Origin of the sequence: Bacillus altaicus (genome assembly GCF_042136375.2) — a bacterium.
Classification (GTDB): Bacteria; Bacillota; Bacilli; order Bacillales; family Bacillaceae_G; genus Bacillus_A; species Bacillus_A cereus_U.
This window is the reverse complement of the sequence record NZ_CM143394.1, coordinates 410,343-857,500: the sequence shown is the minus strand read 5'-3', so window position 1 is coordinate 857,500 and position 447,158 is coordinate 410,343. Positions and strand designations below refer to the sequence as shown.

Genomic DNA, 447,158 nt, shown 5'->3' with positions numbered 1-447,158 from the left:
TGCAAAAGGACTTAATCCAAACATTCACTGCATCGCTGAACTTCTTACTTCTGAACAAATCCAAAATGCAACGAGAGCTGGCGTATCAGAAATTATAGAAGGAAATAAATTAACGAGCTATGTATTTACCGCTTCTCTTTTATTCCCTTCCATTTCAGGTGTACTATTCTCACTTTACGATGAAATCTCCGATAACAAATTACAACTGATGGAGATTTCCCCGTCCTGCACCGGACAATCCTTTGCAAATTGTAGCTATACTCTTTTAAAGCAAAACATTCTCTTACTGGGTGTAAAGCGCGACGAACAATATATGATCAATCCAGTTCATTCTTTCATTCTCATCGAAAGCGACATACTCATCGTTATTCACCATTAAAAAAATGATTTTCTAGTTCTTGTACCAGTACTTTACCAATACTGATATATTTTCTTTTCACGTCTCCATCGGGATCTTTTGGCTCAGCAAATTGATCAACTCCACTCGTTCCAGCTGTTAAAGAATTAACATTATCATCTAGTTCGTCTTGATATACGTGCGAAAGAATATACGGCGTTTCAAGACGGACTATTACCTCAGGCACATCTAGTTCTCCATCCACCGCTGTAAATGGTATTCGTAAAAATTGATAGCCATCTTCTTCGTCGATTTTATAATCAAAACATCCTTTATCATAATCCCAATTACCACCAATACTATATCCAAGTGGTTTCATAACCTCTTCTAACTTATATAACGCATATGTACGTCCTTCTAAATTTGATTGAATCGGAATCAAGCCCATCCCTCCTAGACTTTTCCTTTAGCATACCCATTCTAGTTTGAATATACCGATGTACTTTTTCGTAAAACAACAAAAAGCGACCGGAGACCCGATCGCTTTTTATTATTTCAAACGCTCTTCTAATTCTGCTTTTAACTCTTCAAATCCTGGTTTTCCAAGTAGAGCAAACATATTTTTCTTGTACGCTTCTACTCCTGGTTGGTCAAATGGATTTACGCCTAATAGGTAGCCGCTCATCGCACATGCTTTTTCGAAGAAGTATACAAGGTAACCGAATGTGTACTCGTTTAGTTCTGGAATGTTTACGATTAAGTTCGGTACTCCGCCATCGCTATGTGCAAGTAATGTACCTTCGTATGCTTTTGTGTTTACGAAGTCTATCGTTTCACCAGCAAGGTAGTTTAATCCATCTAAATCGTTGTCGTCTAATTCGATTTTTAGTTCGTGTGTAGATTTACCTACTTTAAGAACTGTTTCGAATAGGTCACGACGACCTTCTTGAATGTATTGACCTAATGAGTGCAAGTCAGTTGAGAAGTTTGCTGAAGATGGGAAAATACCTTTTTGATCTTTTCCTTCACTTTCACCAAATAACTGTTTCCACCACTCAGAGAAGTAGTGAAGTGCTGGCTCATAGTTAACAAGCATTTCAATTGTTTTTCCTTTATTGTATAGGGCATTACGAACTACTGCGTATTGGTAAGCTGGGTTTTCTTCAAGTTCTGATTTCGCGAAATCATTATGACCAGCAGCTGCACCGTTCATCATCTCTTCAATGTTTAGGCCACTTACTGCGATTGGCAATAAACCTACTGGTGTTAATACAGAGAAACGACCGCCAACATCATCTGGAATAACGAACGTTTCGTAGCCTTCATTATCCGATAATGTTTTTAAAGCACCGCGCGCTTTATCTGTAGTCGCATAAATACGTTTGCGAGATTCTTCTTTTCCATACTTTTCTTCTAATAATTTACGGAAAATACGGAATGCGATTGCAGGTTCTGTTGTTGTACCTGATTTGGAAATAACGTTAATAGAAAAGTCTTTCCCTTCTAGTACGTCCATTAAATCTTTCATATAAGTGGAGCTAATGTTTTGTCCAACAAATAGCACTTGTGGAGTTTTACGTTGTTCTTTAGAAAGCGTGTTATAGAAAGAATGGTTTAACATTTCGATTGCTGCGCGTGCTCCTAGGTAAGAACCACCAATACCTACAACAAGTAAAATGTCAGAGTCGTTTTTAATTTTTTCTGCGCATTTTTGAATGCGAGCAAATTCTTCTTTATCATATTGAAGCGGAAGCTCTACCCACCCAAGGAAATCGTTCCCAGCTCCAGTTTTTTCGTGGATTGCATGATGTGTTACTTTTACTGCATCACGTAAATAAGTTAGTTCATTTTCACCGATGAAGGATAATGCTTTAGAATAGTCGAACGTTACATGTGTACTCATCTTTTTCCCTCCAATTATGTATATGTATTTCTGTATTCACTTTAGCGAAACTAAAGTTGTAAATCAAGCGATTCAACAATTGTAAACGTAACCATTATTTATTTTTTAGAAAAAGTTCATTTTTTGCATAAAAATTCGAATTTTTCGGTATAGATGTATATACATCGTTTTTCGTACATTTTTCATGTATAAAAACAACAAAACTATACCATTCTATAAAGGAGTTAAATTTTCTTATTAACTCCTTGCTTGCTCACGCTTCACATTAAGGGGGGCTTTTCATGAGTACCTTGCAGCGTATCGCATTAGTCTTCACTGTAATCGGCGCTGTTAACTGGGGACTGATCGGGTTCTTCCAGTTTGACTTAGTAGCGGCTATTTTCGGTGGACAGAACTCAGCTCTTGCACGTATCATTTACGGCATCGTTGGTATTTCTGGGCTTATCAATCTCGGCTTACTATTTAAACCATCCGAGAATCTTGGTACTCACCCAGAAACACATGAAATTCAATAGTCAGTATGTCTTTTTCGCCTCCGACATACGAATATGATTGCATGCAATCATATTTGCAAATATATATATCATAAGTCACAGTAAAAGAGGAACGCTCATATGCGTTCCTCTTTTACTTTATTACCTCCGACTCTTCAATCCATTCTGCTAGCTTTTCTCGCAGCGTATTAAATCCGTCCTCAGATGGATTCGGTATAAGAATTCGTCCTTGCTTTCTTTTCGCCGCTTTTAACGATAAACTCATTTTTCTGTGTTCTTCATCAATTGAAAGTACTTTTACTTCTACTGTATCCCCGACCTTTAAAAAGTCATGAATGTCTTTTACATACCCATTTGTGATTTCAGATATATGCACAAGTCCTTGTGTTTCTGCATCCAAAGCTACAAATGCACCGTAATCTTGAATTCCAGTTACTTTCCCTGTTACAACCACTCCCGTTGTATATTGTTCTGACATGTGAAACACTCCCATACGTTTACCATTTTCTCTACAATTGTAAATAGCAAAGCAGATGTATTTGTTGTTAAATATCCGATTAGTGAGTAAGTATCCTAAGTAAAACACCGAGGATACTCCCACCTTATATTAGTAAATTATACCACTTTGATAGAACTCATTCAAAATTCACGAAAAAATTTCCTGTAATACGTATAATTCTCCAATATTAGGATAGAATACTAACACATGGCTTTCTAGTATTCCCCCCCTTTTATGGACAAAACGTATTGTGTTTTGTCCTTTTTTTATTCTCTATGAACCGTTCCATTCTCTTCATTGCTTCCATAAGTTGCTCAAGCGATGTTGCATATGAACAACGAATAAATCCTTCACCACTCCCGCCAAACACATTTCCAGGAACAACAGCCACTTTTTCTTCTAATAATAATTGTTCTGCAAATTCTGCTGAAGATAGTCCGGTTGAAGCTATAGAAGGGAAGACATAAAATGCCCCGCCTGGCACATGACATGTTAAGCCCATTTCATTGAAAGATGTCGCCATAAAGTTACGACGTTTTTTATAGCTATCTCTCATTCGAATTACTTCATCATTTCCCCCGCGTAATGCTTCAACTGCTGCAAATTGAGACATCGTCGGTGCACACATCATTGAATACTGGTGGATTTTGAGCATTAATTCTGAAAATTGCACAGGGGCTGCAATCATCCCAAGACGCCATCCCGTCATGGCAAACCCTTTTGAAAACCCTGAAATTAAAATTGTATGGTCACGCATATTTTTAATACTCGCGAAACTCGTATATGCTTCGTCGTATACGAGCTCTGCATAAATTTCATCAGATAACACGATTAAATTATACTTCTCAACAATAACTGCTAGCTTTTCTAATTCGGATTTATTTAACATTGCGCCTGTTGGGTTATTAGGAGAACAAAGTAATATTGCCTTTGTTTTCGTTGTAATAACTGCTTCAATTTGATTTGGCTGTACTTTAAATTCATCTTCTAATGAAGTCGCTACTGGAACTGGGACCCCGCCCGCTAACGTAACAAGTGGTGCATACGAAACAAAACTTGGTTCAATAATAAGTATTTCATCATCAGGGTTTACAATAGCACGCATCGCTACATCTAGCGCTTGACTCGCTCCAACTGTAACAATGATTTCATCATTCGGATCATAAGATACTGCAAATTGTTTTTTTAGATACTTTGCTATTTCTTGACGGAGCTCCAATAATCCTGCATTTGCTGTATATGACGTATATCCTTGTTCTAAAGAACGAATACATGCTTGCCTTACATTCCAAGGTGTAACAAAGTCCGGCTCCCCCACTCCAAGTGAAATAACACCTTTCATACTTGCCGCTAAATCAAAAAACTTTCGTATACCAGACGGTTGTAAAGATTCTGCTACTCTAGATAGGTCAAATTGCTTCACGGTGTCACCACAATTCTCTTATCATCATCTGTCTTTTCATAAATAATTCCCTCATGTTTATACTTCTTCAAAATAAAATGAGTTGTCGTTGAAACGACAGATTCAATTGTTGCTAATTTCTCAGAAACAAACATCGCTACTTCTCCCATCGTCTTTCCTTCTAATGTAATAGAAAGGTCATATGTCCCAGACATTAAATAAACGGATTTCACTTCTGAATAGCGATAAATTTGTTCAGCTACCGCATCAAAACCCACGCCACGCTTCGGTGTAACTTTCACATCAATCATCGCCGTTAAACCAGTATGTTCTTTCACTTTTGTCCAATCGATATGTGTTACATAGTCCACGATAATCTTTTCACTTTCTAATTTCGCAACCATTTTTTTCGCTTCTTCTACTTCTATATTTAACAACTTCGCTAATGTATCTACAGATAAACGACTATTCTTTTCAAGACAAGCTAATAATTCCAATTCTTTCTCTGTCACCATATAAATCACCCTTCCTTTTAGTTTGTGTCTAAATTATACAAATACTCTTTCCAGTTTGAAAAGAAGATTTTTTTTGAGAATTATGTCAAAATAAAGTGAAACTTGAATCAGTGGGAGGGTTCATATCCGCTGATTATTAGTACACACCAATCCGGGTAAAGAGGAAAGGGGATGGAACCGTGAAACCAAAAGTATATATTGCCGAACCAGTTCCAACATTTGTAGAAAACTATTTATCAGAACACTGTGATTTTGAAAAATGGGATCAAAACGAGAAAGTACCTCGTGATGTTCTATTAGAAAAAATAAAAGATAAAGATGGGTTATTAAATTTCGGATCTACTATAAATGAAGAGTTATTGCAGGCTGCTCCTAATTTAAAAGTAGTAAGTAACATTTCTGTTGGCCATGATAACTTTGATTTAAAAGCGATGGAAAAACAAAATGTTATCGGAACGAATACTCCATATGTGTTAGATGATACAGTAGCCGATCTCGTTTTCGCTCTTATGTTATCTGCTGGTCGCCGTGTTTGCGAACTCAATTCCTATGTAAAAAATGGTGAATGGAGCGCTGAAATCGGAAAAGAACACTTCGGACTAGATGTACATCATAGTACGATCGGTATTATCGGAATGGGACGAATTGGGGAAGCTGTCGCAAAACGAGCGAAATTCGGATTTGATATGAATGTCCTTTACTATAACCGTCGCCGTAAAGAAGAAGCTGAGCAAAAATTTGATGCTACATATTGTGATTTACAAACTCTAATCAAACAATCTGATTTTATTATTCTTCTTACTCCATTAACAGATGAAACGTATCATCTTATCGGTGAAAAGGAATTTTCACTAATGAAAGAAACAGCAATTTTCATTAATGCTTCTCGCGGGAAAACAGTAGATGAAACTGCATTAATTCATGCGTTAACAGAAAAGAAAATATTTGCAGCCGGCATCGACACATTTACACAAGAACCGATTCAAAAAGAGAATCCGCTCTTATCATTACAAAACGTTGTAACTTTACCGCACATCGGATCTGCAACATTAAAAACTCGTCAGCAAATGGCAATGACAGCTGCTGAAAATTTAGTAGCAGGATTACAAGGAAAAACACCACCTAATATTGTGCGTGGGTAATTATAAAGTGAAACTTTAATCAGTGGGGGGTTTGTCCATCCTCCCCTGATTATTAGCCTTCACCAATCGGGCTTTTACGGGCATTCTACTGCCCGGTAAATAGCGGGCTAAATACGCAAAAGGCAAGATGACATCGTCATCTTGCCTTTTTTTGTTAACATATTTTGTTTCTTGCCTGGAGATGATATGAACAAAAATCAATGGAGTGACAAAAAATGAACCATGAATGCAAATGCCCTTACTTCACTTTTTCCACTCGCGGGACTACTATTCATTACGAATTGTATGAACACAATACTAAAAAAGAACGACCTACTTTCGTACTCGTTCACGGCTTCCTTTCTTCCTCATTTAGCTATCGACGACTCATTCCTTTACTAACAAAGGAAGGTACAGTAATTGCCCTTGATTTACCACCATTCGGAAAAAGTGATAAATCTCATCTCTTTAAATATTCTTATCACAATTTAGCAGCTATTATTATCGATTTAATCGAACATTTATCTCTCTCGAATATTGTATTAGTTGGTCATTCTATGGGCGGACAAATTTCACTCTTTGTAAACCGACTACGCCCTGAATTAATTTCAAAAACGATTTTACTATGTAGCTCTAGTTATTTAGCACGCGCAAACTTCCCTTTACTGTACTCCTCTTATTTACCGTTCTTCCACTTATACGTGAAGAACTGGATTATTCGAAGGGGCATCGTTCATAATTTAATGAATGTCGTTCATGACCATTCATTAATTGACAATGAAATGATGGAAGGCTATGCTGCTCCTTTTTATGATGATCGTATATTCCCTGCTTTAACTCGAATGATAAGAGACCGTGAAGGTGACTTATCTTCAACTGAATTACAAAAAATCGAAACCCCAGTATTACTCATTTGGGGTGAAAAGGATCGCGTCGTCCCTGTACATGTAGGACACCGTCTCCATAAAGACCTACCTAATTCAACTTTCATTTCTTATGAAAATACAGGCCACTTACTCCCTGAAGAAAAGCCCGATCATGTTTATGAAGAAATTATTGCGTTTGCGACGCAATAAAGTGAAGCTTTAATCCGTGGGAGGTTCTATTCCCACGGGTTATTAGCCTTCACCAATCGGGCTTTTACGGGCAGTTTGATTTCTCGCCTAACCTCTTTGCTTCAACCGAATTTTGAGGCAGGAGTCTTACTGCCCCGTTAAAACGGGATAAAGTGAAGCTTTAATCCGTGGGAGGTTCTATTCCCACGGGTTATTAGCCTTCACCAATCGGGTTTTTACGGGCAGTTTGATTTCTCGCCTAACCTCTTTGCTTCAACCGAATTTTGAGGCGGGAGTCTTACTGCCCCGTTAAAACGGGATAAAGTGAAGCTTTAATCAATCCGAATGAAAATAAACAAAAAGGCTGTCGTAAATTCCGACAGCCTATAATGAACAACTTCCGCCTTCTTTTAGTACGAGTAACTCTACTGCTAATTTTTCGCATTTTTCAAGTGCAGGTACTTCTTCAAAAGACATAAAGTATATATGTTGAATCTTCTTTGCGATGTATTTCGGATCATCAAACACACTTACGACGTTTACAACATCGCTCGCTTCTGTTTCATAAAACTCCGGTCCCATTTGAAACGGATCCCAATTTTTCACAACCTCAATCATTTTGTCATATGCACCCATCTATTTCCCGCCTTTTCACTTTTTAATGCTTTTCTTTATCGTATCACATCAGCTATTCTATAAGAAGAGTGAGAATTTTCATAACTTAACAGTTTGACAGAAGAAAGGAGCAAACATATGCAACTATTTCATAAAACGGTAAATCGTCGCGGAACACATAGTACAAAATGGGATACATATAAAAATGAAGAGCTCATCCACGCTTGGATTGCCGATATGGATTTTGAAGTACCAAAACCAATTCAAACTGCATTACAAAAACGCATAGAACATCCTATTTTCGGCTATACACTTCCTCCTGAAAATATTGGGGATATCATTTGTAATTGGACGAAAAGCCAATACAATTGGGAAATACAAAAAGAATGGATTGTATTTAGCGCAGGTATCGTTCCAGCTCTTAGTACGAGCATACAAGCTATAACGAAAGAAGGAGAAGCCGTACTCGTACAACCTCCTATTTATCCACCATTTTTTGAAATGGTCAAAACAAATAATAGACAATTATGTGAGAGTCCCTTGTTTAAACAAAATGGCATATATAAGATAGACTTCGAGCATCTAGAAACTCAATTTAAACAAGGTGTAAAACTAATGCTTCTTTGCAGCCCTCACAATCCTATCGGACGCGTTTGGACGAAAGAGGAGCTAACAAAACTCGGTACGCTATGTACGCAATATAATGTAACCGTTGTCGCGGATGAAATTCACGCCGATATTATTTATAAAGGCCATACTCATACACCGTTTGCTTCTTTATCTGAAGAATTAGCAGCCCGCACTATTACTTGTATGGCTCCGAGCAAAACATTTAATATCGCTGGATTACAAGCATCGATCATTATTATTCCGAATGAAAATCTCCGTAATGCCTTTATGTCTATCCAATATAGACAAGGATTCCACGGATTAAATACATTTGCTTATACAGCAATGCAAAGTGCCTATACAGAATGTAATGATTGGCTAAATGAAATTCGATTGTACGCTGAAGATAATGCTCAATTTGCTTGTGAGTATATTCAAAATCACATACCAGCTCTTTCTGTAATTAAACCAGAAGGTAGTTTTTTACTGTGGATTGATTGTTCCCACTTGGATCTTTCTCAAGATGAACGAACAGCATTGCTTGAAGAGAAAGGTAAAATCATCGTTGAGCCTGGTGAGAAATACGGAACAGGTGGAGAAGCCCATATCCGAATTAACATTGGCTGTCCTAGATCTGTTTTAGAAGAAATTTTAAACAGACTACACCATACATTCTCATAACAAAAAAGGAGGCTATCCCAAAATGATTTTGGGATAGCCTCCTTTTTTCGGTAAATCGATATAATTCCACTTACTATCATGTGGTTTTACAACAAAATCTATCATTCACGGTAGCTTCTATTTCTTCTTCATATCCGACGCTTTTTTTACGATAACACCGCAAGCAATTCGGCCACCAGATTTACCAGTTGGTTGCGTCATACCATCATCAGCGTTTTCTGTAATAATAATAGACGCTCCATCTTTTCTATGAATCGTCGTTTTTCCTTCTTCAAGCGTTATATGCGGAGCATCGATTTCTGCTTTAATCTTTCCCGAACCGTCTGCCACTAAGTTCGGTAAATCACCATTTTCCGCACCTTTCGGATTCAAGAGCCCATGTTTTTTATTATCTGGATTAAAATGATTCCCAGATGATTCGAAACTTGGCGCTTTACATTCTCCGATTTCATGTACATGTATCCCGTGTGGTCCTGGTGTAAAACCTTCCGCTTTAATCGTAATTTTCACTCCACTTGTTTGCTGAGCTACTTTTGCAGTCCCAACTTCATCACCTGAAGCATTATGTAATTTCACATCAATTTCTTTCGGCTTCCCTTGGTCACAACCCGCCATTAGAAATAGTAAACAACAACTGAAAAAAAGCTGTCTTTTCATTCAATTCCCTCCAAAATACTTTCTGCCCTTAGATTGTCCGAGCATAGAGGGAAACATGCAAAAATGAATTACTGTTTCTTTTCAGCTAAAAGCTTTTCTTCTACTTTCTGTAATCGCTCTGCTTCTCGTTTTGATACACGAATAAACATACGCCACGTAGCAACCGCACCGATGATAAATAGAACGCAAACAATACCTGGAATAATATACTCCGTTTTATCTTCAGGAAAATATAAAGGCATCATATAAAACACTCCTTATCAGGAAATTTATGAAAAGAATTAACATCAGAATTTTCTGTTATATCATTTTAAATTATAGTTGAAGCCTGTCATATTCTCAAGGACATTCAAAAATCAACTGTTTTCTTTGACTCCTTCTTCTACTTTCCTTACTATAAACTTGAGGTGAAAAATATGAGAGAAACATTTGAAATTGGTGAAATCGTTACTGGTATTTATAAAACTGGAAAATACATCGGCGAAATTACAAATAGCCGTCCTGGCAGTTACGTTGTAAAAGTATTAGCTGTTTTAAAACATCCAGTGCAAGGTGATTTACATAATGTAAAACAAGCTGACGTACCATTCTTCCATGAAAGACGTGCTTTAGCTTTTCGTGAACAGACGAACATTCCAGAGCAAATGGTGAAGAAATATGAAGGAGAAATTCCAGATTATACAGAGTCACTAAAATTAGCATTAGAAACTCAAATTAATTCATTTTCTGAAGATGATTCACCTTTTGCGGGGCGTAGTCTAAAAACACTTCAGCAATTGAAGCAAGATTACAAACTTTAAAAAACAAAACGACCAAATTACATATTTTGCAATTTGGTCGTTACTGTGTACTCACTTTCTTTAACACTTTCGAAAAATCAACAAGTTCCCCTAATGTTGGAGGTGCTGGTTTGACTAAATACTCTTTATCTTTTTCTACTAATTTAAAAATATTATATGTCGTCATCGCATCATCAAGCGCACAATGATGCTTTCCTGTTCCTGCTTTTCCATACGCCTCAATTGCTTTCCACAGCCCTGTTTGATTTCTCTCTCCAAAAAACTTCTTATACTCAAGCGATAAATCACGACACTGTCCAAAGAATGGAAATTCTACTCCCGCCATTTCGCAGTTATGCTTTAAGACTTTCATATCCATATTTCCCCACGTTACAATTGTCGGTTTACACCTCTTTTCATATTCTGCAAGTTTCTCAACAAGTTCATGAAAAGAAATTCCTTTGTCCACTACTTCCTGTTTAATTCCTAAAAATTTTTTACATCGATCCGTTAAAGATGGAAATGTTTTCGGTCTAATATGCGCTGAATACGTATCTTCCACCTTACAGCCAACAACTGAAACGAGTCCGACCTCAATAATTTCTGGGAAAAAACCTTTTGGCTTTTTTCTATGCTGGGGCATCGTAAACTCAAAGTCTAAAAACAAAAATCGTTGTTCATCCATACGATCCCTTCCTTATCATCTTTGTCATTCCTTTCTATTTGACACTCCTACACGAACAAGCTCGGATGCTGATTCGATTTTAAATATTCAGATTGGATGTATCTTATATATATGTCAAATGCCCACAAATATTTTTAAAAATAAGAAAAAATGACCTATGCAGAAAATATGACAAAATAAACCCTTTCATTTACATCCGCCATTTTTCTACTTTATAATGACTTTATGTGTGTTTCATCTAGTTAATTTTTTGACACACTAAGAAAAGTGAACGAAAGGAGATGAGAGTTTTGCACGAAACAACGCAAGAGCTCGCAAACTGGCAGTATTATTTTGCTATCGCAGTCTTTTTAATTACATATGCCATTATTATTTCTGAAAAAATTAACCGCGCTGTCATCGCACTTCTTGGTGCGGCATTCATGGTAATTGCAGGGGTCGTTGACTTACACAATGCCTTTACGAAACATATTGAATGGGGAACAATTACATTGCTCATCGGTATGATGATACTGGTAAACATTACAAGTAAGTCAGGTGTCTTCCAATACGTTGCCATTAAAGCCGCAAAAGGAGCACAAGGAAATCCAATTAAAATTTTAATTTCACTTTCCTTACTTACCGCGCTTGGCTCCGCATTTTTAGATAACGTTACAACAGTACTTCTTGTTGTTCCAGTTACTTTATCTATTACGCGCATCTTGCAAGTAAATCCTGTTCCATATTTACTTTCTGAAATTATTTTTTCAAATATCGGAGGAACAGCAACATTAATTGGTGATCCGCCAAATATTATGATTGGTTCTGCAAATAAGCATTTAGATTTCAATGCTTTCTTATTCAACTTAGCACCTATCGTAATCATCATTATTGCTGTTACAGCAACAATTCTTTACTTCATGTACCGTAAGCAATTAATTGCTGATCCTGTACAAATTAAAAAATTAATGAGCTTAGATGAAAAACAATACATTAAAGACCCAGTATTAATGAAGAAATCTTTAACAGTACTTGGCCTTACTATTTTAGGTTTCATGACTCATTCCATTTTCCATATTGATGCAGCTATCATCGCCTTAACTGGCGCTACTGTACTTATGCTAATCGGTGTGAAAGAGCATGAAATTGAAGAGGTATTCGCAAGTGTAGAGTGGGTAACAATCTTCTTCTTCGCGGGACTATTCGTACTCGTTGGAGGACTTATTGATATCGGGCTTATCAAAATGTTAGCTCAAAAAGTAATTGGAATAACAGGCGGAGATATTTCTCAGGCATCTATCCTTGTTCTATGGGTATCTGGTATCGCCTCTGCAACAATCGATAACATTCCATTCGTTGCAACAATGATTCCACTTATTAACGATATGGCAGTTGGGCTAGGTTTATCACCTTCTGACGCACAAATCGACGTACTATGGTGGGCATTAGCATTAGGTGCTTGCTTAGGTGGAAACGGAACATTAATCGGGGCTTCTGCTAACGTAATCGTAGCCGGAATCGCAAGTCGTGAAGGACATAAATTCAGCTACATGGAATTCCTTAAAGTCGGCTTCCCAATTATGATCGTTTCATTAATCATTTCTCACATTTACATTTACTTACGCTATCTTATGTAGTAGAAAAAAGCGCCCTGCTGAGCAGGGCGCTTTTTTCAGCATATCCGAATTATTATGAAACCAAATATATCGACCACTCGACAACTTTGATACGCCTACTCGTTATACCTCACCGGCTCATTCCGAATAATGAACAAATGAATCGGCAAGAAAACCGAAAACGTGATTGTATGAATGATCGTAAATAGTATGGAATTCGTTCCGTATCTATCCAAAATAGCGTAGATGAGATAAATAGACAGCACAATCGATACGGCTGTTGCTAGCAAACTTATAATTGGTACGAAATTAAAAATGAAACATCCGACATATATGCCAAATACTTTCCACCCTGCCTCTTCTTTCAAGAAATCTGGTAATTTATCTTTCGCTAAATCGCCCCATGTCTTACTATTTATAAACGGAATAAAAGCAAGAACACCATCAGTTGCACCATCATTTTTCGCCATCGTATAAAGTGCAAAAGCCGTTAACAAATACGAAATAATTGCCCAAATTATTATAACAAGAATAAACGCAAAACTAAGAGCAAAGAAACCTGCTAGTACGCTTTGATCTTCCATCTTATCCTCTCCTCTCTCTTCTCAACATATTTCATTACATTGCAAGTTATGTTTTAAAATTCACCCAAACTCTTTGTATAATAATATGAGAAAGATAATAAGAGAGGAGCACATACCTATGCATCCATTTGTAAAGGCATTACAAGAGCATTTTACAGCTCATCAAAATCCCGAAAAAGCAGAACCGATGGCACGTTATATGAAAAATCACTTCCCGTTTCTCGGTATTCAAACTCCCGAGAGAAGACAATTATTGAAAGACGTCATTCAAATACATACGCTCCCAGATAAAAAGGACTTCCAAATTATCATACGTGAGCTTTGGGACTTACCAGAACGTGAATTTCAAGCTGCCGCACTCGATATCATGCAAAAATATAAAAAGCACATAAACGAAACTCATATCCCATTTCTAGAAGAACTTATTGTCACAAAATCTTGGTGGGACTCTGTTGATAGCATCGTCCCTACATTTTTAGGTGCCATCTTTTTAAACCATCCAGAATTAATTTCCGCATATATTCCAAAATGGATTGCATCAGAAAACATATGGTTACAGCGTGCCGCTATTTTATTCCAGCTAAAATATAAACAAAAAATGGATGAAGAACTCCTTTTCTGGATTATCGGACAACTACATTCCTCAAAAGAATTTTTCATTCAAAAAGCAATCGGCTGGGTCCTTCGCGAATATGCAAAAACAAAGCCAGATGTAGTTTGGAAATACGTTCAAACTAACGAGCTTGCTCCATTAAGTAAACGCGAAGCAATTAAGCACATTAAACAAAATTACGGAATAAATAATGAAAAAATAGGCGAGACTCTATCATAGATAGGCACGTCCCTCTATTGTGATTTAAAAAAGAACGTGTTAGAATATGTTCATTATTATTAATATAAGTAGCGATGACGGACTTATAAGTACTTGCACAAAAAGCGATTCAGGGATAGTGAAAGCCTGAAACCGCAAGGAAACGGCAGTCTCGAGCAATACGTGATGAAAGTGGATGTGTGAAATGCACATCAACTAGGGTGGAACCGCGGGTATATACAAGCTCGTCCCTAGGCATGATTGCCTAGAGACGAGCTTTTTTGTATTTAAAAATTTAAAGCGCAAGCGGCTCGCTCAAAATGTGAGGAGGATGGAGCTTCTGACATAGAGGCGCTTTTTGCCTCGGCGGAAGAAGCGAAGCCACCGAACATTTTAGCCGCTGGAGCTAGCGGAGATGCCCCGTTTCCAAAGTACCCATCACGTCATCGCAAATACGTTAACTTTCAAAAGGAGGATTTTATTATGTATTCAATGGAACAAGTTGTAAACTTAGCAAAACATCGCGGTTTTGTTTTCCCTGGTTCTGAAATTTACGGTGGTCTTGCAAACACATGGGATTACGGTCCACTTGGAATCGAATTAAAAAATAACGTTAAAAAAGCTTGGTGGAAAAAATTTATTCAAGAATCTCCACACAACGTTGGTTTAGATGCTGCTATTTTAATGAACCCAAAAACTTGGATCGCTTCTGGTCACGTTGGTAACTTTAATGATCCAATGATCGACTGTAAAAAATGTAAAGCTCGTCACCGTGCTGACAAGTTAATTGAAGATGCATTAGACGTAAAAGGCATCGAAATGGTCGTTGACGGTCTTACTTTCGACCAAATGGCTGACTTAATGAAAGAACATGAAGTAAAATGTCCTGATTGCGGTAGCCAAGAATTCACGGAAATCCGTCAGTTCAACTTAATGTTCAAAACATTCCAAGGTGTTACAGAGTCTAGCACAAACGAAATCTTCCTTCGTCCTGAAACAGCACAAGGTATTTTCGTAAACTTTAAAAACGTACAACGCTCTATGCGTAAGAAACTTCCATTTGGTATCGGCCAAATCGGTAAAAGTTTCCGTAACGAAATCACACCTGGTAACTTCACATTCCGTACACGTGAATTCGAACAAATGGAACTTGAATTCTTCTGTAAGCCTGGTGAAGATTTAGAGTGGTTCGCATTCTGGCGTGAAACTTGTAAAAACTGGTTACTTTCACTTGGTATGACTGAAGAAAGCATGCGTCTTCGTGACCACGGTGAAGACGAATTATCTCACTACAGTAACGCAACAACTGATATTGAATTCAGATTCCCATTCGGTTGGGGCGAACTATGGGGCGTTGCATCTCGTACAGACTTCGATTTAAAACGTCACATGGAACACTCTAACGAAGACTTTAACTACATCGATCCACAAACGAATGAGCGTTACGTGCCATACTGCATCGAGCCATCTCTAGGTGCAGACCGTGTAACATTAGCATTCTTATGTGATGCATATGAAGAAGAGCAATTAGAAAACGATTCTCGTACAGTTCTTCGTTTCCATCCTGCTTTAGCACCATATAAAGCAGCTATCTTACCATTATCTAAAAAACTATCTGAAGGTGCTACTGAAGTATTCGCAGAACTAGCTAAAGACTTCGTGGTAGACTTTGATGAAACTGGTTCTATCGGTAAACGTTACCGTCGTCAAGACGAAATCGGTACACCATTCTGTATCACATACGACTTCGACTCTGTTGAAGACAAAGCTGTTACAGTACGTGACCGTGACACTATGGAACAAGTTCGTATGCCAATTAGCGAACTAAAAGGTTTCTTAGAGAAAAAAATCCAGTTCTAATTATAAAAAAGAGGCAGCTCATAAGAGCCGCCTCTTTTCTATTTTTCACGTTTTTCTTTAATTGCTACTGTACATCTTGATATGCATAGCAACTCATCATTTTCATCAATGATGCGAATATCCCAAACCATTGTCGATTGTCCTCTATGTATCGGTGTTCCGATTGCTGTTACAATTCCATCTTGCTTTGAGCGAATATGATTTGCATTAATTTCTAATCCAAAACAAATACATTTCTCTTGATCAATTAAATTGTATGAACCAACACTTGCCACAGTTTCTGCTAATGCAACAGATGCACCGCCATGTAAAAATCCAAACGGCTGATGCGTACGTTCATCAACAGGCATCGTAGCAACTACTTTATCCTCTGTCATTTCTAATAGCTCTATTCCAAGCGAATCCATTAAAGTTTTTGACATATCGTTTTCCACCTCTCTCACTTTAAATCAAATGTATATTTTTACCTATTTACTTTCAAACTACCTATAACACTTATATAAGGAGGTTTCACCTAAATGAAACAGAAATTTTGTATACTATTGCTTATGTTCTCCTTCCTGACTATTGTACCAAATTGTGCAATAGCAGCCAAAGCATCCAACCTGACAATCAATGTTAAGACTGTAACGCAAAAAGGTAAGAAACCTTATATAGAATATCAAATTAATAGGCCTTCCTTTTACAACTTTTCTAATTCGAAATTTCAAAATAAGCTAAATTCCTATTACAAAAACTCTACTGCTACATTTAAAAGTAACTTAGAAAAAGAGGCGAAGAAATATTATAAAGAAACAGAAGGATCTAGCACACCTTTTCATCCCTACGTTGCAAATGTTGACTATAAAGTAGCTTTAAACAAACCTCCTTTCCTAAGTCTATATGTGAATTACTATCAATATACAGGCGGAGCGCACGGACTTTATACGTGGAAGGCAAATACATTTGATTTAAACGAAAAAAAATTATTACACTTAGACGATTTATTTCAGCAAGAGGATAAATATAAAGAAATAATTCGCACAGAGATTGTAAGACAAATTAAACAAAATGAAAGCATTTATTTTCCTGATGCAGCCGAAAAGGTAACGAGCACTAAAAAGTTTCACTACTTTTTAGAACCGGATAATCTTGTAATTTATTTCCCTTTATATGAAATTGCTCCTTATTCAAGCGGAATTCCGCAATTTCGTATTCCATACACATTGCTTAGAGACTATTTAAAGCCTTCTTATCAAAATATTTTGATTGACAACAAGTAAATATTTTCGCTACGATAATGTTAACCTAACTACAACCGGAGGTTAACATTATGAAGAAGCTTCATGTTTTAGATTTAGCATTAGCTGCCATGTTCGTCGCTCTTATGGCTATTGGTGCAAATATTGTATCGTGGGCACCATTCCTACAAATAGCGGGCGTTCCATTATCTATGCAACCATTTTTCGCAATTTTAGCAGGTCTTCTTCTTGGGAGTAGACTTGGGGCATTATCAATGACTGTTTACATGCTTGTTGGAGTAGCGGGTGCGCCAATCTTCGCTAACTTCAAAGCTGGATTCGGGGCACTTTTAGATCCTACTGGTGGTTTTATTATCGCATTTATTATCGTTGCTTACGTATCAGGAAAACTAGTAGAACAAAAAGAACGACCAACATTCAGCACCTTTGCAATTGCTTCTTTCGTCGGAATCATTTTAACTTATATTATCGGTACTACTTATATGTACGGGGCAGTCAATATTTTCATGGGTGGTAATATGAGTTATAAAGCTGCCTGGATGATTATGATGTGGTTTGCAGTAAAAGATATTGCGTTTACAATTATCGGCGCTATTATCGCACCTCGCATATACTATGCTGTACGTCGTTCGGCTTATCAGCATTCTCATTCGACAATTTCATAATAAACAAGGAGCTGCTCCTATAGGAACAGCTCCTTGTTTATTATATTAAGACTCTTGCTTCATTTGCTCGTCTAAAATTTTCTTCATCATTACTAACATATCATCACGTAATTCTGGGTATTGCAATGCCATTTCAATTGTTGTTTGAACGAATCCTAACTTTTCACCTACGTCGTAGCGTTTTCCTTCGAAGTCGTAAGCAAATACACGTTGAATTTCATTTAAGCTTTGAATTGCATCCGTTAACTGAATTTCGCCACCCGCTCCAACTTGTTGCTGTTCCAAGAACATAAAGATTTCAGGAGTTAAAATGTAACGTCCCATAATCGCTAAGTTTGAAGGCGCAGTACCTTGCGTTGGTTTTTCAACGAAATTACGAACTTGATAACGACGTCCCTCTTGCTCTAACGGATCAATAATTCCATAGCGATGTGTTTCGGCTTCAGGAACAGTTTGTACACCAATAACAGAAGAAAGTGTTTTGTCATACTCGTCCATTAATTGACGTAAACATGGTTTTTCAGCTTGAACGATATCATCGCCTAATAATACTGCAAACGGCTCATCACCAATGAATTTACGCGCGCACCAAACAGCATGTCCTAATCCTTTTGGTTCTTTTTGACGAATGTAATGGATATCTACCATTTTAGAAGAAGCTTGTACTTTTTCAAGTAACTCATACTTTTTCTTCTCTAATAAGTTTTGCTCTAATTCAAATGCGTTATCAAAATGATCTTCGATAGAGCGCTTTCCTTTACCAGTAACGATAATAATATCTTCGATGCCTGATTTTACTGCTTCTTCTACGATGTATTGAATTGTTGGTTTATCTACAATTGGAAGCATTTCTTTTGGCATTGCTTTCGTTGCTGGTAAAAAGCGTGTTCCTAATCCCGCTGCCGGGATAATTGCTTTTCTCACTTTTTTCATGACAAATACCCTCGCTTTTCATTCTAATTCTCTTAGTAAAGTGCAAATTTATAACACTCGCTCGTAATAATCCTCTACATCAAACAAAACTACAAGAAAAGAGGAGGCCGTTCTCCGTTCTCCCCTTTTCCTATCAGTAGCACTCTATTCTATTATAAACGATTCATAATATCTTCTTTAATAGTAAGTAACTTTTGTTCACTATTTTGTAACGAATCATCTTGTACACCAAAATAGAATTTAATTTTCGGCTCTGTTCCAGATGGACGTAAGCAGAACCAAGAACCATCTTCTAATTGATATTTTAACACATTTGATTTCGGTAAGTGAATCTCTTCCTTATTTCCATCTTGTAACGTTGTAATGATGCTTTCCTTATAATCCTCAACTGCAACGACTGTTAAACCAGCTACTTCTTTCGGAGGATTCCCGCGGAATGTTGCCATCATCTTTTGAATCTGTTCGGCACCATCTTTTCCTTTTAACGTTAACGATACAAGATCCTCACGGAAGAACCCATACTTCTTAAATACTTCTAACAGACCATCATATAGCGTTTTACCTTGTGATTTGTAGTACGCAGCTACTTCACATGCAAATAGGACTGATTGCACCGCATCTTTATCACGGCAGAATGGACGGATTAAATAACCATAGCTTTCCTCATAACCAAATTGGAATTCATATTGTCCACTTTCTTCATACTGTCTAATTTTTTCACCGATAAATTTAAATCCAGTTAACGTATCAACTGTATCTAAACCGTATGCTTTTGCGATTGTACGGCCAATTTCAGACGTTACGATTGTTTTTAAAACAACACCGTTTTCTGGAAGCGTTCCGTTTTCCTTCTTTTGTGATAATAAGTAATCAAGCATTAACGCACCTGTTTGGTTACCAGTTAACACTTGGAACTCACCATCATGATTGCGAACTGCTACACCTAGACGGTCTGCATCAGGATCTGTTGCGATTAACACATCAGCGCCTACTTTTTCACCGTCGCGAATTGCATATTCAAACGCTGCATGCTCTTCTGGATTTGGTGATTTTACGGTAGAGAAGTTTGGATCTGGTAACTCTTGCTCTTTTACAACTGTTACATCTGTAAATCCAACTTCTTCTAAACCACGGCGTACCGAAATATTTGACGTTCCATGTAATGGCGTAAAGACGATTTTTAAATCTTTTCCTATTTCTTTCACCATCTCTTTATTAATAATGACATTGTTCAATTCTGCCGCATATGCATCATCTACTTCTTGTCCAATTATATGTAATAAACCGTCAGCTTTTAATTGCTCAACATCAGCAACTTCAACTGTTAATTCATTTTCTACTGCATTTACGTAGCTAATTAACTCATCAGCTTCTTTTGGAGGCAACTGCCCACCATCTTCACCATATACTTTATAACCGTTATATTCGGGCGGATTATGGCTTGCCGTAAGAACGATTCCACTTACTGTATGTAAATGACGAACTGCGAAAGAAAGCACTGGTGTTGGACGTAAGCTTTCAAATACATATGTTGTAATACCTTGCGCACCAAGTGTAGCAGCTACTTCCATTGCGAATTCAGGTGATTTATGACGAGAATCATACGCGACAACAACACCGCGTTTTTTCGCTTCTTCACCTAATTTTTCAATAAACCTAGCCAATCCTTTTGTTGCTTTACGAACTGTATATACATTTAAACGGTTCGTACCAGCACCAAGTTCACCACGCATACCACCTGTGCCGAACTCTAGATTTTTATAAAAGCTATCCTCGATTTTCTTCTCATCTTGCTTCATGTTTTCTAGCTGTTCTTTTAATTCTGTGTCTAATTCTGCATATGAAAGCCAGCGACTAAATTCTTGTTTCCAATTCATACTTCCATCTCCTCTCGCCTGTCGTACCTTCATTATATGAAAAAAACAACCTGCATCTCAATATTTTTTAAAATCTAGCAGAATTTTACTATAAATATTTGTATACACTATGGTTAAATACTCCACCAAAGGGAATGAAGATTATGCAAGAATGGGGCTTGTCAGAAGAGCTCAAAATAAAAACAAAGCAGATGATTGAAATTGCTGAAAAAGAATTATCAAACATGAAGCATGCAATCGATAAAGAAGATGAATGTATTTTATGTAAAATGGAAGATATTCATCATATGTTAACAAATGTACAGACGTTAGCAGCTACATATTATATTCAAGCATATTTATCACCTTATACGGAAAGTTCACATTTCATCACTACAGCTGTCCAACATTTAAGCGCTCGAAAACACGGTGCTCTTATTATCGTGGAACGAAGTGACGCTCTTGATTCTTTCATTCAAACTGGAACGACATTAAACGCACACTTAACCGCTCCACTACTTGAATCAATTTTTTATCCAGGGAACCCTCTTCATGACGGAGCCGTTCTCATTAAAAATAATCATATTGTCTCAGCAGCTAATATTCTTCCATTAACAAAAAGTACAGAAATCAATCCTGAGCTAGGAACACGTCACAGGGCTGCGATTGGCTTATCAGAGAAAAACGATTCACTTATATTAGTTGTCTCTGAGGAAACAGGGCGTACTTCATTCGCTTTAAATGGGACGTTATATACGATTTCTTTATAGGATACCTATAAAATAAAAAAAGCTGTTCCGGAAAGGTTCAGTATGTAATGACCTTTCCAGACAGTTTTTTTGCATTCTTTATTCTTCTCCGAAACGCTCAACAAGTGTTGCAAGTGTACGCACCATTGCACCTGTTGCTCCAGATGGTCCTAAATCATGTGCACCTGTTGTTTCAGATGTTCCAGCGATGTCTAAGTGTACCCATGGTGTTTCTTCTGCAAATTCACCAAGGAATGTCCCAGCCATAACCGCATGTCCTTCACGGCCTGGTGAGTTATTTAAATCAGCAAATTTACTGTTTTTGACACGCTCTTTATCACGTTCAAAAATCGGCAATTGCCAAATTGGCTCATCCGTTTCCATCGAAGCCTCTAACACTTGTTCAAACAATTCTTCATTATTTGTCATTGCGCCTGTTGTATGATTTCCAAGTGCAACAATTACACCGCCTGTTAATGTTGCAACATCAACTAAGTAATTTGCACCAAGTTTCTTCGCATACGTAATACCGTCAGCTAACGCTAGGCGACCTTCTGCATCTGTATTTAATACTTCAATTGTTTTTCCGCTCATAGATGTAATAACATCATCTGGCTTAAATGCTGTACCACTTACAACGTTGTCAGTTGATGGAATAACAGCAATTACATTTTGCTCAGGGCGAAGTTCACCGATGATCTCCATCGCGCCAAGAACAGCTGCAGCGCCGCCCATATCACCTTTCATACCAACCATGCCTTCACGTGGTTTTAAAGAATAACCGCCAGTATCATATGTAATCCCTTTTCCAACAAATCCAATTACATCTTTCCACTCTTCTTTTCCTTTATAAATAAGAGCGATCATTTTTGGCGGTTCAGTAGATCCTTGGTTTACTGCAAGTAATGCACCCATACCAAGCTCTTCCATCTCTTCTTTCTCAAGAACCTTATAATCCATATCGTATTTTTCCGCTAATTCAACTGCATACTCAGCAAGCTTTGTCGCTGTTAATACGTTTGGCGGCATATTTACAAGCGTACGAGCTGAATTCGTTGCACGTCCATGTACGTATCCTACCGTTAATGCTGCTTCAATTTCTTGTGCATCTTCTGCTGTAATAGCAATCAGTTTTTCTAACTCTACTCTTTCTTTTTCATCCGTTTTATATGTTTGTAATCCGTATGTACCAAGGCAATATACTTCCGTTGCAATATGAGCTATATCAATCGCATCTAATTTCTCTGTTACGAAAGAATCAAGTAAGATTGCTGCGTCTTTTACTTTTGCTGATTGTAACGATTTAAAAGCTTTACTAAGAGCTGCACGTAACGTTTCTGTTGTATATGACTCTTTCTTACCTAAACCAACAAAATAATAACGTTTAACATTTGTTTTTCCTAAGCTATGTACTTTTGAAATGGCTTTCTTCTTAGTTGAAAGTTCTTTTTCTTCTAATAAAACTTGTAACTGTCCTTCAAACGCTTTATCCAGTTCTTGTACAAAGCTACTCGTTTTATCTTCTTCAAATAAGGCAACAATTACCGCTTCATGACTTGCTAATTCTTTTTGTACTTGAAACATGTTCAGACCCCCTAAATTTCTCTACGTCCATTATAACTTTATTTTCGATAAAATGCGACAATTCTAAATTCTGTTATTTTATATAAAGATGCTATCTCCTATGGTGAAATAAGACAAGAAAAAAGTCTAGCGTTATTGCCACTAGACTATCTTTGTTTTAAATATTGTCCACGAAACACTTGCATCGTTTCGTCTTGATTTAACATCGTTAACTCTTCTTCCGAAAACTTACCATTTCCTATTTTCACTATATACACATTTATTTTTTTCTTACCCCATTGGCTATAAACATCTTTCACCGTATCATAATATAAATCGAGACGATTTCCTTTTATAGCACCGCCCTTATCAGCTACAACACCATATCCGTAACCTGGCACGAATAGAATTGTCCCAAGCGGGAATACGCGCAAGTCAGCAGCGATTGTGGAATATAAATCCCTTTTTGCTTTAACACCTGAATATGTAATGCCATACTCTGGATGCCCCGGCCTCTTTCCAGTTGACTCTATACCTGATGTATAACCAGTTGCAGTCATTTCTATAACACGATATTTAGACCAGTCATTTGCCTGTTCTAAAGCATTTATCACTTCTTTACTCGGAGCAACTTTTTTCTCAATTTCTGCTGCATGTACTTCTTTTACACTTGTTCCTTCATATGATTTTATAATCTCTAATAAAGAAACTCCTGTGAAAGCCTGCCATGTTACGCATAATGCGAATGCAAGTAAACAAGTCATCATAATGCGAATACAATATCGTTTTAACATTTTTATATTCCACACTCCTTCATCGTTAATCATTCCCTATACGATGAAGGAATATGCAAAAAAATAATCTCCAAATTGATTGGAGATTAAAACATTTGATAGCCACTTTTCCGAAGTTTCTTAATTATGATTCCTGCTAAAGCAGCACCTACTAATCCAGTAGATAGAATAAACACATCTGCGTGTCCTAAATGCGATACACTCGTCCCAAATGAAGAAAATGTTTCTTTTGGCTTTGAAAAATAGTCCCATACACTCGCTTTATTAATAATAAGCATACAAATAATCGGATACACAATAACCATTACCCACGTAGCTCGCAAAATCATGTTGAGTAAAAATCCAATTCCAAAAAATAAAATAAAGAACAACATCATTGAAATAAGTAGTACCGGTATACTCACTTCTTCTCCCTCTCCTTCGCATACGCCGTAAACACATGATAAGCCGTATAACCAAATTGCTCTCCTGGATTTAATGTTTTGTCCATTTCAAAATGCGACTCTGCTCTTCCTTCTAATAAATATTTGATGAGCACAGAAGTATTTTGATCATCTGCAATATTTTCTGGATGTAAAAAAGCTACTTCCGACAATTCTTTCTCCTGTACGATAATGTCTTCTCCCTCTGGCTCTAGAAGAAAAATAATCATATTATCACTAATTTCATTATGAATAACACCTGAGCGAATACCAATAATCCCCTTTACATGAGCAACAATGCCTGTCTCTTCCAAAATTTCACGTTTCACAGCTTCATCAACAGTCTCGCCTTCATTAACAAAACCAGCAGGTAAAGACCATTGCCCTTTCAATCCACCGTATTTTTTCTTAACGAATAGCCATCTCCCATCTTCTGTAGCTACTAAGCCACTGACAGCTAACCACACTTTCCCTCGCTTCCCCATAATATAACCTCCTCCATCAAACGGACAGAATATTCTTTCTTTTTATATATTATACTATATTTTCAATACGAAAAAAGCAGAAACAGCTCATAGCCGTTTCTGCTTTTTCTACTATATATTAAAAGAACTTCAATTTACCTTTTTTAAGAACTAATAAAGGTCCGCCTAGTAAGAATAAGTAACGATTGTCGATTACTTTCTTCATGAATGAAGCTTTCCAACCTGTTAACTTTTTACCCATAACAACGCCCATTGCATCGTCATGACCTAATGAACATACAGATCCTTTATTATCAAATGCGAACTTTTTCATTTCACCTTTGCCGCGAACTAACACAGTTAAATTGTGTGCAATGTTATAACCTTCTTGAATTGCAATCTGTGCTGTTGGTGGGTATGGACGGTTAATCTCCTCATTGATGATTAACGCTGCGTCACCAACCATGAATACATCTTCATGACCCGGAGCGTGCATGTACTCATCCACTTTAATACGTCCGCGCATTGCTTCAAATCCAGACTCTTCCACAATACCGTTACCACGAACACCTGCAGCCCAAACTACAGTTTCAGATTTAAGAAGTTCAGCATCATCACCGTTTGCAACGATAATACCTTCTTCAGTTGCTTCCTTAATTGCTGTACCGATGCGGAATTCTACACCTTTTTTCTCAAGTTGTTTTACAGCGTACTCTACTAATGCTGGATCGAAACCAGGAAGTGCTGTTGGAGCAGCTTCTACACAGATGATACGTGCTTTTTCACGTGGAACATCGTACTCTTTGCAAAGTTCAGGAATACGGTTTGCAAGCTCACCTACGTACTCGATACCAGTAAATCCAGCGCCACCAACAACGATTGTTACTAACTCATCACGTTTTTCAGTCGCATATTGAGCGAACTTTTCTTCCATATGCTCACGAATTTGACGAGTTGCATTAATGTTAGTGATTGAGAATGCATGCTCTTTTAATCCTTTAATTCCGAATGTTTCTGATTCGAAACCAAGACCGATTACTAAGTAATCGTACTCTAACTCACCATTTTTTAAGATAATACGTTTTTCAGCAGCTTTAATCTCTACTACTGTATCTTGTACAAAGTTCACTTTATTTGTATCGATAACGTCTTGAATATCTAGACAGATTTTATCATCTTGTAATGTACCAGCTGCACTCTCATGTAACCAAGTTGCTTGGTAGTGATAGCTATTGTTGTTTACTAACGTAATTTCAGCTTCACTTACAGATAATGTTTTTTGCAGACGAACAGTCGTAATCATCCCGCCATAACCTGCACCTAAAACTACGATTTTTGGAGTCTTCACTAAATCACAACCCTTTTCTTTATATAATAGTAATAAAAAATAATACCAAGTACTAAAAACTCTATTTGTCAAGAATGTGGAATTTATCACATTCTATATCATAACAAAACGCAGTCAAAAAATCGTACGAAATTTGTCATAGAAATTTAACATAATACTTCCCTATATTAGTCGGTTTCATTCCATAATTCAAGCACCTAGAGAATTATCGATATTTTAAAATAACATAGCGTTTTCAAGGGTTTTTCAACCTTTTTTTCATGTATTTTCCTTTCGCTATATTTTATACGATTCTAAAACATCTATGCGCAAACTTACTTATTATTCAGTCGTTTTCAGAAGTATTATTAACTGAAATATGCTATCATTTATTTGAAAGTGTCATCATTTGCAGGATTTTCATGTACATATGAACAATATATGAAATCAATATTAAAATTCCATCATCTATAGGGGGAATGAAAATGACAGAAAATCAAAAAGTTTACGACATAACGATTATTGGTGGTGGCCCAACAGGACTATTCACCGCATTTTATGGCGGAATGAGACAAGCAAGTGTAAAAATTATTGAAAGCTTACCTCAACTTGGAGGGCAATTATCCGCATTATATCCCGAAAAATATATTTATGATGTAGCTGGATTCCCGAAAGTACGCGCACAAGAGTTAGTTGATAACTTAAAAGAGCAAATGAAAAAATTCGATCCAACTGTTTGCCTAGAAGAAGCTGTTGATACGCTTGAAAAACAAGCTGACGGTATATTTAAACTTGTTACAAATAAACAAACTCACTACTCTAAATCTGTCATTATTACTGCTGGTAATGGTGCTTTCCAACCACGCCGCTTAGAATTAGAAGGCACAGCAAAATACGAAAAGAAAAACTTACATTATTTCGTTGATGATATGAATAAATTTGCTGAAAAACGCGTCGTTGTATTCGGCGGTGGTGACTCAGCAGTAGATTGGACAATGATGTTAGAACCGATTGCGGACAAAGTTACAATTGCTCATCGCCGCGATAAATTCCGTGCACATGAACATAGCGTAGAAAGCTTAATTAATTCCCGTGTAGAAGTAAGCACACCTTACGTTCCAGTTGAACTTATCGGTGATGATACGATTGAACAAGTCGTTCTTCAGCACGTCAAAACAGAAGAAAAAGTTATCATCGATGTTGATGATGTAATCGTAAACTACGGCTTCGTTTCTTCGCTTGGTCCAATTAAAAATTGGGGCTTAGATATTCAAAAGAACAGCATCCTCGTGAACTCAAAAATGGAAACAAATATTCCTGGCATTTACGCTGCGGGTGACATTTGTACATATGAAGGAAAAGTAAAACTCATTGCTTGTGGCTTTGGTGAAGCACCGACAGCAGTAAACAATGCAAAAGCTTACTTCGATCCAAACGCAAAACTTCAACCAATGCATAGCTCAAGTATGTTTTAATAATAGAAATGAAAAGAACTCCTTTTACATGAAAGGAGTTCTTTTCATACTCTCTTCTTTTCCTAACTAAAATACATTCCAATTTGATAAAAAACACTACTTCCTTCCAAAATATGTTACAATAAAAACAGAACGTACGTTTTGTTTAATAAAGGGAGGTTTTATTAATGAAAGAACCTATTATCGTAAAAAAAGGAGCTTTCCAATCAATCGGTGTTTCTATTACAACTACAAATGAAAATGAAGCATCGACTAAAGGAAGGATTCCAATGCTTTGGAATCGCTACTTCCAAGAACAAATCATGCATCAAATTCCAAATCAACAAACAAAAGAAACATTCGCTTTCTACTCAAACTACGAATCGGATGAAACTGGTACATATCAATTTACTATCGGCATGCCTGTTTCTTCATTAGAAGACGTTCCTGAAAATATGACACCTTTAACAATACCTGCCGCAACGTATGCGGTATTTACAACGAGAAAAGGTCCTGTGTCTGAAGTCGTTTGTGAAACTTGGGAATATATTTGGCAATGGTCGAAAGAAAACAAACGTGCTTTTACAGCAGATTTTGAGCTTTATGACGAAAGTGCAGTAGATCCAAATAACGTACAAGTGGATATTTATATTGCTTTAGCTTAAGAAAAGATGCCCTTTGGCATCTTTTTTTGTCGTGAAATAGCCACTGTGCAAATTCATTATTATTGTCTACAATGAGAAAGTGCAGTATAGAAATATTAGAAACTGTATAGAACAATTGTTAATAGGTTTTTTAGTCTAAAATCGGTACATAGAAAGGAAGCACTATGGAGGAACTACAACAAAATAAATCTGCTTTAGAAGGAAGCGGAAAACCGTTATTAAAAAATACGAACTTCCTTTTTCTTTGGGCAGCTACTCTCTTTTCAAGTTTTGCTTTAGCCTTTTTTACTTTTTCACAAACATGGTACATAGCAAAAACATTAAACCTTGAGGCTTCACTTGGTATTGTTTTCGTGGCTCTTAGTGTTCCAAGGCTCATCTTTATGATTATCGGCGGAGCATTAGCTGATAAATTCCCGAAAAAAAATATTATGTTTTACTCTAATATTATTCGCGCTATTCTTGTCGCAACTATTCTCACCTGGTTCATCGTCGGTGATGTAACACTATATACATTTGCTTTGTTCGCTTTGTTCTTCGGACTCGCTGACGCTTTCTTCTGGTCAGCAGATGGATCTATTCTGCCTGAACTTGTAGAAAAAAGCCGTTTAACACAAGCAAACTCACTTACTCAAATGACAAACCAAGGATCGGTCATCTTGGGCCCTGTACTTGGCGGTATTCTCATTAAATTTACGAACTATGAAACGATTTTTTCAATTACAATCCTGCTACTCATTATCGCCGCAATACTCGTTCAAAAAATACAATTTACAGTACCCGAAAAAAATGAAACAGATAAAGGCATGTTTACTTCTATTAAAGAGGGGATTTTATATGTAAAAGAATCACCATTTCTTTCAACTTTCCTCATATGTAGCGCCTTTTTAAACTTATTTTTAATCGGCCCAATGCAAGTGGGCTTCCCGCTCTTCGTCAAAAACGTCCTGCACGGTGATTCACTTCAGTTTAGTTACTTAGAAGCGTCTGTTGGCGGCGGGATGGCGATAGGAGCTGTCATTGTCGGATTAAAAAACATTAACCGCAGACGTGGTCTATTTTGTATTATCATGATGCTACTGTCTGGTATATTCTTCCTAGCCATCAACTTTAGCACCGTACTTTGGCAAGCGTTATTAGCTGGAATGTTTTACGGGATTACAATTGCGATGGCTATCGTTCCACTTATGGCAATGATTCAATCAACAGTAAAAGAAGAGATGATGGGACGCGTTATGAGCTTACTCATGCTTTCATCGATGGGATTCATTCCGCTCTCTTACGCATTTACATCGCTTGCACTTGGGATTGGCATTCCAATTGTAACGGTTATGAAAAGCGGTGCAATCGCTGTTATCGTCTTTGTACTATTTGTAGCAATTCGTGTTCCAGTTGTAAGAAAGTTCGATTAGCTACTTAGAGTCATGTATTATACGCATGACTCTTTTTTAAATGGATCGAATAACGGTATTCCCTTACTTCTCCTTAATGCCGCTCCCCACTCTAATCCAATTTCTAAAAATAAATCTCGCATCGTACTATACAACAGTGCTCCAACATCTTTACGAATTTCTCCGTACTTATACGCTCTCACAACACTTTTCACCCTCCAAATTAAATTGCTACGTACTTCTTCATCAGCTAATATTCCCTCTAATAAAGCACCTTGTTCTAGTAATCCGCTCTTTTTATAAGCAAGTTCAACCTTACTCCAAAATATATTAATCTTCTTCGGATTACTCGTCATCGGCACCAGCGCATATATAAAAGGCTTCGGTATATCTTGACGACAATACGTTTCATCAAGCTCGTACGTTACTTTTCTTTTCTCTTTTATTGGTGGAATGTTTTTAGAAAGAATTGTTTCCCCCTCATTTTTTTGCTCATTTCTACTACAGCCATCTGCACAATCACCACTTTCACATGCGGACATCTTCATACGGTCATCCATGCGGTCAATCGCAGATTTAAGAAATACATATAAGTTTGCACTATATCCGCCGCGCTTATATCTTTCTTTTGTCGCAACACGCTTTATAATTCCAAGCTCCTCTATCTTCGCAATCGAGCGACGTACCGTCCGAATACTCTTTCCAATATTCGTCGCAATTGTCTCCATTAACGGACAAGCAACACCAACTGTTTCGTTCTTCTCATTAACCGCATATTTTCCTAAAAAATGAATAACTAAAGAATCAGTCTTATTTAGTTGAAACTGATAACATTTAAAAACTTGTTTTTGATATGCATTAAACTCCTCTTTACTTCGAAATTCACTATATGGTTTCATTAAGTTATATAAGCTTCCCATTTTTATCACCTCATCTATAGGTAAAGGGCAGGAAGAGAAATTGGCGTGATATTTAATATTTTTTATTGGAGATGAAAATATGATTGTAATTAGCGCTTGTTTAGGCGGCATTGCTTGTCGGTATGACGGCAACGATAATCTCGTTTCAAAAATAGAAGAGTTATTACAAAGGGAAGACACCATCCTCGTTTGTCCCGAAGTATTGGGCGGTTTACCGACACCTCGTCCTTCGGCTGAAATTATCGGCGGTAATGGTGATGACGTTTTAGATGGAAAAGCAAAAGTGATGACGAAAGAAGGCCAAGATGTCACGGAGGCTTTCGTGCGTGGTGCTTATAAAGCATTAGAACAAATAAAAGATTTAAACCCAGAATATATAATTTTAAAAGAACGCAGTCCCTCTTGTGGTAGTTCCACTATTTACACAGGGGAATTTAACGGCAATAAGCAAACTGGTTACGGGGTAACAACGGCTTTATTTAAAAGACATGGATTTAAAGTCATTTCAGAAGAAGATTTTGAGAACGAAAAAAGGAATTGACCCTGTTCGTCAATTCCTTTTCCATCTGTCTTATTTCACACCTAATTTTTCTTTCACTTTCGCAGGAATCTCGTCCTTTTTCACTTCTTCCCAAGCAGTTACACCTTTTTTATCTGAGTGGAATACACGCAAGAAAGCTTCTTTACGAAGATTTTTTTGAGCTGTGAATTCTAATTCTTTCTCTTTACCTTCTTTATCAAAACCAGTTAGTTTATATTGGTAATCTTTATATGGCGCACCATCATTAGATTTACCATTGTACTCTTTTCCATCAACTGTAATTTGAACGTAATACTCATCTTTCCCCATACGGTTTAAATCACAGCCAACTAAAAGGCTTGCAAATACAACTAAAATACTAAAAAGTGCAATATATCTTTTCATTTCCTTCACCTCATGTGTTTTTCTTATATTGTTATCTTAAAGCCTAAGCTTGAAAGAAGAAATTCAAAAACATGACATGAACATTACATTTTTGTAAGATAATAAATTAAAACTTTAATCAGTGTTTTTTCATTGAAAACGCTATTGGTACTCATCTAGCCTAGTCATGACAATCTATTAACGCCAATAACGTCTTCCACGCCAGTTTTTCCACTTGCCCCGAATCTTATCACGTAATTTCCTTATACCGCTTATTACACCCTCTATTACGCACTCTATTATGATATCTATTACAAGGTAACTTACAAATCTAATTATAGGTTTAATCACATATCTCCCTACGAATTCAAAAATATCGTCGATTTTGTGTCCCCTCCCGTAATTAATTTACTATCGCTGTAATCCATCTTCTACTACCTGCGTAACAGTTCCATTTGGTTCGAAGATTACGCGTAATGTTCCTTCGCCGCCATACCCGGTATAGCCGTATACTGAATACGATTTATATTTCTCAATCATACGTGGCTGTCCAATCGCAGCTTTCACCTGATTTGCGGGCATACCTTTTTTGATTTTCAAATAGTGATTATAGTCTACTTCCGCCGAATCGTTATTTACATCTTTATACCACGGTACGCGGTCGTTTTTTTCTTCATATTCCTTTACAGGCTCTTCACTGCGTTTCGTAGATACCTGATTCTCTTTATCCGCATCCCTTATAGCAGTACGTTCAATATTCACAACATAGCCATACGTATTTAATTCAACCATAATTTCATATGTACCATCCGTATCCTTTTCAGTATAAAATACGCGTTTTTCCTTGTTATTATAATGTTTTATGTTCTCACCACCGTAGTCAATCTCGTTAAGAATATCCGTATATGTCATGCCTTCCTCAATCTTTTCGGCTTCTTCACGAGAAATATAACGCTTCTGTGACGATGTAGCGTCCTCATATTTAATGCTGTCACGTTTGCTCGTAGTCATAGGCGTTTTCTTCTGTTCTTTTAATACTTCCGCTTCCGATTTCACTTGTTGCTTTGCTCCCGCTTTTGTTAACACGTCTGTATCGTTAGAACAAGCTACAAATATTGAAGCCGTAACCAACGTCATCCCTAATAATAGTACTTTCTTAAATGACTTCATTGTAATTCCTCCGGCAGTTTTTAATTTCTAGTAATTAGCGTATTTTAATTACTATGGAACTAGTCAGTTCTATACAATTTGATATGTCCTTCCCCTTCATGCATCCTCTTTAACCTTCTTCTTGCATATATTCACTATCTTTGTCCTGCTCTTTTTCTTTTTAAAGGCAAAAGAAAAGACCTTCTAACGATTTGATTTCATCGCTAAGAAGGTCTTTATATGCAACCTACCCATTCAATTTCCATTTAGCATAACGGAATGAAAAAACTTAGCAATCTTCCGGCTTACCAGCATTCGACGCTGTACGGAAAGATGATCCACATCCACATGATGCAATCGCATTTGGATTGTCGATTGTGAATCCGCCGCCAAGCATAGATTGTTTATAGTCAACTTTCACTCCCTTTACAATCGGAGCACTTTCTTTATCGATAACAAATTCAACACCGAAAAACTCAAGAACTGTGTCGTCTTCCTTTGGTTCTACTTCAAATCCTAAGCCGTAAGAAAGACCACTACATCCGCCGCCATGTACAGCAAGGCGCACGTATTTCTCTCCATCTTCAGCATCTTTTAACATATCTTTAATTTGAAAAGCTGCTTGTTCTGTTACTTCAATCATGAAATACACCATCCTTTCTGTTCTCATTCTATTATACATCTTTACGCTTCTATCTTGTACTCATACACTCCGCGGCAAATTATTTCCGCAGGTCCTTTCATTAATACATTTCCTTCTTCTGTCCATGCGATCATTAAGTCGCCGCCTGCTAAGTGAACTGTAATTTCTTTATCGTGTTCCATTTTTCCATTTAAAATTGCCGCAACGACAGCTGCGCATGCTCCTGTCCCGCAAGCTTGTGTTACACCAGATCCACGTTCCCAAACGCGGAAATTCATCTCTTCATCATTCAAAATCTCGATGAATTCAACATTCACTCGCTCTGGGAACATTTCATGTGTCTCAAGAACCGGTCCTAACGTTATAAGAGGCGCTTTTTCTACATCATCAACAAAAATAACTGCATGCGGATTCCCCATTGAAACAGCTGTAAATGCATAACGGTGATTATTGTATAAGAAGTTTTCACGAATAAATGGCGTTTCTCCTTCACCAAGCATCGGTATCTCTTCACGTGTTAAACGAGGTGCCCCCATGTCAATTTTCGCTAATGTAACTTTGTCATCTTCTACCGTTACTTCTGCCGTAACAATACCAGCTAACGTTTCAATTGTGAAAACTTTACCTTCTACTAGTTTATGCTCATACGCATATTTCGCTACGCAGCGTAAACCATTTCCACAGCTCTTTCCCTCTGAACCATCGTTATTAAACATGCGCATTTTTACTGGTGCCACGTCAGAAGGACAAATTAAAATCATTCCATCTGCACCAATACCAGTATTAATATTTGAAACCTTTTCGGCTACAAGAGCTAAATCTTCTTCTCTAATTTGTTCCTCAAACATATTTACATATATATAACTATTTCCAAGACCATGCATTTTTGTAAAAGAAAATTGGCTCATTTTTATTCACTCCAAAAATAATTTATTATTTCAAGTATAAAATGCATGCTTTTAGAACACAATATGAATGTCCCCCTTTCTCATATTTGACAGTATTTTGGCAATAAGCCGTTCTTACACAAATCGCGTAAGAAAAAAGCCCTTCTAAAAGGGCCTTTTTTTTTCGAAATAAACACTCCTAATAAATGAAAAAAGAAAAACGTTGCCTGTTTGCAACGCTTTAAAACATTGGATTTTCATCCATATAATCATATATATTATTTACAAGTTCTTCTACTGTTGCACCTTGTACAACTTCACCATTTACAAGTGCAAATGGACCTTCAAAACAGATGCCACAATATCCTAAACAACCATATTCCATTACGTCTAAATTAGGATCTTTTTCTAATTTTTCTAAAGCTGCTTGCGAACCGCTTGCAAGGTTACCTACACAAAATTCGATTAATGGTTTAATCAAAACTCTCCCCCCTGTATCTCTAAACAAATTACCATTTACTTTAGCTGGTATGTGCATACCTAATTTGCGAAACAGATAAGTAACCCTCTCTACTTGTTACCATTTCACTTTATTTATAAGAAGAAAACTAAGCTGTTTCTTGTTGTTTTCGTTATATATTCTAAACTATTTAGTTACTTCACTATTTCACTTCCAATAGATAGTCTTCTTTATATAACATACTACTCATAATGAAATAGTAAATAGTAACTAAAAAATAAAAACAGTTTACTTTACTTTTCTTCTTATTGTACAACAGAGTATTCATTCATGCATTGTTATTTGTTCACAAATTCGATATAATTTGATTGTGTAAAGTCAAAATATTTTATTAATATAAAGTTGTATGATTAGGGGATATTTCAACAGAAAAGGGGTAATCCATCATGAAACACCTCGTACTACTAGGTGGTGGCTACGGTGGAATGAGAATTCTGCAGCGGCTACTTCCAAGCAACCAACTTCCAGATGATGTACAAGTGACATTAATCGACAAAGTACCATATCATTGCTTTAAAACTGAATATTATGCATTAGTTGCGGGTACAATTTCAGAAACGCATATTCGTATACCGTTTCCTGAGCACCCACGTCTCAATATTCAATACGGCTCAGTAACAAATATTGACCTCGAAACGAAAGCCGTTCATCTCGATGGCGGTGAAACGATTCAATATGATGATTTAATTATCGGACTTGGCTGTGAAGATAAATATCATAACGTTCCTGGGGCGAAGGAATATACACATAGCCTACAGTCAATTGAACAAACACGTAAGACATATGAACAATTAAATAGCTTAGAACCAAATGCAACAGTAGCTGTCGTTGGGGCTGGTTTAAGCGGCGTTGAAGTGGCAAGTGAACTTCGTGAGAGCCGTTCAGATTTAAAAATCTATTTATTTGATAGAAAAGATAGAATTTTATTCCCATATCCAGAGAAATTAAGTAGATACGTAGAAGAATGGTTTGTAAAACATAAAGTTACCATTATACGAAACTCTAACATTACAAAAGTGGAACCAAACATTGTATACAACCATGATGAACCACTTGAATGTGATGCAATCGTATGGACAGCTGGTATTCAAGCAAATGAAGTTGTTCGAAACCTTCCAGTTGAACAAGATGGTAGCGGACGGGTTGTTTTAACAAAATATCACAATATTCCGAACAACGAGCACGTTTATGTCGTAGGAGATTGTGCAGCACTTCCACACGCACCATCTGCTCAACTTGCTGAAGGTCAAGGAGAACAAATTGTCCAAATATTATTGAAACGTTGGAATAATGAACCACTTCCTGATGAACTGCCTGTTATTAAATTAAAAGGTGTTCTCGGTTCTCTCGGCAAAAAACACGGATTTGGTTTACTAGCAAACCAACCATTAATGGGACGTGTACCGAGATTATTAAAATCCGGTCTTCTTTGGATGTACAAATATCATAACGGTTAATACTTTAAAGCCTGTCTACTATGTAGGCAGGCTTTTTCTATTCATTTTTTAAAAAATAACTTTCGCAATATAGATTCACAAAATTTTTTTATTTTAATATTAAAAACTATTGATTAAAAGTGTATGCTATATGTAATAGTTATTTTATTTAGGACCGAATGCGTTCGGTCTTATTTTTTATGCCATAAATACTACACATAATAGGAGGCATTTCATTTCACTTATGAACTTAACAAAACTAAATAATCGAATAGAAGTGAAAAAGAAAGAATTAATTCACCTCGTTGAAAAATATGGATTTGCTCACGATAAAGTCATTTCTCTTAGTCAAGACTTAGATCGTTTACTAAACTTATTAACAAAGCTAAATACTTCCGTCTCAAGACGATCTAATCCTACAAACAAAGAAAAGAGATGTTCCTTCTAAATAGATTTTTTCTATTTTTCTCTCTTTTTGATACGATATAACTAGAATCAGAAAGGAGCAATTTATGTTTATATTAAAAGACATCATATATAAAGATATTCTACACATTCCTTATTTACAGATTCAAAAAGAAAAAATAACTTGTATTATTGGTGAAAGTGGTAGTGGTAAAAGCACATTACTGCGTATGCTAAACGATTTACAATCGCCAACATCTGGCACAATTGAATATAACGGAAAATCTATTTTAGATTATCCTCCCGTTCAATTACGCCGTGAAGTTGTCATGCTCGGACAAACTCCGCCTATTTTTGATGGAACAATTAAAGATAATTTATTAATGGGACTTCGATTTTCTGAAAAGCCATTTCCAAATGACGATGCCTTGCGGAACGCATTAACGACTGTTAGCCTAGATAAAAAATTAGAAGATAACGCCTCTTCTTTATCAGGTGGCGAAAAACAAAGACTTGCTTTCGCTCGCATTATACTAATGGATCCGCCCGTCTATTTATTAGATGAACCAACTTCGGCACTAGATGGTGATACAGAACGCCGCGTTATGAAACAATTCACTATACTTGCAAGTGAAAAGAAAAAAACAGTTATCTTTATTACACACTCACAGCAACTTCCGGAAGAAATTGCAGACGATATTATTGAAATTAGTAAAACAAACGGTGCAACTAGAAAGGAAGTGCTATCAATTGAAGGGCGTTATTGAACTACAAATTTGGCAACTTGCAGCTGCATATATTTTCATCCTTATTTTAATCGGGCTTGTGAAATTAAAAGGAATACCGCGTGAAAAACAAATTACAATTGCTACATTACGTATGACGATTCAGCTTGTACTAGTCGCATATGTTCTTACATACATATTTGAAAATAGTAATCCGTTTTATACAATAGCTCTCATTACTTCTATTACTACATTTGCGATTTTCAACATTTATAAACGAATAAACCTTCCTATGTCAAAAGAATTAAAAAGAGTTGCTGCCATTTCCATGATTGCTGGATCAATTGGCCCTCTTCTACTATTTATCTTTGTCATTATCGGGCACGATCCTTGGTATGCTCCGCAGTATATCGTTCCTATTGCCGGTATGCTAATCGGTAATGCTATGACAGGTATTTGCCTCGGGGCAAACACCTTTTTAAACAGTATGAAATCACAAAGAGACCATATTGAAGGTGCACTTATGCTTGGGGCAACTCCAAAACAAGTAGCCGCTCCGCTTATACGAGATGCTTTCGATTCTGCTATTTTACCAACAATTAATTCTATGGTCGGAATGGGGATTATAAGTCTTCCCGGCATGATGACAGGACAAATTTTATCCGGTGTATCACCATTTACAGCTATTCAATATCAAATTGCGATTATACTTGGCATTTCTGGAAGTACAGCTTTCTCTGTTATTATCTTCTTACAGCTTGGGTATAAAACGTTCTTTAATAAGCGGTGTCAGTTGAAAGAGGTTGACTATAGTGCGCGGTAAATGATGCACTGTTCATGGTAAATGAAATTATATCGACGATTTTTCGAATATATCTATCGTAACTCAAAATATATCAACGATTTTTGAAATATATCGACGATTCGACAAGGAATATCAACTTACCGACAAAAAATGACCATAAAAAAGAGGAGGCTACTCGCCTCCTCTTTTTTATTACTTACGCCTTCTTAACGAATTGTGATTTTAACTTCATCGCTCCGAAACCGTCGATTTTGCAATCAATATCGTGATCTCCCTCAACTAGACGGATACTCTTTACTTTCGTACCAATCTTTACAACTGAAGAAGTTCCTTTTACTTTTAAATCTTTAATTACAGTAACAGCATCGCCATCTTGAAGAACGTTTCCGTTCGCATCTTTTACAACTTTTGTACCGTCATTACTTTCAGCTTCTGCTTCTTTGCCCCACTCATGTGCACATTCTGGGCATACGAAAAGAACGCCATCCTCATACGTATATTCTGAATTACATTTTGGACAATTTGGTAAAGTAGCCATAAATCTATTTCCTCCGTTCATTATTTATACGTAAAAATCACTTCTGATGTTTACATCTCGATAAATAAAATTTGTATAGCATTTCTTTATACTGCCATAGTCTCACGTTATTGACAAGCCTACCTCAAATTCTCATTTTTTATTATATTTTATAAAATTTCAATTAGTATGGCGTTTTATATTCACATTTTTCGTTAATTAGTTTATTCGACATGTACTTCTTCCATCCAACTGCTTGTCTTAGATTTCACTATTATTAAGTACTCATTTTCCCATTTTAGTTTACCTAAAAATCTAGAGTAGACTACTTCATTTCCTACTTCTTCTACCAGTAATTTATTTACCACTCTTAGCCCTTTATCGTTATACACTTCACACATTAGCTGAAATCCTTCCGAACGATGAATTCCTTTTAATATAGCCGTTTTCTTTCGGCTCGGGCTCTTCTTAGGCGTTTTATCCACTAAAAACACAATCTCATAATTCTCTTTCTCTATTTCTTGAAGCGCTTCATTCACATACTCTTTAATCATTTCTAATGATATTTTTGAATATTTTTCAATAGCTGGTACAACATAGAGGTAAACCAACTCACAAAAATGCTTATATTTCTCCTCAACTAATTCCAGATTTAAAAATTGCATATAATCATAAGGAACGAATATACGAATCTCCCCTAGAGTCTCGTGTAGTTCATAAGAAATATCTTTATTAGGATTTGCTAGGCAATATATATCTATCTTTTCTACAGTTTCTACTCCAAGATCCAACCTACTTAATCTCTTTGAGAAAATCAATTCAAAAATTCTCATTTCATGTAATCGATTATAATGTTTTTTAGGACGTTTCTTAGCCCAATCATAAAAATGAACATCCATCATACTACCTTTTCCTCCTAACATATAAAAAGAAGAACCTTCACAAGATTCTTCTTTCCAAAATGAACGAGTTCCCTCTAGAAACTCCAACTATTTTCTTCAATATAAAATTGATACTCTTCTAACTCTTCTTCACTTAACTTCTTATTATTCTCATATACTTCTTGCCATTCAAAATAGTCTTCACTGAAATAAACAGCAAATTTAATTTTTATATTTTTCTTCTCTTCATAATCATATCCAGTAAATTCTACTACATCATACTCTTTTTCTTTCTTCACAAGCTTCCACGTTGGATTATCCGTCATAACCTCTAAAGTAAATCCTTCATCACTTGAACGAACAACATTTTTTATATTTGGTTCAGTTGGTAAAAAGGAGAGGCCGAACGTGGCTCCACCAAATACTACCCCTACTATAACTTGTAAACCAATCATACCAACAAAACTAGCGCCACCCTTTGATTGTAAGTAATACGCCTTCTCATGATCAGGCATATCTTCTGCCTTATGTAAAATACGAACAGCGTGCTTATAATACAAACGGTTTCCTTGCCATCCAGTAAATATCATAACCCCTACATGAAGAACTAAATTTAAAGATAAATAAATTCCATCTGAAATATCTATAAAAGGAGGTACAACTATACTAGGTACCGACAATAATGTAAGTATAATAAACAACTTATACATTTTTCGATAAGCTAGCCAAAAATATGGGAAGAAAAAGGCTACCCAATTCCATGTATTTCCTTGCGCTGGATTTTCTACTTTGCCCCATTTAAAGTCATAATAAGCTGTATTCTTTTGAACAACTTTATGTAACTCTTGCGGAGAAATCGCTTCTTGTAAAACTGTGTCCTTCACGTACATCATCCTTCTCTTATTTCTATATAACTTTATTGTATATCTATAAAAAGAAGGAATCTAACAAAAAATAGTTATATTTCATAAAAATGAACGAAAATCGAATACATTCCGACAATTACCCATTCTATATTCCATTTTACTATTAAATATATTAAAATACTTATATATAAGACATTTAATACACTATGTTAAAGATCTTGTATATTCGCAAAAAAGGATGTCCCAAAATCATTTTGACACACCCTCCTAGCTTTTTATTATTTCAAACATATTTCTCCTTACACCACTATTCCAAATTTCCCTTCACTTTCTCAATAACATCTTCTATACGCTTAGCTATACATTCCGGCTCCCAATCTCCCTCACCGTGCATAGCCGTATAAACTGGACAATTCTCATCATTACTATCTACACAGATTGGATCCCCAAGATATGAATCTATCCCAATTACAATCCATCCTTCTTGCCAACCTCCCTCTTCATTCCCGACTAAGCTTTGCCCTTCTTCATCAAAGCTATAACCAAGTTGTCCTTCTTCTATTTCTTCACTATTAAATAATTCGATTGTCATCGGTTCAAATTCACACTCTAACTCAATTTCATTATCCTCAGCGCGATCTACATGTGCTAACAATTGTTTAATTTTATTGTGGTTAATCATGATATCTTCCCTCTCTATTGCGCAATATTTTAATTAACTATAATATACAAAATAAAGTTTATAAAACTATTATTTGAGGTGACCAAATATGAAGACTACACTTTGGGCAGACGATGACTATTTAAAATTAGCACCTATTAACGACGAACTAATAAAAAAAGCAGAAGAAGTACTGAACGTAAAGCTCCCAGAATCGTACATAAATCTTCTAAAAGAACAAAACGGAGGAACTCTTCGATTAGATGCTCACCCTACTTCAGAGCCAAATTCTTGGGCAGACGATCACGTTAATGTTTCTGGCTTATATGGTATTTCTTTTAATGAAAATGAATCTAGCATTTTAGAGAGCCATTATTTAATTCAGGAATGGGACATGCCTGAGAATATCGTACTTTTATCTGGGGACGGACATACGTGGATTGCATTAGACTATCGAAATGTTGCTGAAAATCCTCCAGTTATATTTATCGATAATGAGTTTGAGGAAATTATTGAATTAGCACCTAACTTTAAAAGTTTCTTACAAAACTTAACTACGTACGATTATGATGAAGATGAAGAGTAAACCTATCTCTAAAGGAGTGCGCAATAGTGCAAGATTTCATTATAAAGTGAAACTTTAATCAGCCCGCACCAATCGGGCTTTTACATGCAGTTGATCTCCCACCTAACTTCTTTGCTCCAGCTAAATTTTGAGGTGGGAGTTTTACTGCCCGCAAATAGCGGGATAAACATAGGTGTTCATCCTATCGGTCTCCCGCAGCTTATAACGAACCATTTAAAAATAAAAGAAAACATCTCAATATTCGATTGCATTCTACAAACAAGAATAGAGCCTATAAACATCAAAAAGAACAGTCTATTGCATAATGTTTCACATGAAACTATCCATATTCCGGATTATCTTTCGACTTCTCATTCCTTGCAAAGTACTTTTTCATTATATAAAAATAGTAAAAGCATCCTTTATATGAAGGATGCTTTTACTATTCACCTACCACTTCCCCCTACACTCTTCAATCAAATAAAGCAAATACCGCTTCGTCATATCAGCCCTTCTCCACCTTGAGAGTATTCGTTTTTCCTTTGGATTATGCCGCATTCGCTCTACTTCCCTTAATAAAGGCTCCCACTTATGAGAGTAAAGTTCCAACATATATTGCAATCCTCTATCTTTTGAAACGATTGTTTTATGATCTAACGTATATAAAATACGTCCCATCGTAACGATAGCTGATTCTACCCTTTCTTCTATGAAAAATAAATAGGGACGCTTCGCTTTTTCACTCCAGTAATGTTCTACGTTATATTTCATTGTATTTACTACATCGTCCCATTAAAGCATGTTTTATTCCATTCTCCACATCTATCCCTCCAATAAAAAAGAGCCTTTGCGAATTCGCAAAGGCTTCCTGCTTTATAAATATTTCTCGATTTCTTCATAAACATCCTTCAAACGAGGATTTCCTTCTCCAACAATTTCTCCATTTACAAGAACGACTGGATAAAATAACTCTTCCTCCACTACTCGCTCTGCGAATACTTTTTTATCTTCCTCTTCTTGTGCTTCTTGAAAATCAATATACTCAAACTTAAATTTATTTTCTTGTCCTTCATATTTACGACCAATCGCCGCTTGTAACCACTCAAACGTTTCTGTTGAAGATGGCATTCCAACGCAGCTCGCACAAATTACTTTCGTCCCATACACTTGCACATTAACCATTTCTTCTCCCCCACTTCTCGTTCTAACAGCATATTCAGATGTCTTATTGCATAAGCACATCATTTTACAAATTTATTCTATACCCCTATACTGAAAAAACACGTTGTAAACATGATATAATATTTCGACAATAAAACAAGAAGAGAAAAAATAGATTTTCCCCTCTATCTTGATTATAATAAAACTGATGAAAGGAGTCGATAAAAATGGAAAACCCACATATGCAAGAACAAGTATTAGAAGTATTAGATAAATTACGTCCATTCTTACTTCGCGATGGCGGAGACGTTGAATTAGTAGACATTGAAGAAGGTATCGTAAAACTACGCCTTATGGGTGCATGCGGAAGCTGCCCAAGTTCTACAATCACACTAAAAGCTGGTATCGAACGCGCACTACTTGAAGAAGTACCAGGCGTTATTGAAGTAGAACAAGTATTTTAATTAAAAGCGGAAGCGGCTCGTTCAGAACAGAAGGTCATTGGAGCTCCTGACGAAGAGGCGCTTTTTGCCTCACAGGAAGGCGCGAAATGGCCGACTGTTCTAGCCGCTGGAGCTAGATAATTTAAAAGCGGAAGCGGCTCGTTCAAAATGTGAGGAGGATGGAGCTTCTGACATAGAGGCGCTTTTTGCCTCGGCGGAAGAAGCGAAGCCACCGAACATTTTAGCCGCTGGAGCTGGATAATCTAAAAGCGGAAGCGGCTCGTTCAAAGCTACTTCTAAGAAAAGAGACCAAATTTGGTCTCTTTTTTTGTACGCAAACAAGACATACTCCCCTACACTATTAACATCATAAAACAAAATTGGAAATCCTTCTCAAAAAATGCGATAATTAATATATAGTGAATCGTTCACACATATAAAGCGAAAAACATAGGGGGACGACGTATGCCAAAAATAGGGAGTACTTTTGTAACAATTCAAGAATTAGAACAGAAAAAAGAATATTTATTAAGTCTTTCACCCGTTATACCGACATGGAATACGAGCTATCAATTTTTATTTAAAGAAATACAACAAGAATTATTAAAAAAGGTAAATGAAAAAATTGAAAGACACAACATTATTTTAACTATATGTACAGATCAAAAAGTAGGAGCATAGCTTCTTATTATATAAAGATAGACACGGGTATCTGTTGTAGTATAAAAAAAAGACCTCAATTGGTCTCTTTTTTATACTTTTAAGATAGCCAATCTAATTTCCTAATGCCTAACTTATCAACAGGTAAACGAAATGACTCGTAAAAATGATTCATAAATTGCTCAGTGCGCTTCACATCATGTAAAATGATTTCTAAACGAGCTCTATATATACCTTTTTGTTCTTCGTTTCCTGTTTGATAATATCGTTCAACCGTTTCAAAGTAGTGAAGCGGGAACAGCAGCCTTGCGAATAATAAGCGCCAACCAAATGAAGAGAGCGAATAATTACGTTCATAATCTGTAATGAATTGAACTACCGTTTGCTCCCAATCTTTCTTTTTTTCTATCATCATATAGCGAATACATTCTGCTATATCCCTACTTGGGTGATCATATACCCAATCAAAAGGAAGTTTTAAGCGCTTCGTTTGATGCCATAATAGAGGTGTAAATCGTTCTTGGCAAATTGTTGCTGCGTCAGTTATTTGTGGTGTATCGTCCATTTCTGTATCGACAACATATTGAATTGCATTTTCTGCAACTCCTAAGTAATACGGGAAGGATTCAATAAACAATTGATCGAATACGTCTGAAGGATGGTTCATCACTTGCGATTGCCAAAACCTTTCTAATTGGTCGAGCCTTTTTTCCCATAATGCTTTCCATTCGCCAATGCGGCTTAATTGCTCAACTTCTTCCGGAAAGAATGCGCCACGTTTATGGAATATAGAAAGCTCACTTCCTAATGATGTAGCATGTCGCTCTAACATACGCATACCTTTTAATAAGCAGTAATTTTTTTCTTCTATCTCACTTACATGGTAGCCGTGTATAGTCGGAACGAAAGTCGCAACAGTTATATCCCCTTGCTGGTTCATATAATCACTGAGCTTTTTCATCTCTACAAGTACTTCTTCCTCCATTTCTCCAATTGGAACAAGTACATAAATTTTATTGCGAATCCAAAAGCTTTTATAGGGGCCAAGGGGGATTAATTCTTTAACATGCATGTGATAATGCTCATAAATATGCTGAATCATCGCAGTCGCCACCTATGGTTTTTCTTTATATATATGAGCTTGTGCTCGCCTTTCATTCCTATGCACATGATAAAGCAACGAAACGTATACAAATACTAAAAAGAAAAAAAGGTGATAAATATGAAAGAATCAAATCAACTACAAGAAAGAGCATTACAACTATTACAAGAACGCGGTGTAACAATTGACGATATTGCTGAACTTGTTCATTTTCTTCAAAAGAAATACCATGCAAATTTAGAGATGTCAGAATGTCGCTATAACGTTGAGCGTGTACTATCAAAACGAGAAGTACAAAACGCACTTATTACAGGCATTGAACTTGATGTCCTTGCTGAAAAAGGAATGTTAAGTGAGCCGTTACAAGATATCGTAAAACGCGATGAAGGACTATATGGAATCGATGAAGTTATCGCACTTTCAATCGTTAACGTATACGGGTCAATTGGCTTCACGAACTTTGGATATATCGATAAATTAAAACCAGGTATTTTAGAATACTTAAATGATAAATCAACTGGAAAGGTGCATACATTCCTTGATGATATCGTTGGCGGGATCGCTGCCGCTGCTTCAAGCCGTTTAGCGCACCGTGCTGAGCATTCAGAGTAACGTGTCTAGGCCGTCAGTTTCATACTGACGGCCTTTCATATTCCATAAGCATAAACTCTCTTCCACGGCTCAAAAAAACAGGTCCTACTTGAAATCCAATGTTTTTATATAGCCTAATCGCTCTCTCATTAAATGTCGCTACACTCAGTCGAAACATTTTCGAATTCAATTCCTCAGTAGCAAATGCTATTCCCGCTTGAAAAAACATTTCCCCCATCCCCTTCCCTGTTAAATCCGGCTTCATTCCAAGTCCGATATCCATTGCATCTTCTCTCGCATATAAATTGGCATCTCTTCCGCCTGGAACTTGTGCATTTTCTCCAAAACAAAAATAGCCGATGAATTCTCCATTCTCATCACAACAACCGTAATACGTCCCATCTAGTAACTCTTCTATTACTTCAGCCTCTCCTGAAAAGCTATATAACGTATACGGCTCTTCATACTTCCACGTATTTATTTCTTTCGCTTCTTCCTCTGTTAACTTATGTATATCCATTCATCTCGCTCCTTATCAAATACTCTACTAATCTATATGTATTTACTCATTCATTTTCCATGATTGATTCTCCTCTAATCGTAATATGCAGAATTGCATGCGCGCATCCATTAAAAAAATGCTACAATTTATTCGAATCGCTGTTGCTACACTTCTTGATTAAAGAAAAGACGTTAAAACGGAAATTAACGTCTTATCAGACTCAAGCAATTGACACATTTTGTCATCATGAAAGACACTCGAAAGAGTGTCTTTTTTTCTATACCTGAGCAGGACCTGCTCATTTACAAAATTAATGCATAAATTAATATAACTCTTTAAACGCATTATTCCCTTTCTATATGTTGCGGCGTTCGTTGCGACATATTCGGATAATAAAAAGCACTCCAGCCAGAGTGCTTTTTACTTTCAAACAAGGAGGTTACATATATGGATAGTACTCTTGTATTTAACTTCGGCATTGGTATTGTTATCATTTTATTCGTCTTCTTTGTACTTTGTATGAGCGGGATATAGAAAGGCTATTTTTTAGAAATAAAAAATAGGCAACCGTTCCCGGTTACCTGCCCTTCATTACATCTTCTCAATCCACTCCGTCAAGTTATGCACAACTTGCGTCGGTTGTACTTCATATTCTGTTAACTTCTCCACAGTTGTTACTCCAGTGTGGACAAGAAGGGTATGCATACTAGCATTTATCCCCGCTAAAATATCTGTATCGTAGTTATCCCCAACCATTAAAGCCTCATCTTTTCCTATGCCAAGCACTTTTAACGCTTGTTCCATAATGATTGATTCTGGTTTACCAATAAAGATTGGGTCCACACCTGTTGATACTGCAACAACTGATGTTAATGAACCGTTACCTGGTAATAACCCGCGCTCAGTCGGAATTGCGATATCCCCATTTGTTGAAATAAACGTTGCACCGTTACGCACAGCAAGACATGCTTTTGCTAACTTTTCATATGTGATATCGCGATCTAAACCAACAACGACGAAATCAGGATTTTCATCCACAATTTCAAATCCTTTTTCCACAAGAGCAGCGTGTAAGCCCTCTTCACCAATCATATATACAGTTGCATCTTGTTTGCGCTCATAAATAAAGTTCGCTGTAGCCATGCTCGTTGTGAATACTTGCTCCGCTTTCGCTGGAATATCGAAACGAACAAGTTTTTCTGCAACTTGTTCTGGTTTACGAGTTGAGTTATTTGTAACGAATAAATATGGAATACCGCGTTCTCCTAATGCTTTTACGAAATCGCTTGCTTCTTCAATTTGTTCTTCTCCGCGATACATTGTACCGTCTAAGTCAATTAAATAACCTTTATACATCTATTTGTCTCTCCTTCTATGCTAACGTTCTCACCTATCATACCACTCTTATATTAACCCCTTTTTCAAAAGAAAAAAACGCTTTACCCTAAAGCGTCCCATAACGTTCATTTTTTATCTTTTATTTGGTACGAACAATTACAATCGCCCACACACATGTTCGTTAACGTCTTCACATTTGCACCTGTAAATAACCGCTTGTACATATCTTTTTCATCTTCACACACTTGCGGGAATTTCTCCGCTATTTCCTTTAACGGACAGTTTTGCTTTTCAAGTATGAAAGAGCGTTCCCCATCTCTCTTTACTTGAACCATATAACCATTTTTCTCTTGCATAGCAGCTATTTCCTGTACTTTATATGCTAAATTACTTTGATTACTTATCTTCTTTTGCAACTGCTCTTCCATTCGTTTCGTTCTCGCTTGTAAAACGTAACGAAGCATTTTTTCATCGCCCATTCGAGCTAAATCATCTAGTATTTCAATAGCAAACTGCTTATATTCTTTCGGGAATGTATCTTCTCCCTTTTGACTTAATCCATACAAATATGTTGGTCGTCCAACATGCTGCCTTAGCATCTTTGAATAAATTAGCTCATCTTTCTCAAGATTACTTAAATGCCTTCGGATTGCCATTTCCGTAATCTCTAAAGCTTCAGCTAATTCTGCTACAGTATGCTCGCCCTTTACCTTCAACAATTGTACAATCTCTTCTTTCGTCGTACGTGCTTGCCCCATAACTCGCCCTTCTCCCTTTTCTCATATACAATATAAGATCCCCAAAGGAATCTCCGGGGATCTTATAAGCACAATTATTCTGGTACAAATGCAGATACAGGCCCTAATTCCTTTTCTAAATAACTGTGAATATTCGCTGGGTATTTCTCTACCACGGCGATATGTTTTTGAATCGTCTTATATAATTCATCATGATTCATGTGAATATAATCTTGCGTAAGCATTTTTCGAAGAAGAATAATTTCTTTAATATGCGCTCCCTCTTCTCCACTTATAACTCTCTCGTCCATTAAAATATCAATAATATCTTCGTAACTTCCTGGATCGCGCATAATAAATCCATCAATCATCGCATTTCCTACATCTAATATACAATCGATAATAAGATGGGCTATGCGCTCTAATGCATAAAATTCAAACTCGGTTTCATATGTCTTTTTCTCTTGAAATGTATTTGTTGCTCGTTCTAAACATACTAGCATTTGTTCTATTTTCTTTCTGTCTACGAAGTACATGAATGTCACCTACCTGGAAATTAAAGCATTTACATTTTAATTGTAACGCTTTCTTCTGAAAAAATCGACAATTTTTCGAATTCACCTTTTCCTCGTTATTTGTTATAGTTATATTTGTATGATTTTTGAAATTGGAGGAATGCAACCTTGGAACGTGAACTCGCACTAGAAATTGTCCGTGTAACAGAAGCAGCAGCCTTAGCATCCGCACAGTGGATGGGCCGCGGAAAGAAAAACGAAGCAGATGATGCAGCAACTACAGCTATGCGTGATATGTTCGATTCAGTACACATGGCAGGTACAGTTGTAATCGGTGAAGGAGAACTTGATGAAGCACCGATGTTGTATATTGGTGAAGAACTAGGAACAGGTAACGGTCCAGAAGTAGATATCGCCGTTGACCCACTAGAAGGTACAAACATCGTTGCGAAAGGCCTTGCAAATGCAATGGCAGTTATCGCAATCGCAGATAAAGGAAACCTTCTTCATGCTCCGGATATGTACATGGAAAAAATCGCGGTTGGTCCAAAAGCAGCTGGTAAAATTAGCTTAGATGATCCAATTGAAAAAACAATTGAAATTGTAGCAGAAGCAAACAATAAAAAAATTCGTGACCTAACGGTTATCATCCAAGAACGTGAACGTCATCAAGATATTATTGACCGTGTTCGTGCAAAAGGTGCACGCGTAAAACTATTTGGTGATGGAGATGTTGGTGCATCAATCGCTACAGCTTTACCTGGAACAGGTATCGACTTATTCGTAGGTGTAGGCGGAGCTCCAGAAGGCGTTATTTCTGCAGCAGCATTAAAATGCCTTGAAGGTGAAATGCAAGCGCGCTTAGTTCCAATGAACGAAGAAGAAGAAGCTCGTTGCCGTGAAATGGGATTAGAAGATCCTCGTCAACTTCTTATGTTAGATGACTTAGTATCTGGTGATGACGCAATCTTCTCAGCAACAGGTGTATCTGCTGGTGAATTATTAGACGGCGTGAAATTCCTTGGCGGAGATTTAGCTGAAACATATTCTATCGTTATGCGTTACAAAACAAGAACGGTACGATTCATTAAAACGCATCACCATTTAGATCATAAACCACACTTAAACTTAGATATTTAATAAAGGAGCCATGTGTATGGAAGAACGTTTCTTTCTGTACGACGATACAGTCGCTACAAAAACTCGTTTCGTTAGCTTTATGGGGGAAAATGAGCGTCATGATTTAGCGCTTCTATACTCCGATCGTCATTACGGTAAAACGATAGTCCTTGATATGCAGAGCAACAAATTTGCTCTCATCGGTCCTGACGATTTAAACGAACCAGGCTACTTAGAGCACGCATTTTCGATGTCTGAAGAAAATGCAGAAGAATTACGCTCATTTTTATTTGAACTTATATAATTTATCTGGTGCACCAGCTATGTTAGCTGGTGTTTTTTCATTGTTATTATTCAGAATTTTCCAACCTCTATGTTATAATTAAGAATAGATAGAAGGAACGTCAAAGTATATGTAGTTTCTTCGGGCTTATTCCTGTTGTAATTTTCCATAAATAAGTAATTACGATAATAAACACATTCATTTGTTTTTAAATATACTCCAACACTTAGTCCTAAAAATAAAAAAGTGGCATCAAATCGTTTGAGAGAAGAAGCTCCTCATCGTATGCAGTTGCAAAGTTTATGGACACGTTCTTATTTTGTTTTTATTGCTAGAAATGTATCAAATGAACGATGATGGAAATCAAAAAATAAGGGGATGAAATGTATGTCACAGACCCTAACAGTGAAAGTGAAATTGATTCCAACAAAAGAACAAATCCGTTTATTGGAACAAAGTAGCCACGAATATATTAAAGTTATAAATACACTTGTATCAGAAATGATTGAAGCAAAGAAAAGTACGAAGAAAAGCACAAAAGATATTGAAGCGAATATCCCAAGTGCGGTGAAGAATCAAGCGATTAAAGACGCGAAAAGTTTGTTTGCTACAAAAGTAAAGAAAAGCAATTATAAAATTATTCCGATTCTAAAGAGGCCTGTTTGCGTATGGAACAATCAAAATTATTCATTTGATTACAATTATATTTCAGTCCCTTTGATGATACATGGAAAGTCAACTCGTTTAAAGATACGCGCTTTATTAATCGATAAAAACAATCGCAATTTGGATTTGTTAAAGCATAAGTTAGGTACACTTCGTATCATAAAGAAATCGAATAAGTGGATGGCCCAAATATCTGTCACACTTCCTACAAATGAAAGAGTAGGAACAAAAGTTTTAGGGATAGACCTAGGCCTCAAAGTCCCTGCGGTAGCAATCACAGATGATGATAAGGTTCGCTTCTTTGGAAATGGTAGACACAACAAATATAAGAAGCGTAAGTTTCGTAGTGTCCGTAAGAAGTTAGGAAAAGACAAAAAATTGAATGCCATTCGACGATTAGATGATAAAGAGCAGAGATGGATGCAAGATAAAGACCACAAAATAAGTCGTGAAATCATTGATTTTGCGGTGGATAATCATATTTCTGTCATTCGATTAGAACAACTAACGAATATAAGACAGACGGCAAGAACAAGCCGTAAAAACGAAAAAAACCTGCACACTTGGTCATTCTATCGTTTGTCACAATTTATTTCGTATAAAGCAATGCTAGCTGGTATTCAGGTTGAATATGTGAATCCAGCTTATACAAGTCAAAGTTGTCCCAAATGTTCTGAAAAGAACAAGGCGCGGGATAGAAAATACAAGTGTCAATGTGGATTTGAGACACATCGCGATATCGTTGGAGCGATGAATATTCGCTACGCAACTGTGATTGATGGTAATAGTCAATCAGCCTAAGCACCTATATGGTCTGGTTTAGGAGGGGCAATGAGATGCCCTCATCTTGAAGGCTGTTCAAAACAGAAATGGACTGCGAACGCTTAGTCATTCAAGAATCCCACCCGTAACTCCGTAAGGATTCGGGCTTGCGACTTTAGTCGTGGGAGTCTCAAGTTCCTTTGCCACTAATATAAGAGGTGAAGGAAAATGCAAAAAGTACAACTTTCTTGGAGTTTATATGAAAATCAGCAAAATACAATCGAAAAGTATTGTAAAAATTGTAGAAGCACTCCCCTATTTACTGACACGAATATTCGCAGACATAATGCAAACGGAAAGAACATATATCGATTTGCAATTTATAAATGTCCGAAAGATCATACGTGGAATCAAAAACTTCATATTTATAAATCATTTACTGATCACGTCGAAACTGTCGATATGACTCAGCAAGAACAAACGGAAACAAGTACTACCATTTCCATTACACAATACAAAGAAAGTGGTATAGCCGAAATAACGATCGTATTAGACATAGTTTTCGGTTCCCACCGAATTGCTAAAGTGTTATCCACATATATTTCAGATTGGAGCCGCACTATCATTGTGGATAAAATTAAAAATGGGCATATCCAATTGAACGGACAACAAATGAAACCAAACAAGACGCTTTCTGAAGGTGATTACATTTCAATTTGTTTGTAAGGAGGACTCCCATGTTAAAGGTGAAAAAAGGTACGATTGATTTATTGAATGACTTAGATGTAATGTATACAGCATGCAAAGAAGCACTCTTACAGAACCAAATTTATCAATGGGATGATTCTTATCCGACGCGAGAACACATTTCCTATCATTTAAAACAAGGCGAACTGTATTGCCTGTTTGAGGATGATTCACTCGTTGGTGCTGTCGTATTAAACGAGTGGCAATCTCCAGAATATGAACGAATTGACTGGTCAGAAACAGAAGGACACTTTCTTATCGTCCACTCTTTTGTCATCCATCCGCTCGCGCAAGGCAAAGGATATAGTAAAGTACTATTATCTTTTTGGGAAAGCGAAGCAAGGCAGGAAGGTTGCAAAGGAATACGCCTAGATTGCTTTGCAGGTAATCCCGTTTCATTAAGCTTATATGAAAAAAACAATTATATTTGCCGAGGTGCTGTTTATTTCAAAAGTAAACAGCCTCCTCATAATTGGTATAACTGCTATGAAAAAATCCTCTTACAATCGTAAGAGGATTTTTTCATTTCTTCACTTTTCGTAATACAAAGTGTGCACAACCGAAGTTACAGTACTCGTATAAATACTCCGATAAAGTACTAATTTTTGTATCATATGTCGAACGTTGATTACTATCATCAAAGAATCCACGCAATCTAAGTTGCTCGTAACCCCAGTCTCCAACGATATAATCATATTTATTTAAAATTTCTGCATAGCGCTCTTTAAGTGCTTCTTCACTAAAACCGTCACGAAAGTTTTTAATTACTTCGTACTGAACATTATTAACGCTCACCGTAGTATGAATCTCTTGCTTTTGCTCCATTATGAACTTCCTCTCTAAGCATTCTTCTTTTTATCGTATCACAAAGCATAACAACCAACAATTTCAAATACAAAAAATTGAAAATTAGTGCATGCTATGGAGAAGGAGGTGATACATCGTGAAAAAGCAAATTATACTCTCTCTTCTCACTCTTTCCTTATTTGCAGGCTGCCAATCAACTAATAAAGCCGAAATGGAGCGTGAAGAAGGAAGTCGTGTTCTTGTTTCCAACAAAAACGACATGTATCATACGGAAAACACAAATACACGATTAACAAGAGTCGGTTATTCTTCTAAACAGAAGCATGAAGTATCTAACAAACAAGTAGGCGCTATTAACCGTGAGAAAGTCGCCGAAATGATTACGAGCATGACAGTCAAACTTCCTGACGTCACCAATGCCGCTACACTCGTTACCGACGACGAAGTGTTCGTTGTATACCGTGCAAACACAACGGATCCGAAACTCGTAACAGATCAAGTATATAAAACAGCTCTGTCCATCGTCCCTCGCTATTATAAAGCATATGTATCAACAAACCAAAAGTTGATTTCTCAAATTCAAGGTCTCCAATCAGGTAGCTTAAACGATAAAGAATATGAACAAAGTCTTGATATGTTAAAACGTGAAATGAGCGATAATCCTCATTTGAACAATACGGGAGATCAAACTTTAAATAATATGATTAAAAAATAAAAAGGTGGAGAAAACCTCCACCTTTTTACTATTTGGGGTCCCGCCACATTGCTATCAAGTTAAGAAATACATTCTTCCTCAAAATGAAAAAAATGAACTAAATTCCCACGGACAACTATGAAAGGATGAAATTTCCGTTTTGGGGATACTTCAAAATCTTAGGTTGATGGGTATGGGATAGAGTCAGGAAAATGCGCATTTACAACGATAAGCATTTTGATACAAGTCTTATGAGACATTATGAAGTCTAATTTAAAGGTGATTTGATTATGTACCAATAGGCTTTACTCTATTGAGATTGTGAAGTTTCCTACTTAAACTAACGGGGCAGGTTAGTTTAAGTAGGAAACTTCATAACAAGGGGTGATTTTTTGGAGAAAAATATTGGGGATGTAGATTTTTTTAAACAAGTAGGAAAAAGACTTTGCAACTAATAAAATAATAAGGTTTACTTCAGTAAAATAAGGTATAGTATATTTGTTGAATAGATTCTCTTTAAAGACAAGAAAAGTAGGTGAACAAAGTGGGAAAATATCAATTGGATTACAAAGGTCAGGCAGCTGTGACAAAGTTTCATGAAAAACAGACGCCAGCCAAATTTGATAAAAAGCAGCAACTTGAAAAATTGCGTGCGGAGTATTTGAAAAAGAAGCAAAAACAAACAGATAAATAATATGTTACGTTTTCGATTATGTTTTTTCGAATTTTCTGTATATAACATGAACAAACACAAGAAAATAGGTACGTTATTCATCGGTCAAATATATACAGGCTATTTTTTCAAACCTCTTACTTATGCAACTAACGCATGCGTTAGTTCATTAAGAATAACTAAAAAAGTCGATTCCTTGAGATGGAAATCGGCTTTTTTAATAAGTGACATTTCCTTAGCGGTGTAAATCCGCATAAACCTCCATCGCATCACACATAAACTGCGCTAAACCTTCACCAAACTTATCAATATTTTTCGTAAAGCGCTCATCAGCAACATACATTTGACCGAGTCCCTTAAAGGCCTCTAATGAATATTCACCGAAGTTTTGCAAGTAATCGTACCATACCCCGATTGCGGATTGTGCCTCTTTAGAATCCGGTGCTCCATTTCGAAGTGTCGCTAGATTTCTGTAAATAGTATTAAACTCCTCCTGTTTCTCTGTAGACATACCCTTCGCTGTTTTATTCGCTTTATCTACAGCCTCATCTCCCCATCGTTCACGTGCTTCTTCTTCGTACGGGTTATGACTAAAATCAAATCCTTCAAATTTCTCTTTATTCGTCATCTCAATCTCTCCTTTTGTATGCTGAATTGTTTTATTAATCGTCGCTATCACTTTATCCAATCTAGCCCGCTTTTCAAGAAGCATTTTCTTGTGAAGCTGCAATGCCTCCTCACGGTCGAATGAAGGACTCATGATAATTTCCTTAATCTTCTTTAAAGGGAAGCCAAGCTCTTTAAAAAATAAAATTTGCTGCAACGTTTCTAAATTTTCATTGGAATACAGACGATATCCAGACTCTGTCGTCTCATCTGGGGTTAACAACCCAATTTCATCGTAATGATGCAGTGTGCGCACACTAATTCCAACTAAATTAGCTACTTCTTTTACCCTCATTGTCATGCGTATCTCCCCCTTAATACATACGATAAAGTATGACGCAACGTTAGAGTCAATAAAAATTTCATTTTGTTTTTGAAAGATTCATCTCTCCACATTCTCCTACATTTCATGCATAATATATATGTACATACATTAGAAAGCGGTGAAAGTATGGTTTCAAATACTGTAATTGCCAGTATCATAATTCAACTCGTTGTTTCGGTTCTGGTCCCAATTATTGTACTCGTTTATTTCCGTAAGAAATATAATATTAATTGGAAAATAGTTGGCGTTGGTATCCTTATCTTTATCGGGTTTACCCAAATTCTCGAAACACCATTCCAATTATTCATGCGTGGTAATCCCACAACAGCTGACTTTTTAAAGAACCCATTTATCTTTTCGATTTTCGGCGGACTAACTGCTGGTATTTTTGAAGAACTAGGTCGTTTCGTTGCCTTTTACTACTTACTGAAAAAATATCGAGATTATAAAGACGGTCTTGCGTACGGAATTGGACACGGCGGTATTGAATCGATTTTAGTCGGCGGATTCGCTGGGCTCCAAACTCTTACCTTTGCAACATCTATTAACAATGGTAGCTTCGCTCAAATGGTTGAACAATACCCACAGTTGAGCCATATTAAGGACTTGTTAATAGAGCAACCTGCCTACCTATACTTACTCGGTAGCTTAGAAAGAATTATGGCACTCGTTCTGCAAATTGCTTTTACAATGCTTGTCGTATACGCGGTAAAACAAAAGAAATACATTTTCCTCGTATACGCTATACTATTCCACGCACTTGTAGACTTTTTCGCTGCACTTTACCAAACAAAAATGATTAACATCTTTGTAGCAGAAGGAATTACTCTTCTCTTCGCGATTGGCGCTTTCGTCCTTATTCGCAAAATGAAAGAGAAATTAGTGAGTGTACCAGAGTAAAAAATAACCCACCAATTGGTGGGTTATTTTTTATACAGATTATCGCAATGGTGATAGCTTTGTCCGCTTACAAGCTCCTTCTTTGTTTCTGCATCTATAACGATATACTTATGAAACTCATCTACTTCATCTTGAGAAAAGGAAGCAAAAAAATAAACTTGGCGATCTGGATGAACAAACGAATCTTGAATCACCACTCTACTGCGGCAGCCGACAGCTGTTTTTTGTCGGAAGGTAAATTCTGCGTCTTGTACTTCTTTCCATACAATTTTCTTTCGAACACTATACGCCGCATTTTTGTATTCCTTATAGACCTTCTTATCTAACTGTTCATAAAATATATCTTCATTCACAAACGACTTATTTTGATTGCTCGGGTATTCTAAGTTTTGATTTGATTGTGCATATGTTGTGGACAATTGTATGAGAAAACAAATACTGAATACAATGCATATCATTTTTTTCATAATTGCACCTCAAATTTTCATTTATCCACATTACTTTTCCACATACTTAGATCACTATGACCTTTCCAAGAAAAAGGAATTTTTTCCACACTTGTCGAAGTATATATCGTCAACTTGAAAGATGGGGATGAAATATGAAGAAAATTATTGTAATCAGGCATTGTTCAGCAACTGGACAAGAGCGTAATGCCGAATTAACAAACATGGGAAGAGACCAATCAAACACCGTTACTACATTCCTCATGGAAAATCATCTACAAATAGATCATATTATTTCAAGCCCATTTGTCCGAGCTATCGATTCTATTCGGCCATATGCCCTCCAAGCTAATTTATCTATTCAAGAAGATGAACGGTTAGCAGAACGCATATTAAGCACTGTTTCAATGGATGATTGGCTTCAAAAACTAGAATACACTTTTACCAATATAGATATTGCCTTTTCGGGCGGAGAGTCAACAAAACAAGCGATGGATCGCGCCATCTCACTTATTCAGGAAGTTTTAAAACTAGAGCATGAAACAACATTACTCGTTACACACGGCAACTTACTCACATTAATTTTAAAGCACTTTGATCATACTATTGGCTTTGACACATGGAAAACTTTAACGAATCCTGATATTTATGAAATTACACTTGATGAACAATCTATCATAAAACGATTATGGGAAGCGCCATCCAAGTAATATCCCTTTCCAATACATTCAGTTGACACTGCGAGAAGATATGGTAGAGCTGCAGTAAAACATAGAGAGGGGTATCATTCAATATGTACGAAGACGTACTTTCTTTACTACATAAAACAAATGCTTCTTATGAAAAATTTGAGCATGAGCCAGTACTTGACTATGAGACCGATCGCATCGTTCGTGAAAGGCTCGGCTTACAAGGTAATCCAAGTAAAAGCCTATTTTTAAAATCAAAATCCGGGGCGTATTACGTATTCTTTACGTTAGAGGGAACTCAACTCAACCGAGGAGAGATGAAAGAAATAGCAGGAGAAAGCTTATCTCTCTGTTCTCCTGATGAGCTAAGAGAAGAGACTGGTTGCATGCCAGGTTGTGTAGCTCCTTTCGGTTATTCACAAGATGTAACGATTATTGTGGACAGTTCAATTTATACTTACAAAAAAGTTTTAATCACACCTGGTGTGCCTGAATTTACAATTGAATTATCCACAGAAGAATTACAACGAATTTTATCAACGTGTCAAAATACAGTTTTAGAGTATAAGAAAAAAGAGAGCTAATCATTAGCTCTCTTTTTTCATTATTTCGCTTCTGCTGTTTTTTCTTTCGCAGAACGTACTTGCTCGTCCGCATGATAAGAAGAACGCACAAGTGGGCCAGCTTCACAGTGGCTAAATCCTTTGCTAAGTGCAATTTCTTTTAGCTCTGCAAATTCTGCTGGTGGGTAATATTTAAGAACTGGTAAATGCTTCTTAGATGGTTGCAGGTATTGTCCAAGAGTTAAAATATCCACATTGTTTGCACGTAAGTCATCCATTGCTTCAATTAAATCTTCTCTCGTTTCACCTAAGCCCAGCATAATGCTCGATTTAGTTGGAATATCCGGCTGCATTTCTTTTGCTCGACGTAAAAACTCTAATGAACGGTCATATTTTGCTCTAGCGCGAACTCGGTTAGATAATCGACGTACTGTTTCAATGTTATGGTTCAAAATATCTGGTTTTGCATCCATTAACATTTTTAAGTTTTCTTCTACCCCACCCATATCAGATGGTAATACTTCAATTGACGTAAATGGATTTTCACGACGTACAGCGCGTACTGTTTCAGCAAAAACAGCTGCTCCGCCGTCCTTTAAATCATCACGTGCAACCGCTGTTATAACAACGTGCTTTAAGCCCATTTGTACTACAGAATCTGCTACGCGTTCTGGCTCTTGTAAATCAAGCTCAGTTGGCAAGCCTGTTTTAACCGCACAAAAACGACAAGCACGTGTACAAACCGCACCTAAGATCATAAATGTTGCTGTTTTCCTTACAGCCCAGCATTCATGAATATTCGGACATTTCGCCTCTTCACAAACTGTATGAAGATTCTTAGAACGCATCATTTTCTTTAAGCCTGTATAGTTTTCATTCGTGTTTAACTTAATTTTCAACCATTCGGGCTTGCGCTTATACTCTGTTTGTTTTGTCATGGTTATCAACTCCGCACAATATGAAATAATTTACCGTGTTCGCTTCTTTCAATGTAACATATCTATTCTAACGTATGAAAGCGATTTGCTCAAATGAAGATTCTAAGATTTTTTCCAATCGTTCCCTATAATGAAATACTCCGTATATCCCACACTAAAAAGAGTGATGTTGTGAAAGGAGTCTATTTCATGCTTCGAAAAATTTCTCTTTTGCTTTCGATTTGCTTTCTTCTCCACCAAAACATCGCTTACGGTGAAGATAATCAGCAAAGCATATATGAAAAGCGCATGGCACTATATAAAGAAACTGAGCAATCTTCAGGTATTCCGTGGTATTACTTAGCTGCAATGGATCAATACGAAAGAAACATACGGAGCGTAAGAAAAGATATTCCGAAAAAACCAGATGCCATCATTTCCCTTTATTTCAAACCTGAAATATGGGCTGGACCTGTTAATAGTACTGATACTCTCCCCCATACAATTTCTTTATTTGGCGGAATGGGTTTAGATGGTGACAAAGATGGATTTGCAAATGCAAATAACGACCGTGATCTTCTGCATACAGCAGCAACTATTTTAAAGAAACAAGGAACGTCAGAAGACCGTATTAACATTATGCTTTGGGAATATTATAGACGTGCAAAAACAGTTGAATTGATTACAGAATACGCCCGAATTTATAAACATTATGGACGCATTAATTTAGAAGGAAATGCTTTCCCTCTCCCGATTCGCAGTGACCATAGCTATCGTAGTACTTTTGGTGCTGGTAGAAGTTTTGGCGGCAGGAGAATTCATGAAGGAACCGATATTTTTGCTGGATATGGCGTACCAGTACGATCAACTTGCTATGGCGTTATTGAAACAAAAGGATGGAATCGTCTTGGTGGATGGCGCATTGGTATTCGTGACCTTCATAATAATTACCACTATTACGCTCATTTAGGCGGGTTCTCTAAAGAAATACAGCTCGGACAAATTGTCGAACCAGGAAAAGTAATCGGATTTGTCGGTAGTACTGGTTATGGTCCTCCTGGTACAGCTGGAAAATTCCCGCCTCACTTACATTTCGGCATGTATAAAGACAATGGCTATACCGAATGGGCTTTCGATCCATACATGCATTTAAGCCTTTGGGAACGAAAAGAACGAGCAAATACAAAACGATAACCGTAGCGAATTGCTACGGTTATTTTTTATATTCACTAACTACCCGTTTTCTTTTTATCTGGTACAACAACTCCGCCATTTCCGTAATAAGTAGGCACTTCACCTTGAACGATGCGCGTCGCAATCGGAATGTTTTGCTTCACTTTAATTTCTTTCGTGCGTAACGGAATCATAACTTGTAACGTCACTTCCACTTCCATAATAATTTTGATCGCCGTATTATTAATCCCTTGCGGCTCAACTAGCTGTTTAATATCCGTATTCACATGACCAATTGGCGTAAAATTAATCGGAATATCTGGTCCTATATTACCAAGAAGCGCATTATCAGTTATGCGCCCAAAAGGAACTGACATAGATACCCCATTCTCTTCAAAAATACCAAGTGCTTTCGTATCCCCTTTTTCTACTTGCTGTAAATATTTCTCTATGTATGCAGTAGTCGATGTTAATATTTCATTTACTTGTTTTGTATTTAAATCAATTGTAGATACTTTCCCGTTCTTATCCGTTTGTACTTTCATTAATGAATCTACATCAAACCCTTCATTAATTCGGTCTTTTACCGCTTTCGTCATAACTGCTGTTGCCATTTTATGCGTCTCTGTTTCCCCATACTTAATTAACGTTGGCTGAATACTTTTATTTACAATCCATAAACCTTGAACTACCATTACGATAAAAATAATAAACGAAATAAGCAGTATATACCGAAAGGAAATCGGTCCCCTTCGAAACCGCGAATTTTTCGAACGAAATATGCTCATAAGAAAACCCTCCTTCTTATATTATTTCTATGCAAGAAGGAGGGACGATATATGCTTATCTCATTTTTAATAGTGCATCTTTTCCGATTGTGCCGGCCGGAATGCCTAAAGCTTCGGCTTCAATCGTTACTGATTCCAGCGGTGCTTCAAGAAGTTGTTCAATCGTTCTTACACCAACCGCACGGCCAGCAATAATTCCTCGATCGCCTAACTTCTCATTTAAAAGACCTACATCTAGAGCACCGCACATAATATATCCTTTATCGCTCATTACAGCTAGCAAATTTGTCTTCGGAAGTTTTACGCTAACAGCAATGAACGTATAGTTATCAATTATAATTGGCTCTACATTAACCATAGTTCACACTCCTCTCTTTCTTATCTTTATGACAAGAGAAAAATGAGTGTTACAAGTTAACTAGCCTATAGTTTGACTGAAGATGTATAAGTTATCAACATGTCTGTTAACACATCTCTAAGTAATTCCGGCATATAATATTGTTTGTCAGAAAGTGTGGATAGCTCTGGGTATAAGTATCCGAATGTAAACATATCAATCGTTCCTACCGTATATATCCGGTCTAATTCCAGCGATTCGCCGTTAATCAATACATCTTCTAGTAAAATTTTATTCCCTGGAATCGTATCTGGAATCACTTCCAACCCATCGTAAATCATTTTCCCCATTACTTTTCCGCGAAATCCGAATCCTTTCACCTCAAGATTCTCCATATTCGGACGGCGCGCTTTCAAAATAACTTCTCTTAACGTTTTCCCTGGTACTTTTAACAGACATGGATTAATTGGATGTGGACAAATTCGATGAATATCTCCGCGCGTCACAACACCTTCATTTAATCCATCAAGAAGTACACCAGCGTTCACCATTCCAATATCCGCATTACACCACTCTTTAAGTGCGCTTGCCAACATATGAGAAAACGTCGTCTCCTTAAACCAATCAACTGGTAATGATTCTTTTAAGTGAGCGACAGGCTCAGCCATTATCTGTTTACTTTCTTCCTTTAGCATTTCAATTGTGGATAACGGCTCGCTATAAGCACCTAACCGTTCTGTCTTAATCGCTCTACCGTCTTTTTTCACCAGTCTCTTCGTCTCTTTATCCACAGTAAGCTGAACATGTCCAACGTAATGTCCCCACTTTTCACAACAGCAAAGCAAAGTATTATCCACAAGAACGCCACGCTCAAATAAATGATGCGTATGTGCCCCTAAAATAACATCTATATCATAATGCTCAGCCATATACTCATCCATACTTTTTCCAAGATGAGAAAGTACAACCATAATATGAGCTGTATCCTTAACTTCTTCTAAAATAGACTCTAAATGGATGATTGGATCTTCAATATGCCAATCAAGCATTTCATAAAACTCTGGATAAGCTACCGTTAATCCAATAAAGGCAATCGTAATCCCATCTGTCGTTGTATGTAATTTATAAGGCTGCGCCCACGCTGGACGTACACCTTCTTTTTCAAATAAATTCGCTACGAGCACCTCAAACCCAGCATCATCATATAGACGATTCAAATGCTCTTTCGCCAATGTAATTCCTTCATTATTTCCGATCGTTACATAATCATATAACGCCTCATTTAAAAGCTTCGTATTCCCAAGTCCATTTGTCGCTTCCGAAATACTATGAAAACGATCCACATGATCGCCAATATCCACAGTTAAAACAGTCTCTCCCGCTTCCTGTCTTCGCTTTTTCTCCCCTAGTACAAACCGAGAAATTTGCGGCCAATTTTCAAAATGACTATGTATATCGTTTGTATGATAAAGGTGGATGATCGTTTCTTTATTTATATTCAGAGAAAAAACCTCCTCTCAGTTCCTTACTGCCATTTACGCTACACGTACGCAATAATCCTGTAAATACTTTTCGTCTTTTCTTGCTATTCTACATTGTACTCGTATTATAAGAAAAAGCAAAAGATTGCCCTTTTATTATGGAAAACTTTATATTACTTTTTCTAATCTGTTGATTAGTTTGAGGGGGATTTTTTTGAGAGGTTTAGCGAGCAATGCGGCGGATTTGTCAGTATCTTTGTCTTACCACTAGTCAATCTCTTTTCATATAAAATGTTGAGGGGGTATATGAGGAATTTCTTTTGTCTTACTTTGTCGATAAATCGATATTCCTTGTCGAAACGCCGATATATTGAAATAATCGCTGATATATTCCGAGTTGTGGCCGATATATTTGAATAATCGCTGATATATCCAACTGAACACCCACCTGGGTATCCCCCAACGGCAATTGCACACAACATAAAAAAGCGCCCTGCTATGCAGGGCACTTCCTTCATATATTATCCAGTTCCAGCGGCTAGAATATTCGGTGGCTTCGCTTCTTCCTCACATTCTGGACGAGCCGCTTCCACTTTTAAATATGTCCAGCTTCGCCTCCTAGACCCTCATGTCTAAGAACCTTCCGCACCAGAAGATAAAAAGCATCTTCTGTGCGAAAGAACCTTAGCCAACGAGTCTGAACAGTCGGCTCCGCATTTCTATTTAACCGATAGAACCTTCCATCTCAAACTTGATTAGGCGGTTCATTTCAACTGCGTATTCCATTGGAAGTTCGCGAGTGAATGGCTCGATGAAGCCCATTACGATCATTTCTGTAGCTTCTTGCTCAGAAATACCGCGGCTCATTAGGTAGAATAATTGTTCTTCTGATACTTTAGACACTTTCGCTTCGTGCTCAAGTGAAACGTAATCGTTTTTGATTTCGTTATAAGGAATTGTATCAGATGTAGATTGGTTATCCATGATTAACGTGTCACACTCGATGTTAGAACGAGAGTTTTTCGCTTTTGGTCCGAATTGTACGATACCACGGTAAGTTACTTTACCACCATGCTTCGCAATCGATTTAGAAACGATTGTTGAAGATGTGTTTGGTGCTAAGTGAATCATTTTCGCACCAGCATCTTGGTGTTGGCCTTTACCAGCAATCGCGATAGATAATGTTAAACCACGAGCGCCTTCGCCTTTTAAGATAACTGCTGGGTATTTCATCGTTAATTTAGATCCGATGTTACCGTCAATCCATTCCATCGTTGCGTTTTCTTCACAAACCGCACGTTTTGTAACTAGGTTGTATACGTTGTTCGCCCAGTTTTGGATTGTTGTATAACGGCAATATGCATCTTTCTTAATGATGATTTCTACTACCGCACTATGAAGTGAGTTAGTTGTGTAAACAGGTGCTGTACAACCTTCTACGTAGTGTACGTGTGCGCCTTCGTCTACGATGATAAGCGTACGCTCGAATTGTCCCATATTTTCAGAGTTAATACGGAAATACGCTTGAAGTGGTGTATCAACTTTAATACCTTTTGGAACGTAGATGAATGATCCACCAGACCAAACTGCAGAGTTTAATGCAGAGAATTTGTTGTCTGTTGGTGGGATTGTTTTTCCGAAATGCTCGCGGAAAATATCTTCGTTCTCTTTTAATGCGCTATCTGTATCTTTGAATACGACTCCTAGAGCTTCTAGGTCTTCTTTCATGTTGTGGTATACAACTTCAGATTCGTACTGTGCAGATACACCAGCTAAATATTTTTGCTCAGCTTCAGGAATACCTAATTTATCAAATGTCGCTTTAATTTCCTCAGGTACTTCATCCCAAGACTTCTCAGATTTCTCAGATGGTTTTACGTAGTACGTAATTTCATCGAAATCTAAGTCGTTTAAGTCGCCGCCCCATTGTGGCATTGGCATTTCATAGAACTTATCCAGTGATTTTAAACGGAAGTCTAACATCCACTGTGGTTCTTCTTTCATACGTGAAATCTCTTCAACGATCTCTTTTGTTAAACCGCGTCCAGCACGGAAAATCGAAACGTCTTTATCCTTGAAACCATATTTATAATCGCCGATATCTGGCAGTTGCTTCGCCATGTTGGTGTGTCCCTCCTTATATAACCTCGTTTTTAGGAACCTTTAACATTACTTATCTTCGTTTAAGCCCTTTTCTAACGCTTTCCACGCTAATGTTGCACATTTAATACGTGCCGGGAACTTGCATACGCCTTGTAATGCTTCAATATCTCCTAAATCAATGCTGTCATCGTACTCTTTTCCTAGCATCATGTCAGAGAAAATTTTAGAAAGCTTAAGAGCCTCTTCAATTTTCTTTCCTTTTACTGCTTGTGTCATCATTGAAGCTGAAGACATTGAAATTGAACATCCTTCGCCTTCAAACTTCGCTTCTTGTACAATACCCTCTTCTACTTTCATCGTAAGTTGAATACGATCGCCGCAAGTTGGATTGTTCAAGTTAACGGTAACACTATCTTCTAACACGCCATGGTTACGAGGATTTTTGTAATGATCCATAATAACTTGACGATATAACGTATCTAAATTATTAAATGACATTTGTGAAATACTCCTTTGTCTTGATTAGCGATTCAACAAATGTATCAATTTCTTCTTTTGTATTATATAAATAGAAGCTCGCACGTGCTGTAGAAGAAGCTTTCAGCCACTTCATAAGCGGTTGTGCACAGTGATGTCCTGCGCGAACCGCAATGCCTTCTACATCTAATACAGTTGCTACATCGTGAGGATGTACGTCATCAATATTAAATGTAACTAGACCAGCGCGATGCTTTGGACCATAAATTGTAACGCCATCTACTTCTGATAGTCTCTCTAAAGCGTATTGCGCTAATTCATGTTCATGCTTTTCAATATTATGAAGACCGATTTCTTCTAGGAAATCAATTGCCGCACCAAGTCCGATTGCATTACCGATAATCGGTGTACCTGCTTCGAACTTCCACGGAAGCTCTTTCCAAGTAGACTCTTGTAAGTCTACGAAATCAATCATTTCACCACCAAATTCAATTGGTTCCATATTGTTTAGCAATTCTTTCTTACCATATAATACGCCGACACCTGTTGGCCCGCACATCTTATGAGCAGATAATGCGTAGAAATCACAGTTTAAATCTTGTACATCCACTTTCATATGAGGTGCACTTTGTGCTCCATCAACGATCATGATTGCACCGTTTTCGTGTGCGATTGCTCCGATTTCTTTTACAGGGTTAATCGTTCCAAGTACGTTAGAAACGTGCATAATAGAAACGATTTTTGTATTCGGTGTAACTGTTTGACGAACATCTTCTAAAGAAATTGTACCGTCTAGTTGAAGCGGAAGGTATTTTAAAGTTGCGCCAGTTTTCTTCGCAACTTGTTGCCACGGAATGATGTTACTATGGTGCTCCATGTAAGAGATGACGATTTCATCGCCTTCTTTTACATTATCAAGACCATAGCTAGCTGCTACTGTATTTAATGCAGTTGTCGTTCCGCGCGTGAAAATAATCTCTTCCATTGATTTCGCATTAATAAACTTGCGAACTTTCTCACGTGCACCTTCATACGCGTCGGTAGCTTTCGTACCGAGCGTATGAACACCGCGATGCACGTTAGAATTATATTCTTTATAATAACGTTCTAACGTTTCAATGACTTGAATTGGTTTTTGAGAAGTTGCTGCACTATCGAAATAAACAAGTTGTTTGCCGTTAACTTTTTGATCAAGAATTGGAAACTGTTTGCGTATTTCATGAATATTCATTAGCGAACTTTCCTTTCAATTACCTCAACAAGCTGTGCTTTTACTCCTTCAATTGGAAGCTCATTTACTACAGGTGCTAAGAATCCATGGATGACTAAACGTTCTGCTTCGCGTTTTGGAATCCCACGGCTCATCAAGTAGTATAATTGGTATGGATCTACGCGGCCTACTGAAGCTGCGTGACCTGCCATTACATCATCTTCATCGATTAAAAGAATTGGGTTTGCATCACCGCGAGCTTTCTCGTCTAACATAAGAACGCGAGAAGATTGTTGTGCATTTGATTTAGATGCACCATGTTCAATCTTACCAATTCCATTAAAGATAGATGTTGCACTATCTTTTTGTACTCCGTGTTTTAAAATCCAACCTTCAGAGTGTTTACCGAAGTGAACAACTTTAGTTGTAAAGTTTTGTGTTTGGTTACCACGGCCAATTGTTACTGTTTTTGTATCAGCATATGATCCGTCGCCCATTAAGTTCGTAACGTTCTCTGAGATTGTATTTCCGTCATTCATAAGGCCTAGAGCCCAATCAATACGGCCGTCGCGTCCAACAATACCACGGCGGTTAACGTAAGTTGTTACGTCTTTTGCTAATAGATCAACCGCACCGAATTTCACTTGTGCGCCTTGTTCCACGATTACTTCTGCTACGATATTTGCAATACCTTTAGCATTTTCATTTGCAACGTAGTTTTCTACATATGTTGCAGTACTGTTCGCATCAGCTACGAATAATACGTGGTTATATACGTTAGCTTCTTCGCCGTCTACTAAGAATACAGCTTGAAGTGGAGTTTCAAGAACAACGTTTTTCGGAACATATACGAATGCACCGCCGTTGATTAATGCAGCATGAAGTGCAGTTAGACGATGCTCGTCTACTTTCACGCCGTCTTTCATTAAGTACTTTTGTACTAGTTCAGCATGCTCTGTTGCAGCTGTTACGATGTCTGTAAAAATAACACCTTTTTCTTTCGCTTCGTCTGCTAAAGAAACGAACGCAGTTGTACCAGCACGTTGTACTAATACGCTGTTATTTTCATCGATTAAGTTTTTCACTGCTTCTGGAAGCTCTGTTAAAGAACTTACAGGCTCTTGCTTAGCAGCGTCGCCTTTTCCGATAAAGTCCCATTTTTCAATTTTCGTTTTATCAGGCGTTGGCATTGGAAGTTCAATTGCTTGTGCAAGAGCTTGTAAGCGGAACTCAGTCAACCAAGCAGCTTCGTTTACTTCGCTTGCGCGCTGACGGATTGTTTCTTGATCGAAAGGTAATGTACCGATTGTCATGTTTATGCTCCTCTCTTACGCTTCTTGCTCTGCTGTTTCGTCTTCAATACCTAATTCTTTTTTAATCCAGTCGTAACCTTCAGCTTCTAGACGTTGTGCAAGCTCAGGGCCACCAGATTTAACGATACGACCGTTCATCATAACGTGAACGAAGTCTGGAGTGATGTAGTTTAATAAACGTTGGTAATGCGTAATCATTAGGCAACCGAACTCTTCGCCGCGCATTTGGTTAATACCTTTAGATACAACTTTTAATGCATCGATATCAAGACCTGAGTCGATTTCATCTAAGATTGCAATTTTTGGCTCGATCATCATTAATTGAAGAATCTCATTACGTTTTTTCTCACCGCCAGAGAAACCTTCGTTTAAGTAACGTTGTGCCATTTCTGGATCCATTTCTAGGAATTCCATGTTTTTATCTAATGTACGGATAAATTTCATAAGAGAAATTTCTTCGCCTTCTTCACGACGTGCATTAATTGCAGAACGTAAGAAGTCAGCGTTTGTTACTCCGCTAATTTCACTTGGATATTGCATTGCTAAGAATAGACCTGCTAGTGCGCGCTCGTCTACTTCCATTTCTAATACATCTTCACCGTCGATGATGATGCTACCTTCTGTTACTTCATACTTTGGGTGACCCATAATCGCAGAAGATAAAGTTGATTTACCTGTTCCGTTAGGTCCCATAATTGCGTGGATTTCTCCACCTTTTACTTCAAGGTTTACACCTTTTAAAATTTCTTTACCGTCGATTGATACGTGTAAGTCTTTAACCGTTAATGTAGAACCAGCCATCTCAATACCTCCATTAATCCTCTATATACATTTTAAAAATTCCTAAAACGTTCATATTCTCATTTTATTCTCATTCTAATCTTATAGCAAATAAAATGATATCGCAAACACTAAGAAAATGTAACAATTTTTTCACAAATGTATATAAGTATTTCCTTTACATCCTCTTATGATACACCTTTCTTCTTATATATATAAAGAAAAAAGGACTGGGTTATTCCCAGCCCTTTCCAGCACCTATTCGTTCACAGGAAGTACAGCACCTTTATATTCTTTGTTAATAAAATCTTGAATTTCTTTTGAATGTAGCACTTCTACTAGCTCTTTAATTTCTTTTTTCTTCTCGTCACCTTTACGAACTGCGATAATATTTGCGTAAGGAGAGTCTGATCCTTCAATTGCGATTGCATCCTTTGTTGGATTTAATTTCGCATCAATTGCGTAGTTTGAATTAATAAATAAAGCATCACCTTCATTGTTTTCGTACAGCTTCGGTGAAAGTCCAGGTTCTACATCTGTTTTAAACTTTAAATTTTTCGGGTTTTCTACAACATCTTTTACTGTCGCTTTAACAACATCTACACCGTCTTTTAATTTAATAACGCCGCCTTTTTGCAACAACGCTAACATACGGCCACGCTCAGCTACGTTATTACTCATAATAACCGTTCCTCCATCTGGAAGATCTTTCAAGCTTTTACATTTCTTAGAATAAATGCCCATTGGCTCTAAATGAATTTTTCCTGCGTTTACAATTTTATATCCTTTTTCTTGAATTTCTTTATCTAAATAAGGGATATGTTGAAAATAATTTGCATCGATTTCTTTATCCGCTAACGCTTTATTCGGTAACACATAGTCCTGGAATTTTTTAATCTCTAATTTAATACCTTTTTTCTCTAATATCGGTTGTGCTTTCTCTAAAATAACAGCGTGCGGCACGTTAGAAGCACCAACAACAAGCTTATTCTCCTCTTTCCCCCCGCAGGCGGCTAATGTAAATACAGACAGTGCTGTAACAACTGACAGTATAATCTTTTTCATATGATGTCCCCTTCTCCCCTATAGTTATGTAGTTAGAAAAAAGAGCCGGCATACACCAGCCCTTCTTCAAACGATTATTCTTTTACAGGAACAACTGCCCCTTTATATTCTTTATTAATAAAATCTTCAATTTCTTTAGAATGCAGCACTTCTACAAGAGCTTTAATCTCTTTTTTATCTTTATCGCCTTTACGAACTGCTACGATGTTAGCATATGGAGAATCACTACCTTCAATTGCAATTGCATCCTTTTCTGGGTTTAATTTCGCATCAATTGCATAGTTAGAATTAATTAGAACTGCATCGCCTTCTTTATTGTTATACACTTGTGGTAATAAACCCGGCTCAATATCCGTTTTGAACTTTAAATTTTTCGGATTATCTGCAATATCTTTCGGAGTCGCTTTAACTGGATCTACTCCGTCTTTAATTTTTAAAACGCCTTCTTTTTGTAAAATTGCTAAACCACGTCCATGATCAGCAACAGAATTACTCATAATAATTGTCGCCCCGTCTGGAAGTTCTTTTAAGCTTTTATATTTTTGAGAGTACACGCCAATTGGTTCTAAATGAATTTTCCCCGCTATTTCAAAATCATATTTTTTATCTTTAATTTCTTTTTCCAAATACGGAATGTGCTGGAAGTAGTTTGCATCTAATTCTTTATCCGCTAACGCTTTATTCGGTAACACGTAGTCCTGGAATTTTTTAATTTCTAACTCAATTCCTTTTTTCTCAAGTAATGGCTTTGCCTTTTCTAAAATAACCGCATGAGGTACGTTAGAAGCACCAACAACTAGTTTCTTTTCATCTTTATCTTTCCCACCACAAGCAGCTAGACCAAAAATTGAAGTTGTAATAAGTGCTGTAAGTAATAATTTTTTCATTTGAAATACCCTCCTGTTTTTCATTATCTTTTATCTATTCGAGTCGTTAAACTATCACCAATCCACTGAATGAGAAATACAACTAGTAATACACAAATTGTCGCAACGATTGTTACATCGTTATTTCCTCGCTGGAACCCTTCTAAATAAGCAAGTGTTCCAAGGCCACCAGCACCAACAACACCTGCCATTGCCGTATAGCCTACTAAAGCAATTGTCGTTACCGTAATACCAGATACTAATGCCGGTAACGCTTCTGGAATTAATACTTTCAAAATGATTGTGCTTGTTTTTGCTCCCATTGCTTTTGAAGCTTCAATTACACCTTTATCAATTTCACGAAGTGCGATTTCAACCATTCTCGCGTAAAATGGTGCCGCTCCAATAATTAAAGCTGGCAGCGCTGCACTCGCTCCGAGAATTGTTCCAAGAAGAATCTTTGTGAATGGGATTAATAAAATAATTAAAATGATGAACGGTATAGAACGGAAAATGTTTACGAACGCTCCAATCACCGTATTAATCGCTTTATTTTCCCATAAATTATCTTTCGCTGTCATAAAGAGTAATAGTCCTAAAATAAGTCCTAAAACAAATGTGGCAAGCGCTGCGATTGCCGTCATATATAACGTTTCACCAGTTGCTTCTAACATTTGATTCCAATCAACATTTGCGATTAACTTATCCATGTGCAATCACCTCCAGCTCTACTTGATCTTGATGAATTCCTTCTATTGCTTGCTGGATCGCTGTTTCTTCACCATTTAAATGAACGACTAAACTTCCGTAAGAGCCGTTATTCGTTTGTGCGATATTTCCTTGCAAAATGCTAACTTCTATATCACCACGCTGCATTAACCTTTGAAGTACCGGCCTTTCTACCGCTTCACCGACAAACTGCAAACGAATTACTTTTCCATCTGGATACTTTTCTATTAAACTTTCAATCGTTTCATTCGTATCTTCAGAATCAGTTAACTGCTGTACAAATCGTTTTGTAATGTCTTGCTGTGGATTACGGAATACGTCAAGTACTGGACCCGTTTCTACGATCTTCCCTCTCTCCATTACAGCAACACGATTACAAATTTTGCGAATAACGTGCATCTCATGTGTAATCAATACAATGGTTAAGCCGAGACGCTTATTAATATCTAATAATAAATCTAAAATTTGATCCGTTGTTTCTGGATCAAGAGCTGACGTTGCTTCATCACATAAAAGTACTTGTGGATTATTTGCTAACGCTCTTGCTATCCCGACGCGCTGCTTTTGTCCACCACTTAGCTGAGATGGGTACGCGTCTCCTCTTCCCTCTAATCCAACAAGATGAATTAACTCATCGACACGTTTTCTTCTCTCCGCCTTATCGACACCTGCAATTTCAAGTGGGAATGCGATATTTTCACGCACAGTTCGTGACCAAAGTAAGTTGAAATGCTGAAAAATCATTCCGATTTCTTGTCTTGCCTTACGAAGTTCATTTCCAGTAATCGCTGAAATCACACGATTCGCAATTGTAATTTGGCCAGAAGTTGGTTTCTCTAACTGATTAAATAATCTGATTAACGAACTTTTCCCAGCACCACTATATCCGATAACACCAAATATTTCGCCTTTCTCTATTTGTAAGTTGGCGTTATCTACAGCAGTGACATCACCGCTTTTTGCCTTATATATTTTCTTTACATTTTCTAATAAGATCATGATGCTCACCCCTCTTTTGCTTGGACAGACTCCGCATTTTTTTATTTTTGATACGTGTAGTCCATCGTTATAGCTCCTCTTATTATTTGAATATCCTCCGCATTCAAACAACAAAAAACCTTTCCGCTTCTAGAGAAGCAGAAAGGTTTATATGCGTATATAACAACATTATCCCTCTCTCTCATCTCTCAAAGCATTTGCTTTGCAGGAATTGGCACCATTTCAACATAAGTTGACGGTTGCCGGGCTTCACAGGGCACAGTCCCTCCACCTCTCTTAATAAGAGAAATCAGATTAAATTTTCGTCTGATTTAAAATTTATGAAATTGTCTATATTTTATGAATTGAATTGTATCAATATCCACACGCCGTGTCAACAGAAATTTCCGCAAAAAAAGAAACTTCAGAATTTTAAGCCCCGACTGACATCGGTTTACATATATGAAACATCGATTCAACTAATAACATCGTTCGATACGTTCCAGAATATTGTACCCGTCCATCACTCATTAACGTTTGCAACCTCATATTTCCAGTCACTAATTTTTGTACATCCTCTTCCTCTAAACAAACGATTTGTTCCGTTCCTCTCGCCTCTTTCAAAAGTTCTATATAATCTCTTGAAATTTGTAACGAACAGCATTCATCTCCAAAACGAAAATTAACAGTTCTTTCTCCTTGCCTTAAAAGCGGTTCTAAATGATATTGACCATTAGCGTAATTTACAAATGATTGAAGCAAAGAATATAATTTCATCCTAAACCACATCCCTCATATCACTTTCTATTACATACCATTCCCTCTTATTAAAGAGCAATCCTGTTACTTTCGCTCGACAAATACTGTATCTATCACGCATGTCGACATATTTCCCAAGAAATATGTCGAGGCGGCAAAAACTTTGCCGCCTACTTTAATTCCGTATATAAATATTCAACCGAATGAAATGCATATATTTTCTTCATCAGTGTCCCATTTTCAAAAACAAGTAAACACGGTACACTTTCTATCCCATACTCTTTCGCTAAATGCGGGGCATAATTTAAATCTAACATCCCAATTTTCAAATCTTCAATCGTCATCTCGACGACCGTTAACATCTTCTTTGCTAACTGGCATGTTCCACACATTGGTGTATACACATATAACACTGTTTTTTCTTCATTTCCTATTAGGTCTGTAGCTTCGGCACCTGTCCAATCAATCACTTCTATCATTCCTTACCGTAAATATTCTGTATAAACGTCAATGTCAGCTCCCCATAATACATTTGCTAAATGTGAAGAAGGTGCAGTCGCCACCTCGCGATACGAGCGATCAATATAAATATGCTCTGCTTGCGGAAATTCTTTTCGGAATTGTTTCCTTAACTTTTCTCCTGCATCATCAGCATCCACTAGCACATATACGTCCTTATCAAAAAGTTGATCAATGAGCTCATCCATTTTCGACAAACCAATTGTACCATTTGTACAAACAATTTCCACTGGTTCACGAATAATAGATTCAATCTTTCTTCTATCCGATTTACCTTCTACAATAATGACTTTTTCCACATAAATCATATGTCATCACCCGATCACCATATACTATACAACCTTTAACTTAGTATATAGTATATTCGTTATTTTCATGTTGTTTCCTGTTTATTTTTGCAAAAGAAAAGCAGAAGCGGCTCGTTCAGAACAAGAGGGCATTGGAACTCCTGAACTAGAGGCGCTCTTTGCCTCAAGTGAAGGAGTGAAATGACCGACTGTTCTAGCCGCTGGAGGTGGACAATGAAAAGCGCAAGCGGCTCGCTCAGATTGTGAGGGGGATGGAGCTTCTGACGTAGAGGCGCTTTTTGCCTCGCAGGAAGACGCGAAGCCACCGAACAATCTAGCCGCTGGAGCTGGATCATAACGAAAAGCGGAACCGACTGTTTAGCCCTGTTGGCTAAGGTTCTTTCGTACAGAAGAGGCCTTTTGTCTTCTCGTACGGAAGGTTCTTAGACATGAAGGGCTAGGAGGTGGCTAAATCGGCATAAATCCTCAACGAAAAACGTTCTCCTATATAATAATTAATATATATGTTTTTAAATTCATTATGTACACAACATAAAAAAGGACAGCACAAAGGCTGTCCTTTTTCTTCGACTATAATTAGTCTTGGTTTGTCATTTCTGCATATTTTTCTGCAGTTAATAACTTCTCAACTTGGCTTGCATCAGAAAGTTCAACTTTAACCATCCATGCACCCTCGTATGGAGATTCGTTAACTAGTTCTGGTTGGTCACTTAATTCTTCGTTTACTGCTACAACTTTACCACTTACAGGTGCGTATAATTCAGAAACTGTTTTAACAGATTCTACGCTTCCGAATGGCTCGTCAGCTTGGATTGTTGCACCTACTTCAGGAAGTTCAACGAATACGATATCGCCTAACTCACCTTGTGCAAAATGAGTAATACCGATAACAACCGCATTACCTTCTGTTTTTACCCATTCGTGTTCTTCAGAGTAACGTAAATTATTTGGAATGCTCATGACTGTACCTCCAGTGAATGTATTAATTATGTAAAAATACCTTATTGGTATTTTTTCCACGCACTTTCAAACTGCTCTTCGTTAAAACCAAGTGTTACACTCGTTCCATCTGTTACAATTGGACGTTTAATTAACATGCCATCAGATGCTAAAAGCTCGTACATTTCGTCTTCGCTTGCATCCTTTAACTTATCTTTTAAACCAAGTTCGCGGTAACGCATTCCACTTGTATTAAAGAATTTTTTTAATGGTAATTCACTTTTCTCATGTAAATTACGTAAATCTTCTTTTGACGGTGGATTTTCAACAATATGAATCATCTCATATGCTACATCGTTTGCCTCAAACCATTTCTTTGCTTTTTGACATGTGCCACACTTTGGATATGAATAAAATGTTACTGTCATAAATTCACCTACTTTTTTACTAACCTTTACCTTTATCATATAGAAAACATTTTATTATTTCAAACGATTATTCGCTAAACTTTTACTTATTTCGTGATAATTTTTAATAATCCTGCTAATTTTTCTTATTTTTCCGCCATTTATTAAGAAAAAATAAATATATAATTTTTTTAAAACTTTTTTCTCATTCCATGCCGAACATATATCTTAAACAAACGTTTGATTAATTTCATATTTTTCTACATCAGCCTTTGGAATACGTAGATTCTTTCATACCGAACATATACCTTAAACAAACGTTTGATTAATTTCATATTTTTCTACATCCACCGTTGAAAAATATGACTTTTCCCATACCGAACATACCTCTTAAACAAACGTTTGATTAATCTCATGTTTTTCTATATCACCGTTGGAAAACATGATTTTCTATACCGAACATATATCTTAAACAAACGTTTACCCCGCATTAACGGGCAGTAAGACTCCCACCTCGAAATTCGGCGAATGCGAGGAAGTTAGGTGGGAGATAACTGCCCGTAAAAGCCCGATTGGTGAAGGCTAATAATCAGTGGGGGATGGACAAAACCCCCACTGATTAAAGTTTCACTTTATTTTAAAAATAAGAAGCCCTTTTACAGGCTCCTTCATCATCGACTTAAATAGTCCGAAATGGTTTGAAATACTACTATATACATATTATGAATATTTTGATTGGAAACCGTATCATTATATAATCCTATACCCCAATATTGTCCTTCGGGTCTTCCTATATTCACAAAACCTTGCGTATACATCATTGCCCTATCCCTTGGAGCATTGTCAAAATCTAAATCTTTTTCAGTAAAAATCAAATACGGTCTATCTTGTAAACCAATAAAAAACACCGGCTTCTTTAACGATAAAAATAAGTCCGTATACTGTTCCTTTGATGCTTCTTGAAAATATTCTTTCATGACGAGAAAACCATCAACTTTTGCTGATTTCTCCTGCATCTCTTCTAACTTCACGTTTTCAAACTTTATATTTCTAAATGTATCTTTCGGCTTTTCACCAACAACTCCAATTACGAGCGCTCTCCCGTTGTATTCTAATTTCTCTCCTTCTTTATCCTTTGCACACCCAGTACTCACTAGGCATAACAATATAAAAACTAAGAAATACAGTGAACGCTTCATATAGCACCCTCCCCCTCTTTTAAGTCAAGTGACAAAAATGTAAGGTGAATTCAAGAAAATGTAAGTAAAATCGATAGCCCAATTGGATTTTCTATATTATAATCAATTGAATTTATTTACATTACTAAAACATAGGAGATTATCATGAAGAAATTTAAACTTTCATCTCTTCTTCCGTTAAGTTATATACTTCTACTCGTACTCGTAAGTCCCCTTTACGACGTATTAAATAAATCTACTGTTCACGCAGTAGATGTCACAACTGTAGTAGATGATTGGATTCCATTTGTGAAAGCATTTATTATTCCTTACTTACTTTGGTTTCCATACTTATACGGTGCACTTATTTATTACTGTTTTGCTGATCGAAAGCAATATTATGTCACTTTAAGTAGTGTAATTCTTGGAAAACTTGCTTGTTTTTCGATTTACTTTTTTTGGCAGACAACTGTACCACGCCCAACCGTCGTTGGAACAGATGTATTTTCCGAACTAGTCCGCTATATTTATAGTATTGATCAACCAGTAAACTGTTTCCCAAGCATTCATGTCCTTACGACATTTGTAATTATGTTAGCTGCCTTTAAGCGTAGAGAACAGCATACTTTGGAATATTACATCCTTACTTTCTTCGGTACGCTTATTATTTTATCAACATTATTTACGAAGCAGCATGCATTTGTAGACGCCATTTCTGGAATGACGCTTGCAAGCGTACTTTACTTCGGCGTTCAGTTGTTATTAGCAAAAGAAACCGTACGTGTTCCAGTAAAACAAAATCAAAAAATGTAAAAAGCAGACTGTGGCTTCAGTCTGCTTTTCTCTATATTAAGGAGATTTTCAAATTAAGATTGTGGTACAGTCATGTCACCAGAATGAATACGACCTGCTTTTTTAAGAGCAATGTACAGTATATAAGAAACAGCTACTGGAATGATGATATAAGTGATTACCATCGCTGGGACAACTTCCCACCCTTGGCTGGAAATTAAATTAATTGGTGCGATAAGAGAGCTTAATCCAAGACCTGCAATTTCTTTTCCTGCTTCCAGTTGGAAAATTAATGCTGATACTGGGCCCACTATAGCACTGGCGACGACAGTTGGGATGAGAATCATTGGATTTTTAGTAATGTTCGGCAACTGTACTTTTGGAGTACAAAGTGCCTGAGCTAATATGCCACCTAAATTATTCTCTTTCGCTGAAATAACAGAGAATCCGATAAATTGAGCAACACATCCTGCAAGTGCTGCACCACCTGCAACACCGTCTAAGCTAAGCGCTATCGCTAACGCAGCTGATGAAGCTGGAGAGATAAGTAACAATCCCCAAACTACAGCAATCACGATAGAAGCGATAAACGGGCTACCAGCTGAACTATCTTTAATGAATGCTCCAACTGTATTTAAAACTGGGCTAATATTTTGAGCTAACCAAATACCGACTAAACCAGAACCTAATATTGCTGCAAATGGAACGAGCATCATATCTAAAGCAGTTTTTCCACTTAATCGTTTACCAATATAAACTGCTAAAGTCGCTGTTAATAATGCACCGATTGGTTCACCTGTTTTAATGATGAGACCAGCTTCAGTAATTGAAATGGAACCAGCTCCAATTGCTCCAGCTACCATCGCTGAGAAAATTACGAGTCCGTTTGCACCGAGCATAAAGGCAATCCCGGCTCCAATTGCTGGTGCCATAAGTGATTTTGCAACAACTCCGATTGTAATAAGTAATGGGATATCAACAATTCTTCCTATATTTTCGATCAGTAAACCAATTCCAAGGGATACGAAAATACCCTGTGCGATTCCGGCAGAAGCTTTAAACACACGAGACATTATATATTCTTTCATTTGTTTCACCTTCTCCTATAATTTAGTAACCAATTGTTTTCATATAATCGCGTAAAACATCGTTTGATTTTGCAAAGCGGCTTTCTTCATCTTCTAATAAGTTCAGTTCTACCACTTCTCTTATACCGTCTCTAGTAATAATTGCTGGTACTCCTGTACAAATATCGTATTCGCCATATTCACCATCTAAAATAGCTGAAACAGCGATAACACGGTGATCATCATTGAAAATTGAGCGAGCAATATAAGCTAGAGAATTTCCGATTCCGTAATAAGTAGTTCCTTTGCGCTTATAAATTTCCCATCCAGCTTTCGCAGTCTTCTCAACAATTTCATCTAAATCTATTTCACCTAAGCGTTCTTTTTGTTCCTCTAAAATTTGCAAAATTGATTTTCCACCAACAGTTACATGAGACCAAGCAACCATTTGAGAATCACCATGTTCTCCTAATGAATACCCATGAATACTACGAGGGTCTACATGTAACATTTCAGATAAAATTGTTCTTAAGCGAGAAGAATCTAGTGATGTACCTGTACCAATCACACGATTTCTAGGTAATCCAGATAGCTTCCACACTTGATATGTAATAATGTCAACTGGGTTCGATGCGAGTAAGAAAATGCCATCAAATCCACTTTCCATTACGCCGCCAACAATGCTTTCCATAATCTTAGCGCTTGCTCCTAAAGTGTCTAAACGACTTTGTCCAGGCTTCGGCGCTGGTCCTGCTGTAATAATAACAATGTCCATATCTTTGCAGTCTTCATAACTTCCTGCATATACTTTTGTTCTTGTATTTGTAAAGTTAATGCAGTGCGATAAATCCATCGCTTCTCCAACTGCACGTTCATGATTTATATCAATTAACAATAGCTCTTCGCAAATCCCTTGGTTTACAATGGAATACGCACAGCTTGATCCAACTAATCCAGTACCGATAATTGCAATTTTTCTTGTGTTTCTATTCATAGCAATCTCTCCCAATTGATTATGTAGTCTATTTCTTTGGTTCTTTACACTCCTAATTATAGAGGTTCTCACAATAGAAACCATGGATACTTTGTGAAATGTTGAGCAAAGTTTTTGTCCTTTTTGTGAATTGTTATATTTAATTTTTGTCATATTTGTTACAACTGGAAAAATATTTATTATGTATTTATTGACATATACCAAACAAAAAAACGAGCGAATCCATTCGCTCGTTTCATCCCGCTATTTGCGGGCAGTAAAACTCCCGCCTCAAAATTCGGCTGGAGCAAAGAAGTTAGGTGGGAGTCGGGCTGCCCGTAAACGCCCGATTGGTGTGGGCTAATAATCAGTGGGAGATGAACCCCCACACTGATTAAAGTTTCACTTTATCCATCACACTATTCCGCACTTAATTGACTTTTTAATTGCTGTACAATCATTGGATTAGCAGGCGCTGCCGGCTTATAATAACTTTTTTGCTTTGCGTATTCATACATATTACGTTGACGAGATTCATCTTGATTACGAATTTGAATTAACGTTTGATGTAACTGTTCATTATCAGATTGAGAAATATAATTTGCATAACTTGTTAAACTTGAATTTAACCCTGCTAAATAATCATTTACCATATCTTTTTCATTCATTTCTCTCTTCCTCCTATCCTAAAAAAGTCATTAACTGCTGTTTCGTATTTCGTGCATCTTGCGCATCCTTTTGTAGCATTTGTTTCAACTCTGGATCTGTACAAGCCTGTGCATACTGGTCCAATTTGTTAATAATCGTCGCATGACCACCAATTAAATGACGTAAATTTTCTACTTCAAGCTCTGTTAAATTTTGCATAGAACATACCCGCCTTTCTTTTTTCATTCGTCATTAGTATTTGGGGTTTTTTGGATTGTATGCATAAAAAAAGTCGCAGTATACAAAGCCTAGTTTTCATTTTTTTACACGCGTGTTCGAATATGCAAAATTACATATTTTTAACTTTTATTTTCACATTAAAATATAGACATATACTATAAAATAATTAACATGAAAATCCCTTTAAAATACTTCTCATTCTTTGCAATTCCACCATTTTTCTTATTCATCATCTCTCGTCTTCTTTTACACCAAATAATAAATTATTAATGAAAGGAGAAATAAACATGAAAACACATGACTTCCTTACAGAAATCCAGAAGGGCTCTGAACCTAATCCATATCAAGATCCTATCGCATTTATTTTCCTTTGTTTTTCCTTAGCCATATACACATTTTTAAAACCAGCAAAATAATATCATCTAGCAAAAAGAGCCTCAAAATTATTTGAGGCTCTTTCTTGTTAAATTCCTTTCCGCTTCTTCAATCGCCCGTTGCATTTGCACTAACGGATCTTTAATCATCTTCCCATGCCCTGTCGCTAATATAGACGGCTTATACTCCAGCAATTTCTGAGCACTCGTTAATGAAACTTCTGCATCCCACGTACCAAACATAGGAAATGGAAAAAGCCAATTTAATTGCCCCGCTACCGCCACTCCACCTCTCGTTTGAAATGCATCTCCAACAATGAGTGCATCATTTCTCGTGTCTAAAAACGCCATTGATCCCGGTGTATGACCTGGAGCTGCAATCGCTACAAGGGAACCTATTTGATCTCCCTCTTGAAGAAGAATATCTGGAATCGTCTTTATCCTTTTTGACACACTTACTTTTACCTGCGTGTCTGGTTCCCCTATTTGCAGTGACAAATCCCCTTCAAGTAAACTTGCATCTCTTTTAGAAATATAGACCGGAACATTCGGCAATTCTTGTTTTATAGCATCGAGCGCCCCTATATGGTCATCATGCGCATGTGTAATAACGATATTCGTAATCGGTTTTCCTATTTTTCGAGCCGCTTCTAAAATCTTCTTTGCACAAAATGGTAAAGCAGCATCAATTAGAGTTAATCCTGTTTCTTCTTCAACAAAGTAACAGTTAATCGGAAATAGACGCGGTAAAAATGCGATTTGGTGAACTGTTCCTACTCTTATTAACTTCATCTCCTTTACCTCCATTAAAAAAAGCCGTTTACAAATACATATGTAAAACAGCCCTTTTTCATTTAATATTCTCTTTTCAAAACTACGATAGTTAAAGCATAAGAACAAAGTACCCCTGCTAATAAAAATGAATTCGCTAATTTATATTGTTCGCCTGTCAATGAATATAGATTCCCAATTAAAAAGATAACTAAATATAGAAATAAAAATACAAATAACGAAATTTTAGCTGCATTCCCCGTAATATGCTCGCCCCTTTCGTCTTCCCCCTCATTCTTCTGAAAACGTGTTGAATATAAAACACCTATTAGTCCTGCTACTGAGATTATTATCCCTACTACAATACTCATTCCGTTTCCCCCTCTATCTTATATTGAAAAACTTCATGAAACTCCTTACCTAAAATACGTGCAATTTCAAAAGCTAAAATTAAAGATGGATTGTAACGATTCGCTTCAATTGAAGCGATCGTTTGTCTACTTACCCCAGCTTGGTTCGCTAAATCCGTTTGTGACCAGCGTTTTTCTGCTCGGAGTACAACGAGATTATTTTGTAACGTTCCACTCTGTTTCATAACCTCTCCTCATTTTACATTATTTTCTATATTTTAATTGTAATTTATTTTTAACATAATGTAAACTATTTTTAACATCAATAAAAATAAAAAACCAGCAGCCAACAGGCCACTGGTTCCCCATCATCTATTAAACTGTGTAACGCTCATCTTCTAAAATTTTCGCAGCGATTTCACGTTTTTTCGGAATTACGTTAAGTGGTGTGTGGCGAGTTAATTTGCGTAATGATGATAACATCATGCGCAGCATGTCGCCATTTTCAACTGCGATAAGTGTTTCTTTCGCATCTGCTTCGATTTCGTTGAATGCTTCTTGGCAGAATACTTCAGTGTATAACACTTTTTGTTTATTCTTTTCAAGACCAGTTGTTTTAATTGCTTTTTCTGTACGAAGAAGAGCTGATTCCATTGCGTAAAGGTTACTTACGATGTCAGCGATATTCACAAGAATTTCTTGCTCTTTATCTAATGCTTTACCATATTTTTGAGCAGCTAATCCAGCTACCATTAAACCGATTTTCTTCGCGTTCTTTACTAAATGTTTTTGAAGTGCTAATGGCTCATCGCCTACTTCTTCTGGCATCATCATCATTAACTCTTCTTGTAATTTTTGTGCTTTTTGAAGAAGTGGTAATTCACCTTTCATCGCTTTACGTAAGAACGTACCTGGTACGATTAGGCGGTTGATTTCGTTCGTTCCTTCGAAAATACGGTTAATACGAGAATCGCGGTACATTCTTTCAATCTCGTACTCTGCCATAAATCCGTAACCACCGTGAATTTGAACACCTTCATCTACTGTATAATCTAACACTTCAGAACCGAACACTTTATTTAAAGAGCACTCGATTGCATATTCAGCGATAGAAGCTGCTACTGCTTTACCGTCTTTTACTTCTTCTTCAGATAATGTGCTCATGCGGCTTTCGAATAAACCTACTGTACGATATACAGAGCTTTCAGCTGCATATGTTTTCGCTGCCATATTCGCAAGTTTCTCTTGAATTAATGGAAAGCGAGCGATTGGTTGTTTGAACTGTTGACGTTGATTTGCATATTGTGCTGAAATTTCTACTGCACGTTTCGCAGATCCAACTGTACCAACACCTAATTTATAACGACCGATATTTAAAATGTTGAACGCGATAATATGGCCTTTACCAATTTCCCCAAGTAGATTTTCTTTCGGTACTAACGCATCTTCTAAAATTAACGTACGAGTTGAAGAACATTTAATACCCATTTTCTTTTCTTCTGGGCTTGTAGATACACCAGCGTATTCTTTCTCTACGATAAATGCTGAGAAGTGCTCGCCGTCTATTTTTGCGTATACGATAAATACGTCAGCGAATGCAGAGTTTGTAATCCATTGTTTTTCACCATTTAATACGTAATGTGTACCTTCTGCATTTAAACGTGCAGTTGTTTTCGCACCTAATGCATCAGATCCAGAACCTGGCTCAGTTAATGCATATGCAGCTAATTTTTCACCAGTTGCAAGTAGTGGTAAATATTTTTTCTTTTGCTCTTCGTTACCGAATAATACGATTGGTAAAGATCCGATACCAACATGAGCACCGTGAGTGATTGCAAAACCACCAGCGCGCGAGAATTTCTCTGCGATTAACGCTGAGCTTACTTTATCAAGACCAATTCCGCCGTACTCTTCTGGTACGTCAGCACCTAATAAACCAAGTTCACCAGCTTCTTTTAAAAGACGCACAGAACGATCAAACTCGTGTTGCTCTAAATATTCAAGCTCCGGAAGAACTTCATTTACGATAAAGTCCTCAGTCGTTTTTGCAATCATTTTATGCTCAGATGAAAAATCTTCTGGCGTAAACACTTGATCAATCGTAATCTCATCTACTAAAAAGCTACCGCCTTTAACCGCACTTCCTACTGTTTTTTCCATGAAAATTTCCTCCTTTGTATTTTCATAATCCGCTTCTCTCATTTTAAAAGAAGCTGGCTCTCACTTTTATTTTTTATAAAGTGAAACTTTAATCGGTGGGAGTTTTACTGCCCGTTAATGCGGGATACCCCTTTGTTGCTTCCATTCTTTGCTTTAGCGTCCTCACATTCTGAGCGAGCCGCTTACACTTTTTTTATAATCTAGTTCCGGTGGCTAAAACAGTCGGTCGTTTCACCCCTTCCTGTGAGGCAAAAAGCGCCTCTTCGTCAGGGCTTCCAACGCCCTCCTGTTCTAAGCAAGCCACCTGCACTTTTTTTTATAATAATTCAAATACTCCCGCTGCTCCCATTCCGCCGCCGATACACATTGTTACGATACCGAATTGTTGGTTGCGGCGTTTCATTTCGTGAATAAGGGATAGTGTTAGTTTTGCTCCTGTACAGCCAAGTGGATGTCCAAGTGCGATTGCACCGCCGTTTACGTTCACTTTTTCTTCATCTAAACCAAGTTCACGAATAACTTGGATAGATTGAGAAGCGAATGCTTCATTTAGTTCGAATAGACCGATATCAGATAGCTCTAAACCAGCTAATTTTAACGCTTTCGGAATTGCAGCAATTGGACCGATACCCATTATTTCTGGTGGTACACCCGCTACTGCAAATGAACGGAATTTCGCAAGTGGCTTCATGCCATCGCTCACTGCTTTTTCACGATCCATTAATAGTACAGATGCTGCTCCATCACTCATTTGTGAAGAGTTACCAGCCGTTACAGAACCACGAACGTTAAATGCTGGACGTAATTTACCTAAAATGTCTAGCGTCGTCTCCGCTCTTACACCTTCATCTTGTGCGAAAATACGTGTTTCTTCTTGCAGTTTGTTGTTTGCTCCAACAGTGCGTAACATTACATCTACAGATACTGTTTCATCAGCAAAGTTCCCTGCAGCTAATGCTTTTGCTGCGCGCTGGTGACTTCTTACCGCAAAAGCATCTTGCTCTTCACGAGAAATTCCATATTTCACAGCAACTTGCTCTGCTGTATGTCCCATACCCATATAATATTCTGGAGCAGCTTCTACAAGGCGACTATTTGGACGAACAACGTGTCCCATCATCGGAACTAAACTCATTGATTCCGCTCCGCCTGATAATACAGCTTCAGAGTGACCAAGCATAATGCGCTCTGCTCCGTAAGCGATACTTTGTAAACCAGAAGAACAGTAACGGTTAATTGTAATAGCTGGAACATCGTAAGAAAGTCCTGCTAGCCCGCCGATATTACGAGCCATATTTAAGCCTTGCTCTGCTTCTGGCATCGCACAACCGAAAATTAAATCGTCGATTGGCCCTTCATAATTCGCACGCTTTAACGTTTCCTTTACTACTAACGCCCCTAGATCGTCAGGACGAACTGTTTTTAATGAACCCCTCTTTGCTTTTCCAATTGGTGTTCTTGCTCCCGCAACAATGACAGCTTCTCTCATGAACGATATCTCCCCTCGTTATTAGTTACGTAATGGCTTTCCTTTTACAAGCATGTGCTGCATTCTTGCTTGTGATTTCATCTCACTTACTAAGCTAATAAATGCTTCACGTTCTACATCTAATAAATACTGCTCATCAACTTCTGTTCCGTACGGCACTTTTCCGCCCGCAATGACATATGCAAGTTTCTTCGCAATGTGAAGATCATGTTCAGAAATGTAACCTGATAAATGCATTGCTTCTGCACCAAGTACAAGCGTTGCATAGCCTGTTTCACCAACAACTGGTATCTTTTTACGAATCGGCGCTTTATAACCCGTTTCATATAAAGAAAGTGCCTTTTGTTTCGCATCATATAGTAAGTGATCACCATTCACACTAATACCGTCTTTATCGCCTAAGAAATTGTTAGAGACAGCTTCTTGCGCTGATGTAGAAACTTTCGCCATCGCTACGGATTCGAATACTTTATTCGCAACTTTTTGTAAGTCGAATTCTACACCGTTTGCCATTTTGTTTAAGTGTTTAATGTATAGCTCTTTGTTACCGCCTCCGCCAGGGATTAAGCCAACACCTACTTCTACTAAGCCCATATATGTTTCGCTAGAAGCTTGAATGCTCGCTGCTGGTAAACAAACTTCTGTACCGCCGCCAAGCGTCATACCATATGGCGCTGCTACAACTGGCTTAGAAGAATACTTAATTTTCGTCATTGCATCTTGGAAGTTTTTCACAACCCACTCAATTTCAAAGTAGTTGTCATCTTGTGCTTCCATTAAGATCATTGCAAGGTTCGCACCAACGCAGAAGTTCTTCGATTGGTTTCCGATAACAAGACCTTTATAATTTTTCTCTACTTCATCAACAGCGTAGTTAATCATTTTTGTAATATCCATACCGATTGCATTGCTCTTCGAATGGAATTCTAAGCAAAGGATACCATCGCCTAAATCAATTAAGCTCGCTCCGCTATTTTTCTTTAACACACCGTTTTTCGCTTTTAATTGCTTAAGCGAAATTGCTTTTTTGTTACGTTCGATTAGCTTATATTCACCATTGTCGTAATAGTAGCTATCACCATTATCATGTTTATAGAAAGTAGCAAAACCTTTCTCTACCATTTCTTTCACCCAAGCAGGAACATTTGCGCCGTTTTCTTCCATCTTTTGAATGGACTTTTCAACGCCAATTGCATCCCAAATTTCAAATGGACCTTGCTCCCAGCCGAAGCCCCATTTCATCGCTTGGTCAATTGCAACGATATCGTCAGCAATTTCTTTATGAAGTTTTGCAGAGTATAAAAGAGTTGGTGTGATAATGTTCCATAGTAACTCTCCTGCACGATCTTTCGCGTATACAAGCGCTTTCAATTTATTCGCTAATCCTTTTTCTTGCTTACTTAACTCTACGGATGCAGCTTTTAATTTTTTGCGCGCTTCATATTCCATCGTTTCTGGATTCAATTCTAAAATTTCTTTCCCTTGTTTTAAGAAGAAGCCTTGACCCGTTTTACTTCCAAGCCATTTTTTATCAAGCATGTCATGCATGAAGGCTGGTACTTTAAATACATCACGCTCTTCTTCTTGTACATTTTCATATACGTTATTTGCAACGTGTACAAATGTATCTAAACCAACAACATCTAATGTACGGAACGTTGCGCTCTTTGGACGACCAATTAATGGACCTGTTACAGAGTCAACTTCTCCAATGCTATAGCCACGCTTAATCATTTCTTGAAGCGTTACAAGCAAGCCATACGTACCGATGCGGTTTCCAATAAAGTTTGGTGTGTCTTTTGCGATAACAACGCCTTTTCCAAGAACGTCTTCGCCAAATAGTTTCATGAAGCTTAATACTTGTGGATCAGTTTCTTTCGTCGGTATTACCTCTAGAAGTTTTAAATATCGTGGTGGGTTAAAAAAGTGTGTTCCTAAGAAGTGTTTCTGGAAGTCGTCTGAACGACCTTCTGCCATTTTTTCAACGGAAATGCCTGATGTATTTGAGCTCACAATTGAGCCTGATTTACGAACAGCATCTACTTTTTCAAATAGTTTCTTCTTTATATCTAAGTTTTCAACTACTACTTCAATAATCCAATCTACATCAGCAAGACGCTCAAGATCATCTTCAAAGTTACCTGCTTCAATCAGTGCTAGATTTCCTTTCACTGTCAGAGGAGCTGGTTTTTGCTTTACTAGTTTTTGCAAAGCCGTGTTACTAAAACGATTTCTCACACTTTTATGTTCTAATGTAAGTCCCTTCGCTTCTTCTTCCTTCGTAAGCGCCGGTGGTACAATATCAAGCAATAATGTCGGAATACCAATATTAGCTAAGTGTGCCGCAATCCCTGAACCCATTACGCCTGAACCTAGAACAGCAGCCTTTTTAATTTGGAACATCCATTTCTCCCCCTATTCTTGAATGAATGCTCATTCAATTTTTCGACATAAGTCGCAATCAATGAGTGAGCCTCTACTAATAAATATATGATACAGTTTGAATTTTCGCAATATATTTATTGATAAAATTTTCTGAAATAAATAAATTTCTTTCATTTGGCTATGCTATACATGTGTATTTTCTTCATTAAAATGCACTTTTCCTTTTTTATAATCTGACGAAACTGGAGGAATATATATGGCAAAACTTAAGAAGAACCCTTCAAAAGCTGGAATTAGCGCAGCAAGTGTAACAGGAAATGCAGGTCCGCATAATCACGGTGTTGAAAAAGGGCGTCAAGGTAATAACCAACAATATAAGAAGCATAATATGGGCGAAAAATAACGCTATATTTTTGGGCAGAGAACGTGGCATAATGATTAATGGCTGCTTTTTCTGCCCAATTTATTTGTACATATGGAAAACAAAAGAGGGAACGACGATGAAGCGAACAGTAATTATGATTGTAATGATCGCCACACTATTTACAGGGATGATTTTCTTCTCTTATGCTCACAGACAACAAGCTGTAAAAGCAGATCAACCTAGTATTACTGGGCAATACGGGATTACAATCGATGCAGACACAGGTGAAACTTTGTATGGAAAACGGGAAGATGAGCGCTCTTATCCGGCTAGTATAGGGAAAATGATGACTACCTTACTCTTACTAGAGAATGTGAAAGAAGATGAAGAAATTACGGTTACAGAGAATGCGATTAAAACGGAAAGTCAAAGTAAGAAGATTAAGCTTCGCGCGGGTGAAAAGTTAAAACGTGATGAGGCATTAAAACTTATGCTTATTATTAGTGCAGACCCAATTGCTGAGTCAATCGCTGAACATATTGCGGGATCAAAAGAAGAGTTTGTGAAAATGATGAATGCTAGAGCGAAGGAACTTGGTACAAAGCATGCGACTTTCAAAAATGCAAGTGGTGCTGATGCACTTGGAAATAAAGTATCACCTTATGACATTGCTATTATTACGAAAGAAGCATTAAAGTATCCAATTGTTTTAGATTATATGAATTCAACCCATACTACTCTACACACTTCAGAGCGCTCTCCAAAAATTGCAAACTATGGACGAGAAGAACTATATGACGATCCATATGCGATTGGAAGTAAAAGCGGTTTATCAGCACTCGGAAAATACACAGTCGTAACAGTTGATGAAAAAGACGGTAAACGCGTCATTAACGTCGTGTTATCTTCTACTCGTACACAGCTATACCCTGACACGAAGAAAATGGCGAACTACGCATTTCAGCAATTAAAATAACCAAGGAGTATTTTCTCCTTGGTTATTTTTTGATCATACCTTTTAATACGAACGCAACGTTTGCTGGACGTTCTGCTAGACGACGCATGAAATAGCCATACCAGTCGTTTCCATAAGGTACGTAAACGCGCATTTTGTAGCCTTCTTTTACTAGCTCAAGTTGACGCTCTGTACGAATACCAAATAACATTTGGAATTCAAATTGATCCCTTGGAATGTTGTGTTCTTCGGCAAGTTTTTTTGTATATTCAATAATCGCTTCGTCATGTGAAGCAATTGCAGTGTAATTTCCATTTAATAAGTGCATTTTAATAATTTTTTTATAATTATCATCTACATCTTTCTTTTCCGGGAACGCTACTTCTTCAGGTTCTTTATAGGCCCCTTTTACAAGACGTAAATTAGGATTATAAGCGTTTAAATCTTCCATATCCTTTTCTGTACGATATAAGTAAGCTTGAATAACAGTACCAATATTATCGTATTCAGATTTTAATTGTTTAAAGATATCAATTGTTTTTCCGCAGCGCGTATAGTCTTCCATATCAATTGTAATAAACACACCATTTTCTTTTCCAGCTTCTAAAATACGGCGCATATTGTTCATTACGATTTCATCAGAGATATCTAATCCCATAGAAGTCATCTTTAAAGAAAGCTGCGAATTAAGACCTTCTCTTCCAATTGCACGAATCGCTTCAATCGATTCGCTAGCCATTTCATTTGCTTCCGCTTCGTTATCAACGAATTCACCTAAATAATCGATTGTTACACAAAGACCTTGCTTATTTAATGCTTTAATTGCAGCAGTCGCTAATTCAATCGTTTCCCCTGCGACGAAGCGACCTGCACCAAAGCGTAAACCGTACTTTTTAGCCAGTTTTGTTAGCGCTTTATTTTTAGACAAGAAAAGAAACGAATTTCGCATTAATTGTTCCATGTAATTCACCCCTACGACTATAATTTATCTGTTTTTTACCCCTCTTCGAAATTATATCACTGTTTAAAATTATTTGATACAAATAATTATTTAGATAATTTATAAAATACTATCAAAACATTTAAAACCCTATATTCTCGTTTGTACATATGAAGAAGATATTTTTCGACATTCAGAAAAAACGATTTTACTAGGAAAAAATGAGCATGCCGAAAATATTCGACATGCTCACAAAACCATTTATATTTCATCTAAATTATATGAGGATATTAATAACAAAAACTTGAGGTAACATTATCTCAAGCCTTCTTACTTCTCATTTCGCTTCTCATCATTCAGCTTTTTAATATTCGTAATTAACTGTACCATCTCTTCTTTTGCATCTGGATACGTCTCATTCCAATGTTTCACTAAAGCTGGCATCGTCTTAGCCATATAAGAATAAAGTGCCCATTTCTGTACCTGCTCTTTTCGCTCTTCGTTGCTCTCTCCAAGTAATAGTTCCGTGTATTTCTCTAGCAAGCCATCAAACTGCTCATTAAACTTTTCACTCATCTTATTTTCCTCCTATATGAAAAAAGCAGCGAAGATCGCTGCTTTTTCTTATAATTTTGATCGAACAGAGTTTAATTTCTTCTCCATCGTACTTACTTTATCACGGCGATCATCGATACGAATTGTTGTCGCAACGCGCTGTGCACCTTTTGTATATGGAACTTCATGCATTTGTTGAATGACTTCTAAAATGACAGGAAGATCCCCTTCTATTACTGTATTCATCGGTGTTAATTGATACTTCACACGATCTGCATTTTTCTCTAGCACCTTTTGTACTTCTGCTACATATTCACTAACACTTGGATTACCTGTTCCTACTGGAATAATCGATACGTCAACAATTGCCATAATAATCTTCCTCCTATAACTGCTTCTTATATATCCATTGTCTATTTTACCGAAATCCTCATCATTTTACTAATACGTTACTCTTCTACTTTAAACTGCTCAACCAATCTTTCTAAGTCCTGCATATTCCCTGTCAAACTTTCCATCGTATGAGCTACTTTTTCTAAATGATTCACTTGTGACTCAGTTGCTGCATTTACCTCTTCAGAAACAGCCGCACTCTCTTGACTCGTGCTAGCAATTGTTTGCATAACTTCTGTAATTTCTTCTTGCTCGTGACCTATGTTATTTACCTCTTCTACAATTTTTTCAACTGAGGTACTAATAGTATTTACAACTGATATAATTGTGCGGAATTCTGTCTCCGCCTCTGTCGTAACTTTATTTTGTATATCCGCAATGTCTTTCAATTTACTTACAACTTCTACAACTCGTTTTACTTCTAACTGCACATCGCTAATCATTATTGCAATCTCACCCGTTGCCTCTTTTGATTGTTCAGCTAATTTCCGAACCTCTTCCGCAACAACAGCAAAGCCCTTACCTTGCTCACCTGCACGTGCTGCTTCAATTGAAGCATTTAAAGCCAGTAAATTCGTTTGATCCGAAAGACCTTTTATAAGTTCTACCACATTTTGAATCGATCCAACTCTTTGCTCTAACTTACCTGATGCTTCTTCCGTATGAACAACGATAGAAGATGATTGTTCTCTTGTACGAACTAAATTCCGCATCGTATTGAGTCCCTGCTTAGATGCTTCTTCCGCCTTGCCAGTCACTCCCTTTATTTCACCAACAGAACTATTCATTTCTTCCATCGACTGCGCCATATTTTCAAGTTGCGCTGAAACCTCCTCTACACTATTAGCAAGAGTAGACGCGCCTCCGCTCACATCATCCATTGCACCTGAAACTTCTCTACTAGCTGCTACAGTTTCATTCGTTAAATAATGCAGATTGTGAGTCGATTGCTGTACTGTCGATACACTATTTTTAATTTTACTTACCATTTCATTCATTTGCTCAACCATATCATTAAAGTGAGTCGTAAGCGTACCAACCTCATCTTTACTTGTCACCTTCATTTGTAGTGTTAAATCACCTTCCGCTACTTTTTGAACGTGATTTGTTAATAGTTGTAATGGTCTTGCTAATCTTCTTGAGAATATATATGATGCAACTATTCCAATTAATAAACTTATACACGCCGTTAAAATAACCGTATTTCTTGTTTCTATTAGTAAGTTATCAATGGATTCTTTCGGATATACAATCCCGATTTTCCATTTCATCTTATCAAACAATTGACTATAGGCTACTACATCTTTTCCGCCTAATGTCGCCGCTGCAAATTTCGTTTCATCTTTATTTAAACTTTTAACAAGTGGTTCTTTCGAAACATCTTTTCCTACCTTCTCTGGGTACACAATGGCAATATTTTTATCATTTATAATAAACATTTCTCCGCCATTATTATATTGAATATTATGGAGTAGCTTTTGAATCGTCCCTAGTGATACATCCATTGCTACAACACCTAACACAGAACCATCTTGTCCGACAATGGCTTTTGAAACTCCAATACTTAACTTACCTGTCGCGATTTCATATTGTGGTTGTCCCCAAATAATCGATTTTGTATCTGCTTCGGATGTTTTATACCACGGACGACTTGTTGGATCATATCCTTCAGGTACTTTTCCCCCATCAGCAAGATTTGCACTCAACGTTTTTTTATCTTTCGTCCCTATGTAGACATCTAAAATATCAGGATGATTCTTTTTAAACCTTGAAAATTCCTTTAAAATAAAACTCTCCTCTTCTGGGGTAACCACATCTTGTAGCATGTTTTGAATATCATCATGACTTCCATAATGACCCATATCTTCTTCAATTCGCTGCATAAATGCAGTTAACTGCTCTGTCACAAGATCCATCGTATTTTCAGAATACTGGTCTAAGGAGTGCGTTTCTTTCTCTTTTTGCAATTGATACACAGCTGTACCTAATATTACAAACATCATAGAAATAAGCACCGAAAATACTACCGCAATTTTTAAACGTAAACTTCTCAACATCTTCCCTCAAGCATCCCCTTCTCGATGAATTTAATTGCATTAATCACTATATTAAGTATAATAGATAAATCTAAAAGCTCAATCTATATAGTTTAAAAAATTGAAATTTATTCTCATTTCAATCAACTTAGTTAGTATCGTAACACTTGTGTAAACACAAATAGTTCATTATCCTTAAACTATAATCTCATTCGTTCGGAGGGAACTATGCTACAAAAATTCGGTTTCTCACAATATGAAAGCCAAGCTTATGAAGTTGTCGTATCAAGCAATGACCCATTAGATGCAACAACTATCGTTAAACATTCAGGTGTTCCAAAAGCAAAAATATACGAAGTGTTAGCACGACTCATTGATAAAGGGATGGTAATGGATTCTGTTTCTGAAAAGAAAAAATTGTATACAGCATTACCACTCAAGCTAGCAATTGAAAAGTTAACGACAGAATTCCAATCTAATATTAAAGAACTTGAAAATAATATTTCTAAAAAGTCATTTACAGATGACCGCGTTTGGAGTTTAAAAATGCAGTCTTCTATTAAAGTACAAAGTAGGCAACTTGTAGAAGATGCGAAAGAATCCATACGCATCTCCGCATGGAATGATACCCTTTTAGAATATCTTCCTTTACTAGAACAAAAAGCAAAACAAGGCGTCCAAGTCGAGTCCCTCATAGTTGGAAAAGTGGAAACAGACTTAGAAAACATGCATTTTTTAATCCCAGCTCAAGAACCTAACGCATTAGAGCGTTACTTACTACTCATCGTTGACGATCGTGAAATTTTATTTGCTGGTGTAGAGCAAGAATCATGGCAAGCGATGAAAACAATGTCACAACCTTTCGTGAAGTTCTTTACGGAGTTCTTCTATCATGACGTTGCACTTGCGAAGATTACAGAGAAGCACCATGATCTCTTTATGGAAGATGAGGAAATTAAGGAATTGTTGATGAAGTTGAGGTATTAACAAATCCCAAAATTGATTCTACCATTTGAATAGATAATATAATTTCCCATACAAAAAAAGCTGTACCAAACGGAGTTTTACATACTCATTTGGTACAGCTCTTTTTTTACGCTTTCGCTAATTCAATTTTATGTAGTTGGTTTTTCGGATGGTTTTGATTTGTAAAGTTTACACCCAAACGAATAGACCATTTTACGATTTTTTTTGTTCCTTTATCTCCATCAACAGCTCAATAATCTTCTCATTTTGCTCCACTTGTTTCTCAGAATTTTGATAGATGAAACGAATCCATCTAAATACAAAAACAATCACAAATAACGGAATTACTGTGAATATAAAACCAATAATTGAATAATCCATATACTATCACCTCGCTATATACTTCCTTCTTCATTTCTCTACTAACCCCTGCAATTTTTTACACAAAAAAAGAACCTATCAAACGATAGATTCTTCTTTCGCAAGCTGATTCGAGCGTCCTCTCGTAATAGAGAAAATCGCACAAAGTAGCGCCAATATAATAAAAACGCCACCTACCCAAGCGTTATATATAACAGATGATTTTTCAATAACAACTCCGCCCACTGTTGAACCAAGTGCAATTCCTAAATGAAGTGCAGAGTTATTTAAACCTTGCTGAATACCAGCAGATTCTGGTGCAATTTCAATTAAATAGTTTTGCTGCGCTGGTGAAATCGCCCAGCTTAACATACTCCACAGTCCCATCATAATAATAAAGAGCGGGAATGAGAATGTCATTAGTGGCAAAATAAAGATAGCACATGCAAATACGATAATGATGGAAATAATGCTTTTCTTCGATCCCCATTTATCAGCAAGCCAGCCGCCAAGGCCACCTCCAAGTACCGCTGCAATTCCGAAAATGAAGTAAAACACACTAATCCAATTTGCTTCAACATGCATCACATCTTTTAAAAACGGCGTTAAATATGCGTATAGCGTTAAATGACCTGTTAAAAATAAAAATGATGTTAACTGTGCACTTACAATTTTTTTATCCTTTAACGTAGCGATTTGTTCTCTTATTGATAATACCGATGTCGGTGGTACTTTCGTTAAGAATAATGAAATACAAGCAATCGCCATAACAGTTAATATTGAAATTAATACAAATGGTGCACGCCATCCGTATGCATTTCCTAATACAAGACCTAGCGGTACTCCAAGTACGAGTGATCCGCTAATCCCCATGAAAATGATTCCAATTGCACGCGCACGAAAATGCGGCTCTACTACACTAGAAGCAAGTGTTACCGATAGTGCAATAATAAGCGATCCACTCGCTGCACAAATTACCCTCGAGAACATTAACATCTCGTAATTCACACTAAATGCCGAAACGATATTTCCAATTAAGAAAATTGATAATGCCACAACATACAATTTCTTTCTTTCAAACTTGCCTGTTAACGCTAATAAAACCGGCCCTGATAGAGCGAATACTACTGAAAATATTGTAATAAGCTGACCAGCTGCACTAATCGACACACCTAAATCATTGGCAACTAAATCAAGCGTTCCTCCTATAATTAGCTCAACCGTTCCGACTACAAAAGCCGCAATAGCTAAAATATATACACGAAAATTCAAGTCTTTCCCCACACTTTCCCTTTTGGTTACTACTATTATAGTAACCAAAAGGGAAAGTGGACGCAAGTATAATTTTTTTACAGCAAAAAAGCAGGCGTATTATACGCCTGCCTTCAATCATTAAACTCCAGTTTCTTTCTTCTTATTTAAGTACCAATATACCGGAAGTCCTGTAAATACAATTCCAATTGATAAGAAGCAACTTACCGGATCGTTAATAATCGCACTTCCAAGTACAAACAATGACCCTAAAATCGCAACGATTGGTACAATCGGGAATAACGGTACACTATATGCACGCTCTTTATCCTTGTTACGTTTTCTTAAAATAAAGACACCAATAAACGTCATTACATAGAAAATATAAATAATGAATACGGAAATCTCAGATAGCTTATTCGGATCACTAATAAGCATTAAAATAATTCCTAATATGATTTCAACAGTAATCGCATTCGCTGGTGTTTTAAACTTCTCATGTGCCTTTGCGATAAACTTAGAAAACGGAAGGTGTCCACGCTCTGCCATCGACATCGGAATACGTGGGAACGTTAAAATTTTCCCATTTAAACAGCCGAAAATAGAAATGATAATACCGATACTAATAATTTTCCCGCCATATTCTCCAAGTAACATGCCTGCAGCTGTCGCTGTTGCATTTTCTCCAAGGTCCACAATTTTCGTTGCTGGTAATACATTTAATAACGCTAAGTTAATTAATACGTAAGCAGCAGTTACAATTAAAATACCAACTGTCATTGCCTTCGGTAATAACTTTGTTGGGTTCTTCATTTCTCCGCCAATAGAAGCAAGTAAAATCCAACCATCATAAGCAAATAAAGTCGCTAAAATTGCCATCCCGATACTTTGATTTTCTGATATCGGTACAACTACGTTGAAGATATCACTATTCCCTTTCCAAAACCCTAGCACAACAATTAATATAATCGGAATCATCTTCCCAACTGTCGTAACCGTTTGGACGATGCCCCCATATTTTGTTCCCAAACTATTTATAACGCCTAGGAACACAACTGTTCCAATTGCGATTGGTAAATTCCAGACTTTATCTAAATAGAAAAAATTGATCATTAAAGAACTAAAATACAAACCTAACGTTCCAATAATAGCTGGTCCATAAACAATTGTTTGCATCCAGCCAGATAAATACCCCCAAAAACTTCCGTAAATCTCCTCTAAATACGTATACAACCCACCATTTTTCGGAATTTGCGCTCCAATTTCGGCTACTGTCAAACCACTTGCTAACGTCAACAGACCGCCAATTACCCAAGCAAAAATAGCCATATTAGAACTTCCTGAGTAATCTAATACGCTCCCTGGTTTCATAAACACACCAGACCCAATAATAGTTCCTACTACGATAGAAAGTGCTACTGTTAAACCAATTTTGTTTTTCTCATCATGATGCATGCTGCGTATCCTCCTTCCAATTCTAGTGTGATGCAAAAATGAAATAAAAAAACACTCCTCCCTAAAAAAGGGACGAGTGTTGTATTCGTGGTTCCACCCTTGTTTCAATTAGTAAAGTGACACACTTCACCAATTTCTCAAGTCTAAATAACGGTTTTTGCCGGCAAGCAATTACTAGATATCCGTTCACTGCTGCAGTTCAGAGGTGGTAATCGATTTTCCCGTATTAGGAAGCTCACAGCCAAAGGCTTCCCTCTCTGAGAATCGTAAAAAATTGATCATATCCTCATCATCACTTCTTGATGTCGAATTTTGTAGTTATTTCCCATTATATTGAATTGTTAGAAAAAATCAATATATTTTTTTATATAACATAAGAAATATTTCTCTCCTTATATTATAACAGAAGTTACCATTTTTCTCTAATTTGCTCTCTAGTGAACAACGTGAGGTGATAAATGAAATTATATCGACTTCCCAACAAAAAACGACAACGATAGCAACCTACATAATAAGAGGAAGCTGTTCCAAAGACAGCCTCCTCACATATGCATCTTTCGGTTGCCCACACGAAAGATACGACATAGTTCAATTATTTATCTTCATTTTTCATAAAAAATTTATCCCGCATTAACGGGCAGTAAAACTCCCACCTCAAAATTCAGCAAATACAGGGTTGAAGGTGGAAGATTAACTGCCCGTAAAAGCCCGATTGGTGAAGGCTAATAATCAGTGGAAATGCACCACTGATTAAAGTTTCACTTTATGATTTGGAAGATCAACATTTAGTTCCGCTAATTGTTTCTTTTCATTTTCTAGAATCGCTTTCGCTTTTTCTTTTGTCGCTTCATCTAATCCCGTAAAGATGTCTTCATGCTTCTCTTTCTCTGGGAGGTTTACGCCTAACTCTTTCAACTTCTCTTTCACTTGCTCACGTGTTAATGTTCCAGACTTCCCTTGCTCTAAAATCGACTTCGCTTTTTCTTTCGCCTGATCATCTAATCCCGCAAACATTTCCTTGTGCTTACCCTTCTCTGGGAGGTTTACGCCTAACTCTTTCAACTTCTCCTTCGCTTGCTCACGTGTTAATGCTCCAGACTTTTCTTGCTCTAAAATTGACTTCGCTTTTTCTTTCGTCGCCTCATCTAAGTTCGCAAACATATCACCATGCTTACCCTTCTCTGGGAGGTTTACGCCTAACTCTTTCAACTTCTCCTTCGCTTGCTCACGTGTTAATGCTCCAGACTTCCCTTGCTCTAAAATTGACTTCGCTTTTTCTTTCGCCTGATCATCTAATCCTGCAAACATTTCTTTGTGCTTACCCTTCTCTGGGGATTTCACACCTAGTTTTGTTAATTCCTCTTTTGCTTGCTCACGTGTTAATGCTCCAGACTTCTCTTGCTCTAAAATTGACTTCGCTTTTTCTTTCGCCTGATCATCTAATCCTGCAAACATTTCTTTGTGCTTACCCTTCTCTGGGGATTTCACACCTAGTTTTGTTAATTCCTCTTTTGCTTGCTCACGTGTTAATGCTCCAGACTTCTCTTGCTCTAAAATTGACTTCGCTTTTTCTTTCGCCTGATCATCTAATCCTGCAAACATGTCCTTGTGCTTACCCTTCTCTGGGAATTTCACACCTAGTTCCTCTAACTGTTTCTTTGTATCGTCCATAATCGTTTTTACTTTTTGTTTTGTAGCCTCATCTAAATTCTTCTTTGCAGTTCCTTTTGTAACTTGCTCAGCTGCTGGAGTATTAGTTGCCGCAAACGCTGGTATGCAGACTCCTCCTATAATTCCAAATGATAAAGCACCTGCAATTGCTAAATATCCAACTGTTTTTTTCTTCATAGGAAATTTCCTCCTTCATATTTCTAAAGCATGTACACTTTCGTATACAATGCCAATAGTAATGTTGATTTCTTAAAATTTCCTTAACGACTTAACAAAAAAACACCGCTCATCACGAGCGGCGTTTTTTCTAAGCTTTTTGTAATTGTAATTCTTCACGTTCCATTATTTTTCTTAATACAATTGTTTGTGTCATTGTAAATAAATTACCTGTAATCCAATACAGCACAAGTCCTGACGGTGCGGCAATACCCATAAACAAAATCATTGCTGGCATCATAATTTGCTGTATTTTCAGCATTTGTACTTGCTCTCCAGGCGTTATATTTGATTGGAACACTTTCATTTGAATAAATGTTGTTAACGCTGCGATAATCGGTAATATATGATATGGATCTGCATGTCCTAGGTTCACCCATAAAAATGAAGATGTACGAATCTCTTCAGTTCGGCTAATCGCATAATACAAAGCAGAGAAAATCGGCATTTGTATAAAGATTGGCCAGCATCCAGCTAACGGATTCCAACCGCCTGATTTCATTAGTTCTGACATTTCTTTTTGATACTGCTTTTGTTTTTCAAGATCTTTACCCACATCACCGTATTTCTGTTTCAGCTTCTGTAATTCAGGTTGCATTTTTTTCATTTTCGCTTGGCTACGATATTGCGAAACAGCTAATGGAATCATCGCTGAACGAACAACAAGCGTAATGATAATGATTGCAATCCCGAAGCTAGCTCCAGGTATATGATGAGCAACAAATTGAATCATAAATGAGATTGGATATACGAAATAATGGTTCCAAATTCCCGTACTATGTGAATCAATTGTACCTGCATTACTGCAGCCAGATAAAACAAAAACAAGTAATAATGATAAACTAATGAGCCTAGCTCGGTATGATTTTAACATGTTCATTCCTCCAATGTTTCGTAATTAATTAGCGAAACATTGGTGTATACGGACCTACCTCGTCACTCTCTCCACTCGATTCTTGTCTGCGGACAGAACGAATCATTCCATATTTATAAAAAATAGAAAATAGCGGTACATTTCTTGTACCCTCTTCACATGTATCAACTAGTTTAAAAGCTCTCTGTCTACCGCTCGATGCTTGCTGACGCACAAAGCGAGACACGTTAGCAAGAAAAAAGACTTCTAATACACAAAGCGCTGTCGTTACAAACGATATATATAGAATTGCATCCTGCAATAAAAATTCCATCGCTTCACATCCTTAATAAAGTCATTTTAGCACATTCCACAAACATTCTCTATTTCCTTTTATTTTCAAAAAAGAATTTTGCATATTTTCTCAAAAAATTATACTAGAAAACTAATGTATTCGCTTTCTTTAGTATATTCACACGTATCTTTGAATAGGTTTAATTTGTTAGAAAGTTATAAAATTTTTGTATTATAATAAAACTATTGCCAGTTTTTGAAAAAAGCTTTATTCTCTTCTTGTAATCAAAAATGAATATGGAGATGAAACATACTATGGGTCAACTAGGAGACGCCGATTACGTTCCCGACACCGCCTTTTTATCCTTCCCAGCAGCTAAAACATTTCACTTAGAATTTATGATACAGTTAGTTGTTATTTTTATAGCTTCTATTTTGTATGCAATTTCTATGAATATGTTTTTTATCCCGCATAATATGATTAGCGGTGGGTTCGCTGGTGTAGGGATGATTATCGGTTATTTAATGCACTACAATATCGGAGCACTTATCTTTTTACTAAACATTCCGCTTCTTATTTTAAGTCACTTTTACTTAGGTAAGAAGACAACCTTTTTAACGGCATACTTTGTAGCTGTATCATCTTTAGCGATGAACATTATCCCAGTACACCAAGTTTCAGACGATATTTTACTGTCTTCTGTATTCGGTGGTGTCATCTGCGGTGCTGCCTCAGGAATCATATTCCGATTTGCTTCTTCAACAGGTGGTTTTGATGTTGTTGGATTGATTGTAGCGAAACATCGCGATGTTTCAATTGGAGCAATCATCTTTGGATTCAACTTACTCTTACTTGTTGCAGCAGGATTTATTTTCGGATGGGATATTACGCTTTATACGTTAATTAGTCGGTTTGTAGTCAGCAAAGTAATTGATGCCGTGCATACAAAACATATTAAATTAACGATAATGACAATTACAGAAAAAGGTGAGGAAATAAAAAGCTCACTATTACATCACGGCATACGTGGCGTAACAATGGTAGATGCTGTCGGCGGCTATACAAACCATAAGAAAAAAATGATTTACACTGTCGTAACTCGCTACGAGTTGGGCGAAATGAAACGTATTATCCGCCAAGTGGATAATAAAGCATTTATGAACATTACTGAAACAGTTGAAATTGTCGGCCGTTTCAAACGTATATAAAAAAGCGCAAGGAACTATAATTCCTTGCGCTTTTTAATTTTTACACTTATTACAAAATCAGATAATTCTATAATTGTGCCCCTAAATGTGTTATAATGAAAGCAGACTTACAAAAAAGAGTATATAGACTTGGAAGTTTCTCTTATTTTTATAAGCAAAAAGAAACGAGCAGTCGGGTATATTTCAGACACCATACACGTAACGGTTTTCCAAAAGCCGTTCATCTTAGTTATTCTTCACTGATCTTTTTATAAAAAGATACGTACAACTAAAATTCACTTCAATATACTATACCTACCTTTTTGACTTCCAAATCATCTTATTACATAAGGAGATGAACATATGAATCAATATATACGATACACACTAGCTGTCCTATTTGCCATCGTCGGCGGTGCAATCTGTTTCTGGACAAACACTGAGCTTGGAGAGAATATCATTTTTAATGGAATCGAAACCCTTGTAAGCGCTTCAATTTTAGGCGGATACATTTTCTTCCTCTTCAATCCAGAAGAAAATGCTCAAAAAACAATGTTATTAACAATGATCGGAATCGTTGGCGGATGTATTTCCTACTCAATGACAAACTATACATTACCACTTCAATTAAGCTCAGCTTTCTTCCACGGTCTATGGACTTGGTTTATCGCATTCTGCCTAGCAGACGTATTCAACCTATTACAAGACCACGAAGAAGAAAATGGTCAACAAATTGAAAGCAACTCTTAAGCTGGAAGATACTCTTCCAGCTTTTTTGTTTGCTATTCTCTCTGTGCATACCCCGGTTAGTACTTTCAGGAATATCTCAGCGATTTTTCAAATATATCGACCGTTTCTCCACCTATATCGGCGATTTTTTCATTATATCGACAGTTCGACACAGTATATCGATTTACCGACATCCTTCGACACCCCAAAAGCACAACATACCCTATCCCCCAAGCAACTTACTACCGAACTCCACGATTAAAAAGATAACTAAAAGAATCGCAAGTATCTTTAATGCTACATACGTCACTTTAAAAACAGCATAAATGAGCAAGACTAGCAAAATAATCGTTAAGATTTCCATATATAATTCCTCCAAGCTTTGTTCTTCTTACCTCATTTTACTCGCCCCAAGCTTTTTACGGAACGGCATAAGATTACATATAGAAAAGAGGATACCTCACCCATCGTAAGATACCCTCTTCTTCAACTGCTCAAACCACACTCTTTCTAGTTGTAAATATCCCATTTCACTCTTCTCAGCGTTCTTCAACTCTTTGTCTGCTTTCTTCATATAAATATGGAATGCTTCTATGTCTTGCTCTAAATATTTGATAATTCCTTGCGCGCGGTAATACCCATGTAAGTCTAGCCTTGTAATGGCCTTTGCATGATTCTTCGCTTCTTGCAGAGAAAGACCTTCCTTTTGATACAGTACTCTATATAAAAGATACCAACTATGAAAACTACCAACAAAATATTTATTCTCTTTTGTCACAGGTAACTGCACAATTTTCTCTAAATGCACTATCGCTTTTTCCATTCCCTCTTGATCAGATCGGGCATAAAAGACAAGCATAAGTCCACTCATTATCTCGCTTATACTTTTATCCTCTTTTAATTTCCCCTCACTAAGTTCTATTAATCTCTCATCCCAATCTTCCGGTCTTTTGTAACTAAATAACTCACTCGATACTTGAATCGTGTATAAATGCTCTCTAGCCTTTTCATCATCTTTAATTAAAATGAGAAATTGCATGCCATCGCTTAGTAGCGTTCCCTTTATTGGAATTGCTGTGACGACAAAGATTGCAAGATGTAACACTGAAAAGTATAAAAGCATGTGGTAATAACTCACCATATATATGTAACCTGATACAATGCCAAATACGAAACTCGTTAATGGTCCACTTAAAGTCATCCATGCCCATTTTCTTGAAAGGTTCGGTGTATGTGTGGAAGGCGGCACTAACATTGCAACGCCACCAACATACATCCATATTTTATTTTCTCGAATTCGTATTTTCCCCTTTTCTTTTTGAACAGTAATTGGTCCTACTGTCATAAACTTAAATTTCAAACCGACTATCAAACCACATATTACATGCCCTAATTCATGAATAGCTAACACTAGCAATGCAATCCCGAAAAAGGCCCATATTTCTATAATTTGCTGTACTTTTTCTATTCGAATGAATCCGTATAAAGCGGAGAAAACGAAGGCAGCGAATAATGAAAAAGCAGGTCTTCTTAAAATGTCCACCGTTTCTCTCCCCTTAATAAATCATTTTTTTATGCATTTCGTACATATATGTTCCAACGTGTAATACCCAAACAAACGAAATCATAATGACCATAAAGAAATCTTTTCCATCTAAAAGTGCATACGCAATCGCTGCAAACCATGCACAAACAAGTGTCATGTTTGTATATTGGTACGCTTTATATCCTGCTTCATGGACGATCTGCTTTTGCCCTTCATCTGCATTCTTTGCCCACATTTCCATTGACTGAGAATACGTGACACTCTGTTCTGGATATAGATTGTTATACTTTTTCCTCATTACAAACCCTAGCCAAGTTATAGCAATCAAACACACTGTAGATGCCACAATACTTACACTAACAAAAAACAAGTTCCCCTCACCTGTATACGTTCGGTAAAAAGCAATCACTGAGCAAACAAACCATGATGGAATAACAATTTCCATTACTCGAAGATAAATAAGTGCTATTCCTAATTTTCGTCCCTTAACATTCTCTTCTTCATCTTTCGTTTGTGCGAGCGCTCTTGTACGCTTCCAAATATAATATATAGCTATTGCGCCAAATACACTCATCGTAACAATGCTAATAACGGGAGATATTTTACTAGTATCCTCTGTTGCAATATCTCCTACTACATACCCTATAAACCCGCCAAATACTGCTCCTACCAACAGTTTAAATATAGCTGCCATTTTCCCCTTCTCTCTACTCTTCATCGTCCTCTTCCCCCTCCACCAACATAAATATCTCCTCCACCGGCGCTCCAAAAATTTGTGCGATTTTTAGCGATAACACAATAGACGGCGCATAATCTCCGCGCTCAATTAAACTAATGGTTTGCCGTGATGAGCCAATCGCTTTCCCTAAATCCCCTTGTGATAAACGATGCTTTGCTCGCAATTCCCTCACTCGATTTTGAAGCTTCATGTCTTCCCTCTTTTTCATTTATTTAATTAAAATTGTAAATAATATCCTTATCTTTGTCAATTATAATTGTCATTTTGACGTAGATACATGTCAAAAATGAATATATATTATACTAGACATAACGTATATAATAATCTTCAAGAACTACATAATTGAGGTCAACGTAAACTTCCTTATTACTGAAAATAGCACCTACCAAGGTTATAGCACTGGCTTTTCTAGTGAATTTAATAAAGTGAAACTTTAATCAGTGGGGGTTTTCTTCATCCCCACTGATTATTAGTTGAACCAATCGGGCCTTTACGGGCAGTTGATCCCCCACCTAACTTCTTTGATTTCGCTGAATTTTGAGGCAGGGGGTCTTACTGCCCGTTAATGCGGGATACAATAAAAAAGGCAGTGCTTTTGCACTGCCTCCCTAAAATCTGACATAGAATGGATTCCATATTAACTTGCGTTTTGTAAAAATACTCGTTTTAGTTGTTTGCGGAAACGAATACCTAACGTAATTGCCACAATGACAATAGCTCCGAAAATGATTTTTCCGATATGATCTCCCAGTAATCCAAAAATATCCTGTAAGTTGCCACCTAACCAGTAACCACCGATTAAGAAGAACGATACCCAGAATAAAGCACCTGAATAAATTGTAATCGCAAAGCGCCTGAATGGTAAGTTAATGATACCTGCAAAGTATCCTGTAAAATGACGTACACCAGGAATGAAGAAACCGATAAAGATTAGAAAATATCCATACTTATCGAACCACATTCTCGTTAAATCAATTTTTTTTTGTGTTAAAAATACGTACTTCCCGTATTTTTGAACAAAAGGCATACCAAGCTTATTTCCTAAAAAGTATTGGATTGTCATTCCTACACTTGTCCCAATAAAGGATAGGATAATTAAAATAGGTAAACTTAGATCACCCTTCTGTGCTAAAAATCCCGCATATGCTAATGTTGGCTCTCCCGGAAACGGAAGTGCAATATATTCTAACAGCAAGCCTACAAGTACTACATAATACCCGTATTGCTGAAATAATTCATGAACCCATTCCATGTCATCTCCCCTTTCATTCACGTACAACTTGTTACTATTATTGTATAAAAAAATTGTCGAAATAACTATCACAATAGCTTACATTTTTATTACATTTTTGTAAGGCTCACACTAAAGTTTTTTGTTCTCTATTTACTTATATCTATTAGCATTTAAAAACAAGCTAACAACTATATATCACGCGAAGGAAATCCATTAATATACATTTTTCATCCAGTTTTTAACACTCGAAAACCACCTTATTTTGTTCTCTATAAAAAACCACCACAAACTCATATGAACTTCATATTAGCTTCATATACGTATTGTAAGATTATATCGGAATTTGTTGAAAAATTTAGCTAATATATGACTAAACATTAAACTGAATAAATATAAGTCGCTTTTCGAAATTGAAAAAAGGGTGAATAAGAAATGGAAGCTTATAAAATGCACGATTTTATTAATACGAATGTTGAATCTCATCAAAATGAAACCGTTTTTAATTTACAAATATGTGAAACAAATGAATTTGACGTAAGTTTAACAAAATCTACAACGCTGTCTTTTATCGTTTCAAAAAAGAACATTAAGATCGTCACGAGAAAATGGGTTAATTCAAATCAAGAAAGCATGATTGGCAAAAGCTACATCATTCCAACGAAAGCTTTTCACTATTTCTTACCGATTATTTCTGAAACTGAAGATGAACTAAATATTCGAGTTCAAAGTTTTGGACTACATGGTGAGCTTTTATTAAATGAAAGATTACTTATTGATAAAAACAACAAATGCAATACAAAGATTACTACCTTCTTTGAAACATTAGATGAAAATGTCAATCAAGCATTACGAGGATTACAAATTCATTGTATGTAAGACTACTACAATAAGTAAAAGGAGAATATAATGAAAAAACTATTATTAAGTGCGCTATTATCATTAGGATTTTTAACTCTTCCATTCACTACTGCAGAAGCAGCTACGACGAAAGATCAGCTTATCGTAAACACACAAATAAATAAAATGGATTATTATCAAGATGGAAAATTCATAAAAAGTTTCACTGTCGCTACTGGAAAAGCAGCAACACCAACACCTAAGGGTACTTTTCAAATCGTAAATAAAATTAAAAACCGTCCTTACTATACAGGAAAAATTAAAGGCGGCGATCCACGTAATCCACTTGGGGACCGCTGGCTCGGATTAAATATGGCAGGAACTTACGGAACAACGTATGCGATTCATGGAACTAACAATAATCAAGCAATCGGGAAAGCAACAACACTTGGTTGTATTCGTATGTTTAACAATGATATTCACTGGTTATTTGAGCGCGTTCAGCAGCAAGCTACTGTCACTGTAAATTAGCCTAAGAACAAGATTTACGTGTAGCCAAGAATTTTATGTCTTGGCTTATTTTATTTATTCATTTACAGTAGCAAAACAACTGTATTTACATATATAATAAAAATAGATTGCATTCAACATCATCGTAACATTGATAAACATGGATATTAAAATTATACAGTTATAATATTTTATAAATTTTACAATACATACTATAATAGAACTACTGTAATTCTGAACTATTCAGTGACACTAAACAATCCCCCTTGCTACTTTCATTACTATTTTATAGCGGGGGCTTATTATATGTATAAACAATCTGAGTCATCCAAAAAATGATGAATTCGAATATTGCAGTAAAAAGCGTTATTTAGGAGGTGTTACTATGACGCATATACTGGTGATTGAAGACAACCCAGATATACAAGAACTTATTCGTGAATTTCTAATGGCACAAAACTTTACTGTTGATGTAGTTGGTGCTGGAACAGAAGGCATTCTTCTTTTCCAAAAAAATTCATACGATCTTGTCCTCCTCGATGTAATGTTACCAGATATAGATGGCTATAGTATTTGTAAAATTATGCGAGGACAATCTGATGTACCAATCATTATGTTAACAGGCTTACATAATGAAGAAAGTGAAATTAAAGGATTTGAGTTAGGTATTGATGACTATATTACAAAACCGTTCCATTACACCGTATTTATAAAACGTGTAGAAGCTGTATTAAGAAGGGCAGCAACAAAGGAAGCAGAAGCTGCAACTATACTACAATTCCATGAATTGATGTTAAATTCTACAGCATATGCCGCTTATGTTCATGGTAATCAAATTGAATTGACTACAAAAGAATTTGAAATTATATATACTTTACTGCAAAATCGGGGAAAAGTACTATCAAGAAGTGATTTGTTGAATAAGGTATGGGGCTATGAACATTATGGTGATGTGAGGGTTATAGATACACATATTAAAAACTTACGAAAAAAATTAGAAATTCCTTATATTAAAACGGTGAAAGGCATTGGCTACAAAATCGAGTCGTAGCAAAGACAACATCACCAAAAATATATTCATCAAAACCTTATTATTTTGTATTCTGTTATCACTTTGTCTTTATCAAATTATTTATTTTCTAGCCTCAAATTACGATAAAGATCGTTTGAAAGCTTCTGAAACGCAAACTGTGGAACAAGCGGAATCAGACAAACAAAACGACCAAAGTAAAACAAAGCAAAATAAAGCTGTGTCAGAGCGTAGCATCTCTAATTTTCAATCTTCTCAAATAGACATGAAAACACTCTCTACAGCCATCAATCATCTTTTGCAGCCTAGCCAAACTGCAAAAGCAAAAGAACATGCACAAAATATTCCGGGGAAAAGTAACACAACGTCTTCACTTACAGAAGCGGAAAAGCAAGTTACTAACAATGATGCCTTACATACACAAAATGCAGCAAGTAAAGCAAATGATACACATGATAATCCAAAGTTAACAGATGTGTTGCAGCAGTTAGCTCCACATATTGGGGCGACAATGCTTGCATTATCTCTGCTTGGATCTTTAATCTACGCAAAAATAATCGCCAAACCTTTCCGATATATGAGCGATGCTTTAAAAGATATTATGAATCTTGATTTCTCAGATAAAAAAGCACTGAACAAAAATACAGATCAAACAGATTTTAATTTGCAAGTAGCTGCCTCACAAGTACCTACTATTGTGAAAAATTTACATGAAAGCAATCAAGATTTAAGAAATGAACTCAAGAAGGAACAACAGTTAGAACAATCTCGTAAAGAATTTATGTCTATGATATCCCATGAATTAAAAACACCAATCGCAGCCGTTATGGGACAACTCGATGGCATGATTCACGGAATTGGCGCTTATAAAGATAGAGATAAATATTTAAAACGTTCATATGAGATGATGCAAGATATTAACATATTAACGGAAAAGGTGTCAGAATTATCCAAAATACAAAACCCTCAATTTAAACCAAATTTAAAAGTTATCTCATTAACTAATATTATTGAGGACGTTATAAAGAAAGTAGATTATTTTGTATCTGTAAAACAATTAAATGTTCAATCTAACATTAAACAAGATGTACAAATTTTAGCTGATCCTAAATTTATGCAAACTGCTATTTTTAACATTATTTCAAATGCAATTCATTATACAATTGACCATCAGCATGTATATATAAAACTTTATGAAAAGCCAAACGGTTACGCATTAGAAGTATTAAATACAGGTTCTCAAATTGATGAAGATAAACTTGCCCATTTATTTGAACCATTCTATCGCGCAAATCCTGACAAACATGGCTTAGTACAAGGTAGTGGTCTTGGGTTATATATTGTAAAACAAATATTAGATAAACATCAGTTTCCTTATGGAATACAAAACACACCTCAAGGTGTAAAATGCTCCATTGTATTCCCAAAAGCAATGTAAAACCTACTCTAATTTCATACCCCAAATTCATACTTCGTATGAATGGCGGAATTTTGTAGAGTATCTTACTCTGTTTCGTTCGCCCGTTATCCTTATTTGGATAGCGGGCGTTTTTTATTATTTAAAAGGAGGATTTTTATGGAGAAGTTTAAGTATTCACTACTCGTTTTACTCGGTGCTTGTAGCTACGGCGTACTTTCAACTATTTTTAAACTCGGATTCATCGACGGATTTTCATCACACCAACTACTAGGAGGACAATATGTCTTCGGATGGATTGGACTACTTTTACTCGTTCTTTTCTTTTCACGTCATAAAGTATCAAAAAAACAATTCTTTTCGTTACTAACAGTCGGCACAACAATGAGTATGACAGGTATTTTCTATGCTATTTCTGTAGAAGAACTGCCAGCCTCTATCGCTGTCGTTTTACTCTTTCAGTTCACTTGGATTGGTGTAGTCATCGAAGCGATTGCCAACCGAACATTCCCAAGCCGTGAGAAAGTTATATCTATTATTATTTTATTTACTGGTACATTGTTTGCTGGTGGAGTATTTGAAGGTCTTGGACAAAACTTTTCTACGAAAGGTATTATCTTCGGACTATTAGCTGCCGTCTCTTTCTCATTATATGTATTTGTAAGCGGGCGCGTTGCTACAGATGTTCCGCCTTATACGAAAAGCTTTCTTATGACAACGAGTGCTACTCTTATTGTATGCTTATTTTTCCCGCCTACCTTTTTAACAGATGGTGCCTTACAAGCAGGCCTATGGAAATATGCTTTCTTCCTTGGACTGTTCGGGGTTATTATACCTGTCATTTGTTTTTCAATTGGGGTACCAAAAGTCGGAACGGGACTTGGTACAATATTAGGTGCAGCTGAATTACCAACAGCAATTATCGCTTCTATTACGCTTGTTCATGAAGTTGTATCGCTAATGCAGTGGATTGGGATTGTGGTTATATTACTCGGTATTTTTACACCGCAACTACTTACTGCTAGGAAAGAAAAAAAACATAATCGTGTGCATAGTGCGTGAAAACATCGACTTGTATATAACTGTGAATAAAGTTACGATATGTTAAACTTTAATACTACCTTCAAAATAACATATGATATTGCGGCTATTATTCTCGTAATCCTTGCTGTGCTTTTCTTTTTGAAAGATAAGAAAGAGGGTTATACAGCATAACAAAAGACCTTTCATTTATTTGAAAGGTCTTTTCCTTATATTTCACTTTATCGCTCCATATAACTTCTCTACCTCATATTCAATTTGTTTTACATCGATTCGCTCAAATAATGGCTGCACATTATCAATTCGGTTTGGCAACGTATTTTGAGGTTCCCAATTTACTTTAACACTCGATAATGTATTTCTAACTCTTTCACTTGAAAACGGTAAAAATGGTTCAAGCAGTTGTGCAAAGTTTGCTATCAGGTAAACACAATTATAAATTGTTTCCTCACATGAAACTGGGTCCTCTTCTCTTTGTTTCCAAGGCTGCTTTTCATCAAAGTATTTATTTGCAAAACGTACTGCATCAAATATTGTTTCTAACGCCACCTTAAATTTAGTTTGTTCGATCGTCTCTCCTACACTTTTATATAATCCTTCTACCTTATCTCTCAGCTCTATATTAATATTTGCTTTTGGCACAATACCATCATAATACTTTTCAATGAACTTCAACGTCCGATTCACAAAGTTCCCGTATGCACCTAATAGTTCACTATTATGACTGTAAATGAATTCACGCCATGAAAAATCAGTATCACGATTTTCTGGTGCATTTACTGTTAAAAAGTAACGAATAGAATCTGGATTATAGCGTTCCAATATATCTGGTACCCATACTGCCCAGTTTTTACTTGTCGATAACTTTCTTTTTTCTACCGTTAAATACTCATTCGAAACGATATGACGCGGGATCGCTTCTTCTCCTATTCCAAGTAATACCGCTGGCCAAATGATTGAATGAAACGGAATATTATCCTTACCATGTACATAATATGTTTTCGCATCTCTATCCCAAAACTCTTGATCAGTTTTCTCTGTTTCTTCAGCCCAGTGTTTACTCGCTGAATAATATCCTGTTACCGCTTCAATCCATACGTAAATTTTCTTATCATCATATCCTTCCACCGGAATTGGTACCCCAATTGGTAAATCACGTGACACTGCCCTATCTTGTAATCCTTCCTTTAAATATCTCTCTGTTAATTGAATTGCATTGTCGCGCCATGTTCCTTTCTGCTTTGCAACTTCTACAGCCGCTTTAATTTGTTGTTGAAATTTATGCAATGCAAAATAGAAATGCTCTGTTTCCTGTACCGATGGCGTACTACCACATAACTTACATTTCTTTTCTAACAAATCGAGTGGATCTAAAATAGCGGAACAAGCATCGCATTGATCGCCCCTTGCTGCTTCATGACAATGCGGACAAATACCTTCTACATATCGATCCGGTAAAAATTGCGTACACGTTTCGCAATAAGCTTGTTCAACTACTTTTTTATAAATATAACCTTCTTCTAATAGTCGCAAAAAGACTTTTTGAACAGTTTCATGATGATGCTCACTATCTGTACGTGTATAGCAATCATAAGTAAAACCAAGGCTACGAAAACATCTCTCAAACTCTTCGTGATACTTATCAGCAATTTCTTTCACCGTCACACCTTCTTGTTTTGCTCTAATTGTAATCGGTGTTCCATTGCAATCACTTCCTGAAACATACAACACATGCTCACCTTTCGCCCTATAATAACGTGCTAAAATATCTCCTGGTAGCAAACTAGCAATGTGTCCAAGGTGTAACGAACCATTTGCATACGGCCAAGCGCCTCCAATAAAAATACTCATCTTATATTCCTCCTTTAAAATATAAAAAGCCCCGCCCTTATCTTAAAAAAGATAAGGGCGGGGCTTTATAAACAGTCGCGGTACCACCTTATTTCGTCAGTCATTCGCATAACTAACCTTAACAAGTACGGAGCAATTCATGCTCGTATACTGTGGTTTTGATAACGAGTACCAACTCTCGTCGCCGCCTACTATTATCATTTGATAAGTTCAGGACGAAGCTCAAAGGCCATTGTTCAAATGAATATTCTTGCTTCTTCTCAGCTACCGAAGCTCTCTGGAAAGAATGGTTCCATTCTACTTTTCCTTTTCAACGCTTTTATGTATAAAACGTATTTTACGACTTAACAACAGAAAAATCAAACTTTAATTCAAAAAAGAACAGGAAATTCTACTCACCCACCGAATAACTATACGTTCACAAAAGGAGTGATAAGATTGAATCAAAAGCAACTAAGTACTATTAATGAAAGAAGCTGGAATGCAGCTGCCTATGAAGCTTGGACGAATCGTCACGGCACACCGACAGAATATGCAAAAAAACTCATGCAAGATCCTGTTCATGAAGTATCTTATTATTTACCCTACATACAATCGCCAAAAGGAAAGCGTATTATTAATTTACTCGGATCAAAAGGAAATAAAGCAGTTGCTCTTGCTCTTTTAGGAGCCGATGTAACAGTTGTAGACATTTCAGCAAGTAATGCGAAATATGCGAATGAACTAGCAGAAGCTGCTGGAGTCTCTATTCAATATATCATTTCCGATGTACTAGATTTAAATCTATCCCAATCATTTGATATCGTGTTACTGGAACTTGGCGTGCTCCATTACTTTTTAGACTTAAAGCCACTCTTTCATATAATCTCTCACTTACTAAAACAAGATGGGACATTTATACTGCGTGACTATCATCCCGTTTATACAAAATTATTAGGAGTAGATCATCCATCATTTCGAGCAAATGGAAATTATTTCGATGAGGAACTTATTGAAGATGACGTAGCTTATAGTACTCTCCTTACGGAATCACAGAAATACGCTTTACCGAGAACAAAAATTAGGCGCTGGACACTAGGAGAAGTAATTACAGCAATGGCAGAAACAAATTTCAAGGTTGAAAAATTGATTGAAGAACACGGATCTCATCAAAAGTGGGTCTTCCCTTCTACTGCACCCGAAGGAATTGAAGAGCGTATACCCGCTCTATATACATTAATTGCGACAACATGCAAAAAAGGATCCCTTCACGGATAGGATCCTTTTTTGCATGCTTACGCATATAAGTTGAGGTTGGAGATTACCATAATTCTGTAGAATAGGACACAAGATATTTCAACATTCGTCTCTGACTTACGTCGTCAAAAAGGGGTATGACCAACATAACGAAGAGTAATGTTCAGTTGATAGTGATAATCGTTATCAACTAATTAGAAGTATACAGGATGTCATTTCAAATTACAATAGCCTTTCTGGTTTTTATTTATGAATTTTTTGATATACAAATGTATACATTTTAAGAACATTTACTCATATCAATTTGCCTCCTTCCATTATCTGCTATAATTTTCACTGAACAGATTAATAACTTCATAATAATGTTTTTATTAATTTTGTTTCAATATTTATAAAACATAATAAACAGTTTTTTAAAAAAAAAAGGGAGGGGTAACGATGAAATATATTAGTATTCGAAAAAAACTTCTGTTCACACTCTTAAGCATTTCTTCTTTATTTAGCATTGCTCTTATTGTTATTCTTTCGTTCGCCATGAGCCAAGCAAGTGAAATCGAAACATTAAAAAATGATGTATCAAAAAGAGCAACCATTTTAAAAGAACGCGGTGATTGGTTCCAAGCACAAGTTGCTGGCTTACAAGAATATTTACTATCGCACGATCAAAAAGGATTAGATAAATTCAACCGGGAAGGAAAGAAATTAGCTGATACAAGAGAAAAAGTAACGAGTGATAAAAAACTCCCTGAAGGAATGAAAGAGGCCATTTTAATGGGCGCGAAATGGCGAAGCGTCATAGACAATGAGGTTCTCCCCCTTGCAAGTGAAGGGAAATGGGACGAAGCATCCAAAATCGCTTTAGCTCAAACAGATTACGTAAATGACCTTTTAAGTCGATTTACTAAATATACAAATGAAGAGAATGAAAAGCGTGATACATTAATTGCTGAAGTTCAATCTTCTTCATCTCTTATCCAATATATTATTTTCTTCTCACTCATTACATGCACACTAACTTCTATTTTATTAGCATGGTGGTTCTCTGGTAAACTCGTTAAACCTATTCGACAAATTGATGCGAAATTAAAAGAATTAGCTTCTCAAGATGGTGATTTGACTGCTAGATTGAATGTAACTAGTAAAGATGAAATCGGTGATATTGCACATTCCTTTAATCAAATGCTCGCTAACTTACAACGTATAATAAAGCAAGTTCAACAAACATCAACAAGTGTAAAAGAAGCTTCAGAAAATATGTTTATCGAAACAACTGCGTCTATGGACACTACCGCACAAATCCAAGAGACTATGAATGCTCTTGATCATAATATTCGTTCACAAGTGTCTAGCATCGAAGAAAGCTCAACGGCAATGGATGATATGGCAACAAGTGTTCAGCGCATTGCAGAATCTGCCTCTTCTGTTGCTAGCTTAGCTGTTACAACTTCAGAAAAAGCAGATGATGGTAGTAAAGTAATTGAAAAATCTATTACACAGATGAATACAATCAATGACGCTGTTAACGCTACATCGCAAGTGGTAGAGCGACTCATTACACATACAAACCATATTGATACTGCTCTTCAATCCATTTCTAACGTTGCAGAACAAACGAATCTACTTGCTTTAAACGCTTCTATTGAAGCCGCCCGCGCTGGTGAACATGGTAAAGGATTCGCTGTTGTCGCTGATGAAGTTCGTAAACTTGCGGAACAATCTAAACTAGCCGCAACCGAGATTAACCATTTACTTCATCAAATTCAAGAGGATACAAAAATAGCTAATGAAATGATGACACAAGGTCAATCAGAAGCTTCACAAGGAATCACAGTCATTCGTACGGCTGGCTCTTCATTCTCAGCAATTGTTAACCACATTAATAAAGTCTCTACACAGATGCAAGAAATGTCTGCAACTGCTGAAGAAATGGCCGCAAGTTCTGAGGAAATGAATGCAGCTTTAAATAATATCGCTTCTATTTCAAACGAAGTTGCCGCTGAAACATCACAGACAGCACATTCAGCTGGTGGCCAAGTAGATGTAATGAAAGACATTGCTACAAAGTCATCAGAAATGAAAACTGCAGTACAAGAACTTGAAGTTCTCGTTTCTCATTTCAAAACAAATACATAAAGTGAAACTTTAATCAGTGGGGAGTTTTACTGCCCGCAAATAGCGGGCTAAAAGTAAAAAAGAGGAATTTCTTTTTTTAGCCCCTCTTTTTTACTTTTAAATATATCTTTCTCTCTCCCACTCTGTCTGCTATAATTCCTAAAGGAAAGAAGAAAGCTTTATTCCAGATGGAGTAAAGCTTTCTTTCAATTTTTAACATTAATTAATTCTAATACTAAGATTTCACAAAGGAGGCTTTTTATCATATGAATTTTGTAAGTATCAGAAAAAAACTTATGTTCATGATGGGAACGATTTGTGCTTTATTCGGGATTGCTTTAGCTTTTATTTTATTTTTTGCTATTGACCAATCTCGTAAAGCTGAAGCATTACAAAAAGAAATTTCTCCTCTTGCAACAGAATTGAAAGAGCGTGGAGATGCTTATCAAGTACAGCTCTCTGCTTTAAGAGGTTATTTACTACAACATGATCAGGCCGAATTAGACAAATTTCACGAAATGAGTAAACGTCTTGAGGATTCAAAAGATAAGCTTCTTTCTAATCCTAATATTTCTCAGCCAGTAAAAGATACAATGCAATTAGGCTCTACATGGAGACAATTTATTGATGATAAAGTTGTTACTCTTGCGAAAGAACAAAAATGGGAAGAAGCATTACAGGTTGCTTCTAAAGAAAATGGTACGGTTTATAAAGTTATTGGTGATTTTACAAACTATAGTAACGAACAAGCTAAGTTACGTGAACAATCCATTGAAAAAATTGATCAATCTTCACTGCTAATTGAATACGTTGTATTCTTATCACTTGTTATATGTATTGTCGTTGCAATTATTCTTGCGTGGTGGTTCTCTGGTAAACTTGTAAAACCAATTCAGCAAATTGATACTAAACTAAAAGAGTTGTCTTCTCAAGAGGGTGACCTAACAGCTCGCCTACAAGTAAATAGCAATGATGAAATCGGCGCAATTGCAACATCATTTAATAAAATGTTAGAAAACCTACAGCACATCATTAATCGTGTTCAAAAAACTTCTGTGGAAGTACAAAATGCTTCTGAAAATATGTTAGAAAAAACTAACACGTCACGTGATGCGACAATAAAGGTTCAAAGCTCGATGTCCAATTTAAATGCAAGCATTCAATCGCAAACTTCTAGTATGGAAGAAAGCTCGACTGCAATGGATGATATGGCAATAAGTGTTCAGCGTATTGCAGAATCAGCTTCGTCTGTAGCTGAACTCGCTGTAGCTACATATGAACATGCTAACGACGGAAGTACTGTAATCCAAAAATCCATTTCACAAATGACAACGATACACGAAGCTGTGAATGCTACATCCGAAGTAGTCGAACGTCTAATCACTCATACAAAATATATTGATACAGCTGTACAATCTATTTCTAATATTGCTGAACAAACAAATCTACTTGCTTTAAATGCTTCTATTGAAGCTGCTCGTGCCGGTGAACAAGGAAAAGGATTTGCTGTTGTAGCTGATGAAGTTCGTAAACTTGCTGAACAATCAAAAACAGCTGCAACAGATATTAACCAATTGCTGCACCAAATTCAAAATGATACTGAAACTGCTAGCTCTATGATGTCTCAAGGGCGTTCTGAAGCATTTGAAGGTATTAACGTCATTCGTGAAGCAGGCTCTTCCTTCACAACAATTGTTGGACAAGTGAATAAGGTGTCTACCCAAATTCAAGACATATCAGCAACTGCTGAAGAAATGGCTGCAAGTGCTGAAGAAATGAATGCTTCACTCAATAGCATCACTTCAATTTCTAATGAAGTTTCAAGTGAGACTGCCGTTACAGCACAATCCGCTGCACAGAAAGTTATTGTTATGAATGAAATGACCCTAACTGCAAAACAAATGAAACAAACGGTTGAAGAATTAGATGAACTCGTATCTCATTTTAAAACTGAATAGCTTTTTTAAAATATTCCTCTTCCAAGAGGAATATTTTTTTGAGCTCATTTCCTGCACATTATACATATATCCATTATAATGAGAATCGATATCATTAATATGTAGGGGGTGCTACACATGTCACAACAAGCATTTGAAGAAAAGTTATATGCGAACTTAGAAGCTGTTATCGACCCTGAATTAGGTGTTGATATTATTAATCTTGGATTAGTTTATGACGTTACAGCAGATGACAATAATAATGCTGTCATTACAATGACAATGACTTCTATCGGTTGTCCAATGGCTGGCCAAATCGTATCCGACGTTAAAAAAGTATTATCAACGAACGTACCTGAAGTAAATGAAATAGAAGTAAATGTTGTATGGAATCCACCGTGGACGAAAGAACGTATGTCACGCATGGCAAAAATCGCATTAGGTATTCGTGACTAAATAAGGAAAAGACCTGACAATCCAGTCAGGTCTTTTTTCTCTTATTATTTTACTCCTACAGCGTCATAAGCTTTCGTTACAGCTTGTACCTCTTTAGAGTTTTTACCGAATAAATCTTCTGCTGATTGAAGTGCAGCTTGGCGCATCATTTTAAAGTCAGAGTTTGCAGTTAAATATTTAGTAAGAGCACGGTAGTAGATTTTTTCTGTCGCTTCACGTCCTACTCCTTTTACTTTCACGCCGTAATGGTCTCCACCTTCAGATACTAAATACGCTGCCTTATTGTTAATACTACTGTTAATATGAACGCCGCCATTATCAGCTGTACCAGTATAGCGTTTATTGTAATGATCTGGGTAACCTTCACCAGGTTTTAATGGATTCGGAATAGATGCTGGATCTTTCAGAGATCGAAGTGCATCTCCAGGTTTACCAGGTGTATAAATATCAGCACCTAAATCCCAGCTCTTCTTCTCAACCATGACACCCATGATATCAGATAACGATTCATTTAACGCTCCTGATTCATTTTTATATACAAGGTTTGCTGTATGTTCAGTTACAGCATGCGTTAATTCGTGGCCAATAACATCTAGCCCTGCTGATAATGGAATAAATGTCTTACCATCTCCATCACCATACATCATTTGCACACCGTTCCACGCTGCGTTATTCCAAGATTCACCTACGTGAACAGCAGAAATAAGTTTTGCACCTTTATCATCGAAAGAGTTACGGTTAAATGTCTTTTTATAATAATCATATACTTTTCCTGCATTCACATGCGCATCAACTGCCGCTTTATCTTCGAAGAACTTAGATTTACTTGCAATTTCTTCTCCTGTATATCCAAGAATTTGTGAGAATAAATTAAACCAGTCTTCGTTCATATTCTCTGCATCAAATGTATGGACACCTTGTCCTCGTGTACCATCAAATAAGTTGAACGCTCCTGTTTTCGTATCTTGAGCAATTTCAAATGATTGTCTAGCGCCTAATACTCCGTAACCAAATCCAGTAATTTGATCTACAGCATTATATTTCTCAATAACATTCCCATTTGTTGCATCTACAAAATAATGCCAATATCCTGGAGCTGGTTTTGAAACCGATGCTTTTACAAGATATGCAAGATAGTATTGGCCATCTTTTTCATACACATATAAATCTTTTTTCACACCATCATAATTCTTTACTTTACCAATTTCTTTCTCAATATTAGCTTTTGCAATCGTTTCCGCTTGTTCCGCACTAATACTTGCAGATGCAGGAATATTTTTATTATCTAAATTTGGAATAACTTGTCCGAAAAATGCTTTTACATTATTCTCTTTATCAAGCGTAACTGTTTGATCTGAACCATACACAGGAATGTTATTATGCTTCTCAACTAACTTCACATGTGTTGTACCAGACTCAGCATCTTTTTCTTCACCAACGATATTGAAATGTTTTTCAATATTTCCTGCTAGTTTAAACATATCCTTTTTACTCTCTAAATATTGAAAGACTGTCTCTTTTTTATCTAGTCCTTCCGGCGCTTTCCATTCTTCACCTATGTAAGCTGGTGTTTTGAACTCTTGGTGATACTGGATTTTTTGCTCTTCTGCTTTCGTCGTAGTTGCTCCAAATGCCCCAAATCCACTTGCGATAACAGTTAATGCTAATGCTGATGAAATTACTTGCTTTTTCAATCTAACACTCCCCATTCCCCTAAAAGTTTTTAACACCTTTATAAATATTCTGAATAATATTCCCAATACCTGCTCTCAAAAATTGAGAAAGTTTTTTCTGATAATTAAACTCATCAAAAAGAGGACATCGAAAAACGATGTCCTCTTTCCTATAACTTTTCATTCCGCTATTTATATGCTGGAAAGCCACCACTGATTAAAGCTTCACTTTATTGCATTTTCATTTCAATTGCTAAATAGTGAGATTTTTCTTTCGCTTGAATGCGAATATCTTCTTCTACAGCCTCCGCTGCATCACGCATTACAAGTGTTTCACCGTTTACAACGCTGCTACCTTCAATTTGTACAAGGTACAATTGACGTCCTTCTTTAACAGGAAAATGAATTTCTTTACCAGCTTCTAATGATAAAGAATATAAATTTGCATCTTGGTGAATATGAATTGGTGCATCTCCATCAGAAGGAGATACCATATGGAACCACTCATTTTCACGTTTACTCCAATCAAATTTAAACTCACCATAGTTCGGTTTATGACCATTGCGGTCTGGTAAAATCCAAATTTGCAATAGACGTAATGTTTCACTTCCCAAGTTATGCTCACTGTGAAATACACCAGTACCTGCACTCATATATTGAACATGCCCACGCTCAATTGTCCCGCGGTTCCCCATACTATCTTCATGTGTTAATTCACCATCTATAACGTAAGAGATAATCTCCATATCACGATGCGGATGCATATCAAAACCCGTTTGTGCCGCTATTAAATCATCATTCATAACACGTACTGCCCCAAAATTCATGTTGTTTGGATTATAATAATTTGCAAAAGAAAAATGAAAATGTGTATTTAACCAACCGTGATTTGCTCTTCCCATATTTTTATGATCAACTTTTCTAAACATACCCTTCACCTCATATTATCTCGAAATCGAGATATTTATTTTTAATTTTATTACTGCAACTTCTTCAGTAATTCTAATAATTGTTTTTGTTCTTCTCTATTTAACTTATCAAATTGCTCTTTTTGGAATGTTTCTTGCGGCGGGACTATTTCTTCATATAGAACCTTTCCCTTTTCTGTTAATGAAATATATTTCGTCGTACCTTCTTGTTCACGCTGAATCCAATCTAGTTGCTCCATCTTATTTAAAAGTTGAGTAACATTTCCTTTCGTAACAAACAACTTATTTCCAAGTTCTTGCTGCGTTAAACGATCGTGTCCTCCAATTTGAACTAATACATCAAACTGAGCGGCAGATACATTCCACTTTTTCAAATGCTGATTCGTCTCACGAATACTTCTATTATAAAAGCGTGATAAACGAAACCATAATAGTAATCCAAGTCTTTCCTCTGCTTTCATTCCATCACCTCGCTCATTTGATACTATTAGTTTAGAACTAAACTTAATAAAGGTCAACTACTTATTTTTAATTAGCAACAAATAAAAGCACAGTGATTTTTCTCCACTATGCTTCAGATTAAATTTCTATTTTTGTATTCATCTAGCTTCCTCTCCGCGAAATGCCTCGCATCTTTCTCAATCCATCTTTCTTCGTATAGTTCATTTCCAACATATAGTACATCGTCCTTATGCTGCATCGCATGCCTGAATTCATGCAATAGCGTTTTGAGCACTTGCTCATACTCTTCCCACATACAAACGAAAATTAATTGTTTTTCTTTATGATAAAAACCACCTACCGGGAATAAAAACTCCTCTTCTTCTTCTCCTAATGATAAAAGTACATGATTCGCATCACACGTATCACAAAAAATAACTGGCGTTGCACTTACTTCAATAAGAGAAAACAAATCATTTCTTAACTTTTTGACATCCCAAGGAAGCTCCGAATCCAACACATACCAATTCTCAACTTGTTGATATACATTTTGAAACTGGAGTTCCATTTCTCTATAATCCCCTTTCCAAACTCCCTTTTCCTATATGTATGCCACAATATGGAAAATATTAAACATACTCTTTCACCCTTTAAAAAATGACAATAAAAAAGAATCTATGTCAGCATAGATTCTTTTTCCGTAATCACTTTTTTTTCATCATTTTTTTTAATATAAAATAACCAATTGCACAAACAATAGCAGCAAGCGCAAAATATTTCACATATGGCCCAGCTACTTTATTAATACTTTCCCACTCTGATCCTAATTTAAAGCCTAAATATACAAATACAATTGACCATGGAATAACCGCTAATGTAGTTAGCGTAATAAACTTAGCATGTGACATTTTCGCAATCCCTGCTGGTATCGAAATAGCATGACGCACAACGGGAATAAAACGTGCGGTAAAGATAACACCAGTTCCATAACGATTAAACCACGCTTCCGCATAATCAATATGTTTCTTCTGAATCAAAATATATTTTCCATATCGCTCAAGAACAGGTCTTCCTCCATATCGACCGATCCAATAAATAAATAGCTGTGCGATTACACCGCCAATCGTACCGAACGCAACAGCACCCCAAAATGTAATGCTCCCTGCTGATACTAAATAGCCTGCATAAGACAATACGATTTCACTTGGAATAACCTCTAACATCAATCCAAGCATAATTCCCCAATAACCAAGTCCTTCTAGAAAAACTAAAACTGAATGAATCAACTCTCCTAACATCATTTACCTCTCTTTACTGTTTTCATTGCAAAAAATAAAAGTACAAGCAATAAATATCTTGTACTTTTATTTTTTAAAATTTAGTTTGCCTTCGTATCCCACTTAAAGATTTTATTTAAAAATTTATATACATTCTTTGACTCTTTCGTTAGAAGCGGACCTAAAATGGAAAGTATAAGCACATATAGTGCTGAGAATGGTTTCAATACCGACATTAAACCACCCGCGATACCGATATTAGCCATAATGATTGAGAATTCTCCCCTTGAAACGATTGTTAATCCAATATTTGTTGATGCTTTATGAGATAATCCAGCTTGTCGTCCTGCAATCATCCCTGCTACAAAGTTTCCGATTATCGTCAGAAGTACAGCACCTAACGTTAACCATATTGCTCCGCCCAATGAGAACGGATCTATACTTAATCCGAAACTGAAGAAGAATATAGCTCCGAAAAAGTCTCTAAATGGAACAACAAGATGCTCAATTCGATCACTATGCTCTGTCTCAGAGAAAACTAACCCTAAAAGAAGTGCCCCGATTGCTTCTGCAACGTGAATTGTTTCTGAAAAACCTGCAATAAAGAATAGCGAAGCAAATACTACAATAATAAAGATTTCATCTGAACTAATATTGAGCAATTTATTTAATAACGGCGTAGCCTTTCTAGCTACTACGAAGAATAGAAGCATATATCCTAAAGCAATTCCAATTGAAGTGAGAGCACCTAAGAACGAAGCGTGATCCCCAAGGACTAAGCCAGAAACTACTGATAAATATACAGCAAGGAATATATCTTCAAACATAATAATCCCTAAAATTAATTCGGTCTCATTATTACCAGTTCTTCTTAAATCAACTAACACTTTTGCAACGATAGCACTAGAAGAAATCGTAATAATACCCGCAATAATTAAAATTTCGAGTAACGGGAATCCCATTATAAATCCGTATAATAATCCTAGTGAAAAGTTAATCAAAATATAGATTGTTCCGCCAATCGCGATAGAACGTCCAGATTTAATTAGTTTTTTCATCGAAAACTCTAATCCTAGATAGAAAAGAAGGAACAGAACGCCAATCCTTCCAAGGAAGGATATCACACTTGCACTTTCAATAAATTTGAGATCGATAACACCTATTGTCGGCGCGTGCGGCCCTACTAACATGCCAAGAACGATTAGAAAAGGAATTACTGAGAATTTAAACTTCCCAGCAATTACCGCCGCAATTGCTACTAAAACTAAAGCTGTACCAACTTCAAAAATTAAAGTATCCATCTAGTCAGTCCCCCTATTCGAAAGTAATTCATTGATAATCTTTTTAATTTCTTCTCTCTCACCGGAAACTACAAGCATATCTCCCTCTTCAATCACCGTGTCTGGTCCTGGATTAAATAGCTTTTTCATATTCTTTTTCATAACTGCAATTATCGTTACGCTATATGTTTTTCTTATTTCAAGATCACCAATTGTTTTTCCAATTGCTGGCGCTGCATTCTCCACTTTGAACCACTCAATCGCTAAACCTTCAAAGACCATCTCAACATTTTCTAATGCCCGAGGTTTATATACCATCCCGCCTAATATTGCTGCAATTTGTCTTGCCTCTGAGTCACGCAATGAAATACTTGAGATGCTTTCTTCATGGTCTGTATCAAAATGATACATTTCTCTACGCCCATCATCATGAATGACAATCACCATTTTTTCGTTACCTTTCGTAACGATTTGAAACTTATAACCAATACCTGGAAGTTCACTTTCTCTTATATTCATATTAGTTCCTCCTCAACAATAAATAATTTTTTGTTTGAATTTTCTATTTTTCTGTCTTTTCTTCAACCAACTAATTTTAGAAATTCTAACCAGTCAGGATATCTGTGATTTGGAAATCTTTTATTGTAATAATAAGTGGCTCCTAAAAAGATACTTAAAGATGTAATGATGAAAAATAAATTACTTCTCATTTTCAAACTCTTAAGACTTACTTTCAATAAAGATTCTTCTTTCAAATTATCCCCTCTTTTTCGTTTTAAATTTAGTTTTTTAAAATGTAAATAATTCTAAAAATATTACGATGTAACTTAATCATAACATAAAGTACATTTAAGTAACATATTTTTTTAGAAAATTTGATTCTGGTATATTTTTTGCATATAATTTTCTTATTATGAAAAAAGGAAGTGTATTATATGGTTGATATCTTTAGCAGATTCCTTGAAGTAACGAATAATATTTTGTGGTCATATATTCTTATTGCAATGCTAATCGGCTTCGGTCTTTATTTCTCTTTTAAATTAAAATTTGTCCAAATTACTCATTTCGGTGAAATGGTCAGTTTAATTAGTAAAGGGTTCAATCGAAAAGAAAAGAAAAAAGATAGCGTCTCTCCATTTCAAGCATTTTGCTTAAGTGCAGCTGCACGTATTGGTATCGGGAACTTAGCTGGTGTAGCACTAGCAATTTCAATGGGCGGACCTGGCGCAATATTTTGGATGTGGTTTATCGCTATTCTTGGGGCAGCTACTAGTTTTGTAGAATGTACGCTCGCGCAAATTTATAAAGTAAAAGATGGAAGCAGATTCCGTGGTGGACCAGCATATTATATGGAAAAAGGCTTAAACAAGCGCTGGATGGGCATTTGGTTTTCACTTCTCATTACAGTTGCGTACGGATTAATTTTCAATTCAGTACAAGCAAATACAGTAACAATAGCATTTGAAAATGCTTTTGGACTAGAACGAACTATCGTAGGAGCTGTATTAGCTTTATTAGTTGCTGTTATTATTTTTGGTGGTATTAAAAGCATTTCACGTATTACAGAATTGATTGTTCCTCCAATGGCAATTGTTTATATTGGTGTGGCTATTTTCGTCGTTATTAACAACCTCAATATGTTACCAAGCATTTTCATGGAAATATTTAACGGTGCATTCGGTTTAGATCAAGCCATCGCTGGTGGTATTGGAGCAGCAATCAAGTTCGGAATTCAGCGCGGTTTATTCGCAACAGAAGCTGGTATGGGTAGCTCTCCTAACGCAGCTGCAACATCAGATGTATCTCACCCTGTAAAACAAGGACTTGTTCAAGCATTAGGTGTTTTCGTAGATACATTCTTAGTATGTACATCAACAGCGTTTATCGTATTATGTTCTGGGCTTTACAAAGGATCAAATTTAGAAGGTATTGAATTAACACAACAAGCATTAAGTTCACAAATTGGACCGTGGGCAAGCACTTTCTTAGCGGTTATTATTTTCCTATTTGCTTTCAGTTCCTTACTAGGAAACTACTATTATGGTGAAACAAATATCGCATTCATTAAAGAAAGTAAAACATGGTTAATGATTTATCGCGTTGCAGTTGTCGGAATGGTTTTCTTCGGATCAATCGCTGCCCTTCAAACAGTTTGGAGCTTAGCTGATTTCTTTATGGGACTAATGGTATTCACAAACTTAATTGCCATCTCATTCCTTAGCAAATTTGCCTATGCAGCATTAGTAGACTATATTAAACAAAAGAAACAAGGAAAAGATCCTGTCTTCGTTGCAAGTTCTATCCCTGGCTTAAAAAATACAGAGTGTTGGGATGGGCAAGATTTAGAAGAGAAGAAACAAGTTGGATAACAACTAAAAGCGGAAGAGGCTCGCAGGAAAAAGCGAAGCCACCGAATATTCTAGCCGCTGGAGCTATATAATAAAAAATCCCTATTACTTCATAGTAATAGGGATTTTTTATTTACAACAGTTCATAATTTGTTCAAATTAATTCCAGCAAAAGGGTTGATTTATACAAATTACTAGATTATAATAATTATAAATTAGTAATTCATATAAAATAATAACTCAAGAGGAGATTGATCATAATGAATACACAAGTAATCGAAGCATTAAACAAACAAGTAGCAAACTGGAGCGTTTTATTTACAAAACTACACAACTTCCATTGGTACGTAAAAGGACCTCAATTCTTCACACTACATGAAAAATTTGAAGAGCTTTACACAGAATCAGCTACTCACATCGATGAAATCGCAGAACGCATTTTAGCAATTGGCGGCAAACCAGTAGCAACAATGAAAGAATACTTAGAACTATCTTCTATTCAAGAAGCAGCTTACGGAGAAACTGCAGAAGGGATGGTCGAAGCAATCATGAAAGACTACGAAATGATGCTAACTGAACTGAAAAAAGGCATGGTAATCGCTCAAGAATCTGACGACGAAATGACATCTGACCTACTACTAGGCATCTACACAGAACTAGAAAAACACGCTTGGATGCTACGCGCATTCTTGAATCAATAATATATTTAAAAGCGGAAGTGGCTCGTTCAGAACAGGAGGGTGTTGGAACTCCTGATTCCGAGGCGCTCTTTGCCTCGAATGAAGGGGTGAAACAACCGACTGTTCTAGCCGCTGGAGCTGGATACTACTTTAAAGCGGAAGCGGCTCGTTCAGAGTCGCTTTTTTTTATGTAGTGGTCGCGCTTGGTGGCACATAAAATTATATCAACGATTTTTCAAATATATCGATTATAACTCGCAATATATCAACGATTTTTCCATTATATCGACGATTCGACAAAGGATATCGACTTACCGACAAAACACGACAATAATAGCACCCCTCTCCTCTACTTTTATCAATATATTACAATCTCTTTTATGTTAAAATATAGGAAACACCCTTTAGTAATTAGATCCAAAAAGCTTGTCCAAGTTCATCATTTACTACTTAAATGACGGGAGTGGTTCAGTTGAAAGACTACTTAATTAGAGCATTTTTTGCATTAATAACAGTTGGGATTCTCTTACTCATAGCTAATATTTTCAATATACGTGTCGAGGTTAAAGACTATGCTTTCCTCGTTGTTGTAGCAATTGGTGGCGGCTGGGGTGGCTGGTACCTGTATAAGAAACAAAATAAAAATAACAATAAAGGCATTCCGAAATAATATGGAATGCCTTTATTCTATATTACATAATTAAGCTTAAACCACTAATAAAAGCAGTCCCAAAAAAACATCATAAAAACCCATATTCTATGGTAAATAAAAAGAATTCATTTTGAATATAGAAATAGTCCAAAATCTTGCATAACAGAGGTATGACCCATTTGTCGCAACATTGTGGCTATATTCCCACGGTGATATGCTCCGTGGGTGACGACGTGTAGTATTGTTTCAGAAACCGTCGTATCCAGGTGCCCAGCATATGGATTATCAACCTCAAACACTTTTTCATAATCTTGTTGACTACTTAAAAGTTCTTTATATCGTTTAGATAATTCATAAAAACTAGCTTCCATTTCCTCAATATTTTTTGTTTCCAGCTGTTCTTTCAATTGGTCTGTGTGTACCATTGCATCACTCATGCTTTTACCAGAAATAATCTCAAGCCAGGCTAAATCTGTGAGGTATATGTGAGACATTACTTTTGCCACCGAAGAAAAACCACTCTTAACTTCCTTATGGAAAATGTCTTGCGGTAGTTCTTTTAAGCGATTTAAAATAACTTCATTTGCCCATAAGTGGTAGTTATACATTTTTAATACAGAACGACCCATGCTCATTTCTCCTCCAATTTTCATTTTAATGATTAGATTATGATACATAGCTGATTAAAAATCCCCAAAAGATTACATCTATAAAATTTATTCTGATTTCGATTAAAAAAACCTCTATTACCTTCATAAAAAATATTCGCTAGCTTCCACAACCTGACCCTTTAACGGAACAATTCTATGTCACTCAATAATTCGTTACTCACCTTTTATTCAGATGTTCTTTTTTCAAGTCAGTAAAACATACCTCCATCTACTTCCCCTCTTCCAACGATTTCACATCTCAACATTAATATATTTAACCAAATTAAAAACACATGCCTTTTCAAGATAAAGCGACATGTGTTTCCATAAATCCCTATAAAAATGTACTATGATAACTGCTTCCACTTCGTCCCCAAAACAGGACGCTCATAATTTTGTATTTCATGAATTAATTTATCAGCCGTCTCAGCTGAAACGATTAACTCTTTATTCGATGGATTCATAAACCCTTCATCTGCTGCGCGTTCAACCATTTGCAGAATTGGTCCGTAAAAGTCTTTAATGTTTAATAAACCAACTGGCTTATCATGTATACCAATTTGTGACCAACATACAACTTCAAATAATTCCTCAAACGTTCCGTATCCACCTGGTAATGCAATGAAAGCATCCGCAAGTTCTGCCATTTTCGCCTTACGCTCATGCATCGTTTCTACTTCAATTAATTCTGTTAATCCTGTATGAACAATTTCACCACGGAATAAACCACGCGGCATAACACCTGTTACGCGTCCACCTAGGCGAAGAACTTCGTTTGCTACTTCTCCCATTAATCCAACGCATGAACCACCGTATACAAGCTCATAATCGTTCTCAACAAACATTTTCCCTAACGCTATTGCCTGCTCCTTAAATTCTGGTCTCTCCCCTAAATTTGAACCTGCAAACACACAAATCTTTCTCATTCCTACACCCCGAAACTATATATTGTTATGATACAATGAGTATTGTACAACATATTGAAGGGATGAGGAAGAAATGGATATCGTTGCATTTCAAAGATGGGTGGAGGAATTTTACGAAAAACGAAGCTGGTCACAGTATAATTCCTTTATTCGCTTAAATTTCTTAACTGAAGAAGTTGGAGAAGTTTCACGCGTTGTTCGCGCAATTGAAATCGGTCGTGATCGCCCTGATGAACAAACAAAAACACAAGAAGAGCTAAAACAAGAACTAAAAGAAGAACTTGGTGATGTACTATCTAATCTTATTGTTCTTTCACAAAAATATGATTTGGATTTACAAGATATTATGGAAACACACGTCACAAAGCTTTCAAAAAGGTTCGAAACACCTAAATGAGAAGATTATCAATTATGATATAATGTTCTTGTCAAAATAATAAGGGGGATTTTATGTTATCTAAAAAATTGCACGACGCACTAAATGAACAAATGAATTTTGAATTTTACTCTGCCCACGCTTATATGGCAATGGCTGCTTACTGTACAGGGGAAAGCTATGATGGATTCGCTAACTTTTTCCTTGTACAAGCTGAAGAAGAGCGTTTCCACGCAATGAAGCTTTACAACTACATTAATGACCGCGGCGAGCGCGCTATTATTACTGGATTTGATAATCCTAATAATGAATATGAGTCTGTATTGAATGCTTTTGAAGTCGCACTTGAGCACGAGCGTGAAGTAACGAAGCGCATTTATAACTTATCTGATATCGCTTGGGATGAGCGTGAACACGCAACAATTACCTTCTTAAAATGGTTCGTTGACGAGCAAGTAGAAGAAGAAGCTTCATTTGATAGCATCATTCAAAAATTAAAACGTATTACAAGCGATTCAAACGCATTATTTATGCTAGATGCTGAATTAGAAAAACGTACATTTACGCCTCCAGCTGAATAGTATCTTAATCACCTTAATGAATGTATTAAGGTGATTTTTTTATTTTCTCTCTAGCTTAAAATCACCTTAAATTTCCTTGTATTTGACATAGTACCAGTAAGAAAATGGTATTATTTTCAATATAAAATAATATACGAGGAGAGAAAAAATGAATCAGCGTGTAGAAGCTGTTGATGCAATTCGTGGTTTCGCTTTGTTTGGTATTTTACTTGTCAATATGACCTTAATTCAATTCGGATTCTTTTCCAGTGAAAAACCAACTTACATATTTGGAAAACTTGATGAAGGTGCTAATTGGTTTATTCAATTTTTCGGCACCCACAATTTCATGTCCCTATTCTCCTTTTTATTTGGTCTTAGCATTATTTTGTTGCAAAAAAGTATTATTGCGAAAGGAAAAAAATTCTTCCCCTCATACATAAGACGTATTATCATTCTTTTACTATTAGGCTACATTCACGGCACTTTTGTTTGGGAGGGAGATATTTTATTTGCCTACGGGGTTATCGGGATTTTCTTAATGTTGTTCATCAATCGAAAACCGAAAACATTGCTCATTTGGGCATCTATTTTACTAGCACTCATTATGCTCGCATCTTACCAATCGGAATCAACATCGAACCCCTATGATGATCTCGCACCTTATACCGAAAAGGAACATAAGGTCCATGAGACTGGAAGCTATATGGATCATGTCAACTTTAGATTGACTGAAAATCCTTTTGAGTATATGGGGATTAACGGTGTATTCGGATTAGTTTTCATATCAGTTTTCGCAATAATTTTTATGTCTCCACTTTTCTTACTCGGAATGTATGTGGGGAAAAAGGGCTGGCTATTTGAGGTCAATCAACATATACCTGCTGTCAAAAAAATCTGGCTTATCACTGGGATTTTCTCTTTTACAATTAAAATCTTAGCTATATTCGTGAAACATCCGATTTTAATTATGTTACAAGATAGTCTTACACCAGTAACCATGACCTTCTTTTACGGAAGCACGATTATTTTATTATTCCATTACAAAAAGGTAGCGCATTTACTAACATACATGGCGAACATGGGAAAAATGTCGGTTAGTAATTACTTAGCGCAATCTATTATCACAACAACTATTTTTTACGCATATGGATTTGGCTTATACGGTAAAATTGGCTATTTCTTCGGTACTCTTTTAACCATTGGAATTTATACGATTCAATTATTCGTTAGTACCTATTGGCTACAGAAATACCGAATGGGGCCTGTGGAATATGTGTGGAGACTGGGAACTTATTTAGAGAGACCACGGTTTAAAAAAGACTTGGATAAAGCAAGTTAAACAAAAAAAGCAATGAGCCCGCGCTCATTGCTTTTTTATTTCTTCCCGAATTTTAATAACCTTAGGCAAATCCTTCTTATAAAGACTTGAAACCTTTTCAACAAATTCATTATTAGTAAAAGTCCCGTCACCTTCCTCTACTATGCTCAAATAACCATGAATAAATTTCAAAAACGCTCTAGCATCTTCTCCCGTTAAGTTATCAATGTTCTCTATAACCTCATCAAACTCTATTAAACTATCCCTTTCTTTCAACCTAATTCCCCCTCGCTGCGCTATTATATTTATCATACCAAAATAAAAAAGTCGTTTATCCCCTGAAGCGAGAGATAAACGACTTCTTTGTTATTTATTAAAGCATAACCCCAACGATAACCGCTGATAATATACTTACTAACGTTGCACCATATACAAGTTTTAATCCGAATGAAGATACAACGTTTGATTGTTTGCCATCGATACTCTTCGTTGCACCTGCGATAATTCCGATAGATGAGAAGTTCGCAAATGATACAAGGAAGATTGATAAAATACCTACTGTACGAGCTGATAACTCACCAGCTACTTTTCCTAGATCAAGCATCGCAACAAATTCGTTCGTTACTAATTTCGTTGCCATAATTTGGCCTGCTGTTAGCATTTCTGATGTTGGAATGCCCATTACGAATGCTAATGGTGAGAAGATGTATCCTAAAATACTTTGGAATGTGATTCCGAAAATAGAATCGAACACACCGTTAATTGCTGTAATTAATGCCACGAAACCGATTAACATCGCCGCTACTGTTACAGCGATAGAGAAACCTAGCATAATATATTCGCCTAACATTTCAAAGAATGTTTGTTTCTTATCTTCTTGTAATTCTAAAATGTCATCTTCTTCGCTCACATCATATGGATTAATAATATGAATGATAATGAATCCACTAAATAAGTTTAGTACAAGTGCTGTTACTACATATTTTGGATCAATCATTTTCATATAAGAACCGACGATTGACATCGATACTGTCGACATTGAAGATGCACATAGTGTATATAAACGATTTCTTGGTAATTTGCTTAATTGATCTTTTACTGTAATAAATACTTCACCTTGGCCGACAATTGCCGCCGCTACTGCATTATATGATTCAAGTTTTCCTAAACCGTTAATTTTGCTTAATACGAAACCGACTGCACGAATGATAATCGGTAAAACTTTAATATGTTGTAAGATCCCAATTAATACTGCTAAGAAAATGATTGGTAATAATACTGTTAAGAAGAATGGTGCTTGTCCATCGTTTGCTAGACCACCAAATACGAAATTAACCCCTGCTTCAGCAAATTTTAAAATAGCGCCAAATCCATCTGCAATCCCTTTTACTAATACAAATCCGACCTTTGTATTTAGTAAGAAATACGCAAGTACCAATTGAATTACAAGCATAACTGCAATTGGTTTATATTTAATTTTCTTACGATCTGAACTTATAAGAAACCCTAGTACAAATACTACAAGTAAACCGACTAGAAACATTACTAACTTCATATGTGAATCCTCCACTTCCATGAGTTATCAGTCGTATAACGAATGACGTCTGACTATTGGTGTTAAAAAAATATGAACCCCTAAAATATTTTGAACTGTCTTCTAAAATCAGTAAGCGTTTACATAAATTGCAATTTATAACAGGTAGTCTCTTCTTCTCTACCGTATTTAACGTCTGAAATGGATACCACCTACAAATCAAATTGTAAGCGTTATCTAATCGAAATGCAATATAAATTTTAAAAGATTTTTATATGTTAATATATTCCTAATTGATTGGTTTTTTTATGTAAATTCACCATGAAAAATAGCCCTAGCTATGAGCTAGGACCATCCTTTTTATAACATAACACCAACGATAATCGCGGATAAAAGACTTACTAATGTCGCACCGTATACAAGTCGTAATCCGAATGATGAAACAACGTTTGATTGGTTTTCATCGATCCCTTTCGTTGCACCTGCGATAATTCCGATAGATGAGAAGTTCGCGAATGATACAAGGAATACAGAAAGAATACCGACTGTACGAGCTGATAAATCACTAGCTACTTTTCCTAGATCAAGCATCGCAACAAATTCGTTCGATACTAATTTCGTTGCCATAATTTGTCCCGCCGTTACCATTTCTGATTGCGGGATTCCCATTACGAATGCTAATGGTGAGAAAATATATCCTAAAATAGCTTGGAATGTAATACCGAACACTGAATCAAACAAGCTATTGATCGCTGTAATTAATGCTACGAAACCAAGTAACATTGCTGCTACCGTAATCGCAATCGTGAAACCGAGCATAATATATTCGCTTAACATTTCAAAAAATGACTGTTTTTTCTTATTTTCTAACTTCAGTGTATCTTCTTCTTCCGTAATATCGTACGGATTAATAATATGAATAATAATGAAACCACTAAATAAATTTAATACAAGTGCTGTTACTACATATTTTGGCTCAATCATTTTCATATAAGAACCGACGATCGACATCGATACTGTCGACATTGAAGATGCACATAGTGTATATAACCGATGTTTTGGGATTTTACTTAATTGATCTTTTACTGTAATAAATACTTCTGCTTGCCCAACAATTGCAGCCGCTACTGCATTATATGATTCTAATTTTCCTAAACCATTTACTTTACTTAGCATAGTACCAATAGCACGAATAAATATCGGTAAAATTTTAAAGTGTTGCAGAATTCCGATTAATACTGCAAAGAATACGATTGGTAATAAAGCTGTTAAGAAGAATGAAACCTCTCCTTTATTAACAAGACCACCAAATACGAAAACGATTCCAGATTCAGCATATCCAAGAAGTGCTCCAAATCCATCTGAAATTCCTTTTACTAAAATATAACCAACTGGCGTATTTAATAAGAAATACGTTAAAGCTAGTTGAATAACAAGCATAATCGCGATTGGTTTATACTTAATCTTCTTACGATCAGAACTTATAAGAAAGCCGAGTACGAATACAACTAGTAATCCTACAAGAAACATAACAAACTTCATTAATAAAATCCTCCATTTAACTCTTCATTAACGTTGAACGTCTGACTACTCAAAACAAGAAATAATCCGAACTTTCCATTTCTCTCCGAAACCTTCAATCGGATATGAAAAATCATAAAATCTCTTGTCTCAAAGCCATTTTCCATTCTAACACAAATTATAACTCACATCCGCACTTTTCTTTAAAAAAATACATTTTATTATAAAACACTCATTAATGTTCGTATTTTCCCTCTTCCCTTAGTTTATCACCATAAAAAAACGAGCATCAAATTTCTCTGATGCTCGTTCCTTTTTTATTATACAGCTTTTTCTTTATCTGCTACTGCTGGCTTGTCCCAGCACTCTGTGTTCGTTAAACCAGGGATAGAATCTGCACTGAAGACTGGATCTTTTCCTTGTTTCTTTTGTTTCACATAGTCCGCTAATGCTGCATACGCAAATCTTCCAAGAAGTGTAATCGCAATTAAGTTTGTGATTACCATTAGACCCATAAATAAATCTGCCATATTCCATACAACTTGAAGCGTCGCAACAGAACCGAATAATACCATTCCCACTACCGCAATACGGTAAATCGTTAACCAAGTTTTACTTTGTTTAATAAATTCAATATTCGTTTCACCATAATAATAGTTTCCTAGTAATGAACTGAAAGCAAATAAGAAAATGATAATCGCTAAGAAGCCACTTGCCCACGAACCGATTTGTGAACTTAACGCCACTTGCGTTAATTCAATACCTTCTAAATTTGTTGCCTTATATGCACCAGAACATAGTACGATAAACGCTGTTGATGTACATACTAAGAATGTATCTACTAATACTCCAATTGTTTGAATAAATCCTTGTTTAGCTGGATGTGTTACATCCGCTGTTGCAGCCGCATTTGGCGCACTACCCATACCTGCTTCGTTCGCAAACAATCCGCGCTGAATACCAAACTTCATTGCAGCACCAATACCGCCACCTACAGCTGAATCTAAACCGAATGCACCTTTAAAGATTTCTGTAAACATATCCGGTATTAAATAATAATTTTTAATAACAACGAAAATAGCTACTGCAATATAAATAAGTGCCATTGGCGGAACGATCAGCTCAGACATACGCGCGATACTTTTCACACCACCAAAAATAATAACCGCAACTAATACTGCTAATACGATTCCAACAACATAACGCTCAATACCAAATGCATTTTCAAATGCTAATGTCACTGTATTTGCTTGTACTGAGTTAAAAATTAAACCGTAACTAATTGTAATAAGGATAGAGAACCAAATTCCCATCCAACGTTTATTTAAACCTTTTTCCATATAATAAGCAGGACCTCCACGGAAGCCACTACCATCTTTTATTTTATAAATTTGCGCAAGCGTACTTTCTACGAAACTTGAAGACGCCCCAATAATCGCAATAACCCACATCCAAAATACAGCTCCTGGTCCTCCCATAGAAATAGCTAGCGCTACACCAGCTAAGTTCCCGATTCCAATACGAGCTGCTGAACTCATACAAAATGCTTGGAATGACGATACACTGCCCTTTTTACGTGTCTTTCCAGTTAAACCATCACCCATTAATCGAACCATTTCCCCTAAATGAGTAATTTGTACGAATTTCAATTTAATAGAAAAATAAAGCCCTAAACCGATTAACATTGCGATAAGAATATATGACCAAAGAATCGTATTCGTTGATGAAACGAATTGTTCTAAAATATTCATACTGTCAGTCCCCTCCCTTTTTCTTCATAAATTGAATTATATTTAAAAAATATTCAAAAATCAACATTTTTCGACAGGTTATTACTTCCATATGTTAGATTTTGTAACATAACGGTGTTATTTGTTATTATTTATGACTTTATATTTATAAAATGCACATACTAAAACAATAAATAATCCCATTGACAAAAACATCAACCTGTAACTATAATGATTACATCAAGTTGTAACAATCGTAATTACACTAAATTCATTCATTTTTAGATATACACTTTAATAAAGAAACTTGGAGGGAATCATTATGAAAATTGGAATTATCGGAGCAAGCGGAAAAGCTGGAAGTCGTATTTTAAAAGAAGCATTAGATCGCGGTCACGAAGTAACTGCAATCGTAAGAAGCGCTGCAAAAATTACAGAAGAAAATGTAAAGGTTCTAGAGAAAGATGTATTCGCTCTTACATCTAACGACCTAGGAGCATTCGATTTAGTTGTAAATGCATTCGGCGCTCCAGCGGGACAAGAACATCTTCACGTAGATGCAGGAAACGTACTTATCGAAGCAATGAAAGGTGCACCTAATACAAAATTACTTGTAGTTGGTGGTGCTGGTAGCTTATTTGTAGACGAAGAAAAAACGACTCGTGTATTTGATACACCAGGTTTCCCAAATGAATACCTTGCAACAGCTCAAAACCAAGGTAAAAACTTAGAAATCCTGCAACAAACAAACGATATTACTTGGACATTCATCAGCCCTTCTGCACTATTCGCATTAGGAAAACGCACTGGCTCTTATACAGCAGGTAAAGACAACCTTCTTGTTAACTTAAAAGGTGATAGCTACGTAAGTTACGAAGACTTCGCGGTAGCAGCACTTGATGAAATCGAAAATCCAAAACATGTAAACGAACGCTTCACAGTTGTTTCAGAAGCTGAGTAATAGAAAAAAGCTCGTAAACATAATGTTTACGAGCTTTTTTATTTCCGTTAAGCTTTTACCGCTTGTATACCTTCTGTTTTTTCAAAACCTTGTTCTGTCATTTTAAAGAACACTTCCCTACCTGTATATAACGGTCCTGGATTTACTAAAACATTCTTTTTATATACTTTAAATCGATCATCCTCTCTTTGATACACTTTTACTACATCGCCATATTCGAAAGACATTCCATTAAATTGCTCTGCGAATGCTTTCGTATTTTCAGATCCTTTTACTGATGCTTCTTTCTTTTCGTTTCCATTTTTATCATACAATGTCATTCCCATATATTTTTCACTTCGAAATGCATAATGCGTTTCACCATCTGTAGATGTCACACTCAGTTTTTTCTCACCGTGGTCCAGTGTTGCAACCGTTTTAACATTACTCTCACCAGCACCATGAGTACCGAAGAACATAATGCTGTCTCCGTAAATTACTTCTACAGGAACTTCCGTCACTTTCTTATTCCCAAAACGATCTTTCGTTTCCACTTTTACTGTTTGCTCACCGATTTTTGATGTATTCGGCTTTTCTACAAAGCCAATTACTTCTCCATCTTTCACTTTTACGAAGTTTTTCGCATCTATTTCTTCAGCATCTGTTCCGATTACTACTTTTTGTGGTACTGCCGTTACTTCTTGCTGAGCCGTCATTCTTTCAAAGCCTTGTTCCGTAACTTTAAAGAATACTTCATGAACGCCATACTGTGTATCCATGAATTCATTCTTTTTATACACTTTAAATCTATCAAACTCCTTTTGATATACTTTTACTATATCGCCATATTCAAACGTCATTCCATTGAATTGCTCTGCGAATGCTTTCGTATTTTCAGACGCTTTTACAGATACTGCTTTCTTCTCTTTTCCATCTTTATCATATACAGTCATTCCCATATACTTCTCATCTGCAAATGAAGTATGCATTTTACCTTCTGAATCTGTTGTACTAAATTTCTTCTCTTCATGATTTAACGTTACAACCGATTTAATGTTCGTTCCTCCATAACTTGTACCAAAGAACATAATGCTATCTCCGTAAATCACTTCTAACGGTACTTCTGTCACTTTCTTATTTCCAAAAGCATCCTTCGTCTCTACTTTTACTTTTTGTTCACCGATTTTCGATGTATTTGGTTTTTCTACAAAACCAATCACTTCTCCATCTTTTACTTGAACAAATTCTTTCGGATTTAGTTTTTCTACATCTGTTCCGACTACTACCTTTCGCGGTACTGCCGTTACTTCTTGCAAGCCATCTATTAACTCATATCCTTGTTCTGTAATTTTAAAGAGCTTTTCCTTTTTATTTTTTGCTTCACCTTGATCTACAAGTTTATTATCATGATACCATGCTAAATATTGAGGCTGGATGTGATACACCTTAACAATGTCTCCATACTCAAACGACATCCCATCTAACTCTTTTACAAAATTCTTTAACCCTTCTTGCCCTTCCGCTGAAACACTCTTCTTTTCATTTCCGTTCGCATCATATACCGTGATACCCACATATTTTTGGTTTCGATAATTATGATTCAATATATTCCTTACTAGTGTCGCATCAAATTTCTTATCCTTATGATCTAAAGTTAACACAGAGTTTGTATTCCAATATGTTTTAAATGCCATACTATCACCATACAAAACGTTAACTGACACAGGAATTGCATTCATATTACCTCCCGCATCTACAATTTCTACATTTACAATTTGTTTTCCATTTTCTTGCTTAGGCCATGCTATTTTTCCTGTTACTTTTACATTTCCACCTAGATTCTTTACAAGCTCATTTGCCTTTTGCTCATCAAATTCTGTACCGATTAAAATATCTGGTACCGTATTCACTGGATCACCATAAGGAGCTTTATATGGTTCAACTTGCTTTTCACGAATTGGATTACTATCTCTCGATAACCATATTTCATTTTTCGGCTCAGGTAATTGTAGTTTACTTACCTTTTCTACCGTATCCGAGTCGGCATGTAATCCCCATTTTGCAAAGTAAGAAATTAGATCTTGCCCAGACACCTTTGAAGCCATATAAATGAACATTTGTTTTTTCTCTCTATCTGAAATAACTTCGTCAGTATCTAGCATAGGGTATTCTGTATCAGATAACGTTCTATACATTTGATGAAGCTTTGGATAGAATTGATCTCCATAAATCAAGTGTAGTTGCCAGAACATTACAATTGGATCAGCTTTATCAAATTCTTTTTGGTCATTTGATCGATTAAGGTATTCAAAAGCTTGTTCATAACGACCATCTACTTCCATACGTGAATCGTTTCCAAAAGCCATTTGAACAGCTAAGCTGTAAATATTTACAGTTACTTCCCCCATACCTTTCCATTCCCACGGTTGTTGCTGATGTAAATGTCCTACTTCATGCCAAGGTCCCCAGCCATCATTTTTAAACTTCTCTAAATCTAATACATATTTAATCGATTCTTTTGCATATCCCGTATAATAATTAGTCGCATACATGTAAGAACGAAGCGAATATTTAGCTTCAATAAACTGAACATAATGTTTTCCAGACTTCGCCATTCCAACTCCATCTTCTGATAATCCAGATAAAGCATTCTCAATACGAATTGCTTCATCATGCGCCTTCATTAAATCTGTCGGATCTGTTTTTCCCATGTAATTGTTTACTTTATCATAGCTTGCAGTAATTAAACTTCTCTCACCTTTTAATTCTACTGCATAAGGATTTTTATACTGTTTAAGCATTTCATCCCAATCTTTTTTCGTATGTTTCCCTAATATAAATAAAGGAAAATGACTACCACCACTTGTAACAGTTGCAGTAACCTCACCTGTATCATTTAAATTATAAAAGTATAAAATACCTCCATTAGGAGATGAAATTGTATTTTTACCCGGCTTCAAATCAAATTCTTTCGGATCTTCCTTATCATAACTACGTGTCCCTATAAACGCTTTAATAGATTGATTCCCTTGTATTTCAATGTTAAGTTCCTCATTTTCTTTCGTATAGATTCCCGTTGGCTCATTAGGTGAAAATGCATACTCATACTTTAAACGAGCACGCTCTTCCTCCACACTACCTTTACCCGGCAATTGGAATGTTCTTTGTTCGAAATTATTCTCTTTATTTTCTTCTAAACTCCCACCTTTATTCTCTTCCAAAGGTGCCGCATATCCTTTTGATGCTTCAAAAACTACTGGTGATAATAATGTAGATATACATATACCAGCTACTAATACCCTATTCCTTTTCCTCTTTGACATAATCTGTGTCCCCTATTCCTTATGTAGTAAAAACCATCCTAGATACATTCATTTACTGTAAAATCAATTTATTTTTATACAACCATTTACTATATACAACTCAACCTCGCGCCCCGATACCTCTTATCATCGTTCACTCTAAAATGTATTCACTTTCTTATATAATAAATTTTTTTAACTAAAGATACCCCTCACTTTTCTCTATTATTTTGTGATGAGTTCTCTTTTTTATGTCAAAATAATGATGGGAGGTACTTTTATCAAGTATTGTTGTCTATACATGAAAAATGTGTATAAATATCTCTTTTTTTACAACTCATTCATAGGCATCCATCTATGGACAGTTTTTCCATATCGAATTGTACACGATTTATTTTTCATTAGATAGCCTTTTCGATTAGATTAATATTACAATTTTATGAATTTAATCCAAAAATCGTAATGTTGAGATTTTAACATTTTAATAGTATTTCAAAATAAAAAACCGTCTTCAAAAGATACTACTCTTTTGTGACAGGCTCTTATTAGTTCAGTATACGTTTCATTATAAATCCTTTTCCATTTACCCATTCACCTTCAATTTCACCAGTTAAATGAAATCCAATTGATTCATATAATTTTTGGGCAAGTTTATTCTCTGGATGTATGCTTAAATATATAGCTTTTCGATCATACTCTTTTTGCAAATAATCTATTAGCAAACGTAATAATTGTTTTGCATAACCTTTACCTTGGTATTTACTATCAATCATGAATTGATTTAAATATACAGCCTGCCCTTTTTCTTCAAACCAACCGTACATCGCGTATCCGATTGGCGTGTCACCATCATAAAACCCTACTGAAGCAGCATCACCTTTATATTTTGTGTCAACATCGACTAAACAATCTAAAACTGTACTTTCAATAAACTTATACTGTTCTCCGGTTACTTTTAAATTAGCAATTTCATTTCGATTTTCATTCGTTATTTTACAAATATGAAGAGTCATAATTCCCTCTCTCTTTCTAATTTCTCATTTTCATTATAATTTATAATGATATAAAGAAGCCAAAACAGACTAATTCTAACCCTTAAAAAGATTTTTCGTACTTATAAAAAAGAATACTATAGCAATTTTTCGCACCAAAAATTTAGGCCAAGAAAAAAGCACTGGCAAATGCCAATGCTTTTTCCACTATCTTTTAATTTGATTCGGTTTATGTGGTTCGTTTGGAGTATGCGGTTTATTATCATGACCATTTGCTTTTTTCCAACTTACCGCTAACTCAGGACTTGTTTTTTCTTCACTGCGCTCAAGTAACACAACTGCATTTTGAATAGTCGGTGTACCTTTATGTGCAATTCCTTGTAGTTTCGTTAAATTCCCTGATACTTTAAAGCTAAATCCACCCGATGGTGTTTGTTTCGGAATTAAGATGCGGAATTTTTCTCCCACATTAAATTCTGTTTTTCCCTCGCCTTTTTCATTGACGAACTTCGCGCCTTCTGGTGCGCCTGTTGCTTGCACTTTATACGTTCCACTTTTCGCATTTGTTTGCACTGTGTATAAACCTGTTTCAAAAAACTCATTTTTTAATACTGCCTCTTGTTCTTCTGATGGAACTACACTCATCGTAATTTCTTGTAGTTCCTCACTAGCGCTTGCTTTTGCAACTATATCTTTCGTTACTTTTTCTACATTTTTATTGCGGAAATCTAAATCGTTAATATCAATTTGTTTTAACGCATTCCACACCGCAAGCTGCGTTGCATAATGTGCCTCTCTCCAATCGGAAACACCTAATTCTTGTGGGCTCTTCTGCGGATACCCGTTTAATAGTACACGGTATACGTTAATATCTACTTTGCCCATTTCAGGTAAATCTTGACCACTCGGAGATTTCAAATCTACATTTAAGCAAAAAGCAATTTTTCCATCTGCTGTTTTAATAAGCTCTGTTCGAATTGGTTTTTTCTTTGACTTACTATAACTCCAATCCATTTGATACTTCGTGTGATCCATAACTTCTGCGGATGCCTTTTGAAGTGGGAATAATAAGTTCGCAAATACAAATAAAACACTCAAAAAAGCGGCCATTAGCTTGAACGATCGTTTTATATTCATGTCTACAACCCCTTATATAATAACAAATTTACTACTATGTATTATTTAGTTAGAAACGTTTTTTATGCATAAACAAAATAAAAAAAAGTGCAAACTTGTTTGCACTCTTTGAACTTACCTGTATTAGAAATCAAAGTTATCAGGATCTGGACCAACGCGGTGGTTCTGATTTAAAGCATCAATCTTTTCCATGTCTTCTTTTGTTAATTCGAAGTCGAATATATTAGCATTCGCAATAATACGCTGTTCTTTCGTTGATTTTGGAATCGTTACAACTTCATTTTGAAGATCCCAACGTAAAATGATTTGCGCTGTTGTTTTACCGTACTTATCAGCAACTTCTTGTAAAGTTTCATTATCTAATAATTGCCCTTGCATAAGTGGTGACCATGCTTCCATTTGGATATTTTGTTCTTTACAGAAAGCTTGTAGTTCTTTCTGCGTTAAACGCGGGTGATACTCTACTTGGTTAATCATCGGCTTAATTTCCGCACCTTCCAGTACGTCTTTCAGATGATGGATTTGGAAGTTACTTACGCCAATTGCACGCACGCGTTCTTCTTTATAAATTGTTTCTAACGCTCTCCACGAATCTTTATATTTCCCTTCAACAGGCCAATGAACAAGATATAAATCTAAATAATCTAGTTCTAATTTTTTTAAGCTATCTTCATATGCAGCAATTGTCGTTTCATATCCTTGATCTGCGTTCCACACTTTTGAAGTAATGAATAAATCTTCTCGAGAAATTCCTGCTTCTTTTATACCAGCGCGAATGCCTTCTCCAACTGCTTTTTCATTTCCATAAATCGCAGCTGTATCGATGCTACGGTATCCTTCTTTAATGGCTACTTTCACAGCCTCTACAAGTTCCGGTCCATCTTCTACTTTAAATACACCTAAACCGAACCAAGGCATTTCTACACCGTTATGCAATACTGTTTTACTTTGTAAATTTTTCATTATATTTTTCTCTCCCTTATTTCACTTGATCTCTTTTTTCTAATCTCATACTCCAAGCCGTTAAAATAACAGCGCCTACTACCATAATGCCACCTACCCAGGCTGTATGAATTAAGCCTAACGAGTTCGTTACAATACCGCCTAAATAAGCACCGAGGGCAATTCCTGCGTTAAACGCTGCAATGTTCATTGCTGATGCGATATCAACGGCACTCGGTACGAAACGCTCAGCCAATATAACGACATACACTTGTAGTCCTGGAACATTCATAAATGCGAATAGCCCCATAAAAATAATTGTGATAAGCCCCGCTACTTGAAATGGTGCTGTAAATGTTAGTACGAATAATACAATTGCTTGAATAAAGAACATGTAAAATAGTGCTCGAATTGGATTATGATTCGATAATTTTCCGCCAACCATATTTCCAATCGCAATTGCAATCCCGTACACTAACAAAATGATTGTAACGGTACTCGATTTAAATCCTGTTACTTCTTGTAATAGCGGAGATAAATACGTAAATGTTACGAATGTTCCCCCGTATCCTAACGCAGTAATGATGAAAACAAGTAATAGTCTTCCATTCGTGATAAGTTTGAATTGATCACGAAATGATACTCGTGTACCCTTTTTTAAGTTAGACGGAATTAGCATGCTGTTTGCGACTAAGGCAACAATCCCAATGACCACAATCACCATAAACGATGCTCTCCAGCCAAATTGTTGACCAATAAACGTTCCAATTGGTACACCTGTAATCGTCGCAACGGTCAAACCCGTAAACATAAAAGCAATCGCGCTAGCACGTTTATTCTCTGGTACAAGTGCAGCCGCAATTGTGGATCCGATCGACATAAAAACGCCATGTGCAAATGCAGAAACAACCCTCGCGATAAGTAACACAGTAAAACTCGTTGCTACCGCTGCAATTCCATTACCGATAATAAAGACAATCATAATCCACATTAATAACGTCTTTCGCGACATACTAGCAGTTAGCGAAGTTAAAACAGGAGCACCGAATGCTACTCCTAACGCATATAAAGAAACGGTTAAGCCCGCTGTTGTAACAGAAACATGTAAATCCTCCGAAATAGATGGTAATAAACCGACGCTAATAAACTCGGTTGTACCAATTCCAAACGCACTAATTGCTAGCGCTAATAAAGCAAACATACTTCTTCGATTCGTCTGAACAGCCGAAGATGATACTGCATATGAATTCAATTGAACTCCTCCTTAATACGAGAAATCCAATCATAATAGTGTGATAAAAAGGCCTTTTTATCTTCTACAAAAATAACTTTATTGCTTACAAATGCTATTATGAATGGCTTCACTCTTTTTTTGAAGAACGCACTTTAAAGTACGATAGGTACCCAAAAGTAACATAGGCACTTTTTAGTACCGTACTACTCATTTCCCTCTTACATATGCTATTATGGAACATATTCAACACGATAAAAAGTACGTACTTTAAAGTGCTATAGGCACTAAAAAGTAACATTTAACTTATTTAGCTTCTTTTGTTGAAGAACTGAAATTTACATTCATCAAAGGAGATTTTCATATGAAGAAATATAATATTCCTGTCGAGGCGACCTTAGAGGTTATCGGCGGCAAATGGAAAGTCGTTATTCTTTGCCACTTAACGAAAGGTACAAAGAGAACGAGTGAACTAAAACGGTTAATGCCTGGTATTACACAAAAGATGTTAACACAGCAATTACGTGAGTTAGAAGTAGACGGGGTTATTCAAAGAAAGGTATACAATCAAGTACCGCCAAAAGTAGAATATTCGCTTACTGACTACGGATGGTCTTTAGAATCCATTCTCGATTCTCTTTGTACTTGGGGCGAATGCCATCTTGAAAAAAACGGTAACACATCGATGCTACTTACAGAGGATGAACAATAAAAAAGGAAAAAATGAACATAAATTTGTCCGTTTTTTCCTTTTTTCATTTATATATATGTACATTTTTAAGATAGATAAAATAATTTATGCGCTTTCATTCCTTGTCATTACTAGGTTACAGGCTCAATATCAAATAATTAGGAATCATTTTTATGTTAACATACGTGTATATAGTATATAATATAGGATATATATTATATACACTTTCCGATAAGGGAACTTTCCATTATGCGGACAAGCCATGTATCGGACAGTTCATAAATAATAGGTAAGACGTTATGGTTTTAAATTTATGTTTTCAGCTTACTTGCTGTCATAAATTTAAAGGCATTTTATTGTGTTTTGTGAAACTTTGTATAAAGTTTCATAACCGTTTACTATCTTTCCTATCAAAAATAAGAGTATTGCTATCGTAAAGGAGAATTGGAGATGCCAGAAACTATGACTCAAACAAAGCCAGAACAAGAAACTGTACAAATTTCTGCTAGCCAAGGACAACTTGATGTACTTGATCAGTTGTTAAAACCTGAGGTACAAGAATCATTAACAACACTAGTAGAACAGCTTCCAAAATTAACTGAGCTTGTTAACATTTTAACTAAGTCTTATGACTTCGCTCAAACTGTTGCTACTGATGAAGTATTAAAAAACGACACTGTTAGCGCAATCCAAGAACTTGTAGAACCTGTAAAAGATACAGTGAAAAGCATGGCTGCAACTGCTATCGAAGCGAAAGATCGTGCTGATGAAAGCAATGAAGTTATCGGCCTGTTCGGTCTATTAAAATTACTAAAAGACCCACAAGCACAAAAAATGTTCCGCTTTGTGAACGCATACCTTCAAATTAGTGCAGAACGTAATAATAAATAATTTAACTTATAACAACAATTAGTAAAGACGGGGGATAACATACTATGTCAAAACAAATTGTCATCTTAGGCGCTGGTTATGGCGGTCTTCTTGCCGCTTTAAACGTACGTAAATACTACAGCAAATCAGAAGCACAAGTTACAGTGATCAACCAATATCCAACACACCAAATCATCACTGAACTACACCGCCTTGCAGCTGGTAACGTTGCTGAGCAAGCAATTGCAATGCCACTTACAAAGCTTTTCAAAGGTAAAGACATCGATCTTAAAATTGCAACAGTTGAGTCATTCTCAGTTGATAGCAAAGAAATCAAACTAGCTGGTGGCACTACGCTATCTTACGATGCACTTGTAGTTGCTTTAGGAAGTAAAACTGCTTACTTCGGTATTCCAGGACTAGAAGAAAACAGCATGGTATTAAAATCTGCTGCTGATGCAAACAAAATCTACAAACACGTTGAAGACCGTATTGGTGAATACGCGAAAACGAAAAACGAAGCTGATGCTACAATCGTAATCGGTGGTGGCGGATTAACTGGCGTTGAGCTAGTTGGTGAGCTTGCTGACATTATGCCTAAACTTGCAAAAAGCCACGGCGTAAATCCAAAAGAAGTTAAACTTCTTCTTGTTGAAGCAGGTCCGAAAATCCTTCCAGTATTACCAGACCACTTAATCGAACGTGCAACTGCTAGCTTAGAAGCACGCGGTGTTACATTCTTAACAGGTCTTCCTGTAACAAACGTTGCTGGTAATGAAATCGACTTAAAAGACGGTCAAAAAATCGTTGCTAACACATTCGTTTGGACAGGCGGCGTACAAGGTAACCCATTAATTGGTGAATCAGGTCTTGAAGTAAACCGCGGTCGTGCAACAGTTGATGCACACCTACAATCTACTTCTCACAAAGACGTATTCGTTGCTGGAGACAGCGCTGTTGTCTTCGCTGCAGACGGTCGTCCATACCCACCAACTGCACAAATCGCTTGGCAAATGGGTGAGTTAATTGGATACAACTTATACGCAGCACTAGAAGGCAAAGCATTCGAAGAGTTCGCACCTATCAACTCTGGAACACTTGCTAGTCTAGGACGTAAAGATGCTGTTGCTACAATCGGAGCAAGCAATACTCCACTTAAAGGTTTACCAGCATCATTAATGAAAGAAGCAAGTAACGTTCGTTACTTATCACATATTAAAGGTCTATTCAGCTTAGCTTACTAATCTGAATATAAGCCCGAATCATGCCCTGCATGGTTCGGGCTATTTTTATCCCGCTATTTGCCGGGCAGTAAAACTCCCACCTCACAATTTCGGCTGGAGCAAAGAAGTTAGGTGGGAGCCCTGCTGCCCGTAAACGCCCGATTGGTGAAGGCTAATAATCAGTGGGGATGAACAAAACCCCCACTGATTAAAGTTTCACTTTATCCGTAATTTTCTCTAACTTATTTATTCGGCAGAAGAATAATATAACCCTCTTTAATTATCGAAATATACTGACTTTTTTGTGTCGAAATTGTGTATATGAAAAGAGCGGAAGTAGATATCAGCCCTACTTCCACTCTTTCACAAAACTATTCTCCCAATTTCACTAAACTGTAGTTCTTCTTTCCTTTACGAATAATAATAAACCTTCCATCAAATGAATTTTGGACAGTAACATCAGTACCTACATCCGTTACCTTTTCACCATTCATAGATATAGCCCCGTTATTAATATCTTCACGCGCTTGACGTCTAGAAGGTTCAATTCCTAAATCAACTAACCACTCTACAATGTTTTTCGTCTCTTTTGAAGACTGGAATGTCGGCATCTCTTTAAATCCTTGTTCAATTTCATCAGCTGTTAACAATTTAATATCTCCGCTAAATAACGCTGCTGTAATTTTCACAGCCTGCAAAAGTGCTTCTTCTCCATGAACGAATTTCGTCATTTCTTCTGCTAATACTTTTTGCGCTTCACGTTTATGAGGCTCTGTTTCTACCTTCGCTGCTAATTCATCAATTCTCTCTTTCGTTAAGAACGTAAAGTATTTCAAGTATTTAATTACATCACGGTCATCTGTATTCACCCAGAACTGGTAAAATTCAAACGGTGTTGTTTTTTCTGGATCAAGCCAAATAGCACCACCTGCTGATTTACCGAATTTCGTACCATCCGATTTTAATAATAACGGAATTGTTAGCCCGAATACTTTCGCCTCGTGGCCTTCTAATTTACGAATTAAATCTAAACCACTCGTAATATTTCCCCATTGATCACTACCACCGATTTGCAATTGAACATCTTCTTCTTTGTATAAATGATGGAAGTCCATTGCTTGCAAGATTTGGTACGTGAACTCTGTAAATGAAATTCCTGTATCTAAACGACTTGCGACAATATCTTTTGCTAACATGCTATTTATGCTAAAGTTTTTTCCGTAATCACGTAAAAACTCGATAATATTTATTTTATGTGTCCAGTCATAATTATTTACCATCTTCACTTCGCTATTCCCGCCGAAGTCAAATAGCTTTTTCATTTGCGCTGTTAACGCATCTACATTATGCTGCACTACTTCTAACGTTTGCAATTGACGCTCTGATTGACGACCACTCGGATCACCAATTGTTCCTGTTGCCCCGCCGATTAAAATAACCGGATGATGGCCAGCTAATTGAAATCTCTTCATCATCATAAACGGAATCAAATGCCCGATATGCATACTATCACCAGTCGGATCCACTCCGCAGTATAGTGAAATCTTTTTCTCTTCTACTAACTTACGTAAACCTTCTTCATCTGTCTGTTGATTCACAGCACCGCGCCATTCTAATTCATCGATAATATTCATCTCTTGCCATCCCCTTTATTTTTTTAAAAACAAAAAAGCCCCTATGTCTACGATAGACATAGGGACGATTATTCACCGTGTTACCACCCAGTTTGCATAAATAGCATAGCTATTCATACCACTCTTAGCAATAATATCGATTGCTATTCCGCTTAGCATTACCTAAGATACTCCAGAGTGTAATTCACAAGTTTGTTTGTGCTAGGTTCCAGCAACCCCTAGCTCTCTTTGATAACAGTGACAAACTGCTACTGGTCTCTTTCAGCGTATATTTTATTTGTTAAATTATTAGCCATTATATTGAATCGAAAACGACTTGTCAACAATATCCAAATATTATTTCGAAATAATTCATATTTTTATACGTTTTTATTCAAAGGTTACTGTAGATCTTCTCCAATAATCCTTACTTCTCGCTCTAATTTCACACCAAATTTTTCTTCAACAGTTGTTTGTACGAAATGAATTAAATCAATATAATCTTGTGCAGTTCCGTTATCAACATTCACCATAAATCCAGCGTGTTTTAAAGAAACTTCAACTCCCCCAATCCGCTTACCTTGCAGCCCTGACTCTTGAATAAGCTTACCCGCAAAATTATTTGGTGGGCGTTTAAATACACTGCCACATGAAGGATACTCTAACGGTTGTTTTGATTCACGCTTAAACGTTAAATCATCCATTTTTTCTTTGATTTCTTCACGCACACCTTCTTCAAGTTCAAACTTCGCTTCAAGAATAATGTAATGATTGTTCGCAAATACACTCTTACGATATCCAAATTCAAATGCATCTTTCGTTAAAGTGCATAGCTCTCCATCACCTGTCATTACAACTGCTTCTGTTAATACATAAGCTACTTCACCGCCATATGCACCAGCATTCATATATAATGCTCCACCAACTGAACCTGGAATACCACAAGCAAACTCAAGTCCTGTTAAATTGTGATCCAATGCAATTCGTGACACATCAATAATCGCTGCACCACACCCCGCAACAATCGTTGTCCCCGTTACAGTAACACCTGTAATATGAATTAAACTTACTGTAATCCCGCGAAGACCACCGTCTTTAATAATGACATTCGAACCGTTTCCTAAAAACGTAACTGGGATCTTGTGTTGATTCGCATACTTTATGACTTCTTGAATTTCAACATAATTTGTAGGCGCAACGAACACATCTGCTTTTCCGCCAACTTTAATATGCGTATGATTCTTCAGCATTTCATCTTGCTTCACATGACCTTCAGGCAATACTGTACTTAAATATTTATAAACCTCGTGCATATTCATTTTACGATTCCTCTATTTCTATAATCTTTTTATCCCGCTATCCACAGGCCCATAATATCCCCACATAACAATGCGCTACAAATAAAAAGCCCAAGTGGTGGATAAAGTGTACATAAAGCACACCTATAAACCTCTTAAATTATAAGAGGTTCCACTCATATTAAAATATATATCGCATAATAAAGCAACCCAAATGGGCTACTAAACTTGACATGTAACCATATAGACAACAATTTGTAAAATATATAGGTTTTTCAAAGCAATACCCTTCAATATCTTACTATACCATACGAAAGAAAAGTGGTATTTTTTTGTAATTTTTACTTTATTTTCATCAATAAAAAAAGAGCACATCCCACAGAATGTGCCCTTTCTATACTTTTTAATTTATTTTTCGTTCTCTTCTTTTTCCTTATCAAACCATAACAGCTCATCATCATCAACTTCACCATTATAATTGATTAGAATCTCTTCGCCCGCTTTTATATCTTTGAAAGCAAAGAAGTTAAACGTATGATTCTCAAAGACAATATCATACGTTGCATTCGGATTATATGCATGATTAAATAACATGCCGTACCCTAAAAGGAATGCCGTATGATTTACCCCATACTCAAATGCATAGTCAGCAAGTAACGTTTTCTCAATGTGTTCATGTTGTTCATTCGGATAAGAGATAACTGGTGCTGAGTGTATCAACTCACCCTTTTTAATATCACGAGTTGCAAATACACCTCTATTAAATTCTCCATCACTAAGTTCAGAAGTCTTAACTTCAATCATATGTGTCACCTATATATTTCTTTCTTCGAAGTATTTTTCTCCTTAAGCTTGGCAGAAAACGCGGAGAAAAGCAATTAAATTCCTACCAAGTGGTCGTTTAAATGCAAAAGAGCACATCATTTGCGCTCTTTTAAATTGAAATTGTTTTTCTAAAATATTCTTTAACGACTCCACTTGCTAATTAACCGCATGTGACAGCCTTTAAGCTATTACTTTCTACACTTATACATACCAATTATTTCAGTTTAAATACCGCACTAACTGGGTTATGATCACTATTTTCAAACTTTAAGTCTTTGCCTTGTACATTTACAATCTCGACATTCGGTGAAACGATAAAGCCATCAATAATAGTGACAAAGTTTTCACCTTCCACATATTTCTTCACATCATCCCTTACCGTCATAACAGATGGATCTACAGCCCATTGAAATCCTCCGTCTGCAAAGTCCTTTGGTAACTCTACTAGCCATTCAGGACGCTCTTTCACAAACTTAGGATCACTCAATTGGACATTAGAAAGTAACTGGTTCCAATCTCCACCTAATATGACGTAATCACCGTTTTGATAACACTTGTTCATATATTCTTTTAAATACTCTGCTTGTTGCTTTCTAATTTTTCCGCCCTCATCATAAGCAGATAAATGTACGTTTACGAGCCTAACATACTTCCCATTATTAACAGGGATTTTATGTTCAACAATCGCTCGATCTAAATCGAATAAACGCTTCGGCCAAGGCTCCATTCCTGGTAGTTGGAACCGCGTTGCTGTTTGAACTGTGTATTTAGAAAATGTACTTAATCCGCCCTCAGCATATCCCAGCGGTTTTGTGACTGGGACAGGAACCCACTTAGTATCGTAGTTCTTCCCAAATGAAGAAGCATAATCAGGTAATCCTTTTTTCAAAAGCTCATGTTCATTTACATCAAATGATCGGTGGGATTTTATATCAACTTCTTGCAATAACGTAAAATCGCTATTCTCATTTTGTAAAAATGAAAGCATATTTTTCAAGTTCACTTCAGTCTGTTCTTTACTACTCGAACCAGAACCCTTTCCTCCGTCCATAAAGAAGTCTTGATCCTTATCTAATCCAGCATACCCAATATTAAATGTTGTAACTTTAAATTCATTTCCTTGCTGCAGTACACGCTCTTTATTATTTTCAACCTTTACGTCTACAACATTCGCTGGTTGTTCTTTTGTAAGTGTCATATAAGCTAAAAAGCCACCTAGAATACTAGCTACTATTAAAATAAATATTAATACTATTTTAAAAAATTTCTTCAAAACACATGACCCCTTTTTTGTAAAATAACATTTCATTTTCTGTATTTTCAGTTAAATTAAGACAGATTAAAGACTCAAGAAATATTTTACCATAAAGAAAACTTCATATCATTATATTTAGCTAACAAATAATCGTTGTACCCCTCACTGCAATTATCTTGAAACTCAATCGTAACATTTAAGAAGGCAGGACTATAAAGCAATTACAATCCACAACAGAGAAATTGCAACTTCAAAGAATATACAGATCCTACTTTTCGTTAACATATTTATTGGTAATCCAAAATAATATTTAGTACACTATAAAGTGAAACTTTAATCAGTGGGGGATGAACAAAACCCCCACTGATTATTAGTTGAACCAATCGGGCATTTACAGGCAGCCCGACTCCCACCTAACTTCTTTGCTCCAGCTGAATTTTGAGGTGGGAGCTTTACTGCCCGCAAATAGCGGGATAAATAGAACTTATAGGCGATGGAGTTCGCCGTAAATGCGAATTAGCTAATGACTCCTACCAGTATGACTACTGGTAGGAGTCTATTTTTTTTGAGTAAACTATTAGAGAGGTGAAGAAATTGAAATATATTATTGTTGGCATAGCTGGTATATTAGGAGCTCTTTCCCGTTATTATTTAGGTTTTACTATCGATACGCTTTGGCATCATTCATTACCACTCGCTACATTAACGATTAACTTAATTGGCTGTTTCTTACTTGCTTTGCTAACCACCTATGTCGCTCGGCTAAACATCTTATCTTCCGAAGTTATTACAGGGATTGGCACCGGATTTATCGGTTCATTTACGACATTTTCAACATTCAGCGTAGAAACTATACAGTTAATCAGTCATTCCTATTTTGATATCGCATTTTTATATGTATCATGCAGTATGCTAGGCGGTCTAATTATGTCTGGGCTTGGCTATAAACTTGGAGATTTTTTACTACAAAAACACCTTGAGGAAGGTGAAATATCATGATTAACGCTTTATTAGTAGCAACAGGGGGATTCTTCGGTGCCATTACACGATTTGCAATTAGTAATTGGTTTAAAGAAAGAAATAAAACTTCATTTCCAATTGCTACATTCCTCATTAATATAACGGGAGCATTTTTACTCGGATATATAATTGGCAAAGGGATAACTACAAGCTGGAAATTATTATTAGGCACAGGATTTATGGGCGCCTTCACTACATTTTCAACGTTTAAATTAGAGTCTGTTCAGCTTTTCAGCCGCAAAAACTTTGGCGTACTGTTTCTATATTTAAGTGCTACTTATATGACCGGTATCATCTTCGCATTCCTTGGGATGAAGTTAGGTGGAATATAAAAAAGCGACTCTTATCAGTCGCTTTCTTTCATAAAAAGTATGTCCCGCCATATGGAATTGAAAATAAACCAGCTGGATACACATCATAATGTATATTTTGCACAGGAAGCTGTGAATACGACATATACTGACTCTGCATCATTTGCGCTACTTGTGCTTGTTGTTGCATTTGAACAGCCTGATGCACTGCCTGAACTGTCATCTGTGCCCCGGCCACTGTAATAGCTGGCCCTACTTGTCTTCCATAATAAAAATAATGGTTCATCATTATTCAGCTCACTTTTTATTTTTCTTCCATATCGTATGTCTCTATTTCATTGTAAGTGTTTTATCCCGCTATTTGTGGGCAGTAAAACGCCCGATTGGTGCGGGCTAATAATCAGTGGCGGATGAACATCCCCCCCACTGATTATAGTTTCACTTTATCGCGCTTGCTTTTTTCGAAACATCGAGAAAATAGCCACGAACAAAATCGCAATAATTCCAGTAAAAACAAATAAATAAGCTAATGGAATTAAGAAAAATGGTTCCACTAAAGTTCCATCTGGCTTCACTTCGGAACCAATTATATTAAACATAATTATACATAACACTCCTAAAAATATCGGACTAGAAGCTAATAAATATTTTTTCTTCATCATAATCCCTCCTTTTTATACTCTAAAATGTCACCTGGCTGACACTCTAAAACTTCACATATCTTCTCTAAAGTTGAGAATTTAATTGCTTTTGCTTTTCCATTTTTTAATATCGAGACATTCGCCATTGTAATTCCTAATTTCTCGGATAACTCTGTCACACTCATTTTTCTTTTCACTAACATTACATCGAGATTTACTATAATCGTCATACCAGAGCACCTCAAATCGTTAAGTCGTTATCATCTTTTATTTCACTTGCTTTTCTAATTAAATGAGAAAGCAAGGAAGTAAAAATCGATATAACGACTGAGAAGAATAAAATAAGTAATAGAATAACTAAAATGCTCGTATGATAACTTCCAGCTGCGAAAATATATAGTAATGCTCCGATATATATAACACCTTCAGTCACAGATAAAATACTAATCCTCTTTAATCGATTCGCATTTTTTACAGTAAAGGCTTTGTGTGAGGCAATATCTGAACATATTTTCCATCCTAAAAATAAAGCGCTAAAAAATGGAATTCCTGTGATCCAAATGAACAGTACGAATGGCTTATATAGTCCCTTCAAATTTTCTGAAACTAACAATACCGCTCTTCCCGTTTCTGGCCCAATATATATGCAGAACAATAAACCAAAACATCCGCAAAGAATGATAATTAACTTTAACCATAATGACAATTCGTTTTGTTTCACAAAAATCCCCTCCTGAACTAACAGCATTTATCTATTGCTGTTTTTTCAACTTTGAAGTGATAAATCCAATTAGCAACACACCAATACCACTAAAGAACAATAGGTAGCTTACTGGTACTAGGAAAAAGAAAGGTTCTACAAGAAGCCCATTATCCGCCACTTTACTAGTTGTACCGTGCATTAATAAACAGGTAACTCCTAACGATATTAGTACGATAGCTAATAAAAGTTTATTTTTCATAATATATTCTCCTTTAATTTCACAATTAATTTTTTCGCATTCCTTTTATTACCCTCATAATAAGCCGCACCACATTTTAAGTCAACAACTATTTATCGTTTTGCGATAAATAGTTGTTGACTTAAATAGCAAAAAGACTATAGACAATCATTGTCTATAGCCTCTTCACTCTAAAATATTCTTTTTGGAACATACACATTCTTATCGCATTATGGTAGTTGCCATCAACGAAGAACTCATCTTGCAACTCACCTTCTACTATAAATCCGACCTTTTTATAAACGTGTACAGCTTTTTCATTCTCTTTATCGACAACTAAATATATTTTATGCATATTTAATACGGAAAAAGCGTAATCCATTGCTAAACGCGTTGCATCAGCTGCATAACCGTAACCTTGGTAACTCGGATCAATAATAATTTGGAATTCAGTTCTACGGTGAATATAATCGATTTCTACTAATTCGACCAATCCCACCATCTCATGATCTTTCTCAACGATAAATCGGCGCTCACTTTGATCATGAATATGTTTATCATATAAATCCTGCAATTCCACAAATGCCTCATACGGCTCTTCAAACCAATACGACATAATATGTGCATTATTATTAAGTTCGTGTACAAACTTTAAATCTTCCCGTTCTAAAGGACGTAATTTTAATTCCTTACTCATTTCTATAACCTCCAAGTAAAATAACCTCTTCACTTAATTTCTCATTTTTTTTAGATTTCAAACGTCCTACTTACATTGTAAACTTTCAAGTAACTTGAAGGTCAAGATGTAAAAATAGTGCAAACAAAAGTCTGCACTACTACTCTTTCTTCAAATCCCTCATATTGGATATGTATAAAGCAATGACTAAAACAAGAATAGACCCTGCATATAACAACGTCTCCATCGGTTCATCGTGAGACACGATAATTAATCGAATTAAAGCCGTAATCCCGATATAAATAAAATACCGTAACGGAAAATGATAATTCGATTTAAAATACTTAATAATTAATGCGATAAACTCGAAGTATAAGAAGTAGACAATGATGCTTTCAACTAATTTATACGGTGTGTATTTCTTCGCTGAAAATATGTATTGAATAAAAGTAATCGTCTCATTAATTAAAAAGATAGATAAGACAATGGATAATATGATTAGAGCTATATTTAATATCCACTGCAAGACACTAGCAATAAAATGATCGATGTTAAATGATTTCATTTTCTCTTTAAACTCCCCTTCGTATAAGTACTTGTTCATTATAGCAAACTTACAATTATAGGAGTGTTAAATCAAATATGATCGTCCTCTTTCACTATCACCATTAGGATATCTTTGCTTAATATAGTTGCCTCCCCAATCGCAAAGTACTTTTAAAACTTCTTTTAATGATTGTCCCTGTTTCGTAAGAGAATCCTCAACTTTCGGTGGTACTTGATTGTATACTTTTCTAGACACAAGCCCATCTTTTTCAAGCCCTTTCAATTACTCAGTAAGCATTTTTTGCGTAATACCAGTTATCAATCGTTTTAACTCGCCCGTTAATGCGGGATAAAAATCAAACGACTTTATTATCTCTATACAAATAGGGATTAGCAAATAATGTTACTATAACCTCAAAAAAAGAAATCTTATTTTAACTTTCCTATCGATAGGTTAACACGATAATTCCCATACTTTAATAGTCTCCCCAGAAAGTTATCCAATTCTTCATTAGAAGCAAAATGTGTTTTTAATAAATAACATCCCTCACCACTTATACGATGCACTTCAGAAATTCCTTCTTCTCCTTGAAAGAAATTCATAAACTCTTGATGATTAGCTGTTGTTACAAACAAAGTAACAACTGCAGTCACTATTTGTCCTAATTTGATTCGGTTTATTGCAATTGTATATTGCTCAATAATCCCTAAATCCTCTAATCTTCGAATTCGATTTCCTACAGCCTGCCCCGTCATGTGTATTTTTTGACCAAGTTCTTTCCATTGCATTCTTGAGTTCTCTCCTAATAATTTCAGTATCTCAAAATCTGTTTGATCAATGATATAAACCAATCCTTTCACCGTGAAAGTAGAAAGCCAGAAAGTGTTTCGCCAACTTATTCTGCTTATCGATACAATTCACTATACTTAGTTTATCCTCTTACATCACATTATTTATCAGTTATATTCACTTATAACACAGAGGACGCAACAAAAAAATACATCTAGATTTAAAGGAGGTTACAAATATGTTATTACAAGAAATTTTAGAGCACAATGAACAATTTGTAGAAAATAAGGAATACGCTCCTCGTGAAGCGACAAAAATGCCTCAAAAACGTATGGTTGTTGTTTCTTGCATGGATGCTCGTTTAATTGAGCTACTTCCAAAAGCTTTAGATATACACGATGGTGATGCAAAAGTTATCAGAAATGCAGGTGGTAAGATTGCTTCTCCTTTCGATAGTGTTATGCAAAGTGTTGTAGCATCAGTATATGATTTAAATGCAGATGAAATCTTCCTTATCGGACACCATAGATGTGGTGCGAGTCAAACTAATCCAAAAGGAACACTTCAAAAAATATTAGATCGTGGAGTAGCTTCACCAGAAATTTTATCAGCGATTGAATATGCTGGTGTTGACCTTAAAAAATGGTTATTTGGATTCGATGATGTCTGCGATTCAACTCAAGCTAATGTTGATTTAGTAAGAAATCATCCACTTATTCCAAAAGATGTTCCTGTACATGGTTTAGTTATTGATCCTCACACAGGTAAATTAGATTTAGTAGTTGATGGATATAAAGCATTAAATGGTATGAAAAATTAATTATTATTACTTAAATGGAAGGAAGTTATTAGATATGAATAGACAAGAAGCTACGCAAAAAATTATGGAAGCAAAAATTGCAAAAGGTTTAACATGGGAAGAAATTTCAAAGGTAAGTGAAAACTCTGAGACTTGGGTTGTAACAGCGTTATTAGGACAAGCTACAATGACACGTTCAGAAGCAGAAAAAATCGGTAAACTATTAGAATTAGATGAAGAAGTAGTTCAAGCATTAACAGTAGTTCCACTTAGAGGTCAAGTAATGCAAATGCCTCCTACTGACCCAATCTTATATCGATTATATGAAATGATGTTACAATACGCACCAACTCTTAGAGAATTAATCCTAGAAAAAGCTGGCGAAGGTGTAATGAGTGCAATTAATTTCAATCTAGGTGTGGACACACAAGAAGATCCAAAAGGTGGCGATCCTCGTATCGTTATTACACTTAACGGGAAATTCTTACCATTCCGTACATGGTAATTAATCGAGAAACCTATCTATATAACTAAAATAATTTTATAGATTTAAAAAATCCATCCTTTTTAATCTAACTGTATAGAAAGGATGGATTTTTATTATGAGATTCTTTTTATACAAGGGAGAATAATATGAATAAAAAATACTTTGATACGAGCTTTAGTATTCTACAGTGGTTTGTGTTTTTATTAGCAAATGCAATTGCATTGCCTATCATTATTGGTGGCATATTCCATTTATCAATAGAAGATATCTCAACATTAATGCAACGAACTTTTTTAGTTGTAGGAGTAAGTTCATTTATACAAGCATGGCTTGGGCATCGCTATCCCATAGCGGATGGGCCAGCCGGTTCATGGGTAAGTATATTTGTCATATTGGGACAAGTCGCTATGCATCAGGGACAAAGTGCAAAGGATGTATTACAACTTTTAGAAGGCGGATTAATTATTGCAGGTATATTACTCTTCGTCCTTGGTATAACAGGGCTTGTGCATCGAATTCTACGTTTATTTACACCCTTGGTTACAGGCACTTTTCTTTTAATATTATCTCTTCAGCTTAGTGGTGTGTTACTAAAAGGAATGCTGGGATTACAAGGAGCTGTAACTCATCCTGATTATACAACGGCTACTATTGCGCTCTTTGTTTTTACCCTTATTACTTTCTTATCAATTAAAGGGAAAGGATGGATAAAAAGTTACGCTGTGTTACTTGGAATTTCATGTGGTTGGCTTTTGTATGCTGTATTAGGAAAATCATCTCATATGCCTTCACACACGCCGTTAGTTAAGTTACCAGAGCTATTTTCTTGGGGCACACCTAGATTCGATATCGGAATGGCTCTAACTGCAACTTTATTTACATTTCTTTTAGTTGCAAATACGATTGCTGCTATTTCGGCTGTAAAACAAGTGGCTCCGTTATCTAAAGAAAATGAAAAGCAAACACTGAACCGTGGTGTATGGGTCGGAGGTATATCACATGTTATCTCGTCGTTGTTCTCTACAATTGGAATTGTACCATTACCTGCATCAGCAGGATTTATTCAACTAACAGGACAAAGAAAAGTGAAGTCATTCCTTATAGCAAGCCTCATATTAGCAGGAATTTCTTTTATTCCCTTCATTGTAAGCTTTATATCCTTGCTACCAGGTCCTATTGCTAATGCCGCACTTTTAGCAACATTTGTCCAAGTAATAGGCATTTCATTTCAATCCATTTTACGTGAAGAATTAAATCAACGCCGATTAACTATATTAGGAATTTCATTATTAATCAGTTTGGGAATAATGTTTCTTCCAGAAAGTGCATTTAGCGGAATTCCTTCTTCCTTACAATATGTTTTAAGTAATGGATTACTTGTGGGTACCATGCTTGTCATTCTATTGGAACAGTTTTGGAAAGAGTAAAATTTGTGACTAAGTAAAAAAGCGCCCTGCTTACAGGGCGCCTTTTTATACCTAATGACTAATACTAGCAGTTGGGTATAATGTTGTTCCTCCAATTGAAACTTTTATTTCATTTGTTAATGGAACATTTTGTTCATTAATAATTGTTCTCCACCATTCCCATGCAAGACCAGTACATTCTCTTGCTACGATTTTTATATTTTTTGAATTTGGTGGAAGAGGGATAACTGTAGAGTAATGAGCCGTTTTGTCTTTGCCGCTACCATCCCATGTTTTATGTGTTAGTACTTCTTTACCATTTTGATCAAATGTGAATTCATCCCAAGATACATCAAATTGCGCAACGTAAGCACCGTAATGATCCAGTGTCATTTTAGCACTTGAATATTCTGTAGTTGTCGTCTCGATATAATCTGTATTGTTATGAACAGCAGCAGTTGCATTATCTTTTAAAAAAGTACTTGTATATGAAATTGGGTATGCTGGATTTTTAAGACTTAATTCAGCATTATCTTTAATGATATTTCGGATTTCATTGAAATCTTTAGTAACAACCTTGTTATGCGCTTTCGCATCTCCGCCTAATACTACAGCAGTAAAGGTACTTTCTTCAAAAATATCTTTGTACTGTCCATTCGTTTCGACGCTGTTATTCTTAAGTAAGGCTTTAAAAGCAGCTTGTACATCTTTGCTCTTAGATGTTGTTTCTAATTTTACATAAACAGTTCTACCATAAGCTACATTTGAGACCATAACAGGTGGGGCCGAATTACTTACACCTTTACGAGTTAACTCACCAAAAGTAACACTATTATCAAAAAGGTCGGATGGATTGTTAGGTAGTTCAGCACTTACGGTATAAAATATTTGCTTATATGCCGCTACCATCACTTTTTTCTCTCCATTTGCAATCGCATTAAAATCAATGTTTAGACTGTTATCAAGATATTTAGCGTTAACGTTAAGGGCACTTGCGATTTGTGATTTACTATAAACCATAGATTCTGTATACTGCATTCTTGCAGGTAACGTATGTGTTTTAGAATACTTTTCATTCCAAGTAGATACTAAATCATCTACTGCTCCAGCCACATTACCATATGTCGGATTTTGGACAGTAATTGTATTTTCTTTTCTCATGCCAGGTAAGTCTATACTAATATTCAAAGGCTTTCTCTTAGCCACTAATAAACTCGGTTGATTGTCTGCAAAAGCTTTATTTGCAAGTTGTACCGCTCCTGGATACGTACGATTCACCACAGAATCAATAATCGAAATATCGACTGGTGAAGTTGTAAGTGATTTTTTCTCGCGTTCCACTACTACAAATTTACCATTTGAATTGATACTTTCTTTCGGAACAAAACTCTCTACTTTATCACCATTTACAGCTAAAACCTCTTGATTATTATATTTAAGATTTGCTATACCAGTATCAATGCCACTAGCATTTTTGGTTACATCAGTTGCATTACCTACTTGTGTTTCTGCGAAGGAAATAGATGAATAATTAATAGTGCATAGACTAACTAATAAACACGCAAGGAACTTTCTTCTTTTAATTCTTTTCTTAATATTCAGAAAAATCACCCCGTTCTTTGTTTAGTAAGATATGATAATGATTGATAAATGCTAGCTAACTAATAAACCTACATAAATGCTTTCAAAAGTTCTTGAATTAACGGGATTACGCCACCTACAAATTTCAAAACTGCCATTGCGATTTCCATATTATTTCCTCCTTTTTTATTGCTACGAAAATGTGATTTATCTTTATGCCCTCATTATAGTGACCCCTTACACTTTTATCAATACACTCTTATATGCAATATTACATACAAAAAAAACAAGCTGAATTCTTATAAAAAGTTATACAGAGATAAATTTTCCGTTTGGTAAATACTTGAAAATACGAAGCGTTCCTTTGCATTTCATGAGTAATTTACAAGTTTATTGTTGGAAGCATCGCAGGACCGGAAGTAATGAAATACATGCAGGACTGTTACGAGCAGCCAGAAATATTAAGAGTTATCATGGGCAACCGCATTAAAAAAAGCTGCTGCCTATAAAATACAGACAGCAACTTCAACTAGAGTAGCTGGCATGATTTACACAAGCTACAGTATTTTTTGGACATACTCATTTTTCACATTTTGTAACTAATAAACAGCGATTGGCCCATAAGGACCATTGATAATTTCAATTTTCGTTTCAAAAATATCTGTTAAAATTGTTGGGTCCATAACCTCTTCTACTGTTCCAAAAGCAGCAATTTGTCCATCCTTCATAGCACAAATTTTATCCGAATATTTGGCTGCAAAATTTATGTCATGCATAACAGTCAAAATTGTTCTTCCAAATTCATTAGCTGCACGTCTCAAATGCTCCATCATTTGAACAGAACGAGCAACATCAAGGTTGTTCAGAGGCTCATCCAAAAGTACATACTCAGTCTCTTGGCACAATACCATCGCTACATATGCCCTTTGTCTTTGACCACCAGAAAGCTCATCTAAATATCTATTCTCTAAACTAGTTAAATCTAGAAAATCGATATATTTAGAAATAATAACTTCATCTTCTTTAGTTAATCTTCCCTTTGAATAAGGAAAGCGCCCAAATCCAACTAGTTGTCTAATAGTAAGCCTAGTTACAAAATGATTTTCTTGTCGCAATATAGTCAAAATTTTCGCTAGGTCTTTTGATTTGGATTCAGAAACATCCATGTTTGCTACCTGAATTTGACCTTCATCCATATCTAAGAGTCTTCCAATCATCAAAAGTGTCGTGGACTTTCCAGCGCCATTTGGTCCAATTAAAGAAGTAAAGCCCGCTTTTGGTATTTCAATATCCAAAGGTCCTATTTTTACCTTATCCGTATAGAACTTTTTAACATTATCAATTTTTATCATAAAGCCCTCTTCCTTAAAACTATAGTTAAGAATACTATTCCACCAAATAATTCAATAATAACTGAAACTACACCTTGAGCATGGAATACATGATACATTAAAAAGTATGCACTCGTCATTATCAAAAATCCTATAGCAAAAGCCATTGGGAAAATATATCTATGATCATAAGTTGACGCGGCCTGATAACTCAAAGTTGCCACTAAAAAGCCGTAGAAAGTAAGTGGCCCAATTAGAGCTGTTGAAATGGACATCAAAATAGCAACTAATACAAGCGTATAAATTACACTAGGTTGATATTTAACTCCAAAAGAAGTAGCAACATCCTTTCCTAGTGACAAAACATTCAAATTCTTAGAATGAGCAAAAATTAATACTGCTACAATTATGATCATAGGAATTACAATAGGAAAATATGCAGGATCTGCGTGATTAACAGAACCAAATAATTTCGCTTGTAAAATATCAAAATCTGAAGGTGCAAGTAGCTTTCTCATGAAAGTTGATACAGAATTTAGTCCAGTACCAATAATAATTCCAACTAAAAGCATAAGTTGTAAATTCCCATATTTACCGGAAAGCAACCATCCATAAAGTATCAAACTCATGAAGACCATAACAACAACTTGGAATACAAACGATCCAATTCCATTAAAATTTATTAATGCACTAGCACCAAAGAAGAATATTGTACTCGTATGAATTGCTGAATAAAGTGATTCGAAACCTAAAAGCGAAGGAGTAATAATCTTATTGTTCGTAATAGATTGGAAAGCAACTGTCGACAAGCTATGGCAAACTGCAGCAATAATCATCGCAACAATGGCTATTATCCTTCTCTTAACAACCGGGATAAAAGAAGGTGAATCTATCGGAACTGGATTGTTATAAACTAAAAGTCCATATGAAGAAAGGAGACCTAAAGCGATCAATGTTATCAGTACAATCCAATAACGTCTTGCTTCCTTCTTAGAACGAAAAGCGCTAGCTGATCTACTTTCATTATGAAGGCTAGAATCGATTTCGACATTTTCTTTATTTCTATAGTCTAATGTGATCATCGCAGCCTCCTTGGTTTTCTTTTTCTCAATAAAATAGTAATAAATACGACTGCTCCCACTGTTGCAAGTATTAAAGAAACAGGTACTTCAAAAGGCTTTATAATTGTTCGAGAAATGATGTCACAGGCAGTTATTGTCCCCATTCCGATCACACATACCCAAGGTAAATTACTCCTAAGATCATCTCCCCTAAACATTGAAACAATGTTTGGAACAATTAATCCCAAGAAAGGTAAGTTTCCAATAACAGCTGCAACAATTCCAACTGCAACAGAGATAAGGCCAGTCCCAAAAAGAACAATTCTATTGTAATTAACTCCAAGGCTTGTTGCGACATCTTCTCCTAGTCCAGCTAAAGTCAATCTATTAGCATACATAAAAATAAGCAAAGTAACGATAACAATCAGCCATAAATATTCATATCTTCCCACCTGAACGGTAGCAAATGAACCTACGAACCAAGTTTCAATACTTTGCGTCATTTGAAAAAGGAGTCCCAAAAAAGTAGACACTGCAGAAATAACTGCTCCAAGCATCAATCCAATAATCGGGACAATTAAAGACGAACGAAGTTTAACTCTTCTTAAAAATAAAAAGAAAATCATAGTTCCTATAAAAGAAAAAATGATTGCACCAGTCATTCTTTGAACTAACGTCGGGGCAGGAAATAATAAATATACAAAAAGCAGGCCTAAGCCTGACCATTCAATAGTCCCCGTTGTAGTAGGTTCAACAAAACGATTTTGTGTAATGAGTTGCATTACGAGCCCTGCCATCGCCATTGCAGCTCCAGTAAGCATTAATGCAACTGTTCTCGGAACACGAGTGATGAAAAACATCTCCATTCCGTCCTCTTGTCCACGTATATCATAAACTCCAGTAAACAGTGATATAATCCCTAAAATTATAACAACTATAATCGCTATTATAAAAGGTTTTGTCCATATTTTATTGTGATTATAAAACTGGGGTTGAGAAATATTCTCAACCCTAGAAATCATATTTTTTGACACTGTTTCGTACTCCTTTACACTACTTAGCTAAAGTTTTTGCGATATTTCCAAATAACTCTATATAAGTCTCAATTGATTCATTTGTGTAAGTATCTGCTGGTGCATAAATAACTTGTTTTTTAGAAACAGCAGTTGTGTTTTGAAGAGCAGGTGATTTAGAAATAACATCTTGAGCAGGAGCTGAAGTAGCAGCATCAGATGTTGCAGCATCACGATCTAATACGAAAAGCCAATCAGGATTTGTTTGTGCAATAGCTTCAACAGAAACGTCATCACCTTTATGACCTGCAGTAGAATTAGACACTTCTAGTGCTGGAGTCCAACCGAAAATCTCATACATTGGTCCCCAAACGCGACCAGAGTGAGGAGCAGCAAAACCAATATTCCCACCAGTAACGATAACACTCATAACTTTATCTTTTCCATTATAAGCAGATTTTACATTTTCAATAGATTTATCAAAATCAGCTACTAATTTTTTAGCTTCTTTATCTTTATCAAAGATTTTTCCTAAAGAAATTGTAGAATCTTTAAGTCCTTTTACTAAGTTTTCTCCAGGCTTAGTAGCTTTCTCAGAAACATCAACATTAAGATCAATAACAGCTGCATTTGGCACTAATTTTTTGATCTCTTCGTAATGGCCAGCAAATCTTTGACCAACGATTACAAGTTCAGGGTTTGCCGCTGCAATAATTTCAAGATTTGGTTCGCGGTGATTTCCGATATTTTGAACTTTACTATCCTTTACATATGCTGAATCTGCAGGCATTACATCCTTTGGAGCAGCCGCCAATTTAATTCCCCAATCAGCTAAAGTTTCAAAAGTTCTATTATCCAAAGCAACTACATTTTTTGGATTTACAGGGACTTTAACAGTTCCATGTGCATCAGTGATTTCAACTGTTTTTGGCTTATCACTACTATCACCTTTATTAGCTTTCGAAGTTTCCTTACTTGAATCTGAGCAAGCTACTAACATTAAAGTGAAAATTGCTAGAATACTTACTAATTTTAAAAGCATAGTTTTTTTCATACGTATACTCCTTATAGTGTAATTTATTTCGAAAATGATGACGTCCATAGATTGAATTAGATAGTAACTGCTATTCACCTAAATCAATATTGATAATCATTTTCATTTGAACATCCTGTTAATTAGTATAGTCATTAATTATGTGAAAATCTTGTGAATGATGTGAGTTAATAAAATTAAGCATAAATTGGATACGGTCTCAACTAATGCGTGCTAGAGTCGTCCCCTCCAAACTAACCAATAGATGAGCACCTTATAAAGTGAAACTTTATAAGGTGGGGGTTTTGTTCCCCCCACTGATTATCAGCCCTCACCAATCGGGCTTTTACGGACAGCCCGACAAATAGCGGGATAAACCATGCTCTCTCCTGCAAAACACGCCCATTAATAGCTACTATTTTCATAATCCATTGCCTGATAGAAATATTCTTTTATAGTTTCCGTCTTTTAATATTTCTCAAAAACTATTTGATTATCAGATTTCATAGAAAAAAACGAGTAAAACTGAATGAAATAGTTTTACTCGTTTTTCTATTATGCTAGATATTGATTATTATGATAAACTGTACTTTACCTATTATCTTAGTTTTATCATTCAATCATTGAATAGCCCCTGCCATGTATCGTTTCAATATATCTGTCTTTCTTCTCACACTTTAACTTTTTTCTTACATACCCAATATATAAGTCCACTACATTTGGATTTACTACTACGTTAAATCCCCAAACCTGGTTCAAAAGCATTTCACGGCTCAATATTGTATTTTTATTCTTGATTAAAAATACAAGTAAATCATACTCGCGCTTAGTAAGCGAGAGATTTTTACCACCTTTTTTCACAATATTGCTAGATGCATCAACAAAGAGATCTTTAAACTGAAAAAAGTTTGTCTCATTTTGCTGGATACAGTCACTTCTCCTTAAAATAGCTTGAACCCTTGCTACTAATTCTTCTTTCACAAATGGTTTTCTAATATAATCATCTGCCCCTGCTTGTAACCCTGCTATGCAATCCTTGCTAGAAATATTGTCGGTCACAATAACGATCGGTGTCGTTTTAACAAGTCGTATTTGTCTGCAAATTTCTGGTCCCGATATACTTAATGAATCCCAATCCAATATGATAATATCCCAATCTTGTTCATATATTATATTTAAACCTTGGTTTTCATTGTGAAGTTTTAAAATGAAATAGCCTTCTTGCGTTAGACCGCTTACGATTTTCTTTGCAAAAGACCGTTCATTCTTAATTACTAACACCTGCTTCACCGATGGTTCACCTCTACTTCAATATAACTTAGTTAGATAAAAAATTATCTCAAAAAAATAATTTAAGATTTATAACTATTAAATTCCTAAAAAAGTCATTATAACAGCTTACTAGGAGAACTCTATACAATCTTACAATAGATATGGATAAAAACACAAAATATATGAAGATTTAAATACATATTATTTAATCATTAAGGGCAGCTATAGTATCTACCTGTTTATGTTTATCATCAATAACTATTTCTTCGGTTTCTGTTTCAAGGGTACTGCCCCATCCCCATCAACTTAAGCATTTTATAAAACCACAAAACAAAAAGAACCATAACCCCGCCAATCTGGCAAAGTTATGGTCCATATCATATAATGTGACTTTACCCATAAAGTTGCCGCTAAAGGAAGCATATCCTTGCCGGAAATTACATGTTTTTGAGGAGATTTAGTTGATTGTTCGAGGGAAAAGGAAGCATATCTTTGCCGTGGATAAATTATTAACCCATAAGCTTGCCGTGAATGCTGTTGGTTTGTAATAAAGTTTAATCAAAAGCATGCTACAAAAATTGATTTTTCAACAGAAGAAACCCAAACATTTTGAAAAAGTTTGATCAAAATGCTTGGGTTATTTGTTGCTAGTGAATAATTTTTTATAAAAAGTTTAATCATTTTTCTACCTGTGTTTGCTCCACAATCGCGCCCGATTCTGGAAGATTTCAAAAACGTTTATTTTTCTTTTAACATTGAATACTTTCGATAATTTTTATAGAAACTGCTACCCAAAAAAACAAACAGAAGTGTGGGAGTCAACTTCACAAGGACAAATGGAGTTTCAAATAAAAATGCCTTCCAAAATAATGAATCTCTCATACTCCAAAGACCTTCATGATATAATCCCGAACCCTTGTAAAACATATAAGAATAAGCTAAACACAGCGTACCAAACCAAAATGAATAACCCATTAATCTTTTATAATAATTATCCTTTGATTGGCGATCCGAGAAGATTTCATTTTGATCATCATCTTCTTTTTGCCAATACCGTATTCCACTAAGCCAGGACCCCTTTATATAGTTCCAACCGAAATCCTTATATATCCCTTTGTATTCAACCAACTTTTTCTTAGGTAAATAATCTTGATAATCAAGTCGCATAACATATCTCTTGTCAGTTTTTTCGAAAGTGTATATTCCTAATCCACTAATATTTGTACAACGATAGCCTTTTTGTAATTGCTCGTTCACCCATTGCTCCTCTTTTTCAATATCAAAAAACATCTTAAATATCTTCATTGGATTCACTTCCTTCGTACAGGGATAAAATATGCAATAACCTGTTTTGTTCCATTTTCAAAATGGCGCTTCCTTCTGCAGTTATCATATAAACTTTTCTTCGACCTAACTCTCCAACAGGTTCAATCCAACCATGCTTATTCAAGTTTTCAATCGCACCGTATAATGTACCAGCTGCTAAAATAACAGTGCCGTTACTTATCTTTTCTATCTTCTGCATTACGGCATAGCCATGGAGTGGCTCACGCATAGCTAATAAAATATAATGCATGGTTTCAGACAACGGTAATAATTTATGTTTCATATCCTCACCCTTTATTCAGTTCGACTATATAGTTCAACTTAATAAAAATGTAATACAGTTCAACTGAATAGTCAACAACATTTTCAAAATTAGTCAAATGAACTTAAAGTAAATAGCTTGATAACAAGGGGAAAATCAATCTAAAAAGTTACTTTCCTTACGTAAGGGAAAGTGACTTTTTTGTAGTCTTATTCAATTAAATGGCCTTTTAGTGGAGTAAGTTTATTGCCGCTCAACAGTTCCTTAATCCGCCTTTCAGTTCAGATTTTCTTTTCACTATAAAAACATCCCTTTAGATAAACAGATCCAAAGAGACAAAACATCGCGTCTTTTTTATAAACACCGTAACTTTATTTAAAAGCGACATTAAAAATATTATTCAAATCCTGGAAGCATAAGTTTGCCGCAAACAAAAAGAACCATAAGCTTGCCGAAGCGGCAAACTTATGGTTCATATCACATATAAAATAAAAAAACCACCAAATATGTATTGGTGGAGACGGTGGGAGTCGAACCCACGTCCAAAAATATCGGCACTTAAGCTTCTACGAGTGTAGTCGATATATTAGCATTTCGCGAACTCTTCGGCCTATCGACAGGCTTCCAAGTTGCTAGTCTGATTGTTCTCTTCCTTCGCCCTCAGACGGCGAACTCCGGCGTAGTCCACTTAGTTTGAGTCCCTTACCCTACCACATGGACGATGGAGGGAGGAACCTTTAGTGCAATTAAGCAGCTAAAGAAAGATTGTTTTGTTTGCCAATTATAGGCTTTGACGTTTTAACGAGGCCGATCCCCTCGACTCGCAACCTAAGCTCGAACTATCCCTGTCGAATCCGTAACGTCCCCATGATAAAAATGGAGCATACGAAGAAATATCGTGATAGCTACTAAGAGCTGTTTTTCAATGTGCAACAATCTTACATAGGTTATTATATCATACGCGCGCCGTTTTACAAATGTAAATATCTGTATTACATCTTTTGACGATCACGGAACACGCGTGCAATTTCACGTTTTGCTTCTTTCTCTTTTAAATCGTTACGCTTATCATATTGCTTCTTACCTTTCGCTAAACCAAGTGCCATTTTCGCAAATCCATTTTTCAAATAGATTCTAACTGGAACTAATGCATATCCTGTTTCTTTTGCATAACCTGCTAGCTTATCAATTTCTTTTTTATGAAGAAGTAACTTTCTTGTACGTAGCGGATCGTGATTGAAACGATTCCCTTGTTCATATGTACTAATATGCATATTATGAACCCATACTTCACCGTTATGTATACGTGCAAACGCATCTTTCAAGTTCACGCGTCCAGCGCGAATCGACTTAATTTCCGTTCCTTGAAGGACAAGCCCTACTTCGTATGTTTCTTCGATGAAATAATCATGAAATGCCTTTTTATTTTGCGCAATAACCTTACCTGTACCTTTTGGCATATAACGTCCCTCCTCTATTTTTACCATTGTAACAAATGTTAACAAAAAGCGAAAGTGGCTCGCTCAGAATGTGAGGCGAAGCCACTCTTTTATTACTTGCGCTTTTTCTTTTTCTTCTTGAATCCTGGTACATTTTCAAAGAATCCTTTTTTCTTCTTACCATTACTATTACTATTACTATCTTTTTTCCCTGGCTGACTAGCGGATGTGGATGCAGATGCTGATGCTTTTCCTTTTCCTTGGCCACCACGATCAAACTTTCTTCCTGTGCCGCGTTCACCACCGCGTTTCTTTCTGCCTGTTCTTGGCTGTTCAATCACAACTGGACGATCTTTGAACTTGCGACGAGGTGTGCCTTTCATGCCAACGATTTCAAAGTCGATTGCGCGCTCGTCTTTATTTACGTTAATAACACGAATTGTAATTTCGTCACCGATGCGGAATACGTTACCTGTACGTTCTCCAATCATCGCAAAATGTTTTTCGTCATAACGGTAGTAATCATCTGTTAAATAGCTAACGTGTACAAGACCTTCAATTGTATTTGGAAGCTCTACGAATAAACCGAAGTTTGTTACAGAGCTAATCATACCGTCATACTCTTCACCGATCTTATCAACCATATACTCTGCTTTTTTCATTTCATCTGTTTCACGCTCAGCTTCAACAGCGCGGCGTTCCATATTAGAAGAGTGCTCTGCAATCTCAGGTAAGTTTTCACGCCATTTCGCTTGCGTTTCGTTGTCTACTTTACCATTAATGATGTATTCACGAATCAATCTATGAACAATCGTATCTGGGTAACGACGAATTGGCGATGTGAAATGCGTGTAAAACTCAGTTGATAAACCGAAATGTCCTAAGCTGTCCGAATCGTAACGTGCTTGCTTCATAGAACGAAGCATAACTGTTGAAATGACTACTTCTTCTGGCTGACCTTGAACCATTTCAAGAATTTGTTGCAGCGCACGAGGATGTATTTCGTTCGCACGTCCTTTTACTGCATATCCGAAGTTTGTTACAAACTCGAAGAAACGCTCAAGCTTATCTTCTTTCGGATCTTCATGGACACGGTACATAAATGGTACGTTCATCCAGTGGAAGTGCTCTGCTACTGTTTCGTTCGCAACAAGCATAAACTCTTCAATTAACTTCTCTGATACAGAACGATCACGCATTACAACATCAGTCGGTTTTCCTTCTTCATCTACTAGTACTTTCGCTTCTTTAAAGTCAAAGTCAATCGCACCACGGCGCATACGTTTTTCACGTAAAATTTGTGCTAACTGCCCCATTTCTTTAAACATTGGTACTAGCGGCTCGTAACGTTCAATTAGCGCTTCGTCTTCATCTTCTAAAATGCTTCTTACGTCAGCATACGTCATACGCTCTGTCGTTTTAATTACACTTTGGAAAATCTCATGCTTTACAACATCACCTAGATTGTTGATTTCCATTTCACAAGATAGTGTCAGACGGTCTACTTTCGGATTTAATGAACAAATACCGTTTGATAAACGATGCGGAATCATCGGAATTACACGGTCTACAAGATATACACTCGTTGCTCTCTCCGCTGCTTCAACATCAATTGGAGAACCTTCTTGAACGTAATGACTTACATCCGCAATATGAACGCCAAGCTTATGGTTACCGTTCTCAAGCTTCGTTACTGTAACAGCGTCATCTAAGTCTTTCGCATCCGCACCATCAATTGTAACAATCATTTGATCACGTAAATCACGGCGATCTTTTATATCTTCTTCTGAAATCGTTTCTGGTACACTGTTTGCATGTTCCATCACTTCTTCAGGGAATGCTAAAGGTAAATGATGTTTATGAATGACAGATAAAATATCTACTCCTGGGTCATTTTTATGACCTAGAATTTGAATAACTTCACCTTCTGCGCTTAAACGGTTCTCTGGGTAGCCCGTAATTTTCACAACTACTTTATGGCCTTCTACAGCGCCCATAGATGCACTTTTCAAGATAAAAATGTCACTTGTCCAGCGTTTATTATCAGGTATAACAAATCCAAAGTTCTTTGACTCTGTATATGTACCAACTAGTTCCTTCGTTCCACGCTCTAAAATACGAACAATCGCGCCTTCTTGGCGTGATCCACTTGATTGCGCGCTAACACGTGCTAATACTGTATCACCATGAAGTGCACCATTTAATTCTGTAGGCGGGATGAAAAGATCATCATCTCCTGTTTTCTTCTCTTCTGGAACGACGAACGCAAAACCACGTGCGTGCCCAATTAATTTACCGCGTACTAAATTCATTTTTTCTGGAAGACCGTAGCGGTTACTACGTGTGCGGATAACAAGGCCCTTTTCCTCCATCATTACAAGTGCCTTTACGAAATCTTTAAAGCCCTCAGAGCCTTCGATTCCAAATGCAGCTTCTAATTCTTGTATCGTTAACGGTTTATACGCTTCTTCCCTCATAAATAATAACAACTTATCAATATGTTCTTGCATGATTTCTTCCAAGCAGAAATACCTCCTTTAAACCCTTATATTATTTAGTGTATCCGAAAGATGGGGGATGTATAAAGTGAAACTTTAATCATCTCCCAATGATTTTTTACAGCTTCCATAAAGTGTAACTTTAATCAGTGGAGTTTTGTCCCTCCCCACTGATTATTAGCCCACACCAATTGGGATAATAAATTCCCTTATGAAAAAAAGAGGCAACTAGATCTTACCAATCTAGTTGCTCCAAGAAGTTATATACATCCTCATGTAGCACATCACGTTCTTTATCAAGTGTAATGACATGCGTAGAGTCTTCATACCATTTAATGTCTTTTAACGTAGATTCTACACCGTTATAAATAATGTTAGCACTATCTGTATTAATCATCTCATCATGACGTGCTTGTACAACGAATGTTGGAGCATAAATCATATCAACATTATTGCGTACGTCACGAATCAACTCCTGTAATGCTTTTAATGTATTCATTGGTGTCTGTTTAAATTCAAACATTTCCTGCTCAATTCGTTCTGGTGATTTTTGCTCACGCTTTTTATATTCGCGGGCATATGCCAATATACCTTGGTACATAATTTCTTCACTTTTAATGTACATCGGTGCACACATTGGTACAACACCTAAAATCGGTAATGTATAAGCAAGTTTTAATGAGAATACTCCACCTAATGATAATCCAACCGCAGCTATTTTCTCGTAACCTTGATCTTTTAAATGCTGGTAGGCATTCATTACATCTTTCCACCAGTCTTCAGGGCCTGTACGAACAAGCTCTTGTGGTGGTACGCCGTGTCCTTTATAAATTGGCGCATGACAAGTATAGCCTTTCTTCTCTAAGAAACGCCCTAGCATGCGTACGTCAGCTGAGTTCCCTGTGAATCCATGTAATAATAAAACAGCGCGGTCTCCACCTTCAAATGTAAATGGTTTCGGAGATGCTAATTTCATCATGTACTTCTCCTCTTTCTCTTCTGTAATCTAGTCGTATTCTTTCTATTCTTAGTGTACCATATTTATAATTCTATAATCTAATTAGAAACTTTTTTTGAATAACAAATCAAAAAAAGAAGAACCATTAGCATAATCCGCTAACGCTTCTTCTTTTACTTTTATAAATTTAAGTACGTAACACCAATTGTTAGTACGAAGAATAATACAGCTAAGACAACTGTAACACGGTTTAATACCGCTTCAATTCCACGTGCTTTTTGCTTACCAAACAATTGCTCTGCACCACCTGAAATAGCGCCTGAAAGGCCTGAGCTATTACTAGACTGCATAAGTACCATAATAATCATTAAAATCGATACAACAATAAGTAAAACTGATAATAACGTATGCACTTGGCGTACCTCCTACAAAGATTCAGTTATTTTAAATGTAGCATAAATCCTATAGAAAAGCGAGAGCTATAGAATCGCTCTCGCTTTTCTTCTATTACATGAACATCATTGCGAACAACGGTCCAAGCAAACATGTCAAAATTGCTGTTAATGTCATTGTTACCGATCCAATAACACCTTCATGCTCATTATTTTTCATCGCTCTCATAACACCCATAATATGAGATGCACATCCAAAGCCAATCCCTTTACCAACTGAGTTTGTAACACGGCTCCATTTTAATAAAATTGGTCCTGAAATCGTTCCAGTAATCCCTGCGATAACGACGAAGGCCGCTGTTAAGGACGGGACACCACCAACTTGTTCAGATACACTCATCGCAACTGGCATTGTCACTGATTTTGGTAAAGAAGATAAAATTAAGCTTTTATCTGTTCCCATAAGTGTGGCGATAGCCAAATCACTTGCAATAGCAACTGTTGTACCTACTAATACCCCACCAGCAATTGGTACAACATATTTTTGCAGAACATGACGTTGTTTATAAAGCGGGATTGCAAATGCTACAACACCTGGTCCGAGTAACTTCGCAATCCAGCCACCACCACTTTCCATATAATTTTGATATGGTATATCAAGCATTATAAATAAGAAAGCCATTAATCCTGTTGCAACAAGCATTGGAATGGTAAATGGTGTTGGAAATAATTTGTAGATTTTTTTAGATAATTGATATAATAGCACCGTAAAAAGAACCCAACCGATTCCGATTAATATTTGGCTCATTGTGTCTCTTTTTCCTTTCTATTCGCAAGATATTGTCCTGTATGTCCTGCGGCAATAATAATTAAAAACGTACTCGCTACAACTGTAATGAAAAGAGAAATTCCTTTACTCATAAAAAAAGCACCGTAATTCATTAAGCCAAGCGTTGGCGGAATTAATAAAAACGGCATAATAGCAACGAGTGTTTCTGCTCCTAAATCAAACCATTTCACTGGAAGTACTTTTAGGCTAAGTAAAACAAGTAGGAGGAACATCCCAATCAAACTTCCTGGAATCGGAATATTCAACATTTCTTGCACCCAATTTCCAACCATATACAATACATAAAGAGCAGCAATTTGGACAAGAATCTTTGTAAGTTTCATGTTCATCATCCCTCATGTTTATACGATCTTCTGTTAATATCCTTATCATAGTATAAATTGTAAAAACCTGCAATTTATCAAATCGACAACGAAAATCCACTATATTATACGCTTACACCCTTGATATGACTGCGTTTCTGAATATAATTTATGTCAAAACCCTTGACCTAATATATAAAGTTTATATTTTCTGAATTTTAATGGTTATTATTTCAATAAAATAAAGTGAAACTTTAATCAGAGGGGGGTCCATCCCCCTCTGATTATTAGCCTTCACCAATCGGGCTTTTACGGGCAGTTAATCTCCCATCTAACTTCCTCGCATGTGCCGAACTTTGAGGTGGGAGTCTTACTGCCCGTTAATGCGGGATAAAATCATTCAATCCATTTTTATTCTGCCTTCTCTCTAGCACACATATATATAAAGTGAAACTTTAATCAGCCCGAACCAATCGGGCGTTTACTGCCCGTTAATGCGGGATAAAGATAGGTGGTGAACATATGTCTAAAAAAGTTCTCATTTTTTGTGATCCTGGAATCGACGATACGATAGCCCTTCTCCTCGCATTCTTTATCGATGAAATTGAAATTGTTGGGATTGTCGCTGATTACGGCAATGTTCCAAAAGAAATGGCCGTACAAAATGCTCATTTTCTTAAACAAAAATCAAGAAATAGAGACATGAAAATATTTGGTGGTTCAGACCGTCCTCTCAATGGAGGTCCACCCGCTTTTTTTACCAATATTCACGGTAAAGAAGGGTTAGGGCCAATCATCCCAATGAAAAGTTACAAAACGGAGAAATGGAGAATTTCTTTGAAGTTATCCCTCTTATCGAGCAGTATAAAGACGAACTAGTCATTGTAAGTTTAGGGCGACTCACTTCCCTAGCTGTTTTATTTATTTTATGTAAAAACTTAATGCAGCAAATTAAATCTTATTATGTAATGGGTGGTTCCTTTTTGCATCCAGGTAATGTAACTCCCATATCAGAAGCGAACTTTTATGGTGATCCAATCGCGGCTAACATTGTATTACAATCCGCATCCAACATGTACATATACCCTTTAAATGTAACTCAGTATTCCATCGTTACACCTGACATGGCTGAATACATTGAGGCCAAAGGAAAGGCCTCTCTCGTCAAACCTCTATTCGATTATTACTACTATGGATATTACAAAAAAATTTTACCACAATTAAAAGGCTGCCCTTTTCATGACACGATACCGATATTAGCTTTACTTGATACTTCTATGTTTACCTACTACAAATCACCAATTACCGTCATGACCGAATCTTACGCTCAAGGAGCAAGCATCGGTGATTTCCGCTCTTTAGTTGGATCAAGCCCATTCACCAATCGGCCCTCGCAGCAAATTGCTATCGATTTTGATTATAATCTCTTCTTTAAATACTTCATGTCACTTATGACAGACGAACAATTTTAGCAAAAAAAAACAGACCGTGATTTCTCACGGTCTGTCGTTATTTTCTACAATTATCGTTTGATATTGTAGAAAGATTGTAAACCAGCGTAAACAGCGATTTCGCCTAGCTCGTCTTCGATACGTAATAATTGGTTGTACTTAGCAATACGGTCAGTACGGCTCATAGAACCAGTTTTGATTTGGCCAGCGTTAGTTGCAACTGCGATGTCAGCGATTGTAGCATCTTCAGTTTCACCAGAACGGTGAGATACAACTGCTGTGTAACCAGCACGTTTAGCCATTTCGATTGCTTCGAAAGTCTCAGTTAAAGTACCGATTTGGTTAACTTTAATTAAGATTGAGTTAGAGATACCTTTTTCGATACCTTCAGCAAGTTTTTGAGTGTTAGTTACGAATAAATCGTCACCAACTAATTGTACTTTATCACCGATACGCTCAGTTAATAATTTGTGACCATCCCAGTCGTTTTCGTCTAGACCATCTTCAATAGAGATGATTGGGAAGTCTTTGCAAAGCTCTTCGTAGAAATCAACCATTTCTGCAGAAGTTAAGCCAGTACGGCCTTCGCCTGCAAGGTCATATTTACCAGTTTCTTTGTTGTAGAACTCAGAAGAAGCAACGTCCATTCCTAAGAATACGTTCTCGCCAGCTTTGTAACCAGCTTTTTCGATAGCTTCGATGATTACTTCTAATGCTTCACGGTTAGAACCAAGGTTTGGAGCGAATCCACCTTCGTCACCTACTGCAGTGTTAAGACCTTTGTCATGTAATACAGCTTTAAGTGCATGGAATACTTCAGCACCCATACGGATTGATTCTTTGAATGTTGGAGCACCAACTGGTAAGATCATGAACTCTTGGAAATCAACGTTGTTATCAGCATGAGAACCACCGTTGATGATGTTCATCATTGGAGTTGGTAATTGTTTTGCATTGAATCCACCAAGGTAACGGTATAATGGAAGACCTACGAAGTCAGCTGCTGCGTGAGCTACTGCCATAGATACACCAAGGATAGCGTTAGCGCCTAGTTTACCTTTGTTTGGAGTGCCATCTAATTCGATCATAGCACGGTCGATACCAGCTTGGTCAGTTACGTCGAAACCAACGATTTCTGGAGCGATTGCTTCGTTAACGTTGTTTACTGCGTTCATAACACCTTTACCAAGGTAACGAGATTTGTCACCGTCACGTAATTCTACTGCTTCGTGCTCACCAGTAGATGCACCACTTGGTACGATAGCGCGTCCGAATGCGCCGCTTTCTGTGTAAACTTCTACTTCTACAGTTGGGTTACCACGAGAGTCAAGGACTTCGCGAGCATAAACATCAATAATTGTTGACATAATAAATTCTCTCCTTTTTATATAAGCAAATTATTTAATAATTGTTTTACCTGTCATTTCTTTCGGTTGTTCCACATTTAAAAGTGTAAGCATTGTTGGAGCGATATCTCCTAAAATACCACCTTCACGAAGCTCTACATCATTTTTTGTAACGATGAAAGGAACCGGGTTAGTTGTATGAGCTGTCATTGGTCCACCCTCAGCAGTTAACTCCTGATCGGCATTACCATGGTCAGCAGTAATAAGTGCTACACCATCTTTTGCAAGAATCGCTTCTACAACTTTTCCTAAACATTCGTCAGTTACTTCTACTGCTTTAATTGTTGGTTCCATCATCCCAGAATGGCCAACCATATCACAGTTTGCAAAGTTAAGAATGATAACATCATGTTTATCATTTTCGATGTCATTTACTAAAGCGTCCGTTACTTCATAAATGCTCATTTCAGGTTTCAAGTCATACGTTGCAACCTTCGGTGAGTTAATTAAAATACGCTCTTCTCCTGGGAATTCAGCCTCACGACCACCGCTAAAGAAGAATGTAACGTGCGGATACTTTTCAGTTTCCGCGATGCGAAGTTGCTTTAATCCCGCTTGCGCAACAACTTCACCTAATGTGTTATCAAGGTTCATTGGCTTGAATGCCACGTAACCATCTACAGTTTCACTGAAATGTGTCATACAAACGAATTCAGGAATGTGAGGTACTTTTTCACCACGATCGAACTCACGGAAGTCTTCGTTTGTAAATACACGAGCAATTTGAATTGCACGGTCTGGACGGAAGTTATAGAAGATAACTGCATCATCATTATTGATTGTTGCAACTGGCGTGTCATCTTCGTTAACAATTACAGACGGCAATACGAATTCATCATGAATACCATTTGCATAAGAGTCTTCTACACACTCTTCTGCTGATTTATAAGTAGGGCCTTCACCATTCACCATAGCACGGTAACATTTTTCTACGCGATCCCAACGCTTGTCACGGTCCATGGAGTAATAACGACCAGAGATAGTCGCGAATTGTCCTACTCCTGTTTCTTTAATTACTTCATTTGTTGCATCAATATAACCTTTTGCTGTTTGTGGTCCAACATCGCGGCCATCTAAGAATGCATGGATATATACTTTCTCCACGCCTTCTTTTGCTGCTAAGCGAAGAAGAGCAAACATATGGTTCATGTGACTATGCACACCACCATCAGAAAGTAAACCGAATAAATGAAGAGCAGTACCTTTTTCTTTCACGCTTTTAATTGCATTTTGGAAAGTTTCGTTCTGATCGAACTCACCTTCACGAATTGCAACGTTTACGCGTGTTAAGCTTTGATATACGATGCGGCCAGCACCGATATTTAAGTGACCAACCTCTGAGTTACCCATTTGACCTGCTGGAAGACCTACTTCCTCACCACAAGCTGTAAGCGTTGTGTGAGGGAATTTGTTCCAGTAACCATCAAAATTAGGTTTCTTAGCTTGTGCTACAGCATTCCCGTAAGTTTCTTCACGTAGTCCGAAACCATCAAGAATGATTAAAGCTGTTGGCTTTCTCATTTTACCGCCCCCAGAAGACCTAAGAACGAAGCAGGCTCTAAGCTAGCACCGCCAACTAAAGCGCCGTCGATGTCAGATTGTGCCATATACTCTTTAATGTTTTCTGGTTTTACGCTACCGCCGTATTGAATACGAACAGCTTCTGCAGCTTCTGGAGAAACAGCTTCTGCAACAACTTTACGGATGTGCGCACATACTTCATTTGCATCTGCAGAAGAAGAAGATTTACCTGTACCGATAGCCCAGATTGGCTCATAAGCGATAACAGTTACTTTAACTTGCTCTTCTGTTAAACCTGCAAGTGCTTTTGTCACTTGACCTGCTACTAGATCAAATGTTTTTCCGCTTTCGCGCTCTTCTAAAGTCTCTCCACAACAAACAATTGGTGTTAAACCATGTTCAAATGCTGCAAGAGTCTTTTTGTTTACTGATTCGTCTGTTTCAGCAAACATTTCACGACGCTCAGAGTGGCCAAGTACTACGTAGCCTACTTTTAAGTCGCTAAGTGCTACTGGGCTAATTTCGCCAGTGAATGCACCATTTTTTTCGAAGTGCATGTTTTGTGCACCTACTTGTAAGTCAGTTCCTTCAGCCTTAGCTACTAAACGCTCTAAGAATAGAGCTGGAGAGCAAACTACTGCATCAACAGCTGAAGCTGCTGGGATTTGACCTTTAACTTCCTCTACGAAGCTAACTGCTTCAGCTAGAGTTTTATTCATTTTCCAGTTACCTGCGATAATTGGTTTACGCATGCTTTGCACCGTCCTTTTTCTTTGGCTGCTACTTATTTGTCGTTAAGACAAACTACACCTGGAAGTTCTTTACCTTCCATGAATTCTAATGACGCACCGCCGCCAGTAGAAATGTGGCTCATTTTATCAGCCATACCGAATTTTTCAACAGCTGCTGCAGAGTCACCACCGCCGATAACAGAGTATGTACCTTCTGCATCTGCTAATGCTTGTCCTACTGCTTTTGTACCTTCTGCGAATGGAGTCATTTCGAATACACCCATTGGTCCATTCCATACAACAAGCTTAGAGTTTTTAATTACATCTGCATAAATTTCACGTGTTTTAGGACCGATGTCCACGCCTTCCCAAGTAGAAGGAATAGAGTCGATACCAACGATTTGAGTTGTTGCAGTTTCAGAGAATTCCTCAGTGATTACAACATCAACTGGCATGTAGAAGTTTACGCCTTTTTCTTTTGCAAGTTGCATAAATTCTTTAGCTAGTTCAGTTTTGTCGTTTTCACATAGTGATTGACCAATTTCATGACCTAAAGCTTTAACGAATGTATAAGCAAGTCCGCCACCGATGATTAAGTTATCTACTTTGTCTAATAGATGACGAATTACACCGATTTTATCTTTTACTTTCGCACCACCGATAATAGCTGTGAATGGACGTTCTGGGTTAGAAAGTGCTTTACCTAATACATCTAACTCTTTTTCCATTAATAAACCAGATACTGCTGGTAGGTAGTCTGCGATTCCTGCTGTAGAAGCGTGAGCACGGTGAGCTGCACCGAATGCATCGTTTACGAAAATATCAGCAAGAGCTGCAAATTCTTTCGCAAGTTCTGCATCGTTCTTTTCTTCGCCCGCATAGAAACGTACGTTTTCAAGAACTACTACGTCGCCTTCGTTCATTGCTGCAACCATTTCTTGTGCAACTGGTCCGAATGCTTCGTCCGCTTTTTTAACATCTTTACCAAGAAGCTCGCCTAAACGTGCTGCTACTGGAGTAAGACGTAATTCTTCTACTGCTTGACCTTTTGGACGGCCTAAATGACTTGCTAAAATTACTTTCGCACCTTGCTCTACTAAATATTGAATTGTAGGAAGAGCTGCACGGATACGAGTTTCATCTGTAATTTTGCCTTCTTTCATAGGTACGTTGAAATCAACGCGGCAAAATACACGCTTACCTTTTAAATCTACGTCACGAATTGATTTTTTGTTCATTGGATTTCCCTCCGACTACTAGTTAGGATTGACAAAACCCATTCAAAAGCTTATCACATTTGCTTCTAAAACGAAAGAAGAGAGAGAGGGAACAAACCCTCTCCCTCGTTTTGTCATTGATTGCTTATATACTTAAGAATTAAAGACCTTTAGAAGTCATGTATGCAGCTAGGTCTACTACGCGGTTAGAGTAACCAGTTTCGTTATCGTACCAAGAAAGTACTTTAACCATGTTACCTTCCATTACCATTGTAGATAATGCATCGATTGTAGAAGAATCTGTGCAACCGTTATAGTCGATAGATACTAATGGCTCTTCGCTGTATCCAAGGATACCTTTTAATTCGCCTTCAGAAGCTGCTTTGAATGCTGCATTTACTTCTTCAACTGTTACTTCTTTGTCAAGTTCAACAACTAAGTCAACTAGAGAAACGTTAGCAGTTGGAACACGTACAGCGCCACCGTTTAATTTACCTTTAAGTTCTGGTAATACTAATGCTACAGCTTTAGCAGCACCAGTAGATGTTGGGATCATGTTTTCAGCTGCTGCACGAGCACGACGTAAATCTTTGTGTGGTAAATCTAAGATTTGTTGGTCGTTAGTGTAAGAGTGAATTGTTGTCATCATTCCGCGTTTTACGCCGAATTTTTCGTTTAATACTTTAGCGAATGGAGCTAGACAGTTTGTAGTACAAGAAGCATTAGATACTACATTGTGGTTAGCTGCATCGTATTCTTCGTGGTTAACACCCATAACTACAGTGATATCTTCGTCAGAAGCTGGAGCTGAGATGATAACTTTCTTAACTGATCCACCTAAGTGTTTCTCAGCGTCTGATTTTTTAGTGAAACGGCCAGTAGATTCTACTACTACTTCTACTCCGTAGTCGTTCCATGGTAATTGTGCTGGGTCACGCTCAGCGATAACTTTAATTTCTTTACCGTTAACAATGATGCTGTTTTCGTTAGCAGATACTTCTGCATTTAAAGTTCCGTGAACTGTATCATATTTTAAAAGGTGAGCTAATGTTTTAGCATCTGTTAAGTCGTTGATTGCTACTACTTCTACCTCAGAGTTGTTAAGAGCTGCGCGGAATACGTTACGTCCGATACGTCCAAATCCATTAATACCAATTTTAGTCATTTAAATTTCCTCCTTGGGGGATTATATTAAAGGGTATTACCCTTTGTTAATTGTTTTGCTGCACCTTCATCTGTAATTAGAATTGAAGTGTGCCCTTGCTTTATTACAGCCTGTATTGCTTTTGCTTTTGAAGAACCTCCAGCGACTGCGACAACGTGAGATACATGTTGTAAATCTTCAAGTTGCATACCAACTGTTCTTACTTTATGAACAACATTTCCTTGTTCATTAAAGTAGTAACCGAAAGCTTCACCAACTGCTTCGCTTGCCTGAATCTTTAACCAATCTGCTTCTGAAGTATTTCTGCGACGTGCCATTGTTAATGCATCACCGATTCCATGAATGACGATATTGGAAGATCGAATCAACTCAAGAACTTCTTTCACGGAGGGCTCTATTACAATAGACGCATATGCTTCGCTACTAACGTGATCTGGAACATACAATAAGCGATAATTACTCATCGTATTTTGTGCCATTTTGGCGCAAATGGTATTGGCTTCTAACTCAACACCTTCTCCAATTCCACCACGTGCTGGGACAAATAGCATATGTAAATCCTTGCAATCAAGTTGCATCATGTCCGCAGCAGCAGCTAGCGTAGTTCCTCCAGCCACAGCAACGATATTATTCACTGTCAGACGGTCTTTTATACAAGTCACACAAGCACGGCCCATCTCCAGTTTGACCCAAGGTGATTCATCACTATCACCAGGGACAACGAAAACTTCATCCAAGTCTAATGTTTCCTTAAGTTGTTTTTCTAAAACCTTTAACCCGGAAATTTCTTTCATAAAGTCTTCCAAAGCAAGAACTAAAGCTGTTCCTTCTTCTGTCAAAGTCATTCCAGAAGAAGCGACGTGAACTAAGTTTTGTTCTTTCAAAACTTGAACTTCACTTCGCAATACTCGTTCTGTCATACCGAGACTTGCAGATAAGTTTCTTCTTCCAATCGGCTGCATAAGCCTAATGTACTGAAGCACTTGCATTCTCGTTTGCATAACAGGTAGCAGATCAGGTAATAATTTTTTTGTGTTCTGAATCCATGAGCGCATATCTTTTCTCCTCACTACATCGGTTCATTTCCCTCTGTGGTCGCTTTATGTCCCGTAGTGACATTTTGCGTCCCACTTAGGTTAAAAAAATAATCCCTGCTACGTGTATTATTGTAACAGGAGACAGAAACTTATTCAACTCTTAACTGCATTGTTTATATAGTTTATTATGACACCTTTGTGAAGGTTACCATATTCTACTTGTCTTCCGCCTATTTCTACAACAGGAATCATTAGATGGTATTTCTCTAAAAGGTCATTATCTTCATATATATCTATTTCCTCAATTTGAAAAGAATATTCACATTGTACTTCCTTTAAAATTTGTTTCGCCTTCACGCAAAGACCACAATCTTTTTTTGTATATAGTACAACCTTCATCTTCTTCACCTATCCAATTGTTTTTCTTAGAGACGAAGCAGGAATATGCATTTGTTCTCTATATTTCGCAACCGTTCTGCGAGAAATAACGATTTCATGCTCTTCTTCTAATAATTTTGAAATCTTTTGATCTGAAAGTGGCTTTTTCTTATTTTCTGCTCCAACAAGCGTTTGAATGAATTGTTTCACACGCTTTGTAGAAACCGCCTCATCTTCCGTCGTAGAAATAGAATTACTAAAGAACGATTTCATCTCAAATAAACCGTGCGGCGTTTGCACATATTTATTACGCGTTGCACGACTAATTGTAGACTCATGCACACCTAACTCTTCCGCCACCTCTTTTAAAGCAAGTGGTTTTAAATACTCTGGACCTTTCCAGAAGAAATCATGTTGTTTTTCCATAATAATATTCATCACTTGTAAGAGTGTTTGTTTTCTCTGTTTCAAACTGCGCATAATCCATTGCACATGCTGATACTTCTCCGATACGTAAGAAGCCACTTCACTTTCACTATTATTTAGTAACGCACTATACTCAGAATGAATTTCAATTCTTGGCATATTTCTCTCATTCATCTGTAAAACGAGATGATCGCCATCTTTTTTTACCGCCATATCAGGCACGATATAAAGTGGTTTATCAGAAGAAAATGCAAGACCTGGTTTCGGCTGTAATGATGTAATACAGTTCACCGCACCCTGTAATTCCTCGTTAGTACACTTCAACACTTGAACGAGCTTTCGCCAATCTTTCTTAACGAAATAATTAAAATGATCATCTATAATTTCTTCCGCTAAACCATCTCTTCTTTGTAAGCGCTTCAATTGTATTGATAGACATTCCTGAATATTACGCGCACCTACCCCTGCTGGCTCTAACGATTGAACAAGCTCCACGGAACGGTCCACTACATCAATTGGCGCAGAAAGAAGCTCTGATAACTCTTCATTTGTTTCTTGTAAATAGCCATTTCCATCCATGTTCATAATAATGAAAGAAGCTGCTTTTCGCTCTTCTTCATCTATTTTATAATACTGTAGTTGATTTAATAAATGTTGCTGAATCGTTGTAGAATCCACACTGTAGATTTCCATTTGATTCTCGACTTGTTTGCGGGTACTTTTACTTGTGTTAGAGCTCTTTTTCTTCTCCCTCTCGAAACCACCTAACTCAATAAGGGGATTCTCTAACGATTGCTCATATAAAAACTCCGATAATTCTTGTACATTATACTGGAGCATTGTAATCGCTTGCCTTAACTCTTGTGTCATTGCCAAACGTAAGCTTTGTTCTTGTAAAAGACTTGCCTTCAAACTAATCTCCCCCTTGTTTCTATTGTACAATAAGTTTGGTAAAAGGAGAATCCTATCGCAGACACCCATTCCAAAATATTATTAATTTATATGTATTAATGAAATTTACATCTTACAACCGAAAAATGAATAATATTGAAAGAAAATAATAACGCATAAAAATTATTACCACATACTAATAGTAAATCTTATAACCAGATATAACAAGAGAGAAATAAAAAAGGTCCTAACTTACAAATGTAAGTTAGGACCTTTTGACGCGCCCAGAGGGATTCGAACCCCCGGCAGACGTGGTACCGGAAACCACCGCTCTATCCGACTGAGCTATGGGCGCATGATTATAAAACAGACTTCATTTTCTTCTCATAATAATAGCAATAAAACCCATCTAAATCAATAAAAATATCCCCTACTTCCTTTATACTCCATAGCAATATTTATATTAAATACATTCCTTCCCCTAAATTTTCCAAACATAAATTCACCCAAACCCACAAATTATAATCTTTGAATTGATATTCCAAAGGAGGCTTCATTCAATGACTGTAATTACAAAACTAAAGCAAACTGTTTCTGGATTAAAAAGTGCACAAGCTAGCTTAGAGGGATTCGCTCTTGATACGGATAACCAACAAGCAAAGCAACTCTTCCAAACAACTGCGCAGCAAACACAAACAATTATTGATTCTTTAAACCCACGTGTTGAAGAAGTCGAGCAAGAAGAACCACAATACACACAGCAATAACCAAAGGTGCCATTGTATCTAATGGTACACAATGCGAGAAAAAGGATGATATGCAATCATCCTTTTTCTCGCAAATTACATACTGCAATAGAAATGGAATGATTATAATGCGAAAACTCGGCCTCATAACCGCGTTATTTGTTCTTCTATTCGGTTCACTTACCGGATGCGATAACAGCCCGTTAGATAAAAAAGTAAAGAAAGAAGAAGCTAAAAGAACAGATGAAAAAAAGGGCCCTAAGTTAACAAAAATGAGTACAGAATCCTTTAATCAATCTATATCGCAAGACTCTAAGAAAAAGGCCCTCGCTATAGATGGCATTATAAAAGCTACCGCAGTTAATACCAATTTAGATCTTTACATAGCCGTCAAACCTGAACATCATGAAAGATTTGGTTTAAAGCCTTTACGAAGTAAATTAAAAAAGAAATTAAGTGATGAAAATCCTACTTTCGATATTCGTGTAAGTACAGACAAAAAGATTTTTATGCTCCTAGAAGAACTTGAAAACAAAATTAAGAACAAGAAAGTAAGTAAGGATGGTATTAAAGAACAATTGAAACTCATTCAATCAGAAATGGGATCTAATATTTAAGCTTTCTAAAAGAAAAGGAAGGATTGTCATGTCTAGTAAAGATAAAAACTTAACTCCTGTACAACAGGAATATAAAAAATTCGCGCAAGAACGAGAACCGAAGCGTCCAGTCTTAAAAAATTGTATAAAAGCTTTTTTCGTTGGTGGTTTCATTTGCTTCATCGGGCAGCTTATTTCTACTTTTTACATCACGTATTTTGATTTCACTGAGCGCTCAGCAGGGAATCCGACAGTAGCAACTCTAATTTTCATTTCCATGTTACTAACTGGATTCGGTATATACGATCGCTTTGGACAATTTGCTGGGGCTGGCACAGCGGTACCAGTTACCGGTTTTGGTAATTCTGTTATCGCAGCATGCATTGAACACCGAACGGAAGGGTTCGTCCTAGGTGTTGGCGGTAACATGTTTAAATTGGCTGGCTCTGTTATTTTGTTTGGTGTATTTTCCGCTTTCGTCATCGCACTTATTAAAACGATTCTCGTTCAATGGGGAGGGCTATAAATGTTACAAGGACACCGAACATGGATATTTGAAAACAAACCAGTCATTATCTCAACCGGGGTAGTCGGTGGACCATTTGAAGCGAAAGGTAATATCCCTGAAGACTTCGACACCCTCCATGAAGATTTATGGCTTGGACAAGATTCTTACGAAAAGGCTCACAAAATTTTATTTGAAGAAGCTTGTAGCCGTGCTACAGAGAAAGCAAAACTTCGGAAAGACGATATTCAATTCGTACTCGCAGGAGATTTAATTAATCAAATAACCCCAACGAGCTTTGCATGTCGTACACTCGGAACACCTTATCTTGGATTATTTGGAGCTTGCTCTACTTCTATGGAAGGATTAGCGCTCGGCGCAAGTATTGTAAATGCAAAAGGCGCAAAATATTTATTAACTGGAGCATCAAGCCATAACGCTGCCGTGGAAAAACAATTCCGTTACCCAACTGAATATGGTGGACAAAAGCCCCCTACAGCGCAGTGGACAGTGACCGGTGCAGGTGCAGCAATTTTAAGTGATACAGGAAATGGTCCAAGAGTAACTTCCGCCACAATTGGGCGAGTTGTTGACATGGGTTTAACAGATCCGTTTAATATGGGCGGTGCGATGGCCCCAGCTGCTGTCGATACGATTGAAGCCCATTTACGCGAACGACAAATCGACGCCTCTTATTACGACTTAATCGTAACAGGTGACCTTGGACATGTAGGACGCGAAATCGCTTACGACCTACTACATAAACACGGTACAAAAGTAAAGAGCGAACAATTCCAAGATTGCGGAATCATCATTTATAGAGAAGGTCAACCTGTCATAGCTGGCGGAAGTGGTCCTGGGTGTTCTGCAACAGTCGTGTACGGACATTTATTAAATAGAATGAAAAAGGGAGAATTCAAAAAGATGCTAGTTGTTGCAACAGGTGCTTTACTATCTCCACTTACATTCCAACAAGAAGAAACAATTCCATGTATCGCTCATGCTGTATCGATCGAATTTGGAGGTGCAACACAATGATTTTTTTCTGGGCTTTTGTTATTGGTGGCCTTATATGTGTAATTGGTCAACTTATGTTTGATGTGGGTAAACTTACTCCTGCCCATACAATGGCAACACTCGTTGTTGTTGGGGCTATATTAGATGGATTCAATCTATATGAACCATTAATTGATTTTGCGGGTGCAGGAGCAACTGTACCAATTACAAGTTTCGGTAACGCCCTCGTTCACGGCGCTATGGAAGAAGCTGCAAAACATGGAATTGTCGGCGTTATTACCGGTATGTTTAAAGTAACAAGCGCTGGTATTTCTGCTGCTATCATTTTTGGATTCATCGGAGCATTGCTATTTAAACCGAAAGGATAAGAGGTGTTTTCATGACTGTTATCGCTAGTGTAAAAACATGCCTCGCTAGTTTAAGGGGGGCTCAAGCAAGCTTAAGTTCCCTTTCGCTAAATTCAGAAGACGAAGAAACAAAACGCGTCTTTCACGAATGCATGTTAGAAATGGACAGCGTCATCGCTGATTTAAAGGATAGAGTTTCATTATTAGAACGTGAAGAACCTCAATATAAAGGGTTTTAAGCAGACTGGAGGAAATTACTATGTCTCATCTACCCGAATGGTCACTTGTCATTCTCCGTTCTGTATTCATATTAATTCTTTTATTCGCTATTACAAAATGGCTTGGAAAAAGACAAATCTCCCAACTTTCCTTTTTCGAATACATAGCTGGAATGACGATTGGTGACATTGCTGCCCAAGTATCTACAGGGCTAGATCAAAAGTTTTTCCATGGTGTATTTGCTATACTTATTTTCGCTTCGGTACCTTTTTTCGTAGGAATTCTTTCCTTAAAAAATAAAGCCGCGAGAGATTTCTTTGAAGGAAAGTCTACAGTTTTAATAAAGGATGGCAAAGTACTTGAGGATAATTTAAAGAAAGAAAAATATACAAGTGATGAGTTACTTGAACTTCTTAGAGGAAATGGTGCATTCAGTATAGCTGAAGTCGAATTCGCTGTCTTAGAACCGAGCGGAGAATTAAATGTATTATTAAAGAAAGATTCTCAGCCACTTACAGCAAAAGACATCGGTTTAAAAGTACCGAACGAGAAGGAACCACAAACTGTTATTATGGATGGAAATGTACTAGATGAACCTCTTTCTGCAAGCGGGCACAACCGCGCTTGGTTACATTCTGAATTAGAAAAACTCGGCGTTGTCATTGAAAATGTGTTTCTCGGTCAAGTTGATTCATACGGACAACTTACTATCGACATTTATAATGATAAACTCCAAATGCCTTCTCCTCAAAACAAACCTTTACTATTGGCATCTTTAAAAAAATGCCATGCTGATCTTGAACTATTTTCTTTAGAAACAAAATCGAAATCAGCAAGTGAAATGTATAGTAAAAACGCGAAACAAGTCGAAACAATTTTAAATAAAGTAACCTATCTTTTAAAAGAATAAATACCGAAAGAACGCTTCAGTAAAAAGGCGTTCTTTTGCCCTTTCTACACCTTTAATCACGTTTAAATTTATGTAATTCGGTTATGATGTTGAAGATACATAAGCAGGGAATTTTAAAAACATAGCGAATAAATCATGATACAACTACATATTTTTTTGATTTAAAGTGGTTTCGTTTGACCTTTATTGACCATAATTGTATTATAAACTAATAAAGCTTTCAAAGGAGGAAATAACAGATGAATTTAATTCCTACAGTAATTGAACAAACAAATCGTGGAGAACGCGCTTACGATATTTACTCTCGACTATTAAAGGACCGCATCATTATGCTTGGTAGCGCAATTGATGACAACGTAGCAAACTCAATCGTTTCCCAGCTTTTATTCTTGGAATCTCAAGATCCAGAAAAAGATATTCACATCTATATCAACAGCCCTGGTGGTTCTATCACAGCTGGTATGGCAATTTACGATACAATGCAGTTTATTAAACCACAAGTATCAACAATCTGTATCGGTATGGCTGCATCTATGGGTGCATTCTTACTTGCAGCAGGTGAAAAAGGAAAACGTTTCGCTCTTCCTAACAGTGAAGTAATGATTCACCAACCACTTGGCGGTGCACAAGGTCAAGCGACTGAAATCGAAATCGCTGCAAAACGCATCCTATTCTTACGTGAAAAATTAAACCAAATTCTTGCTGACCGCACAGGTCAACCACTTGAAGTTCTACAACGCGACACAGACCGCGACAACTTCATGACAGCAGAAAGAGCTCTAGAATACGGCTTAATTGATAAGATCTTTACAAGTCGTTAATAAATTAAAAGCGGAAGCGGCTCGTTCAGAATCGCAGGGCGCCTAAGCCCCTGATTCCGAGGCGCTTTTTGCCTCGAATGAAGGGGCGAAACGACCGGAGATTCTAGCCACTGGAGCTGGATATAATTAAAAGCAGAAGCGGCTCATTCAGAATGAGAGGGGGATGGAGCTTCTGACAAAGAGTTGCTTTTTACCTCGACGGAAGAAGCGAAGCCACCGATCATTCTAGCCGCCGGAGCTGGATATAACTAAAAGCGAAGGCGCCCTATTACAGGGCGCTTTTTTATTATCATGTATTCTCCCTCCGCATACCCCATCCGGTATCCACCTGAATATATCGACGATTTTTCAAATATATCGACCGTAACTCAAATTTTATCGGCGATTATTTTAATATATCGACGTTTCGACACAACATATCGACTTACCGACAAGCGCGAACTAGCTACATACCCCACCGATCATTCGTTACCCCACACCAGCCAAGCTGCTCACAAACAACAGAATAAAAAAAGCTATCGCACATTCGCGATAGCCTTTATTGTACATATGCAGCTAATGCTTCCAAAGCCTCTTCTGCATCTGAACCTTCTGTTGTGATTGTAATCATGCTACCAGTTCCGATCGCTAAGCTCATAATCCCCATTATGCTCTTTGCATTAACTGTCTTTCCATCTTTCTCAATGAAAATATCAGAATGAAAGCGATTTGCCTCTTGTACAAACAACGCAGCCGGACGTGCTTGTAAACCGTTTTTTAATGCAACTTTAACCACTTTTTGAACCACAGCTCCATTTCCCCTTTAACCTCTTATTTTTTTGCTACCGTTTCCCCCGCGCGTAATTTCTCTGCAATTCCATCGATTTTACGCAAACGATGATTAATACCCGATTTACTAATTTTCCCCCCGGATACCATCTCACCTAACTCTTTCAATGTTACATCTTGATAATCTCTTCGTAACTGTGCAATTTCTCTTAATTTATCTGGCAAAATATCAAGCCCAACGGTCTCATCAATATAGCGGATGTTCTCAATTTGCCTTAGCGCTGCACCAATTGTTTTATTTAAATTAGCTGTTTCGCAGTTAACTAAACGATTTACCGAATTACGCATATCGCGAACAATTCGAATATCTTCAAATCTTAAAAGTGCATTATGGGCACCTATAATATTTAAAAACTCTGTAATTTTCTCAGCTTCTTTCAAATACGTAATGTACCCTTTTCTTCTTTCCAACGTCTTACTATTTAAATCAAATCCGTTCATCAGTTCACATATAGAATCATTATGTTCCTTATATAACGAAAAGATCTCTAAATGATAAGATGATGTTTCTGGGTTATTTACCGAACCACCTGCTAAAAATGCACCGCGTAAATACGATCGTTTACAACATTTCTTCTCGATTAATTCCTGCGATATATTTCGAATAAACGAAAAGTCATCTCGAACAATGTGAAGATCTGCTAATATTTCGCGAGACTTCTCAACAAGCCGCACGATATATACATTATTTTTCTTCAATCGCATTTTTTTACGAACAAGTAATTCTACCGTCACATCATATCCTTTTTTCAAGAGCGTATAAATCCTTCTTGCAATTGCTGCATTTTCCGTTTGAATATCGATAGATAGGCGACGGTTTGAAAAAGAAAGCGATCCGTTCATTCGAAGCAACGCCGATAATTCTGATTTCTCACAGCATTCCTTCATTTCAAGGTTGGTCAACTCTTTCTTTGTTTCTGATGCAAATGACACAGTCAACACCTCCTTATACTATTACTTTGGAACAAAAATCTTGTCCTATATGAATGAGGAGCGTTACCTCAAACGAGGCAACGCATATTTATAACAATGAATATAAAATAGAAGCTAACTTTAATGTATCATGTCTTACAACACGCTCATCATATTTCGCTAATCGCTCTTGAATGATTTCGATATTATGTTCAGCAAAACGATCTGTATCCATTGCAACTGGTTCCGACATTTCTTCCTCATATAGCGTACGTAATTCACGAGGAATATCACGATTATTTACAATCGCAGTGTCGATAAATGGTTTACCTAAATGATCATGTAACGCCTGCACATGATCAAACGCAGTATAACCCTTCGTTTCGCCCGCTTGCGTCATAACATTACATACATATACCTTCTTCGCTTTTGCAGCAAGAACAGCGTCTCCAATTTTGTTAACAACTAAATTCGGTAATATACTTGTGTACAGACTTCCTGGACCGAAAACAAGCAAATCAGCTCGTTTAATTTCCGTCAACGTTTCACATAACGGTTCTACATCTTCTGGAGTTAAAAATACACGATTAATCTTCTTCCCGAAATAAGGAATCTTTGATTCACCTGTTACAATTTCTCCATCTTCTAATTCTGCATGAAGTACCGCACTTTGATTCGCTGCTGGTAATACACGTCCTCTGACATTTAATACTTTACTCGTTTCCGTAATCGCGTGGTAAAAGTCTCCTGTAATCGAAGTCATACCTGCCAATAGTAAATTTCCTAACGCATGCCCTTTCAGTCCGTCTCCAGTTGTAAAACGGTGCTGAAATAAAGCTTCCACTAATGGTTCTACATCCGATAAGGCAACAAGTACGTTACGAATATCACCTGGAGGTGGAATTGCTAGCTCATCACGTAGTCTACCTGAACTGCCTCCATCGTCGGCTACTGTTACAACTGCTGTAATATCAACCGGATATTGTTTTAAACCTCTTAATAAAACAGAAAGTCCAGTTCCACCTCCCATGATAACAATTTTAGGTTTTCTCTCTTTTTTCATCCCTTAATGGCCCTTTCTCTTCTCCACATCACGATGAGATACATGAACGCTATACTCTGGTTTCAAATGTTTCCCAAGGTACTCTGTAAGCGTAACAGAACGATGTTGCCCACCTGTACATCCAATCGCAATTACAAGTTGACTCTTGCCTTCTCTTTTATAATGAGGCAGCATGAAAGTGATAAGATCCGTCAATTTCTCTAAAAACTTATGTGTTTCATTAAATTTCAACACATACGACGAAACTTCTTCATCCAGTCCTGTTAATGGCTTCATATGTGGAATATAATATGGATTTGGTAAAAAACGAACATCAAATACTAAATCAGCATCAATTGGAATTCCGTACTTAAATCCAAATGACATAACATTTACACGAAATGCTTGCTCAGTTTCTGTTGAGAATAAGTGAACAATTTTCTCTCGTAATTCTTTCGGTTTCAACTCAGATGTATCAAGCACAATATTCGCGCGCGCCTTCATATCAGTTAATAGACCACGCTCAGCTTCAATTCCCTTTAACGGCAAGCCAGTTGGCGCAAGTGGATGCGAACGTCTCGTTTCTTTATAACGAGTTACAAGTGTGCCATCTTTCGCATCTAAAAATAAAATATGAGGAATAATCCATGTACGTTCTGATAAATCATCAAGTGCTCCCCATAAATATTCAAAAAACTCTCGGCCACGTAAATCAATACCGAGTGCTACTTTATTCATTTTACCTTTTGAATCTGCCATAAGTTCAATAAACTTCGGCAATAACATCGGTGGTAAATTATCTACACAAAAATAGCCTAAATCTTCAAAACTTTGTAACGCTACCGTTTTTCCAGCTCCAGACATCCCTGTAATAATTACCATTTTTATATCATTATTCTCTGTCATCGTATCCTCTCCTTGCAGGTTTAACTCGGATCTAATCGATATGAAAGCAACTCAAAATCTGGGGTATATACAAATGTACCGTAGATTATACCATTCCCTTTAATTAAATAATCAATAATGTGATAATCTCCTGGTGCCATTGCTAAATCATCAATTTTATCAAATGTATGCCAACCAATGATGCCTTCTTCGCTCTCTAATTTGTTTTCTCCTGCAAAATCTGTTGCTAAAAAGGAGAACATCATCCATTCAGAAACAACTTTATCACCCTCTTGGATGACAAAGGTGAAGACCCCTTTTAACGCTGGGTTCTTTAAATAAATACCTGTTTCTTCACGATACTCGCGAACAACGGAATCTCTTACCGTCTCACCACGTTCCATTTTCCCGCCCGGTGCAACCCACCAATTCCGGCGAGGTTTTTGGAGTAAGAGTACTTCATTATCTCTAATTAACACACAGTTTGTCACTCTTTGCATGTTTCTTCACCTCAGCTACTTGCAGCAAAATTTCTCACCGCATACTCATTTCATTATACTATCAAAAACAGTTTGCTACAACGAAGGTGCCAGTCCCCTTTCGCTAAGCAATTGTAAAAAATCTTTCTATAACAAGCAATCAAAATACCTTACTTCCCATGAACAGTAAATAAAAATCCCCTTAACGATAAAAATCGTTAAGGGGATTAAAACACTTATTTCTTACCGAAATAAGTAACAACCGCAAATCCTAAAATAAAAGTAATAATTGAACTTACAATTGAAATACCACCAGTCGGAATGCCAGGGAACACAATGACAATCGACCCGATAACGAGCCCAATAATTGCCGCAAATGTCATACTTTTATAACGATCTAACAAATAACTAATTCCTTTACTACTTACAACAAATCCGGCCATCACGCCGGCACCGATAACCACGATTAACGGTAAATTGAGTGTAGTTAAAGCGTTAATTGCTGTTGGATACACACCAATAATTAATAAAATAAACGATCCACTAATTCCAGGAAGAAGCATAGCCATACTAGCCACCCATCCTGCGAAAAACAAACCAATTGCATTTAAAATTGTTAACGTCGTAATCGGATCAGCTGCCTTATCTGGTTTAAAGAATGCTGTTATTGCAACAAGAATTGCTGCAATTATTAATAAGGTAATATGACTACCTTTAAACGTTGCCTTTGCATCAGCTTCTCTCATTAACATCGGTAATATACTAATAATTAAACCGAGGAAGAAAAATTGAGTCGGTTCATAATGATTTGCTAATAAATATTTAATAACGTGACTTAACGTTAGAAAAGCTGCCGCTACACCAGCTGCAAGTGGGATTAAAAACGCTAAATGTTTTTTCCATTCACGACTAAAGAATCCGCTAATTGCTGCGAGCAATTGTTCATAAATCCCTAACACAACAGCGATTGTTCCGCCGCTCACACCAGGAATTAAATCACTAACGCCCATACAAAATCCACGATATATATTACGCCATTCCATACTGAATAAATTCCTCATTTCTTATAGTGATTTTTTCCGTAAAGTCCAGTATATCAATAAGAAAGCTTATAATCCTAATTGTTTTTGACAAAACTTTGACATTTTCACAAAAAAAAGAAAGCTCCTATCGGTAGCTTTCTTTTCAAAAGGTATATTACCCCTTATTTTTCTGTTACAGTTTTTAATTCTTCTACTAACTCTTCTATATAATGCTGTGCACTCTGCGCTGCAATACTACCATCGCCTGTTGCAGTTACAATTTGACGAAGCATTTTTTCACGAACATCACCAGCTGCGAAAATACCAGGAACTTTCGTTTCCATACGCTCGTTCGTTTCAACATAACCATTTTCATTTGTAATACCTAGCTCAACAAACGGTTTTGATAGTGGTAGCATACCGATGTATATGAAAACGCCGTCAGTTTTAACTTCTTGTTCTTCTCCGCTGTTTACATCTACAAGTGTTACGCTTCCTACTTTACCATTTGCATCGTTAATTTCTTTTATAGTGTGATTCCAAATGAAATCTACTTTCTCATTTTGGAAAGCACGATCTTGTAAAATTTTCTGTGCACGAAGAGTGTCACGACGGTGAACGATTGTTACTTTTGATGCGAAGCGTGTTAAGAACACACCCTCTTCAACAGCAGAATCTCCGCCGCCAATAACAACAAGTTCTTTCCCTTTAAAGAATGCACCATCACATACTGCACAATACGATACACCGCGGCCGCCAAGTTCTGTTTCACCTGGCACACCAATTTTTTTATACTCTGCACCGCTTGCAACGATAATTGCACGTGCTTTATATTCTTTTTTACCAGCCATAATTGTTTTGTACTCTTTACCATCGATGATTGCTTTCACATCACCGTATGCATATTCAGCACCAAATTTCTTCGCATGCTCAAACATTTTATTTGATAAGTCTGGTCCTAAAATAGACTCATAACCTGGATAGTTCTCTACATCTTCTGTATTTGCCATTTGTCCACCTGGAATACCACGCTCAAGCATCAGTGTGCTTAAATTCGCACGAGATGTATATACCGCAGCTGTCATACCAGCTGGTCCTGCACCAATAATAATGACATCATAAATTTTTTCTTCTGACACACTATTCACTCCCATTCATTCATACACATTAAGTTACCCTCATTATACTGTTAGCATCATTTTTTTCCCAATGATTTGCCTACCCTACGTGTGCGTGCGCTTAACAGCCTGCACATACTTTCGTACAGTCGCTACAGATACATTATATACATCACCAAGCTCTGCCTGTGTCATCTTATTTCTTTGTTCGCCGCGCACAATATATTCAATTGCCGCTGACCAACCGTACACATTTGTAAAAGTCGCTCCAGATGTATATAAACGTATGAACGTACAAAACCAAAAATTTAAACACTCTTCGATTAATTCATCATCTTTTTTCGTATAATTGTATAATGCATCCGCGATTCGTACGCACTGTTCAAATTGCTGTAAATCAGCTGGGATGCTTTTATGACTATTAAGTAAAAAGAAATATTTTGCAAGTTGCGATACGATTGGAACACCATTTTTCGCTTGCGTTACATCAAAGAAGAACCCAACCTTCTCTGGTGTTGACAATTCATTCATTAAATATAAAGCTAGCATTTTCTCTTCTAGCGTCGTACTTTTCTGAAATGATTTTCGTAACTCTTCAAATAAAAGATTTTGTCCTTCATCTGCTAAATTCAGTGCATTCCACGGTTCTTTTCCTTTTTTATCAGGATGCAATTCTACAACATGTTGCCACATTTTTTCAGCTACTTGCTGTTCCTTCACCATATACGCCGAGTATGCAAACCAGTAATAAAAACTAACGTCTCCCTCGTATCCTTGACGCTTTAATACTTTGAACCATTTATATGCAGGTTCAAAATGACCAATTGTTGCAAGCGTTGTTCCAAGTTTCAAACGATGCTCAAATGAAATTGGATATACCGAAACTAACTGCCCTGCTAATGACTCTACTTGCTTATGCTCTCCAATTGAATATAGAAAAATAAGCGTATTACAAAGCGCATGCATATTACCAGGACTTTTCTCTAAAATCATTTCTGTTAACTTAAGCGCTTGATCTACATTACCTGATTGAAAATGTGCAATCGCTAAATTATTATGGCCCGACCAAAATTCTGGGTATTCTTTCGTAACAACTTCTAGTGTAGCAATCGCCTCTTCTAATTGGCCGTTACGAATGTAGCGGTTCGCTTCTTCCTGCATAACAATTAGCTCATCTTCATCCTCAATCTCTTCCTCACCCATTGCTTCTTCTTCCATAATCTCAAGCAATTCTAATGTATCTTCTACGAATTCCTTCTCTTCCGCAACTTCTAAATATCGGTCTGCATACTTCTTCGCCTGTTGAAACAAGCCCATATATGCATAATTATTTGAAATAAAATAATAGCATTGCTCAAGTTCAGGATTGGATCTAACAAGCTTTAGAAATATCTGATTCGACTCTTGGTATTCACCAGATTCAGATAATGCTATTGCTAGTTGGCATAAAATAAACGGCTCCTTCTCGCTTTGTGACGCTCTTCGAAAATATTTAATTGCATCTTGCAATTTTTGCCCTTTATAAGCCCTCATCCCTTTTTTATAAAAGAAGTCCGCTAATTGATTAAAAGAGATAACTTGTCCGCTCTCCTTATATATTCTTTGATTTTTCCCCATATATCCTCCAGTTTTTTGTTTTCTTCGCTCACACATTCTTCTATCTATAAGTATAAACGATTCCGTAAAAAACAAAACAGTATATTATAATCAAATATTTCCTTTTTATTCATAAAAAGAGAAGAGAAATGTTAAATTTTTAACATCAACCTTCTCTAGTGGCCATTTCCTCTTTCGTATAAATAATACGCATCGGATTTCCGCCTACGAAAGCGCCGCCTGGTACATCTTTATGGACAAGTGTGCCTGCAGAAACGATAGCACCATCTCCAATCGTCACACCTGGTAAAACTGTCGTATTCGCTCCGATCATAACTTCATTCCCTATGACGATTTCTCCGAGTCGATACTCACGAATTAAATATTCATGCGCTAAAAGCGTTGTATTATAGCCGATAATTGAATTGTCTCCCACAGTAATCTTTTCTGGAAACATAATATCTGGCATTACCATAAGTGCAAACGACGTTTTCTTTCCTACTTCCATCCGTAAAAACGTGCGATATAACCAATTCTTCACGGATAAAAATGGCGTGTAACGTGCGATTTGGATGATAATAAAGTTTTTCATTACCTTCCAAAAAGAAACTGTTTTATACACATTCCACAATGAATTTTCTCCTGAAACAGGATAGCGCGTTGTCCGTCGCACTGAACTCTCTCCTCTACTTATATAAAGTGACACTTTAACCGGTAGGAATCCTTTTCTCCACTGATTACTAACTCTCATCAATCAAGCATTTACAGGCAGGAATCTTACTACCCATTAATACGGGACAAAATCGGTAGTAAATCACTCATTTTATCTAGCACATAATCTGGTTTATACGCTTCTAAATATGCTCTACCTTTCACTGTCCATGAAACCGCTACTGTTTTCGTACCTGCATTTTGTCCACCGACGATATCATGATGATTATCACCAACCATCAATGTTTCTTCTGGCTTTGCATCTAATAATTCGAGTGCTTTTTGAAGTGGTTCTGGATGTGGTTTCACATGTTCCACATCATCAATCGTCACGACAACATCAAAAAACTGATCAAGTTTCGAAAGCTTTAATCCCATTTCAACCGTCTGTCTCGCTTTCGTTGTAACGATGCCGATCTTATAACCTTGCTTCTTCAATTCTTGAACCGTTTCATATACAGTTTCATATTCTTCCACTAATTCATCATGATGCTCATGATTAAATTGACGATAACATGTAATCATCTCTTCAACCTTGCTTGCATCAATCTTACTAAAAGTGTCATGCAAAGATGGACCGATAAATGCTAATACATCTTCACGCTTATACTGATTAGAATAATAGTGATTTAACGTATGTAAAAAAGAAGAGATAATAAGTTCATTTGTATTAATTAACGTTCCATCTAAATCAAATAACACTGTATTTATTTTCATCGTCCTTAATCCTTTCATTACCTGAATATGAAAGAAGCAGCATCTTATATAAGATGCTACTTTTCTCTAATTTTCTAAATATCTTTTATCAGCTTGCCCCATTTTTCGTCTCACAATAATGAAAATGATAGAAATAACAACAATTCCAATAGACATTACTTGTGCAATACGAAGTGGTCCTAACATTAAACTATCTGTACGCAAACCTTCTACGAAGAAGCGTCCCACTGAATACCAAATTAAATATGTGAAGAATAATTCACCACGGCGTAAATTCACTTTTCGTAACGCGAGTAGTAAAATAACACCTGCAAAATTCCATAATGATTCATATAAAAACGTTGGGTGATAATACACACCATCAATGTACATTTGATTAATAATGAAATCTGGTAAATGAAGACCTTCTAAAAACTGTCTCGTTACTTCATCACCATGCGCTTCTTGGTTCATAAAGTTTCCCCATCGGCCAATTGCTTGTCCTAGTAAAATACTCGGCGCAGCAATATCCGCTAACTTCCAGAATGAAAGCCCGCGTCGTTTCGCAAAAAGGATTCCTGTAATAACAGCCCCGATTAAACCACCATGAATCGCCAAACCACCTTGACGAATATTAATAATTTGACTCGGATTTTGCGAATAATATTCCCATTCAAAAATGACATAATACATTCTCGCAAAAAGAATCGCGATTGGTACTGCAATTAATACAAGATCGATAAATGTATCTTTATGAATACCAAGCCTTTCTCCCTCGCGAGTTGCTAGCCAAAGACCTAATAGCACACCTGTACCGATAATAACCCCATACCAATAAACAGGGAACGGTCCAAGTTGGACTGCTATACGGTCAAGCTGCGGTACAGAACCTAACAGCATATATATGACCTCCCTCTCCAGAGTCTATTCTTGATTTCCTGACTCAATCGCACTCATTAATCGTTCAGAGAACTGCTGTGCCGCATTGACTCCCATACGTTTTAATCTGAAGTTCATCGCTGCTACTTCAATAATAACAGCCAAGTTTCGACCAGGACGAACTGGAAGTGTAATCTTCGTAAGTTCTGTATCAATAATCTTCATCTTCTCTTCATCAAGACCTAAGCGATCATAATTTTTCTTTTGATCCCAAATTTCAAGATTAATAACAAGCGTAATACGTTTATAATTTCGTACTGCCCCTGCACCGAATAACGTCATTACGTTAATGATACCTAGACCACGAATTTCTAATAAATGCTCAATTAAATCAGGTGAGCTTCCTACTAATGTATCTTCATCTTCTTGACGAATTTCTACGCTATCATCCGCAACAAGGCGGTGACCACGCTTTACAAGTTCAAGCGCTGTCTCACTTTTCCCGACACCACTTTGACCTGTAATTAAAACACCAACGCCATAAATATCTACTAACACACCATGAACAGCTGTTGTTGGCGCTAACTTACCTTCTAAATAGTTTGTTAAACGACTTGATAATCTCGTCGTCGTTTGAGCAGAACGTAATAAAGGCACGCCTGATTCACGTGATGCTTGTAATAACTCATCCGGTACATCTTGATTACGAGTTACAATAATACAAGGCGTCTCTTCAGTACAAAGCGCTTTCATTCTCTCTTGCTTTTGCTCTGTCGTTAACGTATCAAAGAACGTAAGCTCCGTTTTTCCAAGAAGCTGCACACGATCAGCTGGATAATATGTAAAAAATCCTGCCATTTCAATTCCAGGTCGTGATAAATCACTCGTATCAATCGCACGATGAATCCCTTCTTCACCACTTACTAACTCCAATTGAAATTGTTCAATTAAATCTTTTGTCCTTACTTTCGGCATATGTATAAACCTCCACTCCGCTGCGGGTTCAGTCTCATTTGATGTGAAATTCCATTCTATCGGATATTGTACCATTTTTTTCTGGAAACAAGAAACATGGTTTCTAATAAATAGAAAAAAACATTTCATATGAATCATGAAATGTTTTTCTTTTTGTCATTTTCTCTTTTTTTCATGTAATGGTTCAACAATTACCTTTTCAATTATCATATTAAAAATCGAAATACAAATTGCCGCAACAATCGCTACACCAAATCCAGATATATTAAAGGCGTCCCCTAATAATGAATCCGTCATCTTTAACGTAATCGCATTAATAACAATTAAGAAGAAACCGAAAGTTACAAGAGTAATCGGTAGCGTAATTAAAATTAAAAGCGGCTTTACAAATACGTTTAAAATCGCCAATATAATACTCGCAATAATTGCAGTTTGTATATTTGCTATGTAAAATGCGTCTGGTGCAACCCCTTTTAAAAGTCCGGATACAGCGATTAACACAACGCTATTTACAAGAAGTGATACAATCCATCTCATTTCCTTACACATCCTTTTAACATATATATTTCATCATACGCTAATAGACAATAAACGCAAGCAACATACAAATACTTATATCAGCTTATTCTATTATCCACGCTTGTATACCTACTAACACTCTTACCAGTTTTCCTTAGTGAAATAAAAACCGAGTGTCATTCCCACTCGGTTTTTAGTAATACACTTATTGTGATAACTCTACTTCTTTTATTTTCTCTTTCATTCTTGCTTTATCACGATCTAAAATCTCTTTTAAATACTTACCTGTATACGAGCGTTCTTCTTTCACTACTTGTTCTGGCGTTCCAGAAGCAACGATGTGTCCGCCTTTGTCTCCGCCTTCTGGTCCAAGATCAATGATATAATCAGCTGTTTTAATAACATCTAAATTATGCTCAATTACAAGAACTGTCTCGCCGCTTTCAACAAGACGCTGCAACACTTCTAGAAGACGTGCAATATCATGGGCATGTAGGCCAGTCGTTGGCTCATCTAAAATGTATAACGTACGCCCTGTAGAACGACGATGTAATTCAGAAGCTAATTTCACACGCTGCGCCTCACCACCTGATAACGTCGTAGCTGGTTGCCCTAATTTCATATAACCAAGCCCTACATCTACAAGCGTTTGAAGTTTACGCTTAATTTTCGGGATATTAGCAAAGAACTCTACCCCATCTTCAATTGTCATCCCTAACACTTCAGAAATATTCTTATCTTTATATTTCACTTCTAACGTTTCACGATTGTAACGTTTACCGTGACAAACTTCACACGGAACATACACATCTGGTAAGAAATGCATTTCAATTTTAATAATTCCATCACCACGACACGCTTCACAACGGCCGCCTTTTACGTTAAAGCTGAAACGTCCTTTTTGATATCCACGCACTTTCGCTTCATTCGTTTGTGCAAATACATCACGAATATCATCGAATACACCTGTATATGTTGCTGGATTGGAACGTGGTGTACGCCCGATTGGTGATTGATCAATATCAATAACTTTATCTAACTGCTCAAGACCTTTAATTTCTTTATGAGACCCTGGCTTCGCTTTCGCCTTATATAACTTTTGAGCTAACGATTTATATAGCACTTCATTAATCATCGTACTTTTTCCAGAGCCAGATACGCCTGTTACTGCTACAAATGTTCCTAGAGGGAATGACATCTTCGCATTCTTTAAGTTATTTTCTTTCGCACCGATAATCTCCACTTTACGTCCGTCACCTTTACGTCTTTCAAGTGGTACCGGAATAAACTCTTTACCGCTTAAATATTTCCCTGTTAATGAATTATCGTCTTGCATAACTTCAGCTGGTGTACCCGCTGATACAACTTCTCCACCGTGAATACCAGCCCCTGGTCCGATATCAAGTAAATAATCGGCAGCCATCATCGTATCTTCATCATGCTCAACAACAATTAACGTATTTCCTAAGTCACGCATTTCCTGTAATGTGCGAATAAGACGATCATTATCACGCTGATGCAAACCGATAGAAGGCTCATCAAGAATGTAAAGTACACCCGTAAGACGAGAACCAATTTGTGTCGCTAAACGAATACGCTGCGCCTCACCACCTGATAGAGTTCCTGCGGCACGACTTAACGTTAAATAATCTAAACCGACGTTCACTAAGAACCCAACGCGCTCCTGAACTTCTCTTAAAATTAAATGAGCAATTTTCTGTTGTTTCTCAGTTAGCTCAACAGTTGAGAAGAATTCCTGTACTTCTTGAACAGAATATTTCGTTACATCGGCAATCGTTTTATCACCAACGAAAACAGCTAAACTCTCAGGCTTTAAGCGTCCACCTTTACACTTCGGACAAGCTTGCTCTGCCATATACTTCTCCATTTGCTCACGAACATAATCCGAACTCGTCTCACGATAACGACGCTCGATATTCGGAATAACACCTTCAAATAAAATCTCATTTTCTTTCACTTGACCAAATTCATTCACATAGCGGAAATAAACCTTCTCTTCCCCGCTTCCGTACAACACTTTATCAAATAAATCCTTCGGTATATCTTTCACCGGCATATCCATATCGATGCCGTAATGATTACACACAGATTTTAATAATTGCGGGTAATATTGTGAACTTGTCGGTTCCCAAGGAGCAATCGCATGTTCATTTAATGATACATCCCAGTTCGGAATAACAAGTTCTAAATCTACCTCGAGCTTTGAGCCAAGTCCATCACAAGAAGGACACGCGCCGAACGGACTATTAAACGAGAACATACGCGGCTCTAATTCTCCGATTGAAAAACCACAATGTGGACAAGCATGATGTTCACTAAATAGAAGTTCTTCCTCTCCCATTACATCGATTAAAACTCGGCCCCCGCCAAGCTTTAAAGCACTTTCTAGTGAATCTGCAAGTCGGCTTGCAATTCCTTCTTTCACAACAATACGGTCAATAACAACTTCAATTGAATGCTTCTTATTTTTATCTAACGTAATCTCTTCAGATACATCCAGCATCTCTCCATCAACGCGCACACGAACATAACCTTGCTTCTTAATATCTTCTAATACTTTCGCATGCGCACCTTTACGCCCTGACACGATAGGCGCTAGCACTTGCAACTTCGTACGTTCAGGATATTCAAGAACACGGTCTACCATCTGTTCCACTGTTTGTGATGTAATTTCAATTCCATGATTCGGACAAATCGGCGTACCAATTCGTGCGAATAATAAACGTAAATAATCATAAATCTCTGTTACCGTTCCAACTGTTGAACGTGGATTACGACTCGTCGTTTTTTGATCAATTGAAATCGCTGGAGATAAACCTTCAATCGTATCAACATCCGGCTTATCCATTTGTCCTAAAAACTGGCGCGCATACGCGGATAAAGATTCCACGTATCTGCGCTGCCCTTCTGCATAAATCGTATCGAATGCTAACGATGATTTTCCTGAACCAGACAATCCCGTCACAACAACAAGCTGATTTCTCGGAATGGTTACGTCAATATTTTTTAAATTATGCGCTCTAGCACCTTTTACAACAATAAAATCTTTACTCACTCTTTTCACCCTTCCGCTTTTAATTCTAATAGTAAATCTCTTAATTCAGCTGCACGCTCGAAATCTAACGCCTTTGCTGCTTCTTTCATCTCTGCTTCCATCTTCGCAATTGTATTTTCACGTTCTTTTTTCGTCATCTTCTTAGCTGGTGTTACTTCATATGTTTCCGTATCCTCAGCTGCTGTTGTCGCACGAATAACGTCACGTACTCCTTTTTGAATCGTCTTCGGCGTAATACCATGCTCTTTATTGTAAGCTTCTTGTATACTACGACGACGCTGCGTTTCTTCAATCGCAATTCCCATTGATCTCGTTATGCGATCTGCGTACATAATAACGCGGCCGTGTTCATTACGTGCCGCACGACCAATTGTTTGTATTAATGAACGCTCTGAACGTAGGAATCCTTCCTTATCAGCATCTAAAATAGCTACAAGTGATACTTCCGGAATATCTAATCCTTCTCGTAATAAGTTAATACCGACAAGTACATCAAACTTACCAAGGCGAAGGTCACGAATAATTTCAATACGTTCTAACGTTTTAATTTCAGAGTGAAGATAGTTCACTTTAATTCCTACATCTTTTAAGTAATCTGTTAAATCCTCTGACATTTTTTTCGTTAAAGTCGTAATTAATACACGTTCATTTTTCGCAATCTGGTCATGGATTTCTCCTAATAAATCATCTATTTGTCCTTCAATTGGTCGTATATCAATTGGTGGATCTAAAAGCCCTGTTGGACGAATAATTTGTTCTATTGCTTTCGGTGACTGCTCTAACTCGTACGGTCCTGGCGTTGCCGAAACGTAAATAACTTGATTCGTTTTCTCTTCAAACTCATCAAACGTGAGCGGTCTATTGTCTAAAGCTGATGGCAGACGGAATCCATGATCAACAAGCACTTGCTTACGTGCTTGGTCCCCGTTATACATCGCTCTTACTTGCGGAACCGACACATGCGACTCATCCATAACAATTAAGAAATCCTTTGGAAAATAATCTAAAAGCGTATACGGCGTTGAACCTGCTGGACGAAGTGTTAAATGACGGGAATAGTTTTCGATTCCTGAACAAAAGCCCATCTCGCGCATCATTTCTAAATCATAACGCGTTCGCTGTTCTATGCGCTGCGCCTCTAACAACTTACCGTTATCATTTAATTCTTTTAAACGCTCTTCTAATTCCTTTTCGATATTTTCAATAGCAACCTTCAGCTTTTCTTCACGTGTAACGAAGTGAGATGCCGGGAAGATTGCCACATGATCACGTTCTGCTAATACTTCACCTGTTAATGCATTTACTTCTCGAATACGATCGATTTCATCACCGAAAAATTCAATTCGAATACAGTGTTCGTCAAGTGATGCCGGAAAGATCTCAACTACATCTCCGCGCACACGGAATGTACCACGCTTGAAATCAATATCATTACGTCCATACTGTACATCAACAAGTTCACGAAGTAATTGATTACGGTCCTTTTCCATACCAACTCGAAGTGAAACAACTAACTCGCGGTATTCTTCCGGAGAACCTAAACCGTATATGCATGACACACTCGCAACGATAATAACATCATCTCGTTCAAATAAGGAAGACGTTGCCGAGTGGCGTAATTTATCAATTTCATCGTTAATTTGCGCATCTTTTTCAATAAACGTATCCGTATGTGGCACGTACGCTTCCGGCTGATAATAATCGTAATAACTAACAAAATACTCCACAGAATTGTTAGGAAAGAAATCTTTCAGCTCACTATATAACTGTCCTGCTAACGTTTTATTATGAGCCATTACAAGTGTTGGCTTCTGCACCTCTTTAATGACATTTGAAATCGTAAATGTCTTACCCGTTCCTGTCGCTCCAAGCAACACTTGCTTTTTCTTTCCACTATTAATTCCCTCTACAAGCTTCTCAATCGCTCCCGGCTGATCACCTTGCGGGGAATACTCTGAGATAATTTCAAATGGATGTTCCAACTAAAAACCGACCTCCTCATAAAAATCTGTATTATTATTTTACCACGAATGCCCATAAAAAACCTAAAAAAACGAACAGATATTCGGTAAAGTTTTCGACAAGTTATACATAGAAAAAGGAAGGAGTAAGTACTTCCTTCCTTTACAAATTTTATTTTAAAGGGACATGTAACAAATCATATCCATTACGCCTTTCCTCGTTCATATACTCTACTAGCCTATAAGCAATATCTACCTCACATGTCTCTTTAACAATCCTTTTACAACTATCTCTTTTTTCCTACTGTCATCCTCTCCCACACAAACTATTTGTATACCCCAAAAAAGAAACCTATACTAAATTTGCAAAAAGCTACTTTCCTCTATGAAAGTAGCTTTTCTTTCCCTTTCTCCTTCTTCGGAAAAATCACATATGAAAATGAAATTACAGTATCCGCTAAAAGAATAATAGCCCACACTTGGCTTACACGGCTTGCAGCTTTATTTAAAACGATTCCTGACTCTAACCAATTTCCCCACTGTTCTACTGGAATAAGCCCATACATGAAGAAAAAGAATATATGAACAGCAACAAACAACATAAGATGTAAAACCCAATTTTTCATTTCCTGCTTCGCATGCGCCCTACCTGTTACTTCAAGTGGTTCTTCGATAATAGGCGCCGGTTCATTTCGCCACTTCGCAACTAGTTTTTGTACATATATATCTAGCTTCTTCAAATCCTTTTTCCCGTAAAACACAGCATACAATAATATAATTACAGTAATGATTTGAAAATTAGAGAACTTCCCTGTTTGATAATAGTCCACTACTCCTAAAGTTAAAATAAACACTTCATTTACGAGTAGCACAATTCCCATAATAAAACTCGCCTTTTTCAAGCGAAATCCATACCTTAGTAAAAAGAATCCAATAGCTGATAACCAAAATACAATCTCTGCCCCAATTAAAAAATACCAACGATATTCTGCGAGTATACTCATTTATCCCTCTCCCTTTCTTCATATATACGAAAAGCCTCATCCATATATAATAGAAGCTCTTCTTCAATTGGATACATACTCATTTTCTGTGAATCTTCTTTTGACTTTCTTACTTCCCACAATTTATCTAAAAATGCTTCCTTACCGTCTTTCATAAAGTTACGTAGTTGCTTTAATAAATCTATCCACTCTAAAACATTCGGATCTTCTTCACTCATGTTTGGCAAATTATGAAGCAACTTTTTTTCTTCCTGAGAAAAAACTTCATTTTGGAATATTTCACGTATACGTGGAGACTGTTTCGAAAGCTGAATGAGTTCAAACATAACTTTCCAATCCAGTTCTCCTTCGACGTCTACTGAATAAACAACCGCCTGTAAAATACGTTCCATTCGATTGAATTTCTTTTGTTCTTCCTGTACAAATCTAAGTTGCTTTTCAAGCGAGTCTTTTAAGTTAAATTCACCTTTTACTAACATATTCGTAATCTCTTTTAATGAAAAACCCATTTCTTTTAAAAATAAAATTTGCTGCAAACGAACAACATCTCTCTCGCTATATAACCGATGCCCCCCATCAGTTTTCCCACTCGGCTTTAATAAATCGATTTGATCATAATAACGTAACGTCCTTACTGTAACCCCTGTTTCCCTCGTTAGTTCTTGAATTGAAATCAACTCCATCACCTCTTCTCCTTCATTATAAAAGGTGACGTAACGTAACTTTCAAGTAGTTTGTAAAAAAATACAAAAAGCTGTCTATACCTTTTGTATAAACAGCTTTTATGGAAGAAAACCCTTTTGTATAGCACGTCCACAAGATAAAATAATTGCCCCTACAACAACACTGGTTGCTGTTTTATGGTAATGCGCTAACATTAATAAATAGTATGATAAACCTACAGCACCAATCATAATACATACACTTGGCCCTGGATTACGAGAGAAGTTTTGCATCCCCCACCAAAGTGCAAATATAGCCGTCGCAACACATAATACCGCTAATCCCATCCCGTTTCCCCTTTATATATTTATTTGATTTCCCTTGTTGCTAATACACTCGTCGATGCCATGCTAAATAACAGTCCAAAAATAACTATATATAATAATTCATTTACATCCACGATTTGTCTATCTAAATACTTATTTACAGAAAGATACATAATGAACAAGAAAACGAAGCTTGTAATACAAATCGCAAAATACGACTTCATCTTGTTCACAACCCTCTCATCAATCAACGGTACTCCCTCTTCTTTCAAACGCTTCTGTTCTCTATATTCCGAAATTCCATATAAAATAACTAATGCGACATTTGATATGAAAATTACTTCCCATGAAATACTTAAAATTATTAAACTCATATTCAAAATCAAACCTGCTAACAATAAGCTACCGATAAACTTTATAACATCATGTTTACTCATACACGATCAGCCTCTTTACTATTTCTATATTTCCATTTCGGCCAATACTTCACAACGAAATAAACAAACTGCCCGAGTACAAATAAAACAAACGGCATACCAGCATTTCCATAAACAATTAAATTGTACAAACTCCATATTGCTAAACTTACCACGAAAAATAACCCTACATATTTAAACGCTTTGTCAGATTGAAATCTCTCAAACTCATCTTGCATTTTCATTCCTCCTATCGCTATGCTCGTTTTCCCGCCATAACTCCTACGATGAGACTACCAGCAAATAAGAAACTACATACAATGAATATTTCTGGAATCGGTATAACAGCCCTTCCTATTCCTTTGCTCGCAACAATATAAACTATAAGTAAAATAAACGCGAATATAAATGAGACATTTACATACTTTTTTATATTTTCATTTACTCGCTCATCTATATCTGGAAGTTCTTCTTTTTTGTGCTTATGCTTTTTGTAATACACATACGCCGTCAAAAATACAATTGCTAAAATGTTACTAACTATTAGCGATAACATCGGTATGGATGGGTCCATAATACGAACTAAAACGTCCCCTCCACATAATCCTAAGACCGTAGCGATATACAACTTTTTAGTATCGTTCATTTTCTCTCCCCTTACTCCAGCGTAAATATTTCCTCTACCTTCATTCCAAAATATTTGGCGATTTTTAGGGATAACTCTAGACTCGGGTTATAGTGGTGGTTCTCAATTGCCACGATTGTCTGCCGCGTCACTTGCATCGCCTTTGCCATTTCAATTTGCGTTATATGATGTTGTTTTCGCAATTCTTTAATCTTATTTTTCACACCCATAGGCTCCACCTTCGAAAGTAAAGATATCTTTACTTTAATTATAAATATTTTCCAATTCTAAGTAAAGATACCTTTACAAATTTTAGAAAAACATTTCACTGAACACCTTCTCTAACACATTAAGACAGGAATTAAATTTATATCAGCGATTTTTTAAATATATCAGCGCAGCTTAAATTATATCGGCGATTTTCCAAATATATCAGCGCAACTCCATTTATATCGGCGATTTTTTAAATATATCGACTTACCGACAAATATCGACATCCGTAGCACTATAGGCATAAGAAAGAAGCTGTCCCAAAATATCCTTTGGGACAGCTTCTTCGTCTTACTACATAAATCCTAATGCATATACAAGAACATACCCAAGTACCGAAAGGCAAACCGAGCCAATTAGCCCTGCCACGAATGCCCTACTTCCTAATTTGCGGAATGTTTTAAACTCTACATTTAAACCTAGCCCTGCCATCGCCATTGCAATAAGCATGTACGCAATTACTACAATATATCCGGCAACAACTTCTGGGATAATCCCAAGCGAATGCACCGCACTCATTGCTAAAAATCCGAAGATGAACCAAGGAATCGGAAGGTCGCGCCACGATCTTTTTTCTTTGCTGTCCTCGCTCTTTCCAAACCATAATCCAATTAAAATCGCTACTGGCACAAGCATCGCTACGCGCGTTAATTTCACAATAACCGCGATGTCTACAGCCGTGCTACCTCCTGGCGCCGCAGCAGCGATAACATGAGCGATTTCGTGCAATGTCGCACCTGAGAACACGCCGTAACCGTACGGAGAAAAGCCAAGCACTGGGTATAATAGCGTATAAATAAGTGTAAATATTGTACCTAAAATTGCAATAATCGCTGCCCCAACCGCTGTTTCTTCATCTTTCGCTTTCACTTGCGGTGCAATTGCCACGACCGCAGCCGCACCACAAATTGCCGTTCCGCATGCCGTTAAAATTCCAAGTTTCTTTTCTACTTTAAACACTTTCGTTAGCCCATATACAACAAAAATTGTAAATGTAATAACAACCGCTGCGATGACCAATACTTTCGGCCCCGCCTTTGCAATATCTACAAGGTTTAACCGCATTCCAAGTAAGATGATCCCAAAGCGTAGCAACTTCTTACTCGCAAAGTTCGTTCCCGCTATCGCTTCTTGAGGAATCCCGATTGCCGCGCGCCAAACCATCCCGATTAGAATAGCGATTACTAATTGTCCCATAATATTTAAAAATGGAAGCTCTGCTAAATATTTCGCGGCGATTGCGATTAATAACGTAATCCCAACACCTTGCGAAAATCCAAAGCCCTTCTTCTTTTGTATAACAAGTGTTTGTTCCACTTTATACCACCCCAATAATCGTATTGGAACATGCATGTTCTTTCTAGTTACATTATAAGAGAATTTTTATAATAAGTTTAATATCAATTTTGAATCCCTATCATCAGAAATACTTATGATAAAATGAAAATAAAAATAAAGGGGCCTAACAAATGAACGTCGACATTTTAAAAATATTTGTTACTGTCGTTGAACAAAAACATTTTTCGCGTGCTGCGGAACTATTAAACCTTTCACAACCCGGCGTTAGTATGCACATTCGCAACCTGGAAAATGAATTGGGGACTACACTTATTCAGCGCTCCCCAAAGCACGTCCAAGTTACGGAAGCTGGAAACATATTATACATACACGCAAAGCAAATGCTTTCACTTTATGAAGATGCGAAACAAGAAATTAATGAATTGCACAACGTCGTAACGGGAACGCTGCGAATCGGCGCTAGCTTCACAATTGGCGAATACTTACTTCCGAAAATACTTGCGCGCTTTGCCAATGAAAATACACATGTCGAAGTTCATACATTTATCTCCAATACAGAAGAAGTTTTACAAAGCCTTCGCTCTAATCAAATTGATATCGGCTTAGTGGAAGGGCAAGTCGTATACGCTGACGTAGATGTTGAAACTTTTATGCAAGATGAAATGAAACTCGTCGTCCCGCCAAACCACCCATTGCTCCATATCGAGGGAATTAACGAAAATACATTGCAAGATCAAGTCTGGGTATTAAGGGAAAGCGGTTCTGGCACACGTGCCTATAGCGATCGCTTTATACACCAACATCACTTAAAAATGAAACGCTTCTTTACATTCAGCAGTATTCAGAGCGTGAAGGAAGCCGTCGCTGCCGGGCTTGGCATCGCTATACTTTCGGATTGGACTGTTCGAAAAGAACTGTTGGCAAAAGAAATATTCCACGTCCCTGTTCCGGACGAAAGGCTAATCCGCCCATTCTCCATCGTGCGCGGCAAATATTTTATCCCGTCTAAAGCTATTCAAGTCTTTTTAAATCATGTAGATTCTTTTGCAAAAAAACAGAGTTGACCTTTACATTAGTGTGAAGGTTTACAATATCTTTAAAAGGAGTGAAACGCAGTGCAAATTGGGGTGTTATCAAAGAAAACTGGGGTTAGTGAACGTTCACTAAGACATTACGAAGAAAAGGGATTACTCCCTTCAAAGCGCCTTGAAAATGGTTATCGTGATTTTGACAAGAGTGCCATCGAAAGAGTAGAGCTTATTCAAATGTACTTACAACTTGGCCTAAACTTAGAAGAAACAGCAAGAATGCTGCGCTGCCTCGAAATCGAGCCACATTTATACGAAAACCCATGCAGTAGTATTCTTACACTTTACGAAGATAAACTATGTGAAGTTACGAAACAAATCGAATTGCTCTCTAGTATTCAAGCCAACTTGCAAAAACACGTTTCACTCCTAAAACCAGCAAAAGAAAAGGGATGATTACATGTTTGTTATACATGGTAGTTCAAGACAAAACGGAAATACGGAAGCTTTAACACATATGGTGATTGATGGAATTGAAACAGAACAAATTTACTTGCGTGATCATATCGTCCACCCAATCATAGATCAGCGTCATGATGCAGAAGGATTTCAACCTGTAAATGATGACTATCAACAGTTAATTGAGCGCATGCTAGAGCACGACACGATTATCTTCGCTACACCGCTATACTGGTACGGAATGAGCGGCCACATGAAGAACTTCGTTGATCGCTGGTCACAAAGCTTGCGTGATAAATCTCTTCATTTCAAAGAAAAAATGAAAGGCAAAAAAATGTACGTTGTCATCGTTGGCGGAGACAGTCCAAAACTGAAAGCATTGCCGCTTATCGCCCAGTTTCAATATATCTTTGATTTTGTTGGTTCATCATTTGAAGGGTATATTATTGGGGATGCGAATGGACTAGATGAAATCAAGAACGATGCTGAGGCGCTGGCAAAAGCACAATTGTATAATAATAAATTCAAAAATAGCACCCAGAAATAAGTTTGACAAATCCATTTGTATGCGCATACAATAAAAATAATATTATGAAAGGAAGGTACTTTGACCAATGAAGTTCTAATTCTCTTATTTATTTCATCCATCACAAATAGTGAACAAAAATGATGAAAACTAGCAGGGGATTAGTCTGTCCATTTGTCGATACTTTCTTTCGATACGATCATGTGAAAAATCGTTTATTTATGTACGATTTTTACATTGAAGGGCGACTTTTATCCTCTCTAGTGACACTAGGGAGGTTTTTTTATGACTATTTTAATCGCACGTAATATCGAAAAGAGCTTTGGTGATCGCACCATATTTACGTTACCATCACTAGAAATTCAAGCAAACGATCGTATAGGAATTGTCGGAGTCAACGGAGCTGGAAAATCTACGTTATTACAAATATTAAGTAAAGAAATAGAAGCTGACAAAGGAACAGTAACTCATCATAGTTCTATCGCCATCATTCCTCAGCTTAGCGAAGAAATACCGGAAATCGCTTCTTCCCTCGCTAAAGGAAAATGGAATATTTCAAGCGTCGCAAATTCAATGAGCGGCGGTGAACGAATGCGCCTAAAGATCGCCCATGCCCTCGAACAAGATGCAGGCATTCTATTTGCTGATGAGCCAACAAGTCACTTAGATATGTTTGGTACAGAGCAATTAGAAAAGGCATTTTTATCTTATAACGGTGCACTTGTTTTAATATCGCATGATCGTGATTTTTTAGATGCCATATGTACAAAAATCATCGAAGTTGAAGACGGTACTATTCAAGAGTACAAAGGGAATTATTCAAACTATCGAAAGCAAAAAGAACGTGAGCGAATACAAAAGCAAGCAGAATATGATCAATATATACAAGAAAAAAATCGGTTAGAACAGTCAATTTCACAAAGAAAGCAACGTGCTTCTAGCATGACAAAAATCCCAACACGGTTCAGTTCATCTGAATCTAAACTTTATAAGTTAAGTGGGGCTCATGGGCAAGAAAATGTTAGCAAAGTAGCGAAAGCACTAGAAACACGCCTCGAAAAGTTAGAAAAGAAAGAAAAGCCGAAAGACTTTTCTCAAGCTCAGTTTGACGTACAATACCACACACCAATTCATAGTAAAGCAGTTGTTCAGTTTAATAAAACAACGAAGAAAATAGGGGATCGCACACTATTTAAAAATATGAATGGAACAATTGTCCCTGGGGCAAAGCTTGCTATTTTAGGGGCAAACGGAAGCGGAAAAACAACTTTGTTCAAAATGCTTCTCGCGAACGAGCGTGGCATTCAGCTTTCGAAAAGTTGTAAAATTGGATACTTTGAACAAACATTATCTATTTTAAAAACAGATAAAACAATTTTAGAAAACGTTCTAGAAGAAACAAACTATACAGAATCGTTCGTTCGAACAATACTTGCAAGGCTCCTATTCCGCCGTGAAGATGTTCATAAACCTGTGCACGTCTTAAGTGGTGGAGAACGCATGAAGGTTGCACTCGCAAAAGTATTTTTAGGAAACTATAATATGCTTCTGCTCGATGAACCAACAAACTATTTAGACTTAGCAACACAAGAAGAATTAGAAATTATGTTACAAGAATATCCTGGCACAATACTTTTCATTAGCCATGACCGCGCCTTTATTCGATCTGTTGCAGACCATATTATACAAGTAGATGAGAGTGAACCAAGAGTATTCCACGGTAATTACGAGCATTACACAAAAAGAACAACTGGGGATTCTGTAAACGTTACTGAACAAGAATTATTACGGTTACAAACAAAACTAACAGAAATCATCGGCCGAATTTCCATACCAAATCATCACGATGACATCACATCTCTCGAACAAGAATACGAAACAGTATTAGTTCAAATTCGAAAGTGTAAAGAAGCGCTCTAATGTCTTCCCTATATATCGACAGGGCCTTCCGCATTTCCCAAGAAATATTGAAACTTCGACATAGAATATCGATTTAAGCCCGATATTAGCATCAATAACAGTAAAAAGCCGTGCACCAGCACGGCTTTTTACCTATATACGGACAGCAGTCCCACTCACCGCAACCATTAGCATCCCTTCGCGAACTACTTCGTAGTCCACGTCGATACCAACAATGGCGTTCGCATTTTTTTGTCTTGCGAGAGTTTTCATCTCTTCCATTGCAATGTCGCGCGCTTCTTTTAATTTACTTTCGTAAGCGCCTGCACGGCCACCGACAACGTCACGGACAGAAGCGAAAAGGTCACGCACGATATTCGCCCCCATAATTGCTTCGCCATTGACGATATCGATATAATCAATAATTTCTTTTCCTTGAATGGTAGAAGTTGTTGTTACAATCATGCTTTATAGCCTCCCATATAAGATTTCCACTTACTTATGGTGCACTAATTCAGCAAAAATTATATTTACAAACTAAACTGTGCTTCGTATAACCTGCTATACCCTCCGCCACGCTCAATTAATTCAGCATGTGAACCTTGTTCTGCAATACCATCTTTATTTACAACGACGATGCGATCCGCATTTTTAATAGTTGCAAGCCTATGAGCGATAACTAACGTTGTACGACCGACAGATAGTTCAGCAAGTGATTTTTGAATCGCAAGTTCCGTCTCTGTATCTAGCGCAGAAGTTGCTTCATCTAAAATTAAAATTGGCGGATTCTTCAAGAACATACGGGCAATTGCTAAGCGTTGCTTTTGCCCTCCTGAAAGTTTCACACCACGCTCACCAATAACTGTATCTAAACCGTCTGGTTGCGAGTAAATTAAGTCCTCCAACTGGGCACGTTTTACCGCCTGCCAAATTTCAGATTCTGAAGCTTTTAAGTTTCCGTAAGCGATATTTTCACGAATTGTTCCTGAGAATAAGAAAACATCTTGCTGCACAATTCCGATTTGCTTACGAAGTGACGATAGCGTCATCTCTTTCGTATCAATGCCATCAATTTGAATCGATCCAGATGAGTGTTCATAAAAACGCGGTAATAAACTACATAATGTTGTTTTCCCTGCCCCTGATGGCCCAACGAAAGCAACTGTTTCACCTGCATGTATTTTCAAACTAATATCGTTTAAAATCGGCTCTTTATTTTCATATCCGAACGTGATGTTATTGTATTGAATGTCGCCGTGTACATGTTTAACTTCGATTGCATCTTTAGAATCTCCAATATCCGGCTCTGTTTCCAGAAGCTCTACATATCTTTTAAAACCAGCGATTCCTTTCGGATAACTTTCAATAACCGCATTAATCTTTTCAATTGGGCGGAAGAAAATATTCGTTAATAAAACGAATCCAATAAATCCGCCGTACGTTAATTCACCTTGCAGAACAAACCATGTACCACATATTAATACAAAGAGTGTTACAAGACGCATCAGCATATAACTAATAGATGAATTTAACGCCATAATTTTATACGCCATTAATTTTGTTGTACGGAAACGAGCATTATTTACAGCAAATTGCTCTTTCTCAAACTTTTCATTTCCGAATGCTTGTACAACGCGGATACCACCAACATTGTTCTCGATACATGCATTGAAATCAGCAACGTCTGCGAATAAACGTCTAAACGTACCTGTCATTTTTTTATTGAAGTAAAGTGCCAACCATAATAAGAACGGGATTACGAAGAATGTTAGAAGTGCTAACTTCCAGTTAATCATCATCATAAATGAAAATGCTCCGACTAAAGTCATAATAGCAATGAATAAATCTTCTGGTCCATGGTGAGCAATTTCCCCAATTTCCATTAAATCGTTTGTAAGGCGTGAAATTAAATGACCTGTTTTATTATTATCAAAAAATCTGAATGATAGCTTTTGAATGTGATCAAATAATTTCTGTCTCATATCAGTTTCAATGTTAATACCAAGCATATGTCCCCAATATGTAACAACGTATTGCAAACCTGTATTTAACACGTAAACTGCAAATAAACCGAAACAAGCCCATAAAATAAGCGTCCAGTTTTGCCCTGGTAATAACTTATCAATAAATTGATTTACGATAAGCGGGAAACCAAGTTCGAGTAAGCCTGCGATAACTGCACAGGAAAAATCAAGTATGAATAAACCTTTATATGGTTTATAGTAAGAAAAAAATTTACGTAACATATCTTTCCTCCCTTTTCCAAATTAAAAGACTCTCTAAATGATAACCATTATCAAATAATTATTCAAGTTATCCGTCTATGAAACTAAAAAAAACCTTCATCTGTGTTTAATGAAGGTTTCCATTTTATTTTACATCGCTTCCGAATCCCACTCATGCTCTTGCTGGACAAACACAACACCTAATTCGTGATGTCCCCCAGCATATAACGCCGTTTGAGCAAGACGAAGCTCACCATTTGTATCTACTACTTCTAATTTACAAAACGCCCCTGTCGTCTTCGTTTGAAGCGCGTCATAAAACTCTTCGGTACTTCTTGGAATGATTCCATTTACTTTCGTAATAACTTCTCCAGGCTTTAAATTCATCTCTGCCCCAATTGTATTCGGAATTGTATCTAACACAACAAGTCCATCATTACGTGCGGCAAAGTATGCTGGTCTTTTCTCGTCTGCAATTTTCTCTTGCATCGAGATTGTAAAGCGTCCAAGCATTGCGACTCCCATCGCGATAATTGCAAGTACGTGCCACCAATAACTTGCGATACCTAAAACGAGTACAAGCCCTGCTAATCCATAGACACGTCTTCCTGTAAATAATAAAGCTTCCGTCGGCTCATAACTTCTAACTTTTCTCATAAATCCAATTAAAAATGGTACGAGGAATAAAGAGTATGTAGTCGAACCTATTGAAACGACAGGCCACCAAGAAATAAATCCTGTCACCGCATCTCCTGGTATAAGAATAAATACTGGTACAAGCCATAAACGATTTGATTCATGTAGTCCAATTCGTAGCCCACGCTTACCTTTGTTAATTTTTGGCGTAGAATAGCGAACCGCATTTTTAGAGATTAATAACCCCTCTACAACGAGCATAACGCCTAGTAAAATAGCAAGGGATACAATCGTACCCTCTTCACCTTCTCCAAGCTGTAAGAAGGAAACTGGCATCTTAGACGATAACAACACGAGTGCAATAGCGATTCCGAAAGTATAAGCTACAGATAAATATCGATACATAGCAGTTAATCCAAATAATAACGTCCAAAGTAAAATTGCCCATAAACTCGCTTTTGAAACAACTAGCCCGAGTCCAATCGTAATAATAGATACGATTAATCCGTACCCAATACCTGCAAATAGAGTTGTTCGTAGTTCAAACCAAATATCATATACTTTAAAAGAAAAATCTTTTCGTTCTCGTAATATACGTAAGTATCCAACGAAGATACTACTAATTAAAAATACATAGACAGCAGGGTGTAAGAAAAAACGTCCAACTGCTCGTAGTATTTCAAAAAGCCATGCCTCCACGAATTCATTCACCACCATTTATATCATTTTTTCTTTTTATCTTATCATAACTAAAGAAATGTTTGTTTAACACATAAAAAATACAGGCATCAAAGTGCCTGTATTCTTTCTTATTTCGCTATTAATTTCAATGCCGTCTGTAATTGTAAATCATTTTCTCCAGAACGGATTTTTTCAATAATTTTAGTTTGAAGCGCTTCAGCTGTCTTTTTATCGAGTTGTCCTGTTGCTTCCATCTCATTCGCATTTTGGAATGCTTTTAGTGCTGATTCTGTCTCTTTGCTAAAGTACCCATCTTCACGTCCTGGTACATAGCCTAAGCTCTTAAGCATTTCTTGCGCATGTTTTACTTGTACATCATTTGAATTGTATGAAAGTGTCTTTTCAATTTGAATTGGTGTCGCATGATAATAATCTGGTTGCTTCACTTCTACAGTTGGAGCGATTCCTTTTTTATGAATCCAATTGCCATCTGGTGTTAACCATTTAAACATTGTTAATTTAATATTGCTACCATCTTTAAATGGAACAGCTTGTTGGACAGTACCTTTACCAAACGTTTTTTCACCAATTAAATCGTATCCTTCTCCCTCTTTCAGCGCACCCGCTAAAATCTCTGAAGCAGAAGCACTTCCATTATCAATTAATACTGAAATTGGATATGGCTTTCTTTCTTTCAGTTCCGTAGAGAATTTCTTCTTCTCACCATTTCGCTGTTCTACTTGTAGCATTGGCTTTTTATCTGTCATGATGTCTCCTAGTATGTCTTCTACACTATTTAAATAGCCACCAGGATTGCCACGTACGTCAATAACTAAGCCTGTTATATGCTTCTTCTCTAACTCTTTTAACTGATCCTTAAATTCTTTCGCAGTATTTTCAGCAAAAGAAGTAATTTGCATATAACCGATGTCTTTTCCGCTCTCTTGCTTTACGGAACTAAATACAGTGAAAATCGGAATCTTTTCTCGCTTAATTTTAAATTCTATCGGATCAGCCACTCCTGCGCGCTTAATTTCAATTGCAACAGTCGTTCCTTTTTTACCACGAATTTTTAATACTGCTTCTTCACGTGATAAATCTTTCACACTATTTCCATCTACAGATAAAATTTGGTCATTCGGTTTAATTCCTATCTTTTCTGCTGGTGAACCTTTAATTGGCGATACGATAATAAGCTTACCGTCCGTCTTGTTTACTTCAGCTCCAATCCCTTCAAGTTCAGGATCTAGTGACTGACTAAACTGTTTTGCCGTTTCTTTATCCATATACGTGGAATAAGGGTCCTTCAGCGTAGACAACATTCCTTGTATCGCACCTTCGACTAACTTGTCGTCTTTCACGTCTTCCACATAACGTGAATCAATTAGTGCATACGCCTCATTAATCTTTGCCAAATTCCCTTGTGCTGTGCCAGCATTACCATTCGATACTGTTTGCGTTACATACGCTGGGTTTATCCCAAGCCAGTACATACCACCAAACATCCCGCCAGCACCAATTAAAAATGCAACAACCATTCCAATAATTGCAACTCTACGTTTCAATGCGGAATTCCCCTTTCCAGAACACACAGGTGGTGTAGCAAAAGGCATCACACGATGTGTGATGCCTTTACCTATTTCTACTATATGATAAGCTTGTACGAATTATGTTTGCAACTTTTTATACTTTTAAGAAGCGACGAATTGACATTACACTTCCCCACATACCGATTAATGCACCGATTAACATTAATAAACCAGCTAATTGGAATACGAATGGGTTGTATGGTAGAAGCTCGAAAATTGTTCCGCCAAGTTTTTCATTAAACACACCTTGCAATGAATTATATATAACTAAAATTAGGCCAATTGGAATAATTGATCCTAATACTCCTAGGAATAATCCCTCTAACAAGAACGGCCAACGAATAAACCAGTTTGTTGCACCAACAAGTTTCATAATTTCAATCTCAGTACTACGAGCATAAATTGTAATTTTAATTGTGTTAGAGATTAAGAACATCGCTGTGAATAGAAGACCAGCAATTAACGCAATCCCGATGTTACGACCAGTTTTTACAGTATCAAATAATTTTTCAACTTGACCTTTACCGTATTGAACATTACTTACAAACTGCATTTTCTCAACCTTTTTCGCAATCGCCGCTGTATCTGTTGGTTCTTTCGCCTTTACAACAAATACATCTTTCAGTGGATTATCTTGCTCAAATAACTCGAACGTTTTTCCACTATCGCCTAAGCTTTTAATTAAACGTTTCAACTCTTCTTCTTTAGAAGAATATTTAATAGAATCTACTTTCGCAATTTTACTCATATCTTCTTCTAATTTCTTTTGATCAGCTTCTTTTGCTGCCGGATCAACATGCACACGAATTTCTACATCTTGCTCTACTTTCGTCGCAAAATGGTTCATATTCATAATCGCTGCCAAAAAGACACCTACAAGTAATAACGTAACTGTTACTGCACTTACAGAAGCAAATGTCATCCATCCGTTACGGGATAGATTTTTCACACCTTCTCGCAAATGTCGACTAAGGGTTTTAGCCTTCATATCCGTATCCTCCCTCAATCTCGTCTCGAACAATTCTTCCGCCTTCAATTGCAATTACACGATGACGAATTGTATTTACGATATCTGCGTTATGTGTCGCCATAACAATCGTTGTACCACGCTCATTAATACGTTTAAAAATACTCATAATATCAAGCGCTGTTTCAATATCTAAGTTACCTGTTGGCTCATCAGCAATTACAACCTTTGGTCTATTTACAATCGCTCTTGCAATCGCCACACGTTGTTGCTCTCCGCCTGAAAGTTCGCCTGGAAGTGCATCTGCACGATCATCTAGACCTACAAGACCTAACACTTCTGTAACACGTTCACGAATCGCATCTCGTTCTTCTTCAATTACTTCTAAAGCAAACGCAACATTCTCATATACCGTTAATTTAGGTAGCAATTTAAAATCTTGGAAAATTACGCCTAATTGACGACGGAAATATGGAACATCTCTTTCTGCTAATGTTTCAATTACAAGTCCATTTACATTAATTGATCCTGTAGATGGCTTCTCTTCACGATACATCATTTTAATAAATGTAGATTTTCCGGCTCCACTCGGTCCAACTACGTATACGAATTCACCTTGTTTAATGTTAACTGTGAGACCAGCAATGGCTTTCATACCATTTGGGTACTCCTTATAAACATTCGTCATTTTTATCATTATTTATCACCCAATACTTAATGATTTTTTTCGAAATACTTTTCTGTACATTTGAAAATAAAAGAAAAACCTTTATTTTCGCTCGACCATTCTTGTTGAAGGTAGCTTCCATACATGCTTTTTATTAGCAACGCTACTCTATGTAATATATTTCATCAAAATTCTACAAACCCCATTGTAACATCAATCGGTTTCCAGTTCGGATACAATTTTGTTACAGTTATGTTACATCTCAACAAAAGGTAAACGAGCTCCTGTAATTACTTAACTCGAAGCACTTTTCGGTCAAGTTATACAATCAGCTCGTTTATTAATTACGTTTCTTATTTATGCTCCGCTAACCATTCAGCTACTTTTTTCGCATCTTCACCTTGAATAATTCCTGGTGACATTGAACCGCGACCTTTTTCAATAACCTTTTCAATATCTGCTGCGTCGTATTTCTGTCCTACTTTTCGTAAATCTGGTCCCGTTGCTCCTGATAAATCTTTAGCGTGACAACCTATACAACTTTTTTGGTAAATTTGTTCTGCGCTATCTGTGCTTGCAGATTGTTTTGATGGTTTACTCTCTTCTTTATTTCCACATGCTCCTAAAGCAAAAACGACTGATGTCCCCAGCGTAATAGCCAACAATTTCTTTTTCACTTCTATCACTCCCCATTGTTGATATTCTTTTCATTCATAACTAGGCAATAGTTTTCATAACACATTCAATATTCATTATAAGCATTATCTTTATATAGAAAAACTAAGGTATATTTCATATTTTTCACAAATATAGTGAGAAGCCTAATAAAATAAGCTTTCATAAATTGTTTCAATTCTGTGAACACCTTAAAAAGTTCTATAAAGAGCCTTTTTCTCCAAACCAAAAATGAGAATCCCTATATAAAGCCCTACTCTATTACCGCTCTGTTTTACTATTCTCTACTTTTTACAAAACAATATACGGCATTGTATTCTACATGTAATCTCATCAAAAAGAGAAGTTGTCGCCTCCAACTTCTCTTCCTCTTTATTTCATCAATATAAATAAGATAAGCCTCTTTATATCCTCTTGGACCTCAACATGTGCCAACAATTCTGTTGGCTTTTTCTCTTATTAAATACGAGAACGTAAATACGCATCAATAAACGGATTAATTTCCCCATCCATAACTGCTTGTACGTTACCAACTTCTGTATTTGTACGATGGTCTTTCACAAGAGAATACGGGTGGAATACGTAAGAACGGATTTGGCTGCCCCATCCAATTTCTTTTTGCTCTCCGCGAATCTCATCTAATTGTGCTTGTTGTTCTTCTAATTTCTTTTGATATAATTTCGCTTTCAGCATTTTCATCGCATGTTCACGGTTTTTAATTTGAGAACGCTCTGACTGACATGTTACAACCGTATTTGTTGGTAGATGCGTTATACGAACTGCTGAATCTGTCGTATTAACATGCTGTCCGCCTGCACCACTTGCACGATACGTATCTATTTTCAAATCTTCTGTACGCACTTCAATTTCAACTTCATCATTGAATTCAGGTACAACTTCACAAGATACGAACGATGTATGACGACGACCTGAAGAATCGAACGGTGAAATACGTACAAGACGATGTACACCTTTCTCCGCTTTCAAGTAACCGTAAGCGTTATGACCTTTAATTAATAATGTAACACTCTTAATACCAGCTTCATCGCCCGGTAAGTAGTCAACCGTTTCTACTTTAAACCCACGTTTCTCAGCCCAGCGTGTGTACATACGTAATAACATAGAACCCCAGTCTTGTGACTCTGTTCCACCTGCACCTGGGTGTAATTCTAAAATAGCGTTATTTTTATCATAAGGATCGCTTAATAGTAGCTGAAGCTCGTACTCATTCATTTCTTGAATTAAAGTTTTCACTTCAGATTCTAATTCCTCATGTAAATCTTCATCATACTCTTCTTTAAGTAGGTCATGCGTCATTTCTAAGTTTTCGAACGTCTCATCTAACTGACGGAACCTTCCAACCATATCTTTCAGCGCATTCGCTTCATTAATTACAGCTTGTGCGCCTTGTTGGTCATCCCAAAATCCAGCGCCCATCATCGTTTCTTCTAATTCTGCAATTTGTTTTTCCTTAGTAGGGAGGTCAAAGAGACCCCCTAAAAGCCGATAATCTCTTAGCCATTTTTTCTAATTCTTGCCTAATTTCTACTAATTCCATTTCCTTCACCTCTATGTAATTGCTGTTACTTTCATATGAAAACAAGGGAAACTCTCTCCACTTATTACGGAGAGAGTTTAAACCTTTTCATTATACATTTTTGATGTAAAAGTTTGCAAAGCAGCCTAAACTACAGTTCCCTATTACTGCCCAATGCCACAACAGTTTTTATATTTCTTGCCACTACCGCATTTACATAAATCGTTGCGTCCCATTTGGTCACCTTTTACAACCGGTTTTTTCTTCGCGTCTTCGCCATCGCTTGATGGATGAACAGCTTCACCTTGAACAACTTCTTGACGCTCTAAGTTTTGCTCAATTTCAGCTTTCATAATGTAACGAGAGATTTCCTCTTCAATAGAAGCGATCATCGACTCGAACATTGCGAATCCTTCCATTTGGTATTCACGAAGTGGATCGATTTGTCCGTAAGCACGTAAATGAATACCTTCACGAAGGTGATCCATTGCATCGATATGATCTGTCCATTTCGTATCTACAACACGGAATACAACAACCTTTTCGAATTCACGCGTCTGCTCTTCAGGTAGAAGCTTCTCTCTTTCGTTATAACGCTCTAACAATTTCGCGATAATTGATTCGCTCATTTCTTCTGGAGCAAGGCGACGTAACTCTTCTTCTTTTACATCTCCTTCTTCAAGAAGGTTTGTATTTAAGTAATCGACAAGACCTTTAATGCTCCAATCTTCTTCGATTTCTTCTTGCGTATGAAGTGCAACAGCACGTTCTATCGTAGATTTCATCATACCTTCAATAATGCTGCGTAAGTTCTCTGAATCCATTACTTCTTGACGCTGTTTATAAATTACTTCACGTTGTTGACGAAGTACATCGTCGTATTGCAATAGCTGTTTACGTGCATCATAGTTATTTCCTTCCACACGTTTTTGCGCAGATTCTACCGCACGAGAAACCATTTTACTTTCGATTGGCTGTGAATCATCCATACCAAGGCGATCCATCATCGCTTTCATATTGTCAGAACCGAAGCGGCGCATTAGTTCATCTTCCATTGATAAGTAGAACTGTGTTACACCAGGGTCTCCTTGACGACCAGAACGACCACGTAACTGATTATCAATACGACGACTTTCGTGACGCTCTGTACCGATAACTGCTAGGCCAACGTTTCTAATATCGTCGCCTAACTTAATATCCGTACCACGACCAGCCATATTCGTCGCAATTGTTACAGTGCCTTTCATACCAGCTTCTGCAATGATATCTGCTTCACGCGCATGGTTTTTTGCGTTTAAGATATTATGACGTACACCTTTACGTGTTAACATTTTTGAAATAAGCTCTGATGTTTCAATTGCAACTGTACCAACAAGAATAGGTTGCCCTTGCTTATGACGATTTACAATATCCTCAACAACTGCATTGAATTTACCTTCCATTGATTTGAAGATTAAATCAGCACGGTCATCACGAATAATATCTTGATTCGTCGGAATTACGATAACATTCATATTGTAAATACTACGGAATTCTTCTTCTTCCGTTTTCGCTGTACCAGTCATACCAGATAATTTTTCGTACATACGGAAGTAGTTCTGGAACGTAATTGTTGCAAGCGTCATACTTTCATTTTGAATTTCTACGCCTTCTTTTGCTTCAATAGCTTGGTGTAAACCTTCGCTATAACGACGACCTTTCATAAGACGACCAGTGAATTGGTCTACGATTACGATTTCGCCTTCTTGTACAACATAATCTGTATCAAGGTGCATAACAACGTGTGCACGAAGCCCCTGATTAATATGGTGAAGAAGTGCTACATGTTTTAAATCAAATAAGTTTTCAATATGAAAAGCTTTCTCTGCTTTCGTAATACCATCTTCAGTTAACATTACATTTTTCGTTTTCACATCAAATGAATATTCTTTTTCATTTTCTAATGTACGAACGAATGCATTTGCAAACATGTATAGCTCTGTTGATTTTTGAGCTTGTCCAGAAATAATAAGCGGCGTACGCGCTTCATCGACTAAAATGGAATCGACTTCATCGATGATAGCAAAATTAAGTGGACGCTGAACGCACTGCTCTCTATATAACACCATGTTGTCACGTAAGTAATCGAATCCAAGCTCGTTATTTGTGCTATACGTAATATCAGCAGCATAAGCGGCTTTTTTCTCTTCACGTGACATACTATTTAAGTTAATCCCTACAGTTAGGCCAAGGAACTCATGAAGTTGTCCCATTTCACTTGCATCACGTTGTGCTAAGTATTCATTGACTGTAACAACGTGAACACCTTTTCCTGTTAATGCGTTTAAATATACAGGTAAAGTAGATGTTAACGTTTTACCTTCACCTGTTTTCATCTCAGAGATATTTCCTTCATGTAAGGCGATACCACCCATTAGCTGTACGCCATATGGACGCATTCCAAGAACACGATTTGCTGCTTCACGAACAACCGCAAAAGCTTCAGGAAGTAGATCATCTACTGTCTCACCTTTTGTTAGACGTTCTTTAAATTCAATCGTCTTTCCTTTTAATTGTTCATCAGTTAGCGGCTTAATAGATGATTCTAATGCATCAATTTGCTCCACTGTCTTCTGCATACGTTTAATTTGGCGTTGGTTGACATCAAATACCTTTTTTAAAATACCGATCATAGGAAATACGCTCCTCTTTTATTAAAATAAAACTTCCGATTGCTTTCTTTTTCTCTTTACAATCAGTCGTTATAAAAATCAAATTTATGTTATGCCAATTTTTCTCCTAATTAAAAAAACTAAAATGTATAAACCTAATGATAATTGTACCACTTGTCTTGTAACTATGACAACAATCGTCCAAATCTCGAGCCGTAGATTCAGAAAAAGTTTTTATTTTATTTGTTCCAGCAAACTAATATCTCTTCGTTACAAATTTTGTATTAAATCTAAGTAGTATTCTTTCAAGTTCTCTTTTAAAGAAGATGGCTCAATTATTTTTATAGTTTTACCAAAACTAGCTAGATACGAGATGATAAAGTTGATTTCAGCAGGCTCATAAGTTCCTATTAAGTATGTATCTTCGTGTTCTTCCCATAATTTCATCGAAGGATATTGTTGTTGCTTGAATATCTCTATCCCCCTCGCAGTAATTGAGCATTTAAATTGAATAGCTTGTTCAGTTGCCTTCCAAAGACTATGTGCGTTATGTATATTTATGTTTTCCAAATCCAGACTATCCTGATCACCTACCATTTCTAACGACCGAATACGATCACAGCGAAACACTCGATAAGTCGATTTATCTAAATCGTAAGCCTGGCAATACCAATAACCTTTCATTGCATAAATCGAAATCGGCTGAATACGGCGCATTGTCGTTTGTTTCGGCGTTACATAGTTTATAGTTAAAGCCCTATTTTGAACAGCAGCTAACAAAATCTCTTCTAGATAACCACATTCATGTGCTTGTTCCAAATGAAAAAAGGACACTCTTTTTTGCAAGTTTTCAATTTGCTCACGTTGTTTTGACGAAACACTATCTAAAAATTTCTTATTAATGGAACGAAACGAGATTTGAAAGGGAATACTTACAAAACTACTTAGTGCTTGCATTGCAAAATAAAGTGCAAAAACTTCATGATTTGTAAATGAAATCGGTGGTAATGTCATCGTTTTTATTAAACGATAACCTCCATACCGACCATACTCTGCAAAAAGAGGGACACCCATTTCCTCTAATGATGTAATATCACGTAAAGCTGTCCTTTTTGAAATTTGAAATTCATCCATTAAATCTTTCAATGTGAATATTTGTTTTTGATTAATAAAACGTAGCATCTGATTTAAACGTTCAACTTTTTTCATAAATTCTCCCTATAGGTGTCGTATGTTGGCACCTTATATTTGTATAGTAATAAGTGTAAACATATATGAAGGAGGCAATACAATGAACTTTGAAGTAATCCCTTTTTTATCATTAAATGGGCAAGGTGCTAAAGCAATTGCATTTTACGAACAGTATTTAGACGCAAAAGTTTTATTTAAAAAGAATTATAAAGAAATGAAAGAAATAGATCCGAATTTCACGTATAAAGAAAGCCAAAAACATTATATTACCCATTCTGTTTTACAAATTGGCACTAATAAAATTATGATTGCAGAACAGGCAGTGGATTCCACACGCCCTTGGCAATTAAGTAATAGCTCATCATTATGCATTCAATCTAAAGATTTCCAAACCATGGAAGCACTCTATCACAATCTAATTCAACATGATGAGGTTTATATTTTAACACCTTTTGAAAAAAACTCCTTCAGCCCGGGTTATGCCATTGTGCGAGATCCTTTTGGAATAGTAATACAACTGACCGTGACAAAACATGACTTCTAAATCTCATTACGAATGAGCCATTTAAATTTATATCAATATTACAAGATAGGAAGGCAAAAATATATAAAGTGAAACTTTAATCAGTGGGGGTTTTGTTCATCCCCCACTGATTATTAGCCCTCACCAATCGGGCGTTTACGGGCAGCAGGCCCCCCACCTAACTTCTTTGCTCCGGCCGAATTTTGAGGTGGGAGTTTTACTGCCCCACAAATAGCGGGATAAAAAAAGCGCAGCCATTTCGGCTGCGCTTTTGAATGATTATTTAGTTTCGATTAAACCATATTTCCCGTCTTTACGGCCATATACAACATTAGTTTCATTTGTATCAGCATTTGTGAAGACGAAGAAACTATGTCCTAGCATATCCATTTGTAAGATCGCTTCTTCAACGTCCATCGGTTTTAAATCGAATCGTTTTGTACGTACAAGTTCTAATTCATCCTCTTCTACCGCATCCAGAACAGCTACTGCTTCTGGAAGGATAAAGTTAGTTTTCACAGAACCCTTTTCACGTAATTTACGGTTTACTTTTGTTTTATGTTTACGAATTTGTCGCTCAATTTTATCAACTACTAAATCAATCGCAGCGTACATATCGCTATTTGCTTCTTCTGCACGAAGTAATAAATCTGTAAATGGAATTGTTACCTCGATACGTTGCTTGTCAGAGTATACCTTTAAATTAACTTTAATCTCTGGGAATGTATCAAAATAACGCTCTAATTTACCTAGTTTTTTCTCTACATATTCCCCTAATGCTGGAGTTACTTCAATATTTTCACCACGAATGTTGAATTTCATAGATGAATTCCTCCTTTCAAGCCTATGTACTATAATTTCGACATTGACTTAAAAACTCCTTCTAACTTTTTTAAAAAAATTAGTGGAATTGCGATTTTTTTATCGTTTTTTGTTGAAATGAAAAGATGCATCGTTTCTATCTTTATTTTATCCTATTAACATCGTGAATAACGAATGTAACTGTGGACAATTGGTTACAGAAAAGAAACAACTTTTTGACAACTTCTTCGCAACAAAAAAGCCCTTGGTACGAGCAAGAGCTTTCACCATCTATATAATGCTGCCAAAAATACAGCTCTATCTTTTCCAAAAACTTAATTTTTACAGTTTCACAACATTAGCCGCTTGTGTTCCACGTGCTCCATCAACAATATCAAACTCCACTTGTTGACCTTCTTCTAACGACTTATACCCCTCTTGTTGAATAGCAGAAAAATGAACAAACACATCATCACCATCTTCACGCTCAATAAACCCAAATCCCTTTTCTGCATTGAACCATTTTACTCGTCCTTGCATGTTCATTCCATTCCCTTCACTCTTAAAATCAGGGCATTCGCCCCATATTTTAACTATAACGAATGACAAGACTGTTAGTCAAAGAAGATCTGTCGTCTTTTTATTATTCCTTTCGACATTCACATATTAACCTCTACAAAGCGTCAAACAAGAAACCTCTCTCGCTCCTCGATCATACAAAAGGCTTCCAATTTGCCTAACAGTAATTCCTGTCGTATACACATCATCCACGATTAAAACATGTTGCTCATGAAACATCTCTTCTCCCTGAAAATAAAAAGGATTAACTCCCGATATCCTTTCTTTACGCTTCTTCTTACTTTGTTTTTCTGTTTCAATTCTTCTTAATGATGTACAAAACATTTTGATAGGCAAACAAGAAGCTAGTAACTCCGCTTGATTAAAACCACGCTCGTATTCTCGCTCTTCACTAAGAGGGACCGGAATGACAGCTGAAACATTCGCAAAATATTTTTGAAAAAGACTTCGAAAAGGCTGATGAAAAATATGCACTAATTCAGCATCTCCTCGAAATTTAAACTGTGCTAATATTTCTTTCATCCCTTCATCATACACATACAGCGAACGATTTATGAGAGGCGGAAACCTCTGCTCGTTCGTCCACCTTATGCAGTCCATACAAATATCCCCTTTTTTATATTCAGCTGGTACAAGTTCTAAAGGCCGACCACACTCCTTGCAAATATCGCCTATAATATAGGAAAGTTTTTGTTCACATCTATCACATATATACTTTTTATGAAGCTTAACAAAAAAAGTGTACCAACTAATCGCATATGAAACATACTCATCACAAAGTAGACAATGCATCAATCTATCAATCCTTGTTCTTTAGCATTCTTATTCATACTTTGAATATGTTTTTTCGCACGCACCATCGCCGCTGTCTTTCCATAATGAAAATAGATGACATCTCCATGCGGTTCATCAGAGCTTCTGCCAGCACGCCCTGCAATTTGAACGAGAGCACTTTCTGAAAATATTTCTTCCTCAGCTCCTAAAACTGCTACTTGTAAATTTTTCACAGTTACTCCTCGTTCCAAAATCGTCGTTGTAACTAATAAAGGGATTTCTCCCTTTCTAAAAGCTGCTACCTTCTCTTTTCTCGCCATATCTTCTGCATGCACACCGTCAATTTGATTATTTAATGATTTTAATAACTGGCTAATTTCTTCTACATATCGCACATGAGGAACAAATAGAAAAATGGGGTATCGTTTAGATAAGTACATATTTAACCATTGTAATAAAGCACGAGGGATTTTTTTACGCATAAGACCCTTTTTCCAATTTCCGCACCACCGAAATATCGGGACTGGCAATGGCTGACGATGATAACGTCCTGAAATAATAACCCCTTTTTGCTTACCATTCCGCAATTTACGCTTCCACTTTTCATCTGGAGTTGCAGTTAAATAAATACGTGCTGCCTCCTCTTTCATCGCTTCGTTTACTGCATAATGCAACATCTTATCTGTATGATACGGAAAAGCATCTATCTCATCTACAATCATGACATGGAACGCCCTATAATAACGTAACAATTGATGTGTAGTTGCAACGATTAACGCCGCATCTTTTTCTCGGTCTAAACTCCCTCCGTATAAAGCAGCTACATTTATATTTGGAAACACTTCTTGTAATCTTGGTGCTAATTCAAGTACAACATCCGTTCTCGGCGTTGCAATACAAACTCTCTCTCCCTTTTGTAGTGCCTCTGCAATTCCGCGAAACAACATTTCTGTTTTTCCAGCCCCGCACACCGCCCAAATAAAAAATGATTCTTTCTGCTTAACAGCGTCAACGACACTTTGCGCAGCTAACTCCTGACCAGCAGACAAAACGCCTTCCCACTGTAACGGATTCAAATAATTTTCTCCGCTTATTTCAGCAATCCCGCGAACAAGTACAGCACATTCACTTACCCTGCCCATCGTTATACATTTCCGGCAATACGTACATACTTTATTGCACCTTTTACATAGAAATGATGCAAATAGTCGCTGCTCTATATTTCCACAGCGCTGGCACATATATTTTGAAGATTTCTTAATTACCCCTTGTACACAAACGACTTCTCGATTCCTTTTCAAATGATCCAATTTATCCTGCAAATCTGAAGAAAGTTCTTCTAACAGTAACTGTCTACCAGCTAACACCATCAACCACCTCCAGCACTACTATAAACCCTTCTCTTTATCTCGTAAAAACTCAAAAAAGCCGATAACCTACTTATAAAATAGTAAGCTATCGACTTTATATACGTGCTTTATTCAATTATAAATCCTAGAATCTACCGTAACCTAAGAAATGTTTCTGGTTGTAAGAATTGTTAATATCGCCGTAAGCAATCCCTTTATCACCAGCATGAATCATTTGTCCATTCCCAACATAAATACCAATGTGAGATGGACCGTCTTTATAAGTGTTTTGGAAGAAGACTAAGTCTCCCGGCTGCGGGCTACTTACTTTAGAAACTGAATTCCAATATCCCTTAACATCTTGACGACCTACACCAAAGATGTAAGAAATGAATCCACTACAGTCAAAACCACCGTTTGATGGAGATGCACTACCCCAAACATATGGCTTACCTAAGTATTGTTGCGCTTTACCAATTACGCCAGGAGCCGGAGTTGGACCTGGTGCTGGCTCTGGTTTTTTGTTTTCTTGTTTAGGTGTCTCTTTTTTAGGCTCTTCTTTTTTAGGCTCTTCTTTTTGAGCTTGTCCACCATTGTTTGCTGGAGCAGCTTGCTCTGCTGGCACTGCAGCAGGTGCTTGTTGAACTTGTGCTTCTTTAGCAGCTTGTTCTGCTTGCTTTTGAGCAGCAGCTTCTTGTGCAGCTTTTTCTTGCGCTTCTTTTTCAGCGATTTGTTGTAATTTTAATGCCTGTTGTTCAAGCTCTTTCAATTGACCTTCCGTACTTGTCATTGTAGTTACAACTGTATCCATTTTACCGCTTAAATCGTTTACTGCTGTTGCTTTTTTCTCTTTTTCAACGTCAAGTTCTTTCTTAGCAGTTTCAATTTGAGATTGTGCTTCTTTTAATTCTTTTTGTTTTTCTTTTACTGTCTCAACATCTTTTTTCACGTTCGTTTGATCTTCTTGTTGAGTTTTCATGATATCTTCGTCAGACTCAAGAATTTTAGAAACAGAATTTAAACGATCAACTAAATCTGCAATGTTTTTAGAGTTTACAAGAACTTCTGTTACAACGTTCGTGTTCGGTTGTTCTTGTAGTGCAACTAAACGTTTTCTTAATAACTCTTCACGTTTTGCAATCTTTGTTTGTAGTTCTGCAATATCTTTATTTTTATTTTCGATTAATTGCTCAGTATCAGAAACTTTTTTTGTTGTTTCATCAAGTTTTGAAGCGTTCTCTTGCACAGACTTATCCAAACCTTGGATTGTTTTGTTTAAGTCATTCATTTGTTTTTGTAATTCATCACGTTCTTGTTGTTGTTTATGTAAAGTATCATTTTGTGTGTTAATTTGTGATTTTACATCAGAAATTTTATCTTCTGCAAATACATTTGGTGTTAGCCCTGAAAACATTAACCCTGCAACTAGTGCGCAAGATGCCATTTTTAGCTTTTTCATTTTATTTTTTACACCGCTTTCTTTTTTCGTTTTCCGTATATAACCTATTAAAATTTATACCATAATTCGGGAGTTTTTTTGCTAATGTTACGGTTTTGTAAAATAAATGTAATATTACATTTATCTCTACAGCAAAGTATATCTAAATTTGTATATATATGTAGAATTTTAAGAGCCTTACGCCGTTTTTTATAGAATTGAAAAAAACGTAAGGGAATCCCTTACGTTTTGAAAATACTCCAATATGAATGAGATAGAAACGTTACTTCATCCATTTCTCAGCCCAATTTTGGACCTCATCCATAACACTTTCCAACGCTTTCCCTTTATCAGTTAAACCGTACTCGATTCTAACTGGTACTTCTGGGTAAACACTACGAACTACAATACCTTCACCTTCTAATTCCTTTAAACGTTCTGACAACATACGATCGCTCATATTCGGTATAATATCTGCGATTTCTCTGAAACGTTTCGGCTCTTCAAGCAAAGATTTAATAATTAAGCCAGTCCATTTCTTACTAAGCATTGTAAAAGCTGACTCAAACTTTGGACATAAACAAGAATTATGCTCCATATGTTTCACCTCTCTTCAATTATAAGATAGTTTCTTGTAAAAAGTAAGTAATAAAACTTTCCTCATTATTTAATTTTACGTACATTTTACCATTTCCAGATATTAACTTGTCAAATCCCCGTAAAAAAACCCTCTTCAAGTAAGAGAGCTTTTATATCTTTATCATTTCGTATACCAACCTAAACCAAGCGCACCTTCACCTAAATGCGTCCCAATTACAGCTCCGAAATAACTCGTGCGAATTGTAACATGAGGATATATCTCTTCTAATTCTTGTTTCCATTCATTAGCTTCCTCTTCACGATTCGCATGAATAATAACAGCTTCCATAGGTACACCTTTATTTGCCTGCTCATCAAAGATTTCAACGATACGCTTTAACGCTTTTTTACGCGTACGAATTTTTTCGAATGGAATAATTACTTTATCTCTAAAGTATAATACTGGTTTTACTTGTAACAAACTACCGATGAAAGCTTGTGCGCTATTTAATCTTCCACCACGTTGTAAATGATGTAAATCATCCACTACAAAATATGCATCCATCGTTTGCTTCATTTCATCAAAGCGAGCGATAATCTCTTCTGGGGCTTTCCCTTCACTTACTAATTTCGCCCCTTCACGCACGTAAAACCCTTGTACTTCACAACTAATTTCAGAGTCGTACGTATATACATCAATACCATCTACCATCTGTCCAGCTGTCGTTGCTGTTTGGTATGTACCACTAATTCCGCTGGAAAGGTGAATGCTAATAACTGCATCATATTCTTTAGATAACTCTTCATATAGCTCTAAAAACTTTCCAATTGCTGGTTGCGAAGTTTTCGGAAGATCTTCTTGTTCACGTACTTTTACATAAAAATCATTCGCTGAAACTTCAGCCTCTTCTTGATAAGACTCCGTTCCAAACACAACGTTTAATGGAATCATATATATATTGAGTTCATCACGAATATGCTTCGGTATATATGCTGTACTATCGGTAACAATAGCTGTTTTCATTTTCGTACCTGCCTTATAAAAAATTTTTATCCCCTAATTTTACACGAAAACTAGAAAAGGTGCATCCATACATAAAAATGCCTGTTAGAAACTACAATCACCCGCTCGACAAATTACAACAAAAAGATAAAGTGAAACTTTAATCAGTGGGGGTTTTGTTCATCCCCCACTGATTATTAGTTGAACCAATCGGGCTTTTACGGGCAGTTGACCTCCCACCTAACTTCTTTGCTCCAGCTGAATTTTGAGGTGGGAGTCTTACTGCCCGTTAATGCGGGATAAAATACTCACCAAAAATTTCAACATATTTATAAAAAATGTTTGAATATAAAAACAACCGCTTTTAAAATGTAAAGTACTAGTTATTTTGAAAGATAGGGGCGTATATCATTGTTATTACAATATTTAACAATCAAAGGCTACGGTGAGCACGAGATCATCATTCAAAAATCAAGATTCATTTGCTATGTGAGTCGCGCCACAACGGAAGAGGAAGCTCAAGCATTTATACAAAAAATAAAAAAACAGCATTGGAATGCAACACATAATTGTTCCGCATATTTAATCGGCGAACAAGATCAAATTCAAAAAGCGAACGATGACGGTGAACCGAGTGGCACAGCTGGTGTGCCTATGTTAGAGGTATTAAAAAAACGAGGTCTAAAAGATACTGTCGTCGTCGTTACACGCTATTTTGGCGGCATTAAACTTGGTGCTGGCGGATTAATTCGCGCATATGGAAAATGTACAAGTGAAGGTCTTAACCATGTAGGCGTTGTTGAACGAAAACTAATGCGCGTTATGCAAACAGAAATTGATTACACTTTGCTTGGCAAAGCTGAAAATGAATTACGCAATTCAGAATATGCGATTAAAGATATACATTATCTAGAAAATGTCACATTTGATACGTATGTAGAAGAGGACAAAAAACAACCATTCACAGATTGGATGATTGAATTAACAAACGGGAAGTGTACAATTAAAGAAGGAGATATGTTGTACTTAGAACAAGGCGTTATCTAAGAATAGCTAAAGTCTCGCCTTTAAAGATTAATGTAGTGAATTAATTCCCTACAAATGAACTAAGGAGATTATATATGGAAGAACGTTATAATCATCTCCAAAATAGCAGAATAAAAAAGAAACGTAGAAGAAAACTTTTCTTCTTTCTTATTTTCGCATTTTTATTTGGTAGCGTAGGACTTTATATGTTAAATTCCTACTCTTCTCTCATGGGGATGTACAGTGGATTTAACCGTGAAAAATCGGATTTAAGAACCGAAGATGTAGAAATTACAAAGGAACCTTTTACAATCCTCATTATGGGGATAGAGGATTATGCAACAGACGGTCAAAATGGTCGTACAGATTCATTAATGTTTGCGACAGTCAATCCGAAAACTCAAAAGGTTTCACTTATGAGTATTCCTCGTGATACTCGCGTTCCAATCGTTGGAAAGAACAAAGAAGACAAAATTAACGCTGCGCATGCTTACGGTGGAGAAAAAATGGCAATCAAAACAGTCGAAGGTTTTCTGAAAGTTCCTGTAGACCATTATATTAAAATTGATTTCCAAGGCTTTAAAGGTATCGTTGATGCTGTTGGCGGTGTTACCGTTGATGTCCCTTTCGATTTCTGGGAACGTTCTGACGTGGATTACTACAAAAAAATCCAATTTAAACAAGGGAAACAAGATTTAAACGGCGAAGAAGCACTTGCTTACGTCCGTATGCGAAAACAGGATCCAAACGGCGATTATGGTCGGGCCGCTAGACAAAGACAATTACTAGCCGCTGTTGCTCAAAAACTAAATTCCGCCTCTACTGTATTTAAAATTAAAGATTTAACGACTGTCGTTGGAAAATATATAAAAACCGACATTCCTATTTCAGACGGACTTGCTCTTTACAATAAACTCTCTGGATTCGATCCTTCTACAATACAAACGTTAAAGATTGAAGGAGAAGACAAAAAAATAGGTGGTATTTATTACTTCCTTCCGGATCCAATCAGTGTAGAGACGGTACGTAAGGACATTGAAAAAGAAATAGGGGAAAAAGAAAAGGCTTCAACAGAGACTACGAAAAATGAGAATACAAATTCCGATTCAAATTCTAACTCCAGCGCAAAAACAAAGAAGGAACCGAGCGAGAACAAAACACCACCTCCTCCCCCCCCTTCTACAAATGCTCATGCAGAGTGGATTATGAGAAATCAGCAATAAAAAAGAGCCAAATCGCATCACATACGATTTGGCTCTTTTTATTTCCCGCAATTGTTGTGGGCTAATAATAAATGGAGGATAAAAATCCCATTTATTAAAGTTTCACTCTACTTGTTGAAATGTTGTAAAATCGCTTCTACAATACGCTCTGATGCACGACCATCTCCGTAAGGGTTAGATGCTTTCGTCATCTTATCATGAGCTTCTTTATCTGATAACAACTCATCAGCAAGACCAAAGATTGTCTCTTCATCTGTTCCTGCTAATTTCAGCGTACCTGCTTCGATACCTTCTGGGCGTTCCGTCGTGTCACGAAGGACAAGAACTGGCACACCTAGTGATGGTGCTTCCTCTTGTACACCACCAGAATCAGTTAACATTAAGTATGAACGAGCTGCAATGTTATGGAAATCGATTACATCTAGCGGCTCAATTAAATGAATGCGGCTATGCTCGCCTAAAATATCATTCGCTATTTCGCGAACAACAGGATTCATATGAACAGGGTATACAACTTGTACATCTTCGTGTTTATCAACAAGACGCTTAATTGCACGGAACATATTGCGCATTGGTTCTCCTAAATTTTCACGACGGTGTGCTGTCATAAGTACAAGACGATCATTTCCAAGTTTCTCTAACACCGAATGGCTATAAGTTTCTTTTACAGTTGTCTTCAGTGCATCGATCGCTGTATTTCCTGTTACGAAAATGCGTGACTCATCTTTATTTTCTTTTTGTAAGTTCGTTGCTGATTTTGTTGTAGGTGAGAAATGAAGATCCGCCATTACACCTGTTAGTTGACGATTCATCTCTTCTGGATATGGAGAATACTTATCCCATGTACGAAGTCCGGCTTCCACATGCCCTACTGGAATTTGATTATAGAAAGCAGCTAAGCTTGCAATAAATGTCGTCGTTGTATCACCATGCACAAGTACGATATCAGGCTTCGCTTCTTTCATTACTTTATCTAAACCTTCTAAACCACGTGTTGTAATATCAATTAAAGTTTGACGATCTTTCATGATATTCAAATCGAAATCTGGCGTAATTCCAAAGATATTTAATACTTGATCTAACATTTGACGGTGTTGTGCTGTTACAGTCACAATTGATTCAATCTTTTCTGGGTGCTTTTGCAACTCTAATACAAGAGGTGCCATTTTAATTGCTTCTGGTCGTGTCCCGAAAATTGTCATTACTTTTAAACGTTCAGTCATTTCATTGCCTCTTTTCTTTCACTAGTTAAAACTTCTATTATCGCATATAAAAATATGCATGTAGAAATACACTTTTTAACGAACCTGAGAAACATTACTATTACAGGCGGCGCCTTTTCGCCCAACTGAGTAATAATCTAATCCATGCTTCTCAGCATCCTCATTAGTATAACAATTTCTCCCATCAAATAGAATAGGTTCCCTCATAAGCTGTGCATACTTTTCTAGCGGATAATTTCGAATTGATTCCCATTCTGTTACGATAAAAACTGCATGCGCCTCTCTAATCGATTCATCTATACACTCAGCGTATCGTATCGTATTTCCAAATAAACTTCTTACATTTTGAATAGCTTGCGGGTCATATAAAACCACATCCGCACCTACATTAATTAATTCTTCTATTATAATAAGAGATGGCGCTTCCCTAATATCGTCAGTATTCGGTTTGAATGCTGCACCAAGAACCGCAATTTGCTTCTTCTTCATATCTATAATTTTCTTCGCTTTTTCAACTAACAACAACTGTTGTTTATTATTCACTTCAATGACTGCTTTCAACAAGCGAAAATCATGAGAAACATTCCCTGCAATTTGCACAAGTGCTTTCGTATCTTTTGGAAAACAAGATCCTCCATATCCGATGCCTGCATTTAAAAAAGATGCACCAATTCTCTTATCCATCCCCATCCCTGTAGCTACATCTAATATATCCGCACCCACTTGCTCACATATATTAGAAATTTCATTAATAAAGCTAATCTTCGTAGCTAAAAAAGCATTAGATGCATATTTAATCATCTCAGCACTTCGAATATCTGTAATATACGTTTGTAAGCTTAATTCGCTGTACAAATTCTCTACTTTCCTTGCAGCTTCTTCACTACATGCTCCAATTACGATACGATCACCATGAAAAAAATCATAAATACCAGAACCTTCTCTTAAAAACTCTGGATTGGATACAATATATAATTCATGTCTACCTTGTAGTTTATCCTCAATCCATTCTCTCATTACATCATTTGTCCCTACAGGAACCGTACTTTTCGTAACAACAATAATATCGTTATTCACATATGTTCCAATATCATCACAAGCACTACGAATATACGTTAAATCTGCTGTTCCATCTAATAAAGATGGCGTTCCAACTGCAATAAATATAAACTCCGCATCATTAAATGCCGTTGATTTACTTGCTGTAAAAGTTAAATGATTATTCTCGTATGCTTCATTTATTAATTCATTTAATCCACATTCATAAATAGGTAACTCGCCTTGTTTAATCCGTTCAATTTTTTCACTATTTATATCGAAACATGTGACTGAATGTCCCAACCTCGCCAATCCTACTCCCGTAATCAATCCAACATATCCGGTACCTATTATCGTAATTTTCATTTTCCTTTCGCACAGGAATATACATAAGAAAATATACGGATACATAGAATTCTCCCTGTGCTTCCCCCTCTCACACTAAAAATGAGAAAACTCTTTTATCTCTTTATTATATGAATTGTTTTTTTATTCTTTTTTAAGATTTTGTAAATTTAAATGATGCAATATATACAAAATGTAAATTTCCACATTTTAACATGGAACTTACTCATTTTTACGTGCAACACTTATAATAAAATACTTGTTATAAATGAGGCAGATACACTGCCATATTCCAAGTCGTAATATGAACAACCTTCTCAAACGATCCAACATTCTATGTACAATTGTCATATATTCTATGCACTTCCATTTACAGCTAAAAGAAAAAAAGATTGAATTCTAATCTTTTTGTGATACCATATGTTATGAGCCTGTAAATAAACATCATAATTTTCAGATAAATACAATTAGAAAAATTACGTTAAACTATAAAGGGTGGGGTATTAATGGACTCACAAGTGATTTATGCCATTTTGGCATCTTTCATCACTGTACTCGTCGTTACTCCTTTAGTTATTAAATTAGCTTTCAAAATAGGAGCAACAGACAAGCCAAATGCGCGTAAAGTACACCAAAAAATTATGCCTCGTCTTGGCGGGTTAGCAATTTTCATCGGTGTAGCCGTAGGATTTGTTGTCGGTGGATTGTACGAACAAAGAATGTTATCGATAACTTTAGGTGCTATCATCATTGTTATCATCGGGATTTTAGATGATATGTACGAACTATCTGCGAGGGTAAAATTCGGTGGACAACTATTAGTTGCCATCATGATTGTCAAAAGTGGATTATTAGTGCAAGTATTATATATTCCAATCCTTGGAGATACTGAACTCGGATGGCTTGCTTATCCAATTACTGTATTTTGGATTGTCGGTATTACAAATGCCATCAACTTAATTGATGGATTAGATGGATTATCCGCAGGGATTTCATCTATCGTACTTGCAACGCTAGCATATATGGCCTTCACTAGCCCATGGGGTACTGGAGCAGCTATTATATTACCTCTAGCACTGATTACATTAGCAAGCACAATTGGATTTTTATTCTACAACTTCCATCCAGCAAAAATTTTCATGGGAGATACAGGAGCACTATTTTTAGGATACTGTATTTCTGTTATATCGTTACTTGGATTATACAAAAGCGTAACGTTATTCAGTTTTATCGTTCCAATCATTATTTTAGGTGTACCTATATTTGATACGACATTTGCAATTATCCGCCGTATCGTAAATAAAAAGCCTATTTCAGCACCTGATAAATCGCATTTACATCACCGTTTGCTTGCAATGGGATTCTCTCATCGTAAAACGGTACTAATTATTTACGCATTGGGTATTTTCTTTAGTGTAAATGCAATTATTTTCAGTAGTGCAACATTATGGTTATCCATTATTCTTCTTTTCATTTTAATCTTCTTTACAGAAATCATCGCTGAAGTAATCGGTCTTGTACACGAACGTTACAAACCAATTATTTCCTTCTATAAAAAAGTGAAAAAACGCGAAGACTAATTGTAGTATAGCCTTTACTATTATGAAATATTCAAATAGCATCCTCTTCCAAGGAAGAGGATGCTATTTTTTTGTTTTTTATTCCTTATTTCCTATTTCCAAAATATAGATTGTTTGAGAGTGCCTCTATTGGAGAAAGATATACGTATATCGAAGGTAATGAAAAAAGTATCAAATTTTCATTTTTACATCTTGATTGTCAAACTGAGGGTGAATGTTATGATCAAGCGATTACTTCAATGTATAATTTTATTTTCAACTATTACTATGTACGCATCATCTAATACAAAAGCAACTACAGACATTCAAGCAGAAGATTACCAAAGCACTCAAACTACCTCTTCTACAACAAAAATTGCGTACTTAACATTTGATGACGGACCAAATAAATACACACCACAAATTTTAAATATTTTAAAAGAGAAGAACGGAAAAGCAACTTTCTTCGTTATTGGTGGAAAAGTGCCACATTATAAAAAAACGATGGAGCGATTGATTAAAGATGGACATTATATCGGTCTCCATAGTATGTCACATGATGTAAAACGTCTTTATACTGGCGATCCATCTGTTTTAATCGCAGAAATGGAGCAAACCCAAAACATCGTCCAACAAGTTACACATTTAAATACACATCTCGTTCGTGTCCCATACGGTAGCATGCCTTACTTAAAAAAGAATTACCGCGACGCACTCGTATCTGCCCAGTATAAAATGTGGGATTGGACAATTGATACATATGACTGGAAAAGCTATGATAATCCTTCCGCAATACTAGAAAGAGTACGAAATCAAAGCGATGAACAAGTAGAGGTTATTTTAATGCATGATTCTAGTGTCACAGTGCAAATACTCCCAAAAGTAATTGATTATTTGCACTCACAAGGATATAAACTACTTCCTTACAATCCATCTTCCCATCTCGAAGTGAATTTTTGGAAAGACACAAGATTGTAACAGCTTTAGTGCCTATGTACTAAAGCTGTTTTATCCCGCGTTAACGGGCAGTAAGACTCCCACCTCAAAATTCAGCTGTAACAAAGAAGCTAGGTGGGAGTCGGGCTGCCCGTAAACGCCCGATTGGTGAAGGCTAATAATCAGTGGGGGATGAACAAAACCCCCACTGATTAAAGTTTCACTTTATTTTTCTCTTCCCACACTTCTCATTTTTGTGTAAAATTTTAAATAGTGATGAAGTTTCGAGGTGAATAGAAATGAAACGAATAGATCTCATTTTTAACGCAATACAAAAAGGGAATTATACAGAAGGTGTAACAGCATCAGAACTCGCTACACTTCTACAGTTAGACCGTGCAAATGTTAGTAGCGATTTAAACAAGCTTGTGAAAGATAATCGTTTATTAAAAACGAGTACACGCCCTGTCCGTTTTTATATAGAAACGAACACTTCATTGGAAACGCATTCAACAAAGGGCACTTCATTAGATACATTTGCTATTGAAAATACAAGCCTAAAAATTGCAATTGAAAAAGCAAAAGCTTCTATTCTCTATCCTCCAAACGGTATGCATACTTTACTACTTGGAGAAACAGGTGTCGGAAAATCGATGTTCGCTTCTTTAATGCACGAATATGCAATTGAAGTGGAACAACTTCCAAAAGATGCACCTTTTATCGTCTTTAACTGTGCTGATTATGCAAACAATCCACAACTACTACTTGGACAGTTATTTGGAATAAAAAAAGGAGCTTACACAGGTGCCAGTGATCAAAAAGGGCTAATTGAAAAAGCACATGAAGGAATCCTTTTCTTAGATGAAGTACATCGCCTTCCTCCAGAAGGACAAGAGATGCTCTTCACATTTATTGATCGCGGAGTATACCGCCGCCTTGGAGAAACAGAAAATGAACGTAAGGCACGAGTGTTGATTATTACTGCAACAACCGAAGAACCAAATTCATTTTTACTAAAAACATTTACAAGACGTATTCCGATGACCGTTACGCTTCCACCACTTCGTGAGCGAACACATAAAGAACGGTTTGCTTTACTACAGCTATTTTTCACAAATGAAGCAATTCGTCTAAGGAAAGAGATTCATGTTAGTCCAAATACAATGCGTGCTTTCGTCTTTTACAATTGTCCAAATAACATCGGCCAATTGAAAACGGACGTACAAATTGCCTGTGCGAAAGCTTATTCTGATTTCGTAACAAAAAAACGTGATTCTGTCTGTGTTTCAAGTACAGATTTACCTTGGTATATGAAAGAAGGATTATTTATTGAAAGAAAGAGCCGTCATCTATATCAAATACCAAATGAAACGTTTGTATTTACAGGTGATGAAGGTTGGAGTAAGCATACAATAGAACCCGAAGGAAGTCGCTCTTCTATTTACGATTATATTGATTATAAATACGAAGAACTTCAAGCACGCGGTATTGAAGAGGAAGAATTAGAATTACTAATAGAAAATGATATTCAAAGCTTTTTCGTCCAATACTTTAACCAAATATCTAAAAAAACAAGTCATGAAAATGTTTTTAAAATTGTGGATCGTAATATCGTTTCCGTATGTGAAAAAATTGCGAAACTAGCTGAAAAATATTTATCTAAAACTTTCGATGAAAAAGTATTTCTCGCTTTAAGCTTACATGTACAGACAACTCTACAACGTTTACAGGGCGGGAAACAAATTCACCACCCACAATTAAATCAAATTCGTACGAAATATAAAGAAGCTTTTTCCGTAGCTATGCAATGTATTCAGCTATTAGAAGAAGAATTACAAATAACAATGCCTATTGATGAAGCTGGCTTTTTAACAATGTTCTTCGTTGTTGATCCAATTCCTGCCTCACAAACAGAAGTAAAAGTATTAATATTAGCACACGGTAATGGCATCGCAACAGAAATGGCCAACGTTGCAAACGAACTTCTCGGTATCGATGAAGTAACTGGTATCGATATGCCCTTGCATGAATCACCAAAAGACTTCTTAGAGCGTGTTAAAGTGTATATGAAAACACTTCAAAATGTAAACGGGCTTCTCTTACTTGTTGATATGGGATCTCTCGCTTATATTGGTGATATATTAGAAACTGAATTCAAAATCCCTGTCCGTGTTCTTTCAATGACAAGTACACCACACGCACTAGAAGCAGCTCGAAAAGCTCAGCTTGGCTACTCATTAGATGCACTATACGAAACAGTGAAGAACTTAACGCCGTTCTATTTAAACGTACAGGAAGAAAAGAAAAAGCCACTGTCGCCAATGAAATCCGTGATTTTAACAGCTTGTTTAACTGGCGAAGGAAGTGCTTTAGCAATTCAAAAAATGTTAGAGAACTATTTACGCTTTGATAAAGACTTAATTGAAATTATTCCGATTAGCATCGTTCACGAAAAAGATTTAACAAAAATGATCGAGAACATAAAAAAAGAGCGTAACATCATTTGTATCGTCACAAATTTCGATGTGCAAGTGCCATGCTTAACATATCATTTCCAAGACATTGTGAACTACACAGCTATTCAGCCAATTCAAGAATTGATTACGTATGAAGAAACATATGAGAAAATGGCTGATATTCTTGAACAACAAATGCAACGTAACGATGGGGCATTACTTATTAAAACAATTCGTTATGCATTAAATACAATTCAGGAATTGATTTCTTTACAGCTAACTCCCGACAGTTTAATGGGTGTAATTTTGCATATGAGCTGCATGGTTGATCGTCTTCAAAAAGGCGAAAGTCTCCTCCCTCATCCTGATAAAGAAAAACGAAGACAAGATGAGTACTGGATGTATATGAAAGTGAAAAAAGCATTGCAACCTATCGAAAATACATTTGAAATACAAATACCAGATGACGAAGTATTTTATGTAATGGACTTCTTCATCAAAAATCAACCTGTAAAAAATTAATCGAGGCAGTTTTTAAATATATCGACCGTAACGCGAATTATATCAGCGATTTTTCAAATATATCAGCGTAACTCGGATTATATCAGCGATTTTCAAAATATATCGGCGATTTTCAAAGTATATCGATTTACCGACAATAATCGCTAAAATTTGCACCTTATAGCAGAAAAGGCTGTTCCAAAATGTTTTTTGGACAGCCTTTTCGCTTACTTCTTTACTTCCCTTATTCTCCCCCTTATTTCTCCCTTTTTATTAGATTTCGTATTAACATTTACATATACATTTGCTTGCATTATCTCTTGAAACAAGCTGTCAAATGCTCTCCCCTGTAAAGGCCCTTCAAAATCCTCCACTTTAGCTACACCAGTAACGACTCCTTCATTCACACTAATTCCTTGCTCTAACGGACCAAACAAACTTAAAACAACTGGACCAATTTGATTCGCTTTTCCTAAATGAATTTGGCATGCCGTGATTTTTTTTATGTTTTTTAATATGACCCGATATTGCAACTTCTTTAAATCTTCACTAAAAATGAGCTCTGTTACACCGTAAGCTTCTGTATTTACAGGAGGTACTTCCCTCTTCCCTGTTAACCTAGCAAAGAAATGTGTTGTCATACGGGCATTCTCCTCATATAAATTTCCCAGCACTACTTCTACTACCTTATGGTTTAGACATAATCATTTATGACTTTTTCAATTTTTAATTACAACTAAAAGATTCACAAAATCTTTACATAGAAATCATTTCATTCACTTTACTGCCTCTTGTATAATGCACTTAGAAAAACATTCTAGGAGGGTCTTTTGAAAAATAACAACTACTCTTTTCGATTATTAATGGAGATTTTTCTCGTATCATTTAAATTAGGGCTTACTTCGTTTGGAGGCCCTGTCGCCCATCTTGGTTATTTCCACCACGAATACGTGCAAAAAAGAAAATGGATGGATGAACGAAGTTATGGAGACTTAGTAGCACTATGTCAATTCCTCCCTGGGCCTGCTAGCAGCCAAGTCGGGATGGGAGTTGGATTATTGCGCGGCGGATTATTAGGAGCCATTATTTCATGGATCGGATTCACTCTCCCGTCTGTTCTCGTTTTAGTCTTTTTCGCTTCCTTCCTGAACCAATTCGAACTTGGAAGTACAGGCTGGATTCATGGGCTGAAACTCGTAGCGGTCGCAATTGTCGCTCATGCAATATGGGGAATGGCTCAAAAGTTAACACCGGACCGAAACCGTGCAACAATCGCAATTGTAACTGCCGCAATCGCCTTATTATGGCCAAGTAGCTGGACACAAGTAATTCTCATTATAGTATCTGGCTTTATCGGCTGGTTTTTATATCGCGACCAACCCGTTAGCCAAGTAAATAAAATAAAAGTACCTATTTCAAAAATGGTAGCCATGTCTTGTCTCATCTTATTCTTCGGGCTATTAATACTGCTACCAATGTTACGACCGTACTCTTATTTCATCTCTTTATTTGACAGCTTCTATCGCTCTGGTGCACTTGTATTCGGAGGAGGGCACGTCGTACTTCCTCTTCTTGAAAGTGAGTTTGTACAAAACGGGATGATGACAAAAGAACAATTTCTAGCTGGATACGGATTAACACAAGCAGTGCCAGGGCCACTATTTACATTCGCTTCTTATATAGGAGCAGTGCTAAATGGAACCGCCGGAGCAGTTGTTGCAACGATCGCTATCTTTCTTCCTGCCTTCCTGCTCGTTGTTGGCGTTTTACCATTTTGGGACAGTGTAAGGAGAGTATCTTACATACAAGGTGCACTACTTGGAGTAAACGCAGCCGTTGTCGGCATTTTACTTGCAGCTTTTTATGATCCAATTTGGACGAGTACAATTATGAATTCTGTAGATTTCGTTTTTGCTTCTCTTCTATTTTGCTTACTCGCTTTTTGGAAAACACCACCTTGGGTTATCGTTATACTCGGAGCCTTCGGTGGATATGTTCTATCCATTTTGTAAGCACAAAAAACGACGGCCCCATTTAGCCGTCGTTTTCCTATTAAAACTTCACAAGCTCCATTCCCTCAGGCAACTCGCTCTCCGTTAAAATACGCAACTCTTTCACGCGATCCATTACGTAAGAAGAACGCTTCACAAGCTCTGGGTCAATATAAGCTGGATGCACCATAATTTCTACCGTTTGCTCGTCCTGTACTCTTTCTTTTAACTTCACAAAGTAATCTTCCGTTACACCGTCAGCGTAAAAATCACTGTAAAACACATCTGAAAATGGGTGCACCGCTCGCTCTTCCTCACAACGACGAATCGGAACATTATATTTACTTGCTAAGCTCTCAAGAACGTCGTGTAAAAGCGGTAATCCATGCACGTGATGATGACTATCTAAATGAGTTGGTGTTAAACCGTAAGACAAAAATTTCTCAATTTGAGCCGTCCACTCTCCTTCAACCTCTTCTGGATTTATATTGCCTTCCCATACAACACGTTGTTTATGAAACAATCCATCGCTACTCACAAGTGATGGAACGTCTTTAAGAAGCGGTTCTCCTGCCGTTAATACGAGATGCACCCCTACTCCTAACGTTTTATACTCTTTCGCTAAACTTACGGCATGCTCTGTCCCTGGCATATTCATCATCATCGTCGTTGAATTTACAAGCCCGTTTTTATGTCCATCAATAATTCCGTAATTTGTACCTTCCGTAAGACCGAAATCATCTGCATTTACAATTAACTTAATCATCGTAATACCTCCTACTAGAATTAAAAAAGCGGGCTAAATAGCGCCGCTTTATTTCTCTATCTTCTTAAAGAATTGTGGAAGATGTTCTTTATGTGCTTCCAACATTTCATCTAAAATTTGTTTTGCAACTTTATCTGATGGTACAAGTGGGTTAATTGTCATAGCAAGCAGCGCCTTATGATAATCCCCTGTAATAGCAGCTTCAATTGTTGTGCGCTCAAATGATTTAATTTGCTGTACTAAACCGCGAACTGGTACTGGAAGATCTCCAACCGCAATTGGTTTTGGACCTTCTTTCGTAATAATACAGTTCACTTCAACAGCCGAATCATGTGGCAAGCTTGCAATTGTCCCGTTGTTTCGTGTATTAACAGGCTGGATATCACCTTTATTATTGTAAATAGACGTAATTAAGCTACATGCTGCGTCACTATAATAAGCTCCGCCACGTTTTTCTAATTGTGGTGGCTTAATATCTAAATTCGGGTCTTTATATAACTCAAATAAATCATCTTCTAATTGTTTTACTACTTCTGCACGTGTACCTTTTTCAATCGAAGCTTCTTTCTCTTCTTCTAACATTTCACGTGTTTTATAGTAGTAACGATGGTATGGACACGGAATAGCGCGAAGACCACGAATGAAATCTGGCTCCCAGTTAAGCGCAGCAATGTTTTCCATCGTAATTTGCTTTTCTGGATCTGTCACAAGTTCTAGTACACGGTCCATTACGCTTACTCCATCTAAGTATACATCTAATCCGTATACCATATGATTTAAACCAGCGAAATCAACGTGGACACGGCTTGCATCTACTTCAAGTAATCTTGCAAGACCCATACGAATTCCGATTGGAACGTTACATAGACCAACTACTCGTTGAATGTTCGTGTAGCGAAGTACAGCTTCTGTTACCATACCTGCTGGGTTTGCGAAGTTAATAAGCCATGCATTTGGACATAGTTCCTCCATGTCCTTACAAATATCTAAAATAACAGGAATCGTTCTCAGTGCTTTAAATAAACCACCAGGACCATTCGTTTCCTGACCAATTACATCATATTTTAATGGAATTGCTTCATCTTTTGCACGAGCTTCTAATAAACCAACGCGAAGCTGCGTTGTTACGAAGTCAGCACCCTTTAATGCCTCACGGCGATCAAGTGTTAAATGAATATCAATTGGTAAACCTGATTTTTTCACCATACGTTTCGCTAAGTCACCAACGATTTCTAACTTCTCTTTTCCTGCCTCAATATCTACTAACCAAATTTCACGAACAGGAAGCTCATCATAACGTTTAATAAATCCTTCAATTAACTCTGGTGTATAACTAGAGCCACCGCCGATTGTAGCAATTTTAATTCCAGTCATGCTTTATTCCCCTTTCGCTTCTAGCTTTTTATAAAGGTCAATAAATTCTGCTGCTAATTCTTTTACTGTAATCGCATTCATTAAATGATCTTGTGCATGAATTAAAAGAACACTAATCTCTGTTTTTTCCCCTCTTGCTTCTGATTGTATGAGCTCTGTTTGGAAATGATGCGCTTCATTAATCGCTTCTTTCGCCTTTACCATCGCTTCATCTGCTTCTGTCATTTTCCCCTGTTTGGCAAATTGAAGTGCCTCCATTGCAAAGCTTCGTGCATTACCACTATTTAAAATCAATTGGAATGGAATTTGTTCTGCTGTAGTCATCATAATTACCGCCCTCTCTATTATGGTTCAACCGATTTAAATACCCCTTCAGTTTGAACATGTCTATTAAATTATTATTTTATTAATGATAGTTTGGTGTTCTTGTAGATGGGTCTCATCTTTTTGAACATGATATAAAGGTGATTGTTCTGACGAGCTATACAACTCGCCAGAACAATACTTTTTAAAGTGATACTGAATTGTCGTTTCCTTTTGCAGCATCTTTTGACGCTTGTACGTACGTACGGTCACACATTAATACGAATGGATAGTAAATTACTACCGCGATTGCAAAGTTTACTAGCTGCAATGCAGCACCAGCGATGCTTCCGCCCGATACAAGATAACCACTAAAAATTGGTGGCATTGTCCACGGAACTAAAGCAACTGTTTTTGGTACCCAGCCTAAGGAAATTGCTGTATAAGAAGTAATAACTAATACAACTGGTGTAAGTACGAATGGAATGATTAAAGCTGGATTTAATACAATTGGTGTACCGAAAATAACTGGCTCGTTAATATTGAAGAAACCAGGACCGATAGATACACGGCCTACACCACGAAGCTGTGCACTTTTCGCAACAAGCATTACTGCTACTAAAAATGCTAATGTCGCACCTGATCCACCGATGTAAACATATACATCAAAGAATGGTTTTGTAAAAATATTCGGTACGTCATATGCAGACATACCATCTTTAAATAAGTTCATATTTTTTTCTAATGCTGGTAAATAGATTGGGTCAATAATACCCCCAATAATATTCGGACCATGTAATCCGAAGAACCATAATACATGAATAAGTAACGCTACAATAATTGCACTTGGTAATGTACCTGCTAAACCTTGTAATGGTACTTGAATTGTTTCAAATACGATTTTATGAATACTTGTACCTGCTAATTTCACTGCTAATTGAATACTTGCTGTTACAATTAAAATAACGAATGCTGGAACTAACGCTGCAAATGACTTCATTACTGCTGGTGGAACACCATCTGGCATTTTAATTGTAATATCCCTTTGAACAAAGAACCTAAATGCCTCTGTGACAAGAAGAGCTACAATGATAGAAACGAATAAACCTTGTGATCCTGTCCAAGCTAAATCAATACCGCCTTCTTTTGGCGTTGTCGGAGATATAATAATTAATGCACCGAATGTAATAATTGCTGCTGACAACGCGTCAATGCCGTAAGATTTCGCTAAATTGTAACTTATCCCAACTGCGGTTATGAGGGCGAGTATAGCGAAGGAACCTGCCCACATACCACCGCCGATATCTTTCCAAACGTCCCCGAATGCACCCTTCATAAATTTTTGGAATGCATCCACTGGCAAGTTATTAATAAGTATTGCAAATGATCCAACTAAAATAAGAGGCATAACTGCGATAAAACCATCACGAATCGCAACTAAATGGCGCTGTGATCCGATTCTTCCTGCGACTGGAACTAAATATTTCTCCATAAATGCAATAAATTTTTGCATTTCGCTTCCCCCCTAATTATTTTTTAAGTGTTAATGCGTGATCTAAAACTGCTTCTCCATTCATCATGCCGTAGTGCATTGGGTTAATAACATCGATTCCAACGCTCTTTTCATCAGCAAGCGTTTTCATTGTAGAAAGCATGTAACGAACTTGCGGTCCTAATAATAGTACGTCTGCTTGATCGATATTGTTTTTTACTGCATCCCCAGATACAGCCCAAATCTTACCTTCTAGACCGCGAGCCTTTGCAGCCGCTTCCATTTTTGTAACTAGTAAACTTGTAGACATCCCTGCTGAACAACATAATAAAATATTCATTTATAAATCCCCCTTGTGTGGTATAAAAAATTTATGTTTTTTATTTTTCTTTACGCTATTTATTAATGCAATTAGCGTGCCAACTTTTTAAAACGCCTAAAATCAGCGTTTTTTCGAGCAATCCACTTGTGTGTTACCGTTTTCAATTAGTGTGTCACCCGAAAAACACACAGTGTGTTATAAAACAACACGCTTTTAACACATAACTGTATGAAAATAGATTAGTGTTTAGTTGTCTAGTTGTATTTAAAACAAAAAAACACTAAATTTTTTTAAAGCGTGAAAATATAATAACGAAAACTATAATATTTCGACTCAAATCAAAAACAAATACCTATTCAAGACACTCGTCTAACTATTGTCCAGTCAAACTCTATTAAATTACATAGAATAGAATAAAATAAAGTATTTCGAAAGGGGATTCCAATGCCAAAGCATAGAAAAAAGAATAGAATGAAAATTTATAGAATACAGTTTCAAAATAAATGGTATAAACATGAAGAGGGTTCTGAACTAGATTCAAACACGTATAAACTAGACAACCAGGACACTGAAGATACGCAAGACAAACAAGATAAGCAAGATAAACAAAACAAGCAAGATAAACAAAACAAGCAAGATAAACAAGACAAGCAAGATAAACAAGACAAACAGGACAAACAGGACAAACAGGACAAACAGGACAAACAGGACAAACAGGACAAACAGGACAAACAGGACAAACAGGACAAACAGGACAAACAGGACAAACAGGACAAACAGGACAAACAGGACAAACAGGACAAACAGGACAAACAGGACAAACAGGACAAACAGGACAAACAGGACAAACCAGATAAACCAGGTAAACCAGGTAAACCAGACAAGCAAGATAAACAAGACAAACCAGACAAGCAAGATAAACAAGACAAACCAGGTAAACCAGACAAGCAAGATAAACAAGACAAACAGGACAAACCAGATAAACAAGATAAACAAGATAAACAAGACAAACCAGGTAAACCAGACAAACAGGATAAACAAGACAAGCAAGACAAACCAGGTAAACCAGACAAACAGGACAAACCAGATAAACAAGACAAGCAAGATAAACAAGACAAGCAAGATAAACAAGACAAGCAAGATAAACAAGACAAGCAAGATAAACAAGACAAACCAGATAAACCAGATAAACAAGACAAGCAAGATAAACAAGACAAGCAAGATAAACAGGACGAGGATGAGGACGAAGACGATAAGCAAGTACAATCGGAAAATGTAATAATAGTACCCACAGATTCGCACAGCTTAGATGTATGGGATGAAATTTCGCTAAAAGAAATACAAGCTGGCGAACATACAAGTTTATTTGAAGAAAAAAGCAATTATCAAAACATTAATTTACTCCAAGTAAGCGATATTCGTCTATATTTGGATAAGCAGCTACAATTTAGTTCCGTCGATGAGCAAATCTATCATGAAGCACTTGTTCATCCAATTATGTCAAAGGTAATAGATCCAAAGCGTGTTCTCATATTAGGTGGTGGTGATGGTCTTGCTTTAAGAGAGGTTTTAAAATATGAAACGGTTCTTCATGTAGACCTCGTCGACTTAGACGAAGAAATGATTAAGATGGCTCGCAATGTTCCAGAATTAGTTTCTTTAAATCAACAGGCATTTTTTGATGATCGTGCAAATGTACATGTATGTGACGCAAAAGAATTTCTGAAATCTCCTTCCTCTTTATATGATGTAATTATTATTGATTTTCCGGATCCAGCGACAGAGTTATTAAGTACTTTGTATACAAGTGAACTCTTTGCCCTTATAGCTACGTTCCTAACAGAAGATGGCGCATTTGTTTGCCAATCTAATTCACCTGCTGATGCACCTCTTGTATATTGGGGTATCGGTAACACAATTGAACATGCCGGATTAACTGTAAAAAGCTATCATACAATTGTTCCTTCTTTCGGAACTGACTGGGGATTTCATATTGCTGCTAACTCCTCGTTTGTACTCAATCAAATTGAACAATTTTACGTAGTACCATCCCCTCGAACATTACCTTCTCTTCTTACTCCTTTATTTCAATTTAAAGAAGAACATTTAGAGCACCGCAATAATGCCGTTTTAAATTTAGAATCTGACCTTACCCTACATCATTGCTATCAAAAAGAAATGGAGTTTTGACAAGGAGGGTACAAATATATGGAATATTCTACGTTTGGGCGTCATATAATAGTAGATTTATGGGGCGTGGATTTTTCTCTATTAAATGATCTTCATTTTTTAGAGCATCATTTAGTTGCCGCTGCGAATCGCTCTGGTGCCCACGTTTTAAATGTAAGTAACAAGGAATTCCACCCATATGGAGTTACGGTATTAATTTTATTATCAGAAAGCCATCTCTCTATTCACACTTATCCTGAAAAGAAATTTGCAGCAATTGATTGTTATACTTGCGGCACATCTGTTGATCCTCAAAAAGCCATTGATTCTATAATAAGCGTATTAAAACCAGAACGTATGCATATAAAAAAATTAATTCGTGGTGTAGGAGAATTTATTACTATCGATTAGTTATCATCCCCATTTCCCCATGAAGAAGGAGGCTTGTTAATATAAAAATACCATCAGTGGAACTTATAACACTCCACTGATGGTAAGCACACATACATAGTCTATTCACCCCGCATTAACGGGCAGTAAAACTCCCACCTCAAAATTCGGCTGGAGCAAAGAAGTTAGGTGGGAGATCCACTGCCCGTAAACGCCCGATTGGTGAAGGCTAATAATCAGTGGGGGATGAACAAAACCCCCACTGATTAAAGTTTCACTTTATCTTAATTGATGATTTAATTTTGCTATTTTTCGTTTCCAATATAAAGTCAGCAAAAACCATATAATGAAGCTCACTTTACATTTTAATTTTTATATAAACTTGGAAATAACACATGCAATCCTGCGTAAGTAGCCCTCTTTTCGTCATAACTGTCTCTTTTAAAAACATAAAAAAACCTTGCATGCGCAAGGTTCATTCAGCTACTGACATCTTCCTATATAATTCTACAAATTCACTCGCCAATTCCTTCACTGTAATTGCGTTCATTAAATGATCTTGCGCATGTACCATCAAAAGGCTAACTTCTGTCTTTTCCCCGCCAGCTTCTTTCTGTATGAGCTCCGTTTGTAAGCGGTGCGCCTCTTGCAATTCATTTAAAGCTTCTTGTAGTTTAGCTTCCGCTTCCTGAAATTCACCGCGCTTTGCGCAATCAATTGCTTCCATTGAACAGCTTCTCGCATTTCCCCCATGCAAAATTAAATGAAAAGCTTTCGTCTCTATCGTATCCATTTTAGTTCTTTACTCCCCCTTTTCTTCCGCTACTTTTTGTTTATCCCATATTTTTAAGAATGGCAAGTAAATAAAGAATGCAAGCGCAAAGTTAACGAGTTGCAAAACAACCCCTGAAATTTTCCCACCTGATCCTAAATATCCACTAAAAAGAATAGGTGTGGTCCAAGGTACAGCAGCTCCACTCGGACGTGCAACCCATCCCCATTCCATCGCAAAATAAGAAACAACCGTTAATACGACTGGCACCAATATAAATGGAATAAGTAAAAGTGGGTTCATTACAATCGGCATTCCGAAAGTCACCATTTCATTAATATTAAAAATACCAGGTGCAATCGACAATCGTCCTAAACTTTTCAATTGCTGACTTCGCGCAAATAATAACATTCCTACAACTAAAGCAAGTGTTGTACCAGAACCGCCCATATAAATCCATAAGTCAAAGAACTGCGCAGTAACCGTATTCGGTACATCTTGCCCAGCCTGAAAAGCAACTCGGTTTTGGTCCATTAACGACAACCAAACCGGGCTCATTACACCACCAACAATTGCAGCGCCATGAATTCCACACGCCCAAAGTACATGGACAATAATAACGGCTATTACCGCGCCCCAAAGACTCGCACCAAGTGCACTAAGTGGTTCTTGCAGAAGTTTCCCTACAACATTATGAATGCTACCGAAAGTCGTATGTTCAAAAATCAATCTAATGATCCAAACAACCGTCACAACAATAAAACCTGGAATAAGCGCAGCAAATGAACGTGTTACTGCTGGTGGAACTGTCTCTGGCATTTTTATAATCATCTTTTTTTGCACAATAAATCTATAAATTTCAGTAGATATAATTGCAATAATCATCGCCACAAACAAACCTTGGCTTCCCATTAGCGCAGCTGGTATAACCCCATCTACAAGTACACTTTCCTTTGTATTTGGCATCATATACATAACCTGGAACGGTGTTGCAAGCAAAAATGATACAAGTGATAATGCACCAGATGCTAAAGCATCCACTTTATAATACTCACCAAGCCTGTAAGCGATTCCAAAAACAGCTATTAAAGACATTATATTAAATGTTGCGCTAACTGGATACCCCAAAGCCTTTTGCCAACTCTCCCCAAACAATCCTGCCATAAAATCATTATACCCTGGTATGGGTAAAGCACTAATAATTAGAAAGAAAGATCCAATAATCAAGAAAGGCATCGTCAAAATAATTCCATCACGAATCGCTTGCAAATGCCTCTGCTCTGCAACCTTCCCTGCCACTGGCATCACATATTTCTCTAAAAACTTTATCATCTATCCCACTCTCCTCATGGTTTCATTGACAAAGCTGCTTGTAAGATAGCTTCTCCATTACAAAGCCCATAATGGACAGATTGAATGACATCAACAGGTATTCCTTTCTCCTTACATAATTCTTTCATTTTCGGTAATAAATAACGTACTTGCGGTCCAAGTAAAAGTACATCTGCATCATCGATATGATTTCGCACTTCTGAACCTGATACAGCCCAAATCTTTACCTCTATCCCCCTTGCCTGTGCCGCTTTCTCCATTTTTGTAACTATCAAACTGGAAGACATTCCCGCTGCACAGCAAAGCAAAATATTCATCCTGTTTCCCCTCCCTCTTTTTCTAAACCTAAGTTATGGTGCATACCTTGCCACCACTAGGTTACAAATATATATGTCTAGATTTCTAACTGTATGCCGAGCTTAAAAACAAAAATTTCTCGGTTTTCACGCTATTCCATCTATCCGTATTTTCCTAGTAAAGAAGTCTCTAACTCGCTATAATGATTCAGTATGATTTTTTTTATAATCGATAGGAGGGTATATTTATGAAGGCATATCGCTTTCCGCTTATTTTATTATCTTCTATCCTAATTGGTGGTTTCATTGGTTATTTCATGGGTGCCGATGCAGTTGCTTTAAAGCCGCTTGGTGACATTTTCTTAAACTTAATGTTTACGATTGTTGTACCGTTAGTGTTCTTTAGCATCGCGTCATCTATTGCTAATATGGATGGATTAAAACGTTTCGGTAAAATTATGTCTAGTATGGCTGGAACTTTCTTATTTACAAGTATTTTAGCTGCTATTTTTATGATTATTATTGTGAAAGTATTCCCGCCAGCACAAGGTGTTGTATTAGAACTAACGAAGCCTGATAGCGCTGAAAAAGCAGTTAGTGTTGCTGATCAAATTGTCGGTATCCTAACAGTATCCGACTTTTCAAAGTTACTATCTCGTGAGAACATGCTAGCTCTTATTTTCTTCTCTATCTTAATGGGGGTTGCAACTTCAGCAGTTGGTGAAAAAGGAAAACCATTCGCTACATTCTTACAAGCTGGTGCAGAAATTTCAATGAAAGTTGTATCTTTCATTATGTACTACGCTCCAATCGGACTAGCTGCCTACTTCGCAGCATTAGTTGGTGAATTCGGACCACAACTTCTTGGAACTTACTTCCGAGCAGCAATGGTATACTATCCGGCTTCTCTTATTTACTTCTTTGTATTCTTTACATTCTATGCGTACCTTGCAGGTCGCAAACAAGGTGTACAAGTATTTTGGAAGAACATGGTCTCTCCTACAGTTACATCACTTGCAACTTGTAGTAGTGCCGCAAGTATTCCAGCGAACTTAGAAGCAACGAAGAAAATGGGTATTTCTTCTGACGTTCGTGAAACAGTTGTCCTTCTTGGATCTACACTTCATAAAGACGGATCTGTTTTAGGCGGGGTATTAAAAATTTCTTTCTTATTCGGTATTTTCAACATGGAATTCGAAGGACCGAAAACATTAGCAATTGCACTTGTTGTTTCTCTATTAGTAGGAACAGTAATGAGTGCTATTCCGGGCGGAGGTATGATTGGTGAAATGTTAATCGTTTCTCTATACGGATTCCCACCAGAAGCATTGCCAATTATCGCAGCAATTAGTACAATCATCGATCCTCCTGCAACAGTGTTAAACGTAACAGGAGATAACGCTTGTGCCGTAATGACAGCTCGTCTTGTAGAAGGTAAAAACTGGATCAAAAATAAATTTGCTTAATATATAGAAAGAGGATGCTCGCTTTGAGCATCCTCTTTTTTGTTGTCATTTGTCAGTGAATCGATATATTGGAAAAATCGTTGCTATATTTAAAGTTGTGATAGATATATCGGAAAAATCGTTGCTATATTTAAAGTTGTGATAGATATATCGGAAAAATCGTTGCTATATTTGAAATTACGATAGATATATTAGCAAAACCGTTAGTATAATTCCATCCCGCCACAAATTTGTTATAACCTTCACAAATATTCCACACCTTTTATCCTTTCTCCGTACTATAATCATGTATGGAAAAGGAGATGGACACAATGACACAAAGCGCACCAGAATTTAAAGTTTTGCAAAGCATTGCATTTCTTGCTGTCGTTTTGCAAAGTTCCTTATTATATACAATGAATCAAGGCAGTGTCTTACTCGAGCAATCCCTCATTATGGGCATGCTATTTAATCTTGCAAAATTTTCAGCACCTGCATTCATATTTATCGTCGGCTTCCATTTAATTCGGCAATATACGAAGCAACTCGTTTACAAAGAATATATTTATGAAAAAGCCACACATTTACTCATCCCTTATTTCTTCTGGTCTATTCTTTATCTAGTAACAACAAACGATATCATTACACTACAAGGCGGAATAAAAAATTTATTACTCGGAACGGCTGCACCTCATCTTTGGTACGTGATTATGATGTTCCAAATTCACTTATTGTTCCCGTTACTATGCACACTATTTTATTGGTTTCAAAAACGAACAGAAAATAAAAAAGACATATATAAATATATGACCATTTTCGCTTGTCTATATTTCTTCTTAATGTGGTACTCTTCTCACTACATTTTTAATGGAGAGAAACTGACTAGTTCAACCATTTTACATTATACAGATCGTTCCTTCTTCTTCTACTCATTCTATTTCGTCATGGGAGGAATAGCTGCTGTAGCATTACAAACTTGGCGTATATTTGTCATGAAACATATTCCGCTTATCACAATACTATTTTTCATCTTATTTTTATTCATCAATTATGAGTTATTTAGTTTTTACGGCGCCAATTCTATTCATTTAACCGTTTCTACCTATTTAAAACCATCTATGTTTCTATATATCGTATGCGAAATTATGATACTGTACGTGTTATCTATTATGATTGTAAAACGAAGAGGCTTATTATATAAAACGTTAAAATTTATCGGAAACTATACGTACGGCGCCTATTTAGCCCACTTTTTCTTTTTACATATAGGCACAAAATTTCTTTCTCTATTTGCACTACAAGAAAACACAATAATATATAGTCTATTACTATTTTCAGTAACAGCCGTACTTTCTATATTCACAATGGTCATTTGCAGTACACTACCATTTCATACATGGGTTACAGGGCCTTCCCCTACGACAAATATGAAATGGGCGAAGATTGCCATTCGAAAAAACCATGAAAAAGTATTTAAACCATATATTTGATATAATAATACACATATAAGAAAAGAAAGCAGGAGACACCTATGATTAATCAAATTGGACAAATTATGTTATATGTAAATAACCAAGATGAATCAGTACAATTTTGGACAGAAACAGTAGGATTCCAAATCGTTGCGGAAGAAAATAACGGACAAGGATTTCGCTGGATTGAAATTGCGCTGGCAAAAGAAGCTGGAACAAGCATTGTCCTTCACGATAAGGCGTTAATTGCGAAGATGCAACCTGAATTAAACTTAAATACTCCTTCACTTATGTTCTTCTCTAATAACTTAGATCAACTGTATAAAGATCTTTCTGAGAAAAACGTTACGGTTGGACAAGTTGTAGATTTACCTACTGGTAGAGCATTCAACTTTGCTGATAATGAAAACAATTACTTTGCGGTAATGGAAAAGAAATAAGCAAAAAGTGCCACCCCTAGGGTGGCACTCTATTTTTTACTCTTCTCCAATTCTATTTCAGCTAAAAGCGGTAATACGTTATCAAAAATATGTGTATTATTATTCTCACCTGTTACATATCCACCATAATATCTACTAAATACATTATCATTTCGGAATGTAGTCATCCGCTCATACAATTCCTTCGCAAACTTTGTATCACCTGTTTGTAGTACGTACAAAATTGTTAATCCGTAAGATGCTGGTGATTCATAGTTCACAGCTTGTTTTCCCGTTTCTAAGTTATAACGTCCGTATAACTTTCCGTCTTCGCGAAATTTCTTCTTTATAAATTCCAAATAAGCATCTGATGAAAGACCGCCTAAACTGCGATGATAAGCAACGTATGATTGATCAATAAGATTCACTTCTTTATCGTACGTAAATGTCCCATCATCTTTATACTCTTTCGGGAATGCCCAGTCGTTTCTCGGATAATCCGCTAAAAACTGAACAACTTCCTGATACTGCTGTGCAGAAATTTTCCCATACTTTTTCATATAAGAGAATGCATGCGGATTTATGTAAGATGTTGTTGCAAAGTTATTTTGTTTCCCTGCATCTGCATCATAATAATCCACGTAATAATTATCTTTTTTATTATAACGAAGTACAGCATTGCTCAATTGATCTGCAAGGTTTTTATAGCGATCTTCCTTATACATTTCATAAGCACGATATAATTGTTCAATAATACGAAGATCATCTATAAGTGCATTTGTGGCTGACTGCATTTCTCCCTTTTCAGAGATTTTCCATAAAACGATGTGTTCCTTATGTACAAAATTATTTTGAATGACCTTTACTTGTTCATCAAATAGCGACTGATCATCTTTATCAAGCGTATATTGTAACCATAGTCCTGCCGATTCTGATAAAGCTTCACGGCCCTTCGCTTCACCCGTTCCTGCCTTTGTATCCTCTAAGCGATACGTTGCAAGTGTTCCATTTTCATTTACCATATGCCTTAAAATAAAATGCTCCGTACGGTTTCCTTGTAAAGCCGACCAAAATACAATTCCGCCTAATACGATTAAGAAAACAACTCCAAACCCTATATATAAACGTTTCCGCAAGCTTTTCACCTCCCTATTAAGGCTAACCTTAATTTTAACAGAACATACGAAAATTTAAAAAAGACAATCCGTTAGATTGTCTCTCCCACCTTATCCTTCGCAAACCTCTTTAGAAGGTCTATATAGCGATTCCACAAGTCGATCATATTCACGACGCGTAATTTCTTTATTATACAACTTTAATAATAAATCTCTATGCTCTCTTGAAAATGCCATCTTTTTAATGACTTCAGGATACATAAAACACCCTCTCCATTTCACATAAACTTCTTCATCCCGGAAATAGAACTTACGTTCGCATAAAAGATTATAAAAGATTCAGCCATAAAAAACAAACAAAATATTATCAAATTTTAATTTCTTTCTTTTGGGAATATTTCAACATTATATTACCATACTCATTTTTTAAATACATATATATTTTTGGCAGTTTTTTGAATAAATCTTCCAATTCAATCAGAAAATAATGGCAAAAAGAAGAGGAGTATACATATGGATACCGTAACATTAGCAAGGGCATTTTTTGGTTCTTCATTAGCATTCCACATTATCTTTGCAACGCTTGGAGTTGGGCTTTCTTTAATGATTTTTATAAGTGAAATACTCTATCACTGGAAGAAAGATTCCGACTATGCCATTATGGCAAAAAGATGGACAAAGGCTTTTGCTATCCTTCTCGGTGTAGCAATTCCAACTGGAACAATTGTTGGTGTACAAATTTCACTTCTTTGGCCTGGTTTCGCCAAAATTGTTGGTCAAGTTATTTCCGTTCCGTTTCAAATTGAGATTTTCGCCTTCTTTTTAGAGGCTTTATTCATGTCTATTTATGTATATGCAGCTGATAAACTACCTCCAGTTATGAGATTAATCTCGCTATTTTTCGTTATGATTGGTGCCACTGCATCCGCCGTGCTTATTACATCAGCAAATACATGGATGAACACACCTGCGGGCTTTTCAATGGGGCCAGATGGCTCAGTTTTTAACGTTGATCCGTGGAAAGCTTTCTTTAATCCAAGCTTTGGCACAAGTGCATTCCATGTCGTTATTACAGCCTATACAACTGGAGCAGCTGTTATCGCTTCTATCGCTGGATTTAAATTATTAAAGAAAAATTTAAGTACGCGTGAAATTGCTTACCATAAAAAAGGATTACTGTTAGGGCTTGTCGTTACATTTATCACAGGTGCTACGATGTGGCTTTCAGGACACGAATCTGCTATTGCCTTACATAAACATTCACCTGAAAAACTAGCATCTGCTGAAGCTTTGTTTGAAACGACATCCCACGCTCCGTTATCGCTTGGCGGGGTTGTGGATCCTAACACACTTGAACTAAACTATGCCCTTGAAATTCCGAACATGCTTAGCTTATTAGTGGGACTAGACCCTAGCACCGTTGTAAAAGGTCTAAAGGAATTCCCGCAAGAAACGTGGCCACCATTTTACACACATACACTGTTCAACTTAATGGTCGGCACTGCTGCCTTTACCTTTGCAGTTGCAGCTATTGCCCTCTTATATTGGCACTTTGTTTACCGAAAAAAAGGAGTAGAGTTACCGAAGTGGCTTCTTTGGGGAGCTGCCGCATGTGGACCCGTTATGTTGCTCGGTATTGAATTCGGATGGATTTTTAGTTGTAGTGGTCGTCAGCCATGGACAATTTATGGCATGCAACGTACGGTCGATGCTTCTACACGCGCTGATTTCGTCGGTCCTTTATTTGTTTTATTCATCATTTTATATATTGGACTCGGTATTTTAACAGTCTTTGTACTACGGACATTCTTTAAGAAACATCCGTTAAAGAATGATTTACATCACGAAGGAGGCGATTCTCGTGCATGAGGAAAGCATTGCAATCATCATCTTATGGGCTCTTATTTTCGTATATAGCATACTAGGGTCTATTGATTTTGGGGCTGGTTTTTGGGGCATGGTATACGCTAAACACCCGACGCTTGCTGCCAAGCTTGCTAATCGGTACTTATCACCAACTTGGGAAGTAACAAATACGTTTCTTGTCTTTGTCGTTGTCGCTTTTCTCGGTTTCTTTCCGAAAGCAGCCTTTACCCTGGCAACGGTTATGTTTGTACCAGTTATGTTAATTTTAGTACTCGTTGCGATTCGCAGTACATTTATGGTATTTGCTTACTCCCTACCAAAGTACCAACACCTTCTTCGGATTATTTCAGGTATTACAGGGCTCTTAATCCCAGCTCTATTAATTACCGTTCTACCCGTTACAGAAGGTGCCTATATTACGATGTCTGAAGGAAAAGAAGTGCTCCTTTACGGAAAACTTCTTTCTAGTCCCGTTATTTATTGTTATATGCTCTTTGGACTAACTTCGGAACTATTTCTATCATCTCTCTTTCTTGCTGATTTTGCTAGGGAACAAGGTTCTGAAGATACGTACCGAATTTATAGGAGAAATGCCATCATACTTGGTCCTGCAACGCTCGTGACTGCTATTATCGCTCTCGTTGTAATGGACCCTGAAACACACTGGCTTATGCAAGGACTAATAAAGCAATTCCCATGGTTTACAGTCTCTATCATTTTATTTGTTATCGGATATTCCTCCCTTTGGTGGACAAATAAGAAGTACAGCACACTAGGCTTCCCTCGCATTGCAGTTTTAGCTGTCGTCGCTCAATATGCATTTGCAAGCTACGCTTACGGCGTCGCCCATTTACCGTATATCATTTACCCGGACGTAACTGTATTTACAAGCTTTACGACGGTCGAAACATTCTATGCACTTCTTATTCTTTACGCAATCGGGATTGCAATTTTACTACCCGGATTCATTTTCTTCTGGAATTTATTCTTGAAGGATCGAACTTTTTTGAAGGAAAAATAATAAAGTGAAACTTTAATCAGTGGGGGTTTTTTCATCCCCCACTGATTATTAGCCTTCACCAATCGGGCGTTTACGGGCAGCAGGGCTCCCATCTAACTTCTTTGCTCCAGCCGAGTTTTTAGGTGGGAGTCTTACTGTCCGCAAATAGAGGGATAAATGAGGGGCATTCGTACATAGAATGCCCCTCATTTATTAGACGTCTCTCCTAATAGTTATTACACTACCAATGATACTTGTCCTATAGCTCAAAAAACACATATTCACATCATTCCATTATACGCCTAGTTCTTCTTATTTCCTGCTGAATATACTAGCAATATAAACTTGAGACAAGCTACATTTGTTCAAGGGAAAATAGAAAGGTAGGTTAAATATGAGCATTGAAATATGGATTACTATTATTGTATTCTTCTTAACGATGATTGTTGTCTTTTGGCGACCCCGTGGCTTAAATGAGGCATGGCCGGCAGCAGTCGGCGCTGGCATTATCCTCATTACTGGACTTGTATCAAAACCAGACGTCATGGACATTATAAGTAAAATCGGCGGTGCCTCCATAACAATATTAGCGACCATCGTTATGGCGGTTATATTAGAAAGCTTCGGCTTCTTCCACTGGTCCGCAGCAAAACTTGCAAATTTAGCAAAGGGCTCCGGTCGCCGTTTATACTGGTATATTCAATTATTATGTTTTCTTATGACTCTTTTATTCAATAACGACGGTAGTATTTTAATTACAACACCGATTTTGATTTTACTTCTGAAAAACCTTCAATTAAAACCTCATCAACAAATCCCTTATTTATTAAGCGGTGCTTTAATCGCCACTGCATCTAGTGCACCAATCGGTGTAAGTAATATCGTAAACTTAATCGCATTAAATATTGTTAATATGACTCTTTATATGCATACAGCTATGATGTTTGTACCTGCAACACTAGGACTACTGTTTATGTCATGGCTCATGTATACAGTTTTAAAGAAAAAACTTCCAGAAAGATTACCTGTTTCTTCATATGATATTGAAGAGATTTTTTTCACGAAAAACTTCCATCCATTAAAAGGAAAAAATTCTGTTGATACAAAACAAAAACGTACAAAATTCATGTTAAAAGTATTAGGCTTCGTCTTCCTTATGCGCTGTCTTCTATTCGTTGCATCCTTCTTATCGATTCCAATCGAAATTGTTGCTGTACTCGGTTCACTCATTCTTCTCATCTGGAGATGGTACTACTTACGAACAAACCCAGTCGATATTTTGAAAAAGACACCGTGGCACATTTTAATTTTCGCTTTCTCTATGTATGTAATTATTTACGGGCTTCATAACGCAGGATTAACAGCGGCACTTGTAAGTTGGCTCGAACCAGTTGTAAGTCAGCATCTACTCTATGCCAGCTTTGCAATGGGCGGACTCGTTTCCCTCCTCTCTAACGTCTTCAATAACCACCCTGCACTTATGATTGGTACAATCACATTAACAGAAATGGGACTAGATCCAGTCACATTAAAAACTATCTATCTCGCAAATATCATTGGTAGTGACATCGGTTCACTATTGTTACCAATTGGTACGCTAGCTTCCCTCATTTGGATGTATATACTAAGACAAAACAAAATTAAAGTGAAATGGAAGGATTATTTAAGCGTATCTCTCATCGTAATCCCACTCACAACAGTCGTCACATTATTCCTCTTATACTACTGGGTACAATTATTCTTCGCCTTATAGACAACAGAAGCCCCCTTTGCTACCGTCTTAGCAAAGGGGGCTTCTTCTATATTTAAGTTAGGTACAATGTGATCAATCAAGTAACGAGGTGTAACGTATTATTGATATAAGTGACTACCAATTTCTTTGAATTCTACCGCTTTCTCTTTCATTCCTTTTTCAATTGCTTCTGTCGTTTCTAAATCATTTTCTTTCGCATATTCACGAATATCATGCGAAATTCTCATACTACAAAACTTCGGGCCACACATTGAACAGAAATGAGCTGTTTTCGCCCCTTCTGCTGGCAACGTTTCATCATGATACTCCATCGCACGTTCAGGATCTAAAGATAAATTAAATTGATCGCGCCAACGGAATTCAAATCGTGCTTTCGAAAGTGCATCATCACGCTGATGAGCCGTTTTATGCCCTTTCGCAAGATCGGCTGCATGCGCAGCGATTTTGTACGTAATAACCCCTTCGCGAACATCATCTTTATTTGGTAAACCTAAATGTTCTTTCGGTGTTACATAACAAAGCATCGCCGTTCCAAACCAGCCAATCATCGCAGCACCAATCGCTGATGTGATATGGTCATAACCTGGTGCAATATCTGTTGTTAACGGCCCAAGTGTATAGAACGGCGCGCCCTGACAAATATCAAGTTCTTTCTCCATATTTTCTTTAATTAAATGCATCGGTACATGCCCAGGTCCTTCAATCATAACTTGCACATCATGTTTCCAAGCAATTTTTGTTAATTCACCAAGTGTTTCAAGCTCAGAAAACTGTGCTTCGTCATTTGCATCTGCAATAGAACCTGGACGTAATCCATCTCCAAGAGAGAACGAAACATCGTACTGCTTCATAATTTCACAAATCTCTTCAAAATGAGTATATAGGAAGTTTTCTTTATGATGGAATAAACACCACTGCGCCATAATCGAACCACCGCGCGAAACAATACCTGTCATACGCTTTGCAGTAATTGGAATGTAACGAAGTAATACACCAGCGTGAATCGTGAAGTAATCAACGCCTTGCTCCGCCTGCTCAATTAACGTATCACGGTATACCTCCCACGTTAAATCCTCTGCAATTCCGTTTACTTTTTCAAGCGCTTGATAAATTGGCACAGTTCCAACTGGTACCGGAGCATTACGAATAATCCACTCACGTGTTGTATGAATGTTTTTACCTGTAGATAAATCCATAATCGTATCTGCACCCCAGCGAGTCGCCCACGTCATCTTCTCTACTTCTTCTGCAATAGAAGACGATACAGCAGAGTTTCCGATATTTGCATTTACCTTTACGTGAAAATTACGTCCAATTATCATCGGTTCCGCTTCAGGATGGTTAATGTTCGCTGGCAAAATCGCACGACCTTCTGCAATCTCCTTACGAACAAATTCAGGCTCTAGCCCTTCACGAATCGCAACATATTCCATCTCAGACGTAATAATGCCATTACGTGCATAATGCATTTGCGAAACATTTGTACCTTGCTTCGCTCTAAGCGGCTTACGGTCCATTTGCGGGAAAACAGGTGTATGTTTTGAAGCCACTTTCACACCGTCATCCTCTGGTTTTACTTCGCGCCCTTCGTATCCTTCTACATCACCACGCCCCAGGGTCCAAGAGTGGCGCGGCGTTGGAATCCCTTTTTCCAGCTCCACTTTATATTCTGGATCTGTATAAGGTCCACTCGTATCATACACACGGATTGGCGGATTTTGAACACCGTTCGTATCGCTTTGTTCAATCTCGCGCATCGGCACTTTCATACCTTCACGTGGCCCATCCACATACACTTTCTTACTTCCTGGTAAACTCGATTTTAATTCAATTTGCTCTGCAGAAACAGATTGTTTCATAACCTTTATTGCCCCCCTGTTCGTGACAAGGACGAGATATGGCCAGCGTATGCCAAAATAAAAAGAGCCAGGTCCATAAAAAAATAAGGACCTGGCTCATAAAGACATAATTATGTAAAGCCGTTAACTTCCCTACGCTGGTACGAGCCAGATCAGGTCCAAAGGGTTAAGAAGTTCACACGCTTCTCTCTCAGCCTACGCATACGTTAGGCACCCCTAGTTTATCACTGATTTAATTTTCAATACTTTCCCATCATACCCTATAATCTGAAAAATGCAAAGGTTATTTCTTTTTTGTTTACGGAATCATCCAAGTCAAATAATAAGCCTGCACATACGTCATAATCCCAATAATAGTAACGAAGAATAAACTATGCTTCAATGTAAAGCGGAACAAATCTGACTCTTTCCCAGCAAGTCCAACTGCCGCACAAGCAATCGCAATTGATTGCGGAGAAATCATTTTACCTGTTACACCGCCCGTTGTATTTGCTGCAACGAGAAGCACTTCAGATACACCGACTTGCTGCGCTGTAATTGCTTGTAAATTCGAGAACAGTGCGTTCGCTGACGTATCTGATCCTGTTAAGAATACCCCAATCCAGCCTAAGAATGGTGAGAAGAACGGGAATAGTCCGCCAGTTCCTGCAAGTGCTAACGCTAATGTAGAAGATAAACCAGAATAGTTTGCGATAAATGCGAATCCTAATACGAATCCAATAGATAGAATTGGCATTTTTAGTTCGTTTAACGTTTCTTTAAATGTTGCTACTGCATCTTTTGCACTCATTTTCAAAATAAAGATAGAAATGATACAAGCAATTAAAATTGCTGTTCCAGTCGCTGATAAAACATCTAATTTCAAGATTGCTTCATAAGGTGTTGGTTTATTTACAATTGGCTCTGCTTTCATTACTAAATTGTGCAAGCCTGGAACTTCAAATTTAAATACGAGACTTTCTAAAGCACCACCTGGAGCGAATAATGCTTTAAAGAAACTTTGGCTCCAAATGACTACCATCACAGTTAAAATAATGAACGGAGACCATGCTTTTACTACTTTTCCTACTGTTAGTTTCGGCATAGATGTCGTCGTTGCTGCTACTTCACTATTTGCTTCTTTAGACTGATAAATTTCTTTCGGCTGCCAAACTTTTAAGAATAGCGATAAACTTACTAAACTTACAAGCGCTGACGTAATATCAGGAAGTTCTGGCCCTAAAAACGTCGCTGTAATAAACTGTGTAATTGCAAATGAACTACCGGCTACAAATAAAGCAGGCCACGTTTGTCTTACTCCTTTAAAACCATCCATTAAAAATACGATAAAGAACGGAACAAATAAAGATAAGAACGGTAATTGATGCCCAGCCATTTGTCCAATTTTATGTGGATCAATGCCTGTTACTTGTCCAGCAACTGTAATCGGAATCCCCATCGCTCCGAACGCTACTGGTGCAGTATTTGCGATTAAACAAAGACCTGCTGCATATAAAGGATTTAGCCCAAGACCTGCAAGAAGCGCTGCCGTAATCGCTACTGGTGCACCAAATCCTGCTGCCCCTTCCAAAAATGCTCCAAATGAAAATCCGATTAAAATAACGAGTAAACGATGGTCATTCGTAATGGATAATACAGATGCACGAATGACATCAAATTGACCTGTTTTCACAGAAATTTTATATAAAAATACTGACATAATGATAATCCACGCAATTGGCCATAATCCGTATAAGAAACCGTATCCGGTCGCTGCCATTGCCATTGTGAATGGCATTTTATACGCAAATAAAGCCACCAAAATCGTTAATACAACTGTAATAAATCCTGCCACATACCCCTTCATGCGGAAAACTGCTAAAGCTAAGAAAAAAAAGATGATTGGAATAAGTGCGACTGCTGCCGAAATCCAAATGTTACCGAACGGATCGTAAACTTGTGTCCATGTGTTCATTGTTCTCTCCCCCTAAAGAATCCCCTTTTAAATAGATATAACCTTATCAATAGACTATCAGGTCATCATACCTTTAATTCTAAAAAAATATAAACGCCTACGAAAACGTTTTCATTAATTTTATCACACCAATTTTCATTTAAAAAGATTTTTTTGAAAATTTTATCATTTAAACAGAAAATCTTACAAAAACGTCACGTTCTTGTAATGTTAATCGATAGGAAGCTTACCAAATTTACTGCATACTAAAGGTATAACAACGGACATTACTTATGAGGTGATATATATGAACGGAAACAAAATATTAGCAGCTTTATCATACTTTAGTGTATTATTTGCGCCTATCTTATTCCCTATTATCGTGTGGATTGTGGGTGATTCTGAAACGAAACCACATGCAAAACGTGCTCTATGGACACATATTATTCCAAGCATTGCTTCATTTATTGGATTAGTTATTTTAGGAATTATGGGCATCGGATCTGATCAACCAGACGTAACACTTGGAATTGGAGCAATCATCGTCTTATGCATTTGCGGAATCATTAGCTTATACTACTTCATTTGGAATATCGTGAAAGGGATTAAGGTACTGAAAGCTTAGTTTTAAACAAACGTTTGATTAAAAAGAAACTGTCGCATAATCGTAAATGAAATTTTATCGGCGATTCGACAAGAGTAACCTACCTATTAATAAGAAAAAAACCGTCCCAAAATACCTTTTGGGACGGTTTTTTTATCTTCTGCGTTTCTTCTTTTTTCTCATCATTTTCTTTCGGCGCGTATTTGCTTTATCCGCTATAATGTGGAGCGTACTCGCCACAACAATTCCCATTACAAACGTTACAATTTCAACCTCGTATTCCTTCGTAATTTCTATTAAATTTCCGTCGAACGCTATTATATTTAATAGGAATAAAAACGGAGAAAACACGATTAACATGTATGCAATACGAATAATATCACCAATTATAATCGTATGTGTGAAGAAGGAACGATGGGGCATTACGCTCCGATATGGATACCAAAAAATGCGCAGGAATCCCCATTTATTATACGCATTACTGTACGTATCTAAATCCGGTGTTAAAAATGCAGTACCTACTAAAAAGCCAATTGCAAAAGTTAATAAAAAATCAAAATTTGTTAATCCATACGAAAAGAGCATAAACAAAACAACCGGAAGGGATATTAAGTTTATTTTCGTATGCGTTCTTCCTGATGGCATAATGCACTTCCTCGCTTACGTTCGCCCTGTCATCCGACAGGTCTCACCTATTGATCTAATTTTTGATCGATAAATGATGTGTCTATATCCGAACCAAACCATTCTGCCAACTTCACTCGTGCCTTATCTTTCACTTCTTCATTTACGTATATCGATGCTTGTAATAGTGCGGCCATTAACGCACCTAAATCATCCGTATAACCAATTCCAGCAACTAAATCTGGGATTGCATCAATCGGTGCAATGAAATAAGCAAGTGCTCCGATTACAATAATTTTCACTCGTTTTGGAACATCCGGTCTTTGCAAAACGTAAAACAACAATAAACTCGCATAGATTACCGACTGCCCTGCCTGCTTCGCAACATGTTTTATTTTCTTCCAAAACGCTTCAACTGAAAATTTTTGTTTCATTCAAAAGCCTCCCTATTTTTCAAAAGAAATAAGCTACAATATGTTATGTTATCAGTAAAAGTTCATCAAAATTACACATAATCTATCAATGAAATTTCATTGTAACAAACAAAACCAAAAAGAACAAGTGTTCGTTAATTTTTTCGTGTTTTCCTTCATATAATAGTTTTCTAGACAACCACTTAAAGATTTCTATTCCATATTTCTCAACCAAAAAACTTTCAATTTCGCTTAACATTCTTTTCTATTTTTGTTATATTTTCTAGTTGACGAGCCTATAAACGAATGTTAAAGTTTTCTCTGGTAGTGACAAATCACATACAAAAAATGTAAAATGTTATAGTGTTTCTCAGAAATGAATTTTGTTGTATAATACAGAAATGACGTTATGCTTATGAGCAGCACAAGAAACCAAAAAGGGTATGCATAGTTAAAGTCGTATATGGGTGAATATAGAAACTCTAATTATGGCCAAGAAAACTATGTATTTTTTATTTTAACATTTTTCGCTCCAAAATCGACCAAGCCTGATAGAGAAAGGGTGGAAATGAATGAAAGAAACCATGAAATCACAATTTCAAAATGTGCGTTTCACTTTATTCGTAGCTTTGGCCGTATGGCTAAAAACCTACATCATTACACGCACTAGCTTCGATTTAAAACTTGAATCTTTCATGCAAGAATTCATTTTATTCATTAGTCCATTAGCAGCATCATTACTGTTTGTGGGTCTTGCATTATTTGCAAAAGGGAAAAAACGTAACTATATAGCACTAGGAATTAACTTTATCTTAACGTTCATCCTTGTTGGTAACGTAATGTTCTACGGATTCTACAATGACTTCGTTACTTTACCAGTACTAGGACAAACATCTAATTTCGGAAGTTTAGGTTCTAGTGTGAAAGAATTATTTAACTTCAAAATCATCCTTGCATTTGCGGATATTATCGTATTCTTCGTTCTATTGAAGAAGAAAAAGAAAGATTTTGCACCGACAGAACGTGTAGCACGTCCGATGCGTTCCCTATACTTCGTGTCAACAGTTGCTATTTTCAGCGTAAACCTAGGACTTGCAGAAGCTGAGCGTCCAGAACTATTAACACGTTCATTCGACCGCGTTATGCTTGTTAAAAACTTAGGATTATATGTACACCAAGCATACGATCTTGGCTTACAAGCAAAATCAAGTTCACAAAAAGCGTTTGCTGATAGTAGTAAATTGCAAGAAGCAGAAAACTATGTGAAAACAACACAAAGTAAACCAGATCCAAATATGTATGGTACTGCAAAAGGGAAAAACGTAATTGTTGTCTCTCTTGAATCGTTACAAACATTCTTAATTGGTGCGACAGTAAACGGACAAGAAGTTACACCATTCCTAAACCAATTTGCGAAAGAAAGTTATTACTTCGATAACTTCTTCCATCAAACTGGGCAAGGTAAAACATCTGATGCTGAATTCTTAGTAGATACTTCAATGTATCCACTAGACCGTGGTGCTGTATTCTTCACACACGGTAATAACGAATATACAGCAACTCCAGAAATTTTGCGTCAGCAAGGATATCACACATCAGTATTCCACGCGAACAACGCAACGTTCTGGAACCGTAACATTATGTATCCGGCACTTGGTTATGATCGTTACTACAACGAGCTTGACTACAAGATTACGCCAGAAACAAAATTAAATTGGGGATTAAAAGATATCGAATACTTCGATCAGTCTATCGATATGTTAAAACAAGTGAAGCAACCGTTCTATACTCGCTTCCTTACTTTAACAAACCATTACCCATTCACTTATGATGACAGTACGAAATTAATCGACGAGTACAACTCTGGTGATGGAGTATTTGACCGCTATATGGTAACAGCTCGTTATTTAGACGAAGCAATGAAACACTTTATTGAGCGTCTAAAAGCTGAAGGTATTTACGACAACTCTGTTATCGTATTCTACGGTGACCATTATGGTATTTCTGAAAACCATAACCGTGCAATGGCACAGTTCTTAGGAAAAGAAGAAATTACTACATTTGACCAGATGAACTTACAAAAAACACCGATGTTTATTCACGTTCCAGGTCAAAAAGAAGGTAAAACAATTTCAAAACCAACTGGTGAAATTGACATTAAACCAACAATTCTAAACTTACTTGGTGTAGATTCTACGAATCAAATTCAATTCGGTCATGACGTATTCTCACCAGACAATAAAGGATTCGTTGTTCTTCGTGACGGTAGCTTCATTACAGATAAGTACATGTACACAAACAGTACATTCTACGACCGTAACACAGGTGAAGTTCTGCAATTACCGAAAGAAGAGGCTCAACCACTTATTGACCGTGCACAAAATGAGCTAAATATGTCAGACAAAATCATTGAAGGCGACTTACTTCGCTTCTCTGAAAGCAATAAGATCAAAACTGGCGAAGTAAAAACGGCTATTAAAGAAGAAAAGAAGAGCGCTGAGTAATCTCAGCCTCTTTTTTATTTTCCTCTCTACAAATTCTTCTATACATTAACTTTAAAATTACATAACCTTCACCTAATATTTACACCACATTAACGAAACATCTTTATAATAAAATATGTAAACAAGGTTCCACATATTTCTTATCTCTCATCTTCAATAAGATCCCTTAGAGAAATATGCGCATCATTTGTTTTCAACTTTCTTATAATTGTCTTTCCAAGTGTTTTGTTTGCATAAATGAAACCTTTAAAGACGATGTCCCTATGAAAGATAGCTACCCTCCTTGTGCAACATTCCATACGAATGTTGCTTTTTTTTTTCAAAAAGCAGGATTCTTATTTCTCATTTTCGAATTTGTATATACAAAATGCTATAAAGTGAAACTTTAATCAGTGGGGGTTTTGTTCATCCCCCACTGATTATTAGTTGAACCAATCGGGCGTTTACGGGCAGTTAATCTCCCACCTAACTTCTTTGCTCCAGCCGAATTTTGAGGCGGGAGTTTTACTGCCCGTTAATGCGGGATAAGTCACCACTACTTCTCTATGATTTGCAAATAAATACATATACGTCATATGAAGAGAATTGCTTACATAAAAATAACTAGAGTGCTTTTTATTCATGTACTAACGAAAGGATGGGACGAAAATTGGCATACGAAAGATTTGTACTATGGAATGATGCAGTTATTGATACAACGAAACATCGCGCGTACATAGAACTTGAAGAAAGAGGTTTACAATTTGGCGATGGCGTCTATGAAGTTATTCGCCTTTATAACGGAAACTTTCACTTATTAGACCCACATTTAACAAGATTATATCGATCCATGGAAGAAATAGAATTATCACTCCCTTTCTCAAAAGCCGAACTCATCATCTTACTCTACAAATTAATTGAAAACAATAATTTCCACGAAGACGGAACAATTTACTTGCAAGTATCTCGTGGTGTACAAGCTCGAGCACATGCATTCTCATATGACACAACTCCGACAATCTATGCTTATATTTCAAAAAAGGAAAGACCAGCTTTATGGATTGAATACGGTGTACGTGCTATATCAGAACCTGATACGCGCTGGCTCCGCTGTGATATTAAATCGCTAAATTTATTACCAAATGTATTAGCTTATACGAAAGCTGAGCGCAAAGGTTGTAAAGAAGCACTTCTCGTACGAAATGGTATTGTAACGGAAGGTAGCCATTCTAACTTCTTTCTCATAAAAAACGGAACACTGTATACGCATCCAGCCAATCACCTTATTTTAAACGGCATTATTCGTCAGTACGTCCTTTCTTTAGCTAACACTCTTCAACTTCCTGTACAAGAAGAGCTTTTCAGCGTTCGCGATGTTTATCAAGCAGATGAATGCTTCTTTACGGGAACGACTATTGAAATTTTGCCGATGACCCATCTCGATGGAACTGCGATTCAAGATGGTCAAGTTGGCCCTATCACCAAATTACTGCAAAGTTCATTTTCTCAAAGCCTGTTAAAATCCAACAGCACATCTTCCTAAATACGAATAATCTTCTCATTTCTTGCATCAAATATATGTATTTAAATGAAAATCAAGGTGCGGATTTATACCTTGATTTTTTTCTTGTAATCTTTTTGTCATATTCAGATTCCCGCATAAGTCTTGACAGTAATCGACATGCTCTTTAGAATTTTTAACAGTTGGTAAATATTTCTTCACTACATTACAGACAGAAAGGAATCGACAAATTATGAAAAAATACCTTGCCGGTCTTGCGGCAGTGTCTGTAGCAGGAGGAGCAGCACCTACACTTGATAGTGTTCAAGCTGCCCCTGAACAAAATACACAAAAAGCTGCTACACAAGCTGTCCAAGCTTCCGCATCAAACAGTTCATCTTATACGGTGAATGCCAGCGTGCTACATGTTCGCGCAGGATCAAGTACTTCTCACGACATCATCTCTCGCGTTTATAATGGTCAATCATTAAACGTAATTGGAGAAGAAAATGGTTGGTTCAAAATTAACCATAATGGACAAACAGGCTATGTTAGTGGCGAGTTTGTATCAAAAAACGGAGCAACGAATAACAATGTAAGCACAGGTGGGAAAAATAAAGTTACTGCTGATGTATTACGTGTACGTACAGCTCCTAACACTTCTAGTTCTGTTTCAGGACGTGTTTATGAAGGACAAACTTTAAACGTAATTGGAGAAGAAAATGGTTGGGTGAAAATCAACCATAACGGACAAACTGGTTATGTTAGTAGCCAATTTGTATCAGGCGCTTCTTCAAATACTGGCTCTACAAGCAGTAACAATGAAGCAACTGTTCAACCAGCAAGCGGAAACTATACAGTAAATGTATCTTCCCTTCGCGTCCGTACAGGTCCTAGCACTTCTCATCCAACTGTAGGTTCTGTTAAACAAGGACAAGTAGTACAAGTTGTAGGCGAAGTTCAAGATTGGTTCAAAATCAATTACGCAGGACAAACAGCTTACTTAAGCAAAGACTACGTAACAAAAGGCGGCTCTAACGAAAACGTTACTCAAGGTAACAACCAAGAGCAAAATAATAATGGAACTGTTCAAACTGGTGGTACTTACGTCGTTAACGCAACATCTCTACGTGTTCGTACAGGCCCTGCTGCTTACCATAGTGTAATTGGCGGCGTGTTAAATGGTACAACATTAAACGTAGTTGGATCTGAAAACGGCTGGTTTAAAGTAAACTACCAAGGAAAAACAGGCTATGTTAGTAGCGAATTTGTAAAATTCGTTAAAGGTGGCACTGCTACTCCTGAACAACCTGAGCAACCTGAACAAGGTGCAATTGGTGACTACTACATTAATGCTTCTGCGCTAAATGTACGTAGCGGCGAAGGTACAAATTATAGAATCATAGGCGCACTTCCACAAGGACAGAAGGTTCAAGTAATCTCTGAAAACTCTGGATGGAGCAAAATTAACTACAATGGTCAAACTGGTTACATCGGAACACGTTTCTTATCTAAAACACCAGTTGGTGGCGCAGTAGATAATAAGCCTAACAACAACCAAAATAACAATCAAAACAACAATCAAAACAACAACAACAATAATAATACAAGCAATAATAGCGGTGACAGTTCTTCTCTACTTGCATACGCGAAATCTATGCAAGGCGTACCATACGTTTGGGGCGGTACTTCTGCTAATGGCGTTGACTGCAGTGGTTACATCTACCACGTATATAAGAAATTTGGCCATAACATTAGCCGCCAAAGTGTTGCTGGATATTGGAGCAGCTTACCACAAACTTCAAGTCCACAACCAGGTGACTTAATTTATTTCAAAGACACTTATAAAGCAGGTCCTTCTCACATGGGTATCTACCTTGGGGGCGGATCATTTATCCAAGCTGGAGATAAAGGTGTAGCAATCGCTTCATTAAACAATTCTTATTGGAAAAGCCATTTCTTAGGGTATACGAAAGTACCTTAAGTTATAGTTTCAGAGCCTTCTAGTTTACTAGAAGGCTCTTTTTAAAGAACTCGATATAGTAATCCCCTTTCATTCTCTCTACGAAAAAATTATGCGTTCATTCCCCTATTTCGTACACTATATTCTATAAAAATTGTCCAAAATGTTATCATAATGAATATATTTCCACAAAAAACATAACCTATTTCATGTCTATTCATTTTATATGTGTTTTTTCAAAGAATTTTCTTTTTATTTAAACTTTTCGTTAGACGTTTGACCTCCGATGTCCATTATGATAAGTTACTTAAGATGTTATATTCGCAAAAGTATAGACAACTGGTTTATACACTTTTTTACTATGAGGAAGGAGCATGCACTGCATGAATATTTTATGGGGAATTGGCGGCGTGATTGGGGTTTTAGCAATCGCTTTCTTATTATCTTCCAACCGCAAAGCTATTAATTGGCGCACAATTTTAATCGCGCTAGCATTACAAATGACATTTTCATTTATTGTATTACGATGGGATGCTGGAAAAGCAGGCTTAAAAGTTGCTGCTGACGGCGTTCAAGGATTAATTAATTTTTCTTACGAGGGAATTAGATTCGTTGCTGGGGATTTGGTCAACGCAAAAGGACCTTGGGGATTTATCTTCGTTATTCAAGCACTACTTCCAATTGTATTTATTAGTTCATTAGTTGCAATCTTATATTACTTAGGTATTATGCAGAAATTTGTTAGTATCGTTGGTGGTGCATTAAGTAAACTTCTTGGAACTTCTAAGGCAGAAAGCTTAAACTCAGTAACGACTGTATTTTTAGGACAAACAGAAGCACCAATTTTAATTAAACCTTATTTAGCACGTTTAACTAACAGTGAGTTCTTCACTATTATGGTAAGTGGTATGACAGCTGTTGCCGGATCAGTTCTTGTCGGCTATGCAGCGATGGGAATTCCGTTAGAGCACTTATTAGCAGCAGCAATTATGGCAGCTCCATCAAGTTTATTAATTGCAAAACTAATTATGCCAGAAACAGAAAAAGTAGATAATAACGTTGAACTTTCTACAGAACGTGAAGACGCAAACGTTATCGATGCAGCTGCACGCGGTGCATCTGAAGGTATGCAACTTGTTATTAACGTAGCAGCAATGTTAATGGCTTTCATCGCATTAATCGCTTTATTAAATGGCCTATTAGGATGGGTTGGTTCTTGGTTCGATATTAAACTTAGCCTTGATTTAATCTTCGGTTACTTACTATCACCATTTGCAATCTTAATCGGTGTTTCACCGGGCGAAGCTATACAAGCAGCTAGTTTCATCGGTCAAAAACTTGCAATCAACGAATTCGTTGCATATGCAAACTTAGGACCACACATGGCAGAGTTTTCTGAAAAAACAAATCTAATTTTAACATTCGCAATCTGTGGTTTTGCAAACTTCTCTTCTATCGCAATTCAATTAGGTGTAACAGGAACGTTAGCTCCTACTCGCCGTAAACAAATTGCACAATTAGGGATTAAAGCAGTTATCGCTGGTACACTAGCGAACTTCTTAAACGCAGCAGTTGCAGGTATGATGTTCCTATAAAGTGAAACTTTAATCAGTGGGGGTTTTCTTCATCCCCCACTGATTATTAGCCTTCACCAATCGGGCGTTTTCGGGCAGTTGAACTCCCACCTAACTTCTTTGCTCCAGCCGAATTTTATGGTGGGAGTTTTACTGCCCGTTAATGCGGGATAAATTCATGAAAGCCTCCTTTTTAAAAAGGAGGCTTTTTTATATAGTATAAACATAATTTTTATATATATTAAATCCTTTATGTCTAGATGTATAGACAATATGTTACAATAATTAGTATGTCTGTTTATTTTTTCTTGTACAAGAGGGATACTACTTGATGTCGCTCGCTAAAAAAGGACTTCCAGCTACATGGTCCATTTCTTAATAATTGTGCATACTACAAATATCCAGCACGAATTATCTTTAAGGAGGAAAGTTTCGTGAAAGATAATTCCTACAAAGTCCTCTCTATGTGGATTTTACAAATTTTATTTTATTTTACTACTGTACATGTGACGAAATATGAGCACGCGCTCATTTTTACAATTATATATGTCATCATAAATGTACTATTCCTATTTTTAGCTGATAAAACAGCATTTATTTTCTTCATACTGGGAACCATTATTTCAGTATTCTATTTATTTTATGAAGCATGGCTTCACTTATGGAGTACATCAGATCAATGGGAATATATTATTACCCACTTCCTGATGGCAGCTAACTTCTTCATTGTTTATATTTCAACCCATCTATTAAAAAAGGTTATCCTTAAAAATAAAGAGTTAACTGAACGGGTGAGAGTGCTTGAGCAATACATTGGAGAATCAAAATTATTAACAAGACAAGAATTCGAAAGACGACAAGCTTTATTAACAACTGCGATGAATCGTCGTAATGAAACAGGCATTATCATTTTCTTTGATTTCACTTCCTTTAGTAAATATACGAAGGAAAGTGTCATGGATCGTGTAGCTTCATTATTAGTTGATACAGTCAGAACTGACTTTGACCTTGCTGCTGAATATGACAGCAACACATTAGTCATTTTATTACAAAACACAAATGAAGCCGGTGCTGACATTGTAATGAACCGTCTACATCCAAAAATGAAGCAATGGCTTGCTACTGAAGCAATTCAAGATATTAAAATAAAACGAGAACAAATCAATACAAAAGGACATACCCCATTATGATGACACTCGTTATGCTTCTTTTATTTATTTTGTTTTGTGTACTTGTTTTCTGGATCAGCATCACATTTTCAATTAAATATGTATTGATTTTTACGGCCTTTCTATTCTCTGGTTTACTCGTTTATTACTCTTTCTTAACAATTGCGGGCTTAATTCATCGAAATAGTAAACGAAAAGATCGTACGCTAGAACATTATCCAAGTGTGGATATTTTAATACCTGCCCATAATGAAGGGGTTGTTATTAAAGATACATTGGAAGCGATGGCAAAGATTGAATACCCAGGCAAACTAAACGTTTATTTATTAAACGATAACTCTCAAGATGAAACACCTGAAATTGGCGATGATTTCGACAAAGCTTATGCTCATATTCATCACATTCGTGTACCACCTGGCGAACCGAAAGGAAAATCGCGTGTATTAAACTACGGCCTTAGCATTTCGGATGGTGAATATTTCTGTGTTTACGATGCAGATAATCAACCTGAACCACATGCTTTACGAATGCTCGTAGAACATGCTGAAACAACAAAGGATGCCGTTGGAGCAGTTGGACACGTTCGTACAGTAAATGAAAAAAGAAATTGGCTTACACGAATGATTTCATTAGAATTTCAGATTTTCCAGCTCCTTATGCAATCCGGACGCTGGCTATTATTCCAAACAGGTTCACTAACCGGAACAAACATGCTTCTTCGTCGTTCCGCATTAGAAGAACTTGGCGGCTATGACCCTTATGCAATCGCAGAGGATGCCGAATTAACATTAAGAATTACCCAAAAGGGCTATCTCTTACCAATCGTCCCGGAATCGATTACATGGGAACAAGAACCTGAGCATTTAAACATTCTTATTAAACAGCGTACACGTTGGCTTCAAGGAAACTTATACATTTTAGAAAAAATGTTTTCTTCGTTAAGCTTCTTTAAAGGAAAACTTCTCGTCCATTCCTTACAACAAGTTTTAGTGTATGTCGTATTTTGGCTATTCCTAATCATTTCAAACGTTTGGTTTGTAATTGGACTGCTCGGCATATTCCAAATTCAATATAGCATTCCATTACTATTTATGTGGTATGTCGCATATATTACATATGTTTCTCAATTATTTAGTGCCCAGAGCGTAGAACGAACCTTTACACCGACCAACATTTTCATAAGCGTCATTATGTACTTTACGTACGCACAGCTCTTTACGTATTTGTTTATTCGCAGTCTCATTCTTTACTTACGCGCAAAGAGCAAGAAACAAGTAATTGGTTGGGATAAAACAGTACGATTTAAAAAAGAAAAATAGATTTCATTAAAAAATAAGCACAGAGCGCCGTATGCTCTGTGCTTATTTTTTACCGTAATACTATATATCAGACAATACCCCTTAGCAGAAAGTTATTTCACGTCCATCCCCCAACGAACGATCGACCTTCATTTATATACGAAAAAGTGATTGCTATTTTTGTAGAACCAATTGCTTCTCTTGATGCTCTTTACGAGTTTCAGTCTTCGGTTCCGTGCTTTCTTGGGCATTTCGATGTGCCACACGTTTCAAGCAAATATGCTTCCACTTTCTTTCGTAACGTTTCATTATTCTAGTTGTCCCCCTTGAATGCGATTTAAAACTATTTGAAATCGCTTACAGGAAATAATATAGCACATATACATAAAAGTGACAACACATTTCCGACATATTTTTGTCAAAAATATGAATATAATGTGTAAAATATCGTATATTGTCGAACCATATCGATTTTTCTTTTTAAACTACAGCTATCCACACTTTTCCTAATATTTGCATTAAAAAAAGAGCTGACATAAAATCAGCCCCTTTCCTTCTATTATTAATGTTGTTTCATACGCCCTTCTTTTTGCAACTCTTTAAATAGTGCTGCAATCATAAAGAAAATAACAAATACAAATGGGAATGCCGCAATAATCGACGCAGTTTGCAGCGCCTCTAATCCACCGACATACAATAAGGTTGAAGCTATCGCCGCTAGAACAATACCCCAAACCATTTTGATGCGATTTGGTGGGTTTAAGCTACCATGTGTCGTTAACATCGCTAGAACAAACGTAGCAGAGTCTGCCGATGTAATAAAGAATGTTGAAATAAGTAAAATAGCTAACACACATAAAGCCGGGCCCATACTACCCATCTGGTCTAACATAGCAAACAATCCTACTTCTGTGCCCATTTCTTTAATTTGGCCATATATATTCGCCCCGTCGAACAATTCCATATGAATACCTGTCCCTCCGAAAACAGAGAACCAAAGCGCACCAATTACTGTTGGTACGAGTAACACACCAATAACAAATTCACGAATTGTACGCCCGCGTGACACACGAGCAATAAACGTACCTACGAATGGTGACCATGCAATCCACCATGCCCAGTAGAAAATTGTCCATGACTGAATCCATTGATTTCCGCCTTCATTTAATGGACTTAAACGGAAACTCATACTTGGTAATTCTTGAATGTATGATCCGATTGTTGAAGTGAAATAATTCATAATAAAGTTTGTTGGACCTGCAAATAATACAATTATCATAAGTGCAAACGCTAAAATAATATTCGCATTACTTAAATATTTAATTCCTTTATCGAGTCCCGTTTGCGCAGATAGCATATAAAGAACAGTTACAATTCCGATGATTACTAGCTGTGTCGGTAATGAGTTTGGAATGGATGTTAAATAACTAACACCACCCGCAATTTGCTTTGCCCCAAGTCCTAATGATGTCGCCACACCAAATACTGTCGCAAATACAGCTAGAACATCAAACATATGTGCAATACGGCCATGTTCACCGCCTTTAAATAGTGGACCCACTGTCGCACTAATTGTACTTGCTCTTCCTTTTCTAAATGTAAAATACGCAATACATAATGCTACAAGTGCATATAATCCCCACGGATGTAATCCCCAGTGGAAAAATGAGAAACGAAGTGCAAGACGTGCACTCTCTTCAGTCGCACCCTCTCCAAACGGAGGTGTGTATAAATGATTCAACGGTTCTGCAACGCCCCAGAAAACCAAACCGATTCCCATACCGGCACTAAATAACATAGCAAACCATGTCATATAACTATAATCAGGTTCATCATCATCTTTACCTAAACGAATCGAACCGTACTTAGAAACAATTAAGAAAATAGTAATTCCTAAGAAAATAGAAACGGAAATAATATAGAACCATCCAAACTTACTAACTAACGCAGCTTGAATTGCAGTCGTTACATTTCCTAAGCTACCTTTTCCAATAATAGATTCGGGAATAATCCCCCAAAGTGTAAATGTAATACATAATGTTAATGAGACAATAAATGTTTTCGTCAGTTTCCTCATCAAATCCCCCTTCGTATGTTTCATTTCTTGTAAATATCATAAATTCCGATGTGTTAAATCGGATAGAAAACCATAGTTTTTTGTGGTGATTTTCTTTCGGCTCTCTTAGTTTTGCCTTCACCAATTAGAGTTCTTGTGGACAGCCTTACCTTCCGTACAACCTTTTCACTCTGCAAGAGCTACAAGATTGGAATACTACTGTCAAATTGTGTGAGAAAAATGCGGATGGGAAGAGATTTTCCCAAAAAAGGGTGTGTTACAGTTTTAAAAAAGGGCAGATTTATTCTTTACAACCCTTTCTTCTTGTAACAATTATGCGGTTTTTTTGCTAGTATATAGCGCGTGTTTATAACTTCACAAACGAGATGTTTATGTTTATATAACTATATTACCCATAAAACGGTAAAATACTCAAGGAATGTAACTGTATAGTAATTATGATGTAATACTCTCGTAACATTTTTATTTACGCCGAAAAAATTATGTTGTATTAAATATTTTGACTATAACTAGAAACCTACTAATTATACGGAATGAAAAACGCTTTCCTCTCATTCTATCTATATTACAAAGTGTTAACGACTTATTACGAATGGTTTGTAATTGTGTGTTTTCCCAAAATCCGAAAAAATCTGTTGCTATAATGAGGACACGAAAACAAACGCAATGGAGGCTATCATGAAAAAATTAATTGGAATAGCAACAGCAGCAGTTTTTGGTCTTGGGATTTTCACCGCATCTGCTAACGCAGAAACTGTTGTAAAAACAGACGTACTAAATGTACGAGAAAACCCTACTACTGAATCAAAAGTTGTCGGTAAATTACAGAATGGTCATAAATTAGATGTTCTAAATACAGAAAACGGATGGTCACAAATCAAATTAGATGGTAAAGACGCATTCGTAAGTACAGAGTTTACAAAGAACTCTTACTATGTAACAGCTAACGTATTAAATGTACGTGCTGAAGCGAACACAAACTCAGAAATTCTTGGAATGCTTAAGAAAGACGATATGATCGAAACAACGAATCAAGTACAAAATGAGTGGTTACAATTTGAATATAACGGGAAAACGGCTTATGTTCATGTTCCTTTCTTAACAGGTACAGCACCTGTTATCGAGAAACAAGAAACGCCTGCTCCTGCTAAAGCTCAAGCGCCAGCTAAGGCTCAAGCACCTGCACCAGTAAAAACAGCTGCTAAGCCTGCTGTGAAAGCTGCTGAAACTAGCGAACCTTCTAATGGTCGTGAGTTAACTGTTGTAGCTACAGCATATACAGCTCATCCGAGCGAAAACGGTGGCACATACGGCGGCCGCGTATTAACTGCAATGGGTCATGACCTAACAGCGAACCCAAACATGAAAATGATCGCTGTTGACCCGAAAGTAATCCCATTAGGATCTAAAGTATGGGTTGAAGGTTATGGAGAAGCAATCGCTGGTGATACTGGCGGTGCAATTAAAGGTAACCGTATCGACATTCTACTTGGATCAGATAGCGCTGCTAACAAATGGGGACGCAAAACTGTTAAAGTGAAAATTTTAAAATAACCAATGACTGCTAAATTACAGCCGGTTCTCTTTATTGAGAGCTGGCTTTTATTTTTTTATAATAGCTATAAGGAGGTTATGTCCATGAACGTACAAGCAAAAGTAGACTGGGTCGGTACACCAAAACCGTACATATATAAAGATGATGTAACATATGATGCAATCGCAATTGACTTCTCACTCGCAAACGATGACAATCGCTATAAATTAATTGTGCTCAGCCATGAAGAAAGTACACATTACAAACTCGTACAATACGGAATAAAACCAGGCTCCCAAAAGCCATTCCCTATTGATATTCCATTCGAGCAAGAAATGCTACCGCTCATAAAGCAAATATTAAATGATCCATATGTACAAGCGATATTAAAGGAAGCGCGCTTTTAATCGAAAAAAAGACTATCTCTATAATTGAGATAGTCTTTCTTATATTAACGAGTCGGACCAGATACATCCTTTGATTTCAGCGTATTATTCGCTCCAAGAGAATGGTACAACAGCTTTCCATTTCCATTAACAGTAACGATATGGTCATTATTAAAGCTCTTGAATTTTACAGAGCCATCACCATAACGAATATGATATTCTTCATATGTCGTTACTTTATATTTCGTCGCACTTTGACGTTCTACATTACGAATATTCATTGTCAATAAATCTTCTGTAATTCCTTTTTTCTGTAGATATTGTAAGTAATCACGGTCTTCCTTATACGATTTTCCGCTCTTATCATAATCATTTTCAATTAAACTAAAATCGTTTAATGCAATTGCACGTACGTTATTATAAATATGATTTTGTACAAAATCTCCAACCGCTGAACTAGAAGCTTCTTTTGGGAAATTTAAGTAATATGTACTTTGATCTCCAACTTTAATACTTTCAGATTTCATCACACCAAATTCAGCGTTTTTCTCTAAATGTACTTCTACCGTTTCATCCGTCGGTACAGGACCAAGTTTATAACTTCCGTAATTTAACTTTCCGCGTTTCTTGCCATTAACAAATACAGTTGCATCGCTTTCATCAGATGAAATGGTTACATAATTTCCTTCAAGTGATAACTCCACTTCTACTGTCCCATTCTTTTCATCTGCTAAATCTACTTCTTTTTCTATCTCTAATTCAGCAAGTTCCGTCTTCGCCTTTGCCTTTACAACATAAGTACCCGGGAAGTATGGACCTAATTCTTTCGAAGTTTTATCACTAGAAAGCTCTGTTTCTTTTTTATCATTCACATATATTTCAGCATTCTTTGCAGTTGTGCTAACACTCATGTAATACGATTTCATGCTGAACTTATACTTCGGATATAAGAACCACTCTTTCTCGTCTTCTATAATTTGCCCATCTTTAAAAGATACTTTATCACTTGCTAACTTTTGATCTACTGTCTCTCTTTGCAAATATGATAACAATTCTTTATTATAGGACGGATTTTCTTTTAAATAACGGATATACGCCTTAATATCCTCTGTCTTAATCTTTAAGCTTGGATCATCAACTTTCACAAACTCATCGATTGCATTCACATCTTTCTTTTGGAATGCCTCGATCATAACATTTACTTGTTTTTCCTTAGAAAACTTGCTTGCACCGAATTTATATGCGCCAAACAAAATAGCAAAAACAATGACAAAACCTATAAGTAAAAACATGTTTTTCTTACTTTTCACTGGCTTTGTTTCTCTCCGCATTTCTGAATGAGAAGAAGCTGTTTGATCAGCGATTTCTTCTACTTTACTTCCGCAACCAGGACAAAAGTTCAATTGACCTGCGACTTGTTTATTGCATGTTCCACAAAACTTCAAGTATTTCTCCCCCTTATTTTTTTACTAATTTCATACCCGCGAATGTTAATACGTAAGAAATAAGAAAACTACCTACCATTAAATATAGCGTGTTACTTTGAATAGATAATATCGGTCCAGAAATTCCAGCGAACTCCTTCATAATTTCCTTACTTCCTGAGGCTGTAATATGAATTTTTGCTAGTCCATTTACACAAAGCATCATCACCGTATAAACAGCACTAAACACTGCTATAGTTACGTACATATTTCGCATACGATATTGAGCCAATTTCATTCCAGCCCTAACTAGTAGAATACATGGTAGAAGAATTAATAATCCCCACCAATGTAAATATGAATTAAAATCATCAATATCTTTTATACGATCAGCACTAGCACCATTAGCGATTTCCAGGTCTTTTAAAGACGTATCCTTTATTGATATGTCTGACACATACGATACATGCAGCGGCCCTTTTTCGACTGAATATCTACTCATTTCTTTCTCCATATCTCCCCATTCAATTTCAGTTGGAGAAAGGTGGGCCATATTCCACATGAAAGGTGTTGCTTCTAAAGAAAGTAATGCTTTATACGCCTTCTCTGGAAAATCAATTGGACCCATTGATTTTGAACTACTAAATAAAATCGTAATAAGTATAATACCAAATGTAATAAGTAGTCCTTTCAAAACAGTCACTATACTATAATAAATAGACGTTGCATACGGGACAAACTGACTAGTAGAAGAAAGCATACGATGTGGTCCTGCTTCAATACTCATACCAATAAAGCTGAATAATAGACCAAATATAATACCAAACAATAAACTAACAACATGAGAATATACGACATCAATAGTCATCGTTTGATAGAAATAAGAAATAGATGTAGAAGAACTTGCTATAAAGCTTACAATACATAAGAAAATACCGTATATCATGCCAATTACACATGATGTCATGAACTTCTCTCGCCAACTAATTGAAGGTTTTTTTCTCTCTACAAAAAATCCACTTCCACCTAATATAAGTGCTGGAATAGTTAACAAGATGAACAATGGGATATGAAGAAGGAATGACATCGTGTATGCCCCGCTCCCGCTAATTTCAATACCTATTAAATGACACATTAAAATTAATGGTGCTATACCAATAAATGATTGATTAACGGTAGTCATATTCAACATACCATCCGTATTTCTAACCGCTGTCTCCACTACATCATTTATAGCAGCATCTATTATTAAACTGCCAATCCAACCTGCAATGAACATACATACAATTGCAAAAGCACCACCGAATAATCCTTTTTTCAGCATACTTCCTGATGGATTTACATGTAATTGCGCTCCTGCATTTGGTAATTTCACGTTCGATTCTTTTTGAGCGACTCCTAATAAAGAATCACCGCATTTCTCACAATATATAGCATATTCTTTACTTTCCTGTCCACATGTTCGGCAATACTTCGAAGATTGCGGGACTAACATAACATGGCTATCTATGCTATCCGTACTTGAGCCGTCGTGTGTACAATAGTTTACTGCCTCTGGCTGCTCTAAACCGCAAATTTTACAATACATGTTCCTCACTCCTTACTTTGCTTCATACCACATGCTGGACAAAATGTAGCTTCCGTCGCAATTTGTTCACCACATGAAGAACATGCTTCTTTTTCAATATTTTTTGATTGAAGGAGTAACTCATTTTCTTTCCCACACTGCCCGCAAAATTTATCATTTAATGATAATGGACCACCGCAACTACACTGACCTTTTTGTTCTTGGCTCTGTAAATTAGACATTTGTCTGCGCGTGTTATAAATAGCAACATCAAGCTCTTGTACTGGTGCTACAATAGCTTTCAACAAATCTACTCGAACCTCATCATCACGAAGTTGCATATATACCGTTTGACCAAGTTCAAGTAAAATTTCAGTTTTAGCTTGTAACTTCTCTTGTGTAATCTTCTTTAATTGCGCAATTTCCTGTGCTACTTGCAACTTCATCTTGCCTTGCTCAATTCCCTCTTGCAACTTATTCATGCCATTACCAAACTTCGATTGTAAATCTGACAAACAAATTCTCTCCTTTTAATTACATAGTAATATGCAAAATTAACATTATATATATTACCATGATTTTCTAATTGTGTAATTAGAATTTCATTTTTTCTGTTTTGAGCATTTTTTGTTTATAATGGTAAAGGAAAGAAATCTGTGTACGGAGGAATATTATGCTGCAAGACTCAATTACGAAAGATGAAATTATGATGATTGCGAATGAGTTCGTTCAAGGGCTTGATCCACAGCAAGTTGCTGATCAGGAGCATGTCGCTACAGCTCGGCACCTATATCGTAGTGGTGTTGTCTATAACGTTGACTTTGATGGCTATACGCTATCCGGAACTGTAAATGCTGAAGGCAGTGTATATAGCGTTCACATCCCGATTCGTAATGTCACTGAAAGCTATTGCGATTGCTTCGCGCCAACGCAATGTGAGCATATGCTTGCTGTGTTACTATCTGCAGCTTCTAGTTTTGGGCAGGTAGGAGATGTATTAACTTTATTCAAAAATAATACAAAACCTTCTCTTCCTCCTATTCGAACTGCAAGACAAGTATTGCAATCATCAGCTTTTGAAGAAATGGATTATAAAAGTTGGCAAACATACTTTGAAAATGAATATGAATCATTTAAAAAAGAACAAGCACGGCTCACTTATAAACAAATGTATTTTCTTATGAGTCTTTTTACAGACTTCTATACAAAATTAGAACGGAAAGCTCCGCGTATCGTTGCTATTCATGAATTATTTAAGTTGCACGCGGCACTTTATTGCTTTCAAAAATTATTAGAAGAAATTCAAGAATTTGAAGCAAACAAACTATATTCTTATCACCAACCAGTTAACGTCGTTCGCCTATTCGTTGATAAAGTTGAATCTACCGTTAGGGACCTAAAAACAGAGGAGATTCCAGAAGAATCCAAACCGATTTTACAAGAAACAGCTCGGCTCATACATGAAGCATTCTTCTCTACCGATGCCTATACACAAGAGCGATTCTTCATTTATCGTCACGTATGGGGTGAACTGTTAAGAACAGAAGAGCAGCTACAAGAAGAAGAAAAACGAATCGATACTAAAATCAATCCACTTTCCAAAGCATTAGCATCTTCTCATCTGCTCTTTTTAAATAATGAAGACTTATCGGCAATGGAATTACTCAAAAAACAGCCTGCTTCTGTTGTGAGCCTTTACTTCTATTGGTTAGAAGAGTTATTAAGTACGATGCAGTGGGACCGTGCTAAAAGCTGGCTTTCCTTTACTTATAAACAAGTAAAAGAAACGATAACGGAACAAGAGAATACCGTCTTCATACAAGATATCGTTCGATTATTTGTGATGATGTATGAGACATATGCAACGCATACGAATGAACAAGCGGGATTAGAAATGATTTTACAAGAACTATTACCGTATAGTTTCACAAATTATGAACAATACGTACTAGCGAAGAAACAATACCATGCATGGACGGAACTTCAGCTCTTATATGGATTCGAAGTAATCGAACTTTTGAAAGAACCATTGAAAGATATTGAAAAAGAAGCGCCCGAAGCAGCACTTCCTCTTTATCACCATGCCGCAATGGAAGCAATTGAAGAGCGAAATCGCAAATCATATAAACGTGCCGTTCGTTACTTAAAGAAATTACGTATGCTTTATAAACGACTGAAGCGAACTGATGAATGGGATGCTTTCATTATTCATATCGCTAACTTACATTCACGTCTGCGTGCACTACAAGAGGAATTACGGAGAGGAAAATTAATCGATGATCATACAAACTGAAGTAACAATTAGGCTCCAGCACGTTAGTCAAGGTTGGTTCCTTTGGGGAGAAGATGATAGCGGTACGCTCTTATCCGTAGCAACTTGGAAAAAAAATGCATTCGCATGGCACTCTACTTCCTTCTACGGAACGTTTTTAAAAGAAGCAACGTATGAGGGAAAACAAGGCGTTATGTTAACGAATGCACAGGCATTTGAATACATCGCAAATAAACCGATGAATTCATTTGCAAATATGCAAATGAACGGTCCTATTACGGCACTTACAAAGGACGCAAGTGAATTATGGGACGCTTTCGTCAGCGGCAGCTTCGCACCTGACATGAAGCATTGGTCTCAGCAGCCATCTTGGAAAGTTCAGAATACCTCAATTGAAGATGACATGTTAGCCTCTCTTTTCTCTGCCTCTGTGAACGAAAGTATTTTGCAAGATGCTCGCTCAAATGACGGATGGGAAGATGCAAAGAGACTATATGAACATTATGACTTTACGAAAAGGCAATTGGAAGCAGCACTACATGAAGAAGATTGGCTTCGAAAAATTGGTTACATTGAAGATGATCTTCCATTTACAGTCGGCTTAAGACTACAAGAACCGCAAGAAGAACTTGAAATGTGGAAGCTTGAAACAATCGTTACACCAAAACGTGGTGCGCATCGCATATATGTATATGAAAGTATCGATTCCTTGCCAAAACGATGGCACGATTACGAAGAACGGATTCTTGAAACACAAGAAGGATTCAGTAAGCTCGTACCGTGGCTAAAAGAGGACGACAAGTTCCGAGAAGAACTCTTTGAAACGGAAGCTTGGAACTTCTTAACCGAAGCAAGTAATGAATTACTCACAGCAGGTATTACAATTCTACTACCATCATGGTGGCAAAATTTAAAAGCAACAAAACCGAGGTTACGTGTACAGCTGAAGCAAAGTACAGCACAAACACAGTCTTTCTTCGGCATGAATACGCTCGTTAATTTCGACTGGCGCATTTCAACGGACGGAATTGATTTATCAGAAAGCCAATTTTTCGAACTCGTTGAGCAGAACAAACGTCTTTTCAATTTAAATGGTCAATGGATGAGACTTGATCCTGCCTTTATTGAAGAAGTAAGAAAACTAATGCACCGTGCCGATAAATATGGACTAGAAATGAAAGACGTGTTGCAGCAACATTTATCTAGCACGGCGGAAACAGAAATTGTAGAAGACGATAGTCCGTTTAGCGATATTGAAATCGAACTAGATGGATATTATGAAGAACTTTTCCAAAAGCTTCTGCACATTGGAGATATTCCAAAAGTAGATACACCATCTTCGCTACAAGCAACACTCCGCCCGTATCAACAACACGGTGTTGAGTGGTTGCTATACTTACGAAAGCTTGGATTTGGAGCATTATTAGCTGATGATATGGGGCTCGGAAAAAGTATTCAAACAATAACTTACTTACTATACGCTAAAGAAAACAATCTCCAAACAGGTCCTGCATTAATTGTGGCACCAACATCAGTCCTTGGAAATTGGCAAAAAGAATTTGAACGTTTCGCACCAAGTTTACGTGTTCAGTTACACTATGGTAGTAACCGAGCTAAGGATGAGTCATTTAAAGATTTTCTTCAATCAGCAGATGTTATATTAACTTCTTATGCATTAGCTCAGCTTGATGAAGAAGAACTTAGTACGTTATGCTGGGACGCTGTTATTTTAGACGAAGCACAAAATATAAAAAACCCACATACGAAACAGTCGAAAGCAGTAAGAAACTTACAAGCAAATCATAAAATTGCTTTGACCGGTACACCGATGGAAAACCGACTTGCTGAGCTTTGGTCTATTTTCGACTTTATCAATCATGGGTATCTCGGAAGCTTAGGACAATTCCAGCGCCGCTTCGTCACACCGATTGAAAAGGACCGCGATGAAGGAAAAATCCAGCAAGTACAGCGGTTTATCTCGCCGTTTTTACTGCGTCGTACGAAGAAAGATCAAACAGTCGCATTAAACTTACCAGATAAACAAGAACAGAAAGCTTATTGTCCACTAACTGGCGAACAAGCTTCCTTATACGAACAACTTGTTCAAGATACATTACAAAATGTAGAAGGATTAAGCGGAATTGAGCGCCGCGGATTTATATTACTTATGCTGAACAAGCTAAAACAAATTTGTAACCATCCAGCCCTTTATTTGAAAGAAGAAGAACCACAAAATATCGTCGAACGCTCTATGAAAACAAAAACGGTAATGGAGCTCATCGAAAATATAAAAGACCAAAATGAAAGTTGCTTAATCTTCACTCAGTACATTGGCATGGGGAACATGCTAAAAAGTATGTTAGAAGAAACATTTGGTCAGCGCGTCCTCTTCTTAAACGGGAGCGTACCGAAGAAAGAGCGTGACAAGATGATTGAGCAGTTCCAAAACGGAACGTATGACATCTTCATCTTATCGTTAAAGGCCGGCGGAACAGGATTAAACTTAACTGCTGCCAACCATGTCATTCACTATGACCGTTGGTGGAATCCAGCTGTAGAAAACCAAGCAACAGACCGTGCTTATCGCATCGGTCAAAAACGCTTCGTTCACGTTCATAAACTTATTACAACAGGAACACTTGAAGAGAAAATTGATGAAATGTTAGAACGAAAACAATCATTAAACAACGCCGTCATTACAAGCGATAGTTGGATGACCGAACTATCAACAGACGAACTAAAAGAATTACTTGGCGTATAAGGTGGATGTTTCTATTCTCACAAATAGCGGGATAAATGAAAAAGGAGCAAATCTCTAACTGAGATTAGCTCCTTTTTCTATTCCAAAACCAATTGCTTATTATAATTCCTGTTAACCCACCGCACGTATCAAGCAATGAATCTTGCCACATCGGTGTACGGTCTCCCGTAAACCATTGATGAATTTCATCAAATGTTGCATACCCCGCAACGAAAAGGAGGGCGTATGCAAAGCACCTTTTTCTCGAATAACCCGATCGATGAAAAGCATAATACGTCAATGAACCAAGCATAAAGAACACCATAAAATGAGCACCTTTACGAAGGAAAAACTCAACAAATCCACCTACACCTTTATTTGCAATACTAACAGGCGTACCTCCGCCATAATCAATAGATACCCATGAAAAATGCTCTTTCACAAACTCAACATTTATATATTGCTCAATATCCGAGCGCATATCCTGTTTTTTATATGGCTGTGCTGAAGAATAGAAAATAATCCCCATCCATAGTAATACAGGAATCCAAAATAACCATTTACGATTCATTCTCCCGAAAGCTCCTCTCTTAGTCTTTTAAGAGTACCAAAAAAAAGAAAAAATTTCACGCCAAAACATGACATTTACCCCCTATTTATAAAGTGAAAGGGGGTGATAAACATGGCAGTTGAAACAATCGTAATGGATTTAACTTTACGCCTTGTATTAAACGGAGGATTAGACAAAAACGGTAAAACAGTTTTTAAGACCAAGCAATTCAAACGTGTGAAAACAAATGCAGATTTAGGAAAAGTACATGAAGTAGCACGTGCTCTTGCTTCACTACAGAAATCATCACTTCACGCTGTACAACTTGTAAGCACGTCAGATCTTTCTAACCTGTAAAGTGAAACTTTAATCAGTGGGGGTTTTGTTCATCCCCCACTGATTATTAGCCTTCACCAATCGGGCGTTTACGGGCAGTTGATCTCCCACCTAACTTCTTTGCTCCAGCTGAATTTTGAGGTGGGAATCTTACTACCCGCCAATAGCGGGATAAATAAAAAGGAGGGAATAAAGCATGCAAGTACTAGAGTTAGTTTTCGTAAAAGAAGATGGAAAAACAGTTGTCTTTTCTATCGATAATCCCATTACACCAGTAAATGAACTAGTCGTAAATCAAGTAATGGATACCATTCTTTCTTCATCTGTATTTTCATCAATTGGTGAAAATACTCGTAAAAAAGGAGCTCGCCTCATAGAAAAAAACGTATCTGAAGTTCAGATCACTCCGTAAATCAAAAAGGCGAATCTGCATTATTTTGCAGATTCGTCTTTTTTCTTCGGCATTTCAATTGGGATAAAGATATTTGAAAAACCAACACAAACATACTTATAATTCTCCCCACCTAAATCAAACTCTGTCGTATATGTTGAGAAGAAAATATAATCATTCCGCTTTGTATAATGTTCGATTAATAATCCAACTTGTGGTTCAACATACTTATTTGCCAATTTCTTTCCCGCTGATGCTAAGTCGCCAAGTATACCCTCTTTGTTTTCTTTCTCAACCTCTTCTAGCTTCTTACTCACATCATTACGCTTCATAAATTGTTTTGCTGCCCAATCCGTATATTCTCCCTTACCCGGATTACTGTTTGCTAAATAAACTAAGAGAACAACAGCTAGAGCCATAATAATATACTTTTTCTTCATGCTATATCACCGCCTACTCTTTTCTATTTTCATATATATGTACAAGCGAGGCAAATTAGAAAGACTACCATCTATTGATTGTAAACGAACATCAAAAATTTACAATACACAACAGAAGATTAACAATAGATTTACATGATTATTATATACTTATATTCGGAATAATAATTTTATGAGGGAGGATTTTAGAATCATGGATAATGAAAATGATATTTTTATTTCTAGTTCTACAATGATGCTCGAACCTTGCAAACACCCTTATTACCGGACAAAAATTTTCGACAGTAGCGGTAACCCTCTGTATTCTCGCCAAACAGCTATCCAACTCATAAAGAAATATTGTCTAACACATGTTCAGTCTACTTACCAAGGTAGACGTAATGCAGTTCAAATAAACTTTAAGCTCAAACAAAATGTTCCAATTCCGATTAATCACAAAGAATATATTTGCGTTTTTCCAACAGAATCTCCTTCTTCTCCAAACTGCATTTGGTTGTTCTATAACCATATAGAGGAGATAGAGTTTTCCAAAAAAACTAACAAGGCTAACATTCATTTTTTTAACGGAACTACCATAACAATACAAATAGGTTCTCATAAGTTACAGCAACAATTTTTAAAATCTGGACATGTATTATCTCGAATGAACATGAAAGATTCACTACCTTAAAATAAATAGACTGGAAGGCAATATTTTCTCGCCTTCCAGTCTTATTTTTACTCCCTTACACTATCTCTCATTTTCTCAAGTGCCCTTCGATATAACCATCTCGTTTGATAGTACGTCATCCCCATTTCAGCAGCTATCTCTCCCATCGTTTTCCCTGTAAAGAATCGCTCTGAAATGATGTGCCTCTCCCTCTCATCTAACACGCTCATAAAGTCCTTCGCCCTCGTTCCCACATCTTCATACCCAAATCGTTCACCATACTCTCCGGTACACACATACCTCTCTTGCACTACACATTCTTTCTTCAATCTTTCCAATATATAACCACGTACTGTTACGACAGCATAAGCAGGAAAACTTCCTTTCTCCTCCTCATACCTTTCATAAGCATACCAAAGACCAATCAAGCCACATTGGTAATACTCTTCATGATCTTGATAAATATTTAACCTCTTTATTTGATTTATAATCATACCCTCATACAAAACAACTGTATCTGCAAAAGCCGCTGGCCTCACACAGTACCCGTTTCTAAAAGGTATACCTCTTCAGTATTCCGCGGTACCTCTACAATATAAAAAGAGAAAAGAAATTTCATTGTGGGTAATTTCAAATACTGCTGCCGGAATTTGAAATTACACTAGGCAGAATTTGAAATTCTGCTGGGGGTATTTGAAATAGGGGTAAAAATAAAAAAAGGTGACTCTAGGATAATCTGTACCCTTTGTAAAGGACATTTTTAAAAAAGTTAGGCAACATCAAGAAGATGATTTCTGTATCCAACAGGAGTCATCTTTTTTAAATTCCATTGATATCTATAGTGATTATAGTACGTCATATATTTCTTAATCTCTTGTTTCAACTCAGTAAAAGACTCGCAAGGTTTTATATGTGCTTCATCTTTCAGATGACCAAAAAATGATTCTTGTGGAGCGTTATCCCAACAGTTCCCTCTTCTTGACATAGATTGTCCGAGCTTTAGCTTTTTGACTAATTTTTGGTAGGTAGGGCTTGTGTAGTGGGCTCCTTGATCTGAATGAATATATGCACCTTCAGTCAATCGAATCCTCTTATTCCGTTTTAGTTTATGAAGAGTTGTTGTTACGAGGTCTAATGTCATCTGTTCTGAAACATGGTAAGCTAAAATTTCATTGGTTGAGCCATCTAAAATTGTAGATAAATAAGCTCTTTTATTCTTACCGTAAACTAAATAAGTGATATCTGTAAGAAGCGTTTTTCCTGGGGTGTTTTGTTTAAATTCTCGATTTAATTGATTCGGCACTACTCGATGTTCTTTTGAAGCTTTCAGCATTCTTTTATAAGGATTTGCTTTCCGAATCGGACAGATAATCTCATATTTTTTCATGATTCTACGGATACGCTTTAAATTGTAGACAACTTGAAAATGACCCACCAATGTCATTTTTATTTGACGAGCCCCTTTCTTTCGATTTCTAAATCGAAGTGCTTTTAATATGATTTTTTTCACGATTTCATCTTGATTGTTCTTTTGTTTCCGTTGTTCTTGAGATGAAATGGAAAAATAATTATAGTATCCGAACGGGATACACCAGCTACTTTACACAAATAACTCACCATATTTCTTAAGTTATATTTTATGATGACAGAACGAATCAGGATATATTTCTGACTAGGTGATAACGTTATTTCCTTCTCATCCTCCCTTCCATAAGTTTGATCTTTTTTAACAATTCATTTTCTGCCTTTAGTAAGTTCCGTTCGGCTTCTAAACGAGCATACTTCTCTTCTAACGTAAGCTCTCTCTCAAGAGTTCTTCCCGCGTTTTGGGTGCGTGTATCTCGCAAACCAAATACACCATTTTTTCTGTAAGCAGCACGCCACCTACTTCCTGATGACATAATTCGTTTCATTCCAATCATATCTATATCAAAACCACATTCTTCAAAAATATTTCGAGGTAGTTTTCCTTTCTCATTTTCCTCAATAAAAATACGCTTAAATTCATCTGTATAAGTGATACCTTTCTGACTTACAGATTTTATGTAGGGGTTATTTGATAGAATTTGAATGTCTCTTTCTGTAAATAGCTTTTTTGTCATTTTGAACTTTCTCCGATCCCAATTTTCTCTCATTATACAAGAAATACCCTATAGAATAGACTTTTTTCCAGTGTCTATTCTATAGGGTACATTTTAGGAAGAGCCACCTTTTTCATTTTATTATTGGAACATACCTTGTAACGCACCCAGTCCAAGAGTTAAGACAAAGAAGACAATAGTAATAGTTGTTGCCTGCTTTTTACTTAAACCTGCCGTAATTTGCAGACCTAACCACGTTATAACAAATCCCCAAATTGTAAATACTTCAAATTTACTTGCAATACCTTTTACAACCCCGCTACTTGAAGCAAAGATAGGACCTAATCCAGTATACATTTCTTGTCCTGATCCACCTAAAACAAACGCTAAAACCGTATTCAACAATACGCCAAGTAATGAAATAATGCTTGTATATACGCTAATTGTTAATAATTTCTTATAAGAAGTATCATTGCTCATAAACATCATTAATACTTTATACACTGCTGCACTAATGAAGAAACTTATCCCCATACCTAAAGCACCAATTCCGAATCCCATACCAAACGTCACTGCAGGTGGAACGTCAAAACCTAACTCCTTATTAAGCTTAATGGCTTCTGGGGTTAAGGAGCCTACATAAGCAGCAAGTCCACCAATAACTGCTCCTAATAAAACAAGTATCCAAAACGCACCCCAAACCGCATTACTAGTCTTCATTCTCTCAAACTGCAAACCTGGAGATGTAATCATTCCAAATAATGAGGGCTTCTCTCCGCCAACTTTTTGCGTATTCAAATTCGCTTCCATCATAACGCCTCCTTCTATTTATATAACCCGTTCTAACGGGCGGTTCACATCCTCATATAGAGGCTACGAACCGCCCGCTAGAACGGTAACGTGTAGTAGAGAACCCCTTCTCTACTACACTAATAATTTACTCATAACGAAGTGCTTCGATTGGATCTAATTTCGCAGCTTTGTTCGCTGGAATTAATCCGAAGATAATACCTAGTGTCATAGAGAACAATACGCCTCCAACGACAACTTCCCACGAAACGAGCGGTGGCCATTTCGCAAATGTCGAAACAATATATGCCCCGCCATATCCAAGGCCAATTCCGATTAAACCACCTAGAAGCGTTAACATAACTGCTTCAATTAAAAACTGTAATAAAATTTTACTACGTGTTGCTCCAAGTGCTTTACGTACCCCAATTTCACGCGTACGCTCCGTTACAGATACGAGCATAATGTTCATTACACCAATACCACCAACGACTAATGAAATACCAGCGATACCACCGATGATCATTGTCATGATACCCGTCATCTTTGAAATACCTTCTTGAAGTTCTTTTAAATTCATAACCTCGTATTTACCAGTTGCATCACTCGGTTTACGACTGTTTAAGACATCTGCAGCTTTTTTACCTGCTTTTTCTAGATTATCTACATTTTTTGCTTGAACAGAAATATTTTGAATTTCATCTTTTCCATACAGTGTCGGCCATAATGAAATTGGAACTAGTGCTTCTGATGGTCCCATTCCCATAAACTCGTTATCTGATTTATAGACACCAATAATTTGCATCGGTTGACCTTTCATTTCAATAATTTTACCGACTGGATTGGCATCCTTAAACACCTTTTCTTCCATTTGTTTACTAATCATGACAACGTTATTACCTTGATCCACATCTGATTCTTGTAAAGAACGTCCCTTTAACAACTTTACTTTATTTACTGCAAAGTACTCACTGTCTAATCCAGTAATACTCACCATTTCTATTTTATCTTCAATATCAAGTGGTTCCATACTTGAATTTGTTGTTACAACATGTGCGATCTCTGGAATTTTCTTAATTTCAAAAATATCTTCTTCAGTTATCTTCGGTGCTTCTACCATCCCCATACCAAAAGGATCATTCATATCGGCACTATAATGAATCGGAACCGTTTGATTACCTGACCCAACAAATTGAGATTTCAGTGCAGCTTCCCCGCCTTGCCCAATCGCAACGACGGTAATAATAGATCCTACACCGATAATAATCCCAAGCATCGTCAGAGCTGAGCGTAGTTTATGAGCTAAAATAGAAGATAAGGCAATTTTCATACTATCTAGTAAGCTCATACCGCACACCTTCTATCTTCTGTAATTTTTCCATCCCTTAGTACAATACGACGAGAAGAATACGCGGCTACCTCTTCCTCATGCGTAACCATAACGATCGTCGTACCTTCTGCATTGAGCTTCGTGAAAATATCCATAACTTGTGCACCAGACTTCGTATCGAGCGCACCTGTCGGCTCATCGGCCATAATAAACGTTGGGTTATTCGCAATCGACCTTGCGATAGCGACACGCTGCTTCTGTCCACCTGATAACTCACTCGGCAAATGATGAACTCTGTCTGATAAACCAACTTTACTAAGTGCGTCCAGAGCCCTTTGACGACGCTCTGCTTTCTTTACTCCACCATAGATGAGCGGAAGTTCAACGTTTTCCACCGCAGAAAGACGTGGTAATAAATTAAAGTGCTGGAACACAAAACCGATATACTCATTACGAATTAAAGCAAGCTTTGACTCGTCTGCTGTTAAGATATTCACATCATTGAGCATATATTCGCCCTCTGTTGGACGATCTAAACAACCGATAATATTCATAAGCGTTGATTTACCAGAGCCAGACGGTCCCATAATCGAAATAAACTCACCGCTCTGAATCGTTAAACTAATACCATGTAAAATTGGCACTGCCAGCTTTCCCTGGTAATATGTTTTAGAAATATTATTTAACGTAATCATTTCTCTTTCACTTCCATTCCGTCATACACGTTGTCGGAAGGATTTTTAACCACCTTTTGCCCCACTGTTGCGCCTTCAACAATCTCTGTCCAGTCTCCATCAGTAGCACCTTTTTTCACATTTTGTTTACGAAGCTTTCCTTTCTCTTCGATATAAACAAATGCATCTTCGCCTTTTTCTACAATGCTCTTACTTGGAACAGCAATCATCGTCTTATTCTCTAAATTTACTTGTAAAGAAACATGATAACCTGGAGACAAACCATCTTGGCTATCAAGACTTGCTTTATATGTATATTGAGACATATTTTGAGTTCCCTCACCAGCAGCTTGAGCCATCTCTGCACTCGTTGGGAATTCGCTTACTTCTATAATCTTACCTGTCCACTTTTTCTTATTGTTTGCTTTCGCAGTGACAGTAAACGTTTGCTCTGGTTGAATTTGTGATTTCTGAAGTTCAGTTAATGTCCCTTGAATTTGGAATGGGTCTTTAGAAGCAACTTGTAAAAATGCTTTCCCTTGACCACCTAATGCTTGTGATGAACTTTGTGCTGCATCTTTATCTAACTTTTGAACAACACCCGTAAAGTTACTATAAATCGTAAGTTCCTTCTGCTTTTTATTTAACTCTTCTTTTTGCAACTTCCCTTTTTCTTTCTCAAGATCAGTTGTTTTTTGCGCCATTTCTAACTCACTTACTTGTTCTTCCATTGGGTCTGTTACTTCTTTCCCAGCCCCACTATCTTTTGCCTTCTTAATTTCTTTCTTCAACGAATCAATCTTCTTTTTCCCTTGATCATAACGCATATCAGCCATCTTCTGATCAAGCTCAGCTTGCTTCATTTGAAGATTAATTTCTTCATTATCATAAGAGAATAATTTCGTTCCCTTCTCTACCTCTTGTCCTTCTTTCACTGCGATATCTTTCACTTTTCCTTTAGTCGGATCCGCATAGAAACTTTCAATATTCCCTGGCTTCACCTGACCAGAAATTAACTTCGTATTATTAAGCTTACGCTCGGTCACTTTCTCAAAGCTCACAGCCTCATTCGTCGCTGTACCTTTCTTCTTACCTTGCATAACAAAAATATTAACTGCTGCAACAATAACAATTAGTGCAATAACTCCGATGATAATCCATTTCTTCTTCTTGTTTGGAGTACGAACCGTATTTGGTAACATATTCTCTCTCCTTTTATATCTTAATAGTTTAATAGATATTTAATTGTATAAAACTTTCGGAAAATTATAACCCCACTTACATTGTTACACTCATTTTACAAAGTTTTACACAATCATTTATATTGTAACAAAAATACCAATGATTAGAAATATGACATCCTATCTTTTAAGATAGTTTTAAGGAAGTATTATTTTATATAAATAAGGCTATCCAAAATAGTCTTTGGATGGCTTTTCTAACTAACTATTACGCTACTTTCGTATCTTTTCTCTCGTGCCCACGTTGAACGATGAATAAGAAGGTTGTTGATAAAATACCACCTGCTAGTAGCAACATGAAGCTGTCGTCCCAACCAGGGCATCAACGAGTAAACCATATAAGCATAAGCCCTACACTGTAGTATTAAAAAGTCTACGTTTATAAGTTCATCTCCCCTATACTAAAGTTTCACCCAAATAAAAACATGTAGATAATAGTCTCCTAAAAAGTGTCTACTTTTTTAAGACACTTTTTAGGAGACTCTATTATTTTTGTTTAAAAAGGTTGATTTATAGCCATTCAGAAAAAAAGAAAATTATACATGTCCACAAAATCCTTTAAAAATAAGTGGACAACTGTCCACCTGTTTTACAAGCAGAAAAACATTTCCCCCATAGACAGCGGATAAAAACAAAGACCTTATGGTATAATAAAAGGTTTACCTTATTTAAAATAACACTCTGTTATTCAAAGCTGATATCATCATAGATGAAGCTGATTGTTTCACTGTCAAGGCTGAATTTATCATAGACGGAGCTGATATCATCACAGATGAAGCTGACTGTTTCACTGTCAAGGCTGAATTTATCATAGACGGAGCTGATATCATCATAGATGAAGCTGATTGTTTCACTGTCAGGGCTGAATTTATCATAGACGAAGCTGATTGTTTCACTATCAGGGCTGAATTTACCATAGACGGAGCTGATATCATCATAGATGAAGCTGATTGTTTCACTGTCAGGGCTGAATTTATCATAGACGGAGCTGATTGTTTTACTGTCAAGGCTGGATTTATCATAGACGGAGCTGATTGTTTTACTGTCAAGGCTGAATTTATCATAGACGGAGCTGATATCATCATAGATGAAGCTGACCGTTTCACTGTCAGAGTTTATATTATAATAACGTTTATAAACTCTTAAAAGATGTGATTTTTGTATTTTATGTGGTATAGCGTATCGTTCTCCTCTTATGCTTTTTACAAACATTATCGGGTATCCTGAACATGATGATATTTTATAGTGGACCTATATATATTATTACACCCACTTTATAACGTTTTACACAACCAATTATATTGCAACAAAAATACCAATGATTAGAAATATGACATCTTATCTTTTAAGATAGTTTTAAGGAAAAGATATTTCATATAGAAAAAGCCATCCAAAATAATAATTGGATAGCTTTTCCGAACAAAATATTTACGCCACTTTAGGGCCTTTTCTCTCATGTCCACGCTGAACGATAAATAAGAATACTGTTGATAAAATACCGCCTGCTAGTAATAATATGAAACAGCCGTCCCAACCAGAACGATCAACAATAACACCAATCGCTGCGTTTGCTACAAGACTTCCACCTACATAACCGAACAGACCACACATACCAACTGTCGTACCTACTGCAAATTTCGGTACTAATTCCATCGCACTTAAACCGATTAAAAACTGTGGTACGTAAATTAAACAACCGATAATAGAAACGGCAATACTTACAACAAGTACGCTAGATGCTTGCCAATATACAACCGTACCAATAACAACTCCGGCCATACTCATAATACATAATGGCATACGTTTTCCTTTAAATAACTTATCACTTAAAAGACCAACGATTAATGAACTTGGAATTGCCATCCCTTCAAAAATCGCGTATGCAGCATGTGCTTCTGCTTTTGAAAAACCTTTAACTGTTGTTAAATAAAGTGGAACCCAGTTAATAACACCGAAACGAATTAAATAAACAAATGCATTCGCAATACATAAATACCAAACGAACTTATTTGTCACTACATATTTCATTAAAATTTCTTTTGGTGACATCTTATTAGCATTATCTGCTTTTTCAAGATTTTCATAGTCATTACGATACTCATCAATTGGAGGAAGACCTTCAGATTCTGGTGTATCCTTCGCATTAATCCAAACAAGAACTGCAATTACCATTGCGATAATCGCTGGGAAAATAAATACGCCGCCTTGCCAATGATTTTCACCGAAAATACCTACACCAATTCCGACAAGGGGCGGCACTAGCATTCCACCAACGTTATGTGAAATATTCCAAATACCTGTTTTCGTACCACGTTCTTTCTTCGAGAACCATTTCGTCATAACGATACTACAAGGTGGTGCTCCCATACCTTGTACAATACCGTTCAGAACAAGTAATGTAACAATCATCCCAAATGAAGATGCAAAACCGAAACAAATATTTACAAGCCCCGATAAGAATAAACCGACTGCGATAAAGCGCTGGGCGAAAGCTTTATCGGATAAATTCCCCATAAAGAACTTACTGAACCCATAAACAATTGCCATTACTGAACCTAGCAATCCAATTTCAGCTGTACTAAAACCATATTCTTGTACTAAATACGTACTTGATAACGTAAAGTTACTACGCACTAAATAATAAGCAGCATACCCAACTGAAATTCCTATTAGCACACGAATACGTAATAATTTGTATACCCTGTCAATCATATCCGCCGGCAATCTCTCAATTGCAGGTGCTGGCTTAAGCCATTTAAACATATTCTTTCGTCTCCTTTTCTCAATGCTGAGAGAGACGTTGTCTATTCCATATCTCGATTATTCCACTATTTGATATATTTTTGTTCGTTCTTCTAACCGGCTGACCTTCTATCTCTTTCTGATTCTTCGCAAACATCGTTGGTACGCCAAACGAAACTTTTTCTAAAATGTGCCCCGCTTCTTCTGATAAACAATAATCAATAAATAAGTCCGCAATAAAACCACTCGGTGCACGCTTCAGTTTCGAAATCGCATTAACAGATAATCCTGTTTGCTCAGGTTCATTACTTATAATAGGAAAGCCTTGTTTCTGAAGCATTCTCTGATCTCCCGCAAAATTGATGCCTATCATATATTCACCGCTTGCAACCAGTTCCGCGGGCATATAACCATTCACCGTTACTTCACCAACTTGCCTTGCAAGATTCTTAACATACTCTTTCGCTTCTCTTTCACCTAAAGTATCAATAAGTAATTGAAACAAAGTATATGCTGTGCCGGAAACATTTGGATCAGGCATTACAATCTTACCCGTATATACCGGATCTAATAAATCTTGCCACCTTGATGGATATGGAAGACCGAGCGGCGCTATTTCTTCATTCCACCGCTCTTTATTAATCGCGATTGCCAGTTTCTCCACCTCATAACCGTACCAATAACCGTCTTTATCTTTAACAGTCTTTGAAATGCGATTCGCATGCTGGCTCATAACAGGAATAGAAAGGTTCTTTTGCTTCATCATTTGATGCGCATCTACTGTACCGCCAATAATAATATCCGCCTTCGGATTTCCAGCTTCCTCTTCTACTCTCCGAAGAAGTTCTTCTGTCGATAGGCGAATAAATTCATATGTACACCCTCGTTGTTTACAAAATGACGAAAGTAAAGCTTCACCAACTTCCTCACGGGCTGCTACATACGCAACGAGATGACGATCATCCAAAATAGGGAGACCACTTTTATTATATTTAATAGAGGTTGTATCTCGAGAGCAACTAGACATCGCTCCTCCGATTACTAGCAAAAAGAAGAAAAAGGCTATCTTTCTCATGACACATTCTCCTTTACAAATAACTCTGCTAGGGAGCCCTTCATATACATGACATTCCCGTTATTATCACCGAGATATTGCACAACAAAGTACGATGGATACACAGAAATAGTTAGAATATCCTCTCGCTCATTCTTTACATGTTTGCCTGTTTTATAGGCAGTAATATAAGCAATCGGCTCATTCTGTGATTGTAATAATTTCTGAATTTCTCCGTAATCTATAATTTGCTTTGCGTATCGAATAGAATCAAATATTTGCGTAAGATCTATAGTACGTATTACATCCCCTTGCCTCACTACAACTTCCTTTGCCTCCGCAAAGAAATTACTAATGCGCTCTGGTGTATAATACAGACTTAATAAATACGTTTGAAATGCTGAGATCATCGGATCCGTGCCATTCTTTCCGTATACATTAGCCTCATACTGGAACAAGTCACCTACTGCAAAAGTACGTTTATGTCCATTCAAGTACGTTACTTCTCCAGTAAATACTTGTTCTTGGCTCTTAGCTTCTCTCGGTTCTATTCGAATTCGGTCAAAGAATGAAACAATCGTATGCAACCGAACTTCATCCGTTACAACAATTTCTCCCCACTTCTCATGCCTTACTTTCACTTCAGTAGGAAGGGATTCATTCACTCTTTGTAAAACGGCTTGTTTGTCATCCACAATTGTGATTCGATTATATATTTGCTTCTCAATAACATAAAACAAAATAAGAGAAACGATCATACAAAAGACAAACATAAGAATTTGAAATGATAGCCTTTTCATTTCTGCCTACCTCCAAGATAAAAAAACGTTGTTTCAAAAATACCGCATAATTGTTTCATAAATGTATCATTTAACCGCTTTCAAGTTTTTTATGTCTTCCATCCGTCTCGGAAGTAAAAATGTCATACATATTGTAGTTCCCATTTCTTCACTACTCTCAATTCGCATACTTCCGCCTTGCTTCTTCATAATCTCCTGACAAATGTATAAACCATAACCATTCCCGTAACTAGAAGGAAGCACCTTACCTTCCGGAGACTCATTCCATTCTGCAAGCACACCTTCATCCATACCAATACCATCATCATGAACAAACACCTTTGCTTCCTGCTCATTTATAATTACATTCATACGAACTTGCGTAGCATCACTATATTTAATCGCATTATCAAGCACATTCAAGAAAATTTGCTTCGTCTTATCAAAGTCCGCAACGACGTGTACTTCCGTTAACTCATTCATAACTTCCATTTCAAACTGCTGCAATCGAGGTTTCACAATCGAAACTGCTTCCTCTGCCAATTCCTTTATATTCACAACTGTAGGAGACACTTCAAATGTGCTCGTCCCATATTTTGAAGACTTAAGTAGTTCCTCTACAAGTGATAATAAACGCTCACTTTCAATAGCCACATAACGAAGACTCTCCTGCACATCCTCCTTCGATTGTAACTTCGGAATTAAATCTACATAACCGATAATTGCCGTAAGCGGTGTTTTCAACTCATGCGTAATGCGGTCCAAGAAATCTTTCTGTTTCTCTTTCTCTTCCTTCAGCTGCTTAATATGCAGTTCAATCCCATCAGCCATCGCATTAAAGGACGCTGAAAGCTGCGCAATTTCCACATACTCATTTAACTCAATCTTACTTTCATAATCTCCATTCGCAAGCCGATGTGCCATTTGCCTTAACTGATCAATTGGTTTATGGAGAGACTTCGCCAAACGAATTGCAAAGAAAATACCAGCAGCTACTAAACAAAGTGACGTCATTAAAAACGTCCAACTCACATTTGTTAAAACTTCCTTCTCACCCGTTAACTCATTTATAAAACGAATGCTCCCAATGATATCGTTTCCATAATAAACCGGACTTGAAAATAAAAGAATGGGTGCCGGATCTCCTTCCTCGAAAACATAAGCTTTCTTTCCTTTTAGAGAACTCTCAATATCGATATTTCGATGAAGTAATGCTCCCTTTTGTGTGTCGGCAACAACATCCCCGTTCTTCCCAATCATCTGCACACGGACATCCATTCGCTTCGCCAAATATGAAGCAATTAAAAGCGAATTCGGACCTAATGTCTCCACTTCTACTTCCTTCTCTAAATAATTCATCGTATAAATTTGAGCCTCTACACTTAACTTTTCTAAGGAATCTGCTGCATTATGATACATATTCTTCTCTAGCGAAATATAAACAACTGCATACAAAAGAACAAGAATCGGGATCAACAATCCAACTATTCCAAACACCATATTTCGTTTTAAAGACATATCATCACCACTTAACAATCTAGCTTATAGCCAACGCCATAAATTGTCTTAATATACTCTCCGCTCGTACCGAGCTTCTTTCGAAGTCTTTGCACCATAATATCAACCGCTCTCGTATTTCCGATATACTCAAATCCCCACACTTTCTCAAGCAACTCATCTCTCATAAACACACGCTGCGGATTTGAAACAAACAACTGACATAAATTAAACTCCCGGTACGTTAACTGAATTTCCTGCCCTTCGACATGTACCTTTCTCTCCTTAGGACAAATCACTAACTCACCTGCGCGAATTACTTCATGACTTACATTTGCCTCCTCCTTCTTCACACGCCTACTCATATTCTTCACCCGAAGAATAAGCTCCGCATAATTAAAAGGCTTCGTCACATAATCATCAGCTCCAAGCTGAAGACCAAGTAACTTATCATTCATCTGACTCTTCGCTGTCAACATAAGCACCGGAATATCACGATCCTTCTCCCGGAATAAACGTAATAACTCATACCCATCCGTATCAGGAAGCATCACATCTAAAATGAGTACATCCGGCTGCTCATTCCATCTCTCTAAAGCTTCTCTCCCATCAGCCGCCGTCAATACTTCATATCCTTCCATCTCTAACTGCATCCGAATCAAATTACGAATACTCGATTCATCATCTACTACAAGTATTTTCATCATTCTCCTCCTTCCATCCTGTATTATAGTACAGTTTAGTATAGCAAAAATCATACAAAAAAAGAGAGGGTATTGTCGAACATATGTTGAACGACAGTACCCTCTCTCATTTATTAAACTTATTTCTCATATCCATTAGGTTTCTTCTGATGCCAATCCCACGCATGCTCAATAATTGTCTTCACATTTACATACTCAGGATTCCATCCTAACTTCTCTTTCGCCTTTTGAGAAGAAGCTACTAAGCGCGCTGGATCTCCTGCACGACGTGGCGCTACCTCAGCGGGAATCTCATGATTCGTAACTTCACGAACTGCATCAACGATTTCTTTCACACTGAATCCATTACCATTTCCTAAGTTATAGAAATCACTTTCCCCACCATTTTGTAGGTCTTGAAGTCCTAAGAAATGAGCTGCCACTAAATCTTCAACATGAATATAATCACGGATACAAGTACCATCTGGTGTATTATAATCATCACCGAACATCATAATCTTCTCACGTTGACCTAACGCCACTTGTAAAACAAGTGGGATTAAATGTGTCTCTGGACGGTGATCTTCCCCAATAATACCACTTGGAGTTGCACCAGCCACATTAAAGTATCTGAAAATCTTATACTTCAAATTAGAAGCTTGACTATACCAATGAAGCATCTTCTCAATCGCTAGCTTTGTCTCTCCGTATGTATTCGTCGGATTTGTCATCGTTTCCTCAGTAATTAGATCTACATCTACCTCGCCATAAGTTGCCGCAGTAGAAGAGAAAATAAACTTATCTACCTTAAACTCATCCATTACTTCTAGCAAGCAAAGTGCACCGTACACATTATTATTATAATATTGAAGAGGCTTCTCCATACTAACTCCAACTAAAGAATCAGCTGCAAAATGCATAACCGCCTCGATATTTTCTTGTTTAAAAACATCTCTTAAAAATCCTTTATCACGAAGGTCTCCATTATAAAACTTCGCACCTTCCGTAATTGCATCTTCATGACCAGTTTGTAAGTTATCTACTACTACTACAGATAAACCTTCATCCACTAATTTTTTAACAGCGTGAGAACCGATATAGCCCGCTCCGCCGCAGATTAAGATTGAGTTCATTATTTTCCTCCCGAATATTTACTACAATTTCTTAATTACTTTACTAATATAAAAGGTATACGATTTCTCGTATACCTTTTGTATATATTCTTTATTACTTAGTTACAAAATACCCCTTAACCATCTTTACAAGTGGTCAGGGGTATTAAAAATTAACGATTTAATTCAAGATGTGCTTTTAACTTATTCGTTAAATCTTGTTTTGCTGCATCTGGAACATAGTAGTACCAAATACCATCAGCGGCTTTGTGGCCGTCGCCTGGGATTTGGATATCTTCACTGTTCTGCAGACAATTTTTATAATTCTTTTGCATATCAAACATTTGATCTTGTGTTAAGTTTGTCTTCACATTCTTTTGAATCGCTGTAAGTACATCTCCATAACTTGCTAAAGAAGAGAAACTTGCGCCTTTCTTAATAACAGCCTGCATCACTTGACGTTGACGCATTTGGCGGCCGAAATCGCCTCTTGGGTCTTCTTTACGCATGCGTGTGAATGCTAGTGCTTGGTCACCTGTTAAGTGAATATTCCCTTTAGCGAAATGATGCTTATCCTGCGTAAATTCTAAATCATTATTTACATCTACCCCGCCGACTGCATCAACGATATCTTTAAATCCTTCCATGTTCACTTCAATATAATAATTAATAGGAACATTCAAGAATTTTTCTACTGTCGCTACAGACATATCTACTCCGCCAAATGCATAGGCATGGTTGATTTTATCACTTTTCCCTTTTCCAACGATCTCCGTATACGTATCACGAGGGATACTTACTGTTTTCATTGAATTATTTTTAGGATTTAACGTGATAACCATTAAAGAATCTGAACGTCCTTTATCCTCACCACGTTCATCTGCTCCTAATAATAAAATTGAAACCGGTTCAGCGTTACTAATTTTTTCGCCAACTTTATTGTTGTTTTGATCACGCTTTAGAGGTTTATGAACTTCCTCTAATGTCTTAGATACAGAAGAATATACATTATAAGCATAAACTCCTCCACCTATAATTAGTACTCCAATAATACCGAGTACCCAAAATAAAATTTTCTTTTTCATTATTTAAACCTTCCTTCTTAAACCTATCGTCAACCTAACTTACAATACATGTAAACCCTATTATACAGAGCACAAAACAATTTAATAAAACTAAATTATATATCAATCCACAAAAAATAGACAAATAACAATTGTATATCGTTATTTGTCTACCATATATCTTAATATATTTATTCTTTCTTGTCACCAAGCGCAAACGTAATTTCCATCTCACACGCGATTTCACCGTCTACAGTGGCAATTGCTTTCCCTTTTCCAATTGCTCCACGTACGCGCGTCATTTCAACTTCTAAACGAAGCTGATCACCTGGACGTACTTGTCTTTTAAAACGACAATTATCGATACCAGCAAAAAATGCCAACCGACCACGATTTTCTTCTTTTTTTAGCATTGCCACAGCACCAACTTGGGCTAAAGCTTCTACAATTAAAACGCCTGGCATTACAGGATAGTCCGGAAAATGTCCATTGAAAAATTCTTCATTAGCTGTAACATTCTTTATTCCAATAGCACGCTTTCCTTCTTCTACTTCTAAAACTTTATCGACAAGTAGAAATGGATAGCGGTGAGGAATAATTTCTTTAATTTGTTGAATATCTAGCATACACTTCTCTCCTTAAACAAAATTGGTCATACCACCAGAAGTTATACTATCATTATCCCATTTCAGTCCTTATTTGTCATTAGAAAAAAAACAACTTCAAAATTCTGCTTCCAAATAAAAAAATGTATACACTCTTTTCAATATATATTATTACTGACACGGAGGTTGAAAAGAGTGTATACCCAAGTTAGGGAAAGGCAAATTATATCAAATATATTAAGCCTTAATGTCGTATTCATGATTTATTATATATGACAAAAATCAGAAATAAAAACCTAATTTTCGACCTTTTTCGTATTAATTCCCTAATTTTACTTAGGATTTCTCTATTTTCCTTACATTCTCTTAAATGTGATATTTAGAAATATGAATTTTAATAAAAAATTTCAAAATGAAAATAAAAATATCTCGTAATATAAACGTTATCTTTATATTATGATAAAATGAATACAATGTTTTGACCTAATTATTCAACTTCAAATACCTTTATTTTTAGAAAGGAACTGACAAATGGCAAAAGGTATACATACTATAGAATTAAAGGCTTCCCCAGATCAAATTTGGAGCTTTGTTAGTAATATAAATAATTGGGCTCCACTAGTTACAGGCTATGTTAAACATAAGATTATTGATGATAAACATTCAACTTGGCGTTTGCACGGCGATTTGGGATTTATTAAACGAGACGTTAGTCTAAACGTCGAAATTAGTGAATGGCAAATGCCAGATAAAATTAGCTTTAGAATGACTTCGCCAACCAAGAAGTTGATTGGTAGCGGCTTTTTTCATGCTGAATCAACCTCTCCCTCTACTACAAAGGTAACAAGTCAGTTGGAAATACAAACAACTGGTAAAGGGGCCTTTATTTTTAACGGAGCAATAAAACCATTTGTTCCTAAAATGACAAAGCAACTTTCTAAAAAAATGGCGGATGAATTAATGAAACAATTATAAAAAAACATCCCTGGAATTTATTTGCGAATAAATCCTAGGGATGTTTCATATGAAAGTTAATTATGAACCATTTCTTTTTTTAATAAATTCTCCATATAACCTAATAATTCATTCTTTAACTCATCATGTTGTAACGCCATTTCAATCGTTGTCTGAATAAATCCAAGCTTCTCTCCAACGTCATAGCGCTTTCCTTCGAAGTCATAAGCAAACACTCTTTGTATCTCATTTAAACGCTGAATAGCATCCGTCAACTGAATCTCGCCACCAGCTCCTGTTTGTTGGTCTTCTAAGAACATGAAGATTTCAGGTGATAATACATATCGTCCCATAATCGCTAAGTTGGATGGTGCTGTTCCTTTAGCTGGCTTTTCTACAAACTTACTTACTTGATAACTACGACCCTTTTGTACAAGTGGGTCAATAATACCATAGCGATGTGTTTCCGTTTCCGGAACGGTTTGAACACCGATTACTGATGATTGTGTTGCCTCATATTGATCGATTAATTGACGTAAGCATGGTGTTTCAGCTTGTACAATATCATCACCAAGTAAAACAGCGAATGGCTCGTTACCAATAAATTTACGAGCACACCATACAGCATGCCCTAAACCTTGAGGCTCTTTCTGACGAATATAGTGAATGCTAATTTTTGAAGACTCTTGCACCTTCTCAAGAATTTCAAACTTTCCCTTTTCTAATAAGTTTTGTTCTAACTCAAAAGAATGATCAAAATGATCTTCGATAGCACGCTTTCCTTTTCCAGTTACAATAATAATATCCTCAATTCCAGATTCAATTGCTTCTTCTACAATGTACTGAATTGTTGGTTTATCAACGATTGGTAACATTTCCTTTGGCATTGCTTTAGTTGCTGGTAAAAACCTTGTTCCTAATCCAGCTGCTGGGATAATAGCTTTTTTTACTGTTTTCATCAATAACCCACCTTAGCTTTTATAATTTAAAGGAATTTCCTTTTATCCCCCATCACTTACTTAAACGGTCTGAAATAACTAAGCTATTTAAGCGATTTAAAAATTCCTTATAATATCCTGATTCATAGTGTGAAAATGACTTACCAAACGGATATGTTGCATCTCCAATATAACTTGTATTTGTTAAGTCAATAACTTTCGCCTTTGGTATAAGATGCATAATATAATTATCTAGTTTATCCCAAAAATAATTATTCCTCAAAATTAATTGCGGATCTGAGAATGATTTAACTTCTCTATGTTCATCAAAGTAAGTAGAAGTAAATCTACCTTTATTTAAAATAATCTTATCCTCTGGTAATATGTTTTTTAACTTTTGAATAAAATCTCCAACAGCCTCTTTCCAAATCTCAAAATACTCATCATTATTTGCATGATCTATTATTTGGCTATTCTCCAACTTAGTTATATATTTACTATCCTCTAATATATAACTACAACTAATATATCTATCACTATCAATTTTCAATATAGATTTAGATGCATCAGAATAAAGATCCAAAATTAAATATTCAGCCTCTGATTCTTTTAATTTTTCAAAGAAACTTTTATCAAAATCAACTTCAACAAATTTTCTGTCACTCTCTTTAATGTCATCTAATTCTTTAGGATCTAATAACACTGGATCTGAGACAAGACTAATTAGTGAAGAATGAAATTGTGTGTAAACACAATCATATATTTTTTTATAATCTGGATTGAAATATTGGCTTGAATTAAACGCGTTTCTACTAAAACAGGTTCCCAATACAGCTACCTTGACGGCACATCTATTTTTCCCATCTATAGTATATAAAGAGAGTTGCGAAAATCCATTTATAAATAATTTCCCCTTCATATTTTTCTCTGTACAACATATATCAAAATACGAAAAGTCCCCTTTATATTGTTTTGATATATCAAGTTGCAAATCACTTTCATTATTATCTAGCTTTAATCTTATAAAAAAGTCCCATACTTCTTTATCTCTTAAAATATGTTTATGAGATAAACTGTTTTTATTAATTCGAGCTACATATAATGGTCCACTTTCTTCCAAATCATATACAAATTCTTCATAATATTCATATCCATTTCCAGTTTTCTCTCTTCTTTTAATAACTAAATTTAGCTCATCTATTTTTTGGTTATTAAAAATTTCTAGCCCCACGTCAATTTTTATAGATTCATCATCCTCTATTATATCTATAGCTCGAACTTTATGAAGCATATTTGATTGATAAATAGCTAGTCGATTATCACCTGTAACATAAGGTTTAATATAGAAAAGTTTATTCGCCTTAAATTGCTTATATCTAAATGCTTGTTTTTTTAATACACTATTAGTTTCCAGAGGTAAATTATAATATTCCGTTTCACCCTCATTACATATATTCACAAAAACATCCCAACATGTTTCTTTATCTTGTTTAACATATGGGATATCCTCTGCTATATCAATTGCTATATCCACAGAATCTTTTATTATTGGCACACATTTAGTACTTATACTAGTACCGTGAAAAGCCATATCAACTTGATTTCTTCTTTTTAAAATAAGTTTTATTTTTTCCTTCTTTAAATATTTAGTATCCTTTCCAGTTAACAAAATATTTAATACAACTTTACTATCCGAATATTCCATTTTTTTGACGAGTGGTACTAATTCTAATCCTCTTAGATAAAATGCTAAAACCCCATCCTTCGCTATATATGGAATCAATTTAAAAATACTATTTTTACTGTAAAAATAGTCAAACCGTTCCTCAATATTTGATTTAACCTTAACCAAATACTCATTTCCCTCAGAAATCATATGTATTAACCATACAGCTTCATTGTTTAATGTTTGCTTTTCTAAAATAGATTTCAAATTAATATCAATTTGAAATTTTTTCCCTTTTAGCACTTCCCCAAGTTCAACTTCCAAAGGAAACTCAAAATCGCGATGATTCCTTTTCTTTCGTAAAATTAGCCTTCCGTTCCCGACAGTAGAAGTTCCTATAATCGTCATATTCCCTTTTTCAGGATTATATCCTAGCTCTTCTATTATAACGTCCATTATAAACCCCCACTCTTTCCCATTAATTATTAGTATACATCTTACAAATAATAAATTTGATACTATTTTTATTTTCAATCTATATGCAAAAGCCCTTAAAGGTCTATAATCAAACTAATTATGCTCATTTCTAAAATGAGATTTACCTAAACACCCTAGGTAAATCTCAAAATTTTTTTCCTATTCTTTTGATATAATTGCTAACGATTGAATCTCTTGATGGCTTTTATCAGAGCGTGCTATAACATAATAACGTTTGGTTTCAAATAAATAATTCTTTTCAAAATCATTATTTATACTTTCTTTCCCCAGAATTTCTTGCAACTTACTAATAGACATTGAGATGTCTTGAAAGCCCATTTCTACTACCTTAGACCCTGAAATAACAAACTTGACTTTTCCATCTTTATACTCCGTTTTACCTACTATCGTTTGTGATGGTGTTAGATTATTAGGATATACAGCCTCAAGTTCACTTAAACTTTTCCCAACGTATGTATCAATTGATTTTATAGATAATCCATACGCACGGTTTAATAATGTTATTACATTATCCAATTTAGCATCTTCTATGATCTTGTTATTCGATATAAATGGTATGATGTACTCTCCATTTATCCAACCCTTTTCCCCACTTGGCAAAACTATTTGCATCCATCCATTATTAGTTGCATTATCATTTGGAACTGTATACATTTCCCCGAAGTGAGTTAATGCTAAACGGCTACTGCTCATACTTGGCTCTTTTCGAATACTGATGTCATTATTATTCACCATGTACTTCTTATCACTTGAGGGCTCTGCTTTAATCTTTTGTTTTTCAGTGGCGTTTTTACTTTGGACGAAACTCTCCTTATTTTTACTTTCACTCATCAACGAGAGAATTCCCTTATAATTTAACCCCGTTACGATTGCACATACTAAAATGCTAAAAATGGTTCCAAACAATATAATATCTTTCTTTTTTGATTTAGGATCCCGTATTTTCCTCCTCGGGACTGCCACCGACTGTTCCTGCAATAAACCATGTTGAAATTGTAATGTTTGTTCTTCACGCAACTTATTTTTTTCTTCAACACTCATTTGATTATAATTCTTTAAAAAAGCATTATAGTTATCTACTACTTCATTTACATTACCATATTCCTTTAGTTGTCCATAATGTAGCCAAATTACTTTAGTACAAAAACTCTTTACTTGTGTAAGAGAATGACTAATGAAAAATATCGTCTTTCCCTGTTCCTTAAATTCATTCATTTTATCTAAACATTTTTTAGTAAAAGTTTGATCTCCAACGGAGAGGGCCTCATCGACTACCAAAATATCAGGATTAATATGAATCGAAATCGCAAATCCTATTCTAGACTTCATTCCACTTGAATAAGTTTTCACTGGTTGATACATAAATTTTCCTATATCAGCAAACTCAATAACTTTTGGTGTAATTTCTCGAATTTGCTCCTTTGTCAGGCCCATCATTAAAGCTTTTAACTCAATGTTTTCAATTCCTGTTAATTGGTTATTGAGCCCAGAAGAGATTGCAATCAACGATGCAGAACCATTAATTGTCACTTCCCCCTTATTCGGAATTGTGACACCCGCAATTAAATTTGATAATGTACTCTTTCCTGAACCATTTAAACCAACAATTCCAACTATTTCTCCTTCTGGTACCTCAAAGCTAACATTATTTAAAGCATAATGATAATCACCATTATTGTCCCTAAAAAATAAATCCTTTAATTTATCCGAAGGTTTACTATACATTTTATATTTCTTTGTAACATGTTCAAACTTTACTTTATAATTCATTGGATTATTCACCTTTTATAAGTAATCAACAAACTGCTTGCGGAATTTAATATGGAACATTGCCCCAATCACAAACAAAATAATTGTTAGTCCCCAAAAATATAGTGTATACAGTGAACCTATAAAACTTATACTTCCATGTAATAATGATGACCTGTATCCCTCAACTACATAGTAAAACGGATTTATCTTCATTAAAAATGCAAATATACTATTCATATGCTCACTTGGCTTCCATAAAACTGGTGTCAAATAAAATAACATTCTCGTAATTGATTGAATAAATAAGTGTACATCCCTAGAAATAGTAGAAATTGTAGAGGTAATAAAAGCCAAAGCAATTAAAAAACTAAATGTAGAGAATATACAATAAATCAATCCAACTATACCAAGAAAACTTATACCTTTAATACATATAACAATAAGTATTAAAACCGTTAGTAACACTAAATGCGTATATAACTGCGATAAAATAATATAAGTAGGTATTACACTCAATGGAAAATTCATTTTAGAAACTGTATTTAGTTTAGCATAAATAGAATTCGAGCCTTGAATAATTGAGCCATTTATAAAAAACCATGGAATAATACCACATATCATCCAAACAAAGAACGGAACCCCTTCTACAGGAGCTCCACCTCGAATCCCTAAACCAAATACTAACCAATATACAAAAATTTGAATTAAAGGGTTCAAAAATACCCATGTAATTCCTAACGTACTAGCAGCATATTGCTGCTTAATTTCATATATAGAAAGCCTTCCCATTAAATATAAGTTATCTAATTGTTCTTTAATAACACTTTTTATAGCTTTCATACAAAAACCTCATCCGATTGTAACATTTCGTGAATATTCCCGAAATTAACAACTTTCATTTTACCTTTTTTATTTAAAGGTATACAATTTCGAGCATCAAATAAAATTGGTTGGCGCATTTTTGAAACAAATTGGCTGTACTCCATAGTTTTAAACTCATTATGATCGGCCAATACTAATATTAAATCCGCACCTTCTACAGCTTCTTCTGCCGTCTTCAAATTAAATAACTCACTCTTAACATAAGGATCATGAATCGTCACATTATATCCTTCTTGATATAACACATCAATGATCTCTAAAGCCGGACTTTCTCGCATATCATCTGTATTCCCTTTATAAGCAACCCCAAATACAGCAATCTTAGGAGAATCAATTCCTTTAAGCAATTGTTCAATATTCTCGCAAACGTACAATGGCATAGAAATATTTACATCACGAGACATCTGAATAATATTCGCTATTTCTGGCGTTTTGGCTACAATAAAATACGGATCGACCGCTAAGCAATGCCCCCCTACACCAGGACCTGGTTGGTGTAAGTTTACACGTGGATGCTTATTGGCCATTTCAATAACATCTAATACATTTATCTTTAAATTTTTACATATTTTTGCTAACTCATTTGATAATGCAATATTTACATCACGGAACGTATTCTCCATCAACTTAGACATTTCTGCTGTTTTTGCGTCAGTTTGAATTATTTCCCCCTTCACAAATAAGCTATACACTTGAGCCGCCATTTTGGAACAAGCTGGAGTAATACCTCCCACAATCCTATTATTAAAAATAATTTCGTCCATAATCTTTCCTGGCAAGACTCTCTCTGGACAATGCACTAAAAAGATATCTTTCCCAACTACAAAACCAGCATCTTCTATTAAAGGTTTTATAAAATCATCCATACTCCGAGGAGCGATTGTTGATTCTACGATTAATGTATTTCCTTTTCTAATATTAGGAATAACCTCTTTAACGGCTGTTAAAACACCTGTTAAATCACATGATTTATATTCATCATCTTTATTTGGTGTAGGAACGGCAATAATAAAAACATCTGCTCCGACCACATCAAGAGAAGCAGATAGTTTTTTCTGCTTTATTGTCTCCTGAACAATCTCTCCAAGTCCTGGTTCTTCAATATGAATTTCCCCTTGATTTAACTTATCTACAACGTGTTGATTGATATCCACTCCTACTACTTCAGCACCATGTTTCGCAAACATGGCAGCTGTTGGGAGACCAATATATCCTAAGCCTACTACACAAATTTTCACTAACTTTCTCATCTCCACGTAATTTATTAATAAAAAAATCTATTTTCCAAAAATAACTTCACATAAAAACAATTTAGCGCCCCAAACCAAAATACAGATTATCTAGCACTCATTTCATCCATATGAATTATCTAAATCTGCTATTCTAAATTTCTTTCATATCAATAAATAAGAATACTCCCAAACACGCTAAATTATTTTTCTACACATTTATAGTATTTAAGAAGTCTTTTCTTTAATTACGTGATATACTCTCTCAGCATTCTTAGTATCCTTATATTTAAAAATTCTTTTTGAATTTGCTAAATATCTCTTACTAATCTTTAAATTATTATTCATAACATTATTTATTTGCTTAATTAACTCTTGTTCCTCAGACACAATAAAACCTAAATCACTATATTTAATTTCTGTACACGGAGCATGATGATTATTATGCGGATCAAACTGATACATTATAACTGGTTTTTCCATATATAGAAAGTCTGATGACACTGATGAATAATCAGTAATTAATAGTGCACTTTCTTTTAATAATTCCGATACAGTCGCATTACTTTTTACTAAAAATTCCATTTTAGGATGTTCCACAACAAATTCATCCATAAACTTCTGCATTTGACTATGTATATAAAATTTAACTTCTATATTATTCTTTTCTATTAAATTTAGAAAGGCTTGATTCTCAATTAAACTTTTATATACTTTATAATAATCGGACTGTAAAAACTGTACTTTATTTACATTTAATAAGTGTCTACGCCACGTCGGCATAATTAGAATTTGTTTTTTTGTTTTTCTCTCGTGAAGGTTATCAAATCTAGTTAATCCAGTTACAGCCACATCCTCGTCAGGATACCCTAGTGTCTTCATAATAATACGTTTTTCATACTCTGAACTTGAAATAATTAAATCCTGCTTATATCTTTCCTTACTTAAATACGGAGCAATATTATGAATGATCACACCATGTTGTAAACAAATATTATTTTTTTTAGAAACCATATTCCCAAACCATTTAATAAATTCTTGCTTCGGTCTAGGATAAGAGCATTCTTCGAATACCCAAGCACTTATATATGTACTTGCGGCCAGCATATAAACCTTGTGCTTAAAGGAAGAATGATATATAACATTACCATATTGCTCTACTTTCTCTAAATGAGGTGAATCTTCATTAATTACATAATATATTTTTTCTGATGGATATTTTTCGCGACAATACTTGAAGAAGAAGTATCCATTATCCTCAGCTTGATCCTCACGCTCCCCAACTAACCAAATCTCTTTCCCTGCAAAACGTACCCTTACAAATACGCTCAACAAAAGAATAAGTATTTTATACAATGAACCTTTAACATATTCAAATACACTTTGAATTCCTCGAATAGGCTTTGTAATTTTCCAAGATAAAGATTTTTCGAGGAGATATGGATTTTTTTCAAAATACGTTTCATACTTTTGTGATTGATTATACCAGTACCTCTTACTCCTAAATATCACCATGTATTTCATCGCTTCATCATATAAACCTAAAGTTATAAGATTTAAAAAGGCCTTATATCCTTCATTCCCCTTATAAATACTTTCATCTGAAATAGACAAGAGACTCTCCAACACATTCAATAATGTCTCTTGATGACTTTTTTCTACTTCATTTAAAAAGGTGTTTTTATCCACTAAATTTAATATTTGTTTAAAAAGTATAATTTTTAAATCCTGATTAAATCCTTCTCCATAATCACTTATTAAAGAATCAAAAACATACTGAATATCTTTTATTGAATTTATTATGTACTCTTCATTAAATGGCGTTTTGTTTTTATATTTTATATCAGTTGCAAAATCATAATTTAGACCAGCTAAATATAACTGAACATCTAAATGTTTGATGTTTGGCTCATTCAATTGAGAGATAAAATTAAGCCCCTTTGTTAATAGAACTTCCTTCTTTATTACTTTTAAAGCTGTAATTGTAGCAAAATTACTCTGCATTATATTTTTTTTATTTATAATTTTTTTCTCATTTTTTTCTTCCAAACAAGCAGATATGAAATCTAAATCTTTCTTTTGTGCGGCATTATATAAACGTTCATATACATTTGGCCTAAACTTTGTATAAAAATCAAAGAAAGTAATATACTCCCCTCTTAGTCTCTCTACATCAAGCTTTCCTTCTTTTAATACTATATTCAGCTTATAACTTCCCTTTAAATTTTCTATAAATTCAACCATTTCTAAAGTAACATTTTCATAATTATAAAAAATAAGCACTTCAAACTCATTAGCACCGATAGTCTGTTTTTGTAATAATTCAAAAGCTTGTTTAATTACAGCTTCATCATGAACCCGTAATTGTGTTATCACGCTTAGTTTCATTCAAAAATCTCCCCTTGATAATATCCTTTAATTTAAAATTCCTATTTCTAAGAAATTTAGTAATCCTCCAAGAAAAACTATTACGAATAATCGTTTGTTTCTTATATCTTTGTTGTAATTCAGTCCCTTGTTTTAACCACCATCTTCTCGAAATTAACATGCTATTATATGCTAATGCTTCATCTATATAATCTTTTTCAATTAAACTTAATAAAGGCTCTTCCCAAACTAAATATTTCTTCACTATTTCAACATCATAGCCATCTATTACTCTTTTCACTAAATTAATTAACCTCTTTTTTTCTTCAATTGATAGCTTATTAAAGTCCGGATCACAAATTTTCCAAAGAATTGATCTTAGTGCATTTACTTGAAAATAATTATATTCCTGGTTGTTCAATTCAGGTTTAATTGCATCTACAGACTTTACATCATTCTCAACAGAAGAAATAATATCTTGCTGTGTCAACGATAAATTATGATCATCATCACGTGCTCTATAACTATAAACATTTTTTGGAATGTAACTAAACCTTTTCGCCTTTGTAAATAACTGAACATCATAAAATTTATCTTCCCCATTTCTCATTCCCTCAATGAAAGAGATTTTATGTTGTCTAACAAATGCTGTTCTTACTAATTTTAAAGTAATAGCTGTTTTTACCTGTAAAAAGAATGGCGATATCTCTATGTTAGTATTCACATACGTTTTTTGTAAAAGGTAGTGTTTGAAAGTTGAATGTTGAAAAGTTGAACCATCACTCTCATTAAAGCTTTCCATTTTTCCCATAACAAAATCTGATTTATGTTCTTCAGCTAAATTAAATAACGTTTCATATGAATCAACTGGTATATAATCATCTGGATCCATAAATATTAGGTACTTTCCTTTTGCGATATCAATACCAATATTTCTTGGTTTACCAGGTGCGCCACAATTTTTTTCTAAGTGTATAGCTTTAAAATTATCATAGTTCTTAGCATATCGGTCTAGAATTCCTCCTGTATTATCTGTAGAACAATCATTTACCATAATAACCTCTAAATTCTCTACACCAATTGTTTGATTGATTAAAGAATTTAAACACTCCTCTATATACATCTCTACATTGTATATAGGCAAAATCACCGAAATTAGTGGCTTTTTCAAATCTCTACACTCCTTTTATATTTTCGAATAACATTTGACAATGTAATTCTTTTGGCTTAACAACGTACTTGTTTACTTGCTCCAAATTAGGGTTCTTCAATGAACTTTCAAAATCATTTAGTAAAAGGTGTATATCTTTCTCACTTTCTATCCTTTCTCCAAACAATTCTGTCCTATGATCAATAGGGCCTTCGTTATAATGTTTAGAGTAAAATTCATCATAATCAAACTGACAGAAAATAACAGGTTTATTCATATAAGCAAAATCAAATGAAACTGTAGAATAATCTGTAATTAGTAAGCAATGTCGCTTTAATAGACTTTGCACTGTTTCTTCACCTTGTTTCATGACCCTGATTCGCTTATGAAATACAGGCATTTCTGCACCAAACTTTTGAGTTTGATAATGAGGAAAGAAAGTTAATGTCATATCTTGTTCTTCTAGTATTCGATGAAGTTCTTTACTTTGTAAAAACGACATATATGTCTGCCAATACTTAGATTCCATTAGCTGGTCTTTTGTTTTTATCCAACTTCTCCACGTTGGCATGAGTAAAATTTCATTCCCTTTACTCTCATCTTTCAAGGCATCCCAACGTGCAAGTCCCGTTACAATTACTTCATCTTCCTCATATCCAAATTCTTTTACAATATGATCCTTTTCAAACTGTGAGGACACAACAAATAGAGAATAGCCCATTCGATTTTTATTTAACACATGATTTACGCGGCTTACACCTATGACACCATGTTGAATAAAAATCTTCTTGTTTTGCTGCCATTCTGGATAATACTTCAAAATATGTTTATAATCATCTGTATACATGTTTGCTGTTTCTGAATAACTGTTAATCGTCTTATCACAAATAAGCAAATAGAATGTATGTTTAAAACTCCCAAATTGGATGGTATTACCTAAATCTTCAATGTTTTTATAATCATTACTTTCCTTATCAATAATATAAAAAACTGGAACATCAGGATGTTCTTTTCGAATATATGTAAATAGGTGATAAGAATTATCTTGCGCTGTATCTTCTCTTTCACCAATTAACCATATCCTCTTTCTACGAAAATATGATCCAAATAATTTATAGGATATAATTGCAAGTAATGTTTCATAATTTTTCCGTTTAAATAAACCTACATCATAACGGATTGCTCGCTTAATTTCACTATATGTGTTCATCATTCTCTTCGTATAGTTAGACTTATGAATCTGAATTGTAGCTTCACTATTTTTATATAGCACTTTAATATCTAATAAATTTACATTTTGATACTTGGTATTATTGCGTAACTGTGCTAACAGAACCCTTAGCGGTTCTTCAACAACAGTGTTCCCTATGCTGAGGCGTATTGATATTTTCCATTCTCCCTCTTCTAACAAATCTCTTACATTGACTTCTATTGTTCCAAATCCCGCATCATTATAGTCAATTGTGTTGTTAGAAAATAAGTATGATATATCTGTACGTAAGGAGTTTTTTAGTTGGATTGTTTTAGTGGTTCCTTCTTTATAAAATACTAATTCTTTTTTTATTTTTTTGGTCGATAAACTTTCAACAAATGCATATCCACTAATTGTAAGAATCTCTTTACGAAGTTTTATTCCTTCTATTTTATGAACTAGGGTTAAATTATTAACTTGCAATAATTCTTTATATCGAGGGAAAAATTGATAATAAAAATAATAATATTTTTCATTATCATATACATGTTCTTTTGAAATCAATTCATCCTGAATGATATTTAATAATTTTCCCAAATTTATACGATCATTTTCTTTTATCATTTCAGTTATTAATTTATCACGCATATTAAAATTCTCTACATGCTTCAAACTAACTAGACTTGATAGAAACTTATTTCCTAATTGAATGACTTCTAAAAGCTTTTCACTTGAAAAACCTTTTCCCTTTAAAACAATGGAATCCACAAAGAATTTCCATTGTCTTGCCTCGATAGTATGAATTAACGGAACTCTTTCTTTCTCTCTATACAGGGCCGTTAATTTCATTTGTAATATAACTAACTGATTAAAGAACGTAATCGTTGTTTTTTTAGATAGGTTATTACCACCATTATCTACTATTCTATAATAAAGCAGCGGTATATCGCGTACGATTACTCTTTCTGCAACCAGCAAACATTTTTGTGTAAATAACAAGTCCTCTCCTACCCAAAGATCTTCATCAAAATGAATACCATTGATGATACACATTTCTCTTTTAAATATCTTATTGCTTGTGGATGGAGTGAAATGTAATTCTAAGTTTGTTGCAACATTCCTAATTAACGGAAGTTTCTTATCAAATAATTTTTTCATGTATGAAAGTGGCCAATTTTTATATTCATTAAAACAAATAATATTGGCAATAACCATATCTGCATTATTTTCGCTGGCAACCTCATACATTTCCTCGTATCCAGCTAAATGTACATAATCATCTGCATCTAAAAATGTAACATATTCCCCATTTGCTTTTTGCAATCCTGTATTACGTGCAGCACTCACACCAGCATTCTGTTGCTTATAAACTTTCAAATTATTATCTTGCTTTTCATACTGCCTCAATACTGTCATACTATTATCTATTGAACCATCATCAACAACAATAATTTCGATCCCCTTTAATGTCTGCTCGATAACAGATTGTAAACACTGAGCTAAATATTTTTCCTTATTATAATTCGTAATTACTACACTTAGCTTCGCTTTCTTCAAGAAACTCTCATTCCCATCTTTTAGTTCATATGGTAACGTAAAAACAGAACACCTTTTCCCTTATGCTATTCCAAGCTCTTATATATGTTTATAAAGATTTCTTTTTCATTTTCCCAATTATAATTATTACGGGCGATGAAGCAATTTTCTTTCATTTTTTCTCTTTCTTCTGGATGTTCTAATATGTAATTTACTCCTTCAGCAATGGAAGCAGGATTGTGAGAATCTATACAAACCCCAACATGTTCATTTTCTACCACGCGTTGTATCTCAGGAAAACTACAAGCAACAACGGGCACCCCGCTCATCATATATTCAAATAGTTTGTTAGATGAAGCTGAATAATGATTAAAACAAACGTTATTTAAAACCTGAAAACCTAAATAAGCATTTTTCGTATAATGCAATAATTCATTTACAGGCACCTTCGGAATAAACTTCACCTTATTTCCCAAACCTAACTCCAGCACCATCTTTTGTAACTCAGGTTTAATACGCCCATCACCAATAAACACAAGCGTACCTTTTTTAAACATTGGAACTGCTTGTACTAGCTTTTCTAATCCTCTTCCTATTTGAATTCCGCCTTGATATAACAAGATGGGTTCTTCCTTTGGAATCTCTAACACCTCATGCAGATTAATTGAATTACTGTCCTCTGGTTGCGTTACAAAAGGATAGTTATGAATGACCTTAGGATAAAAGCCATATAAATCTTCCGCATATTTTGCACGTGTATGATTTTCCATAATCATCACATCTGTATATTTAAGAAAGAATTTCTCCATAATCCCATAAATTTTACTATTGTATCCTGTACGACTAGTCTGTACCTCATGTGAATCATAAACCAATTTCCTTTTTCTAAATATTTTCGCACAAAGCCATCCTTGTGGTAGTGTATTTAAATCATTAGAATGATAGAAATCATATTCTTTTTTCAAACCTACCTTGACCATTTGAGCCAATATGTAAGAGCGTACAATTAATGTCCGTAGCTTCCCCACGGAAAATACTGCACCAAATAATAATATCAAACATGTTATTATTGGAAATTTCCAGAAACACAGTGCCGCAATTACTCCAAATAAAAACATTGTAACTATATTTTTCGTTATTAACTGTTTTACTCGTTTTGCTGCACCCAAACCTTTTTGTAAAAGAGATAGGCGATTATTTACACGTGTTACTGTAAACCCTTCTTTTCGCATCTCCCACTTAGGTAAATCCTGTTGTTTCCAATCGTGAATACATATCAAGTCCACTTCATAACCCTCTTCAGCTAAAGCCGTACATTCCCTTAACACACGGGCATCATTTGTGAAGTGGTTCCATACGAACATACACACTTTCTTCTGTTGCATCTTTTTCCTCCATTAAACTCGTTAATACTTTGATGTTATTTTTCCATCTCAAATATTGGAAGGCGAACTTATGTCCGTTATCCCCTATTTTTTTTCGTAATATCTCATTCTCAGCTAATCTTAAAATATGCTCTCCTAATTCTTTAACTGTTCGATCATGTGAAATCAAACCACATTGAGCTTCATTAATAACCTTTTCCGCATATCCAGACACATCACCAACAATAGGCTTTTTCATACACATGTAGTCAATAATCTTTCCTGGCAAAACCGTTTGAAACACTTTTTCATCTACTAAACTAACATATGCAATATGTGCTTTTGCCACTTCCTGTAGAGTCTTCTTACGACTTTTTGCTTTAATAATTTCTATATTAGAAAGTTTTTTTTCTTTAATAACCTCAGCTACTCGATAACTTTTAAATCCATAGCCAATTATTTTAAATTTTATATTTTCTTTTCCTTTTAGAAATTCTGCTACATCAATCAACTTCAGAACGTCTTGAGCTAACCCGATATTCCCTGTATAAATCACTTCCACTGTTTCAATAGTCGAGGAAGTTATAATCCGCTTATTTTCTACCATATGTAATTCTTCCTCAGTTAAAGAATTTGGCATAAATGAAATTCTTTCACGTTTAACACCTTTCAACTCAAGATACGGAATAAAGCCTGCGCTATTTACAATGATCTGATTGGCTGCACGATATAACAGCTTTTCTAAAGCATATGCTATCGATAAAACAAATCGATTCGCAAAAACTCCAACACCCAATAATGATTCCGGCCATAAATCTCGAACATCTAACAATAGTTCAGCCTTTAGTTTTTTCTTTGCAAAAATCCCTGCTATGCCGATAAAAATAGGCGGAGTTGAAACAAATACATAATCATACTTTTTATCCATACGTAATATGGCCATAATAAAGAGTACTGTGATTTCTAAATACAAAAATAACCTTCTTAACATATTATTTGTATATTTTTTCACCCTTGGTTTCACTCTTATAATGTTGTCACTATTTACCGATTCTTCGTCCCAAAATTCTTTTTTCTTATATAAATTTTCATTTGGATATCTTGGATCGGTGGTCAAAATTGTAACATCATATCCTTTTTCATTTAATTCCGAGTAAATATTCTTAATTCGATTCGCCGCGCTTCCGATTTCCGGATAAAAATTTTGTGCTATCACTAACACCTTTTTCATTTTTCTATGTCCCTTCTTCCTCCCATATCAGATACTATCCCATTCTATTTACCCTAATTATTCTCTATTTTTTAACAAAATTCGCTTTAAATTTACAAAGTTCACTTTAAATTTACAAATATAAGGATATCACTAAATCTGACAAAATTGAACCTTTCTGACTAACAATTTAGCTTTTCACACCTATAATGATTACATCGGAATATATTAATTGATAAATGAAAAGGTATTTTCATCTAAGTAATTACTGTTAATTGACCAAATATAAATAAACCTTGAACAGTAAATAACAAAACCAACTGTTCAAGGTTTACAGTATTTCAAATCATATTAATTCTATATCTATCGCAAAGCGCGACGTGGTAATTTATCGATATTCTCTAACATAATACCTGTACCAACAGCAACACATTGCATTGGGTTTTCAGCGATTAATACTGGTACCTTTAATTCTTCTGCTAGAAGCATGTCGATACCGTGTAATAAAGCTCCACCGCCTGTTAGAATAACACCGCGGTCGATAATGTCCGCAGATAGTTCTGGTGGTGTACGCTCTAGTACGCCTTTTGCAGCTTGTACAATGATAGCCGCGTCTTCTTTTAGTGCTTCTGTAATTTCTTCAGAGCATACTGTAATTGTACGTGGTAAACCTGTTACCATGTCACGTCCGCGAATTTCAAGCTCTTCACTACGTGCACCTGGGAATACTGTACCAACTTTAATTTTAATATTTTCTGAAGTACGTTCTCCAATTAATAGCTTATACTTACGTTTAACGTAGTTTAAGATTTCCATATCAAACTTATCGCCAGCCATTTTGATAGAGGAAGAGGTAACAATATCACCCATAGAAAGTACGGCAATATCTGTTGTACCTCCACCAATATCAACAACCATGTTTCCGCTTGGCTGGAAGATTTCCATACCAGCACCAACTGCGGCTACTTTTGGTTCTTCTTCTAGAAATACTGTTTTACCACCTGAACGTTCAGCAGCCTCACGAATTGCTTTTTGCTCTACAGATGTGATATTTGTTGGACAACAAATTAAAATGCGAGGTTTTGAAAAGAAGCTCTTTACGTCCAATTTGTTAATGAAATACTTTAACATTGCTTCTGTAATTTCGAAATCTGCGATTACACCATCTTTAAGTGGACGAATTGCCACGATATTACCAGGTGTACGTCCCACCATACTTCTTGCTTCTTCACCTACTGCTAATACTTTTCCACTATTACGATCAATTGCCACAACAGATGGCTCATTTAATACAATACCCTTACCTTTAACATGAATTAATACGTTAGCCGTACCTAGGTCAATTCCGATATCTCGCGCAAACATTCCCGTCATTTCCTCCTCGATATTCAAAATCAGGTTACACCCGAATTCTTTTACACCTAATTTCTGATTTTATCATAAATTTAACAGAAACGTAATATTCGCAAAAAGAATTCTTCTGAAAAATATTACCGAATTCGCAAGGAATGTTTGCTATTTTAGATTTATTGGCGCACAGGGTTTTCTGTATCTTCTTTTCGATACTTTTGCTTTGTTGCTTCTCCTCCTCTTAAATGACGAATAGACTTATGATAATCAAGAATTTCTTTCACTTCATTTGCGAGCTCTGGATTAATTTCTGGTAGACGTTCTGTTAAATCTTTATGGACTGTACTCTTTGATACCCCAAACTCCTTTGCAATTACACGCACTGTCTTTCTTGTCTCCACGATATACTTGCCAATCTTGATAGTTCTCTCTTTGATGTAATCGTGCACACCACTCGCCTCCCTAAATTGGATGTGAGAAGTGTGAAATGAGACTCGCTGCATACGACTATGAAGTAAATGTGAGTGCTGTTTGTAAGCGTTAAACATTCTTGGATTTATAATGAAATGATTCACGATTTCTCACCTCAAACACTCTCTTTGCATTGGTTTATACCATTGTATTGCCCACACTACTGATATATGCTACATGTTCAATATTTTTACAGAGAAGATGCTACAAATTTAATATTTTATTTATACACATTCCAATAATCATTCCCCGTATCAACATAAAACACCTCAAGACCAAAAAAAATAAGAGCATGCGGTACCTAATTTTAATTAAATACCACACACTCTTATTTCGTTTATTTATCTTGTTTACCATAATTTCCTTCTACTATTTCAGAGAATGCTTTTATATCTAAATCTGACTTAATAACAAAACGACTAACCTTTAATATATTACTTTCTTTAGTAGCATAACCAGGAGAGTTTACAAATGCCATCTGGAATTTAGAATCCTTCAACACTTTAACAATCGTATCATTGTATTTTCCAAATGGATAAGAAAAGTAATCAGTCTTTAAAACATCCTTACTCTTTAAAATATCATTTTTAATCTCCACATTATTTCTATTAAATACCGCAGCTTCTCCTTTTTCTAATTTATGTAAAGAGTCAGTGTGGCTACCAAATTCGAAAACATCACCCATTTTATCCATTTCTGTTTTACTTAAAGCTTGGATTTTATTAGGATCAAATTTCTCTTCTTGATCACTAATTTTTGATGTAACAACAAAGGAGATTGCATGCATGTTATATTTTTTTAAAATAGGATATGCATAAGTATAATTTGATTTTGATGCATCATCAAAAGTAATTAGTACGCTTTTTTCCGGTAGATTTTTTTTATTTTTTATAAATCCTTCTAATTCTTTCGCAGTAATTGCTCTATAATTATTATCCGCTAAATATTTTATTTGTTTTTCAAATTGTTCCACTGCTAAAGTTGTTCCTTTATTTTTAAAAACTTCACTATTTTCTTTTTCAGTACCCTTCAGTAGATGATGATATAATAACACAGGCACTTTCTCTTGCTTACTTGCCACATTCATTTTATTAAAAATGAAAAACCCAATCCCGGCTACTAGCGCTACTGCCACCGCTATTAAAATAAATAATTTTTTCAAACTTTTACTCTCTCTAGCTTTCATTAAACTTCCCCCTCAATCACAACAAAAAATACAGTATTTTAGAGTCATACTGTATTCTAATATCGTTATCTTATGTGAAAAAATCACAATTAGTATTATACGGCCTAGCTCTAAAAATTCCAATAGGTGTACTAAAGAAAAGACACCCCTTTTTTGGAGTGTCACTCTTCTCTTTCATACTCTTCTTCTAACAACTGATGGTGGGGGACTTCTTTCTTACCGGCAATATAATAATATAAAGCGAATAAAACAAACAATAAAATGATAGCAATCGACAGAACAGATAAAAATGACACAGTATCCCCTCCCTTTTGTAATATATATTCGAGAATCTCGTCATTTTTCCTTGTTATTGCAACTTTTTTCTCGAAATTGATTATTTTTATATGAAAATAAAGTGAAACTTTAATCAGAGGGGGTTTTGTTCATCCCCCACTGATTATTAGTTGAACCAATCGGGCGTTTACGGGCAGTTGATCTCCCACCTAACTTCTTTGCTCCAGCTGAATTTTGAGGTGGGAGTCTTACTGCCCGTTAATGCGGGATAAAAAAATCAGCTCTCCTAATGAGAACTGATTTTTTCACTTTATTATTCTTGAGAAGAAGAACCGTTAGATGATTCTGTAGAACCATTCGTTGATTTTTCTTCTTTTTGAGATTTCTCATCTTGTTTGCCGTTCGTCTCTTTATCACTAGTCGAACCACTTGTTGATTTTTCTTCTTTTTGAGATTTCTCATCTTGTTTGCGGTTCGTCTCTTTATCACTAGTCGAACCGCTTGTTGATTTCTCTTCTTTTTGAGACTTATCTTCTGTTTTATTTTCTGGTTTCGTGCTTGTTGACTTTTCTTCTTTTTGAGATTTGTCATCAGCTTTTTTACCAGAAGCATTTGTCGCCTTTGCAGCACCTGCATCAGCTTTAATTTCTGCTACTGATTTATTTAAATAACGCTCAGGGTTCACAGCCACATTGTCTTTACGTACTTCAAAGTGAACGTAAGAACCTGCATCTTTATTCATTGCATTTAGACCTGATTTTCCTAACACTTCACCTTGCGCAACTCTTGCACCTTTTTCTACTTTCACACTGCCTAAGCTTTGATAAGATGCTGCTACACCATTTCCACTATCTACTGTTACAACATAACCAAGAAGTGAATCTTTTTCAGCTTTCGTTACTGTACCACTTAAAGCGGCTGTAACATCAAATTCTTTTCCGTTTTTCGCAGCAATGTCAATTCCTTTATTTGGGGAATATGTGTTGTTATAAAAGACAAGTGCTTTTTCTTGTTCCGCCTCTGATGCTGCATCTTCATAGAATTTCTTCTGTACTACTACTTCTGCATTTACTGCAGCTGGCATTTTCACTACTTCTGAAGATTTTGTTACCGGTACTGCTGGATTTTCCGTTTGTGTATACGGTGTTGCTTGATCTTGGTTCGGAGCTTTCTTTGGATTAGCTCCCTGGAACCATAGCGCAACCATTAAGATTACCGCCGCACAAGCAATGTATAGTGCCGGAAACACCCATCTTTTTTGAAATAAATGTACTACCTTTTGTGACTTTTTACTATTTCTTCCTCGCATTCCATCATCACCTCAGCAATCATTTTGAACAATATTCACTCATCCTATACAACCTATAACTAATTACTTTTCGACAAAATCTGTAAAAATATGTATAATAATTGCAGAATTTCCGAGGAAATGATGAAAAAAGAAAAAACTGAGCACTTTTGGCTCAGTTTTTAGTCCATTTGTTTCTTTCTATACACGAAGAGTGTAATAACAAGTACTGCAACTAACCAAATTGTTATATTCAATAAATTACTAGTAATTGCACTAAAACCTTCTCCTTTTATTACACTACTAACTGCAAGGCCGATATGACGAGTTGGTAAATAATCGACTATTTTTGTAACCGTTTCATTCTTCACATACATCTCAATTAAATCACCGAAAAGAAATGTCATTAATATCGGTAATCCGATTGTTGATGTTTGTGGTACATTTTGAGCTAATAATCCAATACAAGTACCAATGAGGTTAAATAGTAGCATTCCAAGAACAAAGATAAGTAATAATAGTGCAATATTCCCTTCTAATTTACCTAAAATAAGTAGATTAATAAAACAAATCGCAACTGTAATCATACCCGTTAATGAACTTTTACCAATTAATACTTCAATAGATGATGCTGGTGATAGCATAAGAACACGAAGCGTATTTTTTTCCTTTTCTTCAGCGATGAGCATCGCCTGTACAAAGCCTCCAACCATAACTAAAGCCATCGCAGTTAACGTGCTTGCCCCAACTTCTCTCATATTATCTGAGCGACTAAATAATAGCGAAAAGACAAGCGGCATTACCATCATAATTAAAGTTTGTGAATTCGTTTTAAAATCCTGTACCTCTTTCCGAAAAATAGCTGAAAATCGTCTCATTGAAAATGTCATTATAATCCCCTCCCAGTAACTTCAATAAAGATATCGCCTAACGTTGGCTCGTGTGAATGAATCGATAGTAATTCGCCTTTTTTCATCCATTCTGAAATGCGTTTTGCCCCTAATTCGTCTTTTTGTACTGTTTCTTTTTTCTTATCTTTTAATACGACTTGTATTTGATCTTTCGCGTATTGCAGACGAAGGTTTTCTGGTGTATCAAGTGCTACTATTTCTCCGCTACATAGAAAGGCAATCCGGTTACAAAGCGTCTCTGCTTCATCCATATTGTGCGTCGTTAAGAAGATCGTAGTTCCTTCTTTATTTAAGTCTTTTAAGATTTTATGAATGTTTTGTACGTTTACTGGATCAAGTGCAGATGTTGGTTCGTCTAAGAAGAGGATATCTGGTTTATGAAGAATTGCTCTTGCTAATGTTACGCGCTGCTTCATTCCTTTTGATAATTTTTTCACTTGTGTTTTTTTATCATCCAATAAGTTCACTTGTGCTAGTACTTCATCGATTCTTTCTTTTTTACAATCGTATAAGTCACAAAATAGTAGTAAGTTATCATAGATGCTAAGTCGTTCGTATAAGCCGCTGTTGTCTGTTAAAATACCAATTCGTTTGTAATCGATGCTACTTGGTCCTGTAATATCTTTACCTAATACTCTTACTGTTCCAACACTATGAAGCAATTGAGAAGTTAAAATCTTTACTGTTGTTGTTTTACCAGATCCGCTCGGTCCGAGGAATCCAAAAATTTCTCCTTGCTTCACCTCAATATTTACATTTCGGAGTGCCGTTTTTCCATCGAAACTTTTCATTACATCTTTCATTTCAATTGCCAATGTCATTTCGTTATCCCCTTTGTTTTTCTTTTTATAGATGAAATTCGCTTTCGCAAGTTTCGATTTGTTTGTTTCACTTTTCTTGACTCAATCATATGAAAAACAAAGGGATTACGCAGTAAAATACCGGTAAAAGGAGTATTTTTACCGGTGAATGAATCCTATTTTGAGCTTATTGGAGCGTTTTTCATAGCCCAATTACACCTTTTAATTCATCCATTCGTCCTTTCGAAAGCGGAATGGAGCTTTTCCGTTCATCATCCAAAATTAAACTAAAACTATTTCGTGTCCAAGTAATGACTTCTCGTACTCTTTGTAAATTAACGAGGTACGAGCGATGACATCTGAAGAATCCGAATCCTGTTAATCTCGCTTCTAATTCACTTAATGTTAATGCGCATACGAAATCGCCTTCCCTAACATGAATATGTGTCACTCCATTTTGCGTTTCAATGAAATGAATCTCCATCGGATCAAGTAAAATGATTTTATCATTCACTTTCGCTGGTATTCTTTCTAACTTCATTTGCGGAATTATTTGAACTACTTTTTCTCGATCGATCTCTTCAGCTTCTTCTTGCTCAATTTCCACCTTTTTCACACCGTCTTGGTTTAATATATATACATCTTCTGTTAGCGAGAGCGCATCTGATAAGAAGGAGGACGTAATAAAGATCGCCTTTCCTTGTTCTTTCATTTTCATAATTGCTTTTCGAATTATAATCGTACTCTCTGTATCTATATTTTGCTCCGGCTCTTCCAAAATAACTAAATCTGGATTATGAATCATAACACGCCCCATATGAAGACGGCGTTTCTCTGAAAATGACAATTTTTCTATTTTAACGTTTAACTTATCTAGAAGTCCGACGTATTGGACCACTTCTTCTACACTCATATTTGATTCATACAGCCCTAATAAGAACTTGAAGTATTCTTTTACCTTCAAACGGTCGTATGCCTCATCTTTCAGAAAACAAAAGCCAATACGTGAATACATCTTCTTTCCAATCTGTTCTCCTTCAAATAACACACTTCCCGAAGATGCTTCTTCTTCTCCGATAATAATACGGTGCAAAACTTTAGCTGTATGATTATTGCACTGCAAAACAACACATTGTCCTTTTCCAACCTCCAGCTCAATTGCTGGTAACTGGTTTGTCTTCCCTAACTGTCTCAACTCCAGTAACGCCATTCTGTCTCCCCCAAATGTTTTTTAGTTCATTATACCAAACAAATAATGGGAAATTATGATATTTTAAACAGAACAAAAAGGAGCTAGTTTAAATTAGCTCCTTTTTTACTATGTCGAAAAATCACTATACGTCCAATCCTACAGCCTATTTTTTCACCATCAATTTCCCTTCATACTCATTCATCGTCTTTATTTCAACGCCTTTATAGTAATGAGCGACTATATCTGTATATTTCTTACCTTCCCCTGCCATACCATTCGCACCGTACTGGCTCATACCAACGCCGTGGCCGAAACCTTTCGTCGTAACAGTGATGGTATCTCCTTCTTGTTTCCACGTAAAGTCTGAGGAGCGTAAATCTAACTTTTCACGAACTTGTTTTCCTGTTAATGTTTTTCCTTGAAACGCTACATCCTTTACTCGCTTTCCTTCCGTAAGGTCTTTAATATTACCGACCTTTCCGTCCGCAAGTATTTTCACACCGAGACGTTTTTGAAAATCAGCTACTGTGAATGTTTGCTCACTCGTAAATTTTGGAGAGGCTTGATCCCACGGACTATCTACACTCTTTAAGTACGGATAATCATTTCCCCAATAATCAGCTGCATTTTCTGTTCGGCCGTTACTCGTTGAGAAGAAGGATGCTGAAATTGGTTTTCCATCATACGTTAAAACTTGTCCTGCGGTTTTCGAAACGGCTTCCTCAATTTTCTTTAAATTACTTTCGTAGTTATTACCCCATTGTTTCTTCAATTCCTCTTTGCTTTTGTACACTTGATCTTTCACAGTATCTGTCACGTCCGCATTGTTGTTCTTACCACCGCTTAGCATACGCTGCACTACAAATGTTCTTGCTGCTAATGCCTGCGCCTTTAGCGCCTCTATTTCAAAGCTGGCATTCATCTCAGAAGCTACTACACCGGCCACATACTCCTCCATAGGTAATGTTTCTACCTTCTTCTGCTGATCACGGTATACAGCAACTTGAACCGCTGTATCCACCTTCCCTGGAGCTGGTATACTTTCTATCGCTGGAGGAGTTTTAGAAGCTGCTTCTTCCCCTACTTTTGCTTTCGCAAACGGAATAACAAGAGCAGCAGGTACAATGATAACGAGCGCTATTAGGAGCGCTACTGTAATGAAAAGTGGCTTTGAAAATTTCATCCTATTCCCCCAATATAAAGTTGGATTCCTTTCATTCTTATGGAACTACGGGATTTTTTAGAACATACTTGGGGGTATCGATATAGAGTGAAACTTTAATGAGGTGGGGGTCTTATTGAACGCAAATAACGGAATAAAAATAAAATTTTCTAAATATTTTCACTGAGACGTGCATAAGTATAGAATTTATTGACTATAACAGTAATAACCCAAAAAAAAATAGCCTCTACGTCAAAAGACATAGAGACTATTTTAATTAAGCGTGAAGATCAGAAACTTCTTGTTCTTTCACTTCTTCTACTTTTTCGTTTACACGTTCAATAGTTGCACCTAATGCAGCTAATTTCTTATGGAAATCTACATAACCACGGTCAAGATGTTTTAACTCTGTTACACGAGTATAACCTTCTGATACTAAACCAGCTAAGATTAATGCTGCTGCAGCACGTAAATCAGTTGCGCCTACTTCAGCACCTTGTAAGCTACTTGGACCGTTCATAATTACAGAACGACCTTCGATTTTAATATCAGCATTCATACGACGGAATTCTTCAACGTGCATAAAGCGGTTTTCGAATACCGTTTCTGTAATCATACTTGTTCCATCAGCATGTAGTAATAATGCCATCATTTGTGATTGCATGTCTGTTGGGAAACCTGGATGAGGCATAGTTTTAATATCAACCGCTTTTAACTTATCTGGGCCGATAACACGTACACCTTCATTTTCCTCAATAATTTTAACACCCATTTCTTCCATTTTCGCTGTAATTGAGCGTAAATGTTCAGGCACAGCATTTTCAATTAAGATGTCTCCACCTGTAATTGCCGCTGCAACCATGAATGTTCCTGCTTCAATACGGTCAGGAATAATAGGGTGGTTTGCACCATATAATTTCTCAACGCCTTCAATACGAATCGTTCCAGTTCCAGCTCCGCGTACTTTCGCTCCCATTGCATTTAAGAAGTTAGCTAAGTCAACGATTTCTGGCTCTTTCGCTGCGTTTTCAAGGACTGTTGTCCCTTTTGCTAATGTAGCTGCAGACATAATGTTTTCTGTTGCGCCTACGCTTGGGAAGTCTAAATAAATTTTAGCTCCTTTTAGTTCTCCCTCTACGTGTGCCTCAACAAATCCGTTACCAACTTTTACTTTCGCTCCCATTGCTTCGAAGCCTTTTAAATGTTGGTCAATTGGACGTGAACCAATTGCACATCCACCAGGAAGTGCAATACGAGCACGACCGTTACGTGCTAATAATGGTCCCATTACTTGAACAGATGCACGCATCTTACGTACATACTCAAATGGTGCTTCAATGTTTAATTCTTTAGAAGAATCGATTGTTACTTGGTTATTTTCAAATACGACTTCAGCATTTAAATGACGTAATACCTCGTTAATTGTGTATACATCAGATAATACTGGTACTTCAGATAGTACATTCTTTCCGTCACTCGCTAATAGGGCTGCAGCGATTATAGGTAATACAGCATTTTTTGCGCCCTCAACACGCACTGTGCCGCTTAACCGCTTTCCGCCACGGACGATGATCTTTTCCAAATTATTCCCCTCCGTGTCCTTTTTTCAGTATCTATTCACTCAATACTCAGAAGTTATGATCGGTGTGCCAACCACAATTGTATCTTTGTTGTTTGTAGAACGTATTGCTATTTGCACATTTATTTTCTCTCTATTTGTTGAAAGAGCGTCATTCCACTTTTTATTATATGCGGAGACTGATACAAATGCTCTTTCTTCTATCTGCTCGATCGCTCTTGCTGAAAGATCTTTCAAAACCTGATTGGTTTTATTTTGCAAAACACCTTCAATCTTATCATTCAGTACACCTTGAACACAAGTGTAAATTATAGGTTTTTCACTAAAAATTTTATCCATGTTCTGAACGTACTTCGGGTCCCATTTCGCCCCGCTCACTTCAAAAATAATAAAAGTGTTTTCTTTAGTATTTTCCTTACTCCAAGTTACTACTATTCGTTCTTCATGTGAAGAAGATTTTTTATAGGATGTAGCCTTATATCCATCTGGAGATTGTTCTAATTCCCAACTTTCGATGTTTGCCTCTTCCTTCACATCGTTTAACAGTTTTTGAAACGTATGTATATTAGAAATTGTTTTCGTTTCTCGCGCTAACCATGACCACCGCTCTACTTTTGCATCGTTCTTCTCTAAAGCTGCAATCATGCTCTCCATTTTCTGTTCATCGCTTATAGGTTTCATCTCTCTATATCCAACCAAAAATAAAACAACACTTACGATAACGATAAGAATGGCTTTAAACTTCAATTTCATCCCCTCCTATCCCCATTGTTAACGGAGATATGAGGTTCTATACACTTACTTTACTAAATACGTTAAACTCTTTGAATAGCCTAAATAATCAAGAAAAAAGTTACTTACAGATGTCCCAATTGTAATTGTAATTAGGATGAGTAATACTCTCGTCTGCATCACTTTCCCAGATTTCATTAAGCGCTCAATGTGAATACCTTGTAAGGCCCACCACGTAATGGTAATAAATAATAAATGTGAAACAATGGCAATCAGTGCTTGTTGCCCTAAAAGATGTGCCAAAAAATCGACCCCTTTTTTTGCTTGGCTACTACTTACGCAAAACGTAAAAAACGATACCATAAATAAGTAGGAGCCACACTTTTTCACACGCAAATAAGCATCTTACATTTTACATCGTAATTTTCTGTTAAAAAACATATACCTATAGGTGTTTTCATTTGCTGTTACTCCAAAATAAAAAGCGTAGAGTACGGACTCTACACCTTTTATTTTTACTATTGTACCACGTTCCCTAAGAAGAAGAAATCTTTCATTAATGGAAAATATTCATAGAAGAAATTGTAACCAATCATCGGCATAATCCCCAGTATTACAATCGAAATTGCGCAAAGACTCATGACAATCTTTATATTTAACGGTAACCGAAGCTTTTCTTCTGTCTCTCCCGTGCGGAAAAACATTTGCTGTAATATCCGGAAGTAATATATGAATGAAATAACTGTTGTTCCCATCATAATAGAAACTAATACGTAATGAGCAGGTTCAACATGAAGTGCCCCTAAAAAGATGTTAATTTTCCCGATGAAACCTGCTGTCCCCGGTATTCCAGCTAACGATAAAATAAAGATCGTCATCACTATAGCTGTAAAGGGGGATCGCTTATATAACCCTGTAAAAATCGTCATATTTTCCTTATCATTTTGTAAGATTAATCCGTGGATGATTGCAAATGCTCCTATATTCATAAGCATATATGCAAGCATATAAAACCACATACTATCCATCGTAAACTGTGATAGCGCTACAAGGGGGACTAGCAAATACCCAGCATGCGCGATACCTGAATAGGCAAATAGACGTTTTACGTTGTATTGCTTTAATGCTACTACATTCCCAACAATCATCGTAATACTCGCTAGTACAGCAATGTATATACTCATACGCCCGTATAAAGATTGTGCGTCTCCTTGGATCGCCACACCTGCAAAAACCATGAGGAACAGGCGAGTAATGAGTAAAAACCCGGCAATTTTAGAAATTGTTCCAAGAAAGGCAGTGACAGGTGTAGCGGCTCCCTCATATACATCTGGTGCCCACATATGAAACGGCACTGTTGCAATTTTGAACGAGAGCCCAACGAGCAGTAGTAGAAATGCGAGAGCTAACAATAATTGAATGCCACCAGCCAACTCTTGCGTAAATACCTTTTGCATTTCCACTATGTTGGTCGACCCTGTAATACCGTATAAATAACTCATTCCAAAGAGTGTAATTGCTGTTCCAATTCCTCCGTTAATGACGTATTTCATCGCTGCCTCATTTGATGCGCGGTTTCTCTTTCGGATTCCTACTAGAATATACGAAGAAAGCGAAAGTAGTTCTAAACCAACGAACAATGTAATGAAATCAACACTTGAAGCCATGAACATCGCTCCAAGAAGCGCCATTAAAATTAAATAATAATATTCTCCCTTATCTTGAATAGGCTCCTTCTCATCATCGCTCATTGCCATACATAAAATGAGAGCTGCTCCGCCTAATAACAACGTTTTAAATCCTTTTGAAAATCCATCTAACACAAACGACCCATTTAAAATATCTCCTGCCGGTTCGCTGTATAGCGAAATTAATGACACTATCGCTAACAAGACAGCGGCAATTGCACCAATCGCTACGTACCTATGGTTCAGCTTAAAAAATAAATCACATATGGAAAGAAGGATGGCAGCCCCGAGAATAATGAATTCTGGTACCATAAGATGCCATGATAAGCTAAGTAATGTGTTCATATCCATCCTACTTCACCCCCAATGTTTTCAATGTAGTTTGAAGTGGATCCCCTAGTAGTTCTGGCATTACGCCAATTGCAATAATACAAACGATAAGCACTATAATAGGAACGTATTCCCATCCGTGTATATCAGATTTCACTTCCCATTCTTTCTTACCAAATGTCACTTGAAGTGTCGCTCTTAATACGTATACAGCGGTTAAAATAATTCCGAGTACACCGGCGGCGGCAATGACTGGTTTCCCTTGGAATAAACCGAGAAAGGCAAGGAATTCGCTAACAAATCCAGACATCCCTGGCATTCCAAGCGATGCCATACCGCCCGCTAGGAAGAAACCGCTAAGCACCGGAACACTTTTTGCAAGTCCACCAAGTGCTGTAATATCCGAAGTCCCGAAACGCTCTTCAATAATGCCAAGCAAGAAGAAGAGTAAGGCCGCAATTAAACCGTGAGACACAACTTGGAACAGCGCCCCTTGTGTACCTGGTGCATTTAACGCCGCAAGACCCATTAATACAATGCCCATATGCGAAATACTAGAGTAAGCAAGTACCTTTCTAAAGTCCGTTTGGATGAGTGCTAGAAAGGCCCCATACAATAAATTAATTACCCCTAAAATCGCGATTAGCGTTGCAAAATCACGAAAATATTCTGGGAATAATCCTTTCCCGAAGCGAACAATACCGTATGCGCCAATCTTCAGCAAAACCCCCGCATGAAGCATAACTACAGCAGGATGCGCTTCTATGTGTACATTGACCATCCAGCGATGCAAAGGGAAAACAGGGAGTTTAATCGCAAAAGCAATCATTATGGCAAGAAACAAGCCGAACTGTAAGCCACTTGAGACGGCCATTCCTCCCCCAGCACCTACACTCGTTAATATTTCTTTAAGCTCCGTAATATTTGTCGTACCTGTTTTCGCAAATAAAACCGAGAAAACGATAAGTAAAATAGCTGATCCAATACCGTTATATATTAAATAACTATATGCAGCCTTTTCACTCGACAATTTCCCCCACTTGCCAATTAATAAAAACATTGGCGGCAACGTAATTTCAAAGAAGATGAAGAACAGTATTAAATTTTGAGCAGCGAAGACACCGAGCATGCCTATTTCTAACATGAGTAACAGCATGTAGAATGCTTTCAAATTTCTTTTAATAGAAAATGCCACAATGGCTGCAAGCATCGCTAGAAGGGCTGTGAGCACCATCATTACAAGCGATAAACCATCAATACCAAGCTCGTAATAAATTGAAAACCACCTTTTGTCCACTGCTGTGAAATCCCCAAATTTAATCCATTTCACTTTTTCATCAAATATCGATAAACTCTTTCCTGAAGCGTATGTACAAGCGAGGACGATAGCAATTCCAAATGGAAGCGCCGTTCCGAATAAACCAAGCGCCTGTACTGTACGCGATTCTCGTTTCGGCGTTAATAAAAGCAAGAGAATTCCTAAAAGTGGGGAAAAAATGAAGAACGTTAATAGCAATCCATTCACCGTAAATCCCCTCCCGTATATAACAAAATAATTAGGAGCACTGCGAGCGAAACTGCTGTTACAGTTCCATACACTTGTACATTCCCGTTTTGAAGCCGTGATCCTAGGCCACTCATAACTTTAACGAATCCAGTAATTAAAACTGCGATTCCTTCTACAACGTATACTTCAAATAAGCGAAGCACATGAGCGATTCCTTTCGTAATAGGAAGCACCGTCACATTGTATAGTTCATCCACATAATATTTTTTTTTCAAAAGGTTATAAAGAGGCGTCCCTTCTCCGCCGGCCCAATCTCTAGAGATAGATTTCTTACCATACATGAAATATGCGAGAGCAATTCCAGCGAATGAAACGAGCGTCGCAACAACCATAATCCAAACAGGTCCATGCACTTCCTTCACCTGGAATCCTATATCTTTCGTCAGCCAATCCCCAAGAAACGTCCCGAACCACGGTGTATTTATATAGCCTGCCACTACCGCAAGAACACCAAGGACAATCATCGGATACGTCATGGTGCGAGGCGATTCATACACCTCTTCCTTCGTCTTCGTTTCCCCTGTAAAGACAAGAAAGTATAAACGGAACATATAAAATGCTGTTAGAAATGCCGCAATTACTGCTAAAACGAATAGAAAGTAATTGCCATTCATCCAAGCCGCCGCTAAAATTTCATCTTTACTAAAAAATCCGGAAAGAAGAGGAACACCACTAATTGCAAGTGTGCCTATTAAAAATAGTGCACCGGTTACTTTCATCTTTTTCTGTAAACCGCCCATTTTATTAATGTTTTGCGTATGGACTGCATGAATTACACTTCCTGCTGCTAGGAACAGTAATGCTTTAAAAAAGGCGTGTGTCGTTAAGTGAAAGATACCAGCTACATAACCAGCAGAGCCTAGCGCAAGCATCATATACCCGAGCTGACTAACTGTAGAGTAAGCAAGAACCCTCTTAATATCAGTTTGCACTAGACCAATAGAGGCCGCAAAGATTGCGGTGAAAGCCCCAACGATTGCCACAGTTTGCATCGCTACCGCACTTGCTGAAAATAGCGGGAACATCGTCGCTACTAAATATACGCCGGCTGCAACCATCGTTGCCGCATGAATAAGCGCCGAAACAGGCGTCGGTCCTTCCATTGCATCTGGCAACCATGTATGAAGCGGGAACTGACCCGATTTCCCCATCGCACCGATAAAAATTAATATCGCCGTTATTGTAATCATAGAAGGAGAGAGGTCGCCCGTATGAATCGCTTTAAAAATCGCGTCATATTCAAAACTACCTGCGTGCCAAAAAATTAAAATCATCCCAATAAATAGCCCAACATCCCCAATGCGTGTCATAATAAAAGCCTTTTTCGCAGCAGCTTTCGCTTCTTCTTTAAAGAAATAAAAACCGATAAGTAAAAACGAACCAAGGCCGACTAACTCCCAAAATATATAAAGCTGTAATAAATTCGTCGATATAACTAGCCCAAGCATCGCAAATGTAAAGAGCCCTAAATATGCATAAAAAGTTGGTAATCTGGCGTCACCTTTCATATAACCTTTTGAGTACACATGTACAAGAAAACTCACAAGCGTAACGATAAACAACATTAAAGCTCCTAATGCGGTAACTTCAAAACCAAATGATATATCTATATCTCCTACCCTAAGCCATACCCACTTATGCTTCACTGCCTCGGATGAAAACCGTTCTATTAGTACCACTACCGCGGATATAAAGGAGAGAAAGGTAAAGAAAATACCTAGTACACTACTTCCCTCTCTAATTTTCTTCCCGAACACAATAAGTAACAAAAACGAAACAAGCGGGAAAAGCGGTATGAGCCATGCATAATCGATCATTGTTTCCTTCCCCCTTTTCGGTCACAATGCTATCCTTTGAGCGTATCCATCTCATCTACATGAACTGTCGGGCGATTACGGTACAAAGCAATCAAAATTGCAAGACCTACCGCTGCCTCCGCCGCCGCTACAGACATCGTAAACAGCGAAAAGATTTGTCCTGTTAAATTCGGAAACAAGCCTAATTTACTAAACGCTACTAAATTTAAATTGGCCGCATTTAGCATCAATTCGATACAAACTAATACAATTACTGTATTTCGCTTTGTTAAAGCTCCAAATAAGCCGATGCAAAACAAAATAATCGCAAGTGTTAAATACGCAGAAGCCGGAACGCTACTCATGGGAATCCTCCTCTCCCTCATCCTTCTTCGCAAGGATAATCGCTCCTACAAGTGCTACAAGTAAAAGAACTGAGGTTAACTCAAATGGAATAATATATTTTGAATAGAGAAGTGTACCGATTTGAAGTGTGTTGTTTTCATGGAGAGGTAAACTTCCTTGTGTGCTTTGATTTGAAAAATCGATACTATTAACAGCGAAATACATAACTGCTCCAAATGCTACAACCGCAAAGAAGATAATCCATTTTCGAAGAGTAAGGGGCGATTCATTTTCCGCGTTATGTTTCGTTAACATAATGCCAAAAATCATAATAATAGTGATCGCACCAGAGTAAAGTAAAATTTGTGCAACTCCGATAAATTCGGCTGATAAGAGAAAGTACAAACCCGCAATGCTAAGGAACGTAAGCACAAGGGCCAGCATCATATGCATTACTTTCGTTAAATTCAGCATAAGAACGCCGCCTATAATCGCAGACAAGGATAATATAAAGAAAGCTACAAACTCGCCATTCATGCTTTATTCTCCTTCCTGACGTTCTCGTCGTTCTCGTCAAGCCACTGCAAATTTTTAAATAAATCATCACGTGAATACTCTGCGAGTTCAAAGTTATTTGTCATTACAATCGCCTCTGTCGGGCAAACTTCTGTACATAAATCGCAAAGAATACAAATTTCAAAATTAATATCATACGTGTCGATAATTTTCCCTTTTTTCGTAGGATCAGGATGTTTTTTTCCTGTTAATTGAATGCAATCTGTCGGACAAATGTTGGAACACTGATTACAAACAATACATTTCTCTGGATAAAACTTTTGAATACCTCGAAAGCGGTCTGGTAATGGCAACGGTTGATTTGGATAATCATACGTCACCTTTTTCTTACTCAAATTACTAAGCGTATATTTTAACCCTTTAAATAGTCCTTTCATCTCTTGCTGGCACCCCCTTCATAGATTAGAAGAATAGCTCCTTAATCAATGCCGTTAAGAAAATATTTGCAAGTGCGATTGGTAATAATACTTTCCATCCAAACTCCATTAACTGGTCACCTCTTATACGCGGGAACGTAACGCGGAACCAAATCAATAGAAAGACCACACTGCTAAATTTCAAAGCAAACCATACGGCTCCTGGAATAAATCCAAGGAACATAACTGGATTCCATCCGCCTAAAAAGAGTACTGTAATTAAAGATGCCATTCCGAAGAAATATACATACTCTGAAAGCATGAAAAACGCCCAGCGAAACCCTGAGTATTCCGTATGGTATCCTGAAACAAGTTCTGACTCCGCTTCTGGTAAATCAAACGGCGTCCTATTTAACTCTGCAACTGCCGCGATTAAGAAAATGACGAAACCGATTGGCTGTGCGAAAATGTACCATACCTTCTCCTGTGCCGCTACAATTTCATTCAAGTTAAGACTACCAGCTAACAAAACGACACCAATTACACTCATCACAAGTGGAATCTCATAAGAAATCATTTGTGCCGCCGCACGCATCCCTCCTAAAAGGGAATACTTATTATTTGATGCCCATCCCCCAGTTACAACTCCGATCGTCGTAATCCCAGAAACAGCAATGTAATACAGTAACCCTACGCCAATATCCGCAAACTGAAATTTATCGGTAAACGGGATAACCGCAAGTACCATAAATGCTGGTGCGAATGCAATAACAGGTGCTAATATAAACAACGGTTTATCAGCAGCTTTCGGAATGCTATCTTCTTTTAATAATAGTTTCAAAACATCAGCTACCGTTTGGAGTAAACCGAACCGGCCCCCAACTTGGTTTGGCCCAATCCGTCCTTGCATAAATCCCATCACTTTCCGTTCTGCCAAAATACCGTATGTAACGAAGCCAAGGACTGCAAATAATAGAAGCACCGCTAACCCGAAAAAAATGAAGAAATTCGTCCAGCTTGAAGGTGATTGTAAGAGCGTCTCAATCATTAGCCGTCAACCTCCCCAAGTACAATATCAACCCCACCTAAAATCGTAATTAAATTGGCGATATTTTCACCTTTCAATAATTTCGGTAAGATTTGCAAATTATAAAAAGACGGTCTACGAAATTTCAAGCGGTACGGCTCTTTCTTTCCATCACTAGCAATATAACAACCAATCTCTCCCCGCGGTGACTCTATCCGGACGAACGCTTCTCCCTTAGGTGCTTTAATAATTTTCGGGACTTTCGCCAGCACAGCGCCGTCTTTCGGGAACTGCTCGGCTGCTTGCTCAATAATTTTCAATGACTCCTCAATTTCCTCCATCCGGCAAACGTAACGATCCCAAGCATCTCCCGTGCTCCCAACAGGAACATCAAAGTCAAAACGATCATAAATAGAATACGGCTCATCTTTACGAAGATCCCAGTTTACCCCCGTGCACCGTAAATTCGCTCCGCTTAAAGAATATGAAATTGCCTCTTCGGCGTTATATACGCCAACACCTTTCACACGATTTAAGAAAATTTCATTTCCGCTAACGAGGTCGTGGTAACCTGCCAATTGCTCTCTCATATACGGAACGAACTCTTTCACCTTTTCAATCCAGCCGTCTGGCGCATCCCACTTCACGCCGCCGACTCTCATATAGTTGAAAGTAAGCCTTGCACCGCACAATTCACTTAATAAATTTATAATCATCTCTCGTTCACGAAAGGCGTATAGAAACGGGCTAACCGCTCCTATATCAAGCAAGTTCGTTCCCCACCAGACGAGATGACTCGCAACTCTCCCAAGTTCCATCGCAAGCACCCGTAAATATTCAGCACGCTCCGGAATCTCAAGATCCATCATCGTCTCTACAGCATGGCAAAGGACGTAATTATTCGTCATCGCTGATAAATAGTCCATTCGATCTGTATACGGGATAATTTGCGTATATTGCAAGCTCTCAGCGATCTTTTCTGTTCCGCGATGCAAATATCCAATAACCGGTGTGGCCTCTTTAATAATTTCCCCGTCAATCTTAATTACAAGCCGAAACACACCATGTGTACTCGGATGCTGTGGCCCTACATTTAAGAGCATCTCTTCCGTACGGATCACAAGCTACACCTCCACATCATACGGTTCATAATCTTTCCTAAGCGGATAACCTACCCAATCATCTGGCATTAAAATACGAGTTAAGTTAGGATGACCTTCAAATATAATACCGAGCAAATCATACGCTTCACGCTCCGGCCAATCTGCCCCTTTCCAAAGCGGTGTCACCGATTCTACTTGCGGCGCTTCCCTATCCAGCTTTACCTTCACTGCTACTGACTGTTTCTTTCCATATGAAAATAAATGAACATACACTTCCATATGTGTCACAAAATCCGTCGCATGTAGCTCTGACATATAATCAAAAGCAAGTCCCTCATGGGATCGTAGCAATTCCATCACTTCGTAATATTTTGAAGGCTCCACCACAAGCGTTGGAACATCTTTTGAAAGCTTATTAATATAGGAATCTACTAATGCATATTCCCCTATCTTCTCCTTAACAATCTCCACATAGCGATTTAAATATGGTTGGTTAACTGATGGTTCTTCCTGCTGCGGTTCATCTTCTATCTTATTTACAGCTCCCTTTGCCCTTGCCGCTGCTGCGGCTTTCGCTTTTGCGGCTGCAATTGCCTTTGCTTTCTCATCTCCAGAATCCACATCACCTTGCAAGGATTTCACTTTCGCCAATGCTGCCGCTTTTGCTTTTGCAACTGCTACAGCCTTTGCCTTCGCTTTCGCTTTTTCTTCGCCCGTTACTTCTTCGTTTCCTTCTCGCTTCTGCTTCGCTAATGCCGCTACTTTTGCTTTTGCGGCTGCTGCGGCTTTCGCCTTCGCTTTGACTTTTTCTTCGTCCGTTACTTCTTCGTTTCCTTCTCGCTTCTGCTTCGCTAATACCGCTGCTTTTGCTTTTGCGGCTGCTGCGGCCTTCGCCTTCGCTTTGACTTTTTCTTCGTCCGTTACTTCTTCGTTTCCTTCTTGCTTCTGCTTCGCTAATACCGCTGCTTTTGCTTTTGCGGCTGCTGCGGCTTTCGCCTTCGCTTTGACTTTTTCTTCGTCCGTTACTTCTTCTGATCCTTCTCGTTTTTGCTTCGCTAGTACTGCGGCTTTTGCTTTTGCAGCTGCGGCGGCTTTCACCTTCGCTTCTTCTACATTAATCCCCTTATCTTTTGGTAGCGCTTTCTCTTTTTCTCGATGTTCTTCAAGTTTAGACATTTCCGCCTCATGTTTCGCAGCAAGACGTTTTCGCGCTTCCTCTTTCGCATGACGGGCTGCTTCTCTTTTCATGCTTTCTAAGTCTTTATTTGGATCACTCATTTATTCGTCACCTGCTTCCCGGTCCTCGCCTCGTAACGAATTTTTTCTTTTAATTTATTAATTCCATAAATTAAAGCAGCAGGATTTGGAGGGCATCCAGGAATATACACATCAACTGGTACAATTTGATCTACACCTTTCACAACAGCATACGAATTCACATACGGACCACCGGCTGTTGCACAAGATCCCATCGCAATTACCCACTTTGGTTCAGGCATTTGATCATATAAGCGCCGAACAATAGGCGCCATTTTCTTCGTTACCGTTCCTGACACAATCATGACATCCGATTGTCTTGGTGAAGTCCGAAAAAATGACCCAAATCGATCTAAATCGTAATGTGATGAGCCTACTCCCATCATTTCAATCGCACAGCATGCCAGTCCAAATGTCATCGGCCATAAAGAGTTGCTCCGCGCCCATCCCTTCAACTGTTCCAATGTAGAAAAAAAGATATTTCTTTCTAATTCCGCTCGATCCTGTGGGTGTAATTCCTCAAAATTTATAACCATTGTAACACCTTCTTTTTCCAAGCATACGCTAATCCAACTAGCAACATCACAACAAAAATGAGCATTTCAATCAGTGCAAATAAACCCAGCTTGTCATACGCAACAGCCCATGGGTATAAAAATAAAGTTTCTACATCAAAGATGACGAACAATAAAGCGAAAATATAATAACGAGCATGAAACCGAATATTTGCATCATGAAAAGGCTCAATTCCACTCTCATACGTCGTCGCTTTCGCTGCACTCGGTTTATTTGGACGCAGCATTTTTCCTAATGTAAGAGCCACTACCGGCAGCAATATACCTAATAGCAAGAAAATCAAAACGATCATATAACTATTTTCATATACACTTGCCATTGTGAAACCCTCCCCCCTGAATTAAGAACAAGTTCACATAGTAAACAATATGTCTTACTTGCATTATTTATTATTTTTAAATTTTTCTAAATAATGCAACTATTTAGTCCATTATAGCAAACTTCAAATTCCTATGTCGATATATTGGGAACAGAAACAACAATTAATACTTACTGAGCAAATCTATTTTTACAACTCATTATAAATGTGTAAAATAAATATAGAAATTCTATATGTTTTCAAACAATCATAAAAAACATAAACTACAAAAAGGTGGTTCTTATGTATATACAGTGGGTGATATAAATGAAAAAACAAACACATGTAAGTATTCTAATAAGCATTGCATTGTTGTATATAACTATTCATTACGTATCAATGCCTTTTTTATATGAATACGCACTTCCATTTCAAATATTAACTGGAATAAGTACCATATTAATTGATATTACAATTTGCAGTTATATATTTTACTTTTCCAATATGAAACAAGGGTTAGCTCGTTTATTTTGGATGATATTAACTATCGGATCTTTCTCTTATTTCATCGGCGATATAATAGTTGCTTATCAACGCTTAATTTTGCATGACTACTATACATTCGTTGATCCATCAGACTTTTTTTACTTATTATTTTTAATTAGCTTTGCATTTGCCTTTCTATATGAAGTTATTTATGGCCGAGACTTATTGGAGCAGCTTTTTACGATATGTGATATTTGTATTATTGTTACAGCTCAATTTACTTTAAGCTACTATTTGCTTATTGAAAGAACCATTCATATTTTTACAACATCATATATCGACATGTTTGTTCAACTCACGTATCCAATGGCTGATTTACTCTTTCTTTTAATAGGAATCAATCTCTTATTCAGGCCATTATTCTTACTACCAAAACAAGTTGGCGCTCTTCTTGGCAGCTCTTTAATTTTGTATGCTACTACGGATGCTATTTATGCTTATATCAAATACTTCCAGCCCGAGCACTCTATGTTCACAGTTGCTCCATTATATCAAGTAGCCCTAGTATTAGTAGCAATCGCTTGTATACTTCACACACAAGAGCCTGAAAAACAAGAACAAGTATTACTAACACCTCAAGTGGGTGAATCAATCCGATTATCATTACCGTATATTTCTGTAGTGATGCTTATTGTTTTTCTATTGGTCGAAAATATTTTTGCACCTAGCGTAGTAATTGGACTTATAGTAACTTTCGCCTTCGTTCTCATACGCCATATGTTAGTTCGAAGACAAAATAAAATATTATTGCTCGTACAAATGCAATTCAACTTGGAACTCGAGAAACAAATCGAACTACGTACAGAAGATTTAGTAGAACAAAAAAATGAGTTATATCATAACCAACAAATGTTTAAATCTTTATATGAGCATCATCCAGATCCAATTTTCACATTAGATTTGTACGGTAATTTCCTCAATGTGAACAACGCTGGAACTACTTTACTCGGTTATCAAACGAATGAATTATTAAACCAACCATACTATTCACTTATGTATAAAGAAGATTTGGAAGAAATCATTAATGCCTTTCGTCACGTTAAAAAAGGGAAATCTATTTCTTTAGAAATACGGGCATATCATAAAAATAGAGATATTTACTACTTGCATGTTACAGCTGTTCCCATCTTTTTAAAGGAACATATTTCTGGGGCCTATTTAATGATTAAAGATATTACAGAAAGCAAACATCAACAAGAACAAATTAATTTCCTAGCATATCACGATACTTTAACGGAACTTGCAAATCGCCGTTCATTTCATCAGCAGTTAGAAGAAGCAATTGCACGAGCAAAAATATCGAAAAGACCTTTTGCTGTTATGTTTCTAGACCTAGATCGCTTTAAAGTTATTAATGATACACTCGGTCACCGGGTAGGAGATCTCTTATTAATTGCAGTAGCAAAAAGGCTCGAACGAATATCAACACAGAATATGAAACTTGCTCGACTAGCTGGGGATGAGTTCACAATCCTTATCGAAAATTATCAAAAGAGGACAGATGTAAAAAGGATAGCTGATATGATTGTAGTAGCCATGAACGAACCATTCGAAATCGAAAATCAACATTTACGAATCTCACCGAGTATCGGGATTGCCATATACCCTGAAGCAGGAGAAGACCCACTATCTATTTTACAACATGCCGATATGGCCATGTACGAGGCAAAAAATAAAGGAAAAAATCGTAGCTCTCTTTACACGAAAGAACTATACAAGAAAATGGAACGTAAAGCTCGAATCGAAAAAGATTTGCCACTCGCTTTAGTAAACAACGAATTTTATCTCGTCTATCAACCACAAATTGATACGACAACAAATAAAATTATCGGTGCTGAAGCATTAATACGTTGGAAACATCCACTATTAGGTGACATTTCACCATGTGAGTTCATTCCAATTGTGGAAGAGACTCCGCAGGTCATCCCACTTGGACATTGGGTGCTACAAGAATCTTGTCGTCAACTCAAAATATGGCAAAGTTTTGGATACACAAACTTAAAAATGAGTGTCAATTTATCAGCGAAAGAATTTCAACAAAATCAATTCATCGAAAATATTTCACGAATACTAAAGGACGTAAAGATTGACCCGAAAGATGTAACACTTGAACTAACAGAACGAATTGCGATGATTGATGAAAAGGAAACATTATCGAGACTAAAGCAATTAAAAGAATATGGTATTCAAACGTCCCTTGATGACTTCGGTACCGGCTACTCTTCTCTTGCTTATTTATCAATTTTCCCTATCGATACATTAAAGGTACCAAAAGAATTTACACAACTAGCCGATCATCGACCTGAAGAGAGAGCCATCGTTTCCACTATCCTTTCTCTTGCAAATACTTTAAATCTCTCTGTCGTTGCTGAAGGAATTGAAACAGAAAAACAGCTTAAGTTTCTGCAAAAAAACAACTGTAAATACATGCAAGGTTACTATTTCAGTAAACCTCTAACAAGTAAACAGTTTATAAAATTTCTACAAAAAACACCCAGTATGAACCAATAGTTCACACTGGGTGTTTTTTTAAAGTGTTGGAATTTTTTTTTCGTAATATTCTTCTGCAATCTCTTCGTAAAACGCTGCTGTCGTTGTATAAAAATACGGAATCAACCATAAAAACCCAATCCCTAATGTAATACAACTTAATATAAACCAACCAATAAAACTTAAACATAAAATGAAATACTCCATCTTATGTCCAGCCATCATACGACGACTTTCTGTAATAGCTTGATTTATTGAATACTCAGGATGATCATTTATAATAAAGTACGTCATCGCATAAGAAAATGATTTAATAATGCCTGGAATAATAAATAGTAAGCACCATAAGAAAATATAAATGTTTACTACTATATATAGTAAAAATGACTTTATAAACTTACTTCCTTCTGTAAACCATCTGAATATATGCCCAATACGCGCTTCTTTTTCACGAATTATGTGTAGTGCTAAACAATAACCCCCTAGCGTTAAAGGCCCCACCAATAATATTGTAATAACCTCTATTGAAAGTGAGCTATTCACTTCTTTCCACTCCCAAACCTGAGAGAGAATGAACTGAATACTAAAACTAAAAACTGAAGTAAGAATCGAAATAAGTAATGTTGCCCCAACAGCTAAGCCCCATTTTCCTTCTAGTGAATCTAGCGCTTCTCCTTTTAAATCACTAATCATAATTAGCCTCCTATACGTAACAATTCTATTAGTATAGCATGTTCCTACTGCAATTCACCTTTTGCAATATAGCGATAAAAATGTGTTGTCGTTGTACCTACATATGGACTAAGCCACAGAAACCCTATTCCAAGAGTAAGAATCGCTAAAATAGCCCACCCTATGAAGCTAAGCCATAGAAGAAATAAATCTAGTTTATGTCCCTTCATAAGATTCTTACTTTCTTTCATCGCCTGTGAAACGCTATAATCTGGATTTTCAATCATCACATAATACGTCATCGCATAAGAAAAATACATCACAATCATTACAACAATCGAAATAGCTAATAGTACAAAGAAAGCAATCGTTAACGATACATTCCCTTCCTCACCAAAAAACGCGAAGATACCTAGTAACAACATCGGAATCCACGTACCTGTATATAACAAAATCGCAAGCATAGCCCACATTGTTTTCATCATTCTTTTAAAGCCGCGAAATCCTTCAAATAAATAATCTACTCTAGCATCTTCTCGTTTACTAATTTGTAGCAACACATTCGTATAACCGTACGATGTAATACCATAAGATGCATTACTCAAAATGATCATTATGCAATAAAAAATTCCAAATGTAATACCTGCCCCAATTGATATTGCTTCCTCTTCAAGTGATCCTGCTAAACCAGCAAATAAGAAAAATATAATAATTCCTGGAATTAAAAGTATAAGCATTGCAGCCATTGAAACAACATAACTTAAAATAATATGTAAAATCGTTGATCCAACACCTAGTCCCCATTTTCCCTTTAAAGAGTGCAACGCTTCTCGTTTCATTTCACCGATCATTTATTCATCTCCTTTATGAAATATAAATTATTGTATATTCTCTACTTATACAAACAATAATATAATTATACCAATTTTGTTAGTCTATTCCATCTATTAAATTGAGTTTCAGTTTCGACATTTAAATAAAACACAGCTATGCATGGCTAGATGCTCTCTCCTACTTAAAGAGAGACATTTTTTCCCTCCTTTAATTTGTAGCTATATAAAAAAGATAACCTGCAGTTCTTTTTATTTCTTGATCTTCACTTGGCTTGGGGCAGAAAAAAGCTCTGACCGCTTCTATGCATGGCTGGATGCTCTCTCCTACCTAAAAAAGAGGCTTTTTTTCCATCTAAATTTATAGCTATGTATAACAAAAAGATAACCTGCAGTTCCTTTTATTTCTTGATTTTCACTTGGCATGGGGCAGAAAAAGGCTCTGACCGCTTCTATGCATGGCTAGATTCTCTCTCCCACCTAAAAAGAGGCTTTTTTTCCCCTTTTTTAATTTATATCCATAACAAAAAATCCGTAAAGGCAAGAGCCCTTACGGATTTTTTTACTTCATATCAGAAACATTTAAACGGTTCACAGCACGCTGCAAGGCCATTTCTGCACGTCTAAAGTCAACATGTGCTTGTTTCTCTTGCATACGTTGCTCAGCGCGACGTTTCGATTCATTTGCACGATGGATGTCGATATGGTTTGCTTCTTCAGCAGATGATGATAATACAGTTACTTTATCTGGACGAACCTCGATAAAGCCACCGCTTACTGCTACATAATCAGTGTGCCCACCATGTTTCAGACGAACTGCACTAATTTTCAACGGTGCAACAGTTGGAATGTGACCTGGTAAGATCCCCATTTCCCCACTCTCTGCTTTTACACTTACCATTTCTACTTCTTTTTCGTAAACCGGTCCATCAGGAGTTACAATACTGACTGGAAATGTCTTCATAATGCGTCCCTCCTAAGGCCTTACGCCATCATTTTCTTCGCGTTTTCAATAACATCTTCAATGCTACCAACAAGACGGAATGCATCTTCTGGAAGGTCATCATATTTTCCTTCTAGAATTTCTTTGAAACCACTAACTGTATTTTTTACAGGTACGTAAGAACCTTTTTGACCTGTAAACTGCTCAGCTACGTGGAAGTTTTGAGATAAGAAGAATTGAATACGACGAGCACGATGTACAACTAACTTATCTTCTTCAGATAACTCATCCATACCTAAGATAGCGATGATATCTTGAAGCTCTTTATAACGTTGTAAAGTTTGCTGTACTTGACGAGCTACTCCATAATGCTCTTCTCCTACGATTTCTGGAGAAAGTGCACGAGATGTAGATGCTAATGGATCTACGGCTGGGTAAATACCCATTTGTGTTAAACGACGCTCTAAGTTTGTTGTTGCATCTAAGTGAGCGAACGTTGTAGCTGGTGCTGGATCCGTATAGTCATCGGCTGGTACATATACCGCTTGGATAGACGTGATAGATCCTTTATTTGTAGATGTAATACGCTCTTGTAATTGACCCATTTCTGTTGCAAGTGTTGGTTGGTAACCTACCGCAGATGGCATACGACCAAGAAGGGCAGATACTTCAGAACCTGCTTGCGTGAAACGGAAGATGTTATCGATGAACAATAGTACGTCTTGTCCTTGCTCATCACGGAAATGTTCAGCCATTGTTAAGCCTGTTAATGCAACACGTTGACGTGCTCCAGGTGGCTCGTTCATTTGTCCGAATACCATCGCAGTTTTCTTAATTACGCCAGAATCGCTCATTTCGTGGTATAAGTCGTTACCTTCACGAGTACGCTCACCTACACCAGCGAATACAGAGATACCACCGTGTTCTTGTGCGATGTTGTTAATTAATTCTTGAATTAATACTGTTTTACCTACACCGGCACCACCGAATAGACCGATCTTACCACCCTTAATGTAAGGAGCAAGTAAATCTACTACTTTAATACCAGTTTCAAGAATTTCTACTTTAGTAGATAACTCTTCGAATGCAGGCGCTTGACGGTGAATTGGATCACGACGTACATCGGCAGGAACTTCACCATCTAAGTCAATTGCATCACCTAATACGTTAAATACACGACCAAGTGTTGCATCACCAACTGGTACAGAGATTGCTTTACCAGTATCTTCTACTTCTGTGCCACGAACAAGTCCATCTGTGGAAGACATTGCAACTGTACGAACTGTTTCATCACCTAAATGAAGTGCAACTTCAAATGTTAAGTTAATGCTTGCTCCGTTTTCGTTGCTCTGTTTTACCGTAAGGGCGTTGTAGATTTCTGGTAGCTTTCCGCCATCAAACTTAACGTCTACAACCGGACCCATGATTTGCGTAACGCGCCCTTTATTCATCGGGTTCCCTCCTAGCTTTCTTTTAATTAGCCAGCTTTCTAAGAGAAGTCGGCTTTAAATTTTTATTAGTTTATAGCTTCCGCGACTCTCCTGTTCTGGACGAGCCGCTTCCACTTTTTATTGAATCTAGTTCCAGCGGCTAGAACAGTCGGTCATTTCGCGCCTTCCTGCGAGGCCAAAAGCGCCTCTTCGTCAGGAGCTCCAATGCCCTCTTGTTCTGGACGAGCCGCTTCCACTTTTTATTGAATCCAGCTCCAGCGGTTAGAATGTTCGGTGGCTTCGCTTTTTCCTGTGAGGCACAAATCGCCTCTACGTCAAAAGCTCCATCCCCCTCTCATTCTGAACGAACCGCCTACGCTTTTTAATACTATTCTAACGCTGCTACTCCACCAACGATTTCCGTAATTTCTTGCGTAATCGCTGCTTGTCGCGCACGGTTGAATGAAAGTGTAAGTGAATCGATAACTTCCATTGCGTTGTCTGTAGCACTCTTCATTGCTGTCATACGCGCCGCGTGCTCACTTGCTTTACCATCTAGTAATGCACCGTACACTAAGCTTTCTGCGTATTGTGGCAATAATACTTTTAAAATTTCTTCTTCAGAAGGTTCGAATTCATAAGCTGTCGTCGGTTTGTCAGACGTCACATCCGTAAGCGGTAAAATTTTATTCTCCGTTACTTCTTGTGAAATTTTACTTACATAATGATTGTAGTAAATGTACAGCTCATCATAAGCACCATCTGCGAACATCGCAATTGCTCGAGAAGCAATATCTTTAATATCAATAAATGATGGGTGGTCAGATAATCCAACTACTTCATCAATGATGTTAAAGCCGCGACGTTTTAAATAATCACGTCCTAGTCGTCCAAGCACAATAATTGAATATTGGTTTGAATCCATATTATGACGTTCACGAATTACGTTACTTACTGTACGTAATACGTTACTGTTATAACCACCTGCTAGTCCGCGATCAGATGTAATAACGATGTATCCTGTACGCTTTACAGGACGCGCATTTAGCATTGGATGATTAATCCCTTTACTTCCTTGCGCAATGCTCGCTACTACTTCTTGAATCTTTTCCATATACGGAACGAAAGATCTAGCATTTTGCTCTGCACGGTTTAACTTAGATGCAGATACCATCTCCATCGCTTTCGTAATTTGACTCGTTTTCTTTGTCGAGTTAATCTTCGCTTTTATATCGCGTAAAGATGCCACAGGTTTTCACCACCTTTTTTCCGGAAGTTGGCACGATTAGTAAGAATCCTCTTCCTAATCTACGTTGCAAGATATTCTTGCTCATGATTGAAGGAAAAGAATAGGTGCACCTACTCTTTTCCTTTACATAACCGTCAGCCATCTCAAAGTTTGAGATGCCTTTATATGATCTAGCTAAGCCACAGTCGACTTCACTTTTAATTATTATTCAGAAGCTACGAATACTTTTTTAAATCCGTTAATTGCTGCTGCAAATTTGTCGTCATCCGCAAGTTTCTTAGTTGTACGGATTTCTTCTAATAAGTCAGTCGCATTTGAATCTAACCAAGCATGGAATTCTTCTTCGAAACGAGTGATATCTACTACTGGGATATCATCTAGGAATCCACGTGTTAAAGCGTAAAGAATGATAACTTGTTTCTCTACACGTAACGGTTTGTGTAATCCTTGTTTTAATACCTCAACTGTACGAGCACCACGGTTTAATTTCGCTTGTGTTGCTTTATCAAGGTCAGAACCGAACTGAGCGAACGCTTCTAACTCACGGTAAGATGCAAGATCAAGACGAAGTGTACCAGATACTTTACTCATCGCTTTAATCTGAGCAGATCCACCAACACGAGATACAGAAGTACCCGCATCGATCGCTGGACGTACGCCAGAGAAGAATAGGTCAGATTGTAAGAAGATTTGTCCATCCGTAATAGAGATTACGTTTGTTGGGATGTAAGCTGATACGTCCCCTGCTTGTGTTTCGATGAAAGGTAGTGCAGTTAAAGAACCGCCGCCTCTTGCATCACTTAATTTTGCTGCACGCTCTAATAAGCGAGAATGTAAGTAGAATACATCCCCTGGATATGCTTCACGACCTGGAGGACGACGTAATAGTAATGAAAGCTCACGGTAAGCCGCTGCTTGTTTAGATAAGTCATCATATACTACTAATACGTGTTTACCATTGTACATGAACTCTTCACCCATTGTTACACCAGCATAAGCAGCTAGGTATAATAATGGAGCTGGTTGAGAAGCTGATGCAGTTACAACGATTGTGTAATCTAATGCACCGTGCTTACGTAGTGTTTCTACTACGTTACGTACTGTTGATTCTTTTTGTCCGATAGCTACATAGATACAAATCATATCTTCATCTTTTTGGTTAATGATCGTATCAAGTGCAACTGCTGTTTTACCTGTTTGGCGGTCACCGATGATTAACTCACGTTGACCACGACCAATTGGTACAAGAGCATCGATCGCTTTAATACCTGTTTGAAGTGGCTCATGAACAGATTTACGATCCATTACACCTGGTGCTGGACTTTCGATTGGACGAGTGTTTGTTGTATTGATTGGGCCTAAACCATCAACTGGTTGACCTAATGGGTTTACAACACGACCGATTAGTTCTTTTCCTACTGGTACTTGCATGATGCGACCAGTACGACGAACTTCGTCACCTTCACGGATTTCTGTGTAAGGTCCTAAAATAATGATACCTACGTTGTTTTCCTCTAAGTTTTGTGCTAGTCCCATAACGCCGTTAGAGAACTCTACAAGTTCACCAGCCATAACGTTATCAAGACCATGAGCACGCGCAATACCGTCACCAACTTGGATAACTGTACCAACATCACTAACTTCGATTTCAGACTGATAGTTCTCGATTTGTTGCTTTATCAGTGCGCTAATTTCTTCAGCTCTGATGCTCATGTGCTTCACCCCTATCTATTCTTCATTAATTCACGCTGAATACGTGCTAATTTTCCTTGTAAGCTTCCGTCGTAAATGCGATTTCCAATACGTACTTTAATGCCGCCTAGTAAATCTTCATCTACAACATTTTTCACGCGAATTGCATCTTTTCCTGTTTTTTTTGCAAATGCTTCTGCAATGTTAAGTTTTTCTTCTTCTGATAGAAGACGAATAGAATATACAGTTGCATCCGCTACGTTACGTTCTTCATTAGCAAGAACAACATATTCATCTGCAATTTCAGGTAGGATATCAATACGCTTGTTATCAATTAAAATATATAACGTATTTAAAATAGATTCAGAAACAGATGAGAATACGTTTGCAAGAAACGTTTTCTTCTGCTCTTTTGAAATGTTCGGTTGCGTTAAAAAGCTATGTAGTTCTCCGTTCTTTGTAAAAACGTTTTGTACAAGGCGTAATTCCTCTTCAAACATTTCCAATACGTGTTTTTCTTTTGCAATTTTGAAAAGAGCGACAGCATAACGTTTTGCTACAATCCCATTGCTCATCGCGCTTCTCCTACTTCTTTAATATAATCGCGAATTAACTTCACTTGATCTTCTTCTTTTAGTTCTTTTTCAATTACTTTAGAAGCAATTTGAACAGATAAAGAAGCGACTTGTTCTTGTAAAGCAGCAATCGCTTGCTCTTTTTCGCGTTGAATTTCTTGTACAGCAGATGTTTTAATTGATTCTGCTTCTTCTTTCGCAGCAGCAACAATAACATCCTTTTGATCTACAGCTTGTTTCTTCGCTCTTTCGATTAACTCTTGTGCTTCAACACGCGATTGTTTTAACATTTCACGTTGTTCTTCTACTAATTTCTTCGCTTCAGTATGATTTCTTTCTGCAGCGTCGATTTCATTAGTAACATGCTCTTCACGTTCTTTCATAATTCCCATTAAAGGACCCCACGCAAATTTGCGTAGCATTACTAATAGAAGTAAGAAAATGAACAATGTATAAGCAATCGTTCCAAATGGAATGGAAGCCCCTAATAATAAAGTTGGCACAAGGATTCACTCCCTTCAAAATATCTAAATTGATCATATGAAAAAAAAAGACATACGTTTCGTTCATAAAGCAATGGCGAAGAAAGTTCAAAAAACACTCTTCGCCATCTATGTAAGGGGAGTCTCCCTTATTTGTTCATTACGATGAAAGCAATAACTACACCGATGATTGGAAGTGCCTCAACTAATGCAACCCCGATGAACATAATTGTTTGAAGTGCGCCTTTTAATTCTGGTTGACGAGCAACACCTTCGATTGTACGTGATACGATAAGACCGTTACCAATACCTGCACCTAATGCTGATAAACCAATTGCAATTGCAGCTGCGATTACACCTAAACTCATTTAATTTGTCCTCCTTTGTATTATAAAAAAATAAATTTTTTCCTACTTAAATTATATTAATGGTCATGGCTTACTTTATGAGCCATATAAACCATCGTTAACATTACGAAAATAAATGACTGGATTGAACCAACGAATACGCTGAATCCCATCCATGCTAACATCGGTACAAGTGCACCTAATGCTCCTAAGAATGATGCCCCGCCTAACTTAGCAAGTAATCCTAATAAGATTTCACCTGCGTAAATGTTACCAAATAAACGAAGACCTAACGTTAATGTGTTAGCAAACTCCTCAATAACCTTTAATGGGAATAAGAATTTCATAGGTTGGAAATAACCTTTAGCATATTCTTTCGTACCCTTCATCTTAATTCCATAGTAATGGGTGAGGGTAACTACCATCACGGCTAATGTTAATGCAACTGCTGGATCAGACGTTGGTGATCTCCACCATGCAATATGTTCGCCAGCCTCAACTGTTGAATACATGAATGGTAAACCAAGGAAGTTCGATACGATGATAAACATGATAAGCGTAACGCCAAGCGTTAAGAAACGTCCACCTGTTTTCCAGTCCATCGTACTATTGATAATCCCTTTCACGAAGTCAAACACCCATTCCATGAAATTTTGCATTCCGGTTGGGCGAAGCGCTAAGCTGCGAGTTCCGATAACAGCGATTAAGAAAACAATAACTGCTGCTACAGTAACCATCATAACTGATGACAAATCGAACGTTAAACCTAGAAATTCAACTAATTTACCGTGTTCCACTAGTAATTCACCTCTCTTCCCTGCTCGTATACTCTAAATAAAGAAAATCTATGATCATGACAAGGTATCCTGTCAGCAATCCTACACCTAAGCCCCACATCGCAATTAACTCTTGATATTTGGCTGCAAATAAAATCAATAACCCAATCGTGGCGAATCTTGAATATGTACTTACCGCTGTTGCTTTAAATTTCACGTTTTCTCCATTTGTTACGCGATCTAATAGCTTGTCTGTTCTACGTGCAATGATGCGCAAACTAAGAAAACTGAAAATCGTTCCGATAATCAGTCCAAGAAATACATCCTTGTAAGAGGTAACTCCCCATCCTAGCACTAGAAGCGCAAGCAAGTAGTACATATATTTCTTTTGTCTTTGGACAAGTCCATGTACGTCTATCATCATTGCTCTCCCGAATAGTAATGTTGAATGAGTCGAATCATTGCGTATACCCCTGTTCCTAACCCGAGTAATAACCCTATAATAAGAAACAATGGAAACGTTCCAACCTTATTATCAATCCATTGCCCACCAAAGGTTCCAATAAGAATAGAACCAACTAACTGAGCAAGAATTCCTGACATTAAAGCATACGCTTTTATATGGCTGCGATCGTTTTTTTGCAAGGATTCATCCCTCCAATATGTAACCTCATTCACGATGTGTTAATAATAACTCATTTTTCTGCATAAATTCTATACAAAATAAAAAGTTTACATTTTCGTCACTGAATAGATGTATTTTTGTCACTGAAAGCCCTACCATCTATCCCCGTTGTTAGCATACAATAGGGTATTAACAGTGTCAACGAGAAATCGTAAAAAATCAAAAAATTTGAGTATTAGGCATTTCCTCCCAAAAATGAAAACGTTCCCCTTCTAAATACTGGTTAGAGATATGCAATTTCTAACAGTTCTCTCTTTATAATAGAAGAAAATGTTCACAAGTTTGTCACTATTATATTTTTAAGATATAGCGCTTTCCTTCCATAATATAGTGTCCCCGAGACGTAAGACTTCTATATTATATGTGATGTGTATATAACTTATGTTGTATATACCCTGTATATTTATCTCCCCCTCCCCCGTGCGCTGAGGGCGAAAAAAAACGAGAGGGGAATCCCCCTCTCGTCTGTTGTCTTACTTCGTTCCGAATAAACGGTCACCAGCATCACCAAGACCTGGAACTACATAACCATGGTCATTTAACTTCTCATCTAATGCTGCTATATAAATATCAACATCAGGATGCTCTTCCTGTACTACTTTTACTCCTTCTGGAGCAGCTACGATACACATTAATTTAATGTGCTTTGCACCGCGCTTTTTCAGAGAATTAATTGCTTCAGCCGCAGAACCACCTGTTGCTAGCATTGGGTCTAGTACGATAAAGTCACGCTCTTCTACATCCGTTGGAAGTTTCACATAGTATTCTACCGGTTGCAATGTTTCAGGGTCACGGTATAAACCAACGTGTCCTACTTTTGCTGCTGGAATTAATTTCAGAATTCCATCAACCATTCCTAAACCTGCACGTAAAATCGGAATTAAACCAAGTTTTTTACCAGCGATCACTTTTGTTGTCGCTTTGCTTACAGGCGTTTCAATTTCAATGTCTTTAAGTGGAAGGTCACGAGTAATCTCGAAAGCCATTAAGCTTGCTACTTCGTCCACTAATTCACGAAAATCTTTCGTACCTGTATTCTTATCGCGAATATATGTAATCTTATGTTGAATTAACGGGTGATCAAATACATACAGTTTTCCCATGTGAATCTCTCCTTTAGATGATATTCATGCGTTTACACGCTTTTTTACACTATTTACGATTGTAAAGAAAACGCTACTAATATTCAAGGGCAAATTTGGTAAAATCATGATTTTGCGATGAATCTATCTAGTATCTTTACCAATTATGGGAGCCGTATCCTTCATTATATCGCCAAAATTTATTCATCATTTGTATACATACTTTAAAAGCAATATATGTCCACAAAAAAAGACTACTAAAACAATTACGTTTCAGCAGTCTTTTTTAATCTATTATAGATTTGTATACATTGGGAATTTGCTCGTTAACGCTTCTACACGTTTGCGCGCTTCTTCTAGTTCAGCTTCATTCTCATGATTTTTTAATGTATGAGCAATAATTGCTGCAATCTCATCCATTTCTTCTGAACCGAAACCACGAGATGTTACCGCTGCTGTACCGATACGTACGCCGCTTGTTACAAATGGGCTTGCTGTTTCAAATGGAATCGTATTTTTATTCACTGTAATACCAACTTCATCTAATACGTGCTCTGCTACTTTACCTGTAATTTCTAAGTTACGAACATCAATTAAGATTAAATGATTGTCTGTTCCACCAGAAACAAGTGTAAGTCCTTCCTTTTGAAGGCCTTCAGCTAAACGATTCGCATTATCAATGATATGTTGTGCATATGTTTTAAAATCATCTTGTAGTGTCTCACCAAATGCAACAGCTTTTGCAGCAATTACATGCATAAGCGGGCCACCTTGAATACCAGGGAAGATTGATTTATCAATTTGTTTTGCAAATTGTTCTTCACATAAAATCATACCACCACGTGGGCCGCGTAATGTTTTATGTGTTGTTGTTGTAACGAAATGTGCATGTGGTACTGGATTTGGATGTAAACCAGCTGCTACTAAACCAGCGATATGTGCCATATCAACCATTAAGTATGCTCCCACTTCATCTGCAATCTCACGGAATCGTTTGAAATCGATAACACGAGGATATGCACTTGCACCTGCAACGATTAATTTTGGTTTATGTTCTTTCGCTTTTGCTAATACATCATCGTAATTAATACGATGAGATTCAGCATCCACGCCATATTCTACGAAATTATATTGTACTCCACTGAAGTTAACAGGGCTTCCGTGTGTTAAGTGACCACCATGAGATAAATTCATACCAAGTACTGTATCGCCTTGCTCTAAAATCGTGAAGTATACTGCCATGTTCGCTTGTGCACCAGAATGTGGTTGAACATTTACATGCTCTGCGCCAAAAATTTCTTTCGCGCGATCACGTGCGATATCTTCTACTACGTCTACGTGTTCACAACCACCATAGTAACGTTTTCCAGGATATCCTTCAGCATACTTATTCGTTAAAACAGAACCTTGCGCCTCCATTACTGCTTCACTTACGAAATTTTCCGAAGCAATTAACTCAATCTTTGAACGCTGCCTTCCTAGTTCTGCCTCAATTGCAGCAAATACCTTTTCATCTTGACGTTTTAAATGATTCACCAAAATCCCCCTTTTCTGAACGAATTACATCAATTCCCAATAGTTTTTTCTCATTTATTCAGAAAAAACGAAAATTCAGGTTGTAATTCTTTCGAACCTTCATGTTTTCAACTACATTCTAACATGACTTTCTATATCATAAAAGAAAAAAAAAGACCAAAATTGGTCTTTTCTTTCTTCTATTATAAAGTCAGACTACATACCTTTTACCTTTCGATATAAAGCTGTTATAAGACTTTATAATTTTTCATGTTTAACGACAAGGAATAGCTTCTTCATTTGCCGCATAAACAGCACGTGCTCCACCTATTAGTTTCCCACGTGTTTTCGCCATCGTTACATGCGCACTTCCTATTTCCTTCACACTTGTACGAACCGGTACAGCTACATGCTTTAAATGCATACCGATAAATGTATCGCCGATATCCATTCCTGCATCTGCTTTAATAAACTCAATTACTACCGGATCTTTAAAATTGTGATACGCATACGTCGCTAATGCACCACCTGCTGATCTAACAGGCGTAACTGTTACAATTTCAAATTGATATTTCATCGCTACATCTCTCTCAACTACTAAAGCACGATTTAAATGCTCGCAACATTGAAACGCCAATTCAATACCTGTTCGCTCTTGAAATTGTTTAAATTCAGAAAAAATCGCCTCTGCCACTTCCATCGTTCCTGATGTTCCAATTCTTTCACCTAGCACTTCGCTCGTGCTACACCCCACTACAAAAATTTGGCCTCTTTGCAGTGAAGCTTGTTCTTGGAAATCAGAAAGCGACATTTGCAGCTGTTCTCTTACCTTTACGATTTCTGTCATTACGCCTCTTCCTTTCACAGGTTGGTTCACCAAATTATATTTCATACTACTTATAGTTAGAATCTATTACTTTGTTTCGTACGTTTTAATTTTTCCTACGCGGTTTTCGTGACGGCCACCTTCATAGTCAGTTGTTAGCCAAATTTTTGCGATATCACGCGCTAGACCAGCTCCAATTACACGCTCGCCCATTGCTAACATGTTAGTGTCATTATGCTCTCTCGTCGCTTTCGCACTGAAAGTATCATGAACTAATGCACAACGAATACCATTTACTTTGTTTGCTGCGATTGACATACCAATGCCTGTCCCGCAAACTAAAATGCCACGATCCACTTTACCATTTGCGACCATTTCTGCTGCCGGAAACGCAAAATCAGGGTAATCAACAGAACCAGCTTCACATTCACAACCTAAATCAATATATTCAATATTTAACTCTTCTAATAAACTTACAAGTTCTTTACGGATATTCATACCGCCGTGATCAGATGCTACTACTACTTTCATTTTTACCCCTCCAAAGTTTCAATCAATTATCTTCATTTCACACTCGCTACCTTAATGGAACGAAGTGATCTCCAATATCGTATTATACACGAAACATCAACCTTCTGAATGTTTTTTCAGTAAAGTTTGTACAAGTTTTTCCATCTCTTCTAACGTTTCTTTATAAATAGAAAGCGATCCGCCAAATGGATCTGAAATATCCTTACTTACACCCTCAGTTAATCCATATAATGTATCCAATTTCTTTTCAACACTCGGATAATGCCCAAGTACAATTTGCTTATGGTTTTCCGTCATTGTTACTACAATATCCGCCCAATCAACTAAAGTATCGTTTACCTGCTGTGCAGCATGATCGATTACAATTCCTTTTTCAGCTAAAGCTTCCTTTACATGTACCGACGCATCGCTTCCAGGATAGGCAAAAACACCAGCAGATTGCACTTCAAATTCACCTTCTCCATAATGACGAAGCAAAGCCTCAGCCATCGGACTACGGCATGTATTCCCAGTGCAAACAAATAACACCCGTTTCATCTAAACCCACCCCTTTTTTTCTGTTTCCTACCATTTATCCTCGATTGGTGAAGGCTGATAATCAGCGGGGGATGAACACCCTCCACTGATTAAAGTTTCACTTTATCATAGCGTACATTAGAATAGAAAAAAAGAAATGTGAATATACGAAAGGCGCATTTCTCTTATATTTTTTCTAAGAAAAATGCGCCTTATCCACATATATGTGAAACCCTATTTCCAAGCGCCCAAAGTATTTACCATACATAATGAACACACTACGAAACAAAATAAGGAATCCATTTCATACGAAACAGATTCCTTTCATACAATAATTATTTCATTGTAACTTTCATTACTTCTGTTGAACCTTTTGTAGCTGTTACACCTACAGTTGTCTTAATAGACTCAGCTGCATCTGTGTTTGTAATAACGATTGGAGTAATTGTGCTTTTCGCTTTTTCACGAATTAATTCTAAGTCGAATGAGATTAATTTATCTCCAGCTTTTACAGCTTGTCCTTCAGAAACGTGAGCTTCGAAACCTTCACCTTCCATTTTTACAGTTTCTAATCCAACGTGGATTAAAATTTCTGTACCATTTTTTGCTTTAATTCCAATAGCATGTTTCGTGTGGAATAATTGTACGATTTCACCATCAACTGGAGACACAACTACACCTTCAGTAGGATCGATTGCAACACCGTCACCCATCATACGACCAGCGAATACTGGATCTGGTACTTCTTCAATATTTTTCACCGCTCCAGTTAATGGAGCTACGATTGTTTCTTCATTTGTTTTTGAACCAAAACCGAATAATTTTTTAAACATAGGATAGTCCTCCTTATAATTTACCTAAAAGTTTATAGGGCAATCTCTATTCAAGATCGAAATACACGTAAGACTTCATACTTCGAATGTTATACTGTAAAAACGCTTTCGAAATAAATCATGTCATTACTACTAGACCCTTATTGTAGCGCCTCACAAAATCCCAGTCAATTCTGATTGTCTGAATAACAATAAGAAGTTAACTTCTACTTATATTTTCTCCTTTTTTTACTTACTTGTCTAGAGGTCTTTACTACATTTTATTTTTTGTTGTTAATTTGTAAAATTTCTTTCAAATTTTTGTCGGAATTCACTTGACTAAAGTAAGTAACTATTTTATTATTACTTACATAAGATAAGTTAATAACTTTTAGGGGGTTTTTGAAATGATGGATATCGGTCTTCTTATTATTCGTCTTATTATAGGAATTACATTCATGGGTCATGGTGCTCAAAAATTATTCGGTTGGTTTGGTGGCTACGGGCTGAAAGGAACAGGTGGCTGGATGGAATCAATCGGTTTACGCCCTGGTGTATTTATGGCATTTATGGCTGGCGCAACTGAACTATTAGGTGGTTTCTTATTCGCAGCAGGTATTTTCACTGTAGTTGGTTCATTATTTATCGTAGGAACAATGTTAGTAGCAATTTTCACAGTTCACGGAAAAAATGGTTACTGGGTAACACAAAACGGATTCGAATATAATTTAATGTTAATCGCTGTCGCTATCGGTGTAGCTTTAATTGGACCTGGCGCTTACGTTTTACTTTAATATTTATCTCTATTTCAAGATATTCACCAAAAAAGAGATTACTTCAGTACAATCGAGGTAATCTCTTTTTTTTACATCATCAAAAAAATATTATTTTCAGCAGGAGATTCCCATTGATATCTTGTAAAGGAACAATAAGTATTCATATTTAGAAAGGGGATTACAACATGTTATCCATTAATCCAAACGAACAAACTGAAAAAGATAATTACAAATTACTAACAGGAAGTATCATTCCACGTCCTGTTGCATTCGTTACTTCTGTAACTAAAGATGGCGTATTGAACGGTGCGCCATATAGTTATTTCAATATCGTCGCTGCCAATCCACCACTTATCTCGGTTTCCGTACAACGCAAAGAAGGAAAACCGAAAGACACTTCCCGAAACGCAATCGAAAAAGGGGAATTTGTCGTACATATTTCTGATGAATCTTACGTAGAAGCGATCAATGAAACAGCAGCCAACCTACCTCCTAATGAAAGTGAAATCGAATTAGCAAAACTAACACCAATCGACAGTGATGTCATTTCAGTACCAGGGGTAAAAGAAGCAAACATTCGAATGGAATGCGTATTAGAACGCGCTATCCCGCTCGGCGGAACCGAAGACTCACCAGCTTGTGATCTACTAATTGGCCGCGTCGTTCGCTTCCACGTCGCAGAACACTTATACGAAAACGGCCGAATTCACGCCGAAGAACTAAAACCAATAAGCCGCCTAGCAGGACACAACTACGCAAAACTAGGAGAACAATTTGAATTAGTGAGGCCTATTTAAAAGTGGAAGCGGCTCGCTCAGAATCGCAGGACACTTCAAGCTCTCGACCTTGAAGCGTTTTTTGCTTCGAGCGAGAGAGCGAAATGACCGGAGATTCTAGCCGCTGGAGCTGGATATCCCCTAAAAGCGGAACCGACTGCCCAGGCCCGGTGGCTAAGGTTCTTCCTCACAGAAGATGCTTTTTATCTTCTCGTGGGGAAGGTTCTTAGACTCAAGGGTCTAGGAGGTGGAGCTGGATAACAACTAAAAACGCAACCGGCTCGTTCAGATTCATAGGGCATTAGAGTCTTTCATCACTCAAACATAACCCCCCCCCGCTGAAAGCGGGGGATTTTTTATCGTAATTCTTCGTTCTTCTCCTCTAATGCCGGGAATTTCTCTTTTTTAGATCTACCCAGCTTTATTACAAAGAAATATAAGGAAAGTAACGTAATAAGGAAAACAATTAAAAATGGATACGGTGAATAAAATGCACGCGCCGCCTCCGATTTTCCTGCAACAAATTTTAATGATTCGATATCTAAAAACTCAGCAAACATTTGTACACCGAGCATACTGAACCAAAAAACAAAAAAACTAATAATAATACCAAAAACTTGCTTCAATCTCGTCATTCATCTCATCCTTTCTATATTTGTAATTTTTTAGTGTGATCAATATAGTACAAACGAAACTATGCACAGAAAGGAACTATCTCAACATTCACGAATTAACTTAATCCAACCTAACATCGAAATTTGCAAAATAACACCCAATATTATAAGTCTTCTTAGCCATCGAGGAAAGAAGGTTAAAAGCTTAACATACCATTCCAATAGCTTGTTCATAATTCCCTCCTACATAAAATTATATAGGAAAAAGGAGATACAATCCAAACCCAACAAGAATAATACCACCTACTATTTCACCGTATGTGCCAAGCATATTTTTGGCATGGCTACCAAGCAATAAACCCATCCAAGCTAGTAACATACTTATTAATCCGAACAGTAATATCGTAATAATTGTCTCTGCTCCGTAAATTCCAAGACTAAGACCTACTGAAAAACTATCTATACTGACACCAAATGCAAATACAAATAAACTAATTCCAATTGGAGCAGTTCTAGTCTCTTCCCCTTCTAAAACAGACGAATATACGATATAAAACCCTAGTCCAATTAATAAAATAGCTCCTGCAAAATTCGCGAAATCCCCATACCTCTCTGATAGAAAACGTCCTAGTACCATTCCGATAAATGGCATAATAATATGAAATATCCCTATCGTCATACCGATATAAAGGATTTGTCTTAACTTTAATGTTACCATCCCCATACCGAGGCTCACTGAAAATGCATCCATCCCCAGGGCGAATGCCATAATTATTAAAGGTATTAATTGTTCAAGTGTCATTCATATCCCCCCTCGGACGTGCTACTTCACAATATGCTTATCCGAGGAGAAATATTCTGTTTGCTAAAGGTACATTATCACTCAATAATAATCTGATGTCCCGCAGCTTTTGTTAAACGATTCATAATTGCATTTCCTATGCCTTCATTCGGGAATGATTCACTAAAAATAACATCTACTTCACTTGCATCAAACGTTCTAAGCACATCATATAACTTAGTCGCAACGCTGGCTAAATCGCTTCGCACACCACAAGACAATACAACATCTGCACTATACACATGCTGATACTCTTCTGTCGTTAATACACCTACTTTAAACCCTTCTTTCTTCTTCTCATCTACAATACGTTGAATAAACTCACGGGACCCTTCAACAATACTAAGTGGCGCTTTCGGTGCATAATGTGTATATTTCATTCCAGGTGATTTCGGTTTTTCTTTCTCATCCTTTAAAGCTGGATCTAAAGAAACATTTCCTATCACTGCTTCTAATTGCTCCTTCGTAATCCCACCTGGACGTAAAATCGTGGGAACCTCGCTCGTACAATCAATTACAGTTGACTCAACGCCTACTCCTGTTGCCCCGCCATCAACAATACCAGCAATTTTCCCGTTTAAATCTTCATACACATGAGAAGCTAACGTTGGACTTGGGCGTCCTGAACGATTCGCACTTGGTGCCGCAACAGGCACGTTTGCCTCTTCAATAAGAGCGAGCGCTACTGGATGATCCGGCATCCTCACTCCGACTGTATTAAGTCCGGCCGTAACCCTCTCTGAAATCCCTTTTTTTCTCGGTAAAATGATTGTTAGTGGTCCTGGCCAAAAATGCTCCATTAACTTTTCTGCAACCGGCGGAATTTCTCTTACGATACCATCTAACTGAGATTTTGTTCCTATGTGGACAATCAGTGGATTATCGCTCGGTCTCCCTTTCGCTTCAAAAATTTTCGCTATCGCTTCATCATCCATTGCGTTTGCTCCTAACCCATATACCGTTTCCGTTGGGAAGGCCACTGCTTCATTTTCTCTTAATAATCTCGCTGCTTCTTTTAATTGTGGATAATATTTTTTTCTTTCCACAACATTATCCACAACCCACATATTTGTATGCATTTTTTCCCACGTCCTTTTCTACCATGAAATACTTGTCTATTTTTAGTTTACTATGAGATTTATCCAAAAGACAAACAAGGTTTATCCACAAAATGTGGATAAACCTTGTTAATCCGTGGATAACTTTGTGAATAGCTGACAATTTAGTATTATTGCATTTAGCTCTTTTATATTTTTACAAAAGTGTTCTAACTGTCGAATTTCCTCTGGCACTTCCTCTTTCTCTATACTGACAAAGTTAAAAAACTGAAAGATTGTCACAGATTGTGGATGATTTGTGAGTAAGTACAATTGTCGAATATCTTTTTCTTTCATATACTGCAAAAACATCTCAAAAAAATATAAGAAAGTCTGTTTATCCACATTAGGTGTGAATAAACAAGAACGGATAAGTGCATTTTCCCCACCTTGTTCATATCCAACTACCGCTCGTATTTCTCCCGCCTCTTCCAAGATCATAAATTGTGCGTACAACTCATTTATTTTATCATCTTTTTTATTAGCTTGTCCGAAAAAAGAATGCAATCTTTCTACATCTGCTTTCGTAGCAAAATACACGTTCTTCATAGTAAATCCCTCCTCAGTGATATATATGAGGAAGGATTTATTAATAGTACTATTTAGAGAATAACGATGTAAAAGCTTCGACGATAAATAATTTAACCTCTGGTTTTTCTTCTTCCTCTACTGTTACATACTCATTTTCCTTTTCTTGTTTTTGCTCCACAGGTTTTTCCACTTTTTCCACAGTTTTTGTTTCTACTTTTTTTACAGGCTGTTCTTCTACTTGCGTTTCATGTTTTACTACTTTCTTTTCCTGGGCTCTTACTTTTTCAGCTTTTTCCGGCTTTACTACTTTCGTTTCTTTCACCTTATCCACTTTCTTCTCCGGTACATCCACTACTTCCTCATCTGGTTGTCTCACCTGCTCCTCTTCAGGAGATTCAGCTTTCACAACATGTTCTTCTTTCCTTACAGCTGTACCACTTGAAAAATCTAAGAAACACATCGGTGGAAATAATACACACCACCAGTTTGCACCTTCACCTTTTCCAATTGTAATAAGTACCGCTTCATATTCTCCTGCCGGATAAATAAAATTCCCATATACCTTTGTAGGAAACTTCACATTCTTACCGAATTTCACTTGAAACGCCTCTTTACTTCCTTCTCTTTTCAGCGTATTCTCCACTGTCTTTTCAATTTCAGGAATATGATTTTGAATGACTTTTCGAGCTTCTTCAAATGACGTTAAATCCGCTACCCATCCATCAATTTGCGCTTTCACTTCATCACGTACTTTACGTTTTAATGCTTGATCTTTATCGGAATCACTATTAGCTAAAATACGTAATCGAACGGCCTCTTTCGGAATAACAGTAGGCCCTTTTGCATCAGCTTTCATATATCCAAACTGCACAAGTAACTGTGCACCAATTAATAATAAAAGAAAATAAGCAATAACTTGTTTTTTCATTTCCTCCACCGTCCCCTCTAGAAACAGTGTGGACAGAGTTACTTCTTTCTAAACTATTAAATTCAAAATCTATGTAAAAAACCGATAGAAAAGCATTTTTTTAATTGGCGAAAGGGACTGGCCATGTATAGGAGCCGTCAGGGCCTTTTCCCGCCACTCGCAAAGTTTTAAAACAAAGACAGGCAACAAGGTGTATGTCCATTTTATCTTTCTGACAGCAATCTATAGGTAATAAGGTGCGTATTTTCACTGTAATAATACTCCTTACCAAAATTCTAAATGAAATGTACGGCTGAGTAGTTACGAATTTTTTCATACAAAAAATAGAGTAAGGCTTCTACCTTACTCCATCTCTGCAAATACCATACGATCTTTTCCATTAATATCAAATACAACTTCAACTTGAGCGCGCGGGAAAGTTTGCTGTAATAATGCTTTCACATCTTCACCTTGCCCTACACCAATTTCAAACGCCACAATCGCCTTTTTCTGTAATACATTCGGCAATTCCTCCATAAAACGACGATAGAAATCTAGTCCATCTTCCCCACCAACAAGCGCACGCTTCGGCTCATGCTCCTTCACAACAGTAGAAAGACCACGCCAATCTTCCTCTGGTATGTACGGAGGATTGGAAACAACAACATCTAACTTCTGACCTGTTTCATAAAACGGAGACAGTAAATCGCCGTGATAGAAAGTTACATCCGCCCCTAAAGTTTTTGCATTTTCTTTTGCAACTTCAATCGACTCCTGCGCGATATCTACTGTATACACATGAAGATTTTTATTTTCTAAAGCGAGCGTAATAGAAATCGCTCCACTACCTGTTCCAATATCCGCTATGTGAAGCTCCTCATTACCGAAATGACGCTCAATTCTCTCTAGCACTCCAACTATAAGTTCCTCTGTTTCCGGTCTTGGTATCAATACCTCTTCATTTACAAAGAATGATCGGCCATAAAACATTTCATAACCGAGCATATATTGGATCGGAATACCTTCTACGTGCTTGTGGATAAATTGTGCAAAACTTTTCTCTTGTTCCGCAGTTATTTCTTCACGCATATTCATGAGCATTCCGGTTCTGTTCGTCTTTAATACATGACAAAGGACAATTTCTCCCGCATTTTCATCTCGTCCATTTTCCTGTAAAAAAGAAGAAGCCCATTTCAGGGCTTCATAGACACGCATTACTCAGCTGCCTCCATCTTTTGAGCCTGATCTTCCATCACTAAGGCATTGATGAAATCATCTAACTTACCTTGTAGGATTTGATCTAGCTTTTGAATCGTTAAACCGATTCGATGGTCTGTAACACGGTTTTGCGGGAAATTATACGTACGAATACGCTCTGAACGATCTCCGGTACCAACAGCTTGTTTACGGTTTTGATCATACTCAGCTTGCGCTTCTTGTCTAAACTTATCATAAACACGTGCGCGTAATACTTTCATCGCTTTTTCTTTATTCTTAATTTGTGATTTCTCATCCTGACAAGATACAACTACACCAGTCGGTAAATGTGTTAAACGTACCGCTGACATCGTTGTATTAACGCTTTGTCCACCAGGGCCACTAGAAGCAAACGTATCAACACGAACATCTTTTTCATGAATATTAATTTCTACTTCTTCTGCCTCTGGTAATACAGCTACAGTTGCTGTAGATGTATGAATACGTCCACCAGATTCCGTTTCAGGAACACGTTGTACACGGTGAGCACCATTCTCGAATTTCAGCTTAGCGAAAGCACCTTTACCGTTAATCATAAAGATAATCTCTTTATATCCACCTAACTCTGTATAGCTCGCTTCGATAATTTCAGTTTTCCAACCTTGCACCTCAGCATAACGGCTATACATACGATATAAATCACCAGCAAATAAAGCTGCCTCGTCACCACCAGCAGCGCCACGAACCTCAACGATAACGTTTTTATCATCATTAGGGTCTTTTGGAACAAGTAAAATTTTCAGACGCTCTGATAATACTTTTTCTTGACCTTCTAACTCAGAAACCTCTTCTTTTACCATGTCACGCATATCAGCGTCTAACTTATCTTCTAACATTGCTTTTGCATCTCGTAATTGCTCACGAACATCTTTATACTCACGGTACACCTCTACCGTATCCTGAATATCAGATTGCTCTTTTGAATACTCACGAAGCTTATTTGTATCGCTAATAACCTCTGGGTCACTTAACAACTCATTCAACTTCTCATAACGATTTTCTACAGCTTGCAAACGATCTAACACACCATTCACCTCTACATCCTAGTATCTAATACAAATAGTATATGGTACTTAATCAAAAAAACGCAAATTATATTTAAAAGCGTAAGCGGCTTGCTCAGAATCGCAGGACATTGGAACTCTCGACCTTGAAGCGCTCTTTGCTTCGAGCGAGAGAGTGAAATGGCCGGAGATTCTAGCCGCTGGAGCTAGATAATATATTTAAAAGCGCAAGCGGCTTGCTCAGAATCGCAGGACATTGGAACTCTCGACCTTGAAGCGCTCTTTGCTTCGAGCGAGAGAGTGAAATGGCCGGAGATTCTAGCCGCTGGAGCTAGATAATATATTTAAAAGCGCAAGCGGCTCGCTCAGAAACGCAGGCCACCTCAAGCTCTCGACCTTGAAGCGCTCTTTGCTTCGAGCGAGAGAGCGAAATGACCGGAGATTCTAGCGCTGGAGCTAGATAATATTTAAAAGCGCAGGCGGCTCGCTCAGAATAGCTAAGGTTCTCTCGTACAAAAGGTGCTTTTCACCTTTAGTACGGAAGGTTCTTAGACACGAAGAGCTCGCCACCAATCTTCATCTATTTTCGAAAAAAACCCGCTCTACATAGCGAGTTTCATTTATCTTTGTTTTGTAGGTACTGCATGGCAATGACGACAACGTGGTTCATACGATTCTGAAGCCCCAACTAAAATAATTGGATCATCAAATGCCGCTGGTTCTCCATCGATTAAACGTTGCGTACGACTTGCAGGAGATCCACATTCAGAACAAACTGCCTGCAATTTAGTTACATGTTCAGCAATCGCCATCAGCTGAGGAACTTGTCCAAATGGTAGACCACGGAAATCTTGGTCTAATCCAGCTACAATGACACGATAGCCACGATTTGCCAATACTTGCACCACTTCCACAATGTCCCCATCAAAAAATTGTACCTCATCGATTGCAATAACATCCATTTCTTCTGTTACATGGTTAAATATATCTTTTGAAGCTGAAACAGGAACTGCTTTAACCTTTAATCCATTATGTGATACAACATCTTCTTCACTATAACGATTATCAATACATGGTTTAAATACAATCGCATGTTGTTTCGCAAATTGCGTACGTCGTATACGGCGGATGAGCTCTTCTGATTTTCCAGAAAACATACTCCCGCAAATCACTTCAATCCAACCATTTTGATTCATTAAGTACATTGAGCTCTCCTTTCATCTACTTTCCTAATCTAAAGTAGGGTAAAGGTTTAATATTTTCGCAAAAAAAACAGACAAGCGAATACATACACTTGCCTGTTTTATGTTCTTTATTACTTAATACCGTATTTCTTATTGAAGCGGTCAACACGTCCGTCTGCAGTAGCAAACTTCTGACGTCCAGTGTAGAATGGGTGAGAATCAGAACTGATCTCAATTTTTAGTAATGGATAAGTGTTACCATCTTCCCACTCAACAGTTTCGCTAGAGCCTTTTGTAGACCCGCTTAAGAATTTGAAGCCAGTGTTCGTGTCCATAAATACAACTTTATTGTAATTTGGATGGATTCCTGCTTTCATTCTTTTCATCTCCTTCCGCCCTGAATCATTTTCGAAACAGAGTTTTTCATCTTCAGCTGCTTACACAACTATATTGATGAAACACATATGATGAAATTATAACAAGGCTAACTCCATTTTGCAACTACCTGTTTTTGTCTTTTGAAAATTAAAAGTGGAGGCGGCTCGCTTAGCTCTGACTGGCTAAGGTTCTCTCGCACAAAAGGTGCTGTTTACCTTGAGTAGCGGAGGTTCTTAGACACGAAGAGCTAGCCGCCAGAACTGGATATCAATTAAAAGCGCAAGCGGCTCGCTCAGAATCGCAGGACAATTCAAGCTCTCGACCCAAATATGATTTTCATCTCAAAAAACAAAATTTTTTCCATATATTACTCTTTCTAATATTCCCTTAAAAACATAAAAAAACTCGCTTACTACGAAATAAGCGAGTCCCAATCTTTTCCCTTTACTTAGTGGTTACATACCTTTTTGAGTCTGCAACAATATTTTGTAAAAATTCTTCATTTGTCTTTGTTTGACGAAGTTTACGTAAGAATCCTTCAACAAAGTCTGGTGTATCACGCATTGTTTTACGAATACCCCATAGTTTGTCTAAATGTTCTTTCGGAATTAATAGGTCTTCTTTACGCGTACCAGAGCGACGAATATCAATCGCTGGGAAGATACGGCGCTCAGCTAATGAGCGATCTAAGTGAAGTTCCATATTTCCAGTTCCTTTAAACTCCTCGTAAATTACATCATCCATACGAGACCCTGTATCAACAAGCGCTGTTGCTAAAATCGTTAAGCTACCGCCCTCTTCGATATTACGCGCAGCCCCGAAGAAACGCTTCGGTCTATGAAAAGCAGCTGGATCAATACCACCCGATAAGGTTCTACCACTCGGTGGAATAACAAGGTTGTAAGCACGCGCTAAACGGGTAATACTATCCATTAAAATGACAACGTCTCTTTTATGTTCTACAAGACGCATTGCACGCTCTAATACAAGCTCAGCTACTTTAATATGATTCTCTGGCACTTCATCAAAAGTAGAACTTACAACATCACCTTTAACAGAACGTTCAATATCTGTTACTTCCTCTGGACGCTCATCAATTAAAAGTACAATTAATTCTGCTTCCGGATGATTTGTTGTGACACTGTGTGCAATTTCTTTTAACAGACTTGTTTTACCAGCCTTTGGAGGCGCAACAATTAAACCACGTTGTCCAAATCCAACTGGTGCGATTAAATCCATGATGCGTGTCGGTAACTTTTTCGTTTCCGTCTCCAATTTCATTTGGCGATCTGGGTATAACGGTGTTAATGCAGGGAAATGTACACGCTCTTTTGCTGAGTCTGGATCATCTCCATTTACAGCTTCAACTTGTAGCAGTCCAAAATAGCGCTCATTTTCTTTCGGAGGTCGTACTTTACCAGAAACCTTATCTCCATTACGTAAATCGAAACGACGAATTTGCGAAGCCGAGATATAAATATCTTCTGAGCTTGGAGAATAATTGATAGGACGTAAGAATCCAAATCCTTCTGATTGAATAATTTCTAATACGCCTTCCATGAAAAAGAAACCTTCTTTTTCTGCTCGAGCTTTTAAGATAGAGAAGATTAGCTCTCTTTTCGTTAACTTGCTGTAATACGAAATCTTAAATTCCTTCGCAAGCTCGTATAACTCTTTTAATTTCATGTTTTCTAATGCTGCAATTGACAAATTCATTCAGACACCACACTTTAACGTTTTTCTCTTTTCACATGGGTAAAGGGGAAAAATACGGAAGGCAAATAAATAATAATGAAAGGCAATAAGTTCAAGTAGGGTAATATTCACTATTGTAACCCTTTTATCTAGTTTTAATCAATACGTTGAAACACAAATACAAGAAGCGAAGACAAGAAAATTTATCTTCGCTTTTCATATTTCTTTCTTTTTTCTACTCGCCTGATTTTAAGGCAGAATAGATACGGCATTTTTTCTTTTATTTAATCCAGCTTCAGCGGCTAGAATCTCCGGGCATTTCGCTCTCTCACTCGAAGCAAAGAGCGCTTCAAGGTCGAGAGCTCCAATGCCCTGCGATTCTAAACGAGCCGCTTACGCTTTTTATTTAATAACCAAATTCGGTTTTTTATTTAAGCTATGGCGGCCGTCTACGAAGCGTACTGTGCCTGATTTCGCACGCATAACAAGGGATTGTGTTGTTCCGACGCTACCTTTAAATTGAACGCCTCGTAATAGTTCTCCGTCTGTTACACCTGTTGCTGCAAAGATTGCATCGTCACCTTTTACTAAGTCTTCCATACGAAGGATACGATTGATATCTTCAATACCCATTTTTTTGCAACGCGCTAATTCAGCTTCGTTTTGAGGTAAGAGCTTCCCGTGAATTTCTCCACCTAAGCATTTTAATGCAACCGCAGCTAATACACCTTCAGGCGCTCCACCAGAACCGAATAGAATATCTACACCGGTACGGTCAAATGCTGTATTGATTGCTCCAGCTACATCTCCATCGTTAATTAATTTAATACGAGCACCAGCTTTACGAATTTCTTCGATAATTGCTTGATGACGTGGACGGTTTAAAACTGTCGCTACAACATCTTCGATATCTTTATTTTTCGCTTTCGCAACTGCACGTAAATTGTCGATAATAGGTGCGTCAATATCAACTGCACCAACCGCTTCTGGACCAACCGCTATTTTATCCATGTACATGTCAGGAGCATGTAACAAATTGCCGTGATCTGCAATTGCAATAACAGCAAGCGCATTCCAGCCGCCAGCCGCTACGATATTGGTCCCTTCTAAAGGATCAACTGCAACGTCTACGCGTGGTCCATATCCTGTACCCAATTTCTCTCCGATATATAGCATTGGCGCTTCATCCATTTCACCTTCGCCAATTACAACTGTACCTTTCATCGGAATTGTATCAAATACATCACGCATAGCTGATGTTGCTGCACCATCTGCCTCATCTTTTTTTCCGAGCCCCATCCAACGCGCTGATGATAATGCTGCAGCCTCTGTTACACGTACTAACTCCATAGATAAACTTCTTTCCACGATAATCCCTCTCCTTTAAGTCTTTATATTTCTGCCGTATTTTGTGAACCGTATTTTTCTATAAAGTGCACTTCCGTTAGTAGTGATTCTTCGCTCCCCATTAACGGAAGTATCACCACCTTATCCCGATTGGTGAGGGCTAATAATCGGCATGGGATATCCCATACTGATTAAAGTTTCACTTTATGCATTCTTCATTTCTTCAATTTCTTGCTTTGTCATTTGTTCTCGCCAAATGTTTGCACCAAGCCCTTTAAGCTTGTCTACTATATTTTCGTAACCTCGATCAATATGCTCCAGTCCCGTTACTTCCGTAATACCATCTGCCATTAAACCCGCAATAACAAGGGACGCACCAGCTCGTAAATCACTCGCTTTCACCTTCGCACCTTGTAATAAAACAGGTCCAGTCACAATTGCTGAACGGCCTTCTACTTTAATTTGCGCGTTCATACGGCGCAATTCATCAATATGCTTGAAACGTGCGCTGTAAATTGTATCAGTTACAACTCCTGTTCCATGCGCTTTTGTTAAAAGCGTTGTAAACGGCTGTTGTAAATCTGTTGGAAACCCTGGATATACAAGCGTTTTTACATCAACTACTTTTAAACTTCTATTGCCATTCACTGTAATTTGGTCATCGTTCGTTTCAACTTGAACACCAGCTTCTCTTAGCTTTGCAGTAACGGATTCTAAATGCTGAGGAATAACATTATCAACTGTTACTTCTCCTCCTGACGCTGCCCCTAAAATCATATACGTACCAGCTTCAATACGATCTGGAATGATAGTGTGGTGACAACCGTGTAAAAAATCCACACCATCAATTCGGATTACATCTGTACCAGCACCTTTAATACGTGCTCCCATACTCGTTAACAATGTAGCTACATCAATAATCTCTGGTTCTTTTGCTGCATTTTCAATAACAGTTCTACCTTTCGCTCGTACAGCCGCTAGCATAATATTAATTGTCGCTCCTACACTAACAACATCTAAATAAATACGTGCCCCGCGTAGTTCATCTGCTCTTAAATAAATAGCACCTTGTTCATTTGTAACATGTGCCCCTAACGCTTCAAACCCTTTAATATGCTGATCAATCGGTCGTGGCCCTAAATGACATCCACCTGGAAGCCCAATAACAGCTTTTTTAAAACGGCCAAGCATTGCACCCATTAAATAATAAGAGGCGCGCAATTTTTTCACTTTTCCATTTGGTAAAGGCATCGCAACCATGTTAGAAGGATCGACTACCATCTCTTCTTCCTGCCCATAAGTTACTTTCCCTCCAATTTCCTCTAGTAAGTCTCCTAATATTTTCACGTCCGAAATATTAGGAACGCCACCGATAGTTACTGGAGTATCCGCTAAAATTGTCGCTGGAATTAGCGCAACAGCACTGTTCTTTGCACCACTCACGCGAATTGTTCCATTTAAAGCTCTTCCGCCTTCAATTAGCAACTTTTCCATATTGAGCTCCCTTCTTGTGAATGTATTTATCTTCTACTCCTTTATAAGAAAAAGTAGAAGATTTCCCCTTAAGAATCTCAATCACTCTTTCCATCCTGAAACCCAATAAGTAGAAAACCATCACCTGTAGCTCCCCTGCTGTACAAATAGATGAAGATTAACTATTCATCGAATCAAATTCCTCAATTCAGATACTTACCACATTTATTAATAGGACTATGCACATTATTTTCTATATTTGCAAACTAAAAATTTACTTTATAAAATCTTTAGACTTGTTCACGCTTTCATTATACAACGAAAGGAAACCGTCTAAAAGACTAGACGGTTTCCAAAACGGAATTTTATTCTTACGCTTTACCGTTAGAACCGAACTCACGCATTTTACCAGCAACAGTTGCTTTAATAGCGTCGCGGCCAGGTCCAATATATTTACGAGGATCGTAAACTTCTTGGTCTTTGTTTAATGCTTCACGAACAGCTTTTGTAAACTCAATTTGGTTCTCAGTGTTTACGTTAATTTTTGAAGTACCTAAAGAAATAGCTTTTACGATATCAGCAGTTGGGATACCAGTACCACCGTGTAATACTAAAGGTACGCCAGTGAAGTCGCGAACTTGTTCCATTTCAGCGAATCCTAAGTTAGGCTCACCTTTGTAAGGACCGTGTACAGAACCTAAAGCTGGAGCTAGGCAATCGATACCTGTTGCTTCAACAAGGTGTTTACACTCTTCAGGATTAGCGTAGATAACGCCTTCAGCGATGATGTCATCTTCTTGTCCGCCAACTGTACCAAGCTCAGCTTCTACAGATACGTTACGAGCATGTGCGTATTCTACCACTTTTTTAGTAGTTTCAACGTTCTCATCGAATGGGTGGTGAGAAGCGTCGATCATTACAGATGTGAAACCTGCATCGATTGCTTCTTTACATTTTTCGAAGCTTGAACCATGATCAAGGTGAATCGCTACAGGAACAGAAATGTTCATTTCTTCGATTAAAGCTTTAACCATAGCTACAACTGTTTTGAAACCAGTCATATGACGAGCTGCACCCTCAGATACACCTAAGATTACAGGAGATTTTTCTTCTTCCGCAGCAGCTAAGATAGCTTGAGTCCACTCTAAGTTGTTCATGTTGAATTGACCAACTGCGTATTTTCCTTCTAGTGCTGTGTTTAGCATTTCTTTCATAGAAACTAAAGGCATGGTGAATCCTCCTAAAAAACGTTTTTTGTATCCGATAAATTCTTATCGCTGGTAGTATGACCAGAATAAGGTAAAATATGTATATTTACATACCGGACTTCTTTCTACACTCAATAGGATAACAACTTGTACTCAAAAACTCAACTGTATTCACCTGCTCAATAGTCCATGTAAACGCTTTTTTCCATATTTTTTATAAAAAATTCATTTTTTACGCCTCTACAGCAAGCTGATCTCTCACTGCTTGACGAATCTCATCAATATCAAACGGTTTAGCAAAGTGCATTAAAGCTCCTAAATCTTTCGCTTCTTGAATCATATCCAATTCTCCATAAGCAGTCATTAAAATCACTTTAATACTCTCATCAATTTCTTTTACATGTTTTAAAATCTCTATACCATCCATACCTGGGATTTTCATATCTAACACTACTAAATCTGGATTATCTTTTTTCACGATATCTAAAGCTTGAAATCCATTCGCTGCTTGGAACGTCTGATAACCTTCTTTTTGGAACACTTCATGCAATAAAACACGAATGCCATATTGATCATCAACGATTAAAATTTTCCCTTCCATAACTCCCAACCTTTCTGTGTAAGTACAAGATTTAAAGCTTCTTATATCTTATCGGTTTATTTTCGCTACTCTTTGCCAAATCCCTTCCTATTCTTTCTTATTTTACCGTTTCCTATTTTGTTATGCCACCCTACTATTTCCCCTTTCCAAAAAAAATAAGCTATAATGAGAACCAGCTAACACGAAAGAAAGGAGCAACAACATGTTAAAAATTTTCTCGACTCAATTAAGTGGATATTTCTCCAGACTCTCTCAAAAAGAAGAAATGAATATAGAAGATAGCGCTCGTCTACTTGCCCAGGCCTTAATTGGTGACGGCTTCATTTACTTGCATGGTACAAACGAAATGGAGGGTATTGTTTCAGAAGCATTATTTGGCGCCGAACCAATGAAACAAGCAAAACGTTTAATAGAAAACGGTGAACTGGCGGCAGTGACTTCTGCGGACCGCGTACTTCTTATTAGTCGTTTTTCGACAGATGATGAAATTATAACAACCGCGAAAAAACTTCATGAAGACGGCCAATCTATCGTTGGAATCTCGGCTATTCAAGAAGGTGCTGAATCACTGGAACAATATACAGATGTACATATTGATACAAAGCTGTTAAAAGGTCTTATTCCAGATGATGAAGGTAACCGCTACGGGTTCCCAAGTTTAATTATAACTTTATTTGCTTATCACGGATTGAAATTTACAATTGATGAAATGTTAAACGAATATTAAAAAAAGCGCCCTATTTCAGGCGCTTTTTTTTATTACTTGCTCTCTTTATTCGTAATAGAAGCACTTACGAAATCATGGAACAATGGTTGCGGACGGTTTGGACGAGATACAAGTTCTGGATGGAACTGTGCTGCCACAAACCAAGGATGATCTTGTAATTCAATAATTTCCACTAGACGACCGTCTGGGCTTGTACCAGAGAATACAAATCCTTCTTTTTCCATATCTGGACGGAATTGATTATTGAACTCATAACGATGACGATGACGCTCATATATAACCGGCTCGTTGTAAGCATTGTAAGCATTTGTTTCTTCAGCAAGCTTACATGGGTATAGACCAAGGCGAAGTGTACCACCTAAATCTTCTACATCTTTTTGTTCTGGTAATAAATCGATAATTGCATAAGGTGTGTCAGGATTAATTTCAGAAGAGTTAGCTCCTTCTAATCCTAATACGTTACGTGCAAATTCGATTGATGCAAGTTGCATACCTAGGCAAATTCCTAAGAATGGAACTTTGTTTTCACGAGCATATTGAATTGCAACGATTTTACCTTCTACACCACGATCGCCGAAGCCACCTGGTACAAGGATACCATCTGTGTCGCCAACTAATTCTTTTACGTTCTCTGCTGTTACGTGCTCAGCGTTTACCCATTTCACTTCTACATCTGTGTCGAATGAATAACCTGCATGACGAAGTGCTTCTACAACAGAAATGTATGCATCTTGAAGCTCTACGTATTTACCAACAAGAGCGATTTTTGTTTTCTTAGAAAGGTTACGTACTTTATTAACTAGCGCAGTCCACTCTGTCATATCTGCAGCTGGATTGTCTAATTTCAAGTGATCGCAAACGATTTGGTCCATGTTTTGTTCTTGAAGAGATAATGGAACCGCATATAAAGTATCTGCATCGCGTGCTTCGATAACTGCTTTTGTATCGATGTCACAGAATAATGCAATCTTGTCTTTCATGTCCTGAGAAACAGGTAGTTCTGTACGAACAACGATAATGTTCGGCTGAATACCTAAGCTGCGAAGCTCTTTAACGCTATGTTGCGTTGGTTTTGTTTTCATTTCACCCGCTGCTTTTAAATACGGGATTAACGTACAGTGAATGTACATTACATTGTCACGACCGATGTCGCTCTTAATTTGACGAATTGCTTCTAAGAATGGTAGAGACTCGATATCACCAACAGTTCCACCGATTTCTGTAATAACAACGTCGGCGTTTGTTTCGCGACCAGAACGATATACACGTTCTTTAATTTCGTTAGTAATGTGAGGAATAACTTGAACTGTTCCTCCTAAATATTCACCACGACGCTCTTTTTGAAGAACTGAAGAGTAAATTTTACCTGTTGTTACGTTGCTGTATTTATTTAAGTTGATGTCGATAAAACGCTCATAGTGACCTAGGTCTAAGTCCGTTTCTGCACCATCATCTGTTACGAATACCTCACCGTGTTGGTATGGGCTCATAGTCCCTGGGTCTACGTTAATGTATGGATCAAACTTTTGAATAGTTACGTTTAAACCACGATTTTTTAAAAGTCTTCCAAGAGATGCTGCTGTAATACCTTTACCTAAAGACGATACTACACCGCCTGTTACAAAAATATACTTAGTCATGAAAATACTCCCTTCTACTTCGTTGTTATATAATCACCGTTGCAAAGCGCAACGTATGTAGATAACACTGTATCTATCTTATTGTTAGGCTCTTTTTATTTTCTAAACAAAAAACAAAAAAGAAAATTGCTCCCCTCATCACATAAAGTAATAAGTAGGGAGCAATTTTCTTTTATATTTACACTTTAAAAGTATTATCGTCCTTTTTTAAAGAGCCCAAAAATGATTCTACATGGACGATAATGAAAAGTCAAGAACTAACGCTCTTCCTCTTCTTCTTCTTCTTCAGTTTCATCGTACTCAAGTTCTTCTTCAGCGAAGTCTTCATCATCAAGATCATCATCTTCTTTTTCATCATCTGCGTCTTCTTCTTCAAGAACCTTGTCCAAATCTTCTACATCTTCTTCTTGGTCTGCATTTAATTCATCTTCATCTTCTTCGATGTAGTCGTCAAAACCGTCCTCTTCAACTTTACGTTTCTTCTTCGGTTTTGGCTGAGGCAGAATTTCTTCATCAATTTGCTCATATGGGTACCAGCTACGTAGCCCCCAACGATTTTCTCCTAAATTAATGAAACGTCCATCGATGTTTAAATCTGTATAAAATTGTGCGAGTTTCGTATTAACTTGCCCTTGAGATAGTCCCAGCACTTGAGCGATTTCTTGAACCAACTCGTTGAATGTCGTTGCTTGTCTTTTATTCCCTAAAACACTATGTACAACTTCAATCATTGAACATTCTTTTAGCTCTTCTGGTGAATATTGCTTAAAACCCACTTATGCGGCACTTCCTTTCTTCAAATATAAACTTATATATAACGGTCTGCTTAAAAAAATCCATACTATTCATTATAAACAAAAGTCGCACAAATATGCTACAAAAAAAACGGGAAACTTTTATCCCGCATTAACGGGCAGTAAAAGCCCGATTGGTGAAGGCTAATAAAATTATAATTTGTCCATTCCTTATTTCGGAAACATATGCGCGCCTTGCAGTACATACCTAATTTGCATTTCAGTATATTCTTCGAGCGTATACAGTTTTTGCAGGGCCCAACGTCTAAATCCCCACATTTGTCCTTGTATGAAAATATTATGTGCAAGAAGCTGTATTTCCTTTTTATTTAGTGTAAATGTCCCATTTTCCGTACACTGCTCTAAAATATTCTCAAACATCCCGACCATTTGAAACTCTTTTTCTAATACATATGGGAGTGATTCTTTCGGTAAAAAACGTACCTCTTGATACATAATTAATACTTCTTCTTGCAATTCATCCATCACTTTAAAATAATTCGTTATCGCTATCTTTAAGCTTTCTATACTTCCCTTCTCTGTACACACTACTTTCTCTAACCGCTCTTTTACATGTTCATAAATACTATCACAAACTAAATATAATACATCATCTTTCGTGCGAATGTATTCATAAAGTGTTCCGATACTAAATCCAGCCGCTTTCGCAATTTCTCTCGTTGTTGTACGCGGGAATCCTTTTTGCTTAAACAGCTGCACCGCACCTTTAATCATTTGTTCACGCCTTAACGCAACTAATTTTTCATCTTTCACTGACGCATGTACATTATGTTTAACCATCCCTTCACCTCTCTCTATTATTTTTGGAAGTAAAAAGCGTAGGAAAATACCTACGCTTTCGTTCCTACTTCGTTAACATACGAGAAATTACAAGCCTTTGAATCTCTTGTGTTCCCTCATATATTTGGGTAATCTTTGCATCGCGCATATAACGCTCTACTGGATAATCTTTCGTATAACCATAACCACCAAATACTTGTACTGCTTCAGTCGTTACTTTCATCGCTGTATCACCTGCAAATACTTTTGACATCGCTGATTCTTTCCCGTACGGAAGCCCTTCAGATTCAAGCCAGGCCGCTTGATATGTTAAAAGACGCGCTGCCTCTACATCCGTTGCCATATCTGCAAGTTTAAAGCCAATTCCTTGTTGCGCCGCAATTGGCTTCCCAAACTGATGACGTTCTCTTGCATATTCTACAGAAGCATCTAAAGCAGATTGTGCAATCCCAACCGCTTGCGCCGCAATACCATTACGACCACCATCTAACGTTTGCATCGCAACTTTAAATCCTTGGCCCTCTTCCCCTAGCAGATTCTCTACAGGAATACGGCAGTCTTCAAACATAATTTCAGTCGTTGGCGAAGAGCGAATTCCTAACTTGCTTTCCTTCTTCCCAACTGAAAACCCTAGCGTATCACTCTCCACAATAAATGCACTCGTGCCGCGCTGCTTCGAATCAGGATCTGTTAATGCAAAAACAACATAAATATCAGCAATGCCGCCATTTGTAATAAAGATTTTCGAACCATTTAAAATGTAATGGTCTCCATCTCGTTTTGCAGTCGTCCTCATTCCACCAGCATCTGATCCAGAGCTTGGTTCTGTTAAGCCATATGCACCAATTTTCTTCCCTTCAGCCATTGGGCGCAAAAACTTTTGTTTTTGCTCTTCCGTTCCAAATTTAAAAATCGGCCATCCAGCAAGTGAAGTATGCGCAGACAACGTTACACCTGTAGAAGCACAGACGCGGGATAATTCTTCAATGGCAATTACATACGCCAAGTAATCGCTTCCAATTCCGCCGTATTCTTCAGGCCACGGAATACCGGTCAAACCAAGCTCTGCCATTTGATCGAATAAAGCGCGATCAAATCGCTCTTCCTCATCACGCTCTGCTGCTGTCGGTGCTACTTCATTCCTTGCAAAATCCCGAACCATTTTCCTTATCATTTCATGTTCTTCTGATAATTTAAAATGCATTCCCGTCTCCCCCTCTGCCTTTTTATAAAGCTCGACTAATTACAAGCTTTTGTATTTCGCTCGTTCCTTCATATATTTGTGTGATCTTCGCATCACGGAAAAATCTTTCTACTGGATAATCTTTCGTATAACCATAACCACCAAATACTTGCACTGCTTCAATCGCAACTTCAACAGCCGTCTTAGAAGCAAATAATTTCGCAATAGAAGCTTCTTTACCGCATGGTAATCCTTGTGCTCTTAGCGATGCCGCTCTGTATACAAGTAACCGCGCTGCTTCTACGCTAGTCGCCATATCTGCAAGTTTGAATCCGATTCCTTGCTGCGCCGCAATTGGCTTTCCGAATTGCTCACGCTCTTTCGCATAATCAATCGCACATGCAAGCGCCGCTTCCGCGATTCCTAATGCCTGCGCTCCGATTCCAATTCGCCCAACATCTAAATTCGCCATTGCCACCTTAAATCCTTGTCCTTCTTCACCAAGTAAATTCTCAGCCGGCACTTTCATATCTTCAAACGTAAGTTGCACTGTACGCGAACCAAGAAGCCCCATCTTATGCTCATCTTTTCCGATGATTAAGCCTGGTGTATCTTTCTCAACTATAAATGCTGAAATCCCGCTTTTCCCCGCCTCTGGATTTGTAGACGCGAAGACGATATATGTACTTGCTTCACCACCATTTGTAATAAAAACTTTCGATCCATTAATGATGTAGTGATCGCCTTTCTTTACAGCTCTTGATTTCAAACTACCTGCATCTGATCCTGCATTCGGTTCTGTTAGAGCAAATGCGCCTAAATATTCACCAGTCGCCAGTTTAGAAACATATTTCTGCTTCTGTTCTTCTGTTCCGAAATACAAAATCGGATTCATTCCAACTGACGTATGTACAGCTAAAATTACACCAACCGTTGCGCTTACCTTTGAAATTTCTTCAATCGCTAGAATGTAAGAAATAAAATCCATTTCTGCCCCGCCATATTTTGCAGGCGCTGGAATACCCATTAGTCCAAGCTCACCCATCTTTTGCAAAATCTCTTTTGGGAACACCCCTTGTTCCATACTAGGAACAAAGGGGGCTATTTCCTTCTGCGCAAAATCTCGAACCATTTTCCTCATCATTTGTTGCTCTTCAGTAAAGTGAAAATTCATGTACTTCGCCTCCGTTTGCTATATATCTTTTTAATAATTTGGTAAGACCACTACTTTAATAAAGGGAGGAATTTATTCGTAAACGTAGAAACCACGACCCGTTTTACGTCCTAACCATCCTGCATTCACATACTTACGTAATAATGGACATGGGCGATATTTACTATCTCCTAATCCTTCATGCAACACTTCCATAATGTATAAACACGTATCTAAACCGATAAAATCAGCTAATGTAAGTGGTCCCATCGGATGATTCATACCGAGTTTCATTACTTCATCAATCGCTTCTTTCGTCGCTACACCTTCATATAACGTATAGATTGCTTCGTTAATCATCGGTAATAAAATACGGTTCGATACAAACCCTGGGAAATCATTTACTTCAACTGGCACTTTTCCGATTTTTTTCGTAATATCCTCAATCGTTTCGTACACTGCATCATCTGTAGCTAAACCACGAATAATTTCAACGAGTTTCATAACTGGAACTGGATTCATAAAGTGCATGCCGATTACTTTTTCTGGGCGTTTCGTTACCGCTGCAATTTCCGTAATTGGTAAAGATGATGTATTCGTCGCTAAAATTGCATGTTCTGGAGCGATTTCATCTAGATTCACAAAAATTTTCTTTTTAATATCCATTTTTTCAACAGCTGCTTCAATCACAAGATCAGCTTCTTTGACACTATTGAAATCAAGCGTCCATGTAAGGCGATTTAAAGTCGCTTCTTTCTCTTCTTCCTTCATACGGCCTTTTTCTACTTGACGGGCTAAATTTTTCGAAATAACAGCTAGACCTCTCTCTAATTGCTCTTGCTTTAAATCTTGCACTTTCACATCATAGCCTGCCATTGCACACACTTGCGCGATACCTGAACCCATTTGTCCTGCACCAATTACAACTATTTTTTGTACACCCATTCTTTCTTCCCCCTTAATATAAGTTGTTAATAAACCCAAATCCCCTACACGTAAATTAACGAACTTCAATCATCACTGCATCACCTTGACCGCCACCGCTACAAATAGAAGCAATTCCAATTCCGCCACCGCGCTGCTTCAGTGCATGGATAAGTGTAACGATAATACGTGCTCCGCTCGCTCCAATTGGATGCCCCATTGCTACAGCACCGCCATTTACATTCAATTTTTCTGGATCGATCCCTGCGATTTCTATACTTGCAATTGCTACCGCCGCAAATGCCTCATTGATTTCAAATAGATCGATGTCTTCAATTGTCTTACCTGTCTTTTTCAGCAATTCATTAATTGCATAACCTGGCGTTCTTGGGAAATCCTTCGATTCTACCGCAATCGCCGTATGCGCCAAAATTGTCGCCAATGGCTTTCTTCCTTCTTGCTTCGCTCTGTCCTCGCTCATTAATACAAGCGCAGCACCGCCATCATTTAGTCCAGGAGCATTACCAGCTGTCACTGATGACGTCTTATCAAAAACAGGCTTTAATTTCGCTAATTTTTCAATCGTTGTATCTTCACGCGGTGCCTCATCCTTAGCCACGACGATAGGATCGCCTTTTCTTTGCTGAATTGTTACTGGTACAATCTCCTCTTCAAAACGACCTTCCTTATGTGCCGAAACCGCACGTTGATGGCTACGATATGCCCATTCATCTTGTGCTTCGCGGGAGATCCCATCCTCGTTTGCAACTTCTCCGCCATAAACACCCATGTGTATACCTGAAAATGCGCATGTTAAACCGTCTGCAACGTTTAAATCGATAACTTCGTTGTTACCCATTCTGTATCCCCATCTTGCCCCTCGTAAAATGTAAGGGCTGTTACTCATCGATTCCATTCCACCAGCTACAATCAGTGATTGATCACCAGTACGAATAATTTGATCCGCTAACGTAACTGCGCGAAGTCCTGATGCACAAACTTTATTTACTGTTTCTGTCTGCACTTCCCAAGGAATGCCGGCCGCTCTTGCTGCTTGGCGTGATGGAATTTGTCCTTGTCCTCCTTGGATAACCGTTCCGAATATAACTTCTTCAACATCACTAGCGGAAACATTCGCTCTTTCAAGCGCTGCCTTAATTGCAATTCCTCCAAGTTCTGTTGCTTTCACGTCTTTTAAAGTTCCTCCAAATTTTCCAACCGGTGTTCTTGCAGCACTTAAAATAACTGTTTTATTCATATTTCTTCCCCCATTTCTTTTTTTAGCACCGAGCGCTCGCTCGGTATCCTTACGCTTAGAAGAGGTGCAATTATTGCACCTCTTTCTCAAGTTGGATGCATGCCTACAAACTACATTGCTTCTTTCTTCTGCCCGATAACTGAGCGTTCTAAAATCTCCGTTACGTCCAAAGTTTGAACTGTTTCTTCAACTTCCTTCGCTTTCGTACCATCACTAATCATCGTTAAGCAATACGGACATCCTGTACCGATAATTGACGGCTGTACAGCTAGCGCTTGTTCTGTACGAGCAACGTTAATACGAGAACCTGCCGTTTCTTCCATCCACATTAGGCCGCCACCCGCACCACAGCACATTCCCGTTTCACGGTTACGTGCCATTTCTACAAGGTTTACACCTGGAATTGCTTTTAGAATATCGCGCGGCGCTTCGTATACTTCGTTGTATCTTCCTAAGTAACAGGAATCATGGTACGTAACTGTCTCTTCAATAGAATGGACAGGTTTTAAACGTCCTTCCTTCACCCACTGGGCTAGTAATTCTGTATGATGATAGACTTCTGCTTGTAAGCCAAAGTCCGGGTACTCATTTTTAAAAGTGTTATAAGCATGAGGGTCAATCGTAACGATTTTCTTCACTCCTGCTTTTTCAAATTCTTCAATGTTTTTAGTCGCCATTTCCTGGAATACAAATTCATTTCCAAGGCGGCGCGGTGTATCACCAGAGTTCTTTTCCTTATTACCAAGAATTGCGAATGAAATGCCTGCTTCGTTCATTAGCTTCGCAAATGATATCGCAATCTTCTGACTGCGATTGTCATACGAACCCATTGATCCAACCCAGAATAAGTATTCAAACTCTTCGCCAGCTTTTGATTTCTCCTTTACAGTTGGAACTGTTACTTCATCGTCACCTTGGCGCCATGTTTCACGCTCTTTACGGTTCAGTCCCCACGGATTCCCTTGACGCTCAATGTTTGTCATTGCACGCTGCGCTTCCGCGTCCATTTTCCCTTCTGTTAAAACGAGATAGCGGCGTAAATCAATAATTTTGTCAACATGCTCATTCATAACTGGGCACTGGTCCTCACAGTTACGGCACGTTGTACATGCCCAAATCTCTTCTTCTGTAATAACATCTCCGATTAAACTTGGATCGTACGCTAGCGCTGTAGCCGCTGATTCTTGTTGTCCTTTTCCAGCTGCCATCATCGCTAACTGATTTCCTTGTGTATTATTAAAAGCCACAACTGGAACCCACGGTGCTTTTGATGTTACCGCTGCTCCTTTATCAGTTAAATGATCACGAAGTTTTAAAATTAAATCCATCGGTGATAACATTTTCCCTGTTCCTGTTGCCGGACACATATTTGTACAACGACCACATTCGACGCAAGAATATAAGTCGATAAGTTGATTTTGTCTAAAGTCTTCAATTTTACCAACACCGAATGTTTCTTGCGTTTCATCTTCAAAATCGATTTTTTCAAGTTTTCCTGGATTTGAAAGACGACCAAAAAATACGTTAACTGGTCCAGCAATTAAATGCGCATGTTTTGATTGTGGTACATAAACTAAAAACGTTAACAAGATTAATAGATGCACCCACCAAGAGAAATAGAACACTGAAATGGCTACGGTTTCATTTATCCCTGAGAAAACGTAAGCGATTGCAGAAGCGATTGGTTCACTCCACGAAAGCTCTTCGCCATGCCATATAATTCCCATCCCATTACCAAGTAGCACAGAAATCATTAAGCCACCGATAAAGATAAGGACAAGACCTGATTTGAAATTACGTTTTAAGCGAACAAGCTTTTCAACATAGCGTCTATGAAAAGCCCAAAAGACTGCAATTAAAATAACAAGTGTGACAATTTCCTGGAAGAATGTAAATGCAGGATATAGTGGTCCAAGTGGAAGATGTGATCCTGGTGCGAGCCCTTTCCAAACGAAGTCAATTGCTCCAAATTGGACAAGAATAAATCCGTAAAAGAACATAACGTGAATGATGCCGCTCTTTTTATCTTTCAGCAGCTTTTTTTGACCGAAAACATTGACCTTAAGGAGATCCCAACGCTCTTTAAAACGACGGTCAAATTCAATCTTTTTTCCTAATTGTATGTAGGCCATCCTCGTTCGTATAAGATATACAAACAAATATCCCGCATAAGCAATAACAGCAATGGCAGCCAGCCAATTAATGATTAGTAAGCTATTCATTTTATGCTACCCCTCTCTTTGTAAGCCCTCTTCCTTTTTTAGAATCTTCGAAAATATATAATTTTCTGAATTGTATCCCCTATTCCCATTATATAATGAGTGAGCATTCAGTCAACAGTTTTTTGTTATACAACAACACATTTTTTAATAAAGCTGTTTATTTCGGTGAAACTATAAAGTGAAACTTTAATCGCCGGGGAGCTATTCATCCCCACTGATTATTGGTCCACACCAATCGGGCTTTTACGGGCAGCCCGAATCCCAACCAACTTCTTTGCTTTAACCCAATTTTGAGGCGGGGGTCTTACTGCCCGCACATAGCGGAATAAAGCGAAGTTTTAATTTATAAAAAACTGATGGTGAAAAGACCGTAAAGGAGGGAATTTACTTATGTTTTTCTTATCTCTCTTGTTATTAGGCAGCGCTCTCTGGATTACAATCGACCTTTCATACGGGAGAATTGTTCATTTAAAGCGTGTACGTTCTCGTTCTTTCCCTTTACGTCAAAGTGATTTTCGCCTTTATACATACGGAAATGATTTGTACGATGCTCTCTTTACTGATATAAAACAAGCTAAACACCATGTGCACGTTTTATTTTTCATTGTAAAAAACGATGAGATAAGTCGTACGTTTTTAAAGTTACTTATCGATAAAGCACAAGAAGGAATTGAAGTAAGACTTTTACTCGACCGGTTTGGAAGTCATTATTTATCAAAAGAAGGGATGCACTCCCTACAAAAGCATGGTGTCTCTTTTTCATTTTGTCATAAAGTGAAATTTCCTTTTCCTTTCTTTTCTGCAAATCAAAGAAACCATAGAAAAATTACAGTTATTGACGGGAAAATTGGTTATATTGGTGGATTTAACATTGGCGAGGAATATTTAGGGCATAATCAAAGGTTAGGGTTATGGCGAGATTATCATTTACGTCTTACAGGAGAAGGGATACAAGATTTACAAAAACAATTTTTACATGATTGGCTCGACGATACAGACCAAAATTTATTAGATTCATCTCTTTATTTTCCTACGCAACAACCAGGGACCGTCCTACATCGTTTCATCCCTACTGATGGTGCCTATTTACAAAATACATTTTTACATTTAATCGAAAGCGCGAAAAAAGAACTCTTTATCGGTACACCATATTTTATTCCTGGAAAAAAAATTATGAATGCATTATTAAAAGCACGAAAACGTGGGGTTCAAATAACTATTCTCGTTCCAGAAAAGGCTGATCACGCCCTCGTTCGAGAAGCAAAATTCCCATATTGCCGAAGGTTAATACAAGCTGGTTGTAATATTTACGCTTTTCAGCAAGGATTTTTCCACGCAAAAATTATTATAGTAGACGATCATATTTGCGATATCGGAACTGCTAATTTCGATATGAGAAGTTTATATATTAACCATGAAATCAATTGCCTTTTATACGATAAACATTTCATACAAGAAGTAAAAAGCAAATTCGAGGAAGATTTGGGACGCTCCTTATTACTTTCCTTTGAAGATGTCAGCCCTCTCTCCATTATCGATAGAGGAAAGGAATGGATAGGAACGATACTCGCGTTCTTTTTATAGAGAAATTTCAAGAGCCAAAGAGGTGCATCACATATGATAATTCGATTTGGATATGTCTCACATGCTACGGCATTATGGGACTGTTCGCCTGCCAAAACAATGACATTTACAAGCTGGAAAAAGCTAAAAAAACAAGAGCGTGAAGATAAATTATATAATGTTACATTGCAAAATCTAGAACACACAATACGCATCCTTCATTACAATATTGCACACGAAATTCCATTATATCGTTTATCATCTTCTATCGTCCCGCTTGCAACACATCCTGAAGTTGAATTTGATTACATTCAACTGTTTGCTCCGCTATGGTGTAAAATAGGAGCATTAATTCAAGAACACAATTTACGCGTAAGTTTTCATCCCAATCAATTCACACTATTTACAAGTGACAAATCACATATTACAACTAATGCAATTACAGATATGACCTATCATTATAACGTGTTAAATGCTATGGGAATTGCAGATTCTTCCTACATTAATATCCATGTAGGTGGCGCGTATGGAAATAAGGAGAAGGCAATTGAACGTTTTCATGAAAACATACAAAAACTTCCTTACCATATAAAAAGACAAATGACCCTTGAAAATGACGATAAAACATATACAACTTCTGAAACTTTGGCCATTTGTCAAAAAGAAAAAATCCCTTTCGTGTTCGATTATCATCATCACATAGCGAACCTTTGTAATGAACCGCTAGAAGAATTACTTCCTATGATATTTAAAACTTGGTCACATACAAATGTCCTTCCTAAAGTTCATATTTCTTCCCCTAAATCAGAAAAAGAATTTAGGGCTCACGCAAGTTATATTGATTTAGAGTTTATTAAACCTTTTTTACACATTACAAAAAAAATTGATCATGATTTCGATATTATGATTGAAAGTAAACAAAAGGATTTAGCGCTTCTTCAGTTAATAGATGAAATCTCTTCTATAAGGGGAGTGAAAAGAATAAAAGGCGCAACACTACAATGGTAAATTGTAACGTTGCGCTATTTTTTTCAAAAAGTATTTCTTATAGTAAAAAAGCTCCTGTTTTATATGCTATTATTTAAATTAGCATTTTCCCCCTGTGATTCAACTTTATTGAAACGGAGCCATTATATGATCAATCAAAAAAAATATGTACAATTTGTCATGATGTATATTATTATATTTTCTCTTTGGATATTCCTTATCCCTAAGGACTTGAATATAAAAGAAATTGGAATTCTCTTCTTATTTTGTTTTGCTGCACTCTTTTCTTGCTATTGTTTATATAAAGCAATTAAAAAAATGAAGCGCGGTGATAAACTATTTTGGGTTTTACTACTATGTACTTGCCTATGTGGACTAACTATGGAAATAACTTTATTTCTTCATTCTCTTTCTATTTATGATCAAGTCATATTTTCATATAAAGCACTACCTTTTTTCATCGTACAATATATTTTGCTCTTTTCTGGCTTTGCTATAAAGTTCATAAAACATTACTCCATTAGAGGTCTTGCTCAATTTTCATTCGATAGCATCTTTATTGTTATTATGAATATTTACTTTACCTTAACCTTTATTTTAGACATTTCAAGCTTTCGTATGTTAACAACAGATACGTGGGTTTTAATTGGATATTTCATTGCACAATCATTAGTAATTTACGCCGTTATTAGCTTATATAGAAGAGAACAGTATTCTTCTAGTAGAATCTCATTAATTGTCGGCTTCACTATCATACTTGTTTACGGATATATACACCTGTTCCAGTTAAGATCAGGAATGGAAACTTCTTCTGAAGTCTCTTATTTAATACATACTGCTTCAATTTTATTAATCGGTTTATCGTCCATACTATACATTTTAGATAAACCAATGCAACATGAAACTAAGACTAAATATTATCGATTCGATTATGTACGCTTTATATTACCTTATTTTAGTATAATCATTACTTTTTCCTTTATTGTCATTCAACCTTGGGATGATAAGTTCATGTTAATCGGTCTCGTATTATCACTTATCTTATTATTCCTACGACAACTTTACATGTGGAAAGATAATCAATTATTAATCGATACGTACGAACAGTTGACTACACAACTAGAAGGTAAAGTTGAAGAAGGCGCATCTGCACTATCAAAAAGTGAACAACGTTATAAATCTTTATTCGAAGATCATCCTGATGCTGTTTTTTCTTTAAATATGAACGGGATTTTTCAACAATCTAATAAGGCTTGCGAAAGTTTATTTACAGCCTATTATTGTGAAGTAACAAGCTATTCTCTTCTACACTTCATTGATTCGCAAGATCATAAATTATTGAAGAAATCCTTGCAAATTACAAAAGAAGGTAGACCACAAACTCTAGAAGTTCGTACAAAAGAAAAAGAGGGCTATTATTATTACCTTCACATTACACTCATCCCGACTTTTATAAATAAAGAAGTTGTTGGGATGTTTGGTATAGCACGTGATATTACAACTTTATATGAAAAACAAAAACAAGTAGAACATTTGGCTTTCCATGATGCACTTACAGGACTACCGAATCGCCGGAAATTCGAAAAAGATTTAAAAACGATTTTAAATACAGCTCAAAACAACACTAATGACGTTGCGGTCATGTTCCTTGACTTAGATCGATTTAAAAAAATTAACGATCGACTCGGCCATGATGTTGGGGATTTATTATTAATTGAAGTAGCCAAAAGATTACGTGGATGTTTGCGTTCAAAGGATATCGTTGCTCGTCAAGGGGGAGACGAGTTTACAATCTTATTACCAGATATGTACTCTGAAAAAAGTGCTGCTTTTATAGCTGAACAAATTTTAACTATATTAAATAAGCCTTACTTCATTAAAGATGAAGAACTTTCTGTTACACCGAGTATCGGAATTGCAATGTACCCTGACTACGGAACCGATGTAACCGAATTAATGAAAAATGCAGATATGGCTATGTATCGAGCAAAGGCGAATGGAAAAAACAGATTCGTGTTCTTCTCAAAAGAAATGAGTATTGCGCAAAATGAAATACACTTCCTAGAAGGTGAGCTTTCAAAAGCTCTGCAACAAAATGAATTTTTCCTTGAATATCAACCGCAAGTAAATACAAAAACAAAACAAATTATCGGTTTTGAGGCATTAATTCGCTGGAAACATCCAAAACTCGGAATTGTATCACCTGCCCAATTCATTCCTCTAGCGGAGGAAACAGGATTTATTATTGAACTTGGTAATTGGATTTTACGTGCCGCCTGCTTAGAAGCAAAGAAGTGGCATAACCAAGGATTTTCTCACTTAAAGGTTGGTGTAAATTTATCTGTTGTTCAATTTAACCGTTCAGATTTAATCCCAACTATTTCAAAAGTCTTGGAAGAAACCGAACTAAAACCGGAAGCACTAGATATTGAGATTACGGAAAGTATCGCGATTAATCAAAATCATTCTGTAGTTGCTAAACTAGAAGAACTTCAAAATCTCGGTATCCAAATTTCAATTGATGACTTTGGAACTGGTTATAGTTCTTTAGCTTATTTAACGAAATATCCAATCAATACATTAAAAATTGCTCGAGAATTTATTTGTGGAATTGCAAATAGCCCTTTAGAAGAAGCGATTATCGCTTCCATTATTACGCTATCAAAAGAATTAAATTTAGAGGTTATTGCGGAAGGTGTAGAAACAGAAGAACAATGGAAGTTTTTACACGAACAAAACTGTGACCACATTCAAGGATTCCTCTTTAGCAAACCTGTTTCTAGTAAAGATGTTTGGATGTTACTCCACAAAAAAACAACCGTCTAAGTAAGACGGTTGTTTTTTTTAATATTCAAAAGGTACATCTGAAGCTAATTGTATCTCTTGATCATTATGAGAAATCACTTGACTTTTCTCTAAAGCTGTATCTCCTAGTGAAATACCCCATGCCATCGCTAACGTTAATAGACTACCAATAAGTAGTTTTTTCATATTCCATCACCCACATTTTTTCTTTAAATATATCATGAAAATTTATCCATATCGTATGCAATTATGCATATTTGTTTTTTAGGTCTTTTTTATTTCTTCATTTTTTTTATAAGTGATTCTTTTAACGCATGGATTCCTAATATATCGAAAAAGAAGCACGCTTTTTCGTAAGCATCTTCAATTTCTGCTCTATCACACTCTAGCTTTTCTAGGCATTCACCTTTTTGATAGTATAACTGTCCAATCAATGTCATACTATTAATTTGACACGATAGTTCAATGGCTTTATTTACGTGACAAAGCGCTTCTTCGTATTGATTATCTAGGTATAATGCTTTTGCATGATTATGTCTCACCTTCACATCAAACTCTTTATTATCATGCAATGCCTCTAATTGTTTTAATATATTTTCAAATAACTCAATACTCTTCTTAAAATAGCCATTTTCAGCATAAATATTTGCAATTGCGTTTTCAATATAAAGATTCTGATATACATCTATTCCTACCAATTGTTGATTGAGCAATTTCTTTAATTCTAAAATACAATAATCGTAATCGATTTTTTTCAATATGTAAGCAGCTACATGATATTGCCATTGAAGAAATTGCTCAAGCTCGGGATGATATTCTTCCTTTTTCAGCTCATTCCATACCCTATTATAAATTTCTTTATATTTCTTTTGCTTACAAAGCATAATAATTTGATCCTTTAACTGCTTATTCCTCTCAATATCAGAATAAATGAGTACCTCATAAAAATGAATAATGGGAACTTGTAATTTCGCCGCAATACCTTGCAATATATCCATACTTGGGTATACCGCGCCCGATTCAATTCGGCTCACTTCCGATTGGTGACATATATTATCGGACAACCGTTTTTGTGTTAATCCTCTCATCACCCTAATTTTCTTTATTTCACTTCCTAATTTTTCTGCGTGCATACTTACTCACCATCCCATTATAACAATCTAATTTTTTTAAGTTGTCATACCACTACAATAATGTGCATTCGACAATTTTTGATATGAAATAATGCATAATATATATAAAATTCGGCAAATTTCTCATACAATTCATCTCACATACACAATACAAGATTAGGAGTGTTATAGATGAATTATAGAAAACTTGCTAGTGCTTTCGTTACATTCGGTCTTCTTTGTCCTTTATCAACAGAAGCTATTCACGCTCAAGAATTAGATAAAAATGAAGTGAAAGTTGAAATTGCTCAGCCTGGTTTAACAATCGGAAAATTAACACAACCTCAAAATGATACGAAAGAGAATATTGCTAAAAAGTATTTAAAAGGTGAGGTAAATGGGGCTAAAGCTCAACAAGAGCAAGTTACTTCTGAAAAGAATGTCGATTTTCAACCTACAAATAAAGAAACAAAAGAAAATCAAACCGAATTACGCCTTGCACAAACGTACAAAAACTATAAAGTATATGGTCAAGATCTCATTGTAAAAGTAGATAAAAATGGAGTAATTACAACTGTTAGTGGTAAAGTTGCCCAAAATTTAGACCAACAACCTAATCTTACTATAACAAATTTTTTGTCGAAAAATGAAGTAAAATCTAAATTACGCAATATACTTCAAATTCCAAGTGATGCGACAGAAACAGAATTTTCTAGCGAAACGGTAGTTTATAAGAAAAAAGATGGCCACTATACATACGCAACGGTCCTTACATTTACTTATGAAAACAATGAACAAGTTATAAACGGAAATGCAAACATGGACTTACAAACTGGTGAAGTACTTTTCCAAGAAAAGTTCATTAAAAATAAAGAGAATAAAACTATTAATCAAGTAACAGCACCTAAACTATCACCAGCGAAAGAACCAGGAACTGGGAAAAATGCGCTACAAGAAAATGTATTATTTAATATCGCAAAAGGTACTGACGGAAAATTTTATTTAGCTGATTTATCCCGTGGAAATGGTATTTATATTTATAACGCAGACTATGCTGACTCTCTTGGTGGCGATAGCCAAGCCGGTTATCCAGGGACACTTATTTCAAGTAACACTTCGAACTTTGCAGATAAAGAAGCAGCTGGTGTTATGAAAAATATGAGTAATATTTACGACTATTTTAAGAAAGAACATAATCTAAAAAGTTACGATAATAAAGATTCAAAAGTTGTTGCTAGCGTCCACGGATTCGATTCTACTGAAGTTAGTGATGGTGTAAAAGAAAACTATGTAAATGCATTTTGGCATCCATCTTGGAATCAAATGGTCTTTGGTGATGGCCTAAACGGGAAATTAACCTCCGCTCTTGACGTAACAGCCCATGAATTTGGACATGCTGTATTTAGTGGTACGACGAAAAATAAAATTGTGAGATATCCAAGTGCTGAAACATCTGCACTAAATGAAGGTTTAGCAGACTTCTGGGGTACACAAATAGAATATTACGTAAAGAAAGATAAAGGAAATTGGATTATGGGCGATACGTTAGGCGGCCTAACAATTCGTGACATCCCAAGGGAAATTGGTGACGGTGGCAACAAACTATATACAAACTTACAAGATTTCTATAATGACGGAAATGATCAAGAGTCGCACGTAAATTCTGGTATCATTAGTCACGTATTATATCAATTAGCTGAGGGTAAGACATACAACGGGATTGCTGTTCAAAAACAAGGCAATGAAAAAGTAAGTAAAGTTGTTATGCGTGCATTGCAAAACTACGCAACTTCAGCAGAAGATTTTGAATCACTTCAATCCCACATCGTACAGGCTGCAAAAGATTTATATGGCAATACAACATCGACAGAATTCGAAAAGGCTTTCCAAGCACATGGATATAAAGCACTAGCAAAAATTAGTAAAGTAGTAGAAGTACAACAAGGAAAATAAGCAAAAAAGAAGTTTACCGATTATAGGTAAACTTCTTTTTCATATCCATCCCTTTTCTTCCGCAATTGTAATTGCCTCAATTCTATTTTTTGCATCGAGCTTCGTTAATACTTCAGAAATGTAATTACGAACTGTGCCAGGTGAAAGATAAAGTGCCTTCGCAATTTCATTTGCAGTCTTTCCTTCTTTCGCAAGTAACAGCACTTCTTTTTCGCGATCCGATAACGGATTCTGCTCTTGCCATAAGCCAAACATTAACTCTTGAGAAATCTCTCGTTTCCCTTTCATTACGTTACGAATTGCCGAAGCTAAATCCTCACTCGGACTATCTTTCAATAAATATCCGTGCACACCAGCTTTCATTGCCCTTTCAAAATAGCCCGGTCGTGCAAATGTTGTTAAAATCATTACTTTACAAGATGATTTTTCTTTCTTTAACGTTTCAGCAACATCTAAACCACTTTGAATCGGCATTTCAATATCCATAATACTTATATCTGGCTTTAACGATTCGATTAATTTTAACGCTTCTTCACCATTCGCAGCTTGCCCAACTACTTCAATATCATCTTCTAGATCAAGTAGGGCCCCTAATGCGCCACGAAGCATCCGTTGATCTTCTGCAATAATAATTCGAATCATGCCCTCACCTCATCTTTTCCCGTTCTAATTACAATTGGAACTTTCACTGTTAACAGCGTCCCCGGATTAATCGTATCTAGCTCCACTAGACCGTCAATTAAGGCAATTCGTTCCTTCATACCACGAATGCCGTTTCCATCATGATTTTGCTCCTCTAAACCGACGCCATTATCTTCTACTTTTAAAATCAATTCACCTTGTGATTCTAATATAGAAACAATGCACACTGTCGCCTTACTATGCTTCACGACATTCGTAACTGCCTCACGTAAACACATACCTAAAATATTTTGCTCGATTGGCGATAACGAACTAGAATTAGCCTCCTGCTTTACTTCCAATTCAATATTAGCTGCTTGCAAAATCGCTTTTATTTGCTCAAGCTCTTCTTCTACTGTAATCATACGCATATCAGAAATTAATTCCCTCAGCTGTTTTAAAGCTGTACGAGATGTTTGTGTAATTTCCTTTGCCTCCATACTTGCACGTTCTGGATTTTTCACAATTAACTTCTCCACGAGCTGACTTTTCAAAGTAATAAGAGATAATGTGTGCCCTAACGTGTCATGAAGATCTCTTGCAATTCGCTGGCGCTCTTCACGTTTTACTAAGTCTTTAATTTGTTCATTTGCTTCGTTTAATTGATTTTTCAACATCTTTTTCTGATTAAAATTACGCATTCCAAATGGCGTAAGAAGCATTAAAATAAACATTGGAACTATATTCACTAAACTTGTAGTTGTTAGTTGATTAAAGTTTACAAATGTAAAAGCTCCCAGCATTACAATTAACAGGCCCCACAACAATCGAAATACTTTTTTACTTGGTGCAAATCCCATCGCACTTGCCGTAAAAAATCCAAAGAAAATCATAAAAGGATTATAAAATACAGCAAATAAAAAAGTTAGTAACATTTGGATACATGCCCATAAAATGAACGTCTTTTGAACGAAATAAAGTTGACGGTATGTGACAATGAAAACTATCAACATACTGATGCCAATTACAAGCTTCCATCCTGATACTTGTGTTAAATTATAAATTGGAAATAGCAGATACACGAGCCACATATATGGGAAGAATCCCATATGTTTTGGAAAAATCTCAATCCTCTTCTTCTCTATCATTTATACCGCTTCCTGTCTTTTTCTTATATATATTGATACTACAACAAATATAAGGAAATAACCTCCTAGTACCGCGATATTTTCCCATCCAATTGATTTTCCAGCTACAATATCCCATGCCCCGCTACCAAAATGATATGTTGGTGTCCATTCTCCAATAGTTCTTAATACTCTTGGGAATACTTCAATTGGCATCCATAATCCGCCAACTACAGCTAAGCTCATATTTAAAATATTAGCCAGGCCAGCAGCTGCATCCGCCTTTTTGATTGAACCTATTACTGTTCCGAGTGCTAAAAATGGTGTCACGCCTAATAATAACCATAATCCGGCACCAATCCATTGACCTACTGTTAACTCGACATTATTAATTAATATTCCTGCCATAAAAATAACTAAGATTGAAAAAGCATTCACTACTGTTTGAGCAATAATTTTAGCTGCTAAATATGCCCCCTCTGGAAGTGGTGTAATTTTTAAAAGATGTGTCCATCCTTGCCCTTTTTCCTGAGAAAGTCTCACACCGAAACTAAAAAGTGCAGTCCCTACAATACTGAACGTCGCCATTGAAATTAAATAATGTGCTTTCCAAGCATCTCCGTTTTGTGGGACTTGAATAACATTTGTGAAAATATAGTAAAACATAACTGGCATTAATAATGAGAAAAAGATAAATAATTTATTACGGAACGTACGTAAAATCTCTATTTTACATTGCATCCATAGTGCTCTCATGCGATTTCCCCCTTCTGATTTGCGACAAACTGCTCAAATGCTTCATCAAGACTTCCACGTTCAACTGAAATATCTGTTACAGGTAAGTTCTTTTGATAAATTGCTTGTAATGTGGCGTCTGTATCCTCTGTCGTTAATATAAATCGCCCGTCATTTGACTGTACTCCTGTTACGTGTGGTAATTCCTCTAACAAGTACATAGGAATATTCTCTTTCGAATAAAATGAAATCGTTTTTCGAGAAATCGTTGCTTTCATTTCATCCGGCGTACCATCTGCGATAATTTTTCCGTTTGCGAATAATAAAATGCGGTCCGCTAACGCATCTGCTTCTTCTAAATAGTGCGTCGTTAAAATAATCGTTTTTCCTTCACTTGCTAATTTTCTAATCGTTTCCCAAAATGTTTTTCGAGACGTAATATCCATTCCAACTGTCGGTTCATCTAAAAATAATAAATCTGGATTTCCTGCAAGTGCGAGTGCAAAATTTAACCTTCTCTTTTGACCACCTGATAACTTTTCACATCTTTGTTTTCGCTCTGATTCTAAATTTGATAACTGAAGTAATGTTTCTTTCGCTACTGGATTCGTATAATAACTACGGAATAACTCAATTGCCTCATCTACCGTGATACTATCAATCACACTTACTTCTTGCAGCATCGCACCAAGGCTATTACGAACATCTCTATGCTTTGGACTCTTTCCAAATATAGAGACATTCCCTTCTGTCGGATCTTTTAACCCGAGCATCATTGAAATTGTCGTTGTTTTCCCCGCACCATTTGGACCGAGTAATGCTACTATTTGCCCTTTATTTACATGAAATGAAACGTTATTTACTGCTTTTTTATGTTTAAATGTTTTAGAAACACCATTTACTTCAATAATCTTTTCCATCTCTCCACCCCCGCTGTTTCTTATATTTACATTGTATGCGCTGGAAAAGTTAGGAAACAGTATGATGCGTCATGACATCCATATGACAATTGTCATGTATTCTTTATGAGAGGAATCAGCCTGCATACCGCACGCGAGTAGCAGTACAAAAACAAACATGATACAATCGGATAAGACATATATTCGAGGAAGGACAGTGGTTTTCATGATTATTCGTAATGAACAAGATTTAGAAGGTTTACGAAAAATCGGCCGCATCGTTGCACTTGCACGCGAAGAAATGAAAAAACAAGCGAAGCCAGGTATGACAACGAAAGAGCTTGATTTAATTGGTAAAAAAGTATTAGACGAGAACGGTGCTATTTCAGCGCCTGAAAAAGAATATAAATTCCCAGGTGTAACTTGCATTAGTGTAAACGAAGAAGTTGCTCACGGCATTCCAAGCGATCGCGTATTAAAAGAAGGCGATTTAGTAAACGTAGACGTATCGGCAGCACTTGACGGCTATTATGCAGATACAGGTATCTCATTTGTTCTTGGCGACGATGAAGAAAAAGAAAAACTTTGCCAAGCAGCAGTAGACTCATTTTGGGAAGCAATGAAAAAAGTAAAAGCTGGCTCAAAACAAAATCAAATTGGTCGTGCTGTTTCTAACTTTGCACATAAAAATGGATATAACGTTATTCAAAACTTAACTGGTCACGGTATTGGCCTTAGCTTACACGAAGCTCCAAACCACATCTTAAGCTACTATGATCCAATGGATAATGCCCTTCTAAAAGACGGTCTTGTTATCGCTGTAGAACCATTCATCTCTATGAAAGCTGATCATATTATTGAGCGCGGTGATGATGGTTGGACATTCGTTACACCAGACAAAAGCCTTGTTGCACAATGTGAACATACAGTTGTTGTAACACGCGGTGAACCGATTATTTTAACAGAAATATAATAAAAAACAGCCGTTTTGTAGATTCCTTCTACTAAGCGGCTGTTTTTTATTATTTTTAGGTATGTAAAAGCTTATATAAATAAAAAGGTGATGCATCAAAGTATCACCTTTTTAACGGGGTGAGGCTGTCCAAAAGTATGGAAAACTCTTGAACAGCCTCGTATTTTCATATGGATGCCTTACATATATCACTGATGATAATTATGAAATGCGGAAACATAGTTACCATCACATGATTCAAACAAAAGAAAAGAAACCCTATAACGGATCCCTTTTCCCCACATAATCTAAAGTTTGGGTACACTAGATTCATGCAATGTAGGAGCCTTCAGAATAGAAAGCGATCCTTCATTTAAAATGATAGCATACATATCTAAGCTGAAAATATGCAAATATGCATATAGCGTTTTTTTATTTCTCAACATCCGATTATTGAAAATTCAAACATATAAAGATAAAATAAAGTCGTTATCCGTCTTCTTTTGTCAGTCAGAGAGAATAGAAGAATGGGAGAGGAAAAAATGAGAAAATCGCTGAAACAAAAAATAGTAAGCTCCTTGCTTGCTGTATCACTCGCCGTTAGCTTAGCTCCAATTGGGCAAGCAAAAGCTGATTCCACGTCAGAAATTACACAGACCCCACCTATTACAAAACAAGTTGATGCAAACCGCGCCATCGAACATATCCGTTTCTTATCCGAAACAATCGGTCCCCGTCCAGGTGGTACAAAATCAGAAGAATGGGCTTCTCGCTATGTTGGTATGCAGCTTAAATCAATGGGATATGAAGTAGAGTATCAGCCCTTTCAAGTGCCGGATCAATACGTTGGATTTATCGAATCACCATTAGGGATAAAGCGTAATTGGCAAACTGGTGCTGCTCCCAATGCACTAATTTCTACAGAAGCTGTTACAGCCCCGCTTATCTTTGTTCAAGGTGGTACAAAATTGGACGATATTCCAAATGAAGTAAACGGAAAAATTGTTTTATTCGAAAGAGGTGCAACAGTAGCAGATTATAATAAGCAAGTTGAAAATGCTATTAGCAAAGGAGCAAAAGGTGTTCTTTTATACAGTTTAATTGGAGGTCGTGGAAACTACGGACAAACTTTCAATCCTCGCTTAACTAAAAAACAGTCTGTCCCTGTCTTTGGTCTTGCTTATGCTCAAGGAAATGCATATAAAGAAGAAATCGCTAAAAAAGGAACAACAATTCTTTCCCTAAAAGCGAGACATGAATCTAATTTAACATCTCTAAATGTTATTGCTAAAAAGAAACCAAAAAATAGTACAGGTAATGAAAAAGCTGTCGTTGTAAGTTCACACTATGATAGTGTCGTTGGAGCACCTGGAGCGAATGATAACGCTTCCGGTACAGGATTAATATTAGAACTAGCTCGTGCTTTTCAAAATGTAGAAACTGATAAAGAAGTCCGCTTTATCGCTTTTGGTTCTGAAGAAACTGGTTTACTCGGTTCTGAATATTACGTAGAAAACTTATCACAAAAAGAACGTAATCGTATTTTAGGTGTCTTCAACGCTGATATGGTTGCAACAAATTATGATAAAGCAAAGAATTTATACGCTATGACTCCTGACGGTTCCACGAACTTTGTAACAGATGCCGCTTTACAAGCAGGTAAACAATTAAATAATGATCTCGTTCTTCAAGGGAAATTTGACTCTAGTGATCACGTACCATTTGCTGAAGTTGGTATTCCTTCTGCACTATTTATTTGGATGGGCGTAGATAGTTGGAATCCATTAATCTATCATATTGAAAAGGTATATCATACACCTCAAGATAATGTATTTGAGAATATTTCACCAGAACGTATGAAAATGGCATTAGAGGTCATTGGAACCGGTGTCTATAATACCCTTCAACCTGCCGTGAAAACAGGACAAAAAGCTGCTTAATACTATTTCAAGCCACCGATTAATCGGTGGCTGTTTATTGAGAAAAAATAAATATGCATAAAAGCATATTTATTACATGGTATTATCCTGTATAATTAAAATCGTAATATATAAATAAAAACACATTTATTACATAGCATTATCATGTAGAATAAAAATTGTAATAATATTGATTACATCTAATGCAGAGTTTTTCTAATTATGAGAAAATTACTCTTGCAGTTGTGTGAACTTTAATTTAAATTTCAGGAATTAATGCTTTTATTCCTGAAATAAACGTTGCAGCAGCTACTCAAGAACAAAGCTTTCCAAAATACTATTTCTAAATTAGCCATAAAAATGGCTATGCATTCATCTAAAACTTAATGGAACATGGTCATTGACCTTAAATTACATGAGATAGGACACCACATTCTAAGCTTATGATAATAGACTTCTTAAAAGCAGCCTTATTATCGCTTTAGAGCCGCTTATCTCTATGAAAGCTGACCATATTATTGGGCCGTTGATTGAATCCAACTTGAAACTGTTCTCTTTTTTCTATAAAAAAACCCTTCAGGTTGCATTCTTCCCTTCACTTTATCGTGAAGTTTTTGAATACTTACCTAAAGGGCGTAATATCAATAGTAATTTTTCAACTTGTCTGCTACTCAGATTACGGTTTAATCAATACTCTAAAGCTTTTTTATTATTTTATTCGCTGACGAGCAAATAGAATTCCACCTAAAAGGAACAATACCATACCGCCAAGAATTGAAATCATTTCTGCTGATGTTCCTCCTGTGTTAGGAAGTAATGTTGGCTTATCATTTTCTGTAGTAGGTGGAACTTTTGAATCGCTATTTTTGTCTGTATTTGTGTTTGGATCTGTACTTGGATCTTTTGGATCTGTGCTTGGATCTTTTGGATCTGTGCTTGGATCTTTTGGATCTACACCTGGTTCGTCCTTGATTTTTGTATTCGTGATGTCATAACCATTTACTTCGGATTTGTATCCCGCTACTGGTTGTTCTTTCACTTCATACTTGTACGCCTTACCTTCAGCATCATATGCTGCTAAATCTTTAAACGCATATTTCCAATCACTTGCTGTACTCACTTCTTGTGTTGCGATTACTTGGCCATTTTGTAGTAAGTCTACTTTAATCATTGAAGGACGTTCTTTCGCATTATCGTCTTTCCACATTTTTGTTCCTTCTACTTTTGTTTGACCAACCTTTGTATTCGTGATGTCATAACCATGTACTTCTGTTTGATATCCGTCTACTGCTTGTTCTTTTACTTCATACTTGTAAGCTACACCATTCTCATCATATGCTGCTAAATCTTTAAATTCATATTTCCAGCCTGTTGCTTTGGTTACTTCTTGCGTCGCAATCACTTTACCGTTTTGTAGTAAGTCTACTTTAATTGCTTTCGGACGTTCTTTCGCATTATCGTCTTTCCACATTTTTGTTCCTTCTACTTTTGTTTGGCTTACTTTTGTATTCGTGATGTCATATCCTTTTACTTCGGATTGATATCCATCTACTGGTTGCTCTTTCACTTCATACTTATATGCTTTTCCTTCAGCATCATATGCCGCTAAATCTGTAAACGCATATTTCCATTCGCTTGCTGCGCTCACTTCTTGTGTTGCGATTACTTGGCCATTTTGTAGTAAGTCTACTTTAATCATTGAAGGACGATCTGATGAATTATCGTCTTTCCATGTCTTCGTTCCTTCTACTTTTGTTTGGCCTACTTTTGTATTTGTGATGTCATTACCTTTGACTTTTGATTGATATCCGTCTACTGCTTGTTCTTTTACTTCATACTTGTAAGCTACACCATTCTCATCATATGCTGCTAAATCTGTAAACGCATATTTCCATTCGCTTGCTGCGCTCACTTCTTGTGTTACGATTACTTGGCCATTTTGTAGTAAGTCTACTTTGATCATATTCGGACGATCTTTCGCATTATCGTCTTTCCATGTCTTCGTTCCTTCTACTTCTGTTTGGCCTATTTTTGTATTTGTGATGTCATTACCGTTTACCTCAGATTTGTATCCGTCTACCGGTTGTTCTTTCACTTTATACTCGTAAGCTACACCGTTTGCATCGTATGCTTGTAGGTTTTCAAATGTGTACTTCCAATTTGTTGCTTTGCTTACTTCTTTTGTGTCTACTACTTTACCATTTTGTAGTAAGTCTACTTTAATTGCTTTCGGACGATCTGTTGCGTTGTTATCGTTCCAAGTCTTTGTTCCTTCTACTTTTGTTTGACCTACTTTTGTATTTGTAATGTCGTAACCTTTTACTTTGGATTGATATCCATCTACTGCTTGTTCTTTTACTTCATACTTATATGCCTTACCTTCGGCATCGTATGCCGCTAAATCTTTGAATTCATATTTCCAACCGCTTGCTTCTGTTACTTCTTGTGTTGCGATTACTTGGCCATTTTGTAGTAAGTCTACTTTAATCATATTTGGACGATCTTTCGCATTATCGTCTTTCCACGTTTTCGTTCCTTCTACTTTTGTTTGCCCAACTTTAGTATTCGTGATGTCATAACCATGTACTTCTGTTTGATATCCGTCTACTGCTTGTTCTTTTACTTCATACTTGTATGCTACTCCGTTTGCATCGTATGCTTGGAGGTTTTCAAATGTGTACTTCCAATTTGTTGCTTTGCTTACTTCTTTTGTGTCTACTACTTTACCATTTTGTAGTAAATCTACTTTAATCATTGTTGGACGATCTTTCGCATTATCGTCTTTCCATGTTTTCGTTCCTTCTACTTTCGTCTTGCTTACTTTTGTATTCGTAATGTCATAACCTTTTACTTCGGATTGATATCCGTCTACTGGTTGTTCTTTTACTTCATACTTATATGCCTTACCTTCGGTATCGTATCCCACTAAATCTGTAAACGCATATTTCCATTCGCTTGCTGCGCTTACTTCTTTTGTATCGATTACCTTGCCATTTTGTAGTAGGTCAACTTTGATTGTTTCTGGACGTCCTTCACCATTTCCGTCCTTCCATACCTTCGTTCCTTCTACTTTTGTTTGACCAACCTTTGTATTCGTGATGTCATAACCTTTCACTTCGGATTTGTATCCGTCGATTGGTTGTTCTTTCACTTCATACTTGTATGCCTTACCTTCGGCATCATATGCCGCTAAATCTTTAAATTCATATTTCCAGCCTGTTGCTTTGCTTACTTCTTGCGTCGCAATCACTGTACCATTTTGTAGTAGGTCTACTTTAATCATTTCCGGACGATCTTTCGCGTTATCGTCTTTCCATGTCTTCGTTCCTTCTACTTTTGTTTTGCCAACCTTTGTATTCGTGATGTCATAACCGTTTACTTCTGTTTGATATCCGTCTACTGCTTGTTCTTTCACTTCATACTTATATGCCTTACCTTCGGCATCGTATGCCGCTAAATCTGTAAACGCATATTTCCATTCGCTTGCTGCGCTTACTTCTTTTGTATCGATTACCTTGCCATTTTGTAGTAAGTCTACTTTAATCATATTCGGACGATCTTTCGCATTATCGTCTTTCCACGTTTTTGTTCCTTCTACTTTTGTTTGACCTACTTTTGTATTTGTAATGTCATAACCTTTTACTTCTGTGTGATATCCGTCTACTGCTTGTTCTTTTACTCCATACTTATATGCCTTACCTTCGGCATCGTATGCCGCTAAATCTTTGAATTCATATTTCCAGCCTGTCACTTCTGTTACTTCTTGTGTTGCGACTACTTGGCCATTTTGTAGTAAGTCTACTTTAATCATCGTCGGACGATCTTTCGCATTATCGTCTTTCCACGTTTTCGTTCCTTCTACTTTTGTTTGCCCAACTTTAGTATTCGTGATGTCATAACCATGTACTTCTGTTTGATATCCGTCTACTGCTTGTTCTTTCACTTCATACTTATATGCCTTACCTTCGGCATCATATGCCGCTAAATCTTTGAATTCATACTTCCAACCGCCTGCTTCTGTTACTTCTTGCGTTGCGATTACTTGGCCATTTTGTAGTAAGTCTACTTTAATCATATTCGGACGATTTTTCGCATTATCGTCTTTCCATGTTTTCGTTCCTTCTACTTTTGTTTGCGCCACTTTTGTATTTGTAATGTCATAACCTTTTACTTCGGATTGATATCCGTCTACTGGTTGTTCTTTTACTTCATACTTATATGCCTTACCTTCGGCATCGTATGCCACTAAATCTGTAAACGCATATTTCCATTCGCTTGCTGCACTTACTTCTTTTGTATCGATTACCTTGCCATTTTGTAGTAGGTCGACTTTGATTATTTCTGGACGTCCTTCACCGTTTCCGTCCTTCCATACCTTCGTTCCTTCTACTTTTGTTTGACCAATCTTTGTATTCGTGATGTCATAACCTTTCACTTCGGATTTGTATCCGTCGATTGGTTGTTCTTTCACTTCATACTTGTATGCCTTACCTTCGGCATCATATGCCGCTAAATCTTTGAATTCGTATTTCCAACCTGTTGCTTTGCTTACTTCTTGCGTCGCAATCACTGTACCATTTTGTAGTAGGTCTACTTTAATCATTTCCGGACGATTTTTCACGTTATCGTCTTTCCATGTCTTCGTTCCTTCTACTTTTGTTTTGCCAACCTTTGTATTCGTGATGTCATAACCGTTTACTTCTGTTTGATATCCGTCTACTGCTTGTTCTTTCACTTCATACTTATATGCCTTACCTTCGGCATCATATGCCGCTAAATCTGTAAACGCATATTTCCATTCGCTTGCTGCGCTTACTTCTTTTGTATCGATTACCTTGCCATTTTGTAATAAGTCTACTTTAATCATATTCGGACGATTTTTCGCATTATCGTCTTTCCACGTTTTTGTTCCTTCTACTTTTGTTTGACCTACTTTTGTATTTGTAATGTCATAACCTTTTACTTCTGTTTGATATCCGTCTACTGCTTGTTCTTTTACTCCATACTTATATGCCTTACCTTCGGCATCGTATGCCGCTAAATCTTTGAATTCATATTTCCAGCCTGTCACTTCTGTTACTTCTTGTGTTGCGACTACTTGGCCATTTTGTAGTAAGTCTACTTTAATCATCGTCGGACGATCTTTCGCATTATCGTCTTTCCACGTTTTCGTTCCTTCTACTTTTGTTTGCCCAACTTTAGTATTCGTGATGTCATAACCATGTACTTCTGTTTGATATCCGTCTACTGCTTGTTCTTTCACTTCATACTTATATGCCTTACCTTCGGCATCATATGCCGCTAAATCTTTGAATTCATACTTCCAACCGCCTGCTTCTGTTACTTCTTGCGTTGCGATTACTTGGCCATTTTGTAGTAAGTCTACTTTAATCATATTCGGACGATTTTTCGCATTATCGTCTTTCCATGTTTTCGTTCCTTCTACTTTTGTTTGCGCCACTTTTGTATTTGTAATGTCATAACCTTTTACTTCGGATTGATATCCGTCTACTGGTTGTTCTTTTACTTCATACTTATATGCCTTACCTTCGGCATCGTATGCCACTAAATCTGTAAACGCATATTTCCATTCGCTTGCTGCACTTACTTCTTTTGTATCGATTACCTTGCCATTTTGTAGTAGGTCGACTTTGATTATTTCTGGACGTCCTTCACCGTTTCCGTCCTTCCATACCTTCGTTCCTTCTACTTTTGTTTGACCAATCTTTGTATTCGTGATGTCATAACCTTTCACTTCGGATTTGTATCCGTCGATTGGTTGTTCTTTCACTTCATACTTGTATGCCTTACCTTCGGCATCATATGCCGCTAAATCTTTGAATTCGTATTTCCAACCTGTTGCTTTGCTTACTTCTTGCGTCGCAATCACTGTACCATTTTGTAGTAGGTCTACTTTAATCATTTCCGGACGATTTTTCACGTTATCGTCTTTCCATGTCTTCGTTCCTTCTACTTTTGTTTTGCCAACCTTTGTATTCGTGATGTCATAACCGTTTACTTCTGTTTGATATCCGTCTACTGCTTGTTCTTTCACTTCATACTTATATGCCTTACCTTCGGCATCATATGCCGCTAAATCTGTAAACGCATATTTCCATTCGCTTGCTGCGCTTACTTCTTTTGTATCGATTACCTTGCCATTTTGTAATAAGTCTACTTTAATCATATTCGGACGATTTTTCGCATTATCGTCTTTCCACGTTTTTGTTCCTTCTACTTTTGTTTGACCTACTTTTGTATTTGTAATGTCATAACCTTTTACTTCTGTTTGATATCCGTCTACTGCTTGTTCTTTTACTCCATACTTATATGCCTTACCTTCGGCATCGTATGCCGCTAAATCTTTGAATTCATATTTCCAGCCTGTCACTTCTGTTACTTCTTGTGTTGCGACTACTTGGCCATTTTGTAGTAAGTCTACTTTAATCATCGTCGGACGATCTTTCGCATTATCGTCTTTCCACGTTTTCGTTCCTTCTACTTTTGTTTGCCCAACTTTAGTATTCGTGATGTCATAACCATGTACTTCTGTTTGATATCCGTCTACTGCTTGTTCTTTCACTTCATACTTATATGCCTTACCTTCGGCATCATATGCCGCTAAATCTTTGAATTCATACTTCCAACCGCCTGCTTCTGTTACTTCTTGCGTTGCGATTACTTGGCCATTTTGTAGTAAGTCTACTTTAATCATATTCGGACGATTTTTCGCATTATCGTCTTTCCATGTTTTCGTTCCTTCTACTTTTGTTTGCGCCACTTTTGTATTTGTAATGTCATAACCTTTTACTTCGGATTGATATCCGTCTACTGGTTGTTCTTTTACTTCATACTTATATGCCTTACCTTCGGCATCGTATGCCACTAAATCTGTAAACGCATATTTCCATTCGCTTGCTGCACTTACTTCTTTTGTATCGATTACCTTGCCATTTTGTAGTAGGTCGACTTTGATTATTTCTGGACGTCCTTCACCGTTTCCGTCCTTCCATACCTTCGTTCCTTCTACTTTTGTTTGACCAATCTTTGTATTCGTGATGTCATAACCTTTCACTTCGGATTTGTATCCGTCGATTGGTTGTTCTTTCACTTCATACTTGTATGCCTTACCTTCGGCATCATATGCCGCTAAATCTTTGAATTCGTATTTCCAACCTGTTGCTTTGCTTACTTCTTGCGTCGCAATCACTGTACCATTTTGTAGTAGGTCTACTTTAATCATTTCCGGACGATTTTTCGCGTTATCGTCTTTCCATGTCTTCGTTCCTTCTACTTTTGTTTTGCCAACCTTTGTATTCGTGATGTCATAACCGTTTACTTCTGTTTGATATCCGTCTACTGCTTGTTCTTTCACTTCATACTTATATGCCTTACCTTCGGCATCATATGCCGCTAAATCTGTAAACGCATATTTCCATTCGCTTGCTGCGCTTACTTCTTTTGTATCGATTACCTTGCCATTTTGTAATAAGTCTACTTTAATCATATTCGGACGATTTTTCGCATTATCGTCTTTCCACGTTTTTGTTCCTTCTACTTTTGTTTGACCTACTTTTGTATTTGTAATGTCATAACCTTTTACTTCTGTTTGATATCCGTCTACTGCTTGTTCTTTTACTCCATACTTATATGCCTTACCTTCGGCATCATATGCCGCTAAATCTTTGAATTCATATTTCCAGCCTGTCACTTCTGTTACTTCTTGTGTTGCGACTACTTGGCCATTTTGTAGTAAGTCTACTTTAATCATCGTCGGACGATCTTTCGCATTATCGTCTTTCCACGTTTTCGTTCCTTCTACTTTTGTTTGCCCAACTTTAGTATTCGTGATGTCATAACCATGTACTTCTGTTTGATATCCGTCTACTGCTTGTTCTTTCACTTCATACTTATATGCCTTACCTTCGGCATCATATGCCGCTAAATCTTTGAATTCATACTTCCAACCGCCTGCTTCTGTTACTTCTTGCGTTGCGATTACTTGGCCATTTTGTAGTAAGTCTACTTTAATCATATTCGGACGATTTTTCGCATTATCGTCTTTCCATGTTTTCGTTCCTTCTACTTTTGTTTGCGCCACTTTTATATTTGTAATGTCATAACCTTTTACTTCGGATTGATATCCGTCTACTGGTTGTTCTTTTACTTCATACTTATATGCTTTTCCGTCTGTATCGTTTATCGTCAAATCTTTAAATTCATATTTCCAGCCTGTTGCTTCACTTACTTCTTGCGTCGCAATCACTGTACCGTTTTGTAGTAAGTCTACTTTAATCATCGTCGGACGACCTTCCGCATTTCCGTCCTTCCATGTTTTCGTTCCTTCTACTTTGGTTGTTTGTACCACTTTTGTATTTGTAATGTCATAACCACTTACCTCTGTTGTGTATCCATCTATCGGTTGTTCTTTTACTTCATACTTGTACGCTACTCCATTTGCATCATAGACTACTAGGTTGTCAAATTTGTATTTCCAACCATCTGCCGCTGTTACTTCTTTCGTGTCTACTACTTTATCATTTTGTAGTAAGTCTACTTTGATTGAACTTGGACGATCTTTCTCGTTATCGCCTTTCCACGTCTTCGTCCCTGCAATAGATGTAGTTTTCACTTTATTTGGAATATCCAGTTCGACTCCATTTTCATCATCTGATTTTATTTCAAATTCTACTTTTTTCTGAGGATCGAAATCAATATAGTCTGGAGCTGAAACCTCTTGTACATAATATTTACCTGGTGATAATGGAGGAGTTTCAACTATCCCTTTTTCATTTGTTTTATATTCGCCCCCAACTTGTTCACCAGACTCTTTATACAACTTAAACGAAACATTCGGAATTACTTTTTCTTTATTTCCTTCAATATGCTTAACAATTTTTAGTTGTCCTTTTGGAACCTTGTTACCGATAGCACCACCGTCGGGTTCCATATTTTCGACTGGGTGACTGCCCGATTCATTAACTGGTTCTTTGTTTAGAACTTGGTAATCAATTGTATAATCATTCTTAAAAAACTCTTGCTTCTTTCCGGCTTCCGTTATGGTAGATGTATAACCAATCGTAAAGGCGGCAAGACTTGCTTTATCCTTATTAAGCACAACTTTAAATGATCTGTCTCCAGTAAAGGTAATCGTTCCGTAACCTTGCTTTTCAAACTCTTGTAGCGTTAACGATCGACGACCTAGACCATCATCTACACTTATATAGAAACTATCCTTATTAAGTGTTTGACCTTCCTGTAAATTATCAGTCACAACAATATCACGACTTAACTCTTCTTTGGCTAAGTTTATATTCAAGAACCAACGTACTTCATCGCTCTTACCTGAGTTCATATCACCAGTTTTATAAAAAAACGGTGGCTTTCCAGGATCTGTACCACCACCACTGCTTGGGCCGGTAATTGTTACAGATTGCTTATCTACATTTGTACCAAAATTGGTTTCAATCTCTTTCTTTTGATCCGTTCCTACATTAGTAGCTTCCACGAAAAAGTTTAAATACCCATGAATATTTTCATATGTACTCACTTTATCATTAAATGTACATACCACAGTACCTGCAGTGACTTTACAAGTACCATAGTCACCTAATGGAAACTCCCTATCTAATCCTTTTAATTCTGGAGGCAGTGTTAATGTTAGTGTGTCTCCAGGCTTCAGCCTAATTCCATCTTTTTCACTGAAGTTTACAGTTACTTTAGTTCGTTCTGTGGTACTTAGATTTGTTTTACCAATTTGAAAATTATCCACAAGTCCTGCTGTATTTAGCTCTTGTGCATTTGCTACTATAGGTAAAAGACTCTGACCTATAGTAAACATAAAAATCATTATAATCGAAAAAATCGAAGTAACTCTTTTTAAATACATATTTTATGTTATCCTCCTATAAAATTAAAAATAGATAGATCCTGGTACAAGCATACTATGACAAAGATTCTACCATTCAATGTCATTAAGCCACTTTACTAAAATGTGTTTGATAGCTATTATCATCTTTTTCTCTTTTTTCAACCCTTCTATTATTTAGAAACTTGAAGTTTGACTCTTATATAGATTCATCTAATTTCTCCGACATTTTATTTCTGGCCTATACCGTTTAACAAAAACAGATACAGGACAAATTTTGATAAAGAAATTCAAATTACAAGTACACATGAACGGACCTCAGAATAACTTCAAAGCTAGAAGAAGACAATTTGAAAAGCAATCACGATAAAGCTCATGACAGCCATTGTCGTCTTATTATGCTGTGAAATTTTAGAAATTTCTTCAAATCCAATGCAAACGTTTGCTCTATAAATACAAAAATTTTATTGCTGGCAAGTATGAACGAGCTACTTCACAGTAACTATGCATTTGGTCAACTTCCTTACTTATCCTCCTAAAGAATAACAAGAAGTACCATCTATAATCGAAATTAGCATATCAGCCGAGGAAAGTTAGAACTGTAAAACATATTTGGATACTCGTATTCTAAAAGATGTTCTTGAAGATGCGTTTTCTGCCATTATAAGTTGCGGTGAAATTGGCCATATGTTAAAACGTTTTGTGTTTAGTTACACAGCCGACCTACACACCGAAACAAGTAGAACCAAAAGCGTTCCACCGCCAGCATTATATAATTAAAAACGCTCTGGATGAAGTATTGTTTGCCTATGCAAGATGAAAGTCATATTCTCCAAATTTGAATACAGTGGACCGAATTTGGGGGTAACTAAAAAAGAGTATGATTGTCAACTGATTTCATGTAAATCGTATAGAAATACAGCCTTTTCATTTTTGGAGTATATAAATGAGTGTCGAGAAGAAACACTTTGCCTAATAGGTTCCATGGCTATGTCGAAGAATTAAAATAAGCTTATATATGATGATAATATCAAAACCGAGAAATTTATATCCTTTCATTATTTTTTATCAAATCATGAAAACTTTAATTGTACTATATGTACTATTTTAAACATACCACCCCTAGCTTCTTGACTAAGTTGAAAGTTTTCAAGATTAATTACTAACTAGTTAGATACTTGGTTAGATGAATTGTTATTTTAGTATTTGGCATAGCTGTAACAATGTTTTTTACAACAATCACACCATTTCCTAGTAACATTCCACCAACTAATAATACATATATGGATTTTTGATAACTTTACCCCCAACAGTCTATTATTCTAGAATCGTTCCTAAAAATCAATAGTTAATTGGTATTTTACTATTTTCACTTCATCACCATAACATACATTTGTCACATGTATTTATATTAAAAAATTGGCACAGAAAAAGAGATAGCTTTGCCATCTCTTTTTCTGTTTCAACTTCCCATTATCAAACCATACGTCTTTTCGTTGATCTTCTTTCTTTGACATCTAATCAGTTTATAGACTGATTAGATGTCTTTATATCAACTTGTATATCACTTCTAAACAAAAATAAGCATCTTTTCTTTTGTCTATTACATTTTTTCTGGTGCAGATACTCCTACGATTGCTAATGCATTTTGAAGTGTAGTGCGTACTGCTTTCATTAATTCGTAACGAGCTCTACTTAATTCTAAGTTATCTTGGTTTAATACTTTTTCTGCATTGTAGAAGCTGTGTAATGCTGCCGCTAATTCAAATGCATAGCTTGTAATGCGGTGTGGCAGACGTTTTTGCGCTGCATCCGCTACTACAGCTGGGAATTCACCAAGTTTTTTCAGTAATTCTACTTCTTTCTCAGAAGTAACAAGTTTGTAATTCACGTCTCCGCCTGTAGCTAATCCTAACTCTTCACCTTGACGAAGGATACTGCATACACGAGCATGTGCATATTGTGCATAGTATACTGGGTTTTCATTAGATTTTGATACAGCTAAGTCCATATCGAAGTCTAAATGAGAATCACCGCTACGCATTGCGAAGAAGTAACGCATTGCGTCCACGCCTACTTCTTCCATAAGCTCACGAAGTGTAACTGCTTTACCTGTACGCTTACTCATCTTCATTTTTTCACCATTTTGGTACAGTTGTACCATTTGAATGATTTCTACTTCAAGAGTGTCTTTATCGTAACCAAGCGCTTGAATAGCAGCTTTCATACGAGGAATGTAACCATGATGGTCAGCACCCCAAATGTTGATTAGCTTATCGAAACCACGCTCTAATTTATCGCGGTGGTAAGCGATATCTGGCGTTAAGTATGTGTAAGAGCCGTCGTTTTTAATTAATACACGGTTTTTATCGTCACCGTAAGTCATTGAACGGAACCAAGTTGCTCCGCCTTCTTCAAAGATTTCGTCACGCTCTTTTAATACAGCAAGAGCCTGATCAATTTTTCCGTTTTTATATAATGATGTTTCTGAGAACCACACATCGAAGTTAACACGGAAGCTTTCTAAGTCTTTTTGAAGTTTTGCTAACTCATATTTCAAACCGTATGAACGATAGAATTCATAGCTTTCTTCTGCATCAGCTTTTGCATAACGATCACCAAATTCTTCAGCTAAACGTTTACCGATTCCAATGATGTCCGCACCATGGTAACCGTCTTCTGGCATTTCTTTCTCTAAACCTAAAGCTTGCATGTAACGAGCTTCAACAGAAAGAGCTAAGTTATGAATTTGGTTACCAGCATCATTAATGTAGTACTCACGAGATACATCGTATCCTGCTTTTGCTAATACGTTACATAAAGTGTCACCTACTGCCGCACCACGTGCATGTCCTAAGTGAAGATCGCCTGTTGGATTCGCAGATACGAACTCAATTTGTACTTTTTCACCTTTACCAGTATTCGTTTCACCGTATGCTTCACCAGCGTTTACAATTGTTGGGATTAAGTCTGTTAAGTAGCTATTATCCATGTAGAAGTTAATGAAACCAGGACCAGCGATTTCAATTTTTTCAATAGAAGCTTTTGCTTTATCGAAGTTTGCAACTAATTCTTCTGCAATCATACGAGGTGCTTTTTTCGCAACGCGTGCAAGTTGCATTGCCATATTTGTAGAGAAGTCACCATTTGTTTTATCTTTTGGAGATTCTAATACAACGTTTGGAATTTGTTCTTCTGTTGCTAATTCTGCCTTTAATACAGCAGCTTGAATTTCTTCTTTAATCAATCCTTTTACTTGTTCTAAAGAATTCATTATTTTGCCTCCTTCAAATTAATTGTAATTGTATATCTACCAGCTTCTTGTTCACTTAGAAGCAATGCGTACGTTAAGAAGAGTTGTCCTTTTTTCTTTTCATCCGACCATTTAAAAAGAACGTTATCAGTTTTCGTTTGCAATGCAAACGTACCAAGTTCACTCGTATACGTACCAGTTGTCCATTCACCTTTCACATGCGTCTGACGCATAGAAATAGCACCTGAACGCATAATGAGAACTTGTTCATCTTGAATTTTAATAATTGTTTTCACTTCGCCTTGTTCGTTCGACTCTTGGAATGTTATATATGTACCTTGACCTTTTACATAGTATTGACCATTTGCTTCAAAAGCAACGGTTTCCTTCCTCGCCCCTTCACGGATTTCTGTTACGAAATGAACGTGTACAGGCAAGCCTGCAAGTTGTTTCTTCACGTCTTGCACACCTTTCAAATGTTATAGATATTAAATACTACTTATAATAAATCACTTTTCCTATCATATCAAAAAAAGACTCTGTCTGTCTGCTGAAAAATCAGGAAAACTCCTTTTCAAAAAATAATTCAACTTCTCTTTATTTCGTATGTTAAAATATTTTTAAAATCTGAATATTTTTTCATTTAAAGAGGTGAATCTAATGCTACCAACAAAATTAAAAAAAGGTGATGAAATAAGGATTATTTCACCATCTTGTAGTTTAAGTATTGTCTCAAATGAAAACAGAGACCTTGCTATAAAAAGATTAACCGACATAGGCTTTCAAGTTACATTCTCAAAATATGCTGATGAGATAGATCGATTCGCTTCCTCTTCTATTTCTTCACGAGTTCAAGACCTCCACGAAGCATTTAGAGATCCTAATGTAAAAGCCATTTTGACGACACTTGGCGGATACAACTCTAATGGTTTATTGAAACATCTCGATTATGATTTAATTCGAGAAAATCCGAAAATTTTCTGCGGTTATTCTGATATTACCGCTTTAAGTAACGCACTTTACACAAAAACAGGCTTAGTTACATATTCAGGTCCTCACTTCTCTTCATTCGGAATGGAAAAAGGGCTCGATTATACGACCGAATACTTTTTAAAATGTTTAGCTTCTAATGAGCCTATTGAAATATTACCGGCTGAAACATGGAGCGATGATTCTTGGTATATGGATCAAGAAAATCGAGAATTTATTAAAAATGAAGGATATGTTTCAATTCAAGAAGGGGAAGCGACGGGAGATATTATTGGTGGTAATATGAGCACATTTAATTTACTGCAAGGTACACCATATATGCCAAGCTTACAGGGCAAAATTTTATTTCTTGAAGAGGATAGTTTAACCGGAAAAGCTACCCTAAAAACTTTCGATCGATATTTATATTCTCTTATGCAGCAAACTGATTTTGAATACGTAAAAGGTATCGTTATAGGAAGAATGCAAAAAGGAGCAGAATGTATGATAGAGGACATTCAAGAAATGATTGCTTCAAAGCCTGAACTTGCACATATCCCTATTATTGCGAATGCAAGTTTCGGACATACAACTCCAATCTTTACTTTCCCAATTGGCGGACGTGCAAAAATCATTTCTAATAAAGAAAGTTCAGCTATCACCATTTTAACGCACTAAAAAGGAGCGAACGATTCGCTCCTTTTATGGTTTTTCTATTTTTTGCAACGCTTTTTGCGGGATTGATTCTTTCGGGATTTCAGCCCACCCTTTTCCCTGCATACCTTTCGCATAAATTTTTATAAAAGCACCCGTATGCAATTCACGGTTCACCATTCTTTTAATAACTTGTAGCTTTCCATCTTCTGTATACCCTTTAAATGTATACAAATATTCATCGTCTTTTTTCTCACTTTTATCTATAACAGCATAATAATCTTGTATTTCTTTATTTGAAAAGAAGTTGTCTACAAAAGCATGCACACCTTCTGTTTTCGTGTTTAAATAATATGCTGTTCCACCTAAAATAATGGCGAACACAGCTAAAACCTTAATTACCAATTTCATAAATGCGCCTCCTGTTTGCACTGCTTTCTCACTAACCGTATGTCTATACCTGTATTATACGAAAAAAAGCATACTATACTCTATCGAAATGCCTTACACTTTCCTTACATTATTGTAAGAGTTTTTCACCTTACAGCAATTTCCCACTAAAAAATTTTTCCGTTTAACAAACTTTTATATTATTATTGAATGATACAAATTTTTATTACAAAAATCAAAGGAGACAGTTTTCAAATGGCTATCTTGCAAGGTTTAGCACTATTGCTTGTTGTACTTTGTCTATTTACACTTTTCAGTTACCGTGCGCCTTACGGAATGAAAGCGATGGGTGCTTTAGCTAATGCAGCAATCGCAAGTTTTCTTATTGAAGCATTTCACCGTTATATAGGTGGAGAAATGTTTCATAATGACTTTTTACAATCAGTAGGAGAAGCTTCTGGTAGTATGAGCGGTGTCGCAGCAGCAATTTTAGTAGCATTAGCAATCGGCGTTTCACCCGTATACGCTGTTTTAATCGGTATCGCTACTAGTGGATTCGGTATTTTACCAGGATTTTTCGCTGGATACGTTTGTGCCTTCGTCGTGAAATTTCTCGAAAAGAAATTACCAGCTGGTGTAGAATTTTTAGCAATTCTATTTATTGCCGCACCAATTTCACGTGGAATGGCCATGCTTATGGATCCACTCGTTAACGCAACACTCGGTAAAATCGGTTCTATGATTTCAGTTGCAACTACAGAAAGTCCTATCATTATGGGGATTATGCTTGGTGGATTAATCACAGTTATTTCTACATCTCCACTAAGTTCTATGGCACTAACTGCAATGCTTGGATTAACTGGTTTACCAATGGCAATTGGTAGTCTTGCCGTAGCAGCTTCTGCCCCAATGAACTTCATTTTCTTTAAACGACTAAAAATCTGTTCAAAGAAAGATACAATCGCCGTGGCAATCGAGCCGTTAACACAAGCCGATGTTGTCTCAGCTAATCCAATTCCTATCTATATGACAAACTTTGTTGGCGGTGCACTTGCCGGTATTATTACATCGCTATTCCAGCTCGTTAATAATGCGCCAGGAACAGCATCACCAATTCCAGGGCTTCTCGTCTTGTTCGGATTTAATGACGTTATAAAAGTAACGATCGCTGCTGTACTATGTGGAATCGTTACCACTATTGTCGGATACATCGGGTCTATTGTGTTCCGCAAATATCCGATCCGCTCTGCTGATGAAATTCGCGGCATTACTTCGGAAGAGAAAGTTGCATAAGAAAAAGAGTTATTCTCATCTTTTGAGAATAACTCTTTTTTTCATGTCTTGCTATGGTAAATGAAATTATATCGGCGATTTTTAAATATATCGACTTACCGACACATAAGAGCCCCTAGTCATATAGGAGGCTCTTACTTTATCCAGTTACGCCTTCTAGACCCTTGCGTCTAAACAGTCGGCTTCACTTTTATTTCACCCAACCGAGCAGCATTTCCCGCACGAATTTGCTTGCTGCGACTGGTGTTTGATCACTATGGTCGTAGACAGGAGCTACTTCTACTAAGTCTGCTCCAACTACATTTATATTTGAATTTGCAATTGCTACGATGGAATCTAATAGTTCTTTAGATGTGATACCTCCAGCCTCTAACGTTCCTGTTCCAGGAGCATGAGCTGGGTCTAATACGTCAATGTCAATTGTGACATAGACTGGGCGTCCTGCAAGTTTCGGTAATACTTCTTTTAACGGTTCTAATACGTCAAATTTGTATAAGTTCATACCTACTTCTTTTGCCCATTCAAATTCTTCCTTCATTCCAGAACGAATTCCGAAAGAATATACGTTTTCCGGACCAATTAAATCACACACTTTACGAATTGGTGTAGAGTGGGATAAAGGCTCCCCTTCATACGATTCACGTAAATCAGTATGAGCATCCATGTGGATGATTGCTAAATCCGGATATTTTTTTGCCATTGCCTTAAAAATTGGCCAAGACACTAAGTGCTCACCGCCGAGACCTAGTGGAAACTTATCGGCATCTAATAGTTTTGATACATATTCTTCAATCATGTCTATGCTGCGTTGTGGGTTCCCAAATGGTAATGGAATATCACCCGCATCAAAATACTTTACTTCTTCTAGTTCACGATCTAGATATGGACTGTATTCCTCTAGTCCAATCGATACTTCACGAATACGTGCAGGGCCAAAGCGAGAACCTGGACGGTAGCTTACTGTCCAATCCATTGGCATCCCGTAAATAACTGCCTCTGACTCTTCAAAACTTGGATGACTTTTAATAAATACTTTACCTGAATAAGCTTCATCAAAACGCATATTCTTTTCCTCCTTATGTGGAACTTAAGGTATCCCAACCTTTCACTATTTCTCAAATTTGGAGCGCACTGCTCCTCTTTCTCGATTTACCGGGGTCTTCTTTTTTAACGATAAGAAGACAATTTTCTTTACAGAAGTGCAAGTAGCTAGCATGTTCAAGCCTTCTGGACAAACACCTTAAATGAACTACTTGCACCTTATTTGTTCGAACTCGATTTTCTTACTTAATTAAATCGCCAACAAATTTCGGTAGTGCGAATGCTGCATTGTGTAATTCTTTTGTGTAATATTTCGTTTCGATTTCATGGAAACGCTCTTCACTTACTTCTAATGGATCATGTTTTTTAGATCCGATTGTGAACGTCCAAAGTCCACTTGGATACGTCGGAATGTTTGCTGTGTATAGACGGGTAATTGGGAAAATCTCTTTTACGTCTTTAAATACAGTTGTAATTAGTTCTGGTGTAAACCAAGGGTTGTCCGTTTGGGCAACGAAAATACCATCTTCTTTTAACGCTTTTGAAATTCCAGCGTAGAAGCCTTTTGTAAATAAGTTTACTGCTGGGCCTACTGGCTCAGTAGAATCTACCATAATTACGTCATATTCGTTTTCACTTTCTGCGATGTGTAGGAAACCGTCTCCTACTTTTACTTCTACACGCTCATTGTCTAATGCACCTGCAATTGATGGTAAGTACTGCTTAGAGTACTCAATTACTTTTCCATCGATTTCAACAAGAGTTGCTTTCTTCACGCTTGGGTGTTTTAACACTTCACGAATAACACCACCATCGCCTCCGCCAACAACTAATACGTTTTCAGGGTTTGGATGTGTAAATAAAGGTACGTGCGCTACCATTTCATGATAAACGAACTCGTCCTTTTCTGTTGTCATAACCATGCCGTCTAAAATAAGCATGTTTCCGAACTCTTCCGTTTCAACCATATCAAGTTTTTGGAATTCTGTTTGCTCCGTATGTAATGTGCGGTTAATACGCGCCGTAATTCCAAAATGCTTTGTTTGTTTTTCAGTGAACCATAGTTCCATCGTACAATCACGCCTTTCGCTGCAAATTTATAATAGGGACATCATTAATGTCCCCTAACAAAAATAAAACAAAACATCCAAAAAGTATAGTTAAAAGTACAAAAATACCGAAAATATATTTTAGTCAGAGGGTTCTAACATATATGCGAAAAAGGTTTGCTTTGTAATAGGAAAGAAAACCCTTTCTTAAGAAAGGGCTTTTGTCTCTATTTCTACCGGTTTACGAATTGGAATTAAGATCATAACGCAACCGACTAACACAACAATTCCACCGACTAAAAACGGGCTTTGTGGCGAAACTGTATGACCGATGACTCCTGATAAAATTGGAGCAATCGCTCCTCCTAACCAACGAACGAAGTTATAAACACCTGATGTAACAGATCTTTCATAAGGTGAAATATCCATTACATAACTTGTAAATAACGCATTATTTAATCCTGATGCTAATCCAGATAGAACAATTAACACGATTTGTAACCACATAATTTTCACAAAGAATAGTGCAATTAATAACATCGCAAATACGAGTAAACTACCCTTCAACACTGTTTTCGGTTCATATTTACCTTCTAACCTATGTGCTAAAATTGCTGATCCGTAAGCTAGCGCTAATCCCCATCCACAAAATACAAATCCTAATTGAATAGCAGATAAATGCATAATAAGTGGTGAATATGCTAAAACGACGAAAAATCCGTAGTAATATAACATCCCTGAAATGGCACCTTGCATAAATGGTTTATACTTCACCAGGTTAAGTAATTCTCCCATGCCTGCTGCTTTACGCTTCACTTTTCGCTCCGGTTCTTTTACAAAAAAGAAAACTAAAATAAATGCTAAGGAAATTAAAATACTCGTCGCAAAAAATGGGTAACGCCAAGAATGTCCACCTAATATTCCACCTAATAATGGTCCACCTGCCATTCCTAAACCAATGGCTGCCTCATATAGTCCTACTGCTTCATGAACTTCTTTACTTAATGCAATTAATAATGTCATCGCCGTTGCGAAGAACATCGCATTTCCTAATCCCCACCCAGCGCGGAAAATAGATAATTGAGCAATCGTTTGCGATATACCACATATAAATGCAAATACAGTCACAATCGCAAGACCAATCGTCATCATTCGTTTATCACCAAATCTTGATGCAAATATTCCAGCTGGTAACATCATAATTGCCATCGTTAAAATATATGATGTAAATAACATCTCGACTTGCCAATGCGATGCACCAATTTGTTCAGCAATACTTGGTAAAATTGGGTCGACTACCCCTATACCTGAAAAGGCAAGGAAGGTAGCCACCACTGTAATCAATCTCCCTAATTTTTGTTTGCTCTCCATTTTGATTACTCTCCTTTTGTATTCTCTAAAAAGGTAACTGCACGGCTTAAACTATCCTCTAGCTCTGCCCTCACGCGCTGCATTTGCTCCATTTTCTCGTCTAACGTTTGCACTTGTTCTTCAAGCATCTCTTTAATTTCTTGAATCACTTCACGGTCACGCGGATTCTCACTATTTCTTCTTTGTTCCATTCTTTCTTTTAACGATAAGAAATGTTGCATTTCTTGAAGCGTAATTCCTAGCACTTCTTTCGCTTCCACAATCCTTTTAATTCTTGCAATGTCCTCGTCTGTATACAGGCGAATATTCCCTTCACTGCGTTCTGGGGGATGAATTAAACCAATTTCCTCATAATAACGAAGTGTACGCTTTGTTAAACCGACTTGCTTTGTTACTTCATCAATTTTATACATGTGTATTCCTCCCTTCACCGGATTATTACATTTTACGTTAACGTTAACTTTTGTGCAACTATTATACTTTTGTAAATGTTTGTCATATGAATTGTATTTTTCTTAAAGCAGTTTCATAATGAAAGAAAAGAGATGATAAGGAGATTTCCACATGAATAAACCACTTATTTTCGCTCATCGCGGGGTAAAAGGAACACACCCAGAAAATACGATGATTGCCTTCCAAGAGGCTGAACGCATTGGTGCTCACGGAATTGAACTTGATGTTCATCTATCAAAAGACGGTGAACTAGTTGTTATTCATGATGAAACAGTGAACCGTACAACAAATGGCGTGGGACTTGTTTCTGAAAAAACTGTAGAAGAATTACAAGTTTTAGATGCTGGTAGCCATAAAGACCCTTCTTTCCATGAGGCAAAAATCCCAACGTTACGAGAAGTATTTATTTGGCTCTCTACAACAAATTTACAACTTAACATTGAATTAAAAACAGATGTTATTCACTATCCAACTATTGAAGAAAAGGTCGTCGCTCTCGTTCGTGAATATCATCTATCCAATCAAATTGCATTTTCATCATTTAACCACGATTCCGTTTCATTATTAGCAGAAATTGCTCCAGAAATTCCAAGAGCGATTTTGTACGATACACCACTTGCAGATCCTATTGCTGAAGCAAAAAGGCGCGAGGCGACTGGATTACATCCAAACTTTCAATTATTAACGAAAGAGTTTGTCCAATTAGCACAGGGGCAAGGATACGTTTTTCGTCCTTACACCATTAATGAATATAAAGATTTACAAACTATGATTGATTACGGCGTAGATGTTATTATTACCGATTGGCCAGCGCGTGCTTTTGAGCTCCTTTCTTAAATGAAGGGGCTCTTTTTATTTTGGAAATTTCATTGTTTAAAATAAACGAAAACCCTCAATACTAATACAATAATGCTTGTATTAATGAGGGGCTGAAAAAGATGGATCAAACTATGAATCCAAAACTTAAAAAATATAAACGTCTTTTCTTCACCGTAATGTTTTCATGTGTTCTTTTTTTCGTTTTTTCCTTTTTTATTATCATTGTAGCTGCAAAAATTATGGGACCTCCCCCTGTTGCGGTTCCGCAAACGAGTGTCTTTTACGCTAATGATGACACTGTTATAGGACAAAGTAATGAAATGCAAAAACGCTATAATGTATCTCTCGATGAAATTTCTCCTTATGTAAAAGGGGCGACACTATCTATTGAAGATCAACGATTCTACAAACATCATGGCTTTGATATGAAGCGCATTGCTGGTGCTATTGTTGCCGATTTAAAAGCAATGGCAAAAGTACAAGGTGCTAGTACTATCACACAACAGTATGCTCGTAACCTATACTTAGATCATGATAAAACGTGGAAGCGTAAACTATTAGAAGCAATGTATACCGTCCGTCTGGAAGTGAACTATAATAAAAATCATATTTTAGAAGGGTATTTAAATACAATTTATTACGGGCATGGTGCTTACGGAATTGAAGCTGCTTCCCGCCTGTATTTCGATAAAACTGCAAAAGAATTAACATTAGCAGAAGCTAGTATGCTCGCAGGCATTCCGAAAGGACCTAGTTTCTACTCTCCCTTTTTAAAAGAAGAGCGTGCTAAAGGGCGTCAATCTCTCATACTAAATGAAATGGTAGAACAAGGGTATATTACAAAACAGCAAGCTGCCTCAGCAAAAAAAGAAACACTTACTTTTGCCTCATTGGATACGAAAAAAGTTGCAGAAATTGCACCTTATTTCCAAGATGCTGTACAAGCTTCTCTTCTTCGTGATATCGGATTAGATGAGCAAGCCTTACAGCGAGGTGGCTTGCGTATTTATACAACGCTAGACCCTAAATTACAATCTGTAGCAGAGCAAGCTGTAAAAAATCATATACCTGAAACAACAAACATCCAAACTGCCCTCGTCTCTATGAATCCAAAAACGGGTGAAGTGGCTGCCCTTGTTGGTGGAACTGATTATAATACGAGTCAATTTAACAGGGCTACACAAGCCGCTCGTCAGCCCGGTTCTACATTTAAGCCGTTCCTATATTATGCAGCCTTAGAACGAGGATTCACCCCTGCCACACGCTTAAAAAGCGAATACACGGTATTCACTTTAGGTGACGGTGTTTCAAAGTATAAACCAAAAAACTATAAAAACTATTATGCTGACGATTTTGTGACAATGGCACAAGCACTCGCTGTTTCTGATAACGTATATGCTGTGAAGACAAATCTATTTTTAGGCGAAGACATTCTTACAAAAACAGCGAAGCAATTCGGTATTACTAGCGCATTAAAAGATGTTCCATCTCTTGCTCTCGGCACATCTCCTGTAAAACCAATTGAAATGGTCAATGCTTATAGCATGTTTGCAAACGGCGGGAAAGAAGTAAAACCAACCTTTATAAGGCGCATCGTTGATCATGAAGGAAATATGCTATACGACGCTCATTTAGAAAGTAAACAAGTTCTAGATAAAAGCAAAGCCTTTGTGATGGAAGAAATGATGGCAGGTATGTTTAATAAAAAACTAAGCAGTTATGCCGCTGTGACCGGTCAATCGATGTTATCAAAACTATCAAGAACATATGCTGGAAAGTCTGGTTCTACAGAAACTGATAGTTGGATGATTGGATTTACCCCACAACTTGTAACAGGGGTTTGGATTGGATACGATCAACCTAAATCCATTTCAAACGTAGCAGAACAAGGGTACGCAAAAAAAATATGGACCGATACAATGGAAAAAGGATTAGATGGACAGCCTAAACAAGAGTTCAAACAACCAGCAGATGTTGTTGCAGTCGATGTTAATCCTGAAAACGGTAAGATTGCTACAAAGAATTGTCCCATTTCTGTGAAAATGTATTTTGCAAAAGGTACAGAGCCAACAGAGTATTGTATGGATCACGTTGATGATAAGGAAGAGTTCGAAAAGGTTAGTGAAGAGAAGAAAAAGACGGGTTGGTGGAAAAAATATCTCCCGTGGTAAAAAAAAGGCTATTGTCATTCTTTTTCGGTAAATCGATATTCCTTGTTGAATCGTTGATATATTTCAAGTTACGTTAAATATATTCTAAAAATCGCTGATATATTTTCATATCCCATAGTCCTATTCACAAAATAAAAAGGATGTCTCACTAGTCAAAAATTGACTAATGAGACATCCTTTTCTTTTATTCACCTAATAATGCGTGGCGCAATTCTTCACTAGATTCGTTCCAAATTGCTTCATTATGCTCTTTTAAGAATGTACCAAGTACTTTTTTAGATGATTCATCCATATGATCAATCATGATGTAACGCTTTAGTGATTTATCCATTTTATTTACATGCTCTGGAAGTGATTTATATCCGCGGCGAATTTCACGGTCAACAGTCATTTCACAAGCTGTTGCACCTGCGTAATAAGCACCGTTTGGTGTTCTTTCAATTGTTACCCAAACGAGCCAAAACGGTTTTCCATTCGGAACTTCATCTTTATTTGTTAAAAACTTAATTCCTTTTTCTACTGTACTACGCGCATGCATCGCACCGATATCAACGAACGCAGTTTTCTCTAATACATCAACAAATACAGGAGAAATATTTTCTAAACTTAATGATCCAACACCAAACCCACCATGTCCATCTGTTGAGTCGTTCTTTACAATATTAAAACCGATTTTTTTCTTTTTCTCTGTCATATGTAAACTCCTCCTCGCTTAATGATTATAAAAGCCTGAAAATAGGCGCAATGATATTTTGTAAAAATACTAATACATATGGAATAACAACATTGAAAATAGGTTGAATTGTGTAATTGCTAAGCGGTGTAATAACAAGAATTAATAACGCAATTGATCCATACTTTTCATACTGTGTCATTTTCGCACGAATATTTGCTGGTGCTAAATCTTCCACAACGCGATAACCATCAAGTGGCGGGATTGGTAATAAATTAAATACAAGTAAAACAATATTAAGCATAATAAAAATTTGGAAAAATTGATCCAGCGTATCTGCTACTGCAAGTGGCATCGCATTTAACACACCAAATGTTATTAAGCTATACCAAATAATTAAACCAATTGCACTTAAGATAAGATTACTTATCGGTCCCGCAATAGAAACTAATATTCCTGCAAGACGCGGTCTTTTAAAGTTATATGGGTTAACAGGCACGGGTCTTGCCCAACCGAATCCAAGAATTAATACAGCAATCATACCGATAGGATCTAAATGAGCCCTCGGTGATAACGTTAAACGTCCTTGCTTTTTCGCTGTATCGTCTCCAAATTTATATGCAACATACGCATGTGCAAATTCATGCACAGATAGCGCAATAATGATCGCCATTGCTACCAATGGAATTTGTTGCAATGGGTATCTAAATAACTGATCCATAACTCATCTCCTCTTCAATATGTCAAAAAAAGAAATTATTTGTTTTTCCGATTGTTCTTCCTCATAATCCGCTATAATAAGAGTGTAACTTACATAAAAGGAGCGATTATATATGCCATACGTAACAGTGAAAATGCTAGAAGGACGCACAGAAGAACAAAAGAAAGCTCTTGCTGAGAAAGTAACAGCAGCAGTAAGCGAAACAACTGGTGCTCCTGAAGAAAACATCGTTGTTTTCATCGAAGAAATGTCTAAAAACCATTATGCAGTTGGCGGAAAACGCTTAAGCGACAAATAATTTCAAGTTTTTTCATAAGAAGCAGCTCTTAGCTGCTTCTTATTTTTTTCCTTCTAACAACTCGATAATTCTCTCTTTATATTTTCCTTTTCTTCCATCTTCATAGATTAAATCATGTGGATAGAATAGCTTTTGATCTGTTCGCTTCTTACCTGTAATCGCCTCAACAATATCCGATTCGCGCGAAAGCTCCCTAAGTTCCCCGTTCGGCATAAGGAGTAAGATTGGTAGACGCTCTTCTTCTTCTCCTGCGCGGTAAAAGTCATACGGTAAGTCTGATGTTGAATCCACAACTAAATAATACTCTGGATCTAGTCCAATCTTTTTAAATAAGCTACTTAATTCCATCCAATTATCTAAACCGTGTTTATCTGTAAACTCTACATATTTAAATAGATTTCGATTCATAAAACGGCGACATAAGTCCCTTAAAATTGGATCTTCTTCGTCTTGCCATACTTGGAAGTAATAATACATTACGTTCTCGTCTAGCTTTAAATAGTCCTCTACTGTTACTTCTTCTTCAAATAAAGAATAGAAATGAACAGGATGATATTTAAACGCATAATACTTCTCATGCAGTGATTTAGCTCGGTGTAAAATCTTCGTTAAAATTACTTCTGCACTACGTGTTACCGGATGGAAATATACTTGCCAATACATTTGATAACGACTCATAATATAATGCTCTACAGCATGCATACCACTATTTTTAATGACAACTTGATTACCATACGGGCGCATGACACGCAGTATACGTTCCATATCAAAGTTCCCATACTTTACACCAGTAAAATATGCATCTCTTAATAAATAATCCATACGATCAGCATCAATTTGGCTTGAAATCATACTAATCGCTAATTTATTAGTAGATGTTTTCGCAATTACATCTGCTACCTTTTGCGGGAAATCTTTATCCACACGGCTTAATACACGATTAATTTCCGTATCACCAACGATAATCTTTTGCGTGAATTTCTCATGATCTAACGAAAATACTTTTTCAAATGAATGAGAAAATGGGCCGTGACCGACATCATGAAGTAATGAAGCACATAAACATAACAATCTATCTTCAGCATTCCAATTTGGTCTGCCATCAAACACATCATCAATCATACGACGAATAATTTCATACACACCTAACGAATGAGTAAAGCGACTATGCTCTGCACCGTGAAATGTAAAAAATGTCGTTCCAAGCTGCTTAATACGGCGCAAGCGTTGAAATTCTTTCGTTCCGATTAAATCCCAAATAACGCGATCACGCACGTGCACATATTTATGTACTGGGTCTTTAAACACTTTTGTTTCGCTGAGTTTGTCGTTTAAATATACCACTTTCCGACATCCCCCTTTCTTTACTGCATTCTTACTATATATTATAAACGATATAGGAAACAGAAAGAAATGAAAGACTATATTAATTCCTGTTATATAAAGAAAAATCACTTTTACCGACGTAAAAGTGATTTTTCTTTATATATTATTTTCCTAAAATGAACTCAGTAACTTCGTCTAGGATCATTTCTTTACCTAGTGGGAAGTATCCTTTGTTTACATCTTCATTACTGATTGTAAATACATGGTTATTTTTAACAGCGTTCATATTTTTCCAAATTGATTCTTCTTGGAATTCTTTTAAGCGCTGAGAACCATCACCAGTTGTAAATACGAATAAGTAATCTGGGTTGTAATCAATTAAAGCTTCTTTTTGTATTTGTACTAACGGTTTATCAGTTGGTGTACCTTTAACTGCTGGTAATTTTAAATCACCAAAGATTACGCTACCGTAACCGTAGTCACCGTATACACGGAATGCATTTGGATATGCAGCCATTTTCATGAATGTTGCATCGCCAGTTTTAGCAACGATTTTGTCATGTAATTTGCTTGCTTTTTCATCATACTTTTTGAACCATTCTTTTGTTTCTTTCTCTTTACCGAAGATTTGACCTACTTCTTCGAATTTTGGACGCCATTGGTCTAATGGAGTTTTTAACATAACTGTTGGTGCAATTTTAGATAATTGATCATAAATCTTTTCTTGACGATTGTTTACAATAATTAAATCTGGTTTTGCAGCAGCCACTGCTTCGATGTTAATTTTATCGCCCCAAGCAGAACCTACTGGTTTCACACCTTCTAATTTCTTTGCGATATGTCCATCAATTTTTTCTTGTGTTGTATTTGCAGTAATAATCGGTTTCATACCGAAAATTAATAATTCTTCTGTTGAACCACTAAGGTCAGCAATTTTCTTTGGATTTGCAGGGATTTTAATTTCCCCTTTTGCGTGTTGTACAGTGCGCTCTTCAGTCTTCGCATCTGCTTTCTTTTCTTCTTCTTTGTTAGAACAAGCTGCAAATAGTACAGAAGTAACAACTAGTACCATTGCTAATAGTGCCATTTTAAAATTCTTCATATTCCGACTCCTTCTAGCTGTATTTCTCTTATAATTTGCATGTAACTATAAGAAACGAAAACAACATTTAATTAATATATTTTTATTAATTGTTGTTTATAACCCGTTCTAACGGGCGTTCAACTTCCCATCCGTGGGTAAGAAGCTCAACGTCCATTAGAACTCCCCCTCTCACCTCTTTAAGAGGGGGAAATTCTATTAATTATGCTTTTTTACGCAATTGATTATTAATCATCGCTAAATCGTATGTTAAACAAATTGGTTTACAGTTTACTGGACATGGAACGATTTGAGCTTCGATTTCAAATACGTTACGAAGCGTTTCACTTGTCATAACTTCATCTGGCGTTCCTTGTTTCATTAACTTCCCAGCTTTTAATGCAATCATATGATCAGAGAAACGAGAAGCATGATTTAAATCGTGAATAACCATAACAATCGTTCTGCCTTCTTCTTTGTTTAACTTCTTCAGTAAGTTTAATACTTCAAGTTGATGAGCCATATCTAAGTATGTTGTTGGTTCATCTAACACGAGTAAATCTGTTCCTTGTGCAAGAGCCATCGCAATCCATACACGTTGACGCTGACCACCTGATAAAGCTTCTGCTGGACGATTTGCGAATTCTGTCATCCCAGTTACTTCAAGTGCCCAATGAATGTAGCGATAATCCTCTTCCTTCAATGTTCCAAATCCTTTTTGATGAGGAAAACGTCCATATGAAACAAGTTCAAACACAGTAAGGCCTGTTGGCACTTCTGCAGTTTGTGGTAAAATCGCCATTTTCTTTGCGATTTCTTTCGTTGGCTGTTTCTCAATTGCTTTTCCATCAAGATAAACAGTACCTCGTTTTGCTTTCAAAATACGAGAAGCCGTTTTTAATAATGTAGATTTCCCACAACCATTTGGTCCAATAATCGTTGTAATTTGCCCTTCCGGAATTTCAACTGTTAATCCATCTATAATTAACCCTTCATTATAGCCAACAGATACCGCATCAACTGCTAAAGTTGCCATACAAAAAGCCTCCCTTTATTTTGTCCTCATAAGTAAATATATGAAATATGGTGCGCCAATTACAGAAATGACAAGACCGACCGGTATTTCTGAAGTTGGTAACACACTTCTTGAGATTACATCTGCAAATAAAAGCAAGAACGTCCCTATTAATGCAGCCGTTGGTAACATAATTTGATGTTTACCACCAACGAGGCTTCTCGCTAAATGCGGAGCCATTAAACCGATAAAACCGATTCCGCCCGCAACAGCAACAGATGCACCAGCTAAACAAACTGCAATAAATAATAATTTACGTCTTTCTTTTTCTACGTTTACACCAAGGCCAACTGCTGTAGAGTCGCCTAAATTCATTACATTTAATATGTGCGCTTTACTAATGGCAAGTGGTAAGAAAATAACCATCCATGGGAGTACACTTAGTACGAACTTCCAATCTGTTCCCCATAAACTTCCTGCCAACCAAATTGTTGCAAAGCGGAAATCATTAGATGTCATCTTCATAGAAAAAATTAAACTAACAGCACCAAATCCGGCTGCAACAGCGATACCAACAAGAATTAATCGAGTGGATGAAACGCCGTCTTTCCATGCTAGTAAATAAATGATAACCGCTGCTAATATCGCACCAATTAGTGCGAAGAATGGAAGGATAAATACAGATAAGAATGTACCAGTTCCAACTTTTCCAAAGAAAAAGTAGACGAATACAACAACTGTTAATCCCGCTCCGGCGTTAATACCTATAATACCTGGATCAGCAAGTGGATTTCGTGATAACCCTTGCAAAATTGCACCTGACATAGCTAACGCAGAACCAACTAATATAGCTATAACCATACGTGGCATACGAAATTCAAATAAAATAACAGATTGATCTTCTGCACCTAATCCAACCAATGACTTTAATACATCTATTGGAGGTATTTTAAATGTTCCTGTATTTAAACTTATTAAAAATATAGCAACGATTAACCCTACTAAAATCGTTAAAATAGAAACGTTCTTTTTTGTTAAGACGCTCGTCCTCACATTTTTCCTCTCCCTTCGTTACGTGCTAAGTAGAGGAAGAATGGAACTCCAATTAGCGCTGTAATTGCTCCAATTGGCGTTTCAAACGGTGGATTAATAACGCGAGATAGCATATCTGCACATTCAATTAACAATCCACCTAAAACTGCAGAACATGGAATAACCCATCTATAATCTGAGCCTACAAGGAAACGAGTCATATGCGGAATTACAAGTCCAACAAATCCAACTGATCCTGCCATAGAAACCGCAGAACCCGTTAATACAAGAACAAGTACTGTTCCGATAAATTTAATTAATGTCGTATTTTGACCAAGTCCAATCGCAATTTCTTCACCAAAACTTAAAATTGTAATATATCTCGACATCATAATTGCTATAGCGAGACAAACAAGACCAATCGGTACTAACATATTAATACTTTGCCATTTCACTCCGGCAACACCGCCTGCATTCCACATACTTACCTCTTGGGCAAGGTTGAAGTACAATGCAATTCCAGATGAAATTGCCCCTAATAAAGCACTAATTGCTGCACCAGCTAAAGCTAATTTCACAGGCGTTAATCCACCTGGTGAAGAAGACCCAATACCATATACAATGCTCGCTCCAAACGCAGCTCCAATAAAAGATGCGATAACAAACATTAAATAAGGTGAATTAGGGAAGAATGCATACATAATTGCAATCCCGAATACAGCACCATCTGTAATCCCCATTAACGATGGGGATGCAAGTGGATTTCGTGTCATACCTTGCATAATTGCTCCTGATACCGCTAAAAAGGCACCTGCAACTACGCCCCCTATTGCTCTAGGCATGCGAAGTTCTTGAATTACGTTATGATGCGTTATAGACCCATCAAACTGAAATACAGCTTGCCAAACGGTCTTTAAACTAATATCTGCTGCACCAAACGAAATAGAAACTGCCATGCTTAAAGCTAACAAAATTGTGCCTGCTATTAAAATAATAGAAGCAACGAGCGGTCTGCTCTTAATCTCTTTAACATTCACATCTTGCTGTTCTATACTCCTTGCGCTCGCTTCCATCCCTCAACCATCCTAACCAACAACATATATTTAATAAAATGAAATTTATTCTCAAATAACAATAAAAAAATTAGGTGAATTGATTTTTTTCGTGATAATGATTCTCAGAATCACACTTTCTATTCTACCTAGCGCCCCAAAAGGCTGTCAACCATTATTTTGAAATACGAATTCATACAAAGCGCTATCTTATGGGCATAAAAAAAGAAGAGTAATCTGTTCACTCTTCTTTTTCTTACTTATTTAACTTTACTTCAATTTTTGTAATTAATTCATCTTCCGTTGGAGCTGCAACTGGACGATTATTTACAAATGCGAATGATTTTTTACGACCAGGACCGCAGTAAGACTGACATCCAACTTCAATCGTTGCACATGAATCTACTTTTTTTAACTTCGGAATCAGCGTTTTAACGTTCGTCGCCTGACAATCATCGCACACACGAAATTCGTTTCCCATTATATATAACACTTCCTCAATTTTAACTTTTCACAAGTACATTTAAAAATAAACACTAAATGGTATTTTACCGCTCTTTGAAGCTTGTTGCAAGTCTCCGGGCGTAGCTCTATTCCTATATAAGGCTACCTATTTTTTATATTTTCTCCTTCAAAAGCTTTCATCATTCATAGCCATATTTCTTCTCTTCATTGAAATCTACCATATTTTTAAAAGCTTTGTATAAAAGCTCATTTTTTTGCCCATTATAAAAATAGGAAGTTCATAAAAAGAAAGGGAGTTGAATCTATGAAAGTAAGACAAGATGCTTGGACAGACGAGGACGATTTATTACTTGCTGAAACGGTGCTTCGCCATGTTCGAGAAGGAAGTACTCAATTAAATGCTTTTGAAGAAGTAGGAGATCAGTTAAATCGCACATCCGCTGCTTGTGGTTTTCGCTGGAATGCTGTTGTTCGCTATAGCTATGAACAAGCTCTTCAACTAGCAAAAAAACATCGTAAAGATAAAATGCGTGCTGTGGGCGGTGAACAGGCAAAAAAACGTTTGCTTTATACACCACCAGCTTCAGAAGCGATAACTGATTATGAAGAACACGTACCGTATGAAACAGCTGTTCAATATACAGAAGCTATTCCATATCAAGAGCCGACTGTCCCTGCTCCAAAAAGCTCAATAACAATGCAAGATGTTATTTACTTTTTACAAACAGTTGGATCTTCAAATATAAAAGTAACAGCTCTTGAAAACGAGAATACGAGATTGAAACAAGAAATTAAAGCGCAAATCTTGCGAAATGAAGAACTAGAAAGGAAACTAGAAAAATTAGAACAACAATCTCATACTGTACAAGAGGATTACGAAACACTTATGAATATTATGAACCGTGCTCGTAAATTAGCAGTAATGGATGATGAGGAACGCTCACAAACATCTTTCCGCATGGATCGAAACGGTAACTTAGAAAAAATTGCAGAATAAAAAGGATGCATGCAATGCATCCTTTTTATTCTTTCACTTCAAAATCCCCCTCTATCCCACTATTTGCGGTCAGTAAAACTCCCACCTCAAAATTCAGCTGGAGCAAAGAAGTTAGGTGGGAGCCCTGCTGCCCGTAAACGCCCGATTGGTGAGGGCTAATAATCAGTGGGGGATGAACAAAACCCCCACTGATTAAAGTTTCACTTTATATCCGAGAAAACCCCTTTCTTCATTTTTTGCTATAATAGAGGTTGTCATTTTATAAATAAGGGGTTAGTTATATGAGCAATTCCCGTTCGATTTTATCTCAGCCAGAGTGGCGTATTGTGGACCAGTCTAGTTTAGGACCAACATTCCATGCACTGCAGTCATTCGCAATGGATGACACGTTATGCACAAGTATTGGAAATGGTCTATCCGCTGCAACAATGCGCTCTTGGGTTCATCACAATACAATTGTTCTTGGCATTCAAGATTCACGCCTACCACATTTAGAAGAAGGTATTTCCTTTTTAAAAGAAAACGACTTTAATGTTATCGTTCGTAATTCCGGTGGACTTGCGGTCGTACTTGATGAAGGTGTTTTAAACGTATCACTTTTATTCCAAGAAACAGAAAAAGGTATCGACATCGATCTTGGATACGATACGATGTGGCATTTAATTAAGGAAATGTTAAAAGATTACGATGTTACTATCGAGGCAAAAGAAATTGTTGGTTCTTATTGTCCTGGTAGCTATGATTTGAGCATTCGCGATCAAAAATTTGCTGGTATTTCTCAGCGTCGTATTCGCGGAGGCGTTGCTGTACAAATTTACTTATGTGCAACAGGAAGCGGATCTGAGCGTGCCGCACTCGTTCGTGACTTTTACAACATAGCAATTCAAGACGAAGAAACACGATTTACGTATCCTGAAATTGTGCCGAGTACGATGGCTTCACTATCTGAATTACTTGGCGAAACAATTACAGTGCAAGATTTAATGATGCGCCTTTTAAAAACGTTGCAACAATTCGCTCCAAAGTTAACACCATCTCAACTAACAGTAGATGAAGTTCCTTTATATGAGACGAATTTACAACGTATTATTGACCGTAATAATAAGGCACTTGGTTTAGAAAAATAAAAAAGACCACCCTCATTTCAAAAGAAATAGGGTGGTCTTTTTTCATATTAATTCATTATAGAATTAAAGTGCTTGAGCTGCTGTAATTAAAGCTAACTTATACACTTCTTCTTCGTTACATCCACGAGATAGATCATTTACAGGCATGTTTAAGCCTTGTAAGATTGGTCCTACTGCTTCGAAGTTACCTAAGCGTTGAGCGATTTTGTAGCCGATATTGCCAGCTTCTAGGCTTGGGAATACGAATACGTTAGCATCACCTTTAATTGTAGAACCTGGAGCTTTCTTCTCAGCTACAGATGGTACGAATGCAGCATCGAATTGGAATTCTCCATCTAAAGCTAATTCAGGAGCCATTTCTTTTGCAATGCGAGTTGCTTCTACAACTTTTTCTGTTTCTGGAGATTTCGCAGAACCTTTTGTAGAGAAGCTTAACATAGCAACGCGTGGGTCAATACCGAATAGTTCAGCAGTTTTCGCACTTTCGATACCAATTTCAGCTAAATCTTGGCTGTTTGGTGCAATGTTAATTGCGCAATCAGCGAATACATACTTCTCTTCTTCACGTACCATGATGAATACGCCTGAAGTTTTTGTAACGCCTGGTTTTGTTTTAATAATTTGAAGTGCTGGACGAACTGTATCAGCTGTAGAATGAGCTGCACCACTTACTAAACCTTGTGCTTTGCCCATGTATACAAGCATTGTACCGAAGTAGTTTTCGTCTTTAAGAATTTTACGAGCATCTTCTTCTGTTGCTTTACCTTTACGGCGTTCAACGAAAGATGCTACCATTGCATCCATCTCTTCGTATGTAGCTGGATCGTAAATATCAACGCCTGCTAATGTTAAGTTCATGCTAGCAGCTTTTGCGCTAATTTCTTCTTTATTACCAACTAAAATTGGTTTTACTAGTTCTTCTTTTGCTAAACGCTCTGCAGCGCCTAAAATTCTTTCATCAGTTCCTTCAGGAAGTACGATAGAAATGCCTTTTCCTTGAACTTTTTCTTTTACTGCTGTAAATAAATTGCTCACGAATAAACCCTCCTACAAATGTTAAAAACTCTACCTTTAAGAATACTTCTTTTCAGCTATATTTTAAACTTATAGCTCCCAAAAAATAGATAAAATGAAAATGATTATATTTTCATAAAATTCAGACGGTAAATAAAGCCTACTTAAGCCTTATTTTCTCCCGTTTTTCGGTAAATATAAATGTGACAGTTTTATGCGCCGAAACTTTATGTAGATGTTTTTAATCCTATATATGCTATAGTTAACGTGTAAAATATCATTAACTGAGGTGAATAGAATGAGTGAAGCAACAACAACGTTAGATGGCTGGTATTGTTTACATGATTTACGTTCTATTGATTGGGCAGCATGGAAAACATTATCTAGTGACGAACGCGGACAAGCAGTGTCTGAATTTTTAAATGTCGTTGAAAAATGGAACGAAGTAGCTACTGCAAAAAAAGGCAGTCATGCAATGTATACAGTTGTTGGTCAAAAAGCAGATATTATGCTTATGATCTTACGTCCAACAATGGAAGAGTTAAATGAAATCGAAACAGAATTAAATAAAACAACATTAGCTGAATATTTAGTTCCTGCATATTCTTACGTATCTGTTGTTGAACTAAGCAACTATCTTCCAGCTGATGAAGACCCATACCAAAACCCACAAATCTTAGCTCGCTTATATCCTGAGTTACCAAAAGCAAATCACATTTGCTTCTATCCAATGGATAAGCGTCGCCAAGGTAATGATAACTGGTATATGCTTCCTATGGATGAACGTAAGAAACTTATGTACAGCCATAGTAAAATCGGTCGCCAGTACGCAGGTAAAGTGCGCCAAGTTATTTCAGGATCAGTTGGATTTGACGATTTTGAGTGGGGCGTAACATTATTTGCTGACGATGTTCTTCAATTTAAGAAACTTATATATGAAATGCGCTTCGATGAAGTAAGTGCTCGCTACGGTGAATTCGGTACATTCTTTGTCGGAAACATTTTACCAAGCGAAAAAGTAACAAATTTTTTACACATATAATATAAAAAAGGGACGAAATTCGTTCCTTTTTTTATTACCCTCTATATTTATCTGCAAAAACCTTCTTTTTTCTACAAATTCGAACAAAAATAGACGAATTCCTTTCAAATTTCTTGTAAGATTGTAACCTCTTTACATCCAAATTTATGCTAAAATGGTACGAGCTATATGCTAATAACGATGCGAAGGTGATAATGTATATGAAGAAAATCTTGTCTATTTTACTAGTGTCTCTATTGTCATTTTCTTCCTTAGGAGTAACAACATCCCATGCGGAAGAAAAAATACATATAGAGGCAGCTGCTGCACTTCTATTTGATGCAGATACAGGAAAAATACTGCATGAACAAAATCCAGATGAATTACTAGCTATCGCTAGTATGTCAAAATTAATTGTTGTTTATGCCGTATTAGAAGCAATTAAAGAAGGAAAAATCACTTGGGATACGAAAGTAAACATTTCTGATTACGCCTATGAAGTTTCACGTAACAATGAATTCTCTAACGTACCGTTCGAAAAGGGACGCCAGTATACTGTAAGAGAATTATATCATTCTATCGTTATCTTCTCTGCGAATGGATCTAGTATTGCTTTAGCAGAATTACTTGCAGGAAGTGAAAAGAACTTCTTAAATCTTGCAAATGAACATGCGAAAAAACTAGGGTTAAAGAAATATAAATTTGTAAACGCTACAGGGTTAAACAACGCTGATTTAAAAGGAAAACATCCTGAAGGAACTGATCCGAATGGAGAAAACTCCATGTCAGCTCGCGATATGGGGATTCTTTCAAAAACAGTTATTACAAAGTATCCAGAAATGCTAGAGGATACAAAACAAAGATTTAGAAACTTCCCAGATAATCACCCGAAACCAATTCGTATGGAAAATTGGAACTGGATGTTACCAGGTGCTGCTTTCTCTTATGAAGGAGCAGATGGTTTAAAAACAGGAAGCTCTGATACTGCTGGATATGGATTCACTATTACAGCAAAACGCGGTGATTTACGTCTTATTTCTGTTATTATTAAAACGAAATCAATGGACGAACGTTTCACAGAATCTCGCGCATTAATTGAGTATGGATTTAATAACTTCGAAAAACAGAAATTAAAAGTAGATAAAAACAACAAAATTTCTGTAGTAAAAGGAAAAGAAGACTACGTAACAGTTACACCAGAAAAAGAAGTGACAGTAGTTACTGCAAAAGGTAGCAAATCACCTTACAAAATTTCTACTGAAGCAGATAAATCACTTGCTGAAGATGGGCATTTAGTTGCTCCTATTAAGAAAGATGCAAAAGTAGGTTCAATCGTTTTAGAACCAACTGATAAATATGGTTTCTTAGACGGAAATAAAAGTATAAAAGTTACTGCAAAAACGACTGAAGAAGTAGAAAAAGCAAATTGGTTCGTATTAACAATGCGTTCAATTGGCGATTTCTTCTCAAACTTATGGTCTAAAGTATTTTAATGATGAAAAGCTAGCTCACGCTAGCTTTTTTTATTTTCCCCTCTAGATGTAAAACTTCGTTTGGTTGTCATATCTGCGTCCTTTTTCTCATACGTATGAACTAGTAATTGTTCCACACTTCATCTAGAAATGAACCTCTTTCTACAAGGCATTCCAAAAAGAGAGGTGACACATAATGGGTGTTATCGCGTATAACGAAGAAGATGTTAAGTTATTAGCTAGACTGATGCGCGCTGAAGCCGAAGGAGAAGGCCAACAAGGGATGTTAATGGTCGGAAACGTTGGGGTAAATCGTGTCCGCGGAAATTGTTTAGATTTCAAAAAAATACGTAATTTACGTCAAATGGTTTATCAAAATCCTGGTGGTTTTGAAGCAACTCAAAAAGGGTATTTTTATCAACGAGCGAGAGAACAAGATATTGCCTTAGCCCGCCGGACAATTCAGGGACAACGTTTTTGGCCCGCCAACTTCGCCTTATGGTTCTTTAGACCTGAAGGTCCTTGCCCGCCAACTTGGTATGACCAACAAAATTCTGGTCGCTTTAAAAAACACTGCTTCTTCCAACCATCTGGTGGAGATTGTCCAGGCGTATATTAAGGAATGAAAATGAGGAGGGATTTTTGAATGACACAGCAACAAAACCCGTACTACGGAACAGGTTTTTATCAACCATCTGGAACTTATGTGCAACCGCAACAAATGACCCCACAACAGCAGCAACAGCAACAACAACAGCAAGCGATGCAACAACAAGCTGCTCAAGCTCAACTTGCAGTTTCTCAAGGGATGTTACCACTAGAGCAATCGTATATCGAAAATATCCTTCGTTTAAACAAAGGTAAGCCAGCTACAGTTGTAATGACTTATGAACGTGGTAGCTCGCTTGGTACACAATCTTATACAGGGATTATCGAGGCAGCTGGCCGTGATCATATCGTTATTAGTGAACCGAAATCTGGAAAGCGTTATTTACTACTAATGATTTACTTAGATTATGTAGAATTCCCAGGAGAAATTACGTATTTACCTAGTCAACAAGCAACTTATGCTCCAAGACCATAAACAAAAGCTGGCAAATGCCAGCTTTTGTTTTTTTATAGCCCTTTTACAACTGCAGTTCCGACTAAAATCCACGCCACAATAAATGCTACACCACCAAGGGGTGTAATTGGGCCAAAGAATTTAATACCTGTTGTACTTAATGCATAAAGACTGCCTGAGAACATAATAATCCCAGCTACCATAAGCCAACCCGCAGTGCTTAAAAGTGATGATTGCATTTTATCCATTAATAGAGCAACTACGAATAAGCCACCTGCATGAAACATTTGATATGTAACGCCCGTCTTCCACACTTCTAACATTTTTGCAGAAATTTTATTTTCTAAACCATGTGCTCCAAAAGCCCCTAATGCAACAGATAGTCCTGCCGCAATACAACCTAGTAAAAAGAAAATTTT

Annotated in this window: 440 protein-coding genes, 1 tRNA gene, 1 other RNA gene, 8 pseudogenes, 3 riboswitches and 3 other annotated features (2 of these 456 cut by a window edge); of the genes and pseudogenes, 133 read left to right on the top strand and 317 right to left on the bottom strand. The window is 36.8% G+C overall.

The genetic code is table 11. From position 1 onward, the window contains the following. Positions 1-379, top strand: partial view of a potassium channel family protein gene (locus ACE38F_RS04400; RefSeq protein ID WP_341307997.1) — the final stretch only. Its footprint begins 617 nt before the window's first position; 379 of the gene's 996 nt are visible here — the last part of the coding sequence; the start codon falls outside the window, past its left edge; it ends in the stop codon at positions 377-379. On the opposite strand, the gene ACE38F_RS04395 is transcribed toward ACE38F_RS04400, so the two are convergent. Further along, entirely contained in the window at positions 366-779 is a 414-nt protein-coding gene (locus tag ACE38F_RS04395; protein ID WP_341307998.1) for a YugN-like family protein, read from the bottom strand. The two genes, ACE38F_RS04400 and ACE38F_RS04395, sit on opposite strands and share 14 nt — an antisense overlap. Before the next feature lie 108 nt (positions 780-887). Next, positions 888-2,240, bottom strand: a complete 1,353-nt coding sequence (locus tag ACE38F_RS04390; RefSeq protein WP_215554585.1) for a glucose-6-phosphate isomerase — start codon at positions 2,238-2,240, stop codon at positions 888-890. A 281-nt stretch (positions 2,241-2,521) separates the two neighbouring features. Here ACE38F_RS04390 and ACE38F_RS04385 point away from each other — a divergent pair, with 281 nt between their 5' ends. Next, positions 2,522-2,755 (top strand): DUF378 domain-containing protein, encoded by a 234-nt coding sequence (locus tag ACE38F_RS04385; protein WP_002034535.1) that lies wholly within the window; start codon positions 2,522-2,524, stop codon positions 2,753-2,755. A gap of 112 nt (positions 2,756-2,867) precedes the next feature. Here the strand turns inward: ACE38F_RS04385 and yugI are convergent, their stop codons facing one another. The 3 genes from yugI to ACE38F_RS04370 all read right to left on the bottom strand — a co-directional run bounded on the left by yugI (position 2,868) and on the right by ACE38F_RS04370 (position 5,150). After that, the gene (gene yugI, locus ACE38F_RS04380; RefSeq protein WP_215554586.1) at positions 2,868-3,212 is read right to left on the bottom strand and encodes a S1 domain-containing post-transcriptional regulator GSP13; all 345 of its coding nucleotides are present in this window, start codon (positions 3,210-3,212) and stop codon (positions 2,868-2,870) included. Positions 3,213-3,465: 253 nt separating this feature from the next. Next, on the bottom strand, positions 3,466-4,656 hold the full coding sequence (locus ACE38F_RS04375) for an aminotransferase (protein ID WP_215554587.1): 1,191 nt from the start codon (positions 4,654-4,656) through the stop codon (positions 3,466-3,468). After that, positions 4,653-5,150 (bottom strand): Lrp/AsnC family transcriptional regulator, encoded by a 498-nt coding sequence (locus ACE38F_RS04370; protein WP_002124435.1) that lies wholly within the window; start codon positions 5,148-5,150, stop codon positions 4,653-4,655. The genes ACE38F_RS04375 and ACE38F_RS04370 overlap by 4 nt, the downstream gene beginning before the upstream one ends. Positions 5,151-5,299: 149 nt before the next feature. On the opposite strand from ACE38F_RS04370, the gene ACE38F_RS04365 reads away from it, so the two are divergent. Together ACE38F_RS04365 and ACE38F_RS04360 are read left to right on the top strand one after the other, a co-directional pair. Beyond that, the gene (locus ACE38F_RS04365; protein WP_215556643.1) at positions 5,300-6,292 is read left to right on the top strand and encodes a 2-hydroxyacid dehydrogenase; all 993 of its coding nucleotides are present in this window, start codon (positions 5,300-5,302) and stop codon (positions 6,290-6,292) included. A gap of 215 nt (positions 6,293-6,507) precedes the next feature. Further along, positions 6,508-7,347, top strand: a complete 840-nt coding sequence (locus tag ACE38F_RS04360; protein ID WP_341308000.1) for an alpha/beta fold hydrolase — start codon at positions 6,508-6,510, stop codon at positions 7,345-7,347. Positions 7,348-7,710: 363 nt separating this feature from the next. Here ACE38F_RS04360 and ACE38F_RS04355 read toward each other — a convergent pair whose 3' ends face one another. Next, complete coding sequence (locus tag ACE38F_RS04355) at positions 7,711-7,962, bottom strand: YugE family protein (RefSeq protein ID WP_002015854.1); 252 nt, start codon at positions 7,960-7,962, stop codon at positions 7,711-7,713. A 117-nt stretch (positions 7,963-8,079) separates the two neighbouring features. Between ACE38F_RS04355 and ACE38F_RS04350 the strand changes: the two genes are divergently transcribed. After that, positions 8,080-9,231, top strand: a complete 1,152-nt coding sequence (locus ACE38F_RS04350) for a MalY/PatB family protein (RefSeq protein WP_341308001.1) — start codon at positions 8,080-8,082, stop codon at positions 9,229-9,231. Between the two features lie 117 nt (positions 9,232-9,348). Here ACE38F_RS04350 and ACE38F_RS04345 read toward each other — a convergent pair whose 3' ends face one another. Together ACE38F_RS04345 and ACE38F_RS04340 are read right to left on the bottom strand one after the other, a co-directional pair. After that, entirely contained in the window at positions 9,349-9,888 is a 540-nt protein-coding gene (locus tag ACE38F_RS04345) for a superoxide dismutase family protein (RefSeq protein WP_215554592.1), read from the bottom strand. A gap of 68 nt (positions 9,889-9,956) precedes the next feature. Continuing rightward, positions 9,957-10,133 carry a hypothetical protein gene (locus ACE38F_RS04340; protein WP_000982763.1) on the bottom strand — a complete coding sequence of 59 codons (177 nt, stop codon included), beginning with the start codon at positions 10,131-10,133 and terminating at the stop codon, positions 9,957-9,959. 171 nt (positions 10,134-10,304) lie between these two features. Between ACE38F_RS04340 and kapB the strand changes: the two genes are divergently transcribed. Next, the gene (gene kapB / locus ACE38F_RS04335; RefSeq protein WP_341308003.1) at positions 10,305-10,688 is read left to right on the top strand and encodes a kinase-associated lipoprotein KapB; all 384 of its coding nucleotides are present in this window, start codon (positions 10,305-10,307) and stop codon (positions 10,686-10,688) included. Positions 10,689-10,728: 40 nt separating this feature from the next. Here the strand turns inward: kapB and kapD are convergent, their stop codons facing one another. After that, a complete protein-coding gene (gene kapD, locus ACE38F_RS04330; RefSeq protein ID WP_341308004.1) occupies positions 10,729-11,352 on the bottom strand; it encodes a 3'-5' exonuclease KapD in 624 nt (207 codons plus the stop codon). 290 nt (positions 11,353-11,642) lie between these two features. Here kapD and ACE38F_RS04325 point away from each other — a divergent pair, with 290 nt between their 5' ends. Then, positions 11,643-12,968, top strand: a complete 1,326-nt coding sequence (locus ACE38F_RS04325) for an ArsB/NhaD family transporter (RefSeq protein WP_002145115.1) — start codon at positions 11,643-11,645, stop codon at positions 12,966-12,968. Positions 12,969-13,063: 95 nt separating this feature from the next. Here the strand turns inward: ACE38F_RS04325 and ACE38F_RS04320 are convergent, their stop codons facing one another. After that, a complete protein-coding gene (locus ACE38F_RS04320) occupies positions 13,064-13,531 on the bottom strand; it encodes a hypothetical protein (protein WP_375370128.1) in 468 nt (155 codons plus the stop codon). 118 nt (positions 13,532-13,649) lie between these two features. Here ACE38F_RS04320 and ACE38F_RS04315 point away from each other — a divergent pair, with 118 nt between their 5' ends. Continuing rightward, positions 13,650-14,363 (top strand): DNA alkylation repair protein, encoded by a 714-nt coding sequence (locus ACE38F_RS04315; protein WP_341308006.1) that lies wholly within the window; start codon positions 13,650-13,652, stop codon positions 14,361-14,363. Positions 14,364-14,825: 462 nt separating this feature from the next. Beyond that, positions 14,826-16,202 carry a glycine--tRNA ligase gene (locus ACE38F_RS04310; protein WP_375370129.1) on the top strand — a complete coding sequence of 459 codons (1,377 nt, stop codon included), beginning with the start codon at positions 14,826-14,828 and terminating at the stop codon, positions 16,200-16,202. A gap of 38 nt (positions 16,203-16,240) precedes the next feature. On the opposite strand, the gene ACE38F_RS04305 is transcribed toward ACE38F_RS04310, so the two are convergent. After that, a complete protein-coding gene (locus ACE38F_RS04305; protein ID WP_002034550.1) occupies positions 16,241-16,624 on the bottom strand; it encodes a hotdog fold thioesterase in 384 nt (127 codons plus the stop codon). A gap of 96 nt (positions 16,625-16,720) precedes the next feature. On the opposite strand from ACE38F_RS04305, the gene ACE38F_RS04300 reads away from it, so the two are divergent. Both ACE38F_RS04300 and ACE38F_RS04295 read left to right on the top strand, forming a co-directional pair. After that, entirely contained in the window at positions 16,721-17,464 is a 744-nt protein-coding gene (locus tag ACE38F_RS04300; RefSeq protein ID WP_215554595.1) for a DUF3298 and DUF4163 domain-containing protein, read from the top strand. A gap of 50 nt (positions 17,465-17,514) precedes the next feature. Continuing rightward, a complete protein-coding gene (locus ACE38F_RS04295) occupies positions 17,515-18,108 on the top strand; it encodes a biotin transporter BioY (protein WP_002160036.1) in 594 nt (197 codons plus the stop codon). A gap of 45 nt (positions 18,109-18,153) precedes the next feature. On the opposite strand, the gene galU (ACE38F_RS04290) is transcribed toward ACE38F_RS04295, so the two are convergent. Then, on the bottom strand, positions 18,154-19,041 hold the full coding sequence (galU, locus tag ACE38F_RS04290) for a UTP--glucose-1-phosphate uridylyltransferase GalU (RefSeq protein ID WP_215554596.1): 888 nt from the start codon (positions 19,039-19,041) through the stop codon (positions 18,154-18,156). A gap of 152 nt (positions 19,042-19,193) precedes the next feature. Then, entirely contained in the window at positions 19,194-20,918 is a 1,725-nt protein-coding gene (locus tag ACE38F_RS04285; RefSeq protein WP_375370130.1) for a phospho-sugar mutase, read from the bottom strand. A gap of 143 nt (positions 20,919-21,061) precedes the next feature. Here ACE38F_RS04285 and cdaS point away from each other — a divergent pair, with 143 nt between their 5' ends. Further along, positions 21,062-21,667: a sporulation-specific diadenylate cyclase CdaS gene (cdaS, locus tag ACE38F_RS04280; protein ID WP_078173468.1), complete on the top strand. Its 606-nt coding sequence runs from the start codon at positions 21,062-21,064 to the stop codon at positions 21,665-21,667. A 78-nt stretch (positions 21,668-21,745) separates the two neighbouring features. Here cdaS and ACE38F_RS04275 read toward each other — a convergent pair whose 3' ends face one another. From ACE38F_RS04275 to ACE38F_RS04255, 5 genes are all read right to left on the bottom strand, one after another. After that, on the bottom strand, positions 21,746-23,230 hold the full coding sequence (locus ACE38F_RS04275) for a leucyl aminopeptidase (protein WP_341308009.1): 1,485 nt from the start codon (positions 23,228-23,230) through the stop codon (positions 21,746-21,748). Between the two features lie 146 nt (positions 23,231-23,376). Continuing rightward, entirely contained in the window at positions 23,377-24,003 is a 627-nt protein-coding gene (locus ACE38F_RS04270) for a 3D domain-containing protein (RefSeq protein WP_131232275.1), read from the bottom strand. An 86-nt stretch (positions 24,004-24,089) separates the two neighbouring features. Continuing rightward, a complete protein-coding gene (locus ACE38F_RS04265) occupies positions 24,090-24,407 on the bottom strand; it encodes a YuiB family protein (protein WP_002089308.1) in 318 nt (105 codons plus the stop codon). After that, entirely contained in the window at positions 24,404-24,910 is a 507-nt protein-coding gene (locus ACE38F_RS04260; RefSeq protein WP_002160031.1) for an NUDIX hydrolase, read from the bottom strand. Before ACE38F_RS04260 ends, ACE38F_RS04265 begins: the two co-directional genes overlap by 4 nt. Before the next feature lie 118 nt (positions 24,911-25,028). After that, positions 25,029-26,237, bottom strand: coding sequence for an NAD(P)/FAD-dependent oxidoreductase (locus ACE38F_RS04255; RefSeq protein WP_002112603.1), 1,209 nt, complete (start codon positions 26,235-26,237; stop codon positions 25,029-25,031). Between the two features lie 464 nt (positions 26,238-26,701). Here ACE38F_RS04255 and ACE38F_RS04250 point away from each other — a divergent pair, with 464 nt between their 5' ends. The 3 genes from ACE38F_RS04250 to ACE38F_RS04240 all read left to right on the top strand — a co-directional run bounded on the left by ACE38F_RS04250 (position 26,702) and on the right by ACE38F_RS04240 (position 29,747). After that, complete coding sequence (locus tag ACE38F_RS04250) at positions 26,702-27,691, top strand: NAD(P)/FAD-dependent oxidoreductase (RefSeq protein WP_375370131.1); 990 nt, start codon at positions 26,702-26,704, stop codon at positions 27,689-27,691. A gap of 167 nt (positions 27,692-27,858) precedes the next feature. Beyond that, entirely contained in the window at positions 27,859-28,335 is a 477-nt protein-coding gene (locus ACE38F_RS04245; RefSeq protein ID WP_375370132.1) for a GyrI-like domain-containing protein, read from the top strand. A 164-nt stretch (positions 28,336-28,499) separates the two neighbouring features. Beyond that, positions 28,500-29,747 carry an MFS transporter gene (locus ACE38F_RS04240; RefSeq protein ID WP_201032012.1) on the top strand — a complete coding sequence of 416 codons (1,248 nt, stop codon included), beginning with the start codon at positions 28,500-28,502 and terminating at the stop codon, positions 29,745-29,747. Between the two features lie 17 nt (positions 29,748-29,764). On the opposite strand, the gene ACE38F_RS04235 is transcribed toward ACE38F_RS04240, so the two are convergent. Beyond that, a complete protein-coding gene (locus ACE38F_RS04235) occupies positions 29,765-30,646 on the bottom strand; it encodes a helix-turn-helix domain-containing protein (RefSeq protein WP_375370133.1) in 882 nt (293 codons plus the stop codon). A gap of 79 nt (positions 30,647-30,725) precedes the next feature. Here ACE38F_RS04235 and ACE38F_RS04230 point away from each other — a divergent pair, with 79 nt between their 5' ends. Next, positions 30,726-31,187, top strand: coding sequence for a 2-thiouracil desulfurase family protein (locus ACE38F_RS04230; protein WP_002139334.1), 462 nt, complete (start codon positions 30,726-30,728; stop codon positions 31,185-31,187). 30 nt (positions 31,188-31,217) lie between these two features. Here the strand turns inward: ACE38F_RS04230 and ACE38F_RS04225 are convergent, their stop codons facing one another. The 6 genes from ACE38F_RS04225 to ACE38F_RS04200 all read right to left on the bottom strand — a co-directional run bounded on the left by ACE38F_RS04225 (position 31,218) and on the right by ACE38F_RS04200 (position 34,710). After that, positions 31,218-31,571, bottom strand: a complete 354-nt coding sequence (locus tag ACE38F_RS04225) for a YxeA family protein (protein ID WP_375370134.1) — start codon at positions 31,569-31,571, stop codon at positions 31,218-31,220. Positions 31,572-31,748: 177 nt separating this feature from the next. Next, positions 31,749-31,934 carry a hypothetical protein gene (locus ACE38F_RS04220; RefSeq protein ID WP_375370248.1) on the bottom strand — a complete coding sequence of 62 codons (186 nt, stop codon included), beginning with the start codon at positions 31,932-31,934 and terminating at the stop codon, positions 31,749-31,751. Positions 31,935-31,961: 27 nt separating this feature from the next. Next, a complete protein-coding gene (locus tag ACE38F_RS04215; RefSeq protein ID WP_375370135.1) occupies positions 31,962-32,720 on the bottom strand; it encodes a hypothetical protein in 759 nt (252 codons plus the stop codon). 268 nt (positions 32,721-32,988) lie between these two features. After that, a complete protein-coding gene (locus ACE38F_RS04210; RefSeq protein WP_002034566.1) occupies positions 32,989-33,342 on the bottom strand; it encodes a HesB/IscA family protein in 354 nt (117 codons plus the stop codon). 41 nt (positions 33,343-33,383) lie between these two features. Next, entirely contained in the window at positions 33,384-34,250 is an 867-nt protein-coding gene (gene dapF, locus ACE38F_RS04205; RefSeq protein ID WP_375370136.1) for a diaminopimelate epimerase, read from the bottom strand. Between the two features lie 220 nt (positions 34,251-34,470). Beyond that, positions 34,471-34,710 (bottom strand): YuzB family protein, encoded by a 240-nt coding sequence (locus ACE38F_RS04200; protein ID WP_199673997.1) that lies wholly within the window; start codon positions 34,708-34,710, stop codon positions 34,471-34,473. 425 nt (positions 34,711-35,135) lie between these two features. Here ACE38F_RS04200 and ACE38F_RS04195 point away from each other — a divergent pair, with 425 nt between their 5' ends. The 4 genes from ACE38F_RS04195 to ACE38F_RS04180 all read left to right on the top strand — a co-directional run bounded on the left by ACE38F_RS04195 (position 35,136) and on the right by ACE38F_RS04180 (position 38,138). Next, entirely contained in the window at positions 35,136-36,206 is a 1,071-nt protein-coding gene (locus ACE38F_RS04195) for an NAD(P)/FAD-dependent oxidoreductase (RefSeq protein ID WP_215554607.1), read from the top strand. Between the two features lie 223 nt (positions 36,207-36,429). Next, the gene (locus ACE38F_RS04190) at positions 36,430-36,633 is read left to right on the top strand and encodes an aspartyl-phosphate phosphatase Spo0E family protein (RefSeq protein ID WP_215554608.1); all 204 of its coding nucleotides are present in this window, start codon (positions 36,430-36,432) and stop codon (positions 36,631-36,633) included. Between the two features lie 64 nt (positions 36,634-36,697). After that, the gene (locus ACE38F_RS04185) at positions 36,698-37,357 is read left to right on the top strand and encodes an ABC transporter ATP-binding protein (protein ID WP_375370137.1); all 660 of its coding nucleotides are present in this window, start codon (positions 36,698-36,700) and stop codon (positions 37,355-37,357) included. Next, entirely contained in the window at positions 37,341-38,138 is a 798-nt protein-coding gene (locus tag ACE38F_RS04180; protein ID WP_375370138.1) for an ABC transporter permease, read from the top strand. Before ACE38F_RS04185 ends, ACE38F_RS04180 begins: the two co-directional genes overlap by 17 nt. A 178-nt stretch (positions 38,139-38,316) precedes the next feature. On the opposite strand, the gene phnA is transcribed toward ACE38F_RS04180, so the two are convergent. The 4 genes from phnA to ACE38F_RS04160 form a co-directional block, all read right to left on the bottom strand. After that, a complete protein-coding gene (gene phnA / locus ACE38F_RS04175; protein ID WP_212935071.1) occupies positions 38,317-38,658 on the bottom strand; it encodes an alkylphosphonate utilization operon protein PhnA in 342 nt (113 codons plus the stop codon). 203 nt (positions 38,659-38,861) lie between these two features. Beyond that, positions 38,862-39,539, bottom strand: a complete 678-nt coding sequence (locus ACE38F_RS04170; RefSeq protein ID WP_375370139.1) for a hypothetical protein — start codon at positions 39,537-39,539, stop codon at positions 38,862-38,864. A gap of 74 nt (positions 39,540-39,613) precedes the next feature. Further along, a complete protein-coding gene (locus ACE38F_RS04165; protein WP_375370140.1) occupies positions 39,614-40,408 on the bottom strand; it encodes a DUF2628 domain-containing protein in 795 nt (264 codons plus the stop codon). A 283-nt stretch (positions 40,409-40,691) separates the two neighbouring features. Further along, positions 40,692-41,066, bottom strand: coding sequence for an SMI1/KNR4 family protein (locus tag ACE38F_RS04160; RefSeq protein WP_375370141.1), 375 nt, complete (start codon positions 41,064-41,066; stop codon positions 40,692-40,694). Between the two features lie 88 nt (positions 41,067-41,154). Here ACE38F_RS04160 and ACE38F_RS04155 point away from each other — a divergent pair, with 88 nt between their 5' ends. Together ACE38F_RS04155 and ACE38F_RS04150 are read left to right on the top strand one after the other, a co-directional pair. Continuing rightward, the gene (locus ACE38F_RS04155) at positions 41,155-41,631 is read left to right on the top strand and encodes an SMI1/KNR4 family protein (RefSeq protein ID WP_375370142.1); all 477 of its coding nucleotides are present in this window, start codon (positions 41,155-41,157) and stop codon (positions 41,629-41,631) included. Between the two features lie 162 nt (positions 41,632-41,793). After that, positions 41,794-42,018 (top strand): annotated as a pseudogene (locus ACE38F_RS04150) (DUF4304 domain-containing protein); the annotation flags it as partial. Between the two features lie 42 nt (positions 42,019-42,060). Here the strand turns inward: ACE38F_RS04150 and ACE38F_RS04145 are convergent. Together ACE38F_RS04145 and ACE38F_RS04140 are read right to left on the bottom strand one after the other, a co-directional pair. After that, positions 42,061-42,402 (bottom strand): annotated as a pseudogene (locus ACE38F_RS04145) (aminoglycoside adenylyltransferase domain-containing protein); the annotation flags it as partial. An 81-nt stretch (positions 42,403-42,483) separates the two neighbouring features. Next, the gene (locus tag ACE38F_RS04140; RefSeq protein WP_375370143.1) at positions 42,484-42,792 is read right to left on the bottom strand and encodes a YuzD family protein; all 309 of its coding nucleotides are present in this window, start codon (positions 42,790-42,792) and stop codon (positions 42,484-42,486) included. A 206-nt stretch (positions 42,793-42,998) separates the two neighbouring features. Here ACE38F_RS04140 and ACE38F_RS04135 point away from each other — a divergent pair, with 206 nt between their 5' ends. Continuing rightward, entirely contained in the window at positions 42,999-43,235 is a 237-nt protein-coding gene (locus ACE38F_RS04135) for a NifU family protein (protein WP_000431159.1), read from the top strand. 99 nt (positions 43,236-43,334) lie between these two features. Here the strand turns inward: ACE38F_RS04135 and ACE38F_RS04130 are convergent, their stop codons facing one another. Then, positions 43,335-43,556 (bottom strand): hypothetical protein, encoded by a 222-nt coding sequence (locus tag ACE38F_RS04130; protein ID WP_215554615.1) that lies wholly within the window; start codon positions 43,554-43,556, stop codon positions 43,335-43,337. 123 nt (positions 43,557-43,679) lie between these two features. Between ACE38F_RS04130 and ACE38F_RS04125 the strand changes: the two genes are divergently transcribed. Then, positions 43,680-43,895, top strand: a complete 216-nt coding sequence (locus ACE38F_RS04125) for a carbonic anhydrase (protein ID WP_215554616.1) — start codon at positions 43,680-43,682, stop codon at positions 43,893-43,895. Between the two features lie 79 nt (positions 43,896-43,974). On the opposite strand, the gene yutH is transcribed toward ACE38F_RS04125, so the two are convergent. Next, on the bottom strand, positions 43,975-44,976 hold the full coding sequence (yutH, locus tag ACE38F_RS04120) for a spore coat putative kinase YutH (RefSeq protein ID WP_002198965.1): 1,002 nt from the start codon (positions 44,974-44,976) through the stop codon (positions 43,975-43,977). Between the two features lie 120 nt (positions 44,977-45,096). Here yutH and ACE38F_RS04115 point away from each other — a divergent pair, with 120 nt between their 5' ends. Beyond that, positions 45,097-45,588, top strand: a complete 492-nt coding sequence (locus ACE38F_RS04115; protein ID WP_375370144.1) for a phosphatidylglycerophosphatase A family protein — start codon at positions 45,097-45,099, stop codon at positions 45,586-45,588. Between the two features lie 19 nt (positions 45,589-45,607). Here the strand turns inward: ACE38F_RS04115 and ACE38F_RS04110 are convergent, their stop codons facing one another. The 4 genes from ACE38F_RS04110 to ACE38F_RS04095 all read right to left on the bottom strand — a co-directional run bounded on the left by ACE38F_RS04110 (position 45,608) and on the right by ACE38F_RS04095 (position 48,680). Then, a complete protein-coding gene (locus ACE38F_RS04110; RefSeq protein ID WP_375370145.1) occupies positions 45,608-46,087 on the bottom strand; it encodes a GNAT family N-acetyltransferase in 480 nt (159 codons plus the stop codon). Positions 46,088-46,660: 573 nt separating this feature from the next. Further along, complete coding sequence (locus ACE38F_RS04105; protein WP_375370146.1) at positions 46,661-47,425, bottom strand: TIGR01457 family HAD-type hydrolase; 765 nt, start codon at positions 47,423-47,425, stop codon at positions 46,661-46,663. Positions 47,426-47,532: 107 nt separating this feature from the next. After that, positions 47,533-48,165 carry a helix-turn-helix transcriptional regulator gene (locus ACE38F_RS04100; protein WP_215554619.1) on the bottom strand — a complete coding sequence of 211 codons (633 nt, stop codon included), beginning with the start codon at positions 48,163-48,165 and terminating at the stop codon, positions 47,533-47,535. Positions 48,166-48,239: 74 nt separating this feature from the next. Further along, positions 48,240-48,680: a DUF86 domain-containing protein gene (locus ACE38F_RS04095; protein WP_341308025.1), complete on the bottom strand. Its 441-nt coding sequence runs from the start codon at positions 48,678-48,680 to the stop codon at positions 48,240-48,242. Positions 48,681-48,827: 147 nt separating this feature from the next. On the opposite strand from ACE38F_RS04095, the gene glpX (ACE38F_RS04090) reads away from it, so the two are divergent. The 6 genes and pseudogenes from glpX (ACE38F_RS04090) to ACE38F_RS04065 all read left to right on the top strand — a co-directional run bounded on the left by glpX (ACE38F_RS04090) (position 48,828) and on the right by ACE38F_RS04065 (position 52,748). Then, positions 48,828-49,799, top strand: coding sequence for a class II fructose-bisphosphatase (glpX, locus tag ACE38F_RS04090; protein ID WP_215554620.1), 972 nt, complete (start codon positions 48,828-48,830; stop codon positions 49,797-49,799). Between the two features lie 16 nt (positions 49,800-49,815). Continuing rightward, positions 49,816-50,082, top strand: coding sequence for a DUF3055 domain-containing protein (locus tag ACE38F_RS04085; RefSeq protein WP_215554621.1), 267 nt, complete (start codon positions 49,816-49,818; stop codon positions 50,080-50,082). A gap of 163 nt (positions 50,083-50,245) precedes the next feature. Then, positions 50,246-50,418 (top strand): annotated as a pseudogene (locus ACE38F_RS04080) (transposase); the annotation flags it as partial. 30 nt (positions 50,419-50,448) lie between these two features. Next, positions 50,449-51,528, top strand: coding sequence for an RNA-guided endonuclease InsQ/TnpB family protein (locus ACE38F_RS04075; protein WP_078173457.1), 1,080 nt, complete (start codon positions 50,449-50,451; stop codon positions 51,526-51,528). Between the two features lie 189 nt (positions 51,529-51,717). Then, on the top strand, positions 51,718-52,215 hold the full coding sequence (locus ACE38F_RS04070) for a cytoplasmic protein (RefSeq protein WP_375370147.1): 498 nt from the start codon (positions 51,718-51,720) through the stop codon (positions 52,213-52,215). A gap of 11 nt (positions 52,216-52,226) precedes the next feature. Beyond that, positions 52,227-52,748, top strand: a complete 522-nt coding sequence (locus ACE38F_RS04065; RefSeq protein ID WP_375370148.1) for a GNAT family N-acetyltransferase — start codon at positions 52,227-52,229, stop codon at positions 52,746-52,748. Positions 52,749-52,758: 10 nt separating this feature from the next. Here ACE38F_RS04065 and ACE38F_RS04060 read toward each other — a convergent pair whose 3' ends face one another. Then, positions 52,759-53,061: a YutD family protein gene (locus ACE38F_RS04060; protein ID WP_002015914.1), complete on the bottom strand. Its 303-nt coding sequence runs from the start codon at positions 53,059-53,061 to the stop codon at positions 52,759-52,761. 118 nt (positions 53,062-53,179) lie between these two features. Between ACE38F_RS04060 and ACE38F_RS04055 the strand changes: the two genes are divergently transcribed. After that, positions 53,180-53,758 (top strand): YhcN/YlaJ family sporulation lipoprotein, encoded by a 579-nt coding sequence (locus tag ACE38F_RS04055; protein WP_341026028.1) that lies wholly within the window; start codon positions 53,180-53,182, stop codon positions 53,756-53,758. A gap of 523 nt (positions 53,759-54,281) precedes the next feature. Then, on the top strand, positions 54,282-54,431 hold the full coding sequence (locus tag ACE38F_RS04050; protein ID WP_215554625.1) for a hypothetical protein: 150 nt from the start codon (positions 54,282-54,284) through the stop codon (positions 54,429-54,431). 214 nt (positions 54,432-54,645) lie between these two features. Here the strand turns inward: ACE38F_RS04050 and ACE38F_RS04045 are convergent, their stop codons facing one another. Continuing rightward, positions 54,646-55,377, bottom strand: coding sequence for a MerR family transcriptional regulator (locus ACE38F_RS04045; RefSeq protein ID WP_375370149.1), 732 nt, complete (start codon positions 55,375-55,377; stop codon positions 54,646-54,648). A 108-nt stretch (positions 55,378-55,485) separates the two neighbouring features. Here ACE38F_RS04045 and ACE38F_RS04040 point away from each other — a divergent pair, with 108 nt between their 5' ends. After that, positions 55,486-56,301 (top strand): YhfC family intramembrane metalloprotease, encoded by an 816-nt coding sequence (locus tag ACE38F_RS04040; protein ID WP_215554627.1) that lies wholly within the window; start codon positions 55,486-55,488, stop codon positions 56,299-56,301. A 23-nt stretch (positions 56,302-56,324) separates the two neighbouring features. Here the strand turns inward: ACE38F_RS04040 and ACE38F_RS04035 are convergent, their stop codons facing one another. Beyond that, entirely contained in the window at positions 56,325-56,768 is a 444-nt protein-coding gene (locus tag ACE38F_RS04035; RefSeq protein ID WP_375370150.1) for a hypothetical protein, read from the bottom strand. 134 nt (positions 56,769-56,902) lie between these two features. Here ACE38F_RS04035 and ACE38F_RS04030 point away from each other — a divergent pair, with 134 nt between their 5' ends. Further along, complete coding sequence (locus ACE38F_RS04030) at positions 56,903-57,457, top strand: histidine phosphatase family protein (RefSeq protein WP_375370151.1); 555 nt, start codon at positions 56,903-56,905, stop codon at positions 57,455-57,457. Positions 57,458-57,540: 83 nt separating this feature from the next. Further along, on the top strand, positions 57,541-58,020 hold the full coding sequence (locus tag ACE38F_RS04025; RefSeq protein ID WP_215554629.1) for a YbaK/EbsC family protein: 480 nt from the start codon (positions 57,541-57,543) through the stop codon (positions 58,018-58,020). A gap of 20 nt (positions 58,021-58,040) precedes the next feature. Here the strand turns inward: ACE38F_RS04025 and lipA are convergent, their stop codons facing one another. Beyond that, positions 58,041-58,937 carry a lipoyl synthase gene (gene lipA / locus ACE38F_RS04020; RefSeq protein ID WP_078173450.1) on the bottom strand — a complete coding sequence of 299 codons (897 nt, stop codon included), beginning with the start codon at positions 58,935-58,937 and terminating at the stop codon, positions 58,041-58,043. Positions 58,938-59,126: 189 nt separating this feature from the next. On the opposite strand from lipA, the gene ACE38F_RS04015 reads away from it, so the two are divergent. Further along, complete coding sequence (locus ACE38F_RS04015) at positions 59,127-60,110, top strand: M23 family metallopeptidase (protein ID WP_375370152.1); 984 nt, start codon at positions 59,127-59,129, stop codon at positions 60,108-60,110. A 35-nt stretch (positions 60,111-60,145) separates the two neighbouring features. On the opposite strand, the gene yunB is transcribed toward ACE38F_RS04015, so the two are convergent. The 18 genes from yunB to ACE38F_RS03925 all read right to left on the bottom strand — a co-directional run bounded on the left by yunB (position 60,146) and on the right by ACE38F_RS03925 (position 76,347). Continuing rightward, positions 60,146-60,877 (bottom strand): sporulation protein YunB, encoded by a 732-nt coding sequence (yunB, locus tag ACE38F_RS04010; protein WP_375370153.1) that lies wholly within the window; start codon positions 60,875-60,877, stop codon positions 60,146-60,148. Between the two features lie 55 nt (positions 60,878-60,932). Continuing rightward, a complete protein-coding gene (locus ACE38F_RS04005; RefSeq protein WP_016096600.1) occupies positions 60,933-61,235 on the bottom strand; it encodes a YunC family protein in 303 nt (100 codons plus the stop codon). 65 nt (positions 61,236-61,300) lie between these two features. Further along, positions 61,301-62,692, bottom strand: a complete 1,392-nt coding sequence (locus ACE38F_RS04000; protein WP_462782403.1) for a bifunctional metallophosphatase/5'-nucleotidase — start codon at positions 62,690-62,692, stop codon at positions 61,301-61,303. A gap of 726 nt (positions 62,693-63,418) precedes the next feature. Beyond that, positions 63,419-64,816 carry a Fe-S cluster assembly protein SufB gene (sufB, locus tag ACE38F_RS03995; RefSeq protein WP_215554631.1) on the bottom strand — a complete coding sequence of 466 codons (1,398 nt, stop codon included), beginning with the start codon at positions 64,814-64,816 and terminating at the stop codon, positions 63,419-63,421. 48 nt (positions 64,817-64,864) lie between these two features. After that, positions 64,865-65,296 carry a Fe-S cluster assembly sulfur transfer protein SufU gene (gene sufU, locus ACE38F_RS03990; protein ID WP_002089369.1) on the bottom strand — a complete coding sequence of 144 codons (432 nt, stop codon included), beginning with the start codon at positions 65,294-65,296 and terminating at the stop codon, positions 64,865-64,867. Continuing rightward, entirely contained in the window at positions 65,286-66,506 is a 1,221-nt protein-coding gene (gene sufS, locus ACE38F_RS03985; protein ID WP_204209664.1) for a cysteine desulfurase SufS, read from the bottom strand. Before sufS ends, sufU begins: the two co-directional genes overlap by 11 nt. Next, on the bottom strand, positions 66,506-67,798 hold the full coding sequence (gene sufD / locus ACE38F_RS03980) for a Fe-S cluster assembly protein SufD (protein ID WP_375370154.1): 1,293 nt from the start codon (positions 67,796-67,798) through the stop codon (positions 66,506-66,508). Before sufD ends, sufS begins: the two co-directional genes overlap by 1 nt. 15 nt (positions 67,799-67,813) lie before the next feature. Next, a complete protein-coding gene (gene sufC / locus ACE38F_RS03975; RefSeq protein ID WP_002015933.1) occupies positions 67,814-68,599 on the bottom strand; it encodes a Fe-S cluster assembly ATPase SufC in 786 nt (261 codons plus the stop codon). Positions 68,600-68,836: 237 nt separating this feature from the next. Continuing rightward, positions 68,837-69,643 (bottom strand): methionine ABC transporter substrate-binding lipoprotein MetQ, encoded by an 807-nt coding sequence (gene metQ, locus ACE38F_RS03970; protein ID WP_375370155.1) that lies wholly within the window; start codon positions 69,641-69,643, stop codon positions 68,837-68,839. A gap of 74 nt (positions 69,644-69,717) precedes the next feature. Then, the gene (gene metQ, locus ACE38F_RS03965) at positions 69,718-70,530 is read right to left on the bottom strand and encodes a methionine ABC transporter substrate-binding lipoprotein MetQ (RefSeq protein WP_375370156.1); all 813 of its coding nucleotides are present in this window, start codon (positions 70,528-70,530) and stop codon (positions 69,718-69,720) included. Between the two features lie 23 nt (positions 70,531-70,553). After that, a complete protein-coding gene (locus ACE38F_RS03960; RefSeq protein WP_002159993.1) occupies positions 70,554-71,219 on the bottom strand; it encodes a methionine ABC transporter permease in 666 nt (221 codons plus the stop codon). Then, complete coding sequence (locus tag ACE38F_RS03955; protein ID WP_375370157.1) at positions 71,212-72,237, bottom strand: methionine ABC transporter ATP-binding protein; 1,026 nt, start codon at positions 72,235-72,237, stop codon at positions 71,212-71,214. Before ACE38F_RS03955 ends, ACE38F_RS03960 begins: the two co-directional genes overlap by 8 nt. Before the next feature lie 178 nt (positions 72,238-72,415). Next, a riboswitch (SAM riboswitch) is annotated at positions 72,416-72,523 on the bottom strand. Between the two features lie 125 nt (positions 72,524-72,648). After that, positions 72,649-72,993, bottom strand: a complete 345-nt coding sequence (locus tag ACE38F_RS03950) for a hypothetical protein (RefSeq protein ID WP_002068015.1) — start codon at positions 72,991-72,993, stop codon at positions 72,649-72,651. Between the two features lie 152 nt (positions 72,994-73,145). Continuing rightward, entirely contained in the window at positions 73,146-73,454 is a 309-nt protein-coding gene (locus ACE38F_RS03945) for a thioredoxin family protein (RefSeq protein WP_087945836.1), read from the bottom strand. 3 nt (positions 73,455-73,457) lie between these two features. Continuing rightward, positions 73,458-73,802, bottom strand: a complete 345-nt coding sequence (locus ACE38F_RS03940) for a toprim domain-containing protein (RefSeq protein WP_002159991.1) — start codon at positions 73,800-73,802, stop codon at positions 73,458-73,460. A gap of 576 nt (positions 73,803-74,378) precedes the next feature. Continuing rightward, on the bottom strand, positions 74,379-74,762 hold the full coding sequence (gcvH, locus tag ACE38F_RS03935; protein WP_000026895.1) for a glycine cleavage system protein GcvH: 384 nt from the start codon (positions 74,760-74,762) through the stop codon (positions 74,379-74,381). A gap of 41 nt (positions 74,763-74,803) precedes the next feature. Beyond that, a complete protein-coding gene (locus ACE38F_RS03930; RefSeq protein ID WP_002159990.1) occupies positions 74,804-75,169 on the bottom strand; it encodes an arsenate reductase family protein in 366 nt (121 codons plus the stop codon). 650 nt (positions 75,170-75,819) lie between these two features. Beyond that, positions 75,820-76,347 (bottom strand): hypothetical protein, encoded by a 528-nt coding sequence (locus ACE38F_RS03925; protein WP_375370158.1) that lies wholly within the window; start codon positions 76,345-76,347, stop codon positions 75,820-75,822. A gap of 144 nt (positions 76,348-76,491) precedes the next feature. Here ACE38F_RS03925 and ACE38F_RS03920 point away from each other — a divergent pair, with 144 nt between their 5' ends. Further along, on the top strand, positions 76,492-77,139 hold the full coding sequence (locus ACE38F_RS03920) for a phosphatase PAP2 family protein (protein WP_002192356.1): 648 nt from the start codon (positions 76,492-76,494) through the stop codon (positions 77,137-77,139). A gap of 53 nt (positions 77,140-77,192) precedes the next feature. Here ACE38F_RS03920 and ACE38F_RS03915 read toward each other — a convergent pair whose 3' ends face one another. The 4 genes from ACE38F_RS03915 to ACE38F_RS03900 form a co-directional block, all read right to left on the bottom strand. Beyond that, positions 77,193-78,206, bottom strand: a complete 1,014-nt coding sequence (locus ACE38F_RS03915; protein ID WP_002143642.1) for a PTS transporter subunit IIC — start codon at positions 78,204-78,206, stop codon at positions 77,193-77,195. A 22-nt stretch (positions 78,207-78,228) separates the two neighbouring features. Beyond that, positions 78,229-79,179 carry an L-lactate dehydrogenase gene (locus ACE38F_RS03910; RefSeq protein ID WP_414731884.1) on the bottom strand — a complete coding sequence of 317 codons (951 nt, stop codon included), beginning with the start codon at positions 79,177-79,179 and terminating at the stop codon, positions 78,229-78,231. Positions 79,180-79,577: 398 nt separating this feature from the next. Continuing rightward, complete coding sequence (locus tag ACE38F_RS03905; protein WP_002034620.1) at positions 79,578-79,826, bottom strand: spore coat protein; 249 nt, start codon at positions 79,824-79,826, stop codon at positions 79,578-79,580. A gap of 13 nt (positions 79,827-79,839) precedes the next feature. Then, positions 79,840-80,025 carry a hypothetical protein gene (locus tag ACE38F_RS03900; protein ID WP_002112687.1) on the bottom strand — a complete coding sequence of 62 codons (186 nt, stop codon included), beginning with the start codon at positions 80,023-80,025 and terminating at the stop codon, positions 79,840-79,842. A 308-nt stretch (positions 80,026-80,333) separates the two neighbouring features. Between ACE38F_RS03900 and ACE38F_RS03895 the strand changes: the two genes are divergently transcribed. Further along, positions 80,334-80,462, top strand: a complete 129-nt coding sequence (locus ACE38F_RS03895) for a hypothetical protein (RefSeq protein WP_002112689.1) — start codon at positions 80,334-80,336, stop codon at positions 80,460-80,462. Between the two features lie 27 nt (positions 80,463-80,489). On the opposite strand, the gene ACE38F_RS03890 is transcribed toward ACE38F_RS03895, so the two are convergent. The 6 genes from ACE38F_RS03890 to ACE38F_RS03865 all read right to left on the bottom strand — a co-directional run bounded on the left by ACE38F_RS03890 (position 80,490) and on the right by ACE38F_RS03865 (position 87,593). After that, complete coding sequence (locus ACE38F_RS03890) at positions 80,490-81,212, bottom strand: MBL fold metallo-hydrolase (protein WP_375370159.1); 723 nt, start codon at positions 81,210-81,212, stop codon at positions 80,490-80,492. Between the two features lie 62 nt (positions 81,213-81,274). Next, positions 81,275-81,562 (bottom strand): DUF2178 domain-containing protein, encoded by a 288-nt coding sequence (locus ACE38F_RS03885; RefSeq protein WP_375370160.1) that lies wholly within the window; start codon positions 81,560-81,562, stop codon positions 81,275-81,277. Beyond that, positions 81,559-81,786: a helix-turn-helix transcriptional regulator gene (locus ACE38F_RS03880; protein WP_000813846.1), complete on the bottom strand. Its 228-nt coding sequence runs from the start codon at positions 81,784-81,786 to the stop codon at positions 81,559-81,561. Before ACE38F_RS03880 ends, ACE38F_RS03885 begins: the two co-directional genes overlap by 4 nt. A gap of 130 nt (positions 81,787-81,916) precedes the next feature. Beyond that, complete coding sequence (locus ACE38F_RS03875) at positions 81,917-83,701, bottom strand: acyl-CoA dehydrogenase family protein (RefSeq protein WP_176107959.1); 1,785 nt, start codon at positions 83,699-83,701, stop codon at positions 81,917-81,919. 316 nt (positions 83,702-84,017) lie between these two features. Continuing rightward, entirely contained in the window at positions 84,018-85,190 is a 1,173-nt protein-coding gene (locus ACE38F_RS03870) for an acetyl-CoA C-acetyltransferase (RefSeq protein WP_016106545.1), read from the bottom strand. A gap of 21 nt (positions 85,191-85,211) precedes the next feature. Beyond that, positions 85,212-87,593, bottom strand: a complete 2,382-nt coding sequence (locus ACE38F_RS03865; RefSeq protein ID WP_375370161.1) for a 3-hydroxyacyl-CoA dehydrogenase/enoyl-CoA hydratase family protein — start codon at positions 87,591-87,593, stop codon at positions 85,212-85,214. 238 nt (positions 87,594-87,831) lie between these two features. Here ACE38F_RS03865 and ACE38F_RS03860 point away from each other — a divergent pair, with 238 nt between their 5' ends. Continuing rightward, positions 87,832-87,978, top strand: a complete 147-nt coding sequence (locus ACE38F_RS03860) for a YuzL family protein (protein ID WP_001096344.1) — start codon at positions 87,832-87,834, stop codon at positions 87,976-87,978. Between the two features lie 97 nt (positions 87,979-88,075). Continuing rightward, positions 88,076-88,915: a D-alanyl-D-alanine carboxypeptidase family protein gene (locus ACE38F_RS03855; RefSeq protein ID WP_375370162.1), complete on the top strand. Its 840-nt coding sequence runs from the start codon at positions 88,076-88,078 to the stop codon at positions 88,913-88,915. A 22-nt stretch (positions 88,916-88,937) separates the two neighbouring features. Here the strand turns inward: ACE38F_RS03855 and ACE38F_RS03850 are convergent, their stop codons facing one another. The 4 genes from ACE38F_RS03850 to ACE38F_RS03835 all read right to left on the bottom strand — a co-directional run bounded on the left by ACE38F_RS03850 (position 88,938) and on the right by ACE38F_RS03835 (position 92,839). Beyond that, the gene (locus ACE38F_RS03850) at positions 88,938-89,855 is read right to left on the bottom strand and encodes a proline dehydrogenase family protein (RefSeq protein WP_002112697.1); all 918 of its coding nucleotides are present in this window, start codon (positions 89,853-89,855) and stop codon (positions 88,938-88,940) included. A gap of 309 nt (positions 89,856-90,164) precedes the next feature. Further along, positions 90,165-90,410, bottom strand: coding sequence for a YusU family protein (locus ACE38F_RS03845; protein WP_001290599.1), 246 nt, complete (start codon positions 90,408-90,410; stop codon positions 90,165-90,167). A 48-nt stretch (positions 90,411-90,458) separates the two neighbouring features. Continuing rightward, positions 90,459-90,761 (bottom strand): MTH1187 family thiamine-binding protein, encoded by a 303-nt coding sequence (locus ACE38F_RS03840; RefSeq protein WP_001018862.1) that lies wholly within the window; start codon positions 90,759-90,761, stop codon positions 90,459-90,461. Between the two features lie 77 nt (positions 90,762-90,838). Then, positions 90,839-92,839 (bottom strand): methyl-accepting chemotaxis protein, encoded by a 2,001-nt coding sequence (locus ACE38F_RS03835; RefSeq protein ID WP_375370163.1) that lies wholly within the window; start codon positions 92,837-92,839, stop codon positions 90,839-90,841. A 207-nt stretch (positions 92,840-93,046) separates the two neighbouring features. On the opposite strand from ACE38F_RS03835, the gene ACE38F_RS03830 reads away from it, so the two are divergent. Then, a complete protein-coding gene (locus ACE38F_RS03830; RefSeq protein WP_375370164.1) occupies positions 93,047-93,805 on the top strand; it encodes a TrmB family transcriptional regulator in 759 nt (252 codons plus the stop codon). Positions 93,806-93,997: 192 nt separating this feature from the next. Here ACE38F_RS03830 and ACE38F_RS03825 read toward each other — a convergent pair whose 3' ends face one another. The 6 genes from ACE38F_RS03825 to ACE38F_RS03800 form a co-directional block, all read right to left on the bottom strand. After that, entirely contained in the window at positions 93,998-94,165 is a 168-nt protein-coding gene (locus tag ACE38F_RS03825) for a hypothetical protein (protein ID WP_375370165.1), read from the bottom strand. 78 nt (positions 94,166-94,243) lie between these two features. Continuing rightward, positions 94,244-95,482 carry an MFS transporter gene (locus ACE38F_RS03820; RefSeq protein WP_375370166.1) on the bottom strand — a complete coding sequence of 413 codons (1,239 nt, stop codon included), beginning with the start codon at positions 95,480-95,482 and terminating at the stop codon, positions 94,244-94,246. A 54-nt stretch (positions 95,483-95,536) separates the two neighbouring features. Then, complete coding sequence (locus ACE38F_RS03815; RefSeq protein ID WP_088079637.1) at positions 95,537-96,850, bottom strand: APC family permease; 1,314 nt, start codon at positions 96,848-96,850, stop codon at positions 95,537-95,539. 65 nt (positions 96,851-96,915) lie between these two features. After that, positions 96,916-97,152, bottom strand: a binding site (T-box leader). Positions 97,153-97,600: 448 nt separating this feature from the next. Further along, positions 97,601-98,698: a hypothetical protein gene (locus ACE38F_RS03810; RefSeq protein WP_462782395.1), complete on the bottom strand. Its 1,098-nt coding sequence runs from the start codon at positions 98,696-98,698 to the stop codon at positions 97,601-97,603. A gap of 130 nt (positions 98,699-98,828) precedes the next feature. Then, positions 98,829-99,611, bottom strand: a complete 783-nt coding sequence (locus ACE38F_RS03805) for a membrane protein insertase YidC (RefSeq protein WP_002145018.1) — start codon at positions 99,609-99,611, stop codon at positions 98,829-98,831. Between the two features lie 28 nt (positions 99,612-99,639). Next, positions 99,640-99,924 carry a hypothetical protein gene (locus ACE38F_RS03800; protein WP_002015967.1) on the bottom strand — a complete coding sequence of 95 codons (285 nt, stop codon included), beginning with the start codon at positions 99,922-99,924 and terminating at the stop codon, positions 99,640-99,642. A gap of 275 nt (positions 99,925-100,199) precedes the next feature. Here ACE38F_RS03800 and ACE38F_RS03795 point away from each other — a divergent pair, with 275 nt between their 5' ends. Both ACE38F_RS03795 and ACE38F_RS03790 read left to right on the top strand, forming a co-directional pair. Beyond that, on the top strand, positions 100,200-101,093 hold the full coding sequence (locus tag ACE38F_RS03795) for a YitT family protein (protein WP_215554646.1): 894 nt from the start codon (positions 100,200-100,202) through the stop codon (positions 101,091-101,093). Between the two features lie 342 nt (positions 101,094-101,435). Beyond that, positions 101,436-101,822: a DUF3938 domain-containing protein gene (locus tag ACE38F_RS03790; protein ID WP_002112709.1), complete on the top strand. Its 387-nt coding sequence runs from the start codon at positions 101,436-101,438 to the stop codon at positions 101,820-101,822. Between the two features lie 202 nt (positions 101,823-102,024). Here ACE38F_RS03790 and ACE38F_RS03785 read toward each other — a convergent pair whose 3' ends face one another. From ACE38F_RS03785 to ACE38F_RS03765, 5 genes are all read right to left on the bottom strand, one after another. Further along, entirely contained in the window at positions 102,025-102,165 is a 141-nt protein-coding gene (locus ACE38F_RS03785; protein WP_341308044.1) for a DUF3985 family protein, read from the bottom strand. Positions 102,166-102,261: 96 nt separating this feature from the next. Then, positions 102,262-103,344, bottom strand: a complete 1,083-nt coding sequence (locus ACE38F_RS03780) for a M50 family metallopeptidase (protein ID WP_375370167.1) — start codon at positions 103,342-103,344, stop codon at positions 102,262-102,264. 13 nt (positions 103,345-103,357) lie between these two features. Beyond that, positions 103,358-104,065 (bottom strand): DUF3169 family protein, encoded by a 708-nt coding sequence (locus ACE38F_RS03775; protein WP_375370168.1) that lies wholly within the window; start codon positions 104,063-104,065, stop codon positions 103,358-103,360. Continuing rightward, positions 104,055-104,276 (bottom strand): helix-turn-helix transcriptional regulator, encoded by a 222-nt coding sequence (locus ACE38F_RS03770; RefSeq protein ID WP_375370169.1) that lies wholly within the window; start codon positions 104,274-104,276, stop codon positions 104,055-104,057. The genes ACE38F_RS03775 and ACE38F_RS03770 overlap by 11 nt, the downstream gene beginning before the upstream one ends. A 447-nt stretch (positions 104,277-104,723) precedes the next feature. Further along, a complete protein-coding gene (locus ACE38F_RS03765) occupies positions 104,724-105,338 on the bottom strand; it encodes a DedA family protein (protein WP_215554647.1) in 615 nt (204 codons plus the stop codon). A gap of 414 nt (positions 105,339-105,752) precedes the next feature. Between ACE38F_RS03765 and ACE38F_RS03760 the strand changes: the two genes are divergently transcribed. The 5 genes from ACE38F_RS03760 (at position 105,753) to ACE38F_RS03740 (ending at position 110,176) form a co-directional block, all read left to right on the top strand. Next, positions 105,753-106,196, top strand: a complete 444-nt coding sequence (locus ACE38F_RS03760; protein ID WP_002034632.1) for a DUF3978 family protein — start codon at positions 105,753-105,755, stop codon at positions 106,194-106,196. A gap of 30 nt (positions 106,197-106,226) precedes the next feature. Next, a complete protein-coding gene (locus tag ACE38F_RS03755) occupies positions 106,227-106,688 on the top strand; it encodes a L,D-transpeptidase (RefSeq protein WP_012261946.1) in 462 nt (153 codons plus the stop codon). A 364-nt stretch (positions 106,689-107,052) separates the two neighbouring features. Next, on the top strand, positions 107,053-107,718 hold the full coding sequence (locus tag ACE38F_RS03750) for a response regulator transcription factor (protein ID WP_000148832.1): 666 nt from the start codon (positions 107,053-107,055) through the stop codon (positions 107,716-107,718). Continuing rightward, positions 107,696-109,135 (top strand): sensor histidine kinase, encoded by a 1,440-nt coding sequence (locus ACE38F_RS03745; protein ID WP_375370170.1) that lies wholly within the window; start codon positions 107,696-107,698, stop codon positions 109,133-109,135. The genes ACE38F_RS03750 and ACE38F_RS03745 overlap by 23 nt, the downstream gene beginning before the upstream one ends. Before the next feature lie 138 nt (positions 109,136-109,273). Then, positions 109,274-110,176 (top strand): EamA family transporter, encoded by a 903-nt coding sequence (locus tag ACE38F_RS03740; protein ID WP_375370171.1) that lies wholly within the window; start codon positions 109,274-109,276, stop codon positions 110,174-110,176. A 195-nt stretch (positions 110,177-110,371) separates the two neighbouring features. Here ACE38F_RS03740 and metG read toward each other — a convergent pair whose 3' ends face one another. Then, positions 110,372-112,006 carry a methionine--tRNA ligase gene (gene metG / locus ACE38F_RS03735; protein ID WP_375370172.1) on the bottom strand — a complete coding sequence of 545 codons (1,635 nt, stop codon included), beginning with the start codon at positions 112,004-112,006 and terminating at the stop codon, positions 110,372-110,374. A gap of 50 nt (positions 112,007-112,056) precedes the next feature. After that, positions 112,057-112,329, bottom strand: a binding site (T-box leader). A 115-nt stretch (positions 112,330-112,444) separates the two neighbouring features. On the opposite strand from metG, the gene ACE38F_RS03730 reads away from it, so the two are divergent. From ACE38F_RS03730 to ACE38F_RS03715, 4 genes are all read left to right on the top strand, one after another. Beyond that, positions 112,445-113,263, top strand: coding sequence for a class I SAM-dependent methyltransferase (locus tag ACE38F_RS03730; RefSeq protein WP_341308049.1), 819 nt, complete (start codon positions 112,445-112,447; stop codon positions 113,261-113,263). A 417-nt stretch (positions 113,264-113,680) separates the two neighbouring features. Further along, complete coding sequence (locus ACE38F_RS03725) at positions 113,681-115,375, top strand: methyl-accepting chemotaxis protein (RefSeq protein ID WP_375370173.1); 1,695 nt, start codon at positions 113,681-113,683, stop codon at positions 115,373-115,375. A 245-nt stretch (positions 115,376-115,620) separates the two neighbouring features. Continuing rightward, complete coding sequence (locus ACE38F_RS03720) at positions 115,621-117,312, top strand: methyl-accepting chemotaxis protein (protein WP_375370174.1); 1,692 nt, start codon at positions 115,621-115,623, stop codon at positions 117,310-117,312. A 117-nt stretch (positions 117,313-117,429) separates the two neighbouring features. Then, positions 117,430-117,747 carry a metal-sulfur cluster assembly factor gene (locus ACE38F_RS03715; protein WP_215554654.1) on the top strand — a complete coding sequence of 106 codons (318 nt, stop codon included), beginning with the start codon at positions 117,430-117,432 and terminating at the stop codon, positions 117,745-117,747. Between the two features lie 44 nt (positions 117,748-117,791). Here ACE38F_RS03715 and ACE38F_RS03710 read toward each other — a convergent pair whose 3' ends face one another. The 7 genes from ACE38F_RS03710 to ACE38F_RS03680 all read right to left on the bottom strand — a co-directional run bounded on the left by ACE38F_RS03710 (position 117,792) and on the right by ACE38F_RS03680 (position 123,866). Then, positions 117,792-119,441 carry a M4 family metallopeptidase gene (locus ACE38F_RS03710; RefSeq protein WP_375370175.1) on the bottom strand — a complete coding sequence of 550 codons (1,650 nt, stop codon included), beginning with the start codon at positions 119,439-119,441 and terminating at the stop codon, positions 117,792-117,794. A 209-nt stretch (positions 119,442-119,650) separates the two neighbouring features. Next, complete coding sequence (locus ACE38F_RS03705) at positions 119,651-120,349, bottom strand: pirin family protein (protein ID WP_375370176.1); 699 nt, start codon at positions 120,347-120,349, stop codon at positions 119,651-119,653. 50 nt (positions 120,350-120,399) lie between these two features. After that, a complete protein-coding gene (locus tag ACE38F_RS03700; RefSeq protein WP_002159955.1) occupies positions 120,400-120,810 on the bottom strand; it encodes a MarR family winged helix-turn-helix transcriptional regulator in 411 nt (136 codons plus the stop codon). Positions 120,811-120,923: 113 nt separating this feature from the next. Continuing rightward, positions 120,924-121,358, bottom strand: coding sequence for a DUF3920 family protein (locus ACE38F_RS03695; protein WP_002015986.1), 435 nt, complete (start codon positions 121,356-121,358; stop codon positions 120,924-120,926). Between the two features lie 136 nt (positions 121,359-121,494). Continuing rightward, positions 121,495-122,088 (bottom strand): undecaprenyl phosphate transporter UptA, encoded by a 594-nt coding sequence (uptA, locus tag ACE38F_RS03690; protein ID WP_215554657.1) that lies wholly within the window; start codon positions 122,086-122,088, stop codon positions 121,495-121,497. Positions 122,089-122,168: 80 nt separating this feature from the next. Then, the gene (locus ACE38F_RS03685; RefSeq protein WP_002159952.1) at positions 122,169-123,368 is read right to left on the bottom strand and encodes a cation:proton antiporter; all 1,200 of its coding nucleotides are present in this window, start codon (positions 123,366-123,368) and stop codon (positions 122,169-122,171) included. Then, positions 123,369-123,866 carry a cation:proton antiporter regulatory subunit gene (locus ACE38F_RS03680; protein ID WP_002198915.1) on the bottom strand — a complete coding sequence of 166 codons (498 nt, stop codon included), beginning with the start codon at positions 123,864-123,866 and terminating at the stop codon, positions 123,369-123,371. Between the two features lie 416 nt (positions 123,867-124,282). Between ACE38F_RS03680 and ACE38F_RS03675 the strand changes: the two genes are divergently transcribed. The 3 genes from ACE38F_RS03675 to ACE38F_RS03665 all read left to right on the top strand — a co-directional run bounded on the left by ACE38F_RS03675 (position 124,283) and on the right by ACE38F_RS03665 (position 127,045). Then, complete coding sequence (locus ACE38F_RS03675; RefSeq protein ID WP_375370177.1) at positions 124,283-125,716, top strand: alanine/glycine:cation symporter family protein; 1,434 nt, start codon at positions 124,283-124,285, stop codon at positions 125,714-125,716. Positions 125,717-125,955: 239 nt separating this feature from the next. Then, positions 125,956-126,396, top strand: a complete 441-nt coding sequence (locus ACE38F_RS03670; protein ID WP_002034654.1) for a Dps family protein — start codon at positions 125,956-125,958, stop codon at positions 126,394-126,396. A 451-nt stretch (positions 126,397-126,847) separates the two neighbouring features. Continuing rightward, positions 126,848-127,045, top strand: coding sequence for a hypothetical protein (locus ACE38F_RS03665; protein ID WP_000656311.1), 198 nt, complete (start codon positions 126,848-126,850; stop codon positions 127,043-127,045). Positions 127,046-127,152: 107 nt separating this feature from the next. Here the strand turns inward: ACE38F_RS03665 and ACE38F_RS03660 are convergent, their stop codons facing one another. Together ACE38F_RS03660 and ACE38F_RS03655 are read right to left on the bottom strand one after the other, a co-directional pair. Continuing rightward, positions 127,153-127,656, bottom strand: coding sequence for a DinB family protein (locus ACE38F_RS03660; protein WP_215554659.1), 504 nt, complete (start codon positions 127,654-127,656; stop codon positions 127,153-127,155). Positions 127,657-128,024: 368 nt separating this feature from the next. After that, positions 128,025-128,603 (bottom strand): LOG family protein, encoded by a 579-nt coding sequence (locus ACE38F_RS03655; protein WP_445979250.1) that lies wholly within the window; start codon positions 128,601-128,603, stop codon positions 128,025-128,027. A gap of 73 nt (positions 128,604-128,676) precedes the next feature. Between ACE38F_RS03655 and ACE38F_RS03650 the strand changes: the two genes are divergently transcribed. The 3 genes from ACE38F_RS03650 (at position 128,677) to ACE38F_RS03640 (ending at position 130,881) form a co-directional block, all read left to right on the top strand. Beyond that, a complete protein-coding gene (locus tag ACE38F_RS03650) occupies positions 128,677-129,000 on the top strand; it encodes a MazG nucleotide pyrophosphohydrolase domain-containing protein (protein ID WP_215554660.1) in 324 nt (107 codons plus the stop codon). Positions 129,001-129,053: 53 nt separating this feature from the next. Beyond that, positions 129,054-129,560 (top strand): ferritin, encoded by a 507-nt coding sequence (locus ACE38F_RS03645; protein WP_078173418.1) that lies wholly within the window; start codon positions 129,054-129,056, stop codon positions 129,558-129,560. 148 nt (positions 129,561-129,708) lie between these two features. Next, positions 129,709-130,881, top strand: a complete 1,173-nt coding sequence (locus tag ACE38F_RS03640; protein WP_341308056.1) for a DUF418 domain-containing protein — start codon at positions 129,709-129,711, stop codon at positions 130,879-130,881. Between the two features lie 24 nt (positions 130,882-130,905). On the opposite strand, the gene ACE38F_RS03635 is transcribed toward ACE38F_RS03640, so the two are convergent. From ACE38F_RS03635 to ACE38F_RS03620, 4 genes are all read right to left on the bottom strand, one after another. Beyond that, positions 130,906-131,136 carry a hypothetical protein gene (locus ACE38F_RS03635; RefSeq protein ID WP_375370178.1) on the bottom strand — a complete coding sequence of 77 codons (231 nt, stop codon included), beginning with the start codon at positions 131,134-131,136 and terminating at the stop codon, positions 130,906-130,908. Between the two features lie 97 nt (positions 131,137-131,233). Next, complete coding sequence (locus ACE38F_RS03630) at positions 131,234-132,415, bottom strand: NupC/NupG family nucleoside CNT transporter (RefSeq protein WP_201034478.1); 1,182 nt, start codon at positions 132,413-132,415, stop codon at positions 131,234-131,236. Positions 132,416-132,754: 339 nt separating this feature from the next. Then, on the bottom strand, positions 132,755-133,936 hold the full coding sequence (locus ACE38F_RS03625) for a NupC/NupG family nucleoside CNT transporter (protein WP_201034479.1): 1,182 nt from the start codon (positions 133,934-133,936) through the stop codon (positions 132,755-132,757). Between the two features lie 299 nt (positions 133,937-134,235). Continuing rightward, on the bottom strand, positions 134,236-135,666 hold the full coding sequence (locus tag ACE38F_RS03620) for an alanine/glycine:cation symporter family protein (RefSeq protein ID WP_002112761.1): 1,431 nt from the start codon (positions 135,664-135,666) through the stop codon (positions 134,236-134,238). Positions 135,667-135,967: 301 nt separating this feature from the next. Between ACE38F_RS03620 and ACE38F_RS03615 the strand changes: the two genes are divergently transcribed. Then, a complete protein-coding gene (locus ACE38F_RS03615) occupies positions 135,968-136,606 on the top strand; it encodes an NAD(P)-dependent oxidoreductase (protein ID WP_375370179.1) in 639 nt (212 codons plus the stop codon). A gap of 47 nt (positions 136,607-136,653) precedes the next feature. On the opposite strand, the gene ACE38F_RS03610 is transcribed toward ACE38F_RS03615, so the two are convergent. From ACE38F_RS03610 to ACE38F_RS03590, 5 genes are all read right to left on the bottom strand, one after another. Beyond that, positions 136,654-139,908: a M60 family metallopeptidase gene (locus ACE38F_RS03610; protein ID WP_375370180.1), complete on the bottom strand. Its 3,255-nt coding sequence runs from the start codon at positions 139,906-139,908 to the stop codon at positions 136,654-136,656. A 524-nt stretch (positions 139,909-140,432) separates the two neighbouring features. Continuing rightward, positions 140,433-140,900 (bottom strand): GNAT family N-acetyltransferase, encoded by a 468-nt coding sequence (locus tag ACE38F_RS03605; protein WP_375370181.1) that lies wholly within the window; start codon positions 140,898-140,900, stop codon positions 140,433-140,435. Between the two features lie 186 nt (positions 140,901-141,086). Further along, positions 141,087-142,016, bottom strand: coding sequence for a thioester domain-containing protein (locus ACE38F_RS03600; protein WP_375370182.1), 930 nt, complete (start codon positions 142,014-142,016; stop codon positions 141,087-141,089). Between the two features lie 123 nt (positions 142,017-142,139). Beyond that, the gene (locus tag ACE38F_RS03595) at positions 142,140-142,979 is read right to left on the bottom strand and encodes an aldo/keto reductase (RefSeq protein ID WP_375370183.1); all 840 of its coding nucleotides are present in this window, start codon (positions 142,977-142,979) and stop codon (positions 142,140-142,142) included. A gap of 16 nt (positions 142,980-142,995) precedes the next feature. Beyond that, the gene (locus ACE38F_RS03590; RefSeq protein WP_375370252.1) at positions 142,996-144,159 is read right to left on the bottom strand and encodes an MFS transporter; all 1,164 of its coding nucleotides are present in this window, start codon (positions 144,157-144,159) and stop codon (positions 142,996-142,998) included. Positions 144,160-144,553: 394 nt separating this feature from the next. Here ACE38F_RS03590 and ACE38F_RS03585 point away from each other — a divergent pair, with 394 nt between their 5' ends. The 3 genes from ACE38F_RS03585 to ACE38F_RS03575 all read left to right on the top strand — a co-directional run bounded on the left by ACE38F_RS03585 (position 144,554) and on the right by ACE38F_RS03575 (position 146,994). Then, on the top strand, positions 144,554-144,901 hold the full coding sequence (locus ACE38F_RS03585) for a winged helix-turn-helix transcriptional regulator (protein ID WP_215554666.1): 348 nt from the start codon (positions 144,554-144,556) through the stop codon (positions 144,899-144,901). A gap of 429 nt (positions 144,902-145,330) precedes the next feature. Then, positions 145,331-145,771 (top strand): DUF1641 domain-containing protein, encoded by a 441-nt coding sequence (locus ACE38F_RS03580; protein ID WP_070145413.1) that lies wholly within the window; start codon positions 145,331-145,333, stop codon positions 145,769-145,771. Between the two features lie 44 nt (positions 145,772-145,815). After that, a complete protein-coding gene (locus ACE38F_RS03575; RefSeq protein ID WP_375370184.1) occupies positions 145,816-146,994 on the top strand; it encodes an NAD(P)/FAD-dependent oxidoreductase in 1,179 nt (392 codons plus the stop codon). A gap of 350 nt (positions 146,995-147,344) precedes the next feature. Here the strand turns inward: ACE38F_RS03575 and tyrS are convergent, their stop codons facing one another. From tyrS to ACE38F_RS03555, 4 genes are all read right to left on the bottom strand, one after another. After that, positions 147,345-148,607 carry a tyrosine--tRNA ligase gene (tyrS, locus tag ACE38F_RS03570; protein WP_375370185.1) on the bottom strand — a complete coding sequence of 421 codons (1,263 nt, stop codon included), beginning with the start codon at positions 148,605-148,607 and terminating at the stop codon, positions 147,345-147,347. Positions 148,608-148,664: 57 nt separating this feature from the next. Next, positions 148,665-148,881, bottom strand: a binding site (T-box leader). Between the two features lie 106 nt (positions 148,882-148,987). After that, on the bottom strand, positions 148,988-149,905 hold the full coding sequence (murB, locus tag ACE38F_RS03565) for a UDP-N-acetylmuramate dehydrogenase (protein WP_375370186.1): 918 nt from the start codon (positions 149,903-149,905) through the stop codon (positions 148,988-148,990). Positions 149,906-150,292: 387 nt separating this feature from the next. Next, positions 150,293-150,688, bottom strand: a complete 396-nt coding sequence (locus ACE38F_RS03560) for an SET domain-containing protein (RefSeq protein ID WP_341308064.1) — start codon at positions 150,686-150,688, stop codon at positions 150,293-150,295. Between the two features lie 235 nt (positions 150,689-150,923). After that, on the bottom strand, positions 150,924-151,982 hold the full coding sequence (locus ACE38F_RS03555) for an endonuclease/exonuclease/phosphatase family protein (RefSeq protein ID WP_375370187.1): 1,059 nt from the start codon (positions 151,980-151,982) through the stop codon (positions 150,924-150,926). Positions 151,983-152,444: 462 nt separating this feature from the next. Then, positions 152,445-152,504: riboswitch (Fluoride riboswitch) on the top strand. A gap of 54 nt (positions 152,505-152,558) precedes the next feature. On the opposite strand from ACE38F_RS03555, the gene crcB (ACE38F_RS03550) reads away from it, so the two are divergent. Next, positions 152,559-152,963, top strand: coding sequence for a fluoride efflux transporter CrcB (crcB, locus tag ACE38F_RS03550; protein WP_375370253.1), 405 nt, complete (start codon positions 152,559-152,561; stop codon positions 152,961-152,963). Then, entirely contained in the window at positions 152,960-153,316 is a 357-nt protein-coding gene (gene crcB, locus ACE38F_RS03545) for a fluoride efflux transporter CrcB (RefSeq protein WP_375370188.1), read from the top strand. The genes crcB (ACE38F_RS03550) and crcB (ACE38F_RS03545) overlap by 4 nt, the downstream gene beginning before the upstream one ends. 28 nt (positions 153,317-153,344) lie before the next feature. On the opposite strand, the gene ACE38F_RS03540 is transcribed toward crcB (ACE38F_RS03545), so the two are convergent. The 9 genes and pseudogenes from ACE38F_RS03540 to ACE38F_RS03500 form a co-directional block, all read right to left on the bottom strand. Continuing rightward, positions 153,345-153,584, bottom strand: coding sequence for a DUF3947 family protein (locus ACE38F_RS03540; protein ID WP_375370189.1), 240 nt, complete (start codon positions 153,582-153,584; stop codon positions 153,345-153,347). A gap of 154 nt (positions 153,585-153,738) precedes the next feature. Further along, a complete protein-coding gene (locus ACE38F_RS03535) occupies positions 153,739-153,954 on the bottom strand; it encodes a DUF3955 domain-containing protein (protein ID WP_215554674.1) in 216 nt (71 codons plus the stop codon). After that, entirely contained in the window at positions 153,954-154,166 is a 213-nt protein-coding gene (locus ACE38F_RS03530) for a helix-turn-helix domain-containing protein (RefSeq protein ID WP_375370190.1), read from the bottom strand. The genes ACE38F_RS03535 and ACE38F_RS03530 overlap by 1 nt, the downstream gene beginning before the upstream one ends. Before the next feature lie 11 nt (positions 154,167-154,177). Then, a complete protein-coding gene (locus ACE38F_RS03525; protein WP_375370191.1) occupies positions 154,178-154,657 on the bottom strand; it encodes a DUF2975 domain-containing protein in 480 nt (159 codons plus the stop codon). A 31-nt stretch (positions 154,658-154,688) separates the two neighbouring features. Further along, entirely contained in the window at positions 154,689-154,898 is a 210-nt protein-coding gene (locus ACE38F_RS03520) for a DUF3955 domain-containing protein (RefSeq protein WP_375370192.1), read from the bottom strand. A 154-nt stretch (positions 154,899-155,052) separates the two neighbouring features. Then, positions 155,053-155,574 (bottom strand): spermidine N1-acetyltransferase, encoded by a 522-nt coding sequence (gene speG / locus ACE38F_RS03515; protein WP_215554678.1) that lies wholly within the window; start codon positions 155,572-155,574, stop codon positions 155,053-155,055. Positions 155,575-155,713: 139 nt separating this feature from the next. After that, on the bottom strand, positions 155,714-156,118 hold the full coding sequence (gene psiE, locus ACE38F_RS03510) for a phosphate-starvation-inducible protein PsiE (RefSeq protein WP_215554679.1): 405 nt from the start codon (positions 156,116-156,118) through the stop codon (positions 155,714-155,716). A 66-nt stretch (positions 156,119-156,184) separates the two neighbouring features. Continuing rightward, positions 156,185-156,448 (bottom strand): annotated as a pseudogene (locus ACE38F_RS03505) (winged helix-turn-helix transcriptional regulator); the annotation flags it as partial. Between the two features lie 80 nt (positions 156,449-156,528). Then, positions 156,529-156,960, bottom strand: coding sequence for an Lrp/AsnC family transcriptional regulator (locus tag ACE38F_RS03500; protein ID WP_375370193.1), 432 nt, complete (start codon positions 156,958-156,960; stop codon positions 156,529-156,531). 167 nt (positions 156,961-157,127) lie between these two features. On the opposite strand from ACE38F_RS03500, the gene ACE38F_RS03495 reads away from it, so the two are divergent. From ACE38F_RS03495 to ACE38F_RS03485, 3 genes are all read left to right on the top strand, one after another. Beyond that, positions 157,128-157,709 carry a beta-class carbonic anhydrase gene (locus ACE38F_RS03495; RefSeq protein ID WP_215554680.1) on the top strand — a complete coding sequence of 194 codons (582 nt, stop codon included), beginning with the start codon at positions 157,128-157,130 and terminating at the stop codon, positions 157,707-157,709. 34 nt (positions 157,710-157,743) lie between these two features. Beyond that, positions 157,744-158,193, top strand: coding sequence for a cyanase (gene cynS, locus ACE38F_RS03490; RefSeq protein ID WP_002159925.1), 450 nt, complete (start codon positions 157,744-157,746; stop codon positions 158,191-158,193). A 128-nt stretch (positions 158,194-158,321) separates the two neighbouring features. Then, entirely contained in the window at positions 158,322-159,602 is a 1,281-nt protein-coding gene (locus tag ACE38F_RS03485) for a purine/pyrimidine permease (RefSeq protein ID WP_215554681.1), read from the top strand. A 51-nt stretch (positions 159,603-159,653) separates the two neighbouring features. On the opposite strand, the gene alo is transcribed toward ACE38F_RS03485, so the two are convergent. From alo to ACE38F_RS03410, 15 genes are all read right to left on the bottom strand, one after another. Next, positions 159,654-161,192, bottom strand: a complete 1,539-nt coding sequence (alo, locus tag ACE38F_RS03480; protein ID WP_375370194.1) for an anthrolysin O/cereolysin O family cholesterol-dependent cytolysin Alo — start codon at positions 161,190-161,192, stop codon at positions 159,654-159,656. Between the two features lie 569 nt (positions 161,193-161,761). After that, positions 161,762-162,514 carry an iron ABC transporter ATP-binding protein gene (locus tag ACE38F_RS03475; RefSeq protein ID WP_000590055.1) on the bottom strand — a complete coding sequence of 251 codons (753 nt, stop codon included), beginning with the start codon at positions 162,512-162,514 and terminating at the stop codon, positions 161,762-161,764. Then, a complete protein-coding gene (locus ACE38F_RS03470) occupies positions 162,511-163,575 on the bottom strand; it encodes an iron chelate uptake ABC transporter family permease subunit (protein ID WP_375370195.1) in 1,065 nt (354 codons plus the stop codon). Before ACE38F_RS03470 ends, ACE38F_RS03475 begins: the two co-directional genes overlap by 4 nt. Next, on the bottom strand, positions 163,572-164,588 hold the full coding sequence (locus tag ACE38F_RS03465; RefSeq protein ID WP_002166486.1) for an ABC transporter permease: 1,017 nt from the start codon (positions 164,586-164,588) through the stop codon (positions 163,572-163,574). Before ACE38F_RS03465 ends, ACE38F_RS03470 begins: the two co-directional genes overlap by 4 nt. A gap of 19 nt (positions 164,589-164,607) precedes the next feature. Beyond that, positions 164,608-165,621, bottom strand: a complete 1,014-nt coding sequence (locus ACE38F_RS03460) for a siderophore ABC transporter substrate-binding protein (protein WP_044439325.1) — start codon at positions 165,619-165,621, stop codon at positions 164,608-164,610. Positions 165,622-166,212: 591 nt separating this feature from the next. Continuing rightward, positions 166,213-166,890 (bottom strand): response regulator transcription factor, encoded by a 678-nt coding sequence (locus ACE38F_RS03455; protein ID WP_375370196.1) that lies wholly within the window; start codon positions 166,888-166,890, stop codon positions 166,213-166,215. Positions 166,891-167,610: 720 nt separating this feature from the next. After that, complete coding sequence (locus ACE38F_RS03450) at positions 167,611-168,177, bottom strand: DUF2812 domain-containing protein (RefSeq protein WP_375370197.1); 567 nt, start codon at positions 168,175-168,177, stop codon at positions 167,611-167,613. Continuing rightward, the gene (locus ACE38F_RS03445; protein ID WP_086392689.1) at positions 168,164-168,481 is read right to left on the bottom strand and encodes a PadR family transcriptional regulator; all 318 of its coding nucleotides are present in this window, start codon (positions 168,479-168,481) and stop codon (positions 168,164-168,166) included. The genes ACE38F_RS03450 and ACE38F_RS03445 overlap by 14 nt, the downstream gene beginning before the upstream one ends. Positions 168,482-168,972: 491 nt before the next feature. Next, positions 168,973-169,327, bottom strand: a transfer-messenger RNA (tmRNA) gene (gene ssrA, locus ACE38F_RS03440). A 125-nt stretch (positions 169,328-169,452) separates the two neighbouring features. Further along, positions 169,453-169,920: an SsrA-binding protein gene (smpB, locus tag ACE38F_RS03435; protein ID WP_193656010.1), complete on the bottom strand. Its 468-nt coding sequence runs from the start codon at positions 169,918-169,920 to the stop codon at positions 169,453-169,455. 92 nt (positions 169,921-170,012) lie between these two features. After that, a complete protein-coding gene (rnr, locus tag ACE38F_RS03430; RefSeq protein WP_375370254.1) occupies positions 170,013-172,409 on the bottom strand; it encodes a ribonuclease R in 2,397 nt (798 codons plus the stop codon). A 223-nt stretch (positions 172,410-172,632) separates the two neighbouring features. Next, complete coding sequence (locus tag ACE38F_RS03425) at positions 172,633-173,373, bottom strand: alpha/beta hydrolase (RefSeq protein WP_215556651.1); 741 nt, start codon at positions 173,371-173,373, stop codon at positions 172,633-172,635. Between the two features lie 161 nt (positions 173,374-173,534). Then, a complete protein-coding gene (gene secG / locus ACE38F_RS03420; protein ID WP_215554686.1) occupies positions 173,535-173,768 on the bottom strand; it encodes a preprotein translocase subunit SecG in 234 nt (77 codons plus the stop codon). A 94-nt stretch (positions 173,769-173,862) separates the two neighbouring features. Beyond that, complete coding sequence (locus ACE38F_RS03415) at positions 173,863-174,555, bottom strand: LrgB family protein (RefSeq protein WP_144506580.1); 693 nt, start codon at positions 174,553-174,555, stop codon at positions 173,863-173,865. Then, the gene (locus ACE38F_RS03410; protein ID WP_341308074.1) at positions 174,552-174,929 is read right to left on the bottom strand and encodes a CidA/LrgA family holin-like protein; all 378 of its coding nucleotides are present in this window, start codon (positions 174,927-174,929) and stop codon (positions 174,552-174,554) included. Before ACE38F_RS03410 ends, ACE38F_RS03415 begins: the two co-directional genes overlap by 4 nt. Positions 174,930-175,421: 492 nt before the next feature. Here ACE38F_RS03410 and ACE38F_RS03405 point away from each other — a divergent pair. Beyond that, positions 175,422-176,371: pseudogene (locus ACE38F_RS03405) on the top strand (nucleoside hydrolase). A 50-nt stretch (positions 176,372-176,421) separates the two neighbouring features. On the opposite strand, the gene eno reads toward ACE38F_RS03405, so the two are convergent. From eno to ACE38F_RS03360, 9 genes are all read right to left on the bottom strand, one after another. After that, positions 176,422-177,717, bottom strand: coding sequence for a phosphopyruvate hydratase (eno, locus tag ACE38F_RS03400; protein WP_002112796.1), 1,296 nt, complete (start codon positions 177,715-177,717; stop codon positions 176,422-176,424). A 30-nt stretch (positions 177,718-177,747) separates the two neighbouring features. Further along, complete coding sequence (gene gpmI / locus ACE38F_RS03395) at positions 177,748-179,277, bottom strand: 2,3-bisphosphoglycerate-independent phosphoglycerate mutase (protein WP_375370198.1); 1,530 nt, start codon at positions 179,275-179,277, stop codon at positions 177,748-177,750. After that, positions 179,274-180,029, bottom strand: coding sequence for a triose-phosphate isomerase (tpiA, locus tag ACE38F_RS03390; protein WP_002159914.1), 756 nt, complete (start codon positions 180,027-180,029; stop codon positions 179,274-179,276). Before tpiA ends, gpmI begins: the two co-directional genes overlap by 4 nt. Before the next feature lie 32 nt (positions 180,030-180,061). Then, a complete protein-coding gene (locus ACE38F_RS03385; RefSeq protein WP_215554689.1) occupies positions 180,062-181,246 on the bottom strand; it encodes a phosphoglycerate kinase in 1,185 nt (394 codons plus the stop codon). Between the two features lie 139 nt (positions 181,247-181,385). Next, positions 181,386-182,390: a type I glyceraldehyde-3-phosphate dehydrogenase gene (gene gap / locus ACE38F_RS03380; protein WP_002112805.1), complete on the bottom strand. Its 1,005-nt coding sequence runs from the start codon at positions 182,388-182,390 to the stop codon at positions 181,386-181,388. A gap of 26 nt (positions 182,391-182,416) precedes the next feature. Continuing rightward, positions 182,417-183,445: a sugar-binding transcriptional regulator gene (cggR, locus tag ACE38F_RS03375; RefSeq protein ID WP_215554690.1), complete on the bottom strand. Its 1,029-nt coding sequence runs from the start codon at positions 183,443-183,445 to the stop codon at positions 182,417-182,419. A 135-nt stretch (positions 183,446-183,580) separates the two neighbouring features. Continuing rightward, a complete protein-coding gene (locus ACE38F_RS03370) occupies positions 183,581-183,826 on the bottom strand; it encodes a glutaredoxin family protein (protein WP_215554691.1) in 246 nt (81 codons plus the stop codon). A gap of 9 nt (positions 183,827-183,835) precedes the next feature. Beyond that, positions 183,836-185,143 (bottom strand): RNA polymerase factor sigma-54, encoded by a 1,308-nt coding sequence (gene rpoN, locus ACE38F_RS03365; RefSeq protein ID WP_375370199.1) that lies wholly within the window; start codon positions 185,141-185,143, stop codon positions 183,836-183,838. Positions 185,144-185,401: 258 nt separating this feature from the next. After that, a tRNA-Arg gene (locus ACE38F_RS03360) sits at positions 185,402-185,477 on the bottom strand. Between the two features lie 205 nt (positions 185,478-185,682). On the opposite strand from ACE38F_RS03360, the gene ACE38F_RS03355 reads away from it, so the two are divergent. From ACE38F_RS03355 to clpP, 8 genes are all read left to right on the top strand, one after another. After that, positions 185,683-185,889, top strand: a complete 207-nt coding sequence (locus ACE38F_RS03355) for a DUF1657 domain-containing protein (RefSeq protein ID WP_215554693.1) — start codon at positions 185,683-185,685, stop codon at positions 185,887-185,889. A 107-nt stretch (positions 185,890-185,996) separates the two neighbouring features. Further along, positions 185,997-186,485 (top strand): YhcN/YlaJ family sporulation lipoprotein, encoded by a 489-nt coding sequence (locus tag ACE38F_RS03350; RefSeq protein ID WP_375370200.1) that lies wholly within the window; start codon positions 185,997-185,999, stop codon positions 186,483-186,485. A gap of 28 nt (positions 186,486-186,513) precedes the next feature. Beyond that, a complete protein-coding gene (gene spoVAC / locus ACE38F_RS03345; RefSeq protein ID WP_002112810.1) occupies positions 186,514-186,990 on the top strand; it encodes a stage V sporulation protein AC in 477 nt (158 codons plus the stop codon). Further along, the gene (gene spoVAD, locus ACE38F_RS03340; RefSeq protein WP_375370201.1) at positions 186,991-188,007 is read left to right on the top strand and encodes a stage V sporulation protein AD; all 1,017 of its coding nucleotides are present in this window, start codon (positions 186,991-186,993) and stop codon (positions 188,005-188,007) included. Further along, a complete protein-coding gene (gene spoVAE, locus ACE38F_RS03335) occupies positions 188,004-188,354 on the top strand; it encodes a stage V sporulation protein AE (protein WP_002112813.1) in 351 nt (116 codons plus the stop codon). The genes spoVAD and spoVAE overlap by 4 nt, the downstream gene beginning before the upstream one ends. 11 nt (positions 188,355-188,365) lie before the next feature. After that, entirely contained in the window at positions 188,366-188,572 is a 207-nt protein-coding gene (locus tag ACE38F_RS03330; protein ID WP_016106600.1) for a DUF1657 domain-containing protein, read from the top strand. A 20-nt stretch (positions 188,573-188,592) separates the two neighbouring features. Further along, a complete protein-coding gene (locus ACE38F_RS03325; protein WP_199709911.1) occupies positions 188,593-189,462 on the top strand; it encodes a DUF421 domain-containing protein in 870 nt (289 codons plus the stop codon). Positions 189,463-189,701: 239 nt separating this feature from the next. Further along, positions 189,702-190,283, top strand: a complete 582-nt coding sequence (clpP, locus tag ACE38F_RS03320) for an ATP-dependent Clp endopeptidase proteolytic subunit ClpP (protein WP_002159906.1) — start codon at positions 189,702-189,704, stop codon at positions 190,281-190,283. A 538-nt stretch (positions 190,284-190,821) separates the two neighbouring features. On the opposite strand, the gene ACE38F_RS03315 is transcribed toward clpP, so the two are convergent. The 23 genes from ACE38F_RS03315 to ACE38F_RS03205 form a co-directional block, all read right to left on the bottom strand. Continuing rightward, positions 190,822-191,070 carry an HPr family phosphocarrier protein gene (locus ACE38F_RS03315; RefSeq protein ID WP_002144903.1) on the bottom strand — a complete coding sequence of 83 codons (249 nt, stop codon included), beginning with the start codon at positions 191,068-191,070 and terminating at the stop codon, positions 190,822-190,824. Between the two features lie 23 nt (positions 191,071-191,093). Continuing rightward, positions 191,094-192,044, bottom strand: a complete 951-nt coding sequence (gene whiA / locus ACE38F_RS03310) for a DNA-binding protein WhiA (RefSeq protein WP_002159905.1) — start codon at positions 192,042-192,044, stop codon at positions 191,094-191,096. Between the two features lie 88 nt (positions 192,045-192,132). Beyond that, positions 192,133-193,086 (bottom strand): gluconeogenesis factor YvcK family protein, encoded by a 954-nt coding sequence (locus ACE38F_RS03305; protein ID WP_375370202.1) that lies wholly within the window; start codon positions 193,084-193,086, stop codon positions 192,133-192,135. Positions 193,087-193,089: 3 nt separating this feature from the next. Next, complete coding sequence (gene rapZ / locus ACE38F_RS03300) at positions 193,090-193,971, bottom strand: RNase adapter RapZ (RefSeq protein WP_215554697.1); 882 nt, start codon at positions 193,969-193,971, stop codon at positions 193,090-193,092. A 20-nt stretch (positions 193,972-193,991) separates the two neighbouring features. After that, positions 193,992-194,450, bottom strand: coding sequence for an NUDIX hydrolase (locus ACE38F_RS03295; RefSeq protein ID WP_001190080.1), 459 nt, complete (start codon positions 194,448-194,450; stop codon positions 193,992-193,994). A gap of 215 nt (positions 194,451-194,665) precedes the next feature. Then, complete coding sequence (locus ACE38F_RS03290; RefSeq protein ID WP_215554698.1) at positions 194,666-195,472, bottom strand: DUF368 domain-containing protein; 807 nt, start codon at positions 195,470-195,472, stop codon at positions 194,666-194,668. A gap of 161 nt (positions 195,473-195,633) precedes the next feature. After that, entirely contained in the window at positions 195,634-196,590 is a 957-nt protein-coding gene (trxB, locus tag ACE38F_RS03285) for a thioredoxin-disulfide reductase (RefSeq protein WP_215554699.1), read from the bottom strand. 84 nt (positions 196,591-196,674) lie between these two features. Then, positions 196,675-198,186: a tetratricopeptide repeat protein gene (locus ACE38F_RS03280; RefSeq protein ID WP_341308081.1), complete on the bottom strand. Its 1,512-nt coding sequence runs from the start codon at positions 198,184-198,186 to the stop codon at positions 196,675-196,677. 145 nt (positions 198,187-198,331) lie between these two features. Next, the gene (locus ACE38F_RS03275) at positions 198,332-198,838 is read right to left on the bottom strand and encodes an acyltransferase (RefSeq protein ID WP_219920832.1); all 507 of its coding nucleotides are present in this window, start codon (positions 198,836-198,838) and stop codon (positions 198,332-198,334) included. A gap of 107 nt (positions 198,839-198,945) precedes the next feature. Beyond that, the gene (gene ppaX / locus ACE38F_RS03270) at positions 198,946-199,593 is read right to left on the bottom strand and encodes a pyrophosphatase PpaX (RefSeq protein ID WP_215554702.1); all 648 of its coding nucleotides are present in this window, start codon (positions 199,591-199,593) and stop codon (positions 198,946-198,948) included. Between the two features lie 66 nt (positions 199,594-199,659). Next, positions 199,660-200,472, bottom strand: a complete 813-nt coding sequence (lgt, locus tag ACE38F_RS03265) for a prolipoprotein diacylglyceryl transferase (protein ID WP_002034719.1) — start codon at positions 200,470-200,472, stop codon at positions 199,660-199,662. Between the two features lie 24 nt (positions 200,473-200,496). Next, the gene (gene hprK / locus ACE38F_RS03260) at positions 200,497-201,426 is read right to left on the bottom strand and encodes an HPr(Ser) kinase/phosphatase (protein WP_375370203.1); all 930 of its coding nucleotides are present in this window, start codon (positions 201,424-201,426) and stop codon (positions 200,497-200,499) included. Positions 201,427-201,582: 156 nt separating this feature from the next. Then, positions 201,583-201,963, bottom strand: coding sequence for a phage holin family protein (locus ACE38F_RS03255; protein ID WP_002089574.1), 381 nt, complete (start codon positions 201,961-201,963; stop codon positions 201,583-201,585). Positions 201,964-202,150: 187 nt separating this feature from the next. Then, positions 202,151-205,021, bottom strand: coding sequence for an excinuclease ABC subunit UvrA (uvrA, locus tag ACE38F_RS03250; protein WP_215554704.1), 2,871 nt, complete (start codon positions 205,019-205,021; stop codon positions 202,151-202,153). A 5-nt stretch (positions 205,022-205,026) separates the two neighbouring features. After that, the gene (uvrB, locus tag ACE38F_RS03245) at positions 205,027-207,003 is read right to left on the bottom strand and encodes an excinuclease ABC subunit B (protein WP_375370204.1); all 1,977 of its coding nucleotides are present in this window, start codon (positions 207,001-207,003) and stop codon (positions 205,027-205,029) included. Between the two features lie 362 nt (positions 207,004-207,365). Next, positions 207,366-207,986, bottom strand: a complete 621-nt coding sequence (locus ACE38F_RS03240; RefSeq protein WP_341308082.1) for a hypothetical protein — start codon at positions 207,984-207,986, stop codon at positions 207,366-207,368. Continuing rightward, complete coding sequence (locus ACE38F_RS03235) at positions 207,983-208,669, bottom strand: MerR family transcriptional regulator (protein ID WP_375370205.1); 687 nt, start codon at positions 208,667-208,669, stop codon at positions 207,983-207,985. The genes ACE38F_RS03240 and ACE38F_RS03235 overlap by 4 nt, the downstream gene beginning before the upstream one ends. A 99-nt stretch (positions 208,670-208,768) precedes the next feature. Then, positions 208,769-208,996: a hypothetical protein gene (locus ACE38F_RS03230; protein WP_375370206.1), complete on the bottom strand. Its 228-nt coding sequence runs from the start codon at positions 208,994-208,996 to the stop codon at positions 208,769-208,771. 20 nt (positions 208,997-209,016) lie between these two features. Then, positions 209,017-209,412: an ATPase gene (locus tag ACE38F_RS03225; protein ID WP_375370207.1), complete on the bottom strand. Its 396-nt coding sequence runs from the start codon at positions 209,410-209,412 to the stop codon at positions 209,017-209,019. Beyond that, positions 209,409-209,630, bottom strand: coding sequence for a hypothetical protein (locus tag ACE38F_RS03220; protein ID WP_215554709.1), 222 nt, complete (start codon positions 209,628-209,630; stop codon positions 209,409-209,411). Before ACE38F_RS03220 ends, ACE38F_RS03225 begins: the two co-directional genes overlap by 4 nt. 17 nt (positions 209,631-209,647) lie before the next feature. Then, positions 209,648-210,037 carry a hypothetical protein gene (locus ACE38F_RS03215; protein ID WP_375370208.1) on the bottom strand — a complete coding sequence of 130 codons (390 nt, stop codon included), beginning with the start codon at positions 210,035-210,037 and terminating at the stop codon, positions 209,648-209,650. A gap of 11 nt (positions 210,038-210,048) precedes the next feature. Continuing rightward, positions 210,049-210,246: a helix-turn-helix transcriptional regulator gene (locus ACE38F_RS03210; protein ID WP_002016109.1), complete on the bottom strand. Its 198-nt coding sequence runs from the start codon at positions 210,244-210,246 to the stop codon at positions 210,049-210,051. A 334-nt stretch (positions 210,247-210,580) separates the two neighbouring features. Beyond that, positions 210,581-211,603, bottom strand: coding sequence for a YeiH family protein (locus tag ACE38F_RS03205; protein ID WP_375370209.1), 1,023 nt, complete (start codon positions 211,601-211,603; stop codon positions 210,581-210,583). A 152-nt stretch (positions 211,604-211,755) separates the two neighbouring features. Between ACE38F_RS03205 and ACE38F_RS03200 the strand changes: the two genes are divergently transcribed. The 4 genes from ACE38F_RS03200 (at position 211,756) to abc-f (ending at position 215,518) form a co-directional block, all read left to right on the top strand. Further along, positions 211,756-212,649, top strand: coding sequence for a LysR family transcriptional regulator (locus tag ACE38F_RS03200; protein ID WP_375370210.1), 894 nt, complete (start codon positions 211,756-211,758; stop codon positions 212,647-212,649). Positions 212,650-212,700: 51 nt separating this feature from the next. Further along, a complete protein-coding gene (locus tag ACE38F_RS03195) occupies positions 212,701-213,069 on the top strand; it encodes a MerR family transcriptional regulator (protein ID WP_375370211.1) in 369 nt (122 codons plus the stop codon). 4 nt (positions 213,070-213,073) lie between these two features. Beyond that, entirely contained in the window at positions 213,074-213,619 is a 546-nt protein-coding gene (locus ACE38F_RS03190) for a flavodoxin family protein (protein ID WP_375370212.1), read from the top strand. Positions 213,620-213,883: 264 nt separating this feature from the next. Then, entirely contained in the window at positions 213,884-215,518 is a 1,635-nt protein-coding gene (gene abc-f, locus ACE38F_RS03185) for a ribosomal protection-like ABC-F family protein (RefSeq protein ID WP_375370213.1), read from the top strand. Positions 215,519-215,650: 132 nt separating this feature from the next. Here abc-f and ACE38F_RS03180 read toward each other — a convergent pair whose 3' ends face one another. From ACE38F_RS03180 to ACE38F_RS03135, 10 genes are all read right to left on the bottom strand, one after another. Beyond that, positions 215,651-215,962 carry a YbjQ family protein gene (locus tag ACE38F_RS03180; protein ID WP_002112849.1) on the bottom strand — a complete coding sequence of 104 codons (312 nt, stop codon included), beginning with the start codon at positions 215,960-215,962 and terminating at the stop codon, positions 215,651-215,653. A 65-nt stretch (positions 215,963-216,027) separates the two neighbouring features. Next, entirely contained in the window at positions 216,028-217,743 is a 1,716-nt protein-coding gene (locus tag ACE38F_RS03175) for an ABC transporter ATP-binding protein (protein ID WP_215554715.1), read from the bottom strand. Between the two features lie 129 nt (positions 217,744-217,872). Continuing rightward, positions 217,873-219,057, bottom strand: a complete 1,185-nt coding sequence (locus ACE38F_RS03170) for a PDZ domain-containing protein (RefSeq protein ID WP_375370214.1) — start codon at positions 219,055-219,057, stop codon at positions 217,873-217,875. Positions 219,058-219,167: 110 nt separating this feature from the next. Beyond that, positions 219,168-220,604: a S41 family peptidase gene (locus tag ACE38F_RS03165; RefSeq protein WP_087947307.1), complete on the bottom strand. Its 1,437-nt coding sequence runs from the start codon at positions 220,602-220,604 to the stop codon at positions 219,168-219,170. Between the two features lie 118 nt (positions 220,605-220,722). After that, positions 220,723-221,616, bottom strand: a complete 894-nt coding sequence (gene ftsX, locus ACE38F_RS03160; RefSeq protein WP_215554717.1) for a permease-like cell division protein FtsX — start codon at positions 221,614-221,616, stop codon at positions 220,723-220,725. Further along, on the bottom strand, positions 221,606-222,292 hold the full coding sequence (gene ftsE, locus ACE38F_RS03155) for a cell division ATP-binding protein FtsE (RefSeq protein ID WP_088079716.1): 687 nt from the start codon (positions 222,290-222,292) through the stop codon (positions 221,606-221,608). The genes ftsX and ftsE overlap by 11 nt, the downstream gene beginning before the upstream one ends. A gap of 323 nt (positions 222,293-222,615) precedes the next feature. Further along, a complete protein-coding gene (cccB, locus tag ACE38F_RS03150; RefSeq protein ID WP_215554718.1) occupies positions 222,616-222,939 on the bottom strand; it encodes a cytochrome c551 in 324 nt (107 codons plus the stop codon). 457 nt (positions 222,940-223,396) lie between these two features. Next, positions 223,397-224,495 (bottom strand): peptide chain release factor 2 gene (gene prfB, locus ACE38F_RS03145; protein WP_215554719.1). Its coding sequence is split into 2 segments (ribosomal slippage): positions 223,397-224,422 and positions 224,424-224,495, totalling 1,098 coding nucleotides; the frame shifts between segments, so codons are not numbered across the junction. Positions 224,496-224,638: 143 nt separating this feature from the next. After that, the gene (gene secA / locus ACE38F_RS03140; RefSeq protein ID WP_215554720.1) at positions 224,639-227,146 is read right to left on the bottom strand and encodes a preprotein translocase subunit SecA; all 2,508 of its coding nucleotides are present in this window, start codon (positions 227,144-227,146) and stop codon (positions 224,639-224,641) included. Between the two features lie 249 nt (positions 227,147-227,395). Further along, complete coding sequence (locus ACE38F_RS03135) at positions 227,396-228,334, bottom strand: helix-turn-helix transcriptional regulator (RefSeq protein WP_375370215.1); 939 nt, start codon at positions 228,332-228,334, stop codon at positions 227,396-227,398. Positions 228,335-228,416: 82 nt separating this feature from the next. Here ACE38F_RS03135 and ACE38F_RS03130 point away from each other — a divergent pair, with 82 nt between their 5' ends. Then, on the top strand, positions 228,417-228,860 hold the full coding sequence (locus tag ACE38F_RS03130) for a VOC family protein (protein WP_375370216.1): 444 nt from the start codon (positions 228,417-228,419) through the stop codon (positions 228,858-228,860). A gap of 258 nt (positions 228,861-229,118) precedes the next feature. Here the strand turns inward: ACE38F_RS03130 and hpf are convergent, their stop codons facing one another. The 7 genes from hpf to ACE38F_RS03095 form a co-directional block, all read right to left on the bottom strand. Then, positions 229,119-229,661, bottom strand: coding sequence for a ribosome hibernation-promoting factor, HPF/YfiA family (gene hpf / locus ACE38F_RS03125; protein WP_215554723.1), 543 nt, complete (start codon positions 229,659-229,661; stop codon positions 229,119-229,121). Between the two features lie 321 nt (positions 229,662-229,982). Then, positions 229,983-230,180: a cold shock protein CspC gene (cspC, locus tag ACE38F_RS03120; protein ID WP_341308093.1), complete on the bottom strand. Its 198-nt coding sequence runs from the start codon at positions 230,178-230,180 to the stop codon at positions 229,983-229,985. A gap of 126 nt (positions 230,181-230,306) precedes the next feature. Then, on the bottom strand, positions 230,307-231,011 hold the full coding sequence (locus ACE38F_RS03115) for a ComF family protein (RefSeq protein ID WP_375370217.1): 705 nt from the start codon (positions 231,009-231,011) through the stop codon (positions 230,307-230,309). Continuing rightward, positions 231,011-232,363 carry an ATP-dependent helicase ComFA gene (gene comFA / locus ACE38F_RS03110; protein WP_286675779.1) on the bottom strand — a complete coding sequence of 451 codons (1,353 nt, stop codon included), beginning with the start codon at positions 232,361-232,363 and terminating at the stop codon, positions 231,011-231,013. Before comFA ends, ACE38F_RS03115 begins: the two co-directional genes overlap by 1 nt. A 124-nt stretch (positions 232,364-232,487) precedes the next feature. Continuing rightward, positions 232,488-233,801 (bottom strand): C40 family peptidase, encoded by a 1,314-nt coding sequence (locus ACE38F_RS03105; protein WP_341308096.1) that lies wholly within the window; start codon positions 233,799-233,801, stop codon positions 232,488-232,490. Positions 233,802-234,063: 262 nt separating this feature from the next. Further along, positions 234,064-234,378, bottom strand: a complete 315-nt coding sequence (locus tag ACE38F_RS03100) for a winged helix-turn-helix transcriptional regulator (protein WP_002159869.1) — start codon at positions 234,376-234,378, stop codon at positions 234,064-234,066. A 162-nt stretch (positions 234,379-234,540) separates the two neighbouring features. Continuing rightward, positions 234,541-235,383 (bottom strand): DegV family protein, encoded by an 843-nt coding sequence (locus ACE38F_RS03095; RefSeq protein ID WP_002112883.1) that lies wholly within the window; start codon positions 235,381-235,383, stop codon positions 234,541-234,543. Between the two features lie 390 nt (positions 235,384-235,773). On the opposite strand from ACE38F_RS03095, the gene ACE38F_RS03090 reads away from it, so the two are divergent. Continuing rightward, positions 235,774-236,409: a YigZ family protein gene (locus ACE38F_RS03090; RefSeq protein ID WP_215554728.1), complete on the top strand. Its 636-nt coding sequence runs from the start codon at positions 235,774-235,776 to the stop codon at positions 236,407-236,409. Between the two features lie 74 nt (positions 236,410-236,483). Continuing rightward, positions 236,484-237,611, top strand: coding sequence for an LCP family protein (locus ACE38F_RS03085; RefSeq protein ID WP_215554729.1), 1,128 nt, complete (start codon positions 236,484-236,486; stop codon positions 237,609-237,611). Positions 237,612-237,718: 107 nt separating this feature from the next. On the opposite strand, the gene wecB is transcribed toward ACE38F_RS03085, so the two are convergent. Together wecB and ACE38F_RS03075 are read right to left on the bottom strand one after the other, a co-directional pair. Beyond that, on the bottom strand, positions 237,719-238,834 hold the full coding sequence (wecB, locus tag ACE38F_RS03080) for a non-hydrolyzing UDP-N-acetylglucosamine 2-epimerase (RefSeq protein ID WP_215554730.1): 1,116 nt from the start codon (positions 238,832-238,834) through the stop codon (positions 237,719-237,721). 75 nt (positions 238,835-238,909) lie between these two features. Further along, positions 238,910-240,283, bottom strand: a complete 1,374-nt coding sequence (locus ACE38F_RS03075) for a UDP-glucose dehydrogenase family protein (RefSeq protein WP_375370218.1) — start codon at positions 240,281-240,283, stop codon at positions 238,910-238,912. 440 nt (positions 240,284-240,723) lie between these two features. On the opposite strand from ACE38F_RS03075, the gene ACE38F_RS03070 reads away from it, so the two are divergent. The 3 genes from ACE38F_RS03070 to ACE38F_RS03060 all read left to right on the top strand — a co-directional run bounded on the left by ACE38F_RS03070 (position 240,724) and on the right by ACE38F_RS03060 (position 245,690). Then, the gene (locus tag ACE38F_RS03070) at positions 240,724-241,797 is read left to right on the top strand and encodes a glycosyltransferase family 4 protein (protein WP_002068377.1); all 1,074 of its coding nucleotides are present in this window, start codon (positions 240,724-240,726) and stop codon (positions 241,795-241,797) included. A 219-nt stretch (positions 241,798-242,016) separates the two neighbouring features. Continuing rightward, entirely contained in the window at positions 242,017-242,754 is a 738-nt protein-coding gene (locus tag ACE38F_RS03065) for a polysaccharide deacetylase family protein (RefSeq protein ID WP_341308099.1), read from the top strand. A gap of 257 nt (positions 242,755-243,011) precedes the next feature. After that, positions 243,012-245,690: a sigma 54-interacting transcriptional regulator gene (locus tag ACE38F_RS03060; RefSeq protein WP_375370219.1), complete on the top strand. Its 2,679-nt coding sequence runs from the start codon at positions 243,012-243,014 to the stop codon at positions 245,688-245,690. Positions 245,691-245,896: 206 nt separating this feature from the next. Here ACE38F_RS03060 and exsM read toward each other — a convergent pair whose 3' ends face one another. Next, a complete protein-coding gene (exsM, locus tag ACE38F_RS03055; RefSeq protein ID WP_215554734.1) occupies positions 245,897-246,310 on the bottom strand; it encodes an exosporium regulatory protein ExsM in 414 nt (137 codons plus the stop codon). Between the two features lie 189 nt (positions 246,311-246,499). On the opposite strand from exsM, the gene ACE38F_RS03050 reads away from it, so the two are divergent. Further along, a complete protein-coding gene (locus ACE38F_RS03050; protein WP_341308101.1) occupies positions 246,500-247,681 on the top strand; it encodes a chromate transporter in 1,182 nt (393 codons plus the stop codon). A 40-nt stretch (positions 247,682-247,721) separates the two neighbouring features. On the opposite strand, the gene chbG is transcribed toward ACE38F_RS03050, so the two are convergent. The 5 genes from chbG to ACE38F_RS03025 form a co-directional block, all read right to left on the bottom strand. After that, complete coding sequence (chbG, locus tag ACE38F_RS03045) at positions 247,722-248,426, bottom strand: chitin disaccharide deacetylase (protein WP_375370220.1); 705 nt, start codon at positions 248,424-248,426, stop codon at positions 247,722-247,724. A gap of 48 nt (positions 248,427-248,474) precedes the next feature. Continuing rightward, positions 248,475-249,800 carry a 6-phospho-beta-glucosidase gene (celF, locus tag ACE38F_RS03040; RefSeq protein WP_341308103.1) on the bottom strand — a complete coding sequence of 442 codons (1,326 nt, stop codon included), beginning with the start codon at positions 249,798-249,800 and terminating at the stop codon, positions 248,475-248,477. Between the two features lie 3 nt (positions 249,801-249,803). Beyond that, complete coding sequence (locus ACE38F_RS03035; protein ID WP_213744680.1) at positions 249,804-250,127, bottom strand: PTS lactose/cellobiose transporter subunit IIA; 324 nt, start codon at positions 250,125-250,127, stop codon at positions 249,804-249,806. 181 nt (positions 250,128-250,308) lie between these two features. Continuing rightward, entirely contained in the window at positions 250,309-251,616 is a 1,308-nt protein-coding gene (gene celB, locus ACE38F_RS03030) for a PTS cellobiose transporter subunit IIC (protein WP_215554738.1), read from the bottom strand. A 16-nt stretch (positions 251,617-251,632) separates the two neighbouring features. Further along, entirely contained in the window at positions 251,633-251,935 is a 303-nt protein-coding gene (locus tag ACE38F_RS03025; RefSeq protein ID WP_215554739.1) for a PTS sugar transporter subunit IIB, read from the bottom strand. A 426-nt stretch (positions 251,936-252,361) separates the two neighbouring features. On the opposite strand from ACE38F_RS03025, the gene ACE38F_RS03020 reads away from it, so the two are divergent. Together ACE38F_RS03020 and speD are read left to right on the top strand one after the other, a co-directional pair. Next, entirely contained in the window at positions 252,362-254,107 is a 1,746-nt protein-coding gene (locus ACE38F_RS03020) for a polyamine aminopropyltransferase (protein WP_462782394.1), read from the top strand. A gap of 18 nt (positions 254,108-254,125) precedes the next feature. Further along, complete coding sequence (gene speD / locus ACE38F_RS03015) at positions 254,126-254,497, top strand: adenosylmethionine decarboxylase (protein WP_375370222.1); 372 nt, start codon at positions 254,126-254,128, stop codon at positions 254,495-254,497. A gap of 454 nt (positions 254,498-254,951) precedes the next feature. Here the strand turns inward: speD and ACE38F_RS03010 are convergent, their stop codons facing one another. From ACE38F_RS03010 to ACE38F_RS03000, 3 genes are read right to left on the bottom strand one after another with little or no spacing between them, the layout of a single operon-like run. Beyond that, positions 254,952-255,269: a PTS lactose/cellobiose transporter subunit IIA gene (locus tag ACE38F_RS03010; RefSeq protein WP_375370224.1), complete on the bottom strand. Its 318-nt coding sequence runs from the start codon at positions 255,267-255,269 to the stop codon at positions 254,952-254,954. A gap of 9 nt (positions 255,270-255,278) precedes the next feature. Further along, a complete protein-coding gene (gene celB, locus ACE38F_RS03005) occupies positions 255,279-256,580 on the bottom strand; it encodes a PTS cellobiose transporter subunit IIC (protein WP_375370225.1) in 1,302 nt (433 codons plus the stop codon). Positions 256,581-256,594: 14 nt separating this feature from the next. Then, positions 256,595-256,897 carry a PTS sugar transporter subunit IIB gene (locus tag ACE38F_RS03000; RefSeq protein ID WP_002198836.1) on the bottom strand — a complete coding sequence of 101 codons (303 nt, stop codon included), beginning with the start codon at positions 256,895-256,897 and terminating at the stop codon, positions 256,595-256,597. A gap of 227 nt (positions 256,898-257,124) precedes the next feature. On the opposite strand from ACE38F_RS03000, the gene ACE38F_RS02995 reads away from it, so the two are divergent. The 3 genes from ACE38F_RS02995 (at position 257,125) to ACE38F_RS02985 (ending at position 260,233) form a co-directional block, all read left to right on the top strand. Beyond that, complete coding sequence (locus ACE38F_RS02995) at positions 257,125-258,342, top strand: dicarboxylate/amino acid:cation symporter (protein WP_375370226.1); 1,218 nt, start codon at positions 257,125-257,127, stop codon at positions 258,340-258,342. 311 nt (positions 258,343-258,653) lie between these two features. Next, on the top strand, positions 258,654-259,811 hold the full coding sequence (locus ACE38F_RS02990) for an acyltransferase (protein ID WP_375370227.1): 1,158 nt from the start codon (positions 258,654-258,656) through the stop codon (positions 259,809-259,811). 41 nt (positions 259,812-259,852) lie between these two features. After that, the gene (locus tag ACE38F_RS02985) at positions 259,853-260,233 is read left to right on the top strand and encodes a VOC family protein (protein ID WP_002159850.1); all 381 of its coding nucleotides are present in this window, start codon (positions 259,853-259,855) and stop codon (positions 260,231-260,233) included. A 29-nt stretch (positions 260,234-260,262) separates the two neighbouring features. Here ACE38F_RS02985 and ACE38F_RS02980 read toward each other — a convergent pair whose 3' ends face one another. Together ACE38F_RS02980 and ACE38F_RS02975 are read right to left on the bottom strand one after the other, a co-directional pair. Continuing rightward, the gene (locus tag ACE38F_RS02980) at positions 260,263-261,348 is read right to left on the bottom strand and encodes a transcriptional regulator (protein WP_375370228.1); all 1,086 of its coding nucleotides are present in this window, start codon (positions 261,346-261,348) and stop codon (positions 260,263-260,265) included. Between the two features lie 90 nt (positions 261,349-261,438). Continuing rightward, complete coding sequence (locus ACE38F_RS02975) at positions 261,439-261,588, bottom strand: hypothetical protein (protein WP_002144831.1); 150 nt, start codon at positions 261,586-261,588, stop codon at positions 261,439-261,441. A gap of 252 nt (positions 261,589-261,840) precedes the next feature. Here ACE38F_RS02975 and cydA point away from each other — a divergent pair, with 252 nt between their 5' ends. The 3 genes from cydA to ACE38F_RS02960 all read left to right on the top strand — a co-directional run bounded on the left by cydA (position 261,841) and on the right by ACE38F_RS02960 (position 265,946). After that, positions 261,841-263,196, top strand: a complete 1,356-nt coding sequence (cydA, locus tag ACE38F_RS02970) for a cytochrome ubiquinol oxidase subunit I (protein ID WP_375370229.1) — start codon at positions 261,841-261,843, stop codon at positions 263,194-263,196. Next, positions 263,189-264,214, top strand: a complete 1,026-nt coding sequence (locus ACE38F_RS02965; RefSeq protein WP_070168177.1) for a cytochrome d ubiquinol oxidase subunit II — start codon at positions 263,189-263,191, stop codon at positions 264,212-264,214. The genes cydA and ACE38F_RS02965 overlap by 8 nt, the downstream gene beginning before the upstream one ends. 373 nt (positions 264,215-264,587) lie before the next feature. Then, the gene (locus ACE38F_RS02960) at positions 264,588-265,946 is read left to right on the top strand and encodes an arsenic transporter (protein ID WP_375370230.1); all 1,359 of its coding nucleotides are present in this window, start codon (positions 264,588-264,590) and stop codon (positions 265,944-265,946) included. A gap of 98 nt (positions 265,947-266,044) precedes the next feature. On the opposite strand, the gene thiC is transcribed toward ACE38F_RS02960, so the two are convergent. Together thiC and lldP are read right to left on the bottom strand one after the other, a co-directional pair. Then, positions 266,045-267,805, bottom strand: coding sequence for a phosphomethylpyrimidine synthase ThiC (gene thiC / locus ACE38F_RS02955; protein WP_375370231.1), 1,761 nt, complete (start codon positions 267,803-267,805; stop codon positions 266,045-266,047). A 112-nt stretch (positions 267,806-267,917) separates the two neighbouring features. Beyond that, positions 267,918-268,033: riboswitch (TPP riboswitch) on the bottom strand. A 70-nt stretch (positions 268,034-268,103) separates the two neighbouring features. Beyond that, positions 268,104-269,759, bottom strand: coding sequence for an L-lactate permease (lldP, locus tag ACE38F_RS02950; RefSeq protein WP_016106648.1), 1,656 nt, complete (start codon positions 269,757-269,759; stop codon positions 268,104-268,106). Positions 269,760-270,045: 286 nt separating this feature from the next. Here lldP and ACE38F_RS02945 point away from each other — a divergent pair, with 286 nt between their 5' ends. Further along, positions 270,046-270,363 carry a magnetosome magnetite crystal formation protein family gene (locus ACE38F_RS02945; protein WP_002159844.1) on the top strand — a complete coding sequence of 106 codons (318 nt, stop codon included), beginning with the start codon at positions 270,046-270,048 and terminating at the stop codon, positions 270,361-270,363. Positions 270,364-270,495: 132 nt separating this feature from the next. On the opposite strand, the gene ACE38F_RS02940 is transcribed toward ACE38F_RS02945, so the two are convergent. Together ACE38F_RS02940 and ACE38F_RS02935 are read right to left on the bottom strand one after the other, a co-directional pair. Further along, entirely contained in the window at positions 270,496-270,987 is a 492-nt protein-coding gene (locus tag ACE38F_RS02940; protein ID WP_341037741.1) for a metal-binding protein, read from the bottom strand. 47 nt (positions 270,988-271,034) lie between these two features. After that, a complete protein-coding gene (locus ACE38F_RS02935) occupies positions 271,035-271,400 on the bottom strand; it encodes a YkvA family protein (protein ID WP_002112935.1) in 366 nt (121 codons plus the stop codon). 551 nt (positions 271,401-271,951) lie between these two features. Here ACE38F_RS02935 and ACE38F_RS02930 point away from each other — a divergent pair. From ACE38F_RS02930 to ACE38F_RS02905, 6 genes are all read left to right on the top strand, one after another. After that, positions 271,952-273,883 carry an LTA synthase family protein gene (locus ACE38F_RS02930; RefSeq protein ID WP_375370232.1) on the top strand — a complete coding sequence of 644 codons (1,932 nt, stop codon included), beginning with the start codon at positions 271,952-271,954 and terminating at the stop codon, positions 273,881-273,883. 637 nt (positions 273,884-274,520) lie between these two features. Continuing rightward, positions 274,521-275,405, top strand: a complete 885-nt coding sequence (locus ACE38F_RS02925; RefSeq protein ID WP_375370233.1) for a D-amino-acid transaminase — start codon at positions 274,521-274,523, stop codon at positions 275,403-275,405. Between the two features lie 211 nt (positions 275,406-275,616). After that, positions 275,617-277,347 carry a C40 family peptidase gene (locus tag ACE38F_RS02920; protein ID WP_375370234.1) on the top strand — a complete coding sequence of 577 codons (1,731 nt, stop codon included), beginning with the start codon at positions 275,617-275,619 and terminating at the stop codon, positions 277,345-277,347. 362 nt (positions 277,348-277,709) lie between these two features. Next, positions 277,710-278,921, top strand: coding sequence for a NupC/NupG family nucleoside CNT transporter (locus ACE38F_RS02915; RefSeq protein ID WP_375370235.1), 1,212 nt, complete (start codon positions 277,710-277,712; stop codon positions 278,919-278,921). A gap of 413 nt (positions 278,922-279,334) precedes the next feature. Next, a complete protein-coding gene (locus tag ACE38F_RS02910) occupies positions 279,335-280,090 on the top strand; it encodes a diguanylate cyclase domain-containing protein (RefSeq protein WP_375370236.1) in 756 nt (251 codons plus the stop codon). After that, a complete protein-coding gene (locus tag ACE38F_RS02905; protein WP_215554756.1) occupies positions 280,087-281,388 on the top strand; it encodes a glycosyltransferase family 2 protein in 1,302 nt (433 codons plus the stop codon). Before ACE38F_RS02910 ends, ACE38F_RS02905 begins: the two co-directional genes overlap by 4 nt. Before the next feature lie 153 nt (positions 281,389-281,541). Here ACE38F_RS02905 and ACE38F_RS02900 read toward each other — a convergent pair whose 3' ends face one another. Together ACE38F_RS02900 and opuD are read right to left on the bottom strand one after the other, a co-directional pair. Continuing rightward, positions 281,542-281,676, bottom strand: coding sequence for a hypothetical protein (locus ACE38F_RS02900; RefSeq protein ID WP_002068447.1), 135 nt, complete (start codon positions 281,674-281,676; stop codon positions 281,542-281,544). Positions 281,677-281,929: 253 nt separating this feature from the next. Continuing rightward, positions 281,930-283,444, bottom strand: coding sequence for a glycine betaine transporter OpuD (gene opuD, locus ACE38F_RS02895; RefSeq protein WP_375370237.1), 1,515 nt, complete (start codon positions 283,442-283,444; stop codon positions 281,930-281,932). Between the two features lie 678 nt (positions 283,445-284,122). Here opuD and ACE38F_RS02890 point away from each other — a divergent pair. Together ACE38F_RS02890 and ACE38F_RS02885 are read left to right on the top strand one after the other, a co-directional pair. Further along, positions 284,123-284,998, top strand: coding sequence for a cell wall-binding protein EntA (locus tag ACE38F_RS02890; protein ID WP_375370238.1), 876 nt, complete (start codon positions 284,123-284,125; stop codon positions 284,996-284,998). 84 nt (positions 284,999-285,082) lie between these two features. Beyond that, entirely contained in the window at positions 285,083-285,385 is a 303-nt protein-coding gene (locus ACE38F_RS02885; protein WP_375370239.1) for a DUF3910 family protein, read from the top strand. 44 nt (positions 285,386-285,429) lie between these two features. On the opposite strand, the gene ACE38F_RS02880 is transcribed toward ACE38F_RS02885, so the two are convergent. From ACE38F_RS02880 to ACE38F_RS02870, 3 genes are read right to left on the bottom strand one after another with little or no spacing between them, the layout of a single operon-like run. Then, positions 285,430-286,809 (bottom strand): zinc ribbon domain-containing protein, encoded by a 1,380-nt coding sequence (locus ACE38F_RS02880; RefSeq protein WP_375370240.1) that lies wholly within the window; start codon positions 286,807-286,809, stop codon positions 285,430-285,432. A 13-nt stretch (positions 286,810-286,822) separates the two neighbouring features. Then, positions 286,823-288,376 carry a hypothetical protein gene (locus ACE38F_RS02875; protein WP_375370241.1) on the bottom strand — a complete coding sequence of 518 codons (1,554 nt, stop codon included), beginning with the start codon at positions 288,374-288,376 and terminating at the stop codon, positions 286,823-286,825. A 5-nt stretch (positions 288,377-288,381) separates the two neighbouring features. After that, complete coding sequence (locus ACE38F_RS02870; RefSeq protein ID WP_341308123.1) at positions 288,382-288,870, bottom strand: zinc ribbon domain-containing protein; 489 nt, start codon at positions 288,868-288,870, stop codon at positions 288,382-288,384. Between the two features lie 158 nt (positions 288,871-289,028). Between ACE38F_RS02870 and ACE38F_RS02865 the strand changes: the two genes are divergently transcribed. Together ACE38F_RS02865 and ACE38F_RS02860 are read left to right on the top strand one after the other, a co-directional pair. After that, positions 289,029-290,648: an SWIM zinc finger family protein gene (locus ACE38F_RS02865; protein ID WP_375370242.1), complete on the top strand. Its 1,620-nt coding sequence runs from the start codon at positions 289,029-289,031 to the stop codon at positions 290,646-290,648. Further along, positions 290,632-293,388, top strand: coding sequence for a DEAD/DEAH box helicase (locus tag ACE38F_RS02860; protein WP_375370243.1), 2,757 nt, complete (start codon positions 290,632-290,634; stop codon positions 293,386-293,388). Before ACE38F_RS02865 ends, ACE38F_RS02860 begins: the two co-directional genes overlap by 17 nt. Positions 293,389-293,452: 64 nt before the next feature. Here ACE38F_RS02860 and ACE38F_RS02855 read toward each other — a convergent pair whose 3' ends face one another. Next, complete coding sequence (locus tag ACE38F_RS02855) at positions 293,453-293,938, bottom strand: VanZ family protein (RefSeq protein WP_002034802.1); 486 nt, start codon at positions 293,936-293,938, stop codon at positions 293,453-293,455. 111 nt (positions 293,939-294,049) lie between these two features. Between ACE38F_RS02855 and ACE38F_RS02850 the strand changes: the two genes are divergently transcribed. After that, positions 294,050-294,274: a DUF1659 domain-containing protein gene (locus ACE38F_RS02850; RefSeq protein WP_375370245.1), complete on the top strand. Its 225-nt coding sequence runs from the start codon at positions 294,050-294,052 to the stop codon at positions 294,272-294,274. Positions 294,275-294,449: 175 nt separating this feature from the next. Next, on the top strand, positions 294,450-294,665 hold the full coding sequence (locus tag ACE38F_RS02845) for a DUF2922 domain-containing protein (protein WP_002159825.1): 216 nt from the start codon (positions 294,450-294,452) through the stop codon (positions 294,663-294,665). 20 nt (positions 294,666-294,685) lie between these two features. Here the strand turns inward: ACE38F_RS02845 and ACE38F_RS02840 are convergent, their stop codons facing one another. Next, positions 294,686-295,084, bottom strand: coding sequence for a DUF4359 domain-containing protein (locus ACE38F_RS02840; protein ID WP_002034805.1), 399 nt, complete (start codon positions 295,082-295,084; stop codon positions 294,686-294,688). Positions 295,085-295,277: 193 nt separating this feature from the next. On the opposite strand from ACE38F_RS02840, the gene ACE38F_RS02835 reads away from it, so the two are divergent. Continuing rightward, positions 295,278-295,754, top strand: coding sequence for a competence protein ComK (locus ACE38F_RS02835; protein WP_375370246.1), 477 nt, complete (start codon positions 295,278-295,280; stop codon positions 295,752-295,754). A gap of 47 nt (positions 295,755-295,801) precedes the next feature. Here ACE38F_RS02835 and ACE38F_RS02830 read toward each other — a convergent pair whose 3' ends face one another. The 15 genes and pseudogenes from ACE38F_RS02830 to fabZ form a co-directional block, all read right to left on the bottom strand. Beyond that, complete coding sequence (locus tag ACE38F_RS02830; protein ID WP_375370247.1) at positions 295,802-296,272, bottom strand: sigma-70 family RNA polymerase sigma factor; 471 nt, start codon at positions 296,270-296,272, stop codon at positions 295,802-295,804. A 230-nt stretch (positions 296,273-296,502) separates the two neighbouring features. Continuing rightward, a pseudogene (locus ACE38F_RS02825) lies at positions 296,503-297,835 on the bottom strand (IS3 family transposase). Between the two features lie 120 nt (positions 297,836-297,955). Beyond that, positions 297,956-298,624, bottom strand: a complete 669-nt coding sequence (gene yknW, locus ACE38F_RS02820) for a YknW family membrane protein (protein ID WP_375371162.1) — start codon at positions 298,622-298,624, stop codon at positions 297,956-297,958. Positions 298,625-298,751: 127 nt separating this feature from the next. Then, entirely contained in the window at positions 298,752-299,951 is a 1,200-nt protein-coding gene (locus ACE38F_RS02815) for an ABC transporter permease (RefSeq protein WP_070170705.1), read from the bottom strand. Further along, positions 299,948-300,628 (bottom strand): ABC transporter ATP-binding protein, encoded by a 681-nt coding sequence (locus tag ACE38F_RS02810; protein WP_002198814.1) that lies wholly within the window; start codon positions 300,626-300,628, stop codon positions 299,948-299,950. Before ACE38F_RS02810 ends, ACE38F_RS02815 begins: the two co-directional genes overlap by 4 nt. Continuing rightward, on the bottom strand, positions 300,625-301,809 hold the full coding sequence (locus ACE38F_RS02805) for an efflux RND transporter periplasmic adaptor subunit (protein WP_375371163.1): 1,185 nt from the start codon (positions 301,807-301,809) through the stop codon (positions 300,625-300,627). The genes ACE38F_RS02810 and ACE38F_RS02805 overlap by 4 nt, the downstream gene beginning before the upstream one ends. Positions 301,810-302,532: 723 nt before the next feature. After that, a complete protein-coding gene (locus tag ACE38F_RS02800) occupies positions 302,533-303,060 on the bottom strand; it encodes a hypothetical protein (RefSeq protein ID WP_375371164.1) in 528 nt (175 codons plus the stop codon). Between the two features lie 216 nt (positions 303,061-303,276). Continuing rightward, a complete protein-coding gene (gene pgtP / locus ACE38F_RS02795) occupies positions 303,277-304,611 on the bottom strand; it encodes an MFS transporter (protein WP_375371165.1) in 1,335 nt (444 codons plus the stop codon). A 19-nt stretch (positions 304,612-304,630) separates the two neighbouring features. Continuing rightward, positions 304,631-305,665 (bottom strand): ABC transporter substrate-binding protein, encoded by a 1,035-nt coding sequence (locus ACE38F_RS02790; RefSeq protein ID WP_375371166.1) that lies wholly within the window; start codon positions 305,663-305,665, stop codon positions 304,631-304,633. Continuing rightward, positions 305,662-306,444: a DUF3919 family protein gene (locus ACE38F_RS02785; RefSeq protein WP_375371167.1), complete on the bottom strand. Its 783-nt coding sequence runs from the start codon at positions 306,442-306,444 to the stop codon at positions 305,662-305,664. The genes ACE38F_RS02790 and ACE38F_RS02785 overlap by 4 nt, the downstream gene beginning before the upstream one ends. A 66-nt stretch (positions 306,445-306,510) precedes the next feature. After that, positions 306,511-307,941 (bottom strand): ATP-binding protein, encoded by a 1,431-nt coding sequence (locus tag ACE38F_RS02780; protein ID WP_375371168.1) that lies wholly within the window; start codon positions 307,939-307,941, stop codon positions 306,511-306,513. Positions 307,942-307,952: 11 nt separating this feature from the next. Further along, positions 307,953-308,624 carry a response regulator transcription factor gene (locus ACE38F_RS02775; protein WP_375371169.1) on the bottom strand — a complete coding sequence of 224 codons (672 nt, stop codon included), beginning with the start codon at positions 308,622-308,624 and terminating at the stop codon, positions 307,953-307,955. 119 nt (positions 308,625-308,743) lie between these two features. Then, positions 308,744-309,736, bottom strand: coding sequence for a UDP-glucose 4-epimerase GalE (gene galE / locus ACE38F_RS02770; protein ID WP_375371170.1), 993 nt, complete (start codon positions 309,734-309,736; stop codon positions 308,744-308,746). A 152-nt stretch (positions 309,737-309,888) separates the two neighbouring features. Continuing rightward, on the bottom strand, positions 309,889-310,800 hold the full coding sequence (tagU, locus tag ACE38F_RS02765; RefSeq protein WP_375371171.1) for a polyisoprenyl-teichoic acid--peptidoglycan teichoic acid transferase TagU: 912 nt from the start codon (positions 310,798-310,800) through the stop codon (positions 309,889-309,891). Between the two features lie 170 nt (positions 310,801-310,970). Beyond that, a complete protein-coding gene (gene fabZ / locus ACE38F_RS02760) occupies positions 310,971-311,405 on the bottom strand; it encodes a 3-hydroxyacyl-ACP dehydratase FabZ (protein ID WP_375371172.1) in 435 nt (144 codons plus the stop codon). 510 nt (positions 311,406-311,915) lie between these two features. Between fabZ and ACE38F_RS02755 the strand changes: the two genes are divergently transcribed. Further along, positions 311,916-312,359: a CoxG family protein gene (locus ACE38F_RS02755; protein WP_375371173.1), complete on the top strand. Its 444-nt coding sequence runs from the start codon at positions 311,916-311,918 to the stop codon at positions 312,357-312,359. A 56-nt stretch (positions 312,360-312,415) separates the two neighbouring features. On the opposite strand, the gene galU (ACE38F_RS02750) is transcribed toward ACE38F_RS02755, so the two are convergent. The 33 genes from galU (ACE38F_RS02750) to nuoA all read right to left on the bottom strand — a co-directional run bounded on the left by galU (ACE38F_RS02750) (position 312,416) and on the right by nuoA (position 350,009). Continuing rightward, a complete protein-coding gene (gene galU / locus ACE38F_RS02750) occupies positions 312,416-313,297 on the bottom strand; it encodes a UTP--glucose-1-phosphate uridylyltransferase GalU (protein WP_375371174.1) in 882 nt (293 codons plus the stop codon). 52 nt (positions 313,298-313,349) lie between these two features. Beyond that, a complete protein-coding gene (locus ACE38F_RS02745; RefSeq protein ID WP_375371175.1) occupies positions 313,350-315,398 on the bottom strand; it encodes a DUF6270 domain-containing protein in 2,049 nt (682 codons plus the stop codon). A gap of 180 nt (positions 315,399-315,578) precedes the next feature. Next, entirely contained in the window at positions 315,579-317,210 is a 1,632-nt protein-coding gene (gene tagH, locus ACE38F_RS02740; protein ID WP_375371176.1) for a teichoic acids export ABC transporter ATP-binding subunit TagH, read from the bottom strand. Between the two features lie 15 nt (positions 317,211-317,225). After that, complete coding sequence (locus ACE38F_RS02735) at positions 317,226-318,032, bottom strand: ABC transporter permease (RefSeq protein ID WP_375371177.1); 807 nt, start codon at positions 318,030-318,032, stop codon at positions 317,226-317,228. Continuing rightward, positions 318,029-319,312, bottom strand: coding sequence for a nucleotide sugar dehydrogenase (locus ACE38F_RS02730; RefSeq protein WP_375371178.1), 1,284 nt, complete (start codon positions 319,310-319,312; stop codon positions 318,029-318,031). Before ACE38F_RS02730 ends, ACE38F_RS02735 begins: the two co-directional genes overlap by 4 nt. 219 nt (positions 319,313-319,531) lie before the next feature. After that, positions 319,532-321,691 (bottom strand): CDP-glycerol glycerophosphotransferase family protein, encoded by a 2,160-nt coding sequence (locus ACE38F_RS02725; RefSeq protein ID WP_375371179.1) that lies wholly within the window; start codon positions 321,689-321,691, stop codon positions 319,532-319,534. After that, positions 321,654-322,841 carry a glycosyltransferase family 2 protein gene (locus ACE38F_RS02720; protein WP_375371180.1) on the bottom strand — a complete coding sequence of 396 codons (1,188 nt, stop codon included), beginning with the start codon at positions 322,839-322,841 and terminating at the stop codon, positions 321,654-321,656. The genes ACE38F_RS02725 and ACE38F_RS02720 overlap by 38 nt, the downstream gene beginning before the upstream one ends. A gap of 4 nt (positions 322,842-322,845) precedes the next feature. Further along, entirely contained in the window at positions 322,846-325,569 is a 2,724-nt protein-coding gene (locus tag ACE38F_RS02715; RefSeq protein WP_375371181.1) for a bifunctional glycosyltransferase/CDP-glycerol:glycerophosphate glycerophosphotransferase, read from the bottom strand. 65 nt (positions 325,570-325,634) lie between these two features. After that, positions 325,635-326,933, bottom strand: coding sequence for a glycosyltransferase (locus ACE38F_RS02710; protein ID WP_088099710.1), 1,299 nt, complete (start codon positions 326,931-326,933; stop codon positions 325,635-325,637). After that, complete coding sequence (locus ACE38F_RS02705; RefSeq protein WP_060749204.1) at positions 326,884-328,143, bottom strand: glycosyltransferase family 4 protein; 1,260 nt, start codon at positions 328,141-328,143, stop codon at positions 326,884-326,886. The genes ACE38F_RS02710 and ACE38F_RS02705 overlap by 50 nt, the downstream gene beginning before the upstream one ends. Before the next feature lie 342 nt (positions 328,144-328,485). Then, positions 328,486-329,487, bottom strand: a complete 1,002-nt coding sequence (mreB, locus tag ACE38F_RS02700) for a rod shape-determining protein (RefSeq protein ID WP_060749203.1) — start codon at positions 329,485-329,487, stop codon at positions 328,486-328,488. 161 nt (positions 329,488-329,648) lie between these two features. Next, entirely contained in the window at positions 329,649-329,921 is a 273-nt protein-coding gene (spoIIID, locus tag ACE38F_RS02695) for a sporulation transcriptional regulator SpoIIID (RefSeq protein WP_002089714.1), read from the bottom strand. Positions 329,922-330,280: 359 nt separating this feature from the next. Further along, the gene (locus tag ACE38F_RS02690; protein WP_070147033.1) at positions 330,281-331,129 is read right to left on the bottom strand and encodes a polysaccharide deacetylase family protein; all 849 of its coding nucleotides are present in this window, start codon (positions 331,127-331,129) and stop codon (positions 330,281-330,283) included. Between the two features lie 161 nt (positions 331,130-331,290). Next, a complete protein-coding gene (locus ACE38F_RS02685; RefSeq protein WP_002016211.1) occupies positions 331,291-331,425 on the bottom strand; it encodes a hypothetical protein in 135 nt (44 codons plus the stop codon). 293 nt (positions 331,426-331,718) lie between these two features. After that, positions 331,719-332,714: a peptidoglycan DD-metalloendopeptidase family protein gene (locus ACE38F_RS02680; protein WP_375371182.1), complete on the bottom strand. Its 996-nt coding sequence runs from the start codon at positions 332,712-332,714 to the stop codon at positions 331,719-331,721. Positions 332,715-332,875: 161 nt separating this feature from the next. Further along, positions 332,876-333,583, bottom strand: coding sequence for an ABC transporter permease (locus ACE38F_RS02675; RefSeq protein ID WP_341308152.1), 708 nt, complete (start codon positions 333,581-333,583; stop codon positions 332,876-332,878). Then, positions 333,583-334,425 carry an ABC transporter ATP-binding protein gene (locus ACE38F_RS02670; protein WP_341308153.1) on the bottom strand — a complete coding sequence of 281 codons (843 nt, stop codon included), beginning with the start codon at positions 334,423-334,425 and terminating at the stop codon, positions 333,583-333,585. The genes ACE38F_RS02675 and ACE38F_RS02670 overlap by 1 nt, the downstream gene beginning before the upstream one ends. Positions 334,426-334,606: 181 nt before the next feature. Then, positions 334,607-335,614 carry a LytTR family transcriptional regulator DNA-binding domain-containing protein gene (locus ACE38F_RS02665; protein WP_375371183.1) on the bottom strand — a complete coding sequence of 336 codons (1,008 nt, stop codon included), beginning with the start codon at positions 335,612-335,614 and terminating at the stop codon, positions 334,607-334,609. A 145-nt stretch (positions 335,615-335,759) separates the two neighbouring features. Then, the gene (spoIID, locus tag ACE38F_RS02660; protein ID WP_375371184.1) at positions 335,760-336,779 is read right to left on the bottom strand and encodes a stage II sporulation protein D; all 1,020 of its coding nucleotides are present in this window, start codon (positions 336,777-336,779) and stop codon (positions 335,760-335,762) included. A gap of 256 nt (positions 336,780-337,035) precedes the next feature. Beyond that, positions 337,036-338,340, bottom strand: a complete 1,305-nt coding sequence (gene murA, locus ACE38F_RS02655) for a UDP-N-acetylglucosamine 1-carboxyvinyltransferase (protein WP_002068497.1) — start codon at positions 338,338-338,340, stop codon at positions 337,036-337,038. A 39-nt stretch (positions 338,341-338,379) separates the two neighbouring features. Further along, complete coding sequence (locus ACE38F_RS02650; RefSeq protein ID WP_215551360.1) at positions 338,380-339,084, bottom strand: YwmB family TATA-box binding protein; 705 nt, start codon at positions 339,082-339,084, stop codon at positions 338,380-338,382. A gap of 51 nt (positions 339,085-339,135) precedes the next feature. Then, positions 339,136-339,372, bottom strand: a complete 237-nt coding sequence (locus ACE38F_RS02645) for a DUF1146 family protein (RefSeq protein WP_002113021.1) — start codon at positions 339,370-339,372, stop codon at positions 339,136-339,138. 215 nt (positions 339,373-339,587) lie between these two features. Beyond that, positions 339,588-341,102 (bottom strand): NADH-quinone oxidoreductase subunit NuoN, encoded by a 1,515-nt coding sequence (nuoN, locus tag ACE38F_RS02640; RefSeq protein WP_375371202.1) that lies wholly within the window; start codon positions 341,100-341,102, stop codon positions 339,588-339,590. Positions 341,103-341,109: 7 nt separating this feature from the next. Further along, positions 341,110-342,612 carry an NADH-quinone oxidoreductase subunit M gene (locus tag ACE38F_RS02635; RefSeq protein WP_375371185.1) on the bottom strand — a complete coding sequence of 501 codons (1,503 nt, stop codon included), beginning with the start codon at positions 342,610-342,612 and terminating at the stop codon, positions 341,110-341,112. Next, positions 342,609-344,471, bottom strand: a complete 1,863-nt coding sequence (gene nuoL, locus ACE38F_RS02630; RefSeq protein WP_375371186.1) for an NADH-quinone oxidoreductase subunit L — start codon at positions 344,469-344,471, stop codon at positions 342,609-342,611. The genes ACE38F_RS02635 and nuoL overlap by 4 nt, the downstream gene beginning before the upstream one ends. A gap of 29 nt (positions 344,472-344,500) precedes the next feature. After that, positions 344,501-344,815 carry an NADH-quinone oxidoreductase subunit NuoK gene (nuoK, locus tag ACE38F_RS02625; RefSeq protein WP_000100081.1) on the bottom strand — a complete coding sequence of 105 codons (315 nt, stop codon included), beginning with the start codon at positions 344,813-344,815 and terminating at the stop codon, positions 344,501-344,503. After that, the gene (locus tag ACE38F_RS02620) at positions 344,808-345,332 is read right to left on the bottom strand and encodes an NADH-quinone oxidoreductase subunit J (protein WP_375371187.1); all 525 of its coding nucleotides are present in this window, start codon (positions 345,330-345,332) and stop codon (positions 344,808-344,810) included. The genes nuoK and ACE38F_RS02620 overlap by 8 nt, the downstream gene beginning before the upstream one ends. After that, on the bottom strand, positions 345,329-345,748 hold the full coding sequence (nuoI, locus tag ACE38F_RS02615) for an NADH-quinone oxidoreductase subunit NuoI (RefSeq protein WP_000677191.1): 420 nt from the start codon (positions 345,746-345,748) through the stop codon (positions 345,329-345,331). The genes ACE38F_RS02620 and nuoI overlap by 4 nt, the downstream gene beginning before the upstream one ends. A 25-nt stretch (positions 345,749-345,773) precedes the next feature. After that, positions 345,774-346,775 carry an NADH-quinone oxidoreductase subunit NuoH gene (gene nuoH, locus ACE38F_RS02610; RefSeq protein WP_002144750.1) on the bottom strand — a complete coding sequence of 334 codons (1,002 nt, stop codon included), beginning with the start codon at positions 346,773-346,775 and terminating at the stop codon, positions 345,774-345,776. After that, on the bottom strand, positions 346,775-347,875 hold the full coding sequence (gene nuoD, locus ACE38F_RS02605) for an NADH-quinone oxidoreductase subunit NuoD (RefSeq protein ID WP_078179514.1): 1,101 nt from the start codon (positions 347,873-347,875) through the stop codon (positions 346,775-346,777). Before nuoD ends, nuoH begins: the two co-directional genes overlap by 1 nt. Positions 347,876-347,878: 3 nt before the next feature. Further along, complete coding sequence (locus ACE38F_RS02600) at positions 347,879-349,135, bottom strand: NADH-quinone oxidoreductase subunit C (RefSeq protein ID WP_375371188.1); 1,257 nt, start codon at positions 349,133-349,135, stop codon at positions 347,879-347,881. Next, complete coding sequence (gene nuoB / locus ACE38F_RS02595; protein WP_088079753.1) at positions 349,132-349,650, bottom strand: NADH-quinone oxidoreductase subunit NuoB; 519 nt, start codon at positions 349,648-349,650, stop codon at positions 349,132-349,134. Before nuoB ends, ACE38F_RS02600 begins: the two co-directional genes overlap by 4 nt. Continuing rightward, positions 349,641-350,009, bottom strand: coding sequence for an NADH-quinone oxidoreductase subunit NuoA (gene nuoA, locus ACE38F_RS02590; RefSeq protein ID WP_000179270.1), 369 nt, complete (start codon positions 350,007-350,009; stop codon positions 349,641-349,643). Before nuoA ends, nuoB begins: the two co-directional genes overlap by 10 nt. Positions 350,010-350,315: 306 nt before the next feature. Between nuoA and ACE38F_RS02585 the strand changes: the two genes are divergently transcribed. Then, positions 350,316-353,045, top strand: a complete 2,730-nt coding sequence (locus tag ACE38F_RS02585; protein WP_375371189.1) for a putative bifunctional diguanylate cyclase/phosphodiesterase — start codon at positions 350,316-350,318, stop codon at positions 353,043-353,045. Between the two features lie 18 nt (positions 353,046-353,063). Here ACE38F_RS02585 and ACE38F_RS02580 read toward each other — a convergent pair whose 3' ends face one another. The 19 genes from ACE38F_RS02580 to ACE38F_RS02490 all read right to left on the bottom strand — a co-directional run bounded on the left by ACE38F_RS02580 (position 353,064) and on the right by ACE38F_RS02490 (position 368,008). Next, positions 353,064-353,717: a DUF975 family protein gene (locus ACE38F_RS02580; protein ID WP_341308160.1), complete on the bottom strand. Its 654-nt coding sequence runs from the start codon at positions 353,715-353,717 to the stop codon at positions 353,064-353,066. Between the two features lie 44 nt (positions 353,718-353,761). After that, on the bottom strand, positions 353,762-354,547 hold the full coding sequence (locus ACE38F_RS02575; RefSeq protein WP_375371190.1) for a DUF975 family protein: 786 nt from the start codon (positions 354,545-354,547) through the stop codon (positions 353,762-353,764). 541 nt (positions 354,548-355,088) lie between these two features. Next, positions 355,089-355,490, bottom strand: coding sequence for a F0F1 ATP synthase subunit epsilon (gene atpC, locus ACE38F_RS02570; protein ID WP_215554806.1), 402 nt, complete (start codon positions 355,488-355,490; stop codon positions 355,089-355,091). A gap of 20 nt (positions 355,491-355,510) precedes the next feature. Continuing rightward, complete coding sequence (gene atpD, locus ACE38F_RS02565) at positions 355,511-356,920, bottom strand: F0F1 ATP synthase subunit beta (protein WP_341308162.1); 1,410 nt, start codon at positions 356,918-356,920, stop codon at positions 355,511-355,513. 367 nt (positions 356,921-357,287) lie between these two features. Further along, positions 357,288-358,148 carry a F0F1 ATP synthase subunit gamma gene (atpG, locus tag ACE38F_RS02560; RefSeq protein ID WP_215554808.1) on the bottom strand — a complete coding sequence of 287 codons (861 nt, stop codon included), beginning with the start codon at positions 358,146-358,148 and terminating at the stop codon, positions 357,288-357,290. 204 nt (positions 358,149-358,352) lie between these two features. Beyond that, a complete protein-coding gene (gene atpA, locus ACE38F_RS02555; RefSeq protein WP_000027511.1) occupies positions 358,353-359,861 on the bottom strand; it encodes a F0F1 ATP synthase subunit alpha in 1,509 nt (502 codons plus the stop codon). A gap of 11 nt (positions 359,862-359,872) precedes the next feature. Further along, a complete protein-coding gene (gene atpH / locus ACE38F_RS02550; protein ID WP_215554809.1) occupies positions 359,873-360,415 on the bottom strand; it encodes a F0F1 ATP synthase subunit delta in 543 nt (180 codons plus the stop codon). After that, positions 360,412-360,918 (bottom strand): F0F1 ATP synthase subunit B, encoded by a 507-nt coding sequence (atpF, locus tag ACE38F_RS02545; RefSeq protein ID WP_215554810.1) that lies wholly within the window; start codon positions 360,916-360,918, stop codon positions 360,412-360,414. The genes atpH and atpF overlap by 4 nt, the downstream gene beginning before the upstream one ends. 128 nt (positions 360,919-361,046) lie before the next feature. Then, positions 361,047-361,265, bottom strand: a complete 219-nt coding sequence (gene atpE / locus ACE38F_RS02540) for a F0F1 ATP synthase subunit C (protein ID WP_000052064.1) — start codon at positions 361,263-361,265, stop codon at positions 361,047-361,049. 56 nt (positions 361,266-361,321) lie between these two features. Continuing rightward, positions 361,322-362,041, bottom strand: coding sequence for a F0F1 ATP synthase subunit A (gene atpB / locus ACE38F_RS02535; protein ID WP_002089740.1), 720 nt, complete (start codon positions 362,039-362,041; stop codon positions 361,322-361,324). A 7-nt stretch (positions 362,042-362,048) separates the two neighbouring features. Continuing rightward, positions 362,049-362,441, bottom strand: a complete 393-nt coding sequence (locus ACE38F_RS02530; protein WP_002089741.1) for an ATP synthase subunit I — start codon at positions 362,439-362,441, stop codon at positions 362,049-362,051. Continuing rightward, the gene (locus ACE38F_RS02525; protein WP_375371191.1) at positions 362,441-362,665 is read right to left on the bottom strand and encodes an AtpZ/AtpI family protein; all 225 of its coding nucleotides are present in this window, start codon (positions 362,663-362,665) and stop codon (positions 362,441-362,443) included. The genes ACE38F_RS02530 and ACE38F_RS02525 overlap by 1 nt, the downstream gene beginning before the upstream one ends. Before the next feature lie 25 nt (positions 362,666-362,690). Beyond that, positions 362,691-362,804 carry a DUF4024 domain-containing protein gene (locus ACE38F_RS02520; protein WP_080019095.1) on the bottom strand — a complete coding sequence of 38 codons (114 nt, stop codon included), beginning with the start codon at positions 362,802-362,804 and terminating at the stop codon, positions 362,691-362,693. A gap of 374 nt (positions 362,805-363,178) precedes the next feature. Next, positions 363,179-363,808: a uracil phosphoribosyltransferase gene (gene upp / locus ACE38F_RS02515; protein ID WP_002113046.1), complete on the bottom strand. Its 630-nt coding sequence runs from the start codon at positions 363,806-363,808 to the stop codon at positions 363,179-363,181. A gap of 273 nt (positions 363,809-364,081) precedes the next feature. After that, on the bottom strand, positions 364,082-365,323 hold the full coding sequence (gene glyA / locus ACE38F_RS02510) for a serine hydroxymethyltransferase (protein WP_375371192.1): 1,242 nt from the start codon (positions 365,321-365,323) through the stop codon (positions 364,082-364,084). Between the two features lie 253 nt (positions 365,324-365,576). Continuing rightward, a complete protein-coding gene (locus ACE38F_RS02505) occupies positions 365,577-366,149 on the bottom strand; it encodes a TIGR01440 family protein (protein ID WP_002159780.1) in 573 nt (190 codons plus the stop codon). Positions 366,150-366,215: 66 nt separating this feature from the next. Further along, the gene (gene rpiB, locus ACE38F_RS02500; protein ID WP_215554812.1) at positions 366,216-366,659 is read right to left on the bottom strand and encodes a ribose 5-phosphate isomerase B; all 444 of its coding nucleotides are present in this window, start codon (positions 366,657-366,659) and stop codon (positions 366,216-366,218) included. Between the two features lie 96 nt (positions 366,660-366,755). Continuing rightward, complete coding sequence (locus ACE38F_RS02495) at positions 366,756-367,196, bottom strand: low molecular weight protein arginine phosphatase (protein WP_215554813.1); 441 nt, start codon at positions 367,194-367,196, stop codon at positions 366,756-366,758. Positions 367,197-367,510: 314 nt separating this feature from the next. Next, complete coding sequence (locus ACE38F_RS02490) at positions 367,511-368,008, bottom strand: PTS sugar transporter subunit IIA (RefSeq protein ID WP_002016294.1); 498 nt, start codon at positions 368,006-368,008, stop codon at positions 367,511-367,513. 386 nt (positions 368,009-368,394) lie between these two features. Between ACE38F_RS02490 and ACE38F_RS02485 the strand changes: the two genes are divergently transcribed. Together ACE38F_RS02485 and ACE38F_RS02480 are read left to right on the top strand one after the other, a co-directional pair. Further along, the gene (locus ACE38F_RS02485; RefSeq protein WP_002068579.1) at positions 368,395-368,781 is read left to right on the top strand and encodes a DoxX family protein; all 387 of its coding nucleotides are present in this window, start codon (positions 368,395-368,397) and stop codon (positions 368,779-368,781) included. Positions 368,782-368,948: 167 nt separating this feature from the next. Next, positions 368,949-369,560 carry a flavin reductase family protein gene (locus ACE38F_RS02480; protein WP_016106716.1) on the top strand — a complete coding sequence of 204 codons (612 nt, stop codon included), beginning with the start codon at positions 368,949-368,951 and terminating at the stop codon, positions 369,558-369,560. A 335-nt stretch (positions 369,561-369,895) separates the two neighbouring features. Here the strand turns inward: ACE38F_RS02480 and ACE38F_RS02475 are convergent, their stop codons facing one another. The 14 genes from ACE38F_RS02475 to spo0F all read right to left on the bottom strand — a co-directional run bounded on the left by ACE38F_RS02475 (position 369,896) and on the right by spo0F (position 383,676). After that, positions 369,896-370,174, bottom strand: a complete 279-nt coding sequence (locus ACE38F_RS02475) for a DUF3935 domain-containing protein (RefSeq protein ID WP_341308167.1) — start codon at positions 370,172-370,174, stop codon at positions 369,896-369,898. Between the two features lie 232 nt (positions 370,175-370,406). Beyond that, positions 370,407-370,955, bottom strand: a complete 549-nt coding sequence (locus tag ACE38F_RS02470; RefSeq protein WP_215554814.1) for a manganese efflux pump MntP — start codon at positions 370,953-370,955, stop codon at positions 370,407-370,409. A gap of 77 nt (positions 370,956-371,032) precedes the next feature. Then, on the bottom strand, positions 371,033-372,073 hold the full coding sequence (locus ACE38F_RS02465; RefSeq protein WP_002016299.1) for an L-threonylcarbamoyladenylate synthase: 1,041 nt from the start codon (positions 372,071-372,073) through the stop codon (positions 371,033-371,035). A 108-nt stretch (positions 372,074-372,181) separates the two neighbouring features. Next, entirely contained in the window at positions 372,182-372,640 is a 459-nt protein-coding gene (locus ACE38F_RS02460; RefSeq protein WP_341308170.1) for a GNAT family N-acetyltransferase, read from the bottom strand. Between the two features lie 49 nt (positions 372,641-372,689). Further along, a complete protein-coding gene (gene spoIIR / locus ACE38F_RS02455) occupies positions 372,690-373,550 on the bottom strand; it encodes a stage II sporulation protein R (protein ID WP_375371193.1) in 861 nt (286 codons plus the stop codon). Between the two features lie 342 nt (positions 373,551-373,892). After that, positions 373,893-374,744 (bottom strand): peptide chain release factor N(5)-glutamine methyltransferase, encoded by an 852-nt coding sequence (prmC, locus tag ACE38F_RS02450; protein ID WP_002068570.1) that lies wholly within the window; start codon positions 374,742-374,744, stop codon positions 373,893-373,895. Continuing rightward, positions 374,744-375,811, bottom strand: coding sequence for a peptide chain release factor 1 (prfA, locus tag ACE38F_RS02445; protein WP_215556654.1), 1,068 nt, complete (start codon positions 375,809-375,811; stop codon positions 374,744-374,746). The genes prmC and prfA overlap by 1 nt, the downstream gene beginning before the upstream one ends. 599 nt (positions 375,812-376,410) lie before the next feature. Further along, complete coding sequence (locus tag ACE38F_RS02440; protein WP_002016305.1) at positions 376,411-376,995, bottom strand: thymidine kinase; 585 nt, start codon at positions 376,993-376,995, stop codon at positions 376,411-376,413. Positions 376,996-377,105: 110 nt separating this feature from the next. Then, positions 377,106-377,351, bottom strand: a complete 246-nt coding sequence (locus ACE38F_RS02435) for a type B 50S ribosomal protein L31 (RefSeq protein ID WP_000643447.1) — start codon at positions 377,349-377,351, stop codon at positions 377,106-377,108. Positions 377,352-377,796: 445 nt separating this feature from the next. Next, a complete protein-coding gene (gene rho / locus ACE38F_RS02430; RefSeq protein WP_215554818.1) occupies positions 377,797-379,068 on the bottom strand; it encodes a transcription termination factor Rho in 1,272 nt (423 codons plus the stop codon). Positions 379,069-379,449: 381 nt separating this feature from the next. Continuing rightward, complete coding sequence (glpX, locus tag ACE38F_RS02425) at positions 379,450-380,415, bottom strand: class II fructose-bisphosphatase (protein WP_002113062.1); 966 nt, start codon at positions 380,413-380,415, stop codon at positions 379,450-379,452. A 183-nt stretch (positions 380,416-380,598) separates the two neighbouring features. Beyond that, positions 380,599-381,888, bottom strand: a complete 1,290-nt coding sequence (gene murA / locus ACE38F_RS02420; RefSeq protein WP_215554819.1) for a UDP-N-acetylglucosamine 1-carboxyvinyltransferase — start codon at positions 381,886-381,888, stop codon at positions 380,599-380,601. 350 nt (positions 381,889-382,238) lie between these two features. Next, on the bottom strand, positions 382,239-383,096 hold the full coding sequence (locus ACE38F_RS02415; protein ID WP_002159768.1) for a class II fructose-bisphosphate aldolase: 858 nt from the start codon (positions 383,094-383,096) through the stop codon (positions 382,239-382,241). Positions 383,097-383,307: 211 nt separating this feature from the next. Next, positions 383,308-383,676 (bottom strand): sporulation initiation phosphotransferase Spo0F, encoded by a 369-nt coding sequence (gene spo0F, locus ACE38F_RS02410; protein WP_000398592.1) that lies wholly within the window; start codon positions 383,674-383,676, stop codon positions 383,308-383,310. A gap of 202 nt (positions 383,677-383,878) precedes the next feature. Here spo0F and ACE38F_RS02405 point away from each other — a divergent pair, with 202 nt between their 5' ends. Continuing rightward, positions 383,879-384,403, top strand: coding sequence for a DUF2529 domain-containing protein (locus ACE38F_RS02405; protein ID WP_341308172.1), 525 nt, complete (start codon positions 383,879-383,881; stop codon positions 384,401-384,403). Between the two features lie 32 nt (positions 384,404-384,435). Here ACE38F_RS02405 and pyrG read toward each other — a convergent pair whose 3' ends face one another. From pyrG to ACE38F_RS02365, 8 genes and pseudogenes are all read right to left on the bottom strand, one after another. Beyond that, positions 384,436-386,043, bottom strand: a complete 1,608-nt coding sequence (gene pyrG / locus ACE38F_RS02400; RefSeq protein WP_215554821.1) for a CTP synthase — start codon at positions 386,041-386,043, stop codon at positions 384,436-384,438. Between the two features lie 257 nt (positions 386,044-386,300). Continuing rightward, positions 386,301-386,819, bottom strand: a complete 519-nt coding sequence (rpoE, locus tag ACE38F_RS02395; RefSeq protein WP_215554822.1) for a DNA-directed RNA polymerase subunit delta — start codon at positions 386,817-386,819, stop codon at positions 386,301-386,303. 189 nt (positions 386,820-387,008) lie between these two features. Further along, positions 387,009-387,638, bottom strand: coding sequence for a TetR/AcrR family transcriptional regulator (locus ACE38F_RS02390; protein WP_002159764.1), 630 nt, complete (start codon positions 387,636-387,638; stop codon positions 387,009-387,011). 64 nt (positions 387,639-387,702) lie between these two features. After that, positions 387,703-388,842 carry an acyl-CoA dehydrogenase AcdA gene (gene acdA, locus ACE38F_RS02385; protein ID WP_375371194.1) on the bottom strand — a complete coding sequence of 380 codons (1,140 nt, stop codon included), beginning with the start codon at positions 388,840-388,842 and terminating at the stop codon, positions 387,703-387,705. A 22-nt stretch (positions 388,843-388,864) separates the two neighbouring features. After that, on the bottom strand, positions 388,865-389,995 hold the full coding sequence (locus tag ACE38F_RS02380; RefSeq protein ID WP_001009066.1) for an acyl-CoA dehydrogenase: 1,131 nt from the start codon (positions 389,993-389,995) through the stop codon (positions 388,865-388,867). 72 nt (positions 389,996-390,067) lie between these two features. After that, a complete protein-coding gene (locus ACE38F_RS02375) occupies positions 390,068-390,919 on the bottom strand; it encodes a 3-hydroxybutyryl-CoA dehydrogenase (protein WP_215554824.1) in 852 nt (283 codons plus the stop codon). Between the two features lie 55 nt (positions 390,920-390,974). After that, positions 390,975-392,230 (bottom strand): annotated as a pseudogene (locus ACE38F_RS02370) (acetyl-CoA C-acetyltransferase). Between the two features lie 36 nt (positions 392,231-392,266). Beyond that, positions 392,267-394,378 (bottom strand): (Fe-S)-binding protein, encoded by a 2,112-nt coding sequence (locus ACE38F_RS02365; RefSeq protein ID WP_002198758.1) that lies wholly within the window; start codon positions 394,376-394,378, stop codon positions 392,267-392,269. Between the two features lie 390 nt (positions 394,379-394,768). Here ACE38F_RS02365 and cls point away from each other — a divergent pair, with 390 nt between their 5' ends. The 3 genes from cls to ACE38F_RS02350 all read left to right on the top strand — a co-directional run bounded on the left by cls (position 394,769) and on the right by ACE38F_RS02350 (position 399,754). After that, positions 394,769-395,962 carry a cardiolipin synthase gene (cls, locus tag ACE38F_RS02360; RefSeq protein ID WP_375371195.1) on the top strand — a complete coding sequence of 398 codons (1,194 nt, stop codon included), beginning with the start codon at positions 394,769-394,771 and terminating at the stop codon, positions 395,960-395,962. 33 nt (positions 395,963-395,995) lie between these two features. After that, complete coding sequence (uvsE, locus tag ACE38F_RS02355) at positions 395,996-396,949, top strand: UV DNA damage repair endonuclease UvsE (RefSeq protein WP_375371196.1); 954 nt, start codon at positions 395,996-395,998, stop codon at positions 396,947-396,949. A 126-nt stretch (positions 396,950-397,075) separates the two neighbouring features. Beyond that, entirely contained in the window at positions 397,076-399,754 is a 2,679-nt protein-coding gene (locus tag ACE38F_RS02350; protein ID WP_375371197.1) for a DUF4084 domain-containing protein, read from the top strand. An 18-nt stretch (positions 399,755-399,772) separates the two neighbouring features. Here ACE38F_RS02350 and papR read toward each other — a convergent pair whose 3' ends face one another. Beyond that, positions 399,773-399,919, bottom strand: coding sequence for a quorum-sensing peptide PapR (gene papR, locus ACE38F_RS02345; RefSeq protein ID WP_002159754.1), 147 nt, complete (start codon positions 399,917-399,919; stop codon positions 399,773-399,775). An 89-nt stretch (positions 399,920-400,008) separates the two neighbouring features. Beyond that, positions 400,009-400,866: a helix-turn-helix domain-containing protein gene (locus ACE38F_RS02340; protein ID WP_002016331.1), complete on the bottom strand. Its 858-nt coding sequence runs from the start codon at positions 400,864-400,866 to the stop codon at positions 400,009-400,011. A gap of 171 nt (positions 400,867-401,037) precedes the next feature. Here ACE38F_RS02340 and ACE38F_RS02335 point away from each other — a divergent pair, with 171 nt between their 5' ends. Continuing rightward, positions 401,038-402,798, top strand: coding sequence for a M4 family metallopeptidase (locus tag ACE38F_RS02335; RefSeq protein WP_375371198.1), 1,761 nt, complete (start codon positions 401,038-401,040; stop codon positions 402,796-402,798). 39 nt (positions 402,799-402,837) lie between these two features. Here the strand turns inward: ACE38F_RS02335 and ACE38F_RS02330 are convergent, their stop codons facing one another. From ACE38F_RS02330 to ACE38F_RS02315, 4 genes are read right to left on the bottom strand one after another with little or no spacing between them, the layout of a single operon-like run. After that, the gene (locus ACE38F_RS02330; protein WP_215554831.1) at positions 402,838-403,440 is read right to left on the bottom strand and encodes a response regulator transcription factor; all 603 of its coding nucleotides are present in this window, start codon (positions 403,438-403,440) and stop codon (positions 402,838-402,840) included. Beyond that, entirely contained in the window at positions 403,437-404,567 is a 1,131-nt protein-coding gene (locus ACE38F_RS02325) for a sensor histidine kinase (protein ID WP_375371199.1), read from the bottom strand. The genes ACE38F_RS02330 and ACE38F_RS02325 overlap by 4 nt, the downstream gene beginning before the upstream one ends. After that, positions 404,568-405,302, bottom strand: a complete 735-nt coding sequence (locus ACE38F_RS02320; RefSeq protein WP_215554833.1) for an ABC transporter permease — start codon at positions 405,300-405,302, stop codon at positions 404,568-404,570. It lies immediately after the preceding gene. Then, positions 405,299-406,201 carry an ABC transporter ATP-binding protein gene (locus ACE38F_RS02315; RefSeq protein WP_215554834.1) on the bottom strand — a complete coding sequence of 301 codons (903 nt, stop codon included), beginning with the start codon at positions 406,199-406,201 and terminating at the stop codon, positions 405,299-405,301. Before ACE38F_RS02315 ends, ACE38F_RS02320 begins: the two co-directional genes overlap by 4 nt. 157 nt (positions 406,202-406,358) lie before the next feature. Between ACE38F_RS02315 and map the strand changes: the two genes are divergently transcribed. The 3 genes and pseudogenes from map to ACE38F_RS02300 all read left to right on the top strand — a co-directional run. Beyond that, positions 406,359-407,153 (top strand): type I methionyl aminopeptidase, encoded by a 795-nt coding sequence (map, locus tag ACE38F_RS02310; RefSeq protein ID WP_215554835.1) that lies wholly within the window; start codon positions 406,359-406,361, stop codon positions 407,151-407,153. A gap of 521 nt (positions 407,154-407,674) precedes the next feature. After that, on the top strand, positions 407,675-409,072 hold the full coding sequence (locus ACE38F_RS02305) for a M28 family metallopeptidase (protein ID WP_375371200.1): 1,398 nt from the start codon (positions 407,675-407,677) through the stop codon (positions 409,070-409,072). Between the two features lie 329 nt (positions 409,073-409,401). Then, positions 409,402-409,571, top strand: a pseudogene (locus tag ACE38F_RS02300) (type I methionyl aminopeptidase); the annotation flags it as partial. A 189-nt stretch (positions 409,572-409,760) separates the two neighbouring features. Here the strand turns inward: ACE38F_RS02300 and ACE38F_RS02295 are convergent. The 3 genes from ACE38F_RS02295 to ACE38F_RS02285 form a co-directional block, all read right to left on the bottom strand. Next, positions 409,761-418,940: a Cna B-type domain-containing protein gene (locus ACE38F_RS02295; protein ID WP_462782393.1), complete on the bottom strand. Its 9,180-nt coding sequence runs from the start codon at positions 418,938-418,940 to the stop codon at positions 409,761-409,763. Between the two features lie 1,582 nt (positions 418,941-420,522). Beyond that, positions 420,523-422,193, bottom strand: coding sequence for an arginine--tRNA ligase (argS, locus tag ACE38F_RS02290; protein ID WP_375371091.1), 1,671 nt, complete (start codon positions 422,191-422,193; stop codon positions 420,523-420,525). Beyond that, positions 422,193-422,630 (bottom strand): YwiB family protein, encoded by a 438-nt coding sequence (locus ACE38F_RS02285; protein ID WP_016106740.1) that lies wholly within the window; start codon positions 422,628-422,630, stop codon positions 422,193-422,195. The genes argS and ACE38F_RS02285 overlap by 1 nt, the downstream gene beginning before the upstream one ends. A gap of 202 nt (positions 422,631-422,832) precedes the next feature. Here ACE38F_RS02285 and ACE38F_RS02280 point away from each other — a divergent pair, with 202 nt between their 5' ends. After that, positions 422,833-423,819, top strand: a complete 987-nt coding sequence (locus ACE38F_RS02280; RefSeq protein ID WP_375371090.1) for a S66 family peptidase — start codon at positions 422,833-422,835, stop codon at positions 423,817-423,819. 24 nt (positions 423,820-423,843) lie between these two features. On the opposite strand, the gene ACE38F_RS02275 is transcribed toward ACE38F_RS02280, so the two are convergent. Then, positions 423,844-424,206: a YxeA family protein gene (locus ACE38F_RS02275; protein ID WP_000779925.1), complete on the bottom strand. Its 363-nt coding sequence runs from the start codon at positions 424,204-424,206 to the stop codon at positions 423,844-423,846. A gap of 234 nt (positions 424,207-424,440) precedes the next feature. On the opposite strand from ACE38F_RS02275, the gene ACE38F_RS02270 reads away from it, so the two are divergent. Continuing rightward, on the top strand, positions 424,441-425,478 hold the full coding sequence (locus ACE38F_RS02270; RefSeq protein WP_098500124.1) for a PTS sugar transporter subunit IIC: 1,038 nt from the start codon (positions 424,441-424,443) through the stop codon (positions 425,476-425,478). Between the two features lie 190 nt (positions 425,479-425,668). Here ACE38F_RS02270 and speB read toward each other — a convergent pair whose 3' ends face one another. From speB to ACE38F_RS02250, 4 genes are all read right to left on the bottom strand, one after another. Next, positions 425,669-426,541 carry an agmatinase gene (gene speB / locus ACE38F_RS02265; RefSeq protein WP_001209823.1) on the bottom strand — a complete coding sequence of 291 codons (873 nt, stop codon included), beginning with the start codon at positions 426,539-426,541 and terminating at the stop codon, positions 425,669-425,671. 220 nt (positions 426,542-426,761) lie between these two features. Beyond that, complete coding sequence (gene speE / locus ACE38F_RS02260) at positions 426,762-427,589, bottom strand: polyamine aminopropyltransferase (RefSeq protein WP_000424696.1); 828 nt, start codon at positions 427,587-427,589, stop codon at positions 426,762-426,764. A gap of 186 nt (positions 427,590-427,775) precedes the next feature. Continuing rightward, entirely contained in the window at positions 427,776-428,939 is a 1,164-nt protein-coding gene (locus ACE38F_RS02255; RefSeq protein ID WP_375371089.1) for an MFS transporter, read from the bottom strand. A gap of 5 nt (positions 428,940-428,944) precedes the next feature. Continuing rightward, entirely contained in the window at positions 428,945-429,352 is a 408-nt protein-coding gene (locus ACE38F_RS02250; RefSeq protein ID WP_002144674.1) for a MerR family transcriptional regulator, read from the bottom strand. Positions 429,353-429,503: 151 nt separating this feature from the next. Here ACE38F_RS02250 and ACE38F_RS02245 point away from each other — a divergent pair, with 151 nt between their 5' ends. Both ACE38F_RS02245 and ACE38F_RS02240 read left to right on the top strand, forming a co-directional pair. Beyond that, the gene (locus ACE38F_RS02245; protein WP_375371088.1) at positions 429,504-430,229 is read left to right on the top strand and encodes a glycerophosphodiester phosphodiesterase; all 726 of its coding nucleotides are present in this window, start codon (positions 429,504-429,506) and stop codon (positions 430,227-430,229) included. 101 nt (positions 430,230-430,330) lie between these two features. Next, positions 430,331-432,382 (top strand): transglycosylase domain-containing protein, encoded by a 2,052-nt coding sequence (locus ACE38F_RS02240; RefSeq protein WP_375371087.1) that lies wholly within the window; start codon positions 430,331-430,333, stop codon positions 432,380-432,382. Positions 432,383-432,566: 184 nt separating this feature from the next. Here ACE38F_RS02240 and ACE38F_RS02235 read toward each other — a convergent pair whose 3' ends face one another. Together ACE38F_RS02235 and ACE38F_RS02230 are read right to left on the bottom strand one after the other, a co-directional pair. Continuing rightward, positions 432,567-433,076 carry a YwhD family protein gene (locus ACE38F_RS02235; RefSeq protein WP_215554843.1) on the bottom strand — a complete coding sequence of 170 codons (510 nt, stop codon included), beginning with the start codon at positions 433,074-433,076 and terminating at the stop codon, positions 432,567-432,569. A 25-nt stretch (positions 433,077-433,101) separates the two neighbouring features. After that, positions 433,102-433,776, bottom strand: a complete 675-nt coding sequence (locus tag ACE38F_RS02230; protein WP_375371086.1) for a site-2 protease family protein — start codon at positions 433,774-433,776, stop codon at positions 433,102-433,104. Positions 433,777-433,888: 112 nt separating this feature from the next. On the opposite strand from ACE38F_RS02230, the gene ACE38F_RS02225 reads away from it, so the two are divergent. Then, the gene (locus ACE38F_RS02225) at positions 433,889-434,074 is read left to right on the top strand and encodes a 2-hydroxymuconate tautomerase (RefSeq protein WP_001147171.1); all 186 of its coding nucleotides are present in this window, start codon (positions 433,889-433,891) and stop codon (positions 434,072-434,074) included. Positions 434,075-434,113: 39 nt separating this feature from the next. Here ACE38F_RS02225 and ACE38F_RS02220 read toward each other — a convergent pair whose 3' ends face one another. From ACE38F_RS02220 to ACE38F_RS02195, 6 genes are all read right to left on the bottom strand, one after another. Continuing rightward, positions 434,114-435,418, bottom strand: a complete 1,305-nt coding sequence (locus ACE38F_RS02220; RefSeq protein ID WP_341308188.1) for an HD domain-containing protein — start codon at positions 435,416-435,418, stop codon at positions 434,114-434,116. A 145-nt stretch (positions 435,419-435,563) separates the two neighbouring features. After that, positions 435,564-436,502 carry an ABC transporter substrate-binding protein gene (locus tag ACE38F_RS02215; RefSeq protein WP_341308189.1) on the bottom strand — a complete coding sequence of 313 codons (939 nt, stop codon included), beginning with the start codon at positions 436,500-436,502 and terminating at the stop codon, positions 435,564-435,566. Between the two features lie 202 nt (positions 436,503-436,704). Further along, positions 436,705-437,517, bottom strand: a complete 813-nt coding sequence (locus tag ACE38F_RS02210; protein ID WP_000212073.1) for an ABC transporter ATP-binding protein — start codon at positions 437,515-437,517, stop codon at positions 436,705-436,707. Between the two features lie 15 nt (positions 437,518-437,532). Next, the gene (locus tag ACE38F_RS02205; protein ID WP_002113117.1) at positions 437,533-438,549 is read right to left on the bottom strand and encodes a FecCD family ABC transporter permease; all 1,017 of its coding nucleotides are present in this window, start codon (positions 438,547-438,549) and stop codon (positions 437,533-437,535) included. Beyond that, on the bottom strand, positions 438,546-439,601 hold the full coding sequence (locus tag ACE38F_RS02200) for a FecCD family ABC transporter permease (RefSeq protein WP_375371085.1): 1,056 nt from the start codon (positions 439,599-439,601) through the stop codon (positions 438,546-438,548). The genes ACE38F_RS02205 and ACE38F_RS02200 overlap by 4 nt, the downstream gene beginning before the upstream one ends. A 235-nt stretch (positions 439,602-439,836) precedes the next feature. Next, complete coding sequence (locus ACE38F_RS02195) at positions 439,837-440,061, bottom strand: YuzB family protein (RefSeq protein WP_000526076.1); 225 nt, start codon at positions 440,059-440,061, stop codon at positions 439,837-439,839. Positions 440,062-440,349: 288 nt separating this feature from the next. Between ACE38F_RS02195 and ACE38F_RS02190 the strand changes: the two genes are divergently transcribed. Beyond that, the gene (locus tag ACE38F_RS02190) at positions 440,350-441,042 is read left to right on the top strand and encodes an RsfA family transcriptional regulator (RefSeq protein WP_341308192.1); all 693 of its coding nucleotides are present in this window, start codon (positions 440,350-440,352) and stop codon (positions 441,040-441,042) included. Between the two features lie 281 nt (positions 441,043-441,323). Continuing rightward, the gene (locus ACE38F_RS02185; RefSeq protein ID WP_375371084.1) at positions 441,324-442,169 is read left to right on the top strand and encodes a lipoate--protein ligase family protein; all 846 of its coding nucleotides are present in this window, start codon (positions 441,324-441,326) and stop codon (positions 442,167-442,169) included. Positions 442,170-442,232: 63 nt separating this feature from the next. Here ACE38F_RS02185 and pta read toward each other — a convergent pair whose 3' ends face one another. Next, positions 442,233-443,204, bottom strand: a complete 972-nt coding sequence (gene pta, locus ACE38F_RS02180) for a phosphate acetyltransferase (protein ID WP_002113123.1) — start codon at positions 443,202-443,204, stop codon at positions 442,233-442,235. Positions 443,205-443,481: 277 nt separating this feature from the next. On the opposite strand from pta, the gene hemQ reads away from it, so the two are divergent. The 4 genes from hemQ to gerQ all read left to right on the top strand — a co-directional run bounded on the left by hemQ (position 443,482) and on the right by gerQ (position 446,760). After that, complete coding sequence (hemQ, locus tag ACE38F_RS02175) at positions 443,482-444,225, top strand: hydrogen peroxide-dependent heme synthase (RefSeq protein WP_375371083.1); 744 nt, start codon at positions 443,482-443,484, stop codon at positions 444,223-444,225. Positions 444,226-444,419: 194 nt separating this feature from the next. Continuing rightward, positions 444,420-445,697 (top strand): serine hydrolase, encoded by a 1,278-nt coding sequence (locus tag ACE38F_RS02170; protein WP_375371082.1) that lies wholly within the window; start codon positions 444,420-444,422, stop codon positions 445,695-445,697. Between the two features lie 175 nt (positions 445,698-445,872). Further along, the gene (cwlJ, locus tag ACE38F_RS02165) at positions 445,873-446,295 is read left to right on the top strand and encodes a cell wall hydrolase CwlJ (protein ID WP_000538158.1); all 423 of its coding nucleotides are present in this window, start codon (positions 445,873-445,875) and stop codon (positions 446,293-446,295) included. Between the two features lie 27 nt (positions 446,296-446,322). Continuing rightward, complete coding sequence (gene gerQ, locus ACE38F_RS02160) at positions 446,323-446,760, top strand: spore coat protein GerQ (RefSeq protein WP_002166393.1); 438 nt, start codon at positions 446,323-446,325, stop codon at positions 446,758-446,760. 32 nt (positions 446,761-446,792) lie between these two features. Here gerQ and ACE38F_RS02155 read toward each other — a convergent pair whose 3' ends face one another. After that, a protein-coding gene (locus tag ACE38F_RS02155) for a DUF423 domain-containing protein (RefSeq protein ID WP_002016371.1) crosses the window boundary here: on the bottom strand, positions 446,793-447,158 show its 3' portion. 3 nt of this gene lie beyond the right edge of the window; only the last 366 of its 369 coding nucleotides appear in the window; its start codon lies off the right edge, out of view — the gene reads right to left on this strand; it ends in the stop codon at positions 446,793-446,795.

Coding starts and splice junctions, on each gene's coding strand:
- ACE38F_RS04390 (WP_215554585.1), bottom strand. CDS start 2,240: ATGAGTACACATGTAACGTTCGACTATTCTAAAGCATTATCCTTCATC.
- ACE38F_RS04385 (WP_002034535.1), top strand. CDS start 2,522: ATGAGTACCTTGCAGCGTATCGCATTAGTCTTCACTGTAATCGGCGCT.
- yugI (WP_215554586.1), bottom strand. CDS start 3,212: ATGTCAGAACAATATACAACGGGAGTGGTTGTAACAGGGAAAGTAACT.
- ACE38F_RS04370 (WP_002124435.1), bottom strand. CDS start 5,150: ATGGTGACAGAGAAAGAATTGGAATTATTAGCTTGTCTTGAAAAGAAT.
- ACE38F_RS04360 (WP_341308000.1), top strand. CDS start 6,508: ATGAACCATGAATGCAAATGCCCTTACTTCACTTTTTCCACTCGCGGG.
- ACE38F_RS04355 (WP_002015854.1), bottom strand. CDS start 7,962: ATGGGTGCATATGACAAAATGATTGAGGTTGTGAAAAATTGGGATCCG.
- ACE38F_RS04350 (WP_341308001.1), top strand. CDS start 8,080: ATGCAACTATTTCATAAAACGGTAAATCGTCGCGGAACACATAGTACA.
- ACE38F_RS04345 (WP_215554592.1), bottom strand. CDS start 9,888: ATGAAAAGACAGCTTTTTTTCAGTTGTTGTTTACTATTTCTAATGGCG.
- ACE38F_RS04340 (WP_000982763.1), bottom strand. CDS start 10,133: ATGATGCCTTTATATTTTCCTGAAGATAAAACGGAGTATATTATTCCA.
- kapB (WP_341308003.1), top strand. CDS start 10,305: ATGAGAGAAACATTTGAAATTGGTGAAATCGTTACTGGTATTTATAAA.
- kapD (WP_341308004.1), bottom strand. CDS start 11,352: ATGGATGAACAACGATTTTTGTTTTTAGACTTTGAGTTTACGATGCCC.
- ACE38F_RS04320 (WP_375370128.1), bottom strand. CDS start 13,531: ATGGAAGATCAAAGCGTACTAGCAGGTTTCTTTGCTCTTAGTTTTGCG.
- ACE38F_RS04315 (WP_341308006.1), top strand. CDS start 13,650: ATGCATCCATTTGTAAAGGCATTACAAGAGCATTTTACAGCTCATCAA.
- ACE38F_RS04310 (WP_375370129.1), top strand. CDS start 14,826: ATGTATTCAATGGAACAAGTTGTAAACTTAGCAAAACATCGCGGTTTT.
- ACE38F_RS04305 (WP_002034550.1), bottom strand. CDS start 16,624: ATGTCAAAAACTTTAATGGATTCGCTTGGAATAGAGCTATTAGAAATG.
- ACE38F_RS04300 (WP_215554595.1), top strand. CDS start 16,721: ATGAAACAGAAATTTTGTATACTATTGCTTATGTTCTCCTTCCTGACT.
- ACE38F_RS04295 (WP_002160036.1), top strand. CDS start 17,515: ATGAAGAAGCTTCATGTTTTAGATTTAGCATTAGCTGCCATGTTCGTC.
- galU (WP_215554596.1), bottom strand. CDS start 19,041: ATGAAAAAAGTGAGAAAAGCAATTATCCCGGCAGCGGGATTAGGAACA.
- ACE38F_RS04285 (WP_375370130.1), bottom strand. CDS start 20,918: ATGAATTGGAAACAAGAATTTAGTCGCTGGCTTTCATATGCAGAATTA.
- cdaS (WP_078173468.1), top strand. CDS start 21,062: ATGCAAGAATGGGGCTTGTCAGAAGAGCTCAAAATAAAAACAAAGCAG.
- ACE38F_RS04275 (WP_341308009.1), bottom strand. CDS start 23,230: ATGTTTCAAGTACAAAAAGAATTAGCAAGTCATGAAGCGGTAATTGTT.
- ACE38F_RS04270 (WP_131232275.1), bottom strand. CDS start 24,003: ATGTTAAAACGATATTGTATTCGCATTATGATGACTTGTTTACTTGCA.
- ACE38F_RS04260 (WP_002160031.1), bottom strand. CDS start 24,910: ATGGGGAAGCGAGGGAAAGTGTGGTTAGCTGTCAGTGGCTTAGTAGCT.
- ACE38F_RS04250 (WP_375370131.1), top strand. CDS start 26,702: ATGACAGAAAATCAAAAAGTTTACGACATAACGATTATTGGTGGTGGC.
- ACE38F_RS04245 (WP_375370132.1), top strand. CDS start 27,859: ATGAAAGAACCTATTATCGTAAAAAAAGGAGCTTTCCAATCAATCGGT.
- ACE38F_RS04240 (WP_201032012.1), top strand. CDS start 28,500: ATGGAGGAACTACAACAAAATAAATCTGCTTTAGAAGGAAGCGGAAAA.
- ACE38F_RS04235 (WP_375370133.1), bottom strand. CDS start 30,646: ATGGGAAGCTTATATAACTTAATGAAACCATATAGTGAATTTCGAAGT.
- ACE38F_RS04230 (WP_002139334.1), top strand. CDS start 30,726: ATGATTGTAATTAGCGCTTGTTTAGGCGGCATTGCTTGTCGGTATGAC.
- ACE38F_RS04225 (WP_375370134.1), bottom strand. CDS start 31,571: ATGAAAAGATATATTGCACTTTTTAGTATTTTAGTTGTATTTGCAAGC.
- ACE38F_RS04215 (WP_375370135.1), bottom strand. CDS start 32,720: ATGAAGTCATTTAAGAAAGTACTATTATTAGGGATGACGTTGGTTACG.
- ACE38F_RS04210 (WP_002034566.1), bottom strand. CDS start 33,342: ATGATTGAAGTAACAGAACAAGCAGCTTTTCAAATTAAAGATATGTTA.
- dapF (WP_375370136.1), bottom strand. CDS start 34,250: ATGAGCCAATTTTCTTTTACAAAAATGCATGGTCTTGGAAATAGTTAT.
- ACE38F_RS04195 (WP_215554607.1), top strand. CDS start 35,136: ATGAAACACCTCGTACTACTAGGTGGTGGCTACGGTGGAATGAGAATT.
- ACE38F_RS04190 (WP_215554608.1), top strand. CDS start 36,430: ATGAACTTAACAAAACTAAATAATCGAATAGAAGTGAAAAAGAAAGAA.
- ACE38F_RS04185 (WP_375370137.1), top strand. CDS start 36,698: ATGTTTATATTAAAAGACATCATATATAAAGATATTCTACACATTCCT.
- phnA (WP_212935071.1), bottom strand. CDS start 38,658: ATGGCTACTTTACCAAATTGTCCAAAATGTAATTCAGAATATACGTAT.
- ACE38F_RS04170 (WP_375370139.1), bottom strand. CDS start 39,539: ATGATGGATGTTCATTTTTATGATTGGGCTAAGAAACGTCCTAAAAAA.
- ACE38F_RS04165 (WP_375370140.1), bottom strand. CDS start 40,408: ATGTACGTGAAGGACACAGTTTTACAAGAAGCGATTTCTCCGCAAGAG.
- ACE38F_RS04160 (WP_375370141.1), bottom strand. CDS start 41,066: ATGATTAACCACAATAAAATTAAACAATTGTTAGCACATGTAGATCGC.
- ACE38F_RS04155 (WP_375370142.1), top strand. CDS start 41,155: ATGAAGACTACACTTTGGGCAGACGATGACTATTTAAAATTAGCACCT.
- ACE38F_RS04140 (WP_375370143.1), bottom strand. CDS start 42,792: ATGGTTAATGTGCAAGTGTATGGGACGAAAGTAATTTGTGCGAGCTGC.
- ACE38F_RS04135 (WP_000431159.1), top strand. CDS start 42,999: ATGGAAAACCCACATATGCAAGAACAAGTATTAGAAGTATTAGATAAA.
- ACE38F_RS04125 (WP_215554616.1), top strand. CDS start 43,680: ATGCCAAAAATAGGGAGTACTTTTGTAACAATTCAAGAATTAGAACAG.
- yutH (WP_002198965.1), bottom strand. CDS start 44,976: ATGATTCAGCATATTTATGAGCATTATCACATGCATGTTAAAGAATTA.
- ACE38F_RS04115 (WP_375370144.1), top strand. CDS start 45,097: ATGAAAGAATCAAATCAACTACAAGAAAGAGCATTACAACTATTACAA.
- ACE38F_RS04110 (WP_375370145.1), bottom strand. CDS start 46,087: ATGGATATACATAAGTTAACAGAGGAAGAAGCGAAAGAAATAAATACG.
- ACE38F_RS04105 (WP_375370146.1), bottom strand. CDS start 47,425: ATGTATAAAGGTTATTTAATTGACTTAGACGGTACAATGTATCGCGGA.
- ACE38F_RS04100 (WP_215554619.1), bottom strand. CDS start 48,165: ATGGGGCAAGCACGTACGACGAAAGAAGAGATTGTACAATTGTTGAAG.
- ACE38F_RS04095 (WP_341308025.1), bottom strand. CDS start 48,680: ATGTACTTCGTAGACAGAAAGAAAATAGAACAAATGCTAGTATGTTTA.
- ACE38F_RS04085 (WP_215554621.1), top strand. CDS start 49,816: ATGGAAGAACGTTTCTTTCTGTACGACGATACAGTCGCTACAAAAACT.
- ACE38F_RS04075 (WP_078173457.1), top strand. CDS start 50,449: ATGTCACAGACCCTAACAGTGAAAGTGAAATTGATTCCAACAAAAGAA.
- ACE38F_RS04070 (WP_375370147.1), top strand. CDS start 51,718: ATGCAAAAAGTACAACTTTCTTGGAGTTTATATGAAAATCAGCAAAAT.
- ACE38F_RS04065 (WP_375370148.1), top strand. CDS start 52,227: ATGTTAAAGGTGAAAAAAGGTACGATTGATTTATTGAATGACTTAGAT.
- ACE38F_RS04060 (WP_002015914.1), bottom strand. CDS start 53,061: ATGGAGCAAAAGCAAGAGATTCATACTACGGTGAGCGTTAATAATGTT.
- ACE38F_RS04045 (WP_375370149.1), bottom strand. CDS start 55,377: ATGACAATGAGGGTAAAAGAAGTAGCTAATTTAGTTGGAATTAGTGTG.
- ACE38F_RS04040 (WP_215554627.1), top strand. CDS start 55,486: ATGCATAATATATATGTACATACATTAGAAAGCGGTGAAAGTATGGTT.
- ACE38F_RS04035 (WP_375370150.1), bottom strand. CDS start 56,768: ATGAAAAAAATGATATGCATTGTATTCAGTATTTGTTTTCTCATACAA.
- ACE38F_RS04030 (WP_375370151.1), top strand. CDS start 56,903: ATGAAGAAAATTATTGTAATCAGGCATTGTTCAGCAACTGGACAAGAG.
- ACE38F_RS04025 (WP_215554629.1), top strand. CDS start 57,541: ATGTACGAAGACGTACTTTCTTTACTACATAAAACAAATGCTTCTTAT.
- lipA (WP_078173450.1), bottom strand. CDS start 58,937: ATGACAAAACAAACAGAGTATAAGCGCAAGCCCGAATGGTTGAAAATT.
- ACE38F_RS04015 (WP_375370152.1), top strand. CDS start 59,127: ATGCTTCGAAAAATTTCTCTTTTGCTTTCGATTTGCTTTCTTCTCCAC.
- yunB (WP_375370153.1), bottom strand. CDS start 60,877: ATGAGCATATTTCGTTCGAAAAATTCGCGGTTTCGAAGGGGACCGATT.
- ACE38F_RS04005 (WP_016096600.1), bottom strand. CDS start 61,235: ATGGTTAATGTAGAGCCAATTATAATTGATAACTATACGTTCATTGCT.
- sufB (WP_215554631.1), bottom strand. CDS start 64,816: ATGGCGAAGCAACTGCCAGATATCGGCGATTATAAATATGGTTTCAAG.
- sufU (WP_002089369.1), bottom strand. CDS start 65,296: ATGTCATTTAATAATTTAGATACGTTATATCGTCAAGTTATTATGGAT.
- sufS (WP_204209664.1), bottom strand. CDS start 66,506: ATGAATATTCATGAAATACGCAAACAGTTTCCAATTCTTGATCAAAAA.
- sufD (WP_375370154.1), bottom strand. CDS start 67,798: ATGACAATCGGTACATTACCTTTCGATCAAGAAACAATCCGTCAGCGC.
- sufC (WP_002015933.1), bottom strand. CDS start 68,599: ATGGCTGGTTCTACATTAACGGTTAAAGACTTACACGTATCAATCGAC.
- metQ (WP_375370155.1), bottom strand. CDS start 69,643: ATGAAAAAGATTATACTGTCAGTTGTTACAGCACTGTCTGTATTTACA.
- metQ (WP_375370156.1), bottom strand. CDS start 70,530: ATGAAAAAATTATTACTTACAGCACTTATTACAACTTCAATTTTTGGT.
- ACE38F_RS03960 (WP_002159993.1), bottom strand. CDS start 71,219: ATGGATAAGTTAATCGCAAATGTTGATTGGAATCAAATGTTAGAAGCA.
- ACE38F_RS03955 (WP_375370157.1), bottom strand. CDS start 72,237: ATGATCTTATTAGAAAATGTAAAGAAAATATATAAGGCAAAAAGCGGT.
- ACE38F_RS03950 (WP_002068015.1), bottom strand. CDS start 72,993: ATGAAATTATATTCTTTGCTTCAATCATTTGTAAATTACGCTAATGGT.
- ACE38F_RS03945 (WP_087945836.1), bottom strand. CDS start 73,454: ATGATAGAAGTGATTGATTGGACAGGTGCCGAAGCTACAGACCTAATA.
- ACE38F_RS03940 (WP_002159991.1), bottom strand. CDS start 73,802: ATGATTTATGTGGAAAAAGTCATTATTGTAGAAGGTAAATCGGATAGA.
- gcvH (WP_000026895.1), bottom strand. CDS start 74,762: ATGAGCATTCCAAATAATTTACGTTACTCTGAAGAACACGAATGGGTA.
- ACE38F_RS03930 (WP_002159990.1), bottom strand. CDS start 75,169: ATGACAGTAACATTTTATTCATATCCAAAGTGTGGCACATGTCAAAAA.
- ACE38F_RS03925 (WP_375370158.1), bottom strand. CDS start 76,347: ATGAAGCGTTCACTGTATTTCTTAGTTTTTATATTGTTATGCCTAGTG.
- ACE38F_RS03920 (WP_002192356.1), top strand. CDS start 76,492: ATGAAGAAATTTAAACTTTCATCTCTTCTTCCGTTAAGTTATATACTT.
- ACE38F_RS03915 (WP_002143642.1), bottom strand. CDS start 78,206: ATGAAAGAATATATAATGTCTCGTGTGTTTAAAGCTTCTGCCGGAATC.
- ACE38F_RS03910 (WP_414731884.1), bottom strand. CDS start 79,179: ATGAATAGAAACACAAGAAAAATTGCAATTATCGGTACTGGATTAGTT.
- ACE38F_RS03905 (WP_002034620.1), bottom strand. CDS start 79,826: ATGAATGAAAAAGATATGGTAAATGATTATTTAGCAGGGTTAAATTCA.
- ACE38F_RS03900 (WP_002112687.1), bottom strand. CDS start 80,025: ATGCAAAATTTAACAGAGCTTGAAGTAGAAAATTTACGTCATTTAATT.
- ACE38F_RS03895 (WP_002112689.1), top strand. CDS start 80,334: ATGAAAACACATGACTTCCTTACAGAAATCCAGAAGGGCTCTGAACCT.
- ACE38F_RS03890 (WP_375370159.1), bottom strand. CDS start 81,212: ATGAAGTTAATAAGAGTAGGAACAGTTCACCAAATCGCATTTTTACCG.
- ACE38F_RS03885 (WP_375370160.1), bottom strand. CDS start 81,562: ATGAGTATTGTAGTAGGGATAATAATCTCAGTAGCAGGACTAATAGGT.
- ACE38F_RS03880 (WP_000813846.1), bottom strand. CDS start 81,786: ATGAAACAGAGTGGAACGTTACAAAATAATCTCGTTGTACTCCGAGCA.
- ACE38F_RS03875 (WP_176107959.1), bottom strand. CDS start 83,701: ATGGAAAAAACAGTAGGAAGTGCGGTTAAAGGCGGTAGCTTTTTAGTA.
- ACE38F_RS03870 (WP_016106545.1), bottom strand. CDS start 85,190: ATGAGAGAAGCTGTCATTGTTGCGGGAGCAAGAACACCAATTGGAAAA.
- ACE38F_RS03865 (WP_375370161.1), bottom strand. CDS start 87,593: ATGTTCCAAATTAAAAAGGCTGCTGTTCTAGGTTCAGGCGTAATGGGT.
- ACE38F_RS03860 (WP_001096344.1), top strand. CDS start 87,832: ATGGCAAAACTTAAGAAGAACCCTTCAAAAGCTGGAATTAGCGCAGCA.
- ACE38F_RS03855 (WP_375370162.1), top strand. CDS start 88,076: ATGAAGCGAACAGTAATTATGATTGTAATGATCGCCACACTATTTACA.
- ACE38F_RS03850 (WP_002112697.1), bottom strand. CDS start 89,855: ATGGAACAATTAATGCGAAATTCGTTTCTTTTCTTGTCTAAAAATAAA.
- ACE38F_RS03845 (WP_001290599.1), bottom strand. CDS start 90,410: ATGAGTGAAAAGTTTAATGAGCAGTTTGATGGCTTGCTAGAGAAATAC.
- ACE38F_RS03840 (WP_001018862.1), bottom strand. CDS start 90,761: ATGGCAATTGTTGACGTATCGATTATTCCAGTAGGAACAGGTAATCCA.
- ACE38F_RS03835 (WP_375370163.1), bottom strand. CDS start 92,839: ATGTTGAGAAGTTTACGTTTAAAAATTGCGGTAGTATTTTCGGTGCTT.
- ACE38F_RS03830 (WP_375370164.1), top strand. CDS start 93,047: ATGCTACAAAAATTCGGTTTCTCACAATATGAAAGCCAAGCTTATGAA.
- ACE38F_RS03825 (WP_375370165.1), bottom strand. CDS start 94,165: ATGGATTATTCAATTATTGGTTTTATATTCACAGTAATTCCGTTATTT.
- ACE38F_RS03815 (WP_088079637.1), bottom strand. CDS start 96,850: ATGCATCATGATGAGAAAAACAAAATTGGTTTAACAGTAGCACTTTCT.
- ACE38F_RS03810 (WP_462782395.1), bottom strand. CDS start 98,698: ATGAAGAAAAAAACAGTTGGATATTTAGCAATTGCAGGTGCTTTATCA.
- ACE38F_RS03805 (WP_002145018.1), bottom strand. CDS start 99,611: ATGTTAAAATCATACCGAGCTAGGCTCATTAGTTTATCATTATTACTT.
- ACE38F_RS03800 (WP_002015967.1), bottom strand. CDS start 99,924: ATGGAATTTTTATTGCAGGATGCAATTCTATATATATCGTTTGTAACG.
- ACE38F_RS03795 (WP_215554646.1), top strand. CDS start 100,200: ATGGGTCAACTAGGAGACGCCGATTACGTTCCCGACACCGCCTTTTTA.
- ACE38F_RS03790 (WP_002112709.1), top strand. CDS start 101,436: ATGAATCAATATATACGATACACACTAGCTGTCCTATTTGCCATCGTC.
- ACE38F_RS03785 (WP_341308044.1), bottom strand. CDS start 102,165: ATGGAAATCTTAACGATTATTTTGCTAGTCTTGCTCATTTATGCTGTT.
- ACE38F_RS03775 (WP_375370168.1), bottom strand. CDS start 104,065: ATGAAGAGTAGAGAGAAGGGGAAAATGGCAGCTATATTTAAACTGTTG.
- ACE38F_RS03770 (WP_375370169.1), bottom strand. CDS start 104,276: ATGAAGCTTCAAAATCGAGTGAGGGAATTGCGAGCAAAGCATCGTTTA.
- ACE38F_RS03765 (WP_215554647.1), bottom strand. CDS start 105,338: ATGGAATGGGTTCATGAATTATTTCAGCAATACGGGTATTATGTAGTA.
- ACE38F_RS03760 (WP_002034632.1), top strand. CDS start 105,753: ATGGAAGCTTATAAAATGCACGATTTTATTAATACGAATGTTGAATCT.
- ACE38F_RS03755 (WP_012261946.1), top strand. CDS start 106,227: ATGAAAAAACTATTATTAAGTGCGCTATTATCATTAGGATTTTTAACT.
- ACE38F_RS03750 (WP_000148832.1), top strand. CDS start 107,053: ATGACGCATATACTGGTGATTGAAGACAACCCAGATATACAAGAACTT.
- ACE38F_RS03740 (WP_375370171.1), top strand. CDS start 109,274: ATGGAGAAGTTTAAGTATTCACTACTCGTTTTACTCGGTGCTTGTAGC.
- metG (WP_375370172.1), bottom strand. CDS start 112,006: ATGAGTATTTTTATTGGAGGCGCTTGGCCGTATGCAAATGGTTCGTTA.
- ACE38F_RS03725 (WP_375370173.1), top strand. CDS start 113,681: ATGAAATATATTAGTATTCGAAAAAAACTTCTGTTCACACTCTTAAGC.
- ACE38F_RS03720 (WP_375370174.1), top strand. CDS start 115,621: ATGAATTTTGTAAGTATCAGAAAAAAACTTATGTTCATGATGGGAACG.
- ACE38F_RS03715 (WP_215554654.1), top strand. CDS start 117,430: ATGTCACAACAAGCATTTGAAGAAAAGTTATATGCGAACTTAGAAGCT.
- ACE38F_RS03705 (WP_375370176.1), bottom strand. CDS start 120,349: ATGTTTAGAAAAGTTGATCATAAAAATATGGGAAGAGCAAATCACGGT.
- ACE38F_RS03700 (WP_002159955.1), bottom strand. CDS start 120,810: ATGAAAGCAGAGGAAAGACTTGGATTACTATTATGGTTTCGTTTATCA.
- ACE38F_RS03695 (WP_002015986.1), bottom strand. CDS start 121,358: ATGGAACTCCAGTTTCAAAATGTATATCAACAAGTTGAGAATTGGTAT.
- uptA (WP_215554657.1), bottom strand. CDS start 122,088: ATGTTAGGAGAGTTGATTCATTCAGTTTTAGTTTTTCTAGAAGGACTT.
- ACE38F_RS03685 (WP_002159952.1), bottom strand. CDS start 123,368: ATGGATACTTTAATTTTTGAAGTTGGTACAGCTTTAGTTTTAGTAGCA.
- ACE38F_RS03680 (WP_002198915.1), bottom strand. CDS start 123,866: ATGAATATAAGAGAAAGTGAACTTCCAGGTATTGGTTATAAGTTTCAA.
- ACE38F_RS03675 (WP_375370177.1), top strand. CDS start 124,283: ATGGTTGATATCTTTAGCAGATTCCTTGAAGTAACGAATAATATTTTG.
- ACE38F_RS03670 (WP_002034654.1), top strand. CDS start 125,956: ATGAATACACAAGTAATCGAAGCATTAAACAAACAAGTAGCAAACTGG.
- ACE38F_RS03660 (WP_215554659.1), bottom strand. CDS start 127,656: ATGGGTCGTTCTGTATTAAAAATGTATAACTACCACTTATGGGCAAAT.
- ACE38F_RS03655 (WP_445979250.1), bottom strand. CDS start 128,603: ATGAGAAAGATTTGTGTGTTTGCAGGTTCAAATTTAGGGGAGAGACCA.
- ACE38F_RS03650 (WP_215554660.1), top strand. CDS start 128,677: ATGGATATCGTTGCATTTCAAAGATGGGTGGAGGAATTTTACGAAAAA.
- ACE38F_RS03645 (WP_078173418.1), top strand. CDS start 129,054: ATGTTATCTAAAAAATTGCACGACGCACTAAATGAACAAATGAATTTT.
- ACE38F_RS03640 (WP_341308056.1), top strand. CDS start 129,709: ATGAATCAGCGTGTAGAAGCTGTTGATGCAATTCGTGGTTTCGCTTTG.
- ACE38F_RS03630 (WP_201034478.1), bottom strand. CDS start 132,415: ATGAAGTTAGTAATGTTTCTAGTCGGTTTACTTGTAGTATTTGTACTA.
- ACE38F_RS03625 (WP_201034479.1), bottom strand. CDS start 133,936: ATGAAGTTTGTTATGTTTCTTGTAGGATTACTAGTTGTATTCGTACTC.
- ACE38F_RS03620 (WP_002112761.1), bottom strand. CDS start 135,666: ATGAATATTTTAGAACAATTCGTTTCATCAACGAATACGATTCTTTGG.
- ACE38F_RS03615 (WP_375370179.1), top strand. CDS start 135,968: ATGAAAATTGGAATTATCGGAGCAAGCGGAAAAGCTGGAAGTCGTATT.
- ACE38F_RS03610 (WP_375370180.1), bottom strand. CDS start 139,908: ATGTCAAAGAGGAAAAGGAATAGGGTATTAGTAGCTGGTATATGTATA.
- ACE38F_RS03605 (WP_375370181.1), bottom strand. CDS start 140,900: ATGACTCTTCATATTTGTAAAATAACGAATGAAAATCGAAATGAAATT.
- ACE38F_RS03600 (WP_375370182.1), bottom strand. CDS start 142,016: ATGAATATAAAACGATCGTTCAAGCTAATGGCCGCTTTTTTGAGTGTT.
- ACE38F_RS03595 (WP_375370183.1), bottom strand. CDS start 142,979: ATGAAAAATTTACAAAGTAAAACAGTATTGCATAACGGTGTAGAAATG.
- ACE38F_RS03590 (WP_375370252.1), bottom strand. CDS start 144,159: ATGTTTGCTTTATTAGCGCTAGCAATTAGTGCGTTTGGAATTGGTACA.
- ACE38F_RS03585 (WP_215554666.1), top strand. CDS start 144,554: ATGAAGAAATATAATATTCCTGTCGAGGCGACCTTAGAGGTTATCGGC.
- ACE38F_RS03580 (WP_070145413.1), top strand. CDS start 145,331: ATGCCAGAAACTATGACTCAAACAAAGCCAGAACAAGAAACTGTACAA.
- ACE38F_RS03575 (WP_375370184.1), top strand. CDS start 145,816: ATGTCAAAACAAATTGTCATCTTAGGCGCTGGTTATGGCGGTCTTCTT.
- tyrS (WP_375370185.1), bottom strand. CDS start 148,607: ATGAATATTATCGATGAATTAGAATGGCGCGGTGCTGTGAATCAACAG.
- murB (WP_375370186.1), bottom strand. CDS start 149,905: ATGAATATGCACGAGGTTTATAAATATTTAAGTACAGTATTGCCTGAA.
- ACE38F_RS03560 (WP_341308064.1), bottom strand. CDS start 150,688: ATGATTGAAGTTAAGACTTCTGAACTTAGTGATGGAGAATTTAATAGA.
- crcB (WP_375370188.1), top strand. CDS start 152,960: ATGATTAACGCTTTATTAGTAGCAACAGGGGGATTCTTCGGTGCCATT.
- ACE38F_RS03540 (WP_375370189.1), bottom strand. CDS start 153,584: ATGATGAACCATTATTTTTATTATGGAAGACAAGTAGGGCCAGCTATT.
- ACE38F_RS03535 (WP_215554674.1), bottom strand. CDS start 153,954: ATGAAGAAAAAATATTTATTAGCTTCTAGTCCGATATTTTTAGGAGTG.
- ACE38F_RS03530 (WP_375370190.1), bottom strand. CDS start 154,166: ATGACGATTATAGTAAATCTCGATGTAATGTTAGTGAAAAGAAAAATG.
- ACE38F_RS03520 (WP_375370192.1), bottom strand. CDS start 154,898: ATGAAAAATAAACTTTTATTAGCTATCGTACTAATATCGTTAGGAGTT.
- speG (WP_215554678.1), bottom strand. CDS start 155,574: ATGAGTAAGGAATTAAAATTACGTCCTTTAGAACGGGAAGATTTAAAG.
- psiE (WP_215554679.1), bottom strand. CDS start 156,118: ATGAAATCATTTAACATCGATCATTTTATTGCTAGTGTCTTGCAGTGG.
- ACE38F_RS03495 (WP_215554680.1), top strand. CDS start 157,128: ATGTTATTACAAGAAATTTTAGAGCACAATGAACAATTTGTAGAAAAT.
- cynS (WP_002159925.1), top strand. CDS start 157,744: ATGAATAGACAAGAAGCTACGCAAAAAATTATGGAAGCAAAAATTGCA.
- ACE38F_RS03485 (WP_215554681.1), top strand. CDS start 158,322: ATGAATAAAAAATACTTTGATACGAGCTTTAGTATTCTACAGTGGTTT.
- ACE38F_RS03475 (WP_000590055.1), bottom strand. CDS start 162,514: ATGATAAAAATTGATAATGTTAAAAAGTTCTATACGGATAAGGTAAAA.
- ACE38F_RS03470 (WP_375370195.1), bottom strand. CDS start 163,575: ATGATCACATTAGACTATAGAAATAAAGAAAATGTCGAAATCGATTCT.
- ACE38F_RS03460 (WP_044439325.1), bottom strand. CDS start 165,621: ATGAAAAAAACTATGCTTTTAAAATTAGTAAGTATTCTAGCAATTTTC.
- ACE38F_RS03450 (WP_375370197.1), bottom strand. CDS start 168,177: ATGAAGATATTTAAGATGTTTTTTGATATTGAAAAAGAGGAGCAATGG.
- ACE38F_RS03445 (WP_086392689.1), bottom strand. CDS start 168,481: ATGAAACATAAATTATTACCGTTGTCTGAAACCATGCATTATATTTTA.
- smpB (WP_193656010.1), bottom strand. CDS start 169,920: ATGCCAAAAGGTACAGGTAAGGTTATTGCGCAAAATAAAAAGGCATTT.
- rnr (WP_375370254.1), bottom strand. CDS start 172,409: ATGCAAGAACATATTGATAAGTTGTTATTATTTATGAGGGAAGAAGCG.
- ACE38F_RS03425 (WP_215556651.1), bottom strand. CDS start 173,373: ATGAAATTAGCATCTCCGAAACCATTTACATTTGAAGGTGGAGACCGC.
- ACE38F_RS03415 (WP_144506580.1), bottom strand. CDS start 174,555: ATGAGCCAAATATTAATCGGAATCGGTTGGGTTCTTTTTACGGTGCTA.
- ACE38F_RS03410 (WP_341308074.1), bottom strand. CDS start 174,929: ATGATGAACATGAAACTTACAAAGATTCTTGTCCAAATTGCTGCTCTT.
- eno (WP_002112796.1), bottom strand. CDS start 177,717: ATGTCAACAATTATTGATGTTTATGCTCGCGAAGTCCTTGACTCTCGT.
- gpmI (WP_375370198.1), bottom strand. CDS start 179,277: ATGAGAAAGCCAACAGCTTTAATCATTCTTGATGGTTTCGGACTACGT.
- tpiA (WP_002159914.1), bottom strand. CDS start 180,029: ATGCGTAAACCAATTATCGCAGGTAACTGGAAAATGAATAAAACTCTA.
- ACE38F_RS03385 (WP_215554689.1), bottom strand. CDS start 181,246: ATGAACAAAAAATCAATTCGTGACGTAGATTTAAAAGGTAAGCGTGTA.
- gap (WP_002112805.1), bottom strand. CDS start 182,390: ATGACTAAAATTGGTATTAATGGATTTGGACGTATCGGACGTAACGTA.
- cggR (WP_215554690.1), bottom strand. CDS start 183,445: ATGCGCTCATGGATTCAGAACACAAAAAAATTATTACCTGATCTGCTA.
- ACE38F_RS03370 (WP_215554691.1), bottom strand. CDS start 183,826: ATGAAGGTTGTACTATATACAAAAAAAGATTGTGGTCTTTGCGTGAAG.
- ACE38F_RS03355 (WP_215554693.1), top strand. CDS start 185,683: ATGACTGTAATTACAAAACTAAAGCAAACTGTTTCTGGATTAAAAAGT.
- ACE38F_RS03350 (WP_375370200.1), top strand. CDS start 185,997: ATGCGAAAACTCGGCCTCATAACCGCGTTATTTGTTCTTCTATTCGGT.
- spoVAC (WP_002112810.1), top strand. CDS start 186,514: ATGTCTAGTAAAGATAAAAACTTAACTCCTGTACAACAGGAATATAAA.
- spoVAD (WP_375370201.1), top strand. CDS start 186,991: ATGTTACAAGGACACCGAACATGGATATTTGAAAACAAACCAGTCATT.
- spoVAE (WP_002112813.1), top strand. CDS start 188,004: ATGATTTTTTTCTGGGCTTTTGTTATTGGTGGCCTTATATGTGTAATT.
- ACE38F_RS03330 (WP_016106600.1), top strand. CDS start 188,366: ATGACTGTTATCGCTAGTGTAAAAACATGCCTCGCTAGTTTAAGGGGG.
- ACE38F_RS03325 (WP_199709911.1), top strand. CDS start 188,593: ATGTCTCATCTACCCGAATGGTCACTTGTCATTCTCCGTTCTGTATTC.
- clpP (WP_002159906.1), top strand. CDS start 189,702: ATGAATTTAATTCCTACAGTAATTGAACAAACAAATCGTGGAGAACGC.
- ACE38F_RS03305 (WP_375370202.1), bottom strand. CDS start 193,086: ATGAAAAAAGAGAGAAAACCTAAAATTGTTATCATGGGAGGTGGAACT.
- rapZ (WP_215554697.1), bottom strand. CDS start 193,971: ATGACAGAGAATAATGATATAAAAATGGTAATTATTACAGGGATGTCT.
- ACE38F_RS03295 (WP_001190080.1), bottom strand. CDS start 194,450: ATGCAAAGAGTGACAAACTGTGTGTTAATTAGAGATAATGAAGTACTC.
- ACE38F_RS03290 (WP_215554698.1), bottom strand. CDS start 195,472: ATGGAATGGCGTAATATATATCGTGGATTTTGTATGGGCGTTAGTGAT.
- ACE38F_RS03280 (WP_341308081.1), bottom strand. CDS start 198,186: ATGGGGAAAAATCAAAGAATATATAAGGAGAGCGGACAAGTTATCTCT.
- ppaX (WP_215554702.1), bottom strand. CDS start 199,593: ATGAAAATAAATACAGTGTTATTTGATTTAGATGGAACGTTAATTAAT.
- lgt (WP_002034719.1), bottom strand. CDS start 200,472: ATGCTGTTAGGTTCTGTACCGCAGCTTGACCGTATAGCAGTCCAACTT.
- hprK (WP_375370203.1), bottom strand. CDS start 201,426: ATGCCGAAAGTAAGGACAAAAGATTTAATTGAACAATTTCAATTGGAG.
- ACE38F_RS03255 (WP_002089574.1), bottom strand. CDS start 201,963: ATGAGATGGATTGTATCACTTCTTGTAAATAGCGTTGTGTTAATCGCT.
- ACE38F_RS03240 (WP_341308082.1), bottom strand. CDS start 207,986: ATGAGTATACTCGCAGAATATCGTTGGTATTTTTTAATTGGGGCAGAG.
- ACE38F_RS03235 (WP_375370205.1), bottom strand. CDS start 208,669: ATGGAGTTGATTTCAATTCAAGAACTAACGAGGGAAACAGGGGTTACA.
- ACE38F_RS03230 (WP_375370206.1), bottom strand. CDS start 208,996: ATGGGATTAGCGGTATTATGTGTTGCGACGGCTATATTTGCACTTTGG.
- ACE38F_RS03225 (WP_375370207.1), bottom strand. CDS start 209,412: ATGAGTAAACATGATGTTATAAAGTTTATCGGTAGCTTATTGTTAGCA.
- ACE38F_RS03220 (WP_215554709.1), bottom strand. CDS start 209,630: ATGCAAGATGAGTTTGAGAGATTTCAATCTGACAAAGCGTTTAAATAT.
- ACE38F_RS03215 (WP_375370208.1), bottom strand. CDS start 210,037: ATGAACGATACTAAAAAGTTGTATATCGCTACGGTCTTAGGATTATGT.
- ACE38F_RS03210 (WP_002016109.1), bottom strand. CDS start 210,246: ATGGGTGTGAAAAATAAGATTAAAGAATTGCGAAAACAACATCATATA.
- ACE38F_RS03200 (WP_375370210.1), top strand. CDS start 211,756: ATGAACGTCGACATTTTAAAAATATTTGTTACTGTCGTTGAACAAAAA.
- ACE38F_RS03190 (WP_375370212.1), top strand. CDS start 213,074: ATGTTTGTTATACATGGTAGTTCAAGACAAAACGGAAATACGGAAGCT.
- abc-f (WP_375370213.1), top strand. CDS start 213,884: ATGACTATTTTAATCGCACGTAATATCGAAAAGAGCTTTGGTGATCGC.
- ACE38F_RS03180 (WP_002112849.1), bottom strand. CDS start 215,962: ATGATTGTAACAACAACTTCTACCATTCAAGGAAAAGAAATTATTGAT.
- ACE38F_RS03175 (WP_215554715.1), bottom strand. CDS start 217,743: ATGTTACGTAAATTTTTTTCTTACTATAAACCATATAAAGGTTTATTC.
- ftsX (WP_215554717.1), bottom strand. CDS start 221,616: ATGAAGGCTAAAACCCTTAGTCGACATTTGCGAGAAGGTGTGAAAAAT.
- ftsE (WP_088079716.1), bottom strand. CDS start 222,292: ATGATAAAAATGACGAATGTTTATAAGGAGTACCCAAATGGTATGAAA.
- secA (WP_215554720.1), bottom strand. CDS start 227,146: ATGATCGGTATTTTAAAAAAGGTATTTGATGTCAACCAACGCCAAATT.
- ACE38F_RS03135 (WP_375370215.1), bottom strand. CDS start 228,334: ATGAAAAAAGTTGAACGTTTAAATCAGATGCTACGTTTTATTAATCAA.
- ACE38F_RS03130 (WP_375370216.1), top strand. CDS start 228,417: ATGAACTTTGAAGTAATCCCTTTTTTATCATTAAATGGGCAAGGTGCT.
- hpf (WP_215554723.1), bottom strand. CDS start 229,661: ATGAAATTCAACATTCGTGGTGAAAATATTGAAGTAACTCCAGCATTA.
- cspC (WP_341308093.1), bottom strand. CDS start 230,180: ATGCAAGGACGAGTAAAATGGTTCAATGCAGAAAAGGGATTTGGGTTT.
- ACE38F_RS03115 (WP_375370217.1), bottom strand. CDS start 231,011: ATGCATTGTCTACTTTGTGATGAGTATGTTTCATATGCGATTAGTTGG.
- comFA (WP_286675779.1), bottom strand. CDS start 232,363: ATGGTGTTAGCTGGTAGACAGTTACTGTTAGAAGAACTTTCTTCAGAT.
- ACE38F_RS03105 (WP_341308096.1), bottom strand. CDS start 233,801: ATGAAAAAGCTAAAAATGGCATCTTGCGCACTAGTTGCAGGGTTAATG.
- ACE38F_RS03100 (WP_002159869.1), bottom strand. CDS start 234,378: ATGGAGCATAATTCTTGTTTATGTCCAAAGTTTGAGTCAGCTTTTACA.
- ACE38F_RS03095 (WP_002112883.1), bottom strand. CDS start 235,383: ATGAAAACAGCTATTGTTACCGATAGTACAGCATATATACCGAAGCAT.
- ACE38F_RS03085 (WP_215554729.1), top strand. CDS start 236,484: ATGGAAGAACGTTATAATCATCTCCAAAATAGCAGAATAAAAAAGAAA.
- wecB (WP_215554730.1), bottom strand. CDS start 238,834: ATGACTGAACGTTTAAAAGTAATGACAATTTTCGGGACACGACCAGAA.
- ACE38F_RS03075 (WP_375370218.1), bottom strand. CDS start 240,283: ATGTATCCGTATATTTTCTTATGTATATTCCTGTGCGAAAGGAAAATG.
- ACE38F_RS03070 (WP_002068377.1), top strand. CDS start 240,724: ATGGACTCACAAGTGATTTATGCCATTTTGGCATCTTTCATCACTGTA.
- ACE38F_RS03065 (WP_341308099.1), top strand. CDS start 242,017: ATGATCAAGCGATTACTTCAATGTATAATTTTATTTTCAACTATTACT.
- ACE38F_RS03060 (WP_375370219.1), top strand. CDS start 243,012: ATGAAACGAATAGATCTCATTTTTAACGCAATACAAAAAGGGAATTAT.
- exsM (WP_215554734.1), bottom strand. CDS start 246,310: ATGACAACACATTTCTTTGCTAGGTTAACAGGGAAGAGGGAAGTACCT.
- chbG (WP_375370220.1), bottom strand. CDS start 248,426: ATGATTAAGTTAATTGTAAATGCAGATGATTTCGGTCTTACGGAAGGT.
- celF (WP_341308103.1), bottom strand. CDS start 249,800: ATGACTGGAATTAAAATTGCTACAATCGGCGGTGGCTCTAGTTATACA.
- ACE38F_RS03035 (WP_213744680.1), bottom strand. CDS start 250,127: ATGATGACTACAGCAGAACAAATTCCATTCCAATTGATTTTAAATAGT.
- celB (WP_215554738.1), bottom strand. CDS start 251,616: ATGCAAAAATTTATTGCATTTATGGAGAAATATTTAGTTCCAGTCGCA.
- ACE38F_RS03025 (WP_215554739.1), bottom strand. CDS start 251,935: ATGAATATTTTATTATGTTGTTCAGCAGGGATGTCTACAAGTTTACTA.
- ACE38F_RS03020 (WP_462782394.1), top strand. CDS start 252,362: ATGCCAAAGCATAGAAAAAAGAATAGAATGAAAATTTATAGAATACAG.
- speD (WP_375370222.1), top strand. CDS start 254,126: ATGGAATATTCTACGTTTGGGCGTCATATAATAGTAGATTTATGGGGC.
- ACE38F_RS03010 (WP_375370224.1), bottom strand. CDS start 255,269: ATGGATACGATAGAGACGAAAGCTTTTCATTTAATTTTGCATGGGGGA.
- celB (WP_375370225.1), bottom strand. CDS start 256,580: ATGATAAAGTTTTTAGAGAAATATGTGATGCCAGTGGCAGGGAAGGTT.
- ACE38F_RS03000 (WP_002198836.1), bottom strand. CDS start 256,897: ATGAATATTTTGCTTTGCTGTGCAGCGGGAATGTCTTCCAGTTTGATA.
- ACE38F_RS02995 (WP_375370226.1), top strand. CDS start 257,125: ATGAAGGCATATCGCTTTCCGCTTATTTTATTATCTTCTATCCTAATT.
- ACE38F_RS02990 (WP_375370227.1), top strand. CDS start 258,654: ATGACACAAAGCGCACCAGAATTTAAAGTTTTGCAAAGCATTGCATTT.
- ACE38F_RS02985 (WP_002159850.1), top strand. CDS start 259,853: ATGATTAATCAAATTGGACAAATTATGTTATATGTAAATAACCAAGAT.
- ACE38F_RS02975 (WP_002144831.1), bottom strand. CDS start 261,588: ATGTATCCTGAAGTCATTAAAAAGATGGCATTTTCAAGAGAGCATAGA.
- cydA (WP_375370229.1), top strand. CDS start 261,841: ATGGATACCGTAACATTAGCAAGGGCATTTTTTGGTTCTTCATTAGCA.
- ACE38F_RS02960 (WP_375370230.1), top strand. CDS start 264,588: ATGAGCATTGAAATATGGATTACTATTATTGTATTCTTCTTAACGATG.
- thiC (WP_375370231.1), bottom strand. CDS start 267,805: ATGAAACAATCTGTTTCTGCAGAGCAAATTGAATTAAAATCGAGTTTA.
- lldP (WP_016106648.1), bottom strand. CDS start 269,759: ATGAACACATGGACACAAGTTTACGATCCGTTCGGTAACATTTGGATT.
- ACE38F_RS02945 (WP_002159844.1), top strand. CDS start 270,046: ATGAACGGAAACAAAATATTAGCAGCTTTATCATACTTTAGTGTATTA.
- ACE38F_RS02940 (WP_341037741.1), bottom strand. CDS start 270,987: ATGCCATCAGGAAGAACGCATACGAAAATAAACTTAATATCCCTTCCG.
- ACE38F_RS02935 (WP_002112935.1), bottom strand. CDS start 271,400: ATGAAACAAAAATTTTCAGTTGAAGCGTTTTGGAAGAAAATAAAACAT.
- ACE38F_RS02930 (WP_375370232.1), top strand. CDS start 271,952: ATGAAAGAAACCATGAAATCACAATTTCAAAATGTGCGTTTCACTTTA.
- ACE38F_RS02925 (WP_375370233.1), top strand. CDS start 274,521: ATGGGACGAAAATTGGCATACGAAAGATTTGTACTATGGAATGATGCA.
- ACE38F_RS02920 (WP_375370234.1), top strand. CDS start 275,617: ATGAAAAAATACCTTGCCGGTCTTGCGGCAGTGTCTGTAGCAGGAGGA.
- ACE38F_RS02915 (WP_375370235.1), top strand. CDS start 277,710: ATGAATATTTTATGGGGAATTGGCGGCGTGATTGGGGTTTTAGCAATC.
- ACE38F_RS02905 (WP_215554756.1), top strand. CDS start 280,087: ATGATGACACTCGTTATGCTTCTTTTATTTATTTTGTTTTGTGTACTT.
- ACE38F_RS02900 (WP_002068447.1), bottom strand. CDS start 281,676: ATGAAACGTTACGAAAGAAAGTGGAAGCATATTTGCTTGAAACGTGTG.
- opuD (WP_375370237.1), bottom strand. CDS start 283,444: ATGAGGAAACTGACGAAAACATTTATTGTCTCATTAACATTATGTATT.
- ACE38F_RS02890 (WP_375370238.1), top strand. CDS start 284,123: ATGAAAAAATTAATTGGAATAGCAACAGCAGCAGTTTTTGGTCTTGGG.
- ACE38F_RS02885 (WP_375370239.1), top strand. CDS start 285,083: ATGAACGTACAAGCAAAAGTAGACTGGGTCGGTACACCAAAACCGTAC.
- ACE38F_RS02875 (WP_375370241.1), bottom strand. CDS start 288,376: ATGTATTGTAAAATTTGCGGTTTAGAGCAGCCAGAGGCAGTAAACTAT.
- ACE38F_RS02865 (WP_375370242.1), top strand. CDS start 289,029: ATGCTGCAAGACTCAATTACGAAAGATGAAATTATGATGATTGCGAAT.
- ACE38F_RS02860 (WP_375370243.1), top strand. CDS start 290,632: ATGATCATACAAACTGAAGTAACAATTAGGCTCCAGCACGTTAGTCAA.
- ACE38F_RS02855 (WP_002034802.1), bottom strand. CDS start 293,938: ATGAATCGTAAATGGTTATTTTGGATTCCTGTATTACTATGGATGGGG.
- ACE38F_RS02850 (WP_375370245.1), top strand. CDS start 294,050: ATGGCAGTTGAAACAATCGTAATGGATTTAACTTTACGCCTTGTATTA.
- ACE38F_RS02845 (WP_002159825.1), top strand. CDS start 294,450: ATGCAAGTACTAGAGTTAGTTTTCGTAAAAGAAGATGGAAAAACAGTT.
- ACE38F_RS02840 (WP_002034805.1), bottom strand. CDS start 295,084: ATGAAGAAAAAGTATATTATTATGGCTCTAGCTGTTGTTCTCTTAGTT.
- ACE38F_RS02835 (WP_375370246.1), top strand. CDS start 295,278: ATGGATAATGAAAATGATATTTTTATTTCTAGTTCTACAATGATGCTC.
- yknW (WP_375371162.1), bottom strand. CDS start 298,624: ATGGAAGCGAATTTGAATACGCAAAAAGTTGGCGGAGAGAAGCCCTCA.
- ACE38F_RS02815 (WP_070170705.1), bottom strand. CDS start 299,951: ATGAGCTTACTAGATAGTATGAAAATTGCCTTATCTTCTATTTTAGCT.
- ACE38F_RS02810 (WP_002198814.1), bottom strand. CDS start 300,628: ATGATTACGTTAAATAATATTTCTAAAACATATTACCAGGGAAAGCTG.
- ACE38F_RS02805 (WP_375371163.1), bottom strand. CDS start 301,809: ATGTTACCAAATACGGTTCGTACTCCAAACAAGAAGAAGAAATGGATT.
- ACE38F_RS02800 (WP_375371164.1), bottom strand. CDS start 303,060: ATGTTTGTAAAAAGCATAAGAGGAGAACGATACGCTATACCACATAAA.
- pgtP (WP_375371165.1), bottom strand. CDS start 304,611: ATGTTTAAATGGCTTAAGCCAGCACCTGCAATTGAGAGATTGCCGGCG.
- ACE38F_RS02790 (WP_375371166.1), bottom strand. CDS start 305,665: ATGAGAAAGATAGCCTTTTTCTTCTTTTTGCTAGTAATCGGAGGAGCG.
- ACE38F_RS02785 (WP_375371167.1), bottom strand. CDS start 306,444: ATGAAAAGGCTATCATTTCAAATTCTTATGTTTGTCTTTTGTATGATC.
- ACE38F_RS02780 (WP_375371168.1), bottom strand. CDS start 307,941: ATGTCTTTAAAACGAAATATGGTGTTTGGAATAGTTGGATTGTTGATC.
- ACE38F_RS02775 (WP_375371169.1), bottom strand. CDS start 308,624: ATGAAAATACTTGTAGTAGATGATGAATCGAGTATTCGTAATTTGATT.
- galE (WP_375371170.1), bottom strand. CDS start 309,736: ATGAACTCAATCTTAATCTGCGGCGGAGCGGGCTATATCGGTTCTCAC.
- tagU (WP_375371171.1), bottom strand. CDS start 310,800: ATGAAAAAGAAAATTTTATTTTGGGTACTCGGTATTATTGGAGTACTA.
- fabZ (WP_375371172.1), bottom strand. CDS start 311,405: ATGCTAGATATTCAACAAATTAAAGAAATTATTCCTCACCGCTATCCA.
- ACE38F_RS02755 (WP_375371173.1), top strand. CDS start 311,916: ATGGCAAAAGGTATACATACTATAGAATTAAAGGCTTCCCCAGATCAA.
- galU (WP_375371174.1), bottom strand. CDS start 313,297: ATGAAAACAGTAAAAAAAGCTATTATCCCAGCAGCTGGATTAGGAACA.
- ACE38F_RS02745 (WP_375371175.1), bottom strand. CDS start 315,398: ATGGACGTTATAATAGAAGAGCTAGGATATAATCCTGAAAAAGGGAAT.
- tagH (WP_375371176.1), bottom strand. CDS start 317,210: ATGAATTATAAAGTAAAGTTTGAACATGTTACAAAGAAATATAAAATG.
- ACE38F_RS02735 (WP_375371177.1), bottom strand. CDS start 318,032: ATGAAAGCTATAAAAAGTGTTATTAAAGAACAATTAGATAACTTATAT.
- ACE38F_RS02725 (WP_375371179.1), bottom strand. CDS start 321,691: ATGAAACTAAGCGTGATAACACAATTACGGGTTCATGATGAAGCTGTA.
- ACE38F_RS02710 (WP_088099710.1), bottom strand. CDS start 326,933: ATGCAACAGAAGAAAGTGTGTATGTTCGTATGGAACCACTTCACAAAT.
- ACE38F_RS02705 (WP_060749204.1), bottom strand. CDS start 328,143: ATGAAAAAGGTGTTAGTGATAGCACAAAATTTTTATCCGGAAATCGGA.
- mreB (WP_060749203.1), bottom strand. CDS start 329,487: ATGTTTGCGCGAGATATCGGAATTGACCTAGGTACGGCTAACGTATTA.
- ACE38F_RS02690 (WP_070147033.1), bottom strand. CDS start 331,129: ATGAAAGCTAGAGAGAGTAAAAGTTTGAAAAAATTATTTATTTTAATA.
- ACE38F_RS02680 (WP_375371182.1), bottom strand. CDS start 332,714: ATGCGAGGAAGAAATAGTAAAAAGTCACAAAAGGTAGTACATTTATTT.
- ACE38F_RS02675 (WP_341308152.1), bottom strand. CDS start 333,583: ATGACATTTTCAATGAGACGATTTTCAGCTATTTTTCGGAAAGAGGTA.
- ACE38F_RS02670 (WP_341308153.1), bottom strand. CDS start 334,425: ATGACATTGGCAATTGAAATGAAAGATGTAATGAAAAGTTTCGATGGA.
- ACE38F_RS02665 (WP_375371183.1), bottom strand. CDS start 335,614: ATGGCGTTACTGGAGTTGAGACAGTTAGGGAAGACAAACCAGTTACCA.
- spoIID (WP_375371184.1), bottom strand. CDS start 336,779: ATGAAATTTTCAAAGCCACTTTTCATTACAGTAGCGCTCCTAATAGCG.
- nuoN (WP_375371202.1), bottom strand. CDS start 341,102: ATGAACACATTACTTAGCTTATCATGGCATCTTATGGTACCAGAATTC.
- nuoL (WP_375371186.1), bottom strand. CDS start 344,471: ATGATCGATTATGCATGGCTCATACCGCTTTTCCCGCTTGTTTCGTTT.
- nuoK (WP_000100081.1), bottom strand. CDS start 344,815: ATGAGTAGCGTTCCGGCTTCTGCGTATTTAACACTTGCGATTATTTTG.
- ACE38F_RS02620 (WP_375371187.1), bottom strand. CDS start 345,332: ATGAATGGCGAGTTTGTAGCTTTCTTTATATTATCCTTGTCTGCGATT.
- nuoI (WP_000677191.1), bottom strand. CDS start 345,748: ATGAAAGGACTATTTAAAGGGTTAAAATATACGCTTAGTAATTTGAGT.
- nuoH (WP_002144750.1), bottom strand. CDS start 346,775: ATGATTGAGACGCTCTTACAATCACCTTCAAGCTGGACGAATTTCTTC.
- ACE38F_RS02600 (WP_375371188.1), bottom strand. CDS start 349,135: ATGAGTGATCCAAATAAAGACTTAGAAAGCATGAAAAGAGAAGCAGCC.
- nuoB (WP_088079753.1), bottom strand. CDS start 349,650: ATGGTTATAAATTTTGAGGAATTACACCCACAGGATCGAGCGGAATTA.
- nuoA (WP_000179270.1), bottom strand. CDS start 350,009: ATGGCAAGTGTATATGAAAATAGTTATATGATCGTTTTGATTTTCTTG.
- ACE38F_RS02585 (WP_375371189.1), top strand. CDS start 350,316: ATGAAAAAACAAACACATGTAAGTATTCTAATAAGCATTGCATTGTTG.
- ACE38F_RS02580 (WP_341308160.1), bottom strand. CDS start 353,717: ATGATTAGTGATTTAAAAGGAGAAGCGCTAGATTCACTAGAAGGAAAA.
- ACE38F_RS02575 (WP_375371190.1), bottom strand. CDS start 354,547: ATGATCGGTGAAATGAAACGAGAAGCGTTGCACTCTTTAAAGGGAAAA.
- atpC (WP_215554806.1), bottom strand. CDS start 355,490: ATGAAGACATTTCCAGTCAGTATTGTAACTCCTGATGGACCGGTTTAC.
- atpD (WP_341308162.1), bottom strand. CDS start 356,920: ATGAATAAAGGGCGCGTTACGCAAATCATGGGTCCGGTTGTAGACGTT.
- atpA (WP_000027511.1), bottom strand. CDS start 359,861: ATGAGCATCAGAGCTGAAGAAATTAGCGCACTGATAAAGCAACAAATC.
- atpH (WP_215554809.1), bottom strand. CDS start 360,415: ATGAGCAATGGGATTGTAGCAAAACGTTATGCTGTCGCTCTTTTCAAA.
- atpE (WP_000052064.1), bottom strand. CDS start 361,265: ATGAGTTTAGGTGTAATCGCAGCTGCAATTGCAATTGGTTTATCAGCA.
- ACE38F_RS02530 (WP_002089741.1), bottom strand. CDS start 362,441: ATGATAGACGTACATGGACTTGTCCAAAGACAAAAGAAATATATGTAC.
- ACE38F_RS02520 (WP_080019095.1), bottom strand. CDS start 362,804: ATGGTAGGGCTTTCAGTGACAAAAATACATCTATTCAGTGACGAAAAT.
- upp (WP_002113046.1), bottom strand. CDS start 363,808: ATGGGAAAACTGTATGTATTTGATCACCCGTTAATTCAACATAAGATT.
- ACE38F_RS02505 (WP_002159780.1), bottom strand. CDS start 366,149: ATGACAGAAATCGTAAAGGTAAGAGAACAGCTGCAAATGTCGCTTTCT.
- rpiB (WP_215554812.1), bottom strand. CDS start 366,659: ATGAAAGTAGTAGTAGCATCTGATCACGGCGGTATGAATATCCGTAAA.
- ACE38F_RS02495 (WP_215554813.1), bottom strand. CDS start 367,196: ATGAAACGGGTGTTATTTGTTTGCACTGGGAATACATGCCGTAGTCCG.
- ACE38F_RS02490 (WP_002016294.1), bottom strand. CDS start 368,008: ATGTTTAAAAAATTATTCGGTTTTGGTTCAAAAACAAATGAAGAAACA.
- ACE38F_RS02485 (WP_002068579.1), top strand. CDS start 368,395: ATGATGGATATCGGTCTTCTTATTATTCGTCTTATTATAGGAATTACA.
- ACE38F_RS02480 (WP_016106716.1), top strand. CDS start 368,949: ATGTTATCCATTAATCCAAACGAACAAACTGAAAAAGATAATTACAAA.
- ACE38F_RS02475 (WP_341308167.1), bottom strand. CDS start 370,174: ATGACGAGATTGAAGCAAGTTTTTGGTATTATTATTAGTTTTTTTGTT.
- ACE38F_RS02470 (WP_215554814.1), bottom strand. CDS start 370,955: ATGACACTTGAACAATTAATACCTTTAATAATTATGGCATTCGCCCTG.
- ACE38F_RS02465 (WP_002016299.1), bottom strand. CDS start 372,073: ATGCATACAAATATGTGGGTTGTGGATAATGTTGTGGAAAGAAAAAAA.
- ACE38F_RS02460 (WP_341308170.1), bottom strand. CDS start 372,640: ATGAAGAACGTGTATTTTGCTACGAAAGCAGATGTAGAAAGATTGCAT.
- spoIIR (WP_375371193.1), bottom strand. CDS start 373,550: ATGAAAAAACAAGTTATTGCTTATTTTCTTTTATTATTAATTGGTGCA.
- prmC (WP_002068570.1), bottom strand. CDS start 374,744: ATGCGTGTCTATGAAGCCCTGAAATGGGCTTCTTCTTTTTTACAGGAA.
- ACE38F_RS02440 (WP_002016305.1), bottom strand. CDS start 376,995: ATGTACTTAATGAATCAAAATGGTTGGATTGAAGTGATTTGCGGGAGT.
- ACE38F_RS02435 (WP_000643447.1), bottom strand. CDS start 377,351: ATGAAAGCAGGAATCCATCCAAATTACAATAAAGTTGTATTTATGGAC.
- rho (WP_215554818.1), bottom strand. CDS start 379,068: ATGAATTTGTCAATTGCAGCATTAGAAAACATGAAATTAAAAGAGTTA.
- murA (WP_215554819.1), bottom strand. CDS start 381,888: ATGGAAAAGTTGCTAATTGAAGGCGGAAGAGCTTTAAATGGAACAATT.
- ACE38F_RS02415 (WP_002159768.1), bottom strand. CDS start 383,096: ATGCCTTTAGTTTCTATGAAAGAAATGCTAAACACAGCACTAGAAGGA.
- spo0F (WP_000398592.1), bottom strand. CDS start 383,676: ATGGAAGGGAAAATTTTAATCGTTGATGATCAATATGGCATTCGTGTT.
- ACE38F_RS02405 (WP_341308172.1), top strand. CDS start 383,879: ATGTTAAAAATTTTCTCGACTCAATTAAGTGGATATTTCTCCAGACTC.
- pyrG (WP_215554821.1), bottom strand. CDS start 386,043: ATGACTAAGTATATTTTTGTAACAGGCGGTGTAGTATCGTCTTTAGGT.
- ACE38F_RS02390 (WP_002159764.1), bottom strand. CDS start 387,638: ATGGTTAAACATAATGTACATGCGTCAGTGAAAGATGAAAAATTAGTT.
- acdA (WP_375371194.1), bottom strand. CDS start 388,842: ATGCATTTTAAATTATCAGAAGAACATGAAATGATAAGGAAAATGGTT.
- ACE38F_RS02380 (WP_001009066.1), bottom strand. CDS start 389,995: ATGAATTTTCACTTTACTGAAGAGCAACAAATGATGAGGAAAATGGTT.
- ACE38F_RS02375 (WP_215554824.1), bottom strand. CDS start 390,919: ATGGGTGTACAAAAAATAGTTGTAATTGGTGCAGGACAAATGGGTTCA.
- ACE38F_RS02365 (WP_002198758.1), bottom strand. CDS start 394,378: ATGAATAGCTTACTAATCATTAATTGGCTGGCTGCCATTGCTGTTATT.
- cls (WP_375371195.1), top strand. CDS start 394,769: ATGTTTTTCTTATCTCTCTTGTTATTAGGCAGCGCTCTCTGGATTACA.
- uvsE (WP_375371196.1), top strand. CDS start 395,996: ATGATAATTCGATTTGGATATGTCTCACATGCTACGGCATTATGGGAC.
- ACE38F_RS02350 (WP_375371197.1), top strand. CDS start 397,076: ATGATCAATCAAAAAAAATATGTACAATTTGTCATGATGTATATTATT.
- papR (WP_002159754.1), bottom strand. CDS start 399,919: ATGAAAAAACTACTTATTGGTAGTCTATTAACGTTAGCGATGGCATGG.
- ACE38F_RS02340 (WP_002016331.1), bottom strand. CDS start 400,866: ATGCACGCAGAAAAATTAGGAAGTGAAATAAAGAAAATTAGGGTGATG.
- ACE38F_RS02335 (WP_375371198.1), top strand. CDS start 401,038: ATGAATTATAGAAAACTTGCTAGTGCTTTCGTTACATTCGGTCTTCTT.
- ACE38F_RS02330 (WP_215554831.1), bottom strand. CDS start 403,440: ATGATTCGAATTATTATTGCAGAAGATCAACGGATGCTTCGTGGCGCA.
- ACE38F_RS02325 (WP_375371199.1), bottom strand. CDS start 404,567: ATGATAGAGAAGAAGAGGATTGAGATTTTTCCAAAACATATGGGATTC.
- ACE38F_RS02320 (WP_215554833.1), bottom strand. CDS start 405,302: ATGAGAGCACTATGGATGCAATGTAAAATAGAGATTTTACGTACGTTC.
- ACE38F_RS02315 (WP_215554834.1), bottom strand. CDS start 406,201: ATGGAAAAGATTATTGAAGTAAATGGTGTTTCTAAAACATTTAAACAT.
- map (WP_215554835.1), top strand. CDS start 406,359: ATGATACAATCGGATAAGACATATATTCGAGGAAGGACAGTGGTTTTC.
- ACE38F_RS02305 (WP_375371200.1), top strand. CDS start 407,675: ATGAGAAAATCGCTGAAACAAAAAATAGTAAGCTCCTTGCTTGCTGTA.
- ACE38F_RS02295 (WP_462782393.1), bottom strand. CDS start 418,940: ATGTATTTAAAAAGAGTTACTTCGATTTTTTCGATTATAATGATTTTT.
- argS (WP_375371091.1), bottom strand. CDS start 422,193: ATGAATTCTTTAGAACAAGTAAAAGGATTGATTAAAGAAGAAATTCAA.
- ACE38F_RS02280 (WP_375371090.1), top strand. CDS start 422,833: ATGCTACCAACAAAATTAAAAAAAGGTGATGAAATAAGGATTATTTCA.
- ACE38F_RS02275 (WP_000779925.1), bottom strand. CDS start 424,206: ATGAAATTGGTAATTAAGGTTTTAGCTGTGTTCGCCATTATTTTAGGT.
- ACE38F_RS02270 (WP_098500124.1), top strand. CDS start 424,441: ATGGCTATCTTGCAAGGTTTAGCACTATTGCTTGTTGTACTTTGTCTA.
- speB (WP_001209823.1), bottom strand. CDS start 426,541: ATGCGTTTTGATGAAGCTTATTCAGGTAAAGTATTTATTAAAAGTCAT.
- speE (WP_000424696.1), bottom strand. CDS start 427,589: ATGGAACTATGGTTCACTGAAAAACAAACAAAGCATTTTGGAATTACG.
- ACE38F_RS02255 (WP_375371089.1), bottom strand. CDS start 428,939: ATGGAGAGCAAACAAAAATTAGGGAGATTGATTACAGTGGTGGCTACC.
- ACE38F_RS02250 (WP_002144674.1), bottom strand. CDS start 429,352: ATGTATAAAATTGATGAAGTAACAAAGCAAGTCGGTTTAACAAAGCGT.
- ACE38F_RS02245 (WP_375371088.1), top strand. CDS start 429,504: ATGAATAAACCACTTATTTTCGCTCATCGCGGGGTAAAAGGAACACAC.
- ACE38F_RS02240 (WP_375371087.1), top strand. CDS start 430,331: ATGGATCAAACTATGAATCCAAAACTTAAAAAATATAAACGTCTTTTC.
- ACE38F_RS02235 (WP_215554843.1), bottom strand. CDS start 433,076: ATGACAGAGAAAAAGAAAAAAATCGGTTTTAATATTGTAAAGAACGAC.
- ACE38F_RS02230 (WP_375371086.1), bottom strand. CDS start 433,776: ATGGATCAGTTATTTAGATACCCATTGCAACAAATTCCATTGGTAGCA.
- ACE38F_RS02225 (WP_001147171.1), top strand. CDS start 433,889: ATGCCATACGTAACAGTGAAAATGCTAGAAGGACGCACAGAAGAACAA.
- ACE38F_RS02215 (WP_341308189.1), bottom strand. CDS start 436,502: ATGAAGAATTTTAAAATGGCACTATTAGCAATGGTACTAGTTGTTACT.
- ACE38F_RS02210 (WP_000212073.1), bottom strand. CDS start 437,517: ATGGCAACTTTAGCAGTTGATGCGGTATCTGTTGGCTATAATGAAGGG.
- ACE38F_RS02200 (WP_375371085.1), bottom strand. CDS start 439,601: ATGGAAGCGAGCGCAAGGAGTATAGAACAGCAAGATGTGAATGTTAAA.
- ACE38F_RS02195 (WP_000526076.1), bottom strand. CDS start 440,061: ATGGGAAACGAATTTCGTGTGTGCGATGATTGTCAGGCGACGAACGTT.
- ACE38F_RS02190 (WP_341308192.1), top strand. CDS start 440,350: ATGAAAGTAAGACAAGATGCTTGGACAGACGAGGACGATTTATTACTT.
- ACE38F_RS02185 (WP_375371084.1), top strand. CDS start 441,324: ATGAGCAATTCCCGTTCGATTTTATCTCAGCCAGAGTGGCGTATTGTG.
- hemQ (WP_375371083.1), top strand. CDS start 443,482: ATGAGTGAAGCAACAACAACGTTAGATGGCTGGTATTGTTTACATGAT.
- ACE38F_RS02170 (WP_375371082.1), top strand. CDS start 444,420: ATGTATATGAAGAAAATCTTGTCTATTTTACTAGTGTCTCTATTGTCA.
- cwlJ (WP_000538158.1), top strand. CDS start 445,873: ATGGGTGTTATCGCGTATAACGAAGAAGATGTTAAGTTATTAGCTAGA.
- gerQ (WP_002166393.1), top strand. CDS start 446,323: ATGACACAGCAACAAAACCCGTACTACGGAACAGGTTTTTATCAACCA.